General features: G+C 67.8%; 351 protein-coding genes, 5 tRNA genes, 2 other RNA genes, 1 pseudogene and 1 riboswitch. Of the genes and pseudogenes, 158 read left to right on the top strand and 201 right to left on the bottom strand.

What is annotated here, in order from left to right:
• Positions 1–157: 157 nt before the first annotated feature.
• Positions 158–586, bottom strand: coding sequence for a CBS domain-containing protein (locus AC3A3G_RS09345; RefSeq protein ID WP_200166188.1), 429 nt, complete (start codon positions 584–586; stop codon positions 158–160).
• A 72-nt stretch (positions 587–658) separates the two neighbouring features.
• Complete coding sequence (locus AC3A3G_RS09340; protein ID WP_487488040.1) at positions 659–1,327, bottom strand: rhomboid family intramembrane serine protease; 669 nt, start codon at positions 1,325–1,327, stop codon at positions 659–661.
• Positions 1,328–1,470: 143 nt separating this feature from the next.
• Here AC3A3G_RS09340 and hfaA point away from each other — a divergent pair, with 143 nt between their 5' ends.
• From hfaA to AC3A3G_RS09320, 4 genes are all read left to right on the top strand, one after another.
• Complete coding sequence (gene hfaA, locus AC3A3G_RS09335) at positions 1,471–1,887, top strand: holdfast anchoring protein HfaA (RefSeq protein WP_368925612.1); 417 nt, start codon at positions 1,471–1,473, stop codon at positions 1,885–1,887.
• Complete coding sequence (gene hfaB, locus AC3A3G_RS09330) at positions 1,884–2,903, top strand: holdfast anchoring protein HfaB (RefSeq protein ID WP_125901457.1); 1,020 nt, start codon at positions 1,884–1,886, stop codon at positions 2,901–2,903. Before hfaA ends, hfaB begins: the two co-directional genes overlap by 4 nt.
• Entirely contained in the window at positions 2,830–4,080 is a 1,251-nt protein-coding gene (gene hfaD, locus AC3A3G_RS09325; RefSeq protein ID WP_368925608.1) for a holdfast anchor protein HfaD, read from the top strand. The genes hfaB and hfaD overlap by 74 nt, the downstream gene beginning before the upstream one ends.
• Positions 4,081–4,218: 138 nt before the next feature.
• Entirely contained in the window at positions 4,219–7,098 is a 2,880-nt protein-coding gene (locus AC3A3G_RS09320) for a M16 family metallopeptidase (protein ID WP_487488039.1), read from the top strand.
• 126 nt (positions 7,099–7,224) lie between these two features.
• Here the strand turns inward: AC3A3G_RS09320 and AC3A3G_RS09315 are convergent, their stop codons facing one another.
• Both AC3A3G_RS09315 and AC3A3G_RS09310 read right to left on the bottom strand, forming a co-directional pair.
• Entirely contained in the window at positions 7,225–8,139 is a 915-nt protein-coding gene (locus tag AC3A3G_RS09315) for a hypothetical protein (RefSeq protein WP_487488038.1), read from the bottom strand.
• 178 nt (positions 8,140–8,317) lie between these two features.
• Positions 8,318–8,848: a gamma carbonic anhydrase family protein gene (locus tag AC3A3G_RS09310; RefSeq protein ID WP_487488037.1), complete on the bottom strand. Its 531-nt coding sequence runs from the start codon at positions 8,846–8,848 to the stop codon at positions 8,318–8,320.
• Between the two features lie 299 nt (positions 8,849–9,147).
• Here AC3A3G_RS09310 and AC3A3G_RS09305 point away from each other — a divergent pair, with 299 nt between their 5' ends.
• Entirely contained in the window at positions 9,148–9,927 is a 780-nt protein-coding gene (locus AC3A3G_RS09305; RefSeq protein WP_368925355.1) for a PhoH family protein, read from the top strand.
• A gap of 360 nt (positions 9,928–10,287) precedes the next feature.
• Here AC3A3G_RS09305 and dxs read toward each other — a convergent pair whose 3' ends face one another.
• From dxs to AC3A3G_RS09280, 5 genes are all read right to left on the bottom strand, one after another.
• A complete protein-coding gene (gene dxs, locus AC3A3G_RS09300) occupies positions 10,288–12,198 on the bottom strand; it encodes a 1-deoxy-D-xylulose-5-phosphate synthase (RefSeq protein WP_412877125.1) in 1,911 nt (636 codons plus the stop codon).
• Positions 12,199–12,265: 67 nt separating this feature from the next.
• Positions 12,266–13,171 carry a polyprenyl synthetase family protein gene (locus AC3A3G_RS09295; RefSeq protein ID WP_368925357.1) on the bottom strand — a complete coding sequence of 302 codons (906 nt, stop codon included), beginning with the start codon at positions 13,169–13,171 and terminating at the stop codon, positions 12,266–12,268.
• Positions 13,172–13,173: 2 nt separating this feature from the next.
• On the bottom strand, positions 13,174–13,530 hold the full coding sequence (locus AC3A3G_RS09290; protein ID WP_200166180.1) for a tRNA-binding protein: 357 nt from the start codon (positions 13,528–13,530) through the stop codon (positions 13,174–13,176).
• On the bottom strand, positions 13,530–13,787 hold the full coding sequence (locus AC3A3G_RS09285; protein ID WP_200166178.1) for an exodeoxyribonuclease VII small subunit: 258 nt from the start codon (positions 13,785–13,787) through the stop codon (positions 13,530–13,532). Before AC3A3G_RS09285 ends, AC3A3G_RS09290 begins: the two co-directional genes overlap by 1 nt.
• A gap of 60 nt (positions 13,788–13,847) precedes the next feature.
• Complete coding sequence (locus AC3A3G_RS09280) at positions 13,848–14,486, bottom strand: histidine phosphatase family protein (RefSeq protein WP_125901463.1); 639 nt, start codon at positions 14,484–14,486, stop codon at positions 13,848–13,850.
• A 235-nt stretch (positions 14,487–14,721) separates the two neighbouring features.
• Between AC3A3G_RS09280 and AC3A3G_RS09275 the strand changes: the two genes are divergently transcribed.
• Positions 14,722–15,249, top strand: a complete 528-nt coding sequence (locus AC3A3G_RS09275) for a GNAT family N-acetyltransferase (protein WP_292060192.1) — start codon at positions 14,722–14,724, stop codon at positions 15,247–15,249.
• A gap of 20 nt (positions 15,250–15,269) precedes the next feature.
• Positions 15,270–16,448: a vWA domain-containing protein gene (locus tag AC3A3G_RS09270; RefSeq protein ID WP_278449354.1), complete on the top strand. Its 1,179-nt coding sequence runs from the start codon at positions 15,270–15,272 to the stop codon at positions 16,446–16,448.
• On the opposite strand, the gene AC3A3G_RS09265 is transcribed toward AC3A3G_RS09270, so the two are convergent.
• From AC3A3G_RS09265 to AC3A3G_RS09175, 19 genes are all read right to left on the bottom strand, one after another.
• Positions 16,445–17,710, bottom strand: coding sequence for a hypothetical protein (locus AC3A3G_RS09265; RefSeq protein ID WP_487488036.1), 1,266 nt, complete (start codon positions 17,708–17,710; stop codon positions 16,445–16,447). The two genes, AC3A3G_RS09270 and AC3A3G_RS09265, sit on opposite strands and share 4 nt — an antisense overlap.
• Before the next feature lie 92 nt (positions 17,711–17,802).
• Positions 17,803–18,786 (bottom strand): hypothetical protein, encoded by a 984-nt coding sequence (locus tag AC3A3G_RS09260; RefSeq protein WP_200166170.1) that lies wholly within the window; start codon positions 18,784–18,786, stop codon positions 17,803–17,805.
• Positions 18,771–20,138: a glycosyltransferase family 2 protein gene (locus AC3A3G_RS09255; protein ID WP_487488035.1), complete on the bottom strand. Its 1,368-nt coding sequence runs from the start codon at positions 20,136–20,138 to the stop codon at positions 18,771–18,773. Before AC3A3G_RS09255 ends, AC3A3G_RS09260 begins: the two co-directional genes overlap by 16 nt.
• A gap of 213 nt (positions 20,139–20,351) precedes the next feature.
• A complete protein-coding gene (locus tag AC3A3G_RS09250) occupies positions 20,352–20,534 on the bottom strand; it encodes a CsbD family protein (protein ID WP_487488034.1) in 183 nt (60 codons plus the stop codon).
• Between the two features lie 61 nt (positions 20,535–20,595).
• Entirely contained in the window at positions 20,596–21,066 is a 471-nt protein-coding gene (locus AC3A3G_RS09245) for an NUDIX domain-containing protein (RefSeq protein WP_368925333.1), read from the bottom strand.
• A 62-nt stretch (positions 21,067–21,128) separates the two neighbouring features.
• Positions 21,129–22,172: a sensor histidine kinase gene (locus tag AC3A3G_RS09240; RefSeq protein ID WP_487488033.1), complete on the bottom strand. Its 1,044-nt coding sequence runs from the start codon at positions 22,170–22,172 to the stop codon at positions 21,129–21,131.
• A 3-nt stretch (positions 22,173–22,175) separates the two neighbouring features.
• Complete coding sequence (locus tag AC3A3G_RS09235; protein WP_243637659.1) at positions 22,176–22,598, bottom strand: response regulator; 423 nt, start codon at positions 22,596–22,598, stop codon at positions 22,176–22,178.
• Positions 22,595–24,130 (bottom strand): sensor histidine kinase, encoded by a 1,536-nt coding sequence (locus AC3A3G_RS09230; RefSeq protein ID WP_200166158.1) that lies wholly within the window; start codon positions 24,128–24,130, stop codon positions 22,595–22,597. The genes AC3A3G_RS09235 and AC3A3G_RS09230 overlap by 4 nt, the downstream gene beginning before the upstream one ends.
• A 54-nt stretch (positions 24,131–24,184) precedes the next feature.
• The gene (gene flhA / locus AC3A3G_RS09225; RefSeq protein WP_487488032.1) at positions 24,185–26,284 is read right to left on the bottom strand and encodes a flagellar biosynthesis protein FlhA; all 2,100 of its coding nucleotides are present in this window, start codon (positions 26,282–26,284) and stop codon (positions 24,185–24,187) included.
• Between the two features lie 47 nt (positions 26,285–26,331).
• Complete coding sequence (bla, locus tag AC3A3G_RS09220; RefSeq protein ID WP_487488031.1) at positions 26,332–27,210, bottom strand: class A beta-lactamase; 879 nt, start codon at positions 27,208–27,210, stop codon at positions 26,332–26,334.
• 4 nt (positions 27,211–27,214) lie between these two features.
• Positions 27,215–28,627 (bottom strand): sigma-54-dependent transcriptional regulator FlbD, encoded by a 1,413-nt coding sequence (gene flbD / locus AC3A3G_RS09215; RefSeq protein ID WP_200166153.1) that lies wholly within the window; start codon positions 28,625–28,627, stop codon positions 27,215–27,217.
• A gap of 42 nt (positions 28,628–28,669) precedes the next feature.
• Complete coding sequence (gene fliN / locus AC3A3G_RS09210) at positions 28,670–29,002, bottom strand: flagellar motor switch protein FliN (RefSeq protein WP_003163531.1); 333 nt, start codon at positions 29,000–29,002, stop codon at positions 28,670–28,672.
• Positions 29,002–29,676, bottom strand: a complete 675-nt coding sequence (locus tag AC3A3G_RS09205) for a FliH/SctL family protein (RefSeq protein ID WP_487488030.1) — start codon at positions 29,674–29,676, stop codon at positions 29,002–29,004. Before AC3A3G_RS09205 ends, fliN begins: the two co-directional genes overlap by 1 nt.
• Before the next feature lies 1 nt (position 29,677).
• The gene (gene fliG / locus AC3A3G_RS09200; protein WP_003163534.1) at positions 29,678–30,715 is read right to left on the bottom strand and encodes a flagellar motor switch protein FliG; all 1,038 of its coding nucleotides are present in this window, start codon (positions 30,713–30,715) and stop codon (positions 29,678–29,680) included.
• Positions 30,715–32,352 carry a flagellar basal-body MS-ring/collar protein FliF gene (fliF, locus tag AC3A3G_RS09195; protein ID WP_200166149.1) on the bottom strand — a complete coding sequence of 546 codons (1,638 nt, stop codon included), beginning with the start codon at positions 32,350–32,352 and terminating at the stop codon, positions 30,715–30,717. Before fliF ends, fliG begins: the two co-directional genes overlap by 1 nt.
• A gap of 457 nt (positions 32,353–32,809) precedes the next feature.
• Positions 32,810–33,904: a Glu/Leu/Phe/Val family dehydrogenase gene (locus AC3A3G_RS09190; protein ID WP_368925341.1), complete on the bottom strand. Its 1,095-nt coding sequence runs from the start codon at positions 33,902–33,904 to the stop codon at positions 32,810–32,812.
• Positions 33,905–34,042: 138 nt separating this feature from the next.
• Positions 34,043–35,086, bottom strand: a complete 1,044-nt coding sequence (locus AC3A3G_RS09185) for an alpha/beta fold hydrolase (protein ID WP_487488029.1) — start codon at positions 35,084–35,086, stop codon at positions 34,043–34,045.
• Positions 35,083–35,688, bottom strand: coding sequence for a uracil-DNA glycosylase family protein (locus AC3A3G_RS09180; RefSeq protein ID WP_200166143.1), 606 nt, complete (start codon positions 35,686–35,688; stop codon positions 35,083–35,085). Before AC3A3G_RS09180 ends, AC3A3G_RS09185 begins: the two co-directional genes overlap by 4 nt.
• Positions 35,672–36,007 (bottom strand): DUF3253 domain-containing protein, encoded by a 336-nt coding sequence (locus tag AC3A3G_RS09175; RefSeq protein WP_200166141.1) that lies wholly within the window; start codon positions 36,005–36,007, stop codon positions 35,672–35,674. Before AC3A3G_RS09175 ends, AC3A3G_RS09180 begins: the two co-directional genes overlap by 17 nt.
• 47 nt (positions 36,008–36,054) lie before the next feature.
• On the opposite strand from AC3A3G_RS09175, the gene AC3A3G_RS09170 reads away from it, so the two are divergent.
• A complete protein-coding gene (locus tag AC3A3G_RS09170; protein ID WP_003163540.1) occupies positions 36,055–36,489 on the top strand; it encodes a PaaI family thioesterase in 435 nt (144 codons plus the stop codon).
• Here the strand turns inward: AC3A3G_RS09170 and AC3A3G_RS09165 are convergent.
• The 4 genes from AC3A3G_RS09165 to AC3A3G_RS09150 all read right to left on the bottom strand — a co-directional run bounded on the left by AC3A3G_RS09165 (position 36,473) and on the right by AC3A3G_RS09150 (position 40,038).
• Positions 36,473–37,111 (bottom strand): YoaK family protein, encoded by a 639-nt coding sequence (locus AC3A3G_RS09165; RefSeq protein WP_200216183.1) that lies wholly within the window; start codon positions 37,109–37,111, stop codon positions 36,473–36,475. The two genes, AC3A3G_RS09170 and AC3A3G_RS09165, sit on opposite strands and share 17 nt — an antisense overlap.
• Positions 37,112–37,118: 7 nt before the next feature.
• Positions 37,119–37,736, bottom strand: a complete 618-nt coding sequence (locus AC3A3G_RS09160) for a glutathione S-transferase family protein (protein WP_487488028.1) — start codon at positions 37,734–37,736, stop codon at positions 37,119–37,121.
• 34 nt (positions 37,737–37,770) lie between these two features.
• Positions 37,771–39,042, bottom strand: a complete 1,272-nt coding sequence (locus AC3A3G_RS09155) for a NupC/NupG family nucleoside CNT transporter (protein ID WP_487488027.1) — start codon at positions 39,040–39,042, stop codon at positions 37,771–37,773.
• 117 nt (positions 39,043–39,159) lie between these two features.
• Positions 39,160–40,038 (bottom strand): branched-chain amino acid aminotransferase, encoded by an 879-nt coding sequence (locus tag AC3A3G_RS09150; RefSeq protein ID WP_487488026.1) that lies wholly within the window; start codon positions 40,036–40,038, stop codon positions 39,160–39,162.
• An 88-nt stretch (positions 40,039–40,126) separates the two neighbouring features.
• Between AC3A3G_RS09150 and AC3A3G_RS09145 the strand changes: the two genes are divergently transcribed.
• The 3 genes from AC3A3G_RS09145 to AC3A3G_RS09135 all read left to right on the top strand — a co-directional run bounded on the left by AC3A3G_RS09145 (position 40,127) and on the right by AC3A3G_RS09135 (position 42,819).
• Positions 40,127–40,858, top strand: coding sequence for a response regulator (locus AC3A3G_RS09145; protein WP_200166204.1), 732 nt, complete (start codon positions 40,127–40,129; stop codon positions 40,856–40,858).
• 22 nt (positions 40,859–40,880) lie between these two features.
• Positions 40,881–42,239: an ATP-binding protein gene (locus tag AC3A3G_RS09140; protein ID WP_487488025.1), complete on the top strand. Its 1,359-nt coding sequence runs from the start codon at positions 40,881–40,883 to the stop codon at positions 42,237–42,239.
• Positions 42,240–42,327: 88 nt separating this feature from the next.
• Positions 42,328–42,819: a hypothetical protein gene (locus AC3A3G_RS09135; protein ID WP_313575973.1), complete on the top strand. Its 492-nt coding sequence runs from the start codon at positions 42,328–42,330 to the stop codon at positions 42,817–42,819.
• 12 nt (positions 42,820–42,831) lie between these two features.
• Here the strand turns inward: AC3A3G_RS09135 and AC3A3G_RS09130 are convergent, their stop codons facing one another.
• The 3 genes from AC3A3G_RS09130 to AC3A3G_RS09120 all read right to left on the bottom strand — a co-directional run bounded on the left by AC3A3G_RS09130 (position 42,832) and on the right by AC3A3G_RS09120 (position 44,505).
• A complete protein-coding gene (locus tag AC3A3G_RS09130) occupies positions 42,832–43,635 on the bottom strand; it encodes a pyrroline-5-carboxylate reductase family protein (protein ID WP_200166126.1) in 804 nt (267 codons plus the stop codon).
• Entirely contained in the window at positions 43,635–44,138 is a 504-nt protein-coding gene (locus AC3A3G_RS09125) for a type III secretion system chaperone family protein (RefSeq protein ID WP_200166124.1), read from the bottom strand. Before AC3A3G_RS09125 ends, AC3A3G_RS09130 begins: the two co-directional genes overlap by 1 nt.
• Before the next feature lie 79 nt (positions 44,139–44,217).
• Entirely contained in the window at positions 44,218–44,505 is a 288-nt protein-coding gene (locus AC3A3G_RS09120; RefSeq protein WP_125901501.1) for an accessory factor UbiK family protein, read from the bottom strand.
• Positions 44,506–44,682: 177 nt separating this feature from the next.
• On the opposite strand from AC3A3G_RS09120, the gene lgt reads away from it, so the two are divergent.
• From lgt to pgeF, 4 genes are read left to right on the top strand one after another with little or no spacing between them, the layout of a single operon-like run.
• The gene (gene lgt, locus AC3A3G_RS09115; protein ID WP_200166121.1) at positions 44,683–45,555 is read left to right on the top strand and encodes a prolipoprotein diacylglyceryl transferase; all 873 of its coding nucleotides are present in this window, start codon (positions 44,683–44,685) and stop codon (positions 45,553–45,555) included.
• 7 nt (positions 45,556–45,562) lie between these two features.
• A complete protein-coding gene (locus tag AC3A3G_RS09110) occupies positions 45,563–46,636 on the top strand; it encodes a class I SAM-dependent methyltransferase (RefSeq protein ID WP_487488024.1) in 1,074 nt (357 codons plus the stop codon).
• Between the two features lie 34 nt (positions 46,637–46,670).
• Entirely contained in the window at positions 46,671–46,919 is a 249-nt protein-coding gene (locus tag AC3A3G_RS09105; RefSeq protein WP_487488023.1) for a helix-hairpin-helix domain-containing protein, read from the top strand.
• Positions 46,916–47,686 (top strand): peptidoglycan editing factor PgeF, encoded by a 771-nt coding sequence (gene pgeF / locus AC3A3G_RS09100; RefSeq protein ID WP_487488022.1) that lies wholly within the window; start codon positions 46,916–46,918, stop codon positions 47,684–47,686. The genes AC3A3G_RS09105 and pgeF overlap by 4 nt, the downstream gene beginning before the upstream one ends.
• Here pgeF and AC3A3G_RS09095 read toward each other — a convergent pair whose 3' ends face one another.
• The 9 genes from AC3A3G_RS09095 to murC all read right to left on the bottom strand — a co-directional run bounded on the left by AC3A3G_RS09095 (position 47,687) and on the right by murC (position 61,445).
• A complete protein-coding gene (locus AC3A3G_RS09095; RefSeq protein ID WP_487488021.1) occupies positions 47,687–48,796 on the bottom strand; it encodes a serine hydrolase domain-containing protein in 1,110 nt (369 codons plus the stop codon).
• Positions 48,797–48,915: 119 nt separating this feature from the next.
• Positions 48,916–49,815, bottom strand: a complete 900-nt coding sequence (gene lpxC / locus AC3A3G_RS09090; RefSeq protein ID WP_487488020.1) for a UDP-3-O-acyl-N-acetylglucosamine deacetylase — start codon at positions 49,813–49,815, stop codon at positions 48,916–48,918.
• A gap of 203 nt (positions 49,816–50,018) precedes the next feature.
• Positions 50,019–51,614, bottom strand: coding sequence for a cell division protein FtsZ (gene ftsZ / locus AC3A3G_RS09085; protein ID WP_312218035.1), 1,596 nt, complete (start codon positions 51,612–51,614; stop codon positions 50,019–50,021).
• A gap of 259 nt (positions 51,615–51,873) precedes the next feature.
• Positions 51,874–55,191 carry a TonB-dependent receptor domain-containing protein gene (locus tag AC3A3G_RS09080; RefSeq protein WP_487488019.1) on the bottom strand — a complete coding sequence of 1,106 codons (3,318 nt, stop codon included), beginning with the start codon at positions 55,189–55,191 and terminating at the stop codon, positions 51,874–51,876.
• A gap of 375 nt (positions 55,192–55,566) precedes the next feature.
• Entirely contained in the window at positions 55,567–56,892 is a 1,326-nt protein-coding gene (gene ftsA / locus AC3A3G_RS09075; RefSeq protein WP_087138786.1) for a cell division protein FtsA, read from the bottom strand.
• Positions 56,893–56,919: 27 nt separating this feature from the next.
• Positions 56,920–57,759 carry a cell division protein FtsQ/DivIB gene (locus AC3A3G_RS09070; RefSeq protein WP_200166105.1) on the bottom strand — a complete coding sequence of 280 codons (840 nt, stop codon included), beginning with the start codon at positions 57,757–57,759 and terminating at the stop codon, positions 56,920–56,922.
• The gene (locus AC3A3G_RS09065) at positions 57,747–58,685 is read right to left on the bottom strand and encodes a D-alanine--D-alanine ligase (protein ID WP_269300108.1); all 939 of its coding nucleotides are present in this window, start codon (positions 58,683–58,685) and stop codon (positions 57,747–57,749) included. Before AC3A3G_RS09065 ends, AC3A3G_RS09070 begins: the two co-directional genes overlap by 13 nt.
• A gap of 255 nt (positions 58,686–58,940) precedes the next feature.
• Complete coding sequence (gene murB / locus AC3A3G_RS09060; RefSeq protein ID WP_487488018.1) at positions 58,941–59,849, bottom strand: UDP-N-acetylmuramate dehydrogenase; 909 nt, start codon at positions 59,847–59,849, stop codon at positions 58,941–58,943.
• Positions 59,850–59,999: 150 nt separating this feature from the next.
• Complete coding sequence (murC, locus tag AC3A3G_RS09055) at positions 60,000–61,445, bottom strand: UDP-N-acetylmuramate--L-alanine ligase (RefSeq protein WP_487488017.1); 1,446 nt, start codon at positions 61,443–61,445, stop codon at positions 60,000–60,002.
• A 154-nt stretch (positions 61,446–61,599) separates the two neighbouring features.
• Here murC and AC3A3G_RS09050 point away from each other — a divergent pair, with 154 nt between their 5' ends.
• The 4 genes from AC3A3G_RS09050 (at position 61,600) to AC3A3G_RS09035 (ending at position 66,813) form a co-directional block, all read left to right on the top strand.
• Positions 61,600–62,106: a GNAT family N-acetyltransferase gene (locus AC3A3G_RS09050; protein WP_487488016.1), complete on the top strand. Its 507-nt coding sequence runs from the start codon at positions 61,600–61,602 to the stop codon at positions 62,104–62,106.
• Between the two features lie 191 nt (positions 62,107–62,297).
• A complete protein-coding gene (locus AC3A3G_RS09045) occupies positions 62,298–63,377 on the top strand; it encodes a site-specific DNA-methyltransferase (RefSeq protein ID WP_040344441.1) in 1,080 nt (359 codons plus the stop codon).
• 132 nt (positions 63,378–63,509) lie between these two features.
• On the top strand, positions 63,510–64,601 hold the full coding sequence (locus AC3A3G_RS09040; protein ID WP_487488015.1) for a glycosyltransferase family 4 protein: 1,092 nt from the start codon (positions 63,510–63,512) through the stop codon (positions 64,599–64,601).
• A gap of 64 nt (positions 64,602–64,665) precedes the next feature.
• A complete protein-coding gene (locus tag AC3A3G_RS09035; protein ID WP_487488014.1) occupies positions 64,666–66,813 on the top strand; it encodes an amylo-alpha-1,6-glucosidase in 2,148 nt (715 codons plus the stop codon).
• 187 nt (positions 66,814–67,000) lie between these two features.
• On the opposite strand, the gene mutY is transcribed toward AC3A3G_RS09035, so the two are convergent.
• Positions 67,001–68,041 carry an A/G-specific adenine glycosylase gene (gene mutY, locus AC3A3G_RS09030; RefSeq protein ID WP_487488013.1) on the bottom strand — a complete coding sequence of 347 codons (1,041 nt, stop codon included), beginning with the start codon at positions 68,039–68,041 and terminating at the stop codon, positions 67,001–67,003.
• A 21-nt stretch (positions 68,042–68,062) separates the two neighbouring features.
• On the opposite strand from mutY, the gene AC3A3G_RS09025 reads away from it, so the two are divergent.
• From AC3A3G_RS09025 to smc, 4 genes are all read left to right on the top strand, one after another.
• Positions 68,063–68,626 (top strand): DUF721 domain-containing protein, encoded by a 564-nt coding sequence (locus AC3A3G_RS09025; RefSeq protein ID WP_200166086.1) that lies wholly within the window; start codon positions 68,063–68,065, stop codon positions 68,624–68,626.
• 99 nt (positions 68,627–68,725) lie between these two features.
• Positions 68,726–69,361 carry a thioredoxin domain-containing protein gene (locus AC3A3G_RS09020; RefSeq protein ID WP_003163571.1) on the top strand — a complete coding sequence of 212 codons (636 nt, stop codon included), beginning with the start codon at positions 68,726–68,728 and terminating at the stop codon, positions 69,359–69,361.
• Positions 69,362–69,365: 4 nt separating this feature from the next.
• Positions 69,366–70,022 carry a DsbA family protein gene (locus tag AC3A3G_RS09015; RefSeq protein WP_487488012.1) on the top strand — a complete coding sequence of 219 codons (657 nt, stop codon included), beginning with the start codon at positions 69,366–69,368 and terminating at the stop codon, positions 70,020–70,022.
• A gap of 10 nt (positions 70,023–70,032) precedes the next feature.
• Positions 70,033–73,473 (top strand): chromosome segregation protein SMC, encoded by a 3,441-nt coding sequence (gene smc / locus AC3A3G_RS09010; protein WP_487488011.1) that lies wholly within the window; start codon positions 70,033–70,035, stop codon positions 73,471–73,473.
• A gap of 224 nt (positions 73,474–73,697) precedes the next feature.
• Here smc and AC3A3G_RS09005 read toward each other — a convergent pair whose 3' ends face one another.
• Positions 73,698–74,558, bottom strand: coding sequence for a WecB/TagA/CpsF family glycosyltransferase (locus AC3A3G_RS09005; RefSeq protein WP_200166078.1), 861 nt, complete (start codon positions 74,556–74,558; stop codon positions 73,698–73,700).
• 84 nt (positions 74,559–74,642) lie between these two features.
• Between AC3A3G_RS09005 and AC3A3G_RS09000 the strand changes: the two genes are divergently transcribed.
• Positions 74,643–75,092: a hypothetical protein gene (locus tag AC3A3G_RS09000; RefSeq protein ID WP_487488010.1), complete on the top strand. Its 450-nt coding sequence runs from the start codon at positions 74,643–74,645 to the stop codon at positions 75,090–75,092.
• Positions 75,093–75,096: 4 nt separating this feature from the next.
• On the opposite strand, the gene AC3A3G_RS08995 is transcribed toward AC3A3G_RS09000, so the two are convergent.
• The 16 genes from AC3A3G_RS08995 to AC3A3G_RS08920 form a co-directional block, all read right to left on the bottom strand.
• Positions 75,097–76,224, bottom strand: coding sequence for a mechanosensitive ion channel family protein (locus AC3A3G_RS08995; RefSeq protein WP_487488009.1), 1,128 nt, complete (start codon positions 76,222–76,224; stop codon positions 75,097–75,099).
• Positions 76,225–76,394: 170 nt separating this feature from the next.
• Entirely contained in the window at positions 76,395–77,480 is a 1,086-nt protein-coding gene (gene murG / locus AC3A3G_RS08990) for an undecaprenyldiphospho-muramoylpentapeptide beta-N-acetylglucosaminyltransferase (protein ID WP_487488008.1), read from the bottom strand.
• Positions 77,481–77,493: 13 nt separating this feature from the next.
• A complete protein-coding gene (gene ftsW / locus AC3A3G_RS08985; RefSeq protein ID WP_128720563.1) occupies positions 77,494–78,675 on the bottom strand; it encodes a putative lipid II flippase FtsW in 1,182 nt (393 codons plus the stop codon).
• On the bottom strand, positions 78,672–80,192 hold the full coding sequence (gene murD, locus AC3A3G_RS08980) for a UDP-N-acetylmuramoyl-L-alanine--D-glutamate ligase (RefSeq protein ID WP_487488007.1): 1,521 nt from the start codon (positions 80,190–80,192) through the stop codon (positions 78,672–78,674). Before murD ends, ftsW begins: the two co-directional genes overlap by 4 nt.
• Before the next feature lie 4 nt (positions 80,193–80,196).
• Positions 80,197–81,306, bottom strand: a complete 1,110-nt coding sequence (gene mraY / locus AC3A3G_RS08975; RefSeq protein ID WP_125901528.1) for a phospho-N-acetylmuramoyl-pentapeptide-transferase — start codon at positions 81,304–81,306, stop codon at positions 80,197–80,199.
• The gene (locus AC3A3G_RS08970; RefSeq protein ID WP_487488006.1) at positions 81,306–82,745 is read right to left on the bottom strand and encodes a UDP-N-acetylmuramoyl-tripeptide--D-alanyl-D-alanine ligase; all 1,440 of its coding nucleotides are present in this window, start codon (positions 82,743–82,745) and stop codon (positions 81,306–81,308) included. The genes mraY and AC3A3G_RS08970 overlap by 1 nt, the downstream gene beginning before the upstream one ends.
• Positions 82,738–84,195, bottom strand: a complete 1,458-nt coding sequence (locus tag AC3A3G_RS08965; RefSeq protein ID WP_487488005.1) for a UDP-N-acetylmuramoyl-L-alanyl-D-glutamate--2,6-diaminopimelate ligase — start codon at positions 84,193–84,195, stop codon at positions 82,738–82,740. The genes AC3A3G_RS08970 and AC3A3G_RS08965 overlap by 8 nt, the downstream gene beginning before the upstream one ends.
• A complete protein-coding gene (locus AC3A3G_RS08960) occupies positions 84,192–85,970 on the bottom strand; it encodes a peptidoglycan D,D-transpeptidase FtsI family protein (protein ID WP_200166068.1) in 1,779 nt (592 codons plus the stop codon). The genes AC3A3G_RS08965 and AC3A3G_RS08960 overlap by 4 nt, the downstream gene beginning before the upstream one ends.
• On the bottom strand, positions 85,967–86,350 hold the full coding sequence (ftsL, locus tag AC3A3G_RS08955; protein ID WP_487488004.1) for a cell division protein FtsL: 384 nt from the start codon (positions 86,348–86,350) through the stop codon (positions 85,967–85,969). The genes AC3A3G_RS08960 and ftsL overlap by 4 nt, the downstream gene beginning before the upstream one ends.
• On the bottom strand, positions 86,350–87,312 hold the full coding sequence (gene rsmH / locus AC3A3G_RS08950; RefSeq protein WP_487488003.1) for a 16S rRNA (cytosine(1402)-N(4))-methyltransferase RsmH: 963 nt from the start codon (positions 87,310–87,312) through the stop codon (positions 86,350–86,352). The genes ftsL and rsmH overlap by 1 nt, the downstream gene beginning before the upstream one ends.
• Positions 87,309–87,797, bottom strand: coding sequence for a division/cell wall cluster transcriptional repressor MraZ (locus AC3A3G_RS08945; protein WP_125901534.1), 489 nt, complete (start codon positions 87,795–87,797; stop codon positions 87,309–87,311). The genes rsmH and AC3A3G_RS08945 overlap by 4 nt, the downstream gene beginning before the upstream one ends.
• 307 nt (positions 87,798–88,104) lie before the next feature.
• Positions 88,105–88,483, bottom strand: an RNA gene (gene rnpB, locus AC3A3G_RS08940) — RNase P RNA component class A.
• A gap of 237 nt (positions 88,484–88,720) precedes the next feature.
• Complete coding sequence (locus AC3A3G_RS08935) at positions 88,721–89,482, bottom strand: N-acetylmuramoyl-L-alanine amidase (protein ID WP_412877080.1); 762 nt, start codon at positions 89,480–89,482, stop codon at positions 88,721–88,723.
• Positions 89,483–89,507: 25 nt separating this feature from the next.
• Entirely contained in the window at positions 89,508–89,831 is a 324-nt protein-coding gene (locus AC3A3G_RS08930) for a hypothetical protein (protein WP_412877079.1), read from the bottom strand.
• Between the two features lie 121 nt (positions 89,832–89,952).
• A complete protein-coding gene (gene sppA / locus AC3A3G_RS08925; RefSeq protein WP_487488002.1) occupies positions 89,953–91,752 on the bottom strand; it encodes a signal peptide peptidase SppA in 1,800 nt (599 codons plus the stop codon).
• 151 nt (positions 91,753–91,903) lie between these two features.
• Entirely contained in the window at positions 91,904–92,662 is a 759-nt protein-coding gene (locus AC3A3G_RS08920; protein ID WP_487488001.1) for an SIMPL domain-containing protein, read from the bottom strand.
• 189 nt (positions 92,663–92,851) lie between these two features.
• On the opposite strand from AC3A3G_RS08920, the gene AC3A3G_RS08915 reads away from it, so the two are divergent.
• A tRNA-Ile gene (locus AC3A3G_RS08915) sits at positions 92,852–92,927 on the top strand.
• Positions 92,928–93,697: 770 nt separating this feature from the next.
• Here the strand turns inward: AC3A3G_RS08915 and AC3A3G_RS08910 are convergent.
• On the bottom strand, positions 93,698–93,940 hold the full coding sequence (locus tag AC3A3G_RS08910; RefSeq protein ID WP_412877023.1) for a hypothetical protein: 243 nt from the start codon (positions 93,938–93,940) through the stop codon (positions 93,698–93,700).
• Positions 93,941–94,012: 72 nt separating this feature from the next.
• On the opposite strand from AC3A3G_RS08910, the gene AC3A3G_RS08905 reads away from it, so the two are divergent.
• The 8 genes from AC3A3G_RS08905 to AC3A3G_RS08870 all read left to right on the top strand — a co-directional run bounded on the left by AC3A3G_RS08905 (position 94,013) and on the right by AC3A3G_RS08870 (position 101,788).
• Positions 94,013–94,768 (top strand): hypothetical protein, encoded by a 756-nt coding sequence (locus AC3A3G_RS08905; protein WP_487488000.1) that lies wholly within the window; start codon positions 94,013–94,015, stop codon positions 94,766–94,768.
• Positions 94,769–94,788: 20 nt separating this feature from the next.
• Complete coding sequence (locus tag AC3A3G_RS08900; protein ID WP_200166050.1) at positions 94,789–95,286, top strand: GAF domain-containing protein; 498 nt, start codon at positions 94,789–94,791, stop codon at positions 95,284–95,286.
• 254 nt (positions 95,287–95,540) lie between these two features.
• Entirely contained in the window at positions 95,541–96,434 is an 894-nt protein-coding gene (locus AC3A3G_RS08895; protein ID WP_200166048.1) for an ROK family protein, read from the top strand.
• Positions 96,435–96,497: 63 nt separating this feature from the next.
• Positions 96,498–97,175: an SDR family NAD(P)-dependent oxidoreductase gene (locus AC3A3G_RS08890; protein ID WP_487487999.1), complete on the top strand. Its 678-nt coding sequence runs from the start codon at positions 96,498–96,500 to the stop codon at positions 97,173–97,175.
• Positions 97,175–97,993 carry an HpcH/HpaI aldolase/citrate lyase family protein gene (locus AC3A3G_RS08885; RefSeq protein ID WP_487487998.1) on the top strand — a complete coding sequence of 273 codons (819 nt, stop codon included), beginning with the start codon at positions 97,175–97,177 and terminating at the stop codon, positions 97,991–97,993. Before AC3A3G_RS08890 ends, AC3A3G_RS08885 begins: the two co-directional genes overlap by 1 nt.
• A 71-nt stretch (positions 97,994–98,064) precedes the next feature.
• Complete coding sequence (locus AC3A3G_RS08880) at positions 98,065–100,128, top strand: capsule polysaccharide biogenesis protein (RefSeq protein WP_487487997.1); 2,064 nt, start codon at positions 98,065–98,067, stop codon at positions 100,126–100,128.
• Positions 100,129–100,277: 149 nt separating this feature from the next.
• Entirely contained in the window at positions 100,278–101,423 is a 1,146-nt protein-coding gene (locus AC3A3G_RS08875) for a beta-ketoacyl-ACP synthase III (RefSeq protein ID WP_368924436.1), read from the top strand.
• A 98-nt stretch (positions 101,424–101,521) separates the two neighbouring features.
• Positions 101,522–101,788, top strand: a complete 267-nt coding sequence (locus tag AC3A3G_RS08870) for a hypothetical protein (RefSeq protein ID WP_087139307.1) — start codon at positions 101,522–101,524, stop codon at positions 101,786–101,788.
• Between the two features lie 74 nt (positions 101,789–101,862).
• Here the strand turns inward: AC3A3G_RS08870 and AC3A3G_RS08865 are convergent, their stop codons facing one another.
• From AC3A3G_RS08865 to ppdK, 3 genes are all read right to left on the bottom strand, one after another.
• Positions 101,863–102,390 carry a porin family protein gene (locus AC3A3G_RS08865; protein WP_487487996.1) on the bottom strand — a complete coding sequence of 176 codons (528 nt, stop codon included), beginning with the start codon at positions 102,388–102,390 and terminating at the stop codon, positions 101,863–101,865.
• Positions 102,391–102,601: 211 nt separating this feature from the next.
• The gene (locus AC3A3G_RS08860) at positions 102,602–103,135 is read right to left on the bottom strand and encodes a porin family protein (RefSeq protein WP_003165856.1); all 534 of its coding nucleotides are present in this window, start codon (positions 103,133–103,135) and stop codon (positions 102,602–102,604) included.
• Between the two features lie 352 nt (positions 103,136–103,487).
• A complete protein-coding gene (gene ppdK / locus AC3A3G_RS08855; RefSeq protein ID WP_487487995.1) occupies positions 103,488–106,178 on the bottom strand; it encodes a pyruvate, phosphate dikinase in 2,691 nt (896 codons plus the stop codon).
• A gap of 223 nt (positions 106,179–106,401) precedes the next feature.
• Between ppdK and ygfZ the strand changes: the two genes are divergently transcribed.
• The 7 genes from ygfZ (at position 106,402) to rnhB (ending at position 111,049) form a co-directional block, all read left to right on the top strand.
• Positions 106,402–107,190 (top strand): CAF17-like 4Fe-4S cluster assembly/insertion protein YgfZ, encoded by a 789-nt coding sequence (ygfZ, locus tag AC3A3G_RS08850; protein ID WP_487487994.1) that lies wholly within the window; start codon positions 106,402–106,404, stop codon positions 107,188–107,190.
• Between the two features lie 110 nt (positions 107,191–107,300).
• Positions 107,301–107,765, top strand: a complete 465-nt coding sequence (locus AC3A3G_RS08845) for a hypothetical protein (protein ID WP_368924446.1) — start codon at positions 107,301–107,303, stop codon at positions 107,763–107,765.
• Positions 107,762–107,962 (top strand): helix-turn-helix transcriptional regulator, encoded by a 201-nt coding sequence (locus tag AC3A3G_RS08840; RefSeq protein WP_046651697.1) that lies wholly within the window; start codon positions 107,762–107,764, stop codon positions 107,960–107,962. Before AC3A3G_RS08845 ends, AC3A3G_RS08840 begins: the two co-directional genes overlap by 4 nt.
• 53 nt (positions 107,963–108,015) lie before the next feature.
• Positions 108,016–108,174 carry a hypothetical protein gene (locus AC3A3G_RS08835; protein WP_487487993.1) on the top strand — a complete coding sequence of 53 codons (159 nt, stop codon included), beginning with the start codon at positions 108,016–108,018 and terminating at the stop codon, positions 108,172–108,174.
• Between the two features lie 118 nt (positions 108,175–108,292).
• On the top strand, positions 108,293–109,264 hold the full coding sequence (locus AC3A3G_RS08830; RefSeq protein ID WP_487487992.1) for a TraB/GumN family protein: 972 nt from the start codon (positions 108,293–108,295) through the stop codon (positions 109,262–109,264).
• Positions 109,265–109,350: 86 nt separating this feature from the next.
• Complete coding sequence (locus tag AC3A3G_RS08825; RefSeq protein WP_200166030.1) at positions 109,351–109,956, top strand: DNA-3-methyladenine glycosylase I; 606 nt, start codon at positions 109,351–109,353, stop codon at positions 109,954–109,956.
• A gap of 442 nt (positions 109,957–110,398) precedes the next feature.
• Positions 110,399–111,049 (top strand): ribonuclease HII, encoded by a 651-nt coding sequence (rnhB, locus tag AC3A3G_RS08820; RefSeq protein ID WP_487487991.1) that lies wholly within the window; start codon positions 110,399–110,401, stop codon positions 111,047–111,049.
• A gap of 7 nt (positions 111,050–111,056) precedes the next feature.
• On the opposite strand, the gene AC3A3G_RS08815 is transcribed toward rnhB, so the two are convergent.
• From AC3A3G_RS08815 to AC3A3G_RS08755, 13 genes are all read right to left on the bottom strand, one after another.
• On the bottom strand, positions 111,057–111,269 hold the full coding sequence (locus AC3A3G_RS08815; RefSeq protein ID WP_368924454.1) for a hypothetical protein: 213 nt from the start codon (positions 111,267–111,269) through the stop codon (positions 111,057–111,059).
• 36 nt (positions 111,270–111,305) lie between these two features.
• The gene (locus tag AC3A3G_RS08810) at positions 111,306–112,346 is read right to left on the bottom strand and encodes a DNA adenine methylase (protein ID WP_487487990.1); all 1,041 of its coding nucleotides are present in this window, start codon (positions 112,344–112,346) and stop codon (positions 111,306–111,308) included.
• 9 nt (positions 112,347–112,355) lie between these two features.
• Positions 112,356–113,819 (bottom strand): pyruvate kinase, encoded by a 1,464-nt coding sequence (gene pyk, locus AC3A3G_RS08805; RefSeq protein WP_487487989.1) that lies wholly within the window; start codon positions 113,817–113,819, stop codon positions 112,356–112,358.
• Between the two features lie 157 nt (positions 113,820–113,976).
• Entirely contained in the window at positions 113,977–115,665 is a 1,689-nt protein-coding gene (locus AC3A3G_RS08800) for an alkaline phosphatase family protein (RefSeq protein WP_487487988.1), read from the bottom strand.
• Positions 115,666–115,769: 104 nt separating this feature from the next.
• Complete coding sequence (locus AC3A3G_RS08795; RefSeq protein WP_218779206.1) at positions 115,770–115,901, bottom strand: putative transporter small subunit; 132 nt, start codon at positions 115,899–115,901, stop codon at positions 115,770–115,772.
• A gap of 12 nt (positions 115,902–115,913) precedes the next feature.
• Positions 115,914–117,608 carry a sodium:solute symporter family protein gene (locus tag AC3A3G_RS08790; protein ID WP_487487987.1) on the bottom strand — a complete coding sequence of 565 codons (1,695 nt, stop codon included), beginning with the start codon at positions 117,606–117,608 and terminating at the stop codon, positions 115,914–115,916.
• Positions 117,609–118,223: 615 nt separating this feature from the next.
• Positions 118,224–118,308: transfer RNA gene (locus AC3A3G_RS08785), tRNA-Leu, on the bottom strand.
• 10 nt (positions 118,309–118,318) lie between these two features.
• A complete protein-coding gene (locus tag AC3A3G_RS08780) occupies positions 118,319–119,725 on the bottom strand; it encodes a M20/M25/M40 family metallo-hydrolase (protein WP_200166196.1) in 1,407 nt (468 codons plus the stop codon).
• 122 nt (positions 119,726–119,847) lie between these two features.
• Positions 119,848–120,087, bottom strand: coding sequence for a DUF3297 family protein (locus AC3A3G_RS08775; RefSeq protein WP_125901558.1), 240 nt, complete (start codon positions 120,085–120,087; stop codon positions 119,848–119,850).
• 66 nt (positions 120,088–120,153) lie between these two features.
• Entirely contained in the window at positions 120,154–121,065 is a 912-nt protein-coding gene (locus AC3A3G_RS08770) for a MotE family protein (RefSeq protein WP_487487986.1), read from the bottom strand.
• A gap of 97 nt (positions 121,066–121,162) precedes the next feature.
• Positions 121,163–121,771, bottom strand: coding sequence for a DUF6468 domain-containing protein (locus AC3A3G_RS08765; protein WP_412877004.1), 609 nt, complete (start codon positions 121,769–121,771; stop codon positions 121,163–121,165).
• Position 121,772: 1 nt separating this feature from the next.
• Positions 121,773–122,843, bottom strand: a complete 1,071-nt coding sequence (gene fliM, locus AC3A3G_RS08760; RefSeq protein ID WP_487487985.1) for a flagellar motor switch protein FliM — start codon at positions 122,841–122,843, stop codon at positions 121,773–121,775.
• 2 nt (positions 122,844–122,845) lie between these two features.
• Positions 122,846–123,505 carry a flagellar basal body-associated FliL family protein gene (locus tag AC3A3G_RS08755; protein WP_487487984.1) on the bottom strand — a complete coding sequence of 220 codons (660 nt, stop codon included), beginning with the start codon at positions 123,503–123,505 and terminating at the stop codon, positions 122,846–122,848.
• Positions 123,506–123,684: 179 nt separating this feature from the next.
• On the opposite strand from AC3A3G_RS08755, the gene flgF reads away from it, so the two are divergent.
• The 9 genes from flgF (at position 123,685) to AC3A3G_RS08710 (ending at position 130,663) form a co-directional block, all read left to right on the top strand.
• Positions 123,685–124,422 (top strand): flagellar basal-body rod protein FlgF, encoded by a 738-nt coding sequence (gene flgF / locus AC3A3G_RS08750; RefSeq protein ID WP_125902242.1) that lies wholly within the window; start codon positions 123,685–123,687, stop codon positions 124,420–124,422.
• Between the two features lie 14 nt (positions 124,423–124,436).
• Positions 124,437–125,225: a flagellar basal-body rod protein FlgG gene (gene flgG / locus AC3A3G_RS08745; protein WP_046651706.1), complete on the top strand. Its 789-nt coding sequence runs from the start codon at positions 124,437–124,439 to the stop codon at positions 125,223–125,225.
• A gap of 16 nt (positions 125,226–125,241) precedes the next feature.
• A complete protein-coding gene (gene flgA, locus AC3A3G_RS08740) occupies positions 125,242–126,036 on the top strand; it encodes a flagellar basal body P-ring formation chaperone FlgA (protein ID WP_487487983.1) in 795 nt (264 codons plus the stop codon).
• Positions 126,037–126,047: 11 nt separating this feature from the next.
• Positions 126,048–126,773 (top strand): flagellar basal body L-ring protein FlgH, encoded by a 726-nt coding sequence (flgH, locus tag AC3A3G_RS08735; RefSeq protein ID WP_256968228.1) that lies wholly within the window; start codon positions 126,048–126,050, stop codon positions 126,771–126,773.
• Between the two features lie 124 nt (positions 126,774–126,897).
• Positions 126,898–127,374, top strand: a complete 477-nt coding sequence (locus AC3A3G_RS08730; RefSeq protein WP_487487982.1) for a hypothetical protein — start codon at positions 126,898–126,900, stop codon at positions 127,372–127,374.
• A gap of 36 nt (positions 127,375–127,410) precedes the next feature.
• Positions 127,411–127,914: a hypothetical protein gene (locus tag AC3A3G_RS08725; RefSeq protein ID WP_487487981.1), complete on the top strand. Its 504-nt coding sequence runs from the start codon at positions 127,411–127,413 to the stop codon at positions 127,912–127,914.
• Positions 127,915–127,922: 8 nt separating this feature from the next.
• Positions 127,923–128,420 carry a hypothetical protein gene (locus tag AC3A3G_RS08720; RefSeq protein WP_487487980.1) on the top strand — a complete coding sequence of 166 codons (498 nt, stop codon included), beginning with the start codon at positions 127,923–127,925 and terminating at the stop codon, positions 128,418–128,420.
• Positions 128,421–128,483: 63 nt separating this feature from the next.
• Positions 128,484–130,277 carry a DUF885 domain-containing protein gene (locus AC3A3G_RS08715; protein ID WP_487487979.1) on the top strand — a complete coding sequence of 598 codons (1,794 nt, stop codon included), beginning with the start codon at positions 128,484–128,486 and terminating at the stop codon, positions 130,275–130,277.
• 17 nt (positions 130,278–130,294) lie between these two features.
• A complete protein-coding gene (locus tag AC3A3G_RS08710; protein WP_200166001.1) occupies positions 130,295–130,663 on the top strand; it encodes a hypothetical protein in 369 nt (122 codons plus the stop codon).
• On the opposite strand, the gene AC3A3G_RS08705 is transcribed toward AC3A3G_RS08710, so the two are convergent.
• Together AC3A3G_RS08705 and msrA are read right to left on the bottom strand one after the other, a co-directional pair.
• Positions 130,660–131,001 (bottom strand): MmcQ/YjbR family DNA-binding protein, encoded by a 342-nt coding sequence (locus tag AC3A3G_RS08705; protein WP_200165999.1) that lies wholly within the window; start codon positions 130,999–131,001, stop codon positions 130,660–130,662. The genes AC3A3G_RS08710 and AC3A3G_RS08705 overlap by 4 nt on opposite strands.
• A gap of 1 nt (position 131,002) precedes the next feature.
• Positions 131,003–131,653, bottom strand: a complete 651-nt coding sequence (msrA, locus tag AC3A3G_RS08700) for a peptide-methionine (S)-S-oxide reductase MsrA (protein ID WP_368924480.1) — start codon at positions 131,651–131,653, stop codon at positions 131,003–131,005.
• 145 nt (positions 131,654–131,798) lie between these two features.
• Here msrA and AC3A3G_RS08695 point away from each other — a divergent pair.
• The 4 genes from AC3A3G_RS08695 (at position 131,799) to AC3A3G_RS08680 (ending at position 134,188) form a co-directional block, all read left to right on the top strand.
• Positions 131,799–131,888: transfer RNA gene (locus AC3A3G_RS08695), tRNA-Ser, on the top strand.
• Between the two features lie 349 nt (positions 131,889–132,237).
• Complete coding sequence (locus AC3A3G_RS08690; RefSeq protein ID WP_487487978.1) at positions 132,238–132,687, top strand: NINE protein; 450 nt, start codon at positions 132,238–132,240, stop codon at positions 132,685–132,687.
• A gap of 246 nt (positions 132,688–132,933) precedes the next feature.
• Positions 132,934–133,368: a hypothetical protein gene (locus tag AC3A3G_RS08685; RefSeq protein ID WP_487487977.1), complete on the top strand. Its 435-nt coding sequence runs from the start codon at positions 132,934–132,936 to the stop codon at positions 133,366–133,368.
• A gap of 313 nt (positions 133,369–133,681) precedes the next feature.
• Complete coding sequence (locus AC3A3G_RS08680) at positions 133,682–134,188, top strand: helix-turn-helix transcriptional regulator (RefSeq protein ID WP_125901705.1); 507 nt, start codon at positions 133,682–133,684, stop codon at positions 134,186–134,188.
• Positions 134,189–134,202: 14 nt separating this feature from the next.
• Here the strand turns inward: AC3A3G_RS08680 and AC3A3G_RS08675 are convergent, their stop codons facing one another.
• Positions 134,203–135,054: a hypothetical protein gene (locus AC3A3G_RS08675; RefSeq protein ID WP_200165863.1), complete on the bottom strand. Its 852-nt coding sequence runs from the start codon at positions 135,052–135,054 to the stop codon at positions 134,203–134,205.
• A gap of 207 nt (positions 135,055–135,261) precedes the next feature.
• Here AC3A3G_RS08675 and AC3A3G_RS08670 point away from each other — a divergent pair, with 207 nt between their 5' ends.
• The 6 genes from AC3A3G_RS08670 to AC3A3G_RS08645 all read left to right on the top strand — a co-directional run bounded on the left by AC3A3G_RS08670 (position 135,262) and on the right by AC3A3G_RS08645 (position 141,929).
• Positions 135,262–135,792, top strand: a complete 531-nt coding sequence (locus AC3A3G_RS08670; RefSeq protein ID WP_487487976.1) for a hypothetical protein — start codon at positions 135,262–135,264, stop codon at positions 135,790–135,792.
• A 156-nt stretch (positions 135,793–135,948) separates the two neighbouring features.
• Positions 135,949–136,710: a spore coat protein U domain-containing protein gene (locus AC3A3G_RS08665; protein WP_200165859.1), complete on the top strand. Its 762-nt coding sequence runs from the start codon at positions 135,949–135,951 to the stop codon at positions 136,708–136,710.
• A gap of 10 nt (positions 136,711–136,720) precedes the next feature.
• On the top strand, positions 136,721–137,737 hold the full coding sequence (locus AC3A3G_RS08660; protein WP_200216238.1) for a fimbrial biogenesis chaperone: 1,017 nt from the start codon (positions 136,721–136,723) through the stop codon (positions 137,735–137,737).
• A gap of 113 nt (positions 137,738–137,850) precedes the next feature.
• The gene (locus AC3A3G_RS08655; RefSeq protein ID WP_289648528.1) at positions 137,851–140,388 is read left to right on the top strand and encodes a fimbria/pilus outer membrane usher protein; all 2,538 of its coding nucleotides are present in this window, start codon (positions 137,851–137,853) and stop codon (positions 140,386–140,388) included.
• Positions 140,389–140,390: 2 nt separating this feature from the next.
• Entirely contained in the window at positions 140,391–141,341 is a 951-nt protein-coding gene (locus tag AC3A3G_RS08650) for a hypothetical protein (RefSeq protein WP_289648530.1), read from the top strand.
• A gap of 42 nt (positions 141,342–141,383) precedes the next feature.
• Positions 141,384–141,929: a hypothetical protein gene (locus AC3A3G_RS08645; protein ID WP_289648532.1), complete on the top strand. Its 546-nt coding sequence runs from the start codon at positions 141,384–141,386 to the stop codon at positions 141,927–141,929.
• A 244-nt stretch (positions 141,930–142,173) separates the two neighbouring features.
• Here AC3A3G_RS08645 and glyS read toward each other — a convergent pair whose 3' ends face one another.
• The 3 genes from glyS to AC3A3G_RS08630 all read right to left on the bottom strand — a co-directional run bounded on the left by glyS (position 142,174) and on the right by AC3A3G_RS08630 (position 145,777).
• Complete coding sequence (gene glyS, locus AC3A3G_RS08640) at positions 142,174–144,375, bottom strand: glycine--tRNA ligase subunit beta (protein WP_289648534.1); 2,202 nt, start codon at positions 144,373–144,375, stop codon at positions 142,174–142,176.
• Positions 144,375–144,800 (bottom strand): endonuclease domain-containing protein, encoded by a 426-nt coding sequence (locus AC3A3G_RS08635; protein WP_413371645.1) that lies wholly within the window; start codon positions 144,798–144,800, stop codon positions 144,375–144,377. The genes glyS and AC3A3G_RS08635 overlap by 1 nt, the downstream gene beginning before the upstream one ends.
• Before the next feature lie 77 nt (positions 144,801–144,877).
• Complete coding sequence (locus tag AC3A3G_RS08630) at positions 144,878–145,777, bottom strand: glycine--tRNA ligase subunit alpha (protein ID WP_003165881.1); 900 nt, start codon at positions 145,775–145,777, stop codon at positions 144,878–144,880.
• A gap of 111 nt (positions 145,778–145,888) precedes the next feature.
• Here AC3A3G_RS08630 and AC3A3G_RS08625 point away from each other — a divergent pair, with 111 nt between their 5' ends.
• Entirely contained in the window at positions 145,889–146,638 is a 750-nt protein-coding gene (locus AC3A3G_RS08625; RefSeq protein WP_200165849.1) for a polysaccharide deacetylase family protein, read from the top strand.
• Positions 146,639–146,728: 90 nt separating this feature from the next.
• On the opposite strand, the gene AC3A3G_RS08620 is transcribed toward AC3A3G_RS08625, so the two are convergent.
• The 5 genes from AC3A3G_RS08620 to AC3A3G_RS08600 form a co-directional block, all read right to left on the bottom strand.
• Positions 146,729–149,929: an autotransporter domain-containing protein gene (locus AC3A3G_RS08620; RefSeq protein ID WP_487487975.1), complete on the bottom strand. Its 3,201-nt coding sequence runs from the start codon at positions 149,927–149,929 to the stop codon at positions 146,729–146,731.
• 443 nt (positions 149,930–150,372) lie between these two features.
• Positions 150,373–151,266, bottom strand: a complete 894-nt coding sequence (locus tag AC3A3G_RS08615) for a hypothetical protein (RefSeq protein ID WP_487487974.1) — start codon at positions 151,264–151,266, stop codon at positions 150,373–150,375.
• A gap of 35 nt (positions 151,267–151,301) precedes the next feature.
• Entirely contained in the window at positions 151,302–152,201 is a 900-nt protein-coding gene (locus AC3A3G_RS08610; protein WP_487487973.1) for a 4-(cytidine 5'-diphospho)-2-C-methyl-D-erythritol kinase, read from the bottom strand.
• 7 nt (positions 152,202–152,208) lie between these two features.
• Positions 152,209–154,083 (bottom strand): tetratricopeptide repeat protein, encoded by a 1,875-nt coding sequence (locus tag AC3A3G_RS08605; RefSeq protein ID WP_487487972.1) that lies wholly within the window; start codon positions 154,081–154,083, stop codon positions 152,209–152,211.
• Between the two features lie 229 nt (positions 154,084–154,312).
• Positions 154,313–155,968, bottom strand: a complete 1,656-nt coding sequence (locus tag AC3A3G_RS08600) for an electron transfer flavoprotein-ubiquinone oxidoreductase (RefSeq protein ID WP_487488044.1) — start codon at positions 155,966–155,968, stop codon at positions 154,313–154,315.
• A 191-nt stretch (positions 155,969–156,159) separates the two neighbouring features.
• Here AC3A3G_RS08600 and AC3A3G_RS08595 point away from each other — a divergent pair, with 191 nt between their 5' ends.
• Positions 156,160–156,966, top strand: coding sequence for a uracil-DNA glycosylase (locus AC3A3G_RS08595; protein ID WP_487487971.1), 807 nt, complete (start codon positions 156,160–156,162; stop codon positions 156,964–156,966).
• A gap of 95 nt (positions 156,967–157,061) precedes the next feature.
• A complete protein-coding gene (locus AC3A3G_RS08590) occupies positions 157,062–158,777 on the top strand; it encodes a lytic transglycosylase domain-containing protein (RefSeq protein ID WP_368924516.1) in 1,716 nt (571 codons plus the stop codon).
• A gap of 195 nt (positions 158,778–158,972) precedes the next feature.
• Here AC3A3G_RS08590 and AC3A3G_RS08585 read toward each other — a convergent pair whose 3' ends face one another.
• Together AC3A3G_RS08585 and AC3A3G_RS08580 are read right to left on the bottom strand one after the other, a co-directional pair.
• Entirely contained in the window at positions 158,973–159,629 is a 657-nt protein-coding gene (locus tag AC3A3G_RS08585) for a glutathione S-transferase (protein WP_368924519.1), read from the bottom strand.
• A 27-nt stretch (positions 159,630–159,656) separates the two neighbouring features.
• The gene (locus AC3A3G_RS08580) at positions 159,657–159,977 is read right to left on the bottom strand and encodes a DMT family transporter (RefSeq protein WP_087141502.1); all 321 of its coding nucleotides are present in this window, start codon (positions 159,975–159,977) and stop codon (positions 159,657–159,659) included.
• Positions 159,978–160,193: 216 nt separating this feature from the next.
• Between AC3A3G_RS08580 and purB the strand changes: the two genes are divergently transcribed.
• From purB to AC3A3G_RS08560, 4 genes are all read left to right on the top strand, one after another.
• A complete protein-coding gene (gene purB, locus AC3A3G_RS08575; protein WP_368924522.1) occupies positions 160,194–161,492 on the top strand; it encodes an adenylosuccinate lyase in 1,299 nt (432 codons plus the stop codon).
• Positions 161,493–161,498: 6 nt separating this feature from the next.
• Positions 161,499–162,230, top strand: coding sequence for a 2OG-Fe(II) oxygenase (locus AC3A3G_RS08570; RefSeq protein WP_200165834.1), 732 nt, complete (start codon positions 161,499–161,501; stop codon positions 162,228–162,230).
• On the top strand, positions 162,230–162,730 hold the full coding sequence (locus tag AC3A3G_RS08565; RefSeq protein ID WP_200166190.1) for a DNA-deoxyinosine glycosylase: 501 nt from the start codon (positions 162,230–162,232) through the stop codon (positions 162,728–162,730). The genes AC3A3G_RS08570 and AC3A3G_RS08565 overlap by 1 nt, the downstream gene beginning before the upstream one ends.
• Positions 162,731–162,852: 122 nt before the next feature.
• Entirely contained in the window at positions 162,853–163,476 is a 624-nt protein-coding gene (locus AC3A3G_RS08560) for a fasciclin domain-containing protein (RefSeq protein WP_313515837.1), read from the top strand.
• Positions 163,477–163,626: 150 nt separating this feature from the next.
• On the opposite strand, the gene AC3A3G_RS08555 is transcribed toward AC3A3G_RS08560, so the two are convergent.
• Positions 163,627–163,950 carry a DUF1476 domain-containing protein gene (locus AC3A3G_RS08555; RefSeq protein ID WP_125901728.1) on the bottom strand — a complete coding sequence of 108 codons (324 nt, stop codon included), beginning with the start codon at positions 163,948–163,950 and terminating at the stop codon, positions 163,627–163,629.
• A 259-nt stretch (positions 163,951–164,209) separates the two neighbouring features.
• Here AC3A3G_RS08555 and purC point away from each other — a divergent pair, with 259 nt between their 5' ends.
• Both purC and purS read left to right on the top strand, forming a co-directional pair.
• The gene (gene purC / locus AC3A3G_RS08550) at positions 164,210–164,968 is read left to right on the top strand and encodes a phosphoribosylaminoimidazolesuccinocarboxamide synthase (protein WP_003165779.1); all 759 of its coding nucleotides are present in this window, start codon (positions 164,210–164,212) and stop codon (positions 164,966–164,968) included.
• Positions 164,968–165,207, top strand: coding sequence for a phosphoribosylformylglycinamidine synthase subunit PurS (purS, locus tag AC3A3G_RS08545; RefSeq protein WP_088410112.1), 240 nt, complete (start codon positions 164,968–164,970; stop codon positions 165,205–165,207). The genes purC and purS overlap by 1 nt, the downstream gene beginning before the upstream one ends.
• A gap of 171 nt (positions 165,208–165,378) precedes the next feature.
• Here the strand turns inward: purS and AC3A3G_RS08540 are convergent, their stop codons facing one another.
• Entirely contained in the window at positions 165,379–166,548 is a 1,170-nt protein-coding gene (locus AC3A3G_RS08540; RefSeq protein ID WP_487487970.1) for a class I SAM-dependent methyltransferase, read from the bottom strand.
• Between the two features lie 124 nt (positions 166,549–166,672).
• Between AC3A3G_RS08540 and AC3A3G_RS08535 the strand changes: the two genes are divergently transcribed.
• From AC3A3G_RS08535 to purQ, 3 genes are all read left to right on the top strand, one after another.
• Positions 166,673–167,155 carry a YbhB/YbcL family Raf kinase inhibitor-like protein gene (locus AC3A3G_RS08535; RefSeq protein ID WP_200168628.1) on the top strand — a complete coding sequence of 161 codons (483 nt, stop codon included), beginning with the start codon at positions 166,673–166,675 and terminating at the stop codon, positions 167,153–167,155.
• A gap of 107 nt (positions 167,156–167,262) precedes the next feature.
• On the top strand, positions 167,263–168,504 hold the full coding sequence (locus AC3A3G_RS08530; protein WP_234288011.1) for an MFS transporter: 1,242 nt from the start codon (positions 167,263–167,265) through the stop codon (positions 168,502–168,504).
• A gap of 33 nt (positions 168,505–168,537) precedes the next feature.
• Positions 168,538–169,200, top strand: coding sequence for a phosphoribosylformylglycinamidine synthase subunit PurQ (gene purQ / locus AC3A3G_RS08525; protein WP_487487969.1), 663 nt, complete (start codon positions 168,538–168,540; stop codon positions 169,198–169,200).
• Here purQ and AC3A3G_RS08520 read toward each other — a convergent pair.
• Positions 169,197–169,439 (bottom strand): hypothetical protein, encoded by a 243-nt coding sequence (locus AC3A3G_RS08520; protein ID WP_234288012.1) that lies wholly within the window; start codon positions 169,437–169,439, stop codon positions 169,197–169,199. The two genes, purQ and AC3A3G_RS08520, sit on opposite strands and share 4 nt — an antisense overlap.
• A gap of 112 nt (positions 169,440–169,551) precedes the next feature.
• Between AC3A3G_RS08520 and AC3A3G_RS08515 the strand changes: the two genes are divergently transcribed.
• From AC3A3G_RS08515 to AC3A3G_RS08500, 4 genes are read left to right on the top strand one after another with little or no spacing between them, the layout of a single operon-like run.
• A complete protein-coding gene (locus AC3A3G_RS08515; RefSeq protein WP_200168625.1) occupies positions 169,552–170,346 on the top strand; it encodes a hypothetical protein in 795 nt (264 codons plus the stop codon).
• 41 nt (positions 170,347–170,387) lie between these two features.
• Positions 170,388–172,598, top strand: coding sequence for a phosphoribosylformylglycinamidine synthase subunit PurL (gene purL / locus AC3A3G_RS08510; RefSeq protein WP_487487968.1), 2,211 nt, complete (start codon positions 170,388–170,390; stop codon positions 172,596–172,598).
• Positions 172,598–172,972, top strand: a complete 375-nt coding sequence (locus AC3A3G_RS08505; protein ID WP_487487967.1) for an indole-3-glycerol-phosphate synthase — start codon at positions 172,598–172,600, stop codon at positions 172,970–172,972. Before purL ends, AC3A3G_RS08505 begins: the two co-directional genes overlap by 1 nt.
• 18 nt (positions 172,973–172,990) lie before the next feature.
• Complete coding sequence (locus tag AC3A3G_RS08500; RefSeq protein ID WP_487487966.1) at positions 172,991–174,055, top strand: glycosyltransferase family 4 protein; 1,065 nt, start codon at positions 172,991–172,993, stop codon at positions 174,053–174,055.
• A gap of 3 nt (positions 174,056–174,058) precedes the next feature.
• Here AC3A3G_RS08500 and AC3A3G_RS08495 read toward each other — a convergent pair whose 3' ends face one another.
• From AC3A3G_RS08495 to AC3A3G_RS08470, 6 genes are all read right to left on the bottom strand, one after another.
• Positions 174,059–174,880, bottom strand: a complete 822-nt coding sequence (locus AC3A3G_RS08495; protein ID WP_125901736.1) for a TIGR00282 family metallophosphoesterase — start codon at positions 174,878–174,880, stop codon at positions 174,059–174,061.
• The gene (locus tag AC3A3G_RS08490; RefSeq protein ID WP_200168633.1) at positions 174,877–175,422 is read right to left on the bottom strand and encodes a 5-formyltetrahydrofolate cyclo-ligase; all 546 of its coding nucleotides are present in this window, start codon (positions 175,420–175,422) and stop codon (positions 174,877–174,879) included. The genes AC3A3G_RS08495 and AC3A3G_RS08490 overlap by 4 nt, the downstream gene beginning before the upstream one ends.
• Before the next feature lie 212 nt (positions 175,423–175,634).
• Positions 175,635–175,795, bottom strand: a non-coding RNA gene (gene ssrS / locus AC3A3G_RS08485) — 6S RNA.
• Positions 175,796–175,972: 177 nt separating this feature from the next.
• A complete protein-coding gene (locus AC3A3G_RS08480) occupies positions 175,973–176,662 on the bottom strand; it encodes a DUF4336 domain-containing protein (protein WP_487487965.1) in 690 nt (229 codons plus the stop codon).
• Positions 176,663–176,697: 35 nt separating this feature from the next.
• A complete protein-coding gene (locus AC3A3G_RS08475; RefSeq protein ID WP_487487964.1) occupies positions 176,698–177,039 on the bottom strand; it encodes a cell division protein ZapA in 342 nt (113 codons plus the stop codon).
• On the bottom strand, positions 177,039–177,314 hold the full coding sequence (locus AC3A3G_RS08470; protein WP_125901739.1) for a hypothetical protein: 276 nt from the start codon (positions 177,312–177,314) through the stop codon (positions 177,039–177,041). The genes AC3A3G_RS08475 and AC3A3G_RS08470 overlap by 1 nt, the downstream gene beginning before the upstream one ends.
• Positions 177,315–177,458: 144 nt before the next feature.
• On the opposite strand from AC3A3G_RS08470, the gene tkt reads away from it, so the two are divergent.
• From tkt to gap, 7 genes are all read left to right on the top strand, one after another.
• A complete protein-coding gene (gene tkt / locus AC3A3G_RS08465) occupies positions 177,459–179,408 on the top strand; it encodes a transketolase (protein WP_487488043.1) in 1,950 nt (649 codons plus the stop codon).
• Between the two features lie 5 nt (positions 179,409–179,413).
• Complete coding sequence (locus AC3A3G_RS08460) at positions 179,414–180,256, top strand: alpha/beta hydrolase (RefSeq protein WP_200168618.1); 843 nt, start codon at positions 179,414–179,416, stop codon at positions 180,254–180,256.
• Complete coding sequence (locus AC3A3G_RS08455; protein ID WP_487487963.1) at positions 180,253–180,645, top strand: VOC family protein; 393 nt, start codon at positions 180,253–180,255, stop codon at positions 180,643–180,645. The genes AC3A3G_RS08460 and AC3A3G_RS08455 overlap by 4 nt, the downstream gene beginning before the upstream one ends.
• A gap of 4 nt (positions 180,646–180,649) precedes the next feature.
• A complete protein-coding gene (gene purT, locus AC3A3G_RS08450) occupies positions 180,650–181,843 on the top strand; it encodes a formate-dependent phosphoribosylglycinamide formyltransferase (RefSeq protein WP_487487962.1) in 1,194 nt (397 codons plus the stop codon).
• A 273-nt stretch (positions 181,844–182,116) separates the two neighbouring features.
• A complete protein-coding gene (locus AC3A3G_RS08445) occupies positions 182,117–184,204 on the top strand; it encodes a carbon starvation CstA family protein (protein WP_292057151.1) in 2,088 nt (695 codons plus the stop codon).
• Positions 184,197–184,451, top strand: coding sequence for a YbdD/YjiX family protein (locus AC3A3G_RS08440; protein ID WP_368924542.1), 255 nt, complete (start codon positions 184,197–184,199; stop codon positions 184,449–184,451). The genes AC3A3G_RS08445 and AC3A3G_RS08440 overlap by 8 nt, the downstream gene beginning before the upstream one ends.
• Positions 184,452–184,722: 271 nt before the next feature.
• The gene (gene gap / locus AC3A3G_RS08435; RefSeq protein WP_003165800.1) at positions 184,723–185,730 is read left to right on the top strand and encodes a type I glyceraldehyde-3-phosphate dehydrogenase; all 1,008 of its coding nucleotides are present in this window, start codon (positions 184,723–184,725) and stop codon (positions 185,728–185,730) included.
• 46 nt (positions 185,731–185,776) lie between these two features.
• On the opposite strand, the gene AC3A3G_RS08430 is transcribed toward gap, so the two are convergent.
• The gene (locus AC3A3G_RS08430; RefSeq protein WP_368924544.1) at positions 185,777–186,127 is read right to left on the bottom strand and encodes an endonuclease domain-containing protein; all 351 of its coding nucleotides are present in this window, start codon (positions 186,125–186,127) and stop codon (positions 185,777–185,779) included.
• 74 nt (positions 186,128–186,201) lie between these two features.
• Here AC3A3G_RS08430 and AC3A3G_RS08425 point away from each other — a divergent pair, with 74 nt between their 5' ends.
• Positions 186,202–187,398: a phosphoglycerate kinase gene (locus AC3A3G_RS08425; protein ID WP_487487961.1), complete on the top strand. Its 1,197-nt coding sequence runs from the start codon at positions 186,202–186,204 to the stop codon at positions 187,396–187,398.
• Positions 187,399–187,450: 52 nt separating this feature from the next.
• Here AC3A3G_RS08425 and AC3A3G_RS08420 read toward each other — a convergent pair whose 3' ends face one another.
• Positions 187,451–187,852, bottom strand: coding sequence for a hypothetical protein (locus AC3A3G_RS08420; protein ID WP_487487960.1), 402 nt, complete (start codon positions 187,850–187,852; stop codon positions 187,451–187,453).
• A 157-nt stretch (positions 187,853–188,009) separates the two neighbouring features.
• Between AC3A3G_RS08420 and fba the strand changes: the two genes are divergently transcribed.
• Positions 188,010–189,074 (top strand): class II fructose-bisphosphate aldolase, encoded by a 1,065-nt coding sequence (gene fba, locus AC3A3G_RS08415; RefSeq protein ID WP_487487959.1) that lies wholly within the window; start codon positions 188,010–188,012, stop codon positions 189,072–189,074.
• A gap of 67 nt (positions 189,075–189,141) precedes the next feature.
• Here fba and AC3A3G_RS08410 read toward each other — a convergent pair whose 3' ends face one another.
• Positions 189,142–189,780, bottom strand: coding sequence for a DUF2799 domain-containing protein (locus tag AC3A3G_RS08410; protein WP_088410131.1), 639 nt, complete (start codon positions 189,778–189,780; stop codon positions 189,142–189,144).
• A 72-nt stretch (positions 189,781–189,852) separates the two neighbouring features.
• Here AC3A3G_RS08410 and AC3A3G_RS08405 point away from each other — a divergent pair, with 72 nt between their 5' ends.
• The gene (locus AC3A3G_RS08405) at positions 189,853–190,857 is read left to right on the top strand and encodes an RluA family pseudouridine synthase (RefSeq protein ID WP_487487958.1); all 1,005 of its coding nucleotides are present in this window, start codon (positions 189,853–189,855) and stop codon (positions 190,855–190,857) included.
• Positions 190,858–191,090: 233 nt separating this feature from the next.
• A complete protein-coding gene (gene rpoH / locus AC3A3G_RS08400; protein ID WP_200168593.1) occupies positions 191,091–191,975 on the top strand; it encodes an RNA polymerase sigma factor RpoH in 885 nt (294 codons plus the stop codon).
• Between the two features lie 16 nt (positions 191,976–191,991).
• On the opposite strand, the gene AC3A3G_RS08395 is transcribed toward rpoH, so the two are convergent.
• The 8 genes from AC3A3G_RS08395 to AC3A3G_RS08360 all read right to left on the bottom strand — a co-directional run bounded on the left by AC3A3G_RS08395 (position 191,992) and on the right by AC3A3G_RS08360 (position 202,100).
• On the bottom strand, positions 191,992–192,798 hold the full coding sequence (locus AC3A3G_RS08395) for a response regulator (RefSeq protein ID WP_487487957.1): 807 nt from the start codon (positions 192,796–192,798) through the stop codon (positions 191,992–191,994).
• A gap of 77 nt (positions 192,799–192,875) precedes the next feature.
• A complete protein-coding gene (locus AC3A3G_RS08390) occupies positions 192,876–194,171 on the bottom strand; it encodes an adenylosuccinate synthase (protein WP_487487956.1) in 1,296 nt (431 codons plus the stop codon).
• 78 nt (positions 194,172–194,249) lie between these two features.
• Entirely contained in the window at positions 194,250–195,410 is a 1,161-nt protein-coding gene (locus tag AC3A3G_RS08385; protein ID WP_487487955.1) for a phosphoserine transaminase, read from the bottom strand.
• Between the two features lie 53 nt (positions 195,411–195,463).
• Positions 195,464–196,399 (bottom strand): DnaJ C-terminal domain-containing protein, encoded by a 936-nt coding sequence (locus AC3A3G_RS08380; RefSeq protein WP_487487954.1) that lies wholly within the window; start codon positions 196,397–196,399, stop codon positions 195,464–195,466.
• Positions 196,400–196,525: 126 nt separating this feature from the next.
• Positions 196,526–200,203, bottom strand: coding sequence for a baseplate multidomain protein megatron (locus AC3A3G_RS08375; RefSeq protein ID WP_487487953.1), 3,678 nt, complete (start codon positions 200,201–200,203; stop codon positions 196,526–196,528).
• A gap of 11 nt (positions 200,204–200,214) precedes the next feature.
• Positions 200,215–200,835: a C40 family peptidase gene (locus tag AC3A3G_RS08370; RefSeq protein ID WP_234288845.1), complete on the bottom strand. Its 621-nt coding sequence runs from the start codon at positions 200,833–200,835 to the stop codon at positions 200,215–200,217.
• On the bottom strand, positions 200,832–201,485 hold the full coding sequence (locus tag AC3A3G_RS08365) for a baseplate hub domain-containing protein (protein WP_487487952.1): 654 nt from the start codon (positions 201,483–201,485) through the stop codon (positions 200,832–200,834). Before AC3A3G_RS08365 ends, AC3A3G_RS08370 begins: the two co-directional genes overlap by 4 nt.
• 3 nt (positions 201,486–201,488) lie before the next feature.
• Positions 201,489–202,100, bottom strand: coding sequence for a phage distal tail protein, Rcc01695 family (locus AC3A3G_RS08360; protein WP_487487951.1), 612 nt, complete (start codon positions 202,098–202,100; stop codon positions 201,489–201,491).
• A 163-nt stretch (positions 202,101–202,263) separates the two neighbouring features.
• On the opposite strand from AC3A3G_RS08360, the gene AC3A3G_RS08355 reads away from it, so the two are divergent.
• The gene (locus AC3A3G_RS08355) at positions 202,264–202,962 is read left to right on the top strand and encodes a DUF805 domain-containing protein (RefSeq protein WP_200216648.1); all 699 of its coding nucleotides are present in this window, start codon (positions 202,264–202,266) and stop codon (positions 202,960–202,962) included.
• Positions 202,963–203,045: 83 nt separating this feature from the next.
• On the opposite strand, the gene AC3A3G_RS08350 is transcribed toward AC3A3G_RS08355, so the two are convergent.
• The 11 genes from AC3A3G_RS08350 to AC3A3G_RS08300 all read right to left on the bottom strand — a co-directional run bounded on the left by AC3A3G_RS08350 (position 203,046) and on the right by AC3A3G_RS08300 (position 207,781).
• Complete coding sequence (locus AC3A3G_RS08350; RefSeq protein WP_487487950.1) at positions 203,046–203,579, bottom strand: phage tail tape measure protein; 534 nt, start codon at positions 203,577–203,579, stop codon at positions 203,046–203,048.
• Entirely contained in the window at positions 203,569–203,748 is a 180-nt protein-coding gene (locus AC3A3G_RS08345) for a phage tail assembly chaperone (protein ID WP_368924554.1), read from the bottom strand. The genes AC3A3G_RS08350 and AC3A3G_RS08345 overlap by 11 nt, the downstream gene beginning before the upstream one ends.
• Positions 203,745–204,035: a GTA-gp10 family protein gene (locus AC3A3G_RS08340; protein ID WP_368924555.1), complete on the bottom strand. Its 291-nt coding sequence runs from the start codon at positions 204,033–204,035 to the stop codon at positions 203,745–203,747. Before AC3A3G_RS08340 ends, AC3A3G_RS08345 begins: the two co-directional genes overlap by 4 nt.
• Positions 204,035–204,445, bottom strand: a complete 411-nt coding sequence (locus tag AC3A3G_RS08335) for a phage major tail protein, TP901-1 family (RefSeq protein ID WP_200168905.1) — start codon at positions 204,443–204,445, stop codon at positions 204,035–204,037. Before AC3A3G_RS08335 ends, AC3A3G_RS08340 begins: the two co-directional genes overlap by 1 nt.
• A 191-nt stretch (positions 204,446–204,636) precedes the next feature.
• Positions 204,637–205,044 (bottom strand): DUF3168 domain-containing protein, encoded by a 408-nt coding sequence (locus AC3A3G_RS08330; protein WP_200168892.1) that lies wholly within the window; start codon positions 205,042–205,044, stop codon positions 204,637–204,639.
• A complete protein-coding gene (locus tag AC3A3G_RS08325; RefSeq protein ID WP_200168893.1) occupies positions 205,041–205,343 on the bottom strand; it encodes a phage head completion protein in 303 nt (100 codons plus the stop codon). Before AC3A3G_RS08325 ends, AC3A3G_RS08330 begins: the two co-directional genes overlap by 4 nt.
• 11 nt (positions 205,344–205,354) lie before the next feature.
• A complete protein-coding gene (locus AC3A3G_RS08320) occupies positions 205,355–205,660 on the bottom strand; it encodes a hypothetical protein (RefSeq protein WP_487487949.1) in 306 nt (101 codons plus the stop codon).
• A 32-nt stretch (positions 205,661–205,692) separates the two neighbouring features.
• Positions 205,693–206,172 carry a YcgN family cysteine cluster protein gene (locus AC3A3G_RS08315; RefSeq protein WP_200168842.1) on the bottom strand — a complete coding sequence of 160 codons (480 nt, stop codon included), beginning with the start codon at positions 206,170–206,172 and terminating at the stop codon, positions 205,693–205,695.
• 42 nt (positions 206,173–206,214) lie between these two features.
• Positions 206,215–206,553: a DMT family transporter gene (locus AC3A3G_RS08310; RefSeq protein ID WP_292056073.1), complete on the bottom strand. Its 339-nt coding sequence runs from the start codon at positions 206,551–206,553 to the stop codon at positions 206,215–206,217.
• On the bottom strand, positions 206,550–207,140 hold the full coding sequence (locus AC3A3G_RS08305; protein ID WP_412876933.1) for a TetR/AcrR family transcriptional regulator: 591 nt from the start codon (positions 207,138–207,140) through the stop codon (positions 206,550–206,552). The genes AC3A3G_RS08310 and AC3A3G_RS08305 overlap by 4 nt, the downstream gene beginning before the upstream one ends.
• A 47-nt stretch (positions 207,141–207,187) precedes the next feature.
• Positions 207,188–207,781 carry a hypothetical protein gene (locus tag AC3A3G_RS08300; RefSeq protein WP_487487948.1) on the bottom strand — a complete coding sequence of 198 codons (594 nt, stop codon included), beginning with the start codon at positions 207,779–207,781 and terminating at the stop codon, positions 207,188–207,190.
• A gap of 97 nt (positions 207,782–207,878) precedes the next feature.
• Here AC3A3G_RS08300 and AC3A3G_RS08295 point away from each other — a divergent pair, with 97 nt between their 5' ends.
• The 5 genes from AC3A3G_RS08295 (at position 207,879) to AC3A3G_RS08275 (ending at position 215,737) form a co-directional block, all read left to right on the top strand.
• Positions 207,879–209,696: an ABC-F family ATP-binding cassette domain-containing protein gene (locus AC3A3G_RS08295; RefSeq protein ID WP_487487947.1), complete on the top strand. Its 1,818-nt coding sequence runs from the start codon at positions 207,879–207,881 to the stop codon at positions 209,694–209,696.
• Positions 209,697–209,883: 187 nt separating this feature from the next.
• Positions 209,884–211,431, top strand: coding sequence for a S10 family peptidase (locus tag AC3A3G_RS08290; protein ID WP_315027259.1), 1,548 nt, complete (start codon positions 209,884–209,886; stop codon positions 211,429–211,431).
• 669 nt (positions 211,432–212,100) lie between these two features.
• Positions 212,101–213,129: an ABC transporter substrate-binding protein gene (locus tag AC3A3G_RS08285; RefSeq protein ID WP_487487946.1), complete on the top strand. Its 1,029-nt coding sequence runs from the start codon at positions 212,101–212,103 to the stop codon at positions 213,127–213,129.
• An 80-nt stretch (positions 213,130–213,209) separates the two neighbouring features.
• Complete coding sequence (locus AC3A3G_RS08280; protein ID WP_487487945.1) at positions 213,210–214,622, top strand: hypothetical protein; 1,413 nt, start codon at positions 213,210–213,212, stop codon at positions 214,620–214,622.
• Positions 214,619–215,737, top strand: coding sequence for a DUF2336 domain-containing protein (locus AC3A3G_RS08275; RefSeq protein WP_487487944.1), 1,119 nt, complete (start codon positions 214,619–214,621; stop codon positions 215,735–215,737). The genes AC3A3G_RS08280 and AC3A3G_RS08275 overlap by 4 nt, the downstream gene beginning before the upstream one ends.
• Before the next feature lie 84 nt (positions 215,738–215,821).
• Here AC3A3G_RS08275 and AC3A3G_RS08270 read toward each other — a convergent pair whose 3' ends face one another.
• The 7 genes from AC3A3G_RS08270 to AC3A3G_RS08240 all read right to left on the bottom strand — a co-directional run bounded on the left by AC3A3G_RS08270 (position 215,822) and on the right by AC3A3G_RS08240 (position 221,088).
• Complete coding sequence (locus AC3A3G_RS08270) at positions 215,822–216,244, bottom strand: Ros/MucR family transcriptional regulator (RefSeq protein ID WP_200168852.1); 423 nt, start codon at positions 216,242–216,244, stop codon at positions 215,822–215,824.
• 164 nt (positions 216,245–216,408) lie between these two features.
• The gene (locus AC3A3G_RS08265) at positions 216,409–217,623 is read right to left on the bottom strand and encodes a DUF2336 domain-containing protein (RefSeq protein WP_200168853.1); all 1,215 of its coding nucleotides are present in this window, start codon (positions 217,621–217,623) and stop codon (positions 216,409–216,411) included.
• A gap of 52 nt (positions 217,624–217,675) precedes the next feature.
• Positions 217,676–218,668 carry a cysteine synthase A gene (gene cysK / locus AC3A3G_RS08260; protein ID WP_487487943.1) on the bottom strand — a complete coding sequence of 331 codons (993 nt, stop codon included), beginning with the start codon at positions 218,666–218,668 and terminating at the stop codon, positions 217,676–217,678.
• Positions 218,669–218,796: 128 nt separating this feature from the next.
• A complete protein-coding gene (locus AC3A3G_RS08255) occupies positions 218,797–219,477 on the bottom strand; it encodes a GNA1162 family protein (protein WP_125901785.1) in 681 nt (226 codons plus the stop codon).
• Positions 219,474–219,842: a DUF4810 domain-containing protein gene (locus AC3A3G_RS08250; RefSeq protein WP_125901786.1), complete on the bottom strand. Its 369-nt coding sequence runs from the start codon at positions 219,840–219,842 to the stop codon at positions 219,474–219,476. The genes AC3A3G_RS08255 and AC3A3G_RS08250 overlap by 4 nt, the downstream gene beginning before the upstream one ends.
• A complete protein-coding gene (locus AC3A3G_RS08245) occupies positions 219,839–220,156 on the bottom strand; it encodes a hypothetical protein (RefSeq protein ID WP_200168855.1) in 318 nt (105 codons plus the stop codon). Before AC3A3G_RS08245 ends, AC3A3G_RS08250 begins: the two co-directional genes overlap by 4 nt.
• A complete protein-coding gene (locus AC3A3G_RS08240) occupies positions 220,153–221,088 on the bottom strand; it encodes a CsgG/HfaB family protein (protein ID WP_487487942.1) in 936 nt (311 codons plus the stop codon). Before AC3A3G_RS08240 ends, AC3A3G_RS08245 begins: the two co-directional genes overlap by 4 nt.
• A gap of 166 nt (positions 221,089–221,254) precedes the next feature.
• Here AC3A3G_RS08240 and AC3A3G_RS08235 point away from each other — a divergent pair, with 166 nt between their 5' ends.
• The gene (locus AC3A3G_RS08235) at positions 221,255–222,697 is read left to right on the top strand and encodes an aldehyde dehydrogenase family protein (protein WP_487487941.1); all 1,443 of its coding nucleotides are present in this window, start codon (positions 221,255–221,257) and stop codon (positions 222,695–222,697) included.
• Between the two features lie 7 nt (positions 222,698–222,704).
• Here the strand turns inward: AC3A3G_RS08235 and gloB are convergent, their stop codons facing one another.
• Complete coding sequence (gloB, locus tag AC3A3G_RS08230; RefSeq protein ID WP_368924569.1) at positions 222,705–223,436, bottom strand: hydroxyacylglutathione hydrolase; 732 nt, start codon at positions 223,434–223,436, stop codon at positions 222,705–222,707.
• 103 nt (positions 223,437–223,539) lie between these two features.
• Between gloB and AC3A3G_RS08225 the strand changes: the two genes are divergently transcribed.
• The 5 genes from AC3A3G_RS08225 to AC3A3G_RS08205 all read left to right on the top strand — a co-directional run bounded on the left by AC3A3G_RS08225 (position 223,540) and on the right by AC3A3G_RS08205 (position 228,192).
• Entirely contained in the window at positions 223,540–224,310 is a 771-nt protein-coding gene (locus AC3A3G_RS08225) for a class I SAM-dependent methyltransferase (RefSeq protein ID WP_487487940.1), read from the top strand.
• Positions 224,311–224,320: 10 nt separating this feature from the next.
• On the top strand, positions 224,321–224,815 hold the full coding sequence (locus tag AC3A3G_RS08220) for a SixA phosphatase family protein (RefSeq protein ID WP_487487939.1): 495 nt from the start codon (positions 224,321–224,323) through the stop codon (positions 224,813–224,815).
• Positions 224,812–225,165, top strand: coding sequence for a DUF952 domain-containing protein (locus AC3A3G_RS08215; RefSeq protein WP_487487938.1), 354 nt, complete (start codon positions 224,812–224,814; stop codon positions 225,163–225,165). The genes AC3A3G_RS08220 and AC3A3G_RS08215 overlap by 4 nt, the downstream gene beginning before the upstream one ends.
• 2 nt (positions 225,166–225,167) lie before the next feature.
• A complete protein-coding gene (locus AC3A3G_RS08210) occupies positions 225,168–226,205 on the top strand; it encodes a quinone-dependent dihydroorotate dehydrogenase (RefSeq protein ID WP_487487937.1) in 1,038 nt (345 codons plus the stop codon).
• A 64-nt stretch (positions 226,206–226,269) separates the two neighbouring features.
• A complete protein-coding gene (locus tag AC3A3G_RS08205; protein ID WP_313515731.1) occupies positions 226,270–228,192 on the top strand; it encodes an ATP-binding protein in 1,923 nt (640 codons plus the stop codon).
• On the opposite strand, the gene AC3A3G_RS08200 is transcribed toward AC3A3G_RS08205, so the two are convergent.
• The gene (locus tag AC3A3G_RS08200; RefSeq protein WP_125901796.1) at positions 228,189–228,611 is read right to left on the bottom strand and encodes a very short patch repair endonuclease; all 423 of its coding nucleotides are present in this window, start codon (positions 228,609–228,611) and stop codon (positions 228,189–228,191) included. The genes AC3A3G_RS08205 and AC3A3G_RS08200 overlap by 4 nt on opposite strands.
• Positions 228,612–228,662: 51 nt before the next feature.
• Positions 228,663–229,151, bottom strand: coding sequence for a peroxiredoxin (locus AC3A3G_RS08195; protein ID WP_088410358.1), 489 nt, complete (start codon positions 229,149–229,151; stop codon positions 228,663–228,665).
• Between the two features lie 134 nt (positions 229,152–229,285).
• On the opposite strand from AC3A3G_RS08195, the gene AC3A3G_RS08190 reads away from it, so the two are divergent.
• The gene (locus tag AC3A3G_RS08190) at positions 229,286–229,855 is read left to right on the top strand and encodes a YqgE/AlgH family protein (RefSeq protein ID WP_003165965.1); all 570 of its coding nucleotides are present in this window, start codon (positions 229,286–229,288) and stop codon (positions 229,853–229,855) included.
• A gap of 7 nt (positions 229,856–229,862) precedes the next feature.
• Here AC3A3G_RS08190 and AC3A3G_RS08185 read toward each other — a convergent pair whose 3' ends face one another.
• The 11 genes from AC3A3G_RS08185 to coxB form a co-directional block, all read right to left on the bottom strand.
• Positions 229,863–231,530, bottom strand: coding sequence for a putative bifunctional diguanylate cyclase/phosphodiesterase (locus AC3A3G_RS08185; RefSeq protein ID WP_487487936.1), 1,668 nt, complete (start codon positions 231,528–231,530; stop codon positions 229,863–229,865).
• A complete protein-coding gene (locus tag AC3A3G_RS08180; protein WP_487487935.1) occupies positions 231,527–232,147 on the bottom strand; it encodes a GNAT family N-acetyltransferase in 621 nt (206 codons plus the stop codon). The genes AC3A3G_RS08185 and AC3A3G_RS08180 overlap by 4 nt, the downstream gene beginning before the upstream one ends.
• A gap of 46 nt (positions 232,148–232,193) precedes the next feature.
• On the bottom strand, positions 232,194–233,408 hold the full coding sequence (locus tag AC3A3G_RS08175) for a M16 family metallopeptidase (RefSeq protein WP_487488042.1): 1,215 nt from the start codon (positions 233,406–233,408) through the stop codon (positions 232,194–232,196).
• 55 nt (positions 233,409–233,463) lie between these two features.
• On the bottom strand, positions 233,464–234,189 hold the full coding sequence (locus tag AC3A3G_RS08170) for an SURF1 family protein (RefSeq protein WP_368924576.1): 726 nt from the start codon (positions 234,187–234,189) through the stop codon (positions 233,464–233,466).
• Positions 234,186–234,518 (bottom strand): DUF983 domain-containing protein, encoded by a 333-nt coding sequence (locus tag AC3A3G_RS08165; RefSeq protein WP_200168030.1) that lies wholly within the window; start codon positions 234,516–234,518, stop codon positions 234,186–234,188. Before AC3A3G_RS08165 ends, AC3A3G_RS08170 begins: the two co-directional genes overlap by 4 nt.
• A gap of 92 nt (positions 234,519–234,610) precedes the next feature.
• On the bottom strand, positions 234,611–235,489 hold the full coding sequence (locus AC3A3G_RS08160; protein ID WP_200168029.1) for a cytochrome c oxidase subunit 3: 879 nt from the start codon (positions 235,487–235,489) through the stop codon (positions 234,611–234,613).
• A 42-nt stretch (positions 235,490–235,531) separates the two neighbouring features.
• A complete protein-coding gene (locus AC3A3G_RS08155; protein WP_087141734.1) occupies positions 235,532–236,107 on the bottom strand; it encodes a cytochrome c oxidase assembly protein in 576 nt (191 codons plus the stop codon).
• Between the two features lie 5 nt (positions 236,108–236,112).
• Positions 236,113–236,367 (bottom strand): hypothetical protein, encoded by a 255-nt coding sequence (locus AC3A3G_RS08150; protein ID WP_125901211.1) that lies wholly within the window; start codon positions 236,365–236,367, stop codon positions 236,113–236,115.
• Positions 236,368–236,372: 5 nt separating this feature from the next.
• Positions 236,373–237,350, bottom strand: coding sequence for a heme o synthase (gene cyoE, locus AC3A3G_RS08145; RefSeq protein WP_487487934.1), 978 nt, complete (start codon positions 237,348–237,350; stop codon positions 236,373–236,375).
• 65 nt (positions 237,351–237,415) lie between these two features.
• Entirely contained in the window at positions 237,416–239,062 is a 1,647-nt protein-coding gene (gene ctaD / locus AC3A3G_RS08140; protein WP_087141731.1) for a cytochrome c oxidase subunit I, read from the bottom strand.
• Positions 239,063–239,085: 23 nt separating this feature from the next.
• Positions 239,086–240,057: a cytochrome c oxidase subunit II gene (gene coxB / locus AC3A3G_RS08135; RefSeq protein ID WP_200168026.1), complete on the bottom strand. Its 972-nt coding sequence runs from the start codon at positions 240,055–240,057 to the stop codon at positions 239,086–239,088.
• A 264-nt stretch (positions 240,058–240,321) separates the two neighbouring features.
• Here coxB and AC3A3G_RS08130 point away from each other — a divergent pair.
• From AC3A3G_RS08130 to tldD, 4 genes and pseudogenes are all read left to right on the top strand, one after another.
• Positions 240,322–240,633: pseudogene (locus tag AC3A3G_RS08130) on the top strand (PadR family transcriptional regulator); the annotation flags it as partial.
• A 116-nt stretch (positions 240,634–240,749) separates the two neighbouring features.
• Complete coding sequence (locus AC3A3G_RS08125) at positions 240,750–241,316, top strand: DUF1700 domain-containing protein (RefSeq protein WP_200168024.1); 567 nt, start codon at positions 240,750–240,752, stop codon at positions 241,314–241,316.
• 24 nt (positions 241,317–241,340) lie between these two features.
• Positions 241,341–242,120 (top strand): GIN domain-containing protein, encoded by a 780-nt coding sequence (locus AC3A3G_RS08120; protein WP_487487933.1) that lies wholly within the window; start codon positions 241,341–241,343, stop codon positions 242,118–242,120.
• A 108-nt stretch (positions 242,121–242,228) separates the two neighbouring features.
• Positions 242,229–243,659: a metalloprotease TldD gene (gene tldD / locus AC3A3G_RS08115; protein ID WP_200216343.1), complete on the top strand. Its 1,431-nt coding sequence runs from the start codon at positions 242,229–242,231 to the stop codon at positions 243,657–243,659.
• Positions 243,660–243,670: 11 nt separating this feature from the next.
• On the opposite strand, the gene mnmH is transcribed toward tldD, so the two are convergent.
• Genes mnmH through AC3A3G_RS08095 form a run of 4 tightly spaced genes read right to left on the bottom strand, consistent with a single transcriptional unit; the run spans position 243,671 to position 247,775 of the window.
• Positions 243,671–244,720: a tRNA 2-selenouridine(34) synthase MnmH gene (mnmH, locus tag AC3A3G_RS08110; RefSeq protein WP_487487932.1), complete on the bottom strand. Its 1,050-nt coding sequence runs from the start codon at positions 244,718–244,720 to the stop codon at positions 243,671–243,673.
• Complete coding sequence (selD, locus tag AC3A3G_RS08105; protein WP_487487931.1) at positions 244,720–245,775, bottom strand: selenide, water dikinase SelD; 1,056 nt, start codon at positions 245,773–245,775, stop codon at positions 244,720–244,722. Before selD ends, mnmH begins: the two co-directional genes overlap by 1 nt.
• Before the next feature lie 31 nt (positions 245,776–245,806).
• Positions 245,807–246,742, bottom strand: a complete 936-nt coding sequence (locus tag AC3A3G_RS08100; RefSeq protein ID WP_368925421.1) for a TraB/GumN family protein — start codon at positions 246,740–246,742, stop codon at positions 245,807–245,809.
• A gap of 55 nt (positions 246,743–246,797) precedes the next feature.
• Positions 246,798–247,775 (bottom strand): TraB/GumN family protein, encoded by a 978-nt coding sequence (locus tag AC3A3G_RS08095; protein ID WP_200168019.1) that lies wholly within the window; start codon positions 247,773–247,775, stop codon positions 246,798–246,800.
• 144 nt (positions 247,776–247,919) lie between these two features.
• On the opposite strand from AC3A3G_RS08095, the gene AC3A3G_RS08090 reads away from it, so the two are divergent.
• Complete coding sequence (locus AC3A3G_RS08090; RefSeq protein WP_368925424.1) at positions 247,920–249,968, top strand: TonB-dependent receptor plug domain-containing protein; 2,049 nt, start codon at positions 247,920–247,922, stop codon at positions 249,966–249,968.
• 143 nt (positions 249,969–250,111) lie between these two features.
• Here AC3A3G_RS08090 and AC3A3G_RS08085 read toward each other — a convergent pair whose 3' ends face one another.
• The gene (locus AC3A3G_RS08085; protein ID WP_125901191.1) at positions 250,112–251,959 is read right to left on the bottom strand and encodes a peptide MFS transporter; all 1,848 of its coding nucleotides are present in this window, start codon (positions 251,957–251,959) and stop codon (positions 250,112–250,114) included.
• 335 nt (positions 251,960–252,294) lie between these two features.
• Here AC3A3G_RS08085 and AC3A3G_RS08080 point away from each other — a divergent pair, with 335 nt between their 5' ends.
• The gene (locus AC3A3G_RS08080) at positions 252,295–253,461 is read left to right on the top strand and encodes an N-acetyltransferase family protein (protein WP_487487930.1); all 1,167 of its coding nucleotides are present in this window, start codon (positions 252,295–252,297) and stop codon (positions 253,459–253,461) included.
• Positions 253,462–253,485: 24 nt separating this feature from the next.
• Here the strand turns inward: AC3A3G_RS08080 and mscL are convergent, their stop codons facing one another.
• The 7 genes from mscL to aroA form a co-directional block, all read right to left on the bottom strand.
• Positions 253,486–253,893 carry a large-conductance mechanosensitive channel protein MscL gene (gene mscL, locus AC3A3G_RS08075; RefSeq protein ID WP_125901187.1) on the bottom strand — a complete coding sequence of 136 codons (408 nt, stop codon included), beginning with the start codon at positions 253,891–253,893 and terminating at the stop codon, positions 253,486–253,488.
• Positions 253,894–253,921: 28 nt separating this feature from the next.
• Positions 253,922–254,212: an integration host factor subunit beta gene (locus AC3A3G_RS08070; protein WP_087141719.1), complete on the bottom strand. Its 291-nt coding sequence runs from the start codon at positions 254,210–254,212 to the stop codon at positions 253,922–253,924.
• Positions 254,213–254,489: 277 nt separating this feature from the next.
• The gene (gene rpsA / locus AC3A3G_RS08065) at positions 254,490–256,187 is read right to left on the bottom strand and encodes a 30S ribosomal protein S1 (protein WP_487487929.1); all 1,698 of its coding nucleotides are present in this window, start codon (positions 256,185–256,187) and stop codon (positions 254,490–254,492) included.
• A gap of 183 nt (positions 256,188–256,370) precedes the next feature.
• On the bottom strand, positions 256,371–257,021 hold the full coding sequence (cmk, locus tag AC3A3G_RS08060; RefSeq protein WP_368925427.1) for a (d)CMP kinase: 651 nt from the start codon (positions 257,019–257,021) through the stop codon (positions 256,371–256,373).
• A gap of 39 nt (positions 257,022–257,060) precedes the next feature.
• Positions 257,061–257,351 carry a hypothetical protein gene (locus AC3A3G_RS08055; protein WP_487487928.1) on the bottom strand — a complete coding sequence of 97 codons (291 nt, stop codon included), beginning with the start codon at positions 257,349–257,351 and terminating at the stop codon, positions 257,061–257,063.
• On the bottom strand, positions 257,348–257,638 hold the full coding sequence (locus AC3A3G_RS08050; protein WP_292058572.1) for a hypothetical protein: 291 nt from the start codon (positions 257,636–257,638) through the stop codon (positions 257,348–257,350). Before AC3A3G_RS08050 ends, AC3A3G_RS08055 begins: the two co-directional genes overlap by 4 nt.
• Positions 257,631–258,959 carry a 3-phosphoshikimate 1-carboxyvinyltransferase gene (gene aroA, locus AC3A3G_RS08045; protein ID WP_487487927.1) on the bottom strand — a complete coding sequence of 443 codons (1,329 nt, stop codon included), beginning with the start codon at positions 258,957–258,959 and terminating at the stop codon, positions 257,631–257,633. The genes AC3A3G_RS08050 and aroA overlap by 8 nt, the downstream gene beginning before the upstream one ends.
• A gap of 133 nt (positions 258,960–259,092) precedes the next feature.
• Between aroA and AC3A3G_RS08040 the strand changes: the two genes are divergently transcribed.
• From AC3A3G_RS08040 to AC3A3G_RS08030, 3 genes are all read left to right on the top strand, one after another.
• Positions 259,093–259,557, top strand: coding sequence for a TIGR02300 family protein (locus AC3A3G_RS08040; protein WP_125901175.1), 465 nt, complete (start codon positions 259,093–259,095; stop codon positions 259,555–259,557).
• A gap of 131 nt (positions 259,558–259,688) precedes the next feature.
• Positions 259,689–259,764: transfer RNA gene (locus AC3A3G_RS08035), tRNA-Ala, on the top strand.
• A 92-nt stretch (positions 259,765–259,856) separates the two neighbouring features.
• Positions 259,857–259,932, top strand: a tRNA-Ala gene (locus tag AC3A3G_RS08030).
• A gap of 61 nt (positions 259,933–259,993) precedes the next feature.
• Here AC3A3G_RS08030 and AC3A3G_RS08025 read toward each other — a convergent pair.
• Both AC3A3G_RS08025 and trhO read right to left on the bottom strand, forming a co-directional pair.
• The gene (locus AC3A3G_RS08025; protein ID WP_200216403.1) at positions 259,994–261,610 is read right to left on the bottom strand and encodes an acyl-CoA dehydrogenase family protein; all 1,617 of its coding nucleotides are present in this window, start codon (positions 261,608–261,610) and stop codon (positions 259,994–259,996) included.
• A 269-nt stretch (positions 261,611–261,879) separates the two neighbouring features.
• The gene (trhO, locus tag AC3A3G_RS08020; protein ID WP_200168037.1) at positions 261,880–262,818 is read right to left on the bottom strand and encodes an oxygen-dependent tRNA uridine(34) hydroxylase TrhO; all 939 of its coding nucleotides are present in this window, start codon (positions 262,816–262,818) and stop codon (positions 261,880–261,882) included.
• Positions 262,819–263,006: 188 nt separating this feature from the next.
• On the opposite strand from trhO, the gene AC3A3G_RS08015 reads away from it, so the two are divergent.
• Complete coding sequence (locus AC3A3G_RS08015; protein ID WP_200216405.1) at positions 263,007–264,698, top strand: MFS transporter; 1,692 nt, start codon at positions 263,007–263,009, stop codon at positions 264,696–264,698.
• A gap of 153 nt (positions 264,699–264,851) precedes the next feature.
• Positions 264,852–266,129 (top strand): D-amino acid dehydrogenase, encoded by a 1,278-nt coding sequence (locus tag AC3A3G_RS08010; RefSeq protein WP_487488041.1) that lies wholly within the window; start codon positions 264,852–264,854, stop codon positions 266,127–266,129.
• A gap of 177 nt (positions 266,130–266,306) precedes the next feature.
• On the opposite strand, the gene AC3A3G_RS08005 is transcribed toward AC3A3G_RS08010, so the two are convergent.
• From AC3A3G_RS08005 to AC3A3G_RS07945, 13 genes are read right to left on the bottom strand one after another with little or no spacing between them, the layout of a single operon-like run.
• Positions 266,307–266,759 carry a chemotaxis protein CheE gene (locus tag AC3A3G_RS08005; protein WP_200168010.1) on the bottom strand — a complete coding sequence of 151 codons (453 nt, stop codon included), beginning with the start codon at positions 266,757–266,759 and terminating at the stop codon, positions 266,307–266,309.
• Positions 266,756–267,343: a response regulator gene (locus AC3A3G_RS08000; protein ID WP_292058585.1), complete on the bottom strand. Its 588-nt coding sequence runs from the start codon at positions 267,341–267,343 to the stop codon at positions 266,756–266,758. Before AC3A3G_RS08000 ends, AC3A3G_RS08005 begins: the two co-directional genes overlap by 4 nt.
• Before the next feature lie 3 nt (positions 267,344–267,346).
• Positions 267,347–267,721, bottom strand: a complete 375-nt coding sequence (locus AC3A3G_RS07995) for a hypothetical protein (RefSeq protein ID WP_003166007.1) — start codon at positions 267,719–267,721, stop codon at positions 267,347–267,349.
• A 1-nt stretch (position 267,722) separates the two neighbouring features.
• Complete coding sequence (locus tag AC3A3G_RS07990) at positions 267,723–268,268, bottom strand: chemotaxis protein CheD (protein ID WP_412876895.1); 546 nt, start codon at positions 268,266–268,268, stop codon at positions 267,723–267,725.
• On the bottom strand, positions 268,265–268,654 hold the full coding sequence (locus tag AC3A3G_RS07985) for a response regulator (RefSeq protein WP_003166009.1): 390 nt from the start codon (positions 268,652–268,654) through the stop codon (positions 268,265–268,267). The genes AC3A3G_RS07990 and AC3A3G_RS07985 overlap by 4 nt, the downstream gene beginning before the upstream one ends.
• Before the next feature lie 8 nt (positions 268,655–268,662).
• Positions 268,663–269,700 carry a protein-glutamate methylesterase/protein-glutamine glutaminase gene (locus AC3A3G_RS07980; RefSeq protein ID WP_487487926.1) on the bottom strand — a complete coding sequence of 346 codons (1,038 nt, stop codon included), beginning with the start codon at positions 269,698–269,700 and terminating at the stop codon, positions 268,663–268,665.
• Positions 269,697–270,563, bottom strand: coding sequence for a CheR family methyltransferase (locus AC3A3G_RS07975; RefSeq protein WP_368925108.1), 867 nt, complete (start codon positions 270,561–270,563; stop codon positions 269,697–269,699). The genes AC3A3G_RS07980 and AC3A3G_RS07975 overlap by 4 nt, the downstream gene beginning before the upstream one ends.
• A complete protein-coding gene (locus AC3A3G_RS07970; protein ID WP_200168005.1) occupies positions 270,560–271,045 on the bottom strand; it encodes a chemotaxis protein CheW in 486 nt (161 codons plus the stop codon). Before AC3A3G_RS07970 ends, AC3A3G_RS07975 begins: the two co-directional genes overlap by 4 nt.
• Positions 271,046–271,049: 4 nt before the next feature.
• Positions 271,050–273,362 (bottom strand): chemotaxis protein CheA, encoded by a 2,313-nt coding sequence (locus AC3A3G_RS07965; RefSeq protein WP_487487925.1) that lies wholly within the window; start codon positions 273,360–273,362, stop codon positions 271,050–271,052.
• Positions 273,363–273,374: 12 nt separating this feature from the next.
• Positions 273,375–273,740, bottom strand: a complete 366-nt coding sequence (locus tag AC3A3G_RS07960) for a response regulator (protein WP_040346123.1) — start codon at positions 273,738–273,740, stop codon at positions 273,375–273,377.
• Positions 273,737–274,018 (bottom strand): STAS domain-containing protein, encoded by a 282-nt coding sequence (locus tag AC3A3G_RS07955; protein WP_200216410.1) that lies wholly within the window; start codon positions 274,016–274,018, stop codon positions 273,737–273,739. The genes AC3A3G_RS07960 and AC3A3G_RS07955 overlap by 4 nt, the downstream gene beginning before the upstream one ends.
• Positions 274,018–276,012, bottom strand: coding sequence for a methyl-accepting chemotaxis protein (locus AC3A3G_RS07950; protein WP_487487924.1), 1,995 nt, complete (start codon positions 276,010–276,012; stop codon positions 274,018–274,020). The genes AC3A3G_RS07955 and AC3A3G_RS07950 overlap by 1 nt, the downstream gene beginning before the upstream one ends.
• Positions 276,013–276,061: 49 nt before the next feature.
• Positions 276,062–276,769, bottom strand: a complete 708-nt coding sequence (locus AC3A3G_RS07945) for a TorF family putative porin (RefSeq protein ID WP_487487923.1) — start codon at positions 276,767–276,769, stop codon at positions 276,062–276,064.
• Positions 276,770–277,063: 294 nt separating this feature from the next.
• Here AC3A3G_RS07945 and AC3A3G_RS07940 point away from each other — a divergent pair, with 294 nt between their 5' ends.
• The 5 genes from AC3A3G_RS07940 to AC3A3G_RS07920 all read left to right on the top strand — a co-directional run bounded on the left by AC3A3G_RS07940 (position 277,064) and on the right by AC3A3G_RS07920 (position 286,252).
• The gene (locus AC3A3G_RS07940; protein WP_234287991.1) at positions 277,064–278,446 is read left to right on the top strand and encodes a two-component system sensor histidine kinase NtrB; all 1,383 of its coding nucleotides are present in this window, start codon (positions 277,064–277,066) and stop codon (positions 278,444–278,446) included.
• A complete protein-coding gene (locus AC3A3G_RS07935; protein WP_200168001.1) occupies positions 278,443–279,045 on the top strand; it encodes a response regulator transcription factor in 603 nt (200 codons plus the stop codon). Before AC3A3G_RS07940 ends, AC3A3G_RS07935 begins: the two co-directional genes overlap by 4 nt.
• Positions 279,046–279,121: 76 nt before the next feature.
• Positions 279,122–280,567 (top strand): NAD-dependent succinate-semialdehyde dehydrogenase, encoded by a 1,446-nt coding sequence (locus AC3A3G_RS07930; RefSeq protein ID WP_368925097.1) that lies wholly within the window; start codon positions 279,122–279,124, stop codon positions 280,565–280,567.
• Between the two features lie 347 nt (positions 280,568–280,914).
• Complete coding sequence (locus AC3A3G_RS07925; protein ID WP_487487922.1) at positions 280,915–282,585, top strand: MFS transporter; 1,671 nt, start codon at positions 280,915–280,917, stop codon at positions 282,583–282,585.
• A 292-nt stretch (positions 282,586–282,877) separates the two neighbouring features.
• Positions 282,878–286,252 carry a hybrid sensor histidine kinase/response regulator gene (locus AC3A3G_RS07920; protein WP_487487921.1) on the top strand — a complete coding sequence of 1,125 codons (3,375 nt, stop codon included), beginning with the start codon at positions 282,878–282,880 and terminating at the stop codon, positions 286,250–286,252.
• Positions 286,253–286,418: 166 nt separating this feature from the next.
• On the opposite strand, the gene AC3A3G_RS07915 is transcribed toward AC3A3G_RS07920, so the two are convergent.
• Entirely contained in the window at positions 286,419–287,033 is a 615-nt protein-coding gene (locus tag AC3A3G_RS07915; protein ID WP_200167997.1) for a response regulator transcription factor, read from the bottom strand.
• A gap of 182 nt (positions 287,034–287,215) precedes the next feature.
• On the opposite strand from AC3A3G_RS07915, the gene AC3A3G_RS07910 reads away from it, so the two are divergent.
• The 3 genes from AC3A3G_RS07910 (at position 287,216) to AC3A3G_RS07900 (ending at position 291,822) form a co-directional block, all read left to right on the top strand.
• Positions 287,216–288,565, top strand: coding sequence for a DcaP family trimeric outer membrane transporter (locus AC3A3G_RS07910; RefSeq protein ID WP_368925093.1), 1,350 nt, complete (start codon positions 287,216–287,218; stop codon positions 288,563–288,565).
• 36 nt (positions 288,566–288,601) lie between these two features.
• On the top strand, positions 288,602–290,539 hold the full coding sequence (gene acs, locus AC3A3G_RS07905; RefSeq protein ID WP_487487920.1) for an acetate--CoA ligase: 1,938 nt from the start codon (positions 288,602–288,604) through the stop codon (positions 290,537–290,539).
• Positions 290,540–290,763: 224 nt separating this feature from the next.
• On the top strand, positions 290,764–291,822 hold the full coding sequence (locus AC3A3G_RS07900; RefSeq protein ID WP_487487919.1) for a CaiB/BaiF CoA transferase family protein: 1,059 nt from the start codon (positions 290,764–290,766) through the stop codon (positions 291,820–291,822).
• A gap of 124 nt (positions 291,823–291,946) precedes the next feature.
• On the opposite strand, the gene AC3A3G_RS07895 is transcribed toward AC3A3G_RS07900, so the two are convergent.
• Positions 291,947–293,518, bottom strand: coding sequence for a GNAT family N-acetyltransferase (locus AC3A3G_RS07895; RefSeq protein WP_487487918.1), 1,572 nt, complete (start codon positions 293,516–293,518; stop codon positions 291,947–291,949).
• A 222-nt stretch (positions 293,519–293,740) separates the two neighbouring features.
• On the opposite strand from AC3A3G_RS07895, the gene recA reads away from it, so the two are divergent.
• The 3 genes from recA (at position 293,741) to alaS (ending at position 298,701) form a co-directional block, all read left to right on the top strand.
• Entirely contained in the window at positions 293,741–294,820 is a 1,080-nt protein-coding gene (recA, locus tag AC3A3G_RS07890; protein ID WP_040346130.1) for a recombinase RecA, read from the top strand.
• Positions 294,821–295,441: 621 nt separating this feature from the next.
• Positions 295,442–295,924 carry a ribonuclease E activity regulator RraA gene (gene rraA / locus AC3A3G_RS07885; protein WP_487487917.1) on the top strand — a complete coding sequence of 161 codons (483 nt, stop codon included), beginning with the start codon at positions 295,442–295,444 and terminating at the stop codon, positions 295,922–295,924.
• Positions 295,925–296,055: 131 nt separating this feature from the next.
• Positions 296,056–298,701 carry an alanine--tRNA ligase gene (alaS, locus tag AC3A3G_RS07880; protein ID WP_487487916.1) on the top strand — a complete coding sequence of 882 codons (2,646 nt, stop codon included), beginning with the start codon at positions 296,056–296,058 and terminating at the stop codon, positions 298,699–298,701.
• A 221-nt stretch (positions 298,702–298,922) separates the two neighbouring features.
• Here alaS and AC3A3G_RS07875 read toward each other — a convergent pair whose 3' ends face one another.
• Together AC3A3G_RS07875 and AC3A3G_RS07870 are read right to left on the bottom strand one after the other, a co-directional pair.
• Positions 298,923–299,474, bottom strand: a complete 552-nt coding sequence (locus tag AC3A3G_RS07875) for a DUF2939 domain-containing protein (RefSeq protein ID WP_200167990.1) — start codon at positions 299,472–299,474, stop codon at positions 298,923–298,925.
• Positions 299,475–299,799: 325 nt separating this feature from the next.
• Entirely contained in the window at positions 299,800–301,020 is a 1,221-nt protein-coding gene (locus tag AC3A3G_RS07870) for an NADP-dependent isocitrate dehydrogenase (RefSeq protein WP_125901125.1), read from the bottom strand.
• Between the two features lie 194 nt (positions 301,021–301,214).
• Here AC3A3G_RS07870 and AC3A3G_RS07865 point away from each other — a divergent pair, with 194 nt between their 5' ends.
• Positions 301,215–302,336 (top strand): DUF1176 domain-containing protein, encoded by a 1,122-nt coding sequence (locus AC3A3G_RS07865; protein ID WP_200167988.1) that lies wholly within the window; start codon positions 301,215–301,217, stop codon positions 302,334–302,336.
• Between the two features lie 81 nt (positions 302,337–302,417).
• Here AC3A3G_RS07865 and AC3A3G_RS07860 read toward each other — a convergent pair whose 3' ends face one another.
• From AC3A3G_RS07860 to AC3A3G_RS07825, 8 genes are all read right to left on the bottom strand, one after another.
• Positions 302,418–304,214 (bottom strand): DUF885 domain-containing protein, encoded by a 1,797-nt coding sequence (locus AC3A3G_RS07860; RefSeq protein ID WP_200167987.1) that lies wholly within the window; start codon positions 304,212–304,214, stop codon positions 302,418–302,420.
• Between the two features lie 93 nt (positions 304,215–304,307).
• Positions 304,308–306,131: a DUF885 domain-containing protein gene (locus AC3A3G_RS07855; RefSeq protein WP_487487915.1), complete on the bottom strand. Its 1,824-nt coding sequence runs from the start codon at positions 306,129–306,131 to the stop codon at positions 304,308–304,310.
• 111 nt (positions 306,132–306,242) lie between these two features.
• Positions 306,243–306,470: a hypothetical protein gene (locus AC3A3G_RS07850; RefSeq protein ID WP_368925079.1), complete on the bottom strand. Its 228-nt coding sequence runs from the start codon at positions 306,468–306,470 to the stop codon at positions 306,243–306,245.
• A 5-nt stretch (positions 306,471–306,475) separates the two neighbouring features.
• On the bottom strand, positions 306,476–307,309 hold the full coding sequence (gene fghA / locus AC3A3G_RS07845) for an S-formylglutathione hydrolase (protein WP_368925077.1): 834 nt from the start codon (positions 307,307–307,309) through the stop codon (positions 306,476–306,478).
• A gap of 19 nt (positions 307,310–307,328) precedes the next feature.
• Positions 307,329–307,880: a hypothetical protein gene (locus tag AC3A3G_RS07840; RefSeq protein WP_487487914.1), complete on the bottom strand. Its 552-nt coding sequence runs from the start codon at positions 307,878–307,880 to the stop codon at positions 307,329–307,331.
• A gap of 11 nt (positions 307,881–307,891) precedes the next feature.
• On the bottom strand, positions 307,892–308,278 hold the full coding sequence (locus AC3A3G_RS07835; protein WP_200167983.1) for a VOC family protein: 387 nt from the start codon (positions 308,276–308,278) through the stop codon (positions 307,892–307,894).
• Positions 308,279–308,370: 92 nt separating this feature from the next.
• Positions 308,371–308,835 carry a GFA family protein gene (locus AC3A3G_RS07830; RefSeq protein WP_200167982.1) on the bottom strand — a complete coding sequence of 155 codons (465 nt, stop codon included), beginning with the start codon at positions 308,833–308,835 and terminating at the stop codon, positions 308,371–308,373.
• Between the two features lie 16 nt (positions 308,836–308,851).
• Positions 308,852–309,958, bottom strand: coding sequence for an S-(hydroxymethyl)glutathione dehydrogenase/class III alcohol dehydrogenase (locus tag AC3A3G_RS07825; RefSeq protein WP_200167981.1), 1,107 nt, complete (start codon positions 309,956–309,958; stop codon positions 308,852–308,854).
• A 201-nt stretch (positions 309,959–310,159) separates the two neighbouring features.
• On the opposite strand from AC3A3G_RS07825, the gene AC3A3G_RS07820 reads away from it, so the two are divergent.
• Positions 310,160–310,861, top strand: a complete 702-nt coding sequence (locus AC3A3G_RS07820) for an NAD-dependent deacylase (RefSeq protein WP_200167980.1) — start codon at positions 310,160–310,162, stop codon at positions 310,859–310,861.
• Positions 310,862–310,960: 99 nt separating this feature from the next.
• Here AC3A3G_RS07820 and AC3A3G_RS07815 read toward each other — a convergent pair whose 3' ends face one another.
• On the bottom strand, positions 310,961–311,284 hold the full coding sequence (locus AC3A3G_RS07815; protein WP_200167979.1) for a YnfA family protein: 324 nt from the start codon (positions 311,282–311,284) through the stop codon (positions 310,961–310,963).
• Between the two features lie 170 nt (positions 311,285–311,454).
• Positions 311,455–312,240 carry an RNA methyltransferase gene (locus AC3A3G_RS07810; RefSeq protein WP_200167978.1) on the bottom strand — a complete coding sequence of 262 codons (786 nt, stop codon included), beginning with the start codon at positions 312,238–312,240 and terminating at the stop codon, positions 311,455–311,457.
• 106 nt (positions 312,241–312,346) lie between these two features.
• Between AC3A3G_RS07810 and AC3A3G_RS07805 the strand changes: the two genes are divergently transcribed.
• On the top strand, positions 312,347–313,018 hold the full coding sequence (locus AC3A3G_RS07805) for a DsbA family oxidoreductase (protein WP_487487913.1): 672 nt from the start codon (positions 312,347–312,349) through the stop codon (positions 313,016–313,018).
• A gap of 164 nt (positions 313,019–313,182) precedes the next feature.
• Here AC3A3G_RS07805 and AC3A3G_RS07800 read toward each other — a convergent pair whose 3' ends face one another.
• Positions 313,183–314,007 carry a hypothetical protein gene (locus AC3A3G_RS07800; RefSeq protein ID WP_487487912.1) on the bottom strand — a complete coding sequence of 275 codons (825 nt, stop codon included), beginning with the start codon at positions 314,005–314,007 and terminating at the stop codon, positions 313,183–313,185.
• Between the two features lie 473 nt (positions 314,008–314,480).
• On the opposite strand from AC3A3G_RS07800, the gene AC3A3G_RS07795 reads away from it, so the two are divergent.
• Positions 314,481–314,906 carry a hypothetical protein gene (locus tag AC3A3G_RS07795; protein WP_487487911.1) on the top strand — a complete coding sequence of 142 codons (426 nt, stop codon included), beginning with the start codon at positions 314,481–314,483 and terminating at the stop codon, positions 314,904–314,906.
• A 239-nt stretch (positions 314,907–315,145) separates the two neighbouring features.
• Positions 315,146–316,156: a hypothetical protein gene (locus AC3A3G_RS07790; protein WP_487487910.1), complete on the top strand. Its 1,011-nt coding sequence runs from the start codon at positions 315,146–315,148 to the stop codon at positions 316,154–316,156.
• A 36-nt stretch (positions 316,157–316,192) separates the two neighbouring features.
• Here the strand turns inward: AC3A3G_RS07790 and thiC are convergent, their stop codons facing one another.
• Positions 316,193–318,100 (bottom strand): phosphomethylpyrimidine synthase ThiC, encoded by a 1,908-nt coding sequence (gene thiC, locus AC3A3G_RS07785; RefSeq protein ID WP_487487909.1) that lies wholly within the window; start codon positions 318,098–318,100, stop codon positions 316,193–316,195.
• A 69-nt stretch (positions 318,101–318,169) separates the two neighbouring features.
• A riboswitch (TPP riboswitch) is annotated at positions 318,170–318,279 on the bottom strand.
• Between the two features lie 273 nt (positions 318,280–318,552).
• On the opposite strand from thiC, the gene cuyB reads away from it, so the two are divergent.
• Both cuyB and AC3A3G_RS07775 read left to right on the top strand, forming a co-directional pair.
• Positions 318,553–319,215, top strand: coding sequence for a cysteate racemase (gene cuyB, locus AC3A3G_RS07780; RefSeq protein WP_200167971.1), 663 nt, complete (start codon positions 318,553–318,555; stop codon positions 319,213–319,215).
• Between the two features lie 239 nt (positions 319,216–319,454).
• The gene (locus tag AC3A3G_RS07775) at positions 319,455–320,801 is read left to right on the top strand and encodes a Gfo/Idh/MocA family protein (RefSeq protein ID WP_487487908.1); all 1,347 of its coding nucleotides are present in this window, start codon (positions 319,455–319,457) and stop codon (positions 320,799–320,801) included.
• A 156-nt stretch (positions 320,802–320,957) separates the two neighbouring features.
• On the opposite strand, the gene AC3A3G_RS07770 is transcribed toward AC3A3G_RS07775, so the two are convergent.
• Complete coding sequence (locus AC3A3G_RS07770) at positions 320,958–321,242, bottom strand: hypothetical protein (RefSeq protein ID WP_234287993.1); 285 nt, start codon at positions 321,240–321,242, stop codon at positions 320,958–320,960.
• A 94-nt stretch (positions 321,243–321,336) separates the two neighbouring features.
• On the opposite strand from AC3A3G_RS07770, the gene AC3A3G_RS07765 reads away from it, so the two are divergent.
• The 3 genes from AC3A3G_RS07765 to AC3A3G_RS07755 are packed head-to-tail and all read left to right on the top strand — an operon-like array spanning position 321,337 to position 323,104.
• Positions 321,337–322,107, top strand: coding sequence for a ribonuclease T2 family protein (locus AC3A3G_RS07765; RefSeq protein WP_487487907.1), 771 nt, complete (start codon positions 321,337–321,339; stop codon positions 322,105–322,107).
• 46 nt (positions 322,108–322,153) lie between these two features.
• Complete coding sequence (locus AC3A3G_RS07760; protein ID WP_003163882.1) at positions 322,154–322,537, top strand: hypothetical protein; 384 nt, start codon at positions 322,154–322,156, stop codon at positions 322,535–322,537.
• A 21-nt stretch (positions 322,538–322,558) separates the two neighbouring features.
• The gene (locus tag AC3A3G_RS07755; RefSeq protein ID WP_487487906.1) at positions 322,559–323,104 is read left to right on the top strand and encodes a hypothetical protein; all 546 of its coding nucleotides are present in this window, start codon (positions 322,559–322,561) and stop codon (positions 323,102–323,104) included.
• 18 nt (positions 323,105–323,122) lie between these two features.
• Here AC3A3G_RS07755 and AC3A3G_RS07750 read toward each other — a convergent pair whose 3' ends face one another.
• From AC3A3G_RS07750 to AC3A3G_RS07735, 4 genes are all read right to left on the bottom strand, one after another.
• A complete protein-coding gene (locus AC3A3G_RS07750) occupies positions 323,123–324,154 on the bottom strand; it encodes a hypothetical protein (RefSeq protein ID WP_487487905.1) in 1,032 nt (343 codons plus the stop codon).
• 92 nt (positions 324,155–324,246) lie between these two features.
• Positions 324,247–325,014: an ABC transporter permease gene (locus AC3A3G_RS07745; protein ID WP_412876857.1), complete on the bottom strand. Its 768-nt coding sequence runs from the start codon at positions 325,012–325,014 to the stop codon at positions 324,247–324,249.
• The gene (locus AC3A3G_RS07740) at positions 325,014–325,949 is read right to left on the bottom strand and encodes an ABC transporter ATP-binding protein (RefSeq protein WP_487487904.1); all 936 of its coding nucleotides are present in this window, start codon (positions 325,947–325,949) and stop codon (positions 325,014–325,016) included. The genes AC3A3G_RS07745 and AC3A3G_RS07740 overlap by 1 nt, the downstream gene beginning before the upstream one ends.
• Before the next feature lie 84 nt (positions 325,950–326,033).
• Positions 326,034–326,372 (bottom strand): DUF2218 domain-containing protein, encoded by a 339-nt coding sequence (locus tag AC3A3G_RS07735; protein ID WP_200167890.1) that lies wholly within the window; start codon positions 326,370–326,372, stop codon positions 326,034–326,036.
• A gap of 118 nt (positions 326,373–326,490) precedes the next feature.
• On the opposite strand from AC3A3G_RS07735, the gene AC3A3G_RS07730 reads away from it, so the two are divergent.
• From AC3A3G_RS07730 to AC3A3G_RS07710, 5 genes are all read left to right on the top strand, one after another.
• Positions 326,491–327,819, top strand: coding sequence for a PQQ-dependent sugar dehydrogenase (locus AC3A3G_RS07730; protein ID WP_487487903.1), 1,329 nt, complete (start codon positions 326,491–326,493; stop codon positions 327,817–327,819).
• 257 nt (positions 327,820–328,076) lie between these two features.
• Complete coding sequence (locus tag AC3A3G_RS07725) at positions 328,077–329,876, top strand: long-chain-acyl-CoA synthetase (RefSeq protein ID WP_487487902.1); 1,800 nt, start codon at positions 328,077–328,079, stop codon at positions 329,874–329,876.
• Between the two features lie 255 nt (positions 329,877–330,131).
• Entirely contained in the window at positions 330,132–331,001 is an 870-nt protein-coding gene (gene motA / locus AC3A3G_RS07720; protein WP_003163893.1) for a flagellar motor stator protein MotA, read from the top strand.
• A 92-nt stretch (positions 331,002–331,093) separates the two neighbouring features.
• On the top strand, positions 331,094–331,402 hold the full coding sequence (locus AC3A3G_RS07715) for a hypothetical protein (RefSeq protein ID WP_368925046.1): 309 nt from the start codon (positions 331,094–331,096) through the stop codon (positions 331,400–331,402).
• Between the two features lie 151 nt (positions 331,403–331,553).
• On the top strand, positions 331,554–331,838 hold the full coding sequence (locus AC3A3G_RS07710) for a hypothetical protein (protein WP_125901078.1): 285 nt from the start codon (positions 331,554–331,556) through the stop codon (positions 331,836–331,838).
• A gap of 3 nt (positions 331,839–331,841) precedes the next feature.
• Here AC3A3G_RS07710 and AC3A3G_RS07705 read toward each other — a convergent pair whose 3' ends face one another.
• Positions 331,842–331,988, bottom strand: coding sequence for a hypothetical protein (locus tag AC3A3G_RS07705; protein WP_200167894.1), 147 nt, complete (start codon positions 331,986–331,988; stop codon positions 331,842–331,844).
• On the opposite strand from AC3A3G_RS07705, the gene mnmC1 reads away from it, so the two are divergent.
• The 4 genes from mnmC1 to AC3A3G_RS07685 all read left to right on the top strand — a co-directional run bounded on the left by mnmC1 (position 331,987) and on the right by AC3A3G_RS07685 (position 338,684).
• On the top strand, positions 331,987–333,795 hold the full coding sequence (gene mnmC1 / locus AC3A3G_RS07700) for an FAD-dependent 5-carboxymethylaminomethyl-2-thiouridine(34) oxidoreductase MnmC1 (RefSeq protein WP_487487901.1): 1,809 nt from the start codon (positions 331,987–331,989) through the stop codon (positions 333,793–333,795). The two genes, AC3A3G_RS07705 and mnmC1, sit on opposite strands and share 2 nt — an antisense overlap.
• 33 nt (positions 333,796–333,828) lie before the next feature.
• Positions 333,829–334,251, top strand: coding sequence for a DUF6491 family protein (locus AC3A3G_RS07695; RefSeq protein ID WP_487487900.1), 423 nt, complete (start codon positions 333,829–333,831; stop codon positions 334,249–334,251).
• Between the two features lie 173 nt (positions 334,252–334,424).
• On the top strand, positions 334,425–335,585 hold the full coding sequence (locus AC3A3G_RS07690; RefSeq protein ID WP_313515621.1) for an efflux RND transporter periplasmic adaptor subunit: 1,161 nt from the start codon (positions 334,425–334,427) through the stop codon (positions 335,583–335,585).
• A 9-nt stretch (positions 335,586–335,594) separates the two neighbouring features.
• Positions 335,595–338,684, top strand: coding sequence for an efflux RND transporter permease subunit (locus tag AC3A3G_RS07685; protein ID WP_125901072.1), 3,090 nt, complete (start codon positions 335,595–335,597; stop codon positions 338,682–338,684).
• Between the two features lie 152 nt (positions 338,685–338,836).
• On the opposite strand, the gene AC3A3G_RS07680 is transcribed toward AC3A3G_RS07685, so the two are convergent.
• Both AC3A3G_RS07680 and nhaA read right to left on the bottom strand, forming a co-directional pair.
• Positions 338,837–341,488, bottom strand: a complete 2,652-nt coding sequence (locus AC3A3G_RS07680) for a TonB-dependent receptor (protein ID WP_487487899.1) — start codon at positions 341,486–341,488, stop codon at positions 338,837–338,839.
• Positions 341,489–341,718: 230 nt separating this feature from the next.
• Positions 341,719–342,924: a Na+/H+ antiporter NhaA gene (nhaA, locus tag AC3A3G_RS07675; protein WP_200167898.1), complete on the bottom strand. Its 1,206-nt coding sequence runs from the start codon at positions 342,922–342,924 to the stop codon at positions 341,719–341,721.
• 222 nt (positions 342,925–343,146) lie between these two features.
• Here nhaA and AC3A3G_RS07670 point away from each other — a divergent pair, with 222 nt between their 5' ends.
• The 8 genes from AC3A3G_RS07670 to AC3A3G_RS07635 all read left to right on the top strand — a co-directional run bounded on the left by AC3A3G_RS07670 (position 343,147) and on the right by AC3A3G_RS07635 (position 349,885).
• Positions 343,147–344,598, top strand: coding sequence for a protein adenylyltransferase SelO family protein (locus AC3A3G_RS07670; RefSeq protein WP_487487898.1), 1,452 nt, complete (start codon positions 343,147–343,149; stop codon positions 344,596–344,598).
• Positions 344,599–344,815: 217 nt separating this feature from the next.
• Positions 344,816–345,229, top strand: coding sequence for a DoxX family protein (locus tag AC3A3G_RS07665; RefSeq protein WP_125901064.1), 414 nt, complete (start codon positions 344,816–344,818; stop codon positions 345,227–345,229).
• Positions 345,230–345,427: 198 nt separating this feature from the next.
• Positions 345,428–345,916 carry a MerR family transcriptional regulator gene (locus AC3A3G_RS07660; protein ID WP_487487897.1) on the top strand — a complete coding sequence of 163 codons (489 nt, stop codon included), beginning with the start codon at positions 345,428–345,430 and terminating at the stop codon, positions 345,914–345,916.
• Between the two features lie 4 nt (positions 345,917–345,920).
• Entirely contained in the window at positions 345,921–347,702 is a 1,782-nt protein-coding gene (locus AC3A3G_RS07655; RefSeq protein WP_487487896.1) for an acyl-CoA dehydrogenase C-terminal domain-containing protein, read from the top strand.
• 225 nt (positions 347,703–347,927) lie between these two features.
• Positions 347,928–349,091, top strand: a complete 1,164-nt coding sequence (locus AC3A3G_RS07650) for an acyl-CoA dehydrogenase family protein (RefSeq protein WP_487487895.1) — start codon at positions 347,928–347,930, stop codon at positions 349,089–349,091.
• 36 nt (positions 349,092–349,127) lie between these two features.
• Positions 349,128–349,316 carry a hypothetical protein gene (locus AC3A3G_RS07645; RefSeq protein ID WP_368925534.1) on the top strand — a complete coding sequence of 63 codons (189 nt, stop codon included), beginning with the start codon at positions 349,128–349,130 and terminating at the stop codon, positions 349,314–349,316.
• Between the two features lie 57 nt (positions 349,317–349,373).
• The gene (locus AC3A3G_RS07640) at positions 349,374–349,628 is read left to right on the top strand and encodes a type II toxin-antitoxin system Phd/YefM family antitoxin (protein WP_368925536.1); all 255 of its coding nucleotides are present in this window, start codon (positions 349,374–349,376) and stop codon (positions 349,626–349,628) included.
• Positions 349,625–349,885, top strand: a complete 261-nt coding sequence (locus AC3A3G_RS07635; protein WP_128116231.1) for a Txe/YoeB family addiction module toxin — start codon at positions 349,625–349,627, stop codon at positions 349,883–349,885. Before AC3A3G_RS07640 ends, AC3A3G_RS07635 begins: the two co-directional genes overlap by 4 nt.
• 6 nt (positions 349,886–349,891) lie before the next feature.
• On the opposite strand, the gene AC3A3G_RS07630 is transcribed toward AC3A3G_RS07635, so the two are convergent.
• Complete coding sequence (locus AC3A3G_RS07630) at positions 349,892–351,406, bottom strand: ABC1 kinase family protein (RefSeq protein WP_487487894.1); 1,515 nt, start codon at positions 351,404–351,406, stop codon at positions 349,892–349,894.
• Positions 351,407–351,490: 84 nt separating this feature from the next.
• On the opposite strand from AC3A3G_RS07630, the gene AC3A3G_RS07625 reads away from it, so the two are divergent.
• The 3 genes from AC3A3G_RS07625 to AC3A3G_RS07615 all read left to right on the top strand — a co-directional run bounded on the left by AC3A3G_RS07625 (position 351,491) and on the right by AC3A3G_RS07615 (position 355,573).
• Positions 351,491–352,324 carry a 16S rRNA (uracil(1498)-N(3))-methyltransferase gene (locus AC3A3G_RS07625; protein ID WP_487487893.1) on the top strand — a complete coding sequence of 278 codons (834 nt, stop codon included), beginning with the start codon at positions 351,491–351,493 and terminating at the stop codon, positions 352,322–352,324.
• 182 nt (positions 352,325–352,506) lie between these two features.
• Positions 352,507–353,868 carry a glutamate--cysteine ligase gene (locus tag AC3A3G_RS07620; protein ID WP_487487892.1) on the top strand — a complete coding sequence of 454 codons (1,362 nt, stop codon included), beginning with the start codon at positions 352,507–352,509 and terminating at the stop codon, positions 353,866–353,868.
• Between the two features lie 94 nt (positions 353,869–353,962).
• A complete protein-coding gene (locus tag AC3A3G_RS07615) occupies positions 353,963–355,573 on the top strand; it encodes an ATP-binding protein (protein WP_487487891.1) in 1,611 nt (536 codons plus the stop codon).
• Between the two features lies 1 nt (position 355,574).
• Here the strand turns inward: AC3A3G_RS07615 and AC3A3G_RS07610 are convergent, their stop codons facing one another.
• Complete coding sequence (locus AC3A3G_RS07610) at positions 355,575–356,366, bottom strand: TSUP family transporter (RefSeq protein ID WP_487487890.1); 792 nt, start codon at positions 356,364–356,366, stop codon at positions 355,575–355,577.
• Positions 356,367–356,502: 136 nt separating this feature from the next.
• Here AC3A3G_RS07610 and AC3A3G_RS07605 point away from each other — a divergent pair, with 136 nt between their 5' ends.
• Positions 356,503–357,294, top strand: coding sequence for a hypothetical protein (locus AC3A3G_RS07605; RefSeq protein ID WP_487487889.1), 792 nt, complete (start codon positions 356,503–356,505; stop codon positions 357,292–357,294).
• A gap of 73 nt (positions 357,295–357,367) precedes the next feature.
• On the opposite strand, the gene AC3A3G_RS07600 is transcribed toward AC3A3G_RS07605, so the two are convergent.
• Positions 357,368–357,892, bottom strand: coding sequence for a hypothetical protein (locus AC3A3G_RS07600; RefSeq protein ID WP_200167908.1), 525 nt, complete (start codon positions 357,890–357,892; stop codon positions 357,368–357,370).
• Between the two features lie 106 nt (positions 357,893–357,998).
• Between AC3A3G_RS07600 and AC3A3G_RS07595 the strand changes: the two genes are divergently transcribed.
• The 5 genes from AC3A3G_RS07595 to AC3A3G_RS07575 all read left to right on the top strand — a co-directional run bounded on the left by AC3A3G_RS07595 (position 357,999) and on the right by AC3A3G_RS07575 (position 362,623).
• Positions 357,999–358,751, top strand: coding sequence for a DUF72 domain-containing protein (locus tag AC3A3G_RS07595; protein WP_368925295.1), 753 nt, complete (start codon positions 357,999–358,001; stop codon positions 358,749–358,751).
• Positions 358,752–358,755: 4 nt separating this feature from the next.
• A complete protein-coding gene (locus AC3A3G_RS07590) occupies positions 358,756–359,826 on the top strand; it encodes an NAD(P)-dependent alcohol dehydrogenase (protein ID WP_487487888.1) in 1,071 nt (356 codons plus the stop codon).
• 100 nt (positions 359,827–359,926) lie between these two features.
• On the top strand, positions 359,927–360,652 hold the full coding sequence (gene phbB / locus AC3A3G_RS07585; RefSeq protein ID WP_003163916.1) for an acetoacetyl-CoA reductase: 726 nt from the start codon (positions 359,927–359,929) through the stop codon (positions 360,650–360,652).
• A gap of 153 nt (positions 360,653–360,805) precedes the next feature.
• A complete protein-coding gene (locus AC3A3G_RS07580; RefSeq protein WP_234288006.1) occupies positions 360,806–361,546 on the top strand; it encodes a DUF4908 domain-containing protein in 741 nt (246 codons plus the stop codon).
• Between the two features lie 54 nt (positions 361,547–361,600).
• Complete coding sequence (locus tag AC3A3G_RS07575) at positions 361,601–362,623, top strand: isopenicillin N synthase family dioxygenase (protein ID WP_125901037.1); 1,023 nt, start codon at positions 361,601–361,603, stop codon at positions 362,621–362,623.
• Positions 362,624–362,702: 79 nt separating this feature from the next.
• Here AC3A3G_RS07575 and AC3A3G_RS07570 read toward each other — a convergent pair whose 3' ends face one another.
• From AC3A3G_RS07570 to AC3A3G_RS07560, 3 genes are all read right to left on the bottom strand, one after another.
• A complete protein-coding gene (locus AC3A3G_RS07570) occupies positions 362,703–364,556 on the bottom strand; it encodes a ubiquitin-activating E1 FCCH domain-containing protein (protein WP_125901035.1) in 1,854 nt (617 codons plus the stop codon).
• 177 nt (positions 364,557–364,733) lie between these two features.
• Positions 364,734–365,441, bottom strand: coding sequence for a monofunctional biosynthetic peptidoglycan transglycosylase (gene mtgA / locus AC3A3G_RS07565; protein WP_487487887.1), 708 nt, complete (start codon positions 365,439–365,441; stop codon positions 364,734–364,736).
• 112 nt (positions 365,442–365,553) lie between these two features.
• Positions 365,554–366,519 (bottom strand): WD40 repeat domain-containing protein, encoded by a 966-nt coding sequence (locus AC3A3G_RS07560; RefSeq protein ID WP_487487886.1) that lies wholly within the window; start codon positions 366,517–366,519, stop codon positions 365,554–365,556.
• Positions 366,520–366,604: 85 nt separating this feature from the next.
• Here AC3A3G_RS07560 and AC3A3G_RS07555 point away from each other — a divergent pair, with 85 nt between their 5' ends.
• Positions 366,605–367,291, top strand: a complete 687-nt coding sequence (locus AC3A3G_RS07555) for an alpha/beta fold hydrolase (protein WP_487487885.1) — start codon at positions 366,605–366,607, stop codon at positions 367,289–367,291.
• Positions 367,292–367,824: the final 533 nt, after the last annotated feature.

The following is a 367,824-nucleotide window of genomic DNA, read 5'->3' as shown; positions in this document are numbered from 1 at the left end:
CAAAACCCCGAAAACACCGTCTCCGAAGCCCGTCGGGCCAGCCCGTCTCCGAGCGAGGCGGCGATATACGTCCCCACTTTCCGACTGGCAATAGGCAAAAGCGGCTTTCCCGATCTATCCACAGAACGGGCGCTTATGCACAGGGGGAAGCCGCGCCCTACCCCGCCGCTATATAGGTGCGCAGGCTCTCAGCTTCCTGCGTGGCCTGGGCGATCTGGCATTTGACCACGTCTCCGATCGAGACGACGCCGGCCAGCCGCTTGTCCAGCAATACGGGCAGATGGCGGATTCGGCGGTCGGTCATCCGCGCCATCAGCGCCTCGACCGTTTCGGCCGGATCGGCGAAGACCACTTCGCTCGTCATATAATCGGAGACGGGCCGCTTCAGCGCCTCGGGACCGTCGCGGGAGATGGCCCGCACGATGTCGCGCTCGGACAAGACGCCCGCCACGCCGTCGCCTTCACAGACGATCAGCGCCCCGACCTGGCGGCGCTCCAGTTCGGCGCAGGCTTCACTCAGAGAGGCGTCCGGCGCCAGGGTGAAGACGGCGTCTCCCTTGCCCTTGAGAATCTCGGCGACCAGCATGGCGACTTCCTCCTTATGGGCAGGCCGTCGTCCGCGGGCGTCGCGGACCGGCCGCAAGGCGGACAGGTTCGCTCAGACGCCGCCGATAGGCAAATCCCGGCGCGCGGCGAACCACCCGCCGATGGGACCGATGGCGAGGATGCCGAACAGGAAGCCGACGGCGTGGGCCTCCCAGGCGATGCGAGCGCCGTCCGCGCCCGGCGCCAGGCCGATCAGGCCCACAATGAGATTCACCGCCATCCACGCAGCGGACGCTTTCAGAACCATCGGATGGAACAGCGGCAGAACGCGCCCATGGCCGCCCATCAACCGGGTCGCTGCGCCGATCAGGCCGAAGACAGCCCCCGAGGCGCCGACCAGCGGCGCCATGCTGTTCGGGTGCACCAGACCATAGCCCAGCGCCGCCACGGCGCCCGCCGCTATATAGAAGAGAATAAAGACCAGCGGCCCCGGCCCGCGCTCCATCAGCCGCCCCACGGGCGCGCCGAAAGCCAGGGCGCCCACGGCGTTCATCGTCCCGTGGGCCCAGCCGCCGTGCAGCAGCATGGAGGTGAACAGGCCCGTCCACTGTCCGCGCCACAGCTCCGCCGGGACGAAGGCCATGGAGAGTCCCTGATCGGGAAGCCGCTCCTGCAGATAGAAGAGCACCGGCATGGATGCTGCGATCAGCAGAGGCAGGAAGGGCGCGTTGAAGATCTTTTCGCGCGGCGGCCGCGGCGAACGGGCGTCAGATTGGGACATTCGCCCTTGATGGGGCCAGTCGCATCCGATCTCAAGACGCCGTTTTGCGCCAATACGACACTGAAACCGTATGGCACGGTCATTGCGTGAGCCGTTCCAGAAGTTCTCGGGAGCGCCTTATGCCGTCTCATAGCCTGACACTCATGACCGTAGCGGCCGCCGCCGTGCTGGCGGTCCTGCCCGCCGGTTCGGCCGCCGCGCAGTCGACCGGCTCGGCCGGAGCGGGCCAGTTCCAGGCCGGCTACGGCGCCTCGCGCTACACCACCGCCCAGGCCAGCCGCGGCACGACCCGCGACGCCAACGGCAACCGCCTGGTTGTCGACGGCATCATCCAACAGAACGGCAGCGCCTACTCGCGCAGCGGCAGCAGCTCTTCGTCCAGCCACTTCAGCGGCGGCGTCGGATCGGGCGGCGGAACCAACATCGGCGGCTCCACCGCCATCGGCAACAACCTGAATGTGGTCGTCCAGGGCAACCGCAACACGGTCGTCGTCAACTCCAACCAGACCAACAACGGCAACATCAACGCCGGCACCACCCTGAACGGGCCCCGTCCATGAACATCACCGCCATCCGTCGCTCGCCCGTGCGCGCCTTCGGCTGCGTCGCCGCCGCCGCTGCTCTGCTGAGCGGCTGCGCCACCTCGGCCGGTCCCTCGGGCCAGTACGCCAAGCCGATCGGCAACGCGCCGGTCACGTCGAACCCGACGCCCTATTCGACCGCGCTGTATTGCCTGGCCGACTATGCGCGCCGCTACAACCTTCCTTCGCCGCGCATGGCTGTGGGCCGGATCAGCGACTACACCGGCTCCATCTCCTCGGACGGCGGTCGCCAGATCACCCAGGGCGCGTCCCTGATGGCCAACACCGCCCTGGCGAAGGCCGGCGCCCGCATCGTCGAGCGCTATGACACCTCGGTGTCCGAGCTGGAGCTGCGCTACGCCAACAACAAGCTGATCGGCGACGACGTGCCGAACGGCGCGCCCCAGGACGCCGCCTTCCGCCGCATCCTGGCCGGTCAGGTGCCGGGCTCCGACTTCTATGTGGTCGGCGGCATCACCGAGGTGAACTACAACATCCGCTCGGGCGGCTTCGACATCGCCGGCGGCGAAGTGGGCGAGAACGGCGGCTCGGGCCTGCTGACCGGCAAGGTGTTCGTGATGAACGTCGCGATCGACCTGCGCCTGGTGCAGACCACCACCCTCGAGGTCGTAGACGTCGTCTCCTATCAGAAGCAGATCGTCGGCCGTGAAGTGTCGGCGGGCGTCTTCGACTTCCTGAACGGCAACGTCTTCGACATCTCGGCCGGCACCAGCGGCCTGGAGCCGGTCCAGCTGGCGGTCCGCGCCCTGGTCGAACGCGCCACGGTCGAGTTCATGGCCAACCTGTACGGCGCCCCCGGCCCGGAAATCTGCCTCAACCCCGCCAATGACCCGCTGGGCGACAGCCCGGTCGGCGCCACCGGCGGCTACTATCCTGCTTACGCAAACACGGACACGAACAATGGCCAAACTCGCGCCGACCCGTCTCGCTGGCACGATCGCCGCGACAGCGCTGTGCGTAGCGGCGGCCGCTGAGGCTTCCGCCCAGGATCGCGGTCTGGTCCTGAATGAACAGCTCAACCTGGGCGACGTCATCAGCGGTCAACGCCTGAACGTCGTCAATGTCAGCGACAACGTCGCCGTGTCGAACGCCGCCATGGGCAACGCCCTGTCCGGCGGCGCCGACGGCCGCGCCGCCGACATCCGCTCGACCCAGGACATGCAGGGCGCCGCCGTGGCGGACACCTCCCTGACCCTGCGCGGCGAGACGGGCTATGTGAACAGCGTGACCCAGGCGCGCGGCAACTATCTGGCCGGGACCGCGGTCAACACGGGCATCGACGTCGACGCAGGCCAGAACCTGAACGGCAACGTCACGGCGCGCAGCCAGATCGTGGAGACCGGCGCTCGCCTGAACTACGGCGGCCATGTCTCGGCCGACGCCATCGGCAACACCGTCGCCCTGGGCGCCAGCGGCACGGGCGAGCAACGCGGCGCCGTCACGGGCCGCACCGATCAGAACTCGACCGGCGAAATCTACGCCGAGAACGAGGCCCGCTTCACCTACGCCCCGGCGCCGGCCGTCTTCAGCAGCCAGGCATCGGCCAACGCCGTACAGGCGACCTCGACGCCAAACTCGCACCAGAACCTGGCGGTCAGCCAGAACGCCTCGGGCGCAGGCGTCACCGCCTGGACGGGCGTGTGGGCAGGCAACGCCTGGGACATAGCCGCGCGCAGCCGCGCCGCCTCCAACCAGGCCGCCTTCTATAATCAGGGCGGTTCGCTGGTCGTGGACGTGGATCAGCAGAACTCGGCGGAGGTGCTGTCGCGCACCGAACTCAGTTCCTATGACTTCGGCGCCGCCCATTCGACGGCCGAGGCCGTGGGCAACGAGGTTCATGCGGGCAACAACGACATCTATGTCAGCATCGACAACACCCAGATGAACACCGGCGGCGTCACCGCCAGCGCCGGCTTCACGGGTCAGAACGGCTATGACGCCTATGTCGGGGCCAATGCGGCGGGCAACGCCGTCACCGGCTTCGCCTGCTCGACCTGCGGCGGCGACCTGAACGTCCGCAACAGCCAGACCAACATGGGCGACGTGCGGGCGACGGCGACGACCAACGTCAACGGCTGGGGTCGCAACGTCGTCGCGGGCGCCAACGCCGTCGGCAACACGGCGAGCTTCTACGTCACCCGCCCGAATTAACTTTCGGTAACTTGAGGTAGTCAAGTTCGTTTGTCACCGTGAACAGGCGCGGAGCTGAAGAAGCTTCGCGCCTGTCTTACGTGCAGGGCCGCAATCAGTCCCGGGGGCCGCCCGCTCGCACGTCGCGGAGACTACCGAATGCGATCCCCTCGCCGCCTGCTCCTGCTTGCCGCGTCCAGCCTCGCCCTGATGGGCGGAGCCGCGCTTCCCGCCGTCGCCCTGACCCAGCCGCCAGCCGCCGCGACGCAGGACGCCCAACCCTCCAGCCCCTGGGCCCAGGCGGCCAGCGACATTCCGGCCGATGCGGCCGTACGCTTCGGCGTCCTGCCCAACGGCATGCGCTACGCCATCATGAAGAACGCCACCCCGCCCGGTCAGGCGTCCCTGCGCCTGCGGATCGCGGCCGGTTCGCTGATGGAGAACGAGGACCAGCTGGGTCTGGCCCACTTCATGGAGCACATGGCCTTCAACGGCACGACCAATGTGCCCGAGAATGAGCTGCTGCGGATTCTGGAGCGTCTGGGCCTGGCCTTCGGCGCCGACACCAACGCCTTCACCAGCTTCGACCAGACCGCCTATACGCTGGAGCTTCCGCGCACCAACGACGAGACCGTCGACACCTCGCTGCGCATCATGCGCGAACAGGTCTCCGAAGCCCTGATGAAGGCCGAGGACATCGACGCCGAGCGCGGCGTGATCGAGGGTGAAGAGCGCCTGCGCAACACCCCGGCCCTGCGCTCGCTGAAGGCGCAGATCGCCCTGCTGGCGCCGGGCCAGCGCCTGTCGAACCGTCTGCCGATCGGCGACCTCAGCATCATCCGCAGCGCCCCGCGCGAGCGCTTCGTCGAGTTCTACGAAGCCTATTACCGCCCCGAACGCGCCACCATGATCGCGGTCGGCGACTTCGACGTCGATCAGATGGAAGCCAAGATCAAGTCGACCTTCTCGGACTGGACGCCCAAGGCCGCCGACGGTCCCGAGCCCGATTTGGGACAGGTCGCCCCGCGCCAGCCCGAGACCCGTATCCTGGTCGAGCCGGGCGTGCAGTCCTCGGTTCAACTGAACTGGATTCGCAACCCCGACCTCGATCCCGACACGGCCGCTCAGCGCCGCGACGCCCTGCTGCAAAGCCTGGGCATGGCCGTGCTGAACCGTCGCCTGGGCGAACTGGCCCGCGCCGACAACCCGCCCTTCATCGGCGCCGGCGGCGGCCAGGCGACCCTGTTCAAGACCCTGGACCTCGGCAGCGTCTCGGCCGCCTTCAACCCCGGCGGCATCAAGCGCGCGCTGGAGACCATCGAGCAGGAACAGCGCCGCCTGGTGCAGTTCGGCGTTTCTCAAGTCGAACTCGACCGCGAGATCGCCAACACGCGCACGGCGCTGGAAAACGCCGTTCAGGCGGCCGCGACGCGCAGCACCCCGGCCCTGGCCAACGCCCTGCTGGGCGCCGCCAACGACGACAAGGTCTTCTCGGCCCCGTCCGCCAACCTCGCCCTGTTCGAGGCCGCGGTGAAGGATCTCAAGGCCGAGCAGGTCAGCGCCGAGGTCAAGCGCGCCTTTGAAGGCCAAGGCCCCCTGGCCCTGGTCGTCACCCCCGAACCGATCGAGGGCGGCGAAGCGGGCGTCACCGCCCTGCTGGAAGCCAGCCGCGCCACTCCCGTGACCGCTCCGGCCGTCCAGGCGGAACTGGCATGGCCCTACGCTGACTTCGGCGCCGCCGCCACGCCGGTCTCGACCACCGAAGTCGCCGCCGTCGGCGCCACGGTCGTCACCTTCCCCAATGGCGTGCGCCTGACCGTCAAGCCGACGGCCTTCAAGGATCAGCAGATCCTGATCTCGGTCCGCACCGGCATCGGCGAAATGGGTCTGCCGACCGACCGCTTCACCTCCGAGTCTCTCGCCCCGATGGTCTTCACCGCGGGCGGTCTGGGTAAGCTGACAGCGGACGAACTGAACCGCGTCCTGACCGGCAAGATCTACGGCGCGGGCTTCGCCATCGACGGCGATGCCTATCAGCTGTCGGGCGCCACCCGCCCGGCCGATCTGCAACTGCAGATGCAGGTGCTGGCCGCCTATCTGACCGATCCGGGCCTGCGCCCGGCGCCGTTCGAGCAGATCAAGGCCGTCCTGCCGCAGTTCATGGCCCAGCAGATGGCCACGCCCAGCGGCGCCTTCAGCCTTCAGGCCAGCGGCCTGCTGGCCAGCGGCGACAAGCGCGAATCCATGGCCTCGCTCGAAGAAATCGCCGCCTTCACCCTGGATGAGCTGAAGCAGGGCGTGGTTCAGGGCCTGGCCTCCGGCCCGATCGACATCGTCATGGTCGGCGACGTCAAGGTGGAGGACGCGGTCGCCTCGGTCGCCTCGACCTTCGCCGCCCTGCCCGCTCGCGCCCCGGCCGCCCAGCCGATGGCCGGTTCGGATCAGCGTCACTTCCCGGCGCCGACGGCCCAGCCGATCCGCCTGACCCACGCCGGTCCGGCCGAGCAAGGCCTAGCCTACATCGCCTGGCCGACCACCGATGCGGTCAAAGATCGCACCGAGTCGCGCCGGGCCGCCATCCTGGCCGAGGTGCTGAAGCTGCGCGTGACGGAGGAAATCCGCGAGAAGCAGGCCCTGGCCTATTCGCCCGGCGTCCGTTCCTCGGCGTCCGACGTGTTCCAGGGCTACGGCTCCATCTCGATCACGGCGGACACGGCTCCGGACAAGTTCGGCGCCTTCTTCACCGCCGTCGACGCCATCATCGCCGACCTGCGCGACAAGCCGGTCAGCGAGGACGAACTGAACCGCGCCCGCCTGCCGGTGATCGAGTCCCTGCGCCGCAGCCAGGCCGGCAACGAATACTGGCTGGGCCAGCTGGAGGATCTGGCCGCCAAGCCCGCCTCTCTGGAGCAGATCCAGACGCACATCAGCGATCTGGAATCCTTCACCGCCGCCGACATCCAGGCGGCTGCGCGTCAGTATCTGAAGCCGGATACGGCGTGGAAGGCCGAGGTCGTCTCGGCCAACGCCGCACAGTAAGCCTACTCCAAACGAAGAAAGGGCCCCGTTCCGCAAGGAACGGGGCCCAGTCGTTTAGGCCTATCGACGGAGAGTCGATGCCTGGACCTTAGGCGTCTGCGCCTGTCGCCAGGCTGAACAGCCGGTTCAGAAAACCCGACCGCCGACGCCGCCGTCCATCATGATCATGCCCGTGGACGCCGCGCCCTCGACCATTTCCTCGCGATACTCGGTGTAGGTCTCTTCGCGCATCATGCTCAGCACCTTCACGCCGGCGCCGTAGCGACGCAGCAGCGAACGCTCGTTGCACTGACGCGCCTGCTTTTCAGGACGGCATTCCAGACGGCCGCCGGCGCCGTGCCACAGGGCGTCGCCCTTGTTGCAGGCCACGGTCTCGCCCGGCGCGCCTTCGGCGTCGCTGATGGTCCATTGCAGTTTGGTGCCCGCCAGGCAGCGATACAGTTCGCCGTCATAGCTGTTGGCGACGTCCCGGCCCGGCGTCACCTGGGACGCGGGGTGCGGCACATTGCGGTCGTCGATGCAGACGGCCTGCAGCACGACCTGCTTCTCGATACGGCGCGTGGCGGTGAAGGGCACGCGCACCGACTGCATCCCGCCCTGGACGTTCAGGCCCTGGATGGTGGTCGGATAGGGCTGGTCGACGTTGAAGTAAGCGCCGCCGCCGCTGTAGATGATGGTAGAGTTGGCGCGCGATCCCGCCCATGCGCGCGCCGTGGCGTTGGCGGTCGCATTGGCGTTGGCGTTCACGTTCACATTGACGTTCACATTGCCTCCGCCCGGTCCGCAGCACACCGGAGGCGGCGGCGGCAGGCATCCTCCGCCGCCACAGGGCGGCGTCACCGGCGGACGCGGCGGCAGGCAGCCGCTGGGACCGCATCCCCCGCCGCCGGGCGGCGTCACCGGCGGTGAAATCGGCGTCGGCGGCGGCAAGATCGGCGGATTCGGCGGCGGAGGCGGCAAACAGCCGCCGGGCGCGCAACCTGCGGCCGCAGTATCGGCAAGGGCCATCAGCCCCACAAAGGCCGCGGCGCCTGCCAGCATTTTCGTAATCCCTATCCGCATGGGATCGGACTCCTGCATTGATCGTCGGCAGGACCGATGCAAGCGCCGGGCCGTTTCCAGCGTCCGACATTGGGCGGATTCAAAGCCTTTCCGGCCGGTTTCAGCCGCTTCGGCCGCCTCTGTCTCATTGTGAACCGTGCCATTGTGGGGCGAAGGCTCAGCCGACCGGCTTCAGACCCGTCACATAGCGGCGCCAGTTCTGCACATAATGCTGCGCCGAGATGCGCAGCGCCTCGATCTGCCCCTCTTCCAATTCCCGGACCACCTTGCCGGGCTGGCCCATGACCAGGCTGTTGTCCGGGATGACCTTGCCTTCGGTAATCAGGGCGTTGGCGCCGATCAGGCAGTTCTTCCCGATGCGCGCGCCGTTCAGGATGACCGCGCCGATGCCGATCAGGCTGTTGTCGCCGATCTCGCACCCATGCAGCATCACCTTGTGCCCCACCGTCACGCCGGTGCCGATGGTCAGGGGCGAGCCGACGTCAGTATGCAGGATGCCGCCATCCTGAATATTCGTGTCCGCCCCGATGACGATGGGATCATTATCGCCACGCAGCACGGCGTTGAACCAGATGCTGGCGCCCGGATGCAGAATCACGTTCCCTAGAACGGTTGCATTCGGCGCGATCCAGTATTCGCCCTCCGGCGGAAGCTGAGGCTTGCTGTCGCCCAGACTGTAAACACTCATCCGCACACCGCCTATTCTTCTTAAAATGAAGGCTTTAACCCTTCAGAAACCACGTTAGCATCAAACTGTTGATGCGATTCGGCAGGCCCCATTCGCCCCCGGATCCGAAGCCGGATCAAGCCCGGTCCGGTCAGACGCTGGAGAATGCGCTTGGCGTGTTCACGACCAGTTCGGGGACGGCGACGCACCTGCTGCGGCGAAGACCCTGCGACCGTTCGGGCCGACTGCGCGACTTCGGCCCCCACCTCCCCCACCGACGACCAAGGCGAGACCCTGCCGGGCTCGCCTTTTTTCATGCCCTGGAGGCGTCCATGAGCAAACGATCGGCCATCAAGCGTCAGCTGCGCGAAGGCGTGCTGGATTCGCCCGACTTCATTCAGGACGCCAAGGTACGGCGATTGCCCGCCCGCGTCGGCGGCTGGTCGCCCGTCCCCTCGAACGACGAGCGGGACCAGGGCTATATGAAGACGCTGAAGCCCAAGTCGGACGGTCAGGCCGAACTGATGGAGGCCGTCGACCACGCCAATCTGGTGCTGGCGCTGGGCCCGGCGGGCACGGGCAAGACCTATCTGGCCGTCGCCAAGGCGGTCGAGGCGCTGGAGGCGGGCAAGGTCGGCCGCATCGTCCTGAGCCGCCCGGCGGTCGAGGCCGGGGAATCGATCGGCTTCCTGCCCGGCGACATGGAGGACAAGCTGGCCCCCTATCTGCGGCCGCTCTACGACGCCCTGTCGGATCGTCTCAGCATGAAGCGGGTCAAGGCCCTGATGGCCGAGGGTCTGATCGAGATCGCCCCCATCGGCTATATGCGCGGCCGCACCCTGAACAACGCCTTCATCGTCGTGGACGAGGCGCAAAACTGCACCTACGTCCAGTTGAAGATGCTGCTGACCCGGCTGGGCTGGCACTCGACCATGGTGGTGACGGGCGACCCGCACCAGTCGGACCTGCTGCCGGGCGTGTCGGGGCTCTCGGACATCGCCGAGCGGCTGGAGGCCGTGCCCGAGATCGCCGTCGTCCGCCTGGCCGAACGCGACATCGTGCGCCACCCGCTGGTCGCCAGCATGATCGGGGTGCTGTGACCCGCGCCTTCCTCTGGTGAGAGAAAGAAAAAAGAGAGTCCAATTCGTCTGAATCGTCTGAAATCTCCCCTCGGCCCGCGCGCAGTCTAGCACAGGTGCCGAGGGGGGATGGTCGATTGCGTTGCGATCCCTGCCCTTCTCCCCTTGTGGGAGAAGGTGGGCGCCGAAGGCGCTCGGATGAGGGGTGCTTACACCTCGTCAACCGGTCAAGCTCTCAGCGAAAATGGCGGGTCGTCTCGCAGACACCCCTCATCCGGTCCTCACGGACCACCTTCTCCCACAAGGGGAGAAGGATTTTAGCGTGCTACCGCCTACGGCTACTTGAGCAACTTCTTCCACAAGGGGAGAAGGCCGCTTATTCTACGCTCGCACCGCCCGGCTGGCGTCGACGCCCAGCGCCGTCACGGCGGCGGCGGCGATGTGTTCGGCGTTCAGGCCGGCCTGGGCGTACATGACCTCGGGCTTGTCCTGATCCTGGAAGATGTCGGGCAGGCAAAGGGTGCGGATCTTGAGCCCGCCGTCCAGCGCCCCCTTCTCGGCCAGCAACTGAAGCACAAAGGCTCCGAAGCCGCCCATGGCGCCCTCTTCCACCGTGATCAGCGCCTCGTGCTCGCGCGCCAGGCGCAGGATCAGGTCGGCGTCCAGCGGCTTGGCGAAGCGGGCGTCGGCGACGGTAGCCGAGACGCCCTTGGCGGCCAGCATGTCGGCGGCCTTCAGCGATTCCTGCAGGCGCGTGCCCAGCGACAGGATGGCGACCGACGTGCCTTCGCGGACGATGCGGCCCTTGCCGATCTCGAGCGGGGCGGCCAGCTCAGGGATGTCAACGCCCACGCCCTCGCCGCGCGGATAGCGGAAGGCGCTGGGGCGGTCGTCGATGGCCAGCGAGGTCGAGATCATGGCCGCCAGTTCGGCCTCGTCCGAGGCGGCCATCAGCACCATGCCCGGCAGGGCGCCCATATAGCCGATGTCGAACGATCCGGCATGGGTCGCGCCATCGGCCCCGACCAGACCGGCCCGGTCCATGGCGAAGCGCACCGGCAGGGACTGGATCGCCACGTCGTGGACGACCTGATCGTAGCCGCGCTGCAGGAAGGTCGAATAGAGGGCGCAGACCGGCTTCATCCCATCGGCGGCCAGGCCGGCGGCGAAGGTCACGGCGTGCTGCTCGGCGATGCCGACGTCGAAAGTGCGGTCCGGGAAGGCCTGGCCGAACAGGTCCAGGCCCGTGCCGGACGGCATGGCGGCGGTGATGGCCATGACGGTCGGGTCGGCTTCAGCGTGCTTGATCAGCTCGGTCCCGAACACCTTGGTGTAGCTGGGAGCGTTGGAGACGGACTTGGCCTGCTTGCCCGACACCACGTCGAACTTGACTACCGCGTGCAGCTTGTCGGCGCTGCTCTCGGCCGGGGCGTAGCCCTTGCCCTTCTGGGTGACGACGTGGACCAGGACCGGGCGGTCGGTGATGGCCGCCGCATTCTTCAGAATGGGGACCAGATTCTCCATGTCGTGACCGTCGATCGGCCCGACGTAGTAGAAGCCCAGTTCCTCGAACAGGGTGCCGCCGACGATCATGCCGCGTGCGTATTCCTCGGCCTTGCGCGCGGCGTCGCGGAAGGGGCGCGGCATGTGGTCGACGAACTTCTTTCCGACCTTGCGGATGTTCTGATAGGCGCCGCCCGAGACCTGCTTGGCCAGATAGGCGCTCATGCCGCCGACGGGCGGGGCGATCGACATGTCGTTGTCGTTCAGCACCACCATCAGCTGGCCGCTGGTGGCCTCGGCGGCGTTGTTCATCGCCTCATAGGCCATGCCCGCCGACATGGAGCCGTCGCCGATGACGGCCACGACGCGGTTCTTCTCGCCCTTGGCGTCGCGGGCGGCGGCGAAACCGAGCGCCGCGCTGATCGAGGTCGAGGCGTGGGCCGCGCCGAAGGGGTCGTATTCGCTCTCGGAGCGCTTGGTGAAGCCCGACAGGCCGCCGCCTTGGCGCAAGGTGCGCATACGGTCGCGCCGCCCGGTCAGTATCTTGTGCGGATAGCACTGGTGGCCGACGTCCCAGATCAGGATGTCCTGCGGCGTCTCGAAGACGTGGTGCAGGGCGACCGTCAGCTCGACCACGCCCAGTCCCGCGCCCAGGTGCCCGCCGGTGACGGAGACGGCGTCGATGGTCTCGGCCCGCACCTCGTCCGCCAGCTGTTTCAGCTGGGGAATGTCGAAGCCCCGCGTGTCGGCGGGAAACTTGACGGTGTCGAGAAGCGGGGTGTTGGGCATGGGGATCGGGGGCCTTCAGACGACGGAACGTCAAACAGTAACCCGCTGAGGGCGGGCGCGTTTCCTATCAGGACCGGCGTTGAAGCACAAAGTCCACGCTGGCCTTGAGGATTTCGGCCTCATGACCGAACAGGTCAAGGTGCGAGCGGGCCTGATCGGCCAGATGCGCGACCCTCTGTCGCGCCGCATCGACGCCCAGCAGGGTGACGAAGTTGGTCTTGCCCAGAGCGGCGTCCTTGCCGCCGGCGGCCTTGCCCATCTCCTCGGCCGAGCCTTCCGCGTCCAGAACATCGTCGACGATCTGATAGGCCAGGCCGATGTCGTGGGCGAAGCTGGTCAGGGCGTGCCACGCCGCTTCGTTGGCGTCGGCGATGATCAGCGGGATCTCGAAGGCGTAGGCGAACAGGGCGCCGGTCTTCAGGCGCTGCATCCGCGCCACACCGCCCAGATCGTCGCGCACGCCCATGAGGTCGATCATCTGACCGCCCGCCATGCCCCGCGCGCCCGAGGCAAACGACAAACGCCGCGCCAGTTCGCAGCGCACGGCCGCGTCGTCGTGCGTGTCCTCGTCCAGGATGATGTCGAAGGCCGCGGTCTGAAGCGCATCGCCCGCCAGGATGGCCGTGGCCTCGTCATAGGCGATGTGCAGGGTCGGACGGCCGCGACGCACGTCGTCGTCGTCCATCGCCGGAAGGTCGTCATGCACCAGCGAATAGGCGTGAACGCATTCCAGGGCGCAGGCGGCGCGCAGGACGGCGCACTCCTCGACCTCCAGCATCCGGCCCGCCTCGATGGCGAAGAAGGGACGCAGCCGCTTGCCCGGTCCTAGCGCCGCATAGCGCATGGCCTCGGTCAGGCGCGCTTCCGGGCCATCGGCGCGCGGCAGCAGCTGATCCAGGGCGACCGTGACCAGATCGGCGATCTCGCTCACGCGGTCGATGACGGCCTGTTCCGGCGAATTGGCGGCGAGCATAGTCAAAACAGCCTCCCGCCCAGCGGCAGGTCGCGATCGACGCCGGCCAGGACGACATTCCCCTCCGCATCCGGGAAGCCGAGCGTCAGCACCTCGGACATCACCGGCCCGATCTGGCGCGGCGGGAAGTTGACGACGGCGGCGACCTTGCGGCCGTGCAGCTCGTCCAGGGAGTAGTGATGGGTGATCTGGGCCGAGGACTTCTTGACGCCGATCGCCTCGCCGAAGTCGATGGTCAGCTTATAGGCGGGCTTGCGGGCCTCGGGAAACGGCTCGGCCTTGATGATCCGGCCGACGCGAACGTCCACCTTCATGAAGTCGTCGAAGCCGATCTGCGGCGCGAGTTCGGAACCCGACATCAGCCGAACTCGGCCGGTTCGACGCCCTTGGCCTGGCCGTCGGCGCCGACCACAATCTTCTCGACCCGCAGTTGGGCGGCCTTCAACCGCGCCTCGCAGTGAGCTTTCAGCCGCGCGCCCTCTTCGTACAGGGCGATGGACTCCTCGAGCGGCGCCTGACCCGATTCCAGGCGCGAAACGATGCCCTCCAGACGCGACAGGGCGTCCTCGAAGCTGAGGTCGGCGGGCACGGTGGGGGAAGCGGATGCGTCAGTCATGATGGGCGCAACCTAGAGAGGCAGGCGCGCCGCTTCAACGGCCTTCCTGACCCCGCGACGTCAGCGCTTCACGAAACGGCGCTGGGACCAGTATTTGAAGCCCTGGTTATGGGCCAGACGCCAGCCGTGCGCCTTCAGCCGCTGGCCGACCATGTGGTTGAAATAGCCGTGCGCCAGCACCAGCACGTCATGGCCTTCCGAGGCGCGGGCGATCAGGACGCGCGCGGCCTGGTCGGCGCGGACCTCGGCCTCGGCGCGGGTTTCCTGGCCCTCGTGGTGGTTGAAGGCGTGCCACCAAATGCGCGAGATCACGCCCCAATAGCGCGGCGACAGCTTGATCCAGGCCGGGAAATGCGGCGGCGGCAGGGGCGCCTCAATGAAGAGAGCGTCGACCAGCACGTCGCGACCCGGGGCCACGGCGCGGGCGGTTTCCTGCGCGCGCGGCCGGGTGGAGGCGTAGATCGCCCCCGCACCCTCGGCCGTGCTCAGCAGGGCCTGGGGCGGCGTCTGACCCGCACGCAGGCCGCCGATCTCATACCGGCCCCACCAGTCGCGATACTGGTCCGAGGTGATCATGCATTTGCGCGACAGCGCCGGCTCGCCATGGCGCGCCAGGGTGATCGCGCCATGGGCGGTCTCCGACTCGGCGGAGCGGGCGGCCGCAACCGGCGTCTGAACTGCGGATTCGGAATGAGTCATGAGTGCAGGAGAAGTCATAGCACGGGGATCAGCCTGTGAAACCAAGGCCTTGGCGTCCCTTTACCTCCCCGATCCCAGCATTGGCGTGCGCCGCGAACAGCGCACCTTGGACAAAGGTGGTAGCTCCCGCCGCGCGCCCCTGCAACCACGCAAAGATGACGAGACTGCAATGAGCAGGGCGCGGGACGTCCCGACGCGCCTTCACCCAGCCTTCGCGCGGCGCTATGCGTCGGTCATGAGCGAACCCGTGATCCGTCCCGCCCGCCCCGATGACGCCGCCGCCCTGGCCGTGCTGGGACGCCAGACCTTCATCGACACCTTCGTCACCGGCTTCGGCATTCCCTATCCGACCGCCGACCTGACCATGTTCCTGGACGCCAGCTTCAACGCCGAGGCCATCACCAAGAAGCTGGCCGAGCCCGGCGCCGCCTGGTGGGTGGCCGAGCGCGACGGCGAACTGCTGGCCTTCGCCAACGCCGGGCCGAACACCCTGCCCCACCCCGACGGCCGCGCCAGCCACGCCGAGCTGCGCCGCCTCTACGTCGGCAAGCAGGCGCAGGGGCTGGGCCTGGGCACGAAACTGCTGAAGATCTCGCTGGACTGGATGGAGGCCCACACCGACGGCCCCCTGTGGATCGGCGTCTGGAGCGGCAACGAAAAGGCCCAGAAACTGTACGCCGCCTACGGCTTCGAGAAGGCGGGCGAATATCAGTATCCGGTCGGCGCCTGGATGGATGACGAGTTCATCTTGCGGCGCGGCTAGGCCGGGGCCAGTCTAGGCCCATGCTGCTGCCCTTTTTCACCGCCCTGCGCGAGGCCAAGGTGCCTGTGTCGCTCAAGGAATGGCTCCATCTGATGGAGGCCATGGACAAGGGCGTGGCGGGACGCGACGTCGAGGCCTTCTACCACCTGTCGCGCGCCGTCCTGGTCAAGGACGAGAAGCACTACGATCGCTTCGATCAGGTCTTCGGCAAGGTGTTCAAGGGGCTGGAGGGCGTCAGCCCCGGCGAAGAGATCACCGCCGACATCCCCGAGGACTGGCTGCGCCTGCTGACCGAAAAATACCTGACCGACGAGGAGAAGGCCCAGATCGAAGCGCTTGGCGGTTTCGAGCAGTTGATGGAGACGTTGAAACAGCGCCTTGAGGAACAGAAGGAACGCCACCAGGGCGGCAACCGCTGGATCGGCACGGGCGGAACTAGCCCCTTCGGCCACGGCGGCTACAACCCCGAGGGCGTCCGCATCGGCGGCCCCGGCCGCCACGGCCGCGCGGTCAAGGTCTGGGAAAAGCGCGAATACAGGAACCTGGACGACACGGTCGAACTGGGGACGCGCAACATCAAGGTGGCGTTGCGCCGCCTGCGCCGCTTCGCCCGCGAAGGCGCAGCCGAGGAACTGGACATCGACGGCACCATCGACGGCACGGCGCGTCAGGGCTGGCTGGACATCCACATGCGGCCCGAGCGGCGCAATACGATCAAGGTGCTGTTGTTCCTCGACGTCGGCGGCTCGATGGACGGCCATATACAGCTGTGTGAAGAGCTGTTCTCGGCCGCGCGGACCGAGTTCAAGAACCTGGAGTTCTTCTACTTCCACAACTGCCTCTACGAAGGGGTGTGGAAGGACAACCGCCGCCGCCACAGCGAACGCATCCCCACCTGGGATCTGATCCACAAATACCCCGGCGACTGGCGCGCGATCTTCGTCGGCGACGCGACCATGTCGCCCTATGAAGTGACCATGCCCGGCGGCTCGGTCGAGCACTGGAACGAGGAAGCCGGCGCAGTCTGGCTGAAACGCGCCCGCGAACAATGGGACAAGTCGGTCTGGCTGAACCCCGTGCCCGAGCGCCACTGGAGCTACACCCCCTCGGTCAGCCTGATCGGCGAGGTGATGGAGCACCGCATGTTCCCCCTGACGCTGGAAGGGCTGGAACGGGCCATGCGGACGCTGGCGCGCTAATCGACGCTGAGCGCGCCGAAGGCCGGCTGAATGCCTGCGGCGGTCTCCTGGCGGAAGAAATAACGGCCGGGGTGAAGGAAGAAGGTCGCCTCCGACGCGCCGGGCGGCAGCAGATAGTGATCCGACGGCGGACCGGCCGTCGCTTCCGCCATCGACAGGGCCTGGATCAGCACCTGCTCGTCCAGCGGGGGAACCTTGATCGTCACGCGCCGTCGCTCGGGATCCGCCGCCAGCCACCCCGGGCGGCCCGCCACAGGCGTCATGCGCGGATGGAAGACCGACATATCCATCTTTCCAGTATAGCTGGGCGAAGCGATGCTCTCCCCGCCCTTTGACGCCACGATCGGCGCATCGGGCGCGAAACGGGCCAGGACGGCGGCCACGTGTGGGGCATCGTTTTGAGGCGCGATCGCGGGCCAGTTCCTCGACTGCTCGATGGTTAGCGGATCGATGCCCGTCTTGGCCTTCAGGCGCGCGGCGAACCACAGCCCGCCGCGTCCTTCAATCTCCATCGCATGACTGTAGCCGACGAAGACGAAGACGCGCGCGGAAAGGTGAGTCGCCAGGATGTTGGCGATCAGGTTGTCGGCCTGCGCCTCTTCACGCGCGGCGATCTGCGCGGCGCTGTCCGCGCCCTCGGGCGCCCTTTGGTCAAAGCGCTGTTCATAGTCCGAGAAGCGGTAGCCGAGCCGGGCCGCCTCGCGCACCATCTCGGCGAAGACCGGATCGTGGGTGTAATAGCCGTAGCTGGCCAGGAAGGGCGCGCCATTCGCATAGGCGCCGATCCGGACAAGCGGCACAGGCTGAGGCTGGGTGAAGGTTTCGGCGGCGAACCAGTCGTAGCCCAGCGGGCGCAGCGCCCGCATCACCCGTGCGGCGAAGGCGCGATGTCCGGAAACATTGTGCGCTTCATTCAGGATGACGATACGGGTGTTTCCGGCCGCCTCAACGATGGCGTCGATCGCATCGCGCGCCACGGCGCCGTCCAGGTCGGGCGGAACGACAGACGGATGAGGCGGCCGTTCGTCCAGACCGACGGCGGTTGCCTCATCCCCCAGGAAGGATGCGAATTGGCTGAGCATCTGACGCGCAGCCTGATCACCCGCTTCGGACTTGGCCTTCAGGTCGAGGTAGGTCGGCAGATAGCGGCCTTCGGTAAAGAAAAGCTCGTCGTTGGATAGCGCCTCCTGCGCCAGAACCGACGTCGCACACGCCGCGCCCAGACCCGCCGTCCCCCATAGCACCGACCGACGCGACCACATCCCGCGCTTCCCCCATGCAGCGACTGACATGACAGCGATACTAGAAGCGATTCCGGTATAACTATGGCGAGGAGATGGAAACCAGAGACGGATCAGAAGGCGCGCGTCACGCCGAAATTCACCTGGGTGTAATCGTAGGTGTAGCCGCTGGCGACCGGCGTATTGCTGTAAGTCAGGCCCGCAGTGAAGGCCCATTCCCGCACTGGTGGACTGGTGACCTGGGCGTTGAAATAGCGAGCGCTGCGCCAATCGCTACCGGTTTCCTTCTGGCCGCCCAGACCGCCGGCGATCACGTAGCGCCAACCGCCATAATAGCGGCGCACTTGCAGCACCGGCATGACTTCCATGTAGTTCTCGGGCGAGAAATAATCGTACTCGCCCGGGTCGCTGCTGTGAAAGTAGCGGGTGCGGAGTTGGGCGGACAGGCCCCACTCGGGCTTCAGCACATGGATGTAGTTAAGGCGGAAATGCGTGCGAACGTTGTCGCCGGTGAAGTCCTGAACCCCCGCCACGACGGTGAAATTGTTGCGATCATTGATCGGTAGATCGAAAGCCCCGCCGACAAAGGTGTAGTAGATTCCCTCGTCCAAACCGCGCGGCGTTTCCAGAATCTCGCGCTCGATAAAGTACTCCTGACGAAAACGGGCCTCGTTGTGCACGCTGACCGCGCCCAGGACGGTGTCGCCGTCCGTGCCCACTTGCCCCTTCCATGACCAGTCGCCAGTCCGGTCGGCGAAGCGCAGATAGAAGCGTTGATCTTCGGTCGACTTCCGGCCCAGCGGCTTGAAGCTGGCCGTCTCGATCCGCAAGCCCAGGTAATCGTCCGGCCCCTTGTAGCGCCAGTCGAGGTTGAGCCCCGCCTTGATCACGTCGGTGTCGTCGGCGTCGGTCGAAGCGAACAGGTCCGCGCCGACGGCGTAGGACGGCAGGAAGCCTGCGGATACGCTGTCCGGATGTTCAACGCGAGCGGTCTGCTGGGCCGTCTCGGGCGCAGATTGCGCCTGGGCGGAGACGGCGGCCGCCAGGACGAGCGCCAGGACGGCGCCCCCGGTCAGGACGTTCATTTGGTGTCCCATTTCTTCCTCATCCCCAGCAGTTCGGCGCCGTAGCCCCACACGCAGACGGGCTGCATCACCAGGCTGTAACCCAGGGCGTAGAAGAGGAAGCCTCCGAAGTTGCGGCGCACCTTCAACCCTTCGCGGTGGAACATGCGGCGCTGGATGCGGAAGATGAACATGTTCCACAGGGCCGCCAGCGGCAGCACCGCCAGCGTCAACGGCCCGGCGATCCAGAATATACCGAACAGCGCCAGCACCAGACCGGGGATGAAGATGAAGGTGTAAACGAGGTCCAGCGGCAGGAAGCACAGATTCCACCAGATGAAGATGGTCGTCAGACGCGGCTTCAGCAGCAGGCCGCCGTGCGCCTTGAAGGCTTCGATCAAGCCGCGCGACCAGCGTTTGCGCTGCAGGGCAAACTGCTTGAACCGCGTCGGCACATTGGTGAACGCCAGGGCGTCCTCAGCGTAGCCGATGCGATACCCCTTCTCGAGCATGGCCCAGGACACGACGATGTCCTCACCCACGCATTCCGGCCATCCGCCGACCTCCTCCAGCGCATTGCGCCGGTAGAGGGAGAAGGCGCCCTGAGCCACCAAGGTGCCATGATACATGGATTGCATTCGCTTCACAGCGGCGATGCCGTGAAAATAGTCCCATTCCTGCGAGCGGGTGAGGAAGTTGTGGCGTGAGTTGCGGACCATGACGGCGCCCGCAATGGCCTGGGTGGAAGGCGGATCGGTCAGCAATCGCTCGACGATCTGGACCAGGCCGTCGTCGCGCACCCAGGAATCGCCGTCGATGGTGACGATCAGATCGTGCCGGGCCTCCTTCAGGCCGCGATTGAGTACCGCCGCCTTGCCTGCATTGACCGTATAGTCGAGCAGGCGCACGTCAGCGTTTGGCGGAAAGCCAAGTTCGATAATGGCCGCGCGCGCGATCGCGACCGTATTGTCGGTCGAACCGTCGTTGAGGATCAGCACCTCATAGGAGCCGGGATAGGTCTGAGCCGCCAGGCTAGCGAGCGTGTCGCGGATCCCGGACGCTTCATTGTATGCCGCGACAAGAACGCTGACCGGCGGATAGGACGTCGGCCGGATGCGCGGCGGCCTGCGGTCGAACAAGAGCGTGCCGAGCAGAAAGGCGTTCATGAATCCCGGCACATAGGCGATGAAACCGATGGCGATGAGGGCGAATATCCAACTGCTGACGTTGGCCAGATCGGCCAGCCACCGCTGCGACAGCCAGACGCTAAGCGCGGTCCAAGCAATCGCCAGCGTCAGGGCCAGTGCGAACTTGGCGGGGATCGGCAAATACAACCGACGATAAGGGCGCGGCAGCGCCGTCGTCGTTTCCTGAACAACGGCCATTGGCCCTGCTTTCGTATCAGACACTCTATCGGACATCACAGGTCCCACGAACGTCTTGCGGATGACGATTGAAAAATCGTCGTTTCTTAAATCGACAATCTCAAACGTAGTAACCAGAGACCAAATATTACGGCACTTACTTCAAACAAATTGTAAATTCTTGCATCAGGCGAGTAGCAGGCGCCGCACAGCGGCGACGCCTGCCCAGACGCTCTAGCCCCGGTCGCCCTTCAGCGCGTCCTTCACGCCGCCGACAGCGTTCTGGACCTTGCCGGCGACCTGATCGGCTCGGCCTTCAGCTTTCAATTTTTCATCGCCAGTCAGCTTGCCGGCTGCTTCCTTGAGCTTGCCGCCGACGTTTTTGGCGGCGCCTTCGATACGATCTTTGTCGGGCATTAGGATCTCCCTGCCAGGGAACGCCGGGACGGCGTCCCTCAGGAAAACAACCCTTTTTCGATCAGCGAGGTTCCGTAATGGGAGCGCCATGATCGCGAAGCCATCGAGCGACCGCCCAGCTGTGCGCCTCATGCCGCAGGCTGGACAGGGCCTGGAGCGGCTCCAGCCAGACCAGGGCGTGATCCGCCTCCTGCTTTAGCGTCTCGTCAGTGCCTGTCACTCGCACCGTCCAGACGCCGCTGACGTTGTTGACCGGCGCGCCGTCCGACTTGTGGAAGAACTGAGCCGCCTCGACCAGACGATCGACCGGCTCGACGACCAGGCCCGTCTCTTCGCCGAATTCTCGGATCAGAGCCTGTTGTTCGCTTTCCTCGCCGTCCACGGCGCCGCCGGGCAGGTCGAAATAAGCCGCGCCGTCGCCTCTATCCACGCGAACACAGGCCAGGCGGCCGTCACGCTCGGCGATGCCGAAGACGGCGGGACGATGGATGTAATCAAGACCCGGACGGGCCGTGCCGAACTGAAGCTTCATCAAGGAAGACTAGCGCCTGTCGTTCGACCCGCGAAAGCCCGAAATGACGAAGAAACGATGATCTAGAGATCAAACGCCAGGCGCGCACGCACGCCGTGGTGAACAGGATCCACCTCGATCGTTGAACGCAGCCCTCCCGCCATGGCCGAGATGATCTTGGAGCCGAGGCCCGTGCCCTTGGGTAGGCCGTCGCCCAACCCCGGTCCGTCATCCTCGACCGTCAGCTGGGCGCGACGCCCATCCTCCAGGCGTTCAAGCAGCACGCGAATCTCGCCCGCCGCGCCCGGCTCATAGGCGTATTTGACGGCGTTGGTGACCAGCTCCGTAACGATGACGCCCAGGGAGACGGCCTGATCGGTCGTCACCTGCAAGGCCTCGGCGCGCAGGGTCAGTCGCGCCCCGCCGCTGTCGGGACCGATGGACTTGCCCAGTTCCTCGACCAGCCCGGCCAGGTATTCGTCCATCTGCACCCGCTCGACGTCCGCCGAGGTGTAGAGGCGACGATGGACGTGGGCCACCGCCTCGATACGCACCTGCGCCTCTCGCAGGGCGTCCCGCGCGCCCTCGTCAGCCAGTTGCCGCAGTTGCAGGGAGATGAAGCTGGACACCAGTTGCAGCGAGTTGCCGACGCGATGGTTCACCTCGCGCAGCAGGGCCTCAGCCCGGTCGCGCGCCTGCCGCACCTCCTCCAGAGCCTCTTCCTTCTCACGCTCCAGACGACGGCGCAGCAGGGCGTCTTCGACCGCTGAGCGCAACAGGGCGGTGAAGTCCTCGGAAACGTCCTTGATGACATAGTCGGCCGCGCCTGCGCGCAGGGCCGCCACGGCGATGCGCCCGTCCTGGGCCCCCGTGACGTAAACCACCGGCGGCGGTTCCGGCAGAGCCAGGATGTCGGGCAGAACATCCAGCCCCTCGCGTCCCGGCATGTAGTGATCCAGGGCGCAGACATCGAACACGCCCGCCTTCAACGCCTCATAGCCCGCGTCAGCGTCCGGCGCGCAGGTCACCAGATAGCCGTGACGCTCCAATTCCTTCTGGACCAGCCGCGAAAGACCGCGGTCGTCATCGATATACAAAAGACGGATGGCGGCCCCGACCTGATTCACGCTTCAGATCTCGGGCGCTTGCATGACTGAAAGGAACAGACCCAGTTGGCGGATCGCGCCGGCGAAGGCTTCATAGTCCACGGGCTTGGTGATGTAGACATTGCAGCCTAGGTCGTAGCATCGCTGAATCTCGACCTTGTCGTCGGTCGTGGTCAGGACGACGACAGGGGCGCGTCGCAGGCGTTCGTCCGCCTTCACTCGCTCCAGAATCTCGGTCCCTGACATGTCCGGCAAATTCAGATCCAGCAGGATCAGCAAAGGCCCGCTGCGGCGCACTTCGTCGCTGAACAGGTAATCCAGCGCCGCGTCGCCATGGTCGAAGTGGACGATGTCGTTGGCGATGTTCGCGCGCCGGATGTTCTTTTCGATGAGTTTGGCATGGCCATGGTCGTCTTCGACCATGACGATCTTCACCGAATGACTCACAGGCGGTCTCCTTGATGCTCACTCAGCATAATCAGACGTTTCGGAAATTTAATGTGAAAAGTCGAGCCTTCGCCCAACTGGGACTCGACGTCTATGGAGCCGCCCATGCGACGGACGATGTTGCGCACGAAGGCCAGGCCCAGGCCTTCGCCCGGCTTGTCCTGCTTGCCCGAGCGCCGGAACAGTTCGAAGATTCGCTCATGGTCCTTGGGCGAGACGCCTCGACCGTTGTCCCGCACGGCGTATGACACCCAGCCGTCCGGCTCGTCCTGACCGCTCACCTGGATACGGATGGGACGGTCCGCCTGCTGATACTTGACCGCATTATCGATCAGATTGCCGAATATCTGCTCGATCGACAGACGATCATTCTCCATCGTCGGAAGGGCTCCGATGGTGATCTCACCACCCGTTTCCGTCACTTGATGGCTGACCGTATCGGCGATGGCGCGGACCATGCCGGTCATGTCCAAACGCTCAGGCAGCAAAGCGCGCCGCCCCTCGCGCGAGAGCTTGAGGATGGCGTTAATCAGCCGGTCCATCTTGGCCGTCGAGGTACGGATGAAACCCACCGCCTCGGGCGCGTCTTCGCGGACCGCGCGTAGCGCCTCGGGATCCACCAATTCGGGGTGGGTCGTCTCGAGCGCCGTCAACTGATGGTCCAAAGTCTTGCTGACCTGCTCCAATTCCGAGGTGTAGCCCATAACGTTGACCAGGGGCGCACGCAGGTCATGGCTGACGATATAGGCGAAACGCTGAATCTCTTCATTGGCGCGGGTCAGCTCGGCGGTGCGGTCGCGGACTTCGTTCTCCAGCCCGGCGTTAACGCGGTCCAGCTCGAAATGCGCCTCTTCGATCTCGGCCACGTAGCGGCGCACCAGCCAGACGCTGATCCCCGCCAGAAGCAGGACCAGCACAGCCGCCAGGGCGTTGACCGCCACGGTGATCGTCTGCGCCCGCTCGGACTGGCGGGTGCGCTCGGCCAGGCGACGCGCCTCGACGGCGTCGACGGCGGCCAGTTCGACCCGTATGGCGTCCATCAGGGCCTTGCCCCGCCCGCCTCGTATAAGAGACACCGCCTCGCCGATCCGTCCCGTTCGGGTCAGTTCGATCGTGCTGTTCATCAGCGCCAGGCGCTCTCGGTAAAGCCCCTTCACCTTCTCTACCCGCCCGACCTGGGCTTCGTCGCCGTCAACCAGCGTTTCCATCCGGTCGATGACGTCTGGAAGCTTGGCCACAGCATTGTCATGGACACCCAGGTATTCGGCCCGCGCCGTCAGCATGAAGCCGCGCTGCCCCGTCTCGGCATCGGTCAGCAGCATCAACATGTCCTTGGCCGCCAGGCGCACCTGCTGGCTGTGATCCACGGTATCGTTGTACGTCGCCGTCCGCTGGATCATGACGAAAGTGGCCGCATTCACCGCCATCAGCAGCAAGATAGCCAGCGCCAGAAGAGCTATGATCGAGCGACTGAGGGTCGGGGTGCGCAGGAAGATTCCGAAGGTGCGCAGGGCCGGCCGAATGCGTTTCATGCCCCGAACCTTATTCGCCGTCGAAGCCGTGTCCAGCCTTTACCACGCCGCGACCTAGACTGAGCCGACCGTCCTGAGCCGAGCCTTGGGATGAATCTCATTTTGGCTCATCACCACCGTCTGACCGCGGAAGCGTTCGATGATGGAGCGGACGTAGGGGCGGACCTGCGGCCCGGTCAGCAGGACCGGGTTCTCGCCCGTCATGGCGGCGCGCTCGAACACGTCGCGGACGGCGCGGATGAAGTCCTGAAGCTTGCTGGGCGCCATGGCCAGCTGCTTGTCCTCACCGGGGCCGATCAGACTCTCGGCGAAGGCCTGCTCCCACTCGGGCGACAGGGTGACGATGGGCAGGGCGCCGTCGTCGGCCTTGTGCTGCCAGCACAGCTGACGCGCCAGACGGCCGCGCACGTGTTCGACCAGGGTGGCGACGCTGGTGGTGTGCGGCGCCGCCTCGGCCAGGCCTTCCAGGATGGCGGGCAGGTCGCGGATCGACACCTTCTCGCGCAGCAGGGCCTGAAGCACGCGCTGAAGCGTGGTCACGGTGACGACCGAGGGGATCAGCTCCTCGACCAGCTTCTGCTCCTCGCCCTTCAGCTCCTTCAGCAGCTTCTGCACCTCGGCGTAGGAGAGCAGCTCGGCCATGTTCTCCTTGAGGATTTCGGTCAGGTGCGTCGTCAGCACCGTCGAGGGGTCGACGATGGTGTAGCCGCGGAAGGTCGCCTCTTCGCGCAGGGACTCGTCGATCCAGGTCGCAGGCAGGCCGAAGGCGGGTTCACGCGTATGCTCGCCGGGCAGCTCGACCTGACGGCCCGCCGGGTCCATCGCCATCAGGGAGCCGAGGCGCACCTCGCCCGAACCGGCGTCCATCTCCTTGATACGGATGGCGTAGCCCTGATTGGGCAGGCGCATGTTGTCGAGGATGCGCACGCTGGGCATGACGAAGCCGTACTCCTGGGCCAGGGAGCGGCGCAGGGCGCGGATCTGGTCCGTCAGGCGGCGGCCTTCCAGGTCGTTGATCAGGGCCAGCAGGGCGTAGCCCAGCTCGATCTTCACCTCATCGATGGTCAGAGCGGTGGAGATCGGCTCCTCTACGTCTTCCTTCGGCTTCAGGTTCACCGGCTCGGCGGGCGGCGGCTTCAGCCGGTCGCGGCCCAGCTTCCACGCCATGAAGCCCGTCCCCAGCGCCAGCGCCGCGAAGGGCAGCAACGGCATGCCGGGGATCAGCCCGATCAGCCCCGCCGTGCCCGACACCACGCCCAGCGACACCGGATTGCTGGCCAGCTGGGCGACGAAGGCCTTGTCCGCCGAACCCTCGACCCCGGCCTTGGTCACCAGGAAGCCCGCGGCGACCGAGACGATGATGGCCGGGATCTGCGTCACCAGGCCGTCGCCGACGGTCAGCTGGACATAGGTGTTGGCCGCCTCCATGGCGGGCATGCCGTGCTGCACCACGCCGATCAGCAGGCCGCCGATGGCGTTGATGAAGGTGATGATCAGGCCCGCCACAGCGTCGCCGCGCACGAATTTCGAGGCGCCGTCCATGGCCCCGAAGAAGGTCGATTCCTGCTCCAGCTCCTTGCGGCGCAGCTTGGCCTGATCCTCGTTGATCAGACCCGCCGACAGATCGGCGTCGATGGCCATCTGCTTGCCCGGCATGGAGTCCAGGGTGAAGCGGGCCGAGACCTCGGCGATGCGGGTCGCGCCCTTGGTGATGACCACGAAGTTCACCACCAGCAGGATGGCGAAGATGATCACCCCGATGATGAAGTTGCCCCCCATCATCAGCTCGCCGAAGGCCTGGATGATCTTGCCGGCGCTGTCGTGGCCTTCCTGACCGTTGCTGAGGATCAGCCGCGTCGAGGCCAGATTCAGACCCAGCCGGAACAGGGTCGAGACCAGCAGCACCGTGGGAAAGATGGCGAAGTCCAGCGGCCGCTTCATCATCACGGCCGTCATCAGGATCAGCACGCTGGACACCAGCGAGATCGCCAGCAGCAGATCCAGAAGCATCTTCGGGATCGGCAGGATCAGCAGCATGATGACGGCGATGACGCCGACCGCCATGCCGACCTCGCCGCGCATCAGCCAGCCGAGCGCGTCACGCCCCGTGGGGCGCGCCATGCCGTCCTTCATCAGGATGGGCGCGTCAGCCATGACGACGTGCGAAGGTCATGTCGCCTGATGACAGGATTCGGCGGCCCTCAGCCATGCCCCAGCGCCTTGAGCGCCTGCCGGGTCGCATCGGCGATCACAGCCTCGCGCTGGGCGTCGGTCGAATCCTTCGTGGCGTGGAAATAGACGGCGATGGCGATGGGCGCGCCGTCCGTCGGATAGAGGACGCCGATGTCGTTCACCGGGCCATAGCCGCCGGTGCCGGTCTTGTGCGCCACGGCCCAGCCCGCCGGAACGCCCGCCTTGATCCGCCCCTGCCCCGTCGGCGTATCCACTAGCCAGCGCATCAGCAGAGCCTTGGACGCCGGGCTCAGCGGCGTATCGGCGGCGACCAGCAACCGCTGGATGTTCCGCACGGACTGGTCCGGAGTGATGGTGTCCTTGTCGCCGTCCTGGCGATTCATCTCGGGCTCGAGGCGATCGACGCGGGTGCTGTCGTCGCCGATGCCGCGATAGAAGGCGCGCAAGGCGTCCAGCCCGCCCATTTCACGGATCAGGATGTTGGCGGCGGGGTTGTCGCTGACCTCGACCGTGCCCTTCATCAACTGCTCGATGGTCAGGGTCGAACCGACCGCCGGTTCCGTGACCGGGGCGTGGCTGATCATGTCAGCCTGCGTCACCGGGATCGCCCGGTCCAACCGCTCCTGCCCCGCCTGCACGCGCAGCAGGGTCGCCGCCGCCAGATACATCTTGAAGGTCGAGCAATAGACGAACCGTTCGTCGCCGCGCCATGCCGCGCGCTGCCCCTCGGTCGCGACCGACACGCCCAGACGACCGCCGTGACGGGCCTCCAGCGCCGACAGGTCGAGCACGGCGGGTTCAGCCGCCGCAGGCTCACTCGCGCGCGCACAGGCGCCCAGGGCGAGGGCGCCCGCGCCGATCAGCAAGGTGCGACGGTCGGCGCGCATCGGATCAGCCCGCCGCGCCGTAGGCGGCCGCGACGCCCGACTGAGGCGCCGGGATCGGCGTGCCTGCGTCGGCGTATTCGTTCAGCTTGTTGCGCAGGGTGCGGATCGAGATGCCCAGGATGGTCGCCGCATGGGTGCGGTTGCCCAGGCAGTGGCTGAGCGTGTCCAGGATCAGGGTCTTCTCCATCTCGGCCACGGTCTGACCGACGAAGCTGCGGGTCACGGCGTCGGCGACCTGGGCCGCCTGACCGGCCACGCCGGCGTCATAGGCCGAGGCGGCGGGCGTCGAGGCCCCCTCGCCCCCGCCCAGCAGCGGGCGGCCGTCCGGCAGGCGGATGGCGTCGACGTCGATCTCGGTCCCCGCCGCCAGCAGGACGGCGCGGTGCATGGCGTTTTCCAGTTCGCGCACGTTGCCGGGCCAGCGGTGAGCGACCAGGGCGCGCTTGGCCTCGGCCCCGATGGCGCGCGGCGGCACGCCGTTGGCGGCGGCGTATTTCTTGACGAAATGATCAGCCAGCACCGCGATGTCGCCGGGGCGTTCGCGCAAGGACGGCAGGCGCAGGTTCACCACGTTCAGCCGGTACAGCAGGTCTTCGCGGAATGTCCCCTCGGCCACGGCCTTGGCCAGGTCGCGGTTGGAGGTGGCGATGATGCGGATGTTGACGGGCACCGGCTTGGCGCCGCCGACGCGGTCGATCACCCGCTCCTGAATGGCGCGCAGCAGCTTGGCCTGAAGCCGGGCGTCCATCTCGCTGATTTCGTCCAACAGAAGCGTGCCGCCGTCGGCCTCCTCGAACTTGCCGATCCGACGCGCGACGGCGCCGGTGAAGGCGCCCTTCTCGTGACCGAACAGCTCGGATTCCAGCAGATTGTCGGGGATGGCAGCGCAGTTGACGCTGATGAAGGCCTTGTCCGCACGGCGCGAGTGCGCGTGCAGATAGCGCGCCATCACCTCCTTACCCACGCCGCTTTCGCCGGTGATCAGGATGGAGGCTTCCGAACGCGCCACCTGATCGGCCAACTGGATGACGTGCTTCATCGCCGGGTCGGCCGAGATCATCGGCCGTTCGTCGTCGGCCACGGCCGACAGGACGGCGGCGATCAGATCCGCCTCGGGCGGCAGGGGGATGAACTCCTTGGCCCCGGCGCGGATGGCGTCGGCCGCCTCGCGCGCGTCAGCGTCGACGCCGCAGGCCACGACCGGCACATGGATGCGCTCGGCGTCGTTGGCGGCGATCAGGGCGGCGATGTCGATGCGGTAGTCGACCATCAGCAGGTCCGCGCCCTGCCCCCGGCGCAGTTGCTCGGTCGCCTGATCGGCGCGCTCGACGTGCTGGACCTTGGCGCCGTGCGCCATGGCCATCTTCACCGCCGTCGCCAGCTGGCCGCTTAAACGACCCACCACCAGAAGACGCATCGCCCTACTCCTTCAGAATCCTGTCCGTGACGGGGCGGCCGATCAGGCGCCCTTGTCCTCGGTCTTGATGATTTCCGTCATAGTCACGCCCAGCCGGTCCTCGACGACGACGACCTCGCCGCGCGCCACCAGGCGGTTGTTGACGAAGATGTCGATCGCCTCGCCGACCTTGCGGTCCAGTTCCAGCACAGAGCCCTTGTTCAGCTTCAGCAGTTGGGCCACCGACATATTGGCCTTGCCCAGCACGGCCGAAATGTTGACCGGCACGTCGAAGACGGGCGCCAGGTCGACGGCGGACTTCTCGCCGCCCTCATCGGCCAGGTTCAGAGCGGTGGACTCGCCGAATTCCTCAAGCGAAAGATCGTCGGTGGCCATCAGAAGCCCCTTCTGTCATGAGCGCCGCCTTCGAGGGGCGGCTCGGCGTGGCCGGCTTCGGCGGCCAGGGCGGCGTTGAGCGCGGCGGCCACGCGGGCCTCGGCTTCGGCCGGATCGAATTCGGCGCGGCCGTCGGCCCATTCCAGGGCGAAGGCGGCGGCGGGCAGGTGCGGTTCATCGCGGAACACCACCAGTCCCGAGAAACCGGCCTGGGCGCACAGGGCCTCGATCTGGGCGCGCCCTTCGTCGTCCAGACCCGAGGCGCGGACCAGCAGACGCGGCGTGGCGTCCATCTCCTGCCCCAGGGCCTCGATGGCGGCTTCCAACGGACGACGAGGAAAACGATCGAAGGCTGCCGAACCGATGACCCGCGCGGCGGCCAGGGCCAGTTCTGCGGATTCGCGGCGGTGCGACTCGGCCACGCCGCGCAACAGGGTCGCAGCCTGCGCCGTCGACTGGGCCATGATCGACAAGGCGTCGGCGCGCAGGGCCTCGACCTCGGACAGGGCCTGCTGACGGGCCTCCAGCCGGGCCTGGGCGACCAGGGCCTCGACCTCGGCGGGGGCGAAGGACCGCTTGGCCGGCTGCCAGGTCGAGGCGCGCAGCACGGCGCCGTCGGCCCCGAACTCGGTGTCGAAGGCGAAAGGCACGGCGTTGGAGGGAAGCGCGCTCATGTCAGTAGATCAACTCGTCGTCGCCGCCCTGGCCGGCCAGCATGATGTCGCCGCGCGCCGCCAGATCCTTGGCCACCTGGACCATGGCCATCTGGGCGTTGTCGACGTCCTTGAGGCGGACAGGCCCCATGGAATCCATGTCCTCGCGCATGATCTTCGAGGCGCGCTCGGACATGTTGGAGAAGAACATTTCGCGCAGGGGGTCCGAAGCGCCCTTCAGCGCCAGCCCCAGCTGGTCCTTCTCGACCGCGCGCAGCAGGGTCTGCACCCCGCCCGGATCGAGGCGCGACAGATCCTCGAACACGAACATCAGGGCGCGGATACGCTCGGCCGCATCGCGGTTGCGTTCCTCCAGCGCGCCGATGAAGCGCGCCTCGGTCTGGCGGTCGAAGCTGTTGAAGATATCGGCCATCAGCTCATGGCTGTCGCGCTTGGACGTGCGCGCCAGGTTGGACATGAACTCGCTGCGCAGGGTCTGTTCGATCTTGTCGAGAATGTCGCGCTGCACCGGCTCCATGCGCAGCATGCGCTGGACGCATTCCAGGGCGAAGTCCTCGGGCAGGGCCGTCAGCACGCGCGAGGCGTGGTCCGGCTTGATCTTCGACAGAACGACCGCGACCGTCTGCGGATATTCGTTCTTCAGATAGTTGGCGAGCACGGCCTCGTTCACATTGCCGAGCTTGTCCCACATGGTCCGGCCCGCCGGACCGCGGATCTCCTCCATCAGGGCCTCGACGCGATCGCCGGGCATGAAGGAGGCCAGCAGGCGCTGCGTCTGCTCATAGGAGCCCATCAGCGAGCCGGACCCGCCGATGCCGGAGACGAACTCGACCAGCACCTCTTCGACCACGGCGGCGGTGACGGTGCCCAGCCCCGCCATAGCCTGAGAGACCTCCTTGATCTCTTCATCGTCGAGCTGCTGCCACAGGGCGGTATGCTCTTCGCCCAGAGACAGCAGAACGACGGCGGCCTTTTCAGGCCCCGTCAGCTTCTTGGCGTCGTCGACCGCCGCACCCTTGGACACCAACCGCGCCGCCATCAGCTTTCATGCATCCACGAGCGCAGGATCGCCGTGGATTCCTCTGGGTGGCTGTCGACGAAATCGGCGACCTTCTTGATGGAGGAGGCCTTCACCTGACCCTCGATACGGGCGATGTCGATGCGCTGCTCCATGTCGCTGGGGCCCGCCAGCATGGGCGCGCCGCCCGGCAGGGTTCCGCCGACGATCTGGGTGTCCAGGGCGGTGACGGGAATGCCGCCGGCGCCGACCAGGGCGGGCGCGCCGCCAGGCCCGGTCGCCGCCTTCAACAGCGGACGCAGGACGAAGAAGACCAGCACGAAGCCGGTGACGGCCAGGATCAGCAACTCGACCCCGCGCATGATGTCGTTCTTGTCGAAGGCGAACATCGAGGAGCCTTCCTCGGCGCCCGGCGCAGCGGACGGCTCGCGGTTGAAGCGGACGTTGACGACCTCCAGCTTGTCGCCGCGCGTCTCGTCGATGCCGACGGCGGCGGCGACTAGGGCCTTGATCTGCTGCACTTCCTCGGCCGTGCGGGCGGCGTAGGCGGGCTCGCCCTTGCCGTCGGCGGCGGGGGTGTATTTGCCGTCGACCGCGACCGAGACCGACAGCTTCTTGACCTCGCCCGGCTCCTTCACCGTCGTGGTGGTGGTGTTGGAGATTTCGTAGTTGGTCGTCTCGGTGTTTTCCGAGTTGGTGGAGCCGATCGGCGTGGTGTTCGGGGCCTCGCCGCCGGGAATGTTGTTGGTGGCGGTGACGCCGCCGTCCTGCTGGCCGGTCGTGTCCTGCGACTGGCTGCCGTTGGTCGAGGTCGAACGAACGACCTGGCCGTCCGGATCGAACTTCTGCTCCTGGGTGGTCGAGCGGCTGTGGTCGATGTCGGCCGTGACCTGGACGCGGGCGGCGCCGGCGCCGACGACGCCCTCGACGATGTCCTTGATGCGGGCCTGCATCTGGGCCTCGGTCGAGGCCTTGGACGCCTCGGCGGTGGCCGAGGTGAAGCCCGTGTCCTCAGACCCGGCCGCCAGGGTGCGGTTGGCCTGGTCCGTCACCGTGACCTTGTCCGGCTTCAGGTTCGGCACGGACGAGGCGACGACGTTGCGGATGGCCCGCACCTGATCGGCCGACAGGTCGCGACCCGACAGACCCACCACCACGGCGGCGGTCGGGTCGATGGCGGCGGCCTGGAACATCTCGCGACGCGGCATGGTGATGTGGACGCGGGCCGAAGAGATGCCGCGCATCGACATGATGGTGCGCGCCAGTTCGCCCTGCAGGGCGCGCTGCTCGTTCAGGTTCTGCTGGAACTCGGTCTGGCCCAGCACCGATTGGTTGTCGAATATCTCGTAGCCGACGCTGCCCGAGGTCACGAGCCCCTTGCCCGCCAGCATCAGGCGCGCCGTGCCCACCTCGTCGCGGCTGACGAAGATGGTCGAGCCGTCGCCCTTGGAGGAATATTTGATGCCCGCCTGATCCAGGGCGGCGCTGATTTCGGAGGCTTCGCGCAGGTCGAGGTTGGAATAGAGCAAGGCGTCCGGCGCCTGGCCCACGCGCAGCATGACGGCGACCAGCACGGCGGCCACGCCCGCAGCCACGCCCAGGATGGCGGCCAGGCGTCCGATGCCGAACCTTTTCAAAGCTTCCGTGAAGCCGCCCACGCGCCATCGCCCCTGCACACGCGGGACGAACCGAACCCGCTAGGCAGAAACTGCCGCCTGGATGGTAAATGCGGCGTTAAGAGGCGTTAAAGAGATGGGAATCCTGCCCTCTCCCGATGGGAGAGGGCTTGAGCGCACGAGAGCGCAGCGATCGTTCTGGCGCGACCCGCAGGGCGGCGCGTAGCAGCCAAAGGGTGAGGGTTCGCGGTTGATGCGTCTGCGCGGCGGCTTGCGCCGACTGCTGGGACAAGCCCCTCACCCTTTCGCCTTAACCAATCGCCTACGGCTCTTGGAGGCTCAAGCCCTCTCCCGCCGGGAGAGGGATCATGCACACCGCAAAAGAAAAAAGGGGCTGCGGGACCATCGCGTCCCGCACCCCCTTCGGCGCCCCCCGGCGCCCGCCCGCCTCCCGAGAGAGGCAGGCTAGCTGGTCAAAGGTCGATCAGACCTTCAAACTTTAGATCTTTAGGGCCGCGGCCTTCTTGTCGGCGGCGGCCTGGATGCGGGCCTCGGCGATGGCGTCGGCGATCAGGTGGGTCGGCTTGTTCTCGGCGACCGAACGCTCGAGGATTTCCTCGAAGGTCTCCATCAGGCGCGACAGCTTGCCTTCGACCCACGAGGCGTCATAGGCGCCGCCGGTCTGACGAGCGTTCATTTCCGAGGCGACGTTGATGATGCCGCCGCCGTTGATGACGTAGTCCGGCGCATACAGGATGCCGCGCTTGAACAGTTCGTCGCCGATGTCGGCCGTGGCCAGCTGGTTGTTGGCGGCGCCGCAGACGGCCTTGACCTTCAGACGGTCCAGCGTCTGCGGGTTCAGGGTCGCGCCCAGGGCGCACGGGGCGTAGATGTCGGCGGCGACGTCATAGATGGCGTCCGGGGCGACGATCTCCGCGCCGGTCTTGGCGGCGACGGCTTCCAGGTTGGCCTGGTTGACGTCGGTGATGATCAGCTTGGCGCCGGCCTTGTGCAGCATGTCGGCCAGATAGGCGCCGACGTGACCCACGCCCTGCAGGGCGACGGTCAGGCCGGTCATGTCGTTCTGGTTGAACAGGCGACGCGCGACGACCAGGTTCGAGCGGAACACGCCCTCGGCCGTGACCGGGCTGGGATCGCCCGAGGCTTCCGGGCCGTCCTTCAAGCCCAGGACGAATTCGGTGACCTTGCGGGCTTCGGCGATATCCTCGACCGAGGTGCCGACGTCTTCGGCGGCGTAGTAGTGACCGCCCAGGCCGTTCAGATAGCGACCGAAGGCGTGGAACAGCTCAGGCGACTTCTGGGTGCGGCTGTCGCCGATGATGACCGACTTGCCGCCGCCCATCTCCAGATCCGCGACGGCGTTCTTGTAGCTCATGCCTTTGGACAGGCGCAGCACGTCTTCCAGCGCCTCGGCGGCGGTGGCGTAGTTCCACATGCGGGTGCCGCCGACGGCCGGACCGCGCGCGGTCGAGTGCACCGCAACAATCGCCTTCAGGCCGGTTTTCTCGTCATAGAAGGCGTGGACGCCTTCATGGTTCGAGAAAGAAGGAGAATCAAACAGCGTCTTGCCCATGACAGGCCTTTCCTGGGGTACTTTTTTGTGCGGAAGGACATACGCGCAGCCTGACCAAACGGCAAGCATCACCATGCAGCCGCGCCAGGGTTCTAGGAAACATGCGGAAAACGCCTCCGCTTTCCGCAGGTTTTGCGTTCAGCGCGCCTTGGGATCAGCCTGCAACGCGGGCAGGACCGCCGGCGCGCCGGACGGCAGGGGCCGAGTCGAGTCGCGCAGCCAGGCCTCGACGTCGGCGAAAACGATCTCGGCCTGAAGGTCGCGGTTCAGGATGTGCCAGCCGTCGGCGTAATAGCCCGTCGTCAGGTTCGACCGCTCGCCCGCCTGCTCCAGGGCGCGGCGCATGGGGCGTTTGGTGATGATCTGATCGTGCGCACCATAGAGCAGCAGGGTCGGCTTCTCGACCCGGCCCAGACGCTGGGTCGCCGTCTCCATCAGATCGACCAGGCCGTACAGGGAATCGAACCGCGTCGACAGGATCGACAGGGGGTCGCGGCCGTTGCGGATCAGTTCCAGCGTATTGTCCGAGGCGCGGATGTCGCGCACGGCGAAGGACGGCGGCTCGACCCGCTTGGCCCCCATCATGCGCGCGGCGGTCCACAGGCCCGCGCTATTGAAGGCGCTCTGGCTGGACCAGCCCCAGACGCCAGGCGCCATCAGCACCACCCGATCCGCGTCCGGCGGCGCGTCGGAGCCGAAAGCGGCGATGGTCGAGGAGCCGCCCATGCTTTCGCCCGCCACCACGATCAGGGCGTTCGGCCGCTCGGCCCGAACCAGGGCGACGATGGTGCGCAGATCCTGACTGGTCAGACTTTCGGCCGCGAACTGGCCCCGGTTCGGGGCCAGGCCGAAGCCGCGCTGGTCATAGGCCCAGGTCTCGATGCCCCGCTGCGCCCACCACGGCCCGGCGAAGCGGAAGGAGGCGTAGTGGTCGTTGAAGCCGTGCAGGGCGACGATGACGGCCCAAGGCGCCTGCCCTTCAGGGCTCCAGCGCAGATAGGGCAGCCGCGCCCCGTCCTGCACCACAAAGGCGCCGCGTCCCAGGGTTCCCGTCTCGATGTGCGGCCCGTTGAACCCGTTGGGCGGCGTCAGCGGCGGCTGGACGTGCGGCGTGGCGCAGGCGCTCAGGCCCAGGGAAAGCGCCATGAGGACCGCCGCCAATCCGCCCTGCCAAATCTTCACGCCAGTATCTCCGCTGTCCGCTGACGAAGGTAGGGCAGAACCTCGGCTTCAAACCACGGGTTTTTCTTCAGCCAGGCCGTATTGCGCCACGACGGGTGCGGCAGGGGCAGGACAGCAGGGGCGTAGTCGCGCCAGGCGCGGACCGTCTCGGTCATGTTGGCCTTGGCCGCCGCGCCCAGAGCCCAGGCCTGGGCGTAGCCGCCGACCAGCAGAGTCAGTTCGACCTTCGGCAGTTCGGCCAGCAGGCGCGGCCGCCACAGTTCGGCGCAACGGCGCGGCGGCGGATAGTCGCCGCCCTTGGGATGGGTGCCGGGGAAACAGAAGGCCTGCGCCGCCACGCCGAGGCGCGGATCGCCGTAGAAGGTCGCTTCATCCACCCCCATCCAGTCGCGCAGGCGAACGCCGGACGGGTCGGTGAAGGGCAGACCGCTTTCATGCACTCGCCGCCCGGGCGCCTGGCCGCAGATCAGCAGGCGCGTCGCAGGCGCGACCATGACCACCGGGCGCGGCGTGTGGGGCAACTGGCCCAGACACGCCCGGCAGGCGCGGATCTCGGCCAGCAGCGCGTCCAGGCCGTTGTCCGGTTCAGTCGAAATCGTCATCCGAAGCTTCGACCGGCGGCAGGGCCGCCCTGTTCGCCGCTTCTTGGGCCGCGGCCGTCTCGGCCTCGGTCGGCAGGCGCAGGCGGATCACGCCGCGGAAGTTGTTGGGATCGACCGCCTTGCCCTTCTTGGTGATGGTCAGCTTGCCCTGACGCATCAGGCCCAGGGCCGTCGCCTTCACCTTGGGCAGCAGGCGTTGCCACTGCTCGGGCTGCAGTTCCTTGGCCACGTCGGCCGGTTCAATGCTCTTGCCGCCGACGTTCTTGGGGTCGGCCTTGGCCAGTTTTTCGAAAATGGCCGCTTCGATTGGATCGCTCATAGGCGCTATATGCTGCACCGCGAGATCGGAAAGAAGGCAAAACCGACATGGCCGAAATAATCACCGTCACCGAGGGCGAGTTCGCCGGCTGGCAGACCTATGACCTGCGCGACACCTTCGACGTGGTGGTGGGGCCCTTCTACGGCAAGCCCGATCCCGATGGGCACATGCGCTGCGCCTTCCGCGCCGAGCAGAAGCACATGAACGCCGGCGGCCGGATGCACGGCGGCTGCCTGATGACCTTCGCCGACATCGCCATGTTCCAGATCGCCTATCAGGAGATGGAGGGCGCCTCGGGCGTGACGGTGCAGCTCGACTCCACCTTCATCGACGGCGCCTATGTGGGCGAACTGATCGAGGCGACCGGCCAGGTGACCAAGGCGGGCAAGAGCCTGATCTTCGTGCGCGGCCAGATCACCACCGGCGAGCGGCTGCTGATGACCTTCTCGGGCGTGATCCGGAAGTTCACGCCGCGCGGTTGAACCGTACGCCTAGCGCCAGAGCCATGGCGACGGCGGCCGCCGGCCACAGGGCGATCAGTCCTAGGCGGCCATAGACGACCGCGCCCATCAGCGCGCCTCCGGCCAGCCCCGACCACAGCGCCATATAGGCCCGGAACGCCCAGCGGTCGCCGCCGCGCACGGCCGCGGCCAGGGCGTGGCCGGTCTTGATCAGGGTTCCGGTCATATAGGTCAGGCTGACCCCGACCTCGCCGTCGCGCAGGAAGACCGAGTTCTCGACCGCCATGGCCAGGACCATCAGGCCGATCGCCAGGGGCGCGATCCCCGCCCCCGCCGCCACGGCGGCCCCAGCCAGCAGCGCCGCCTCGACCGCCAGCACCCGGCTGCGCGAGCGCGCCCCCTCGCCGCCCGCGACCAAGGCCCCGAGCATGGCGCCCAGCACGAACAGCAGCAGGACGCCCGCCACCGCGCCCGCCGCCAGCCACCGCCCTTCGGCCAGGTTGACGGCCAGGCGGGTGGTGTTGCCGCTCATGAAGGAGACGAACACCCCGCCCAGATGCAGAAAGCCCAGGCTGTCGACATAGCCCGCCAGCCCCGCCAGCATCATAGCCAGCCCGCGATCCGGCGCCGTCAGAGTCCGCAAGACAGACTCACATCCCCGCCGCCGCCGCCGGACGGGCGCGGCACGTCTCCAGCCAGCGGGCCAGGTGGGTCAGCTCCTCCGGCGGGCGGTATTTGACCAGGCGGGCGAAATCCAGCCCCACGGCCCCGACGATGTCGGCGATGGTGAAGCGGTCGGCGGCGATGAACTCATGCTCCGCCAGGTGGCGATCCAGCGTCTTCATGAAGCGCTCGGCGCCCAGGCGGTTGTATTCGGCGACCTGCGGCTGGGGCGCCTCCAGCGCGGCCAGGGCCGGGTGGGTGAAGCGCACGTTCAGCATCATCGGATTGGCCAGATACATCTCGCACCGGCGCATCCACATCTCGATGATCGCCTGCTCCTTGGGGTCGCGGCCGAACAGGTTCGGCTCGGGATGCAGGGCCTCCAGATAGCGGCAGATGGCGATGGATTCCGTCAGGCAGGTTCCGTCGTCCAGCTCCAGCGCAGGAACGTGCGGCACGCCGAACTTGGCGCGATAGACCGGCGTGCGGTGCTCGCCCGCCAGAAGCTCGATCTCGACGCGCTCGACGTCGGTCACGCCCTTTTCCGCCATGACCCAGCGGACGCGGCGCGGATTGGGCGCGCGGCGGCTTTCATAGAGCTTCATCAGAGGGTTCCCTTCGGCTGCCCTCGGAACGCTACTAGGCGAAGACGGCGGCGGGCAAGGCCCCCACGATGCAGGCCGTCATCAGCGTGGCCAGGAAGCCCGCCAGCAGCGCCTTCCACACCATGCCCAGCACCTCCTCGCGGCGTTCGGGCATCAGCACCGACAGGCCGGTGACGGTGATGCCGACCGAGCCGATGTTGGCGAAGCCGCACAGGGCGTAGGTCATCAGCATCCGCGTGCGCTCGCTCATCTCTGCGGCGGGCACCTTGCCCAGCTCGATGAAGGCGACGAACTCGGTCAGGGTCAGCTTGACGCCCAGCAGCCAGCCCGCCTTCTGGGCGTCGGCCCATTCCACGCCGGTCAGCCAGGCCACGGGGGCGAACAGCACGCCCAGGATGCGCTCGATTGTCAGCGGCTCTCCGGCGATGACGAAGCCGCCCAGGATGACGTTGGCCAGAGCCACCAGGGCCACGAAGACGATCAGCACGGCCGAGATGTTCAGCACCACCATCAGGCCGTCGGACGTGCCTTTCACGATGGCGTCGACGGCGCTGTCGTACTTCAGCGCCGAGTTGTAGTCGGCGACCGCCCCGCCCTCGCCCGGCTTTTCCGGAATGATGACGCGGGCCAGCAGGATGCCGGCGGGCGCCGAGACGATGGAGGCCACCAGGACGTGGCCCGCCGCATTGGTCAGCACCGGCGACAGAATGGTCGCATAGGCCACCATGGTCGAGCCGGCGACTGTGGCCAGACCGACCACCATCATCAGAAAGACCTCGGACCGGCTCAGCTTGTCCAGATAGGCGCGGATGACGATCGGGCTTTCGATCATGCCCAGGAAGACGTTGGCCGCCACCGCCAGGGCCGAGGCGCCGCCCAGCCCCATGGTCCGCTGGAACAGGAAGCCGAAGCCGAGCGTGATCCACTTCAGGATCTTCCAGTGCCACAGCAGGGCCGACAGGGCCGAGATCACCAGGATCAGCGGCAGCACATTGAAGGCGAAGGTGAACAGGGCGCCCTCATTGGCGACGGCGTAGGGCTGATCCCCGCCCGCCAGATAGCCGAAGACGAAGCGCGTCCCCTCTGCGGTCGCCAGCTCCAGCCCCTTCACCGCATTGTTGATGCCGTCCAGCACCACCTGCGAGCCCGGAATGGCGAAGGTCGCCAGCACCAGCGCCGCCTGCACCAGCACCGCCCCGATCGCCAGCCGCCACGGAAAGGCGCAGCGGTTCTCGGAAATCGCCCAGCAGACGGCGACGATGACGACCAGGCCGAACAGGCTCTGGAGGTTCAGGAGGCTGAACATGAAAGGCGGCTCCGCGACCGGCGCTATGGGAGCCGGCTTCTTCAGTGCGCATCAACGACAGCAGAACGCCGCTGGCAAGGGGGCAATGAAAAACCCTCTCCCGATGGGAGAGGGAGACTAGAGCGTCCCGCGCACCAGCTTGCCGTAGTCGTCCATCAGGCTCAGCGACAGCGCGCCCGGCGTGAAGCGATAGTCGCCGACCTGACCCACCGGCGTCACCTCGGCGGCCGAGCCGGTCAGGAAGCATTCGGAGAAGTCGCCCAGCTCTTCCGGCAGAATGTCGCGGACCACGACCTCGATCCCCCGCGCCTGGGCCATTTCGATGACGGTCTGGCGGGTGATGCCGTCCAGGATGTGATCGACGCGCGGCGTGTGCAGGGCGCCGTTCTGGACGAAGAAGACGTTGGCGCCGGTCGCCTCGGCCACATAGCCGCGCCAGTCCAGCATCAGGGCGTCGGCGAAGCCGCGCTTCTCGGCCGCCGTCTTGGACATGGTGCAGATCATGTAGAGGCCGGCCGCCTTGGCCGTCGACGGCGCCGTGGCCGGATCGGGGCGGCGCCACTTGGCCCACTCCAGGGCGATGCCCTTCTTCTTGACCTCGGGGTCGAAATAGCTGGGCCATTCCCAGGCGGCGATCGCCAGGTGGACCTTGCTGTTCTTGGCGGTGACGCTGAGCTGTTCCGGCCCCAGATAGGCGACGGGGCGGATATAGCAGTCGATCAGGCCGTTGCGCGCGCAGGTTTCCTTGCAGGCGGCGTCGATCTCGGCCACGCTATAGGGAATCTCGAAGTCGAGCAGCTCGGCGGAGCGCTTCAGGCGTTCGCTGTGCGCGGTCAGCTTGAAGATTTCACCGCCATACATACGCTCACCCTCGAACACCGACGAGCCGTAGTGAAGGCCATGGGTCAGAACGTGCGTTTTCGCCTCCCGCCAGGGAACGAATTCTCCATCAAACCAGATCCATCCGTCACGATCGTCGAAAGGAACGAAGGCCATTGAAGAACGTCTCCTGCGCAAGATATTTATCTAGACGCCCGTCGCGCGTCCGCGTCAACGGCGTCTCGCGAGGAGATTCGCAGTGAGCATGATCGATCCGCGCCCCAACGGCCGCTCGGGCCCCATCGCTCCGGCGGGCAGCGGACGGCACCTTCTGGTCGTCGATGACGACGACCGTATCCGCGAACTGCTCAAGGAATTCCTGAGCCGCGAGGGCTATCGCGTCACCGGAGCCGCCCATGCGGGCGCCGCGCGTCGAATGATCGAGTTGATCGAATTCGACCTGATCGTGCTGGACGTGATGATGCCGGGCGAGAGCGGATTCGACCTGACCACCTGGATCCGCAGCCAGGCGGCCCTGTCCAAGACGCCCGTGCTGCTGCTGACCGCCAAGGGCGACCCCGACGATCGGATCGAGGGCCTGTCGCGCGGCGCCGACGACTATATGTCCAAGCCCTTCGACCCGCGTGAATTGGCGCTGCGCGTCGACGCCATCCTGCGCCGCACGGGCGGCAAGCTGATGACGCCGAAAGAGATCCATATGGGTCCGGCGGTCTTTGACATGGAGCGGCTGGAGCTCACGCGTGACGGCGTGCTGCAGCGTCTGACCGAGGCCGAAGCGCAGTTGCTCAAGACCCTGGCCATCCACGCCCATTCGCCGGTCGAGCGCATGACCCTGTCGCCCGACACGGCCGATGTGACCGGCCGCGCCGTGGACGTGCAGGTGACGCGCCTGCGCCGCAAGCTGGAAGCCGATCCGAAGAACCCGCGCTATCTGCAGACTGTGCGCGGCGTCGGCTATATGCTGGCCCCGGACTGAGACTCGGATCGGAATATCGCCCATGCGGCTGATGCCGTTCAACGTCTGGACGCGATGGATCAAGCGCCGGGTGCCGACCTCCCTGTGGGGCCGGTCGCTGCTGATCATCGTCCTGCCGGTTTTGATCATGCAGGCGGCGGTGACCTGGGCCTTCTTCGACGCCCACTGGCAGGCGGTGACGGCGCGTCTGTCCGAGGGTCTTGCCGGCGACGTGGCCTGGGCGGCCGAAAGCTATCGCGACGATCCCTCGCCCCAGAACCTGGCCCTGATCTCCGAGCGCGCCGAACGGTCGATGCAGTTGTCCATCGCCTTCCAGCCCGAAGCGTCTCTTCCGCAGGAAGAACGGCGCGGCGCCCTGGGTCTGGTCGACCGAACGCTGGAGAAGGCCCTGGCCTCGCGACTGGACCAGCCCTTCTGGTTCGACACCACCCGCTACCCCGCCTATGTCGACATCCGAGTGCAGGAGGCGAGCGGCGTGCTGCGCGTCATCGCCCCGCGTGAACGGGCCGTGGCGACCCAGGCCCACATCTTCGTCCTGTGGCTGATGATCGCCACCATCCTGCTGCTCGGCGTGGCGGTGCTGTTCATCCGCAACCAGGTGCGCGCCATCGAGCGCCTTGCCTCCGCCGCCGAGGCTTTCGGCCGAGGCGAGAGCGTGCCGCGCTTCAAGCCTCACGGCGCGCGCGAGGTGCGGGCCGCCGCCACCGCCTTCCTGGACATGCGCGCCCGCATCCAGCGGCACATCGATCAGCGCACCGCCCTGCTGGCCTCGGTCAGCCACGACCTGCGCACGCCCCTGACCCGGCTGCGCCTCGAACTGGCCCTGGCCCCGCCGTTCAAGCGCGCCGAGGCGATGAAGGGCGACCTGGACGAGATGGAGCATATGATCGACGAATACCTCGCCTTCGCGCGCGGCGAAGCGGGCGAGGCGATGCAGACGATCTCCGTGCCCGAAATGCTGCGCCGCGCCGCCGAGAACGCCGGTCGCTCCGGCGCCGTGGCCGAGGTCGAGACGCCCGACGATCTCAACATGCTGGCCCGCCCCCTGGCCTTCCGCCGGGCGATCAACAACCTGGTCGGCAACGCCGCCTCCCACGGCGAAAAGGTACGGCTGTCGGCCCGCCCCCTGCCCTCCGGCGGACTGGAGATCGTGGTCGAGGACGACGGCCCCGGCATTCCGGACGACATGCACGAAGAAGCCTTCCGCCCCTTCTCGCGCCTGGACGCCTCGCGCAATCAGAACCGCAAGGGGGTGGGCCTGGGCCTGGCCGTGGCGCGGGACGTGGCGCGCGGCCACGGCGGCGACATCATTCTGGGCCGCAGCGACCTGGGCGGGCTGAAGGCGTCGATCCGGCTGCCGGCGGATCGTCGCGCCGCCTAGATCTTTGACCGTCGCCTCTAGCGGAACCGTAAAATCGTCGCCATCTTGTCCCGTGTTCCAGGGGGGCCTGGAATCAGGAGTCCGTACTATGCGTCGTATTGCTTTCCTTGCGCCGCTCGCCGCCGCCCTCGCCGTCTCCGGCGCAGCCGCGGCTCAACCCTCGGCCGTCGTCGTGACGGTCAGCCCCGACTTCGCCAAGACCGCCCAAGAACTGGGCGAACGCGATGTCCAACAACAGGTCAGCGACCTGACCCGCACCGTCGAACGCGTGCTGACGGATCGCAACGCCCTGGACGGCGCTCGCGTGGAACTGGTCATCACCGACCTGAAGCCCAATCGTCCGACGATGCAGCAACTGGGCGACAAGCCCGGCCTGGACTCCATGCGCAGCCTGTCCATCGGCGGCGCTGCGGTGGAAGGGTCCGTGACCATGGCCTCGGGCGAAGTGCAGCCGGTCAAGTTCGACTACTACACCCCGACCCTGGCCGATGCGCGCGGCTCGACCACCTGGACCGACGCCCAGCGCGCCTATGACCGCCTGGCCCGCAACCTGGCCGAGGGTCGTTTCGTCAAGCGCTGAAGCGCCTGACGATCAGCCGCTGAGTTCAGTGGACTTGGCGACCGCCGCCTTCACGGCGCTTTCGACAGAATGGTCGAGGGCGCCGTTTTCATTGAGGGCGATCAGACCGGCCTGCGTCACGCCGCCGGGCGAGGCTACGCGGTCGATCAGGGCGTTCAGAACCTCGTCGCCCTCCACCCCCGCCGCAGCCGAACGCAGGGTGGCGCGCGCCAGACGGGCGGCGGCCTCGGGCGACAGGCCTTCCGCCTCTCCAGCCTCGGCCAGGGCGCGGGTGAAGGCGAAGAAATAGGCCGGGCCACAGCCGGACACCGCCGTCGCCGCGTGCATCAGCGTTTCGTCATTGAGCAGGACCGTCTCAGCGATCGGCTCGAACAGTTCGCGCCCGACCTTCAGGGCGCCGGCGTCAGCAGACCACAGCGTCGCCACGCCGCGCGCCTGGGCCACGCCGGTCGTCGGCATGACGCGCACGACCGGGCGGTCGTCATAGCCGTCAGAGATCGTCTCGCCTCGCACCCCGGCCATGACCGAGACGATCACGGCGTCGGGCGCCAGATGCGGCAGGACGGCCTGCGCCGCCTCCAGCCATTTGGCGGGCTTCACGCCGATGACGAAGGCCCGGGCGTTCGCCAGCGCCTCCAGCGGCGGATTGATCCGCGCGCCCTTGGCCCGCGCCGCCTCGGCGACCGGCTTTTCAGACGGCGTCAGGATGATCAGATCGGCCGGGTCGACGGCGCCCGTCGCCAGCCAGCCTTCCAGAATGGCCGAGCCCAGGCGTCCGACGCCCTGAAGCACGATCGGACGTCCGGAACCGCTCATCAGGCGTTGCCCAGGGTCTCGAACAGGCAGGCGTCGATGGCTTCCTTCGGCTTCTTGGAGCCGCGCACCATGAAGTCGAAGGCCGGATAATAACGGTCCGCCGCCTCGACCGCCGCGTCGATCATGGACGCGGCCTGGGCCAGGGTCGGGCGCTCGGTGTGCGGCAGGGCCAGAGCGTGACGGAAGACGATCTCGCCCTCGTCCGGCCAGATCTCGAAATGGCCCAGCCAGGTGCGCTGATTGATCATCGACACCAGTTCATAGGCAGCCGCGCGGCGCGTCTTGGCCACTCGCAGGTCCAGCGCCAGGCACAGCTGAAGGCAGTCGCCCTCCGGCCGCCAGGCGAACCACAGCTCATAGTCTTTCCAGTCGCCGGCCAGGGCGAAGGCCAGATCGCCCTCGTCCGTGCGGTCGAACGGCAGGTTCTCCGCCGTCAGGACGTGTTCGACCACATCCAGCGGATCAAAGGGCAGGTCGACCTCTTCGGGTCTCACAGCATCCATCAGGCGTTCAACTTCTTCAGCAGCGACGGCGACTCAGATGAGCGCCTTTGAAGACGGTAGGCGTGTTCGCAGATTCGGCTCAACCGGCTGAATCCGGGCTTGAAGCGGCGTCTGTGGACGATCCCTTGGCGGCCTTCTTCGGAGCCGGAGCCGCAGCCTTCAGCGCCGCGATCTCGGCGCGCAGAGCGGCGATCTCGTCCTTCAGCACGTCGAACTCGTCGCGACGGACCAGATCCATTTCAGCGACGAAGCGGTCGGCCTGGGCGCGCCAGGCGGCCTTGGCCTCTTCACCTGCGGCCTGGGCCAGACCCATGGCGCCGGTCGTCAGCTTGGCGAACTCATCAAGGAGGGGATTGCGCGTTTGCATGGCGGCCTCTTGAGAACTCCCGGACCATCGGTCCGAAACGTGGTTAACGGTGCATTGATTTGGGTAAACCAAACCTTACCTGCCTGCGACCTATAGACTGCTTCGCGGGAAAAGCGCGCGACGAATGCAGTCCCGCTTGCTAGACGAGGGACAACTTCTGAAGGCGCAGGAGGCCCCGTGCCCTTTCCCGAATTCGACCCCGTACTGATCCAGCTCGGCCCCTTGCCCATCCGCTGGTACGCGCTGGCCTATATCGCCGGCATCGTCCTGGGCTGGTGGTACGCCTCGCGCCTGGCCAAGACGGAGCGCCTGTGGGCGCCGGGCAAGTCGCCGGTCGGCGGACAGCAACTGGACGACCTGGTGCTGTGGATCACGCTCGGCGTCATCCTGGGCGGCCGTTTCGGCTACGCCCTCTTCTACAAGCCGGAGATGTTCGCCCAGCTGGTCACCGGCGACAGCTGGGGCGAGCGACTGGAACTGCTGCAGCTATGGACCGGCGGGATGAGCTTCCACGGCGGCTTCCTGGGCGTGGTCATCGCCATCGCCCTCTACGCCCGGCGCCAACAGGTGAACCCGCTCAGCCTGGGCGACCTGATCGCCCCGGTCGCGCCGCTGGGTCTGTTCTTCGGCCGCATCGCCAACTTCATCAACGGCGAGCTGTGGGGCCGCGAGACGACGGTCCCCTGGGCCATCCGCTTCTGCAACGAACGCATCCAGCAGATGTACGGCTTCTGCCCCGCCGGCAACGAACCGCGCCACCCCAGCCAGCTGTATGAGGCGGGGCTGGAGGGCCTGCTGCTGTTCGTCGTCCTGTCGCTGGCGATCTGGAAATGGCGGATGCTGAAGCGCCCGGGCTTCGTCACCGGCCTGTTCCTGCTGGGCTACGGCGTCTGCCGCGCCGCGCTGGAGAACGTGCGCCAGCCCGACGCCGGGCTGGAGAACCTGCCGCTGGGCCTGACCATGGGCATGATCCTGTCGATCCCGATGATGCTGGTCGGCGCCTGGCTGATCTGGCGGGCGCTGAAGAAGCCGGTCGTTACGGAGGCGTAAGACCATCATGGCGGAGACGCTCAAGGACCGGCTGGTCCGCGAGATCGTGCTGACCGGGCCGATGACGGTGGCGGACTACGTCACACGCTGCCTGCATGACCCCAGGGGCGGCTATTACGCCACCCGCCCCGCGCTGGGCGAAGGCGGCGACTTCATCACCGCCCCGCTGATCAGCCAGATGTTCGGCGAACTGATCGGCCTGTGGGCGGTCGAAACCTGGACCCGTCTGGGCGCGCCCGAGCGGGTGCGGCTGGTCGAGGTCGGGCCGGGCGACGGCACGTTGATGTCCGACGTGTTGCGCGCGGCGCGGCTGGTGCCCGGCTTCCTGCAGGCGGCCGACCTGATCCTGATCGAGCCCAGCGCGCCGCTGCGCGCCGAACAGGCCCGACGCCTGGCCGACGCCGACGCGCATCCGCGCTGGCTCAGCGCCCTGAACAAGGTCGAGACGGACGCCCCGGTCATCCTGATCGCCAATGAGGTGCTGGACTGCCTGCCCGCGCGCCAGTTCATCAAGACCGAGGGCGGCTGGGCCGAGCGCCGCATCGGCGTCACCGACGACAATGAGCTGACCTTCGGCCTGACCGCCATCGCCGATGGCTTCGAAACGCCCGGCTTCGACGTCGAACCGGGCCAGATCATCGAGATTTCGGAACAACAGGCTGCCTTCGGCCGCGATCTGGCCAGCCTGATCCGCGCCGCATCCGGCTCCGCCCTGCTGATCGACTACGGCCGCAGCAAGCCCGAGGCGGGCGACACGCTTCAGGCCCTGCGGCGGCACCAGAAGGTCGATCCCCTGTCCACGCCGGGCGAGGCCGACCTGACGCAATGGGCCGACTTCCCCCTGGTGCTGGAGGCCGCCGTGCGCGGCGGGGCCGACGTCACCGGCTGCGTCGGCCAGGGCGCCTTCCTCAAGGCGCTGGGGATCGAAGCCCGCGCCCAGCGGTTGATGCAGGGACGCCCCGAAGCCGCCCCGGTCATCCAGCGCCAGTTGGATCGCCTGACCGCGCCGGATCAGATGGGCGAACTGTTCAAGGCGGCGGCGATCTTCTCGCCGCGTTCGCTGGGCCTGCCGGGCTTCTGACGCGGCCCGCCCGATGATGGAGCCTGATGCGGCCATGACCTTCACCGATCACGAGCGCCAGATTCTGCTGGCGACCAAGGGCGTCGGCCCCAAGGTGATCCAGCGGCTGGAGGAGCTGGGCGTCGGCGGTTTCGTCCGTCTGGCCCTGGCGGATGCGGCCGTCGTCTGCGCCGGAGCCGCCGCCAGCGTCGGCTCAACCTGCTGGAAGAACAGCCCCCAGGCGCGCAAGGCCGTTCAGGCCGCCATCGACGCCGCCCGTTTCGAACTGGAGGGCGCCGCATGAGCCTGAACCCGATCACCCATCCGCTGCTGACCAAGGCCGGGGTTCGCCACGGCTTCTTCACCCGCGCGGGCGGCGTATCGGACGGCGTCTACGCAGGACTGAACGCAGGCGTCGGCTCCAAGGACGACCCGGCCCACGTCGCCGAGAACCGCCGTCGCGTCGCCGAATGGATGGGCGGCGCCGCCGACGACCTGTGCGGCTGCTATCAGGTCCACTCCGCCGTCGCCCGCGTGGCCGAAAGCGGCTGGGCCGGCGACCGCCCCGAAGGCGACGCCGTGGTTGCGGGCGTGAAGGGGCCGGTGCTGACTGTCCTGACCGCCGACTGCGCCCCCGTGCTGTTCGCCGACGCCGAGGCGGGCGTGATCGGCGCCGCCCACGCAGGCTGGAAGGGCGCCCTGGGCGGGGTTATCCACTCGACCGTCACGGCTATGCAGGCCCTGGGCGCCGAGCCTTCGCGCACCGTCGCCGTCGTCGGCCCCTGCATCGCCCAGACCTCCTACGAAGTCGGCGCCGACTATCAGGACCGCTTCGCCCACCATGACCCCGGCAGCGAACGCTTCTTCGCCCCCGGCGTGACCGGCGACAAGCGCCAGTTCGACCTGCCCGGCTTCGTCCTGTGGCGACTGGAGCAGGCGGGCGTAGGCGAGGCGGCATGGACGGGCGACGACACGCGCGCAGATGCGGCGCGTTTCTACTCCAACCGCCGCGCCTGGCTGGCGGGCGAACCGGACTTCGGCCGGTTGATCTCAGCGATTGCTCTGGCCTGATCAGCCGGTCGTGGCGGCCACGGCGTCGCGAACAGCCCGTCGCAGATCACGCATCACAGTCCGCACCCCGGTCGCACCGTTCCCGTCGACATTCAGGAGAATGGCGGTCGTCAATCGCGTGGGAATGACCGTATCGCAAACCGCCACGAACCCTTGGATGGCGCCGCCTCCCCTCAACGCAGGTCGTCCTTCCATAGGGTCCAGATAGACGCCCGCCCCGTAGAGGATTTCAGAACCAGCATCGTCTGTCGGCAGACTGCCGCCGGATAGCCGCGCCGGCGTGGTCATGAAGGCCAGACTATCCGCACTCACGACCCGCCCGCTGAGCAGGGCCGACCGCCACAGACCCAGTTCCTCGGCGGTGGCGCGCATAGCGCCTGAAGCGCCAGCATAACTCATGGCCGCGTAAGGTGCGTTGGCGAACTTGGCGCTGGCTTCAGGCTGCGCCACATAGCCGGAGACACGCCCGTCGATCACCTCCCGCCCATCGTCAACGGCCGTGTTCTGAAGACCAAGCGGACGTAGGAACTCAGCCATGGCCTGCGCATACGATCCCGTGATGCTTTCGATCACAGCGCCGAGCAGAACATATCCCGAATTGCTGTATGCCCAAGCCGTCCCTGGCTCCGACACGACAAGAGGCTCAGCCTCGGCCACGACCCCTACCATCTCCTGCATGGAGCGATCTTGCCGTGACTGCTCGAGGTAGGTCTGCGCGGTAACTGTCGAGGTGTAGTTCGAGAGTCCGGACATATGGGTCAACAGTTGTCCCAATGTCACCGCCGGAACAGGAAATGACGGTAGAAACCGGCCCAACGGATCATCAAGCCGGAAGCGCCCTTTCTCAACCAGAGAGAGCACAAGAGCGCCCGTGAATTCCTTGGTTACCGAGCCAATCCGGAAAACCGACTTGGCGTCCATTGCGGTTCGCGTCTCAAGATTGCTCAGACCGAAACCACGCGAGAACAGGACAGCGTCGCCTCTACGAACACAGACCTGCATGCCCGGAACGGCTTGCGACAAAATCGCCGCCTGCCCTACGGCCTCCACCGCGTTCCAGGCATCTCCGACGGCTGGCGCGGCGCTCTTGGCCAGGACTCCAGTCGCCACGACTCCGCTCCCGGTTGCTCCGAGAAGAGTTCGACGAGAAACGGACGCCGTCATGGGCTGGGGGTATTTGATCATGCCCTGATCAATACCCTCGACTCAAATATCCTTGGAAGTTGAATTCAGCCCGCCATCGCCATGTCGGGCACGCGAACCGTCTCGCGCCAGGCATCCGGCTGGGCCAGCAGGGCGCGGACCAGCTTGTTGTTCAGGGCGTGGCCCGCCTTGACGCCTTCGTAGCGGCCCAGCAGCGGCGCGCCGAGGACGTACAGGTCGCCGATGGCGTCCAGCGCCTTGTGACGCACGAACTCGCGTTCCATACGCAGACCGCCGGGGTTCAGGATCTGGTCGCCGTCGATGACCACGGCGTTCTCCAGAGAGCCGCCGCGGGCCAGACCGGCCTGACGCAGGGCCTCGACCTCATGGGCGAAGCCGAAGGTGCGGGCCGCCATGATGTCCGAGCGGAAGGTCGCCTCGTCGACGACGAAGTCCACCACCTGATTGCCGATGACCGGCGTGGAGAAATCGATCTCGAAGCGCATCTCATAGCGGTCGCAAGGCAGAAGGACGGCGGACTTATCGCCCTCCTCCACCCGGATCGGCTTCAGGATCTCGATAAAGGTCTGGGGCGCTTCCTGACGACGGAAGCCCGCGCGGTCCAGCAGTTGCACGAACTGCAGCGCCGAGCCGTCCAGGATCGGCAGTTCCGGCCCGTCCACCTCGATCACGGCGTTGGAGACGCCCAGGGCGGCCAGCGCAGCCATCAGGTGCTCGATCGTCGACAGGCGCACGCCCGCCGCGTTCTCGATCATGGTGTTCAGGCGGGCGTCCACGACCGCCTCGCACGAGACGGGGATGCGGTTGTCGCGGTCGGTCACGTCGGTACGCACGAAGACAATGCCGTGGCCGGGCGCAGCCGGGCGCACGACCAGACGCACGCGGCGGCCGGTGTGCACGCCGACGCCGGCGCAGATAGCCGGGGCGACGATGGTCTGTTCGTACTGGTCGTTGCGGACCGTCACTCGGATACTCTCTGTTGCGCGACCCGCCCCAACGGGACGGTCTTCGCCTCGCCTGTCGTTTACGCCTCAGGGCTCAAGCCCGAAATGAAAGTCGAGTTTCGGATTGTTTCGGTTCGGCGACAGCTCGACGCCTTGCGCCCACACGCAAAAACGCCCCGGAGATCGGCTCCGGGGCGTTTCAGTATCAGGGCTTTCTGGGCCGATCAGTTCGCGAGACGGCGGAGAAAGGAAGGGATCTCCAGGTCGTCATCCTCGGACTGGCCCACCTGCGGATCCTGCTGCTGAGGCTGCATCGACTGCGTCTGACGCAGTTGCTGGGTCGTGCGGTTCGACGACGGCGGGGGCGCATAGGATTGTTGCTGCTGCGGCTGCTGACGCTTGCGGCCGAACAGGCTCCAGCCGCTGCGACGATGATCGCGCTCGTCGTAGAAGGGCTCCTCGGCGGGCTCTTCATGACGGGCGGCCGGACGCTGGGCCGGTTGTTGCGGCGCAGGCTGCTGACGCTGCGGGGCGCGGTCGAAATAGAGGTCGCCCTGCTCCGAAGACGCCGCAGGCTGGGCGCGGCCGGCGCCCTGCTCATATTCCTCGACCCACGGATCGACGATCGGCTCCAGGTTGCGCGGCGCGTCGTGGATGACCGGTTCGGGCTTGGCCTCGACCTTCGGCTCGGGCGCGCGGGCGGCCGGGGCTTCATAGGTCGGGGTCGGCGCCGGTTGCGACGCGGCTTCACGCACCGGATCGATGCGGACTTCCGGCTGACGCGGCGCAGCGGCCGACAGACCGCCCGGGCGACCGCCGAAGGCCTGGCCCTGCGGCTCGATCTGCTGGATGACGGCCTCGTCCATGCCGGTGGCGACGACCGAGACGCGGATCTTGCCGTCCAGCGCCGGGTCGAAGGCGGCGCCGAAGATGATGTTGGCGTCGCCGTCCACTTCGCCGGCGATGGCGTTGGCGGCCTCGTCAACCTCCAGCAGGGTCATGTCCATGCCGCCGGTGATGTTCACCAGCACGGCCTTGGCGCCCTTCAGGCTGGTCTCGTCCAGCAACGGGTTGGCGATGGCGTTCTGAGCCGCCAGCAGGGCGCGATCGTCGCCCGTGGCCTCGCCCGTGCCCATCATGGCCTTGCCCATCTCGCTCATCACGGCGCGGACGTCGGCGAAGTCGAGGTTGATCAGGCCCGGCAGGATCATCAGGTCGGTGATCGAACGCACGCCCGAATGCAGCACCTGGTCGGCCATGCCGAAGGCGTCCGAGAAGGTCGTGCGCTCGTTGGCGACCCGGAACAGGTTCTGGTTCGGAATGACGATCAGGGTGTCGACGTAGCGCTGCAACTCGGCCACGCCAGCGTCGGCCAGGCGCATCCGATGGCGGCCTTCGAAGGTGAAGGGCTTGGTCACCACGCCGACGGTCAGGATGCCGCGATCACGCGCGCATTTGGCGATGACCGGCGCCGCGCCGGTGCCGGTGCCGCCGCCCATGCCGCAGGTGATGAAGACCATGTGCGCGCCTTCCAGGTGCGCGTGGATCTCGTCCGCGCTCTCCTCGGCGGCGTTCATGCCGACTTCGGGGTGGGCGCCCGCGCCCAGCCCTTGCGTGATCGTCTCGCCCAACTGGATGCGACGGTCGGTCTTGGCGAAGCTCAGATGCTGGGCGTCGGTGTTGGCGACGACGAACTCCACGCCCTCAAGGCCGGAGTCGATCATGTTGTTAACGGCGTTGCCGCCCGCTCCGCCTACGCCGAAGACGACGATGCGGGGCTTCAATTCCGTGGCTTCCGGCCTGACCAGCGAGAGAGACATTATAAAATTCCGACCTAAGGACCCTGCCCTTCGTCCCCGATGCGAACTCCCCGCCGAATCGCATTGGTTATGAGCGCGTTAAGGAAAACCCTGACTGCGTTAACGAAGGGTTACCTCGATAGCGTGAGTCGGACGGAATGATAGTCGCTGCGAACAGCTTGACCGCAGATTTCGTGAACTTTCTTCGGTCTTGGTTCGACTAGAATCTGAAAAGGGCGGCTCTTGCGAGCCGCCCTTCCCTCACTGATGGCCTATGAAGTTACCAGGGACGGTAGTTCAAGCCGATGTTGAAACGACGCCCGTACGGGTCGAAGTTCGAATACAGAGTCGTACCGAGCCAGGGCGATTGCTCCGCATCAAAGATGTTGGTCACCCCCGCACGCAGCGTCAGGTCATCGCGAACATTCCAGCGAACCAGCAAGTCGTTGCGAACAAAATCGCCAGTATTCATCGTCTCCAGCGGACGTTGGTCCGAGTTCAGGATGAAATCACGCGACTTATAGATCGCTTGCGACGACTGCCAATCGGCCGTCCAGGTCACGCGCCAATCTTCGTTCGGCGACCAGCTCAGCGCTGAAGTGAAACGTACGCGCGGGAAAGATCCGCCCGTAACAGCCCAACCGGCATACGAAGTCACATCGCCCGGATCGTTGACGTTATTATAGTTATCCTGCTGGATCAGCCAGCTACCGTTGATCGAATAATCAAAACGACCCCAGCTACGACCGAACATTTCGTCTGTGTCAACGAAGTAGTTAGCGCCAAAATCAAGACCGCGGACTTCCCGCTTTGCGTAGTTAAGCGGACGTTGGATGAAAGCGCCGATCGGGTCGGTCGACGGAGCGCCAATCTTAAAGGCTTCCGAACGCTCCTGAGCGTTGCTTGGGTTGGCCACGGCTGCGTTCTTGCGGAAGATATCCACGCAGGCCAGTTCGTTCAGGCTCGGCCCCTTGACGCAGTTTTCAGCAATAGTCGAGGCCCCCACAGCCGCGATAACATCGTCGATAACGATGTCATAGTAGTCCAAGACCATGCTGAAGTTCGGAATGAACCGCGGCTGCAGTACGACCGAGAAGGTGAACGAGGTCGACTCTTCCGGCTTCAAGTTCACGTTGCCGCCATTCTGGCCGGAAATGCCGGACGAATAGAGCGGACGATAATCATCGTCAGTAGAAGCCGTCTCACCCGCAAAATCGTAGCTCAGGTTCATTGCGGTGGCCAAGGCCGTGCAGTTCTTGATCCGGTTGGCCTTTTCCTCAGCCGGGATCGAACCGTTGATCTGACGCGTGTCACAGGGGTCCACCACGGCATTCCAGAACGTCTGGCTAAGCGGGCGGAAGTTTTCAGACAGTGTCGGAACGCGGATGGAGGTGTTGAGGCTGGTCTTGAACGCGATATCAGGGATCGGGCGATACACCAGATTGACGCCATACACGTCCTGACCGCCGACAGTGGTGTAATCCGAATAGCGATAGGAACCGCTCAGTTCGGCATACTCACCCAGGAAGCTGTCACGGAACAGCGGGATCGACAGTTCAGCAAAGCCTTCGGTGACTTCATACTCCGCCGGCATGAAGTCGGCGCCGGTGTTCAGTTGAAGGCGACGACGACCAGTGTCAGCCGAGCGGCCAATACCTTGGGTGAATTCCTTGCGGTACTCAGCGCCAAGGGCCACGCCGATCGGACCGGCGCCCCAGAAGTCCCACAGTTGACCCGAGACCGAAGCGATCGCGTCGTGCTGTTCGTTGCGCTCACGGACGCGCACGACCGCATCAATATACTCCAGAGCTTCAGCGCTTTGGTTGCCGAGGCCAAAAATATTCAGAGGCGTGCACTCATCGATTGCCGCACGTCCCTCAGGCGTAGCAGCGACAGAACCGCCGCGAATGGGATCAGGCAACGCTACACCCTGCTTGTCCAGCAACTTGGCGCGGCAGACGATAGCGCCAGGAGAGCCTAGCACACCGGCAGTGTCGAAAACCGAGTCCGCCGCGAAATGCAGACGCTCGACATCCACGCCACGTTCCGCATTGACATTATCCATACGTCCGTAGGTGTACGAGAGATCCCAACCAAAATTGTTAATGAACCCAACACGGTCATAGTCGCCCTTTAGAGCGAAGACATAACGCTGGAGCTCGCGATTATTGGTCTGAGTGCGGTCCGGACCAAAGACGACGTGACGCGCCCAAGCTCGATTGACCGGAGCCAGAGGATTGCCCGACGCGGTGTTCGTCGGAGCCGAATAGTTCGTGACCTGGTTCGCAGCGATAGCGGCCTTCAAGGCAGCCGGAACAAAAGCGTTATCCGACCAACGCATGACCGCGTTGTTGGCGCCCACGTTGTTGCCATTGATGCTGACATGGCGACCAGCCGACACCGCATCATCATTCAGATACCAATCAAAGAAGGTCGGCTGCGTCACCATGAAGGTGTCTTCGGTAACGTACTTCGCCTCAGCATAAGCTGTGATGTTTTCAGTTACCTTGAAGTTTGCACCGACCTGATAACGCTGAGATTCGGAAAGCGGAAGACGAGTATCGGCTGAAAACTCAGCGGGGTTGCTGCCGTCACCGCCGATATTATAGACACGGTTCGCGCCGACATTACCAACTCGGGATCCGAAATTAGCCAAACGAGCTCCCGAACCATCAAACACCCAAGTCTTGCTGGGATCGATGCTATAGCACGCAGCAGAAGAGAAACTGCTGCAGTTCGCAAGCGTAACGTTCGGGTTGGTGTTGGGCGTAGGCTGTTGCGCGTTGGCGAGCGTGGTTTGCCCCCAGCGGGGACGATCCATACGACGCACGCCAGTGAAGAGCAGGTTATCGTAAATACCATCCGTATTCGGCCCGACAAGGGGGCTCGTAGGATCGGCATCCATAGCGATTACAACCGGCGCGCGGCGCAGCCAGTCCATATCCATGCTATCGACGGCGTCCTGCTTCTCGTACTCACCAAAAGCATAAACGTTGAGACGGCCATCGAGGAAGTTCTTACCAATCAAACCCGACAGTCGACGCGAAGCCTGACCATCCTCGTTGATCATGCCGTAGTTAGCATCGACTTCCAGACCCTCGAAATCCTTGCGCAGATTGAAGTTCAGAACACCCGAAACAGCGTCAGCGCCATAAATCGACGAGGCGCCGCCAGTCACGATCTCAACGTTCTCAATCAGCAAGCGCGGAATCGTGTCCACGTCGACAGCCAGCGTCGCCCCTTGCGAACCGACGTGACGACGACCATCCACCAAGGTCAACGTGCGGCCGCTGCCGAGCGCGCGCAGGTTCGCCAGCGCTAGGCCGCCGCTGTTCAGGCTGCCAGTCGTATCGGAAGGCACCTGCGAGTTTGACAGAGCAGGAATCGTGGCCAAGTAATCCACCACGGTCGCAGCACCTGTCTCAAGCAGCGCCTCACGCTTCACCTGAATCAGTGGCGTAGGAGCCGAGGTCGGATCGCGGCGAATACGTGAACCAGTAACGACGATTTCTTCAACCTGCGTCGCCTGGGCGTCATCCACAACCGGAACGGTTTGAGCGAATGCCGGCGCCGAGATCGCCATAACGCCAGCAAGCACGGTTGTCCCGAAAAGGTAATTTCGCGTCAAATGCATATGGAAGACCCCCCAACTATTAGTTTGACTACTGCGCAGCCGACTTAAAGCGAACCACGCCAGAGAATTCCTCTCTAAGGAAAAACGCCGCAAGGGCAAGCTTTGTGGCCCAAAATGGGCGATAAAGCGTCAGCGATGTAACAAACAAGCCACATTACTGACCACAAACTGCGGCGTTGTGGTAAAATTTAAGGTTCTTTTGATTGATTTTGTTCGACTAATTTTTTCCGACGCTAGGCGCAGGTCAAACAGGCGCGACAAAAGGGACTCCATCAACAACAGGAGCGACCTATTGCTACGGCAGCCATCGGCGCACGCTCTGCAAAATCGTTGAATTAGTTAGAGATTATCCCGCAGCCAGCCCGCCGCGCGGGCCACCATACCGCCGCGATGCACCTTAGGCGCATCCGCCGCCGTGATCTGGCGGGACATCAGCTTGCGGGCCGAGACAGCCTCGCGCGGGCCGTAGGCGGCGCGGAGCAGGACGCCGGCGGCCGAGCAGAAGGCCGGGCCGGCGGCGGCGTCGGCCAGGTGGGGCGCGCGTTGCGGACGTCCCAGGCGCACCGGGCGGTCGAAGACGCGCACGGCCAGTTCGCGCACGCCGTTCAACTGGCTGGCGCCGCCGGTCAGGACGAGGCCCGCGCCGGGCTCGAGGCCCATGCCGGCGTGCTTCAGGCGATCGCGCAGCAACTCCAGCGTCTCTTCGACGCGCGGGGCGATGACGGTCTTCAGCATGGCGCGCGGGACGATGACGGGACCGGCCGAGGCGTCCTCGCCGCGCGGCGGGGCCTCCAGCATTTCGCGGTCTTCGTTGGCGCTGGCCATGGCCGAACCGTGCAGGGTCTTCAGCCGCTCGGCGCCGACGCGCGAGGTCGACAAGCCGCGCGCGATATCAGCAGTCACATGGTCGCCGCCGACGTTCAGGCTTTCGATGTGCAGCAGGGAGCGCCCGCCCCAGACCGCCGCCGAGGTCGAGCCGCCGCCCATGTCGATGCACAGGGCGCCCAGCTCCATCTCATCCTCTTCCAGCGCGGCGAGCGAGGAGACGACCGGCGCTGCGGCCACGCCCTGAAGGTCCAGGTGCGCCAGTTCGAGGCAGTGGCTGAGGGCGTTGAACGACCCCTCGGACATGGAGACGACCAGCAGGTCCAGCCCCAGCGAGCCGCCGCGCATCGAGCGCGGATCGTGGACGCCGCGCGCCCCGTCCACCGACCAGGCGATGGGCAGGACGTGGATCGGGCGCCGGTTCGGCAGGCGGATCTGGGCCAGGGCCATGCCGATGGCGCGGGCCAGATCGGCGTCGCTGATCGGATGCGAGCCGAGCGAGACGCGCGCCTGCACCCGGTGGCTGGCCATCTGACCAATAGCCGTGGTGACGACGACGCCGGAGACGGGGGCGCCCGCCGCGCGCTCGGCGCGTTCGACGGCGTGGCCGATGGCCTGGGCCGTCTCGTCCATGTTGACGATGGCCCCGCCCTTGACGCCGCGCGACTGGACGTGGCCGGCGCCGGCGACGCGGATGGTGCGGTCGGCGTGGCGCACGCCGTCCGGCTTCATGATGAAGCAGGCGACCTTGGCCTGGCCGAGATCGAGCGCGGCCACGACCGGCGCGCGCGGCGCGCCCCTGCCCTGTTCCGGCTTGATGTCTCGGCTGCGTCCAACCATGGGGTCGTGTCCTAGGAAGTCAGAGGGTCAAACGGCGCCTTCGGAAGGGCGAACGGCCACTTCTTCCGGCGTACGAAGGTCGATGCGGGCGAAGCCCAGGTCCAGCAGGCGTTCGCGCTGATCCAGGGCGTCGAGGCGAATAAGAGCGGATTCCTGATCCACGGCGGGCAACTGGATCAGGGCGCCGTCCTTGAGGCGCAAGTCCCAGCGGCGCTCGTCCACCCGGACCAGGGCGTCGACCTTGGCCATCAGACGCGGACGCTGGGCCAGCAGGGGCAGGACGTCGGAGGCCGCCTGATCGGCGCCCTTGCCCACCACCAGCGGCAGGCGCGGATAGCGGCCCGCGTCGGCCCCGGGAATGACGATCCCTTGCGCGTCGATGACGTGCGCCTTGCCGCCCACCTGCCAGACGGCGAGGCGGTCGTGTTCCTTGACGTCGACGATCAGGGTGTCGGGCAGCAGGCGCACCACGCGCGCCTCCTTGACCCAGCCGACCGACTGCACCCGGTCGCGCACGGCGGCCAGATCGAGGCTGACGATAGGCTGGTCGGCGTGGACGCCGACGGCGGCGCGCACGGCGGCGGCGGCCTCGGGCGAGGCCCCGGTGACGTGGACCTGACGCACCTTCAGGCCCATGCCGGTCGTGACGGCGTCAAAGCGTTCGGTGACGGCCGTCGAGATACGCTCGGCCCGCGCGCCGGTGGCCAGCACGGCCGCCAGTATGCCGACGCCGACCACCAGGGTCGCCGCCACGACGCGCGGCGACATGTCCAGACGGCCGATCTCGGCCGCGCGGCCGGACGGAGCGCCGCGCGCGCCGCCCTTGCCCGAAGACTGTCGCCGACCGCCGCGCACTACCGCGGGCATGAGGCGTCCTCCACCATCCAACGAACCAGTTCGCGATAATCCATACCGACAAAGGCCGCCTGCTCGGGAACGAGCGAGGTGGGGGTCATGCCGGGCTGGGTGTTCACCTCCAACAGAACGAGAACGTCGTTAACATCGTCATAACGGAAGTCGGCGCGGGAGACGCCCCGGCACCCCATGGCCGCGTGGGCCAGCTCGGCCTGACGTAAAGCCTTGTCAAAGACGTGCGGCGGCAGCTCGGCGGGCAGGACATGGCGCGAGCCGCCGGGCGCGTATTTGGCTTCGTAGTCGTAGAAACCCTTGGTCGGGGTGATGTCGGTGATGGTCAGAGCGCGCGGGCCGGTCGCCTCGCCGATCACGCTGACCGCCAGCTCCTTGCCGGGTATGAAGGGCTCGACCATGACCTGATCGCCATAGGCCCAGTCCTCGGCGCCGACCTCGGCCACCGGACGGTTGGCGCCCTCGCGCACCACATAGACGCCGACGGACGAGCCCTCGGCGTTCGGCTTGACCACATAGGGCGGGTCGATGACGTGGCGGCTGGCCACCTCATGCCGATCGAACAGGCCGCCGCCGGGCACGATGACCCCCGCCGCCTGCAGCACGGCCTTGGACTTGTCCTTGTCCATCGCCAGGGCCGAAGCCAGGACGCCGGAGTGGGTGTAGGGGATCTTCAGCGTCTCCAGGATGCCCTGGACGCAGCCGTCCTCGCCCCATTTGCCGTGCAGGGCGTTAAAGACGACGTCGGGCTTCAGCGCCGTCAGCACCTGGGCCAGATCGCGCCCGGCGTCGACGCGCGTGACCTTGGCGACCTGCCCTTCCAGGGCGTCCGCGCAGCCGCGGCCCGAGGATAGCGAGACCTCGCGTTCCGACGACAGACCGCCCATCAGGACAGCGACATGGAGGGTGTTCAGGGGCGTACGCATGGCGACATCCGAAGACTAGCCCACCCCTATGCCCTGAATACGGTTAACCGGTTGGAAACGATACGGGGGCGTGGAAGGAAATTCGTCACCATCTTCCTTCTCCCCTTCTGGGAGAAGGTGGCTTGCAGAGCAAGACGGATGAGGGGTGCGAGGATACGGGCAAGCAGCTGGGATTTTTGCCAAGATTAGGGGACGTCGCGTCGACACCCCTCATCCGGCCCTGAAGGGCCACCTTCTCCCTCAAGGGGAGAAGGATTACGGCCGCCCGATCCGCTTGATTTCCCAGTTCAGTTGCACGCCGGTCTTTTCCAACACGTCGGCGCGGACGGCTTCGCCCAAGCCCTCGATATCGGCTGCGGTGGCCTCGCCCGGGTTGATCATGAAGTTGGAGTGCAACTCGCTGAACTTGGCCCCGCCGCCGGTTTCGGCGTGCAGCTTGCCGCGCCAGCCGGCCTCGTCGACCAGCTTCCACGAGGAATGGCCCTCGGGGTTCTTGAAGGTCGAGCCGCCGGTCTTCTCGCGGATCGGCTGGGTCTTCTCGCGACGCTCGGTGATCTCGCTGATGCGGGCGGCGACGGCCTCGGGCGCGTCGGGCGTCCCGCGATAGGTAGCCTCGATCCAGATGATGTCGGCCGGGGCGTTGGAGTGGCGGTAGGTATAGCCGAAATCGGCCAGGGCCAGTTCGACCCGCTCGCCCTTGCGGTTCAGGCCCCAGGCGGACACCAGCACGTCCTTCGTCTCGGAACCGTAGCAGCCCGCATTCATCGTCAGGGCGCCGCCGATCGAGCCGGGGATGCCCGCATAGAACTCCAGCCCGGCGATGCCCGCCTTGGCCGAGGCGCGCGCCACCATGCTGTCCAGCGCGCCAGCGCCCGCTGTGACCGTGACGCCGTCGGTCGTCACCTGCCCCCAGGCGCGGCCCGCCAGACGGATCACCACGCCTTCGACCCCGCCGTCGCGCACGATCAGGTTGGAGCCGACGCCGATCGCCGTCACCGGCACTTCTTCGGGCAGTGCCTTGAGGAAGTCAGCCAGATCATCGGCGTCCGACGGAATGAACAGGGCGTCTGCCGCCCCGCCCACGCGGAACCAGGTGTAGGGCCCCAGCGGCTCGTTCAGCAGCAGCTTGCCGCGCACGGCGGGGAGGTTGTCAGTCCAGGCCATCCGATAAATCCGCTCATCCCGGCGGACGCCGGGATCCAGTGCTTTGGCTGCATCCAGCCGTTTGACGTTGATCCGATGTAGGGCGGCAAGGCTTCGTCGTGAAGCTCTCGCTGGATCCCGGCGTCCGCCGAGATGAGCGGGAGCATGAGATTAAGCCAACGCCTCCAGCTGCGCCGGCAGGGCGTAGGCCCAGCTGGTGATGTCGCCGGCGCCCAGCAGGACGACCAGATCGCCCGGCTTGGCTTCATCCTTGATGACGCGCGGCAGGACGGCGGCGTTCTCCAGCGCGGCGACGTGGCGGTGGCCGTAGCGGCGGACGCCCTCGACCAGGGCGTGCTTGTCGACGCCCTCGATCGGCTGCTCGCCCGCCGGATAGACGTCGGCGACCAGAACGCTGTCGGCGTCCGAGAAGCAGGTCGAGAAGTCCTCCATCAGATCGCGCAGGCGGGTGTAGCGGTGCGGCTGGACCACGGCGATGACGCGGCCGGTGTTGTCGGCGTTCTGCACCACCTGGCGCGCAGCCTTCAGCACGGCGGCGATCTCGACCGGGTGGTGGCCGTAGTCGTCGATGACGCGCACGCCGTGGGCCACGCCCGTGGTGGTGAAGCGGCGCTTGACCCCGCCGAACCCGGCCAGACCGGCGCGGATGGCGTCCTCGTCCACCCCGATCTCGCGCGCCACGGCGATGGCGGCCAGGGCGTTGGAGACGTTGTGCCAGCCCGCCATCGGCAGGTGCAGGTTCTCGATACGCGCAGGCTCGCCCAGGGCGGCCATGCCCTGCCCCTGGATCACCACGTCGAAGCGCGAGCCGTCCGGGTCCATGCGCACATTGTCGGCGCGGAGCATGGCCTGAGGGTTCAGGCCGTAGGTGACCAGACGGCGGTTGTCGATCTGGGCCGCCAGCTTCTGCACCTCGGGGTGATCCAGACAGACCACGCCGAAGCCGTAGAAGGGAATGTCCTCGATGAAGTCGCCGAACGCCTTCTTCACCGCATCGAAGTCGCCGTAGTGATCCAGGTGCTCCGGGTCGATGTTGGTGATGATCGCCACGGTGCATTTCAGGCGCAGGAAGGAGCCGTCGCTCTCGTCCGCCTCGACCACCATCCAGTCGCCCTCGCCGACCTTGGCGTTGGTGCCATAGGCGTTGATGATGCCGCCGTTGACCACCGTCGGGTCCAGCGATCCGGCGTCCAGCAGGGCCGCCACCATCGAGGTCGTCGTCGTCTTTCCGTGGGTGCCGCCGACCCCGATCGAGAACTGCAGCCGCATCAGCTCAGCCAGCATCTCGGCCCGGCGGACCAGAGGGATGCGCCGTTCGCGCGCCACCACCAACTCGGGGTTCGTCGCCTTGACCGCCGTGGAATAGACCACCGCCGAGACGCCCTCGGTCACATGGGCGGCGTCGTGGCCGATGTAGATGCGGGCGCCCAGCTTCTCCAGCCGCTCGGTATTGGCGCTGGCCTTGGCGTCCGAGCCCTGCACCTGATAGCCGATCTTCAGCATGATCTCGGCGATGCCGCTCATGCCGATGCCGCCGATGCCGACGAAGTGGACAGGCCCGAGGGCGAACGGAACGGGGCGAAGACGACGGATCATCTTCGCCCCATAGCTCAAACAGGATGCGATTTGCACCTCCCCATCGCCATCAACCCTTACCCCAAAATGACAGACCCGATTTACGACTAACATTGTTATTGTCGACTTGATCGTCACCTCAATGATGCGCATACAGCGAGGCTAGTCCGGAAACATGGAGATGCTTGTGCCTGAGATGACAGATCCGATGGATGCACTTCGGAGTTTTCAGCCTGCATTTCGTGCAAAAAAGCTCGACGTCCGCAAGGGAGAGCTAGACTCCACCATCTTAGTCCATGCAGACCAGCCGGAAGGAGAGCCCCGATTCACCTACGTTAAAACCAACGGCAGTAAAGTTACGGCGCTCGCCATTATTATTCGAGCGGAACCAATCGCCGGTGAGCATTGCTTCGCTATTGGCTATGCCGTGCCTGAAGACGAACGGGGCATGGGCCAAGCAACGAAAATCGTGCAGGCCGCCCTCGCTGAGTTCCAGCATGGCCTAGCTCGCAACGATCTAACGACCTTCCATATCGAAGCCGTTGTCGACAAAACTAATCTTGCTTCGCAAAAAGTCGCAGCCAGAACCTTAACCGCTGAACCCCGTGACGGTCGGGACAGCATTTCTGGCAAGCCTGTCTTCGTATATTCTCGTCGCTTTCAAGGTGCGCCGCTGGCTTGAATTTCGCGGACCATGGAACCTTCATTTCCTGACGCCACCAACCCAATTGCGCCTGTCAGCCCCCACCTCTCATGACCCCATCCACAAGGCGCAGATGGGTGCCTCGATCCATCGGGATCTTAAATTTGGTTACTCCGCCTTAACCGTAAGGATTCACCATAAGCGTCTCATCTGTCCGGGGCCGCTTTTCCATGTCCGAGTTGAAGACCGACGTCATCCTGCGTGGCGACTGCATCGAGGTGCTGAAGGGCCTGCCGGACAAGTCGGTGGACATGGTCTTCGCCGACCCGCCCTATAACCTGCAGCTGGGCGGCGACCTGCTGCGGCCGGACAACTCCAAGGTCGATGCGGTCGACGACGACTGGGACAAGTTCGACAGCTTCGCCGCCTATGACGCCTTCACCCGCGCCTGGCTGGGCGAGTGCCGCCGCGTGCTGAAGGACGAGGGCAGCCTGTGGGTCATCGGCAGCTATCACAACATCTTCCGCCTGGGCGCGGCGATGCAGGATCTGGGCTTCTGGGTGCTGAACGACATCATCTGGCGCAAGTCCAACCCGATGCCGAACTTCAAGGGCACGCGCTTCACCAACGCCCATGAGACGCTGATCTGGGCCGCCAAGTCGCGCGAGCAGAAACGCTACACCTTCAACTACGACGCGCTGAAGGCCTTCAACGAAGACACCCAGATGCGCTCGGACTGGACCCTGGCCCTGTGCACCGGGGGCGAGCGGCTGAAGGACGAGAACGGCGACAAGGCCCACCCGACCCAGAAGCCCGAGGCCCTGCTGCACCGGGTGCTGCTGTCGGCCAGCCGCGTCGGCGACGTGGTGCTGGACCCCTTCTTCGGCACCGGCACGACGGGCGCCGCGGCCAAGCGTCTGGGTCGCCGCTTCATCGGCATCGAACGCGACGAGACCTACGCCAAACTGGCCGAGAAGCGCATCAAGGCCGTCATCCCGGCCGCACCGGAAGACCTGGTCGTCACCGGCTCCAAGAAGGCCGAGCCCAAGGTGCCGTTCGGCGCCCTGGTCGAAGCCGGGCTGCTGGCGCCGGGCGACAAGCTGTACTGCCCCAAGGGCGAGCGCGAGGCGCGGGTGCGGGCCGACGGTTCGCTGGTGTCCGGCGCCCTGACCGGCTCGATCCACAAGCTGGGCGCCCTGTTGGAGAACGCCCCGGCGTGCAACGGCTGGACCTACTGGCGTTTCAAGACGGATACGGGGCTGCGCCCGATCGACGCCCTGCGCGCCGAAATCCGCGCGGGGATGCAGTAGGACGGGCCCTTCCGACCGCCTCATAACCTACAGGCGGCATTGAAGAATATCGTTCCAGCAACGCTGGAACCCGGCGATCCTGGGCGGATTGAGGTTTCGGCGTCGCGTCTTCACGCGACGCAGGAGCCTGCCATGAAAATCGCCCAAGTCACGCCCTTGTACGAGGCCGTGCCGCCCCGGCTCTACGGCGGCACGGAGCGCGTGGTCGCCCACCTGACCGACGCCCTGGTCGAGCTGGGCCACGACGTCACCCTGTTCGCCAGCGCCGAGGCGCGCACCCGCGCCCGCCTGATCCCGGTTCGCGATCAGGCCATCCGCCTGGACCCCGCCGCGTTGAAATCCGATCTGGCGGCCCACATGGCCCAGTTGGCCGAGGTGCTGGACCGCGCCGACCGTTTCGACGTCATCCATTTCCACACCGACATGATCCACTTTCCCTTCTTCGAAGGCTGGGCGGACAAGACGGTGACGACCCTGCACGGGCGGTTGGACCTGAAGGATCTGGCCCCGATCTACGAGCGCTGGACGGAGTACGGCCTGGTGTCGATCTCCGACGATCAGCGCCGTCCCCTGCCCCACGCCAACTGGCGGGCGACCGTGCATCACGGCATGCCGGGCGATCTCTATCGTTTCTCGCCCCGGTCGCAGGGCTATCTCGCCTTCCTGGGTCGGATTTCACCCGAGAAGCGACCCGACCGCGCCATCGAAATCGCGACCCGGCTGAACAAGCCGCTGAAGATCGCCGCCAAGATCGACGCCGCCGACCACGCCTATTGGGAGACGAAAATCGAACCTCTGGTGCGCGGCAATCCCCTGGTCGAGTTTGTCGGCGAGATCGGTGATGCGGAGAAGTCCGCCTTCCTGGGCGGGGCCGAAGCCCTGCTCTTCCCCATCGACTGGCCCGAGCCGTTCGGCCTGGTGATGATCGAGGCCATGGCCTGCGGCACGCCCGTCGTCGCCTTCGCCTGCGGCTCGACGCCCGAGATCATCGAGGACGGGGCCACCGGCTTCCTGGTCTCGACCATGGACGAGGCGGTCGCCGCCGCCGCCCAGGCGCACCGGCTGGACCGGGAGGCCATCCGCGCGCGGTTCGACCTGCGCTTCTCCGCCACGGCCATGGCGCGGCGGTATCTGGACGTCTACGGCGACATCCTGGCGCGGCGGCCTTTTGCAGCGCCGATGCGTCCTCTGGAGGAAGAGAAGAGTTTCGCCGCCCTGAACTGAATCACGCCCTCGGCCGTTCGCTTCTGATCCTAGCCGGGGGGACGAACCGCAAGCGGAGACGCTTATGGACGACGCCTATTCGGTCCAGGCCGCGGCCGCCGACACCAACGACCAGGACGGGCTTGAAACCCTGATGGCGCTGAAGGACGGCGACGCCTTCCTCGTCGCCGATCACTGGGGAGACGTTAAGGCGGGCGCCGACGGCCTGTTCGAGCGGGACACGCGGTTGCTGTCGCGCTTCGTCCTGACGGTCGGGCGGGCGCGGCCGTCGCGTCTCAGTTCGGGCGTGACCAAGGACAACGTCTTCTTCACCTGCCACTCGACCAACCGGCCCCTGCCGCCGATGGGCGGGCGCTCGGCCCCGGCGGGGGTGCTGCATCTGGAGCGGCGGCGCTTCCTGTGGGACCGACGGCTGTTCGAGCGGGTGCGGATGGTCAACCACGGCGTCGAGGACATCCTGCTGCCGCTGACCTTCGAGTTCGACGCGGACTTCGCCGACATCTTCCAGGTGCGCGGCACGGTGCGGCCCCGGCACGGCGAAATCCATCCGCCGGTGATCGACGGGCGGCGCGTGACCTTCAGCTACACTGGGCTGGACGGGGTGAAACGCACCAGTTGCCTGGCCTTTTCCGAGCCGCCCGCCCGCCTCAGCGCCAATCGGGCCGAGTTCATGTTCAGCCTGCCGCGCGGACGCAGCCTGGACCTGTTCATCGAATGCGGCCTGGACGCCTGCGAACAGCCGGACGAGACGCGCTGGCGCTGGCACGCCATCCTGGCCCGGCTGGCCATGCGGCGACGGCTGCGGCGCGGCGCCATCGTCGAGGGCGGGCGCAACCAGGGCTTCAACGACTGGCTGCGGCAGTCGCGGGCCGACATCGCCCTGCTCGTCACCGACCTTCCAACCGGCCCCTATCCCTATGCGGGGACGCCCTGGTTCTCGACCCCGTTCGGGCGCGACGGCATCATTACCGCCTGGCAGATGCTGTGGATCGACCCCGGTCTGGCCAAGGGGGTGCTGACCTATCTGGCCTCGCGTCAGGCGACCGAGACCAACGCCTTCATGGACTCCGCGCCCGGCAAGATCATGCACGAGACGCGCGGCGGCGAGATGAGCGTGCTGGGCGAGGTGCCCTTCGGCCTCTATTACGGGGGCGTCGACACCACCTGCCTGTTCATCGCCCTGGCCGGCGCCTACGCCAGACGCACCAACGACTATGGGACCATACGCGCCCTGTGGCCCCATCTGATCGCGGCGGCGGGCTGGATGAGCGACTACGGCGACAGCAACGGCGACGGCCTGATCGACTACGCCCGCGCGGCCGACACCGGCCTGTCGAACCAGGGCTGGAAGGACTCCGAAGACTCCATCTTTCACGCCGACGGCCGCTTTCCCAAGGGGCCGGTCGCCCTGCTGGAGGTCCAGGGCTACGCCTTCGCCGCCTGGAAGGCGCTGGCCGAGATGGGCGCGGTGCTGGGCGACGGCCGCGCCCTCGAATGGGCGGCGCGGGCCGAGGCGCTGCGCGCCCTGGTCGAGGACCGCTACTGGATGGAGGACGAGGGCTTCTACGCCATCGCCCTGGACGGCGACGGGGAGCAGTGCCGCGCCGTCGCCTCTAACGCCGGGCATCTGCTGTTCATGGGCCTGCCCTCGCATGAACGGGCGCGGCGGGTGACGCGGCGGATGCTGACGGCCGAGTTCCGTTCGGGCTGGGGCCTGCGGACCCTGGCCAAGGGACAGGCCCGCTTCAATCCGATGAGCTATCACAACGGCTCGGTCTGGCCGCACGACACGGCCCTGGCGGCGGCGGGGATGGCCCGTTACGGCGAGCGGCGGGCGGTCGCCATGCTGCTGGGCGAGATCTACGGCTCCGCCGCCCATTTCCAGATGCGCCTGCCCGAACTGTTCTGCGGCTTCGTGCGCGAGACGGGCGAACCGCCGATCGCCTATCCGGTCGCCTGCCTGCCCCAGGCCTGGGCGGCGGGATCGGTCTTCCTGATGATGCAGTCGGTGCTGGGCCTGAGCATCGACGCCGCCGAGGGCCTGGTCGAGGTCAACAATCCCGCCCTACCCGCCGGGCTGGACCGGCTGTCGATCACGCGGCTGAAGGTCGGCGACGGGGTGATCGACCTGCATTTCCAGCGCCTGAACGGCCACGTCGTGGTCATGCCCCGCGAGCGTAGCGGCGCGGTGAATTTACGCGCCACCGGCTGACCCTCTCCCGATGGGAGAGGGCTTGAGCCTCCAAGAGCGCAGCGATTGGAACAGGCGAAAGGGTGAGGGTTCACAGGTAAAGTCGGCCAGAGGCCGTGGCAGAACGGCGAGACGGCGGCCTTCGGCCGATTGATGGGACAAGCCCCTCACCCTTTCGCGCCAGAACGACGGCTGCGCCGCCGTGCGCTCAAGCCCTCTCCCGCCGGGAGAGGGTTCCTAAAGCCCGCTCCAGCGCCTTCCTGAAAACGGTCGGCAGAGCCTTCGCCGCCTCAGCCGCTGTGGTCCATAGAAAGTCGCCCTCCCCTTCGGCCACATGCACCTCCAGCGTCAGGCTGAAGTGGGTGAAGACGTGCTCGACCGATCCGGCCGCCCGCCAGTCGCTCTCCATCGGCGGATCAAAGTCCGGCGCCGCGCTCCAATCCGAGGTCGGCAGGCCCGCCATGCCGCCCAGCAGCCCCTTGTCCGGCCGCCGCACCAGGGCGACGCGCCCCGCGTCATCCATCAGCACATAGGCATGGCCGCGCCGATGCGGCCGCTCGGCCTTCTTCGTCTTCAGGGGATAGCGTTCGGGCGCCCCCGTCTTCAGCGCTTCGCAGCCGAAGGTCAGCGGGCACTGATCGCACAGCGGCGACCGGGGCCGACAGACGCCCGAGCCGAGGTCCATCAGCGCCTGCGCCCAGTCGCCGGGTCGGTGGTCGTCGACGAACAGGGCGGCCAGACGGCGCAGCTCGGGCCGCGCGGCGGGCAGTGGAGTCTCGACCGCGAACAGGCGGCTCATCACCCGTTCGACATTGCCGTCGACGACGTTGGCGGGTCGATCGAAGGCGATGGCGGCCACGGCGGCGGCGGTGTAGGCGCCCACCCCCGGCAGGGCCAGCAGCTCGGCCTCGGTTTGTGGGAAGGCTCCGCCGTGATCGGCGGCCACAGCGCGGGCGCAGGCCAGCAGATTGCGTGCGCGGGCGTAGTAGCCCAGCCCCGCCCAGGCGCCCATCAGCTCGGCGTCCTCGACGGCGGCCAGAGCGCCCACCGTCGGCCAGCGCGTGGTGAACCGCTCGAAATAGGGCGCCGCGTGCGGCACCGTCGTCTGCTGCAGCATCACCTCTGACAGCCAGACGCGATAGGGGTCGGTCTTCGCCTTCGCCCCCGGCGGCGCGCGCCACGGCAGGCTGCGCGCATGGGCGTCATACCAATCGAGCAGGGCGGCGCGGAGAGAGGGGACGTCGGGCATGGGGCAGGCTATATAGGACGAATGCGTCGTCCCCTGCCCACCGAAAGCGAAGCGCGCGAAATCCTGGCCCGCCGCCGGACGCGCCCGCCGTTGCGCCCGCCGCCCCCGGCGGGCCGGTCGCTGGCGCCGCTGATCAAGAAGCTGGACGCCCAGTTCGGGCGCGGCGCCTCGGCGCTGGAGCCGCGCTGGGTCGAGATCGTGGGCGAGCGGCTGGCTCGCGTCACCCGCCCGCAGAAGCTGACCAAGGGGCGCGGCAACGCAGGCGGCGTGCTGGAGTTGCGTGTCGCCGGGCCCGCCGCCCTGCTGGTCCAGCACCAGTCGGCCGACATCATTCAGCGCGTGAACCTGTTCCTGGGCGCAGGCTCGGTCGAGAAGCTGCGCATCGCCCAGGGGCCGGTGAAGCCTCTGCCCGCCGCCGGAGCCAAGCCCCGCCCGCGCGGCCGCGCGGTCCTGCCGCCCCTTCCCGCCGCGACGGAAGCCGAACTGAACGCCTCGGTCGAGGCGGCGCCCGACAGCTTGAAAGCGGCCTTGGGCAAGCTGGGCCGCGCCGTGCTGTCGCAGCCCCCGCGCGACGAGGAGCGTTGACAAACCTTCGCCATCGGCGTTCTCGACATTCAGACGATTTCGCCAGCGCGCACGAATCGCGCGACGTTTCTGAATCTCATTTCTGACAAGGACCAGCCGATGGCCCCGATCTTCAAATACGCCGCCATGAGCCGCCGCGCGGCCCTGTCCGCCGCCGCCCTGGCCTCGATGGCCGTGCTGGCGGGCTGCTCGGCCGGCGGCGCGGGCGGCGAGGTCGAAGGCGACATGGCCAAGGGCGCGCCCGAAGGCGCCAAGGTCACGGTCGTGGAGTACGCCTCGGTCACCTGCGGCCACTGCGCCGTGTGGAATGAAGAGGTCTGGCCCGAGTTCAAGACGAAGTACGTCGACAACAACAAGGTCCGCTTCGTCTTCCGCGAATTCCCGACCCCGCCCCAGGACATCGCCGTCGCCGGCTTCCTGATCGCGCGCTGCGCCGGTCCGGACAAGTATTTCGACGTTGTCAGCGACATCATGGCCAGCCAGAAGGAATGGCAGGCGGGCGTCGCGCCGCGCACCACCCTGTTCCGCGCCGGCCAGGCGGCGGGCCTCAGCGAGCAGCAGATCAACGACTGCATCCGCGACAAGGCCGCCATCGAGGCCATGGAGAAGCGCATCCAGGCCGGCATCAGCGCCGGCGTGACCGGTACACCCTACTTCACCGTCAACGGCGTGAAGGTGGCGGACAGCTCGCTGTCGGGCCTGTCGGAAGTCATCGACGCCGAGCTGGCGAAGTAAGCCGATGCCGCGGTCGCGCCTGACATTCAAAGCCCTGTTAGGCGCAGCCGCCCTGGCGGCGGTCGCCGTCGCCAGCCCCTCGGCGGCGCTCGATCCTGCCATGACGCGCGCCTCTGCGACGGCGGCCGTGCCCGCCGTCACGGCGACGGACCGCGTGCTGGGCCGGGCCGATGCGCCGGTGACGGTGATCGAGTACGCCTCATTCACCTGCAGCCACTGCGTCCATTGGACCAACGACGTCCTGCCGCAGTTCAAGGCCCGCTATATCGACACCGGCAAGGTGCGCCTGGTGTTTCGCGACATGCCGACGCCTCCGGCCCAGATCGCGGCGACGGCGGCGGGCATCGCGCGCTGCGCCGCCCCGAACCGCTTCTTCGACGTGGCCCACAGCCTGATGAGCGGTCAGGCCGCCGCCTTTGAAAAAGGCGACGCCCGCGACTGGTTCGCCGCCGCCATCGCCGCCAGCGGCCGCAGTCAGGAACAGATCGAAGCCTGCATGAAAGACCCGGCGACCAGCCAGGCCCTGCAGGCCGAGGTCGACGGCGCCGTGGCGGCAGGGGTGACGGGCACGCCCTCCTTCTTTGTCAACGGCAGGCGGGTCAGCGACCATTCGCTGGAGGCCCTGTCGGCGGCCATCGACCCGCTGATCCGGGCGCGCTGATCGAGACGCGATGCAGTTCCAGCGCCTCCGGCTCGTCGGCTTCAAATCCTTCGTCGACCCGGCCGAGGTGCAGATCGAGGCCGGGCTGACCGGCATCGTCGGGCCGAACGGCTGCGGCAAGTCGAACGTGCTGGAAAGCCTGCGCTGGGTCATGGGCGCCAACTCGGCCAAGGCCATGCGCGGCCAGGGCATGGAGGACGTGATCTTCGCGGGCGCCGCGGGCCGTCCGCCGCGCAACCACGCCGAAGTCCAGCTGACCATCGACAACGCCCAGAAGCGCGCGCCCCAGCCCTTTACCGACAGCCCCATGCTGGAAGTCTCGCGTCGGATCGAGCGCGGGCGCGGCTCGACCTATCGCATCAACGGCAAGGAGGTGCGGGCGCGCGACGTTCAGCTGCTGTTCGCCGACGCCTCGACCGGCGCCAACAGTCCGGCCCTGGTGCGCCAAGGCCAGATCAGCGAACTGATCGCCGCCAAGCCCCAGAACCGCCGCCGCATCCTAGAAGAAGCCGGGGGCGTGGCGGGCCTGCACACCCGGCGCCATGAGGCGGAGCTGCGGCTGAGGGCCGCCGAGACCAACCTCGACCGGCTGGACGACATCGGCAAGGAGCTGGAGTCGACGCTGAACAAGCTGAAACGCGAAGCGCGTCAGGCGGAAAAATACAAGAAGATCTCGGCCGAGATCCGCGCCCTGCAGGCGGCCCTGCTCTACGTCCGCTGGACCGACGCCAAGGCGGCGGCCGAGACGGCGGCGGCTGACTTACGCGAAGCCGACCGGCTGGTGGCCGAAACGACCACGGCGGCGGCGGCGGCCCAGACGGCGGCCCTGAACGCTCAGGAAGGGCTGAAGCCTGCGCGCGAGGAAGACGCGGTCGCCACCGCCCTTTTGAACCGCGCCATCATCGAGCGCGACCGGCTGGACATGGCCGAACAGGCCGCCCGCGCCGAGGTCGACCGGCTGAAGGCCGAGGTCGCCCGCATCGAGGCCGACCGCGCGCGCGAGGACGGCATGGCCGCCGACGCCGGACGCGAACTGGAACGGCTGGACCGCGAGCTGGAAAAGCTGAAGGCCGAGATCGCCGCCGCTCCCGAGCGCGGCCCCGAACTGGAACGCGCCCTGCTGGAGACTGAGGACGCGCGCAAGGCCGCCGACGCCGAGGTCGAACGGCTGGCCGGAACGCTGGCCGCCGTCGAAGCCCGCGCCAACGCCGAAAGCGCTCGGAAGCGCGACGCCGAGGCCCGGCTGGCGCGCGTCAAGGGCCAGCACGAACAGGCTAGGCGCGAACGCGAGGCGCTCGGCCCGCTGGAGACGCCCGAGATCGAGACGGCCAAGGCGGCGCTGGAAACGGCGCAGGCCGATCTCGCCGCCGCGCGTGAAGCCGTCGAGGCCGCCGAAACCAAACGCAGCGACATCGCCCGCGCCGAGCAGGAGGCGCGCACGGCCGCCCGCACCGCCGAGGACCGGCTGGGCCGCCTGCAGACCGAGGCGCGCGGGCTGGCGCAACTACTGGTCACCGGCAAGCGCGAGCATCCCCCGGCGCTGGACAGGGTGTCGGCGGCCAAGGGCTATGAGGCCGCGCTGGCGGCGGCGCTGGGCGATGATCTGGACGCCGCGCTGGACGCCCGCGCCCCGGCGCACTGGGCGGGCGCCGAGGCCTCGCCGCCGGATTGGCCGCAGGGCGTCGAGCCCCTGTCCGCCCATGTGACGGCGCCCGATCAGCTGGCGGCGCGTCTGGCCTTCTGCGGCGTGGCCCCGCGCGAGCGGATCGCCGAACTGGCCCGCGCCCTGCCGCGCGGCGCGCGCCTGACGACGGTGGAGGGCGACCTCTATCGCTGGGACGGCTTCGTCAGCCGCGCCGAGGCGCCCCGGCCCGCCGCCGTGCGTCTGGCCCAGCGCACCCGCCTGTCGGAACTGGAGGCCGACATCGACCTCGGCAAGCCCGCGCTGGAGACCGCGCAAGGGTCGCTGAAGGCGGCGGGCGAGGCCTTCCGCGCCGCCGAGGAGGAGGTGAAGGCCGCGCGCCTGCGCCCCTTTACGCTGGACAAGCAGGTCGTGTCCGCCCGCGACCGGCTGGAATCCCTGATGCGCGATCAGGCCCGCAAGGAGGCCCGCGCCCAGTCGCTGGACGAAAGCGTCGCCCGGCTAGAGGGCGAGGTGCAGGAGGCCGAGGCCGCCTTCGCCGAGGCCAGTTCGGTGGAGTCCTCCTCCGACGTGGTAGTCGGCCTGCGCCAAGAGTTGACCGAGGCGCGCGGCGGGGCCGAACGCGCCCGGCTGGCGGCGCAGGCCGCCCGCTCGACCCGCGACGAGGAGGCTCGCGACCGCGCCATGCGCGAGCAGCGTCTGGGCAGCCTGACCCGCGCCCGCGAGGGCTGGGTTACGCGATCCGGCGACAGCGCCGCCCGCCTCAAGACGCTGGAGCGCGATGCGGAGAAGGCCCAAGCCGCACTGACCAAGGCTGAGGCCGCACCCGCCGGTTTCGCCGAGCAGCGCAACGCCCTGATGGAGTCTCTGACCCAGGCCGAAAAGCGCAAGCAGGCGGCGACCGACGCCGTCGCCGTCGCCGAAGCGGGCGCGCAGGAAGCCGACCGCGCCGCGCGCGCCGCCGAAACCGCCGCCTCTCAGGCCCGCGAAAGCCGGGCCGGCCTTCACGCCCGCGCCGAAGCCGCCGCCGAGAAGCTGGCCGAGACCGCCGCCAACATCCGCGAGACGGCGCAGATGTCGCCCGAGGAACTGGGCAAGAAGCTGACCGACGACGCCATCGCCCGCCCGCCGGACGCGGCGGGCGCCGAGAACCTGCTTTACGGCCTTGAGCGCGAGCGCGAGGCGCTGGGCGCGGTCAATCTGCGCGCCGAGGAAGAGGCGGCCGAATACGGCGACCGGCTCAGCGCCATGAAGACCGAGCGCATCGACCTGACGCAGGCGATCGCCAAACTGCGCGACGGCATCGACGAACTGAACGCCGAGGGGCGCGAGCGGCTGATCGCCGCCTTCGACGTCATCAATACCAACTTCAAGACCCTGTTCGAGGCCTTGTTCGGGGGCGGTCAGGCCGAGCTGAAGCTGGTCGAGAGCGACGACCCGCTGGAGGCAGGGCTGGAAATCTACGCCTGCCCGCCCGGCAAGCGGCTGTCGGTCATGAGCCTGATGAGCGGCGGCGAGCAGGCCCTGACGGCGGCGGCCCTGATCTTCGGCGTCTTCCTGGCCAATCCGGCGCCGGTCTGCGTGCTGGACGAGGTGGACGCGCCGCTGGACGACGCCAACGTCGACCGCTTCTGCCGGATGCTGCACGAGATGCGCGGCCGCACCGACACCCGCTTCATCGTCATCACCCACAACCCGGTGACTATGAGCCGAATGGACCGCCTGTACGGCGTCACCATGCCCGAGCGCGGCATGAGCCAGTTGGTCAGCGTCGACCTGCAACAAGCCGAAGAGATCGTCACGGCCTGACCTGAGGCGCGTGGTCGACTTGGGCAGAAAAAACAGAGTCCAATTCGTCTGAATCGTCTGAAATCGGCGCGGTCGTCTCCTTGTCAGCCCGCGCCGTCGTCGGCGCGCTGAGGAGTATGCGGAATGGCTAGAGGACGGCCGGTCGATCCAGTCCAGTCAAGAAAATGCCTCGAGAATTCAACGCCTCAATCAGCGTCATTGCGATGGATGACAAGGGACGCGGTTCAGCGCTTCCTGCGCCGCATGGCCGCGCGCACGTCGCCCAGAGCGGGTCCGATCAGGAACCACGGCTCGATGCAGTAGCGCGCGAACAGCCGCTTCGGATCGGCGAACAGGCGGAACAGCCATTCGACGCCCAGCCGTCCCATCCAGCGCGGCGCGGCCTTCTGCACCCCGGCCTCATAGTCGAAAGCGGCGCCGACCGGCAGGATCGGAACCAGCGGCAGAGAGGCCAGATTGTCCGCGATCCACAGCTCCTGGCGCGGCATGCCCATGCCGACGAACAGCACGTGCGGGGCGAAGTCCTTGATCGCCGCCAGCACCGCCGTATTGCCCAACGACCCCGGCGTGGCGTCGAAATAACCGCTGAGTCCCTTCACCATTGCGCCCGGATAGCGGGTCGTCAGTCGCCGCGCCGCCTCTTCGGCCACGCCGTCCTCGCCGCCGACATAGAGGACGCGCCAGCCCTTGCGGTCGGCCAGACTCCAGAAATGATCGCGCCAGTCCAGATAGGTGCAGCGGTGCTGCGGCCGCGCGGGATGGCCCAGCAGACGGGCGAAATGGATCAGCGGCGTCGAGTCCAGCTCGATCAGGTCGGCCGCATCGTACAGGCGCCGCATCCCCGGCGTGCGCCGGATCAGATAGAGACTATGCAGATTGTGGTTGGCGACAACGCTCTGCACACCCGCCTCGATGCTGCGTTCGAGGTGCAGCATCACCTCTTCAGGGCGGACCAGATCGACCGGTTCGCCCAGCAGGCGGATGCGCTCCTCCGTCCGGCGCGCCTGACGAAACGATCGGCGCGGGACGCGCCGCCGATCAGGCGACGAACGGGCGGAATCCGGATCGGAAGGCGCGTGATGCATGCAAGCTGTCTAGCGTGGCCGTTTCAACGTCGGGTATGCGGACAGGGTTAATCCAAACAAACGCCCTGCGCATCTGGAGCGACCATGCTGATCATTCCCGTGCCCGCGCCCGTCGTGGAGGTTGCACCGCCTTCTGCACAACTGGCGTTTACCGGCAGCAGCCGGTTCGCCGTCTTCGCCGACATCGCCTCTATCACGACGGAGCCTGAGCAGAGCGCGCACACGGTCAGAATGAGGTCGTTGCAGATCAGCCGCGAGGACATGCTGATCGGCGGCGTCGCCTACGTCGGCGGCTGGTCCTGGTGGCGCTTCGACTGCGCGGCCTGGACAGCGGACCGGCTGGACTTCGCCTCCCTGCGCGCTGATGGGACCGAAGGCCCTGTCACGCCCGAACGCTCGCCGCCGGCCGTCATAGCCCCAAGCCAGGACGCCTCGGCCTTGGCCGCCACGGCCTGCGGCGAGGCCTTCCCTGCGGTGGAGGCGACCTCGGCCAGAGCGGCGGTGTGGATCGGCCGCGCCAGGCTGAAGCCCTGACCGATCAGGCCTCTTCAGTCTTGAGGCGCAAACCGCGTCGCGCGTCGCGGTCGAAATCCATCCGGTCGCGCGGCAGGGCCTCGGGGCATTCGTCGCGCATGAAGGCCAGCATCTTCTCGCGCACCTCGGCCCGCAGGTCGAAGGCGACCGAGGCGTTGCGCGCGCTGGTCAGGCAGCGCACCTGGGCCGTCCGCTCGGTGATGTCCGTGACCTGCAAGGCCACCACGTCGCCGTCCCAGTGCGGCGAGGCGTGGGCGATCTGCTCCAGCTTGATCCGCAGCCGGTCGATGGGCGCCTCGTAGTCCACATAGAGGAAGGACACGCCGATCAGGCGCGAATCCTCGCGCGTCCAGTTCTGGAACGGCTTCTGGATGAAGTAGGTCAGCGGCAGCACCATGCGCCGCCAGTCCCACAGCTTGACCACCACATAGGTCGAGGTGATCTCCTCCACCCGGCCCCACTCGCCCTCGACGATGACGGCGTCGTCCAGGCGGATCGGCTGGGCGGTGGCGATCTGGATGCCCGCGATCAGATTGGTCAGGAAGGGTTGCAGCGCCAGACCGGCGACGATGCCGACCACCCCTGCCGAGGCCAGCAGCGACAAGCCCCATTGCTTGACGCCGGGAATGGTCAGCAGCGCCAGCCCCAGGGTGATCAGACCGATCAGTATGGCCGCGACCCGTTGCAGGATGCGCGTCTGGGTGACGTGCTTGCGGGCGTAGAGGTTGTCCTCCGCCTCCATGTTGAACTTCTTCAGGTGGACGATGGCGCCCATGTCCACCGCGCCCGCCAACATCCAGCCACACACCAGGATGAAGCCGAACAGCAGGCTGCGCCGGATGAACAGCGACGGCTCGGGGTCCAGCGGCGACACGGTGACGGCCAGGGCCAGGGCGATGATCATCACCGCGATCCGCACCTTCAGCCGGGCGCGCTTCAGCATCCCCTTCCAGAAGTCGTCGCGGTTGCGCACCGCCAGCTTCAGCAGGGCGAACACCACCTGGTTGGCCGCCCAGCCGATGAAGACGAAGACCACGGTGATGATCGACACCACCGCCCATTCCGGCAGCCAGTGGAACTGACGCCAGAGCGCAAAGATGGTGTTGGTCAGGTTGGTGACGAACTGAGGCATGGTCAGACCATAGACCTTCTCCCCGCCGGGGGAGAAGGTGGCTCGCGCAGCGAGACGGATGAGGGGGACGCCAAATGACGCACGCCCACATCAGCCCGTGCGAATGGAGGACACGTCCTCCTCATCCGAGCGGCTTCGCCGACCACCTTCTCCCCCAAGGGGAGAAGGGTCTATTTGGCCGCCGCCTCCACCAGATCCGCCAGCCGCTGCGCCGCGTCCGGGATGGCCACCGAGCGCGCAGCCGACGACATGGCCGCCAGCCCCGCCGGATCGGACAGGGTCGCGGTCAGCGCCGCCGTCAGGCTCTCGACCGTCAGGTCGTCCTCGGCGATCACCTTCGCCGCGCCCGCCTCGGCTAGAGCCCGCGCGTTCAGCGTCTGGTGGTCGTCCATCGCGATCTTCAGCGGGATCAGGACCGACGGCAGGGCCGCCACGGCCAGCTCCGAACAGGTCGAGGCGCCCGCGCGTCCGATCACCAGATGCGCCTTGGACAGCCGGTCGGCCATGTCGCGGAAGAAGGGCGCGACCTCGGCCTCGATCCCGGCGTCGAGGTAGATCTGGCGCGCGGCCTCCAGCGTCTCGGGCCGCGACTGTTGCTGCACCTTCAACCGATTGCGGATGGCCTCGGGCAGGGCCGCCAGCGCGCGCGGCGTGGTCTCGGACAGGATGCGGGCGCCCTGACTGCCGCCTGTCACCAGCACATGGATCGGCCCACCCTCGACCGGGGCGGCATAGGCCCGGTCGAACAGGGCGCGGATGTCCGGCCGCACCGGATTGCCGACCAGCTGGACGCGGTCCTTCAGCTTGTCCGGCGCCCGGCCCAGGGTCGGAAAGGCCGCCGCGATCACGCCCACGCTGGGCGCCAGATAGCGGTTGGTGCGGCCCAGCACCGCGTTCTGCTCATGGATCACGGTCGGGCGGCGCGTCGTCACCGCCGCCAGCAGGGCCGGCGCCGACGGATAGCCTCCGAAGCCCACCACCACGTCCGCGCCGGTGCGCTGGAACGCGGCCTTGGCCTGGCCGACGCCCTTCATGATCGCCAGACCGGCCTTCATCAGGCCGATGGGCCCGGAGCCGGTCGCCGCGTCCAGCGCCAGGCGTTCTTCGGCCGGAAAGGCGTGGGCGTACTGCTCGCCGCGTTTGTCGGTGGCCAGCACCACACGCCAGCCGCGCGCCGCCATCTCGCGGGCCAGGGCCTCTGCGGGGAACATATGGCCGCCGGTGCCCCCGGCGGCGACGACGCAGACCTTGGTCATGAGCGATACTCTCTTACGGCAGCAGGCGACGGCGCGGGGCGACGTTCGAGCCGAGTTCATAGGCGCCCGGACGGCGCCGGGTCAGGGCGAGCGCAAACCCCATGGTCAGCCCCATGGCCATCATGGACGAGCCGCCATAGCTGATGAAGGGCAGCGTCATGCCCTTGGTCGGGATCAGGTTCAGGTTCACCGCGATGTTGATGCACGCCTGCAGGCCGATCAGCATGAACAGCCCCGCCGCCGCCGTCTGTTCGAAGGAGTCGTTCAGCTTCATCGCCTTGCGCATCCCGCGAATGACGATGAAGGCGTAAAGCCCGATCATGATCAGCGACAGCACCAGGCCGAACTCCTCGGCCCCGACGGAATAGATGAAGTCGGTGTGCAGGTCGGGGACGTGGCGCTTCATCACCCCCTCGCCGATGCCGCGCCCGACCAGGCCCCCGGCGCGGATCGCCTCGGACGCGCGGTCGATCTGGTGGGTGTCGGTCGTCTCGGGCGACAGGAAGCGGCTCAGGCGGTCGCGCATGTGGCTGAACATGAAATACAGCGACACCACCCCGCCCGCGCCGACCGCCGCCAGGGCCGCCACCCACTTCAGCGGCACCCCGGCCATGAAGAAGACGGCCATGAAGGTCGTGGTGATCAGCAGGGTCTGGCCGATATCCGGCTGGATCAGCAACAGGCCGACCGTCAGCGCCCACAGGCCGAAGGCGATACTGACGCCGGGCACGCCCTCGCCCTTCTGGGCCTCGGCGAACATCCAGGCGGCGAAGACGATCAGGCCCGGCTTGGCGAACTCGGACGGCTGCAGGCTGAACGGCCCCAGATTGATCCAGCGCGCCGCCCCCTTCACTGTATCGCCGATGAAGGGCAGGGCCGCCATGACCACGATGGCGCAGAACAGGGCCAGCACCGCGATCCGCCGCACCCCGCGCGGCGACAGCAGCGAGGCGCTCAGCATGGCGATCAGCCCCATGGTCGAGAAGACCATCATCCGCCACGAATAGTGGAAGGGATCGCTGATCGATTCATCAGCCAAGATCGCCGCCGGGCTGGAGGCGAAGCTCAGCGCCACGCCCAGCCCCACCAACGTCAGCGCCGCGCCCAGCAGGCCGCGATCCACCGTCCAGAACCAGCGCGCGATCAGGCTCTGGTCATTGCGCGAAAAGGGATGGCTGTAGCTGTTGTGGGTCATGCGGCGGGCTCCGGCCGTGCGCCCAGGCTCAGGACGGCGGCGCCGAACGCCTCGCCCCGGACCTCGAAATCGGGGAACTGATCGAAGCTGGCGCAGGCGGGCGACAGCACCACCACCTGCTCGCCCCCGGCCGCAGCCGCGTCGACGGCGGCCAGTTCGACGGCCCGCTCCATCGTATGGGCCACGACGTGCGGCGTGTCGGCCAGAGTGACGGCGAAGGCGTCCGCCGCCTCCCCGATCAGATAGGCCCTGGTCACGCGCGGGAAGAGGTCGCGCAAGCTGTCGATGCCGCCGTCCTTGGCCTTGCCGCCTGCGATCCAGAAGACGGAGGGGTAGGAGGCCAGCGCCTGCCGCGCGGCGTCGGCGTTAGTGGCCTTGGAGTCATTGATGAAGCGTACGCCGCCGAGACGACCCACGGCCTCCATCCGGTGCGACAGGCCTGGGAAGCTCAGCAGACCCTCGACCGCCGCCTCGTGCGACACGCCCAGCGCTCGCGCCGTGGCGTAAGCGAAGGCCGCATTCTGGGCGTTATGGCGACCCGGCAAGGACCGCGCGGCGGTCAGATCGGCCAGCACTTCGCCGCCCGCCGTCAACACGCCCGCCGCCGCCCCATACCCTTCTCCCCTTGTGGGAGAAGGTGGGCCCGAAGGGCTCGGATGAGGGGTCTCGCCAACTGAAACCACAGCCCTGCCGCCGGACACGAGGAGCAACCCCTCATCCGTCTCGCTGCGCGATCCACCTTCTCCCACAAGGGGAGAAGGAAGACTCAGCACCGTCCCAACCCGCCGCCCCTGCGCGCGCAGATCCGCCGCAGCCTTCCGGCCCCATTCTTCATCCACGCCGACCAGCGCCAGCGCCTCACCATCCTGCGCCTGAAAAATCCGGCGCTTGGCGGCGACATAGCCCTCCATCCCGCCGTGGCGATCCAGATGGTCCGGCGACACATTGGTCAGTATCGCCACATCCGGCGCGAAGCCCGTGGTCAGGTCCAGCTGATAGGACGACACCTCGATCACATAGACCGCATCCGCCGTCGGCTCCGGCAACGCCAGAACCCCGATGCCGATGTTGCCGCCGATGTGGACGCTCAAGCCCGCCTGCTTCAGCACCCAGCCGATCAGGGCCGTGGTCGTCGACTTGCCGTTGGTGCCGGTGATGGCGACCACGCGCTGCCGCTCCCCCGGCGGCAGGGCGGCCAGCGCCCGCGCGAACAGCTCCACGTCGCCGATGACCGGCACGCCCGCCTCATGGGCGCGCTCGACGCTCCAGTGCGGCTTGGGATGGGTCAGCGGCGCGCCCGGCGACAGCACCAGGGCGGCGAACCCGGACCAGTCGGCCCGCGTCAGATCCTCGACCAGGAAGCCTTCCGCCTCGGCCTGCATCCGGCCCGAGACGCCGTCGTCCCACAGCACGGGAATGGCCCCGCCCGCCTGCAACGCGCGCGCCGCCGTGATCCCCGACCGCCCCAGGCCGAAGACCGCAACGCGACGCCCCTCGAAGCCGGGAACGGGGATCATCGGCTCAACGCAGCTTCAGCGTGGCCAGACCGAGCAGCGCCAGCATGGCGGCGACGATCCAGAAACGGATGACGACGGTCGATTCCGGCCAGCCCATCTTCTCGAAATGGTGGTGGATCGGCGCCATCAGGAAGATGCGCTTGCCGGTCAGCTTGAAGTAGCCGACCTGGATCATGACCGAGGCCGCCTCGACCACGAACAGGCCGCCGACGATGCCCAGCACCAGCTCGTGCTTGGTCGCCACGGCCATCGAGCCCAGGGCGCCGCCCAGGGCCAGCGAGCCGGTGTCGCCCATGAAGATCTTGGCCGGCGGGGCGTTGTACCACAGGAAGCCCATGCCCCCGCCGATGATGGCGGCGCAGAAGATGGCCAGCTCGCCCGCGCCGGGCACGTGGTGGACCTGCAGATAGTCCGCGAACAGGAAGTTGCCGACCAAGTAGCTGATGATGCCGAAGGCGCCCGCCGCCATCATCACCGGCACGATGGCCAGGCCATCCAGCCCGTCCGTCAGGTTCACCGCGTTCGAGAACCCGATGATGGTGAAGGCCGCAAACGCCACATAGAACCAGCCGATGTTCAGCAGCACCGCCTTCAGGAAGGGGAAGGCGATCGAGGTCTCAAGCCCCGGCGAGGTCGGCGACTGGGTCATCCACAGCACGGTCAGCACGCCGGCGATCACGGCCACGACGGTCTGGGCCAGCAGCTTCTGCTTGGACGTCAGCCCGGCCGAGGTCTGCTTCGTCACCTTGGCGTAGTCGTCGATGAAGCCCAGCACGCCGAAGGCCGCCGTCACGCCCGAGACGATCCAGATATAGGGGTTGGTCAGATCGCCCCACAGAAGCACGGCCACGCCGATGCCCGCCAGGATCATCAGCCCGCCCATGGTCGGGGTGCCGACCTTGGACAGGTGGGACACCGGGCCGTCGTCGCGGATCGGCTGGCCCCGGCCCTGCTTGGCGCGGATCCAGTTGATGAAGCGGCTGCCCATGGCGACCGCCACGATCATGGCCGTGGCCATGGCCAGGGCCACGCGCACCGTCTGATACTGGATCAGGTGGAGCAGCGGATATTCCTGGGCGATGTCCGCGTAATAGAGATAGAGCAGATAGAACATCAGGCGGACTTCCCTTGGGCCTCGGCGGCGACGCGCGCCTCTTGTTCGGCCACGCCGAGATTTGCAAGCGCGGCCGCGACCAGCGAGGCCTTCGACCCGTTCGAGCCCTTGACCATGACCACATCGCCCGGCTGCACCAGCAGGGCGGCCTCGGCGGCCAGTTCGGCGGCGGTTTCGCGCCACTCGCCGCGCAGCGACGGCGGCAGGGCGTCATGCAGCAGGCGCATCTGCGGCCCGGCCGTGTGCACCACGTCCAACCCGGCGGCGACGATGGCGGGGGCCAGCCCTTCGTGCAGGGCGCGGCTGTGTTCGCCCAGTTCCAGCATGTCGCTCAGTACGACGACGCGGCGGCCGCCCGGCCCCACCGGCTTGGCGCCCAGGCTGACGAAGCCCGCCTTCATCGACAGCGGATTGGCGTTGTAGCTCTCGTCGATCAGGGTGAAGTCGCCGCCGGAGACAGAGACCGTCTTCATCTGCCCGCGCCCGGCCAGAGGCTGGAACCCGGCCAGCGCCTGAAGCGCCGTGTCCAGCGACACGTCCAGCGCCTGCAGCATCAGGATGACGCACAGGCTGTTCAGCCCCCAGTGCACGCCCGATTGAGCGAGGCGATATTCGATGCGCCGTCCGTCCAGCTCGGCCGTGACGGTCGCGCCCTCGCTGTCGGAGACGAAGTCCAGCAGGCGCGCGTCGCAGCCCGCATCATGGCCGAAGGTCCGCACCACGGCCCCGGCCTTTTCCGCCCCCTGACGCACGATGTCGGCGTGGGCGTCGGCGGCGTTGACCACGGCGATCCCGCCCGGCGCCAGCCCCTCGAAAATGGCGGCCTTCTCGCGCGCCACGCCCGCCTCGCCATCGGCGAAGGCTTCGATATGCACCGGCCCGACCGTGGTGACGCAGGCGGCGTGCGGGCGCACGAAGGCCGACAGCGGCCCGATCTCGCCCGGATGGTTCATGCCGATCTCGAACACGGCCCGGTCCGTGCCCTGCGGCATCCGCGCCAGCGTCAGCGGCACGCCGATGTGGTTGTTGTAGCTCTTGATCGAGGCGTGGGCGGACCCCGCCAGATCAAGACCGGCCTTGATGGCCTGGGTCACGCTGGTCTTGCCGACGCTGCCGGTGACGGCGCCGCGCAGGCGAGCGCGGTCGCGCGCGGCGACGCCCAGCGCCTCCAGCCCCTTCAAGGTGTCGGGAACCAGAACGTAAGGCCCGCCCTCGACCGGGCGATCGACCATGGCGACCGTCGCGCCCGCCGCAAAGGCGGCGGCGGCGAACTCATGCCCGTCGCGCGCGCCGTGCAGGGCCAGGAACAGGTCGCCCGGCTGGATCTCGCGGCTGTTGTAAGTCAGGCCCGAGACAGTGGCGTCGGGTCCATGAAGCCGTCCTCCGGTCGCCGAGGCGATCGCTTCGGCGGTCCAGAGCGGCGTGTGTGCGTCAGGCATGATCTTTCAGGGCTTCGGTCGCTTCGGCGGCGTCGTCGAAGGGATGCACCACCCCGCCGACGATCTGTCCCTGTTCATGCCCTTTTCCGGCGATCACGACCACATCTCCTTCACGCATCAGGGATACGGCGTGACGGATGGCCTCGCGGCGGTCGCCGATCTCCAGCGCGTCGGGGCAGCCTGCGCGCACCTGGGCGCGGATGGCGGCGGGGTCTTCGGAACGCGGATTGTCGTCGGTGACGATGGCCGTATCGGCCAGACGCCCGGCGATCTCGCCCATCAGCGGACGCTTGGCCCGATCCCGGTCGCCGCCCGCGCCGAAGACGACGATCAGCTTGCCCGTCGCGTGGGGGCGCAAGGCGTTCAGCACCGTCTCCAGCCCGTCCGGCGTGTGGGCGTAGTCGACATAGACCTCGCCGCCGCGCGCCCCGCCGGGAATGCGTTGCAGGCGGCCCTGCGCACCCTGAATCAGCTCCAGCGCCGGGATCACGCGGTCGGGGTCTTCGCCGCCCGCGATGCACAGGCCCGCCGCCACCAGGGCGTTGGACGCCTGGAACGCCCCCGCCAGCGGCAGCAGGACGTCATGCACCCGGCCGCGCACATCGAGGGTCAGGCGCTGGCCTTCCGGCGTCGCCCGGCGCGCCAGCAGGGTCAGGTCGCGTCCGCGCTCGCCCACGCCCATCACGCCCAGCCCCGCCATGATCGAGGCCGAGGCGAAGGCCGAATAGGCGTCGGAATCCGCGTTCAGAACCGCCGTGCGCCCGCGCGGCAGCAGGGCCTCGAACAGACGCATCTTGGCGGCGCGGTACTCGTCCATCGTGCCGTGATAGTCGAGGTGGTCCTGCGTCAGATTGGTGAAGCCCGCCGCCTTGATCGCCACCCCGTCCAGACGCCGCTGGTCGATGCCGTGGGACGAGGCCTCCAGCGCCAGATGGGTGACTTCCTTGCGCGCCAGTTCGGCCAGCAGGCGCGCGGCCTCGGCGGCGTCGGGGCTGGTCAGGCCGGGGCCGGTCAGGGCGTAGGTCTTGTCGCCCTTCTGGCCGACGACGCCCAGGGTGCCCATGCTGGCCGCCTTCAGGCCGAGCCCAGCCCAGATCTGGCGGCAGAAGTTGGCGACCGAGGTCTTGCCGTTGGTGCCGGTCACGGCGACGCAGGTGCGCGGCTGGGCGCCGTAGAAGGCCCGCGCGGCGATGGCGTAGGCCCGATGCACATCGCCTGATCCGACCAGAAGCGGCGCCGCGCCTGCGGGCGTGTCCGACGGGGCCAGCACGGCCGCCGCGCCTTTCGCCAGGGCCTGCGGAATGAAGGCGCGGCCGTCGGCCTGCGTCCCCGGCAGGGCGACGAACAGGGCGCCGGGCACGACCTGACGGCTGTCGGCGGTGACGGCGGTGATCTCAGGATCCGAGGCCACGTCGCGGCGCAGCAGTTCGGAAAGGCGCAGCTGGCTCATCGGCCGTCGCCCTCCACGTCCTGGAACTCGGGGATCTTTTCGCCGAGCGCAGTGGACCAGCGGTCGGCCTTGCGCTCGACGCCCAGGAAGCCGGCGATGCGGGCGGCGATGCGCCCCACGGCGGGCGCGGCGACATAGCCGCCGGTGCGCGGATAGACGCCCGGCTCGTCCATCAGGACGAAGACGGTGTAGCGCTTGGCGTCCACCGGCCCGTCGGCCGGGAAGACCCCGGCGAAGGAGCCGACGGCCACCGCCGGATTATAGCGACCGTTGACCAGCTTGTTAGCCGAGCCCGTCTTGCCGCCCATGCGCAGACCCGGCGCATCGGCGAACCGGCCCGAACCGCGCGTGACGTTGCGGCGCATCAGATCAATCATATTGGCCGAGGTTTCCGGCGAAATGACCTGATGCGTCTGGGCGTTCGGACGGCCGCCCTTGCGCAGCGTCGGCGGCACATAGCGTCCGCCGTTCACCAGCGCGCCATAAGCCGACACATACTGGATCGGCGTGACCATGATGCCGTAGCCGAAGGACAGCGACGCCAGGGTGCTGTCGTCCCACTTCCTCACCTTGGGCGGGGCGGCGGATTCCTTCAGCTCGATCGGGGCGGCGTCCAGCAGGCCCAGACGGCGGAAGTAGTCGCGCATCACATCACCGCCCATCTCGACCGCCAGTCGCGAGGTGCCGATGTTGGACGAATGCAGATAGACCTCCTCCAGCGTCAGCACCTTGTTGGTGGCGTGGAAGTCGGTGATGCGGCGCTTGCCGATCTGCAGCGCCTGGGAGGCGTCGAACAGGGTGTTCATGTCGGCCCGGCCGGTGTCGATGCCGGCGGCGACGGTGAAGCTCTTGAACACCGAACCCATCTCATAGTGGGCCGAGACGACGCGGTTCAACGTGGCCTCTTCCGGCGCGGCGTTGCGGCGGTTGGCGTCATAGGTCGGCCACGAGGCCATGGCCAGGATCTCGCCCGTCTGCACATCGGCGACCACGGCGACGGCGCCCTTGGCCTTATGCTCCTCGGCGGCGATGGCCAGTTCGTTCTCGACCACGCCCTGGACCCGCAGGTCGATCGACAGGGGGAAGTCCTCGCTGGCGGCGCCCGCCGCGCGGATCTCCTGGTCGAAGGCCAGCTCGGCGCCCGCGACGCCCTGGCCGCCCGTGTCCGAACGACCGATCAGGTGCACGGCCGAACTTCCCAGCGGATAGACCCGTCGGTCTTCCGGCTCAAACGTCACCCCGCCCAGGGCCAGGGCGTGGACCGCCCGGCGCTCGGCCGGCGTCAGGCCGTTCAGGGCGATCAGACGACGCTCGCCGCTTAGCACCCGGTCCAGACGCGCGGCGGAAATGCGCGGCAGGGCGCGGCGCAGCTGGGCCTTGGCGGCCGGAATGTCCCAGACCTCGCGCGGGTCGATATAAAGGCCGTAGTGGGTGATGTTGGTCGCCAGCAACTGGCCGTTGCGGTCCACCAGATCGGCGCGCGTCAGGGCGCCGGGGTTGAAGCCCGCCCCCGCTCCGCCACGCGGCGTCAGCAGGGCGGCGTGCGCCGCGCCCAGAGCCAGGCAGGAGAAGACGACGCAGAAGGCCGCCATGATCAGGAAGATGCGGACGCGGGTGTCTTCTTCCGGGCGCGCATCGGCGCGGGCGCGCTCGAACGAATGCTCCAGGTTCCACACCAGGGAGGCGACCCAGCGCCCCCAGGCCGAGACCGCGCCGCCGAAGGTCGCCTGCGGACGACCGCGATAGCCCATGCCGTGATGGTCATGCACGCTCATTGCACGGCCTCCGCAGCAGGGGCCGCAGATGCGGCGGCAGGCTTTTCAGCCGGCGGCGGCGCGATCGCGGGCAGGGCCGCCTCGCCCGCCTGCTTCTTCACATCGACCGGACCCAGGCCGATCTCGCGCGACAGGGCCTCCAGCCGCGCGGGCTGCTCCAGGCGCGTGACCTCAGCGCGCAGCAAGCGGACCCGCTCGCGGTTCTCGCGGATGTCGCGCTCCAGGCTGCTGATCTCGGCGCTTTCGCGGGCGGCGGCCGCCTTGGCGATATAGACCGAGAAGACCAGCGCCAGCACGCAGGCCACGCCGATGATCTCGACACAGCGCACGCCGCGCACCTTCCACTCGAACAGGCGCTTGACGGGGGCGGGCACGGCCATCACGCGCCCCTCCCCTTCACCGCGCCCCAGGCCGGGGCGCTGGTGCGAACGCCTGCGCGCAGCTTGGCCGAGCGGGCGCGAGGGTTGGCGGCCAGTTCGGCCTCGCCCGCCTCGCGCGTGCCCTTGAACAACAGGTCGAAGCTGGGCTTGCGCGTCTCGACCGCGACCGGCGCATGGCGCGACCCGCCCGGCGCATTGCCCGTGCGCTCGGTCATGAAGGCCTTGACGATGCGGTCTTCCAGCGAATGGAAGGTGACGACGACCAGCCGCCCGCCGGGCGCCAGCGTCGCCTCGGCCGCCTCCAGCCCGCGCTCCAGCTCGCCCAGCTCGTCGTTGACGGCGATGCGCAGGGCCTGAAACACCCGCGTGGCCGGATGGATGGCGGCGCCGCGACGCCCGCCCAGAGCCTTCTCCACCACCTCGGCCAGATCGAGGGTACGGGTGAACGGCTGCTCGCCCCGGCGGCGCAGGATGGCGGTGGCGACCCGACCCGACTGGCGCTCGTCGCCGTACAGCTTGAAGATATGGGCCAGCGGCCCGTGGTCCCAGGTATTGACGATGTCGGCGGCGGTCGCGCCCTCATCGCTCATCCGCATATCCAGCGGCCCGTCGCGCATGAAGGAGAAGCCGCGCTCGGCTTGATCCAGTTGCATGGACGAGACGCCGATGTCGAAGACGGCGCCGTCCAGCTTCGCCTTGCCGCTCTCCTCGAACGCCTCGGCCAGACCCGAGAAGGGCGTGCGGATCAGTTGGAAGCGATCGGGGAAATCGCGCGCCACGGCCTCGGCGAACGGCTGCACCGTCGGGTCGCGGTCCAGCGCCACCACATCCGCCCCGCGCTCCAAGATGGCGCGGGTATAGCCGCCCGCGCCGAAGGTGGCGTCGATGATCACATCGCCCGCCTTGGGCGCCAGCGCCTCGATCACCTCGGCCAGCAGGACAGGCGCGTGCGGAGAGGTCATGCCGCCCCTCCCGTCTTGGCGGCCATCGCCTGACCTTGGGCCTGACGCCGCATCTCGCCGAACTGCTTCAGGCCCTCGCGCGCCATGCGGCGCTGCTCGGCGCGGTGCGCGGCCCACTTGTCCTTGTTCCAGATCTGGAAGCGCTCGCCGACGCCGTAGATGACGACCGTGTCGGACAGGTCAACCTCGGCGCACAGATGTTCCGGCAGAGTGATGCGCCCGCCCGAGTCATAGGCCAGCGGCTTCTGCTCGCCGAAGATCGAGGCTTCCAGCGCCGAGCGATAGGGATCGCCGAACGGCAGGCTCTCGATCACCGCGCGATATTCGGCGAACAGCTTGTCGCCGCCCGCTTCCAGACAATCGGCTTCGATAGAGGGAAAGCAGAAGACGCCATGCTCGGCGCCGTTCTCAGCCGTGCGGAATTCCTGAGGGATCAGGAGACGGCGCTTGCCGTCCAGCTGCTTCTCGTAGGTCGAGAGAAACACGCCCTGCCCTATCGAACCCTGCGGCCCGTCCCTGAAATCCGTTGAAGAAAACCCACGCGTCGGGCTTTCAGCCCCTACTCATGAGCCATTGGGATAGCATGGGACAGAATGGGCCTCAATGGGATTAGTTGACGCCCTTTAACCTAATTTGCGGTTCCGATGGCGTCGTCAGGACTGTAAAATCAGAACATACAAAGAACAAAATAAGTATTCACAGCCTGTGGATGGGTTCTAACGCCTTGATTTCAACGGAATGGTTAACGGCTTCCCCTCTCCCGCCGGGAGAGGGTCAGTCGCCCCTGAAATAAACACCAGACGGCCTGTAAGCCGGGTTCTGTTCCGCCCGAAAGCGGCGACGATCATTCCTCTGGGCCGCCCATTGCTGGACGGCTCTCGCGACCTACCCGGACATCTGGGGCGGTGAACCCTGCGGAGCGAGCCCCGCGCGATGTCCCTATTTGGTCTTGCTCCAGGCGGGGCTTGCCATGCCGTCGACGTTGCCGCCGACGCGGTGGGCTCTTACCCCACCCTTTCACCCTTCCCTGAGCCGAAGCCCAGGCGGTTTGCTTTCTGTGGCGCTGTCCCTCGGGTCGCCCCGGGCGGGCGTTACCCGCCGCCTTTTCACCGTGGAGCCCGGACTTTCCTCGACAGGAGCAAGCCCCCGCCGCGACCGCCCGGCCGTCTGGCGAGCGCTAGATGCGCGCGAATGGGCGGAAGGTCAATGTGAGACAAAGCGCGCCGACACTCTCCCTCCCCTTCATGGGGAGGGTGGTTGAGCCCGAAGGGCGAAAACCGGGTGGGGGCGGCGAGACGACAAACCCACGGCGGATAATGAATAAAGGCGACCGGCGCATGTAGCCCTGCCCTCCCCACCCGGTCGCTGCGCGACCACCCTCCCCATGAAGGGGAGGGAGAAGAGTCGCTTAATCCAGAACGCCGGTGACGCTCTCGACCGAGGCCAGTTGCAGCAGGCCGACCAGACGCGCCCGCGTCTCGCCGTCGGCCACGCCGTCCACCCGATCCGGCCGCCAGTGGCGCTGGAAGGCCTCGACCGTCAGACGGGTTTCCTCGTCATAGGCCCCGCCCGGCTGCACTCCGTAGCCCAGCCGGTGCAGGCCCGAGCGCAGGACGATGACGCCCAGCCCCTCGTCGCCCGGCGACAGGGGCGCGCCCAGGGCGCCGATGCGTTCCGGCGCCGGATCGAACCACAGGCCGTGTCCCGCCTCGGCCAATCGCTTCCACGGGAACAGCTCGCCGGGATCCTGCTTGCGCTCAGGCGCCAGGTCGGAGTGGCCGATGATGCGGGCGTCGGGGATGGACCAGCGGGTGCGGATGTCCGCCGTCAGGGCGATCACCGCCTCGATCTGCGGCTCGGGGAACGGGCGATAGCCGAACTCATGGCCCGGATTGACGATCTCAATGCCGATGGAGGCGGCGTTGACGTCCGTCTCACCCTGCCAGGCGCCGCGCCCGGCATGCCAGGCCCGGCGCTCTTCCGGCACCAGCCGCAGGATGGAGCCGTCCTCATCGACCACATAGTGGGCCGAGACCTTGGCCTCGGGGTCGCGCAGGCGGGCGATCGCCGCCTCGGCCGTCTCCATGCCGGTATAGTGCAGCACCAGCATGTCCGGCGGGCCGCGCCGGGCGTCGAAGTTCGGGGACGGCGCGTCGGGGTAGACGGTCATGGCCGAAGGCTCATGAGGCGGGCGATCAACGCCCGTCCTTTTCCCAGCCGTAGGCCACCCAGGTGTCGCCCACCTTCTTGGCGTCGATGACGCCGTCGTCGCGACGACGACGCGCCGTCATGGCGCGACGGGCGCGCAGGGCGAAACCGGCGAAGAAGACCAGCACGCCCGCCACCAGGGCGATCATGGCCACGGCGGCGGCGGTGAAGACGGCCAGCAGGGCGCCGACCGTGACGGCCAGGGCGGTGGCGATCAGGCCCGCGACCCAGACGAAGGGCGCCAGCAGGCCGGAACCGGGCCGACGGCGCGCATTGAAACCCAGCTGGCTCATCGGGTCGGAGTTGATCATGAACTCAAAGCCTCTCTCAGCGTCCTGATGAACGCCTCAGGCGCAATGTCGGTCCATCGACCTGAACGGTCAATGCACTGCGACATCACGCACCAGTCACATTTGTTGTCCCGGCGAAGCTTTAGAAGGCCGGCTGATCCGCCAGGACCACCGAACCGCGGCTGCGCATCCGGTCGGTCTCGACGCGGTTCAGCATGGCCTGGGCGGCGGGATCGCCCATCACCTGGCCGACCTTGACCATGGCTTCAGCCGCCTGGCCCGAGGCGCCGAAGGCGGTCGCCAGGGCCTCCCAAGGCGTCTGCGGCTGCGGGAAGCGCTTGAAGCGAACGGTCTCGGACGACGGGATCTTGGCCAGCTGGCGCGCCTTGGCCACGGCCTCTTCCAGACCGCCCAGCTGATCGACCAGACCCAGGCCGTGCGCCTGAGCGCCGGTCCAGACGCGGCCCTTGGCGATCTCGCGCACACGCTCGACCGGCAGCTTGCGCCCCTTGGCCACGCGGGCGACGAACTCTTCGTAGATGCGGTCCATCGAGGCGGCGAAGGCCGCGCGCTGCCCTTGGTCGAAGCCCTGCGTCGGCGAGAAGGCGTCGGCGTAGTCGCCGCCGACCGACAGGCCGCGCATGTCGACGCCGAAACGGCCCAGAGCGTCGGCCAGCACGAACTTGCCGCCGAACACGCCGATCGAGCCGGTCAGGGTCGAGGGCTGGGCCACGATCCAGTCGGCCTCCGAACTGATCCAGTAACCGCCGGACGCGGCATAGGCGCCCATCGACACCACCACCGGCTTGCCCGCCGCCTTGGCCGCGCGCACGGCGGCCAGAACCTGTTCCGACGCTTCCGGCGAACCGCCCGGCGAAGAGACGCGGAAGACGATGGCCTTCACGTCCTTGTCCTCGATGGCCTCATAGATGGCCTTGGCCGTGTCGTCTGAACGGATCATGGAGCCGCCGCCGAAGGGCGAGTCATTGGCGCCGCGGCCGGTCATGATGGCGCCCTCGCCGCCGACGATGGCGATGGCCGACTTGGCCGAGCCCGAACCCGAGGTCGTGCGCGTCCCCTTCAGCGAGGCGTATTCGCCGAATTTCACGATCTTGGCGTTCTTGCCGGCCTTGGTCTTGGCGGCGGCCTCAGCTTCCTCGACCTGGCCGATCTTGTCGACCAGCTTCAGCGACAGGGCCTGATCCGCCGTATAGGGACCGGCCTCGACGATGGCCTTCAGGGCCTCGGGCGTGGTCTTGCGATCGCGGGCGATGCTGGCGACGGCGCTGTCGTAGATGGAGCCCATCCAGGCCAGCATGGCCTCGCGGTGCGGGGCGGTGAAGTCGCTCTGCGTGAATTCGTTGACGGCGTTCTTGTATTCGTAGCGCTGCTCGAAGTCGGCCTTGACGCCATACTTCTCGAAGGCGCGGCCCAGGAAGACGCTGTCCGCCGCCAGACCCACGGCCTGGAAGCCGGCGGTGTTCTGCAGCCACAGCTGATCGGCGCTGGAGGCGACCATATAGCTGGACATCACCGCGCCCACGGGCATGAAGCCCTGACTGTGCGCGATCACCGTCTTGCCCGAGGCGCGGAAGCGGGCGATCGCCTGACGCACTTCATCGGCCGAGGCGGGCGTCATGCCGGCTTCCGGCGCGCGCACCAGCAGAACCTTGACGTTGTCGTCGGCCGTCGCCTGAGCCAGCACGTCCACGACCTGAACCACCGACAGGCTAGGGCCGCTGAAGGCCGCGAAGGGGTTGATCGGCGTCTGGTCGGTCAGGCCGCTGCGCAGGTCCAGCTCCAGCACGGTATGGGCGGGCGTCGTCGGCTTGGAGGCCCCGGCCGCCATGGCGAAGAAGATCAGCGCCACCACCGGCAGTACGACGAAGAAGGCCACAAGCCCGGCGAAAACGCCCAGCATGGTGAGGAAGAACTGCTTCATGGAAAGGCGGACGTCCAGGATCGCGGCCAGAGGCGGCCAAGAATGAGGATAGAGGCCGCGCCCGGCGCGTCAAATGAACGGACGGTAATAAACCCATCAAAAAGGGCCCGCCGTCGCCGGCGAGCCCTTCTCATTCATCGCAAGGTCGCGATCAGCGGCCGATGTCGTAGGTTCCGCTGATGTCGATGCGGACCGTCAGCTCGCCGGCCGAGACCGGGGTCGAGGCGCCGCCGGCGTCCATGGCGACGCGGGCGTACATGGCCTGCGGCCGCACCTCGGGGGCATAGCCGCCGCCCTCGGTCAGGGAGCGCACCGGCCCCAGGTCGACGCCCAGGGTCTGGGCGTACAGACGCGCCTTGTCCTGCAGGGCGCGCACGGCCAGCACGCGAGCCTGATCCTCAGCCGCCTTCGGATCCTTCAGACCAAAGCCGATGCCGTCGATCTGGTTGACGCCCGCTGCGACCACGGCGTCGGCGGTCGTCCCGACTTTGCTCAGATCCTGGATCGTCACCGTAACCCGGTTCGAGGCCTGGTAGCCGCGCAGCTTGGGCGGCTCGTTCTGCTGATAGTCATATTGCGCCGACAGGTTCAGGCCCGAGGTCTGGATGTCGCGCTCGACGATCCCGGCGCGGCGCAGGACGGCGACCACGCGGGTCATCTGCTGGGCGTTCTGGGCCATGGCCTCCTGGGCCGTCGGGGCCTCGGTCACCACGCCGAAGTTGATCGTCGCCTGATCCGGCGCGACCTTGACCTCGCCGTAGGCCGACAGGTTCAGGGCGGGTTGTTGAGCCATGGCGTGCACCTGCATCGGGGAAGAGCCGCCGGGCTGGGATTGGGCGGACGCGACGGCCGGCGCCGCCAAGGTCATCAGGGCCGTGCCCAGCATCAGAGCGCGTGCGGTGCGGGTCATTACGAGGTCTCCGTCGAATTCGTTTGGGCGGACGTGTTCGCCAGCCACGGCCTAACTTGACCGTTTCAAGCTGAACGAACGCAAAAGCCCCCTGTGCAGGTTCCGTTCATCGGCGTGAAAAGCGCGACAGGTCCAAGGCGGCTTTGCAGCCGCCGCGCCGCCTGCTAGGCACGCCTTCGTGTGCTTCGGGGGCCCGTAGCTCAATGGTTAGAGCCGACCGCTCATAACGGTCTGGTTGGGGGTTCGAGTCCCTCCGGGCCTACCAATCGAAAAGTCAGATCAAAATCAAATATTCTTAAATACAATTTGAGAATTACCTATGCAGAAATCTAATAAAACCCGCGCAAGAAACAAGAAAAACGCCAACAAACATCAAAACAATAGAAATATATGATAAACAAGAAAGCAAATAAATATTTCCAAGAATGAAAAAAGAAAACCAATATTCATAGAAAAAATGCCGGACAACAACATATAGAAGAACGCTCAATAAAATTGAAATTGCTCCAGCCAAAAACGACGCAGAAGCGATTGAAGGCCGCCGACTTATGATATTAATTTTCTTCAATTGCCCTAGCCTTGCAAGGGACTGATAACAATCTCCCTGCCTTCAAGGAGATCTGGAATACCGCTACGGTTCCGATCGACACCCCTAAAGGATGTTCCCGTACCCAAAACCGCCGTCTGCCGACTCATTAAGTGGGATTGATACGGTCACTCGCGCAGGTGCGGTCAACGTGAACGTAACACTACCTCCGCTTGCATTTGTTGACGTGTATCTCGTACCAGGCCGAACTGCAAAGGCGACAATAATAGGATCCTCCACGCCCGGCGACAGCGGATCGTCTAGGTAGACAGCCTGATCCGAAAATGGCGGCGCACTTGGGTCAATATAGTGGTTTTGATCAAATGGGACCTCGACCTGCATATTCTTGCGCGATCGCTACAGCTAACAGCGTTGCCAAAAACATCACACCCCCTCCACAGTTGCGTGAAAATTAATATACCAACGATATTCAATCGTAAACACCACCATCAGGCTTGAGATTCAAGTCTGATGATATCCGTCAGGATCAAGACGCCGTGACCGATAAAGGCTGTGTACGTCGTCGGTGATTGGACCGGACCACTGGCACGGTCCACGTCGCAATTGCCGTCAGAGACGACGAAGATTTTAGGCGAGTTACTGAATAGATTGCGGATATCGCGCATCAAGCCGGCTAGCTCAGCTGCTGAACCCCAAAAGCACTCATAGCCGCGCATGTTTTGATTGATCATCGGCGATCGCTCGCCATCAACCGGCGGTCTGGTTTACCATCGCCGGGATCATTCGACGCCGAGTTCCGTTTCATGACCCCTCCTCTGCTCAGCGCCATCCTGGCCGCCATCGTCCAGACGCCCGCCTTCGAGACTCTGGAGCCGATTCCGGCCGCCGCTCAGGGCGAGGTCATCCCCGCCTGCACCGTCGATCGCCGCTGGTGCGCCCTGATCGAGACGGACGAGACCCAGGAGCGTCAGGTGCTGCGCCTCTATGACGGCCTGCCCGGCGAGCGGGCGCCCGTGGCCTCCCACCTCATCGAGAGCGAGAACTCGGAAGGCTTCTGGAGACCGGGCGCCATCCTGCGTCGCGCGGAAAGCGACGACGTCATCCTCGGCGCCGACATGGAGCTGCAAGCCATGTATTCGGGCGGCGGCGGCATGTCGTCCTATCGGACGCTGGTGCGGTTCACGCCGGGCGCGGCGCCGCAGGAGATCCTGACGGTCCCCCTGTCCGGGTCGCTGATGATCCGCGCCTGCTTCGGCGAAGAGGACATGAAGCAGCGCGCCGGGGCCTGTCATGACGAATATGAGTTCGCCGCCGAGCTGAAGGCCGAGGGCGACGCCTTCCCGCCGCGCCTGACCTACGCCTCCACCGCGACCACCTTCCCCGGCCGGGTGTCGCGCAATGAGGACTCGCTCGCCAAGCCGCCGCTGAAGCCGAAGGATCTGGTCAAGGCCGTCGACGCCGAATGCAGCGTGCGCCGCGTCTTCACTTTCGATCCGGCGACGAAGGCCTATGTTCCCGACGCGCCGTTGCCTGACTGCGGCGACTATACCGTTCCCTAGACTGCGTTGAGCCTTGCCTGATGTCCTACGTCGCCCGTGACGACCGCCCCGCCGACAAGGCCGAACGCTACGCCGAGGTCGAGGCCGAAGTCCTGGCCGTGCTGGACGGCGAGCCGAACCTGACGGCGCGCATGGCGACGGTGGCGTCGATGCTGGCCGACGCCTTTCCCGTCTTCTTCTGGACCGGCTTCTACGTCGTGGACGCGGCCAAGGGCGACGAACTGGTGGTCGGCCCGTATCAGGGCACGCTGGGCTGCCTGCGCATCCCGTTCGGGCGCGGCGTCTGCGGCGCGGCGGCCAAGACGCGCGAGACTCAGATCGTGGAGGACGTCCACGCCTTCCCCGGCCACATCGCCTGCGACAGCCGCTCGGCCAGCGAGATCGTGGTTCCGGTGTTGGACGCAGCGGGCGGGCTGATCGCCGTGCTGGACGTGGACGCGACCGAGACGGCCGCCTTCGACGCCGTGGACGCGGCGGCGCTGGAACGGCTGATGGCCAAGGTGTTCGCAGCGGGGTGAGGCCTATCCCCTCTCCCGATGGGAGAGGGCTTGAGCGCACGAGAGCGCAGCGATCGTACTTGCGCGAAAGGGTGAGGGTTCTCGGGGGAAGTCGGCCGAAGGCCGTCGCGCGACGGCTGACGCCGACTGACAGGGCTGAACCCTCACCCTTTCGCCTGTGCCAGTCGCCTCCGGCTCCTGGAGGCTCAAGCCCTCTCCCATCGGGAGAGAGTTCCGCACACGACGCTCGCCTGCGCTCGTGCTACCTCCCCTTCATGCGGATCGGAATCGACTTCGGCGGCACCAAGATCGAGGCGGCGGCACTGGATGCGTCCGGGGCCTTCGCCGCGCGCATCCGGCAACCGAACCCCGGAACCTATAACGCCGCCCTCGACTTGGTCGCCGACCTGATCGCGCGGGTCGAAGCCGAGATCGGCCCCGCGCAATCCCTCGGTCTGGCCATTCCCGGCTCGCCCTCGCCGCGCACCGGCCTGATCCGCAACGCCAACTCCACCTACCTGAACGACCGCCCTCTGGCCGACGATCTCGAAGCCGCGCTGGGCCGCCCGGTGCGGCTGGCCAACGACGCCAACTGTCTGGCCCTGTCCGAGGCCGCCGATGGCGCAGGCGCAGGCGCCGCCAGCCTGTTCGGCGTCATCCTGGGCACCGGCTGCGGCGGCGGACTGGTCATCGACGGCAAGCTGGTCGAGGGCGCGCATGGCGTCGCCGCCGAGATCGGCCACATCTCCCTGCCCTGGCCTTCGGCGGAAGAGGCGCCCGGCCCCGCCTGCTGGTGCGGCCTGAACGGCTGTCTGGAAACATGGATTTCCGGCACGGGCTTCCAGCGCGACCATCAAGCGACAACCGGCCGGGCATGGGCGGCGCAGGCCATCGTCGACGCCGCCCGCGCAGGCGATGCGCAGGCTGTCGCCGCCCTCGACCGCTACATCGACCGACTGGGACGGGCTCTGGCCATGGTGGTCAATCTGGCCGACCCGGAAGTCTTCGTGCTGGGCGGCGGCATGTCGAACGTGGGCGAGCTCTACGACCGCCTGCCCGCCGTCGTGGCGCGCCATGTCTTCTCCGACCACTGGGACGGACGGATCGTTCCGGCGAAGTGGGGCGATTCCTCGGGCGTGCGCGGCGCCGCGCGGCTGTGGGACACCTGATCCGCGATTGATCAAGCCGCACGCCCCGCTATGGTCCGCGCCGAACCATTCAGGAGCGAGACGATGGGCGAACGGGTTGCAGCAATCACCGGCGGGCACGGCGCCCTGGGTCGGGCGGTGGTCGAGGCGGTGCAGGCCGCCGGCTGGACCATCGCCGTCATCGACCACGCCAGCGGCCACGCCGTCCCCGAGGGCGTACTGGAGATCGGCGGCGTCGATCTGACCGATCCTGCTCAGGCCAAGGGGGCGATCGAGGCCGTCGTCGCCCATTACGGCCGTCTGGACGCCCTGCTCAACATCGCCGGCGGCTTCATCTGGAGCCCAGTCGAGGGCGACGGCGAGGAGTGGGACCGGATGCACGCCCTCAACGTCAAGACGACGCTGAACGCCAGCCGCGCCGCCCTGCCCCATCTGAAAACCTCACCTGAGGGCCGCATCGTCAATGTCGGCGCCAACGGCGCTGTGAAGGCCGGGCACGGCATGGGCGCCTACGCCGCCTCCAAGGCCGGGGTCCACCGCCTGACCGAGGCTCTGGCCGAGGAACTGAAATCGACCTCGGTGACGGTCAACGCCGTCCTGCCCTCCATCATCGACACGGCGGCCAACCGCGCCGACATGCCGGGCGCCGATCCGGCCAAATGGGTCGCGCCCGCCGATCTGGCCGCCGTCATCCTGTTCCTGGCCTCGCCCGAGGCGCGAGCCGTGACGGGCGCCCTGATCCCCGTCACGGGCAAGGTCTGATGCGCGCGCGCAGCGTCCTCTACCTGCCCGCCTCGAATGCGCGAGCCGTCGAGAAGGCCCGCACCCTGCCCTGCGACGTGGCGGTGCTGGACCTGGAGGACGCCGTCGCGCCTGAAATGAAGGCGGACGCCCGCGCGGCGGCCGTCGCGGCAGCGCATGAGGGCGGCTTCGGCCCGCGTCTCGGCGTGCGGATCAACGGTCTGGACACGCCCTGGGGCGCCGACGACCTGAAGGCCCTGCGTGACGCCCCCGTCGACCTGATCGTCGCGCCCAAGGTCGAGAGCGCGGCCATGGTTCACGCCCTGTCGGCGGCGCTGCGCCCCGGCGTCGATCTGTGGGCCATGATCGAGACGCCGCGCGCCTTGGTGGACCTGCGCGATATCGCCGGGGCGGACGGGGCCTTGAGCGGCCTGATGCTGGGCGTCAACGATCTGGCCAAGGATCTGAAGACCGGCCCAGCGCCGGATCGCGAACCGCTGAAGCCGTGGCTGGCGGCGATCGTGGCCCACGCCCGCGCCAACAACCTGAGCGTCATCGACGGCGTGTTCAACCGCATCAGGGACGAGGCGGGTTTCGCCGCCGAATGCGCGCAGGGGCGGCTGTACGGCTTCGACGGCAAGAGCCTGATCCACCCTTCGCAGATCGAGGGCGCGAACACCGCCTTCGGCCCCTCGCTCGACGAGATCGAATGGGCGCGCAAGGTCGCCGCCGCCTTCGCCACGCCCGAGGCCGCCGGACTGGGCGTCATCCGCGTCGAGGGCGAGATGGTGGAACGGCTGCATCTGCAGCAGGCGCAGGATTTGCTGGCCCACCTCTAAGCCCTTCTCCCCTTGTGGGAGAAGGAAGCATGGGGTGGCGCCCTGACTCGACAAACCGTAGACACCATCCCATGACCGCACCGCTTCCGCCCCCGTCGAAAACCCGCGCCTGGGTCTGTGCGCCGGGGGTGCTGAAAGTTCCGTTCCTCTCCGCCTTCCTGCCCGATTACGACCTGTCCGCCCTGCCGGGGTCGTCAATCGAGGCCGTCCTCGGCTGGGGCATGAAGCCGACGGCGGAGGCGGGCCGACGCTGGGCGACAAAGCACGGCAAACCTTACATCGCGCTGGAGGACGGCTTCCTGCGCTCGGTCGGCATCGGCGAGAGCGGGGCGACCAGCCTCAGCCTGATCGTCGATGACCTGGGCGTCTATTACGACGCCAACCGGCCCAGTCGGCTGGAGCATCTGATCCAGACCGCGCCCGACTGGTGCGACGCCGCCATGAAGGCCCGCGCGCGTGGCCTGATCGACCGCATCGTCGCCTCGGGCGTGTCCAAGACCAACATGGGCGGGCCGCTGGACGCCGCCCTGCTGAAACCCGGCCGCCGGGTGTTGATCGTGGACCAGACCTTCGGCGACGCCTCGATCGGCTATGGGCTGGCGACCGAGGCCAGCTTCTCCGACATGCTGGCGACCGCCCGACGCGACGAGCCGGACGCCCAGTTGATCGTCAAGCGCCACCCAGCGGTGGCGGCCGGGCGCAAGTCGGGCTGCATACCGGCGGACCAGCTTCAGGGCGTCACCCTGATCGACACCGACGTGCGGCCCGCTGATCTGCTGGCGGCTGTGGACGCGGTCTATGTCGTGACCTCGGCGCTGGGGTTCGAGGCGCTGTTGAGGGGCCTGCCGGTGCGCTGCTTCGGCGCGCCCTTCTATTCGGGCTGGGGGTTGACGACCGATACGGTGCAGACTGGACGGCGCGGCGTTGCGCGCGATCTGGAGCAGATCGCGGCGGCGGCCCTGATCGCCTACACCCGCTATGTCGATCCAGTGACCGGCCAGCGGTGCGAGGCCGAACAGGCGCTGGAGCGGCTGATCGCCCTGCGCGATCGGGCCGACCGGCTGGCGGGAGACTGGGCGGCCGTCGGCTTCGCCCCGGCCAAGCGGCCGCCGGTGCGTCGCCTGCTGAACTCGCCCAAGGGCCGCGTCCGCTATTTCTGGCGCTCCAGCGCCGCCGTCGCCCATGCGCGGGCGACGGGCGGCAGACTGATCTGGTGGGCCGGCAAGGAGACGCCGCAGATCCGCGCCGCCGCCAACGCCTTCGAAGGGCCGGTCGTGCGGATGGAGGACGGCTTCATCCGCTCGCGCGGCTTGGGCTCCGACTTCTTCGGCGCTCTGTCCGTCGCTCTGGACGATCAGGGCGTCTATTACGACCCGACCCGGCCCAGCCGCCTGGAGAGCCTGATCGAAGCGGGCGAGCCGTCGCCGGATCAGGCCGCACGCGCCGAGGCGCTTCGTGTTCGGGTGGTCGAGGCGGGCCTGTCGAAATACAATCTGAAGGGCGCGGGCGTCCCGGCGCACTGGCCGAAAGACAGGCCGATCCTGCTGGTCGTCGGTCAGGTCGAGAACGACCGTTCGATCCTGATGGGCTGCGGGCCGGACCTGCGCACCAACTCAGGGCTGGTGAGGGCGGCGCGGGCGGATCACCCGGACGCCTTCCTGATCTATCGCAACCATCCGGACGTGACGGCGGGCAACCGGCCCGGCCTGCTGGACCATGCGGCGATGGAGGAGGTCGACGCCTCGGCCGACGATCTGGACATCGTGGACTGCCTGAACGCCTGCGACCGGCTGGCCACCCTGACCTCCCTGACCGGGTTCGAGGCCCTGATGCGGGGCAAGCCGGTCAGCGTCTATGGCCGTCCCTTCTATGCCGGATGGGAGCTGACCGACGACCGCCTGACGTTTGAGCGCCGCACCCGCCGCGCCAGTCTGCAGAGCGTCATCCACGCCGCCCTGATCGGCTATCCGGTCTATGTCACGCCGGACGGCTGGCCCTGCGAGGCCGAGGATCTGGTCGAGGCCCTGATCGCCGCGCGCGACCACCCCCTGCCTGCCCCGCCGCGCGGCCGCGTCAATCGCTGGTGGCGCGGCATCAAGGCCAGTCTCGACCGCAGCCTTCCCCCGGCCTATTGAGGACGTTCGTCATCGCAACGGACTGAGTCCGGCCCGCGAGGCGCCCGAACTTCGCCGCGAGGCGCCGACATAAGACTTGTCGAGCGCCGGGGACTCCATGTTCCCTCATGCAGCGAGGCGCCGCGCGCCGAGCGTCAGGGAACTACACAGTGCAAAAAGCCGTCATCTCCGCCACCGGCCTGTTCACGCCGGAACAGTCGATCTCGAACGAGGAACTGGTCGGCGCCTACAACGCCTGGGCCGAAGGCTGGAACGCCGCCAACGCCGAGGCCATCGCCGCCGGAGAGATCGAGGCCAAGACGCCCTCGTCCGAAGCCTTCATCGAGAAGGCCTCGGGCATCAAGGCGCGCTACGTGATGGACAAGTCGGGGATCATCGACCCCGAGCGGATGCTGCCGCACCTGGCCGCGCGCGGCGACGACGAACTGTCCATCCTGGCCGAAATGGCGGTGAAGGCCGCTGAGGACGCCATCAGAGCCTGGGGCAAGCCGGTCAGCGAGATCGGCGCCGTCATCTGCGCCGCATCGAACATGCAGCGCCCCTACCCCGCCATGGCCATCGAGGTGCAGCAGGCGCTGGGGATCGAGGGCTTCGCCTTCGACATGAACGTGGCGTGCAGTTCCGCCACCTTCGGCATCAAGACGGCGGCGGACTTCGTGGCCTCCGGCTCGGTCAAGGCCGTGCTGATGGTGAACCCGGAAATCTGTTCGGCGCACCTGAACTTCAAGGATCGCGACAGCCACTTCATCTTCGGCGACGTCGCCACCGCCGTCATCATCGAGGCCGAGGATCAGGCCGGACCGGGCGGCTGGGACATCCTGGGCACGAAGCTTCAGACCAGCTTCTCCAACAACATCCGCAACAATTTCGGCTTCCTGAACCGCGCCGCCCTGCCGACCGACGCCAACGAACCGGTTTCGTCCGACGGCCTGACCGACAAGATGTTCGTCCAGCAGGGCCGCAAGGTGTTCAAGGAGGTCGTGCCGATGGTGTCGACCATGATCCTGGACCACGCCGCCGAGCTGAACCTGGACACGCAGGGGCTGAAGCGCCTGTGGCTGCACCAGGCCAACATCAACATGAACACCCTGATCGGCAAGAAGGTGCTGGGCCGCGATCCCGAGCCCGAGGAGAACGTCATCATCCTGGACGACTACGCCAACACCTCCTCGGCCGGGTCGATCATCGCCTTCCACCTGCACAATGACGGCTTTGCGCCGGGCGAGACGGGCCTGATCTGCAGCTTCGGCGCAGGCTATTCGGCGGGCACGGTTTTTGTGCAAAAGCGCCCATAAACCCGCCGAACAGGAATCATTATTTCCGGCGGCGCTTGCACTGTTCGGAAATTTTTGCAAACCGTATCGCGTCGAGAAGCAGGGGGGACGGCGCCCGAATGACTCAGACAGCTTTGCCTTGGGCTGAAAAACTCAGTGATCCGCTGGCGCACGACGTGGCCACGGTGCTGCAACGCATGGGCGGTTCGGCCCATCAGGACATGGTGATCAACTGCGTCGCGGCGCTGAAGCGCCAACGCGGCGAGTCGGTGACTCAAGACCTCAAGATGAAGATCATCGAGGTGTTCGAACGCTATCGCGACTTCTTCATCCGCCCCTTCGGCGAGGGATCGATGCGCTGGGCCCTGGCGCCGGGCGTCGCCTGACCATTTAAAGGCCGAGCAACGAAAAAGGCCCGCTCCGACTGGAGCGGGCCTTCGTCATTTCAGACCATCCGCGCTTAGAAGCGGCGGATGTAGCTGACCGAATAGGCGTCAGCCTCGCCGCGATCGTCGCGGAAGTCGCGGCGGGTCCAGTCGGCGCGGACGCCGTTGACGCCGTCCAGGTAGTAGTTGGCGCCGACGCCGTAGTTCCAGCTGTCGCCGCCGACCTTGCTCTCAGAGCCGGCCAACTCCTGCTTCAGCTCGGTGTGGCCGTAGCCGCCGCGGGCGAACAGCTCCAGCTTGTCGCCGACGGGATACTTGCCCACGACATAACCGGCCGCGTCCCACTCGTGCTTGATCTGACCGTCGACGCCGGCGACGGTGATGTCCTTGTCCTTGACCCCCACGCCGACCTCGGTCTCCACGGCCAAATAGCGGTTCAGGTTGACGCCCAGGCGGCCGGACACGGCGCCGGTCTGGGCCGCATCGCCTTCCATGTGCGTGTAACCCAGCGAACCATAGCCACGCGGTTCAGGGTTCGATTGAGCAAACGCCGGAGCGGCGAGAACAGACACAGCGGCGGCGGCGAGAAAAACGTTACGCATTATTTCATACTCCTTAGATGATGTGACTTCTGTGGTCACATGCCCTATCCAACGAAGCTTAAATGGTTGCGCCCTCACACTCGTTCCATAGGCGAAGCGGCCAAACACAACATTAGTTACGCAAAAGACACACACGTCGTTACCTAAATGACGCAAAAGAAAGGGCGCGCTCCGCCGGGGAGCGCGCCCAACCGATCCGCCGGGAATCAGATCAGAAACGACGGACGTAGTTGACCGAATAGACGTCCACTTCGCCGCCGTCGTCGGTGAAGTCGCGACGGGTCCAGTCGCCGCGCAGGCCATTCTGGCCGTCGAAGTAGTAGTTGGCGCCGACGCCGTAGTTCCAGCTTTCGCCGTCGGCCTTGCGCTCGACGCCGGCCAGTTCGGCCTTCATCTGCGTGGTGCCGTAGCCGCCGCGTGCGAACAGTTCGAAGTTCGGCGTGACCGGCAGGGTGCCGACCGCATAGGCGGCCAGATCATAGTCGTGCTCGATCTTGCCCTTGGCGCCGGCGATGGTGAAGTCGTCGTCCTTCACCCCGATCGAGCCTTCGCCCTCGACGCCGAAATAGGGGTTGAACTTGGCGCCCAGACGGCCGGTGACGGCGCCCAGGTTTCCATCCGAATGGTCCAGCTGGGAATAGCCGAGCGTGCCGTAGTAGGTGGGGCCGCCCGGCTGCACGACCTGGGCCGCAGCCGGCAGGGCGAATACAGAAAGGGCGGCAGCGGCGAGAATAACGTTACGCATGAGCTTCAATCACTCCTTATTGCGATGAGCAGGACCGGCCTGACCACCTTGCGGAGAAACAAAGCTCAAGCGCACCGCGCCGTTCCCTATGCTTGATGAAGCAGTCGATGACTGTGCGAACGGAAGCACACACCGCGTTCCGTCAAGGATGACTATTTTACGACATGAAAAAGGCGAGCGTTTCTTCTCCCTCCCCTTCATGGGGAGGGTGGCTGAGCCCGCAGGGCGAAGCCGGGTGGGGGCGGCAAGGCAAATCAAGCGCCAAGGTCGAGGCCGGGATCAGCCGGCCCTCCCCACCCGGTCGCTTCGCGACCACCCTCCCCATGAAGGGGAGGGAGAGGCGTCAGCTCCCTCAGCGGTCCTTTTCGCGTTCCTCGCCCGAGCGCGCGCTCAGCGCGGCCTGGGCCGCCGCCAGACGGGCGATCGGCACGCGGTAGGGCGAGCAGGAGACGTAGTCGAGGCCGACCGTCTCGCAGAAGGCGATGGAGGCGGGGTCGCCGCCGTGCTCGCCGCAGATGCCCATCTTCATGCCCGGCTTGACCGCACGGCCCCGCTCCTCGGCGATGCGGATCAGGTCGCCCACGCCGTTCTGGTCCAGACGGACGAAGGGGTCGGTTTCGAAGATGCCCTTGTCCAGATAGGCCTGCAGGAAGTGGCCGGAATCGTCGCGGCTGATGCCGAAGGTCGTCTGGGTCAGGTCGTTGGTGCCGAAGCTGAAGAACTCGGCGTACTCGGCCAGATCGGCGGCGCGCAGGGCGGCGCGCGGCAGTTCGACCATGGTGCCGACCAGGTAATCCACACTGTCCCCGGCGTCCGCAAAGACGGCCTTGGCCGTGCGGTCGGTCAGTTCGCGCAGATACTTCATCTCCAGACCCAGGGCGACCAGCGGGTGCATGATCTCCGGGATCGGGGCGACGCCCGAGGCCGCCTTCACCTGCAGCGCCGCCTCGAGGATGGCGCGGACCTGCATCTCGTAGATTTCCGGATAGGCCACGCCCAGGCGACAGCCGCGGTGGCCCAGCATGGGGTTGGTCTCATGCAGTTCGCGGGCGCGGCGCTTCAGCTTGGCGGCGTCCAGCCCCTGCGTCGCCGCCAGGGCGTCGATGTCGGCGTCGGTGTGCGGGATGAACTCGTGCAGCGGCGGGTCCAACAGACGCACCGTCACCGGCAGGCCGCTCATGATGGTGAACAACTCGACGAAGTCGGCCTTCTGGAACGGGGCGATCTTGGCCAGGGCCACGCGGCGGCCCGCCTCGTCGTCGGCGAGGATCATCTCGCGCACGGCGGCGATGCGGGCCTCGTCGAAGAACATGTGCTCGGTGCGCGACAGGCCGATGCCCTCGGCGCCGAAACCGCGCGCGGTCTTAGCGTCCAGCGGGGTCTCGGCGTTGGCGCGGACCTTCAGGCGGCGAATGCCGTCGGCCCAGCCCATCAGGGTCTGGAAGTCGCCCGTCAGCTCCGGCTCGATCATGGCCACGGCGCCGTCCAGCACCTCGCCCTTGCCGCCGTCGATGGTGATGACCTCGCCCGCCTTGAAGGTGCGGCCGCGCGCGGTGAAGGTTCCGGCCTTCTCATTGATGGCGATCTCGCCCGCGCCGGAGACGCAAGGGCGACCCATGCCGCGCGCCACGACCGCCGCGTGGCTGGTCATGCCGCCGCGCGCCGTTACGATGCCGCGCGCCGCGTGCATGCCGTGGATGTCTTCCGGCGACGTCTCGTCGCGGACCAGGATGACGGCGTCGCCGTTCTGGCCCAGACGCTCGGCCTCATCGGCGTCGAAGACGATCTTGCCGGTCGCCGCGCCCGGCGAGGCGGGCAGGCCCGCCGCGACGACAGTACGCGCCGCCTTCGGGTCCAGCGTCGGGTGCAGCAGTTGGTCCAGCGCGCCCGGCTCGACGCGGCTGACGGCCTCGTCCTGAGAGATGACGCCTTCGGAGGCCAGGTCCACGGCGATCTTCAGCGCCGACTTGGCCGTGCGCTTGCCGTTGCGGGTCTGCAGCATCCACAGACGACCCTGCTCGACCGTGAACTCGATGTCCTGCATGTCGCGGTAGTGGCTTTCCAGCCGCCCCACCACGTCGACGAACTGGGCGAACACCTGCGGCATCGCCTCTTCCATCGACAGCGCCGTCTCGCCCATCTCCTCGCGACCCGCCTTGGTCAGGGACTGCGGCGTGCGGATGCCCGCCACCACGTCCTCGCCCTGGGCGTTGATTAGGAACTCGCCGTACAGCTTGTTCTCGCCGGTCGAGGGGTTGCGGGTGAAGGCAACGCCGGTGGCCGAGGTCTCGCCCATGTTGCCGAACACCATCGACTGGACGTTGACGGCCGTGCCCCAGCTTTCGGGGATGTCGTGCATGCGGCGATAGAATTTCGCCCGGTCGTTCATCCAGCTTTCGAACACGGCGCCGACGGCGCCCCACAGCTGGGCCTGGGGATCCTGCGGGAAGGGCTTACCCAGTTCGCGCTCGACCAGAGCCTTATAGTCCGCGACCACCTTCTCCCAGTTCTCGGCGGTCAGTTCGGTGTCGACCGAGACGCCCAGACGATCCTTGTGGTCGTCCAGCACCTCTTCGAAATAGTCGTGGCCCAGGCCCAGCACCACGTTGGAATACATAGTGATGAAGCGGCGATAGGAATCGAAGGCGAAGCGGCGGTCGCCCGACAGCTTGGCCAGGCCCTCGACCGTCTGGTCGTTCAGGCCCAGGTTCAGGACGGTGTCCATCATGCCCGGCATGGAGGCGCGGGCGCCCGAGCGCACCGACACCAGCAGGGGGTTGGCGGCGTCGCCGAAGGTCTTGCCCACCACGCCCTCGACGTGGGCCAGGGCGGCCTTGACCTGATCGGTCAGGTCGGTCGGATAGGTTTCCTGGTTGGCGTAATACCAGGTGCAGACCTCGGTGGTGATGGTGAAGCCGGGGGGCACCGGCAGGCCGAGAGACGACATCTCGGCCAGGTTCGCGCCCTTGCCGCCGAGAAGGTTCTTCATCGAAGCGTCGCCGTCAGCGGACCCGCCGCCGAAACCATACACCCACTTGGTCATTTCGTAGTTCCTGAACCGTGGTCTGACTGCGGGTCGCAGCCCGCATATGTAGAAGTGTGCGGGTTATATATGAGTCCCGCCCTACAGGGCCCTCACTAGCGCGCTGCACCTGCGAAGGCGAGGCTGGAGGCGTAACAATCCGTGAGAGGATGTATCGTCCAGTGCGGCGACGACGCAGCGTGACGCACTGGAGGAAGCGGTCGGTCCTGCCTATCTTGGCCTTATGTCCATCGCCCGTCTTGATAGTCGCGCCCTGATCCGCGTCAGCGGCCCCGACGCCCGCCCCTTCCTGCACAATCTGCTGACCCAGGACGTGGAGACGTTGCAACCGGGCGAGCTTCGCTTCGGCGCCCTGCTGTCGCCGCCGGGACGGCTGCTGTTCGACCTGTTCATCTGGGGCGAGGAGGACGGTGTCGTCCTGGACGTCGCGGCCGAACGGCGCGACGCCCTGGTCCAGCGGCTGAGCCTCTACAAGCTGCGCGCCCAGGTCGAGGTCATGCCCATCCCCGACGCAGTCTTCGTCGCCTGGGGCGCGGACGTTCCCGAGGGCTTCGTCGCCGACCCGCGCCTGCCCGACCTGGGCGGCCGCCGCTGGGGCGATCAGAGCGAGACCGACGCAGTGGAGGCCGACTGGCAGGCGCACCGCCTGGCCCTGGGCGTGCCCGATCCGACCCAGGACGCGCTGATGGACAAGACCTATCCGATCGAGGCGGACTTCGACCTGCTGAACGGCATCGACTTCCACAAGGGCTGCTTCATCGGCCAGGAGACGACCTCGCGCATGAAGCGGCGCGGCACGATCAAGAACCGCATGATGGCCATCGCCTTCGACGGCCCCGCCCCCGAACGCGGCGCGGAGGTGCTGAAGGGCGAACTGCGGGCCGGCGAAGTCATGACCGGCGCCGAGGGACGGGCCATCGCCCTGATGCGGCTGGACCGCATGGACGGCGATCTGACCGTCGAGGGTCGCCCCGTGCGGGTCGAGAAGCCCGGCTGGATCCCTGATTTGTAAGGCGGAATCCAGCAAAACGGAAAATCTGCTTGTCGTGATGTAAAAGTCGCTTGACGTAAATGCGCCCTCGTTGGTAAAGCTCACTTGTCAACACGACAGGGGAGCTTGTCATGAACACCCAAATCACCACCGCCGCTGGCGCCGTCGCCGCCAACAAGAAGAAGATGGACGACCTGACCGTCGCCCTGTGCGCCCTGACCGTGGTCGGTGTCAGCGCCACCGCCGCCACGCCGTTCTGGCCCGAAGCCTGGGGCCGCGCGCCGTCGATCGGCGTGGTCGTCCTGGGCGCCGGACTGGCCGTCTTCCTGGCCCTGCACACCCTCTACTGGTGGCGCAGTCTGGATGAGGCCGCCAAGGAGGCTCACAAATGGGCCTGGTGGTGGGGCGGCAACCTGGGCTTCGTCGTCGGCGGCGCGGCCGTCGTCATCGCCGCCCTGGCCGGGGTGAACCTGCCGCCCGCCGCCGTGCCGCACACCGACGCGGCCCTGATCGCCCTGGGCGTCGTCGCCGCCTTCGCCGCCCAGACCGTCGGTTACGGGATCGCCTGGTGCGGCTGGTGGATCGCCCGCCGATGACCAGCGCCTTCATCAACCGCCTCAAGGTCTTTCGCGCCGAACGCGACTGGACCCAGGCCGACCTGGCCGAACGCCTGGGCGTCTCGCGCCAGACCGTCCAGGCGCTGGAGAAGGGCCGCTACGACCCGTCCCTGCCGCTGGCCTTCCGCATCGCCCGCCTCTTCGGCCAGCCGATCGAAGCCATCTTCATCGCCTGACCCCGCCTGCCCTTCTCCTTCAATCGACCCATCGCAATCAAAGGACCGTCATCATGTTCAACCTGTTCTCGACCGCCGCCGACCGTTTCTCGGGCTTCGCCATGGGCGTCTGCGGCGCCCTGCTGATCAGCCTGGCCGTCCAGGCCGTGCCGACCTTCGGCCGCTCCGTCGAAACCCCGACGGCCGCCCTCGCCCAGATCGCCGCCCGCTGATCCCTCTCCACGCCTCGCCTTCCCGCGGCCAGCCTCTCGACTGAGCAGCGCCTGCCTCCGTCGCCCGCGCCGACGCGCCTGCGACGCCTGAAACCCCATACAATCCAAGGACACTGTAATGACCCTCGCTCACCGCATGGGCCAATCGGCCAACCATGTCTCGCGCTTCGCCGCCGGCCTTCTGGCCGCCCTGGCCGCCTCCGCCGCCCTGGCCGCCGCGCCCGGCGTCGCCCACGCCGAACAGGCGGCGCCCGCCCCCGCCGTCGCTCCCGTCCCCCGCGCCGAGGGCGCCGGTCCGCCCCTGTGGGTGGTCAAGGACGCGGACTCCACCGTCTATCTGTTCGGCACGGTCCACTATCTGCGGCCCGGCACGGCCTGGGGCTCGGACAAGGCGGACGCCGCCTTCGCCGCCGCCGACCAGTTCTGGGTCGAGGTCGCGGACCAGGACGACCCGAGCGTCGTCGCCGCCGTCGCCCAGCAGCACGGCGTCACCCCCGACCGCCCCCTGTCGTCGATCCTGAGCGCCGAGGACTTCGCCGCCTTCGACAAGGCGGCCCAGGGCATCGGCGCCAACGGCGCGGCGCTGGACGCCTATCGTCCCTGGCTGGCCGCCTTCATGGTGGCTGGGACGGCCCCGATGCAGGCCGGCTATCGCCCCGAAGCCGGGGTCGACAAGACCCTGATGGACCGTGCCCGCGCCGAGGGCAAAACCATCCATGGCTTCGAAACCGCCGACCGCCAGCTGCGTCTGATCGCCGGCATGAGCGAAGAAGCTCAGATCGCCTATCTGAACAACTACGTCCGCAACGGCGGCCAGATCGTCCCCAAGCTGGACCAGACGGTGGCCGCCTGGCTCAAAGGCGACGCCGCCGAAGTCGGACGCCTGAACCGCCTCGACACCCGCGACGTGCATGAAGACATCCACCGCGCCGCCCTGGTCGTCCGCAACGCCGACTGGGCCGACCGGATCGAGACGATGATGCAAGGCTCCGGTTCGGCCTTCGTCGCCGTCGGCGTCGCCCACCTGGCCGACCAGGACAGCGTCATCGACATGCTGACCGCGCGCGGCTTCACGGTCGAACGACTGTAGGACGCCCCGCAACACCCTAGGAAGGCCCGGCGGAAACGTCGGGCCTTTTCGCTTGCGCCGCCGGAACATTCCAGCAACATCGCGCCATGACCGAATCCGAAAAGGCTGAAGGCCGCTGCGGCTGGTGCGGGACGACGGACCCGCTCTACATCGCCTATCACGACACCGAATGGGGCGTACCCGAGTATGACGCCCGCGCCCTGTGGGAGAAGCTGGTGCTGGACGGCTTCCAGGCCGGGCTGGCCTGGATCACCATCCTGAGAAAGCGCGAGGGGATGCGCGAGGCCTTCGACGGCTTCGACCCCGAGATCGTCGCCCGCTATGGCGAGGCGGACCGCGCGCGGCTGCTGACCGACCCGCGCATCATCCGCTCTGGCGCCAAGATCGACGCGGCCATCAACGGCGCCCGCATCTGGCTGGACATGAGGGATAGCGGCGAGGATTTCTCGGCCTGGCTCTGGTCCTTCGTCGGCGGCCAACCGCTGGTGAACCAGTGGAGCCATTTCCGCGAAGCCCCGACCCAGACCGCCGAAAGCCTCGCCATGGCCAAGGCCCTGAAGGCGCGCGGTTTCAAGTTCTGCGGGCCGGTGATCACCTACGCCTTCATGCAGGCCGTCGGCATGGTCAACGACCATCAGACGACGTGCTTCCGGCATGGGGAGGTGGGTGAAATGGGCGCCGCCAACGGCTGATTTCAGGACACTCGCGATTGTCCGCCCACGACCCGTTGCGGACATCCGTTTAGAAAAGCATCATCGATGGATGTCAGCTCCAGATTACAACGATCCTAGGTCCAAACTTCAGCTGCGCTTTCGGCCGCTGCGCGGTTCAAGCACACTCGTCTTGTTACCTGCCGGACTATCCATGCTTGCCGCGATTGTTTGCTTAATCGCATTTCTGGCCAGCTTTTTTCCCGGTGCCGAAGTAAGCGGAAATCCATTCTGGTTCTTCGCCGGAGCGGCAGCCTTTGCCCTCAGTGCCGGAGTCTTTTATGCGGCCCACAGGTTCTTCCGGCGCTTCCGCTAGAAGGGCAGGTTCCCACCCATAACAGACACTCGGCACAGCCGCTTCTCACAACACAACTGGCCAGACGGCAGCCTTCCCCCATGCTCCGGTTCGTGGCACTGACGCCTGATGCTCGCCCGCACCGCTACCGCCAAGACCGACCGCCTCTTCCCCACACTTATGCTGGAGCTTGAGGCGCGCGCGACCTGGAACGGTCATGTGTGCGGAGTCGATGAAGCCGGGCGCGGTCCCTGGGCGGGGCCGGTATCGGCGGCGGCGGTGATCCTGAACCCGGACGACCTGCCGCCGGGCATCGACGACTCCAAGGCCCTGACGGAGAAGCGCCGCGCGGCGCTGGAGCCGCTCATCAAGAGCCGCGCCCTGGCCTGGGGCGTCGGCTTCGCCTCGGTGGAGGAGATCGACGAGCTGAACATCCTTCACGCCACCGGCCTGGCCATGCGTCGGGCGGTCGAGGCCTTGGCCCATCCGCCGGTTCACGCCCTGGTGGACGGCAACTATCGCTTCAAGCTGCCGTGCGCGGTGACGCCCGTGGTCAAGGGGGACAGCCGGTCGCTGTCGATCGCGGCGGCGTCGATCCTGGCCAAGACGGCGCGCGATCGGCTGATGATCGAGATGGATGCGACCTATCCGGGCTACGGTTTCGCCAGCCACAAGGGCTATAACGCTCCTATCCACCAGAAGGCCCTGCAGACGCTGGGCCCCTGCCCCGAACACCGGCGCAGCTGGGCGCCGATCAAGGCCCTGCTGGACGCCGCCTAAGCGAAAATCAGACGGACAGGGCGCCGCCCAGCAGCATTCCCATCAGACCCGCCGCGATCGCGCCGATCAGCAGGATGGTCCAGCCGTCCAACCCGCGCCCGCGCCGCAGTGACGTCCGGGCCGGACGCGCGGCCTGACGCTGGGCGTCGAAACGCGCAGCGTCAAAACCACGGACGTCAAAGCGGGAAGCGGGGGGAGGAAGACTGGAAAGCGTACGCATACGGCACAAACGGCGTGCGCCCGGCTTTCGTTCCCGTCAGGCGGCGACCGGCAGTTCGATCGGCCGATCCGTGACCACGAACAGATATTCCACATTCCTCAGCCGCCCGATGGAGCCGACCTTCTGGCCCTTCAGGTTATGGATGCCGATGCGGGCGCCGACGTAGCGGGGGCGCGGGATCTCGACCACCTGAACATGGCCGCGCGCCGACAGCATGGCCGTCAGCTCGTCGCGGTTCAGATAGCCCTCGTCGTTGAAGCTGACGATCAGGTTCGGCGCCCTCAGCCGCTCGATGACGGTCTGCAGGGCCGGGCCGATGCCGGGGCGGCTGTTGAAGGCGGACTTGCGGGTCTTCACGTCCACCCGCTTACGCGCCACGCCATAGGTTTCCGGCTTGTCCCACAGCACCAGGCTTTCCCAACAGTGATAGTTGCCGAGGTAGGAGTGCTGGTTATAGGGCGGGTCCAGATAGACGAGGTCGGCCTCGACCTCGGCGGCGATCTCGACCGCATCGCCGTGCGTTGCCACGCACGAGCCCGCCGCCACGCCGGGCAGCAAGTCCGGCAGGCGCAGCTCCAGCGGCTTCAGCGCGCGCGGCGCCCACTGCTTCATGAAGGCCATCTGCAGACCCGCCGTGGAATCCACCCGGTCGGCCGACTCCATCAGGGCGACCAGGACGACCGCCTTCAGCTCCGGCTCCAGCCCCATGACCTCGATGCGCTCGCGCATGGCGTCGATGCGGGCGCCGTTGTCGGGGTGGAAGAAGCGGGCTTCCTCACAATAGGTGCGGGTGAACCAGCCGGGCGCGGGCGCCACGGCGCGCAGTTCGGCCAGCACCGCCTCAGCCCGTTCGGCCCAGACCTCGCGGTCGGCCTGGACATAGGCGGTGGCGAGCGCATGGGCGTAGGCGTTGTGATCATTGGACCAGACGCGGAACCCCTCGCGCTTCAGCGCATGACCCACGCGCGCGGTGCCGGAGAACAGGTCGCAGACCGTCCCGCCCTGCGGCTGAGCCGCCCGCACCGCGCCGATCACCTGGCCCAGAAGCGCGCGCTTTGAGCCGATGTATTTGATCATTCCGCCCCGTCAGGTTTTGCGGGCGCGCTTCGCCCCGTGTTGCCGGGGGGCAGCATGGGCCGGAGCATGGGCCAGACGCAACAGATTCGCGGCCCCCGGCGCGCCGAAGGGCGTTCCGGCCAGGATCAGGATGCGCTGCCCCGGCTCGGCCAGGCCGTAGAGCATGGCGGCCTCGACCGCATCGTCGGTCAGGCCTTCCAGCGAGGTCGGCTGTTCGCCCAGACGCGGCTCCAGCCCCCAGACCAGGGCCAGGCGACGCGCCGTCTCGGGCTTGGGCGTCAGCGCCAGGACCGGCTGCAGCGGCCGCTCGCGCGACATCCGCCGCGCCGTGCCGCCCAGGGTGGTGAACACCACCATGCAGGCGGTCGAGGACGCCTCGGCCGCCTTCCTCGCCGCCGCGACCAGGGCGTCGACGTCGTCGATGTCCATGCCCGCGTGTTCGGCGTCCATCAGGCCCGGCCACAGGGGGTCGCGCTCCACCCGCTCCATGATGCGGTTCATGATGGCGACGGCTTCCAGCGGATAGTCGCCCGCCGCCGTCTCTGCCGACAGCATCAGGGCGTCGGCGCCCTCATAGACGGCGTTGGCCACGTCGGAGGCCTCGGCGCGGGTCGGCGCCGGGGCGCTGGTCATCGACTCCAGCATCTGCGTCGCGACGATGGCGGGGACGCCGCGCTGACGGGCGGCGCGCAGGATCTTCTTCTGGGCGACCGGCACCTCTTCGGGGTCCATCTCGACACCCAGATCGCCGCGCGCGACCATGACGCCGTCGCAGTAGTCGAGAATGCTCTCCAGGTCGTTCAGGGCCTGAGGCTTTTCGATCTTGGCCAGGCAGGCGGCCTGACCGTTCACGATGCTCTTCAACTCGGCCATGTCCTCGGCCTTCTGTACGAAGCTGAGGGCCACCCAGTCGACGCCGAGACGAAGCGCGAAGGCCAGATCCTCGCGATCCTTGGGCGTCAGGGCCGACACCGGAATGACCGCCTCGGGCACGGCCACCCCCTTGCGGTCGGACAGCTTGGAGCCGCTCTCGACCGTGACGTCGCACCATTCGTCGGTGCGATCGCCCACGCGCAGCCGCACCCGGCCGTCGTCCAGCAGCAGCAACACGCCCGGACGCAGGGACTTGAGGATTTCCGGATGCGGCATCTGCACCCGTTTCTCGTCGCCCAGCGCCGGGTTCAGGTCGAAGCGCATCTGGTGGCCCGGCTTCACCTCGATCTCGACATCAGCGAAGCGGCCCAGCCGCAGCTTCGGGCCTTGCAGGTCGGCCAGTATGCCCAACGGCCGCTTCAGCGCCATCTCGGCCCCGCGCACGGCCTTGAAGGCGGCGGCGTGATCGTCGTGGGAACCATGGCTGAAGTTCAGGCGAAAGACGTCCACCCCGGCCTGAGCCAGCGCCTTGACCGTTCCCGGCGCGCGACTGGCGGGTCCAAGGGTCGCGACGATGCGCGCGCGGCGGGCTCTTTGCATGAACGGGTTTCCTCTGATGGCTCTGACGGCCGGCGCCTCCCCTCAGAAGCGCTTCTCAGTCTCTTGTGCCAATGAAATGCGGGAGGCGTAAGGCCGCCTCCCGGCATGGAAACACGAGTTTATGGCCGCGAAACACGAAGTTATGGCGGCGGCCGCCTTATTTCGTCTCGCAGCGGCCCTTGGCGAACTGCGGCAAGTCCATGCAGCGGCCGTCGATCGGGGCGTCCGGCGTGACGCCGATCAGATTGGCCAGGGTCGGGGCGATGTCGATGGTGCGCATGGGCAGGAAGCGCTCCTGGCCCTCGGCGCCCGGCCACCAGAAGACGATCGGCACGCGGCGGTCGTAATCCCAGGGCGAGCCGTGGCTGGAGATGGCGCCGCCGACGCGGCCCTGGCCGGTCAGGCCCGGCTGCCAGGCGCGCAGGATGTCGGGCGAGCGGCCCGCCACCGCCGACAGGCGCAGGCGCTCGCGCACGCTCAGGTCTTCGGGGTTGATCGAGTTCGGCACAGGCTCGGCCAGCAGTTCGTCGCGGGCGACGGCCAGGGCCACCTGTGGCTCGGCGTTCAGCAGTTCGATCGCGGCGGCAAGCACCTGCGAACGCAGCGGTTCGGGCAGGGATTTGCGGTCCTTGTCGACGATGACGAAGCCGCCCGCCGACGACACCACGGGATCGGCGTCCAGACCGAAGCGGGCCTTCAGCGCGGCGTTGACGCGCGGCTGCAGGGCGCGATCCACCCGGCCCGCATGAGGATAGCCCTCGACGGCCGAACGCTCGGGGAAGTCCGAGCCGCCGTGATCGGCCGTCAGCACCACGATGGCGCCGCCCGGAACGGTCGACAGCTTGTCCAGGAAGGCGCCCAAGGCCGCATCGAGGCGCAGCATCTGCTCACACATCTCGGGCCCCTGGGTGCCGTAGCTGTGGCCGATGCGGTCCGTGGCCGACAGGCTGACGCCCAGCATGTCCGTGACGCCGCGACGGCCCAGTTGCCGGCTGTCCATCAGCTCGATCGCGCCTTCGATAGTCAGCTCGTCCAGGATCGGCGAGTTATCGAGGCGGAAGTTGGCCGGCGGCACCTTGGAGTCGAAGGTCTGGCCCGCGATGGTCCACTGCCCTTCCAGACGGCGGCAGGCGGCGTTGGAATAGGTCCAGCTGGGCGCCTGGCGGGTGAAGCGGTCGATCATCCGGGCGTTCAGGGCCGCCACCGGGGCCAGACGCGCCTCGGCCGACTGGCCCGGCTCGACATAGGTGGTGAAGCCGAAGTTGTCGGTCAGCCAGAAGGCGCCGTCGCCCTTGTGCCCGGCCAAGTTGATGGCGCCGCGATCCTTGCCCGACACGCCGTAGACGCGGCTTTCAGGGCTGACGGCCTTCAGCCAGTCGCCCAGGGTCGAGGCGCTCAGCTGGCCGGGGCCGACCGGGCCGTTGTCGGTGTTCTTGCCGTGGGCCAGGGTGTTCTGCGGCGCGGCCAGGCAATAGGTTTCCTGGCCCGTCGTCGTATCGATCCAGTCGTTGGCCGGGATGCCGCTGCGCGCCGGATGGGCGCCGGTGAGGACGGTCGAGTGACCGGCGCAGGTCACGGTCACGCCATGGGTCTGATAGCCGTTGATCGAGACCATGCCCTGATCGGCCAGGGTCTTCAGCCCGCCGGTGAACTGGCTGCGGTACTGGTTGAACAGATTGGCGCTCAACTGGTCGACCACCACGGTGACGATCAACGAGGGCGAGGCCCGTTCAGTCGCGGGCGCCGCTGCGGGGGCCGTCGCCTCCGTCGCCTGCGCGGCTCCGCTCAGGGCGACGAGGCCCAGGGTCAGGCCCAGGGCGGAGGCGAGAAGGCGGCTGCGGATCATCGGGAACACCAAGCGAAGCAGAAAGTCGTCAAATCCCTACGCCGCCGCCATGACGGGGCCAAGACAGCGCAGCTATGAAAAGGAGGCCGCAGGGCCCTCCGACGTCAGATCATCGGCTCGCCGCGTCGATGCGCGTCCAGCCACTCCCGGAAGAAGGCGCGGGCGATGAAGGCCAGCACGCCCGCGACGATGACGGGCCACATCAGGACATAGACGGTAAGCCAGAAGGGGGTCATGGCGATCTCCGATCAGCGGGATTGAGGAAGTTGCGAGCCTGTCCGGGCCAAGGCGGGCGCGGCGACGGTGTCAGCCTCGGTCTCGTCGAAGTCGCCGGTCATGCGGGCGATGCGCGAGAAGTCGAAGCCGGTCCGGTTGGACAGGGACAGGACGGTGCAGACCACGGTGCTGACGGCATAGGCGATCAGCGAACCGCTGAGCACGGCGTAGTCATGCAGGAAGCCGATAGCGAAAGGCGCGACGAGCAGGGCCGCCGCCACCCCGACGATCCGCGCGGGCCGAGCGCCGAAGAAGCCGAACACCATCAGGCCCGCAACCACGCCCACCCCGACCACGGCGACCGCGTCAAAGACGTAGCCGACGGCGCCGTCCATCGGAATCCAGCCGAACCGCACCGGGAAGAAGATCGCCAGCGCCGCCAGAACCGAGACGGTGAAGGCCTTGTTGGTCACCTTCTCCCAGTAGAAGCTGGCGATGACGGGGAAGACCAGCGCGCCCCAGATGGCGCCGACCAGCACCAGCAGGTCCAGGATGTTCATCCGCGCCCCGGCGAAATAGAGAGCCGTCCCGGTGGCGATGACCATGGTGGCCCGCCCGATGGTCAGCATCAGGCGCGGATCAGCCTTGCGCTTGCCCGCCCTGCCATAGATGTCGGCCATCATGATCGACGACAGGGCCGACAGGTCGGAGTCCGCCGTCGAGGCCAGCGAGCCGATGATCATGATGAAGAAGACGCTCAGCAGCACCGGCCCGAAATAGGTTCCGGCCAGTTGCGGGATCAGATTGTTGAGGTCGCCCTCCATCGGATTGATCCCGGCGTACAGGGCCACGACCCCCAGCATGCCGATGCCGATGATGGTCGCACCATAGCCGACCGTGGCGGTGATGAAGGTCGGCCGGATCAGGTCTTCGCGCACGGCGAACAGACGCTGGGCGATGGTCTGGTTGCCGATGGCGTAGGCCAGGACGGCGGCGATATAGGGCGCCCCCTGATTCAGGAAGGCGTCGGACGAGAAGAAGCTGGTCTGCTGCGGCGTCAGGTTGGACGCGCCCTCGACGAAGACGCTGGGCCCGCCCATGGCGAAGAAGATGGCCGGAATGACCACGACCACAGCGCCCAGCATGGCGCACACCTGGATGAAGTCCGTCAGCACCGAGGCCCGGAACCCCGACCACAGCGTATACAACAGCACGCCCCCGGCGATGACGACGACGCCCTGGCTGAAGCTGAACGGCGTCAGCATGGAGATCAGCGCGCCCCCGGCGATGAAGTTGGAGGTCAGGCTGATGACGCTGCCCAGGACGTTGGAGCCCGCCAGCATCAGTTGACTGGACCGGCCGTGCCGGGCGTACATGACCTCGGCCAGGGTGTGGGCGCGCGGCGCCACGGCGCGGATGCGGCGGCCGTAAGGGTAGATGAACAGGATCATCAGCGCCCCCCACAGCCCATAGTGGATCGGCCCCGATATGCCGTAGACGTAGCCCGAGGTGGCCGAGGCGTACATCGACGCCGCCCAGATCCAGGTCGCCGTCATCGAGGCGGCCGAGACGCCCAGACCGATGCCGTTCCCGGCCGTCATATAGGCGTCGGCGTTTTCCTTACGTCGGCTGATCCGCAGCGAGATCAGCATGGTCAGGCCGAAGAACAGCACCAGCAGGCCGATCGTCAGCGGCCCGCCCAGTTGTTGAAGTCGTACGTCGTCCACGCGCGCCTGCGCTCCTGTCTCTCTATCGTCCGGCGAGCCCCCTGCCCGCCATCCGCGCAGCCGCAAGAACGCCGCCGCGCACAGCGGCGCAGACAGACGAGATGTCACGGTTGCCTTGGCGCCCGACACGAGAGCCAGGCGCAATGAACGGCGCATCGGACGCGCCAGCGCGGCTCAACCCCTCAAGCCGCGACGAGACAGCCTAATACATCAACAGCGAAGCTGAGATAAAGTTTTTGTGCAGCGCGATAGACTTGACAAAATTCAGGTCAATTTCAACCAAACGAAAGAGATTCGAATCTCAATTATCACATACGATATTGATGACGAAGAAAGTCGACTGAAATGATATTCATAACAATCTATACTTTAGAGTCAGCGATTACCCATCTCCGATACAGAAATCGCACCAATGTGAAAACTGCATTCATCGACATCACATTTCGGAACGCAGGGATGCGACGGCGACAAGGACGCACGCGCCAAAGGCTCTGAGCCCAGGCAGCATTTGGCCGCAGACGCAAAAAACGCCTGCGTTCAGGAACGCAGGCGTGGAAACGGCCTCACAGGACCAAGGCCCGCAAGGGCGTCAGCCGGATCAGATCCGGCCGAAGATGGTGCGAGCGGCGGGGGTCGAACCCGCAAGACCAAGGTCGGCAGATTTTAAGTCTGCTGCGTCTACCAGTTTCGCCACGCTCGCGGCGCGCGCCTCAGCGCTTCGCCTCCTGTGCCGCACGGGCGGCCCGGAAGTCCACATCTGAATCGGCGATCAGGCGCACCAGGGCCGCCCAGGCGGCGACGTTCTGGGTCATCTGGGCCGGATCGATCTTGTCCAGGGTGTCGTCGGCGGTGTGGTGCAGGTCGAAATAGCGCGTGCCGTCCTGGCGCAGGCCGAAGACCGGAACGCCCGCGCGCGCCAGGGGACCGATATCGACCCCGCCGAACAGCTCGGCCTCGCCCGGCAGTACGCCCAGCGGACGCAGGACGCCCTCGGCGATCTTGGCGAAGTCGGTGTTCTGAGAGCCGGGCGGCAGGCCCAGGGCGTAGACGCGATCGGCCCCGAAATCGCTCTCGCCGGCGATGACGTGCTTCTCGACGGCCGCGCCGATGTTGCGGACATAGGCGCCGCCGCCGTTGCCGTGGTCGGTCGGCTGGGCGACCTCTTCCGAGCCGTACAGCACCACGCGGATCGTGCGGGCCGGTCGGCCCTGCTCGGCGATAAGCTTGGCCGCGGCCAGGGTGATGGCGCCGCCCGCGGCGTCGTCGATGGCGCCGGTGCCCAGATCCCAGCTGTCCATGTGCGAGCCCAGGACGATGATCTCGTTCGGGCGCGAGGCCCCGACGATGTCGCCCATCACGTTCTGGCTGTGGGTCTCATAGGTGTGGGCGGTGGACTTCAGACGCAGGCGCACCGTCTCGCCCATGCCGACCAGACGCGCGATCTGATCGGCGTCCGGCGCGCTGAGCGCAAAGGCGGGCAGCGGCACCTTGCCCTCGACATAGCGGGTGGTGCCGGTATGCGGCATCCGATGTTCGTCCGACCCGGCCGAGCGCATGACGAAGGCGACCGCCCCGCGCTTGGCCGCCTCGGTCGGGCCGACGCCGCGAATGCGCGACAGGGGGCCGTAGCCCGAGCCGTCCTGCATCCGCACCATCTGGCCGCCGTCAACCACGGCGATCTTGCCGCTCAGCGACCCGGCGGGCGCCGCCATCAGGGCGTCCAGACCATCGAAGAAGACGACCTCGGCCTCGACGCCTTCGGCCGGAGTGGCGATGGAATGACCCAGCGCGGCGGCGACCAGCTTCTGCGGGCGTACGCCCAGAATCTCGACGCTTTCCTCGCCTCGCTCCCAGCCGATCAGGGGGAACTGCTCGATGCGGACGTTCTGGAAGCCGTGGGCGCGCATGTAGTCGGCGGCCCAGGCGGAGGCGTCCTGCTCGGCGCGCGAGCCCGCCGGGCGCGGGCCGAAGCGGGTGGTGATCTGGGTGACGTAGTCGAGGGCGATATTGCCCTTCAGCGCCTGATCGCGCACCTGTTCGGCGGCGCGGATGGCGCGAGCGTCCTGCGCCAGAACCGGCGTAGCGACAAGGCCGAGCGCCAATGCGCCGGCGGCCATCAGACGGATAGTGAACGACAAGAGCGCCTCCCAGACTCAAACGACAGGCGCGGACCCTAGCGGGCGAAGACTGCGACCGAAAGTCTCAGCTTCGCCGCTGGGCGGAAATCAAAGGCTCTAAATCACTCGCCCTTGATGAAGGGCTCGACCGGGCCTTGCAGCTTGACGGTCAGGGCCTTGCCGCGACGGTCGACGCGGTTGCCGACGGCTAGGCGCACCCAGCCTTCCGAGACGCAGTATTCCTCGACGTTGGTCTTTTCCTCGCCCTTGAAGCGGATGCCCACGCCACGCGCCAGCAGTTCGGCGTTGTGGAAGGGGCTGTCGGGATCGACCGAAAGGCGGTCAGGCAGGACGTCGGACATGGAAAGGTCTCGCGAAAAATCGAAGCGGGCTGAATAGCCGCGCAAGGCCTTTGCGACAACCTTCGCCTATTGCACCGACTGACGCGCGGCGGCCGGGGCGTCGGCCGGGGCCGGGGCGTAGGGACGCGGGCCGGTCTCGGCGGGCGCCGGCGCCTTGGCCGCAGGCTGGGCGGCGGGTTGGGCCGCCGGTCGCGCAGCGGGGCGGTTGGCGGCAGGCGTCGGCGCGCGACGCGGCGCGGTCTGCTGAGCCGCACGGGTCGGCGCGGGCGCGGCTGCAGGCTGGGCCGTCGGTTGGGCGGCGGGCGTCGGAGCGGGCGCGGCTTCTGTCGGCGCCGAAGCGGCGGCGGCGCGAGCGGCGTACTGCTGGGCCTGGAAGCGCCTGGCCAGCTTTTCGGTCAGTTCGCGCGCGGCGGCGGGCTGCATCTGGGCCATGATGGCAGCCAGGGTGCGCGGGCGCATGGCCGAGGCGACGGGTAGGCGCACGCTGTCGTCCAGAGTGGCGAAGACGGCCGCCGCCTCCTTGGGCCGCATGGCGGAATAGACGGCGACCAGACGGTCAGCCTCGGCCTTTTCCTTCTCATCGACCTGGCCGACCAGAGCGCTGATCTCGCCCTTGAGGGCCTCCAGCGCCTGCAGCTTGGCGTCCAGCTTCTGCTCGGCGGCCACCATCAGCGGCAGGGTGGTGGCGAAGTCGGCGTCGCGCGCGTCCAGCGCGTCGCGGCGCTTGGACAGCGACTGGATGATCCGCAGTTCAGCCGGAGAAATGCCCGCCTGCTGAGCCAGTTGTTCCGACGTCAGGGCGCAGACGGCGGCGGGCTTGGCCTCAGGCTTGGCCGCCTCGCCCTCCCCCGCGACCGCTTCCTGAGCCCAGGCGGCGGCGCCCTGGAACAGCTCCGGCGCCACGCCCGCGGCGCGCACGGCCACGACGCCGCCGATGGCGACGGCGATCAGGGGCAGAAGGCGGGGCAGCTTGCTCATCGGTCAAACTCAGGAAAGGCGCCCTCAAGTCGTCCGGCGCCGCGCGTCGGACATAGGGCAAAAAAGATGCTTCGCGCCTCGGACATAGGGGCTGACATCAGGCAGCGAACAGGTCGTCGTCCAGACTACGACGGGCGCGGTTTAGGCTCTGTTGCGCAGCATGGTTAGCGGCCAGGGCCTGCATCACCGGCGAGGCGCGCTCTGCGGCGGGGGCGGGCTTCGGCGACGGCGCCTTCATGACGGCGCGAGCGCCCTCGATGCGCTCCATCAGCGAGGCCATGCGACGCGCGCGGGCCTCGTCGTCCAGCAAGGGCGCGACCGAAGAGGTGCGGGCGGGTTCGGGTTCGACCATCGGCTCCGCGCTGACCGGCGCACGAGCGGCGGCGCGGCGTTCGTCGTCGCGCGTCTCGATGCGGCTGTCGCTCGGGCGGGCGGGGGCGCGGGCGATCAGCACCTCCAGCTCCTGCTTCACCGCGCGGGCCTTGATGATGCGGTCGTGCAGCAGGTCCGTCTCCTGGCCCGAGGCGCGCAGGGTGGCCAGGGCCTGTTCGGCGCGTCCGGCGGCGCTGTTCAGCTCGGTCACGGCGGCGGCGAAGGCCAGTTGGCCCTCACGCAGGGTCTTGAGCTTGCGCTCCAGCTTGATGCCGTAGCCGATGGCCGCGACCAGCAGCAGCATGAGGATGGAGTCGAGGATGATGCCGGTCATGTCAGCTGTTCTCCCTGGCGAGGCGGGCGGCGGCGTCGGTGCTGATGGGGCCTTCGACGCGGACGGCGATGTGCTGGCCCTTGCGGCCCATGCGGCCGGTGGTCAGCGGGATGGAGCCCGCCCGCACCGACACTTCAGACTCAGGCGTGACGTTCAGCATCAGAGTGTCGCCGACCTTCAGGTCCAGCACCTTGGACAGGGGCATCTGCTGCTCGTCCAGCACGCAGCGCACCTCGGTCTCGGTGGTCCAGAGCTCGGTGGCCAGGTGGCCTTCCCAGATGTTGTCGCGACCGAACTTCTCGCCCATGAACTGCTGCAGCAGCATCTTGCGGATGGGCTCCAGCGTCGAATAGGGCAGCAGCAGCTCGACCCGGCCGCCGCGATCTTCCATGTCGATGCGCAGCTTGACCAGGATGGCGGCGTTGGCCGGGCGCGCGATGGCGGCGAAGCGGGGATTGGTCTCCAGCCGGTCCAGGTTGAAGTGGACGGGGGTCAGGGGCTCGAACGCCTGGCGGGCGTCGTTCAGGATGACCTCGACCATGCGCTGCACCAGCACCCGTTCGATGGTGGTGTAGGGCCGCCCCTCGATGCGCAGGGCCGCCGTGCCGCGACGCCCGCCCAGCAGCACGTCGACGATGGAATAGATCAGGTTGGAATCGACCGTCAGCAGGCCGTAGTTGTCCAACTCCTCGGCCCGGAACACGGCCAGAATGGCCGGAAGCGGGATGGAGTTCAGATAGTCGCCGAAGCGGATCGAGCTGATGGTGTCGAGGCTGACCTCGACGTTGTCGGAGGTGAAGTTGCGAAGGCTGGTCGTCATCAACCGCACCAGGCGGTCGAAGACGATCTCGAGCATCGGCAGGCGCTCGTAGGACACCAGGGCGGAGTTGATGATGGCGCGGATGCCGCTGCGTTCGGAGTCGTCCCCGCCGCCCATGTCGAAGCCCAGCAGGCTGTCGATCTCGTCCTGGTTCAGCACCCGTTCGGACAGGCCCGCGCCCAGGTCGGTGCCCAGGTCGGCGTCGCCGCCGAAGGGGTCCAGTTCCGTCTCGGGGGCCAGGGCGTCGGTCATCCCTACTGCACCAGCATTTCTTCGATCAGCACGGCGTCGACCTTGCCCGGCGCGGCGATCAGATTGACCCGGCGCAGGATCTCGGCGCGCAGCTGATACGACCCGGCCGACCCGGCCAGATCCTCGGGCCGCAGTTCGCGCAGGAAGCCCTGGAACATGTCCTGCATGCGCGGGGCCTCGGCCTGAAGGTGCGAGGCGACGGCGGCGTCCTTCGTCTCCAGCGTCAGGCGCAGCTTCAGATAGGTCGGGCGTCCGTCGGCCGACTGAATGTTCACGATCATGTCGGGCAGGGTGTAGAAGGTCACGCCGTCGGGACCGGCCGCAATCTTGCCCGCGCCCTCGGGCGCCGCCTCGCCTTCTCCGCCGCCGTGGCCGCCGCCCTCCTTCTTGCCCTTCTTCTCTTCCTTGGCCGGGGCCGCGTGGTCGCCCGCCGCCTCGGCGGGCTTGGGCTTCATCAGCAGGAAGGCCGTCGCCCCGCCGCCGCCCAGCACCACCAGGGCCGCCGGGATGATGATGAACAGCAGGGGGATCTTCTTCTTGGCGGGCGCGGCTTCGCCGTCCTCGCCCTCGGCGCCGGGCGCGCCGTCGCTCACGGCGGGCAGGTTCGCGTCGTCGCCGGTCGGCGCTTCGCTCTTCTTCTTGCCCCGCTTCAGTTTCAGCATGCGTAAGCCGCCCCGATCCTCACATGCCGGGTGTGGCCCTGTTTTGGTTAACGAGGCGTTTACAATCGGCAAATCCTGCCGGGCGCCGCAGGGGCTGAAACCGCTCAAACCCCCATTCCACGGGCGTTAACCCTGTTGGCACGGTCGTTGCGACGGGAAACGGCGAAAGGAGCCCGCTCGTGGAAAACGCCGCCTATATCGGACTGTCTCGCCAGATGACGCTTCGCCGCGAGCTGGACATCGTGGCCAACAACGTCGCCAACGCCGACACCACCGGCTTCAAGGTCGAACAGCTGATGGTCGGGACCGAAGTGGGTCAGCGCGCCCGCAACGACAATATCCGCCCCTCGGCCAGCTTCGTGCTGGACAAGGGCGTGGGTCGCGATTTCGGCCAGGGCACGCTGAAGCAGACCGGCCGCGAGCTGGACTTCGGTATCGAGGGCGAAGGCGCCTTCTTCACCGTGCAGACGCCGAACGGCCCCGCCTATACCCGCGACGGCGCCTTCGTGACCGACCCGGACGGGCGACTGACGACCAAGCAGGGCCTGCCGGTCATGGCCGACGGCGCCGAGATCGTTCTGGACCCGCAACGCGGCCCCGCCAGCGTCGGCCACGACGGCACGATCAGCCAGGAAGGCCAACCCGTCGGCCGCCTGACCGTGGTGCGCTTCGACGCCCTGTCGGTGCTGCAGAAGTCCGGCGACGGCCTGTACCGCAACGCCTCCAACGCCCAGCCGATGGACGCCACCGACGCCCAGGTCCGCCAGGGGATGCTGGAAGGCTCGAACGTCAACACCCTCGTGGAAATCACCAACCTCATCGAGATCAGCCGCGCCTATGAGCGCGTCACCAAGATGATCGAAAACGCCAACGACCTGTCACGCCGCTCCGTCGAGCGGCTGGGCCGGGTTTCGTAAGGGAGAGCTGAGACATGCGCGCGCTTCGCACCGCCGCCACCGGCATGGCCGCCCAGCAGCTGAACGTGGAGGTCATCTCCAACAACATCGCCAACATGAACACGGTCGGCTTCAAGCGTCAGCGGGCCGAGTTCCAGGATCTGCTGTACCAGAACGTCGAGCGCATGGGGGCCCAGTCCTCGTCGCAGGGCACCGTGGTGCCGACCGGCATCCAGATCGGCTCGGGCGTCAAGGCGGGCAGCGTTTATCGCATCACCGAACAGGGCAGCCCCAACCGCACCGGCAACACCTACGACATCGCCATTCAGGGCAAGGGCTACTTCCAGATCACCCTGCCCTCGGGCGAGCTGGCCTATACCCGCGCGGGCAACTTCACCGTCAACGGCGAAGGCCAGCTGGTGACGGACGACGGCTATGCGGTCGAACCGGCCATCGCCATTCCGCAGGACGCCCTGGACGTCTCCATCTCCAAATCGGGCCAGGTTCAGGTCACCACCGCCGGCCAGACCGAGCCGCAGGTCGTGGGTCAGCTGGAACTGGCCACCTTCTTCAATGAGGCGGGGCTGGAAGCCATCGGCGACAACTTGCTGCTGGAGACGGCGGCCTCGGGTCCGGCCACGGTGGGGGCGCCCGGCGACGTCGGCTACGGCAATCTGCTGCAACACTACACCGAGGCCTCGAACGTCGACGCGGTCAGCGAGATCACCGCCCTGATCGTCGCCCAGCGCGCCTATGAGATGAACTCCAAGGTCATCACCACCGCCGATGAGATGCTGTCCGTCTCGGCTCAGGTGAAGAGCTGAAGGGAAGGTCTGAGCCATGAAGCGCGCCCTGATCCTCGCCGCCGCCGTCGCCGCATTCGCCGCCCCCGCATGGGCCGGGCCGGTCAATCTGCTGCCCGATCCGGTCGACGACGACGGCCGCATCACCCTGGGCGAACTGTTCGACGACGCGGGCGCCGCCTCAAACGTCGTGGTCGGCCGCCGCGCCGGCGCCACCGCCGTGCTGGAAGCCTCCCAGGTCCAGATCGCCGCGCGCCGCGCCGGACTGGAGTGGAGCAATCCGACCGGCCTGCGCCGCATCGTGGTGCGCGAAGGCAGCGCCCTTTCTAGCGGCGTTTTGGCTGCAGAAGCCTCGGCCCGACCCGCGGCCGCCAGCGTCGGCGCGCCCGCCCGAGCGGGCTCCAGCGTCGAGGTTCTGACCTACGCCCGCAGCCTGGCCGCCGGCGACGTAATCCAGCCCGAGGACGTGGTCTGGACCTCGGTCCAGTCGCACCTGGCCCCCGCGGGCGGCCCCCAGGACGCCGAGGCGGTGATCGGTCTTCAGGCCAAGCGCGCCCTGCGCGCCGGCTCGCCCGTCGGTCCGCGCGACCTGGCCTCGCCTCAGGTCATCGCCCGCAACGACATGGTCGAGGTCGCCTATATCAACGACGGCGTCGAACTGACCGTCACCGGCAAGGCGACCCGCAACGCTTCGGCGGGCGAAGCCGTGCCGGTCCTGAACGTCCAGTCCAACCGCACCATCGACGCCGTGGCTGTGGCCCCCGGCCGGGCCGTCGCCGGTCCCGCCGCCCAGATCGCCCGCCGCAACCCGCAACAGTTCGCCGCCCGTTGAGCGAGAGTTCCATCATGCGCCCCATCACCGTCGCCGCCCTGTCGCTGTCAGCCCTCAGCCTGGCCGCCTGCTCCACCGCCATCGAGGCGGTGAAGGGGCCGGAACTGGCCCCCATCGGCTATCCAGCCGCCCTGGTCCCGGTCGAGCAGGCCTATCTGCCCGAGCCGACCTCGGCCAGCGCCAACAGCCTGTGGCGCACCGGCGCGCGCAGCTTCTTCGGCGACCAGCGCGCGCGCCGCGTCGGCGACATCCTGACCGTCTCCATCGACATCAACGACCGCGCCCAGACCCAGAACACCACCCAGCGCAACCGCACCAACAGCGCCTCGGGCGGCGTCACCAACTTCTTCGGCCTGGAGAACAGCCTGGGCCGCGCCTTCCCCGGCGGCTTCGACGCCGCGAACATGATCGGCACGGAAGGGGCGGTGAACGCCAACGGTTCGGGCAGCGTCAACCGCTCGGAGCGGGTGAACCTGACAGTGGCCGCCGTCGTCACCGCCGTCATGCCCAACGGCAACCTGGTCATCCAGGGTCGGCAAGAAGTGCGCACCAACCGCGAGGTGCGCGAGCTGACCGTGGCCGGGATCGTCCGGCCCGAGGACATCTCCAGCGCCAACACCATCCGCCACAGCCAGATCGCCGAAGCGCGCATCAGCTACGGCGGGCGCGGCGACATCAGCCGGATGCAGGCGACGCCCGCCGCCCAGTCCCTGGTCGAGCGCTTCAGCCCCTTCTGACCCGCGTTCACCGAAACGTGTGTTTCCGGCCGCACCGCATCACTGAATCGCGCACGATCCAGCGGAGCCGTGAACCGTTAACAAGCGACCCGCGTTTGATCTGTCGAACGCGAGTGAACTTGTCATGCGTAAAACCGTCTTTCCCATCCTGGCCGTCGTCGGCCTGGCCGCGGTCGCGGCCCATGCGGCGACCCATGTTCCGTCCTCGTCCCGCAGCGGCGCCGAGGCCGTCGCCGGCTGGCATATGCTGCACGAGGGGCCGATGGCCAAACTGGCCTATGGTCTGCCGGATTCGGACCAGCTGGCCCTGATGCTGACCTGCGCGCCGGGCGACGGCGCCGCCGTGGTCTACGGCGACGTCCAGCCGCGCAGCGCGGGCCTGATCCTGGTCTCGCACGAGCCGCAGCCCATCGACCCGCTGTCGAACGGCGAGGCCTTCGAGGCGCGCCTGCCGCTCGGCGACGCGGCCCTGACCGGCCTGGCGCGCGGCGGCCGCATGACGGTCCAGACCGAGGCCGGGGACCGCCAGCTGACCGCCACCCGCGCGGAGCGGCGAATGGTCCAGGGGTTTCTTAGCTATTGCGCTTCGGGACATGCCTGACCACAGTCCCCCGTCTTCCTCAGCGGGGGCTGAAACATGACCTCAATGCTCGGCCTGGTTCAGGCCACGTTGCTCTCCTTGGCCGTGCAGACGGCCCCTCAGACCGGGGCGCATCCGCCCGCAGAGCGGCCCCAGGCCGCATCGCCCGCCCGGTCCGCCCGCCCGTCCGAGGGCTGGACCTGGACCCTCTACAGCGGCGACGGTCCCCTGGTTCTGGCCAATGAGATTCCCGACACGCCGCGCCTGCGCACCACGCTGGAATGCGCGCCCGGCTCCAGCGTCGTTCGCCTGGCCTTCCATGACGCGCCCGGCGCCGACGGCTTCGCCGTCATCCGCTCCGGCAGCGCCTCGGCCGAGGTCGAGGCCCGCGCGCGACGCGGACGGCTGGAGGCGACGCTGCGCGCCGACCATCCCGTCTTCGCCGCCTTCCTGGCTTCAGGCCGCCTGACCCTCGCCCTCGGCGATCAGGCGACCGCCATCGAGATCGATCGGGCGAATCTGTCCAAGCTGCGCCGCTTCGCCGAACTGTGCACCGGATAAGGACGAGGATGCGCCCTGCCCGCTGGCTGACCGCCGCCTTCATCACCATGAGCACGCTGGGCGCCTGCGCTCCCAGTATCGCCCCTCTGAGCACGACCGGCGCGCCCTTGCCCGTCGCCGGCTACGACTGGTTCCTGAACGAAGACCCGGACGAGCCGCGCCTGTCCTACGGCCTGGCCCAGTCGGACGACGTGCCGCTCAGTCTCATGTGCGCGCCCGGCTCGGGCAAGATCGGCCTGTCCCTGGCCGCCGATCAGGCGCCGAACCGTCGCGCCATCACCCTGGAGTCGGGCGGGGACACCGAAACCTTTCCCGCTCGCGTCGAGGCAGCCGACATGCACGACGGCGTCCACCTGGTCGCCACGGCGCCCGCCTCCCACCCCGTCTTCCTGCAGTTTCGTCGCGTCGGCTGGCTGGCGGTGTGGAACGGGGACCAGCGTGCGATGATGGCCGCCCAGCCGGGTTCGGAAGACCGCGCGGCGCGTTTCCTGGCGTTGTGCCGCTGAAGGCTTGACCGCAGCGGTGACGTCCGCTCCCCTCCCCGACAGTTCTTGGGAGGGCTTTAGTTCATGCGTCATCTTCTTCTCGCCGCCGGTATCGGCCTGTCGGGCCTTGCGGGCGCCGCCGCCCTGCCGGCCCAGGCCGCCGTCGTTCAAGGCCAGTCATCGACCGCCGCCGCGCTGGACGCCCTGCTGGTCGATTACGAAGCCTATCTGCGCCAGGTCGACCCCATCGGCTCGGGCATGGACGGCGACCGCGCCGCCCTGTCGCGCCTGCCCGACGCCAGCCGTACGGGCGAACTGGCCCGCCGCGCCCCGCTGAACGCCCTGAAAGCGCAGCTGGACGCCATCGACCCGGCCGCGCTGGACGACGCCCACCGCCTGAACCACGCCTTCGTCGGCTATCTGATCGGCCGCGAACAGGAGCGGATCGAACTGGACCCGTCGCGTCTGGCCTTTGATTCCGAAGGCGGTCCCGGCCAGCTTCTGGCCTATCTGGCGCCCGCTGCGCGCATCGCCACGGCCGCAGACGCCGAGGCCTGGCTGAAGCGTCTGGAGGCCGCGCCCGCCTATTATGACGCCGGGATCGCCAACACCCGGCGCGGGCTGGACACCGGCCTGATTCAGGCCCGTTCAGTCGTCGACAGCGCCCTGGCCCAGGCCGAGCGCGACCTGAAACCTGGGGAGGCGGGCGATGTCCTGCTGCGTCCGTTCAACGCCCTGCCCGCCTCCATCCCCCCCGCCCAGCAGGAGCAGTTCCGCGCCCGCGCCCGCGCCCTGGTCGAGGGACCGATCACCGCCCGCCGCACAGCCTGGCGCGACCTGCTGCGCGACGAATACGCGCCCAAGGCCCCGCAGGAGCCGGGCCTGGTCCACCGCCCCGGCGGCCGCGACCTCTACGCCTTCCTGGTCAGCAGCCACACCACCACCGATCTGACGCCCGATCAGGTGCATCAGATCGGCGTTGAAGAAGTCGCCCGCATCCGCGCCCGCATGGAGACGGAGATGCGCGCCGCCGGGTGGACCGGCGACTTCGCCGGCTTCCTGACCTTCCTGCGCACCGACCCGCAGTTCTACGCCAAGACCCGCGAGGAACTGCTGGAGAAGGCGTCCGAGATCGCCAAGCGCTCGGATGACCGCCTGCCGTCGCTGTTCGCCACCCTGCCGCGCCTGCCCTACGGCGTGCGTCCGGTGCCGATCGAGATGGAGGAGACCTACACCACCGGCCGCTACAACTCAGGCTCGATGGCGACGGGCGTGGCCGGGGGCTACATCGTCAACACGGGCAAGCTGGACCAGCGGCCCCTGTATGAACTGCCCGCCCTGACGGTGCACGAAGCCGTGCCCGGCCACCACCTGCAGATCGCCCTGCAGCAGGAAGCCGCGGACCAGCCCTATTACCGCCGCGACGCCTCGGTCACGGCCTTCAGCGAAGGCTGGGGCCTCTATTCCGAGTTCCTGGGCGAGGAGATGGGCATCTACCGCACGCCCTATGAGCGGTTCGGCCGCCTCAGCTATGAGATGTGGCGCGCCTGTCGTCTGGTGGCCGACACCGGCCTGCACTGGCTGGGCTGGAGCGAGGAACAGGCCCGCGCCTGCTTCCGCGACAACTCGGCCCTGTCCGCGCACAACATCGAGACCGAACTGCAGCGCTACATCGGCGATCCCGGCCAGGCCACGGCCTATAAGATCGGCGAAATCCGCCTGCGTGAAATCCGCCAGAAGGCCGAACGCGAACTGGGCGACCGCTTCGACGTGCGGACCTTCCACGACGCCCTGCTGGTCGACGGCGCCTTGCCGCTAGCCCTGCTGGACGCCCGCATGGACCGCTGGATCGCCGAACAGAAAACCAAGACCCGGTAAGAAAGCCTCCCTCCGACATGAACTTCATCAAACGCATCTTCAGCTCGGTGCAGCCGGGCTATCTGATCCGCGCCTATGTGCTCAGCGCCGCCTTCATGGCTTTCATGATCTGGATGGTGCTGTCGCTGGACGGCGCCAAGCCCCTGCATGACCGCGCCGTGACCCTGGCCGTGTTCGGCGTCGGCGCCCTGCTGTTTCCCTTCTCCAAACTGGTCTGGGACGAGATCAAGCGGGTGATGATGGGCGAGACCGTCTTCTTCATGAACGCCGTCGTCCTGATGTTCCTGAAGGTGCTGGTGAACTTCTTCCTGTGGGGCTTCTCGATCTTCATCGCGCCCGTGGGGATTCTCTACCTGTGGTTCCGATCGCGGAACGCCGCCGCCTAAAGCCCCAGTTCGGCCCGCGCCTTCTTCGTCAGCTTGGCGGCGATCAGGGCGTGGGCCGACTTCAGGTGATCGGCCAGTTCATCATCCGGCCAATCGCCCGGACCGGCCAGATGCACCCACTTCGCCCGCGCCAAGTAGGGAGCCGGCGCCGCCCGCCCCTCCTCGGTCAGCACTTCATAGGCGATGTCGGAGACCTTGAACGACAGTCCGCCCTCGGCCCCGATGATGGCGAACATCTTGCCCCCGACCTTATAGGCGTCATGGCCCGGCCCGAACGGGTGATCCATCGTCGCCCCCGGCAAAGCCAGGCAGGCCTTGCCCACGCCCGCGCGATCCATCCTAAGCCCCGACGCCCAAGCCGATCGGGCAGACCACGCCCGTCCCGCCGATGCCGCAATAGCCCGCCGGATTCTTGGCCAGATAGCCCTGGTGATAGCCCTCGGCGAAATAGTAGGGCCCGGCCGGTTCGATCTCGGTCGTAATCGCCCCGCGCCCCGCCGCGCTCAGCGCCGCCTGATAGGCCTCGCGCGAGGCCAGCGCCTCCGCCTGCTGCGCCTCGTTCAACGTATAGATGGCCGAGCGATACTGCGTGCCCTGGTCGTTGCCTTGGCGCATGCCCTGCGTCGGGTCATGGTTCTCCCAGAAGGCCTTCAGCAGGTCGCCGTATGAAATCCGGGCCGGATCAAACACCACCTGCACCACCTCCGTGTGGCCGGTGCGGCCCGAGCAGACCTCCTCATAGGTCGGGTTGGGCGTGATCCCGCCCGCATAGCCCGCCGACGTGACCCACACGCCCGGCAACTGCCAGAACACCCGCTCGACGCCCCAGAAACAGCCCATGCCAAACACAGCCGTCTGCAGTCTCGCCGGATGCGGCCCCTTCAGCGCATGGCCCAGGACGAAGTGGGCCTCATCGGTCGGCAACGCCTCGGCCCGACCGGGCAGAGCCGTCTCAGGCGTGGGCAGTTCAGCATTCTTCTTCAACAACATGGCGCGAACTCCGCGAAAACAGCGTCTTCGCCTATATGGAGGCTTCAAGGGCGCTTGCCCATGGGGGCGTCATGCTCTAATCAGCCCCTCCCGTCGGTCCGCTCCCGACGGCTCCGCCCCGGACGCATCCGGGCTCAGGTGGAATGGACAGGTGGCCGAGTGGTTGAAGGCGCACGCCTGGAACGCGTGTATAGGGGCAACTCTATCGAGGGTTCGAATCCCTCTCTGTCCGCCACACCATCGCCATTTCTCTCATTTTCAGTCCGCTACCATTCGATTTGGCTGACTTCCCAGTCTGGTTGACCAAAGCTTGTGCGTGTTGCATGTCGCCAATCATAGCGAAAGCGTCTTGCGTCAGCAGCCGCTGATCCCCCGCCTGCGCACCTCATCCTTTCGAACCTCGGTGAGAACGCCCCCGCCTTCTCGGCTGGAAACGCCTCATCATCGCGGACGCGCCCATCGACAAGAACAGCCGCCGCCGCCCTCCGGAGGGACATGCGCGTGACCATGTTGCGGGCAAGCCTCCTCGTTGACATGCGCGCGCCCGCCTGAAAGAACGACGTCACTGCTGGGAAACAAAATCCATGACGAACAGCCCCTTGAGCGCCGACGCCCAGGCGATTATGACCTTCGAGGCCAACAAGAAATCGGCTGGCGTCGCGTATTTGTTGTGGTTCCTCGCCGGCGGCTTCGGCGGGCACCGCTTCTACATCGGCCGCACAGGCTCCGCCGTGACCCAATTGCTCCTGTCGTTTTTCGGCTGGACCACGATTTGGTTTCTAGGTTTTGGGCTGCTTTTCCTCATCCCGCTCGGGATCTGGTTGCTCATCGACCTCTTCACGTTGGGCGGGATGGTAGCTGAGCACAATAACACGCTCATGCAACGCCTGAACTCCAGCCCCGCACCGCGTGCCGCGTCCGTTGATGAACTGGCCAAGTACGCAGAGCTGCGTGACAGCGGCGCCATTTCCGGCGATGAGTATGAAGTTCAGAAGCGTCGCCTGCTGGACGTACCGGCCGCCGTGACGCCGTAGGACGTCACATTCGACCAAGCGCCGACGTTACACGGTTCACCGCCCGTTCACGATCAGACGAACGTCCCGCTGGACCGGCGCGCTTCCGGCACGGCTGGCCAGAGTGTCTTTTCTTGCCCGTCAAGATAATGAAACTTAACGCTGATTCACGATGGCGTTTAAGCGCCCGCTAAGGCTGTCTGATCGGCGAGCGTTAAGAGCCCCTCCCTTATGGTCCTGTTGCAATCAGGAGCCCATGAGGACGCCATGACCAAGTTGATGCGATCGCGCCGCCACGCGCTTCTCGCCGCCGTCGCCATCGCCGTGACGGCTTTCGCTTCGCCGCAGATCGCTTCGGCCGGCCCCAAGGCTGGCGGTTCCTATCAACTGCGCGCGGTCGTACCGGTCGCGTGCTGGGTGAGGCCCGACGCGACCGTCGTGGCGGAAACCGGTCGGACAGGTTCGGTGATCGAAGCCTGCAACAGCCCCGGAGGCTTCACCGTCTCAGCGGCCTACCGACCGCTCAAACAGACGGAGAAGGCGCGCATGACCTATGGCGAACGGTCATTAAACCTGACCAAGAGCGGCAACCTGGAGCTGCGTCGCTCCAACATGGCCGCTATCCGCACCATCGCCTACCGTTTCGACGACGTACAACTGGAAGAGCCGCTGGTCCTCGCCTTGACGATCCAGCCAATCTGATCCGAACGCTCAACCCCAGCCCCCCGCCGATACGTCGGCGGGGGGTTTTGTTTGCCTGCCTGCGGATCACCCTTGGGCGCTGCACGGGCTTGAAAATTTACAATCCCCTCTTTCGATTTTACATAATGACGTCGTTCGCTGATCGATATAATGTCGAGGGAAGCGAGATGGGGTCTGCGGACGCCAGATTGTCGACGGAGGGTACGGGGTGGGCCTGAAGGGAACGGCAGAGGCGCGTCGATTCTATGAAATTGAATCGGTCAATGAAGCCGCCTGCTCTGAAGCCTGGAGCAGAAGCTGCAGCCGCGCTGCGATGATCATTACGCCCAGCCTCCACCTTCTGTGGAGCAATGACGAAGGGCGGCGGCTTCTGGACATCGACCGAGATCTTGGAGAGGTCGGCGGGCGGCTGAGCTTCGCACAACGCACCGGCTTGTTCGCCTTCGCCGCCTTTCTCGAGAATCTGGGTGACGAGCCTAGAGCCTGGGTTCTGGCGCGACGTGACGGCGGCGGAGACTGCCTGATCATCCGGGCTGTGCGGATCGCGCTCGGTAAAGCCGACGCAGTCATCCTGGCTTTCAGCGACACCGCAGGATCACGCCGCCTATGGGCCGATTTCGGCCCCGCGCTCGACCTCACCTCGGCGGAGACGACCCTGCTGAAACGTCTGGTCGACGGCGCTACAGTGACGGAAGCCGCACACGACCTCGGCGTGACCCTGGAAACCGCCCGCACGCACGTCAAACGCGCCTACGCCAAACTGGGGGTCAGCAGCCGCGAAGAGATGTTCGCCAAGATATCGCCCTTCCGACTGTCCTGATCCGTCAATGATGATCAGGCTGCAGGACACGGCGGCGGTGGGTCACGCACGATACGTACAACCTCATCCGAACGTTCATGGCCCACGCGCATCGTGGTCGTACGACTGACTTCAGAAACCCATCCATCCGTCACGTAAAGGGTCGCGCGCGTATCCCGCTTCATGCTGTCCGCCGCACCGGCAGAGCCCGGCCCTTCCGCACTGAGCGATCGCGTGAGCAGAAGCCCGCATCCGTCAACGGATCGGGAAACCGATTGCACCCCTGATCTGGAGGTTTCGCCCGCGCTCTGAACCGGCTGCTCGAAACGCCCTTCGGTCAAGGGCTGGCGCGGCTGCATCTCCGCCAGGAGGGCCACATCGCTCAACAGTTGGGAAAGCCGAACCTCTGACGACAACGTGTCGAGCCCCGCCACCAAGACGTCCCGCTCACCCTTCGTCAGTCCGAGGGAACCAAGCCGAGCGGCGTAGGCGTCTCGTACGGCCGGCCAATCCTCGAACGCAATCGGCCGCCCAGCGCTATCCGCAGAGATAACCACGTCCACCCCGATCCAGGCTTTGAGAAGACGCTCCAGATCGGGAGCGCTGCTGTCAGTCAATGAGGCCTCCAACAGCCTGAACCGGAGCGTCACTCCCTCCGTTGAAGCCGCCATGGTCTCGAGCTCGAATTTCTGGCGGTTGACCTGACGCGCGTCGCCGCCCGCCCCGGATGAAGAGAGTTCGGTCTCGCTGACGAAGACGCGTCGATCACCGACAGCGTCCGCTCGATGTTGAACCTCAAGGACAGCCGCAGGAGCAGCATCAGGCGTAGCGGCGTCCTGCTCACCGACAAGCGCCAGAGCGTAAATGGCCGCCAAAAGGGTTTTCATGCCGGGCTCCGTCAACGAATTCGACAAGGGGGAAGGCCGCCCCAATTCGCTTACGCGGCGAATTTCATCGAATAATCATGAAATTAACTATTTTTTCTTCGAGCGCGTACCCCAAATGGGGGACGATTAACAAAAGCCTAACGTGCTCCTTAGCCCTCGAACGAGGGAGCGGCGACCGACGCCGGGGAGCAGATGCGAACAGCCTGTATGCTTGCAGTCGCCATGCTGGCCGTCGCGGGTACGACGGCGAAGGCGGACGACGCCGGGCGCAAGTCACTGACGCTCGAAGCCGTCGGGCGGATTTCACCGCGTTGCGATATCGGCGCCCTGGGCGGGGTCGATTTCGGCGACTTGCGACGTAGCGGCCTGGCCGTCGAGACGCGCTTCGGCCTGAGTTGCAACGTCCCGTTCGACATCAATCTGCGCTCCGCCAATGGCGGACTGGCGCATGAAAGCCTGCCCCGCGGACAAGGGCCGTACAGCGGCCTGGCGGCCTATCGCCTCGCCATCAACGTGCCCCTCGAAACCGGACATCCGGGCCGCGGCGGGCGCGGCGGCGCGGCGGCGGGCGATTTCACCAGCCGGCAGTTGCAAGCGGGACAAGTGATCTCAAGCCGTGGCGGCGTCGCCTTCGACGGCGGCAGCCTGAACATCGAGATGATGGAGCCCGAAGGCGCCGGCCTGTTGGCGGGGCGCTACTGGGAAACCGTGGAGATCAGCCTCGTTCCGAGGCTGTAAGGACCGGCGATGGACGCAACGCATATCGAGCGTCGAGCGGATGCCTGGCGCCCCAGAGGGGCTGCTGAGCGGACGGTGCGGAAGCTCGGCGTGTGCGGCGCGGCCAAAGCGGGTGTGACTGGCGCAATCCTGCGCACTTCTTGGAGGAAGACTGAAATGAAAGCCTATCAACTGATCGCCGGCGTCGCTGTGCTGGCCCTCTCCGCGACCGCCGCTTCGGCCGGCAGCTTCAGCCAGAGCGCGGCTCACCTGCCGATCGTCGGCAGCATCAGCGGCTCGGGCCAGGGTTCGGCCATCGCCGGCCAGAGCGCCAACGCCCTGTCGACCTTCTTCGGCGGCGAGGAAGTCGCGTCGTGGATCTCGGCCTCGGGCAGCGTCGCCAACAACATCGGCACCGCCGGCAACGCCACCGCCAGCTTCACCCTGCGCGGCGAGGTCTCGCAAGACTGCTCCTTCTACTCGGGCAACATCAACACCGTCCTGAACTTCGGCCAGATCGGCATCAACACGCTGGACAACGGCGGCGTTGACGACGCGTTCGACATGGCCGGAGCCGCCAACGCCTCGATCGAGACCAACACGGCAGGCTGCAATACCCGCAACGAAGTCCGCATCACCAAGGCCAACGGCATTGCCGGCATGAAGTCCAACTTCGCCGGCGCCTTCGACGGCGCCCAGTTCCAGGCCAACCTGCCGTACAAGGTGGATGCGACCTGGACCGGCGTTCCCGCCGGCGCCGGTTCGGCGACCGCCTCGACGCAAACGCTGACTGTCGACACCACCGAAGCCGGCGACCTGAAGGTCCAAGGCGCCTGGAAGTCGCACTTCAACGTCAACATCAACGTGCCGGTCCCGAACAAGTCGCTGGTCTCGGGCACCTATCAGGACACCCTGACGATCGAACTGGCCGCCATCTAAAAACGGCCCAGTGACGAGAAGAAGCCCGCCCGGCCCTGTCGGGCGGGCTTCAAGCATCAGTACGCACGTCATTCGCGTATCAGTGGCACGAATTCTGCATGACGTCGGTACACGAATGCGCAGGCCGTGGGGGAGAATAAATATGGGACTAGGGCTGAAATATCGGACCGCGATGCGCGCCGACCAACCAAAGAAAAGATCCCGTATCGGGTTAATTCTGGCCGCTACCCTGTTCCTGGGAATCACCGCCACCGCCGTCGAAGCGATGCGCGTATCGCCCATGGTCGCGGAAATTTCTTCGCGCGGCGCCGGCTCCTCCGCCCGGATCGAGGTGCAGAACCTCGCCGCCAAAGCGCTGCCCTATGAAACGCGCATCACGCGCATCTCCTTCGACGAGGACGGCAAGCTTGTCGAAACGCCCGCGGATGAGGACTTCCTGGTCTTCCCGCCGCAAGGCGTCGTGCCTGTACGCGGCCGCCAGGTGATCCGGGTCCAGTGGGTCGGAGACCCCGACATCGACGTATCGCGCGCCTATTACGTCGGCATTCGCCAGCTTCCCGTCGAATTGGAAGAGGGCGCCAGCGGCGACCTCGCCGCCCAGGTTCAGGTCGTCTATCATATGAAGTCGCTCGTCACCGTAGCCCCTCCGGGCGCAACGGCGGACGTGTCTGTGGTCAGCGCTCGCGCGATTGAAATAGACGCCGCCCCAGCCGCCCCAGTGATTGATGAAAGCCTCGGCGGGACCGGTGAGGCTACGCCTACGCAGACCGCCGACAAGGTTCCCGGCGTCGAGGTCCGCGTGCGCAACGCCGGCCGCCGCTACGCCCTGATGAGCGGCGCCACATGGTGGGTCGAGGGAAGCGGCCCGGACGGAACCCGCACGGAAATCCGACTGGACGCCTCCACCGTCAATGAGGCGGTGGGCGCCGGCTATCTTGAACCTCTGAAAGGCGACCGGACCTTCTATCTGCCCACCAGCGTCGCCTTCTCGCCTGACGCGCCGATCAAGGTGCGCTTCAGCCAATGAAGCCCCGCATGGTCCCCACGGCGATTCTGGCATCCGTGCTGGCGTCAAACGGCGCGGCCCCCGCCAGAGCGGCTCCGCTCCCAGAGGACGCGCCCATCATCACGGCCCCTCCCTTGCTCCAGGATTCGCCTCAGGAAAGCGTCGCAACCGGCGCCGCGCTTCAGGCTCCGGATCAAGCAGACGTTCAGACAGCGTCCACGGGTCAGACCGACGCAGCGCCTGCGGCCGCCGTTCGGCCGAACATCAACCCCTACAACCGCGACATCACCCTGACCGCGCCTCTGACCTTCAATCGGCGGCCGCTGGGGGAGGTGCCGGTAACGCTAACGCGCGACGACCGTTTCATCGTCGATTCAGCGGGCTTTCTTGAACTGATCGCTCCCCTGCTAACCGATGAGGCCGCTGCGGCGCTCACGATGAAGCTGGCCGGTCAGCAGGGTTTCGAAGGCGACGAATTGGCAGATCAGGGCGTTTCGCTCGAATACGATCCGACGGCCCTGTCTCTGCTGGTAGTGCGCATCGCCCCCAACCTGCGCCGCCTGGAAGTCTTGTTCGAACGCGGCGGCCCCGAAGAAGCAGGCGCGTCTCCCCTTCCCTTCTCGGCCTTTCTGAACGCGGCTGCGTCCTGGAGCTATCGTCACGCAACCAGCGAAGCTCCCGCGCCGAATGTTTATCTAAACGGGGCCGGCCGCTGGCGGGGCCTGGTTCTGGAAGCCGAAGTTCAGGGACGCGAAACGCTAGGATCCGGCGACTATGAATGGCTGAGGCGCTACGCCCGTTTTGTCTATGATCAACCGCAGGAATACAGGCGCTGGACCGTCGGCGACCTCAACCCCGAGTTCCGCGGATTGCAGGGGTATGCCGATGTCGGCGGCGTCGGGGTGACGCGCCAAAGACGGCGTTTCGATCCTTATCGTCCGAACGTGTTCCGTCAGGATCGCCAACTGCTGCTGCAGAGCGAATCCACCGTCCGTATCCTGCGCAATGGCGCCCTAGTGCGCGAACTGCGCCTGGATCCTGGCCAGTACGACCTCTCCAACCTGCCGGTACAGACAGGCAGCAACGACCTGGAAGTCGTAGTGGTGGACGGATCCGGCGCATCACAGTCCTATCGCTACAGCGCCTATATCGACTCGATCGACCTCGACCCCGGCGAATATGAGTATGGTGGTTACTTCGGTGTCGTCGGGCGGCCCAGCTTCGGCCAGCCGGATTATTCGGATGGCGACCTCGCGTTCACCGGCTACTGGCGCAAAGCCTTCATCGACAGGCCCGCATTAGGCGTCGGGTTTCAGGCCAGCGAACGGGTCCAGATGGCCAACGCCCAGACCCAATTCATCCTGCGCAACGGGTCGCGCCTGAACCTTCAGGCCGGCGCCAGCAACAGCAACACGGCCGGCAGCGGCTACGCCCTGGTCGCAGCCTACGACTTCTACATCGACCGCCCCACGACCTCGGACTTCTTCACGCTCCAGTTCGAACATGTGTCGGAAGGCTTTGCGACGCTTTCGGACCCGGACGCGTCCAACCCAATCGCCTGGCAGGCCTATGGCCAGTATTCTCGCGTCTTCTCCGATCGTCTCTACGGCAGCGTGGGCTTGGCCTACAACAAATCGCGAGACAACGCCGGACTGGGGGATTCCTTCCGCTCGGACCTGACGGCCAACTACGCCATCAATCGCCAGTGGAGCGCCCAGGCGGGCGTGAACTACCTCAAATACGAGGACACGCCCGGCGGCCGCCGCGACCGCGACGGCTGGGGCTTTACCTTCGCCCTGACCTGGCGGCCGTCCAGCGACGTGCGCGCTGACGCGCGTTACGATTCCAACCTGAACAGCGCCAGCGCCTCCTTCTACAAGATCCCCGAAAATCTGGCGGGTTCGATCGGTTATTCCGCTATCGCCACCTACGACGACGGCCCCGCCAGTTTGACGGGCGGCGTCGACTATGTCGGCAACCGCTTCAACGCTTCGGTCTCGCACGCGGGATACGGCCAGGACTTCGGCTCCATCAGCGACCAGCAGGTCACGACGGCCAGCGTCTCGACCGCCATCGCCTTCGCGGGAGGCAAGGCCGCCATTGGCCGGCGCGTCGCCGACAGCTTCGCCATCCTGTACGGCCACCCCAGCCTGGAAGGCCGTCCGGTCATCGCCGGCGAAGTCCTGCGCGACGGCCGCTATTCAGCGGCCAGCGGCCCCCTTGGCCCCGTGCTCTATCCCTACCTGGGATCATACGTGAACGATTCCGTCTATTACGACGTCATCGACGTACCGGCCGGCTACGATATCGGCGAGGGTGTCCGGCGGGTGCGGCCGGCCTATCGCAGCGGCTACGCCTTCGAGATCGGTTCGGACGCCTTCGTCAGCGCCGTGGGCTCCGTCACCGGGCGCGGAGCCGCGGGCCCGGCGCCGTTGTCGCTGATCGGCGGGCGCGTGATCGCCCTGGACGAACCCGACGCCCCTTCCCAGCCCTTCTTCACCAACAGCGTCGGCCGCTTCGCCGTCCAGGGGCTGAAACCGGGCGGGCGCTATCGCGTCGAACTGTTCACCGACCCCAGGGGCGGCTTCGACTTCACCGTCCCGGCCGACAACGACGGCCTCTACAATCTGCGTGTCATCCACGTCGACATCGCTGCGCCTGAAGGAGATTGAGCATGAGCGTTCTTCAAAAACGTGCGTCGTCCGCCTTCGCCGGCATGGCGCTGATCGCGTCGCTCGCGGCGGCCGGAGCCGCCTCGGCGCAGGCGTCGCGCCCGGCCCCCGGTTGCCAGGTGAAGATCGAGCCTCAGCAGGCGCGATGGGAGATCCGCGGCTACGACCCCTATGGCGACGATGCGGCCTTCGCCACCTTCGACATCGCCTGGTCAAACGACGGTGCAGCCGCCTGTGAGGGCGAGGTGGAAGTCAACACTGTGGGACAGCCGTTCGGTTTGCGGCCGACCACAGGACCGAGCGGCCGCTGGTCCACCCTGCCCTACAGCCTGACGGACGAGTATTCCGCGGCGAACCTGACGCCGGTAGCCGGCCGATCCCAAGCCCGTTCAAGCGGAGCGGCCTTGGCGCTTCAGCCGGGCGCGCGCGTCACGCGCCGCTATCGTCTTGAAGTCGATGTCGATCAACTCAGCCAGGACGGCCTGTTCGAACAGCCGGTGCAATTCGCCTTCCGCGCCAAGGACAATCGCATTTCAGCGGAGAAGCTGCTGGTGCTTGCGCTCAACGTCCAGCCGTCGGCCGTCATGGGCCTGCGCGGCGCATTCACCCGCACGGACGGCGGCGGCCGGATCGAACTGGGCGAACTGGCCGAAGGCGGGACCAATCTGCCGCTGCAGGTGTGGGTCAAGAGCACCGGCGGCTATCGCGTCGCGGTGTCGTCGCGCAACAAGGGCCGCTTAGTGCTGGCCGAGGACTCGTCCTGGTGGGTGCCCTACCGCCTGAGCCTGGGCAGCCGCTCCATCAACCTGGGCACGGGTGGTCAGGTAGAGAGCCGCAAGGGCACCGGCCTGGGCGAAGACGCATATGATCTACAACTGCAGGTGGGTGAGACGGCGCGGCGTCGGGCCGGTCTCTATTCCGACCTGATCGAACTGACCGTGGCGCCGATCTGAGCCGCAGGCGCTTTTCGCCAGGTTTTCGGTTAAGGGGCGGGCATGAGTCTTCCCCTTCTTCCCGACCGGACCTGTGGCGGCTGCGTCGAGTGCTGTCGCGTGATCCCGCTGGACCTGCCTGAACTGGCCAAGCCGACGGGAGAGCTGTGCGGCTATTGCGTCGATGGGGCCGGGTGCTCGGTGCACGAAATCCGGCCGCAGACCTGCCGCGTGTGGTTCTGCCTGTGGCGCGCGGTCGAACTATCGGACAACTGGCGCCCGGACCGCAGCGGCGTGATCGTGCGGCCCGACGGGGTCGAGGACGGGGTGATCACCCTCTATGTCCTGCGCCGCTCGGACTTCCTGGCGGGGATGGAGTTCTTCGTCACTGTGGCGGGCTGGATCGCCGAGGGTATCGAGGTGGCCTTGAGCGTCCCCGGCCCGGTTGGAACCTATCCCGCGCGCGCCCTCGTCACCGACTGGTTGCGCCCGGCGATCGAGGACGGCGATCCCGAAGACTTCCTGGCCCGCGTCCTGGCCTCGCTGGAGCGGCTGGCGCAGCACGACTTCCAGCCGGACGGGATCACCGCCCGCTATGCGGTGGCCTGATCCTTCTCCCCTTGAGGGAGAGGGGGCTCAAGCAGCCGAAGGCGGTAGCACTCTCAGAGCCTTCTCCCCTTGTGGGAGAAGGTGGACGGCGAAGCCGGACGGATGAGGGGTGCGAGGAAACAGGTTAGCGGCTTCCGATCAAACGCAGAGCCGACACCCCTCATCCGGCCCTGACGGGCCACCTTCTCCCACAAGGGGAGAAGGACGATTTTTGTGCGCGAACGCCTTCGGCTGCTTGAGCGCGTCAGCCCGCGATCTGGCCGAAGTCGGCGACGCGGTTCATGACGCCGCGCACCTGGACCAGCAGCTTCAGGCGGTTTTCGCGCTCTTCGGCCACGTCGGAGTTGACCATGACGGCGGTGAAGAAGGCGTCCACCGGACCGCGCAGGGCGGCCAGGGCCGTCATGGCGGCGGCGAAGTCCTCGGCCTCCAGCGCCGCGTCGACGGCCGAGGCGGCGGCGGCGGCGGCGAAGGCCAGGGCGGTCTCTTCCGCCGGCTGGTTCGGCAGGCCGGTGGCGACGGCGCCTTCCGGCAGCGGCCCCTTCTTCTCCTCGGCCTTGAGCAGCTGGGCGGCGCGCTTGTAACCCGCCAGCAGGTTCGCCCCGTCGTCCGTCGCCAGGAAGGCGGCCAGCGCCTCCACCCGACGCACGATCCGCACCAGATCGTCGTCGCCCAACGCGAAAACGGCCGCCACGAGATCGTGACGCTGGCCCTTGTCGCGGAGCAGCACGGTCAGGCGGTCGACGAAGAAGGAGAGAAGGTCAGCCAGCTCATTCTCCCGAAGAACCTCGTAACCAAGCTCAGAGAGATCGTCAGCTTGCTCAAATTTCTCGGCAATTTCGCGCATTCGCGAGAAAATTTTACCCGCCTTGTCCGCGGGCATTCCCTTCAGATCTTCGACCTGTTGCCACTTTTGTTCAGCGGCGCGTCTCGCCCCCTCCAAGAGTACACGGGCCGCAGGACGAGCGGTCACATCAACCAAACCGAACCTAGCCCCGTTCTCCAGCACCAGCCGGATCACGCCCAGCGCGGCGCGGCGCAGGGCGTAGGGATCCTTCGAGCCCGTGGGCTTTTCGTCGATGGCGAAGAAGCCGACCAGGGTGTCCAGCTTTTCGGCCATGGCGACGGCGACCGTGACCGGGGCGGTCGGGACGGTGTCGCCCGGTCCCTGCGGCTTGTAGTGGTCGCGGATGGCGTCGGCCACGGCGTCGGGCTGACCGGCCAGACGGGCGTAGTAGCCGCCCATGATCCCCTGCAGTTCCGGGAACTCGCCCACCATGCCCGAGGCCAGGTCGGCCTTGGACAGGCGCGCGGCCTGTTCGGCCTGAGCCGGGTCGGCGCCGACCAGCGGGGCGATCTCGCGCGCCAGCGCCGCGATACGGTCCACCCGCTCGGCCAGCGTGCCCAGCTTGGCGTGGAAGGTGACGTCCTTCAGCTTGGCGTTCCAGGCGTCGAAGCCGACCTTCTGGTCCTCGGTCCAGAAGAACTCGGCGTCGCTGAGGCGGGCCGACAGCACCTTGGCGTTGCCCGCCGCCAGGGCCGCGCCGCCATCGGTCGCCTCGACGTTCGCCACGACGACGAAGTGCGGCGCCAGCCCCTCCTTGCCCGGTTCGCGCACGGCGAAATACTTCTGGTGCACCTTCATCGACAGCTGGACCACTTCCGGCGGCAGGGCCAGGAACTGCGGGTCCATGTCGCCCAGGATCGGCGTCGGCCATTCGGCCAGGCCCGACACCTCGTCCAGCAAGCCGTCGTCATCGACCAGGGCCAGCCCCTTGGCCGCGCAGACGGCCTTGGCGCCTTCGAGGATGCGCAGCTTGCGATCGGCGGCGTCCAGCAGGACGAAGTTGCGCTCCAGCTTGGCGCGATAGTCGGCGAAGTCCTTGACCGCGAACGGCTGGCCCGCGCCCATGAAGCGGTGGCCTTCAGTCACGTCGCCGGATGGGATTCCATCCACTTCAAACGGGATCACCGCCCCGTCGTACAGGGCCAGAATGCGCTTGATCGGCCGCACCCAGCGCAGGGTTCCCGTGCCCCAGCGCATCGACTTGGGCCAGGGGAAATGGCGGATGATGTCGTCGACGCTCTCAGCCACGACCTCGGTGGTCGCGCGGCCCTTGCTGCTGATTTCGGCGAACCAGACGCCGTCGCGTTCGACCAGCTGGTCCTGCGTCAGGCCGGTCTTGCGCAGGAAGCCTTCCAGCGCCTGCGCGGGGGCCGAGGTTTTCGGGCCCTTCAGCTCTTCATTGCGGTCGGGCGTGGCGGCGGGCAGGCCGTCGATCACCAGCGTCAGACGGCGCGGCCCGGCATAGGTCGTCAGCGCGTCCCAGATCAGGCCCGCGGCCTTCAGGCGATCCGACGCCATGCGCTCCAGATCGCGCGCGGCGCCCTGCTGCATGCGAGCGGGGATTTCTTCAGAGAAGATTTCGAGGAGAAGCTGGGGCATCAGTTTTCGTCCCGCACCCATTGATCGCGGGCGCGCCAGAGAGCCCTTCCCCCTTGATGGGGGAAGGGTTGGGATGGGGGTGACAGCACGGTCGCACGGATCGCGTCGACCACGTCCGGCAGGCCGTCCGTCACCTGTTTGGTGGAAAAGCGGACCACGCGAAAGCCTTGGCTTTCAAGCCAGGCGGTGCGTTCGGTGTCATAGGCGACCGCTTGGGGTTCGTCGTGCAGCGGTCCGTCGATTTCCACAATCAGGCGGCTGTCATGATGAGCGAAGTCGGCGATGTAGCGGCCGATCGGCGCCTGGCGACGGATGTTGAGTCTTAAGCGACGCAGTTCGTCCCAAAGGATGCGTTCGGGAAAGGTCATGTCGCGTCGCAGGCGACGGGCGCGGCCGACTGCACCGGTCAGATGGCGGGCGCGCACTGGGCTGGCGGCGTCACCCCCATCCCCGGCCCTTCCCCCATCAAGGGGGAAGGGAGCTTGCGCGTGACCGTCAATCGTCACGCCGTCGCCCGTTCGTGTTCGACTTGAGCGAGGGCGCAGGCTTTGCACAGGTCGCGGATGCGGCCGATGTAGCTCTGGCGTTCAGCGACGGCGATGGCGCCGCGGGCGTCCATCAGGTTGAACAGGTGCGAGGCCTTCAGCACCTGGTCATAGGCGGCCAGCACCAGCGGCTGCCCTTGCGGCCCCTTCATGGTCAGGAAGTGGGCGGCCTCGCGCTCCATGTCCTCGAAGCGGCGCTTCAGCGCGGCGACGTCATAGCCGTGGAAGTTGGCTTCCGACTGCTGGCGCTCGTTCTCCAGGAAGACTTCGCCGTAGGTCAGGCCCTCCTTGTTGAACTTCAGGTCATAGACGTTGTCGACGCCCTGAACATACATGGCCAGACGCTCCAGCCCGTAGGTCAGCTCGCCCGAGACCACGTCGACCTCGATGCCGCCGACGCCCTGGAAATAGGTGAACTGCGTCACCTCCATGCCGTCGCACCAGACCTCCCAGCCCAGGCCCCAGGCGCCGACGGTGGGGTTCTCCCAGTCGTCCTCGACGAAGCGGATGTCGTGCAGGCTGGGGTCGATGCCGATGGCGCGCAAGGAGTTCAGATACAGCTCCTGCAGGTTGTCGGGGTTCGGCTTCAGGATGACCTGATACTGGTAATAGTGCTGCAGCCGGTTAGGGTTCTCGCCGTATCGGCCGTCGCCGGGGCGACGTGACGGCTGGACATAGGCGGCCTTCCACGGCTTCTTGCCCAGCGCCCGCAGCACGGTGGCGGGGTGCAGGGTGCCGGCGCCGACCTCGATGTCATAGGGCTGCAGGATGGCGCAGCCCTGCTCGCTCCAATAGTGGTGCAGGGTCAGGATCAGATCCTGAAACGAGAGAGGTTCAGCAGCGGCCACGGTCGACATTTCGGTCCGATTTCGGGAGGCGCGGACCATAGGGCCGCCACGCTTCGCCAGCAAGGCGAGGCGGTGCAATCCTTCACCCTTCTGCAAGCGCATCTGCGCTAGAAGGCGCCCATGATGCAGCAACGGATCGATCAGATGCGCCGCCGGGCGGCGCGCTATATGGGCGTCAGGCCGGTGACGGTCGCGCCGGCGCGCGGGATTCTCAGCCTCAGCTTCGACGACTTCCCGGCCAGCGCCTGGACCGAGGCGGGGCCGATCCTGGCTGAACACGGCGTTCGGGCGAGCTATTACGTCGCGGGCGGCCTGTGCGGCGGCGAGAACATCGGCAAGGCCCAGTTCGAGGTCGAACACCTGCAGGCCGCGCATGAGGCCGGGCATGAAGTCGGCTGCCACACCTTCGACCACGTCAGCGCCCTGCGCCTGAGCCCCGCCGACCTGACGGGCCAGTTGGCACGCAACGCCGAGTGGGTCGCCGAACGACTGGATGGCCACGTCATGACCACCTTCGCCTGGCCCTTCGGCGACGTGGCTCTAGGCGCCAAGGCGGTGATCGACGAGCGCTTCCTGCTGGGTCGCGGCGTGCGCGACGGGGTCAACGCCGGACGCGCCGACCGGGCCAACCTTCAGGCCATCGGCCTGGAGTCCCGCCGCCTGCCCCACTACGACCTGGAGGCCCTGGTCGCCCGCGCGGCCGAGGCGCCCGGCTGGCTGATCGCCTATGGCCATGACGTCGAGAGCGATCCCACCCCCTACGGCTGCACGCCCGAGGATCTGGACCGCCTGATCCGCCTGGCCAAGGCGGCGGGGTTGGAGATCCTGCCGGTCGGCGAGGCGTGGGAGCGATTGAGCGGCGACCTTTAAATCCCGCCCAAAGAAAACGCCGCCGCCCGCTGAGGGCGACGGCGTCTGTCCGTCAGGATCGCCGGGGCCGAAGCCCCGACGCCCGCCTTATCAGAACCGGAAGCTGACGCGGCCGGTCAGGCGGTGGTCCTTGTAGTCGTCGTTGAAGACGCCCGAGTAGCCGACCTCGATATTGGTCGACTTGGACGCCTCGATGTTGAAGCCCAGGCCCGCCTGCAGCGCGCCCGAGTTCAGATCGGCGCCTTCGACGCGGAACACCGGACCGTCCGAGAAGGCCGCGTTGAACACGGGGCCGTCGCCGCTCAGGTCTTCGGTCCAGGCCAGGTGGCCGATCGCCGACAGCGCCGGACGGCCGTTGCCGCCCGCCAGATGCGTCTCAGAGCGCAGACCCGCCGTCAGCAGGTCCGAGGTCTGGGAGACGTCGCCCGACAGGGCCGCGTCGCCGCCGCGCTCGACCACGTCCGCATCATATTCGACGCGGGTGTAGTTCAGATACGGCTCCAGCACGGTCGAGGCCATGACCGACTTGCGCCACGACACTTCGCCGTAGGCCTGCCAGGCTTCGCCGTCATAGCGGCCGGTCAGTTGCTCGTTGAAGCGGTTCAGCGAGGCCGAACGGTCGGTGCGGGTGCGCGAATCCATCCAGGTGCCGCCCAGGCGGAAGTCGAAGCCGCCCAGCGTCGCGGCGCCGTAGACGCCGATGTGCTGGGTCTTGACCTCGCCCGTCGAACGCAGACGGTTGGCGCGGATTTCCGACTGGCTCTCACCGACGGCGACGCCGATGTGAGCGCGGCCGTTCAGCGTCTTCTCGACGCCGGCTAGATAGCCGGTGGCCTCGCTGCGGAAGCCGGCCAGTTCGCCGTTGTCCTGACGTCCGCTGCCGAAGACGCCCGAGGCCCAGACGGCGACGCCGCGACCGTCGGTCGCCTCGGTCGTGCCGTTACGGCCGCGCGTCAGCATGGCGTCTCGGATGAAGCGCGAGTCGCCCGAAGCGACGCCCGCCAGGGTGGCGTGAACCTCGCCCGTCAGGCTGTTCAGAGCCGCGCGGACGTTGTCGGCGCTGCCGTCCAGGATGGCGTCTTCCAGAGCCGTGTTGCGGCCGGCCGGCGGATTGGTCATGGCCGAAGCGGTCATGACGTCCAGGGCCCCGCCCAGCGCCCTCTGGTTCGGGGTGGCGCCGACCGAGGCGATGGTGACGTCGTTGCGCGCCAGCGTCAGATGCACGGTGTTGGCGCTGTAAGTCAGCATCGGCGTCAGGAAGGCCAGATCGCTCTTGGCGCCCGTGAAGGTTCCGGTGACGCCGCCCGCCGACTGCAGGATGTTCATGCGGGTACGCAGATTCCAGTTGCCCTGGTCGGCCTTCACGATGACCTCGCCGCCTTCCAGCGTGGTCTTGCCTTCCACCGCCAGACGCGAGTGCGCCGCGCCGTTCACGTTCGAGCGGATCCACAGATAGGAACCGGCCTTGAATACGGCGTCGTCGGCGACCGTCAGCGTACCGAACAGATTGCCCGAGCCGCCCGGCGCCAGAACGCCGCCCTTCTCGACGGTCAGACCGGCCAGACGACCAACGCCGCCCAGCATGCCCAACTCGGCCACGGTCGAGGCCGAGTTGATCAGGCTGCCGTTGACGGTCAGCAGGCCGCCCTCGACGCGGGTGACGCCGCTGTAGTCGTTGGCGCCCGTCAGGATCAGCTCGCCGCCGCCCTTCTTGACGATGCCGCCGATGTCGTCGGGATAGGAGGCCAGAACCTCGGCCGAATAACGATCACGGGCGTCGCCGATGTCGTTGCTCCACACGTCCACCGTGCCGACGCGGACATCAACGTCGCGGACGTCGCGCAGGGCCGTCGGGCCTTGCAGCGCGACCTGCATCTGAGGCGCGCCCCAGCCCGACTTCAGGTCCACGCCCAGCGTGTCCAGGTCCAGCGAGCTGGACACCAGGATGTCGCCGATCAGGGCCGTGTCGTATTCGGGGAAGTGCTCCATCAGCAGGGCCGCGAAGCCCGAGATGTTCGGCGCCGCCATCGAGGTGCCCGTATAGGCCTCATAGCCCGGCCCCGTGTAGGTGATCAGCGTCTCCAGGCGCTGCATCAGCAGGGCGTTAGCCTGGGTCAGCACGTCGGACGAGAAGTCCGGCGTCAGAAGGGCCATGTTGTTGGTCGAGGTCAGCAGACCCGCGAGCTGAGCGGTGAAGCCGTTCGGATCGCCCAGACGACCGCCGGAGATCAGGGTGATGGCGACGGCCTCTTCGGCCACGCGACGACGCGCGGCGGCCTCGTCGAACGGGCGCCCGGCGGCGGCGGCGGCGCGCTTGTTCGTCAGATAGGTGTTCAGCTCGCCCAGGAAGCGGTTCACCGAAGCGGTCTGCAGCGCCGCAACGCTCGTCGCCGTATAAAGCGGGCGATAGTCCGCCGGACGGTAGATTGCAGCGATGGCGTTCAGGCTGAAGTCATAACCCGGCACCGACGAAACGATCTGATGGCCCGGTCCTGCAACGCACCAGGTCGCGGTCTGGCCGCAGAAGCTGGTCGAGGCGCTGGGCGTCAGGTCGCTTGTGTAGTTGGCGACGGACAGCCAGTTGGAGCGCAGACGCGGATCGAACATGGGCGCGGCGGCGTCGATGCCGGCGTGAGCCCCGTAGCCGTTACCCGCCGAGAAGACGACCAGGACGTCGTTGTCGAGCACCGGCTTGTAGAAGTCGCCGTAGTTGCTGCGGGGGCCGAAGGCCTGGCGCACCACCGCCTCGGACGCATTGTAGGGCAGGCTGTTGCTCGAACCCCAGCTGTTGTTGATGATCCGCACCTCGCCCGTGGCGGCCAGATCAACGATGTTGGTCTGGGCCGTGCTGACGATATCGCCGTTGATGAAGACGTCGCGGTACCAGAGGAAGTCGCCGGCGGCGAAATTGGTCGTGGCCGAATAGATGTTGGCGCCGAAGGCGTTGCCGAACATGGCCTCGCCTTCGATGCGGGCGCCGCCGATGGTGCCGGCGACGTGGGTGCCGTGGCCTTCCCAGCGACGACGCGGGTTGATGCGGCCGTCGTTGCCGTAGTCGTCCGAAACGACCGTGTGCAGACCCTTGATCTTGCCGGCGCCGCCGAACAGCGGGTGGTCCATGTAGACGCCCGCGTCATTGACGCCGACCGTCAGGCCCTTGCCCGTCAGACCCAGGGCGTAGGCGTGCTCCAGACCCAGATAGGCCTTGGAATAGTCGATCGAGAACTGCGCGTCTTCACGCCAGGAGGCCAGCGCCGCCTGATAATCGGCGGTGCGCGAGCCGTCCGCCATATAGAAACCGCCCGCCGGGGGCGTGACCGGCGCCTAGGCGGAGGCGTCGCTGGCCCAGACAAGGGCCGATCCGGCGACTGCAACAAGAAGGCCGGCCTTGAACGCGTTGATCATGGTTCCCCGCAATGGTGACTGCACAAAAAGGCGCGTCCGTCCCGATAGTCCCCTGACCGTCGATTCACGGCGCTCCCTCCATCTGCATTTGAGCCGGAAAGTTCCGACTATTGTCAATCATGGAACGGAGTTTCTTCTTCACAATAAGGATTTTACGATACGGCAACGCTTCAGTTGCTCGAAATTAGAATTTTTCTCCAAGCCCCGCTTTTTCGAGCGCGGCCGGGCGCCGGGCACGAGATTTCGTCCCCCGGCTCAGCCGAGAAATCCGGACACGGTGCGCCAAGATGTCGCACCTTATGGGTGGGAGGTTTGCAGCCGCCCTGCCCTCAGATGAGGCCCTGCTGCGACGCCCAGCGAATCAGCGGCCTGCGCGGCCAGCACAGCAGCCAGGAGCAGGCGCTGTATTCGCCCTTCTCGATCATGGCGCGGCGCGTGGGCGACGAGGCGGAGGCGCGCTCGTCGTGGATATCGCCGCCGCCCTGATGGATCATGAAGGCGCCGTTGTTCACTGGCGTGGTGCGCAGATAGGTCAGGCGCGGGCTGATGGCCTCCAGCGGCGGATCGAAAAACCAGCTGGAGCCGATGACGCCCGCCAGTTCCGGCCGCGTCTTCAACAGGGCGGCGGCGGCGGCCCAGTTGCGCTCCCAGCCCGCTTCGTTGAAATCCGACAAGTCGCGCGCCTCGGTGTGCGTCTCAAGCCAGGGCCGCCAGCCGCCCGTCTGGACCCAGGCGATCAGGGGGCCGGGGCCGCGCCCGCCCAACATGTGCCGCACGACCAGCCCCGGCCCAACGGGCGAGGACAGGTCCAGCATCTGCGTGTTGCTGCCCGGCACGCTGAGCGCCAGGGACACCCGCACGTCCTTGGCCCAGAAGTCGGGATCATAGGGGTCCGTCCTGCTATCCAGATAGGCTGCCAGCCGCTCCACATAGGTCGGATAGCCCGCCAGAACGGCCTGCGGCAGGTTCTCGGCGGCGATGCGGCCGGGCAGCTCCAGCCCCCAGGCGGCGATCAGGCCGCGCCTCTGGTCGTCGTTCGCGCCCTCGCCCAGCAGGCCGTCCACGGTGCGGGCGGCCAGTTCGAAGTCCCAGTGCGGGGCGACCTCGGCGGCGGCGCGGGCGGCGGCGTCCTTGATCTCTTCGACGCGAGCGCGATCGGCAGGCGAAAGACGCGACAGGACGCGTTCAAAGGCGGCGGTCTGTTCGGGCGAGAGCTGGGTCATGGCCGCCAGCTTGGCCGCAGGGGCTGTAAATCCGGTTAAATAACCGCACGCGGTTCGATATCCGGCGCGCCCAGCACCACCGGCCGCGACCACCAGCCCGGCTGGTCCAGGGCGAAGGCCGCCTCGATCGCCGCCGCCCGGTCGTCAAACAGGCCGAAGACCGTCGCGCCCGACCCCGACATCCGCGTCAGCCGACAGCCCGGCGCGGCGCGCATGGCGCTCAGCGCCTCTTCGATGCCCGGCGTGACCGCCAGGGCGGGCGCCTCCAGATCGTTCCGCTGGGCCGACAGCCAGTCGATCACGGAGGCGACGGACCAGTCGATGGGCCCCGACGGCCGATCCGCATCCCCGGCGGGCGCGGCGTCATAGGCGCGATAGACCGCCCCCGTCGGCGACGGCAGGCCGGGGTTCAACAGCACGCCGTGCAGCGTGGGCAGGCGCGGCTCGTCTTCCAGCGCCTCGCCGATCCCCGAAGCCCAGGCCGGGCGCGCCCGCAGGCACATGGGGCCGTCCGCCCCGGCGGCCAGGGCCAGACGCTCCAGCGCGCCTCCCGTCAGATCGAGGCCCAGCAGGCGCGCCGTCAATCGTAGGACCGCCCCTGCGTCCGTCGAACCTCCGCCCAGACCAGCGGCGATGGGCAGGCGCTTTTCCAGAGTCACGGCCACGGGCGGATCGCCGATCCCGGCCGCCTCGCCCAGGGCGCGCAGGGCCTTGAGGATCAGATTGTCGCCCTCCCCGTCCAGACCGGCGGCGAACGGCCCCTCGACCCTCAGCGACAGGGCCTCGGCGCGACGCACCGTCACCCGGTCGCCGACATCGGCGAAGACGGCCAGGCTGACCAGCGGATGATAGCCGTCGGCCCGCACCGGCCCGACATGCAGCAACAGATTGATCTTGGCCGGCGCCAGGCCGCTCAGAACATCGGAAACAGACATGGCGGCGTCAGTCGTCCGAACCCAGGCCGTGATCCCCGGTCGGATTCTGATTCAACCGGTCGCGCAGCTTGGCCTCGACCTCGCCGCGGCGCTTGTCGTCGACCTCCAGCGTCAGGACGCGGTTCCACTGGAAGCCCGCCTCGCGCTGACGGCCCACGGCCCAATAGGCGTCGCCCAGATGGTCGTTGATCTCGGCGTTGGCGGGCTCCTTGTCGACCGCGCCCTCCAGATTGACCACCGCCGCCTCATACTGCCCCTGGCGGTACTGAGCCCAGCCGAGCGAGTCCTGAATGTTGCCGTCCTTGGGATCCGCGGCGTGAGCCCTGGCGATCATGGCCGCCCCCTCGGCGACGCGCGTCCCGGTATCGACCCACAGATAACCGAGGTAGTTCAGCAAGGTCGGATTGTCGGGCTGCATCTGCAGGGCGGCCCACAGCTCGGCTTCGGCCTGCGCGTCCTGATCCAGGGCCTCATAGGCGGCGCCGCGCAGGAAGTGGGTCTCATAGCCCTGATCCGCCGTATTCAGCAGCGGACCGTTCAGGAGCTCCAAAGCCTCCTCCCGCCGCTCCATCTGCAGCAGCTGGCTGGCCAGCATATAGGCCACCGTGGCTTCGTCAGGTCGCACCGAAGCCGCCCGGCGGAGTTCGACCAAGGCTTCGTCGTCAAGGCCGGTCTTGGACAGGCTGATCGCCATCTGCACGCGCGCGGCGGCGTAGATCGCAGGCGAGGCCTCGCTGACGTGAGCCAGGGCGGCGCGGCCGGCGGGCTCGATCCCGCCCTGGATCAAGGTCTGGCCGATGAGCAACTGGGTATTGTCGCTGGGAGCCAGATTCTGAGCCAGGCGCAGATAGACGGCGCCGAATTCATAGGCGCGCTGGGCGATCATCTGATCCGCAGCGGTGCGCAGGGCCTGAGCCGCCCCCTCGCGGAAGTTCAGCAAGGCCGGCGGACGCGCCTTGGACAGCACCCGTTCGCGTCCTTCCATGACACGGCGGTCGGCGGTACGGGCCGTGACGGCCGCGTCATACTGGACCAAGGCGTCGTCGCGACGGCCTCGCCGCTCCAGGAACTCGCCATAGGACTGGCGGAACAAAGCGCCGGCCAGGGCGTGGCTGGTCAGGTCGCGCCACTCGGCGTCGGCTTCATCATAACGACGACGCTGCTCCAGCAGGCGGGCCCGGTTACCGCGCGCCACCAAGGCGCTGACAGGATCGAATTCCGCCGGCGGCATGGCAAGCGCGCGGTCCCAGTCCCCAGCGGCGGCGGCGATCCAGGCCTGAACATAGAAACCAGCGCGGTCATGCGGCTCGCCCACCGGGGCGACCTTCAACTCAGCATTGGCGCGGCGGGCGTCCCCGCCGGCATAGGTCTGTACCGCCTGCACCAGGCGCCCCGCCTGGACGATGACGGGCGACACCTCGGGATCGGTGGGGGCGATGCGGCCCGCCTCGTCCAGATCGCCGGCCAGAAGCGCGGCGGTAAAGGCCTGTTCGCGCACGCGCGGCTGTTCCGGCGTCAGGGCGTAGACGCGGGCCAGGTAGTCGGCGCCGACTGCGCTCTCGCCGCTGGTCAGGGCGTTACGGCCCGCCAGATAGAGGCCGAAGGCGCTGTTTTTCTCGGCGTCCAGAGGGATCGGCGCCCATTCGGCGGGAATGGGCGTGACCTTGGGTTCCTCGGGCGTTTCCGGCTCGTCGGCGATGATGATGTGCGGAACCGGATCGCCGTTCGGCTCTGCATCCTTTGCATCTGCGTCCTGCACTTCTTCGGCCGGGGATTCCGGCGCGGGCTCGGGGGCCTCCTGCGCCAGGGACGGCGCGGCCAGCGACAGCGCAAGGGCGGAAGCCGCCAGGAACAGAACAGGACGAGAAGAGACGAAACGCATGGCCGGACCCTTCACGCTTTCCCTTTCGCCCGCAAGATCATGTGCGGGAAAAGCCGCACAACACTTCTCCCTCCCCTTCATGGGGAGGGTGGTCGGAGCGAAGCGACGACCGGGTGGGGAGGGCTAGTTGATACAGGACGCGGCGCTTGATTTGCCTCAGCGTCCCCACCCGGCTTCGGCCTGACGGCCTCAGCCACCCTCCCCATGAAGGGGAGGGAGAATCGCTGGCTTACATGTTCGGATAGTTCGGGCCGCCGCCGCCTTCCGGCGTGGTCCAGACAATGTTCTGCGACGGATCCTTGATGTCGCAGGTTTTGCAGTGGACGCAGTTCTGGGCGTTGATGACGAAGCGCGGATCGGCGCGGTTCGCCTCGTCAGCATAGACGACCTCATACACCCCGGCCGGGCAGTAGAGCCGCGCGGGCTCGCCGTACTTCGGCAGGTTGACGCTGATCGGCACGGACGGGTCCAGCAGCTTCAGGTGTGCGGGCTGGTCCTCGGCGTGGTTGGTGTTGGAGATGAAGACGCTCGACAGTTTGTCGAACGACAGCTTCCCGTCCGGCTTGGGATAGGCGATCGGCTTGTGCTGCGAGGCGGGCTCGGTCGAGGCCGCGTCGGTCTTGCCGTGGCGCATGGTGCCGAAGAAGGAGAAGCCGCCCGTCAGGTGGTTGACCCACAGGTCGAACATGCCGACCGCCCCGCCCATCATAGTGCCCAGCTTGGACAGCAGCGGCTTGGCGTTGCGGACGACCTTCAGCTCCTTATAGACCCACGAGCGCAGATAGGCGGCCTGATAGGCGCTCAGCACGTCGCCCTCGCGGCCCTCTATGACGGCGTCATAGGCGGCGTCGGCGGCCAGCATGCCGGTCTTCATGGCGTTGTGGCTGCCCTTGATGCGCGGCACGTTCACAAAGCCCGCCGAACAGCCGATCAGGGCGCCGCCGGGGAAGGCCAGCTTGGGCACCGACTGGAAGCCGCCCTCGGTGATGGCGCGGGCGCCGTAGGAGACGCGGGTGCCGCCCTCCAGATGCTCGGCGATGGCCGGATGGTGCTTGAACTGCTGGAACTCGTCAAACGGCGACAGGAAGGGGTTCTTGTAGTTCAGGTGGACGACGAAGCCGACGGACACATAGCGATCGCCGAAGTGGTACAGGAACGAGCCGCCGCCCGTCTTGTCGTCCAGCGGCCAGCCGGTGGTGTGCTGGACCAGGCCGGGCTGGTGCTTCTCGGCCGGGATCTGCCACAGTTCCTTCAGGCCGATGCCGAACTTCTGGGGATCGGCGGCGTCGCACAGGTTGTGGCGGGCCATGATGGTCTTGGCCAGCGAGCCGCGCACGCCCTCGGCGATGAAGACGTATTTGCCGTGCAGCTCCAGCCCCGGCTGGAACTCGCCGGTCGGCTTGCCCTCGCGGTCGATGCCGAAGACGCCGGCGACGACGCCTTTCACCCGGCCGGTTTCTTCTTCCCAGACGACGTGGCTGGCGGCCATGCCGGGATAGACTTCGACGCCCAGGGCTTCCGCCTGTTCGGCCAGCCAGCGCGCGACATTGCCCAGCGAGGCGATGTAGCAGCCGTCATTGTGCATGAAGGGCGGCATGGCGAACATCGGCAGGGAGGCCTGCCCCTGCGGACCCAGGACCAGGAACTTGTCCTTGGTCACCGGCGTCTCCAGCGGGGCGCCGCGCTCCTTCCAGTCGGGGAACAGCTCGTTCAGCGCCTTGGGGTCGATGACCGCGCCCGACAGGACGTGGCCGCCGATCTCGGCCGATTTCTCGAGCACGGCGACGGAAATCTCTTTTCCGTCCTTCTCGGCCCGCTGTTTCAGACGGATGGCGGCGGACAGGCCGGCGGGGCCGCCGCCGACGATGACGACGTCATATTCCATGACCTCGCGCTCGACGCCCGCCAGGGCCTCGAGCGGCGGCAGGTTGTCGATGACGGCTTCCTGCCATGCGTTCCTGGCGCCGCCTTCGATCATTTCCTCGGCCATGTCCCCTGAATCCTCGTTGTCGTCGTGGTTATCCGCCTTATCGGGAGGTGACGCGGGGGCGGTCAAGGCCTATTGCCTATAGCTTCATGAACGCCCCTTCCCTCGACATGGCTGCCGCAGAGGCCCTGTTCGCCTTCTGGCGCGACGCAGGCGTGGACGCCTGTTTCGAGGCGGAGCCGGTCAACCGCACCGTCTTCGTCGCCCCCGTCGCGGCCAAGGGTCCGGCCACGATCACGCCCCTGCGCGCCCCCGGCGCCGCGCCCGCGCCCGGCGAAGCGGCGGCCGAGGCCCGTCGCCTGGCGGCGGCGGCCACCACCCTTGACGAACTGGCCGAGGCCATCGCCGCCTTCGAGGGCTGCCCCCTGCGCGCCATGGGCGCCCGGCAATCCGTCTTCGCGCGCGGCAATCCGCAAGGGTCGCTGATGATCGTCGGCGAAGGCCCCGGCGCCGAGGAAGACTTGCGCGGCCAGCCCTTCGTCGGCCAGGCGGGCCAGCTGCTGGACCGCATCCTGACGGCGGCGGGCCTGCTGGACGACGCCTTCATCACCAACACCGTCTTCTGGAAGACGCCCGGCAACCGCGCCCCGACGCCCCAGGAACAGGCCGCCTGCGCCCCCTTTGTCGAACGCGCCGCGACCCTGCTGAAACCCAGGGCCGTTCTGCTGGTCGGCGCATCAGCGGCCAAGGCCGTGCTGAAGACCGACGACGGCATCATGCGGATGCGGGGCCAATGGCGCGAATGGCTGCCCGAGGGCGGAATCGCCGCGCCTGTGATCGCCACCCTTCACCCCGCCTTCCTGTTGCGCCAGCCCCAGGCCAAGGGTCTGGTTTGGAAGGATATTCTCGATTTGTCCGTTCGCCTGCGAAGCGAAGTGGTTGAGCCGGGCGCCTGATTCAGGCATCCTGCCCCCTTGGAGACCAGTCCGCAGAGCGTCGTAGAATCCCGAATCGAGACGGGGCCGACGCCGACGAAGGGGGCCGCCGCGTCATGTATTCTTTCCGCCGGACGCGTCGTGCGTCTCTGTTCGCCTTCGCGCTTTGCGCCCTTGCTGCGACCGCAGCCCAGGCTGAAGATGTCGATACCTCCCGACCCTATGTCGCCGCTGGCGCAGACTCTGGCGCGGACGCCTCGCCTTCGCCCACGGCGCTGAGCAGCGAGGATCGGCTCAGCTACACCACCGCCTTCGACGCCCTGCGGCGCGGCGACCTGGAGCTGGCCCGCAACTCGGCGCGTCAGGCCAAGGACCGCGTCCTGCTGGGTCAGGTCGAGTTCGAGCGCCTGTTCCACCCCAGCCACGTCGCCACCTATGACGAACTCGCGGCCTGGCTCGAGACCTATTCCGACCTGCCGATGGCCGAGCGGGTCTATACCCTGGCGATGCGGCGCCTGCCCGACGGCGCGGCCGAGCCCAAGCGCCCCGGCGGCCTGCTGACCCGCACCTGGGCCAGCCTGACCAGCTCTGGCTCAGGCTCTGGCGACGGCGGCGTCAACGACCCGGCCAAGGCCGCGCGCGTGGCCCTGAACAACGACGACCTGCCCGGCGCCTACGCCACGGGCCAGCAGATCGGCGACTGGTGGACGGCGGGTCTGGCCGCCTGGCGCATGGAGCAGCACGCCGACGCCTTCCAGGCCTTCGAGCACGTCGCCCAGGATCCGACCGAGGATCCGTGGGTGCGCTCGGGCGGCGCCTTCTGGGCGGCGCGGGCGGCGGGCCAGTCGGGCCGCCAGGATCGCGTGACCGAATACCTGCGCCAGGCCGCGCGCTGGCCGGCCACCTTCTACGGCCAGATCGCCCTGCGCCAACTGGGCGAGGAGCCGGTGATCGAGAACCAGGGGCCCCGCCCCTATGAGGCGACGCTGCAACGCGCCTCATTCACCCCCGAGCCGATCGGCGTGGATACGCGCGCGCTCAACGCCTTCATCCGCTCCGACGAGGACGCCCGCCGCACCGTGGCCCTGTATGAGGTCGGCCGCCGCAACGACGCCGAGCAGGCCGCCCGCAACGGCCTGCGCGCCGCCAGCGGCGACAGCGCCGCGCGCCAGATGTGGGTCGGCCTGTATCGCCTGGTCGCGCCCGGCCGCGCGGCCCAGTCCGAGGCCAGCCGCATCGACGCCGTCCGCTATCCGATGCCGGACCTGCAGCCGATGGGCGGCTTCACCATCGAGAGGGCGCTCGTCTACGCCATCGCGCGCAAGGAGACGGACTTCAACGCCAACGCCCGTTCCGGCGCCGGCGCCTATGGCCTGATGCAGGTGATGCCGACCACGGCCGCCCACATGACCGGCGACCAGGGCTATGTCCGCACGCCCCAGCGCCTGCTGGACCCGGCGGTGAACATGAAGCTGGGTCAGGATTATGTGAACCGCCTGTTCCAGATCGAGTCCTTCCAGGGCGACCTGCTGAAGGCGGTGGCCTCGTACAACGCCGGACCGGGTCCGATGCTGGCGGCGATCCGCAAGCTGGGCGCCGACGCCGATCCCCTGCTGCTGATCGAGACCATCGACGTGCCTCAGGCGCGCGAATACGTCGAGAAGGTCGTCGCGGCCTACTGGATCTATCAGCGCATGATGGGCGGGCCGGTGAAGACGCTGGACGCCGTGGCCTCGGGCGCGCGCGCCGTGCCGATCCGCCTGGATTACGTCGCGCCGCCCCCTGCGCCCCTGCAGGTGGCCGAGGCCGTGCTGGGCGGCGGCTCGCGCTGAAGCGCGATAAGACGCCTCAGACCATCAGGGTCAGAAGCGACGTCCACACCAGGGCCATGACCACCGCCGCCAGGACATAGGCGCGCGCCGTGCGCGCCCAGTCGGTGTTCCTGCTGATCGTACGCATGGCTCCGCCCCTCCGAGAACAAGCTGGACTATAAGTCCGCTCTCTTAAACCCGCGTTCTCAGGATCGGTTAATCAACGTTAGATGACAGCGCCGCCGCCTCCCACTCGCGGAAGTGCGGCTGGGCCAGAAGGGCGGCGACATAGGCGGCGGCCGTCCCGTCGTCGCCGTGGGCCGACAGGTCGATCTGGAAATGGCGCACCCGCGCCGCCACGGGCGTGAAGAAGGCGTCGGCGATCGACCAGTCGCCGAACAGCCACGGCCCGCCCGCGCCGAAGCGTTCGCGCATCTGCGACCACAGCACGACCAGACGCGCCAGGTCGCGGTCCAGCCCCGGATCGGACGGCGCCGGGCTGCGCGCATCCCCGGCCATCGGATGATCCGGCCCCATGCCGCACAGGTCGCGCAGGGCGTGGAAGCCGGAGTGCATCTCGGCCGTCGCCGAACGGGCCAGGGCGCGCGCGGTCGGATCGACCGGCCACAGATGCGCCTCGGGATAGCGTTCGGCCGCCCATTCGCTGATGGACAGGGTGTCCCAGATCGTCTCGCCCTCGACCTTCAGCAGCGGCACGAAGCCAGAGGGCGACAGGCGTCGCAGTTCAGCCTTTTCAGCCTCGGAGCGATACCAGACCTCGCGCGTGTCGAAGACGGCGCCTGCGCGCCTCAACACCAGCCACGGCCGCAGGGACCAGGTGGAGAAGAGGCGCGGTCCGACGATCAGTTCCATGGCGAAGCTCCGAGGCTGTCGCCGTGATTAATGGCTGGAGGCGAGCTTCAGCACAACCAGGCCGCTGACGATCAGGACAGCGCCGATGACGCGCATCGGCGTGACGGGCTCGCCCAGGACGGCGATGCCGACCACGAAGGCCCCGACGGCGCCGATGCCGGTCCAGATCACATAGGCGGTGCCCAGCGGCAGGGTCTTCATCGAGATCGACAACAGGCCGAAGCTGATGATCATGAAACCGATGGTGCCGATGGTCGGCCAGGGCTTGGTGAAGCCCTCGGAGGCCTTCATCAGGAAGGCCCAGACGATCTCGAACAGACCGGCGAGAAGAAGGAAAATCCAGGCCATGACGTGCTCCTTGCATGGCATGCCGGGTCGTCCCAGCGTCATGCCCACTGATGGGAGAGGTCGTCCTCTGAGCGCGCCCTATTTGGGACAGGAGCGCGGCAAGTCAAGGTTTCCACACGCCGCGCCGTCGATCCGGTCGCCGGTGATGCCCAAAAGCCTCCATTCCCGCACGGCGAACCTTGACTCATGGCCCCTCGCGCACGACACGACCGGTCCATGATCACGCGCTATTCCCGCCCCGACGCCGTCGCCATCTGGTCGCAAGAGACCAAGTACAAGATCTGGTTCGAGATCGAGGCCCACGCCGCCACCAAGATGGCCGAGCTGGGCGTGATCCCGAAGGAATCGGCCGAGGCCATCTGGGCCAACGGCAAGGACGCGACCTTCGACGCCGACCGCATCGACGAGATCGAGCGCACCACCAAGCACGACGTCATCGCCTTCCTGACCCACGTCGCCGAAATCGTCGGCGAGGAAGCCCGCTTCCTGCACCAGGGCATGACGTCTTCGGACGTGCTGGACACCTGTTTCGCGGTCCAGCTGGCGCGCTCGACCGACCTGCTGCTGGGCGGCGTCGACCGCGTCCTGGCCGCGCTGGAGACCCGCGCCAAGGAACACAAATACACTCCGACCGTCGGCCGTTCGCACGGCATCCACGCCGAGCCGGTCACCTTCGGCCTGAAGCTGGCCGGCTATCACGCCGAGTTCCAGCGCGCCAAGCGCCGCCTGATCACTGCGCGTGAAGAGATCGCCACCTGCGCCATCTCGGGCGCCGTCGGCACCTTCGCCAATGTCGATCCGGCCGTTGAGCAATACGTCGCCGACCAGATGGGTCTGGCCGTCGAGCCGGTCTCGACCCAGGTCATCCCGCGCGATCGCCACGCCGCCTATTTCGCCGCCCTGGGCGTCGTCGCCTCCTCGATCGAGCGTCTGGCCGTCGAAATCCGCCACCTGCAGCGCACGGAAGTCCTCGAAGCCGAGGAGTTCTTCGACAAAGGTCAGAAGGGCTCGTCGGCCATGCCGCACAAGCGCAACCCGATCCTGACCGAGAACCTGACCGGCCTGGCCCGTCTGGTCCGCTCGGCCGTGACCCCGGCGATGGAGAACGTCGCCCTGTGGCACGAGCGCGACATCAGCCACTCCTCGGTCGAGCGCGGCATCGGCCCGGACGCCACCATCCACCTGGACTTCGCCCTGCACCGTCTGGCGGGCGTCATCGAGCGCCTGAACGTCTATCCCGAGAACATGCAGAAGAACCTCGACCGTCTGGGCGGCCTGGTCTTCTCGCAACGGGTCATGCTGGCCCTGACCCAGGCGGGCGTGTCGCGCGAGGACGCCTATGCGGCGGTTCAGGAGAACGCCATGAAGGTCTGGCGCGGCGAAGGCGTCTTCATCGACTTCCTGAAGGCCGACCCGCGCGTCACCCTGCCCCACGACGAGCTGGAGGCCCTGTTCGACCTCGGCTACCATACGAAGAACGTGGACGTGGTGTTCCAGCGGGTGTTCGGAAGCTGAACTGACATGAACAAATCCCTCGTCCTCAGACTGAACCCAGCTTTGGACGAGGGGCGGCTTGCGCGCGCCTACCTGGAACACGGCATCGTTCAGATCGCCAACATCTTCGAGCCGGAGACAGCTGAGTATCTGACGCAGATACTTGAACAGCATACGCCCTGGGGGATGGCGTACCAGGACGCGGGCGGTCCCAAGGCTCTGACGGCCGATCAACTCAAAAGCGCGGATCATGACCAACTACGGCAGGCGTTAAAGGCCATGCTTGACCGCACCGGGGACGGCTACGGCTTTCTCTACCGGTGCTATCCGATGCTGACCGCCTATCTGGAAAGGCGAGATCCAGGCCACCCCATCCACGCCCTGACAGAATTCCTGACCAGTCCCGCCTTCATCGAGTTCGGCGCGCGCGTCACCGGCCAGCCCCAAGTCGTCAAAGCGGACTCCCAGGCGACCTATTACCGTCCAGGCGACTTCATCGGCCTGCACACCGACGTGGGTTCGGAGCCGAGCAATCGCTTGACCGCCTACACCCTCGGTTTCACACGACGCTGGCGCGAAGACTGGGGCGGGCAACTTCTTTTTCATGACGAGAACGGCGACATCCAACGAGGCTACGCCCCGCGCTGGAATACGTTGACGCTGTTCCGCGTGCCGCAGCCGCACTCGGTCGCCCCGGTGGCCGGCTACGCCAAGGCGCCTCGCCTCTCGATCGTCGGCTGGCTCAGAGACAAGGGGTGATGTCCCTCGTCGCAACGAAACAGGCCTTCCCCCCCGTCGTCGATGAGCGCACCCGCCTGCTGATCCTCGGCAGCCTACCCGGCGACGCCTCGCTGAGGGCGGCGCAGTATTACGCCCATCCGCGCAACGCCTTCTGGCGGCTAATCGGGGCGGTGATCGGGGCGGATCTGATCACCGTGCCCTATGAGGCGCGGCTGGAGACCTTGCGGACGCACGGCGTGGGGCTCTGGGACGTGATCGCGTCAGCTGAGCGGCGGGGCAGCCTGGACGCAGCCATCCGCAACCCTCAGGTCGCCGACTTGATCGCCCTGACGAACCGACTTCCGGCCTTGCGCGCCGTGGCTTTCAACGGCGGAAAGGCGGCGCGCGCCGGGCGACGCATGCTGGAAGGCGCCACAACGGCCGAGTTGATCGACCTGCCCTCCTCCAGCCCCGCCCACGCGCGTCCGTTCGAGGAAAAGCTGGGCCGATGGTCCGTCCTGAACGCCTGTCTGGATTGACCGACGAAGCCGCCCGTTCACGGGCCGCGCCGGAAAATTTGACGCCCGCCGCATCCTTTTTCGGGTCTGAGCCGTAATCCCCTCCGACGCGGGCGCCGCCCGTTCACCGAAGGAGAGAAGCCATGACGACCTATCGCACCGCCGCGTTTGCGGCTGTTTCGACCGTCGCCCTGCTGGCGCTGGCCGCCTGCGGTCAAAACGACGCCAAGAAGGAGCCCGCCCCCGTCGAGACCCCGGCCCCGTCAGCAGCCCCCGCCACGACCGAGCCGATGGTCGGCGGCGTGGCCATGAACCCGTCCGACAATATCGTCGCCAACGCCGCCAAGGCTCCGAACCTGACCACCCTGGTCAGCGCGATCCAGACCGCCGGCCTGACGGAACGGTTGCAGGGGGCCGGCCCCTTCACTGTCTTCGCCCCCGACAACGCCGCCTTCGAGAAAATTCCCGCCGCCACGCGCGAGGGCTGGATGCAGCCGGCCCAAAAGGCGGCGTTGACCAAGCTGCTGACCTATCACGTCGTGCCCGGCCGCCTGACGGCCGCCGACATCGCCGCCCAGGCCCAGGCCAACGGCGGAACCGCCACCCTGACCACGGTTCAGGGCGAGAAGCTGACGGTCAAGGACGCCGGCGGCGGTCAGTGGCGGATCACCGACGCCAAGGGCGGAACCTCGACCATCACCCAGGCCGACGTGGCCCAGTCGAATGGGGTGGTTCACATCGTCGACACGGTGCTGATGCCGAAATAGGACATCGGATCGAACCGACCGGCCGCGGGCGCGTTGTTCGGATGCGCCCCGGCGCCTCCGGTCGCTCCCGTTTCCCCGGCGGGAGGCAGATCGAAGAAGGGCCGCAACCGTCGCCGGTTGCGGCCCTTGTGTCATTCGATTGCGATGCGATTATTCGCCGGCGCGGATCTGTTCGCGCGCGATCGAGGCCAGTTCATCCATCTTGGAGCGCAGCTCGCCCTCGGACACCGTCATGCCCGAAGCCTTGAAGTCGCCGGCCACCTTGCGGAAGACGTCTTCCTCGCCCGGCTGCTCGAAGTCGGCGCGGACCACGGCGGCGGCGTATTGCTCGGCGCTCTCAGGCGACAGGCCCATCTTCTCGGCAGCCCACAGGCCCAGCATCTTGTTGCGACGCGCGATGGCCTTGAATTCCTGTTCCTGATCGAGGGCGTATTTGGCCTCAAAGGCCTGTTCCCGATCGTCGAAGGTCGTCATGCGCGTCGTAACTCCAGTCACGGACGAGTCTTGTCCGCAAACGGCTCTATGGCCCCCGGCGCGACCGAACGCAACCAGACTTCGGTCGCGTAGGCTGACGCAGGGTCGCTTCAGGATATTTGTGTCACAGACGCCCTTCGGCTAAAGGGCGCGTGGTTCTATATAGCCGCCGTCGATTCAGGAACCGCGCCGCCCCGACCTTCGGGCCGCGCGTTTTTCGTTTTGAGGCCGTCCGTTTCCTTCCCCCCGGGGCCCGAAGATGAACACCAAGCGCAAGAAGCTCTACGAGGGCAAGGCCAAGATCCTGTACGAGGGGCCCGAGCCGGGCACGCTGATCCAGTACTTCAAGGACGACGCGACCGCCTTCAACGCGCAGAAGAAGGCGACCTTGGAAGGCAAGGGCGTCATCAACAACCGCATCAGCGAATTCATCATGTCGCGCCTGAACTCGATCGGCGTGACCAACCACTTCATCAAGCGTCTGAACCTGCGCGAGCAGTTGATCCGCGAAGTCGAGATCATTCCGCTGGAAGTCGTCTGCCGCAACGTCGTCGCCGGCTCGCTGGCCCAGCGTCTGGGTCAGGAAGAGGGCACGCCCCTGCCCCGTTCGATCATCGAATTCTACTACAAGAAGGATGAGCTGAACGACCCGATGGTGACGGAAGAGCACATCACGGCCTTCAACTGGGCCACCACGCAGGAACTGGACGACATCCTGGCCATGACGGTGCGGGTGAACGACTATCTGTGCGGCATGTTCGGCGCTGTCGGCATCACCCTGGTCGACTTCAAGATCGAGTTCGGCCGCGTGTGGGAGAACGACTTCGCCCGCGTCATCCTGGCCGACGAAATCAGCCCCGACTCGTGCCGCCTGTGGGATTCGACCACGGGCGAGAAGCTGGACAAGGACCGCTTCCGCCGCGACATGGGCGACGTCATCGAAAGCTACACCGAGGTGGCCCGCCGCCTCGGCATCATGAAGGACATGCCGACCGTGATTCAGGGAGGGCTGCATTAATGGCCAAGGTTAAAGTTCACGTCTTCCTCAAGCCCGGCGTCCTGGACGTCCAGGGCAAGGCCGTCGAAGGCGCCCTGCAGGGTCTGGGCTGGAACGGCGTCGCGAACGCCCGCGTCGGCAAGCTGATCGAGTTCGACCTCGACGACGCCGTCGCCGACAAGGAGGCCGAGGTCAAGCGCATGTGCGAGACCCTGCTGGCCAACACGGTCATCGAAAGCTACCGGATCGAAATCGCCTGACACGTCTCTTATCCTTCTCCCCTCGGGGGAGAAGGTGGCTTGCGGAGCAAGGCGGATGAGGGGGCCGCCTGCTTGGCCCTCAACATCAAACGCTCTACTCGCCGACACAGCCCCCTCATCCGGGCACCTACGGCGCCCACCTTCTCCCCCAAGGGGAGAAGGATCAGGATATCAGCCGCACAGGTAATCCCGGCTCAGCGGCGCGGCCGTTTGCTTCTTCGTCAGTTGAAGCTGGAACACCATGTGGCCCAGCTCGCGGAAGGCGACCTCGCTGGCGGCGAGGTAGAACTCCCACATCCGGCAGAAGCGTTCGTCATACATGGCCAGCGCCTCGCCGCGCCGGGCCAGAAACCGCTCGCGCCAATGCCTCAGGGTCTCGGCGTAGTGCAGACGCAGCACCTCCATGTCCGTGACCCACAGGCCCGCGCGCTCGATGGCGGGCAGCACCTCGGACAGGGCCGGGATATAGCCGCCGGGGAAGATGTATTTGCGCACCCACGGCTGGGTGCGGTTGGGCGGCGACTTGCGGCCGATGGAATGGATCACCGCCACCCCGTCGTCGTCCAACAGACGGGCGACCGTGTCGAAATACTCCTGATAGTTCGGCACGCCGACGTGCTCGAACATCCCCACCGATATGATGCGGTCGAAGGTCTGGTTCAGGTCGCGATAGTCCTGAAGCCGAAAATCGGCCCGGTCGGCGACGCCCAGCGCCGTCGCCCGTTCATTGGCCGTGCGGTGCTGTTCGGTGGACAGGGTGACGCCGGTCACGCGCGCCCCGCGCTCGACCATCGACAGGCCCAGCCCGCCCCAGCCGGCGCCGATGTCCAGGGCGCTGTGGCCCGACTCCAGCAGAAGCTTGTCGATCAGGCGGCGCTTCTTGGCGACCTGGGCCTGTTCCAGGCTGGCGTCCGGCGTCTCGAAGAAGGCGCAGGAGTATTGCAGGTCTTCGTCCAGGAACAGGCGATAGAAATCGACCGTCAGGTCATAGTGATGGCTGACGTTGCTGCGCGCGTGCAGCCGGTCGTTGGCCTGCTCCGCCCCGCGCTTGATCCGCTGCATCAAGGTCAGCTTGGGCGAACGCGGCCGAAGCGCCAGTTGCGAAGTCGTCAGTTGCAGGAAGTCATACACGCTGCCGCCTTCGATCTGGAACGTGCCGTCCATGAAGGCTTCGCCCAGGGCCAGATCAGGATTGGCGGCGATGGCGACGGCCGTCTTCATGTCCGACAGCACAGCCGTCAGTTCCGGTTCGCCCGGCCCCGCCGTCAGTTCTCGACCGTCCGGAAGCCGCACCCGGATCGACCGCGTCTGAAAGGTTCGGTCCAACAGGGCTTGCAGCATCCCGTTCCTCCGCTCATCAAGACAGCTTGACCTTAGCTAGGGACAGAATGTCGCGACGCAACGTCCGTGACCAGTCTTCCGTTAGTTTGGGCATCCGAATCCGCCGTCAAAGGAAGAGCGCGCCATGAGCTTCACCGTCACATCGACCGACTTTTCCGACGGAGGCGTCCTGCCCGACGCCCAGGTCAAGGCGCTGGGAAACACCTCGCCGCAACTGTCGTGGTCCGGCGCGCCCGAAGGGACCAGGAGCTTCGCCGTCACCTGCTATGATCCCGACGCCCCGACCGGCTCGGGCTTTTGGCACTGGACGGTCGCCAACATCTCGGCGGACGTGAACGCCCTGGCAGCCGGTGCGGGCGCCGTGGGCGGAGCGAACCTGCCCAAGGGCGCCGTCCAGGGGCGCACCGACTATGGCGAGGCCGGCTTCGGCGGCGCCGCCCCGCCGCCCGGCCACGGCCCGCACCGCTACATCTTCACCGTCTTCGCCGTGGACGTGGAACGGCTGGACGTGACGGAAGACAACTCGGGCGCGATCTTCGGCTTCAATCTGCACTTCCACACCCTGGCCAAGGCGTCGATCACGGCGACCTACGAAAACCGGGGCTGACCAGCCGACACAAAGCGTGATGACCGCTTCGACGCCGCCCCGGTTGATGCCGTGGGCGGCGTCCTTATTTTGCAGCGCAACCTTCCCTTGCTGCATCGCGACAATCCATGGCCCCTGCCGACGCCCCCTGCCTCGACGATCCGCGCTGCGCCGCGTCCATCCCCGACGAGCGCGTGGCCGAACCGGGCAAGGTGGCGCTGGTGCTGCTGGCGCTGGCCATGGGCGGCTTCGCTATCGGCGTGACCGAATTCGCCGCTATGAGCGTCCTGCCCGACTTCGCCGCGGGCCTGGGCGTCAGCGAACCGACGGCGGGCCATGTCATCAGCGCCTATGCCGCCGGGGTGGTCGTCGGGGCGCCGATCCTGGCCGTGCTGGGCGCGCGCCTGCCGCGCTGGCTGCTGCTGATCGGCTTCATGGCCCTGTTCGCCGTCGGCAATGCGCTCAGCGCCATCGCCCCGACCTATGAGTGGATGCTGGTCTTCCGCTTCCTCAGCGGCATTCCGCACGGCGCCTATTTCGGCGTGGCGGCCCTGGTCGCGGCGTCGCTGGTGCCGCTGCGGCTCAGGACGCGGGCCGTCTCGACCGTTCTGCTGGGCCTGACGGTCGCCACGGTGATCGGGGTGCCGGTCGCCAACGCCGTCAGCCACTCCTTCGGCTGGCGCTGGACCTTCGCCATCGTCAGCGTGCTGGCGGTGCTGACCATGGCCCTGGTCGCCCTGTTCGCGCCGCGCGATCCGGCCCATCCCGACGCCAGCCCCTGGCGCGAACTGGGCGCCCTGAAGCGCGGCCAGGTGTGGCTGACGCTGGGCGTCGGCGCCGTCGGCTTCGGCGGGATGTTCGCCGTCTACGCCTACCTGGCCTCGACGCTGAAGGCGGTGACGGGCGTGGGGCCGGAAGTCCTGCCCTGGGTCTTCGCCCTGTTCGGCTTAGGCATGGTGGCGGGCAATCTGCTGGGCGCCTGGGCCGCCGACCGCTTCGGCATGATCGCGGCGGGCGGCCTGCTGTTGTGGAGCGCGGCGGCCCTGGCCCTCTACCCCTTCGCCGCGCCGCACCTGTGGGCCGTGATGATCGTGGTGGTGCTGATCGGCGGCGGCGGCGGGCTGGGTTCGGTGCTGCAGACCCGGCTGATGGACGTGGCCGGCGACGCCCAGACCCTGGCCGCCGCCCTGAATCACTCAGCCTTCAACACGGCCAACGCCATCGGCCCCCTGCTGGCGGGCATGGCCGTGGCGGCGGGCTGGGGCTGGACCTCGACCGGCTGGGTCGGGGTGGCGCTGTCGCTGGGCGGTTTCGCCGTCTGGGTCGTCGCCTGGGCGACGGGGCGCAAGGCGCAACAAAGCGACGCCTGACATTCGTCCCGAAGGGTGCTAGGAGGCCCGGCCATGAGCGCAGCTGTCATTGTATTCCCCGGTTCCAACTGCGATCGCGACTGCAAGGTCGCCGTCGAACGTTCCACTGGCGAGCAGGTCCAGATGGTCTGGCACGCCGAGACCGAACTGCCCAAGGGCCTCGACCTGATCGTGCTGCCGGGCGGCTTCTCCTACGGAGACTATCTGCGCTGCGGCGCGATGGCGGCGCAGGCCCCGATCATGCAGGCGGTCGAGAAGGCCGCTGACGACGGCGTCACCGTGGTCGGCATCTGCAACGGCTTCCAGGTGCTGTGCGAAGCCGGAATGCTGCCGGGCGCCCTGATGCGCAACAGCAGCCTGAAATACATCTGCAAGCCGATCAGCATCACGGTCGCCAACGCCCAGACGCGCTTCACCTCGGGCTATCAGGGCCAACGCGAGATCATCATGACCCAGGGCAACGCCGACGGTAACTATTTCGCCGACGAAGAGACCCTGAAGCGCATCGAGGGCGAGGGCCAGGTGGTCTTCCGCTACGTCGACAACCCCAACGGCTCCGTCGGCGATATCGCCGGCCTGCAGAATGAGCGCGGCAACGTCCTGGGCATGATGCCCCACCCGGACCGCGCGTTCGAATCCGAGCTGGGCAGCGCCGACGGCGCGATCCTGTTCCAGAGCATCTACGCGGCCGCCTAGATTTCCTTACGGTCCAGGACGCTGGCGCTGCGGCCGGCGTCGCCGACTTCGACCTCTGCCTCGACCGGTTCGCCGTCCTCGTCGACGGCGCGCTCTAGCGTGCCTTCGGCGCCGGATTCGTGGATGGCCGCCAGTTCGCGGGCGCCGACGCCCAGGCCCCGCTCCAGGGCGCGGTTGGTTTCGACTTCTTCCTCGAGCGTCTGCTCGATCGGTTCGGGCGCGTCGTTGGGATCAGGCATGGCGGCCTCCTTCTCGGTCTGCCTCAAAGCAAGGCGAAAAGCCGCGCGCAGGTTCCCTTGAACCTTCTTCGACGCGGCGCGTAGATACGGCGAAGCTGAGCCGGAGAGACGCATGACCGCCATCGAACGCCCCACCCCCGCCCAGCAGACGCGCCGCCTGGCCGTGCTGGCCGCCGCCGTCTTCGCCGTCATCGTTCCCGTCGTTCAGGCCCTGGGCGGTTTCGGCCTGAGCCAGGCGGAGTTCGCCGCCGATGGAAACCAGACGCTGCGGGTGGCGGGATACGCCTTTTCGATCTGGAGCCTGCTGTATCTGGGCATACTGATCTACGCCGGGCGCCAGGCCCTGCCCCAGACGGGCGAGAGCGTGCTGATCAACCGCATGGGCTGGCCGTCTGTCGTGGCCTTCTTCGGCATCGGCTTCTGGATCGTCATGGCGGCGCTGAACCTGAAGGCGGCCAGCGTCGTCGTCATCCTGGCCTCGCTCCTGGCCCTGCTGCTGCCGATGCTGGCCAGCGCGCGCACCATCCGCACGACCGGGACGATGGAGCGCGACCGCTGGTTCCTGATCTGGCCGCTGGCGGCGCTGGCGGGCTGGCTGACCGTGGCGGCGCCGCTGAACCTGATCACCGTGGCGACGGCGTTCGAGGCCCTGCCCGCCGCCCTGTCGCCGACCGGCTGGGCCGTGCTGGCCGTGGTCGCGACCACCCTGATCGGGATCGGCGTGACCTGGGCCTTGCGGACCCTGGCCTATCCCCTGCCCATCGCCTGGGGTCTGGTGGGGGCCTTCGTGGCCGAGCAGGAGGTCAAGCCGGTGCTGGCTTTCACGGCCCTGGCGGCCGCCTTTGCCCTGGTGGTGGCGGGGGTCATCATCGTCTTCGGTTTGAGACGCGGCGTCGAACGCCGGTGACGGGCTGACAGACGCCCCAGAGACGGCTAGAAGGCCCGCCCATGAGCGCGCCCCAAAAGACCATCGCCCAGCTGGCCGAAGAGTACGGCCTCGCCCCCAATGAATATCAAGTCCTGCTGGACCGGCTGGGCCGCGAGCCCAACCAGGTCGAGTTGGGCGTCTTCTCGGTCATGTGGTCCGAGCACTGCTCCTACAAGTCGTCCAAGAAGCAGCTGATGAAGTTCCCGGTCACGGGCGAGCGCGTCATCTGCGGCCCCGGCGAGAACGCGGGCGTGATCGACATCGACGACGGCGACGCCTGCATCTTCAAGATGGAGAGCCACAACCACCCCTCCTACATCGAGCCCTATCAGGGCGCGGCGACGGGTGTGGGCGGCATCATGCGCGACGTCTTCACCATGGGCGCGCGCCCGGTGGCCCTGCTGAACGCCCTGCGCTTCGGCGATCCGTCGCATGAGAAGTCCAAGCGTCTGGTCAAGGGCGTGGTCAGCGGCATCGGCGGCTACGGCAACTGCGTCGGCGTGCCGACCGTCTCGGGCGAGACGAACTTCCACAAGGGCTACAACGGCAACATCCTGGTCAACGCCATGTGCGTCGGCCTGGCTCGCGCTGACGAGATCTATTATTCGGCCGCGCCGGAAGCGGGCCACGACGTGGTCTATTTCGGCTCCAAGACCGGCCGCGACGGCATCCACGGCGCCACCATGTCCTCGGCCGAGTTTGACGACGAGTCGGACGCCAAGCGCCCCACGGTTCAGGTCGGCGACCCCTTCGCCGAAAAGCTGCTGATCGAAGCCACGCTGGAGCTGATGGCCTCGGGCGCCGTGGCCGCCATTCAGGACATGGGCGCGGCGGGCCTGACCTCTTCGTCCGTCGAGATGGCGGGCAAGGGCGGCGTCGGCGTCGAACTGGACCTCGACAAGGTGCCCCAGCGCGAAACCGGCATGACCGCCTATGAGATGATGCTGTCGGAAAGCCAGGAGCGGATGCTGGCCGTCCTGAAGCCCGGCTTCGAGGACGTCGGCTATCGCATCTTCCAGAAGTGGGGTCTGGACTTCGCCGTCATCGGCAAGACCACCAACACCGGCCATCTGGTGCTGAAGCATCACGGCGACGTGGTCTGCGACGTGCCGCTGGCCCCGCTGTTCGACGATGCGCCCCTGTACGACCGCCCGTGGGTCCAGCCCGAGCTGCAACCGCGCCTCGATCCGGCGGAAGTCCCGGCCCCGGACAGCTGGAACGACGCCGTGCTGAAGGTCGTCGCCTGCCCCGACATGGCGTCCAAGCGCTGGATCTGGGAACAGTACGACCGCCACGTCATGGCCGACACGCTGCAGGACAGCTCGACCGGCGCCGATGCGGGCGTGATCCGCGTCCATGGCACGGAAAAGGGTCTGGCCGTCACCAGCGACTGCACCCCGCGCTATGTCCAGGCCGACCCCTATGAAGGCGGCAAGCAGGCCGTGGCCGAGGCCTGGCGCAACCTGACGGCCGTGGGCTCGCGTCCGATCGCCATCACCGACAACCTGAACTTCGGCAACCCGCAGCGGCCCGAGATCATGGGCCAGATCGTGCGCGCCACCGACGGCATGGCCGAGGCCTGCCGCGAGCTGGACTTCCCGGTCGTGAGCGGCAACGTCAGCCTGTATAACGAGACCAACGGCGTCGCCATTCCGCCGACGCCGACCGTCGGCGCCGTGGGCCTGCTGAACAACTATGACGTGACCACCGGCTTCGGCGGCGCGGCCGAGGGCGACCAGTTGGTGCTGATCGGCCAGACGCACGGCGAACTGGGCGCTTCCATCTATCTGCGCGAAGTTCTGGGCCGCGAGGACGGCGCCCCGCCGCCGGTCGACCTGAAGCTGGAACGCAAGACCGGCGACTTCGTGCGCGGCCTGATCGAGGCGGGCGAACTGACCCTGGTCCACGATCTGTCTGACGGCGGCCTGATCGGCGCGGCGGCGGACATCGCCCTGGCCTCGGACGTCGGGATCGAGCTGAACGCCTCCAGCCATGCCCACGCCCACGCCTTCCTGTTCGGCGAGGATCAGGCCCGTTATCTGGTCGCCGTGGCGGACGCCGACGCCCTGATCGCCAAGGCCAAGGACGCGGGGCTGCACGCCTCGGTCGTGGGTCAGGTCAAGGGAACGGACTTCGCCTCCTCGGGTCCGAAGGGCGAGCTGTTCCGCATCCCCGTCGCCCATGTGCGCGAGTTCCACGAAGGCTGGATGCCGAACTGGATCGAAGGCTGATGCGCGGCGCCGCCCTCATCCTCGTCGTCGCGGGCGCCGCCTTGCTCTCGGCCTGCGAGTTCGAGGGCGGCGATCCCGTCCAGCACGCCCTGCGCGACGCGGCCGCCGCCCGTCAGGCCGCCGCGCTGAAGACCACCGAGGAAGAAGAGCTCCAGGCGATCCGTCGCCCGACCGCCTCCGGCCCGGCTCTGCATGAGCCGGACGAACTATCGCGCCTGATCGCCGCCCGTCGTCAGGCGGTGCAGGAGACGCGCACGGCGTTGGCCGCCATCGCCGACCCTGCGCTGAAAGCCCAGCTGACCGAAGACCTGAAGGCTGAAGAAGCCAGCCTGCGCATGCTGGAAGCCCGCGCCGCCGCCAGAGCTTCCAACTAACCGGAGACACGCAAGGTCATGAGAACCGCCGTCGTCATGCCTGTCGGCGCGCGCTTCGACCTGCACCGGCCGAACTCGATGGAGACGGTGGCGCGCACCCTGGCGCGGGCGGACAAGGGCGAGGTCCGCGTCTTCTGCTGCGAAGACGCCCAGGATCACGGCGACCTGCCGGTGCAGACCCTGCCCGCCGTGAACCGGCTGAAGACCCTGCGTCAGGCGCTGGCCGACTATCGCCCCGACGTCATCGAGTTCCACCAGCAGACGCAGCAGGCCGTCGCCCTGGCCCCGCATTTCCCGAATGCGGCCATCACCCTGTATCGCCACAATGCGGTGAAGCCGCCGCGCCACCTGATCGACCGCTGGCGCTATGAGCGGCGCTATGACCGCATGGACGGGTTGATCTTCGTCAGCGAGGCGGCGCGGATGGACTTCCTGAAGGACTTTCCTCGACTACAGGCCAAGGCCTTCGCCGTGCCCAACCCCATCGACGTGGACCTGTGGCGCGCGCCGGTCGAGGAGCGCGAGCCGCTGATCGCCTTCGCCGGGCGCGCCATGCCGGAAAAAGGCGTGGACCTGATCTGCGCCGCCCTGCCCGCCGTGTTGGCGCGCCATCCCGACTGGCGCGCCGTGCTGATGCTGAACGACTGGGACCGTCATGCGGACTGGGCCGCGCCCCATGTGGCGCCGCTGGAGCGGTTCAGCGACCGGGTCCGGGTGTTGAAGTCGGCGCCGCTGGCGCAGGTGCGCGCCGAGATGCAGCGCGCGGCGATCGCCCTGACGCCCTCGGTCTGGGCCGAGCCTCTGGGCCTGACGGCGCTGGAGGCCCATGCGGCGGGCGCGGCGCTGATCTCATCGGGACGCGGCGGCCTGCGCGAGGCCAGCGGGCCGCACGCCGTCTATGTCGATGATCTGACGTCCAGCGGCCTGAGCCGTGCGATCGACGACCTGATCGCCAATCCCGCGCGTCGCCTCAGGCTGACTCGCGCGGCGCAAGCCTATGTGAGCGAGACCCACACGGCCGACCACCGCGCCGCCCAGTTGCACGACCTGCGCGAACGCCTGGTTCAGACCAAGCGCTCGTAACCGTCAGACCTGCGGGATCGCCTGGCTGAGACGGCCTCCGACGCGGATCGGCTCGACGCGTTTGGCCAGGCCGGTGCGGTCGTCGGTCTCGACGAAGACGCCGCAGATGGTGGCCGGGCCGCTGGCGGGGGTGTAGCGCCCGCCCGACAGACGGGTGGTGAAGCGCCGCAGCGGCTCTTCCTTGTCGTTGCCGATGACGGAGTCGTAGTCGCAGCAGCCGCCGGCGTCGGTCTGATAGGCCGTGCCGTGGGGCAGGATCTGCGCGTCCGCCGTCGGGACGTGGGTGTGGGTGCCGACCACCAGGCTGGCGCGGCCGTCGCAGAAGTGGCCCATGCCCATCTTTTCGCTGGTGGCCTCGGCGTGCATGTCGACGATGACGGCGTCGGCGACGACGCCCAGAGGCGCGGCCTCCAACTCGCGCTCCACCGCGCTGAAGGGGTCGTCCATCGGGTCCATGTGGACGCGGCCCAGCACGTTGATGACCAGCACCCGACGGCCGTCCGGCGTGACGAAGACGTCGGCGCCGCGCCCCGGCGCATCCATCAGGCGCGGATAGTTGGCGGGGCGGATCAGGCGCGGTTCGCGCACGATATAGGTCAGGGCCTCGCGCTGGTCCCAGCTGTGGTTGCCCAGCGTCAGGACGTCGGCCCCGGCGTTGAAGATGTCGTTGGCGGTGTTCTCGGTGATGCCGAAACCGCCCGCCGCGTTCTCGGCGTTGACCACCACGAAGTCGAGCCTGAGGTCGCGCCTCAGCCCCGGAAGATGATCCGAAAGTCCATCGCGCCCGGACTTGCCGACCACGTCACCGAAAAACGCCAATCTCATGGGAAGGCTCTATAGCCGGTCTCGGTCAAAACGCCATGCAGGCGGATGTCGTGCGGCTCCAGAGCGAGGCGATCAACCGCCTGCCCGGCATAGGCGAAGCCGACCCGATGCGCGTCGGGCAGCGCCGCGAAGGTCCGGTCATAGTAGCCGCCGCCCTGCCCCAGCCGCCCGCCGTGAGCGTCGAAGGCCAGCAGGGGCGTCAGGATCAGGTCCGGCCGCACCACCTCGCCCAGAGGCAGGGGCGCGGGGCATCCGGCGGCGTCCAGCTCCAGCGGCTCGCCCGGCGCCCAGGCGCGGAAGATCATGGCCGCGTCGCGCTCCAGCACCACCGGCAGGCACAGACGACGTCCCGCCTGGTGCAGGACATTGGCCAGGACGTCAGTGTCCAGCTCCGACCCCATGGCGCGATACAGGGCGACGATGGCGCCGCTGGGCAAGGCGTCGGCATGGCCCGCCGCGCGCTCGGCGGCTTCGGGATCGGCCTCGGTCAGACGCTTTCGCAAGGCGCGCATGGCGGCCCGGAGTTCGTGCTTGGGGGTCATCGCCGCTCGGCCCTTCGCCAAATTCCACCGACAGGCCGAGCGCGTCGCCCAACTCGATCCTCGGGTCAAGCCCGAGGATGACGGAGCAGATGGAAAGTCGGAAAGCGCGCTCAAGCACCGAGGCCCTGCGGGCCGCAGCGATAGCGCACCCAGACGCGCTCAAGCAGCGCGCCGCCGCGCGGCGAGCGATAGCGCACTAAAGAAGAAGGGTTGGCGGCGCCGCGTGAGCCGTGAAGAACGTTTAAATCCTCTCGACCTGGGTAGCCAGGTGGGCTCCGTATGCCCAGGCCCTCGAGCCCGGACAGGGACAGATCCCTATGAGTGAATTAAGGTCAGAAGGATATGTTGTCTTCGACGTGAGCCGCAGCATGACCCGCCGTCGCGCAAGATAGGCGTTCGGACGAGTTTCAACAATGGCGAAGCGCGCGTTTCTCCCTCCCCTTCAAGGGGAGGGTGGTTGAGCCCGTCAGGACGAAGTCGGGTGGGAGGCGACGCGACACCAGCTTATTCCCACGAAAACGCGAACCCCTGCTTTACCTATCGAACCCGCCTAACGGGTCAGCCAGGAAAATGCCCGTCGCAGATGCTGACGCGCGTCCGTCAGGATGGGTCGGCCATGCGCCATCAGGATACGTTCGGTCGGCCACTCGAGCACTTTCGCAAGGCTCGCACGAGCCGCGTTGCGGTCCGTTGTGGCCAGTCGGAATTTGCGCGGAACTTCCGCAACCGGCCCCGTCATCAGGTCGAGGCGAGCCACCAGCGCCCGCCAGCCATGATACCAGTCCTCCGGCAGGTTCTGCAGCAGATCGGTGAAAATGGCCGTGCCGCTCGAGTGATGAAACAGGACGGCCTCGCTGGCGATGGCGTTCTCGAAGATGATTAGGTCGATCTGCCCCTCCCAGCTGCTCGGCGCTGTCGCCGCCAACGCCCCATCGAACCTCAGATCGGTACGTTTTTCCGCCAATGTGGGCGGCGCCAGAGTTTTGGCGTGCGGATAGGCCTCCTGCCATTCCCCGACAAAGCTGTGGTGGAGGGCGTTGGGCGGAATGATGAACCCGACCGGTCCAAGTCGGCCGACCGCCTGACGCAATTCCAGGCTCAGCGATACTGGCGACCAAATAACCAGCTCCCCATCCGCCAGCCGCATCACCGCCATCCGGGTCGGGTAGCGAAATCCCCCGCCACCGACCACCACCGGGCCATCGGCAATCCATATGTCCGTTCCGAAGTCTTGGAGCATGTCGGTGTCCGAATGCGGTTTGTAGAGGCGACGCCCTACATCGTCTGGACGATCTTCTCGATGCGGGCGGCCACGGCGTTCAGTGCCTCGGCCACGCCGTCGCTGGCGGGAGCGGGCGTCGTGACGGCCGCCGTCGCCGCCTTGGCGCGGCCCGAGTTCTGGACCGCCGCCTGGCGCTTCGCTTCTCCAAGCTCATCGGCCAGCATCAGGGCGGCCATCAGGAACAGGCGCACGTCGCCGACCTGGCCGACCTGATCGGCCACGCCCTGCACCCGCTCGTTGAACTGGGACGCCAGATCGCGCACCCGCGCCTCCTGACCGTCGGCGCAGCCCACCGCATAGGGGCGGCCGTGGACCTCTACCGTCACCGTCGCCATCAGTTCGCCTCCTGCTCGGTTTGAGCCTGCTGCTGCGCCAGCACCTCGCGCACGGCGTCGGCCGCGCGGGCCAGGGCCTGGGCGGTTTCCTGCCCAGCCGTCTCCAGTTCGGCGATGCGGGCCAGGTCGGCCGCGTTCGAGGGGCGCGGCGCGAACAGGTCGTCGTCCGCGATGGGCGGCGCCGAGGCGGGCCTCGCCTTCAGCTCCAGCACCTTGCGCTCCAGATCGGCTAACGCCCGATCGATCCGCGCCTTTGCAGCCGTAACGGCGTCCATGATGGTCCTTTCTTCCAGATTCCGTGTAGAACCTGCCGGCGCGCCGGGGTAAAGCGGCGCCGCCCCCGCTTTATCCTGTTCCTGAGGAAAGGTCTCGCCGTGACCGACGCCCAAGCTGCATTCGCCAAGCCTTCGCCCAAGCAGATGGCCGACGCCATCCGGGTGCTGTCCATGGATGCGGTCGAAAAGGCCAAGAGCGGCCACCCCGGCATGCCGATGGGCATGGCCGACGTCGCCACCGTCCTCTATTCGAAATTCCTGAAGTTTGACGCTGGCCGTCCCGACTGGGCCGACCGCGACCGCTTCATTCTGTCGGCCGGTCACGGGTCGATGCTGATCTACAGCCTGCTGCACCTGACGGGCTACAAGGACGCGACGCGGGAACAGCTGGAAAACTTCCGCCAGTGGGGCTTCAAGACCGCCGGCCACCCCGAATACGGCCACATGGCCGGCATCGAGACGACCACCGGCCCGCTGGGTCAGGGTCTGGCCACCTCGGTCGGCTTCGCCCTGGCTGAGCGCCATCTGGCCGCTCGCTTCGGCAAGGATCTGGTCGATCACCGCACCTGGGTCGTCGCCGGCGACGGTTGCCTGATGGAAGGCGTGTCGCAGGAGGCCATCGCCCTGGCCGGCCGCCTGAAGCTGAACAAGCTGTGCGTCCTGTGGGATGACAACGAGATCACCATCGACGGCAAGGTGTCGCTGTCGGACGCCACCGACCAGCTGACACGCTTCAAGGCCTCCGGCTGGGCGGTCAAGGCCATCGACGGCCACGACTACAAGCAGATCCAGAAGGCCCTGGCCTGGGCGACCAAGCAGGACAAGCCGACGCTGATCGCCTGCAAGACCAAGATCGGCAAGGGCGCCGCCACCATGGAAGGCAGCCACAAGACCCACGGCGCCGCCCTGGGCGCCACCGAGATCGCGGCGACCCGTCAGGCGCTGAACTGGCCCTTCGCGCCGTTCGAGCTGCCGGAAGGCGTGCGGAAGGCCTGGGCCAAGGTCGGCAAGCAGGGCGGCAAGGCCCGCAAGGCCTGGGAAGGCCGTCTGCTGAACCACGCCCAACGCGACGACTTCACCCGCGCCATGGCCGGCGACCTGCCCACCGGCGCCTTTGAAGCGCTGGACGCCAAGCTGAAGCAACTGGTCGTCGACAAGCCCGCCCTGGCCACGCGCCAGTCCTCGGGAGAGGCGCTGGAGACGGTGTTCAACGCCATCCCGGAAATGGTCGGCGGCTCGGCCGACCTGACCGGCTCGAACAACACCTTCGTCAAGAACACCCAGATCATGGACGCGCCGGACTATGCCGGTCGCTATCTGAACTACGGCATCCGCGAGTTCGGTATGGCCGCGGCGATGAACGGTCTGGCGCTGCACGGCGGGGTCATCCCCTACGGCGGCACCTTCATGGCGTTTGCGGACTACAGCCGTCCGGCGATCCGTCTGGGCGCCCTGATGGGCGTGCGCGCGATCCACGTCCTGACGCACGACAGCATCGGCCTGGGCGAAGACGGTCCGACGCACCAGCCGGTCGAGCATCTGGCGGCCCTGCGCGCCATCCCCAACCTGCTGACCATGCGCCCCGCCGACACGGTCGAGGCGCTGGAGTGCTGGCAGGTCGCCCTGCAGCACAAGACCACGCCGACCGCCATGTGCCTGTCGCGCCAGAAGACCCCGGCCGTGCGCGTGACCGACGCGGGCGAGAACCTGTCCCGCAAGGGCGCCTATGAGCTGAAGGCCGCCAACGGCGCAGCGAAAGTCACCCTGTTCGGCACCGGCACCGAGGTCGCCCTGGCCCTGAAGGCCGCCGAGACGCTGGAGGCCGAAGGCACGCCGACCCGCGTGGTGTCGGTCCCCTGCTTCGCCCTGTTCGAGCAGCAGCCCAAGGCCTATCAGGACGCCGTCATCGGCCGCGGCACCGTCCGCGTCGCCGTCGAGGCCGCCATCAAGCAGGGCTGGGAACGCTTCATCGGCGAGGACGGCGGCTTCGTCGGCATGTCGTCCTTCGGCGCCTCGGCCCCGGCCGAAGTCCTCTACCGCGAGTTCGGCATCACCGCCGAGGCCGTGGTCGAAGCCGCCAAGGCACGGCTGTAAACGCCATGCGCCGCCTCGCCCTCGTCCTGAGCTTCGGCTTGTCGATGGCGGGCGGCGCGCCTGCCTTCGCCGAGACAACCGCCCCCATGGCGGTCGAGACGCCCGTTGTCATCGGCCAGTCCTACGCCCTGCCCTCCGCCGGCATGAACCAGACGCGCGAGATCAACGTCTGGCTGCCGCCCGGCTACGCGCAAAGCAATCAGACCTATCCCGTCCTCTACGTCCTCGACGGCGGACAGGATCAGGACTTTCACCACATCTCGGGCATCGCCCAACTGGGAACCATTGTCGGCACGACGCGCGACGTCATCGTCGTGGGCATCGCCTCGATGGACCGCCGCAACGAGCTGGCCCTGCCGACCGACGACGCCGAACTGATCGCCCGCTATCCGACGCAGGGGCAGTCCGACCGCTTCCGCCGCTTCATCGCCGAAGAGGCCATGCCCTTCATCGAAGTCCGTTATCGCACCAGCGGCGAGACGGCCCTGATGGGCGAGTCCCTGGCGGGCCTGTTCGTGGTCGAGACCTTCCTGAAGGAACCGCAGATGTTCGACGCCTATGTCGCCGTCAGCCCCAGCCTGTGGTGGGACGGCGGCAAGCTGGCGCGGCAGTCGGGGGCGCATCTGCGCGACCACTCCAACGACCCGCGCACCCTGCTCCTGACGCTGGGCGACGAGGGCGAGATGATGCAGGCGCCGATGGACGTGCTGACCACCAACCTGCGCGATCACGCCCTGCCCGGCGTCACCTGGGACTTCACCCCGCGCCCGAACGAGAGCCACGCCACCATCTATCACGGCGCCGCGCTGGACGCCTTCCGCCGCCTCTATGCGGTCCCGGCACAATGAGCCATCTGGGCGCCGTCAGCCTGCTGGTCCGCGACTATGACGAGGCCATCGCCTTCTACGTCGGCAAGCTGGGCTTCGACCTCAGCGAAGACACCGACATGGGCGGCGGCAAACGCTGGGTCCGCGTCACGCCGAAAGGCGGCCAGACCTCCCTGTTGCTGGCTCGCGCCGCGACGCCGGAACAGGTCGCTTGTGTCGGCGATCAGGCGGGCGGCCGCGTCTGGCTGTTTCTCTACACCGACGACCTGATGCGCGATCACGCCGCCTGGCTGGAGGCCGGCGTCGTCTTTCGCGAAACGCCCCGTCATGAAGCCTATGGCAAGGTGGTGGTCTTCGAAGACCTCTACGGCAACGCCTGGGATCTGATCGAACCTGCTAACGGAACCTGACGCCATGAAGATCGGCACGCCGCTTACCGACCACGCCACGCGCGTCATGCTGCTGGGCTCGGGCGAGCTCGGCAAGGAGGTGGCCATCGAGCTGCAACGCCTCGGCGCCGAGGTGATCGCGGTCGATCGCTACGCCAACGCCCCCGCCATGCACGTGGCGCACCGCAGCCACGTCATCCCCATGACCGACCCTCAGGTGCTGAACGGGATCATCATGGCCGAGGCCCCGCACATCATCGTGCCGGAAATCGAGGCCATCGCCACCGACGCCCTGGCGGCGATCGAGGCGGCCGGGCTGGCCCGCGTCATCCCCACGGCCCGAGCCACCCAGCTGACCATGAACCGCGAGGGCATCCGCCGTCTGGCCGCCGAAGAGCTGGGCCTGCCGACCAGCCCCTACGCCTTCGCCGCCTCGGCCGAGGAACTGGCGGCGGGGGCCGAGGCCGTGCGCTTCCCCTGTTTCGTCAAGCCGGTGATGTCGTCCTCGGGCAAGGGCCAGTCCTATGTCGAGGGGCCTGAGGGCGTGGCCGACGCCTGGGCCTATGCCGAAGCGTCGGGGCGGGTCGCGGGCGGCGTCGTCATCGTCGAGGGCAGGATCGACTTCGACTATGAGATCACCCTGCTGACGGTGCGGTCGTTGCGCGACGGCGTGGTCCGTACGGACTTCTGCGCCCCCATCGGCCATCGCCAGCAGAAAGGCGACTATGTCGAGAGCTGGCAGCCGCAGATCATGAGCGAGGCCGCGCTGAAAGCGGCGCAGGACATTGCGGGCAAGGTCACGGACGCCTTGGGCGGCCTCGGCGTGTTCGGCGTCGAACTGTTCGTGAAGGACGACGAGGTCTGGTTCTCGGAAGTGTCGCCGCGCCCGCATGACACCGGACTGGTGACGCTGGCGACGCAGGTCATGAGCGAGTTCGCGCTTCACGCCCGCGCCATCCTGGGCCTGCCCGTGGACGTTTCCTTACGCGAACCGGGCGCCAGCGCCGTCATCTACGGCGGCATGGAGGCCGAGTGCGTGGCGTTCGAGGGCGTGGCCGAGGCCCTGTCGGTCCCGACCGCCGACCTGCGCCTGTTCGGCAAGCCTGAAGCCTATGAGCGTCGCCGCATGGGCGTGGCGCTGGCGCGCGGCGCGCACACGGACGAGGCTCGCCAACGCGCGACCGAAGCGGCGGGCAAGGTGCGGGTGGAGAAACCTTAAGCTCCCTTCTCCCCTTGTGGGAGAAGGTGGCAGGCGGAGCCTGACGGATGAGGGGTGCTTGCGCGCCTTTTCCTGAAAGATCGCTCAACGCCTGCACCTGACATCCACCGTCGCGCTCACACCCCTCATCCGAGCGCCTTCGGCGCCCACCTTCTCCCACAAGGGGAGAAGGACTGGCCAAGCTTCTTCGACTTTTGTCGATTGGCGCCGGGCGCGATTAGGGTCCAAAAAAGGCGAAAGGTCGCATCCAGTCGACCCGGAGGACCGTTCGCCATGGGCAAGCTCAAGACGGCGCTGATTTTCGGCGCCATCGCCATATTGGGGGCCGTGTCCCTCGCCGTCATCGCCCTGCATCAGGGCGAAAGCATCAGCGCCGTATGGATCGTGGTCGCGGCGTTGTGCGTCTACGCCATCGCCTACCGCTTCTACGCCCGCTATCTGGCCGGGAAGGTGCTGGGGCTGAACGCCCGCAGGCCCACGCCCGCCGTGCGGCATAACGACGGGCTGGATTACGTCCCGACGCCCCGTAACGTCCTGTTCGGCCACCATTTCGCGGCCATCGCAGGCGCGGGGCCTCTGGTCGGGCCAGTGCTGGCCGCGCAGATGGGCTATCTGCCCGGCGTGCTGTGGATTCTGGTTGGCGCCGTGCTGGCGGGGGCGGTGCAGGACATGATCGTCCTGTTCATGTCGACCCGGCGCGACGGCCGCTCGCTGGGCGACATGGTCCGCACCGAGATGGGGCCGATCCCCGGCGTCATCGCCCAGGTCGGGGTGCTGATGATCATGGTCATCATCCTGGCGGTGCTGGCCCTGGTGGTGGTCAAGGCCCTGGCCGAGAGCCCCTGGGGCACATTCACCGTCGCCGCCACCATTCCCATCGCCGTCTTCATGGGTCTGTACACCCGCTTTCTGCGGCCCGGCCGCGTGGGCGAGGTGTCGGTCATCGGCGTGGTGCTGCTGGTCCTGGCCATCATCGGCGGCGGCCATATTGCGGCTGATCCCTTCTGGGGTCCGGCCTTCACCCTGTCGGGCACAACGCTGGCCATCGCCATGATGGCCTATGGCTTCATCGCCTCGGTCATTCCGGTGTGGCTGCTGCTGGCCCCGCGCGACTACCTGTCCACCTTCCTGAAGATCGGCGCCATCGTCGCCCTGGCCGTCGGCATATTGATCGTGCGCCCGCACATTCAGATGCCCGCCATCACCCCCTTCATCGACGGCACCGGGCCGGTCTTCTCGGGCGCCCTGTTCCCCTTCCTGTTCATCACCATCGCCTGCGGGGCTGTGTCGGGCTTCCACGCCCTGATCTCGTCCGGCACCACGCCCAAGCTGCTGGAGAACGAGAACCAGATCCCGCTGATCGGCTACGGCGCCATGTTGTGTGAAAGCTTCGTAGCGATCATGGCCCTGATCGCCGCCACCGTGCTGGACCCGGCTGTCTATTTCGCCATGAACAGCCCGGTCGCCGTCATCGGCGACAACGCGGCCTCGGCCGCCGCCGCCGTGGCCCAGTGGGGCTTCCACATCACCCCGGCCGAGCTGGAGCAGCTGGCCAAGGACGTCGGCGAGCACTCCATCCTGTCGCGCGCGGGCGGCGCCCCGACCCTGGCGGTCGGCATGGCGCACATCCTGTCGGGCGTCATCGGCGGCAAGGCCATGATGGCCTTCTGGTATCACTTCGCCATCCTGTTCGAGGCCCTGTTCATCCTGACCACGGTCGATGCGGGCACCCGCGTCTGCCGCTTCATGATCCAGGATCTGCTGGGCATGGCCGTGCCCAAGATGCGCCAGACCCAGTCGTGGACCGGCAACGTCGTGGCCACGGCCCTGACGGTCGGGCTGTGGGGCTATTTCCTCTATACCGGCGTGGTCGACCCTCTGGGCGGGATCAACAGCCTGTGGCCCCTGTTCGGCATCGCCAACCAGATGCTGGCGGCGGTCGCCCTGATCCTGGGCACGGTCGTCCTGTTCAAGATGAAGCGGCACAGGTTCGCCTGGGCCACGGCGGTTCCGGCGGTCTGGCTGCTGATCTGCACCGTCACGGCGGGGCTGCAGAAGCTGTTCCACCCCGACGTGAAGATCGGCTTCCTGGCCCACGCGCGGAAGTATCAGGACGCCATGGCCGCCGGCGACATCCTGGCCCCGGCCAAGACCATCGGCGACATGCACCGGGTCATCGTCAACGACTACGTCAACTCGGCGCTGACGGCGGGCTTCCTGTTCGTGGTGCTGACAGTCGTGGTCTATGGCGTCGGGGCCTGCCTCAAGGCGCTGAAGTCCGACCAGCCGACCGTGGTCGAGACCCCGGCCGCGCACGAGTTGACCCTGGCCGACGAAGCCATGGACATCGCCCGTGCCTAGGCCCTCTTCATCCTCGGCGACGACCGGCGGCGCAGACTTGCTCTGCGCCTGCCGGGACACGCTGGTGCGGTGGGGCAAGGACGCCCGCCGCACCGCCGGGCTGATGATCGGCCAGCCGGATTATGACGCCTATGTCGCCCATGCCGCCGTCACCCACCCGGATCAGGAACCGCTGGACCGCACCGCCTTCTTCCGCCTGCATGAGGCGCGGCGGTTCGGCGAAGGCGGCGGCTTCCGCTGCTGCTGAGGGCGCCGGCCCCTCCCACGCCGTCATCCTCGGGCTTGACCCGAGGATCGGGTGGTCCATCTGCACAACGGCGCAGGGCGAGCGCGTCGCGGCCCTCGATCCTCGGGTCAAGCCCGAGGATGACGGCTATGAAAGGCAGAAGGCACAGCGGCGCCGTCCCCGAACGGTTACACCCGATCATACCTTGTTACGGCGACGGGGTTGCAACCGCGCGCGCTCCGTCCCACTAAGGCGCCCATCATAATCGCCCCTGTTCAGGAGACTGCTCCCCATGACCGTTCGCGTCGCCATCAACGGCTTCGGCCGCATCGGCCGCCTCGTCCTCCGCTCGATCGTCGAGCACGGCCGCAAGGACATCGAGGTCGTGGCGATCAACGACCTGGGTCCGGTCGAGACCAACGCCCACCTGTTCCGCTATGACTCGGTGCACGGCCGCTTCCCCGGCACGGTCACGACCGGCGAGGACTGGATCGACGTCGGCACGGGCAAGATCAAGGTCACGGCCGAGCGCGACCCCGCCAACCTGCCGCACGCCGAGTTGAAGGTCGACATCGCCCTGGAATGCACGGGCATCTTCACGTCGAAGGACAAGGCCTCGGCCCACCTGAAGGCGGGCGCCAAGCGCGTGCTGGTCTCGGCCCCGGCCGACAACGCCGACAAGACCATCGTCTTCAAGGTCAACCATGAGACGCTGACGGCCGACGACATCGTCGTCTCCAACGGCTCGTGCACGACCAACGCCCTGGCCCCGGTGGCCAAGGTGCTGCACGACCTGTTCGGCATCGAGCGTGGCTACATGACCACCATCCACGCCTACACCGGCGACCAGCCGACGCTGGATACGATGCACAAGGATCTGTACCGCGGCCGCGCCGCCGCCCTGAGCATGATCCCGACCTCGACCGGCGCCGCCAAGGCCCTGGGCCTGGTCCTGCCGGAACTGAAGGGCAAGCTGGACGGCTCGTCGATCCGCGTCCCGACCCCGAACGTCTCGGTCGTCGACCTGAAGGTCGTCGCCGGTCGTGAAGTCACCGTCGAGGAAATCAACGCCGCCCTGCTGGCCGCCGCGAACGGCCCGATGAGCGGCGTCCTGGCCACGACTACCGACCCGCTGGTCTCGGTCGACCTGAACCACGTCGCCGCCTCCTCGACCGCCGCCCTGCCGCAAACGCAGGTCGTCGACGGCAAGCTGGCCCGCGTCCTGACCTGGTACGACAACGAGTGGGGCTTCGCGACCCGCATGGCCGACACCGCCCTGGTGATGGCGAAGTTCCTGTAATCTGAAACCACCGCTCTCGACCCTTCTCCCCTTGTGGGAGAAGGTGTCAGGCGGAGCCTGACGGATGAGGGGGCTGACGCGCCGCATGATGCCTGACTGCATCCAGAACCAGATTCGGATTCGTCAGCACGGCCTCATTGCCGAAGCGCAGGACGGTAAAGCCTCGCCGCTCAAGGTCCGCATCGCGCGCAGCGTCCTCGGCTATGCGCACTCTATGCACGCCGCCGTCCAGTTCGATCACCAACCTGAGTTCATAGCAGCAGAAGTCAGCGATCCAGCGCCCGATGCGGGTCTGTCGCCGGAACTTGTGCGCCTCAAACCCTCGACCGCGCAGGATGCGCCACATCGCCGCCTCGGCGGGCGTCATCGTCGCTCTCAGTCGCTGCGTCTGGTTCAACGCCCCCTCATCCGGCTCGCTCTGCGAGCCACCTTCTCCCACGAGGGGAGAAGGAAGAACAGAGATACGCCATCATGACCTTCCGCACCCTCGACGACGTTTCCGACCTTTCGGGCAAGGCCGCCCTGGTCCGCGTGGACTTCAACGTGCCGATGGAGGACGGGAACGTCACCGACGACACCCGTCTCAAGGCCGCTCTGCCGACTATCCACCGCCTGCGCGAGGCGGGCGCCAAGGTGGTGCTGCTGGCCCACTTCGACCGGCCCAAGGGCGAGCGCGTGCCGTCGATGAGCCTGAAGCCTGTCGTTCAACCGCTGGAGCTGCTGTTGCACGGCCCCGTGCGCTTCGCCGACGACTGCGTGGGCGACGAGGCCAAGGCCGCCGTGGCTGACCTGGACGCCGGCGGCGTGCTGCTGCTGGAGAACGTCCGCTTCTACAAGGGCGAGGAAAAGAACGACCCGGCCTTCGCCGCTCAACTGGCGGAACTGGGCGACCTCTACGTCAACGACGCCTTCTCGGCCGCGCACCGCGCCCACGCCTCGACCGAAGGCCTGGCCCGCCTGCTGCCCGCCTATGCCGGTTGCGCCATGGCGCGCGAGCTTGAGGCGCTGGATGCGGCGCTCGGCAAGCCGCAGAAGCCGGTCATCGGCATCGTCGGCGGCGCCAAGGTCTCGACCAAGCTGGACCTGCTGAAGAACCTGGTCGCCAAGCTGGACTACCTGGCCATCGGCGGCGGCATGGCCAACACCTTCCTGTTCGCCCAGGGCGTCGATGTCGGCGGTTCGCTGTGCGAGAAGGATCTGGCCGACACCGCCCGTGAGATCATCGAGGAAGCCCGCCGTCAGGGCTGCGAACTGCTGCTGCCGGTCGACGTCGTGGTGGCCAAAGGCGTCAAGCCGGGCATCGAGTCGGGCGTGCGCGCTCTGGATCGCATCGCCGCCGACGACCTGATCCTGGACGCTGGGCCTGAGACGGTCGCCCGTCTGAACCGCGCCATGGACCTGTCCAAGACCCTGATCTGGAACGGTCCGCTGGGCGTGTTCGAGGTTCCGCCCTTCGACAAGGCCACGGTCGAAGCCGCCAAGCACGCCGCTGAACTGGCCAAGTCGGGCAAGCTGGTCGCCGTGGCCGGCGGCGGCGACACGGTCGCGGCCCTGAACCACGCGGGCACGGCCGACGACATGACCTTCGTCTCCACTGCGGGCGGCGCCTTCCTGGAATGGATGGAGGGCAAGGTTCTGCCGGGCGTCGAGGCCCTGCGCGCCGCCTAAAAAACGTCAAGGCGAGGGCTGTTCGCGGCCCTCGCCTCTGATGCCTGAAGCTTTAGTCTTCGCCGTCCATGTCGACGGCGCGCGCGACCAGATCGCGCCACGTCGGATCGGTGTCGTCCACCAGATCGACGTCATCCAGCAGGGCCACCGCCCCGCCGCCGTCGGGCAGAATCAGCCCCAGCACCTGCATCAGTTCGCCGTCAGGCCCGACATGGGCCTCGGCCTGAACGATCACAGCCGCCTGCTCGCCGTCGTCTTCCCACCAGATGACCGTCTGGGGCAGCTCCATGTCGATGACGCGCGCATCCTCGGTGTCGCCCAGAGCAAAGACCGCCTTGCCCGCCTGAACGTCGTCCAGCGTCGCCACAGCCCCGTTGAAAGGCGTCAGCCGCGACCAGTCGTCGACGTCGAAACCGCCGCCGTCTTCATCCAGCGCATCGTCGTTCTGGCTCATCGCCGCTCCTTGGTCAGACACGCCCGAGGCGTCGCGTCCACTTAGAGGCTGCGCGTCCAAAGTCCACCACGCTTGCGCCCTGTCACATCGGCGTGACTTCCCCCGCCCGACCAGCTAAGACCTCGGGCAAAATCATATCTGGTTCAGGAGACTACCCATGGCGCGCATCACGCTGCGACAACTGCTCGACCACGCGGCGGAGCACGACTACGGCCTGCCCGCCTATAACATCAACAACATGGAGCAGGGCCTGGCCATCATGGAGGCCGCCGACGCCGTCAACGCGCCGGTCATCATCCAGGCCTCGCGCGGCGCCCGCTCCTACGCCAACGACGTCGTCCTGGCCAAGCTGATCGACGCCCTGGCCGAACTGTATCCGCACATCCCGGTCTGTATGCACCAGGACCACGGCAACGGCCCGGCGACCTGCGCCACCGCCATCCAGTACGGCTTCACCTCGGTGATGATGGACGGCTCGCTGGAAGAAGACGCCAAGACCCCCGCCTCCTACGAGTACAACGTCGAAGTGACGCGCCGCGTCACCGAGATGGCCCACAGCTGCGGCGTCTCGGTCGAGGGCGAACTGGGCGTGCTGGGCTCGCTGGAAACCGGCATGGGCGAGGCCGAAGACGGCCACGGCTTCGAAGGCAAGCTGGACCACTCGGCCCTGCTGACCGACCCGGATCAGGCCGTTGACTTCGTCAAGGCCACCAAGGTCGACGCCCTGGCCATCGCCATGGGCACCTCGCACGGCGCCTATAAGTTCACGCGCAAGCCGGACGGCGAAGTCCTGGCCATGAACGTGATCGAGGAGATCCACCGCCGCCTGCCGAACACCCACCTGGTGATGCACGGCTCGTCCTCGGTGCCGCAGGACCTGCAGGACATCATCAACGCCTATGGCGGCCAGATGCCCCAGACCTGGGGCGTGCCGGTCGAAGAGATCCAGCGCGGCATCAAGAACGGCGTGCGCAAGGTCAACATCGACACCGACAACCGCATGGCCATGACCGGCGCCATCCGCAAGCTGCTGACCGAGAAGCCGGGCGAGTTCGATCCCCGCGCCTATCTGAAGCCCGCCAAGGAAGCCATGCGCAAGCTGTGCCAGGAGCGCTATCTGCAGTTCGGCTGCGAAGGTCAGGCCTCCAAGATCAAGCCCCTGTCCACGGCTCAGATGGCCAAGCGCTACGCCGGCGGCGAACTGGACCCGCGCATCGGCTGATCGCCGGTCGCATCACCATCAGATTGAAACGCCCGCCTCCATCGACCGGAGGCGGGCGTTTTCATGTTCACCAGACCCCGTAACGGCCATCGAGCATACGGCGCACAGTCCGCAGTTCGACCTCAGCGTAGCGCAGGTCGTCCTCGGCCCGGCGCGCGGAGCGATGCGCGTCGTCCAGTTCGCCCTCGACCTCGCGAATGCGGTTGCGGATACGCTGGCGCTCTTCGGAGGTCAGGCCTTCCTGACGCAGTTCACGCCGCTTGGCGTCCAGCTTGTCCTCACGGCTTTCGATGCGACGGATCGCCGAGTTCAGCGCGCTTTCGGCCGAAGAGACCGCCTGCTCGACCTCATACAACTGCCGTCCGTCGCGATGCGCGGGCACGAAGGCTCGTTCTTCCGCCGGGGAACAGACGCCCTGATAGGTGCCGCCCGCACGCCCGGCGCGGAAGCCGTTCTCCCAGGTGCAATAGGTCCGCAGCCCATCCTCGCGCGCCGCCATATAGGCGCTCATGTTCGGGGTCACGCCATGCTTGGCGCAGGCCTTGGCGTGGTCATGCAGACGGCTGGATGGATGCCCTTCGGCCCCATCGCGATAGCCCTGTCCGCCCCAGTCGCCGACCAGGCACTGGCCCTCGCTCATCGTGGCGCAGCCCGACAACAGGACGACGCTGGATGCCGCAACGACGGCGACGGTCAGCAACTTCATTTAGGCCTCTCCACAACAGCCGCGCTCGAGGTCCGATGACGCCTCTTCACGCAAGCCATGCTATTTCACACCATGGCTGATGAACCTTTACTGTCGGAAGACGACGAAGCGCCCGAATTGCTCAACGCGCGCATCGACGCGCCCGGCGTGCGTCTGGACAAGGCCCTCGCCGAGGCCTTCCCAACCCTGTCCCGCGCCCGACTCCAGGCCCTGCTGGCCGAAGGCGCCGTCACTCGCGACGGCCAGGTCGTCTCAAGCGGGTCGGCCAAGGCGCAGGCAGGACTCTACGCCGTCGCCTTGCCGCCCGTCGCCCCGGCGACGCCCCAGCCCGAAGCCATCCCCCTGACGGTGCTGTTCGAGGACGCCGATCTGATCGTCATCGACAAGGCGCCCGGCATGGCCGCCCATCCGGCCCCCGGCTGCGAGACCGGCACCCTGGTCAACGCCCTGCTGGCCCACTGCGGCGACAGTCTGTCCGGCATCGGCGGCGTGGCCCGCCCCGGCATCGTCCACCGCCTCGACAAGGACACCTCGGGCGTCATGGTCGCCGCCAAGTCCGACCGCGCCCACGCAGGGCTGTCCGCCCTGTTCGCCGCCCACGACATCGAGCGCACCTATGTGGCCCTCACGCGCGGCGCGCCCTCGCCCGAAAAGGGTCGCATCCAGACCCAGATCGGCCGTTCCAGCGGCGACCGCAAGAAGATGGCCGTGCTGCGCTCCGGCGGACGCGAGGCGATCACCGACTATGTGGTTCAGCAGACCTTCGGCCGCCCGGCCAAGGCCTCGACCGCCCCGCTAGCCGCTCGCGTCGCCTGCACCCTGCACACCGGCCGCACCCACCAGATCCGCGTCCACATGGCGTCCAAGGGCGCGCCCCTGCTCGGCGACCCCGTCTACGGCTCAGGCAGTCCGGCGGCTGCCGTCCGCGCCGCCGTCGAGGCGTCCGACTTGAAACGCCAGGCCCTGCACGCCGCCGTCCTCGGCTTCATCCACCCCGTCACCGGCGAAGCCCTCCGCTTCGAAACCGCCCCGCCCGAGGACATGCTGCGGCTGGAAGCCCTGCTCAGCGAACTCTGACGCTTTGGCGCGCCGTCGCGTCTGCGCCAAACTGTCCGCTTTATTAGCAACAACATCTGTGCTAGATAATCGCCACGACGGACGACCAGCGCGGTCGCCGCCGAATTGAGACAATCCGCCCCTTTCGCTCCGGGCAACGGATTCCCATCTTATCAGTTGAGGGGCGAGGTGATGATGCACGTCATGTGGTCAAAGCCGCGGCGCCTGCTCTAGCATTCGGTCGGAGGGACCACATGGCCAATACCACGCTGACGGTGATGTCGCCTGAACAGGGACTGTCCCGTTATCTCACGGAAATCCGTAAGTTTCCGATGCTGACCAAGGATGAGGAGTTCATGCTCGCCAAGCGGTGGAGCGAACACCAGGATCCTGAGGCCGCCCACCGTCTCGTGACCTCTCACCTGCGCCTCGTGGCCAAGATCGCCATGGGTTATCGCGGCTACGGCCTGCCGATCGGCGAGGTGATCTCCGAGGGCAACGTCGGCCTGATGCAGGCCGTCAAGAAATTCGATCCCGACAAGGGCTTCCGCCTGGCGACCTACGCCATGTGGTGGATCCGCGCCTCGATCCAGGAATACATCCTGCGCTCCTGGTCCCTCGTGAAGATGGGCACCACGGCGGCGCAGAAGAAGCTCTTCTTCAACCTGCGCAAGGCCAAGAGCCAGATCTCGGCCTTCGAGGAAGGCGACCTGCACCCGGAACACCTGGCGGCCATCGCCACCAAGCTGGGCGTGTCGGAAGAAGAAGTCACCAACATGAACCGCCGTCTCGGCGGCGACGCCTCGCTGAACGCCCCGCTGCGCGCGGACGGCGAAAGCGAGTGGCAGGACTGGCTGGCCGACGACAACGCCGTCAGCCAGGAGACCCAACTCGCCGAAGACGAGGAAAAGTCGATCCGCATGAGCCTGCTGCAAGAGGCCATGGAGGAACTGACCGACCGCGAGAAGCACATCCTGACCGAACGTCGCCTCAAGGACGACCCGGTCACGCTGGAAGAGCTCGCCGGCCAGTACGGCGTCAGCCGTGAGCGCGTGCGTCAGATCGAGGTACGCGCCTTCGAAAAACTGCAGAAGGCCATGCGCGCTGCGGCCGAAGAACGGAACCTGGTCGACGCCTGACGTCGACCGCGGCTCACTACCCCGCCCGCGCCAGGGTCTCGGGCGGCGCCAGCTTCAGCACCGCCTGAACCGGCGCCGTCAGCGCGGCTTTCGTCGGCGCCCCGGCGGCCAGCACCGTATCCAGCCCCGCCGCGGCGATCGCCAGCGGCGCGTCGCCGGTCTTGATGGCCAGCGCCTTCAACGTCTCGGCCTGCTGCTTAATGGCTCGCACGGCCTGCATCGGATCGCTGTCGAACTGCGTCAGGGCCGAGAACAGGATCCGCATCGCCTGATCCTTGACGGCCACCGCGGCCTCGGCGCCGGAACGCGGCTTGTCCGCCTTGCGCTTCTGCGGTCCGGCGTAGTCGTCCGAGTTGAAGCGCCGCCGGTCCGGGCCGACATAGCCCACCGCCTCGACCCAGTCGCGCGGCTTGGTCGCCAGGTTCTCGATCCGACGTTGCAGATCGCCGCTGGTGAAAGGTTTTCTCAGGAACTCGTGCACGCCGGAATCCCGCGCGCCCTTGATGGCGCTGGCGGTCGCCTCGGCCGTCACCATGATGATCGGCGCGCGTCGGCACGACAGGCTGGAGCGACGGATGCGCCGCACCAGGGCCTCCCCGTCCAGCTTCGGACCCGCCCGCTCGGTGCAGATCAGGCCCGGCTCCATCTCGCGCGCCAGCTCCAGCACCCGCGCCTCGTCGCCCTCGACCACGATCTCGCGCGATCCGAACCCCTTCAACAGGTCCATCAGCAGGCGCGCGGCGGCGGGATTGGGATCAACGATCAGCACGCGCCGAACCACCGGCGCGATCCTCTGTATCGTTTTGGCGTCTAGGGCGAACACGGGGCGAGCTCCATTCCAGAGCCCGACCCTATGCCCCACGGGTTAAGGCGATGTTGCCTCGACCCAAAAATGTAAACTTAGCCTTGGAACGGATCGCGCATCAGAATGGTGTCGTCGCGCTCGGGGCTGGTCGACAGCAGGGCCACCGGCGCGCCGATCAGCTCCTCGATCCGCCGCACATACTTCAGCGCATGGGCGTTCAGATCCTTAAAGCTGCGGACGCCAGCCGTGCTCTCGTTCCAGCCTTCCAGCTCCTCGAACACCGGCTCAGCCGAGGCCTGATCCTTCAGGCTGGACGGCAGATAATCCAGCACCTCGCCGTTGATGCGATAGCCGACGCAGATCTTCAGCGTCTTCAACCCGTCCAGCACGTCCAGCTTGGTCAGGGCGATGCCGTCGATGCCGTTGATCGCCACCGACTGGCGCACCAGCACCGCGTCGAACCAGCCGCAACGCCGCGCCCGGCCGGTGTTCACGCCGACCTCGCGACCGACCACGGCCAGATGCTCGCCGACCTCGTCGTTCAGTTCGCAGGCGAAGGGGCCTTCGCCGACGCGGGTCGTATAGGCCTTCACGATGCCCAGCACATAGCCGACGCCGCGCGGGCCCACGCCCGACCCCGCCGCCGCCTGTCCGGCGATGGTGTTGGAGCTGGTCACATAGGGATAGGTGCCGTGATCCACGTCCAGGAAGGCGCCCTGCGCACCCTCGAACAGCACCCGCTTGCCCGCCTTCTGGGCCTGATCCAGCATGCGCCACGCCGGCTTGACGTAGGGCAGGATCTTCGGCGCGATCTCCAGCAGTTGCGCCAGCAGCGCCGCCGGGTCGATCGGCTCCAGCCCCAGACCCGCACGCAGCGGATCGTGGTGCGAGCGCAGGCGGTCGATCTTGATCTTCAGGTCGTCTTCATTGGCCAGGTCGCAGACGCGGATGGCGCGGCGGCCGACCTTGTCCTCATAGGCCGGGCCGATGCCGCGGCCGGTCGTGCCGATCTTGGCGCCCGGCGCGCTGGCGGCGGCCTCGCGCGCCACGTCCAGCGCCGGGTGGATCGGCAGGATCAGGCAGGCGTTGTCGGCGATGGTCAGGATGTCGGGGGTGATGGCCACGCCCTGGGCCTGGATCTTCTCGATCTCGCCGACCAGGTGCCAGGGATCGACGACCACGCCGTTGCCGATGATCGAGGGCTTGCCCTGCACCACGCCCGAGGGCAGCAGCGCCAGCTTGTAGACCTTGCCGTCGACGACCAGCGTATGCCCGGCGTTATGGCCGCCCTGGAACCGCACGACCATGTCGGCCCGGTTCGACAACCAGTCGACAATCTTGCCCTTGCCCTCGTCGCCCCATTGGGCGCCGACCACCGCGACGTTAGCCAAGACCGTTTCTCCGCAATCCAGAATGCGGTGGGAGCCTATAACCCCTGAATCGTCCGGAGTCGCCCCGAAGGTGCAGATTTATCCGGCCAGCTCACACACCGCCGTCTGAAACGCCCATTCCAGCCACGGCGTCGCGGCCACGACATCCGCCGTCTCGACCGTACAGCCGCACCACAGGCGCAGGCCCGGCGGGGCGTTGCGGTGCGGCTCCATGTCATAGACCGCCCCCTCGCCTTCCAGCAGAGCCTTGAACCGCGTCACAAAGGCCCTCTGCCCCGCCTCGTCCAGCGCCGTCACGCGCGGATCGACGAACTTCAGACAGACCGAAGTGGTCGAGCGAATGTCCGGCCGGTTGGGCAGGAAGGCGATCCACTCCGTCCGCTCCACCCATTCGGCCAGGGCCGCATAGTTGGCGTTCGTGCGCGCGATTAGGGCGGGCAGGCCACCTTCGGCCTTCGCCCAGTCCAGGGCGTCGATCCAGTCCTCGATGGTCAGGACCGAGAAGGTATTCATCACCACCCCGTCCGCCAGCGTCCGGTCGAACCCCTTCTTGTCGGCGATGCGCAGCACCTTCGGCACCGCCCGATCCGGCCGATAGCTGTCCAGCCGCGCCACCGCCCGCGGCGACAACACCATCACCCCGATGCCCGCCTCGCCGCCCAGCGCCTTCTGGAAGCTGAAGGTCGTCACATCCAGCTTGTCCCACGGCAGGTCCATCGCAAACGCCGCCGAGGTCGCGTCGCAGATGGTCAGCCCCTCGCGGTCGTCAGCGATCCAGTCGCCGTCCGGCACGCGCACGCCCGAGGTCGTGCCGTTCCACGGAAACACCACGTCCTTCTTCGGATCGACCTTCGACAGGTCCGGCAACTCGCCCCACGGCGCCGTCAGGGCTTCGGGCTCCAGCCCCAGATGCGTCTTCACGTCCGCCAGCCAGGTCAGGCCGAAATTCTCATAGGCGATCACCTGCACCGGGCGCTCGCCCAGCATGCACCACAGCGCCGCCTCGACCGCCCCGGTGTCCGAACCGGGCGTGTAGAGCATGACATAGTCGTCCGGCGGGCTCAGCACTTCGCGCGTCAGCTTCAGCCCATGCGCAAACCGCTCGGCCACCTCCGGCGCGCGGATGCCCCGGCCCATCAGATTGGTCGGCAGCCCCGCCAACGACCAGCCCGGACGCTTGGCCGTCGGCCCGGCCGAGAACCAGGGGCGAGCGGGCTTGGCGGCAGGCTTGGGCGTCATGACGGTCTCTACAGTCTCGGGGAGGAGAAGAAGGAAGCTAGGCCCTTAGGCCATCAACGGCTGGGCTTATAGGGCCGGCGTTCACGCCATTCGGTCGCAAACCGGACCAGTTCGTCGTCCGGCGTCTCGGGCAGCGTCACCACCAGCTTGGCCAGCAGATCGCCGCGCTTGCCGTTCGCATAGGCGCCGCGCCCCTTCAGCCGCAGCACCTTGCCCGAGTTCGAGCCCTTGGGGATGGTCATCATCACCGCGCCCTCGGGCGTCGGCACCTGGATCTTGCCGCCCAGCACCGCGTCTGGAACCGACACCGCCAGATCCATCGTCAGATCGGCGCCGTCGCGCTTGAACACCGGATGCGGCTGGATGCGCAGTTCGATCAGGGCGTCGCCCGCCTGACCGCCCCGCCCCGGCGCGCCCTGCCCCTTCAACCGGATCACCTGACCTTCGGAAGCGCCCTTGGGAATGGCCACATCCAGCATCCGCCCGTCCGAGAACTGGATGCGCCGCGTCGTCCCGGCGATGGCGTCTTCAAGGCTGATGTCCAGGGTGGCGCGCACGTCCTGGCCGCGCCCGCCGCCGAACCCACGCCCGGCCCCACGCCCGCCGCCGCCGAAAGCGCCGAAAATCTCTTCCAGATCGATGTCGTCGAAGCTGGCCCGGCCGCCGGGGCCGCCCTCGCCGCGCCCGCCGAAGCCGAAGCCCCCGAAACCGCCGCCGCCCGGCCGTCCGCCCTGCGCCCCGCCGCCGAAGCCGCGAAACTGCTCGCGTCCGTCGGCGTCGATCTCGCCGCGATCATACTTCGCTCGCTTCTCGGCGTCGCCCAACAGGTCGAAGGCGGCGGTGATGCGTTTGAACCGTTCCTCGGCGGCCTTGTCGCCGGGGTTCTTGTCGGGGTGCAGTTCCTTGGCCAGCTTGCGGAACGCCTTCTTGATCTCGTCCGCGCTCGCGCCCTTGGAAACGCCCAGTTCCTGATAGGGATCGCCAGCCAATTTTCGCTCCACTCGGATCAATACGGACCAGAGCGTCAGTTAAGCCATGCGCCCGCCCGCCGAAAGGGGCGAGGATGGTTTCCTCATGTTGCAACACCCTCTCCCGGCGGGAGAGGGCCTTGTATCTCACAACCCCGACACCGCCTCCGCCCCCCAGCCATACCCTTCGCCCCACTGAGCCACAGCAACCCGGACGCCCGTCCCGACGCCGCCCGGAAAGTCCCCCGCGACCTCAGCCGCCCCATAGACAGCCTCCAACCCCTCGACTTCCCAGACCCGGCGCTCGGCATCCCCGTCCAGCACCCGCACCCGAAACCGCCTCGGATCGACCTCGACCGGCTCGCCTTCCCAACCGTCGCCGCTCAGACGCACGCGCGACAGCCAGCTCAACCGCCATCCGCCGCCCCCCGGCCTCGCCTTCAGGTGCGCCGGTCGCCACGGCGCCGCGTTCCGGTTGCTCCAGACGAAGCCGACCTCCGTCGTCCCCGCCCCGCCCGGCGGCGAACCCACAGGCCCCGCCCGCCAGATCCGCGGCAATCCGCGCTCGACCGCATCCACCTCAGCCCGCGCCATGCCGCGCTCCAGCACCACGACCAGCGCCCCCGCTTCCGCCCCGCGCGCCGCCGCGCTTTCCGTTCCCTGCTGCCCGCGCAACAGACCGCTCAACCGCCACACGTCGCCGCCGACCAGCTCGGCCCGGCGGAACTGCACCAGCTCCCACCCATCCGCACTGCGCACCGCCAGCAGATTGGCGCCCGACAGCACCGCCTCAGCCGCCCGGCTTTGCGGCGCCTGTCCCTCGATCCGCACGCTCAGCACGCCCGTCTCGTCCCAGCGCCCGACCACGCCGGGTCGCAAGCGCGCCGTCAGCGTCCCCACCGTCGCGGGCGTCTCCACCACCGCCCTTGGCGTCAGGCTGTCGACCGAGACCCCGCCATGCAGCGCCATCGGCGTCCACGGCTCAGCCGCCGCCACGACCACCGGCCGCCCGTCCGCCTCCTCGCCCGGCAGCGGCGGCAGGTCCAACAGCATCAGGAACGGCGCCCCCGGCGTTCCCGCCCCGCCGCCGTCTCCGCGCCAATCCTCGGGCGCGTCCACGACAGACACTTCGACCACCGGCGCCAGCACCGCGCTGGGCGTCTCGTCCCAGTCCAGCCGCTCGACGCGCCAATCGCCCGCACGCCCCTCCACCGCCGTCACATCGCCCGGCTCCAGCCTCAGCGCCTCCAGCGGCCCCAGCTTCAACGTCAGCCGCTCGGCCGCCTCGCCCGCCAACAGCCGCTGCGCCGCCGCCGTCGCCAGCCCGGCCCCGACCACGGCGGGCAGGGCCGCATCCACGCCGCCGCCCTCGCCGTCGCCGCGCACCGTCACCGCGCCCAGCTGATAGTCCGCCGCCTCGTCGATAAACCGCAGCCGCGCCGCGCCCGGCCGAGGCGTCAGCCGGCGATCCGCCGCCTCGCTCCCGCCCTTGTCGGGCAGGGCCAGCGCCGCCTGATGCAGCGTCATCTCCCGCGCCGTCTCGCCCAGCACGGCCACCCGACCATCCCGCTCGGCCGTCGTCGCCCCCAGCGCCTGCACCAGCGGCGCGAGCGCATCCTTCGTCGCCATCGGCCGGTCGATGACATAGCCCGTCACCCTGCCGTCCACCGCCCCGACCGTAAAGTCCGTCTCGCTCAGCCCGCCGCGCTTCAGGATCGCCTCGATCAGCCCGCGCGCATCGCCGCCCATCCGCCCGTTCAGCCAGTGCCCCGTGCGCCAGGCGCCCGCGTCCGCCCACACTTCACCCAGCGCCGGAAAGGCCGGATAAGGCCGCGCGTCCCAGCACCAGACATCCGCACCCTGCAGCATCGGCCCGCCATAGACGCCCGAGATCGGATTGTTCATCGGCTGCGCATAATGCCCCAGCACCGCCTCGATCAGCCGCCGCTGCATCCGGTCGTCGCGGGCGCCCGTAGAATGCGGCGGCAGGGCGTTCTCACTGCTCTTCGGGTCTTGGAACAGGTTGGGCGCATTGCCCCCACGATCCACCGCCGCACAGCCGAACTCGGTCAGCCGGATCGGCTTCATCCCCGGAACCCAGGCCGTCGACGCCGCCTGCCGCACGCCGCCCACGCGCTCATGGTGCGCGTTCGACCACCAGCCCTTAATATCCTTGTAGCGCCAGATCCAGTCCTCGCCGTGCGCGCCATCCTCGATCGGCGTCCGCGTCTGCGCCGCCCGATCCGCCGCGCTGGCGTAGAACCAGTCATATCCCTCGCCGCCCGCCACCTGCGCCGCCAGATAGGCCGGGTCCGACGGCCCCTTGAAATCTTCGGCGTCCCGCCCGCCGGCGCCCCCGCGCCAGTCGCCCATCGGCGGATACCAGTCGATGCCGACGTAATCGATGTTCGGGTCCGCCCATAGCGGATCCAGGTGAAACCTTGCCTCTCCCTCCCTCTGCCAGCCGAAATATTCCGACCAGTCGGCGGCGTAGCTCAGCTTGATCCGCGACCCGACCACCGCCCGGCACTCCGCCGCCAACGCCCGGAACTGCGCCACCGCCGGAAAGTCCCCGTCCGCATCGCGCGTCCAGGTCAGCCCTCGCATCTCCGAGCCGATCAGCAGGCCGTCCGCCCCCTCCTCCGCAGCGATGCGGGCGTAGTGCAGCGCCAGCCGCCGCAAGCCCCAGCCGCCCGCCGTCCCGAACAGGGCCGCGACCTCCGCCGTCGCCCCCGCCCCGTCCGTCCCCGTGATCCGCCCCCGCCACGGATAGCCGGGGCAGTCCATGAAGACGAAGGGATACAGCGTCACCTCCAGTCCGCGCGCCTTCAACGCCCGGATCGCCTGCCGCACGCTCTGATCCGACGGCGTGCCGCCATAGGCCGGACCATCCTCGACCTGAGAGATCAGATGCGCGTCCGCCCGCTCGACCCCGGCCACGCGCCAGACCAGCGGCTCGGTCGGCTTCTGACGCCGCTCCACCCCCGGCCGGATGCGGCAATGGCTCATGCGTATGTCGTCGCCGAACCAGCCGACCACCAGGCTGACCCGTTTCAGCCTCGGCGCCTGGGCCGTCAACTGATCCAGCGACGCCTCCAGATCCGTCTGCCCCGCCGTCAGATGCACGTTCTCGGGCGTCGATTTCGTCAGCCCCTCGCGCCGCATCACCGGTTCCGTCGCCAGGCAGAACTCGCCCGCGCCGGGGATCAGGCACACGCCCTCCAGCCGGTCCTCCATCTGCGGTTCGGCGCCCTGCGGCCGCCGGAACACCTCGAACGCAAGCTGCGGCGGCCGGTCGCCATAGGCGTCCAGCGGCAGATCCTCGAACACCACATAGGCTGTCCCGCGATAAGCGGGCGCCCGCCCCTCCACCGCCTCGATCAACGGATCCGGCGTCTGATCCTCGGTCCCGCGATGCAGGCGCATGGTCACGCCCGCCATGTCCATCGGCTGACCGTCGGCCCAGATACGTCCCACCCCGTCGATCTCGCCCTCGCACAGGGCCACGGCGAAGCTCAGGGAATAGGCGTAGTCGACCGTCTTGCCCGCCTTGCCGCCCGACCGCTTCTCCTTGCGCTCCAGAAACCGCGCGGCCCAGATCACCTGCCCGACCACCCGCGCCCGCCCGAAGACGCAGGCCATCGGCGCCCCCTCGGCCGAGGATTGCAGCTTCAGCCCCTCCAGCCTCGGCCCGACCTGCCGCGCGGGCGACAATCCAGCGACCAGCCTGTCGTCCAGCGCCCGCCCCAGCAGGCCCCCAGCCAACAGGCCCAGGCTGCTGACGCCCGCCATGCCCCCAAGGCCGCCCAGCAGCACCTGCGCCATCGTCTACTCCTTCAAATTCCCGCCAAGGGTTCAGGCCAGCGAAAGGCCGCAACCAGCCGCCGTCGCCACCACGGCCCCATCCAGCTTTCGACGACCGAGCGCCCCCAATAGGCGTGGATCATCCGTCGCTCCGGTCCTTCAACCGCGCTCAACACCGCGCAGTGTTTGGCCGGCGCGCCCGCCGCCATGCGGAACAGCAGCACGTCGCCCAGCCCCGCCCGCTCCGGCGATATCTCCATCAGCCAGCGCCGCGCCGCCGACCACAACGCCTCCTCGCCCCCGACCTCGGCCCAGTCAGGGCGATAGGGCGGCGGCGCCTCCGGCTCCTCGCCCATCACCTCGCGCCAGACCCCGCGCACCAGCCCCAGACAGTCCGCCCCCTCGCCCTTCACGCTGGCCTGATGCCGATAGGGCGTCCCCAGCCACCCCCGCGCCGCCGCCACGACCCGCGCGCGCGCGCGCCACGCCTCTCCCTCCCCTTCATGGGGAGGGTGGTCGCGCAGCGACCGGGTGAGGAGGGCTTGCTGATAAGGACTCGGCGCCTGAACAGCCCCGCCGCCCTCACCCGGCTTCGGCTCCGCCTCAGCCACCCTCCCCATGAAGGGGCGGGAGAGATCAGCGCCCGCCCTCATCGCCTGCGGCTCCCGCCGTCATTGCGCCCGCTTACCGGCCGCGCGGTCAGGAAGTCCTCGCCCGGCACATCCGGAAACCCCTGGAAATTCACTCCATTGCCGAAGACGCCCACACACGTCGCCCACCGCTTGTCGCAACTGCGCCCCGCAACCGCCGCCGCGCCCAATCGGCAACGCCCGTCGCCCAGCACCGCGTCGCAGCCCCGGCCATAGGTCCGCCCGACCACCCGCTCCAGGGCCGCCATCGGCCCGTTCAGGTCGGCGATGAATCGCCCCTCCTCGCGCCGTATCCGCGCCAGCCGCCCCGTCCACAGCCGCACCTTCAGGTCCGGCCGCATCCAGTCCACGCGCCACAGCTCGACCTCGGCGGCGTCATACTGCCCCGCCGCTATGTCCTCTTCGGTGATCGCCGCATCATCCAGTCCGCCAGACGCCGACAGCGCCCCCGCCGCCAACCCGACCTCGCCCTCGCCCGCTCCGCCGGTCCAGCCGCTGGCCGCCCGGCACGCCACGCCCTCTAGCTCCAGATCGCGGTCATGATCGGTGAAGCCCATCGCCCGCCCATCCGCCCGCCTCAACAGCCAGACATGACACAGCGTCGCCGCCCCGCTCTCGATGCGGGCGGCCAGTTCATCCGGAACATTGCGCATGGCTCAGATCCGCACCTCGATCAGCGGCATGGCGACCATCCGCCCGGCGCCGAAGCTCTCCAGCGTCACCTCCATCCGATCCGCGTCAAACCGCACCGGCACGTCGAAGGCGAACCCCGCCGTCACCGGCGCGCCTTGAGGCGGCGCCGTCGCCAGCGTCACCCGCCCCGTCGTCGTCTCCAGATTGAAGGCCGCGGTCTCCACGCCCGCCACGGCCACGCGCACCGATCCCTCCACCGGCTTGGCGATGACCCGCCGGTGATCCCCATAGGCCTTGCTCAGTTGAAAGACGCGCGCCTGCCCGTCTCCAGTCCCGATCGCCTGATCCAGCGATGTCACGGCCGCCCCCGGCGCCCCGCTCCTGAAGTCCGCGAAGTCGCGAAACCGGAACCCGTGCAGCCGCCCGCGCCGCGCCTCGAAAAACGCCGTCAGCGCCGCCATGTCGTCCAGCGACCGCAGACCCGCCCCGATCAGATACCGCCTGCGCCCGTCCGCCCAGGGCGTCGAGCGCCGCTCGAACCCCGAGGCGAGCGTCGTGATCTCCGTCCTGCGCTCGACCCCGCCGGTCGAGCCGAACGCCAGCCGCGCGGGCAGGCGCACCTCATGAAAGGCCATGCGTCCTCGCTAGTTTGATGTGGATTGCGTCCCGTCGCGGGACAGTTTGCGAACGTCTCGCGAAAAACTTCGCCTAACGTCAGACTTCGGGTTGTCCGCGCCGCCCGCGTCAGCCATGCTTTCGCCACACCACGGCGAAGCCGTTCAACGACAGGAGATCCGCGTGCGCGGCGAAATTCTCAGCTATGACGACGTCTCGGGCACGGGCCTGATTAGCGGCGACGACAGCATCCGCTACGGCTTCACCCGCACGGACATCCAGGCTGGCGGAACCGTCGCCGTCGGCGCCCGTGTCGACTTCGTGCCGGAAGGCATGGAGGCGACCCAGGTCATGATCCTGGCCTCCACCGCCCCCGCCGCCGCCTTCGGCCAAGCCGCCGCCTCATCGACGGGCGGCGCTCCGCTCGGCGCCTATGACTTCGCCACGGCCATGTTCTCGTTCAACGGCCGCCTGCGTCGTCAGCATTTCTGGATCAGCTGGCTGATCCTGTTCGGCGTCGGCCTGATCCTGAACTTCATCCCGTTCCTGAACCTGCTGGGCCTCGCCCTGCTGTGGCCGCACCTCGCCATCGGCGTGAAGCGCCTGCACGACATGGGCAAGGCGGGTTGGATTATCGCCATCCCCTACGTCGTCATGATCGGCGGCTGGGTCTTCGCCTTCATGTCGATCGGCGTTTCGGCCTTCATGAACGCCCAGGCGCTGGAAAACGAGGATCCCGCCGTCATCCTCAGCACCTTCGGCCCGGCGCTGGGCATCCTCAGCCTGACCTGGCTGGTCGCTATCGGCTTCTGGCTCTGGATCGGCATCTCCGACAGCCAGCCCGGCGACAACAAATACGGCCCGAACCCCAAGGGCGAATAAGTTCTAAGGGCGCTCTTCGGAGCGCCCTTTTTTGTTGCACTACCGCTCGACACAGGGCGCCTCGCTGCTTGAGCACGTCCTGTTCAACGCGCGCCCAGGGCCGCCGCCCGCGCCAGCATCCGGGCGATCTGCGTCTCCGAGCGCAGCAGCCCTTCGGCCCCTCCATCCACCGTGACGTTCACCGTCACCCCGGCCCCCGAACCAGAGCGACCGCCCATCGGCTCGACCGTCCCCGCGCTCGCCGGACGGAACACCTCCGGTCCGCGCTCCCCGACCAGATAGGCCCCGCCGCCCAGCACCGGCCCGCCGTCCGCCCGCGCCCCGCCGAAGCCCCCCAGCGCCGCCGCAATCGCCCCCGACAGTCCCCCGCCGCGCACGCCCGCCGCCGCATTGACCGCATTCAGCACCGCCCGCGCCAGTTCGGCCAGCGTCACCTCTCCGTCCGCCGCCGCCCGCGTCAGCGACCGCGTCAGGCTGGCCCCCGCCCGCCCGAAGGCGTCCTCGATCGAGGCCGCCGCCCGTTCCGCCGGCTCCTTCAGCGCCTCCAGCGCCGCCGCGGCCTCGGCCGCCTTCACCGGCACGGCGTCGATGCCGTCCGGCCTGAAATTATCGGTCATCCGGCCACATCTCCTGCATCCGCTCCAGTTCGCCCCGTCCCAGCGGCGCCGCCCGAACCGGCCCCGCCGTCAGCATCCGCCATTCCTTCAGCGACAGCCGCCAGAAGCTCTCCGGCCCCACGCCCAACCGCGCCGCCGCCTGCATCATCTCTCCCCACGGAGTCCTCACGCCGCCGCCGCAAAGGCCTTCGCCACCGCCTCCGCCGTCTCGCGCGGATCGACCGGCGCGCTCGCCAGCCCCTCCGCCAGCGCAACCTCGCCCCCGCCGCGCAGTAAGGCCGCCAGCACCACCATCAGATCCCGCGCCGACAGCGCCTTCATCCGCTCAGCCAGCGCCGCCATCCCGGCGACGCCCAGCCCCGTCTCGATCTCGGCCAGCGCCCCCAGCGTCAGACACAGCTTCCGCTCCGCCCCCGCCAGCCTCGCCACGACCTCACCCCGCACGCCGTTGATCATCACAGCGCCGAGAACGTCACTTCGCCCGCGCTGGCCAGGCTCAGCGCAAAACTGGCCTCGCCCTCATGCTCCCCGGCGTATTCCAGCGCAGCGACCAGAAACGGCCCCTCCAGCACGCCGAAGTCCGGCACGATCAGCCGCCACGTCTTCGCCGCCTGCTCAAAGAAGGCCTCGCGGATCAGGGCGTCCGACGCCGCATCGCGAAAAATTCCCTGCCCTGACACCGCCGCCGACTTCACGCCCGCCCCCGCCAGCAGTTCGCGCCACCGCCCGGCGCTGTCGCTGTCGGTCGCATCCACCGTCTTGGCGTTCAGCGAGATCGTCCTCGCCCTCAGCCCCGCCACCGTGGTGAAGGCGCCCCCCGCGCCCTCGATCTTCAGCAGGATGTCCTTGCCCCGTTGCGCCGTCATCTTTCCTCGCTTCGTTTTCCAGAACCCGCGCGTCCCTCTCCCTCCCCTTCATGGGGAGGGTGGCCGAGCCGCAGGCGAGGCCGGGTGGGGAGGGCCAGACCATTCACACGCCGCACCCTGATCGCCCCGCCGCCCCCACCCGATCGCTATCGCGACCACCCTCCCCATGAAGGGGAGGGAGAGGCGCCGCGCTAAACTTCTTCCGTCACCGCCCGCACCCGCATCACCGCCCACGCCCGCTTCAGATCCGGGCTGCGGAACAGGTCCGTAAACGTCACCGCCACGCTGACCGCCCTCACCCCATCCGCCTCCAGCGGCGCATCGGCGACCCGCGCCCGCACCGCCGCCGCCACGGCCCGCGCCTCCTCCAACCCCCTGAACCGACTGGCGCAGGTCAAGGTCAGCCGCTGCTCCACCCCGCCGCCGTCGGCGTTCAGCGGCCGACTCTCACACCGCCCGATCACCAGATGCGGAAACCCGGCCCCCTGCGGCGCCTCATCCCAGACCCGCACCGGATCACCCAACAGCGCCTGCAACGCCCCATCGCCGCCCAGATGCGCGACCAGCGCCTTCACCAGCGCCCCTTCATGATCCTTCATCGCGCCCGCTCCAGGTTCAGCCGCACCCGGCCCGCCGCCTTCGGATCAGCCTCGATCCCGACCACGCCCCAGTCCGCCCCGCCGAAGCGCGCCACCAGCCCTTCCTCCAGCCTCGGATCGGCCCGCACCGTGGCGCTCAGCGTCTCGACGCCGCGCGTCACGCCTGCGTCCGTCCGCTCGCGCCGCCTTCGCGCGCCCAACGCCAGCCACAGCGACCCGACCGGCTCATAACTGACCACCTGCCCGCCATAGGGCGTCTGCGCCGCCACCGGCCGAACCAGCGAAGCCACCACCTTCATCGCCCCCGCGTTCACAGCCGCACCACGCGATAGGGCGCGATCCACCCCTCGACCGGCGCCGCGCTCATCTCGCCGTCGCCGCGCTCATAGGCGCGCATCACCAGCATCATGCCCGCCAGGGTATGGCTGACGCTGCTCATGCGCGGGATGCTGGTCTCGTCCAGGCCTACGCCGGACAGGAAGACGGCCCGTTCCTCGTCCAGCACGGTGATCATGGCGTGGGGCGCGCTGAACGCCGCGCAGGCGATCGCCGTCAGCCGATCGAAGGCGTCACGCCCTCCCGCCGCAGATTTCGATTGTGTCGCGACAATAGCCATTTTCGCCCCCACCCTGGCCCGCCTCCAACGAATTATTCGTTAGCGACGCCCCGTTCGCCCATCCATTCCGGCGCTTCGAAGTCCAGCGCGTCCTCCGGCTCCTTCAACGCAAGTTCCGAAATCGTCTGGCGCCGCACCGACACCCCGGCCGTGTGCACCGTCTCGGGATCGCCGGAGACCAGCGGGTGCCACCAGGCCAGCGTCCGCCCTTCATCCAGCCGGCGATAGGCGCACGACAGCGGCATCCACTTCAGCCGCTCGATGTTGTCCGGCGTCAGCTGCACGCAGTCCGGCACCTCGGCCTGGCGCTGGGCGTAGTCGGTGCAGGTGCAGCGGTCCGGGTCGAACAGCTTGCAATGGACGTGCGTCGGAATGATCTGGCCCGTGTCCTCGTCCTCGAACCGGATGACGCAGCACAGGCCGCAGCCGTCGCACAGGCTCTCCCACTCGGTCGGAGACATCTCCGCCAGGGTCTTGGTTTCCCAGAAAGGCTTGGGCGACGTGGAATTCATGGGCGCGCCCTATACGCCCCAAATCCCCGTCTGTCGCGGCTTTCAGTGAGTCACGCTCTTGGAGAAGACGTTGATGACCACCACCCCGCCGATGATCAGCGCCAGGCCGATGATCGCCGGAACGTCCAGCTTCTGCTTGAACAGGAACAGGCCGATCACCGAGATCAGCACCACCCCCAGCCCGCTCCAGATGGCGTAGGCCAGCCCCACCGGCATCTGCTTCAGCGCCAGGGTCAGCAGGTAGAAGGCGACGCCGTAACACACCGCCAGCCCCGCCGTCGGCCAGGGCTTGGTGAACTGCTGCGACTGCTGCAACAGGGTCGTCCCCATCACCTCGAAGCTGATCGCGCCCAGCAGGGCCAGCCAGGTCGTCGGGTTCACTCAGCGGCCTCGCCATAGGCGTCCGTCAACAGGCTGCCCGGCGTCAGCAGCGACAGAAGAGCCTTCCTCTGCTCCGGCGACACCTCATGCGTGCCGAACAGATCGGTCATCCACAGGCCGTCGGCGATCAGCCGCAGCATCAGGGCGTCGTCCTTGCCTGCCAGGTCTTCCGGGTCATCGGCGGCCAGGGTCTTCATCGCCCCACGCCAACGCGGGATCAGGCTGGGCTCTATGGCGCAGGCGGCCAGGGCCGCCCGCCCGATGCTGACGTCCCGCTCCGTGGCCGGTTCATTGACGACCGCCCGCAGATAGGCCCGGGCATTGCGGCCATAGGGATTGGGGTCGCGCGCCGCCTCGGTCAGCACCGCGGCCGCCATCTCGGTGGCGAGATAGTCGATCACCCCTTCCAGCAGGGCCAGCTTGTTCGGAAAGTGATGCAGCAAGGCGCCCTTGCTGAACGGCAGGCGCGCCACGACCGCATCCAGCGTCACCGCCATCGCTCCCTGGTCGGCGGCGATCTCGATGGCCATCTCTATGATCTGGCGACGGGTGTCTTCAGGCGTGCGGCGGATGGTTTGCGTGTCCATGACGCTTTACATACCAACTGGACGGTATGCGTCAAGCCGAGACTCGCTCAGGCCTGTCTCACTCTCCGCCGCGCCAGATAGACCCCGACCACCGTCGCCACCGTCAGGATCATGCCCAGGAAGACGGCGCCCAGCCCCATGAAGACCGTGGAGAACAACTGCCCCATGAACCCTTGTCCCACGGCGATCACCGTCTGCGGTCCGACCTGCCCGTCATAGTCGGCCGAGATCCTGTAGGTTCCGGCCCGTTCGACGCGGAACACGTTGATCGCCTCGCCTTGACGCCCGCCCAGCGTATAGGTGGAGCTTCCCATGGGCGCGCTCACCGCCACCGGCGCGCCGTCCGCCGCCTCGACATGGACGGCCAGACCGGGCACTTGATCGACCGCATAGACCCGGCCGTCGACGACGCTGCGATATTCCAGAAAGACCGTGTGCCGGCCCGGCTCCAGCCGCAGTTCGCGCGCGCCCGGCACGACGATCTGCTCCAGCCCGTCGTCCAGCTTCGACAGTTGCGTGAACAGCACCGCGCCCATGGCCGCGAACCCGCAGATCATGGGCAGCGCCGCCAAGGCGTACCAGCCCCGGCCCGGTCCCTTCTTCGCGGCGCGACCGTCTCTTGCCGAGGCGCTCAGATCCATTCCACCCTCCGTCGTCATCGCCCGCGACTACAGCCCGCCGCCAGGGAAGCGTCAACGCCGATGGCCGAAGCGACGGTCAGTCGCTATATGCGCCCCCATGGCCGCCAGACCCCCCCTTGTCGCTCTCAAAGACGTCCGCCTTCAGGACGGTCCCCGCCCGCTGTTCGACGGCGTCGACATGGCGATGGAGCCGCGCAGCCGCGCCGCCCTGGTCGGGCGCAACGGGGCGGGCAAGTCCACCCTGATGAAGGTCGTCATGGGCCTGATCGAGCCGGACTCGGGCGACCGCTCGGTCCAGGCCGGCACCCGCTTCGCCTATGTCCCGCAAGAGCCGGTCATCACCGGCGAGACCCTGGCCGACTACGCCGCCTCGGGCGAGGCCGAGCGCTGGACCGCCGAAAGCTGGCTTGAGACCTTCGGCCTCAACCCGAACAAGTCGACGCAGGGCCTGTCGGGCGGCGAGATCCGCCGCGCCGCCCTCGCCAAGGCCTTCGCCGAAGAGCCCGACCTGCTGCTGCTGGACGAGCCGACCAACCACCTCGACATCCTGGCCATCGAACTGCTGGAGAACGAGCTGATCCAGGCCCGTTTCGCCCTGCTGGTCGTCAGCCACGACCGCGCCTTCCTGAACCGCGTCACCGACACCGTTCACTGGCTGGAAGGCCGCAAGGTCCGCACCCTCAACAAGGGCTTCGTCGAGTTCGACGACTGGGCCGACAAGGTCATGGAGGAAGAGGCCGAGTCCCTGCGCCGTCTGACCAAGCGCATCGAGGCCGAGACCTACACCTTCTACCGCTCCATCACCGCCCAGCGCACCCGCAACGAAGGCCGCGCCCGCGCCCTGCAGCAGATGCGTCTGGACCGGGCCGAACGGGTCAAGGATCTGCCGCGCGAGCTGAACCTCGGCGTCGATTCCGGCGCCGTCTCGGGCAAGCTGGTCGCCGACATCAAGGGCGTCAGCAAGTCGTTCAGCGACCGCGCCATCTTCCGCAACCTGACCACCCGCATCATCCGCGGCGACCGTCTGGCCATCGTCGGCCCCAACGGCGCGGGCAAGACCACCCTGGTCAAGGTACTGCTGGGCGAACTGGCCCCGGACGAAGGCACGGTCCGCATGGGCGCCAACCTGGAACCCCTCTACCTCGATCAGTCGCGCGAGGGGTTGAAGTCGGACATGACCCTATGGGACGCCCTGACGCCGGGCGGCGGCGACTCCATCCTGGTGCGCGGCCGCTCCATGCACGTCGCCGCCTACGCCAAGGACTTCCTGTTTCAGGAAGCCCAGCTGAAGCAGCCCATCTCCACCCTGTCGGGCGGCGAGCGCAACCGCCTGCTGCTGGCGCGGGCGCTGGCCCAGCCCGCCAATCTGCTGATCCTCGACGAGCCGACCAACGACCTCGACATGGACACGCTGGAAAAGCTGGAGGAGTTGCTCGAATCCTACGACGGCACCTTGATCCTGGTGTCGCACGACCGCGATTTCGTCGACCGTCTGGCCACCTCGACCATCGCCCTGAACGGCCGCGGCGACGTGGTCGAGACCCCCGGCGGCTGGCAGGACTTCCTGCGCCAGAACCCCGGCTTCCTCGCCCCGCCCCCGACCCACGCCGAGGCCGCCCCCTCCGGGGGGCGTCGGGTCGAGAAGTCGGAGCCTTCCGACCGCGCCCCCAAGAAACAAGCCAAGCTCTCCTACAAGGACGCCCGCCGTCTGGAAGAGGTCGAAAAGCTGATGGAGACCCTGCCGGTCGAGATCGCCCGACAGGACGCCGTCCTGGCCGACCCCGACCTCTACGCGCGCGACCCGGCGGCCTTCGACCGCGCCATGAAGGCCGCCGAAAAGGCCCGCGCCGAGCTGGAGGCCGCCGAGCTGGACTGGCTGGAGCTGGAAGAAAAGAAGGCCGCCCTGGCGAGCTGACGAACGCGCGGCGCCTCGCCGCACATTCTTCGCCAAACCTCTCCGTATCCGGCCAACCCTTCCGCGATAAGGGCGGAACCCACGGTTTACATTCGCCCCCGCTTGCCGCCTCATTCCAAGCTGGGCGGCGCTGTTCGCGCGCCCGGCTCTCGAGGGGGAGCCGCGTAGACAAACTGGGGGTTTATCCATGAAGAGACTGCTTGTCGTCGCCGCTTCGGCGCTGGCCCTGGCCGGGCCGGCCATGGCGCAAAGCGGAGGCCAGAGCGGGCCTCAGGGCGCGCCGCGCGTCGATGTCGCCGCCGCCGCGAACCGCACCGAAGCCGCCATCCCGCCGCCCGTCATGTCCGAGACCCGCCACACCGGCGTCTTCGGCGGCCAGCGCATCGCCTACCGCGCCATCGCCGGCGAAACCTACCTGAAGGACAAGGAAGGCAAGCCGCTCGCGGCCATGGTCTCCTACAGCTACATCAAGGAAGGTCCGACGGACCCGAACCGCCCCGTGACCTTCCTGTGGAACGGCGGCCCTGGCTCCGGCTCCCTGTGGCTGCACATGGGCGCCTTCGGACCCAAGCGCGTGGTCGTGCCGTCGGACGCGCGTGACGACGGCGCCGCGCCCTTCCCCATCATCGACAACGTCGACTCCCTGCTGGACGTCACCGACATCGTCTTCATCGACCCGATCGGCACCGGCTTCAGCCGCGCCCTGGGCAAGACCGACCCGGCCGACTACTGGGGCGTGACCAAGGACGCCAAGTCGATCGCCGAGTTCATCCGCCTGTGGCTGAACGAGCATGGCCGCTGGAACGCGCCGAAATTCATCGGCGGCGAGAGCTACGGCACCACCCGTTCGGCGGCGGTGATCAACGAGTTGGAAGGCAGCTACACCGACGTATCGATCAACGGCATCCTGCTGATCTCGTCGATCCTCGACTTCAGCCTGGCCGCCGACGCCCAGGGCAATGAGCTGGGCTTCGTCACCACCCTGCCCTCGATGGCGGCCGCCGCCTGGTACCACGACAAGGTGCCGAACAAGCCCGCCACGGTCGAGGAATTCGTCGCCGAGGCCCGCGCCTGGGCCATCGGTCCCTACGCCTCGGCCCTGCTGAAGGGCAACGCCCTGCCCGCCGACGAACGGGCGACGATCCTACAGCAGCTGTCGCGCTACACCGGCATCTCGCAGACCTATCTGAGCAACGCCAACCTGCGCCTGTCGCCCGGCCGCTTCTACAAGGAGCTGCTGCGGGATCGCGGCCTGACCATCGGCCGTCTGGACGCCCGCTACACCGGCGTCGACTACGACAACGCCGGCGATCGCCCGGACAACGACCCCAGCTTCTACGGCATCGACGGCGCCTATACCGCCGCCATGAACGCCTGGTCGCGCGAAGGCCTGAAGTATTCGCCCGACGTGGTCTATTCCTCGATCGGCGGCACCCGGAACTGGGACTGGAACCTGCCGACCGCCGGACGCGGCGGGGCGGAATATCTGAACGTGGCTCCCTACATCGGCCGCGCCCTGCGTGAGAACAGCGGCCTGCGCGTCTGGGTGGGTCAGGGCTACTACGACTTCGCCACGCCCTTCTTCGGCGCCGAATACTCGCTGAACCGTCCGGGCTTCCCGACCGACGGCCGCATCGAGTGGCACTACTACCACTCGGGCCACATGATGTACGTGCGCGAGGACGATCTGAAGAAGCTGTCGACCGACATCCGCACCTTCATCCGCAATCGCTGACGACCCGCCGCCATCCGCTCCTGCGAGCGGGTGGCGGTCGCTTTCCTGTGGACAACGCAAGACGCTGATCCGCTTCCGCGAATTTCGTCCGCCCACAGATATCCACAGACTTGCCCACCGCGTCCGGGTCGATTCCGCACAGACGCTCCGATTTGGGCGCTTGCCCAATAACGGATTTCGCGGGAACGTCAACAGGCCGAGGGACACGGCGGCGCGGAAATCCGGGGAGACCCGAAGATCAAGCGGACCGGTCCGGCTCTCTGACCCAGGGTTCCAAGCCTCTTCGGAGGACGCGGAAACACCGAAGCAGGGCCCAGGCTCCCGATCCTTTAGCGCCTCGGCGCCGGGATCACGGAGAACCAGGCCGGGATCGACGGACGGCGCGAGGTTCGCCTTGCGGAACGCCGAAGACCAGGGGCCGATGGAACGACAGTCGAACGACGCCGGGTCCGCCCGCCGACGCTAAAGACCGACTTCCGACCCGATAGCGGCCAAGTCCAACCCGGACTTGGCGAGGGGACGCGATCCGCGATCCGACCGGCGACGGTCTGGCTCAAAGGGTTACGTCCCCTCGCTCAATTTCGGCGCATGATTTCCGGGCTGAAATCCCGCCCGGCGACGCCTCGCCGCCTTTCCAAGCGCGGCCCGCCCCCCTACACCCTAGACGTGATGACTCGCGCCCGCCTGCACCGACGCGGCCTGATGGCCGGCGCCCTCGGCTTGACCGCCCTGGGCGCCCTGTCCGCGTGCGGCCGCAGCCCGGCCCAGACCGACGAATCCGGCCGGGTGCGCCTGCGGGTGGCTGCGGGCGGTCCGACGGGCGCGCTTCACGGCGGTTTCTACCAGGCCGTCGCGACCGGGGCCTATGAACGGCGCGGCCTCAACGTCGAGATTCTGGCCGGGCCGTCGGGCGCCGACATCCCCGCCCTGCTGGCCGCCAGCGCGGTCGAACTGGCCGTCGGCCGCGACAGCTTCCTGCCCCTGCGGTTGATCGCCGACCGGGCGCCGGTCAAGGCCGTGGCCGCCTTCCTGCAGAAAGACCCCGTCGTCCTGCTGGCCCATCCCGGCCAGGAGTTGGAGGATCTGACCGTCCTGCGCGGCCGCCGTATCCTGATGGAGCCCGGCGACCAGACCGGCTTCTGGACCTGGCTGCGCGCCCGCTTCGACCTGACGCCCGACCAGGCGCAGACCGGCGCCCCCGCAGACAATCTGAAGGCCTTCCGCGAGGATCGCCAAAGCGTGCTGATCGCCCGCCTGACCGACGGCGCGCCCAGCCTGATCGCGCGCGAGGTCGGCTTCCAGCCCCTGGTCCTGACCCCGGCCGAGGACGGCTACCCCTCCTATTCCGGCCTGGTGCTGGCGCCCAACGCCTTCGCCCGCGACAACGCCCAGGCCCTGCGCGACTTCATCGCCGCCTCGGTCGAGGGCTGGCGCGACTATGTCCACGGCGACGGGGCCAAGGGCGACGCCCTGATCCGCCGCGCCCATCCCGACCTGCCCCAGCGCGCGCTCGACGCCGCCCGCGCCTCGCTGCGCGCCCAGGCCATGGTCGACGGCGGCGACGCGGCTCTCTACGGCCTGGGGGCCATGACGCCCGAACGCTGGCAGGCCTTCGCGGAGCAAACCCAGGACGCCTATTCCGTCGTCCCCGACTGGCGCGAAGCCTTCACCAGCCAGTATCTGCCCTCGCGCGGCTAAGACCGCCCGGCGTTAGGCGAGGATTAAGCCGCGCCGCCTAGGGTGTCCGGCTGAACGTCTTCACCTTGCACGAGGCGCCGGTGCCGCGCATCCTGACCATAGCCGCCCTTCTGCCCGCGCTCGGCGCCTCGACGGCCGCCCTGGCCCAGGCCGCGCCGTGGGCCCCGCCGCAGGCTCAGGCGCCCTATCCGCCCGCCGCCTATGATCGCCAGCTGTCCTGGCCGGGCCGCGCCCAGATCCATCCGTCCAGCCAGACGGCTCCCGCCTATCCGGCCGCGCCCGCCGACGGCTTCGCCCCGCCGCAGGAAGCGGCCTACTTCGCGCCGCCCGCCGCCCAGACCGTCGCCCGCCCGGCCGTCATCCCGCACGGCGGCTATCCCTGGCGCGCCGGCGCGCCGGACTACAACCGCCAGCTGACGCCTGCCCAAGCCTGGGGCGCGCCGTCGCCGATCCCGGCCCCGCCGTCTTCGGCCAACGCCCTGACGCCCGCCCCCGACTTCCGTCCCGTGACCAGCCATCCCGACGCGACCTGGGGCCCCTACGTCTCGCCCCCGGCCGAGCAACCCGCGCCGACCTACGCGCCGCCGGCGCCCTATCAGCCGACCTACCAGCCGGCGCCCTGGACGCGTCAGCCTCTCTCCGTCCCGCCCCAGCCTGTCGCGCCGCCGCCTTCGAGCGAGGCCCCCGCGCCCTACGTCCCCGAGCGCCAGCCCCAGCCTCAGCCGACAGAGCCCGCTCCGGCGCTCGACCACGTTCCCTGGACTCGCGCCCAGCCCCAGGCGCAACCCGCGCCCCCGCCGCCCGTCCAGCGCACGCCGCCGCCCGAACCGGCGCCGATGCCTATGCCCGAGCCTGTGCGGCCGATGCCGACGCCGCCCGCGCCAATCCAGCCCACCCCGATCCAGCCCGCCCCGCGCGCCGTCGCGCCCGCGCCCCGACCGGCCCCGCAACCCGCTCCTGAGCCGGTCCGCCAGCCCGCGCCTGTCGCCGAACGCATTCCTGAGCGCATCCCCACGCCGCCCGTTCAACCTCCGGCCCCGCCGCCCGCCCAGCCTGCGCCGCAGCCGACGCCTGCGCCCGCTCAGGCTCCGGCCGACCCGGCCTTCGACCCGATGGCCCCCCGCCGCGACGCGCCGATCTTCCAGTTGCAGCGCAACACGCCCCCGCCGCCGGCTGCGACGCCCGCCCCCGCGCCGGCTCAGGGTCAGGCGCCCGCCGCCCCGACGCCCCAGCCTGCGCCTCAGCCCGTGTCGAACGACGCCCCGGTCCAGCAGGGCAGCGCCCGCTACTATTCCGTCCACCGTCAGGCGGGCCGCCAGCCGGACGCCACGCCCCTGCCCGCGCCCAACTATCTGGACGCCATGCCGGTCGAGTTGACCGAGACGCCGTCCTCCGACGACCTAGCCCAGCCGCCCGAGCCGCCCGCCGTCATGCGCGACGCCCAGGGCCGCCTGCGCGCCGCCCCGCTGGCCGATGACCCGATGCTGCCATGAGCGACGGCGCCCCCCTGCCTCCCCCGGCCGAGACCGGCTCGCGCCTGCCCGACCTGATCGCCCTGGCGCAGGAGGCGTCCAGCCCCAAGCGCCGCGCCCTGCTGCGTGAGCTGACCGACTGCTTCTTCGGCGCCGCCGAGCGCACCGAGGCCGAGACCGCCCTCTACGGCGCCGTCCTGTCGGACCTGACCGACGCCATGGAGACGGCCGTGCGCGCCGAACTGGCCGAACGGTTCGCCCAGGCGCCGGACGCCCCGCCCCAACTCATCCGCCGCCTCGCCAATGACGAGGCCGAGACCGTCGCCGCCCCCGTCCTCAGCGCCTCGCCGGTGCTGACCGAGGCCGATCTGATCGGCGTGGTGCGTTCGCGCGGCCAGGGCCACCTGCGCGCCGTCAGCCGCCGCGCCGCCGTGTCCGAGGCCGTGTCCGACGCCATCGTCGAGCGCGGCGACGACGAGACCCTGGGCGTGCTGCTGGGCAACGAAGGCGCCAGCCTGTCGCGCGCCGCGACCGAAACCGCCGTCGAGCGCGCCCGCGCCAACCCGGCCCTGCACGCCGTCACGGTCGAGCGCGCCAGCCTGCCGCCCGACCTGCTGAACGACATGTATTTCGCGGTCGAGGCCCAGCTGCGTCAGCGCATCCTGGAGCAGAACGCGCGTCTGGACCCGGCCCTGCTGGAAAGCGCCCTGGCTGCGGGCCGAACCCGCGTCGCGGCCGAAGACGGCGCCCTGCCCGCCGATTACGCCGAGAGCCTGGCCTACGTCGAGGAACTGCGCGCCGCCAACCAACTGACGCCTCAGGTGCTGGCCCGCTTCCTGCGTTCGGGCGGCCAGACCGCCTTCCTGATCGCCCTGTCGCAGCTGGCCGACGTCGACTTCCACACCGCCCGCCAGATCATCGAGCGGCGCGAGCTGGACGCCCTGGCCGTCATCTGCAAGGCGGCGGACCTGGATCGCGCCCTGTTCCTGACCTACGCCGTGGTGCTGCTGAACACCGACGACAACGCCATGGGCAAGGCCCGCGCCTATGCCGGGATGTACAACGAGCTGACGCGCGAGGCGGCCCTGCGGACCCTGCGCTTCTGGCGCGCCCGCAAGGCCATGCAGGCGGCCTGACGGCCCTCGCAGCAGCATTCGGACAGCAAAACGCCCGCCTTTCGCTGGAAAGGCGGGCGTCAGTTTTTCAGTCGCGCTGGCCTATTACTTGCGCATCGCGCGAGCCGGCTTACGGCCGCCCTGACCCAGGCCCATCTGCTTGGCCAAATCCGAACGCGCCTTGGCGTAGTTCGGAGCGACCATCGGATAGTCTTTCGGCAGACCCCACTTGGCGCGGTATTCCTCGGGGCTCATGTTGTATTTCGTGCGCAGGTGACGCTTCAGCGACTTGAACTTGCGACCATCTTCCAGACAGATCAGGAAGTCCGGCGTAATCGACTTGCGGACCGGAACGGCCGGTTCCTGCGGTTCAGGCTCGGCTTCCGCCGGCGCGACCGAAACGCCTGACAACGCAGCGTGGATCTGAGCGATCAGACCCGGCACGGCGTCAGCCGATACGGTGTTGTTGCTGACATAAGCCGACACGATGTCCGCCGTCATCTCAAGCAGTTCGGGTTTTTCTTCCATCCGGATCAGCCTCTTGAAGCCCCAAATTCAATCGACTGATCTGAAACGATCTGCCGCTAACAGGTTCCATACGTATGTTCGATGTCGAAAGCAATGCAGCAACAATTTATTGCTTGATACGCGAGTTCAACTGCCTTGATCAGTAGTTACAACAACGTCGGTTTTTATCGACCGAAGTTCTCTGCAAGAGCCAATAGGGCCGCACGCTCGGGCGCCGAGTATTCATCGATCAGCGCCCCATCCCCTTCGCGGATCGCGCGTAGAAGCGTCGGAGTCAGGGCTGAAGACAGAGTCCAGTTCCAGTAACGCAGCACGGTTTGAGCCCGGTCCACAGCCAACATTTCATAAGTCGTCTGGACCCGACGCCAGTCCGGGTGCTCCTGCCCGTCGGCCGTCGTTTCGGGACGGCGCATGGCGCGCCACAAACCGGACAGATCGCGTCGGGTCAGGCCCGTCGCCTTGCACAATATAGCCAGGGGCTCGCCGCCCGCATCGCCCATGATCTTGGCCGAAGTCAAAGGCTTGATCCCCGAAAGATAGCCGATCTCGCTGACCAGATCGCGCGTCAGGCCGCCAGACGCAGCCGCCGCCACCGCCGCTTCCAGATCGGCGTAAGGGCTCTTTTCAATGGCCGCTCGATTACGTTGGCGGCGCTCGATGAACTGAAGCGCCTTGCGCGCGACGGGGTCGTTCCAGCCCTCCTCCGCCGCCATGGCGAAAACGTCCTCAACGCTGCTCTGCATGACTTCGCGCGACACGGCGAAGCGCTGCAGGATGATGCGGCGCTCGGTCGGCCCGCACCACCAGAACATGACATAGGCGCCCGACGGCCGCAGCTCCGCGCGCCGTAGCAACAGGTCGCACAAGGCCGCCGTCCCGCGGCTCAGCGCAATCACCCCCTCAAGGGCCGACTGCGACAGGCGAGCCGAATCGTTACGCAAGACGGCGACAATCACCGCCTCTTCTCCCCAACTCAGCAGGGTTTCCGTCACGGCTTCGGACAGACCGCGTCGGCTCGCCATCATCAGCCGGTGCTCCAGCCCCGCGTCGCGCGCGCAGCCGATCAGGTCCGCGTCGGATAAGGCGGCGCAATCTTCCAGCAGCGCCCGCGCCACCTCCGGCTCGTCGCGCAGCAGCAGCCGCTTCAGCGTGTCCGGCAGTTCGCCCAGCGGGGCCAGGCGCTGCGCCACCCGGCGGCGCTCCTCGACCGGCGCGGGCCGCAGCACGTCGACCAGCAGATCGCCAACCACCGAGCGTTCGAAGACGTTGATCCGGCTGGCGGGCAGGCTGACCACGTCGGCCAGACGACGCAACAGGGCGCGACGCGCCCTCGACGGCCGCGCCCCGATCTCTTCCGCCCTGACCCCGGTTTCACCCATGGCGCGAACTCTAGCGCCGACCGGTTAACCGCACGTCACGGACAGAACGGCCTCACAGCCCTTCGAACAGGGCCGTCGATAGATAACGCTCGGCGAAGCTGGGAATGACGGCCACGATGGTCTGACCCGCGTATTCGTCCTGCGCCGCCAGGCGGAAAGCCGCCGTCAGGGCCGCGCCCGAGCTGATGCCGACCGGTATGCCTTCCTCGCGCGCGGCGCGGCGGGCCATGTCGAAGGCGTCCTCGTTGGTGACCTGCTCGACCCCGTCGATAACCGCGCGGTCGACCACGGCGGGGATGAAGCCCGCGCCGATGCCCTGAATCTTGTGCGGACCGGGCGCGCCGCCCGACAGGACGGGCGAGGCGGTCGGCTCGACCGCGATCATCTTCACCGAGGGCTTCTTCGCCTTCAGCGCATGGCCGACGCCGGTGATGGTGCCGCCGGTGCCGACGCCGGACACGACCACGTCGACGGCCCCGGCCGTATCGTTCCAGATCTCCTCGGCCGTGGTGGCCTCGTGGATCGCGGGGTTGGCCAGGTTCTCGAACTGGGCCGGGCTGACCGAGCCGGGAATTTCCGTCAGCAACTCCTCGGCGCGGGCGATGGCGCCCTTCATGCCCTTTTCGGCCGGCGTCAGCTCCAAGCGCGCGCCCAGCAGGGCCAGCATCTTGCGCCGCTCGATCGACATGCTTTCGGGCATGACCAGGATCAGCTTGTAACCCTTGGACGCGGCGACGAAGGCCAGGGCGATGCCGGTGTTGCCGCTGGTCGGCTCGATCAGGGTCGCGCCCGGCTTGATCTTGCCCAGTTGCTCCAGCGCCTCAACCATGGCCACGCCGATGCGGTCCTTGACCGAAGCGATCGGGTTAAAGAACTCCAGCTTGGCCAGCACCGTGGCCTTGGGCTTCAGCGCCGCCGTCAGATTGGGCAGCCGCACCAGGGGCGTGTCGCCGATGGTGTCGACGATGCTGTCATAGACCCGGCCGCGGCCCGCCTTCCGATGGCGGCTGGCGTCATAGACCTGGGTTTGGGCGGTGTCGGACATGGCGAGGTCTCCGTGCATCGGGGGGCGGCGTAACAGATAAGGCTTATACGCGCGACGCAAGGCGCCGCCCCTCAGGAATTCTGTCGCGGACTTTAGCCGCGCTCGCCGCCTCCCCTTCGCCGGGCGCCCTATTCGTTCGGGAAGGTCTTGTGGTCCTGCTGGTGCTGGGCCGGCAGATAGGGTCCGGCGGGCAGGCCCTGACCCAGGGTGTGAGTCGCGATCAGATTGGCCTGCTGGGTCAGCGGCATGTAGTTCGGCTTGGCCTTCTCCAGCGCCGAGACGATCGCCTGGGCCAGCAGGTCGGCCAGCGGGTTGCCCGAACCGGACGCCTGCGGGCTGTAGGTCATCGACTGATGGTCCGACCACAGCACCTGGCCGGTACGGCAGCTCTTCAGCGTGTATTCGAACTCCACATTGGTCGAGGTGGAGATGACGACGTATTGCGACTCCCACTTCTGGATCTCGACGAACAGCACGGAGTCGCAGCCGAACAGCGGACCGAAGCGCGAGGCGTCGGCCTGATGCACCAGCCCCGCGTCCGACAGGCCCTCGTCCTCCAGCACGCCCTTCACCATATGGGCGGGGAAGACGTAATAGCCGCGCTCGGCCACCGGCCGCGAAATGGTCGAGACGAAATAGTCCGCCGCATCCACGTTGACCGTGGAATTGAGTGCCGGAACCACCATGACGCTGCGCGGATTCTCGGCGCGCAGGGCGGCGTAGCTCTTGGGCGCCGGCGCGGTCACGCAGGCGGCCAGCAGGGCGGTCGAGGCCAGGGCGGCGGCGGCGAGCGATTTCCTGACGATCATTGCGCGCCTCCTCCGGCGACGGCGGCGTCGCCGGAAATCCGGACGATCACGCGATCCATGAAGACGGCCGATTCCGGAAAGCGCGTGCGCTCTTCCTTGAACAGAACCAGGGCCTGGGCCGTCTCGCCCGCCTGCAGGTGCAGATAGCCCAACTCGGCCAGCAGACCCGGCGCAACGGCGTCGCGCTTGCGCCCGGCCTCGATGGCGCGCTCCAGAGCGGTGCGATAGGCCTCGCGGTTCTCGGGGTTCTGCGAATAGGCGTAGAGGGCCGGCTCATAAGCTCCCCACTCGAAGCGAGCGGCGGGCGCGCAGGCGGCGACAGCGGTCAGGGCCGCCAGCGCGGCGATCGAGAGCAGACGTTTCAAGGCACCACCACCACGGCCTGGGCCCCGGCGGCGACGATCACCGCCTGGGCGTGAAGAACCCTGCCGCCCTGGGTGACGGCGATCTCATGTCGGCCCGGCGTCAGCGACGCGCCTGCGGCCAGGGCGCTGACCGGCCCCATATCGCGTCCATCCACGATCAGGCGAGCATCCGCCGGGGCGTTGCTCAGCTTCAGAATCCCGGCGGGCGCGCCCTGGACGGCCTCGCGCGTGGGATAGTTCTTGACGCACCCCGCCGTCAGGCCCGCCGAAAGGGCGACACACAGGACGGTCAGGACGACCGCGCTCGTCTTCATGGTCTGATCTCCGTGACCCGCAGGCCGCTGATGTTCTGGGGCAGCTCGCCCTGGACCACGCGGGCGGTCGCGCCCTCGGTCTCGGCGCTGTCGCCGAAGAAGCCGGTGATCTCGATCTGCGCCACCCGGCTGCCCGGCAGGGTGATCGGCAGGCCCGACTGGCCGCTGACCACCGTCTCGCCCGGCGTCTCGACGTGGAAACGGTCGCCCGCGCGCAGGCCCTGGCTGGGACCGCCGCTGACATAGACGGTCGAACCCGACACCCGCAGGATGTCGGTGAACCAGGCCCGCTGCTGCAACTGGTTGACGATATTGGTCATGGTGTCGGCGATGGCCGCCGAGATGGCCCGGTCGTTCAGCGTCGAATCATAGCCCGCGCGGCTGCCGAAGCCCGCCACCTCGCCCGTCTCGGTCGTCGCCTCTCCGGCGCCCGAGGCGGTGAAGAAGACGCGGCCCGTGCGCACATCGACCAGCCGGATCTCAACCGTGGCGTTGACCGCCTGGCGCCGTTGGGAGTTGAGGAACCCCTGCTTGCCCTCGTTGCGGCGGCCCAGTTGGGTGACTGAACCCAGCAGCAGGGCGTCCACGCCGCTCAGCGCCTGACCGTCCGTCTCGGAGATGACCCGCTCGGCGTTCAGCGCCGTCAGGTCGGACCGCTCGAAGACAAAAAAGTGGTCGGACGCCACCAAGGCGTTGACCAGCATGTCGCCCGCCTGGGTCGCCACCGGATCGGCCTGCCCCGGCGACAGCAGCAGACGGCCGTAGGGCGTGCTGTTGGTGAAACGCCCGACCGCGACCCGGCGTTTCAGCCCCGGCCGCGCCGCCGCCTCGGCTTCGGCCTGAACCGCGCCCTGCGCCGCCGCCGTCGAAGGCTGCGCCGCTACGCACACGGCCACGGCCGCGAACGTTGCAAGAAGACTCTGTAATGACATGATGAACCGCCCCCGGTGTATCAACGATCTCCATGACACAGGAGACGGCATCGGCGCAATCCCTTCGCGAAACAGGCGCCGATTCCGGAGGCCCGTCGCGCACCGACGCCTTGTCCGCAGCCGCTGCGTCAGGCAATCCAGAACCGGAACCAAGGGGATGATCCGAATGACCGACACGCTTGAAATTTCGCACTGGATCGGCGGCGAGAAGATCGCCGGGGCGCGGACGGGCCATAGCCTGAACCCCTCGGACACGCGCGAGGTCGTAGCTCGCACGCCCCAGGGCGGGGAGGCCGAGGTCGATCAGGCGGTTCAGGCGGCGCGCGCGGCCTTCGGTCCCTGGGCCGACGCCTCGCCCGAAGTCCGATCGGACATCCTGGATCGGGCCGGCGCCCTGCTGATGGAGCGGCGCGAGGTCATCGGCCGCCTGTTGTCGCGTGAAGAAGGCAAGACCCTGGCCGAGGGGATCGGCGAGACCGCCCGCGCCGCCCGCATCCTGAAGTTCTTCGCCGGCGAGGCCCTGCGCCTGCACGGCCAGAATCTGGCCTCGACCCGGCCCGGAGTCGAAATCCAGACCTATCGCCAGCCGGTCGGAGTGTTCGGCCTGATCACGCCGTGGAACTTCCCCATCGCCATTCCGGCCTGGAAGATCGCGCCGGCCATCGCCTTCGGCAACACCGTCGTCATCAAGCCCGCCGGCCCGACCCCGGCCACGGCCGAGGCCCTGATCGCCATCCTGCATGAGGCGGGCCTGCCCGGCGGCGTGGTCAACATGGTCATCGGCGACGGCGACGTCGGCCGCGCCATCGTCGCCCACCCGGACGTGGACGGCATCAGCTTCACCGGCTCTCAGAAGGTCGGCGCCGGGGTAGCCGAGGGGGCGATGAAGCGCCAGGCCCGCGTCCAGCTTGAAATGGGCGGCAAGAACCCGCTGATCGTGATGGACGACGCCGATCTGGAGCGCGCCGTGGCCATCGCCCTGGACGGCAGCTTCTTCGCCACCGGCCAGCGCTGCACCGCCTCCAGCCGCCTGATCGTTCAGGATGGAATCCACGACCGCTTCGTCGCCGCCCTGGCCGAAAAGGTGAAGGCCCTGCGCGTCGGCGACGCCCTCGACCCGACAACCCAGATGGGCCCCGCCGTGACCGAGGCCCAGCGCGACGTCTCCTATGACTATATCGACATCGCCCGCGACGGCGGGGGCCGCGTGCTGGCCGGCGGCCAGCGTCTCAGCCTCGACAAGCCGGGCTGGTACGTCCAGCCGACCCTGATCGTCGACACCCTGGCCGACGCCCGCATCAACAACGAAGAGGTCTTCGGCCCCGTCGCCTCGACCATCCGCGTGGCCGATTTCGAGGAAGCCCTGGCCGTCGCCAACGGCGTCGAGTTCGGCCTGTCGGCAGGCATCGTCACCCAGTCGCTGAAGCATGCCCGCGAGTTCCAGCGCCGGGCGCGGGCGGGCATGACCATGGTCAATCTGGCCACCGCCGGGGTCGACTATCACGTCCCGTTCGGCGGCACGAAGAAATCCAGCTACGGCCCCCGCGAGCAAGGTTTCGCCGCCGCCGACTTCTACACCCAAATCAAGACCAGCTACTCAGCCTGTTAGAAGGCGACTAGCCCTGGAAACCGTCCTTGGCCGCGCGGCGCTGGGCGAAGTCTTCGACGTCGCGGGCGCGCAGGAAGGGATTGAAGCGGCGCTCGATCCCCACCGTGGTCGGCACGGTCGCTTCGCCCCGCTCGCGCGCGGCGAAGATCGCCTCGGCATGGACTTGCAGGGCGTCATCGGCGTCCGGCAGCGACAGGGCGAAACGCGCGTTCGACGCCGTATATTCATGCGCGCAATACAGCGTCGTCGCCTCGGACCAGGCGGCGATGCGGTTCAGGCTGTCCCACATCTGCTGCGGCGTTCCCTCGAACAGCCGCCCACAGCCCAGGGCGAAGATGACGTCGCCGACGAAGGCCAGGCCGTCGTCAGCCGCATGATAGACCACATGACCCAGCGTATGGCCCGGCGACAGCACCACGTCGAAGGTCGTTTCGCCCAGCCGCACCGCCTCGCCGTCGACCAGGACGTGATCCAGCGGCGCGGCGCGGCGCACCTCCTCCGGCCCGGCGATTTCGCAACCGGTCTCGGCCTGCAGCCGTTCGTTGCCGCCGGTGTGATCGGGATGCCAGTGGGTGTTCAGGATCAGGTCCAGCCGTCCCCACCCCGACGCCTCCAGATCGGCCAGGATGGCCTCGGCGTCCGGCGTGTCGACGGCGGCGACCAGCCCCGTCGCCTCGTCGCGGATCAGGAAGCCGTAGTTGTCGGACAGGCAGGGAAACTGGCGAACGGTCAGGGTCATGAGGAGGTCTCCTATCGAAACCCTATCCTAAGCCGCGCGAAGAGGAACCCTCCGTCGCCCAGAACGGGTGAAGTCGCGCAGACTTTCCGCCATACTGCCCGCCATGCGCCGCAGCATCGACGATCTCCGCACCTTCTACGGCGAGCCGACCGGCGCGCTGGCGCGGCGCATGCTGGCGCGGCGGCTGGAAGACGCCTGGGGCGCGGCCAACGGCAATGACGTGCTGGGCCTGGGCTATGCGACGCCCTGGCTGGACGGCTTCATCGGCGCGCGCCGAACGATCGCCGCCATGCCGGGCGGACAGGGCGCCGAGCAGTGGGCGGCGGCGGGACGCAACCGCACCGTCCTGGTCGACGACCGGCGCCTGCCCTTCGCAGCCGGGACATTCGACCGCATCCTGCTGGTCCACGCCCTCGAGGAAGCCGACGATCCGCAGGCCCTGCTGGCCGAAGTCGTGCGTGTCCTGGCCCCGGCCGGGCGCATCATCCTGGCGGCGGCGGCGCGCGGCGGCATGTGGGCGCGGGCCGAGACGACCCCCTTCGGCCACGGCCGCCCCTTCACCCGCGGCCAGTTGGAGCGGCTGGTGCGCGAGGTCGGACTGGAGCCGACCGCCTGGTCGCAGGCCCTCTACGTCCCGCCTTGGCGGCCGATGCTGCCGCTGGCCGACGGTCTGGAGCAGTTGGGGCCGAAGCTGTTTCCCGGCGCGGCCGGCCTGATCATGCTGGAGGCCTCGCGCCGCGCCTACGCCCGCGTGCGACCCGGCGGCGCGGCCCAGGCCGTGCTGGCCGGGCGTCCGGCCCTGACCCCTTCGCCCGCCGCGCGCGATCACGCGCCCGCCGCGCACCCTATGGTCGCCGCACGCAAACAGCCGTAAAGCCCTCGCCATGCAGAGACTGATCCTGATGCGTCACGCCAAGGCCGAAGCCTCGGCGCCGGGCGGCGACGTGGCCCGCCCCCTGAGCGAACGCGGCCGCCGCGACGCCGCCGCCATGGGCCGCGCCCTGGCCGAGCGGGGCCTGAAGCCGGACATGGCCCTGGTCTCGAGCGCCCAGCGCACGCGCGACACTTGGGACGGCGTCAGCGAGCATTTCGGCGATGTCGAGCTGCATGTCTCCGACGCCCTCTACAACGCCCCCGCCGACGTGCTGCGCCGCGCGGTCGAGGCGGCCGAGGATCAGGCGGGCTGTCTGCTGCTGATCGCCCATAACCCCGGCGTGCATCAGCTGGCGGTCGAATATCTGATCGAGAGCGCCGCCTCCCCCTCGGTGCTGGACAAGATGAGCGGCGGTTTCCCCACCGGGGCCGCGGCGATCTTCAGCGTCGATGTCGCCGGACGCCCGTCCTATGAAGGCTGGCTGACGCCGGAGCCCCTGGCGTGACCGATCAACCTGACATCGCCTTCAAGATCCTGCGCCGCGCCGACTGGCGCGCCGCCCTGGCCGAGGGCCGCTATGACGGCTCGGCGGTGGACCTGGCTGACGGCTACATCCACCTGTCCGCCGCCGACCAGTTGGAAACCACGGCGGCGAAACACTATGCGGGTCAGACCGAGCTGATGCTGGTCGAGGTCGATCTGACCGCCCTGGGCGACGCCCTGATCTGGGAGCCGTCGCGCGGCGGCGCCCTGTTCCCCCACATCTACGGCCCCCTGCCCGTCGCGGCGACGCGCGCCGCCCGCGCCCTGTCGGTGACGGCCGACGGCCGCATGATCGTCGAAGAGACCGCCTGAACATGAGCCTGACCGACCTCGGCGCCTGGGCGCTGCGCCAACTCGACCCGGAAACCGCGCACCGCCTGGCCATCCGCGCCCTGCAGATGACGCCCCTGCCGGCGCCCGGCGCCGACGATCCGATCCTGAAGACCGTCATCGCCGGGCTGGAGATGTCCAATCCGGTCGGTCTGGCCGCCGGTCTCGACAAGAACGGCGAGGCGCTGGAAGGCCTGTCGCGCCTGGGCTTCGGCGCGGTGGAGTGCGGCTCGGTCACGCCGCGCGCCCAACCCGGCAACCCCAAGCCGCGCCTGTTCCGCCTGGCCGAAGACCGGGCGATCATCAACCGCATGGGCTTCAACAACGAGGGGCTGAAACCTTTCGGCGCCCGACTGGCGCGGCGTCCGACCCGCACTGTCATCGGCGCCAACCTCGGCGCCAACAAGGAGACCGAGGACAAGGCGGCCGACTATGTGATCGGGCTGAAGAAGCTGGCGGGGCTGGCCGACTACTTCACCGTCAACATCTCGTCGCCCAACACGCCGGGCCTGCGCGCCCTTCAGGGACGCGAGGCGCTGGACGACCTGCTGGGCCGTATCCATGAGGCCCGCCCCGCCGACGGGGCGCCGGTCTTCCTGAAGATCGCGCCCGATCTGATCGGCGAGGAGATCGGCATGATCGTCGAGGCCTCCATCGCCCACCGCATCGACGCCCTGATCGTGTCCAACACCACGCTGGAGCGGCCCGCCTCGCTGCGCTCGGCCTTCGCGGGCGAGAGCGGCGGCCTGTCAGGCGCCCCGCTGAAACCCTTCGCGCTGAAGGCGCTGGAAGCGGCGGCCGAGGCGGCGAACGGCCGCCTGCCCCTGATCGCGGTGGGCGGCATAGCCAGCGGCGAGGACGCCTTCGCCCGCATCCGCGCCGGCGCCTCGGCGGTCCAGATCTATTCGGCCTTGATCTACGAAGGCCCGGGCCTGATCGGCCGCATCAAGCGCGACCTGGCCGCACGCCTGCGCGCCGAAGGTTTCGCCGACATGGCCGAGGCGACCTCAGCCCGCCGTTGACGGAGCATTAGCAACCGCGAGTCGATGATGAACCAATGGGCGCCGAGCCCGTTTGGAACGTCGCATGTCGGATCCTCTCGCCGACGCCCACATCGGTTGGGCGCCAGCCATTCGCCAACGTCGCAAGGCGACGATGCAGCGCCTCGTCATGGGCGCGGCGACAGCGCTTGTCTTCAGCCCCCTTCTGGGTCTGGCGGCCTGCCTGGCCTGGCTGGCGGCCTATGTCCTGATTCAGGGGCTTGAGGCCTGGCTGGCCGAGCCCGTGGTGAAGGGACAGGTCAACGCTCCCCTGGGCTGGCGCGGCCCGGCCCTTGACGCAACCCTGGCCCTAAACGCCGGCTTCATTGGCTTTCTGTCCATTCCCTTGTGGCTGGTCGGCGGGCCCATGGGCGGATTCGCCGCAGCCGTCCTGCTGTCCGCAGGCACGGTCAATTCGGTGATCATGTCGGCCGGCAACATGCGGGTGTTCGCCTTCACCGTCGCGCCCCAGCTCGGCTATCTGGCCCTGACCCCCTTCTTCATGGCCCAGTGGGGCGCCGAAAGGCCCTTGGTCACCGCCGTCGGCATCGGGGTCGTCATCTACTCCATCTTCTGCCTGAACACCCGGGCCAGCCTGCGCCGGGGCATGCTGGCCGAGCACCGCGCGCTGAGCGAGGCAGACAACAAACGCCATCAGGCCGAGACCGCCATGGCCGAACGCGGCGCCTTCATGGCCGCCGTCGGTCATGACCTGCGCACCCCGATCAGCGCCATTCTGACCGGGGCCGATTATCTCCGCACGGCCGCACCCTCCTCCGCCGCACGTCAGCAGATCGCTCTCATCGAGGACGCCGGCCTGATGATGAAGGCCCTGTTGGACGACCTGTTGGACCATGCCCGCCTGAACGCCGGACGGATGCACGTCGACAGCCGCGACTTCGACCTGCGCCTGATGCTGGCCCAGACCGCCCGCCTCTGGCAGGGGCCGGTCCGCGCCAAGGGCTTGCAACTGCGGCTAGAAGGCGCCCGCGAAACGCCCCGCTGGGTGCGCGGCGACGCCATGCGCCTTCGCCAGGTGCTGAACAATCTGATCTCCAACGCCATGAAGTTCACCGAAGCCGGCACCGTGACCCTGAAGGTCCGCGCCTGGCTGGATGACGAAGGCGCCCATGCGCTGCTGATCGACGTGGCGGATACGGGGCGCGGCATGACGGCCAAGCAGCTGGACCGCCTCTTCACCCCCTTCGACCAGACCCAGGACGGCGTCGCCGCACGCTTCGGCGGTTCAGGCCTGGGCCTGGCGATCAGTCGCGATCTAGTCGAGCTGATGGGCGGGCGCATGACGGTCCGCAGCGAACCGGGCTGTGGCGCGCAGTTCACCGTGGCCCTGAGCTTGCCTAAAGGCGCCGGTCCCGACAGAGCCGGTGTTGAGGCGACGGCCGGTCCCGCGCCCCATGGCCGTCTGGACCCTGTCGCCTTCGCCCCGGACGACAACGCCCGCCCGCCCGCCCGCTCCGCCCCCGTCGCACCCTCGACCGCGCCTCAAAGCGAGGTTCCGAGCATCGACTCGGATATGACGGATTCGGATCAGGAAAACGCCGACGACGCCCGCCCTTTGCGCGTCCTGGTCGTCGATGACCACGCCATCAATCGCCGCGCCATCCAGCTGATCCTTCAGGCCTTCGATTGCGAGATCGTCATGGCCGAGAACGGCCTGGCGGCGCTTCAAGCCTGCGAAGGACAGATCTTCGACGTCATCTTCATGGACGTTCGAATGCCCGAACTGGACGGACGCGAGACGACGCGTCGCCTCAGAAAGGGCGGCGGGCCGAACGCCAGCGCCCCCGTCATCGCCGTGACCGCCGACACCGAGCCGGAGGATATGGCGGCCTGTCTGGCTTCAGGCATGAACGCCTTCGTATCCAAGCCCCTGACGCCTGCCGCCCTGCTGGACGCCCTGTCCCGCACCCTGGACGCCGCCGCCCAAGACGCCGAGGCGGCGGCCTAATCACCGCTCGACCGGAGAATCGCTGCGGCCAAGCGTTCGGCCCAGTCCGGCGTCTTCAGTTCGCATTCCCACAGGGTCAGGACGCGCCAGCCCGCCGCCGTCAGTTCTTCCGCTACACGGATGTCGCGGGCGTGGTTGCGCTCGATCTTGGCGGCCCAGTAGGCGGCGTTGCCCTTCGGCTTGCGAGCGCCGCGCGGGCAGTCATGATCGTGCCAGAAACAGCCATGGACGAACAGGGCGATGCGCCGCCCCTTCATCACCACATCGGGTCGGCCAGGCAAGCCGCAACCGCCGAGCCGATAACCGATTCCCGCCGAACGCAGCACACGCCGGACCTTGATCTCGGGGCTGGTGTCGCGGTCCTTCACGCGCCGCATGACGGCGCTGCGCTTCTCTGGCGTGAAGACGTCGCCCGCCACGTCCTCAGCCCCGCGAGCGGCGAGCGAGACGGCGGCGGGCGACGCCCGTCATCACAGCTGGGCCAGCAGGTGCTCGGCCGAAGACACCTTGAACTCGCCGCCCTGCTCGATGTTGAGCTGGTCGACCACGCCGTCCTTGACCAGCATGGAGTAACGCTGCGAACGCTCGCCCATGCCGAAGCCCTTGGCGTCCAGCGCCAGGCCCACCGCGCGGGTGAAGTCGCCGTTGCCGTCGGCCAGCATGACCACGTCGTCGGCGCCGTTCAGATCATTGGCCTTGGCCCAGGCGCCCATGACGAAGGCGTCGTTGACCGAGACGCAGGCGACCGTGTCCACGCCCTTGCCCGCCAGATCGGCGCGGTGATCGACATAGCCCGGCAGATGGCGCGCCGAACAGGTCGGGGTGAAGGCGCCCGGCACGGCGAACAGGGCGACCGTCTTGCCGCCGAACAGCTCGGCCGTCGTGACCGGCTTGGGGCCGTCGGGCGTCATGGTCGTCAGGGTGGCGTCGGGAATGCGGTCGCCGATCTGGATGGTCATGTCGGGGTCTCCGGGAGTTCGGCCCGGACGATCCAGGACGATGGGAGTCAGATAGAGACCCGTAAGGAGATCGCCAAGCGCGGGGGCCTTGAGAATGGCTTGCGCCCGCCATCGTCCGCCCCGATGATAGAGGCATGACCGCCTTCTCCTCCCTGACCGGGCGTCTGCTGGTGGCGATGCCGGGTATCGACGACGATCGCTTCCGCCACGCCGTCATCCTGATTTGCGCCCACGACGACGAGCACGCCCTGGGCCTGCGCCTGGACCAGCCCGCGCCGGGCGTCTCCCTGGCCGAGGTTCTGGAAAAGCTGGACACCCCCGTCGACGACGCCGCGCGCGACCGTTCGGTGCTGATCGGCGGCCCGGTCGAGCGCGAGCGCGGCTTCGTCCTGCACACCGCCGACTGGACCAGCGAGGACGCCAGCCTGACCTTCGGCGACGGCCTGGCCCTGACTGGCACCCGCGACGCCCTGGCCGCCATGGCCGACGCCGAGGACGGCCCTAGCCGCGCCATCCTTCTGCTGGGCTACGCCGGGTGGGGCGAGGGGCAGTTGGAGGAAGAGCTGAACGAAAACGTCTGGCTGACGACGGACGCCGACCCGGCCCTGATCTTCGACGCCGACTACGACACCAAATGGAGCCGCGCCCTGGCCGCCCTGGGCGTCGACGCCGCCCGCCTGTCCAGCCAGAGCGGGCGGGCCTGACGGCGGCCTAGACCGAGCGCGCCTTGATCGGCGCTGCGCCGTCGGCCAGGGACTCGTTCAGATAGACCTCCGCCTCCTGGGCCGGCAGGGCGGGCGCATAGCCGAAGCCCTGACCATAGTGGCAGCCGTCATCGAGCAGCAGCTGGGCCAGGGAGGCGTTCTCCACCCCCTCGGCCACCACTTCCAGCGCCAGATCGCGGCCCAGATTGACGACGGATCGCACGATCTTCGCCGAGCCCTCGTCCTTGTCCATCGTCAGAACGAAGTAGCGATCGATCTTCAGCGTATCGAACGGCAGCTTGGCCAGGTAGGACAGGGACGAGAAGCCGGTGCCGAAATCGTCCAGCGCCAGGCTGGCCCCGGCCTCGCGCAGGGCCTTCAGCACCTCGGCGGCGCGCGCGGTGTCGCGCATGATGTCGCCCTCGGTGACTTCCAGCTTCAGGGCGCCGCGCGGCAGACCGGCCTCCTTGATGATGCGGGCCACGTCCTCAACCAGGTGAGCGCGCTCGATCTCGCCCACCGACAGGTTGACGCTGCAGAACAGCCGCCCGGCGCTGGGGTGGCGGTGCAGCCACTCGGCCAGCTGACGCGACGCCTCGGTCATCATCAGCAGGCCCAGTTCGTTCATCAGGCCCATTTCGTCGGCCAGGGTCAGAAACTCGTCCGGCGGCACCAGGCCGCGCCGGGGGTGACGCCAGCGCGCCAGAGCCTCGAACCCGGCCACGGCGCCGGACTTCAGGTTCACGATCGGCTGGAAGAAGGGCTCGATCTCGCCGCGCACGAAGGCGTTGCGCAGGTCCGCCTCCAGCGCCAGGCGGGACAGGCTGTCGCTTTCCAGCGCCCGGCCATAAGCCGCCGCGCCCCCGCGCCCGGCCGTCTTGGCCTGTTCGACCGCCAGTTCGACCCGGCGCAGAAGCTCGGCCGGATCCGGCGCGTCGGGACCGCCCTCAGCCGTCACGGCGCCGATGGAGACCGTGGGATAGATGTCAAAACCCGCCATGCGCAGCGGCTGCTCCAACGCCTCACGCATGCGCTCGCCGCCGCCGGTTCCGCCACGCCGCACCAGGACCGCGAACTCGTCCTCGCCGATCCGAGCGGGCGCGCAGTCCTCGGAAAAGGCCGCCGACAGACGCGAGCCCAGCGCCGACAGCACAAGGTCGGCGCGTTCGTGGCCCAAGGCCTCGTTCAGGCGACGAAGACGATCCAGATCGCCGACCACCAGTTCATAATCGCCCGGCTGGACCAGAGCTTCGGCGGCGCGGACCAGGAAGGTGCGTCGGTCCAGCAAACCCGTCACCGTGTCTCGATCAGCTCCGGCGAACTTGGTTTCAAGCGCGACGATGCCCGCCGCGCGCAGGCCGTCCTCCAGCCAGACCCCGCGCCACAGACAAGTCTCGCACCCGCGCATCCGCAGGCGCACGGCGATCTCCGTCCCCTCGGCCTGGGGCTTCAGCAGGCGGTCGGCCAGGGCGCGGTCCTGAGGCATGGCCAGGGCGGTGAAAGCCGCGCCCGAGCACTGCGGCGCCAGCGGCCCCAGACCCAGCGGCCGGGTGGCGCCGGTGAAACGGATCTGATCTTCGGCAGGCGTCCAGATCCATAGGGCGGCGTCGGCCGCGGCGAGGGCTTCGATCGCCGTGGTCGGATCCCACGTCAGGGCTCTGGATCGTGTGCTCAAGACGGGTCCGATACTCTGACTGAAGGGGCGACGCCGGCGGCGAACTCCTGATCGAGGACGCCGAACAACAGATGGTCTGCCCATCGGCCGTTAATTTTCAAATAAGCGCGGGCGAGACCTTCCTGACGAAAACCGGCCTTTTCCAAGACGCGGCGCGAGGCGTGGTTGGTCGGCACGCAGGCGGCCTCGACCCGATGCAGCCCCAGGGCGCTGAAGGCATGGCCCAGCATGGCCCGCACCGCCGCCGTGCCGACGCCCTGCCCCGCATAGGGACGGCCGATCCAGTAGCCCAGGGTGCCGGTCTCGGCCACGCCGCGCCGGATGTTGGACAAGGTGATGGCGCCCAGCAGCGCGTCGTCGGCTTGATCGAACACGAACAGGGGCCAGGCCGTGCCCTGCTCCATCTCCCGCGCATAGACGCCCAGGCGGCGGCGATAGGCGGCGCGGGTCAGATCGTCTTCGGCCCAGGCCGGCTCCCACGGCTGCAGATAGTCGCGCGATTCCTCACGCAGGGAGGCCCACGCCACATAGTCCGCGGGGCGCGGCGGGCGCAGCAGAACCCCCTGCCCGTTCAGGACCGGTCCGGTCGCCTCGGCCATCCAATCGAACAGGGCCATGGAGCAAACGATAGCGCGAAGCGATCTCGGCGTCAGCAGGCCGTGATCAGCCCGCCGCCATCCGCTGACGGAAGACGCGCCCCGCCCCGCCCGCCGCCCTGGGGCCCAGGACCGCCGTCGCCGACAGTCCCTGGCTCGTCATGGCCTGGCCCACCACGCGCAGATCCTGCGCCGTCTGGGCCTCGATGCGGGCGGCGCTGTCTTCCGACGAGACCGGCGCGCCGAACGCCAGGGTCTGCCCCGCCAGACGACCCGAGCGGCTGGCCGGGCTTTCGTCGGCCATCCACAGGCTGGCGTTCAGCACGGCCTTGGCCCGCGCCAGCTCCGCCTCCGTCGGCCCCTTGTCGGCCAGGTCGAGGATCTCGGCGGCGCACAGTTCGGCCAGCTCCAGCGACCGCTCGGCCGCCGCCCCGGCATAGACGCCCAGCAGGCCCAGATCGTCATAGGTCTCGTGATAGGCGTCGATGGCGTAGGCCAGTCCGCGATCCTCGCGCGCGCTCTGGAACAGGCGCGAGGCCATGCCGCCGCCCAGGATTTCGGTGAACAGGCGCAGGGCCGGCTGTCGCGGATCGCGCACGCCCAGGCTCGGCAGCTGGAAGACCAGATTGGCCTGTTCGATCTTGCGCGCCAGCTTCGCCTCGCCGCCGGTGAAGACGGCCGGCGCCGTCGGTTCGTGCGGCGCGGCGACCGCCTGACCGAACCAGGCCTCGGCCAGAGTCAGCAGCTCGGCCTCATCGACCGCGCCGGACACCGACACCACCATGTGGTCGGGCGAATAGAGCCGCGCGCGCCAATCGGCCACGGCCGCCCGGTCGGCGGGCGCCAGGCTGGCGATCGAACCCAGGATCGGCCGCCCCAGGGCCTGGCCGGCGAAGGCCTGGGTCTGGGCCATCTCGAACACATGATCGTCGGGGGTGTCGAAGGCCTCGGCGATCTCCTGCGCCACCACGTCCTTCTCGCGCTCGATCTCCTCGGGCGACAGGGTCGGGCGGAACACCAGGTCGGACAGCACCTGCATGGCCAGCGGCAGGCTGCCCTTCAGGGCGCGCACGTCGAAGCTGGTGCGCTCATAGCCGGTGGCGGCGTTGATCGAGCCGCCCTCGGCCTCGATGCGCTCGACGATCTCGCGCGCGCCCATGTCGCCCGCGCCCTTGAAGACCAGATGCTCCAGCAGATGCGACCAGCCGGAATGGACTTCGTCCTCCATGCGGGCGCCGCCGTTGACGGCCACGGTCACGGCGATGGTGCGCAGGCCGGGCATGGGGTCGCACACGACGCGCACGCCGTTGGACAGGGTGTGAAGACGAGCAGTCAGGTCAGCGATCCTTGGAAGGCGTGGGGCGATAGCGGCGCAGCAGCAGGGCCGCGTAGAAGACGACCAGGGTGATCGCCAGGCCGAACCAGGTCAGGGCGTAGCCCAGGTGGTTGTTGCTAAAGGCGGCGGGCGGCGACACCGGCCGCAACGTCGTCAATTCGGGATTGGCCGAGGTGGTCGCATAGACGGTGTAGGGCGACACCGCCCCCGTCACGCCCAGGGCCTGGGCCATCGCCGCCCGGTCGCGGCCGTAGAAGAGCTTGCCCGAGGGCGGCGGGGTCATGGCGTTGGGGCCCGGCGCCTGGCGCACCACGCCCGCGATCACGACCGGCATGGCGGCCTCGGCCTGCACGGCGGGGCGCTCGGCTGTTTCGGCGGGCAGGAAGCCGCGGTCGACCAGCACCGTCCCCTGACCCTCGACCGGACAGGCCGAGATCAGCCGCACCCCGGCGTCGCCGTCCTCGATGGTCTGAAGCTCGACGAAGGGCGCCGCGTTCAGGCCCCGGCAGGTCACGACCACCTGGCGGAACTCGGGATCAGCCAGCGTCAGCGCCTCGGCCAGGGGAAGCGGCGCCTGGGCCGCGGCGGCCTCGGCCTTGTCGATCAGGTCCAGCTTCCACTGCAGCCGCTGCACCTGCCACACGCCCAGCGTCAGCAGGGCGCCCAGCAGCAGGACGGCGATCACGGTCAGGATGATGGGAAAGCGAGGCCGGGCGGCGACGATCATCGGGTCTCTCGGTGTGAATCGGCGCCCTTCTGGCGCAGCATCTGCAGGGCTGTCATCAGCCCTTTGCCCGGCCGCATCAAGGCCACGGCCAGAACCGCGACCAACGGCAGCCAGATGATCAGGTGCAGCCAGATCGGCGGGCTCCAGGCGATTTCGACGGCCAGGGCCGAGAAGCCGACCAGAAAGCCGGCGATCTGCATGATGAAGGTGGCCGCGCCGTCGCCCGTCTCGACCGAACCCAGATCGAAACCGCAGGCCTCGCAAGCGGAGCGGCGCTTCAGGAAGCCCTCGAACAGCGCCCCGCGCCCGCAGGCCGGACAGCGCCCCATGATCCCTGCGCGAACAGCGGGCCAGACAAGCAAATCGGCGCGGGGCTTGAGGCCCCGCGCCGACGAAAGCTCAACTTGTCCGTCGCGTTCGATCAACCGAAGACGACGTACATGAAGACGAAGAGGAACAGCCACACCACGTCGACGAAGTGCCAGTACCAGGCAGCGGCTTCGAGGCCGAAATGCTTCTGCGGGGTCATCTGACCGGCGTAGAGGCGCAGCAGGCAGACGGCCAGGAAGATGGTGCCGACCAGGACGTGGAAGCCGTGGAAGCCCGTCGTCATGAAGAAGATGGAGCCGTACAGCTTCGACTGGGCCGCTTCCTCGCTGAAGAACAGGTGGCCGTGCAGGATGTGGTAATACTCATAGGCCTGAACGCCGGTGAACAGCACGCCCAGCAGGACGGTGATCAGCAGGCCCAGCTTGGCGCCCTTGCGGTCGCCGCCGATCAGGGCGTGGTGCGCCCAGGTCAGGGTCGTGCCCGACAGCAGCAGGATGACCGTGTTCATGAGCGGCAGGCTCCACGGATCCAGCAGCTCGACGCCCTTGGGCGGCCAGGTCTGCCAGGCGGTCGCCGTGTCGGCCCAGTTGCCCACTTCCGGGATGATCGTGCGCGCTTCGTTGAAGATCGCCATGTCGAAGAACATCCAGAAGAAGGAGACGAAGAACATCACCTCCGACGCGATGAACAGCACCATGCCGTAGCGCAGGCCGATGCCGACGACCGGGGTGTGGTCGCCCTTCTTGGATTCCTTGATGACGTCGGCCCACCAGCCGTACATCGTGAACAGCACGCCCGCGAGGCCGGCGAAGAACAGCCACTTGGTGCCTTCGGGCATGCCGAACAGGCCCTTCATCCACATCACGGCGCCGACGAACATGATGCACGCGGAGAAGGAGGCGATCAGCGGCCAGGGGCTCGGATCGACCAGATGGTAGTCGTGTTGCGGTTTCGCGTGAGCGTCAGCCATTCCCAAGGTCTCTGAATTAAGGCGAGAGTCGTTTGAAGAGGGCTATAGCCCCCGCTCTCCGGCTTTGCCAACAGCAGAGTCGTTCGCAACGGCCTGCTGAAAGCCTTTGGTTGGAAAGAAGGTGTAGCTGAGGGTGATTTCGCGCACCCCCTTCACCTCGGCGTCGGTCGCCATCTCGGGCGCGACGAAATACTGCATCGGGAAGGAGACGGTCGCGCCCGGCGCGATCTCCTGCCCCTCGAAGCAGAAGCACTGCAGCTTCTGGAAGTACGGACCGGCCCGCTCGGGCACGACGTTATAGGCCGCCGTGGCGTGGATCGTCTGGTTCGAGGTGTTGGTCACCTCGAAATAGGCCATGCCCGTCTCGCCGATGCGGACCTTCTGGCTGAACTGCTCGGCCTTGAAGGTCATGGGCAGGTCGCGGACGTTGGTGTCGAAACGGATCAGGACTTCCTGATCCAGGATCGTGGTCGGCGCCGCCTCGGCCTTCATGGTCGTGCCGTCAAAGCCCGTCACCTGGCAGAACAGCCGGTACAGCGGCACGGCGGCGAAGGCCGCGCCCGTCATCAGGATGACCAGGGCCGCGCACAGCAGCGCGACCGAATTCTTGTTCTTCACAGCCCTCAAGGCTCCTGGGTTACAGGCGCAGGAGCGTCCGGCTGGACCGGCGCCGGAAGGGCCGGATCGGCCCTCTCCAGCGTGGCCAGGGCCGCCGCCTCGGCTTCATGCCGCGCCTGGTTGTTGGCGTGCATGCGCGACACCGTCACGGTGTAGACCAGGGCGATGAAGGCCAGCAGGCCCAGGGCGATGGCCACGTTGCGACGCTTGCGCGCACGAACCTGTTCATCGTTCAGCTTCAGGTACTGGAGGTTGGACATGGGATTCAGACTCCGACGCCCGACAGATGCTCGACCAACAGGGCCGAGAACAACGCCATCAGGTACAAGATCGAAAAGGCGAACAGGTTGCGGGCCGGTTTGGCCTCGACCCGGACGTCATACAATGCGGCCTCTCGCCCCACGGCCTCGGCCTTGTCGGGCTGGTCGCCGGCGCGCGAGCGCCACAGGCGGAAGGCCAGGGCCAGGAAGCCCAGCCCCCCCGCGACCGACACCACCAGATAGATGGGGCCGCCCAGGCCGGTGAAGGCCGGCGCGATCGCCACCGGCACGAAGGCCAGGCTGTAGAGCAGGATCTGCAGACGGGTCGACTTGGCCCCGCGCGCCACCGGCATCATCGGAATGCCCGCCTTGGCGTAGTCGCCGGCCGAATAGAGGGTCAGGGCCCAGGTGTGCGGCGGCGTCCACATGAAGATGATCAGGAACAGCAGCCAGGCCTGCCACGGCGCGTCGCCCGTCACCGCCGCCCAGCCGATCACGGGGGGCAAGGCCCCTGCCGCGCCGCCGATGACGATGTTCTGGGGCGTCCGGCGCTTCAGCACCAGGGTGTAGAGCCAGACGTAATAGACGATGGTCAGGGCCAGCAGGCCGCCCGCCAGCCAGTTGGTCGTCATGCCCAGCAGCATGACCGAAAAGACCGACAGCACCATGCCGAAGGCGATGGCGTCGTTCTTGCGCACGCGGCCCGCCGCGACCGGACGGCCGCGCGTGCGGCGCATCAGGGCGTCGGTCTCGCCCTCGACCGCCATGTTCAGCGCGCCCGCCGCTCCAGCGCCGACGGCGATGCACAGAATGGCGATGACCGCATTGACCCAGCTCAGCTGACCAGGCGCCACGACCAGGCCCGTCACCGCCGTGAACACCACAAGCGACATGACGCGCGGCTTCAGCAGCTGGAAGAAGTCTTCCGGCTGGGCCGTGGTGACGAGGGGCGTTTCGCGGGTGGGCTGTTCGGTCATGGTCATAAAAAGCGTTAAGGCCGCCCCTCCGATTACGGAAGGGCGGCCTCTCCGGGTCTATCCGATAAGGATCAGTGGTTGTCCGCCTTGACCACCGGCAGTTCGTTGAACTGGTGGTGCGGGGGCGGCGAGGACAGGGTCCACTCCAGCGTGGTGGCGCCTTCGCCCCACGGGTTGGCCTCGGCCTTGCGGCGACGGATGGCGGATTCCAGCAGCAGCACCAGGAACACGCCCACGCCGATGATGGTGATCAGATAGCCGACCGACGAGACGTGGTTCCAGTAGGTGAAGGCTTCCGGATAGTCGACGTAGCGACGCGGCATGCCCTGCAGACCCAGGAAGTGCTGCGGGAAGAACACCAGGTTCACGCCCACGAACATGATCCAGAAGTGAGCCTGAGCCAGGAACTCATTGTACTTCACCCCGAACATCTTCTCGTACCAGTAGTAGAAGGCCGCGAAAATCGAGAAGATGGCGCCCAGCGACAGCACATAGTGGAAGTGCGCCACGACGTAGTAGGTGTCGTGCAGGCTGTAGTCGATGCCGGCGTTCGACAGGACCACGCCGGTCACGCCGCCGACGGTGAACAGGAAGATGAAGCCCATCGCCCACAGCATGGGCGCCTTGAAGGTGATGGAGCCGCCCCACATGGTGGCGATCCAGCTGAAGATCTTCACGCCCGTGGGCACGGCGATGATCATGGTCGCGGCCACGAAGTAGGCGCGCAGGTTCACGCTCATGCCGACCGTGTACATGTGGTGCGCCCACACGATGAAGCCGATGAAGCCGATGGCGACCATGGCGTAGGCCATCGCGAGATAGCCGAAGATCGGCTTCTTCGAGAAGGTCGAGACGATGTGCGAGATCATGCCGAAGCCCGGCAGGATCATAATGTACACTTCGGGGTGGCCGAAGAACCAGAACAGGTGCTGGTACATCACCGGGTCGCCGCCGCCGGCCGGATCGAAGAAGGAGGTGCCGAAGTTACGATCGGTCAGCAGCATGGTGATGGCGCCCGCCAGAACCGGCAGCGACAGCAGCAGCAGGAAGGCCGTGATCAGCACGCCCCAGGCGAACAGCGGCATGCGGTGCAGGGTCATGCCCGGCGCGCGCATGTTGAAGATGGTGGTGATGAAGTTGATCGCGCCCAGGATCGACGAGGCGCCCGCGACGTGCAGCGAGAAGATCGCCAGGTCGAACGACGGTCCCGTGTGGCCCATGGTCGACAGCGGCGGATAGGAGGTCCACCCCCCGCCGAAGCCGCGGCCCGGCCCGCCGTCGACGAACATCGACAGCACCAGCAGCACGAAGGCGAAGAAGATCAGCCAGAACGAGATGTTGTTCAAGCGCGGGAAGGCCATGTCCGGCGCCCCGATCATGATCGGGATGAAGTAGTTGCCGAAGCCGCCCATGGTTGCGGGCATGACGACGAAGAACACCATGATCAGGGCGTGGGCCGTGACCGTGACGTTGTAGCCGTGCTTGGAAGCCTCGACGATCCCCAGTTGCTGGATGATCGTGCCTTCCTTGAACAGCTGGATGCCCGGCTCGGCCAGTTCCCAGCGGATCAGGCCCGACAGGGCGCCGCCGACAAGACCGGTGAAGATGGCGAACACCAGGTACAGAATCCCGATGTCCTTGTGGTTGGTCGACAGGAACCAGCGGGTGAAGAAGCCCGGCTTATGGTCGTGTGAATCGTGAACAGCAGCGGTGGCCATGGGTCTGGGCTCTCGCGTCTCTCTTACTGAGCGGCCGGCGCGGCGGGCGCGGCGGCGGTTGCGGGGGCCGCAGGCGCGGCGTCGGTCGGGGCGGCGGCGGCGTCAGCAGCCGGAGCGGCGGGCGCTTCGGCGGCGGCGGGCGCAGCCGCAGCAGCGGCGGCCGCGGCGTCATCGGCGGCCTTGGTCATGGAGCCGCCCTTGGAGGCGACCCAGGCGGCGAAGGCTTCCTGGCTCACCACCTTGACGTGGATCGGCATGAAGGCGTGGTCGACGCCGCACAGCTCGGAGCACTGGCCGTAGTAGTCGCCTTCCTTCTCGGCGCGGAACCAGGTCTCGTTCATGCGGCCCGGAACGGCGTCCACCTTGATGGCGAAGGCCGGCACGGCGACGGCGTGGATCACGTCCGAAGCTGTGATCAGCAGGCGGACGTTCTGACCGACCGGAACCACCATCGGTTCATCGGCGGCCAGGCGGTACAGATGCTTGGGCGCCTTGTCTTCCGGCAGCATGTTCGAGATGTACTCGGCCACGCCCTGGTCCGGATATTCATAGCCCCAGTTCCACTGGTTGCCGGTGATCTTCACCGTCACGTCCGAGTCCGGATAGTCGTGATAGGCGAACAGCAGGCGGAACGAGAACAGGGAGATGCCGACCAGGATCAGCACCGGCACCACGGTCCAGATGACCTCGATGACCGTGTTGTGGCTCCACTTGGCCGGGGTCGGGTTGGCGCGCTTGTTGTAGCGGATCGCGATCCACACCAGCAGCGCCAGCACCAGGACGCAGATCACGGTGATGACCGGCATCAGCACGACGTTGTGGAAGAAGTGAGCCTCGTGCGCCAGCGGCGCGGCCGCCGTCTGGAAGCCGAGACCAGCCGGCGTCGGCTGACCCAAAACATCCTGCGCCATCGCCGGCGCAGCGAAAATGGCGGCAAGGGCGGTCGCGGCGATACCGCCCCCCAACCGCGCCATGGCTCGCATGCCCATCCCCATTCGAGAAGTCCTCATAAACCGTTCTGCAGCAGACGTTTGCGAGCAATTCGCAAGCGTCGCCGGGCCCAGACGGACCTCGGCGTGTCATGGCCGGTCCTTATCGGCTCGAACCGCCCTTGCCAAGCGATCAAGCGCACCTATGGCGCCCTCCGGTCAAAATGCGGTCGATTAAATCGCTGTCATGTTTGGACAGCTACCTTGCACGGCAAGATACCTTGCGATACCCCTTAAGCACCCTAGAGAGGGACGCCCAAGAGGGACGCAATGCCCGACACCATCGACATCCAACTGAAGAAAGGCGTGCTGGGACTGTGTGTCCTGGCGCTGCTCGCCCGACGCGACAGCTACGCCTATGAAATCGCCAGCCGCCTGTCCGACGCCATCGGCATGGGGGAAGGCACCATCTATCCGCTGATGCGGCGGATGCAGACCGACGGCCTGGTCGAGACCTATCTGGTCGAATCATCCAGCGGCCCGTCGCGCAAATACTACCGCCTGACCGCCGCGGGCCGTCGCGCCCTGGACGGCCAGACCGGCGAGTGGCGGGCCTTCGCCCGCGCCGTCGAGGCCCTGATCGCGGGCGATGACGACGACAGCGTCATTGTCGCCGAGGCCCCGGCCGAAACGCCCGCCCTGCTCGATCAGAGCGCCCGAACCGAATCGACCGCCCAAGCTGACAGGGGAGAGGACAAATGAACCGCGCGGAATTCCTGGCGCGACTGCGGCGCGGCCTGGTGGGCCTGCCCGCCGCCACCGCCAATGAGATCGTCAACGACTATGAGGCCCACTTCGCCGACGGCGCCGCCGCCGGACGCAGCGAGGCCGAGGTGGCCGAAGCCCTGGGCGATCCCGATCGCCTGTCCCGCGAACTGAAGGCCGAGGCCGGCGCCCAGCGCTGGCGTCAGGAGCCGTCGGCCTCCTCCGCCGCCGGGGCCGTGTTCGGCATCCTGGGCCTGGGCGCGATCGACATCCTAATCCTGCTGCCCATCGCCCTGCCCGTCTTCGGCACGGTGCTGTCCCTGCTGCTGGGCGGGGTCGGCGTCTTCATCGCCGGCGGCTTCGTCATGGTGGCGGGCGCCTTCATGGGCCTGCCGGGCGGGGCGCTGGCCGCCGCGCTGCTGGGCGTCGGCCTGATGGGCCTGGGCGTCTTCATGGTCGGAACCATGGCCCTGCTGACCAAATGGCTGATCGACGCCACCGTCTGGTACGCCCGCCTGCACTACCGCGTCGTCAAACCCGCCCTGGAACCCCAGGCCTAAAGCCAGAGAGAGGAGAACACAGTCATGATCCGCAATCTGCTCATCATCTCCGGCGCGGGCCTGATCCTCGCCATCGTCGGCATCGGCGGCGCCTTCGCCGTGGGAGGCCGCGACCTGGCCCGCCACGACTGGACCTGGATCATCACCGACGACGAGGCCGGCGACAGCGGCTTCACCGTCGAGCGCGGCCAGGTCTCGCCCGACACCACCCGAACCATCGAATGGACGGGCGGCGACCGCCTGACCGTCAACATCCCCGCCGACGTCGTCTACGACCAGCAGGCTGAGACGCCGGGCATCACCGTCTCGGGCGCCCAGAACGTGGTCGAGCGGGTGCGCTTCTCCAACGGCCGTCTGACCCTGGACGAGGCCCCGCGCGGCGACCGCAGCTATGTCCGCTGGACCCGCACCGGCATTCGCGGCTGGAGCGAGACCGACGCCCTGAAGATCATCATCAAGGCCCCCTCGGTGAAGACCTTCGACCTGTCCGGCCCGACCGAGCTGAAGATCCGCGGCTATGACCAGCCGTCGCTGGACCTGACGCTGACCGGCTCGTCCGACGTGCGGGTCCAGGGTCGCACCGACGCCGTGACGGTCGACGTCTCCGGCGCCGGCGACGCCCGCATGGACGAACTGATCGTCGACGACGCCAAGGTCCGCGTCAGCGGCTCGGGCGAGGTCCGCGTCGGCCCCAGCGGCAAGGCCGAGGTCGACGTCTCGGGCAGCGGCGAAGTGCGCCTGACCCGCCGCCCCGCCGAACTGCGCCAGTCGGTCAGCGGCTCGGGCGAGGTGACGGAGGACTAAGCGTCGCCCGCACGCGCATGACGCCGATCGGCCCCTTTCGCACGACGAGAGGGGCCGATTGCTTTTGCGGGCCGTGACGCCGGGCCTCGCAGCCCCTATCTAGCGTCCATGAGCACTGTCGCCTCCCCCTCCCCCATCCTCGACGCCGCGGGCCTAGCCCCGGACGAGGCCCTGTCGATCCTGCAGACCGCCCTGTCGGGCGCCGACGACGGGGAGCTGTTCCTCGAAAAGACCGAAAGCGAATCCCTGGTCTTCGACGACGGGCGGCTGAAGGGCGCCTCCTACGATGCTGTTGAAGGTTTTGGCCTGCGCGTCGTGGCGGGCGAGACCGCCGGCTACGCCCACGCCAATGAAATCTCCGCCGCCGCCATCCGCCGCGCCGCCGACAGCGCTGCGCTCGCCAAGCGCGGCTATGACGGAACCGCCGCCGAGGCGCCGCGCGCTACCAACCAGCGCCTCTATGATCCGGTCGATCCGCTGCTGGCCCCGGCCTTTTCGGACAAGATCGCCCTGCTGGCCGAGATCGACGCCTGGGCGCGCGCCCGCGATCCGCGCGTGGTGCTGGTCTCTGCCTCCCTGGTCGGCGAGCGTCGCGCCATAGACATCCTGCGCGGCGACGGGCGGCTGCTCAGCGACCTGCGTCCGCTGGTCCGGCTGAACGTCTCCGTCACCGTCGAGAAGGACGGCCGCCGCGAAAGCGCCTCCTCCGGCGCGGGCGGACGTGCAGGCTTCGAGGAATGGGTCGCCCCAGAACGCTGGCAGGCCCAGGTGGACGAGGCCCTGCGTCAAGCCCTAGTCAATCTGGAGGCCGTCGACTGCCCGGCGGGCGAGATGGACGTGGTGCTGGGCGCGGGCTGGCCCGGCGTCCTGCTGCACGAAGCCGTCGGTCACGGCTTCGAGGGCGACTTCCACCGCAAGGGCTCGTCGGTCTTCACCGGCATGATGGGCAAGCGCGTGGCCGCGCCGGGCGTGACGGTCGTGGACGACGGCTCCATCGCCGGACGCCGCGGCTCGCTGTCGTTCGACGACGAAGGCACCCCGACATCGCGCACCGTGCTGATCGAGGATGGGATCATGGTCGGCCTGATGCACGACCGGCTGTCGGCGCGTCAGCTGGGCGCGAACGCCACCGGCAACGGCCGCCGCCAGTCCTTCGCCCACACGCCCATGCCGCGCATGACCAACACCTTCATGGAAGGCGGCAAGGATTCGCAGGCCGACATGATCGCCTCGACCAAGCGCGGCCTCTACGCCGCCAACTTCGGCGGCGGCCAGGTGGACATCACCAACGGCAAATTCGTCTTCCAGTGCACCGAGGCCTATCTGATCGAGGACGGCAAGATCACCGCCCCGGTGCGCGGCGCCACCCTAATCGGCGACGGCGCCACGGCCCTGACCCAGATTCAGATGATCGGCGACGACTTCGCCTTCGACCCCGGCGTCGGCACCTGCGGCAAGGCCGGGCAAGGCGTCCCCGTCGGCATCGGCCAGCCCAGCCTCAAGATCGGCGGCCTGACGGTCGGCGGCACGGCGGTCTAACCGCCCCTCTCTCATTGGGAGAGGGAAGCCGCAATTGCTTCCGCCGCGCAGTCCAAGTCCGCCTCCGCGCCGCCGTCCATCGTGATCTCGCCCAGGTCGCGCGCCCCCGCCGACGCCCGGCGATAGGCCGGATCGTAGTGGTCGCGCATCAGGGCCGTCGCCAGGGCGCGCAGGTCGCCCGCCTGCGACAGGGCGCGCCACTGCGCGATCCGCTCGCGGCTGTGGTGACTGGGCATCCGCGCCAGCAGGGCGTCACGCACGGCCGCATCGTCGGTCGCCGCCTGATAATCGCGCAGCACCCGCTCGACCCGCGCCTCGAACGGGGCCGACAGACGCAGGGCGGGCGCCGCCTTCATCGCCGCCCACAGCACGGGCGGCACCGTCAGGCGGCCGATGCGGCTGGCCTCGGCCTCGACCACCACGGGGCGGCTCAGGTCCAGGGCGGCAAGCGCGGCGTACAGTCGGCTCTCAAACAGCTTCTGCGACGGCTGCTCCGCCTCGGTGCGCCCGAACAGGGAGCCGCGATGCGCCGCCAGCCCTTCCAGATCCAGGCTCTGGACGCCGTGATCCGCCAGGCGGGCCAGCACCTCGGTCTTGCCGCTGCCGGTCAGGCCGTCCAACAGGACCAGCTTCAACGCCGGGGCCGTCTCCAGGTCATGCAGGGCGGCGGCCACCGTCCGGCGCCAGGTCTGATAGCCGCCCTCCAGCCGCGTGACGGGCCAGCCGACCTGCTCCATCACCGTGGTCATGGCCGTCGAGCGCTGCCCGCCGCGCCAGCAATAGACCAGAGGCTGGAACCCGCCGTCGCGGTCGCCCAGCGCCCCTTCCAGATGCGCCGCGATGTTGCGCGCCACCAGGGCCGCGCCCAGGCGGCGGGCGAGGAATTTCGAGGTCTGGACGTAGAGGGTTCCCACCTCGGCGCGCTGGGCGTCGTCCAGCACCGGTAGATTGATCGCGCCGGGCAGGTGATCCTCGGCGAACTCGCCGGGGCTGCGCACGTCGACGACGGCGTCGTAGCGGGCCAGGGCCGCAAGCGACACGTCCGCCGTCAGCCGCGCCATCAGCCGCCCGCCTTCACGACCACGGAAGGCGCGCCCTCGCGCACGCGGCCGACGCGGCGCGCCGAGGCGAAGCCCATGTCCGCCACCAACGTCATCACCGCCTCGGCCGCCTCAGGCGCCACAGCGATCAGCAGGCCGCCCGAGGTCTGGGGATCGGTCAGCAGGTCGCGCCGCCATTCCGGCAGTTCGGCGTCCAACGTCACCGCCCCGCCATAGGCCGCCCAGTTGCGCACCGAGGCCCCGGTCCGCACCCCGGCCTGGGCCAGGGCGGGCGACCCGTCCAGAAACAGCGGCGCATCGGCGTCGATCTCGACCGTCAGGCCCGCGCCGCGCGCCATCTCCAGCGCATGGCCCAGCAGGCCGAAGCCGGTCACGTCCGTCACCGCATGGACCCCGTCCATCGCCGCCAGCTTCGGCCCCGGCGTGTTCAGCCGGGTGGTCGAGCCGATCAGGGCCTCATAGCCGCCCGCCTCCAGCCGCCCCTGCTTATAGGCGGCGCTCAGCACGCCGACGCCCAGGGCCTTGGTCAGGATCAGCACGTCGCCCGCCCGCGCGCCGCGATTGGTCAGCACCCGATCGGGATGCGTCAGGCCCAGGGCGACCAGGCCGTAGATCGGCTCCAGGCTGTCGATCGAATGGCCGCCCGCCACGGGGACGCCCGCCTCGGCGCAGACGGACGCGCCGCCTTCCAGCACCCGGCCGATGGTCTGAGGCGACAGCTTGCCGACCGGCATGCCGACGAGGGCCAGGGCGAAGATCGGCGTCGCCCCCATGGCGTAGACGTCCGACAGGGCGTTGGCCGCCGCGATCCGGCCGAAGTCGAACGGGTCATCCACCATCGGCATGAAGAAGTCGGTCGTGGCCACCAGGGCCTGCTGGTCGTTCAGCCGCCAGACCGCCGCATCGTCCGAAGTCTCGGTCCCCACCATCAGATCGGCGAAGACCGCCGTGCGCGGCGTCGAGGCCAGGATGGACTGCAGCACGTCGGGCGCGATCTTGCAGCCGCAGCCGCCGCCGTGGGCCAAGGAGGTGAGTCTGGGTTCGATGTCGCTCATGCCCCCGGCGTCGGCCTTCGCACGCCGGGCGTCAACCGCCTTCGTGCGTGGCGGGCGAGATGCGCCATTCGGGACCGCTGACCTCCAGTCCCCTTGCCGCCGCCTGATCCAGCAGACCGCCAGCTTCCGCCGCGACGCTGATCGGCGTGACCATCAGGGTGGTCCGGGCGGCTGTCAGGGCGTCGGCCAGCGCCTCGCTCCATTGCGTGCGGCCGTTCCGGCGCAGATCGCCATCGGCGAACATGGCGCAATGGTCGATCGCCTGTTCCAACGGACTGGCCATGACCGCACGAACGTCCTGCCTGGCCCAGCTCGCGCCCCTCTGAGCCATGCCGTCCTTTCCCGCCTCGGTCGCGCGAATGGCGGCCGAAAGACAGGCGATCTGGTTGTCGTCCGGCACGGCGACGGCCTCGTCGACATGGCGAGCGTCCAGGTCTCCAACGTGAACCGTCGATTTTTTAGCCTTACGCGCCATGGAGCGGACCGTCGTCAGCACGCCGCGCCCCGCGCCGCGCTCATAGGCCAGCCGGTCGTCCAGCAGATCGCGCGCAACGGCCACCAGCCCCCGGTCGGCGTAGTTCTGGCGATAGCGGGCGCCCAGGGCCTCCAGCCTGGTCAGTTGATCGGCTTCAAGATAGTCCGCTGTCGTCGCGCCATCCGGCAGACGGGCGCGGGCGCGGCGCATGCGCATGTAATCTGCCAGGCTCATCGTCGCCGTCTGGGACATGACGATGGCGTCCGCCTGTAACACCGCCGCCTCCAGCGCCTCGGGCCGCCAGACGATGTCGCGCGGCACGGCCGAGAGCGCCCCTACGATGATCACGACGCTGTCTCCGTTGCGAATCTCCCATGTCGGCGCACCCGATCGACGCGCCACCACGACGATGTCCTCAAGAGTCGTTGCGGCTTCGTCCTGAGCCCGGGTCAGCGTCCCCGACGCCAGAACTATCGCCGCTGCGAGAACCATTGCGCCTTTTGATCTCATGACGTCCCCTCCCCTTCCTAAGCCCCGTCCGACGTCTTCAGCCGCCCGAAGGCGCCGCCTTCCACTGCGGACCATCCACCTCGAAGCCCTGGGCCTCCAGCGCATCCAGCACGCCGCCCGGCTCGGCCAGACGACGCAGCGGCGCGACGGCCATGGTCAAGCCGGGCTGGGTCAGGGCCTGGGCGACGGCGTCGGTCCATTCCGCACGCAGTTGCGGCCCGATCTGCGGATCGCCCCACGGCCAGCAGCGGTCCACCGCCTGATCGACCGGCGAGGCCAGCACCTCGGCCACCCGCAGCCCGCGCCAGGCCTCGGCCCGCAGACGCACGGCCTCCGGTCCCAGTTCGGCGGCCGACAGAGCCGCGCGCAGGCATTCGCGATGGGTCGCCGGCGGGGCGGAGATCAGGCTCTCCACCAGGTCGGCGCCGCGCACCACCCCGACGGAGCGGATCGGCACGCGCGCCTTGCGGGCGGCGCGGCGCACGGCGTCGTCGGCGCCGACCGGCCGAGCGTCCTTCTCGCCCGCCTTGTCCTTGAACAGGTCGATGGCCAGCATCAGCAGACTGTATCGCCGCCACTGATCGGTCTTTTCGTCCGCCATCAGGGCTTCCAGCCGCGCCTGATCCTCGGGCGTCAGGTAGTCGGCGGTCGTCGTGCCTTCCGGCAGCCAGCCGATGGTGCGGATGCGCCACATCAGGCGCAGGACGTCGGCGGGCGAGGCTCGACCGCGCTGCGGGAACAGTATGCGGTCGGAACGGGCGGCGGCCTCCTCCAGCGCCTGGGCGCGCCATTCGAAGCCGCGCGGCGCCTCCTCGATGGCGCCGACCAGGATCATCACCCCCTCGCCGTCGCGTCGCACCGTCCACATCGGCGCGCCCGCCCGCCGGGCGGTGACGACCACCTCGTCCACGCGGGTCGCCGCCTCGGCCTGTTCTTGGGCGGCGAAGGCCGAGGACGGAGCCGCCGCAGCAAGGATGAGAGCGGCCAGGGCGAGGGAAAGAAGAGGAGCTTTCATGCCCTCATCCTAAGGGCTGAAAGTTCCACCGCACGTGACTATTCCGTAATGCTGTCAGCGATTTAATCCACCTGTCGGGCTTGTAACTGGAGATCGAACCGCCACGCCGCCAAACCTCTGCCGGACACCGAGGGAGAGGACGAGATGAACACCAAGAGCGCCCTGCTGGCGACCACCGCCCTGCTGCTGACCGCTGCGCCGGCTGCGGCGCTCGCCGCCGATGCGCCCGCCGCGCCCGCGCGCCAGTCGGCCGTGCCCGGCGATCAGGCGGTGCTGATCTTCACCCCCGACTTCTTCGCCGACGCCCGCCCCAACACGGCGCTGGACATGGTCAACCGTGTGCCCGGCTTCTCGGTCAACGACGGCGACGGGGCGCGCGGCTTTGAAGGCGCGGTCGGCAACGTCCTGATCAACGGCTCGCGCCCGGCGTCGAAGAACGACACCGGCTCCAACGTCCTGGGCCGCACCGTGGCCGCCCAGGTGGACCGCATCGAGCTGATCCGCGGCGGGGCGCCGGGCATCGAGATGCAGGGCTATTCCGTCGTCGTCAACGTCATCCTGAAGAACACCGCCAGCCGCGAACACATCGCCACCTTCAACGCCAGCCTGTTCGAAGGCGGCCAGGATCTGTTCGGCGGCACCTATCAGTTCACCGAACGCAAAGGCGATCGTACCTGGGGCGTGACGCTGGGCGACGGCATCTCCAGCAGCGATTCCAACGGCGCGGGACCGCTGCGCCGGGTCGGCCCGAACGGCGAACTGCTGCGCGCCGAGGATTACTACAACGACGGCTACGGCGGCGGGAACTCGATCCGCGGCAACTACTCCAGCCCCTTCCTGGGCGGCAAGGTCGACCTGACGGCGCGCTACGGGATCAACGACTGGCACAACATCAACCGCCAGACCGCCCCGGACGTCCTGCGCGAGAGCCTGTATGACGAGGACGGCCACAGCGGCGAATTCGGCGCCGTTTACACCCGCCCGCTGTCCGAAAAGCTGAAGCTGGAAACCCGCTTCATTCATGAGTTCGGTGACTATGAGTCAGTCTCAACCTCGCGTGGCCGCGTCTCCGGCGTCGAAAGCCCCGAGCAGTTGTTCAACTCTGACGGCAAGTCCTCGGAAACCATCCTGCGCGGCCTAGTGCGCTACGAACGGTCGCCGTCGATGGACTTCGAGGCGGGCGGCGAAATCGCTTACAACATGCTGGAACGCGATCAGGCCTATTCCATCGGCGGCGTGCCGGAGCCGCTGCCTTCGGCCTCGGTCAAGGTCGAGGAAACACGCGGCGAACTGTTCGGCAAGGCCACCTGGCGCATCAATCCCAAGTGGACGCTGGAAAGCGGTCTGCGGCTGGAATCCTCGACCATCAGCCAATCCGGCGACGCTGATCAGGAAAAGAACTTCTTCTTCGCCAAGCCGCGCCTGCTGGCCACCTGGACCCCGGCGGCGAACAACCAGTTACGGTTGCGCCTGGAGCGGACGGTGGGACAGCTCGACTTCGGCGACTTCGCCGCCTCGGCCGAGTTCGCCGACGAGAACGTCTTCGGCGGCAATGTGAACCTGCAACCCGAATCCCGCTGGGTCGCCGAACTGACCTATGAAAAACGCTTCTGGGGCGAAGGCATCGTCAGCATCGGCCTGCGCCACGACGAGATCACGGACGCCATCGACGTCATTCCCCTCGAAGGCGGTTACGCCGCCGTGGGCAACATCGGCGACGGGACGCTGGATCAGCTGGTGCTGAACGTCACGGTCCCCACCGACAAGCTGGGTCTGTCAGGCGGCAAGTTCGGCTTCCGCAACACCTGGAACCATACCGAAGTCACCGACCCGACCACGGGCGAGATCCGTCCCATCTCCGGCATTCGCGCCAGCCAGGCGACCATCACCTTCCAGCAGGACATCACCAGCTGGAAGCTGCAGTGGGGCGGCGCCTGGATCCCCCTGCTGGGCCAGAAGAACTATCGTCCGGACCAGATTTCAGGCTGGCGGGGCCACGACTATTACGAGCTGTGGGCCGAGTATAAGCCGACGCCGACCCTCTCGATCCGCGGCCAGGTGAACATCTGGGACGACTTCAACGTCGAGCGCACTGAATTCGGCGACCGTGAGACCCGGCCGATCGCCTTCGTCGAGAACCGCTTCATCGACCCGCGCACCTTCTATCAGATCCGTCTGCGCAAAACCTTCTGACGAACCGAAACCACGAACCCCGGAACCAGCCGGGGCCTCCCCCGGACAACTGAAAAGGGCGGCGCCTCCTGCGAGACGCCGCCCTTTCCTTTCGTCGTCCGCCGGTCCGGAGCCTGAGCGCCGGACCGGACGAGAGACGCCTGTTACGCCGCCTTCTCGTGCGACCAGCCCTTGATGAAGAAGCTGAGGACGATGAAGCCGACGCCGATGCCCATGCCCCACAGGCCCAGCATCTCGAACACCTCCAGCGAGGTGCGCAGCGCCGCGCCGGGATCCAGCACCTGGCCGCCGACGGTCTCGGTGCCGGCCAGGCCCGCGATCCAGCCGCCGACGTACTGGGCGATGGACGAGGCCAGGAACCACACCGCCATCATGAAGCTGACCACCTTGGCCAGCGACAGCTTGGTGATCTCCGACAGGCCCACCGGCGACAGGAACAGCTCGCCAAGGGTGTGGAACATGTAGAGCAGACCCAGCAGCAGGATCGGCATCTGGAAGGCTGAATCGGCCATGCCTGCGCCCCACACCACGATCATGAAGCCCAGGCCGACCTGCAACAGGCCGAGACCGAACTTCAGCGTCGGGTTCGGATCCAGGTTGCGTTTGCCCAGGAAGGCCCACAGCGCCGCCATGATCGGCGCGAAGATCAGGATGAAGCCCGCGTTGAACGACTGCGTCTGGGCGGCGGTCACCGTGGCGTCGATCCAGAAGCCCGACGGGGTGATGCCCGCGGCCGCCAGTTGCGACGGGGTGCCGATGGTGATCCCAAGGAACTGAACCGCCGTCGGCGTCAGGCTGAGATCGACGTTACGGTCCGCGAACAGGTTCAGCGAAGTGCCGGCCTGTTCGAACAGGGTGAAGAAGACCACCGAGCCGATGATCAGCACCACCGCCAGCATCATGCGCTCGCGCTGGATGCGGTTCTCGCAGACCTTGATGATGATGTAGGCGATGAAGGCCAGCGAAGCGACGGTCGCGGCGCCCAGCACCCAGCCCACCAGGGCGTTGCGCTGGACCATGAACCACACCACGCCGACGCCCAGGATGCTGAGCAGGTAGATCGACCATTCGCGGTTCAGCGGTCCCAGGAAGGGCTTCTTCAGATTACCCTCGGCCGGAGGCTCGCCTTTGCCTTGCAGCAGCGGCTTGCCCAGGACGAAGACCACCCAGCCCAGCGCCATGCCGACCCCGGCCAGGCCGAAGCCCGCCCACCAGCCGACCGTCTGGCCCAGATAGCCGCACAGAACCGCGGCCCAGAAGGCTCCCAGGTTGATGCCGTAATAGTAGAGGGTGAAGCCCGAATCCCGGCGCGGATCGCCTTCGGGATACAACTGTCCGACAATGGTCGAGATGTTCGGCTTCAGATAGCCCACGCCCATGATGATCAGGGCGATGGCCAGGTAGAAGACGTTGATGCCCGCCATGTCGCGGGTCACGTCGATCTTGTACTCGCCGGTCGGCAGCACGGCCGGGATCGGCGCGTCCTGCGGCAGATCCTTGATCGCCAGGCCGTTCTCGACCGGGGCGAAGGCGTACTTCTGGCCGTTGACCATCAGACCCACGTCGCGCGCGGCGCCGCGGCCCTCGGCCGAGATTTCATAGGCCGCGCCCTGGTAGGTCAGGGTTTCGGTGGCGGGACGCCCCTCGAAGGCCATCATGCCGTGACCGGCCACCAGCAGCAGGGCGCCGAACGCCACGGCCTTGCGCGTGCCGATGAAGCGGTCGGCCATCATGCCGCCCAGCAGCGGCAGCAGGTACACCAGCGAGGTGTAGGAGCCGTAGGCCGAACCGGCCTGGGCGTCGTCGAACAGGAAGTGCTGGGTCAGGAAGAAGATCAGGATGCCGCGCATCCCGTAGTAGGAGAAGCGCTCCCACATCTCCGCAAAGAACAGAATGATCAGCCCGCGCGGGTGATTTTTCAGGATCTGCATCAGCACGGGCACGCCCGTGACGAAGGTGATGATCAGACCGATCGCGATGACGATATTCATGCCTGGGCCCCCGCACAGATCATGATCGACTTCATCTCATTCATAGCCATCGTCTGGGCTGCGCCCCTTCGAGTGCCGGGCCGGCGCACCGATCGCGCGCCCCCTCCGTCCGTCGTGCTCAACGGCAAGCTCCATCTTCTTGCGCCCCCGACGGGCGCGGAAGCGTGCAGAAACAGCACGGTCACGGATTGCAAACAAGCGTTAAGGACGAAATCCCGCCGTCAGGACGTCGCATATTCGTCAACACTTTCCCGTTTCGAGCGCGGTTATTTTAAAATACACTTTTAACGAAAATTCTTCGTCGTCCCTTTCTCGGACTGCGTGGAGACCTCGTCATGACGCTTCGCCCGATGCGCCCCGCCGACCTGGAAGCGGTCAATCGGCTGCATCGCAGCGTCTGGTGGCCAGCGCGATCACGGGCCGGGTGGGCGTGGTTATGGTCAAATCCGGCGACACGGGCGCTGCACAGCCCCAACGGCTGGGTCATTGACAACGGAGGCGGCGCCGTCGCCTGTGCAGGCAACTTTATCCAGCGCTTCTGGCTGGACGACCGCGCGCTGTACGGGGCCACCGGCTATTCCATTATCGTCCCGCCCGATCAGCGCGGCCGCAGCCGCGACCTGATCCACGCCTTCGTCAACCAGCCCGGGTGCTTCGCCCGGTACACGCTGAACGCGAACGCCCGTTCCAGCCCTCTTTACAAGCGTCACGGCATGACACCCTGGCCGCCGCTCACGCATGACGTCAAGCTGTCCTGGCTGGTGGATCCCCTCGCCTGTCTCTACGGGCGCGGCCTGCGCCATATTGTCGATCAGGCGCCGCTTCTGGCCCGCCTGCTGGGCGAGCAGTTATCGCCCTTGCCGCGCCTGTTCGGCGGGCGACGTCTGCAGAACGCCCAGGCCCGTCTGCCCTCCACGGTCAGCTTGCTCGACGATCTGACAGACGGTTCGGATTACGACCAATTCTGGCAGGCCCTGCGCGGCGAGGGACGGTTGATCGCCGACCGCAGCCCCGCAATCATGCGCTGGCGCCTGTCCGACCCCGACCTGACGGTCCCGCCCTTGGCCTTGGCGTATCGCGAGAAGGGGCGCATCACAGGCTTCGCGCTGGCCATGCTGAACAAGCAGACGCCGCTGGAGCCGCCGATCCTGGAGGTCATCGACCTGGTCGCCCTTCAGACCGATCCCGAAGCCGTTCAATCTCTTCTAGAAGGGCTGCGTATCCTGGCGCCGACCTTGGGCGCGGCCAAGGTGCGACTGCAAGCAACCTCGCCTGAATTGCTCCAGGCGCTCGGGCCGCTCATCGACAAGGCTCACCGAGAGGGCGGCTGGGGCCACTGCCATGTCGCGTTCAACGCAGGGATGCAGGACGCGGGCTGGCGGCCCACCCCCTATGACGGCGACTATTCCTTCTGTTTGCGGCCGCTGCCTGCGCGGGCCAGCGCCGCCCTGCGGCTGGCGCCGGCGCCGGCGCGCCGCTCAGCGATGGAAGCGAGGGCCTGAGACGACCCTCGCTGCGACATCCCCTTAGGGACGCGCCTTCAGCTCGTCGCGGATTTCGGCCAGCAGGGCTTCGGTCGGCGTCGGGCCGGCTTCCGGCTCGGCCGGCTGCTCGCGGCGCATCTTGTTGATGGCCTTGACCGCCAGGAAGACCACGAAGGCCACGATCAGGAACTGGATCAGGGTATTGATGAAGGCGCCGTACTGGATGGCCACCTTTTCAACCGCCTCGGTCGCCGGGTTCTCCGGCACCAGCACCCATTCCATCTTGGAAAAGTCGACCTTGCCCAGCAGCAGGCCGATCGGCGGCATCACCACCTGGTCGACCAGGCTGGTGACGATCTTGCCGAACGAAGCGCCGATGATGACGCCGACCGCCAGGTCGACGACGTTGCCGCGCGCGGCGAATTCCCGAAACTCGGTCAGCAGGCTCATGGGGTCTTCAGTCTTTCGATTATTTTAGTCAGGCGTCGCCGGAAGCGTTGAGACGCTCGCGCAGTTCCTTGCCGCTCTTGAAAAAGGGCACGGCCTTGGCCGGGACTTCGACCGTCTCGCCGGTGCGAGGATTGCGCCCCGTCCGCGCCGGGCGGCTCCGCACCGAAAAGGCGCCGAAACCGCGAAGCTCGACCCGGCCGCCGTCCGACAGGGTCTCTGTCATACAGCCCAGGATCACGTTCACGACCCGCTCCACCTCAGCATGGGTGAGGTGCAGGTTCTCAGCCGCCAGTTTCTCAATCAGTTCAGACTTGATCATTCAGGCCCCCGCCTTGGCTTCACCGTCCGGGACGACACCCTAACCGTCTGTCGCCACAGGAAGAAAGAGACAAAACGTATCGTCGTGAAGGTTTCTTGCATTCGACGCGGACAGGTTTCGCCGCGCAAGCGGCTCGCGGAGAGAGAAAAAGCCGATCAGTGCTGCGACCGATTCCCAGAACGGTTCGGCCCGAGCGGCGCCCACGGATGCGGCGCGCAAAGAAAAAGGGCGGCCGGATCGCTCCGGCCGCCCCTGGTTTCCCGTTAGATGGGGAAACCTATTCCTTCGACGCGTTCTTGAGCGCGGCGCCCAGGATGTCGCCCAGCGAAGCGCCCGAGTCCGACGACCCGAACTGTTCGATGGCTTCCTGTTCGTCCTTCATCTCGAGAGCCTTGATCGAGACCGAGACGCGGCGCGTGGCCTTGTCGACGGCGGTGATCATGGCGTCGACGCGGTCGCCCACGGCGAAGCGCTCGGTGCGCTGCTCGTTGCGGTCGCGCGACAGGTCCGACTTGCGGACGAAGGCCGTGACCGGCGCGTCGTCTTCACCGAACTTGACCTCGATGCCGCCGGTCTCGATCGCCGTCACGGTGACGGTGATCTGCTGACCGCGCTTGTAGGTGTCGCCTTCCATCGGGTCGCCGCCGAGCTGCTTGACGCCCAGGGAGACGCGCTCCTTCTCGATGTCGACGTCCAGCACCTTGGCCTTGATCGTTTCGCCCTTGCGGTAACGCTGGATGGCTTCTTCGCCCGACACGTTCCAGTCCAGGTCCGACAGGTGGACCATGCCGTCGATGTCGTTGTCCAGGCCGACGAACAGGCCGAACTCGGTGGCGTTCTTGACTTCGCCTTCGACGGTCGAACCGACCGGGTTAGCCTCCAGGAAGGCCTCCCACGGGTTGTTCTGAGCCTGCTTCAGGCCCAGCGAGATACGACGCTTGGCGCTGTCGACGTCCAGGACGATGACGTCCACTTCCTGCGAGGTGGAGACGATCTTGCCCGGGTGGACGTTCTTCTTGGTCCAGGACATTTCCGAGACGTGGACCAGGCCTTCAACGCCGGCTTCCAGCTCAACAAAGGCGCCGTAGTCGGTGATGTTGGTGACGCGGCCGGTGTACTTGGCGTTGACCGGGTACTTGGCTTCGACGCCGTCCCACGGATCCGACTGCAGCTGCTTCATGCCGAGCGAGATACGCTGGGTGTCCGGGTTGATCTTGACGATCTGGACCTTGACGGTGTCGCCGACGGCCAGGACTTGCGACGGGTGCGACACGCGCTTCCACGACATGTCCGTGACGTGCAGCAGACCGTCGATGCCGCCCAGGTCGACGAACGCGCCGTAGTCGGTGATGTTCTTGACGACGCCTTCGCGGATTTCGCCTTCTTGCAGCTGGCCGACCAACTCCGTGCGCTGTTCAGCGCGGGCTTCTTCCAGGATGGCGCGACGCGAGACGACGATGTTGCCGCGCGGACGGTCCATCTTCAGGATGGCGAAGGGTTGTTCCTTGCCCATCAGCGGGCCGACGTCGCGCACCGGGCGGATGTCGACTTGCGAGCCCGGCAGGAAGGCCGAGGCGCCGCCCAGGTCGACGGTGAAGCCGCCCTTGACGCGACCGACGATGGCGCCGTTGACCGGGTGGCCTTCGGCGAACACGGCTTCCAGACGGGTCCAGGCTTCTTCGCGGCGAGCCTTGTCGCGGCTGATGACGGCTTCGCCCAGGGCGTTCTCGACGCGCTCCAGATAGACTTCGACGTTGTCGCCGACCTTGGGCAGGACGGCGCCTTCGCCCTGGCCGAACTCGCGCATGGCGATGCGACCTTCGGTCTTCAGACCGACGTCGATGATGACGATGTCTTTTTCAATGCCGACGACGCGGCCGTGAACGACCTGGCCTTCGCCGAGGTCGCGGCCTTGCAGCTGTTCGTCGAGCAGGGCGGCGAAATCGTCGCGGGTGGGGTTGAGGGTTTCAGTCATGGAAACTCTTGGGGTTGATGAAAAGGGAACGCGCACGGCCGAACGGACGCGCACGAAAGGGGTGAAGAAGGGAAAGTCAGGTCGTCACGAGACGAGGCCAGGCGCGCGGAAGAGCGCACGTACGGAAAGCCAGAACGCCCGCGGCCGTCGAGGAGATCGGAGCGTTGGATTCGCCCGGCGGGATCAGATCCCGGCCCTGGCTCGCGCCGCCTCGACGATACGGCGGGCCGCATCGAAGGCGGCCTCTATACCCAGATCGGTCGTATCCAGCAAGACGGCGTCGTCGGCCTGGACCATCGGGGCGTCGTCGCGGCCGGCGTCGCGGGCGTCGCGGCGGCGGATATCCTCCAGCATGTCCTCAAAGGCGATGACCTCGCCGCGCGCGGTCAGCTGCTTCCAGCGGCGCTCGGCGCGCACCTCGGGGCTGGCGGCGATATAGAGCTTGGCCGGGGCGTCCGGCGCGATCACCGTGCCGATGTCGCGCCCGTCCAGCACCGCCCCGCCGGCCTGGGCGGCGAAGTCCTGCTGCAGCTTCAGCAGAGCCGCGCGCACGCCCGGATGGCTGGCGACGCGGCTGGCCGCCTCGCCCGCGCCGCGATCGGTCAGGCGCGGATCATCGCTCAGGCTCGCCAGGTCGAGCGCCCGCGCGGCCTGCGCCGCCGCCTCGGCGTCGCCCAGATCTCCGCCCGCATCCAGCACCGCCAGCCCCACAGCGCGATACAGCAGGCCGGTGTCCAGGTACGGCAGGCCGTAATGGGCGGCCAGGCGCGCGGCGATGGTGCCCTTGCCGGACGCGGCGGGGCCGTCGACGGCGATGACCAGGTTCTTGTTCAAATCAGAGTTCCTTCAAAGCGCTACCGCGCCCTGTGCTTCTCACGGCTTCGGCTTCAGGACGCAAGCGACCCAGAAGCATCCGAGCCCGAAAACCAGCAGAACCGCGCTGGACGCCAGCATGGTTCCTATGCGCCGCCGGAACAAATCGGTCGCGACCGCTTCCGACAGATCCAGGGAGGCGTGGCCGTCCATACGGCCGTCGGCGAGGTCCAGCATGCCTTCGCCGAAGAAACCGACCGCGAACAACAGGAAGGCCGCGGCCAGAACCAACAGACCAACGCCGAGCGCCTTGAACACCACATAGGGCGGGAGAGAAGGCCGCGTCGTCATCGCCCCACGCCCCGCTTCCGCACGTCCTGAAAGGCCAGCGCCAGGCAGAAGACGGCGAATCCGACGCCAGCCAGAACAGCAACCCCGTAGAAGCCGTTCAGCGCCCAGAAGACCAGCGGCCTGTCGCTGAGCGCCACGTCCGGCCCCTTGCCGTGACGCAGCAGCCCGGTTTCAAGCGCACGCCACACCTCGGACCCGCCCTTATAGCTGCACCAGCCGACGAAGACGGCGGCGAGGACGAATTGCAGCCAGGACCAGAGCCCGGACGTCTTGCGGGTCTCAACCACCCTGGCCGATCTCCGCCCCCAGCCCGTTCATCATCTCGACAAAGCCGGGGAAGCTGGTGGCGATCATCTCCGGGTCGCGGACCGAGACGGGCTGTTGCGCCGCCAGACCCAGCACCAGATGGCTCATGGCGATGCGATGGTCGTGGGCCGTGTCGACGGTCGCGCCGCCCTTCACGGGGCCGGGCGCGCCGGTGACGATGAAGCCTTCCGCCTCCTCCTCGACCTGAACGCCGCAAGCCGACAGGCCCGCCGCCATCAGGGCGATGCGGTCGCTTTCCTTGACGCGCATCTCGCCGATGCTGCGCATGACGGTCTCGCCCTCAGCAAAGGCCGCCGTCACGGCCAGGATCGGGTATTCGTCGATCATGGAGGCCGCGCGCTCCTCCGGGACCACGATCCCCTTCAGCGCCGAGTGACGGGCGGTGATGTCGCCGACATCTTCGCCGCCGGCCATGCGGCGATTGGCGATAGTCAGGTCCGCGCCCATGTCGAGCCAGGTCTGGAACAGGCCGGTGCGAAGCGGGTTGAGCATCACCCCCTCGACCGTCACCTCCGAGCCCGGAACCACCAGGGCCGCCGCCAGGGGGAAGGCCGCCGAGGACGGATCGCCCGGCACGGCGACGTGGGTTCCCTTCAGCGTCTGCCCGCCCGGCAGGCGGATGCGCCAGCCGGCGCCTTCTTCCGTCACCTCAAGCTCGGCGCCGAAGGCGCGCAGCATCCGCTCGGTGTGGTCGCGGCTCTTTTCCGGCTCGACCACGACGGTTTCGCCCGCCGCGTTCAGCCCGGCCAGAAGGATGGCCGACTTGATCTGGGCCGAGGCGACGCTCTGGACAAAGGTCACGCCCTTCAGCCCGCCGCCGTGCAGGGTCAGCGGCACCCGGTCCTCGACCGCGTTCCAGTCGAAGCGCGCGCCCATGTCGGCCAGCGGCCCGGTGACGCGCTTCATCGGCCGTTTGCGCAGGGAAGAGTCGCCATCGAACGTGGCCGTCAGATCATAGCCCGCGACCGCGCCCATCAGCAGGCGCACCCCGGTCCCGGCGTTGCCGCAGTCGATGACCGCCTCGGGCGAACGCAACGGCCCGCGCCCCTCGACCCGCCAGCGCCCCTCGCCGATCCGCTCGACCGCGGCGCCCAGCGCCTGCATGGCGAGGCCGGTGGCCAGGATGTCGTCGCCTTCCAGCAGGCCTTCAATTTCCGTGACGCCCTCGGCCATGCCGCCGAAGATCAGAGCCCGGTGCGACATCGACTTGTCGCCCGGCGCGCGGACCACGCCCTTGAGGTCGAAAACGCCGGACGCGGTGAAAGTCTGGGGAGTGCTCACCCTGATGCAGGCTCCGAATGTCAGGAAAGCCGCGCAGGCGCGGAAAAGAAGGCTTTTGACAGCGGCCCCCGCCGGTGGCAAGGGAGCCGCCCGATTTCCAATTTTCCCTTAAACCCGCCGAAGGTCTAATCACGTGGCCAATCCCGAACTGGGCCAAAAGCAGGTCTGCCCGAACTGCCAGGCCAAATTCTACGATCTGAACCGTCGCCCGGCGCACTGCCCCAAGTGCGACACCGAGTTCGATCCGATGGAAGAAGCCGTCCGCAGCCGCCGCGTGCGTCGCGGCGCCGGCTACGCCGCTGACGAAGAAGAGTCCGAAGATCAAGTCGCCGACAAGTCGGTCGACGGCGACGAGGACGAAGAGGACGCCGAAGGCTCCACCCCCGAAATCGATCAGGAAGGCCACGAGCCGATCCTGACCCCGGACGACGACGACGGCGAGCCGGGCGGCGACGACGCCGGCATGGGTTCGTCCGACGGCGACGATGACGACGACGTCCTGGACGACGACGATGACGATTCCGTGCCCTTCATCGAGGACGAAGACGACGACGATCTCGACGAAGAGCTGGCCAAGCCGTCGCGCGACGACGACTAAGCGGCAAAGGTCGGAAAAATAAGCGGAAAAAAATCTGTCAGACCCGCTTGATCTTCAAAACGGCCTGACCTAGTTTCCGCGCCTCGCCGGGGGGCGACATTCTCTCCCCGGCGGGACCGACCGAAAGGTTCGGGGCTTTAGCTCAGTTGGTAGAGCGCTTGCATGGCATGCAAGAGGTCAGCGGTTCGACTCCGCTAAGCTCCACCATCGAAGGCCTCGCGGAACGCCCGCGGGGCCTTCGTCCTTTCCAGACGCCTCAGTCTGATCCGGTCGACGACATAACCAAGCCGATACGGCCTGGGGCTTTAGCTCAGTTGGTAGAGCGCTTGCATGGCATGCAAGAGGTCAGCGGTTCGACTCCGCTAAGCTCCACCACCGAAGGCCTCGCGGAGCCCCCGCGAGGCCTTCGTCCTTTCCGGCTCCTCTTTCCCGACATTCAGGCGGGCATGGCCCGCTCCAGCACCGCCCGCTGATCCACCTGCGCCTCATAGGCCCCATAGGCCATGCCGCGCGGGCGCAGACGAAGGGCGATGAAGGCCTCGGCCGAGGGACTGTCCATTTCCAGCAGGGCAGCCGCCTGGGCCGCCAGCGCCAGCCGCTCGACCGCCAACCGCGCCCCCGCCTCGTTCGTCGTCAGATCCAGCCCGGCGATGAAGCGGTCGTAGTCGGCCGACTTCCCGGCCTGCGACGCCAGCCAGTCACGCAGGGCCTCGACCGCCTCCGGCTCGCGTCCCGCCGCGCGCAGCACGTCCAGGGCGATGACGTTGCCCGAACCTTCCCAGATGGCGTTCAGCGGCGACTGGCGGAACAGACGCGGCATGGGGCCGGTCTCGACATAGCCCGCGCCGCCCAGCACCTCCATCGCCTCATAGATCATGTTCGGCGCGCGCTTGCAGACCCAGTATTTGGCGACCGGCGTCAGCAGACGCCCCACGGCGTCATCGGCATCGAACGTCGCCGCCAGCCGCATCGACAGGGCCGTCGCCGCCTCGCTCTCGACCGCTAGATCGGTCAGGACGGCGGCCATCATCGGCTGGTCGATCAGCCGCTTCTGAAAGACGGTGCGGTGGGCGGCGTGCCACACGGCCTGCGCCAGCGCCCCGCGCATCTGCAGCGCCGAGCCGACCACGCAGTCCAGCCGCGTGTGCTGGACCATGCGTATGATGGTCGCCACGCCCCGCCCCTCTTCGCCCAGCCTCTTAGCCAGCGCGCCGTGATACTCGACCTCGGACGAGGCGTTGGAGCGGTCGCCCATCTTGTCCTTCAGCCGCATGACGCGGAAGCCCGCATTGCGCGTCCCGTCCGGCAGCCAGCGCGGCAGGATGAAGCAGGTCAGCCCGCCCGGCGCATAGGCCAGCGTCAGAAAGCCGTCGCACATCGGCGCCGAACAGAACCACTTGTGCCCGGTCAGACTATACCAGCCGTCCTCGCCGATCGGCTCGGCGCGGGTGGTGTTGGCGCGCACGTCCGAGCCGCCCTGCTTCTCGGTCATGGCCATGCCCAGCGTCACGCCCGCCTTCTCGCTCACCGGGCGCACGGCCGGGTCATAGCGGCCCGCCAGCACGCCCCGGATCCACGGTTCGCCCACGGCCGGATCGGTCTGAAGCGCCGCGACCGAGGCGTAGGTCATGGTCATGGGACAACTGGTCCCCGAATCCGCCTGCCCCGTCAGGAACAGGATGGCCGCGTGCAGCAGATGTCCGTTCGGCGTCCCGTCCCAGGCGCTGGCGGCGATCCCTGCGCCCAGGCCCAGGTCCATCAGCTGGTGATAGGCCGGATGAAAGGTCGCCTCGTCGATCCGTCGGCCGTAGCGGTCGTGGGTGTCCAGCACGGGCGGGACGCGATTGGCCTGCACGCCCCAGTCGATCACCTCGGCCGAGCCGCAGCGGCGGCCCAGATCGGTCAGCCGCTCGACATGCCCGGCCCCGCCCCAATGGCGCACGGCGTCGTGCAGCGCCCTGTCGCCGGTGAACAGGTCGACGCCCTCCAGCGGCGGAACCTGATTGGACACCTCATGGGTGTCCAGGCGCTCGACGGGACGAAAGGCGGACATGGGCGGGCCTCCTGACTGAAGCGAGGCCGGGAGGATGGCATGGGCGGGCGCCGCCCGCGACCCTCTCCGACGGGTCCGTCGCTACATACGCCCCGCCCACCGCCACACATGCCGTCATCCTCGGGCTTGACCCGAGGATCCAGTTCCGCGCCGGTCGGCCGATGCTGGATCGCCCCCTGCGCGCCACGATACGACAACAGCTTGCGGCAAGGCTGGATCCTCGGGTCAAGCCCGAGGATGACGGCGGAGGAGAGAGGGAGGAGCGCCTCCTAACCCTTCTGCGTCGCTCCCACGTGCGCCACGCCGCGGGCGCGGGCGATCTCCATCTGCTTCTGCCGTTCGGCGTAGCCTTCGCGCTGGACCGCGTCGCGGCTGTCCCAGCAGCGGTCGCAGGACACGCCCTCGACATAGCGCGCAGAGCGGCGCCCCTCGGGGCTGACCGGCATGCGGCAGGCCCGGCACAGGGTGTGGTCTCCCTCGACGAGCCCGTGCCCCACAGCCACCCGCTCGTCGAAGACGAAGCACTCGCCGCGCCACAGGCTTTCCGGCTCGGGCACCGTCTCCAGATACTTCAGGATGCCGCCTTCCAGGTGATGCACGTCGCGCACCCCCTCGGCCTTCAGGAAGGCGGTGGCCTTTTCACAGCGAATGCCGCCGGTGCAGTACATGGCGACCTTGGGCGGGGTCGGCCGATCCAGCAGGGCGCGCCCCTCCGTGTGGAACCAGTCGGCGAACTCGCGGAAGGTTCGGGTGTTGGGCTGGATCGCGCCTTCGAAGGCGCCGATCTCGCCCTCATAGTCGTTGCGGGTGTCGATGACGACGGTGTCGGGATCGGCGATCAGGGCGTTCCAGTCCTGAGCCGAGACATAGGTTCCGACGCCCTCGACCGGATCGATATCGGGCTGGCCCATGGTGACGATCTCGGCCTTCACCCGCACCTTCATGCGGTGGAAGGGCATGGCCTGGGCCGTCGAATACTTCAGCTCCAGCCGCTCGAAGCCCGGCAGAGCGCGCACGCCGTCGATGACGCGGGCGACGGCGGCCTCTGGTCCGGCGATGGTGCCGTTGATCCCCTCATGCGCCACCAGAAGCGTGCCGCGCACCTCAGTCCCGCACAGGTCCAGCAGATGCAGACGCAGCGCCGCCGGGTCGGCCAGGGGCGCGAAACGATACAGGGCGGCGACGGTGAAGGGAGCGAAGGGCGACATCGGGGGAACGGCTGGGACGGTCACGGCCTTCCTATAGCGTCCCGACGCCGCCCTCGCGACGCCAATAATCCGGAACCCAGAGTGACCGCTTCGCGTCTTGCTTCCCCCGTCGAAGCCGTGTGGACTGCCCGCATGGTCGTCGTCGGTTTCCGCCTGCTCCGTATCGTCCATGCGAGGGGGCGCCCCGCATGAGTTCGACCGCCGACGCCTCTCCGTCCAATCCGCCGTCCGTCCCGCCGGAGCGCCCCTCGGCGCTGGCGCCGCTGCGGCATCCGATCTTCCGGGCGGTGTGGATCACCAGCCTGGTCACCAATTTCGGCGGCCTGATCCAGTCGGTCGGCGCGGCCTGGATGATGACCTCCATCGCCTCGGCGCAGATGGTCGCCCTGGTGCAGGCCTCCGTCACCCTGCCGATCATGCTGCTGTCGCTGGCGGCGGGCGCGCTGGCCGACACAGTGGACCGGCGCAAGATCATGCTGGCGGCCCAGACCTTCATGCTGCTGGTCTCGGCAGGGCTGGCGGCTATGACGTGGATGGGGTGGATCACGCCCTGGGTGCTGCTGACCTTCACCTTCCTGATCGGCTGCGGCACGGCCTTCAACGGCCCGGCGTGGCAGGCGTCGGTCGGCGACATGGTCCCGCGTGAGGATCTGGCCGGGGCCGTGACCCTGAACTCCATGGGCTTCAACATGGCCCGAAGCGTCGGCCCGGCGCTGGGCGGACTGATCGTGGCGGCGGCGGGCGCGGCGGCGGCCTTCGCCGTCAACGCCGTCAGCTATCTGGGCCTGCTAGTCGTGCTGTTCCGCTGGAAACCCGAGCGGCCCAAGCAGACCCTGCCGCGCGAAGGCCTGCTGGCGGCCATGGCGGGCGGAATGCGTTACGCCTTCCTGTCGCCGCGCGTGACGGCCGTGCTGCTGCGCGCCGTGGTGTTCGGCGTCGGCGCCAGCGCGGTCCAGGCCCTGATGCCCGTCGTCGCGCGCGAAGGCGGCGGCGGCCCCCTGGCGTTCGGTCTGCTGCTGGGGTCGTTCGGCATCGGCGCGGTCGGCGGGGCGCTGTTCGTCGGGCGGCTGCGCGCGAAATACGAGACCGAGACCATCGTCCGCGTCGCCGCCCTGGCCTTCGCGGCGGCGGCCCTGGGCCTGGCCTACATCCCCTGGCTGGCCGTCACCCTGCCGGCCCTGATGCTGGCGGGGGCGGGCTGGGTGCTGGTGCTGTCCAGCTTCAACGTCACGGTGCAGATGTCGGTGCCGCGCTGGGTCGTGGCGCGGGCGCTGGCGCTGTATCAGATGGCGGCCTTCGGCGGCATGGCGGGCGGCAGCTGGCTGTGGGGCGGCCTGGCCCAGACCTATGACGTCGACGTCGCCCTGGGCGTTTCGGCGGGGGTGCTGTTTTTGTGCGTGCTGATCGGCCTGAAAGTGCCCCTGCCCTCGACGGCCAATCTGAACATGGACCTGCTGCGCCGCTGGACCGAGCCGCAGACCGCCCTGTCGATCGAGCCGCGCAGCGGGCCGGTCATCGTCTCCATCGCCTATCGCATCCGCGAGGAGGACATCGACGCCTTCCTGGCCCTGATGGACGAACGACGCCGCATCCGCCGCCGCGACGGCGCGCGCCAGTGGCGCCTGATGCGCGACCTAGCCGAACCGCAGATCTGGGTCGAGAAATACCAGACGCCGACCTGGCTGGACTACATCCGGCACAACCAGCGGATCACCCACGCCGACGCCGCCGTCAACGAAGGCATCCGCGCCCTGCATCAGGGGCCGGACAAGCCCGAGGTGCATCGCCTGATCGAGCGGACCACCGCCCCCCTGGCCGCCAATCTGCACGGCGACCGCCACTACGGCGAGCCGCTGACCGACCCGACCCGATCCTCCTAGATCAAGCTTGTCGCGCCTGCCCGATATAGCGAGCAAATAATCAACCGTGATCGGCCGAACACAGGCAGTCCTTATCAACACCGCCGATATTGCGGCGCACACAAACTGCGGCTTGCGCGACGGGCGCAAAATCTGGTCTAGGGGGCCACGCGTCTGGTTCGCGTAAGGTCAAGACCCATGAAGATCGCAATCCTCGGCGCCGGCGTCATCGGCGTGACCACCGCCCACTACCTGGCCCGCCAGGGGCATGAAGTCACCGTCATCGACCGCCAGAGCGGCCCGGCGCTGGAGACCAGCTTCGCCAATGCGGGCGAGATCTCGCCCGGCTATTCCTCGCCCTGGGCCGCGCCGGGCATTCCCGCCAAGGCGGTGAAGTGGCTGTTCATGCGCCACGCCCCGCTGATCCTGCACCCCCAGATCAACGCCCCGACCGTGCGCTGGCTGCTGGCCCTGCTGCGCAACTGCACCTCCAGCCGCTATGCCCTGAACAAGGCGCGCATGGTGCGTCTGGCCGAGTACAGCCAGGTGGTGCAGACGGCGCTGAACGACGAACTGGGCCTTGAGTACGATCACCGCACCCAGGGCACGCTGCAACTGTTCCGCACCCAGAAGCAGCTGGACGGCATCTACAAAGACACCGAAGTCCTGCGCGAAGGCGGCGTCCCGTTCGAGGTGCTGGACCAGGACGGCTGCATCCGCGCCGAGCCGGGCCTGAAGGCCACGCGCGACCTGTTCGTCGGCGGCCTGCGCCTGCCGCGCGACGAGACCGGCGACTGCTTCAAATTCACCAACGCCCTGGCCGACCATGCGACGACGCAGGGCGTGACCTTCCAGTACGGCACGACCATCCAGGGCCTGATCGCCGAAGGCGGTCGGATCACCGGCGTCAAGACCGACAAGGGCGTGGTCACGGCCGACGCCTATGTGCTGGCGCTGGGCTCCTACTCGCCGCAGATGGTCAAGCCGCTGGGCATGACCCTGCCGGTCTATCCGGTGAAGGGCTATTCGATCACGGCCCCGATCATCGACGAGCCCGCCGCCCCCGTCTCAACGATCATGGACGAAAGCTACAAGGTGGCGATCACCCGCCTGGGCGACCGTATCCGCGTCGGCGGCATGGCCGAGATCTCGGGCTACAACAACGTCCTGCCGGAACAGCGCCGCAACACGCTGGAGCATTCGGTCGGCTCGCTGTTCCCCGGCGCGGGCGATCTGAGGGCGGCCAGCTACTGGTCCGGCCTGCGCCCGATGACGCCGGACGGCACGCCGGTCATCGGCAAGACCAAGCTGGACAATCTGTTCCTGAACACGGGCCACGGCACCTTGGGCTGGACCATGGCCTGCGGCTCGGCCCGCGTCATCGCCGACCTGATCAGCGGCCAGACCCCGGACATCGAAACCGCCGACCTGGGCATCGCGCGCTACGGCTGATCGCTTCCTTCTCCCCTTGTGGGAGAAGGTGGGCGCCGGAGGCGCTCGGATGAGGGGTGTCAGCGCCTCAGTATCCGAACCCGATGCCGCCCTCAGTCATGGATTTTCAGGCGCCGCGCCGGCACCCCTCATCCGTCTCGCTCCGCGAGCCACCTTCTCCCACAAGGGGAGAAGGGATTAGGCGCGCGTCTTCACCGCAACGGCCTTCAGTCCGGCCAGCAGATGATCCGTGGCCGCATTGCGCTCGCAACCGGCCTTGAGGATCAACCGCAAAGCCTGAACGTGCACCTGAACCGGCGGCCAGTCCCAGGCGTCGGCCGTCGCCATGCGGTCCGACACGTCGGCCAGGCTGTAGGCTGCGTCGAACAGCGGGCCGGTGTCGAAGAAACCCGCCAGGTCCAGAATGCGCGACGCCAGGCGATAGACCTCGGCGGCCGACGCCTCAGACCGCGCGGCGCACAGCCCCTCCAGCCCCGCGACGGCGGCTTCGATCTCCGCCATGACCTCGGCCTTGTGGCGGCCCAGGCGCTCATTGGCGCGGCGTTCGACATCCGCCAGCGTCCGCCCGCCCGGCTGGGCCATCTGCTGCGCCAGGGACGTCCTGATCTTCTGCGTCCGGACCTCGCTCACAGCGACACCCTCTGCGGCTTCAACAGCATGTCGATATCGGCCTGATCCATGTTTTCCTCAACCGCGTGGCCGACGTGGGCCGACAGGTCGCCCTTGCGTCGCCCCGTCATGCCGACCGGCGGCCCGAAGTTGCGCACCCGGCGATCAGGGCCGACGTAGGTCTCGCACTCGACGAACTCGCGCTCGTCGCCCGCCAGCCACAGGATGCGCTTCAGCAGCACCGCAGGCGTCAGGGGCTTGGCGACAACGAAGCTGACGCCGCAGTCGCGCCCTTCCTGAACCTTGGCCTGCGAGGCGTGGCCCGTCACCAGGATGACAGGGGTGTAGCGCAGGGGTGCGGGCGTCTCGCGCCGCAGCCAGCGGGTGAAGGCGTAGCCGTCCATCTCCGGGTCGCCGCAGTCGATGACGATCAGATCGACCGGGCGCTGTTGCAGGATCTTCACCGCCTCGACGGCCGAGGGGCATTTGATCTGCTCCTTGACGCCGAAGCCCTGGAAGATCGAGCCCAGCATGTCGAGCGCCTGCGGCGCGTCGTCCACCAGCAGGACCGTCGATTGCTCCAGATTGATGCGGTCCTCGGCCATGGGTCAGAACAGGTGCAGCACGCCCGCCGTCGCGACGGGCTCGGTGTCGTCAGCGTCCGCGATCGGGGCGGCGCCGGGCCGGGCGCGGTGCGCCGTCTCCTGCATTCGCTCGGCCATCTCGGCCAAGGGCAGGGCGGCCAGGGCGGTGTCCATCGGCTGATCGTCGGCCACGGCCTGGGCCAGGCCCGACAGGGCCTCGATGCGCTGCGACAGGACGTCGAAACTCTGGCTGCGCGTCAGATAGCCCAGCCGCGCCTCAGCCGGCAGCTGGCGCAGGACTTCGGACACCAGGCCGCCCGCCGCCTCGATCTCGGCGCGGATGTCCGCCAGTTCCGCCGCCATGGCGGCCAACAGATCGCGGTTGTCGTTCTCGCCCATGTCAGAAGAGCTCCAGATCGCCGGTCGCGACGGACGGCGGCGGCGGCGTCGCGGGCGGCAGGATCGCGCCGTCCGTCACCACGCGCTGACGCGCCCGACCGCTGACCGGCCAATAGTGAATGCGGCGCCCGCCCGCGCCTCTCAGGCTGCGGCTGACTACGGGGATGCCCTCGTCGGCCAGGAATTTCTCGGCGAAGTCAGCGTTGGCGGCGCCCACGTCGCTGAGGCTGTCGAACATGCGGCCGCCGCCGAACAGCTTGGCCTCCAGCCGGTCGCGTCGCCCGCCCGCCTTCAGCACGTCGTTGATCAGCACTTCCATCAGATAGGCGCCGTAGCGGCGGCTGGCGTCCGTTCCCGACCCCGAACCCTCGGGCAGCAGGAAGTGGTTCATGCCCCCCACCCCGGCCGCCGGATCGCGCAGGCACAAGGCCACGCAGCTGCCCAGGACGGTCGTCAGCACGACATCGGGATCGGACGACACATGATGATCGCCCTGCCCCACGTGCAGACGCCGCTCGACCGGCTGCTGAGCGGCCCCGCCGCTCACGTCAGCGTGCCGAAGACCGCTTCCAGCTTCTCTTTCAGCTGGGCGGTGGTGAAGGGTTTGACCAGGTAGTTGTTCACGCCGAACTGCACGGCGCGCTGGACCAGCTCGCGGTCGGCCCGGCCGGTCAGCATGATGAAGGCCGTCTTGGAGATCGGCGGGTGCGCCCGGATGGCCCGCAGCAGGCTGAGCCCGTCCAGGTTCGGCATGTTGAAGTCCGAGATCACCAGATGCACCGGCTGGACCAGCAGGGAGCGCAGGGCCGCCTCGCCGTCGGGCGCCTCCTCGATGTCGCGCACCCCGATCTGCTGCAGACTGGCGCGGACTAAGGAGCGCATCGTCAGCTGATCATCGACGACAAGGGTGCGGATAGCGGAAGCGGCGGGCATGAACGTCCTTACGCAACAGACTGGGGCGCGCCCGAACGGGCGGCGCAGGATTCGAGAATGGCCGAAGCCATGCGGGACAGCGGCAGCTGGCGCTCGACGGCGCCCAGCTCGAAGGCGGCGCGGGGCATGCCGTAGACGACGCAGGACGCCTCGTCCTGACCCAGGGCGCGGGCGCCGGCCTGACGCATGGCCAGCAGGCCCTTGGCCCCGTCCTTGCCCATGCCGGTCAGGATGACGCCTGTCATCGGCCGCCCCAGTTGGGCGACCGAGCCGAACAGCACGTCGACCGAGGGGCGGTGGCCGTTGACCGGATCGGCGGCGACCAGGCGGCAACGCCCGCCCGAGGCGACCAGGTGCGCGTCCCCGCCCGGCGCGATGTAGACATGGCCCGGCTTCAAGGGCGCGCCGTCCTCGGCCTCGCTGACCGTGGCGGCCGAGACCTTGTTCAGGCGGGCGGCGAAGCTCTTGGTGAAGCTGGCGGGCATGTGCTGCGTCACCAGCGTCGCCGGGCAGTCGGCGGGGAAGGCCGACAGAATGGTCAGCAAGGCCTCGACCCCGCCCGTGGACGAACCGATCGCCAGCACATGGTTGGGGTCGGCGTGATAGGCGCCCTCGTGGCCCTGAACTGCGCGGGTTTCCAGCGGACGGACGCGCGAGCGGGCGGCGACCTTCACCTTTTCGGCCAGATCGCCGAAGGCTTCCTGAACCGGCACGCCCGGCGCGGGCTTGGCCACGGCGTCGACGGCCCCGACCTCCAGCGCGGCCAGGGTCACGTCCGTCCCCGCCTGGGTCAGGGTCGAGACCATGACCACCGGCATGGGCCGCAGCCGCATGATCTTCTCCAGGAACTCCAGCCCGTTCATATTGGGCATCTCGACGTCCAGGGTGATGACGTCGGGGTTCAGCTCCTTGATCTTGGCGCGCGCCTCCAGCGGATCGGCGGCCGTGCCGACCACGTTGATCTCCGGATCGCGGCGCAGGACGGCGCTGATCAGGCTGCGCATGGTGGCGCTGTCGTCCACCACCAGGACCGAGACCGCGCTCATGCCCCCGCTCCCTTGACGTAGGTGGTCAGGCCGGCGGGTTGCAGCAGATGGGCCGCCGGACCCGTCACCCGCTCGGAATGGCCGATGTAGAGGACGCCGCCGGGGTTCAGGATCGGCGTGAAGCGGCCCCAGACCCGTTCCTGGGTCGCGTCGTCGAAATAGATGACCACGTTGCGGCAGAAGATGACGTCGAAGCGGCCGCGCATCGGCCAGTCGCCGATCAGGTTCAGTTCCTTGAACGCCACCAGACGGCGCAGCGTCGCATCGACGCTGAACCGGCCGGGCGCGCCCGCGACCGGCGCGAAATGCTTGCGCGAAGCAGCGGGGACCGGGGCCAGCAGATCGTCGGAATAGACGCCCGCCGCGCCCTCGGCGACCATGTTGGGGTCGATGTCCGTCGCCAGGATACGCACGTCCAGTTCCGCCGCTTCCGGCAGAACGTCCAGCACCGTCATCGCCATGGAGTACGGCTCCTGCCCGTTCGAACAGGCGGCCGACCACAGGCGCACGCGCCCGCCTGCCCGCGCCTTGGCGGCCAGTTCCGGCATCACCTTGTCGCGCAGGTGATCGAAGTGGTGCGGCTCGCGGTAGAAGCGGGTGACGTTGGTGGTCAGGGCCGCCATCATCGCCTGGCGCTCGTCCACGCCCTCCACGCCGTCGATCAGGGCGCAGTAGTCGCGGAAGCTGCGCAGTCCCAGCACGCGCAGCCGCTTGGCCAGGCGCGAGTAGACCAGCGCCGCCTTGCCTTCGCTGAGGGCGATGCCTGCGTGGGCGTGCAGGGTCTGGGCGATGTGACGGAAATCCTCGGCCGTGAAGACGAACTCGCCTTCGACCAGGGCTTCCCGCCCGGCGAGGGTCGTCATGCCGCCGCAGCCTCGCTTTCCGGCAGGACGTGGTCCAGGTCGATCAGGCTGATCATGCGGCCGCCCTCGACGGCGAAGATGCCCTTCACGAAGGACTTCACCTGGTCGCTGGCTACGTCCGGGGTCGGCTGGATGGCCGCGTCCGACAGCTGCACGATGTCCGACACCGCATCGACCAGCAGGCCGACCAGGCGCGAACCGACATGGGCCACCATGATGACGTGACGTTCGGTCGGCTCGTTCGTGGCCAGGCCGAAACGCGCGCCCAGGTCGATGATCGGCAGCACCACTCCGCGCAGGTTGATGACGCCCTTCATATAGGCGGGCGAGCGCGGCAGGGGCGTGGCGGGGGTCCAGCCGCGGATCTCGCGCACGCTCATGATGTCGACGCAGAATTCCTGCTCGCCGATGCGGAAGGCGATCAGCTCGCGGTCGGTCCCGGCGACATTGGGGGTCAGGGTCTGTTGTTCAGTCGGGGTCATGGTCTCAGCTCGCCATTTGCAGGTCGGAACGCGACGGGGTTCGGGAACGCTTGGCGGTCACTAGGGCGTCGATGTCGAGGATCAGGGCCACGCGGCCGTCGCCCAGAATGGTGGCGGCGGCCACGCCCTCGACGTGGCGGTAATGGGTTTCCAGGCTCTTGATGACGACCTGGCGCTGGCCGTGGATGGCGTCGACCAGCAGGGCTGCGCGCTGGCGGCTTTCGGTCTCGACGATCATCACCACCCCGCCCTTCAGCTCGGTCGGGGCGTCGCGGAAGCCCATGACCAGGCCGACGTCCACCAGCGGCACGAAGGCCTCGCGGAAGCGCAGCACGGGATCGACGCCGCCGACGTAGTGGATGTCGCCCTCGTTCGGGGTCAGGCTCTCGACGATGGCGGCGAGCGGCGCGACCAGGGTCTGATCGGCGGCGCCGACCACCATGCCGTCCAGCACCGCCAGCGTCAGCGGCAGGCTCAGGGTGAAGGTCGAGCCCTTGCCCGGATTGGAAGTGATCGAGATGCGCCCGCCCAGCGACTGGATCGAGCGGCGCACCACGTCCATGCCGACGCCCCGGCCCGACAGGTCCGACACCTCGGTCGCGGTCGAGAAGCCCGGCAGGAAGATCAGGTTGTCGATCTCGTCGTCCGAAAGCACCGCATCCTCGGCGATCAGGCCGCGCTCGACGGCGATGCCCTTCACGCGCGGACGGTTGATGCCCTTGCCGTCGTCGGAAATCTCGATGACGATCCGGCCCGAGCGGTGCAGGGCCGCCAGACGCACCGTCCCCTCTTCCGGCTTGCCCGCCGCCAGACGGTCCGCCGGGCTTTCCAGCCCGTGGTCGATGGCGTTGCGCAGCATGTGGGTGATCGGCTCGGCCAGGCGTTCGACCACGGTCTTGTCGACCTCTGTGTCCTCGCCGGACGTGACCAGCTTCACCTTCTTGCCGGTGGCCTCGGCCGCTTCGCGCACCAGGCGCGGCATCCGCTGGAACACCGACTTCACCGGCTGGGCGCGGATGGCCATGACGCTGTCCTGAATCTCGCGCGTCAGCAGTTCGAGGTCTTCCAGACCCAGGCCGATGTCGGACGAGCGGGCCAGGCCGCTTTCGGTCACGCGCTGGGCCAGCATGGCCTGCTGGATGACCAGTTCGCCGACCGCATTGATCAGGCGATCCACCCGCTCCAGATCGACGCGGATGGTCACGGGCGCCGCAGCGACGGGGGCCGTCGCCTGCACAGGCGCCGGAGCGGCCGGCGCGGGCGCAGGCTTGACCGGCGGCGGCGCGACCGGCGCGGCGGGCGGAGGGGTCACGGGCGCGACGGCGACAGGCGCAAGCGCCTCCGAGGGCGCGGCGGCGACCGAGGCCAGCAGGGCGGCGATGTCCAGTTCCGGCGCGGCCGCGCGGGCCAGGGCCGAGGCGTCGCTGTCATCCTCGTCGGCCACGGCGGCGGGCGCGGCCTCGACCGGCGCCGCATCGCCCAACGGCGTGACGCTGAGGTCGCAGTCCATCTCCACGAAGTCGAAGACCTCGCGCACCTCGGCCTCGCTGACGTCGGCGTCCAGTTCGATGGTCCAGATCAGATGGCTGTCGGTCGGCTCCAGCGCGTCCAGCAGCGGCAGGCCGCTGTCGTCCATCTGCACCCGCGTCGGGCCGAGACGGCCCAGTTCGCGCAGCAGCAGGCCCGTCTCATTGGCGCTGGCGTAGAGTCGCGGATGCGGACGGAAGACGACCCTCCACCCCTGCGATGCGCTCGGCGCCGACAGATCGGGCAGCGGCGCCAGGGCGGACAGGTCGGGCAAGGGCGGCAGGTCGGGAAGGTCCGGCAGGCCCGCCGGAGCCTCGAACGCCCCAAGGTCCATAGCCACCGGCGTGAAGCCGAAATCGTCCTCTTCCGGCTCGGCCGCCGCGACCGGCGCGGCGCCGCCATAGGTCAGGGCCTCCAGCTCGGCGACCAGACCGGCCGAGCGCACGGGATCGACGGGCGCGCCCGCGCCGCGCGCGGCGGCGACGTGGTCGGCCAGCACGTCCGCGGCGCGCAGCAGGGTCTTCACCGTCGGCTCGTCGCACGGCTTGCGGCCCGAGCGCAGCTCGTCCATCAGCGTCTCGAAGACGTGGGCGAACCGCACCAGGTCTTCCAGCCCGAAGGCCCCCGCCCCGCCCTTCACCGAGTGAACGGCGCGGAAGACGGCGTTGATGACCTCAATGTCCGTCGATCCGGCCTCCAGCGTCAGCAGATTGCCTTCCAGATCGGCGAGCAGCTCCTCGCATTCCTGGAAGAAGGTCGCCTTGATCGCCTCGAACGGATCGTCGCTCATCGTCTCAGATCCTCAGGCCGCCACGCGGCGCACGGCGTCGACCAGACGCACGGGGTCGAACGGCTTGACGATCCAGCCGGTGGCCCCGGCCTCGCGGGCGCGCTGCTTCTTGGCGGCGTCGCTCTCGGTCGTCAGGACCAGCACGGGGACGGCGCTGAACGCCGGGTCGGCCCGCATGCCCTCGATGAAGCCGAAGCCGTCCATGCGCGGCATGTTGATGTCGGTGATGACGATGTCCGGGTTCTCGGCCTGTAGCACCTCCAGACCGTGGACGCCGTCCTCGGCCTGGACCACGCGATAGCCCGCGTCCTTGAGCGCCAGCATCAGCATGTCGCGCATGGTGCGTGAATCATCGACGGTCAGAACGGTCTTGGTCATTGGGGGGCGTCCTGTGCGGAGAGATCGGAGGGCGAAGCGCCGAAGGCGCTCCATTGGGTCGTCAGCGCCTCGGACGCATTGACGAAGGTCAAAGCCTGGCCGTCGGCGCGCCAGGTGCGGATCGCCGACAACAGCAGCTGAAGGCACAGCCCGCCCAGCCGCTCGACGGCCGAGCCGTCCAGCGTCAGGGCCTGACCGCGCGCCGCCAGAAGCTCGCCCTTCAGCGGCTCGGCCGCGCGCAGGTCCAGAACCGGGGCCAGAACGACCGTGGCCGTCATCAGAACTCCTCCCAGCCGTCTTCGATGGCTTCAGGCTTCAGGGCCGCGCCGCCGCGTCCCATGGTCTTCAGGGCGGCGACCGTTTCGGACACCGGCCGGGCGACGCGGGGCGTCGGCTCGGCAGGGGTTGCAGGGGCGGCGGCGACAGGAGCGACGGGGGCCTTCGGCGCGACGGGCCTGGGGGCCGCCGCAGGACGCGACGGCGCCGCCTGGATCACCTTGAAGTGCGCCACCGAGGCGGCCAGCACGTCGGCTTCCTGGGTCAGGGAGTGGCTGGCGGCGGTCGATTCCTCGACCATCGCAGCATTCTGTTGCGTGACCTGATCCATCTGGTTCACGGCCGCATTGACCTGCTGCAGGCCGGTCGCCTGCTCCTGGGCCGAGGCCGAGATTTCCGACATCAGACCATCGATCTCGGCCACCCCGGCGACAATGCGTCCCAGCGCCTCGCCGGTCTGGCCGACCAGGGCCACGCCCTGCTCCACCTGACGACCGGACGCCGTGATCAGAGCCTTGATCTCCTTGGCCGCACCGGCCGAACGCTGCGCCAGAGCCCGCACTTCAGAGGCCACCACGGCGAAGCCGCGACCGGCGTCGCCCGCGCGCGCCGCCTCGACGCCCGCGTTCAGCGCCAGCAGGTTGGTCTGGAAGGCGATCTCGTCGATCACGCCGATGATGGCGCCGATCTGGTCGGACGACTGTTCGATGGCGGTCATGGCGGCGACGGCGTCGCTGACCACCGCGCCCGAGGCTTCCGCCTCGCCGCGCGCCTGCTGCACCACGCCGGCGGCCTGACGGGCGCCGTCGGCGGTGCGGTTCACCGTGGCCGTGATCTGGTCCAGTGCGGCGGCGGTCTCTTCCAGACTGGCGGCCTGCTGCTCAGTGCGGCGCGACAGGTCGTCCGACGCCTGGCTGATCTCGCCCGAGCCCGAACGGATGGCCGCGACATTGGCCGTCACGGCGGCGATGGCCTTCTCCAGCTGGGCGATGGCGGCGTTGAAATCGGCCTTCAGCTGCGCCGCCTTGGGCGCGAAGGCGACGTCGATGCGATGGGTCAGGTCGCCGTTGGCCATGGCGCCCAGACCCTGGGCCAGGGCGGTGATGGCCACCTTGTCGTCTTCAGCCTCGCGGGCCTTCTCGGCTTCGACGCGGGCGCGCTCTTCCTCGGTCGCCTGACGCTGGGCGACGGCTTCGGCCTCCAGGCGGTCCTTGGCGATGGCGGCGTCCTTGAAGGTCTGGACGGCGGCGGCCATCTGGCCGACCTCGTCCTTGCGGCCGGCGGCCGGCACGGCCACCGAGGTGTCGCCCGACGCCAGGCGGCGCATGGCCGCCGTCATCGCCGTCAACGGCTTGGCCAGGATATTGGTCAGCATCACGGCCATGCCGGCCGCCAGCGCCAGCGCCAGCGCCAGGCCGCCGATCAGCACCATGCGGGCCGTCTTGGCGACCGACACCTGGGTCTCGGTATAGATGCGGCTTTCCTGGACCTTCTTCTCGATCAGGCCGTTCAGGGCGCTTTCGGCCGGGTCGATGAATTTGTCAGCCTCGCCGTTGCGGCCGACCATGGCGATGGCCTGCATCCAGCCGGCCTGATCCGCGACCAGGGCCTGGCCGCGCTGGACCACCTGCTTGTTCCACTCGTCTGCGGCTGTCCGAGCCGCGCGCACCTGCGTGGCGCTGGCGCGGTCCAGTTGCGTCACGCGATCAAGGCTCTTGTTGAAGCTCTGCCGGTGCTCTTCCAGCCGTTGCAGATAGTAGGGGTCGCGCGACACCAGGAAGCCGCGATAGCTGGCCTCCTGTCGCGCCAGATAGAATTGCGCCGCCTCGGCCTCGCGCTGGACGACGCCCGCGCGCGCTCGGTCCGCCCGCGCCGCATCCAGGGCGTTGATCTGCAAAAACACCGTCAGCCCCATGGCGACGATGGCCAGGATGACGACAGCAAAGGCCGCCATCAGTTTCTTTTCGATCTTAAGGTCGCTCAGCATGGCGTCCATCTAACTCACCCCCCGTGAAGATTCTCTTGAGAGCCGAACCGGCTTTCGATCAGAAGTTGAAGCTGAGCGCCCCCACCAGGCGCCCGTCGTAGTTGTCGCCAAGTGCATGGCTGTCGGTGTCGTACCAGCGCGCGTCGATGGCCCATCGCTCGCTCAGGTTGTGTTTCACGCCCAGATTCCAGGCGTTGTAGTCCGCCCCGCCGTCCGCCGATCGCACGCCGAAGGCGGCCGACGCCTTGGTGCGCGGCCCCAGGGCCGTCGATGCCTGGGCCTCGATCCACCAGGCTTCCCTGGTCGCGGCGAAACCGTCGGGCGTGTAGTTGATCCGCAGCCGCCCGGAGACGCGTCCGAACTTGCGGGCGGCGTCAGCCTGATATTCCCAATAGTTGGCGTCGACGCCCGAGCGCGTGCCCGGCAGGTCGCGGTTCACCACCGACAGATCGAAGGCCACGCCCGCCGCCTTGGACCGCCAGCCCAGCGCCGTCACGATCTCGGCGTCGGAGCCTTGAGACAGCTTGGCCGTCGAGGCGAAGACGCTGCCGTAGAAGTCGCCGTAGGACGCCTCAAGGCTGGCGTTCAGGCTGGGATCGCCGGCGCTCTTGCCCAGGCCCTTGCCGACGTATTCGCTGGCGAGGCCCAGCTGGCCGCTGATGGATTGAGCCTGCACCGGCGTCGCGGCGCAGACCACGGCGATCAGCGTCGCCGTACAAAGCCCGCGCGCGCCGTTCTGGCGGGGGGCTGAAATTTGAAAGGACATTCGGACCTCTTGAACGTGAAGCCTTCTTGCCGCAGACATCCGTATGCAATCGTAAACTGAACCGTACGTAGAAATCCGCATTCCGCGGCCGAAACGCCGCAAGTCTATGCAGAACTCTTCTCGCAAGATGATCTACGATCACCTTGCAGGCGGCTTTCAGCAACAAAGTTAAGAAAGCCATATATACCGACGTTATATAGAGAAACGTCGCTTTCTGTGATCTCATTCTCCATTGGAGTCGATTGCTACTCCGACAGTGAATATTTAAAAGCGCGCCACGTCTTGATTCTGACGATGCCGTTGCGGAAGGTCTCGGCCCTGGTCTGGCGGGCGCGAGGAGGACTTTCGATTTATTCCGCATTGGACCGCCGCCACCCCGTCGCGTCCCGTCGCAAGCCCAGCGCCTCGGCGACGGCTCTGGCCTTCTCCGTGCTGACGATCGGCGCCCTGCTGTTCGCCTTCATCGCTCCCGCGACAGCGACGACGCGTCTCTCCCTTCTCTTCGCCGCAGCCTTCACCTTCTTGTCGATCGCCAGCCTGATCACGGCCTGGCGTCAGGACCGCGACATGGCCCGACAACTGGCGGCGAGAGACGCCATGCTGCACGCCGCCTTCCTGTCCACGCCCGCCCTGACCCTCAGCCGGGACGGCCTGGTGCAGAGGATGAACGGCGCGGCCGTGGCCCTGTTTGGCCTTCCGCGTGAGGCGGCGCGCGGCCGCGCCTTCTCTGACCTGACGCCCGAATTCGACATGACCGTCGTGATGCAGGCGGGTACGCAGGCCGGCCCGCTCGAAGCACGCCACGGGCACTGGACCGGACGCCGCTCCGACGGCTCGACCTTCCCTCTCAGCCTGCGCTTCGGTCTCATTCCCCATGCGCCAGGCGACGAACACGTCGCCCTGGCCCTGACCGATCTGACGCGTTCGCACGTCGCCGAGGCCCAGGCGCGCGAGCTGCACGCCCAGCTCAACAAGGTCTGGCGGCTGAACTCCCTGGGCGAGATGGCCGCCACCCTGGCGCATGAATTGAACCAGCCGCTCAGCGCCGCCACGACCTATATGCACGCCAGCCAGGCCGAGATGCTGAAGGCGGGCCCCGCGGCGGACAGCGCCCGGCGCCCGCTGGACCTCGCCAAGGGCCAGTTGCTGCGCGCGGGCAAGCTGATCCACCGGATGCGCGAACTGCTGACCATCGAAACCAGCGTGCTGGGACGCGAACGCGTGTCTTCCATGATCGAGGATCTGTCGCCCATCCTGCAGATGATCGGCCAGGACAAGCAGGTCGAGATCAGGCTTGACGCAGACCCTCAGGACGACGGGGTGCGCGCGGATCGCATCCAGTTCCAACAAGCCCTCGTCAATCTGGTGCGCAATGCGGTCGAGGCGGCGGCGGAACGCCCGGACAACGGGGAAGTCAGCGTGACCGGCCGTGTTGAAGGCCCCGTCTATTGCATCACCGTCGAAGATAACGGCCCAGGCATCGCCGAGGCCGATGTTGAACGCATCTTCCAGCCCCTGACCACCACCAAGTCCGGCGGCATGGGCCTGGGCCTGTCGGTGACGCGGACCATTGTCGAACGCCACGGCGGCGCCCTGTCGGCGCGCCGCAGCCAGGCGATGGGCGGCGCAGCCTTCTCTTTCGCCCTGCGCCGACACGAGGAAGCGACCGCGTCATGAGCCGTTCCGTCTTCGTCATCGACGACGACCCCGCCGTGCGGGACTCCCTGCTGACCCTTTTGCGAGCGGACGGCGTCCGAGCGCGCGGTTTCGCCGGTGGGATCGACTTCTTCGCCGCCCTGCCCGAAGACGCCGCCGCCTGCGTCGTCACCGACGTGCGGATGCCGGGCATGGACGGAGCCGAGGTGGTGCGCCGCCTCATCGAACTGCGCGGAAACGCCTGGCCCGTCATCGTCATCACCGGCCATGCCGACGTGACCATGGCGGTGCAGATGATGAAGACCGGTATCGTCGACTTCATCGAAAAGCCCTTCGATCCCGAACGCCTGATCGAGGCGGTCCGCGCCTGCCTGAATCGGCTCGACGACCTGGACGTGCGCCAGCAGGCCCGCCAGTCGGCGCAGATGCGGCTGGGCCGCCTGACCCCGCGCGAGCGCCAGGTCTTCGACGCCCTGATCGCCGGCCTCTCCAACAAGGAAATCGCGCTGAATCTGAAGATCAGCCCCCGCACGGTCGAGGTCTTCCGCGCCAAGGTCATGGCCAAGATGGAGGCCGACAGCCTGTCGGCCCTGGTCCGCATGGGGCTGATGCTCAGCTAGAGGTTTCACCGCCTTGCAGCCGCGCCCGCTCCGGCGCGTTATGTCGGCTCCTCGACCGTGACCAAGGAGCCGCCCCATGTCCGATCCCGCCCGACTGCTGCGTCATCAGGCCTATATCGACGGCCGCTGGATCGACGCCGACGGCGGCGGGACGATCGAGGTGACCAACCCGGCCACGGGCGAGGTGCTGGCCACCGTCCCGGATATGGGCGCCCCTGAGACCCGCCGCGCCGTCGCCGCCGCCGAGGCCGCGATGAAGCCCTGGGCCGCGAAGACGGCGGGCGAGCGCGCCCGCATCCTGCGCCGCTGGTTCGACCTGATGATGAGCGAGCAGGACGCCCTGGGCCGCCTGCTGACCCGCGAACAGGGCAAGAGCCTGACCGAGGCCAGGGGCGAGATCGCCTACGCCGCCAGCTTCATCGAATGGTTCGCCGAAGAGGGCAAACGCACCTACGGCGAAGTCATCCCGACCCACGACGCCTCCAAGCGTCTGATGACGCTGCGCCAGCCGGTCGGGGTGGTGGGCGCGATCACCCCGTGGAACTTCCCCGCCGCCATGATCACCCGCAAGGTCGGCCCGGCCCTGGCCGCCGGCTGCGCCGTGGTGCTGAAGCCCGCCAGCCAGACGCCGCTGTCGGCCCTGGCCCTGGCGGTTCTGGCGGAAGAGGCGGGCCTGCCGCCCGGCCTGTTCAACGTCGTCACCGGCTCGGCCTCGGCCATCGGCGGCGAGCTGACGTCCAATGAGACAGTGCGCAAGATCAGCTTCACCGGCTCGACCGAGATCGGCCGCCTGCTGATGCAGCAGTCGTCGCAGACCATCAAGAAGATGAGCCTCGAACTGGGCGGCAACGCCCCCTTCCTGGTCTTCGACGACGCCGATGTGGACGCCGCCGTGGCGGGGGCCGTGGTCTCCAAATACCGCAACGCAGGCCAGACCTGCGTCTGCACCAACCGCTTCTACGTCCAGGCCGCCGTCCACGACGAATTCGTCGAGAAGCTGACCCGCGCCAGCCAGGCGCTCAAGGTCGGAAACGGCCTGGACGACGGCGTCCAGATCGGCCCCCTGATCGACGAAAAGGCCGTGAGGAAGGTGGAGGAACACGTCGCCGACGCCCTCGCCAAGGGCGCAAGCCTGCTGACCGGCGGCGTCCGCCATGAACTGGGCATGACCTTCTTCCAGCCGACCGTTCTGTCGGGCGTGACCCAGGACATGCAGATGTGCCGCGAAGAGACGTTCGGTCCCGTCTCCGGCGTCGTCCGTTTCGAGACCGAAGAGGAAGGGATCGCCCTGGCCAACGACACCATCTTCGGCCTGGCGGGCTATTTCTACGCCCGCGACCTGAGCCGCGTCTGGCGCGTGGCCGAAGCGCTGGAGACCGGCATGATCGGCATCAACACCGGCCTGATCTCCACCGAGGTCGCGCCGTTTGGCGGGATCAAGCAATCCGGCCTCGGCCGCGAAGGTTCCAGCCACGGCATCGAGGATTATCTGGAGATCAAATACCTCTGCATGGGGATTTAATCCCTCTCCCGATGGGAGAGGGATTGAGCCTCCAAGAGCGAAGCGATTGGCTAAGGCGAAAGGGTGAGGGTTCGAGGTGGAAGTCGGCCGAAGGCCGTGGTTTCCGTGCGACGGCTTACGCCGACTGAGAGGACAAACCCCTCACCCTTTCGCGCCAGAACGATCGCTGCGCTCTCGTGCGCTCAAGCCCTCTCCCGCCGGGAGAGGGAAGCATGATTATTCGACCAAGGTCGCTCTGCGCAAACCGCCGTTCCTGCTGTCACTCTCCCTTCCGACGTCCGGCGCAAAGCACGCCGGGCGCGAGGGAAACGCGCCGCGCATCGCGGCCGCACAGGAAGGGACTGCCCATGACCGACCGCACCATGGGTGCGGCGGACGACGGCGAGCACACGGTCGACAAGAACGACCGGCTGGTGATTCTCGCCTCCTCCGTCGGCACCGTCATCGAATGGTACGACTTCTATCTTTACGGCTCTCTGGCCGCGATCATCTCCGCCCAGTTCTTCTCGGGCGTGAACGAGACCACCGGCTTCATCTTCGCCCTGATGGCCTTCGCCGCAGGCTTCGCCGTGCGCCCGTTCGGGGCCATCGTCTTCGGCCGCATGGGCGATCTTTGGGGACGCAAGAACACCTTCCTGGTGACCATGCTGCTGATGGGCATTTCGACCTTCGTGGTCGGCCTGTTGCCGCCCTATGCGGCCATCGGCATCGCCGCGCCGATCATCCTGGTGCTGATGCGCCTGATCCAGGGGCTGGCGCTGGGCGGTGAATACGGCGGCGCCGCCACCTACGTCGCCGAGCACGCCCCGCACGGCAAGCGCGGCTTCTACACCTCCTTCATCCAGATCACCGCCACCGTGGGCCTGCTGCTCAGCCTGATGGTGATCCTGGGCGTGCGCTTCGCCGTGGGCGAGGAAGCCTTCGTCGAGTGGGGCTGGCGCATTCCTTTCCTGGTCTCGATCCTGCTGCTGGGCGTGTCCCTGTGGATCCGTCTGAAGCTGTCGGAAAGCCCGGCGTTCAAACGCATGAAGGCCGAAGGCAAGGGCTCGACCACGCCCCTGAAGGACAGCTTCATGAAGTGGCCGAACCTGAAGCTGGTGCTGATCGCCCTGTTCGGCCTGGCGGCGGGTCAGGCCGTGGTCTGGTACACGGGCCAGTTCTACGCCCTGTTCTTCCTCGAGAAGACGCTGAAGGTCGATCCGGCCCTGGCCAACATCCTGATCGCCGCCGCCCTGGCGCTGGCGACGCCCTTCTTCATCTTCTTCGGCTGGCTGTCGGACAAGATCGGGCGCAAGCCGATCATCCTGGTCGGCTGTCTGCTGGCCGCCCTGACCTATTTCCCGCTGTTCAACGCCCTGACCGGCGCCGCCAACCCGCGCCTGGCCGCCGCCGTGGCGGAGTCGCCGGTGACCGTCTACGCCGATCCGGCCGACTGCCACTTCCAGTTCGATCCGGTGGGCAAGACCGTCTTCAACAGCTCGTGCGACCTCGCCAAGACCCATCTGGCCAAGGCGGGCGTCACCTATGCCAACGAAGCCGCCCCGGCCGGAACCGTGGCCCAGGTGCGCATCGGCGACCAGGTGGTCGACAGCTTCAACGGCAAAGTCATGCCCAAGGCCGACTTCGACGCCCAGAAGAAGACCTGGGACGCCGGCCTGACCGCCGCCCTGACCGAGGCCGGCTATCCGGCCAAGGCGGACAGCGCCCTGGTCAACAAGCCCATGGTGATCGGCATCCTGTTCCTGCTGGTCCTGTATGTGACCATGGTCTACGGCCCGATCGCCGCCGCCCTGGTCGAGATGTTCCCGACCAAGGTGCGCTACACCTCCATGTCGCTGCCCTATCACATCGGCAACGGCTGGTTCGGCGGCTTCCTGCCGACCACGGCCTTCGCCATGGTCGCGGCCACGGGCAACATCTACTACGGCCTGTGGTACCCCATCGCCATCGCCGTGCTGACCCTGATCGTCGGCGTCCTCTTCGTGAAGGAGGGCAAGGACGTGGATATCCACGACTAAGGCGCGACACCTTTCCTTCTCCCCTTGTGGGAGAAGGTGGCTCGCGGAGCGAGACGGATGAGGGGTGCAGGCGCCCCCCTTGTCCCGGCGCGCGCAGGACTGTCGGAGAACGACTTCAAGAGCGTTGCGTCGCCACCCCTCATCCGAGCGCCTCCGGCGCCCACCTTCTCCCACAAGGGGAGAAGGGTCACGGCGGCGCCAGTATTTCGCCAACCTGCGGGCGGTCCGGCTTCGGCCTGGCCGCCCTCTTTTTCACTTGCCCGCGTGAGCGCGCCCGGCCCAGATGACGCCCATGTTCAGCCTCGCCACCCTGGCCCTGACGGCCTTCTACATGGCCGCCCTGTTCGGCATCGCCTGGTGGTACGAGCGGCCGCAGATCAAGGCGCGGCGCGGGATGCTGGGGCCGTCGCTCTACGCCCTGTCGCTGGCCATCTACTGCACGTCGTGGACCTATTACGGCGCTGTGGGCACGGCCGCGCGCGACGGGTGGGAGTATCTGCCCATCTACGTCGGGCCGATCCTGGGGCTGACCCTGCTGCTGCCGCTGTGGCGGCGCATCGCCTCGGCCGCCCGGCGCGAGAACGTCGGCTCGATGGCCGACTTCATCTCGTCGCGCTACGGCAAGAGCCCGGCGCTGGGCGCGGCGGTGGCGGGCGTCGCCATCCTGGGCTCGGTCCCCTACATCGCCCTTCAGCTCAAGTCGCTGTCGATGGCGGGCGAGATGATTACAGCGGGCACCCCCGTCGCCGGATCCGAGAGCCTGACCGTCCTGGTCATGGCGGCGGTTCTGGCCGGGTTCGCCATCCTGTTCGGCGCGCGACGGCCCGACCTGACTGAGCACAACCGCGGCCTGATCCAGGCCATCGGCATCGAGTCCATCGTCAAGCTGGCTGCCCTGCTGGCCGTCGCCGTTTTCGCCGTCGTCCTGCTGGCCGCCTCGCCCTCGCGTCAGGCCGTGACCGACAGCCTGGGCCAGTTGGGAGCGTGGCCGCATATCGACGCCCGCTTCATGGCCATCACCCTGGTGGCGACCCTGGCCATCTTCTGCCTGCCGCGTCAGTTCCACGTCGCCTTCGTCGAGGGCGGCGATCCGGCCCAGGTGCGCCGCGCGCGCTGGATCTTTCCGTTGTATCTGATCCTGACCACCCTGGCGGTCCTGCCGCTGGTGGCGGCGGGCGGCCTGTTCAGGCCCGAGACCAACCCCGACCTGCTGGTGCTGGCCCTGCCGTTCGGCGCGGGGCAGAGCCTGCTGACCGCCGTGGTCTTCGTCGGCGGCTTCTCGGCCGCCACCGCCATGGTCATCGTCGAGGCCGTGGCCCTGTCGGCCATGGTGTCCAACAATCTGGTCCTGCCGCTGATGGGGGCGGGACGGCGAGGCGGCGCGGCCCAGCCGGACATGGCGCGGACTCTGCTGAACATCCGCCGCCTGGCCATCGTCGGCCTGCTGCTGCTGGCCTGGCTCTATTATCTGGCGATGGACCGCTCCAGCGGTCTGGCGGCGATCGGCCTGGTGTCCTTCGCCGCCCTGGCCCAGTTGGCGCCGTCGCTGTTCGGGGCGGTGCTGTGGCGCGGCGGGCGGGCCAGCGGCGCCCTGGCGGGACTGGCGGCGGGGATGACCGTCTGGGCCGTCATGCTGGCCGCGCCGCAGCTGGCGCCCGGCTTCGGCCTGAACGTCCCCGCCATGCTGGGGCTGGAAGATCCATTCGCGGCGGGGGTCTTCCTCAGCCTGACGCTGAACCTCGGCGTCTTCGTCCTGGTGTCGCGGGCGCGGCCGCCGCGCCTGATCGACCGGGTGCAGGCCCGCGCCTTCGTCGACCGGCTCGGCCCCGACTGGATGGAGGGACGCGGCGGTTCGGCCGGGGCCTCGGTCGGCGACCTGCGCGCCCTTGTCGCCCGCTTCATCGGCGACGAACGGGCCGAGCGCGCCTTCGCCGCCTGGGCGCGCGAAACCGATGTCAGGCTGAAGGACGCCGACCCGGCCGACGCCGCCCTGGCCCGCGCCGCCGAGCGGATGCTGGCGGGCGCCGTCGGCGCCGCTGCCGCCCGCCGCGTCCTGGCCGCCGCCCTGGCCGCCGGAGGCCGCGCGCCCGAGGACGTGGTGCGGATGCTCGACGAGGCGTCCCAGGCCGTTCAGTTCAACCGCGACCTGCTGCAGACCACGCTGGACAACATCGACCAGGGCGTCAGCGTCGTCGACGAAGACCTGCGCCTGACCGCCTGGAACCGCCGCTATGTCGAGATGTTCGGCCTGCCCGCGGGCTTCGTCCACGTCGGCCTGCCCATCGCCGCCGTCTATCGCCTGAACGCCGAGCGCGGCGAGGCCGGCGTGCCGGACCACGAGATCGACTCCTGGGTCGAACGCAGGCTGGAGGCCCTGGCCCGCCGCATCCCCCACGACCACGAGCGCGAACAGCCCGACGGCCGCATCCTGCGCTCGTCCGGGGCGCCCATCCCCGGCGGCGGCTATGCCACCAGCTACACCGACATCACCGCCCTGCGCCGCGCCGCGCGCGAGCTGGAAGAAGCCAACGAACGGCTGGAGGCCCGCGTCGCCGACCGCACCGAACGGCTGGAGGAGGCCCGCCGCACGGCCGAGGACGCCACCGCCTCCAAGACCCGTTTCCTGGCCGCCGCCAGCCATGACCTGCTGCAGCCGCTGCACGCCGCGCGCCTGTTCATCGCGGCCCTGAGGGAAGACGCCGATCTGGCCGGATCGCCCGCGCGCGGCCTGGCGACCAACGCCGACCGCGCCATCGACAGCGCCCACCGCTTGCTGACCGCCCTGCTGAACCTGTCCAAGCTGGAGGCGGGCGGGGTCCAGCCCGCCGTAGCGCCGCTGTCGCTGGGCGGGCTGTTCGACGAACTGGCGCGCGAGTTCGCCCCCGTCGCCCGCGCCAAGGGGCTGACCTTGAAGGTGGCGCCGTCGGCTCTGTGGATCGCCTCGGACCGCGACCTGCTGCGCTCCATGCTGCAGAATCTGGTCGCCAACGCCATCCGCTACACCGACCGGGGGCGGGTGCTGATCGGCGCCCGGCGCGACGGCGAGCGGGTGCAGATCCTGGTCAGCGACACGGGGCGCGGCATCGCCGAGGCCGACCGCCAGGCCGTCTTCGGCGAGTTCGTCCGCCTGCCCGGCGCCCCGGTGGACGAGCCGGGCGCGGGCCTGGGTCTGGCCATCGTGCAGAAGCTGTCGGACCTGCTGGGCCATCCCCTGTCGCTGGCCTCGCGCGTCGGGCGCGGCACGACCTTCCGCGTCGCCGTGCCGCGCGCGGCCGCCCGCTCCGAGCCGGAGACTGTCATCGACGACCGCCGCCTTCCGCTGGCCGGGCTGCGGGTGTTGTGCGTGGACAACGAGCCCGCCATCCTCGACGCCCTGACGGCCCTGCTGGACCGCTGGGGCGCGCAGGCCGTGACAGCGCGCTCGGTCGCGGATGCGCGCGCGGCGGTCGGCCCCTTCGACGCGGCTCTGGTCGACCTGCACCTGGGCGATGACGAGCCGGACGGCCTAGCCGCCGTGGACGGACTGCGCGCGCGGGGGGTCAGGCGCATCGCGCTGGTGACAGCCGACACCCGCGACGGCCTGAAGGAAAAGGCGGCGGCTGCGGGCGCCGTTCTGCTGCCCAAGCCGGTCAAGCCGGCGGCGCTGAAGGCGTTCCTGAGGAGCTGATCTTTCTCCCTCCCCTTCATGGGGAGGGTGGTCGAAGCGAAGCGGAGACCGGGTGGGGAAGGCCGAGCGATACACAGCACGACATCTGACGAACCAAGCCGCCCCACCCGACTTCGGCCTGAAGGCCTCAGCCACCCTCCCCATGAAGGGGAGGGAGAAATCGCGCCTAGAGATCCAACGACTGAGCCAAAATCACCGCCTGGGTCCGGTTCTGCACGCCCAACTTGCGGAAGACGCTGGTCAGGTGCGCCTTGATGGTGGCCTCGGTCACGCCCAGATCGAAGGCGATCTGCTTGTTCAGCCGCCCGACCTTCAGCCCCTCCAGAATGCGCAGCTGCGACGGCGTCAGGCTGGCGATGCGGGCCTGAAGATCGACCTCTTCCTCGCCCGCCGCCTCGACCTCGGGCGCCCAGGTGTCGCCTTCGAGGATGACCCGGATGGCCTCGACCATGGTCGGCAGGGCCGCCGACTTGGGGATGAAGCCCGCCGCCCCCAGCGACAGGGCGCGACGGATGGTCGGCGCCTCCTCGCTGGCCGAGACCACGGCGACCGGGACCGCCGGATGATCGGCGCGGATCAGGGTCAGGCCCGTCATGCCGTCCACGTCCGACAGCTTCAGATCCAGCAGCAGCAAATCGACCGGCGCCGCGCCCAGGGCGGTCTGCGCCTCGGCCAGGCTGGCGCATTCGACGATCTGGGCGCCTTCGGACGCCTTTTCGACAGCCGACTTCAGCGCCGCCCGAAACAGGGGGTGGTCGTCGGCGACGACGATGCGATCCATGAGTGTCCTTCCCACGCGCGGTTCTTGTTTCGTCGGCCGCGTCGCGACGACACCATGCCGCGCCTCGACTTTGGTCGAAACTAGACGAATGGCTAATGGCCGCAAACCCGGAGCGCGCGGAATGCTGCCGTCCTGAGGCCTGCGACAGACGGGTCCGGAACAACGGTCTGGGAGGACCACGCATGGGAAGCTGCCGTTTGTTCGGCGGCGTGGCTGCGGCCGCGCTGCTGCTCGCGCCCGGCGCCGCACTGGCTCAAGACGCCAGCGCCGCTCTGGAAGCCCGTATCGCCCAGCTCGAAGCCGAGCTGAACAGTCTTAAGTCCGAAGTCGCCGCCGCGCGAACGCAGCAGGCCTCGCAAGCTCAGGACATCATCCGCCTGGAGACGCGGCCGGCGCCTGCGCCGACGCCGGTCTCCGCCCCGGCGGCGCCTTCGGACGGCTTCCGCATCGGCGACCACACGGTGAAGTTCGGCGGCTTCATCAAGGTCGACGCCATGGCCTCCAGCTATTCCGGCGGCGACCCGGCCAACGGCGACGCCCTGCGGGACTACCACCTGCCCGGCTCCATCCCGGTCGGCGGTGCGGACGAAGACGTCGCCACCGACTTCAACGCCCGCCAGACCCGCTTCTGGCTGACCACCGACGGCGTGGTCGGCGGTCGCAAGATCGGCACGCGGCTGGAGATGGACTTCCAGACCCTGCCCGGCTCGGGCGACCAGCGCACGACCAGCGGCTCGAACCCCGCCCTGCGCCGCGCCTTCGTCACCATCGACAACTGGCTGATCGGTCAGGAGTGGACCAACTTCCAGAACACCGCCGTCCTGCCGGAATCGGCGGACTTCGTCGGCGCGGCCGAGGGCACGGTCTTCGCCCGTCAGGCCCAGGTCCGCTACACGCGCGGCCCCTTCTCCATCGCGCTGGAGAACCCCGAGACCACCGTTACCCCCTTCGGCGGCGGCGCCCGCATCGTGGCCGACGACAACAGCCTGCCCGACCTGACCGCCCGCTACGCGCTGAGCCGCCCGTGGGGCGACGTGCAGCTGTCCGGGCTGGTGCGCCAGCTGAAGTATCAGAACCCGGCGACCAACATCGATTCCACCGCCACCGGCTGGGGCGTGTCGGCCTCGGCCAAGTTCAAGGTCGGGGCGCAGGACGACATTCGCCTGATGCTGACAGGCGGCGAAGGCATCGGCCGCTATGTCGGGCTGAACTTCTCCAACGACGCGGTGCTGGACGCCTCGGGCGATCTGGAGGCCATCGGCGTGGTCGCGGGCTTCGCCGCCTATCGCCACGTCTGGGCGCCCGGCTGGCGCTCCAGCCTGATCTGGTCGACGCAGAAGGTGGACAACGACACGGCCCTGACCGGCACAGGCGTCAACCGCTCGGCCCAGAGCCTTCACGCCAATCTGATCTGGTCGCCGGTCACGGCGTTTGATGTCGGCGCCGAGGTGATGTTCGCTGATCGCGAACTGGAGTCAGGGCTGGACGGCGACATGACCCGTCTGATCCTGTTCGCCAAATACGGCTTCTGAAGTCGCAAAAGAAAAAGACTGCTGGAGGAAAATCGCGTGTCTGATCCGGAAATCTATCCCGTCCCCGCCGAACTGGCCGCCCGCGCCCACATGGACCGCGCCGGCTATGAAGCGGCCCGGATGCAGGCGCGCGAGACCCCTGAGGCCTTCTGGGCCGAACAGGCCGAACGCCTCGACTGGATGACCTTCCCGACCAAGATCAAGGACGTCTCCTTCAACAAGGCCGACTTCCGCATCCGCTGGTTCGAGGACGGGGTGCTGAACGCCTCGGTCAACTGCATCGACCGCCACCTGCCCGCCCGCAAGGACGAGGTCGCCATCCTCTGGGAAGGCGACGAACCGACCGACAGCGAAACCGTCACCTTCGGCCAGCTTCACGAGCGCGTCTGCCGCCTGGCAAACGTGCTGAAGGCCAACGGCGTCCAGAAGGGCGACCGCGTCACCATCTATCTGCCGATGATCCCCGAGGCGGCCTACGCCATGCTGGCCTGCGCCCGCATCGGCGCCGTGCATTCGGTCATCTTCGGCGGCTTCTCGCCCGACAGCATCGCCGGGCGGATCGAGGACTGCCAGTCGACCTTCGTCATCACCGCCGACGAGGGCTGCCGCGGCGGCAAGAAGGTTCCGCTCAAGGCCAATGTCGACAAGGCGCTGGAGAAGGTCGCGGGCGTGAAGACCGTCGTCGTCCTGCGCCATACCGGCGCAGACGTGCCCTTCGTCGCCGGCCGCGATCTGGACTGGGGCGTCGAGACGGACAAGGCCTCGCCCGACTGCGCGCCCGAGCCGATGAACGCCGAAGACCCGTTGTTCATCCTCTACACCTCCGGCTCGACCGGAAAACCCAAGGGCGTGCTGCACACCACCGGCGGCTATCTGTTCTGGGCCAGCTATACGCATGAGCTGGTGTTCGACTATCGCCCCGGCGAGGTCTTCTGGTGCACGGCCGACGTGGGCTGGGTCACGGGCCACACCTATGTCGTCTACGGCGCCCTGGCCAATGCGGCGACGACCCTGATGTTCGAGGGCGTGCCCAACTATCCCACCGTCAGCCGCTTCTGGGAGGTGGTGGACAAGCACCAGGTCAACATCTTCTACACCGCCCCCACGGCCCTGCGCGCCCTGATGCGCGAGGGCGACGCCCCGGTGAAGGCCTCCAGCCGCAAGTCCCTGCGCCTGCTGGGCACCGTCGGCGAGCCGATCAACCCCGAGGCCTGGCGCTGGTATCACGAGGTCGTCGGCGAAGGCCGCCTGCCCATCGTCGACACCTGGTGGCAGACCGAGACGGGCGGCGCCCTGATCTCGCCCCTGCCCGGCGCCACGGACCTGAAGCCCGGCTCGGCGACCAAGCCCCTGCCCGGCGTCGAGTTGCAGATCGTCGACGCCGAGGGCGGCGTGCTGGACGGCGCGACCGAGGGCAATCTGTGCATCACCGACAGCTGGCCGGGCCAGATGCGGACGGTCTATGGCGACGACCAGCGCTTCTTCGAGACCTATTTCTCGACCTATCAGGGCAAGTATTTCACCGGCGACGGCTGCCGCCGCGACGCGGACGGCTATTACTGGATCACCGGGCGGGTCGATGACGTTATCAACGTCTCGGGCCACCGCATGGGCACGGCCGAGGTCGAGAGCGCGCTGGTCCTGCACGACGATGTGGCCGAGGCCGCCGTCGTCGGCTTCCCTCACGACATCAAGGGTCAGGGCATCTACGCCTATGTCACCCTGAACAAGGGGGTCGAGGCCACCGAAGACCTGCGCAAGGCCCTGATCGCCCAGGTCCGCGAGGAGATCGGCCCCATCGCCGCGCCGGACGTGATCCAGTGGGCGCCGGGTTTGCCCAAGACCCGCTCCGGCAAGATCATGCGGCGCATCCTGCGCAAGATCGCCGAGAACGAACTGGGCGCCCTGGGCGACACCTCGACCCTGGCCGATCCGTCGGTGGTGGACGATCTGGTGAAGAACCGGGCGGCCTAGACTCCCTAAATCCGCTCATCCCGGCGGACGCCGGGACCCAGTAAGAGCAACGCGCGCCGCGCCAGCCAGCACGGTCGCGCCGCTCAGCCAAAGCACTGGGCCCCGGCGCCCGCCGGGGTGAGTGGGTTCATCATTCAGCTCCCCCCGAAGAGGCGGCTTCGTTCAGTTCAAGGCTTGTTCGCCAAGGCTGGACGGGGCCGCCCGCCTCGGCTTCAGTGCCGGACATGAGCGGAACTCTCGACGGCCTGACCATCATCGAAATCGGCGGCATCGGCCCCGCCCCCTTCTGCGGCATGATGCTGGCCGATCATGGGGCCGAGGTGGTGCTGGTCCACCGCCCCGGCGCCGCGCCCGACCCGCGCGATCCCCTGAACCGCAGCCGCGCCCGTCTGGTCGAGGCCGACCTGAAGACGCCCGAGGGCGCCGCCCTGATCCGCGACCTCGCCGGCGCCGCCGACGGCCTGATCGAGGGCTTCCGCCCCGGCGTGATGGAACGTCTCGGTCTCGGCCCCGATGCGCTGCTGGCCGACAATCCGCGCCTCGTCTACGGCCGCATGACCGGCTGGGGTCAGGACGGGCCGCTGGCCCCGGCGCCGGGCCACGACATCGACTACATCGCCGTCTCGGGCGCCCTGCACGCCTTCGGGCGGGCGGGCGAGAAGCCGACCCCGCCGATCAACATGGTCGGCGACTTCGGCGGCGGCGGCATGCTGCTGGCCTTCGGCATGGTCGCGGGCCTGCTGAAGGCCCAGCGCACCGGACGCGGCGACGTGATCGACTGCGCCATGACCGACGGCTCATCCCTGCTGATGAGCATGATCTGGGGCTTCCGCCAGAACCTGCCCGCGCCCCTGCCGCCCAGCCTGGCGTGGCGCGACGAGCGCGGCGTCAACCTGCTCGACACCGGCGCGCCGTTTTACGAGGTCTATGAGACGTCGGACGGCAAATACCTCGCCGTCGGCGCCATCGAACCGGCCTTCTACATCGCCCTGATGCGGCTGACGGGGCTGGGCGGCGATCCCGACTTCGCCATGCCCTTCGACCCGGCTCAGTGGCCGAGGCTGAAGGACAAGCTGGCCGCCGTCTTCCGCACCCGCACCCGCGACGACTGGTGCAATGATCCGGACGCCCAGGCCGCCTGCGTCGCCCCCGTCCTGTCCATGACCGAGGCCCCCGACCACCCGCACAACCGCGCCCGCGAGGCCTTCGTTACCGCGCAGGGCGTGGTGCAGCCCGCGCCCGCGCCCCGCTTCCGGGACAGCCCGGCGAAGCGGCCCTCATAATCCGCTCACCCCGGCGGACGCCGGGGCCCAGTGCTTTGGCCTCAAACGCGCGGCATGAACACCAGGCCTCGTGCGCGCTGCTCTTACTGGATCCCGGCGTCCGCCGGGATGAGCGGCGGCAAGGTCACCCCCCATCCGTCCACACCGTCTTGTACAGATCGAACCGGCGATCCCTCAGGTTCCGCACCGTCCCCTGCGCCTTGGCCCAGGCCAGGTCGGACAGGTCCAGATCCGCCACCGTCACCGTCTCGACGTTCTCGCTGGCCTCGGCCGCCACCCCGTCGCGCGCGAAGGGGAAGTCGCACGGCGTCAGGATGCAGGACTGCGCATACTGGATGTCCATGTTCTCGACGTTGGGCAGGTTGCCGACATTGCCCGACAGCACGACGTAGCACTGGTTCTCGATGGCCCGCGCCTGCGAGCAGTAACGCACCCGCAGATATCCCTGCCGGTTGTCGGTGCAGAAGGGGGTGAACAGGATGCGCGCCCCCTCGTCCGCCAGACGCCGCGCCAGTTCGGGGAACTCGGAATCGTAGCAGATCATCACCCCGATCGGCCCGCAGTCGGTAGGGATGGCGTTGACGCGGTCGCCGCCCTTGATGTTCCACCAGTGCCGCTCGTTCGGGGTCGGGTGGATCTTCTCCTGCTCATGCACCGAGCCGTCGCGCAGGAAGACGTAGGCGACATTCTGGATCTCGCCGTCCTCGGTCCGCGTCGGGTGCGAGCCGCCGATGATGTTGACGTTGTAGCCTACCGCCAGCTCGCGCATCGCCTCGACGAAGCGCGGCGTGTAGCGGGTCAGGGCCTCGATCGATTCCGCCGGGGTCAGCTTCTTCGTCTCCAGCGACAGCAGCTGAAGCGTGAACAGCTCGGGGAAGACCACGAAGTCGGCGCGATAATCCGACACCACGTCGACGAAATATTCGACGTTGTCCATGAACTCGCGGAAGCTTTCGACCTTGCGCATCTGCAGCTGGACGGTGGCGACGCGCACCGTCTCCTTCACCGCAAAGGCCGCCCCCTTGCCCGTCGCCTCGACATAGTAGGGATTGCGCCAGACCCAGCGCGCCGCATGGCCCAGCGACGCCTTGTCCGACGGCAGATAGTTCAGCAGCACCCCCGCAGGCTCGAACCCGGAACGCTGGTGAAAGGCCATGATCGGATCCTTCACCTTGCGGTCGCGCACCGCCTCGACATAGGCGTTCGGGTCCGGATAGGCGGCCCGGCGACGCGCCAGCCCCGGCATCCGGCCGCCGAAGACGATCCCCTTCAGGTTCTGCGCCTCGCACAGGTCGCGGCGCGCGTCATACAGGCGCTGGCCGATGCGCAGGCGGCGTCGGGCGGGGTCGACGCAGACCTCCATGCCGTACAGCCACGCGCCCGCCGGATCGTGGCGCGCGCCATAGCCGCCGCCGGTGATCTGGTCCCAGCTGTGCGGCCCCATGGCCGAGGCCTCGTCGATGCGGAAGCTGGCGGCGTAGCCGACGATCTCGCCCTCGAACTCGACCACGAACTGCCCGTCGGGATAGGTGGCGATCTGGCCGCGCAGCATCCCCGGCGTATAGGGCGGCATGTCCTTGTAAACTCGCGCCACCAGGGCGTTGACCCCGGCGACATCGCCCATGCGGGCGTTGCGGATGGTCAGGACGGCGGGCTTCGCCGGCTCGGCGGAAAGGGAGGTCTCAATGTCGGTCATGCCCTGCCTAACGCGCGAGCTTGGCTGTTGGATCAATTCGGCCGACAAAAGAGCTAATGCGTCAATTTCGGTCGCATCGCACAGATTTGTTCTCGTTCAGTTCACGAGAACATCTTGCGAACAAGAACAAACCATGTCCATAGTCCGGCTCAACGAGGGAGCGGGTCCGTGGCGGGTCTCTCCCGAAGTCAGATGGGAATCATGGCAAGGGAGAGAAAACCAATGTCACAGGCGGCACTGAAGCTCGTGGGTAAAGAAGACGGCGACAAACAACGCGCTCTTGAGGCGGCGATCGCACAGATCGATCGCGCCTTCGGCAAGGGCTCGGTCATGAAACTGGGCAAGGCCGGACAGGTGGCCGAGATCGAGAGCGTCTCGACCGGCTCTCTGGGTCTCGACATGGCGCTCGGCATCGGCGGTCTGCCGGTCGGCCGGGTGATCGAGGTGTTCGGCCCCGAATCCTCGGGCAAGACGACCCTGGCCCTGCACACCGTGGCCGAGGTCCAGAAGAAGGGCGGCGTGGCCGCCTTCGTCGACGCCGAACACGCGCTCGATCCCGTCTACGCTCAGAAATTGGGCGTGAACCTCGACGACCTTCTGGTGTCGCAGCCCGATGCGGGCGAGCAGGCGCTGGAGATCGTCGACACCCTGGTGCGCTCGGGCGCCGTGGACATCGTGGTGGTCGACTCCGTCGCCGCCCTGACGCCCCGCGCTGAGATCGAGGGCGAGATGGGCGACAGCCTGCCCGGCCTTCAGGCCCGCCTGATGTCGCAGGCCCTGCGCAAGCTGACGGCCTCGATCTCCAAGTCGAAGTGCATCGTCCTGTTCATCAACCAGATCCGTCACAAGATCGGCGTCATGTACGGCTCGCCGGAAACGACGACGGGCGGCAATGCGCTGAAGTTCTACGCCTCGGTGCGCCTCGACATCCGCCGCACCGGCGCGATCAAGAACCGCGACGAGGTCGTCGGCAACACCACCCGCGTCAAGGTGGTCAAGAACAAGGTCGCCCCGCCGTTCCGCGAGGTCATCTTCGACATCATGTACGGCGAAGGCATCTCCAAGATCGGCGAGATCATCGACCTGGGGGTCAAGGCCAACATCATCGAGAAGTCGGGTTCGTGGTTCTCCTACGACTCCACCCGCATCGGCCAGGGTCGCGAGAACGCCAAGGAGTTTCTCAAGAACAACCCCGACATGGCCCTCGCCATCGAGAAGGCCGTGCGCCAGTCGACGGCCAAGATCGCCGACGACATGCTGGGCGCGCCCGAGCCGGACGAAGGTCAGGATCTGGAGGGCTGATCCGCCACCCCCAACGCCGTCATCCTCGGTCTTGACCCGAGGATCCAGCCAGGCAGCGTCCTCTTCCTTTCCAGCCGTGATCGCGCTGACGATCCGATCTTCGGATCAAGCCCGAGGATGACGGCGGAAGGCAAGGGGCATCCTGACGGCCAGAGCTTCTCCGTTCGCCGCCTCGCGACCCGCCTACCGACCCCGCGGGGCCGGTCGAACGGAGACCGGCCCGCCCGACCTGCTTCGGGCGGGCCTCTTTTTTTCCCCAAGCTGAAAATTGACCTCAGCTCAAAGCGGTCCCCCAGGACGGCACTCGTGCCCCCGCTCGGCCGTATAGTAAGGCGTAGGGAACAGGGGCGTAATTACCGTCACATTGCCTCCCGATTCCATGCAAACATCATTCCCATACCCCACGACGGTCGTCATGGATGCGTCCGAATAGAATGTATAATAGTACACATACTCCCATGAATTGAACGCAACCGCCGGCGAAGCGGTCATGGCGAGAAGAATTCCGGACATTGCCAATTTGGTTAGCGTGCGCACGCGTATTCTCCCTAAATTAAAGTCTGAAACATCCATCAGACCAGATCACATAACAACGATTCTTGATAAAGAAGAAGGAACGCCATGCCCCCTGCCACCGCCGACCTCTGCGACGCCCATCCTGACGTGGTGAAGGTCTGCCAGACGCCTTTCCGCAGCTTCGGCCAGGTCACGGCCTTCCACGGCCCGATCCGCACCCTCAGCGTGCTGGACGACAACGCCCTGGTCCGCCAGACGCTGGAGCGCCCCGGTCAAGGCGCGGTTCTGGTGGTCAACGGCGGCGGTTCGCTCAAGCGCGCCCTGGTCGGCGACAACCTAGCCAAACTGGCCATCGACAACGGCTGGGCCGGGATCGTCGTCCACGGCGCCGTGCGCGACACAGCCGTCATCAACACCATGAACGTCGGCGTCAAAGCCCTGGGAACCATCCCCCTGCGCGCCGATCGCGACGCCATCGGCGAGATCGACATCCCCACCGCCTTCGGCGGCGTCATCTTCACCCCCGGCGACTGGCTCTACGCCGACGCGGACGGCCTGATCGTCTCGCCGCGTCGCCTGCACGATTAGAGCGTCCTCGAGCGTAAAAACACGGCCGCGCCCGCAGGATCACGCGCCAGTGATGCGTTCGGCGCAAAATCCCTATATGACGCCGGTTCCGACATTCCTCCCGCGCGCCCGAGTTCCAGAGCGATACGCCCATGACCAGCCTGAAGCAGATCCGTTCCACCTTCCTCGACTACTTCGCCGCCGACGGCCACGAGAAGGTGCAGTCGGCTCCGCTCGTGCCGCAGAACGACCCGACGCTGCTGTTCGTCAACGCGGGCATGGTGCCGTTCAAGGACTATTTCACCGGCGCCGCCACCCCGCCCTACAACCGCGCCACCAGCTCGCAGAAATGCGTCCGCGCCGGCGGCAAGCACAACGACCTGGACAACGTCGGCTATACCGCGCGTCACCATACTTTCTTTGAAATGCTGGGCAATTTCTCGTTCGGCGACTACTTCAAGGACCACGCCATCGAGCGCGCCTGGACCCTGCTGACCAAGGAGTTCGGCCTCGATCCCAAGCGCCTACTGGTCACCGTCTATCACACCGACGATGAAGCCTTCGACATCTGGAAGAAGATCACCGGCTTCTCGGACGACAAGATCATCCGCATCCCCACCGCCGACAACTTCTGGGCCATGGGCGACAGCGGGCCGAGCGGTCCGTGCACGGAAATCTTCTACGACCACGGCGACCATATCTTCGGCGGCCCTCCCGGTTCGCCGGACGAGGACGGCGACCGCTTCGTGGAGATCTGGAACAACGTCTTCATGCAGTTCGAAAAGGAGAACGACGAGATCGTTCGCGAACTGCCCAAGAAATCGGTCGACACCGGCATGGGTCTGGAGCGCATCGCCGCCGTGCTGCAGGGCGTCCACTCCAACTATGAAGTGGACCTGTTCCGCAATCTGATCGCGGCCTCGGAAGAGCTGACCCACACCAAGGCCGAGGGCGAGCGCGCACCGTCGCACCGGGTCATCGCCGATCACCTGCGTTCGACCGCCTTCCTGATCGCCGACGGCGTGACCCCCTCGAACGAGGGCCGGGGCTATGTCCTGCGCCGCATCATGCGCCGCGCCATGCGCCACGCCCACCTGCTGGGCGCCGCCGATCCGTTGATGCACCGCCTAGTGCCGACTTTGGTCGAGGAGATGGGCGAGGCCTACCCCGAGCTCGGCCGCGCCCAGGCTTTCATCGAGGACACGCTGAAGCAGGAAGAGATCCGCTTCCGCACCACGTTGGGTCGCGGCATGAACCTGTTCGATCAGGCCACCAGCGACTTCAAGGCCGGCGACATGCTGGACGGCCAGACGGCCTTCACCCTGTACGACACCTACGGCTTCCCGCTGGACCTAACGCAGGACGAGGCCCGTCGTCGCGGCTTCAGCGTCAACGTCGACGGCTTCGAATCCGCCATGGCCGAACAGCGCGACCGCTCGCGCGAACACTGGAAGGGCTCGGGCCAGACGGCCTCGGCCAGCGCCTGGCTGGCCCTGCGCGACCAGCACGGCGGCACCCAGTTCACCGGCTATGAGTCCGAAACCGGCGAAGGCAAGGTCATCGCCATCGTCAAGGACGGCGCCGAAAGCCCCTCCGCCGCGACCGGCGAGACGGTCGAGGTGCTGCTGGACAAGACCCCCTTCTACGGCGAAGGCGGCGGTCAGGCGGGCGACAAGGGCGCCTTCGTCTGGAGCGGCGGCAAAGGCCGAGTTCTCGACACCAAGAAGCACGGCGGCGACCTGCACGTTCACACGCTGGAAGTGACCAAGGGTTCGCTGACGACCGGCGCGGTCGTAACCGCCACCGTCGAGGAAGGCTCGCGCCCGACCACCCGCGCCAACCACTCGGCCGCCCACCTGTTCCACGCCGCCGTCAAGAACGTCCTGGGCGCCCACGTCGCCCAGAAGGGCCAGATGGTCGACGCAGAGCGCATGCGCTTCGACTTCAGCCACAACGCCCCGATGACGGACGAGGAGATCGCCCGCGTCGAGGACGAGGTGAACGCCGTCATCCGCCAGAACGTCCCGGTCACGACCGAGCTGATGACGCCCGACGCCGCCATCGCGGCGGGCGCCGTGGCCCTGTTCGGCGAGAAGTACGGCGACGAGGTCCGCGTCCTGACCATCGGCCGCGCCCTCAGCGGCCCCGGCGCCTATTCGGTCGAGCTGTGCGGCGGCACCCACGTCTTCCGCACCGGCGACATCGCCCTGTTCAAGATCGTGTCCGAAGGCGGCGTGGCCGCCGGCGTGCGCCGCGTCGAGGCCCTGACCGGCGAGGCGGCCCGCCGCTTCCTGCTGGATCAGGCCACTGTCGCCCGTCATCTGGCTCAGGGCTTCAAGATCCAGCCCGCCGAGGTTCCGGCCCGCGTCGAGGGTCTGCAAGCCTCGGTCAAGACGCTGGAGAAGCAGGTCGCCGACCTGAAGAAACAACTGGCCCTGGGCGGCGGCGCGGGCGCCAATGCGGCCCCCGAAGAGATCAACGGCGTCAAGCTGATCGCCCGCGTGCTGGACGGCGTCGACGGCAAGGGCCTGCGCGGCGTGGCCGAGGACTTCAAGAAACAGCTCGGTTCGGGCGTCGTCGCCCTGGTCGGCGTCACCGACGGCAAGGCGGCCATCACGGTCGCCGCCACGCCGGACATGGCGGGCAAGGTCAATGCGGCCGACCTGGCCCGCGACGCCGTCATCGCCATGGGCGGCAAGGGCGCAGGCGGCAAGCCCGACTTCGCCCAGGGCGGCGCCCCGGACGGATCGAAGGCCGAGGCTGGGCTGAACGCCATCCGCGCCGCGCTGAAGGGCTGATCGCCCCCACAGGCTGAAACGACGAAGGGCGGCGCATCGGATGCGCCGCCCTTTTCTTTAAGCCGCTCGCGTATCGAGGGTTGAGCGCTGCCCCAACCCCGCTCATCCCGGCGGAGGCCGGGAACCAGAAAGAGCGCCACACGGCGTCCTTTCCATTTCAGCAAAGCGCTTGAAGCCAAAGCACTGGATCCCGGCCTCCGCCGGGATGAGCGGAGTATGGCTTACTCTGGCGTCCCCAGATCAATCGCCGCCAGCTTCCAGCCGAACAGGTTGCGGCGCTTCATCAGCAGGGACACCTGCTCGTCCGGCTGGTCGTCGCGGGTCAGGGTGACGGCGAAGGTGTCCAGGTCGCGATAGCCCCACGACTGACGCACGCGGTCATGGTCGCTCTTCGCCTTCGGCTCCGTCTCGACCGAGAGAGCGGGCTTGGGCGTGCGACCCTCCTGCACCATCATCGAGATCGCCTGCGGGGTGACGAAGGCGTCGACCGCCCCGCCGACGATGGCGGGCGCCAGCAGCATGCCCAGACCCGACAGGCCGCTGTCGGCCATGCGCGGATCGTTGCGCATCTCGGCCATCATGCGGGCGTTCAGTTCGTCCTTCAGACTGGCGCGGAAGGCGGGAAAGTCCACCTGGCGCTCCAGCCCCGCTTCATCCCCGGCCTTCGCCGCCTGCACCAACGATCGCGCCGCCAGCAGCGGCGACGCGGCGTAGGCGACCACAAGGACTGCGGCGGCCGCCACCCCCAGACGAATGATCAGTTTGCGGTTCATCGGCCCTCCCCTGCCTTACGAACGCGACGAGACGACGACGAAACGGCGTCAAAATCCCCAAGAGTATTAGGGACATGGATCGTAGGCGGGTTCAATGCGTGTTTTCACGCGGCTCCGTCCCCCTGTCCCTCTGTCCCACGCCGTCATCCTCGGGCTTGACCCGAGGATCCAGCCATCCGCGTGCGGGACATGGGCAGGATCGAGCGCGTCGCCCCCCCTGGATCCTCGGGTCAAGCCCGAGGATGACGGCGAATGTGGGGGATAACGCCCAACAAAAAGCCCGCCGGATCGCTCCGGCGGGCCTTGATGTCGTTCTGAGCTAAGCTCAGCCGATGCCCGGCAGGGCCTTCTTCAGGTTCTCGGACACCTTGTCCAGGAAGCCTTCGGTCGTCAGCCAGGACTGCTGATCGCCGACCAGCAGGGCCAGATCCTTGGTCATGAAGCCCGACTCGACGGTCTCGACAACCACGCGCTCCAGCGTATCGGCGAACTCGGCCAGCTCGGCGTTGCCGTCCAGCTTGGCGCGGTGCTTGAAGCCGCGGGTCCAGGCGAAGATCGAGGCGATCGAGTTGGTCGAGGTGGCCTCGCCCTTCTGATGCTGGCGGTAGTGGCGGGTCACGGTGCCGTGGGCGGCCTCGGTCTCCATGACCTTGCCGTCCGGCGTCATCAGCACCGAGGTCATCAGGCCCAGCGAGCCGAAGCCCTGCGCCACGATGTCCGACTGCACGTCGCCGTCGTAGTTCTTGCACGCCCAGACGAAGCCGCCCGACCACTTGATTGCGGCCGCGACCATGTCGTCGATCAGGCGGTGTTCATAGGTCAGGCCGCGCTTCTTGAATTCCTCGGCGTAGTCGGCGTCGAAGACTTCCTGGAAGATGTCCTTGAAGCGGCCGTCGTAGGCTTTCAGGATGGTGTTCTTGGTCGACAGATAGACTGGGTAGTTGCGCTGCAGGCCATAGGCGAACGAGGCGTGGGCGAACTCGCGGATCGAGGCGTCCAGGTTGTACATGCCCATGGCCACGCCGGCGCCCGGCGACTTATAGACCTCGTGCTCGATGACCTCGCCGTCGTCGCCGACGAACTTGATGGTCAGCACGCCCGGTCCCGGCATCAGGAAGTCGGTGGCCTTGTACTGGTCGCCGAAGGCGTGACGGCCGACGACGATCGGCTGCGTCCAGCCCGGCACCAGGCGCGGGACGTTCTTGCAGATGATCGGCTCGCGGAAGACCACGCCGCCCAGGATGTTGCGGATGGTGCCGTTCGGCGACTTCCACATCTTCTTCAGGCCGAATTCGGCGACGCGCGCCTCGTCCGGGGTGATGGTGGCGCACTTCACGCCGACGCCGTGCTTCTGGATGGCGTGGGCCGCGTCGATCGTGATCTGATCATCGGTGGCGTCACGGCTTTCCATGCCGAGGTCGTAATAATCGAGTTCGAGGTCCAGGTACGGGAAGACCAGCTTGTCCTTGATCATCTGCCAGATGATCCGGGTCATTTCGTCGCCGTCGATGTCCACGATGGGATTGGCGACCTTGATCTTGGCCATGCTTACGCCTCTGTCTCTCAATCAGGGAAGGAATTCGGTGCAGGGGATATAGCGACCCCGGCGCGCGGGCGCAAAGGGGACGAAAGCCGCACGGCGGGAACGAAGCCGCCGGAACGAAACGGCGGCTTGGCCGCTAGGCTTTTTCATGGCTACGCTTGGCGTCGCCAGTCGATCAAGAACGCATGGAACGCCTGATGACGCTTCGCCGCCTGCGGTTCGCCGCCTCTGTCGCCCTCCTCCCCCTGACGCTGATCGCCTGCAAGGGACGTGAGGCCGCCGCCACGCCCGAAACCCCGGCCGCGCCGGCCCCTGCAGAAGCGGCCGCCGCCTCCGCTGTCCAGGCCGCCGCCGCCAATCCGCCCAGCGTGACGCGCGAGTTCCGAGACTGGACCGCCACCTGCGACAACACCAACCACTGCGTCGCCTTCGGCTCAGGCGAGAACCAGATGGGCTTCGTCCTCGTCTCGCTCGCCCCCGGACCGGACGCCCGGCCCGTGGTTCATATGGGCGGCTGGGGCCTGGAGGACGGCGAGGGCGACGTCTACGCCGAGATCGACGGCCGGCGCCATGCGGGTCAGAACACCAAGATGGACGAGGAAGGCGACGTCATCGCCTTCAGGACGCCCTCAGCCCCGCTGATGCAGGGCCTCGGCAACGGCTCCTTCATGGCGTTAAGGCGCGGCGACAAGCAGATGAAGGTCAGCCTGGGCGGGGCCGCCGCCGCCTTCCTGTGGATCGACGAGCGTCAGGGACGGCTGGGCACGACCACCGCCCTGATCCGTCGCGGCGACCGTCCGGCCTCCACCGTCCCCGCCGCGCCGGCCGCCCCGCGCGTGACGATCGCCGCCGCCGCGCCGCAGAACGGCCTGGTGCAGGACGACCTGTCGCCGGCGCTGCTGGCGCACCCCAAGGTAAAGGAATGCCTGGCCGAAACCCGCAAGGGCGAGCGGTTCGAACCGGACGTCGAGGTCTTCCGTCTGGCGGAAGACAAACTGCTGTGGGCCGTGCCCTGCGGCGAAGGCGCCTACAACTTCAACCAGGTCTATTTCATCACATCGGCTGACCGAACCTCGCCCCAGCTGGTCAGCTTCTCCACGGCGACCGGCAGCGAAGAAACCCTGGTCAACAGCCGCTATGACCCCAAGACCCGCACCCTGTTCGCCTTCGGTCGGGGACGCGGCATCGGCGACTGCGGCCGCATGGGCACCTGGGCCTGGACCGGCGAACGCTTCGCCCTGCTGAACGAGAAAAACATGCCCAGCTGCACCGCCATTCCGCAGGATCTGTGGCCGACCACCTGGCGCGCGGCGACCTGACGACGGCTCGACGCCAGACGTGAAAACGGCCCGGACGCGCGAACGTCCGGGCCGTCATTCGTTTCAGGCTTCAATCACGCCTCAGGCGCGCATCCGCCCTTCCAGCACCGCCAGCGGCAGGGAGCCGCTGCCCAGCACCTTGTCGTGGAAGGCGCGCAGGTCGAAGCCGGGCTTGGCTTCCGCCTCCTTGCGCAGGCGCGCGATGACCGTGTGGCCGACCTTGTAGGAACAGGCCTGGCCCGGCCAGACCGAGTAGCGGTTGATCTCGCTGTTCGAGGCGTCCAGCGGCTTGGCGCCTGAGGCCGCCATATAGTCGACCGCCTGTCCGCGGCTCCAGCGTTCGGAGTGGATGCCGGTGTCGACCACCAGACGCACGGCCCGGAACAGATAGGACATCAGGAAGCCCACCCGGCCCAGCGGATCGGTGGCGTAGGCGTCGAGATCGTCCGCCGCGACCGCCTCGGCGTACAGCGCCCAGCCTTCGTTATAGGCCGAGAAGCCGCCCGCGCGGCGCCATTGCGGCAGTTCGCCCGACTCGCGTTGCAGCGCCACCTGCAGGTGGTGGCCCGGCGAGGCCTCGTGATAGGTCAGGGTCGGCAGGGCGAACTTCGGCCAGTTCCCGCTGTCGCGCAGGTTGATGTAGTAGGCGCCTGGACGCGAGCCATCCAGCGGCGGCCCCTGATAGTATCCGCCCGGCGCGCCCGACTGGATCGACACCGGCACGCGGCGCACCTCGACGTGGGTCTTGGGCAGGCGGCCGAAGACGGCGGGCAGTTTCGGCTCCAGCGCCGCGACCTGCTCGTTCAGCCACTTCAGCAGCTCTTCCTTGCCCGCGTCGGTGTTGGGGAACAGCTGGGCCGGATCCTTGTTCAGCGCCTGAACCCGCTCGCCGACCGTGCCCTGGGTCATGCCCTGCGACTTCAGGATGCCGTCGATCTCGGCGGTGATCTCGGCCACCTGCTCGCGGCCCATGGCGTGGATTTCCTTGGCCGAGAGCGTGGTCGTCGTGTTCGACTTCAGCCCGGCGGCGTAGAAGGCCTCGCCGTCCGGCAGGCGCCACACGCCCGCATCGTGCACGGCGTCGGGGCGGATCTTCTCCAGCGCCTCGATCTGGCGAGCCAGGGCGGGCTTGATCTTCTGATCGACCAGGGCGACGGCGCGCGCGTCATAGCCCGGCAGGTTCAGCGCCCCGGCCTTGCGGGCCAGCGACTTGATCATGGACATGTCGGCGGCCGAGGTATCGCGCAGGGTTCGGATCTGCGGCAGCATCCGGTCGATGATGAAGTCCGGCGGAATGACGCCCAGCCCGGCGTCCTCGCGGATCTTGGCCGTCTCGCCGTCCAGCACGCCGGCGAAGGCGTCCAGGCGCGACAGGAAGGCGTCGGCGCCCGCCGCATCCTCGATGCGGTGCTGGTTGTCCATGAAGTCCGGCATGGAGAAATAGCCGCCCGACAGCTGGGTCACGACATAGGGCGACGGGCGGCCCGGCCCGGCGCCATAGTCGAAGCGCGCCGTCTCGGCCGAGGTCTGACGCCCGAAGGCGGCGATGGCGTAGTTCAGCGCCCCGGCCTCGGACAGGCCGGTCTGATCGAAGGCGCGCAGCTCGGCCCAGCGGCTGACCGCCTTGTCGCGATCCTTGCGGATGGCGTCCGGCCCGGCTTCGCTCAGCTTGGACGACAGGCCCGCGCGGGCGCCCTTGTCCAGACCCAGGTTGGTGGCGCGCTCGGGCGACTCGTCGATGTCAGCCTCGAACCAGCCGTCCAGCAGGGCGTTCAGACGCGCATCGGCATCGGTCACAGCGGCGGCGGCTTGCGCCAGCGAAGGCGCGGCGACAGCGGTCGCGGCGGCGGTCAGAAGAAGGCGGCGGCGGTCGATCATTCGGATATTCCCCCAACAGAGCCGCGCCGCGCCGGACGCCGCTCCCAAAGCTTACTGAATGGCGGACCGGCGCGCCCGTAAGAGGTCCAGCCGTCAGGCCGGGGTCCAGGCGTTCATGGTCCGCTCCAGAACCGTCAGCGGCACCCCGCCCAGGCTCAGGCCGGTGTCATGGAAGCCCTTGATGTCGAAGCGCGATCCCAGACGCTTCTTGGCGTCTTCACGCAGGCGCACCCAGGTGGTGTGGCCGACCTTGTAGCTGGAGGCCTGGCCCGGCCAGACGCAGTAGCGCTCGACCTCGGTGGCGATGCTGGATTCCTGATCGCCCAGCGTATCGACCATGTAGCGGATGCCCTGTTCGCGGCTCCAGCGCTTGTGGTGCAGACCCGAGTCCACGACCAGACGCGCGGCGCGGAACATCAGCGACTGCAAATAGCCGATCTGGCCGAAGGGATCGTTCTCATAGGCGCCGATCTCGTCCGCCAACTGCTCCGAATACAGGCCCCAGCCCTCGGAATAGGCTGAGAAGCCCATGACCTTCATCAGCAGCGGCGTGTCCGGCTGCTCCATCTGCAGGGCGATCTGGAAGTGATGGCCCGGCACGGCCTCGTGATAGGTCAGGGTCGGCAGGGTCCATTTGGGCCACTCCGCCGTGTCGCGCAGATTGATGTAGTAGGCGCCCGGACGCGACCCATCCAGGGCCGGCGCCATGTAGTAGCCGCCCGGCGCGCCGGCCTCAGTGGCCTTGGGCACGCGGCGGATGTCGCACGGCGACTTGGGCAGGCGGCCGAAATAGTCCGGCATGCGGGCCTGCATGGCCGCCATCTGGACATTCAGTTCCTTCAGCAGCTCTTCCTTGGCTTCGTCGGTGTTCGGATAGACGAAGCGCGGATCCTTGCCGAGGGCGGCGATGCGCTGGCCGACCGCGCCTTGCGTCAACCCCTGCGCCTTCAGCAGGCCGTCGGCGCGGGCCGAGATTTCGGCCACCTGATCCAGCCCCATCTGATGCACCTCATCCGGCGTCATCGAGGAGGTGGTGTAGTTCTTCAGTCCATAGCGATAGTAGGCCTCGCCGTCCGGCAGGCGCCACACCCCGCCGTCGTGCGACGCGCCCGCGCGCACCGCCTTCAGGGCGTCCGCCTGGCGCTGGATCGCCGGATAGACCTCTCGGGTCAGGATCGTCTGAGCCCGCGCGGCCCAGTCGCCGGGGATGTTCTTCTCGGCCGTGCGGCGGGCGATCGACTGGCTCATGGCCGAGTCGGCCACGGCCGTGCCGGTGATGGCGCCCATCTGCGTCAGGGTGCGGTCGATGACGAAGTCCGGCGGCACGGCCCCGGCGGCGTAGTCGATCCGCATCCGCTCGCGTTCGTCGTCCAGACTGCGGGCGAAGTCCGACAGGCGCGACAGATAGGCCTCGGCGTCGTCCGCCGCCTCAATGCGGTGCTGGCTGTCGAGGAAGTCCGGGATCTGCTGGTACGAGCCGCCCAGCTGGCTGACCGTATAGGGCGAGGGGAACATCCCGCCGCCATAGGGGAAGGCGTAGCCCTCCTTCACCGTCTCGCCGAAGAAGGTCAGGGAGTCGTGATAGATCTGCTCCTTGGCCGGCAGGGCGTTGCGGTCGATGGCCGCCATGTCCTTCATGGCGGCGACGAACTTGACCTTGTCGGCCTCGACCTTGGCCTGGCTGCGGTCGCTCAGCTTGAAGCGGGCGTCGGCGTGTTCGCCCCGGTCCATGCCCAGCATGGTCAGGGATTCCGGATCCGTCAGGAGCATCTCCTGCGCGATCCGGTTCATCAGGGCGTTGAAGTCGGCCGAGGCGGTCTGCGCTGCAGCGCCGTGGGCGAGGGCACGAACCGGGCCGACAGCGGCCAGCGCTCCCCCCGCGGCGACCGACATCAGCAGGCGGCGGCGATCCATCATGAGCTTCCTCCCAAAAGCGATGGGCCGGGATGCTAGCGAAGCGATGGCCGCCCGCAAGGCTTGATCGTCGCCTTGCGGATTAAGTCTGCGTCATTCGTCGTGCAAAAGCGCTCAGCGCTGCACATGGGCCTTGATGCAGTCGCGCACGGCGCGCTTCAGATCGCCGGGCGCGTTCGGCTCGTCCACGCCCTCGGCAGCGAAGACGGCGCGCATGGCGGCGTCCAAGCCCTTGGGCAGGGCGGCGATCACCTTCTTCTGCCCCTTTTCATGCAGGCAGAAGCCGACCTGGTTGCACAGGTCCGCGAACATGGAATCGAAATCAGGGGCGGCGTCGGTCATCACACTCAGGCTTTCAGCCGCTTGGCGTGGAAGGCCACATGGTCGTCCACGAAGCTGGCCATGAAGAAGTAGGAATGGTCATAGCCCGGCTGCATGCGCAGGGTCAGCCCCTGTCCGGCCTTTTGCGCCGCCGCCTTCAGAAGTTCCGGCTTCAGCTGATCGGTCAGGAAGGAATCCGCGTCGCCCTGATCCACCAGGATGTCGTCGAAAACGCCCTTGGCCGCCCCGCCTTCGATCAGCAGGGCCGCGTCATGTTTCGCCCATTCCGCCCGGTCCTCGCCCAGATAGGCGCTGAAAGCCTTCTCACCCCAGGGGCAGCGCGTCGGCGAGGAAATCGGCGCAAAGGCCGACACCGACCGGAACAGTTCGGGATGGCGCAACGCCAGCGTCAGCGCCCCATGCCCGCCCATCGAATGACCGAAGACGGAGCGTGTCTTCGTCGTCGGGAACGCATTGTCGATCAGGTCGATCAGCTCGCTCGTGACATAGCTCTCCATGCGGAAATGCGGCGCCCACGGCGCTTCCGTCGCATCGACGTAGAAGCCAGCGCCCTGCCCCAGATCATAGGCGGCGTCGTCGGCGACACCCTCCCCGCGCGGGCTGGTGTCGGGCGCGACGATGATGACGCCGTGCTCGGCGGCGGCCTTATAGGCCCCGGCCTTGGTGGTGAAGTTGTCCTCGGTGCAAGTCAGGCCCGACAGCCAGATCAGGACCGGAAACGGCCCTTCCCCTGCCGGAACAAAGACCGACAGCGTCATGGGCGTGCCCGTCGTCGCGCTGTCGTGCTTCAGATAGCGCAGCGTCCCGCCGTGAACGACGTGGCTCTTGACCGTTTCCATCAACTCGAACTCCTGAAGATCAGTCCGGCCAGACCCTGGCCATGAAGGCGTCATCGAGGACGCCGCCATCCTTGGAAAAATGCGCGTACCAGTCGCGCGGGATCGGGGCGACCGCCCCCTGGGGCTGCGCGCCGCCGCCCCAGGCGTCGAACTGCAGGCCGACCAGGATCGGCCCCTCGCGCACCGACGGCGCCGGAACCGCCCCGGCGGCGGCGACGATGGCCTCGACCGCCTCCGGCTTCATCGACGGCTCTCCGGTGACGACGAAAGCCCTGGATCGTTCGCCCGGCTTGACCATCAGCAGCAGCATGCCCGAGGCGCCGGGCTGCGTCGGCTGCACCTTTGCTGCGGCGGCCACAGCCTCATCGACGGCCTTCAGATAGGGAGACAGGTCGGCGATCCCGACCCTCTGCTTCATGACCGGGTCGGGCAGGTAGAGCACCACCTTCTTCTGGACCCAGGCCTCCGCCGGCGCCGCAACGGGCGCATCCGCCCCGCCCGGCGTGCAGGCGGCGAGCGCCGTGACGGCCAGAACGGCCATGATCGACGCAGTCGCCGCCTTCATCTTCATCGCCTCAATCCTCAGCCCGGCCGGTGCACGGCGCAGATCTTGTTGCCCGACGGATCGCGCAGATAGGCCAGGTGCATCGCGCCGAAAGGCGTGTTGCGCGGCCCGGCCGGATCCTCGATCGCCACGCCGCCCGCCGCAACCCCGGCCTCGGCGAAGGCGACGACCGCCTCGGGGCTGTTGGCGAAAAAGCCGATGGTGCCGCCGTTGGCGTGGCACGCCGCCTGGCCGTCGCGCGGCTTGACCACCCCCAGCATGCCGCGCGGGGTCATGTACCAGACCCCCGGCATGGGCGCGTCGCTGGGCGTGCCCGGCTGGTGGCCCAGCGCACCCAGAACGGCGTCATAGAATTTGTGCGAGGCTTCGAGGTCGTTGGCCCCGACGGTGACGTGCGTAAACATGGTGATCCTCCCAGATCCGCCCGATCATAGCGCCGGGCGCGGCAAGCTAAGCCGACAAAGTTTCGTTTGGCAACGAACTTTGCTGCACCTGCTCAGTCGGGCCGCGCGCCCTCGCGAGCGTAGGCGCCCATCAACTCGGCATAGTCCTCGGGCGGCGGGAATTCCGGATAGCCGACCTTGGCCCCCGACTGAGCGCCGGGCAGACGCTCCGTCGTCCAGGTATCGGCATGGGGAACGAACCACGCCCCGTCGTCCAGCAGGCTGGGCCTCAGATTGACGAACTGCCCCCCGGCGATACCGCGCGTGAACAGCCAGGTCTTGCACGACGGACAGAAGTGATGCTCCGGCACGGGATTGTGCAGGCCGCCGATCTCCGTCTCGCCCTCGACCGTCAGCCCCTCGCTGGGCAGCATCAGGCTCAGGGAATAGGCTCCGCCCGTCAGCTTCTGACAGGCCCGGCAGTGACAGGCCGCTGCGAAGACCGGCGCCTGGGCGACCTGAACTTTCACCTGCCCGCAGAGGCAGGCCCCCGTCCACGGCAGTTTCCAGTCGCCCATGGCTGAATCCCTCTCGTTAGAAGACGATGACCGAACGAATGCTCTTGCCTTCATGCATCAAATCGAAGGCCTCGTTAATCCGCTCCAGCGGCAGCGTATGGGTGATCATCGGGTCGATCTCGATCTTGCCGTCCATGTACCAGTCGACGATCTTCGGCGTGTCGGTGCGGCCGCGCGCGCCGCCGAAGGCCGAGCCCTTCCAGACGCGGCCGGTGACCAGCTGGAACGGACGGGTGGCGATCTCCTTGCCCGCCTCGGCCACGCCGATGATGACGCTCTCGCCCCAGCCGCGGTGACAGGCTTCCAGCGCCTGACGCATGACCACGGTGTTGCCGGTGCAGTCGAAGGTGTAGTCGGCGCCGCCCCCGGTCAGCTCGACCAGATGGGCCACCACGTCGGACACGTCCTTGGGATTGACGAAGTGGGTCATGCCGAAGCGACGGCCCCACTCCTCCTTGTCGCCGTTGATGTCGACGCCGACGATCATGTCGGCCCCGACCATCTTCAGCCCCTGAATGACGTTCAGGCCGATGCCGCCCAGACCGAAGACCACGGCGTTGGCGCCCGGCTCGACCTTGGCCGTGTTGACCACGGCGCCCACGCCCGTCGTCACGCCGCAGCCGACGTAGCAGGCCTTGTCGAAGGGCGCGTCCTTGCGGATCTTGGCCACCGCGATCTCGGGCAGGACGGTGTAGTTGGAGAAGGTCGAGCAGCCCATATAGTGGTGAAGGGTCTGGCCCTTGTAGGAAAAGCGGCTGGTGCCGTCGGGCATCAGCCCCTTGCCCTGCGTGCCCCGGATCGAGGTGCACAGGTTGGTCTTGCGCGACAGGCACGACTTACACTGGCGGCATTCCGGCGTGTACAGCGGGATGACGTGGTCGCCGACGGCCAGCGAGGTCACGCCTGCGCCCACCTCGACCACCACGCCCGCGCCCTCATGGCCCAGGATCGAGGGGAAGAGGCCCTCAGAATCCAGACCGTCCAGCGTATAGGCGTCGGTGTGGCAGACCCCCGTCGCCTTGATCTCGATCAGCACCTCGCCCGCGCGCGGCCCCTCCAGATCGACCTCGACGATCTCGAGCGGACGTTTGGCTTCGAACGCGACGGCGGCGCGGGTTTTCATGGGTCTTAGTCCTTGGTCTCTTCGGTCTCTTCCCCTCTCCCCTTGAGGGAGAAGGCAGCGGCCGCAGGCCGACGGATGAGGGGTCGCACCGGCAGCGACCAGTTTCAACCCCGCAAACGGCCACGGGCAACAAGACCCTTCATCCGACCTGCTGCACCAGCCGCCTTCTCTCTCAAGAGCAGAAGAGTTTAGACTGCCGCCATGAACCTCGTCATCCTGACCGGCGCCGGCGTCTCGGCCGAGAGCGGCGTGCCCACCTTCCGCGCCTCGGACGGCCTGTGGGAGGGGCATCGCGTCGAGGACGTCGCCACGCCCGAGGGCTTTGCGGCTGACCCGGCTCTGGTGCAGGACTTCTACAACCAGCGACGGCGACAGCTCGCCAGCGTACATCCCAACGCCGCGCATCGGGCGCTGGCCGATCTGGCGTCGCGGTGGAGGGGCGATTTCCTGCTGGTGACGCAAAACGTCGATGACCTGCACGACCGGGCGCACCTTGAGACGCCGCCCGCGCCGGGCTTCGAGCTGATCCACATGCACGGCGAACTGAAGAAGGCGCGCTGCACCGCCTCGGGTGTCGTCTGCGACTGGACCAGCGATCTGGAAACCCGACACGCCTCGCCCCATCACCCGCACGGAACCTTGCGCCCGCACATCGTCTGGTTCGGGGAAATCCCGCTGGAGATGGAGCGGATCGAGGCGGCGCTGGCGCGATGCGACCTGTTCGTGTCCATCGGCACCTCGGGCGCGGTCTATCCGGCGGCGGGCTTCGTCCAGCTGGCGCGCATGGCCGGAGCGCGGACGGTGGAGATCAACCTGGAGCGGACGCAGGGCGCAGGCCTGTTCGACGAAGGCGTATACGGCCCCGCCAGCGAGACCGTGCCCGCCTTCTTCGGCGCGCTGTAGCCCTCTCTCCCAACTGCCGTCACCCTCGCCCTGCGCCTCATATGTCCAGGACGCTAGATCCTTGGGTCAAGCCCGAGGATGACGGCGGACAAGAGAACCCTACCCCCTCGGCCCGAACAGGATGATCGCCGCGCCGATCAGGCAGACCGCCCCGCCGATGACGTCCCAGCGGTCCGGCGTCGTCTTCTCGACCAGCGCCATCCACGTCAGCGACGCCACGATATAGACCCCGCCATAGGCCGCGAACGCCCGCCCCGCCGCCTCGGCCGGGACCAGCGCCAGCAGCCCGGCGAAGGCGATCAGGCTGAGTACGCCCGGCGCCAGCCACCACGCCGAACGATCCAGCTTCAGCCAGGCCCAGAAGGCGAAGCAGCCGCCGATCTCGGCCAGGGCCGCGAGGGGATAGACGAGGGCCAGTTTCATGCGGTTCCTTCCGTCATTCCGCTCCCCACCGCCGTCATCCTCGGGCTTGACCCGAGGATCGAGCGTAGCGGCGCGCTCGTACTTGCTGACGTCACGCTGGCGGACAACCCGATCCTCGGGTCAAGCCCGAGGATGACGGCAAACGGCGGCGCAAACGAGTACAGGATCCCTTACTCCTCCTTCTTCGCCGCCTCGGCCCGTTCCGCCGCCAGCTTGGCCAGCACCCGGCCGCGCCCCTTCGAAAGGGCGTGGATGGCGCCGCGCATGGTGGCGACCTCCTGCTCGGTGAAGGCGGCGCGGCCCAGCATGACGCGCAGGTTCTGGCTCATCGAGCGCTTCTTCTCGGGCGGATAGAAGAAGCCGCCGTTGTCCAGCTCCGCCTCCAGATGCTCGTACATCCCCAGCAGCAGGTCGTTCGCCGCGGGCGGCTCGCCCTCGCGGAAACGCGGCGGCGGGGCGTCCAGGATCAGGGTGCGCCACTCATAGGCGTTGATCGCCACCGCCTGCGCCAGGTTCAGCGAGTGGTGCTTGGGGTCGATCGGAATCGTTGTGATCCCGGCGCACAGGGCGATGTCGCCCGTCTCCAGCCCCGCGCGCTCGCCGCCGAACAGCAGGCCGGTCTTCAGGCCCGAGGCGGTGTCGTCATAGAGGATACGGGCGCTCTCACGCGGGGTGCGCACCGGCTGGCGCGTCTCGCGCGGGCGGGCGGTGGTGGCGAAGACGGTGTGCAGATCGGCGATGGCCGCCGCCACGCTGTCGAACACCTTGACCCCGTCCAGCACCCAGTCGGCGCCGGACGCCGTGGCCCAGGCGCGCTCCTGGGGCCAGCCGTCGCGCGGGCTGACCAGCCGCAACTCCGACAGTCCGAAATTGGCCATGACGCGGGCGACCGCGCCGATATTGTCGGCCATCTGGGACTTGTCGAGGACGACGACGGGAGGGGTGAGTTCAGTCATGGGCGGTGTGTAATCTTTCCTGCCCCGCGCGAGAAGGCGCGCTTGCCTCCTTCTTCATCGCCCCCATATCCTCGCAACACATGCTGTTTCAGAAAGCCCCGCCGCCATGACCGACGCCGCCCCGCTCAAGCCGCTGAAGATCGACTTCGTCTCCGACGTCATGTGCCCCTGGTGCGCCGTGGGGCTGGGCGGGCTGGAGCAGGCGCTGGAGCGGCTCCAGGGCGAAGGGATCGCCGCCGACATCGCCTTCCAGCCGTTCGAGCTGAACCCCGACATCGCCCCCGAGGGCGAGAACATGGGCGAGCACCTGGCCCGCAAATACGGCTCCACCCCCGAACAGTCGGCCGCCAACCGCGCCGCCATCACCGCCCGCGCCGCCGAGGTCGGGGTCGAGATGAACTTCCGCGACGACAGCCGCATGTGGAACACCTTCGACGCCCACCGCCTGCTGCACTGGGCCGGGCTGACGGCGCCGGACAAGCAGGCGGCGCTGAAGCACGCCCTGTTCGGCGCCCACTTCACGCAAGGCCGCAACATCTCGGACGCGGGCGTCCTGACCGAAGCCGCCGAGGCCGCCGGGCTGGACCGCGCTGAGGCGGCCGAGGTGCTGGCGTCCGGCCGCTATATGCAGGAGGTCCGCACGGCGCAGGCCCTGTGGCGCGCGCGAGGGATCACCTCCGTCCCCGCCGTGGTGGTGGAGGACAAATATCTGATCTCCGGCGGCCAGCCGACGGAAGTCTTCGTCAACGCCCTGCGCGAGATCGCGGGCAAACGCTAATCCTTTCCGTCATCCTCCGGCAAGCCGCGCAGCGGCGCAGACCGGGGGACCCAGCGGCGCCGAAGGCGATCTTCCTTCAAGCGTTAGCGTCGTATGTTTCGCGCTCACGCGCGCCGCTGGGTCCCCCGGTCTCGCTACGCTCGCCGGAGGATGACGGAAGAAGATCAGGGCGGCGCCTCGTCGGGAAAAACAGAGTCCAATTCGTCTGAATCGTCTGAAATCGCCGCCTCACGTTCCGGCGCGAGGCGGGCGCTGAGGGCGGCGATGCGTGCCTCGACGGCGCGGCGGCCCGCGTGGTCGTCGGGGGCCAGACGGGCGGCGTCGCGGGCGACGGCGGCGACCGCCTTCATGTCGGCTTCCAGCGTGTCGAGCGGATCCGGTTCAGGCGCGGGCGGCGGGCTTTCCGGCTCGGCGGCGGCCAGCAGGACCGGGTCGGTCAGCGCCCGCCAGGTGCGCAGCCACGACGCCGCCTCGGCCGCCCGGCCGCGCCGCACCGCCCGGTTCAGCCGCATCAGGGCCTGAGCCGCCATCGCGGCCAGATCGGGGGCGTCCGCCGCCTCATCCTCTAGCGGACCGCCCTCGTCGGGCCACGGATCGGGGTCGCCCGCGTCGCAGCGGCGCCAGCCCTCGCGCGCGGCGCGGGACCGCAGCGTCCCCAGCTTCAGCCCATAGCGGTCGCAGACGGCCTCGGCCGTATCCCCGGCCAGATAGTCGCGCCGCGCCGCCGCCCAGGTCGCCTCGGAGCGGACGCGATAGCCGTCCCGCGGCGCCGGGTCTTCGTAGTAATGGCCGCGCCCGGCGTCAGCCGTTTCGGCCCGCTCGGCGGTCGAGGGCCGCACATGGTCGGGGATGTAGGTGGTGTCGCCGTACTCGTCCTGCTCCCACCGGCCGGAGGCGATGATGTGCGGCGCCTCCTCATGCCAGTCTTTCTCGGGCCAATCCTTCTCGGACCAGTCCTTCTCCCGCCCGCCCGAAGCCTGATCGTCCATCGCGCCGCCTCCTGCCTGAAGGTTCGAGGATGGAGGACGGGTGCGTCAGGATCGGACGGGAGAGCGCCCCTCTTCCTTTCGTCATCCTCCGACGAGCGGAGCGAGATCGGGGGACCCAGCGGCGCCGAAGGCGATCTCGGCGCCAAGCGCGGCGCGCGGACTTTCGCCCTGACGGGCGCCGCTGGGTCCCCCGGTCTGCGCCGCGAAAGCGCGGCTTGCCGGAGGATGACGAAAGAAGAGGCGAACCTCCTCATCCGGATCCACGAACTTAAACGCCTCGGCCGTTCCCGCAGGAAGCAGCTGATCAAGGTGGTCTTGCCGGCACCATTCGGCCCGGCGAGGAGGACGAGGGTAAGTATGGCTGTAATTTAGTCTGAGCCGCTCAATGGGCTAGGCTGATGGCGAGGTAAGACTGGTTGTCTCGTCAGTCGATCAAACTTGGGCTATCATCATAAAAAGCATCGGGGGGTACCATGCAGGCCGAGATCATTCTTGAAACAGCAGGGCAACGCCTGCCGGGCATAGACTACGGTGACCTTGAGGCCAATCTGCAGTCCGAAGTCGACAAGTTCGCAAAACTAGTCTCGGGGGAAGCGAAGCGGGAGGCGCAAGGGCGGCCGGATGGTGCCCAAGGTGATGATGTTCTAATCCAATGGCTGATTGAGTTTGCCCAGCAGCCTGCGATGGTTCGCGTGTATGCAAAAAGCTTGATTTTCGGGATCAGCGAATTAGTCCGGGTGGCGCGGCAGAGGGCGAATAGGGGTGCGGAACCTGCAGTTGTCGAGGGTCAGCAGGTCGGCGGACCAGCAGCGCGCGTTAAGCTTCTTGGCAAGGAAATTGCCCTTCCTGCTACAACTGCGGCGATTACCGCTTTCATTGATGAAGTTACTGGCGAATGAGCGCCCATAGGAGAGCGCTCCTATTTGGGCACTCGAGTTCGGACCCGGAAAGGAAGCCCTCGAGGCAGAGGGTTCAGGGGCTTATCCAGCGCTTCGGTCGACTGCTTTCGGAAGAAAGTCGGTATGATTTTGGCAATCTAACCGACGGCTCGGGATCTCCTGATTCGATTATCAACCCGACGCGCGCTGAAATCGTGGAGCTGGCAGGGCGGGCGCTCCAGGTAACCAATGAAACCTTGTTGTTGCTGTACTATGTAGGGCACAGCACAGATTTTGGCTTGGCAGACGTCTCACTTTACTTGTCTACCGCCGACGGCGCGCGAGATCAAACTATGTCGGCTTCAGAGTTAATCTCGGAATTTCGGCGCAACGGCTTCTCTAAAATAGTACTGATACTGGATAGCTGTCATACGGGCAGGCTGGAGCAATCATTTGCGGCAGATGCGAATATATATTGCATGCTAGGCTCAGGATACGGATTCGCTTTTAACGCTGATTTTTCGGAAAAAATATTCTCAACCCTAGATCGTCAGCTTGCTCGGCGGGACCCAAGAATAGATCGCCGCCTTGGAGGCATGACCTATCGCAAAATATTTGAGTCAACTCTCGCCCATTTCCAAGACTCCCAGCTGGGCGAGATGGGCTACTCCCAAAAACCTTCTCAGTCCGGGCTGCTGGGTGACACCGTGATAATTCCGGCACCCGAAATAGTGCCTGACGAATACAACCACTTCGCTGACCGTCGAACCGTCTATGGGCGACTATTTACCGTCCTAGAACTCGCCGCCGTGAACGTCGCGGGAATAGATGATTTCATTCGCACAGTTCGCGATCATCGCGCATTTTTGCTCCGTCAAGACGAAGGTGCCGGGGTGCGCGTGGGGGCAGGCCGTGTCCAAAATTACATAGACTTCCTTATTTCTTGTCGGCTTGTGACGGCAGAAAGGGGTGTGGTCCGGCTGACTGAGAGAGGTGTCTCTGCTGCCGATTACGAATTCTACAACAGAGAAATTCTATCTGCAGTCCAAGAGTTTATACTTCCAGATCTCACAATGGGTGAGTTGAATGTGGTTTGTAAGGAGCTCATCGACAACATGCAGCCCCCAACCGCAGCTCGTGTTGTGAGGCATCTGCGCTCTAAAGGCCGAGATTGCGAACTTACGGATGAGCTGCGTTTGGCGTTCAGCGTTCTGCCAAGCACGGGAAAATTCTCCCGTGGGTCTGCGGACGCTTTGTATCCCCCAGAATGAAGATAGGAGTGGGGGAAGCTACCTGCAGGTAGCCTCTCACACCTTCACCTCGATCTCCCCGCCCCCGGCTCTGAACTTGGCGCTCATCTCGGCCATGCCCGCCTCGGCGTCCGTCAGGCTGGCGCCTGCGTCGTTCTGAGCCTTGGCGGCGTCGCGGATGTCCTGGCTGATCTTCATGCTGCAGAACTTGGGGCCGCACATGGAGCAGAAGTGGGCGGTCTTGTGCGCCTCTTTCGGCAGGGTCTCGTCGTGGAATTTGCGGGCGGTCTCGGGGTCCAGGGAGAGGTTGAACTGGTCCTCCCAGCGGAACTCGAAGCGGGCTCTGGAGAGGGCGTCGTCGTGGGCGCGGGCGCCGGGGTGGCCCTTGGCCAGGTCGGCGGCGTGGGCGGCGATCTTGTAGGTGATGACGCCGTCCTTGACGTCCTGACGGTCGGGAAGCCCTAAGTGCTCCTTGGGCGTGACGTAGCAGAGCATGGCCGTGCCGAACCAGCCGATCATGGCCGCGCCGATGGCGCTGGTGATGTGGTCGTAGCCGGGGGCGATGTCGGTGGTCAGCGGGCCAAGCGTATAGAAGGGCGCCTCGTGGCAGTGCTTGAGCTGCTCATCCATGTTGGCCTTGATCTTGTGCATCGGCACGTGGCCGGGGCCTTCGATCATGACCTGACAGCCCTTGGTCCAGGCGATCTTGGTCAGTTCGCCGAGGGTGCGCAGCTCGGCGAACTGGGCCTCGTCATTGGCGTCGGCGATGGAGCCGGGGCGCAGGCCGTCGCCGAGCGAGAAGCTGACATCATAGGCGCGCATGATGTCGCAGATGTCCTCGAAGTGCTCGTAGAGGAAGCTCTCCTTGTGGTGAGACAGGCACCACTTGGCCATGATGGAGCCGCCGCGCGAGACGATGCCCGTCACCCGCTTGGCCGTCATCGGCACGAAGGGCAGGCGCACGCCCGCGTGGATGGTGAAGTAGTCCACGCCCTGTTCCGCCTGTTCGATCAGGGTGTCGCGGAACACCTCCCAGGTCAGATCCTCGGCGACGCCGTTCACCTTCTCCAGCGCCTGATAGATGGGGACGGTGCCGATGGGGACGGACGAGTTGCGGATGATCCAGTCGCGGATGTTGTGGATGTTGCGGCCGGTCGACAGGTCCATGACGTTGTCGGCGCCCCAGCGGGTGGCCCAGACCAGCTTGTCGACCTCGTCATCGACGCTGGAGAGGACGGCCGAGTTGCCGATGTTGGCGTTGATCTTCACCAGGAAGTTGCGGCCGATGATCATCGGCTCGACTTCGGGGTGGTTGATGTTGTGGGGGATGATGGCGCGGCCGCGGGCGATCTCCTGACGGACGAACTCGGGCGTGACGAAGTCGGGGATCGAGGCGCCGAAGTCTTCGCCGTCGCGAATGCAGGGGGCCGTCTGTTCGCGGCGCAGGTTCTCGCGGATGGCGACGTATTCCATCTCCGGCGTGATGATGCCCGCCTTGGCGTATTCGTACTGGGTGACGGGGCGGCCCTCGACGCCCTTGAACACGCGGTGGTTGGAGACGTCGAAGCGGGGGGCCAGGTGCTTGCCGCTGGCGTGGCCGTTGTCCTCGGGCTTGACCTCGCGCGGGTTCGCGACGGGGGCGATGTCGCCGCGGTCCAGTTGCCAGCTGGATTTGACGCGCGGCAGGCCCTTCTTGATGTCGATGGTCACGGAGGGGTCGGTGTAGGGGCCGGACGAGTCGTACATCGTCACCGGCGGCTCATTGGCGGACGGGTGGACGGCGACTTCGCGGAAGGGGACGCGGATGTCGGGGAAGAGTTCGCCCGCCACATAGACCTTCTGGCTGCCTGCACGGGGGCCGGTGGGGATGGTGCCGTGTTCGGCGGCGACTTCCTTGCGGGCGTCGGCCAGGGCGACGTCGACCTGCGGCTCGTGCGGCTGTTCGTTGGAAACGTGGATATTCATTGTGGCGGCCTCCTGCGAGAAGAGGTCCGCCGGCGCGGTAGGAGCGCCCCCCACGCCGGACTTCGGGCGTCGAAAGCGGTGAACTCGTCCCTTCGCCGGCATGACCCGGATCAGGTTCGACGGGTCAGAGGAGAAACCTCAATCTCAGCCGCTCGATTGCGACCCCCCGGAGAACGGCGCGACCCTAGCCCGTTTGCGCGGCGGGTCAAGCGAGACGGGATCAGAAGGGGGAGAGGAGGCGGCCCGGCTTCTCAGTCGGGGGGGCGTTAAGGCCGGGCCGCCGCAGACTTCGTCGGGGTTGGGGGGGCGTCCGACGTGTCCGATTGCACAATCCCCGGCCGCGATGTTGGTTCCGCTGATTTTCGCGTGTTAACGCTCTTTGCAGAACAATAATCGTTTTTCCCGCTGCGCCTGGTTTACTTGGGACGCGGCGGTTCAGCAGGATCGTAAACATGGCGCGCGTTCTGGGCGTTCTGGGCGGCATGGGGCCGGCGGCGACGACAGCCTTTCTGGCCCGGGTGCAGGCGCTGACCCCGGCCGGTGCGGATGAAGACCACGTGCGCGTCATCGCCGACATCAACCCACAGGTGCCCAATCGGCACACCCAGCCGGAAGCGGCGGGCCGGACGCTGGGCGAGATGGCGCGGGCGCTGAAGACGGCGGGGGCGCAGGTGCTGGCCATGCCGTGCAACACGGCCCACGCCCATGCGGGCGCTATCCGCGCGGCGGGCCTGCCCTTCATCGACATGATCGCCGAGACCGCGAAGGCGGCGGGCGCGACCGGAGCGCGGCGGGTCGGGGTGCTGGCTACGCCGGGCGCGGCCTTGCTGTACGCCGAGGCTCTGGCGGCCGAAGGGCTGGAGATGGTCGCCCCCTCCCCCGCCGAGCGCGAGCGGTTCATGCAGGTGGTGTTCGGGGTCAAGGCCGGAGACGTCGGACCTGACCAGCGCGCGGCCATGCGCGATTTGGCGCAGGCGCTGATCGCGGCAGGCGCCGAGGCGGTGATCGGCGGCTGCACCGAGGTTCCGCTGCTGCTGGATCAGGGCGACGTGGAGGCGCCGCTGATCGACTCGGCTGAGGTGCTGGCGCGGGCCTGCGTGGCGGCGTGCCGGTAGGACGTTTCGCTTCAAAGGATCGTCACCCTCGGGCTTATCCCGAGGGCCTATGGCGGCGGTGCGTGAGGCGGCGACCGTTCGACGGCTGCGTCTGAACATTCGTCGTCGCGCCTGGAGCGAACCTGGGCTCTCGGGACAAGCCCGAGGGTGACGGAAGGGCAGGCGGCGCGGGCCGCTTGGCGCGCCCTGCGGCTTGGCCTAAGCGGAAGGCGACGCCGTTTCAGCAGGAGCCCTTCATCATGGATCGCCGCGCCTTCATCGCCGCTTCGTCCGCCGCCGTCGCCGCCTCGACCCTGGCCGGGCCGGCCCTGGCGCGGAACGACCGGCTGCAGATCGGGATCATCGGCACGGGGCTGCGGGCGCAGAGCCTGATGTCCATCCTGCTGAAGCGGGCCGATGTGGACATCGTCGCCCTGTGCGACATCGAACCGCTGATGATCGCGCGGGCCAGGGGGATGATCGCCGCCGCCGGAAAGCCCGCGCCCCGCGCCTATGAGGGGGCGCCCGATCAGGCCTATCGCGACCTGCTGGCCCATCCGGGGCTGGATGCGGTCATCATCGCCACCCCGTGGGAATGGCACGCCCCCATGGCCATCGCGGCGATGGAGGCGAAGATCCCGGTCGGCTGCGAGGTGGTGGCGGGCGTCAGCCTGCAGGATCACTGGGACGTGCTGGAGGCGCACGAGCGGACCGGCACCCCCTATATGGTGCTGGAGAACGTCTGCTATCGGCGCGACGTGCTGGCGGTGCTGAACATGGTGCGCGCCGGGCTGTTCGGCGAACTGGTCCATCTGCAGGGCGGCTATCAGCACGACCTGCGCGCGGTGAAGTTCAACAGCGGCGATCCGCAGAAGCCCTATGGCGGCGGGGTCGAGTTCGGGCCGAAAGGCTGGTCCGAGGCGCGCTGGCGCACCTGGCACTCCGTCAACCGCAACGGGGAGCTGTACCCGTCGCACGGCATCGGGCCGATCGCCAACTGGATCGACCTGAACCGGGGCAACCGGATGACGACGCTGACGGCCTACGCCTCCAAGGCGCGGGGGCTGCACGCCTATGTGGTGGACAACGGCGGGGCCGACCATCCGAACGCCCAGGTGCAGTTCAAGCTGGGCGATGTGGTGACGACCTCGATCGGCTGCGCCAACGGCGAGACCCTGCTGCTGCAGCACGACACCAATCTGCCGCGGCCCTATTCGCTGGGCTTCCGGGTGCAGGGGGTGAAGGGGCTTTGGATGGATCTGAACCAGTCGGTCCACATCGAGGGCCGCAGTCCCGCGCATCAATGGGAGGCGCAGGCGGCCTGGTTCGAGCAATACGACCACCCGCTGTGGAAGACCCACGCCGACACGGCGGCCGGATCGGGCCACGGCGGCATGGACTTCTTCGTCATCCACGCCTTCGTCGAGGCGCTCAAAGCCAAGGCGGCGATGCCGCTGGACATCTATGACGCCGTGAGTTGGAGCGCGATCACCCCCCTGTCGGAGCAGTCGATCACCGAGGGCAATCGCACGGTGGACTTCCCCGACTTCACGCGCGGGGCGTGGCGCGAACGCAAGCCGATGTTCGGCTTCGACGGCGTGTATTGAGGCCTCTCCCGCCCTGTCACCCTCGGGCTTGTCCCGAGGGCCCAGGGTCAGGCTAGGCGTAACGGTCGCTGCGTTGAGCCACTGCTAGAACACGCCCTATGACGCTCGGCGGAACGATGGGCCCTCGGGACAAGCCCGAGGGTGACGGAGGAGAGGTCAGTTCTCCGCCTTCTTGCCCATCAGGGGCGACAACAGGCTGTTGACCTCGTCCATCTGGCCGTGGCCCTGGGCGGCGCGGTGCTCCAGTTCGTCGGCGCGGGCCTGAAGCTCGCGGGCGCGATCGCAGCGGGGGTCGCCTTCCGGCACGGCGGCCAGGGCGGGTCGGCGGGCCTCCAGTTCGGCGATCAGCTCGTCGAAACGGGCCTGGTTCATGTTCTCGCCCTGCTCGAACAGGGCGATGGCTTCCTCCAGGGCGGCTTCAAAGGCGTCTTGATCGGGCATGGGCCTCATCCTCTTATGCTTACGCTTATCAATGGGCGGGGCCGGGCGCCGGTTCCGCCTTGGCCGCCGATCACGCAGGGTTTACGAGACCGCCATGCGCACCCTTTTCGCCTCCGCCGCCCTGATGGTCCTGCTGGCCGCCTGCACCGTGTCGACGGAAGCGGCGCCGGAGCGAGCCGAGGTCGCGGGCGCCGTCTGCGACGTGCCGGACGATGTGCGCCCCGCCCGCCCCTATCGCATTCCGCAGGACGAGGTGGCGGCCGACGTGCCGGTCGCCTTCAACATGCTGGCGGTCAGCTGGTCGCCGCAGGCGTGCCGCAGCGGCAAGGACTATCCGGACGAACGCTATCAGTGCGCGGCCAATCAGTTCGGCCTGACCCTGCACGGGCTGTGGCCCAACGGCTCCGCTGACAAGCACCCGCGCTATTGCGCCGCCCCCGGCCCGGCCATTCCGGTCGAGACGGTGCGCCGGCATTTCTGCATGATCCCCTCGCCCAGCCTGCAACAGCATGAATGGGCGGCGCACGGCACCTGCGGCTGGGACAGCCCCGAGGCCTATTTCGCCCAGGCCGCCAAGATGTGGGATGGGCTGAACAAGCCGGACCTGGAGGCCATTCCCGCCCAGCGGCTGACCGCCGGGGCGATCCGCGACGCCTTCGTCGCCGCCAATCCGGGCTTCCCGCGCGAGGGGGTGTTCATCGCCACCACCGACGGCTGGTTCCGCGAGGCGCGGCTCTGCTACTCCAAGGACTATCGGCCGATGCGCTGTCCGCGCGGCCTGGGCGCGCCGGATCGCGAGCGGCTGAAACTGGCCCCCAAGGGGGTTCAGCAGGACGCGCAACAGGGCGTGCAAACGACCGGTTAACCAGAACAGGGTGAGGCTGCGGGTTGCTGTTTCGTCCGAGGCCGTCATGTCGACCATGCTGACCCAGTCCCGCCGTCGTTCCAGCGACCATTTCCAGCCCGAGGACATGGAGCCGCAGGAGCAGCGCCGCCTGCGCGGCCTGCTGGAGCAGATCGACTACGCCGCCTATGTCGCCAACCGCGAACTGATCGGCCACGCCCTCGCCCAGGTGGACGTCGGCGCCTTTCAGAAGCTGGCCGTGCTGACGGCCCAGGCGCGGGCGCGCTGGGGCGCCGAGGCCGTGCGCCTGGCCGAATCCGGCGCCCCGGCCACCCCCGACCAGGTCGCCCGCCTGACCGCCGCCCGCACCGCCTATGACGAGCTGGCCGAGGCCTATGACGCGCTGCGCCGCATGGTGGAACGCGGGTATCTGCCCTTGCGCCAAGCGTGACCGTTCCCCTTATCCAGGGGTATGAAGCGTCTGATCCCCCTCGCAGCGGCGGCGCTGCTTCTTTCCGGCTGTGGTTCTCAGGGTCGCGCTGACGATCCGCCAGCGGCCCGAGCCGACAATCCGGCGCTGACCGCCCTGTTCAACGCCGATCAGAAGGCGCGCCGGGACCATCATCTCGACCTATTGGAAGCCATGGCCGACGCCGAACGTCTGGCCGCGACCAAGGCGATGCTGGAGCGCGGCGAGATTCGGTCGGGCGCCGACTACTATCGCGCGGCTTTCATCTTCCACCACAGCCGTGAGGCGGACAACATCCTCAGAGCTCATGTTCTCGCGACCGCCGCCCTGGCGCAGGGTCATCAGGACGCCGCCTGGATCGCGGCGGCCAGCCTGGACCGCTACCTGCAGAGCACGGGACGGCCGCAGATTTACGGGACGCAGTACATTCAGATCGACGCAGGGATGACGCGCGGCGCCTTTGATCCCGACTTCATGCCCGACAGCGTGCGCCGCGACACCCGCGTGCCGCCGCTGGCCGAACAGAAGGCGCCGCCGCTCGCGCACTAGGTCAGTTCGGCCGCCAGATCAGTCCAGCTTCTGGGGCCGGGTGACGATGGGGGCGTTGGGGTCGGTCTGGGCCGGACGCGCCTGGGTCGGCGGCGGGCCGTCGGCCTGGACCGGGGCGTCGGGCTGCGACGCGGCGGGCGGCGTCACCACCACCACGGGCGCGGGAGGCGGCGTCGCGGGCGCCTGGGTTGCGGGAGCCTGGGTTGCTGACGGCGCGGGGGTCGGTCGGGGCGACGGCGCGGGCGCAGGGCGCGCGATCTGAGCCGGAGCGGAGCGCGCCGACGTCGACGGAGTGCGGGCGATCGGCGCGGGGGCGGGCGGCGTCTCGACAGCGACGGGAGCGGGCTGCGGCGTCGGCGTTTCGAGCGGGACGGCGGGGGCCTCAACAGCGGGTTCCGTCACGACGACGGGCGGCGGCGCGGCGTCTTCCGCGCCCGAGCGGGCCAGCAGCCAGACCGCCACGGGAACCAGGACGGCGGCGGCCGCCACCCCGGCGTAGAGCGGCCAGCGCGAGCGGGGCTTGGGCGCAGCGGGCGCCAAGGGCGCGGCGATCGTCTCGACCATGGGCGACGCTGCGGGCGGGACGACGGGCGCGGGCGCCGCGGGCGGCGCGGCCGGAGCCGTCGCGGCGGGCGTCGGGCTGGGCGCGGCTTGCGGCAGGGGGCGCGGCGTCAGCGGGGCGGCGGGCGGCGCAGACGGCGCTGGCTGCGGCGCGGTCTGTTGCAGGGCCGGGGCGGTCGGCGCGGGGCGACGGCGCGGGACCATGGAGCCGCCGAACACGTCGGCGGGTCGGGCGACAGGGGCGGCGCCGCGCGGGGCGGCGGGCTGGGCCGTCTGCGGGCGCGCGGGAGCGGGCTTGGCTTGCGCCGGTTTCGGGTGCGGCGGCATGGCGGTCAGGCGCGCCAGACCTTCGTCGCGCGGCAGGGGGCCGACGTGGAAGGCGGCCTGGGGCGGGCGGCCCCAGGTGATCTGGCCCCGGCGGAAGGGTTCAGGGGCGCGCGGGGCGGACGGAGTTTCGGGCGACTGGGGCTTGTCGTCGGCGTCGGACATTCGGTCTCCGGCGCTCAGGCGAGCGCGCATCAGGTCGAAAAGGCGTTAGAGGGCCAGGACGGTGAGCGCCGAGTTCGGCGCTTTCGTGGCCGTCAGTTCTTCAGACGATAGCCGGTCTTGAAGATCCAGCCCACCACCGCCAGGCAACCGAAGAAGAAACCCAACGTGGCCAGAAGACTGATCTCAACGCTGACGTCCCCCACGCCGTAGAAGGCCCAGCGGAAGCCCGAGATCAGATAGACCACCGGGTTGAACAGGGCGACCGTGCGCCAGCCCTCGGGCAGCATCTCGATCGAATAGAAGGCGCCGCCCAGGAAGGTCAGGGGCGTGACGATCAGCATGGGCACGAACTGAAGCTGCTCGAAATTCTGCGCCCAGACCCCGATGATGAAGCCGAACAGGGCGAAGGTGGTCGAGATCAGGATGAGGAAGGCCAGCATCCAGAAGGGATGCAGGATCTCCAGCGGCACGAAGAAGGCCGCCGTGGCCAGGATGATGAGGCCCAGGATCGCCGACTTGGTCGCCGCCGCCCCGACATAGGCCAGCACGATCTCCAGCGGCGACACGGGCGCGGACAGGATCTCGTAGATCGTCCCCGTGAACTTGGGGAAGTAGATGCCGAAGGAGGCGTTGAAGATCGACTGGGTGAACAGGCTGAGCATGATCAGCCCCGGCACGATGAAGGCGCCGTAGGGGACGCCGTCCACCTCGGTCATGCGGCTGCCGATGGCCCCGCCGAAGACGACGAAATAGAGCGACGTGGTGATGACCGGCGTCACCAGCGACTGCCACAGGGTGCGAAGGGCGCGCGCCATCTCGAAGCGATAGATGGCCCAGACGCCGTAACCGTTGAAGCTCATCACGCGGCCTCCCGATCCTGATGGACCAGGCCGACGAAGATGTCTTCGAGCGAGCTCTGGCGGGTGCTGAGATCCTTGAAGCCGACGCCGAGATCCGACAGACGGCGCATCAGGGACGGGACGCCGGTCTTTTCGGCGTTGGAATCGAAGACGTATTCCAGTTCGGCCCCGTCGCATTGCAGCGCCAGATTCCATTCGGCCAGTTCCGGCGGCAGGGTCGCCAGCGGCTCCTGAAGCTGAAGCGTCAGGGTCTTCTTGCCCAGCTTCTGCATCAGGTCGGCGGTCTTCTCGACCAGGATCAGCTCGCCCTTGAGGATGACGCCGACGCGGTCGGCCATCTCCTCGGCTTCCTCGATGTAGTGGGTGGTCAGGATGATGGTCACGCCGCGTTCGCGCAGGCGGCGCACCAGCGACCACATGTCCCGGCGCAGCTCGACGTCGACGCCCGCCGTGGGTTCGTCGAGGAACAGGATCTCCGGTTCGTGGCTCAGGGCCTTGGCGATCATGACGCGGCGCTTCATCCCGCCGGACAGGGTCATGATCTTGGCGTCCTTCTTGTCCCACAGGCTGAGGTCGCGAAGGATCTGTTCGACATAGGCCGGGTTCGGCGCCTTGCCGAACAGGCCCCGGCTGAAGGTGACGGTCGCCCAGACGGTCTCGAAGGCGTCGGTCGTCAGTTCCTGCGGCACCAGGCCGATCTTGGTGCGGGCGGCGCGATAGTCGGACTGGATGTCGTGGCCGTCGGCGGTGATGGTTCCGGTCGAAGGGGTGACGATGCCGCAGACGATGGAGATCATCGTCGTCTTGCCCGCTCCGTTCGGCCCCAACAGGGCGAAAATCTCGCCCTTTTCGATCTCCAGATCGACGCGCTTCAGGGCCTGGTGCCCCGTCTTATAGGTCTTGGTCAGACCCTGGATGGTGATGACGGCTGGCATGCAGGCCCCTCCCGGCTTGGGCGAGGCAGATAAGAAGGCGGCCGCGCCCGCTCAAGAGCGCCGTTTGGACAAGATTGACAAAAGTCAGGCCTCGGAGCGCCAGTCGAACACCAGGGTCTCGCGGTGGCCGAAGCGCGACAGGTGGTCGGCGAACACCACCTTGAAGCGGTCCATGTCGGCGCCGACGTCGCCTTCCAACCGGACCAGCAGGCGGTCCGCCAGGGCCTGCATCCTGCATACCCCCATGGGCAGGACGATGCGGGCGTTCTCGGGCGTGAAGGCGGCCTCGAACTTGTGCGCCCAATGCTTGGCCAGTTGCTGCATATAGCGGCTGGCGTAGGCGGTCAGGACTTCGACAGTCGCCACCGGACCCGTCGGATCGGAAGCGGCATCGGAAACGGTAGGGGCGGTAGCGACGGTCATGGCGATCCTCACACGAACAGGCCGCCACCATAGCAAGTTGCGATCGACTCGCAAAATCACAGGCAACCTGACCGCTCTCTCGCGGGTTTCTCCTCCGACGCCATGAAAGGGCGACGCCATGTTCCGTCTTTCCGTCCTGCCCGTCCTGGCGGTGAGTTTCAGCCTGATCCTGGCCCTGGAGGCGTGCGCCACGCGCAGCGCCCTGCCTGACAGCGCGGGATTCGGCGCCGCCCCCGCCCTGCCCGCGCCCCAGCCCCAGGCCGTTCCCACCGTCAAGATCGCCCGCGCCGTCGGCTGGCCGCAGGGACAGACGCCGGTTGCGGCGGCGGGCCTGGCGGTGAACGCCTTTGCGACCGGGCTGGATCATCCGCGCTGGCTCCATGTCCTGCCCAACGGCGACGTTCTGGTCGCCGAGTCCCAGGCGCCGGCGAAGCCCAAGGACAAGAAGGGCGGACTGCGCGGCTGGGTCGAGGGGCTGGTGATGTCGCGCGCCGGATCGGGCGACACGCCCAGCGCCGATCGCATCAGCCTGCTGCGCGACGCCGACGGCGACGGGACGGCGGAGACGAAGACGGTCTTTCTGAGCGGACTGACCTCGCCCTTCGGCATGGCCCTGATCGGAGGGCGGCTTTACGTCGCCAACGCCGACGCCGTGGTCATGGTCCCCTATCAGACGGGCCAGACGCGCATCGACGCGACGCCGGTCAAGATCGCGGACCTGCCCGCCGGGCGCAATCACCACTGGACCAAGAGCCTGGTCGCCTCGGCGGACGGAAGCAGGCTCTATGTCGGGGTCGGCTCCAACTCCAACATCGGCGAGAACGGGCTGGACGAGGAGGTCGACCGCGCCGCCATCCTGGAGATCGACGTCGCCACCGGCGCGCGGCGCGTCTTCGCCTCGGGGCTGCGGAACCCGGTCGGCCTGGCCTGGAATCCGCAGGACGGGCGTTTGTGGACCTCGGTCAATGAGCGCGACGCCCTGGGCGACGATCTGGTGCCCGACTACATGACCTCGGTGACGTCCGGCGGCTTCTACGGCTGGCCATGGAGCTATTACGGCCAGAACGTCGACGAACGGGTGCAGCCCGCCCGGCCCGACATGGTCGCCAGGGCGATCAGGCCCGACTACGCCCTGGGGTCGCATACGGCGTCGCTGGGCCTGACCTTCTACGCCGGGACGCTGCTGCCCCAGTGGCGCAACGGGGCGATCATCGGCCAGCACGGCTCGTGGAACCGCAACCCGCCGTCCGGATACAAGGTCATCTTCGTGCCCTTCCGCGAAGGGCGCCCGGACGGACCGCCGCAGGACGTGCTGACCGGCTTCCGCAACGCAAGGGGCGAGGCCATGGGGCGGCCCGTCGGCGTGGCGGTCGATGGACGCGGCGCCCTGCTGGTCGCCGACGACGTGGGCGACGCGGTCTGGCGCGTGACGCCCGCCGCGCGATGAGATGCGGCGGCGGCTTCATCAGTCGTGAGGGCGCGGGCCTGGTTTCATCTGCAGACGACCCCGCGTGAAACCGTCGCTCACTGCCGGATCAGCTTGACCCTGCGTCGGCTTTCGACTTGACCTTACGTCATTGAAAAGGACGCGAAAGCTTGCCTTTTTGTCGAATGGCCCCGTCTGCGTCCCCGCCGCCGGTTGACCCGCCGCCCCGCGCCGTTCATCAACCATGACAAAGGCAATCGGGAAGAGGCGGCGCACCCATGGGACTGGCGGCAAACATCCGGCGCGACATCAAGTTCGCTGGCGGGCTGTTCAGGCTTCTGAAGCGCATCAAGCCCATCACGCTCGACAGCGACGTCCTGGCCTGTGACGACATCGAGGAGGCGGTCGACAAGTTCGGCCCCAACATCGCGGTCGAGGACGAAACCCGCAAGCTGACCTATCGCGAGTTCGAGGCCCTGGCGAACCGCTACGCCAACTGGGCCAAGAGCCGCAATCTGAAGCGCAGCGACGTCATCGCCCTGGTGATGCACAACCGCGTGGAATACGTGGCGGCCTGGTTCGGCTTCTCCAAGGTCGGGGTGGCCACCGCCCTGATCAACAACAATCTGAGCGGCGCGGCCCTGGCCCACTGCCTGACCATCTCGACCGCCTTCAACGTGGTGACGGACGAGGACTGCTGGCAGGCGGTCGAGGACGCGCGCGGCCTGGTCGATCGCAACCTGATGATCTGGGTCCACGGCCTGGGCGAAGAAAACGAGACCAACGCCCGTCGCGACCTGGACAACGCCGTGCGCAGCGCATCGTCCGTGCGGCCCGACCGTTCGCTGCGTCAGGGCATGACCAATCGCGACACGGCCCTGTACATCTTCACCTCAGGCACCACCGGCCTGCCCAAGGCGGCGCGGATGCCCCATTCGCGGGTGCGGACCTATATGCGCGCCTTCGCCGGGGCCACGGCCTCGACGCCCAAGGACGCCCTGTTCAACGTCCTGCCGCTGTATCACTCGACCGGCGGCCTGGTCGGCGTCGGCTCGGTGCTGCTGAACGGCGGGCGGATGGTGACGCGGCGGCGCTTCTCAGCCACCCATTTCTGGCCCGACGTGAAGGCGACGGGGGCGACCATGTTCGTCTATATCGGCGAGCTGTGCCGCTATCTGGTCAACAGCCCCGAACACCCGGACGAAAAGGGCCACAAGCTGCGGCTGGCCTTCGGCAACGGCCTGCGCCCCGACGTCTGGCCCGAGTTCCAGAGCCGCTTCGGCATCAAGGACATCCTTGAGTTCTACGGCTCGACCGAGGGCAACGTCTCCCTGTTCAACTTCGACGGCAAGGCGGGGGCCATCGGCCGGGTGCCGGGCTTCCTGAAGTCGCAGATCAACATCCGCCTGATCGCCCTGGACCCGGAAACGGGCGAGCCGGTGCGCGGCGCCGACGGCCTGTGCCGCCTGGTGATGAGCGGCGAGACGGGCGAGGCCATCGGTCAGATCGGCAGCGACATCCGCCACGACTTCTCGGGCTATGCCGACAAGAAGGCGTCAGAGAAGAAGATCCTGACCGACGTGCTCAAGAAGGGCGACCGCTGGTTCCGCACCGGCGACCTGATGCGTCAGGACCGTCAGGGCTACCTCTATTTCATGGACCGTCTGGGCGACACCTTCCGCTGGAAGGGCGAGAACGTCTCGACCGCCGAGGTCGAGCAGCGCCTGTCCGAAGCGCCGGGCGTGCAGGAAGTCATCGCCTATGGCGTCGAGGTGCCGGGCCAGGAAGGCAAGGCGGGCATGGTCGGCCTGGTGCTGGACGAGAAGTTCGACGCGACGAGCTTCGCCGCCTGGGCCGACGAGCAGCTGCCGACCTACGCCCGGCCGGTGTTCGTGCGGATGCTGAAGTCGGCCGACACCACCGGGACGTTCAAATACCGCAAGGTCGACCTGGTCGCCGACGGCTTCGATCCCGACAAGGTCGACGGCCCCGTCTGGGTGCGCGGCGGCAAGGCCGGCTATCAGAAGCTGACCCCCAAGGCCCGCGAGGCGATCCTGAATGGCGCGACGCGGCTTTAAAACTCTCCCTCCCCTTCATGGGGAGGGTGGCTGAGGCGAAGCCGAAGTCGGGTGGGGCGATTGGCCGCTCACGCGCCGCTCCATGCATCACCCGGCCCTCCCCACCCGGTCGCTACGCGACCACCCTCCCCATGAAGGGGAGGGAAAGGGTTCAGCGCGATTTCGTCCCGAACCGGGATTCGCGAAACGCGGCCTTAAGCATTAACGCCGATAACGGCGTCCTGACCCTTCGGCTCCAGGACGCCTGCTCGCCTCATGTTCCAGATCATCGGCATCGTCATGCTGTTCGCCATGGTGTTCGGCAGCTTCCTGCTGCACGGCGGCAAGATGGCGACGATCCTCTATTCGCTGCCCTATGAGCTCATGGCCATCTTCGGCGCGGGCATCGCGGCCTTCCTGATTTCCAACAGCCTGCCGGTGATCAAGGCCACCCTGGGCGGCCTGGGCAAGTGCTTCGCCGGGCCGAAGTGGAAGAAGCAGGACTACAAGGATCTGCTCAGCCTGCTGTTCCAGCTGACCAAGACGATGAAATCCAAGGGCGTGATCGCCCTGGAAAGCCACATCGAAAAGCCGGCCGAAAGCGCCATCTTCCAGAAATACCCCAAGGTGCTGAAGGACCACTTCGCCACCGACTTCATCTGCGACACCCTGCGGATGATGACCATGAACCTCGAGGATCCGCACCAGATCGAGGACGCCATGGAGAAGCAGCTGGAGAAGCACCACCACGAGGCCCTGGCCCCGGCCCACGCGCTGCAGACCCTGGCCGACGGCCTGCCCGCCCTGGGCATCGTCGCCGCCGTGCTGGGCATCATCAAGACCATGGGTTCGATCACCGAGCCGCCGGAAGTGCTGGGCGGCATGATCGGCGGCGCCCTGGTCGGCACCTTCCTGGGCGTCTTCCTGGCCTATGGCCTGGTCGGGCCGTTCGCCTCACGCCTGAACGCCATCGTCGAGGAGGAAGGCGCCTACTACAAGATCATCCAGTCGGTGCTGGTGGCCCACCTGCACGGCAATGCGGCCCAGATCTCGGTCGAGATCGGCCGCGGCGACATCCCCTCGACCGCCCAGCCGTCCTTCACCGAAATGGAAGAGGCCCTGGCCGCCGCGCCGATGGACGCCTGACGCCCGCAAGCGACGTTCGGAACACGGAGCGTTCACGACGGTTCTCTCAGGATCACGGCCGCGTGCGCGGCCGCTTGTGAAGGAGCCGTCCGATGCGACCGTCCTCAAAACTCTCCCTGACGATTCTGACCGCCGCCAGCACCCTGCTGATGCTGGCCGCCTGCAATGACCGATCCCCGGAAAAGACGGAAGGCGCAGCCGCGCCCGCCGCCGCGTCACCCGCCGTCACGCCGACAAGCCCTTCGTCCGACACCCTGACGCCTGCGAATCCGCCCCCAGGCGACGCGATTCCAGCGCCGACGCCGCCGACCCTGCCTCCGGATCCGGACGCGCCGGTCACGCCGGTTCCCACAGACCCGACCGACCCCACCACGCCGCCCATTCCCCCCCACGGCCGCTGACGAAACGGCGGTGGGCGTATCGATATTCGTGATGCCCTCGCGATGACTTCACGAACCCGTGAGAAATCGCTTGCGCTCCTCCTCACGAAGCCGTTATCTCTCCCTCAGCGAGGTTCATGGTCTCGCTTTTACCTTCTGAAGGAAGAAACCTATGCGCATCACCGCTCTGATCGCCGCTTCGGCCGCTGCTCTGGCCCTGGCCGCTTGCCAACCCGCCGCCACCGACAAGGCTGAAGACGCCGCTGCCGACGCCACCGCCGCCGCCGACACCGCTGCCGACGCCGCTGCTACGGCCGACGCCGCCGCCACCGACGCTGCCGCCGCTGCTGGCGAAGCCGCTGGCGAAGCCGTCAAGGCTGCCGACGCCGCTGCTGCTCCGGCTGCTGACGCCGCTGCCGCTCCGGCCGCTGCTCCGGCTGCTCCGGCTGCCCACTAAGACTTACGTCTCGGTGTTGCGGTCCTCGTGACCGCGATGCGGAAAGGGGTCGTCCTCACGGACGGCCCCTTTTTCATGCGTGCTTTCCAAACGCTCATTCCTGGCGGACATGCTTTCTTCCAGCGGCCGGGACCGATAGACCGCCGCCATGACCGTCGCCTCGCCGCCAGATAACGCCTCGCCCCAACTGCTGTGGGCCGAAGACGGCTCGCCCCGGTCGGGCCGATTCGGCGACGTCTATTTCTCGAAAGACGACGGCCTGGCCGAGACCCGCGCGGTCTTTCTGCAAGGCTGCGGCCTTCCCGAGGCCTGGTCGGGGCGATCCGCCTTCACCGTCGGCGAACTGGGCTTCGGCACCGGGCTGAATATCGTGACCCTGCTGGACCTGTGGCGGCGCACGCGCGCGGACGGGGCGCGGCTACGGGTCTTCTCCATCGAAGGCTTCCCCCTGACGCGCGACGAAGCGGCCCGCGCCCTCGCCGCCTGGCCCGAGCTGGCCGAGACGGCCGCCGGGGTGCTGGACGTGTGGCCCGCCGAGACGCCGGGCTTTCACCGGCTGGACCTGCCGCATTGGGGGGCGACGATCGACCTGGCCGTCGGCGACGCCCGATGGGCGCTGGAGCAATGGTCGGGTCCGGCCGACGCCTGGTTCCTGGACGGGTTCTCGCCCGCGCTGAACCCCGGCATGTGGTCGCCCGAGATCCTGGCCCTGGTCGCGGCGCGCTCCGCGCCCGGCGCGCGGCTGGCCACCTTCACCGTCGCCGGGGCCGTGCGGCGCGGCCTGGCCGAGCATGGCTTCACCGTCGAGAAGAAGCCCGGCCACGGCAGGAAGCGCGAGCGGCTGGAGGCGCGCATGGCGGGCGAGGCGCTGACGGAGCGCCCTCATCATGTCGCCGTGATCGGCGCCGGGATCGCGGGCGCCGCCGTCGCCCGCGCCCTGATCGCCGAGGGCGCGCGCGTCACGATCGTCGAGGCAGAGCGAGCGGGCGCGGGCGCTTCAGGTTTTCCAGCCTCGCTGGTGACGCCGCGACTGGACGCGGGCGACGCCTTCATCGCCGAATTCCACGCCCAGGCGCTGGAGCGGGCGGGAAGCCTGTACCGCGCCCTGCCCGGCGCCGTCGTCGCCGAGGGGGTGCTGCAACTGGAGCAGGCGCCGCGCGACGCCGCCCGCTTCGACAAGATCGCAACGCAAGCCCTGTGGCCGGAAAGGGCCATGCACAGGCTGGACCCCGCCGCCTGTTCTGAGCGCCTGGGCGAACCCACAACGCGCGGCGGTCTGATGATGGGCCAGGCGCTGGCCGTGCGCTCCGACACGATTCTGGAGCCGTGGCTGGCGGGCGCTGAACGGGTCACGGGGCGCGCGGCCGCACTGGAAGCGACGACCGACGGCTGGCGCGTGAAGGGCGACGACGGCGCCGTCCTGATCGAGGCGGACGCCGTCGTGCTGACGGCGGGCTGGGGATCGGCGCGGCTGGCGCCCGACCTGCCGCTGTCTCCGGTCGCGGGACAGGCGGACTGGACCCGGGGGACGCCGCCGCCTCTGCCCGTCGCCTGGGGCGGCTACGCCGCGCCGACCGGGAACGGGATGCTCTACGGCGCCACCCATGACCGGGGCGTGGAGGCGCCCGAGGCGTCCGATGAGGCCGGCGCCCGCAACCAGGCGACCCTGGCCGCCGCCCTGCCCGCCCTCGCCGCGCTGGCGCAGCAAGCGCCCGCCGAGGCGCGCGGCCGCCGCGTCGCCGTGCGCGCGACGACGCCCGACCGCCTGCCCCTGTGCGGAGAATGGAAGAGCGGACTCCATGTCCTGACCGGCCTGGGTTCGCGCGGCTTTTGCGTCGCCCCCCTGCTGGGCGAGCATCTGGCGGCGACCATCATGGGGCGGCCTTCGCCCGTGCAACGTGACCATGGGAGTCGCTTAGGCCCTTCGCGTCATGACAACGTCGCTGAAGACCGCTAAGGTCGAATACCGACGATCAGCAAAGGATACGCCATGACCCTCCGTACTTCCCTCGCCGCCTGTACGGTCCTGGTTTTGAGCCTGAGCGCCGCCGCCTGCGCGCCCCAGACGAACGGCGCCTCCTCGGTGCAGACGGCCTCGTCGACGGCCGCCCCCTGCTTCTACGCCGATCAGGTCCGCAACTTCCGCTCGGATGATCGCACCAACATCTATTTCGACACGGGTCGCGGACGCATCTATCAGGCCCAGGCGGTCGGCATCTGCCAGGATCTGGACTTCGCCACGGCCCTGACCATTCGTCCGCAGAGCGCCGGGAAGTCGCGCCTGTGCGCCGGCGACTGGGCGAATCTGAACGTTCGCGGCATGTCAGGCGTCAACGGCCCTTGCCGCGTCCGCATCGTCAAGGCACTGAGCGAGGCCGAAGTCGCCGCCTTGCCGGATCGGGTCCGCCCCTGACCAGAAAACGACCGTCAGCACGCGCCCCGGTTGCAGATTACATCGTCGTAATTGCGAATGAGTCGTTTGAGCGCGGATCGCCGAACGGGTAAGTAGCGTTGCTATGCCCGCGACGCCGGACAGAAGGTTGGCGCGCGTCTGACTGTACGCTCAATCTCCCAGGATATTCGCACGTGGCGACCTCTCGACGCTTTTCGGCCCGGCTGACCGTCAGCCTGGCCCTCGCTCTGGCTACCAGCCTGACCCTGGCCGCATGCGGCGGACACGGGGATGAAAAGGACAAGAAGGACGGGGCCTCGCGCCAGACCGTCAGCGCGACGACGGCGACCTCGGTCGCCCTGCCCCGCACCGTGGTCGCCTCAGGCACCGTCTCGGCCTGGGAAGAGGTGCCGGTCGCCGCCGAGACCGGCGGACTGACGGCGACGATCCTCTATGTCGACGAAGGCTCCTATGTCCGCCAGGGCCAGCCCCTGGTGCAGATGAACGACGTCCTGTTGCGCGCCCAGGTGCGCCAGCAGCAGGCGGCCGTGCAGACGGCCGAGGCCAACGTCGCCCGCGACGACGCCGCCCTGGCCCGCGCCCAGGAACTGAAGACGCGCGGCTTCCTGAGCCAGGCGTCGCTGGATACGGCCCTGGCCAATCAGCGCGCCTCGGCGGCCAATCTGGCCTCGGCCCACGCCGCCCTGGCCGAGACCCAGACTCGCCTGTCCCAGGCCACCATCCGCGCGCCGGTCAGTGGCCTGATCATCAGCCGCAGCGTGACCAAGGGCCAGATCATCAGCGCCGGAACCGAACTGTTCCGCATGGTGCGCGACGGCCGTCTGGAACTGGACGCCCAGGTGCCGGAAACCGAACTGCCCCTGATCCAGGCCGGACAGAGCGCGGCCGTCACCTCCAGCCAGGCCGGATCGACGACCGGCACGGTCCGCATCGTCACGCCCGAGGTCAACGCCCAGACCCGCCTGGGCCTGGCGCGCATCAGCCTGGCGCCCGGCAGCGCCCTGAAGCCCGGCATGTTCGCCCGCGCCGCCATCGAGGCGGGCACGCGCCCGGCCACAGTGGTGCCGACCGACGCCGTCCTGTATCGCAGCAACAAGTCCGGGGTGTTCGTGCTGAACGCCGATTCCTCTGTGCGCTTCATCCCAGTGACTGTGCTGTCGCGGCGCGACGACCAGACCTCGGTCGAGGGGCTGAACGCGGGCGTCCGCGTCGTGGTGGCCGGCGCCGGCTTCCTGAACGAGGGCGACAAGGTGACGGTGGCCGCGCCGCGCGCCGCCGCGCCCGCAGCGGCTCCAGCCGCCGCCCCCGCCGCCCAAGCGCCCGCCAAGAAGTAAGGCCCGGCCATGAATCAGCTTTCCGCCTGGGCGATCAAGAACCCCATCCCCATCATCCTGCTGTTCCTGCTGCTGACGCTGGGCGGCGTGACCGGCTTCGCCGGGATGCGGATCAACAACAACCCCGACATCGACTTCCCCCTGGTCGCGGTCACGGCCGCGCGCCCCGGCGCCGCCCCGACCGAGATGGAGGTGCAGGTCACGCGGGTGATCGAGGATTCGATCGCCGGCCTGTCGGGCGTGCGCCACATCTACTCCAACGTCTCGGACGGGGTGTCCTCGACCACCATCGAGTTCGAACTGGGCACCGACACCGAGCGCGCCACCAACGACGTCCGCAACGCCATGAGCGGGGTGCGCGCCAGCCTGCCCCAGGACATGCAGGAGCCGACGGTCCAACGCATCGACATCACCGGCGACGCCCTGATCACCTATGTCGTCCGCTCGGAAACGATGACGCCGGAACAGATCAGCTGGTTTATCGACAATGAGATGAGCCGCGCCCTGCTGGCGCTGGGCGGCGTCGGCGAGGTCAATCGCTCGGGCGGGGTGGACCGCGAGATCCGCGTCGAACTGGATCCGCAACGGCTCAGCGCCTACGGCGTCACGGCGGCCCAGGTCAGCCAGGCCCTGACCAACGTCAACAACAACCTGCCGGGCGGTCGCGTCACCATCGCGGGCTCGGAACGCGCCGTGCGCACCCTGGGCGCCGCCGGTTCGGTCGAGCAGTTGCGCGAGACCCTGGTGCCCGTGGGCGACGGCAAGAACGTGCGCCTGGGCGATCTGGGCGTGGTGGTCGACAAGTGGAGCGAGCCGCGCCGCCTGGCCCGCTACAACGGCCAGGAGGCCGTGACCTTCAACTTCCTGCGCTCGCGCGAGGCCAGCGAGGTCAAGGTCTCGGAAAAGGTCCGCGCCGAGGTCGAGAAGATCGACGAGGCCCATCCCGAACTGACCATCGAACAGGTCACGTCCAGCGTGAAATACATCGAGGAATCCTACCTCGCCTCGCTGGAGGCGCTGATCCTGGGCGCCGTGCTGGCGGTCATCGTGGTGTGGATCTTCCTGCGCGACTGGCGGGCGACCGTGATCGCGGCGACGGCCATGCCGATGTCGCTGATCCCGACCTTCGCCATCCTGGGGCCGATGGACCAGTCGCTGAACGTGGTGACGCTGCTGGCCCTGTCGCTGACGATCGGCATCCTGGTCGACGACGCCATCGTGGAGATCGAGAACATCGTCCGCCACATGCGCGACGGCAAGCCGCCCTATGACGCCGCCTTCGAGGCCGCCGACGAGATCGGCCTGGCCGTCGTGGCGACGACCGGCACCATCATCGCCGTGTTCGCGCCCGTGGGCTTCATGCCGGGCATCATCGGCCAGTTCTTCAAGGCCTTCGCCCTGGCCGCCTGCATCAGCGTCTTCTTCTCCCTGGTGGTGGCGCGTCTGCTGACGCCGCTGATGGCGGCCTACATGCTCAAGCACACCCATCATGAGGACAAGGATCCCTTCTGGATGGCGGGCTATCTGCGCTCGCTGAAGTGGTGCCTGCGCCATCGCTGGATCGTCTTCGTGATGGGCGGCGCCTTCCTGTTCGGCTCCATCTTCCTGTCGGTTGCGGCCAAGATGTCGTTCGAGTTCATGTCGCCCGCCGACGAAGGCCGCGCGGCCTTCCAGATCGAACTGCCGCCGGGCTCCACCCTGCATCAGACCGATGTCGTGGTGCAGCAGGTGACGCAGACGCTGAACGCCCGGCCGGAGGTCACTTCGGTCTACGCCGCCATCGGCGGCCAGTCGGTGAACCAGGCCAACGTCTACGCCGACATGGTGCCCAAGGGTAAGCGCGACCTGAGCCAGCAGGCCTTCGCCCGCGTCATGGTCGATGAGCTGAAGCAGATCCCCGGAGCCCGCATCCGCGCCGGCATCGCCCAGCAGGGCGGCGGACCGGGCGACGGCACCAGCTACACCTTCTCCATCCTGGGCGACGATCCGATCGTGCTGGAAGCCGCGGCCCGCAAGGTCGAGGAGGAGATGCGCGGGGTGCCGGGCCTGGCCAACATCGTCAACACCGCCGCCATCGCCCGACCGGAAATCCTGGTCACGCCGCGCCCGGATGAGGCGGCGCTGCTGGGCGTCTCGGCCGGGGCCATCTCCCAGGCCGTGCGTGTCGCCACCATCGGCGACATCGACCAGAACCTGCCGAAGTACAATCTGGGCGACCGCCAGATCCCCATTCGCCTGCAGCTGACCGAGGCCGCGCGCGAGGATCTGAACGTGCTGGAGACGCTGCGCGTGCCGACCGCCTCAGGGGCCGCCGTGCCGCTGAGCGCCGTGGCCGACATCGAGTTCGGCGCCGGTCCGGCCACGGTCAGTCGCCAGGATCGCTCGCGCATCGCCTCCATCTCGGCCGAGCTGGACGGCATCACCACCGGCGCGGCGGGCCAGGCGGTCAACCGCCTGCCGTCGGTCAAGGAACTGCCGACCGGCGTGCGCCAGGTGCCCGCCGGGGACGCCGAGTTCATCCAGGAGATGCTGGTGGGCTTCGGCATCGCCTTCCTGTCCGGCATTCTGCTGATGTATGCGGTGCTGACCCTGCTGTTCAAAAGCTTCGCCTATCCGATCACCATCATGGCGGCTCTGCCCCTGGCCATCGGCGGCGCCTTCATCGCCCTGGTGATCGCAGGCAAGAGCTTCTCCATGTCGGCCCTGATCGGGGTGCTGATGCTGATGGGGATCGCGGCCAAGAACTCCATCCTGCTGGTCGACTACATCATCATGGCCGAGAAGAGCGGGTTGAGCCGTTTCGCCGCCATCATGGACGCCGCCCACAAGCGGGCGCGGCCGATCCTGATGACCACCTTCGCCATGGGGGCGGGCATGGTGCCCATCGCCATCGGCTGGGGCGCCGACGTGGAGTTCCGCTCGCCCATGGCCGTGGCCGTGGTCGGGGGGCTGATCTCCTCGACCTTCCTGTCGCTGCTCTACATCCCGGCGGTGTTCACCATCATCGACGACATCGCCGGCTTCGGGCGACGCCTGCTGAACCGGATGTTCGCCGGCCAGCGGCGACTGGCGGGGGAAAGCCACACCCCGGCCGAGTGAGGCGGCCGCTTCGCGGTTGAATGAGGGAAGCCCCCGATCCATGCGGCCGGGGGCTTTTTCCATGTGCCTGCCCTCTCCCGATGGGAGAGGGATAGAAAAAGGGCGGGCCGGATCGCTCCGGCCCGCCCCTCCTGTCAGACGCTCCGCTTGGATCAGTAGCGGACGCGCAGGGTCACGCCGTAGGTACGCGGCTGGCCCATGAAGGCGTTGTAGGTCTGGGTGTCCAGCGCCGGGTTGTAATAGGTGCCGTTGGGCTGGACCGTGGTCTGGAAGGCCGAGCCCTGCAGGGGGGCGTTGATGGCCACCTGCTTGTACTCCTCGTCGGTCAGGTTCTGGGCCCACAGGTCCAGCGCCCAGCGTTCGTCTTCCGAGCCCAGGGTGACGCGGCCGTTCAGCAGGGTCATGGCGTCCTGCATCTTGTACGGCAGCAGATCCGAACCGGTGTTGAACTCGGTCGAGTATTTGGCCGACAGGTTCAGACCCATCTTCAGCCCAGCGCCGATCGAGCGGTCGAAGGCCACCGAGGCGGTCGCCGACCATTCCGGCGCGAAGGAAGCCCGCGATCCCGGCAGCAGCGACAGCTGCGGGAAGTTGCCGGGATTGGTCAGGTCGGCGGCGGTGAAGTCGCCGTACTTGGTGTCGGTGTAGGTCACGCCGCCCGACAGCGACAGGCCCTCGACCGGGGTGAACCAGACGAAGTCGGCGTCGACGCCTTCCGAGGTCAGCTCAGGGATGGATTCGACCACGAAGGCCGTGCCCAGGAAGGTGTTGAGCTGGAAGTCCTCGAACTTCTGATTGAAGTAGGTGATGTTGAACAGCACCGAGCGGTTGAACAGGGTGTTCTTCAGCCCGATTTCATAGCTGTCGACGGTCTCCGACGGGAACAGCAGGGAGTTGTTCGGCGTGATCGGCAGCGGGTTGGTCGCGGTCGGCCCCTGCACCCGGTCCATGTTGTAGCCGAACGACTTGTAGCCGCGCGCGTAGGAGGCGTAGGCCATCACGCTGTCGTTGAAGCGATAGCTGCCCTTGATGGTGCCGCTCAGCTCGCCGTTGTCGTGGCTTTCCGAGATGCGACGGTTGTCGAACAGAGGGTTGGCCCAGGGCAGGCAGAGGTTGGCGGCCAGACGACCGGCCGTGGCCTGGGCGGTCGCCTGGTTGAGGCCCGCGCCCATCAGGGCGCCGGTCATGGCGCCGACGTTGCCCAGGGCGCCGCCGCAGGCCGCGCCGTTGGTTCCCAGATTGTCCTGAACGCCCAGCAGGCGCTTGTCGTCCAGGGTGTAGCGCAGACCCAGGGTCAGATCGAACTTGTCGGTGACGCGCCAGGTGTTGTTGGTGAAGAGGGCGAAGGATTCCGTCGTCTGGCTGTAGTGGTCCTGCACGCCGTGGCCGACGCCGAAGCCGGGGCCGCTGGGCGCCGTCGGGCCGGTGGTCGCGCTGCCGCCCTGCGCTAGGCAGCCCGCCAGGAACTGCGCCGTCGTACCCGGACGGGTCAGGCAGCCGATGATGCCGGGACGGATCGGAATGGCGCCGCCCGAGCCGGCGTTCAGCTGGCTGGAGATCAGCAGCGACAGGAAGGGCGTGTAGCCCGCGCCGTACCAGTAGCTGTCTGCGCGATTGATGTTCTCGCGCGTGGCGAAGGCCCCGACCAGCCAGTCGAGACGGTCGGTGGAGCCCGCCAGACGGAACTCCTGGGTCAGGTTCTCCAGCTCGAAGCCGTAACCGCCGTCATTCTCGCGATAGAGGATGTCGGCGGTGGTGTAGTCGAGATCCATGCCGTTGACCCCCGACCAGTTCCGCCAGGAGCTGAGCGAGGTGAAGGTGGCGTTCCACGACGGGATGTCGATGTTGGCCTCGGCGGAGAAACCCATGTCCTCCATTTCCTGGCCGGTGCCGCGGTTGGCGTAGGCCGTGCGCGAGAACGGCAGTTCGCCAAAGCCCGGGGCCGGGGCCGCCTGCTGGCCGCCGACGGCGGTGATGAACGGATAGGTCGGACCGGTGCGGACCTGGGTCGAGACGCAGCAGTATTCGTCGCGCTTGGAATAGTCGGCGATCAGGCGGATCGACACGTCGTCCGAGGGCAGGATCAGCAGTTGACCGCGGGCGGTCCAGAAGTCCTGGTTCTGGTCGTCCGTCTCCTGACGCGGGCCGGAGCCGGTGATCACGTCATAGAAGCCGTCGCGTTCGCGCTTGGCCATATAGAGACGGCCGGCGATCTTGTCGGTGATCGGTCCGGTGACCGAACCGGCGATCCCCCAGGCCCCGAAGTTGCCGTAGGTGGCCTCGGCGTTGAAGCCCGGCGTGAAGGACGGAGCCTCGGAAATGATGTTGATGACGCCGGCCGAGGTGTTCTTGCCGAACAGGGTGCCCTGCGGCCCCTTCAGCACCTCGATGCGGCTCAGCTCGCCCAGGTCGCCGAAGCCGACGCCGTTGCGCGAGCGATAGACGCCGTCGATCACGACGCCGACCGAGCTTTCCAGGCCGGGGTTGTCGCCGACCGTGCCGACGCCGCGGATACGAGCCGTGGTCGAGGTCTCCGACTGGGTCGAGGTGACGGTCATGCCCGGCGTCAGAATCTGCAGATCCTTGATGTCGCGCACGCCCGCGCCGTCCAGCGCTTCCTGCGACAGGGTCGTGACCACGATCGGCACGTCCTGCAGGCTCTGTTCGCGCTTCTGGGCGGTGACGATGATGTCGTCGACCGTGGTCGGTCTTTCCTGGGCGGCGGCGGCGCCTGCGAAGCCGAAGGCGACGGCCCCGACGACGGCGGCGGATGCGGTGCTGCGGAGGATGTGGTTCAAACGCATGAGGCGGCTCCCCGACTATGGCGGGCCGTGCTGACGGCCGCGCACGTTCCTGTCCCTGATGACCCGCACTCATTAAACGGCGCGAGTTCTCAATAAGAAGGGGTAGTGCAAGGCGGAGTCACCGACAAGCTGAGGCCCCGTCAGTGACGAAAATTTCACCTACCCTCGCCCGATCTGTGGCGAGAAAGAGACAAATATACTGACGTTAGGTCAATGTTATCAATGATCAGTCAGATGTTCGACTGGTGCGCGACCATTCTCTTCTTTCGGCCTTTTTCGGCCAGGGTCAGAATCGCGGCGGCCATCAGGGCCGACAGCACCGAACCGCCGATGACGCCCAGCTTGACCTCGATCTGCTCGGGCGAGTCCACCGCGCCGGGGAAGGCCAGCACGCCGATGAACAGGCTCATGGTGAAGCCGATGCCGCACAGCAGGCTGACGCCGTAGAGCTGCATCCAACCCGCGCCCGACGGCCTGTCGCCCAGGCCCAGCTTCACCGCGAGCCAGGCCACGCCGAAGACGCCCACCTGCTTGCCGATGAAAAGGCCGAGCGCGATGGCGATGACCAGGGGGGCGAAGGCCTGCTCCAGCGACAGGCCGGCGAAGGAGACGCCCGCCTTGGCGAAGGCGAACAGGGGCAGGACCAGATAGGCCACATAGGGGTGCAGGTCGTGCATGGCGTCCTTGAGCGGGCTCTGCGAGGTCTCGCGGCGCGGCTCGACCGGCACGATCAGGGCGAAGGCCACGGCGGTCAGGGAGGTGGACAGGCCCGACTGCACCGTCAGATACCAGACGGCGCCAAAGCCCAGCACCCAGAAGGCGGCGGCCATCCGGCGCCGCCCCAGAACGGCGAACAGGGCGGTGACGCCCAGCGCCGCCAGCAGCGGAACCCACTGCACCCCCTGGCTGAACAGGACGGCGATCAGAGCGATGGCGCCCAGGTCGTCGACGATGGCCAGGGTCAAGAGGAAGACGCGCAGGGAGGACGGCAGACTGCGTCCGACCACGGCGAAGACGGCCAGGGCAAAGGCGATGTCGGTGGCCAAGGGGATGGGCCAGCCCTGCGTCGGGCCGCCCAGCGCCCCGACCACGCCCAGATAGACCAGACCCGGTACCGCCATGCCGCCGAGCGCCGCCAGGATGGGCAGGGCCAGCTTCTTGGGATTGCTCAGCTCGCCCTTGAGGATCTCGTATTTGATCTCCAAGCCGACGACGAGGAAGAAGACGGCCATCAGGCCTTCCTTGATCCAGTCGGACACCGTCTCCTCCAGCCGCAGCGGGCCGATCTGGACGGCGTGGACGCTCTTGAGCCAGGCGAAATAGTCCGCCGACCAGGGCGAGTTGGCGACGATCAGGGCGGCGACGGCGGCGAGGCCGAGGACGGCCCCGGAACCGGCCTCGGTCTTGAGGAAGGCGAGCGTGAATTTTCTGGCCACGAAGGTCTCCGAAACAATGAGATGGTCTGTCGTGGCGTCAGGTTATCGACGGACGCCGGACCGGATTCGCGCGCAGGGCGGCGCCGGCCTGGCCTCGGGATCGGATCGCACGAGACCTGATGTCTGCGGGTGAAAATACGGATCGGCGGCGAAGGTTCAAGCCTGATCGGCCGGATCGGGCTCGCGGTTGCGAAATGCACGGCGAAGGCGCATCTGCCGCCCATGCCCGTCTCCCCCGCCTATCGCCCCGAACCCCGCTTCTTCGACCTGGGCGTCGACTACGGCGACGCCGTGAAGGCGGCCGACTTCCCGCAGACGATCCTGCGCCTGCGCAACGACCGCGCGGCGGCGCAGGTCGGGCTGGAAACGCTGAGCGACGCCGAATGGCTGGCCCATTTCGGCCGGTTCGAGCCCCTGCCCGGCCAGCCTGGCCCCATCGCCATGCGCTATCACGGCCATCAGTTCCGCGTTTACAACCCCGACATCGGCGACGGACGCGGCTTCCTGGCGGCGCAGATGCGGGAGGTAAGCGGCGCTCAAGCAGCGAGCGATAGCGCTCTTCCAGGTCGCCTTCTCGACCTGGGCACCAAAGGCTCGGGCCAGACGCCGTGGTCGCGTCATGCGGACGGGCGGCTGACGCTGAAGGGCGGGATGCGCGAGGCGCTGGCGGCGGCCATGCTGGACAGCCTGGGCGTGCCGACCTGCCGCATCCTGTCGCTGATCGAGACGGGCGAGAACCTGGAGCGGCACGACGAGCCGTCGCCGACGCGCGCCGCCGTCATGGTGCGGCTGTCGCACAGCCATATCCGCTTCGGAACGTTCCAGCGCGCAGCCTACTATGGACGCAAGGACCAGATCGAGGCGCTGATGGAGCATGCCCGCAGCCTGTATCACCCGGCGGTCGCGCCGGGCGACGCGGCGGGCTTCCTGGCGGCGGTGGTCGAGGCCTCGGCGGCGCTGACGGCCAAGTGGATCGCGGCGGGCTTCGTCCACGGGGTGCTGAACACCGACAATCTGAACGTCACGGGCGAGAGCTTCGACTACGGCCCGTGGCGCTTCCTGCCCCACTATGAGCCGGGCTTCACCGCCGCCTATTTCGACCAGAACGGCCTCTACGCCTTCGCGCGCCAGCCCGAGGCGGTGTTCTGGAACCTGACGCAGCTGGCCGGGTGCCTGAAGCTGATCGCCGACGCCGAGCCGCAGGTCGCAGTCCTGACCGAGGCGCTGAACGGGTTCGGCCCCGCCTATATCCGCCACCTGCGCGCGGCCTTCCTGAACCGGCTGGGCGTACAGAGTCTGGGCGAGGCGGCGGACCAGCGGCTGCTGGACGCGACGCTGGCGCTGGCGCGCGAGAAGAAGGAGGCCCTGCGCTGGGAGCCGATCTTCTTCGACTGGTTCGGCGGCTTCAGCTCGGCGGCGCGGGCGCTGGGCGGGGTGCGCGGCAAGACCTACCAGGGCGAGGCCTTCGACGCCTTCCGCTTCGCCCTGATGGAGCACGAGCCCGACCGGCCCGAGCGGCTGGAGCATCCCATGTTCGCCGCGCCCGAACCGGAAGAGATGCTGATCGACGAGGTCGAGGCCCTGTGGAGCGCCATCGACACGGCCGACGACTGGGCCCCGCTGCAGGCCAAACTGGCCCGGCTGGAGGCGGCGAAGAAGGCCTGGAGCCTCTAAGTCATCAATTGATGTCATCAACCGTTGACTCGAAATCCGCCTCGGCTTAGAGGCGGATGATCCCGGCTGGTTTCAGACGATGGGTTACGAGGAATTGTGGTTTCGGCCCTGCTGTCGCCACGTCGTTTTCCGACCGTTATCACAGATTGTTTCAGCCGCTTGCAAATCGGAACCAAGCAACTGATCTTGTGACTGTTGCAAATGAACGGTTACGGCCATGACGACGACCACCTTGTCCACTCACCAGGCGCGCGCCCGCGCTGACTATCTGAACATCACGCTTTGGACCTTCCAGGGCTGGATCGCGATGTTCTTCATCGCCGCCGGCTACGCCAAGCTGTCCGAGCCGATGGAGAACCTGATCGTTCTGATGCAGTGGCCCGCCGCCGCCAGCGAGGCCTTCGTGCGTGGTCTGGGCGTCGCCGAGATCGTGCTGGCGGCCATGGTTCTGGCGCCGCTGGTCTCGTGGCGGTTCGGCCGTCCCCTGCTGCTGACGGCGGCGGCGGGTCTGCTGGTCCTGGAGACGATCGCCCTGGGCGTGCACGCCTTCGGCCTGGACCTGGGGCTGAGCCTGACCAACGTCTTCCTGCTGGCCATCACGGCGCCGGTGCTGTGGCTGCGCCGCCGCTGAGCCGGCCCGCCTTCCAGAGATTTTGCGGGCCCGCTTCTCCCCCTCCCCCGAGGGCCCGCAAATATAAAGGCCGCGACCCGTCCCCGGTCGCGGCCTTTTCTTTTGTCCGCCAACGCCCCCTCGCCCGCCCGTTCACAACTTCGTAGCCCGGCGCGCGAAAAGCTTCCCTTTACGTCCGCGTCAAGTTATGAAGCCGTCATGCCGATTGCTGACGAACATCGCACCTATTCCATACGGCAGCTGTGCCGCGAGTTCGGCGCGACCGCGCGCGCGCTGCGCTTCTATGAAGACAAGGGCCTGCTGACGCCGTCGCGCAAGGGTCAGACCCGTGTCTATGGCCCGCGCGACCGCGCCCGGCTGAAGCTGATCATGCGCGGCCGCCGCATCGGCTTCACCCTGGTCGAGATCCAGGAGATGCTGGATCTGTATGACCAGAAGGACCACAACGTCCATCAGATGGCCATCGCCCTGCCGCGCCATCGCGCCCGCATCGAGGCGCTGAAGCAGCAGCTGGAAGACATCGAAGGCGCCATCGAGACGGCCGAGGCCGCCTGCGCCTGGATGGAAAAAACCCTGGGTGAACACCGCCCCGACCTTCTGCCGGGCGCCGAGGCCTACGCCAGCCTGCTGAGCGAGCGTCTCAACGACCCCGACGACCATTTCCTGACCTTCAAAGCGAGAGCGTGATCCCATGACCTATAAGGCGCCCGTCCGCGACCTGTCCTTCGTCCTGCATGACGTTCTGCAGGTCGAGAACTACGGCAACCAGCTTCCCGACGCCGATCTGTCGCGCGACCTGATCGACCAGATCATCGAGGAAGGCGGCAAGTTCGCCGAAGAGGTCATCGCCCCGATCAACCGTCCCGGCGATCTGGAAGGCTGTCACATCGACGGCGACGTGGTGACGACGCCCAAGGGGTGGAAGGAAGCCTACCATCAGATGGTCGAGGCCGGCTGGCCCTCGCTGGGCTTCAGCACCGAGTTCGGCGGTCAGGGCATGCCCTCGGTCGTGTCGAGCGCGGTCGGCCAGTTCACCGCCGCCGCCAGCGCCGCCTTCTCCATGTATCCGGGCCTGACCAGCGGCGCCTTCCACGGCATCGAGGCCAGCGCCTCGGACGAGATCAAGCAGAAGTATCTGCCGAAGATGGCGTCGGGCGAATGGACCGGCACCATGAACCTGACCGAGCCGCAGTGCGGCACGGACCTGGGCATGGTCCGCACCAAGGCCGTGCCGAACGGCGACGGCTCCTATTCGATCACCGGCCAGAAGATCTGGATCTCGGCGGGCGAGCACGACTTCGCCGACAACATCATCCACACGGTGCTGGCCCGCGTCGAAGGCGCGGTTCCGGGCATCAAGGGCCTGAGCCTGTTCGTGGTGCCCAAGTTCCTGGTGAACGAGGACGGTTCGCTGGGCGAACGCAACGGCGTGTCCTGCGCAGGGCTCGAGCACAAGATGGGCATCCACGGCAACGCCACCTGCGTCATGGCCTATGAGAACGCCAAGGGCTGGCTGATCGGCGAAGAAGGCCGCGGCATGAACAACATGTTCGTGGTCATGAACGAGGCGCGTCTGGGCACCGGCCTGCAGGGTCTGGCCATCGGCGACGCCGCCTATCAGGCCGCCGTCGAGTTCGCCAACGACCGCCTGCAGGGCCGCAGCCTGACCGGACCGAAGAACCCGGACGGCCCGGCCGACCCGATCATGGTCCACCCGGACGTGCGCCGCATGCTGCTGGAGGCCAAGGCCTTCGTCGAAGGCGGCCGCGCCTTCATCCTGTGGACCGCGTTGCAGGCCGACCTGCAGAAGGCCGCCGATGAAGCCGTGGCTGCCAAGGCCAAGGACTACATGGGCCTGATCACGCCTGTGCTGAAGGCCTATCTGACCGACAAGGGCTTCCACGTCGCCTCGCTGGCGATGCAGGTCCACGGCGGTTCGGGCTATACCGAGCACTTCCCGGCCTCGCAGTATCTGCGCGATGCGCGGATCACCATGATCTATGAAGGCACCAACGGCATCCAGGCGCTGGATCTGGTGGGCCGCAAGCTGCCCGCCAACGGCGGCCGCGCCATCATGAGCTGGTTCGCCGACATCGACGCCTTCGTCGGCGAGAACGGCGACGACGAGGCGATCAAGCCCTTCGTCGAGGGCCTGGCCGACGCCAAGAAGAAGCTGCAGGAGGCCACCATGTGGCTGATGCAGAACGGCATGGCCAACCCGGACAACGCCGCCGCCGCCTCGACCGACTACCTGCACATCTTCGGCCTGACGGCCTACGCCTTCCTGTGGGCGCAGATGGCCAAGGCGGCGCAAGGCCGCATCGCGGCCGGGGACGCCGATCCCTATTACGCCAACAAGCTGATGACCGGCCGCTACTTCGTCGAGCGCATCCTGCCCGACGCCGGGGCGCACCTGAAGAAGCTGAAGTCCGGCGCCGAGGTGCTGATGCAAATGCCCGCCGAGGCGTTCTGATCATGAACTTCTCCCTCCCCTTCATGGGGAGGGTGGTCGGCGCGTAGCGACGACCGGGTGGGGAGGGCCAGGCGATGCAAACGCCGCGCCCGCCTTGCCGAAACAGAGATTGCGTCGCCTCGCCGCCCCCACCCGGCTTGGCCGCTCCGCGCCGCCCTTCGGGTCGGCCTGACGGCCTCAGCCACCCTCCCCATGAAGGGGAGGGAGAATGCAGGATCTCCTTTCATGAACGTGCTCAACAGCCCCGATCCCGACTTCATGAAGGAAGAGGAGATCGTCCTCTTCTCCGACTCCGTCGCCAAATGGATCGACGAGCACGCCCCGCAGGAGAAGTTCCAGCAGTGGATCGCCGAGTCCTCGGTGCCGCGCGGGCTGTGGAACGCGGCGGGCGAAGCGGGCCTGCTGGGCCTGTCGCTGCCGGAAGAGGACGGCGGCTTCGGCGGCGACTACCGCCACGAGGTCGTGCTGATGCGCCAGCTGGGCTGGAAGGGCGCGGACCACTTCGGCGTCTCCCTGCACAACGCCATCGTCATGCCCTACGTCTGGCACTACGGCACGGCCGAGCAGAAGGCGCGCTGGCTGCCGCGCCTGCAGTCGGGCGAACTGGTCGGCGCCATCGCCATGACCGAGCCGGGCGCAGGCTCCGACCTGCAAGGAGTGAAGACCACCGCCGTGAAGCAGGGCGACCACTATGTCCTGAACGGCTCCAAGACCTTCATCACCAACGGCCAGCTGGCCAACTTCATCATCGTCGTCGCCAAGACCGACCCGGCCGAGGGCGCCAAGGGCACCAGCCTGATCTGCCTCGAAACCGATGGGGCCGAAGGCTTCGAGCGGGGCCGCAACCTGCACAAGATCGGCATGGAGGCGAACGACACCTCCGAGCTGTTCTTCAACGATGTGAAGGTTCCGCTGGAGAACGTCATCGGCGACACCGAGGGACAGGGCTTCGTCCAACTGATGCAGCAGCTGCCGCAGGAGCGGCTGAACATCGCCGTTCAGGGCGTGGCCGCCGCCGAGCGCGGGCTGGAGGCGACGCTGGCCTACGTCAAGGAGCGCAAGGCCTTCGGCAAGCGCGTCATCGACTTCCAGAACACCCAGTTCAAACTGGCCGAGATCAAGACCAAGCTGACGGTCGCCAAGGTCTTCGTCGACCACTGCATCGGCCTGCACCTGAAGGGCCAGCTGGACGCCGCCACGGCCTCGATGGCCAAATACTGGGTGACGGACATCCAGGGCGAGACCATCGACGAGATGCTGCAGCTGTTCGGCGGCTACGGCTATATGACCGAATATCCGATCGCCCAACTGTACAAGGACGCCCGCGTCCAGCGCATCTACGGCGGGACGAACGAGATCATGAAACTGCTGATCGCGCGGACGTTGTAAGGGCGCCGTGCGGCGCCCAAGGGAGATCAGGGACGGATGGCCGCCCATAGCGAGACGGACCTGTCAGAAGCGCTGCGCGCCGTCGAATCCCTGATGGCCAAATGCGAGAAGGCTGTCCTGAAGCTGGCCCCCGGCGCGGGGCGGCACACCCTTCTCGTCCGCCGCATCGCCGCCTTGAAGATCGCGCGCAATCTGATCGAGGAGCGGCTGGACGCGACGCGCTGAGGCGCGGGTCTTGCGGCCCCCTTGCGATGATGTACAGAACTTCGTACATTATCACTTATGAACGCCATCTCTGTCTCCGAACTGCGCAAGAACCTGGCCGCGACCATCGACCGGGTGACGGCGGATCACGACTATACGATCATCACCCGCGAGGGCGGCAAGCCGGCGGCGGTGCTGATGTCGCTGGAGGACTTCGCCTCCTGGCAGGAGACGGAGTATCTGCTGCGCAGCCCAGCAAACGCGGAACGCCTGCGTAAGGCTGTCGCTGAGCTGGACGCCGGTAAGGGCCAGGCTCGCGATCTGATCGAATGAAGCTGACGTTTCATGAAAGTGGCTGGGAAGACTACCTCTACTGGCAATCCGCCGACCGCAAGCAACTCAAGAAGATCAACGGCCTGATCCGCGAATGCCTGCGGACGCCCTTTAGCGGAACCGGCAAGCCGGAACCTCTGAAAGGCGAGTTCTCCGGCTGGTGGTCGCGCCGCATCGACCAGGAACATCGGCTGATCTATCGCGCGACCGAAGACACCCTGCTGATCGCGCAGTGCCGCTATCATTACGGTCGCTGAGGCGCCCTATCGCAGCAGCAGGGCGCCCGCGATCAGGGCGCCGGCGAGCACAATCGAAGCGGCGATCCACCGCCCGGCCGAGACGATCGACCGGGCGGTTTCTTTGTCCGACGATGCAGCGGCGACAGGGTCGGCCGTCAGGCGGCGCGAGGCGGCGCGGATCAGGCGGGGCAGGTCGTCGCTGGCCGCCGACAGGTCCAAAAGGGCGCCGATCAGGCGGTTGCGCACCGCCTCGGGGCTGCGGCTGGAGAAGAGGGCGCGGCTCCAGGCGCCCTTCATCGTCTTGACCAGGTCGAAGTCGGGGTCGACGCGCGACAGCACCCCCTCGATCGTCACCAGCGCCTTGAGGATCAGCACCAGATCGGGCGGGGCGGCCACCCGTTCCTGCCGCATCAGCCCCATCAGATCGGCGACGATGGCGGGCAGGTCGACCGCGCCCTGACCGTGGCGGGCGATCAGCCGTTCGGCCCCGGCGGTCAGGCTGGTGCGCGAGACGTCCGTCCCCTCGGTCCAGTCGGCCAGCACCTCGGCCATGCGGGCGCCGTCGCCGGCGGCCAGCGACTGGACGAAGCTGATCAGTTCGGCGCGGCGGCGCGGGGTGACGGTCCCGACCATGCCGAAGTCCAGCAAGCCCACCCGGTCGCCGGGCAGGCCGCGCAGGTTGCCGGGGTGGGGGTCGGCGTGAAACCGGCCGTTGACCAGCACCATGTCCAGCACCGCCTCGGCGCCGACGCGGGCCAACCTTTGCGGATCGACGCCCGCCGCCCTCAGCCGCGCCGCATCCACGGGAGGCACGCCGTCGAGATAGTCCTGCACCAGCACGCTGTCGGTCGTGTGCGGCCAATAGACGGCCGGGATGACCACATCGCGGTTCCCGGCGAAGTCGGCGGCGAAGCGGTCGACATTGCGGCCCTCGGTGGTGAAGTCCAGCTCGTCCAGCATGGCCTCGGTCAGCTGGGCGATCAGGGCGCGCGGACGATAGCGGGCGATCTCGGCGCTGGACTGTTCGGCGCGGCGCGCCAGTTCGGCGATCAGGCGCAGGTCGGCCTCGACGCGCGGACGCACGCCGGGGCGGCGGATCTTGACCACCACCTCGGTCCCGTCGTGCAGGGCGGCGCGGTGCACCTGGGCGATGGAGGCGGCGGCCAGCGGCGCCGCGTCGAAACGGGCGAAGACCTGTTCCGGCGGCCCGCCGAGCGCGGCCTCGACCTCGGGCCGCAGCGTCTCGAAGTCGAGGGTGGGCCCGGCGCTCTGAAGCTGTTCGAACTCGATGATCCAGTCGGCGGGCAGCAGGTCCGAGCGGGTGGACAGTATCTGGCCCAGCTTGACGAAGGTGGGGCCCAGCGCCTCCAGCGCCTGACGGGTGCGGCGCGACAAAGGCTCGGGCCCGTCGGCATGGGCCTCGCCGCCGCCGAGACCGAGGCGCAGCAACACGGCCTCAAGCCCGAAGCGGGCGGCGACGCCTGAAATCTCGGCCAGACGTTTTCGATCGCGCGCCGCTACGGCCAAGGTTGTGAACATGACAGACGAACGCGGGGCAGGCTCGGCGCGTTCCCATCAGGCCGATGGTTGGTCGTCTCTGCGAAAGCGCGATATGCAGGCGCCATGATCCGTCTTCATGTTCAGGGCGACCTCGCCCCCGGCGCCGCCGTGGCGCCCACGCTCGACCAGTCGCGCTATCTGACGCAGGTGATGCGATTGAAGGCGGGCGACGAACTGCTGGTCTTCAACGGCCGCGACGGGGAGTGGCGCGTCAGCGTCGCCGAGGTGCTGAAGAAGGGCGTCATCCTGCGCGCCGAGGAACAGACGCGGCCGCAGGTCTATGGCCCCGATCTGGAGCTGATCGTCGCCGTGGTGAAGAAGGCCCGCATCGAGACCATCGTCGAGAAGGCCGCCGAACTGGGCGCCAAGCGGGTGCGGCTGGCGCTGACCCATCGCACCAACGCCGACCGTCTGCGGCTGGACCGGCTGGACGCCATCGCCGAGGAGGCCGCCGAGCAGACGGGCCGCCTGGACGTGCCCCTCGTGGATGATCCGGTGAAGCTGGACGCCCTGCTGGACGGCTGGGAGGCGGGGCGGCGGCTGATGTTCTGCGATGAGACGGGCGGCGCGCCGGCGGTGTCGGCGTTGACGCCCTTTTCTCCCTCCCCCTTGTGGGGAGGGTCGTCGGCGCGCAGCGGCGACGGGGTGGGGGCGGCGGCCTCCGCCCTCCCCACCCGGTCGCTACGCGACCACCCTCCCCATGAAGGGGAGGGAGAAGGTCGGTGGGCCATTCTGATCGGACCGGAGGGCGGGTTCTCGCCCGAGGAGGGCGAGCGGCTGCGGTCCCTGCCCTTCACCACCGCCGTCTCGCTGGGGCCGCGCATCCTGCGGGCCGACACCGCCGCCATCGCCGCCATGACCCTGTGGCAGGCGGCGGTCGGCGACTGGGATCGCTAGACCATTTTCGGTTCAGTCGAAATCGACGGAACCCAGAACAATGGTCCAGATTCATCTGGAGCGAATATCTGAGTTGAGTTGGACATGCGTCCAACTCAACCGATTTCGCTCTAGAAGTTTCCGCCGCCCCCTTGAGCATGGCCGACGGCTGGCCCATCTAGCCGCGACAGCAGAGGTTACAGATGTCCGACACGGCGCCCCTTTCCAGAGACCAACTGATCCACGCCATGTCGAAGGGCGAGAAGCCCCGCGATCAATGGCGCATCGGCGCCGAGCACGAGAAGTTCGGCTTCGACAAGTCGACCCTGCGCCGCCCCGCCTATGAGGGCGAAAACGGCATCCTGGCCATGCTGACGGGCCTTCAGCGCTTCGGCTGGTCGCCAGTCGAGGAAGCCGGCCGCGTCATCGCCCTGGAGCGCAAGAACGCCGAGGGCTTCAGCGCCTCGATCAGTCTGGAGCCGGGCGGACAGTTCGAACTGTCGGGCGCCCCGCTGAAGGACATCCACGACATCTGCAACGAGACCGGCCAGCACCTGATGGAGGTCAAGCAGGTCGCGGACCAGTTGAACCTGGGCTTCCTGGGCCTGGGCTTCGACCCGATGTGGCGGCGCGAGGACATCCCCGTCATGCCCAAGGGCCGCTATGCCATCATGCGCGCCTACATGCCCAAGAAGGGCGATCTGGGCCTGGACATGATGCTGCGCACCTGCACCATCCAGGCGAACCTCGACTTCGACAGCGAAGCCGACATGGTCATGAAGTTCCGCACGTCGCTGGCGCTGCAGCCTATCGCCACCGCCCTGTTCGCCAACAGCCCCTTCACCGAGGGCAAGCCGAACGGCTTCCTGTCGGCGCGCGCCAACGTCTGGACCGACACCGACCCCGACCGCACGGGGATGCTGGACTTCGTGTTCGAGGACGGCTTCGGCTACGAACGCTACGCCGACTATGCGCTGGACGCGCCGATGTATTTCGCCAAGCGCGGCGAGACCTATGTCGACCTGTCGGGTCAGTCGTTCCGCGCCTTCATGGACGGCAAGCTGGACGCCCTGCCGGGCGATCGCGCCACGGCCAAGGACTGGGCCGACCACCTGACCACCCTCTTCCCCGAGGTGCGGCTGAAACAGTATCTGGAGATGCGCGGCGCCGACGGCGGGCCGTGGAGCCGCATCTGCGCCCTGCCCGCCCTGTGGGCCGGGATCCTGTATGACGCGCCGTCGCTCGCGGCGGCCTGGGATCTGTGCAAGGACTGGGACATCGCCGATCACGAGCGCCTGCGCCGCGACGTGACGCGACTGGGCCTGAAGGCCGAGGTCAACGGCCGCAGCGTGCGCGACATCGCCGTCGACATGGTCAACATCGCCAAGCAGGGCCTGAAGAACCGCGCCCGCTTCTCGGGCGGCATGGTGGACGAGCGCGGCTACATCACCGAACTGGAAGACATCGCCGACAGCGGCGTGACCTCGGCCGACCGGCTGCTGGAGCTGTACAACGGCGAGTGGAGCGGCGACATCAGCCGCGTCTATCGCGACATGGCCTATTGAAGCTCTCCTGAGGGGCGAGCCGCAAGGCGCCCTTAACCGGCCGGCGCTAGGGTGAGGTCCAGCCTGCCTTCAGGACCGCGCCTCAGGACCGCCCATGCCCCTCACTCCGGCCGCCGCCCCTTCCTCGACGGGACAGCCGCAGCCGCCGCCTGACGCCGGGGTCGATCTGGCGACCTTCTTCGACGTGTCCCTGGACCTGCTGGTGATCCGCGACCTGGAGGGGCGGATCGTGCGGGTCAGCGCCTCCTGGGCTTCGACCCTGGGCTATCGGCCCGAGGAACTGGTCGGGCTGGCCATACTGACCCTGGTTCACCCCGACGACCTGCCCGGCACCCTGGGCAGCGTGACCGAAGTCGAGACGCGCCGCCCTGGCGATCCGGTGCTCGGCCACGTCAACCGCTATCGCCACAAGGACGGCCGCTACGTCACCCTGGAATGGCGGGCGCAGAAGTTCGGCGACCGCATCTACGCCGTGGCCCGCGACGTGACCGCCAAGGCGGCGGCGGAGCGCGCCCTGATCGAGGCCAAGGCCGCGGCCGAGGCCGCCAACCGCGCCAAGTCCGACTTCCTGGCCAATATGAGCCATGAAATCCGCACGCCGCTGAACGGGGTCATCGGCGTCATCGACGCCCTGGCGCGCACGCCGCTGTCGCCGCAACAGGCGGAAATGGTCGAACTGGTCCGCAGTTCGGGCGTAACCCTGGAGCGGCTGGTCACAGACATCCTGGACGTGTCGCGCATCGAATCCGGACGCATGACGCTGGAAGTCCGCCCGTTCGATCTGGACGACGCCCTGACCCCGGCCATCGCGCCCCTGCGCGGGCTGGCCGAGGAGAAGGGCCTGACCTTCCGTCTCGAACGCACCGAGACCGCGCGCGGCGTCTTCAACGGCGACGTGGTGCGGATCCGCCAGATCCTGAGCAATCTGCTGTCCAACGCCGTCAAGTTCACCGCGCGAGGCCAGGTCGCCGCACATATCGACCTGCTGGACATGGGCGACGGCGCCGCCCTGCTGACGCTGGAGGTGCGCGACACCGGCATCGGCTTCGGCGCCGACCATGCGGCGCAGTTGTTCCAGCGCTTCAGCCAGGCCGACGCCTCAATCACCCGGCGCTTCGGCGGGGCCGGGCTGGGCCTGTCCATCTGCCAGGCCCTGGTCGAGATGATGGGCGGGCGCATCGAAGCCGAGTCGGCCCTGGGCGAAGGCAGCCGGTTCCGGGTCGAGCTGCCGCTGACGCGCATCGCCTCCCTGGCCCAGTTCGACGCGGCCTACGCCGAGGAAGCGGCGCCGGACGCGCCGCCTTGCGACTCTCGCCTCCGCGTCCTGCTGGCCGAGGATCATCCGATCAATCAGCGGGTGGTGCAGTTGATCCTGGGGGACAGCGTCGAGCTGACTCTGGTCGAGAACGGCGAACAGGCGGCGGCCGCCTTCACCGCTGAGCGGTTCGACCTGGTGCTGATGGACATGCAGATGCCGGTGATGGACGGGCTGAGCGCCACGCGCGCCCTACGCGAGATCGAGGCCGCCTACCCGGCGCGCCCGCGCGCGCCGGTGATCATGCTGAGCGCCAACGCCATGGCCGAGCATCAGGAACAGGCCACCCAGGCGGGGGCCGACCTTCACCTGGCTAAGCCCGTCACGGCCGAAGCGCTGACGGCCGCCGTCCGCAGGGCGCTGGGCGGCCGCGCGGTCCAGCCCGACTGACCTAGCCCAGCCAGCCGGCGATCATGGTCCGCAGCGGATTGGCCGGATCGGACAGCAGCCGCGCCGTCATGGCTAGGGAAATGACCACCAGCAGGGGGCGGATCAGCCGCGGGCCGAAGCGCATGGCCGCGTGCGAGCCCATGCGGCCGCCCACGAACTGACCCACCGCCATGATCCCGGCCAGCGCCCAGACCACATGGCCGCCGACCGCCAGGACGACGATGCCGACGACATTGCTCATCAGGTTCAGCGCCTTGGTGTGCGCCGTCGCCCGCGTCAGCCCCATGCCCAGCAGCATGACGAGGCTGAGCGCGAAGAACGACCCCGTCCCCGGCCCGAAGAAGCCGTCGTAAAAGCCGATCCCGCCCGCCACGAAGGCATAGGCCAGCGGCGTCAGCCGGGCGTGGGCGTCCTCGTCCGCCGCCTTGGGGCCGAGCAGGAAATAGAGGGCGATGCCGACCAGCAGCACGGGCAGCAGGATCATCAGCCACCGCGTGTCGACCAGGGTGACGGCGAAGGCGCCCAGTCCCGCCCCGACCGCGACGAGAACCAAGGGCCAACGGATCAGGCGGAAATCCACCCGCCCCTTGCGCCAGAAATTCCACAGGGCGCTGGCCGTGCCGACGCTGCCCTGAACCTTGTTGGTGGCGATGGCTGCGACCGGGTTCAGCCCCACCGACAGCAGGGCCGGCAAGGAGATCAGCCCCCCGCCCCCGGCGATGGCGTCGATGAAGCCGGCGATCACCGACGCGACGCCCAACAGGGCGATGATTTCAGGCGTCAGTTCCGGCACGCTTCGACACTCCCGCGACGCTGGCGCTATAGCCCCCCGGTCGCCGTCGCGCCATCGTCTCGTCTTTGGCTTGGACAGCAAGGCCGCGACAGGCTCATAGTGGCGTTCTTCCAGGGGGAAGCGCGCCGGAGGATCCGTGTCGTTCATCGCCGCCGTGACGTCCGCCCTGATTTTAGCCGCCCCGCCTCAGGCGGCGACGGCGTCGCCCGCCTCGCCGTCCGCCTCATCCTCCGCGCCGATGTCTGTTGCGCCGACCAGGCCCCAGTGGCTGCTGTCGCGCGAAGGACGGCAGGTCGTTTTCCGCGGCGCCTTGAACCCCGCATCCAGCGCGGCCCTGGTCGAAGCGCTGTCGGACAAGGACGCCGAGGGGCTGATCATCGACAGCGGCGGCGGCGACGACAACGCCGCCCTGGACGCGGCTGAGGTGATCCTGGCGCGGCGACTGCCCGTGACGGTGCGGGGCCAGTGCACGTCCGCCTGCGCCAACGCCGTCTTCGCCGCCGGAGCAACGCGGATCATAGAGCGGGCGGGGTTCGTCAGCTTTCACCACTCCTCACCGGTGATCGAGGCCAACTATCAAAGGCTGAACGAGGCCGTCCCCGAGGAGATCGCCCGCGGCGCCCGGCGGACGCGCGCCCTCTACGCCGCACGCGGGGTCGATCCCGCCATACTGGACTGCGCCGCCGCCCGGGTCGGCCTGTCCACCCTCCAGACCGAAGTTCGGATTCCCGGCGAGATCGCGCCGCGCGCCGCCTGGTTGTCGCGCCACTCCCTGTGGATACCGCATGAAGCGACCCTGCGCCGCTACGGCCTGGAATTCACCCGCTGGGGCCGACCGCCCAGCCGCCGCGACGTCCTGGCCCGCCTGCGCCCGCCCAACCCGCGCGCCGTGGTCTTCGGCCGGGCGGATGACTGCGTGTCGGACTGAGGCGGGGCGCGACAACCAGGCGGCGCGCTTAATGTCCGGAAGCTGGATTGAGGCGAACTTCGCTTCACGCCCCCTAGCAGACCTCGGATTCGACAACACCTAAGCTGACGAGGTCGCTGTAATTGGGCGGATCGCAATCGATCCCAACCCACAGGTCATCTTGGTCGCCGACGAAATCTTTGCCTCCCGTCCCTACCCAGAAGGAGCCATTGGTCGTTCCGTGTTTGACCCCGACAACCCGCTGATGTTCGTCATCAGGCAAGGTAAAAAATTCAACCGACGTGAGGGTCGAGCCGATCAAACTAATCCAACAATCACCAGCAGCCTGAATGCGATCCAATGAATGCGCGATCCATGCAGCATCCTTTGCTGTCGCCAGAACGAAACGATCCTCTGCCTGCTGCCAAGAAAGGTTGATGGCATTCTGATTGGTAAAGCGGACAAATGCCGCACCGGAAAACGAATACGACGCCATTTGCAGTTCTGAAGCCAGTTGCGGCGTATCGGCGGTGATCGGCATCCAAACCAAACCCGCGATTTCCTTCCCCAAGACAGGGCGGTAGACTTCTATCCAATCTGTCATGCCGTCAGAGAGCATGGCCCACGTCCGCTTTCCACCCCTTTCAGACCTTCACACCATCCGCTTTCCGTAGCCGCCGTCGGCGATTTCTGCGATCAAACGGCCTGCATCAGGAGGCTAGGTCATGGCGGAATCCATCCATATCGGCGTCGGCGGCTGGACGTTCGAGCCGTGGCGCGGGGTCTTCTATCCCGAGGGGCTGGTGCAGAAGCGGGAGCTGGAGTTCGCCAGCCGGGCGCTGACCTCGATCGAGATCAACGGCACCTATTATTCGACCTTCAAACCCGACAGCTGGGCGAAGTGGCGCGACGAGACGCCGGACGGCTTCGTCTTTTCGGTCAAGGCCAGCCGCTATTCCACCAACAGAAAGGTTCTGTCCGACGGCGCCGAGAGCTTCGAGCGGTTCCTGTCGCAGGGGCTGACGGTGCTGGGCGACAAGCTGGGGCCGATCAACTGGCAGTTCATGGGAACCAAGACGTTCGAGCCCGAGGATTTCGAAGGCTTCCTGAAGCTGTTGCCCAAGGAGAAGGACGGGGTGCGACTGCGCCACGCGCTGGAGGTACGCAACCCGACCTTCGCCACCGAACAGTTCTATGATCTGGCGCGCAAATACGGCGCGGCCGTCGTCTATGCGGTCGACGACGAGGAGCCGACCTGGCCCCAGATCGACGAGGCGACGGCCGACTTTACCTACGCCCGGCTGATGTCCAGCCGCGAGGACGAGCCGACGGGCATGACCTCAGGAGAGCTGGACGCCGTGGCGAAACAGGCGCGCGGCTGGGCCGAGCGCGGCGACGTCTTCGCCTACTTCATCTCGGGGGCCAAGGTGCGGAACCCGGCGGCGGCCCAGGCGCTGATCGCCAAGCTGAAGGACTGAACCCATGCCCATCGCCACGCGCGCCTTCGCCGCGACCGCCGCCGACCAGCCGCTGAGCCCCTACAGTTTCGAGCGGCGCGATCCGGGGCCGGACGACGTGGCGATCGAGATCAAATACTGCGGCGTCTGTCACTCGGACCTGCATGTGGTGAAGAACGACCTGGGCGGCACGCGCTATCCCATCGTGCCGGGCCATGAGATCGCCGGGGTGGTGACGGCGGTCGGCGCGAACGTCACCCGGTTCAAGGAAGGCGACCGCGTCGGCGTGGGCTGCATGGTGGACAGTTGCCGGACCTGTTCGGCCTGCCGCGAGGGGCTGGAGCAGTATTGCGAGCCGGGCATGACCCAGACCTACGGCTCGCGCGATCCGAAGGGGCAAGCCGTCGGCCAGACCATCACCCAGGGCGGCTATTGCGACCGCATCACGGTGGATCAGGCCTTCGTGCTGAAGATCCCCGACAGCCTGCCGCTGGACGCCGCCGCGCCCCTGCTGTGCGCGGGCGTGACCACCTGGTCGCCGCTGAAGACCTGGGGCGTGGGGCCGGGGTCGAAGGTGGCGGTGATCGGCCTGGGCGGGCTGGGCCATATGGCGGTCAAACTGGCCGCCGCCCTGGGCGCCGAGGTGACGGTGCTGTCGACCTCGGACCGCAAGAAGGCCGACGCCGAGCGGATGGGCGCCCGGCATTTCCTGATCAACTCGGACGCAGACGCCATGAAGGCGGCGGCCGAGCAGTTCGACCTGATCATCAACACCGTCTCGGCCACGCATGAGATCGCCAGTCACGTCAATCTGCTGGCGCGCGACGGGACCATGGTCATGCTGGGCCTGACGACCGAGGGGCTGCCGGTCTTCGCCATGCCCTTGCTGTGGCGGCGCCGGCGCATCGCCGGCTCGCTGATCGGCGGCATCCGCGAGACGCAGGAGATGCTCGACTTCTGCGGCGAACACGGGATCGTGTGCGAGATTGAGGTGATCGCACCCGATCAGATCAACCAAGCTTATGAACGGATGGAGCGGTCGGACGTGCGCTACCGCTTCGTCATCGACATGGGCCGTATGGCCGCGACGGCATAACCCCGTCTTCTCGTTCGCCGCCAGCCGCGCTAAGGCTGTCAGCAAGGGAGACGGACGGCGTCGCGACCATGACGACCGCCGCACAGGACAGGGAGACGTCATGACGCGTACCGCATTCGTCACCGGGGGCACCCGGGGCATCGGCAAGGCGATCGTTCAACGACTGAAGGAAGACGGGCTGCAGGTCGCGGCCGGTTATTCCGGCAACACCGAGGCCGCAGAGGCCACCGCCCGCGAACTGGGCGTCATGGTGGTGAAGGGCAACGTCGGCTCGTTCGAGGATTGCGAGCGGGCGGTCAGGGAGGTCGAGGCGCAGTTGGGCCCCATCGACGTCCTGGTGAACAACGCCGGCATCACGCGCGACGGCTTCTTCCACAAGATGAGCGCGGACCAGTGGTCCGACGTGATCCGCGTCAACATGGACAGCGTCTTCAACATGACGCGCCAGGTCATCAACGGCATGCGCGACCGGGGCTTCGGCCGCATCGTCAACATCTCCTCGATCAACGGCCAGAAGGGCCAGATCGGCCAGACCAACTATTCCGCCGCCAAGGCCGGGATGATCGGCTTCACCAAGGCCCTGGCCCTGGAGAACGCGCGCAAGGGCGTGACCGTCAACTGCATCGCGCCGGGCTATATCGACACCGAAATGGTCGGCGCCATGGACCAGAAGGTGCTGGACGCCATCGTGGCTCAGATCCCCGTCGGCCGCCTGGGCAAGGGCGAGGAGATCGCCGACATGGTGTCCTGGCTGTCGGGCGAGCGTGCCGGATATGTCACAGGCTGTACGCTCTCGCTCAACGGCGGGCAGTACCTGGTTGGATAAGCCGCGTTCGCCCAAAATCCGCCGTTCGCGCGTATCACCTCTGAAAACATGAGGACTGCGGTCGAAGTCGTGGCGGAGAAACCGCCTGCCTTCATCCTCGCGACGCATCGCGCCGCGAGGAGCAGACGCGCGCGCGCCTGGCGCCGGTCCGGCATGACGGCGGGGCTTACCCTTTTCCTTGCCTGCGGGGCTGTCGCCGCCGAAGCGACGGCCCAGACCCGATCCAACGCCCAGGCCGAGCAGAGTCGGGCCATCCGCGACCAGTCGATCATCCGCACCACGCCGCCGCCGGGGCGCTACACCTCCGAGGCGGGCCAGTCCTTCATCCTGGACCAGGCGGGGTCGCTGACCCTGCTGCGGTTCGAGCGATCGACCGAGACCTGGGCGCTGCGGCCGTCCTCGGCCCCGCGCGGCGACACCATCTATCGCAACGACGCCGGCGATCAGGTGCTGCGCGTCACCACCGGCGGCGGCATCACCGTCTATACGACGCGCGCGCCCGGCGGCTCGCCCGTGTCCCTGGCCGGACCGCCGGTCAGCCTGGCCCCCCCGTCGTTGGGGCCTGTGCAGATGTTCAACCTGATGGCGCGACGCAGCGGCCTGGTGTCGGAAGCCATGGGTCGGTTGGTGCGCATCAACCTGGACGGCCAGGAATCCGAAGCCCTGTGCATCGAGGCGCTGATCGTCACCACCGACGCGGTGGTTCGCATCGCCCGGTCGCCCAGCGCCCGCCCCTTCCTGGACCGATTGCGCAGCATCACCATCATCGAGGGGCAGCGCTCGTCCGTGACCTATTCCGGCGGCGATCTGCGGGTCGTGGTCGACCCCCGGCGCGGCATCGCCGGCCGCCCGTCGTCTGCGCGCGTCATCCGGGCCGTCATCCCGCAGGACTGACATTGGACCAACGGTCCGCCGCGCCGCATCTGCCCTTTCGCGCCCATTGGGCGTATGAGGGCCGCCATACTCACCATCACAGAGGCTGATTTCACAGTGACCTCTTCCCTCACCGCCGTCTCCGCCGAAGATCAGGCCAAGACCCGCGCCATCGTCCCGGTGTCGATGAAGGGCTATGACGCCGACTTTCAGGCCTTCTCGGACGCCCTGGGCGCCTCCTTCGCCCGCTACGGCTTTGCCGTTATCGCGGACCACGGTCTGGATCAGGGGCTGATCGACGCCGCCGTCAACGACGCCAAGGCCTTCTTCGCCCTGCCCGAGGATGTGAAGCGTCAGTATCACCAGGCCGGCACGGGCGGCGCGCGCGGCCTGACCCCGTTCGGCGTCGAGGCGGCCAAGGGCGCCAAGGCCGTGGACCTGAAGGAGTTCTGGCACACGGGCCGCGAGCTGCCGGAAGGCCATCCCTATCGCCAGTACATGCGTGACAACGTCTGGCCGACCGAGGTGGCGGGCTTCCGCGAGCACGTCTACGGCCTGTACGACGGTCTGGACGAACTGGGCCGCCGCATCCTGAAGGCCATCGCCCGCTATCTGAAGCTGGACGACGCCTATTTCGAAGACAAGGTCCAACTGGGCAACAGCGTGCTACGCCTGCTGCACTATCCGCCGATCCCGGCCGACGCCGAGGGCGTGCGCGCGGGCGCCCATGAGGACATCAACGTCATCACCCTGCTGCTGGGCGCCGAAGAGGCCGGGCTGCAGCTGAAGGATTCGGACGGCGAATGGCTGGACATCGCCCCGCCGCCGGGGGCGCTGGTGGTCAACATCGGAGACATGCTGCAGCGGCTGGTCAACCACGTCCTGCCGTCGACGACCCACCGCGTGGTCAATCCGGCGCCCGAGCGTCGCGGCTTCGCCCGCTATTCGACGCCCTTCTTCCTGCACTTCAACCCGGACTTCCCGATCGAGACCCTGCCGTCGACGATCACGCCTGACAACCCGGACCGCTATGCGGGCAAGACCATCCTGGCCGAGGACTTCCTGACCGAACGCCTGAAGGAAATCCGCCTGATCTGACCGGGCGGGACGACTGAAAAGCACGAAGGGCCGGCGGATCGCTCCGCCGGCCCTTTTTCTTGCCCGCCGATTGTCTGCGTCAGCGCGCGATGCGCAGGCGGGTGATATCGCGACCGATGGCGCGGAAGGCTTCCTTAAGGTCGGTATTCTTGTTCGGCGTAAAGAAGTGCTCCTTGCTGGTGGCGCACTTATCCATGACCTCATAGGCCGTATCCACGCCCGCCCCGCCTGTGCTGGTGCTGAGGTTGAAGCCGACCGTGTAGATGACGATATTCTCCTTCTTCATCCCCTCACAGAGCGCCACGGACTGGGCGAAGGGGGTGCCGTTCGGCGCGCTGCAGTTGATCTGATAGTTGGCGTTGCCGGCGGATCCGTTGCTGGGGGCGTCATGCGAGATCACGCCCTGGCAATAGGGGTTGTTGAACTCCCCGTCCGTCATCAGCACGACGGCCTTCAGCGTCTTGGAGGGGTCATAAGGATTGGCGCTGCTGGCGGAAGGCCAGACGGTATTGAAGTTCGGCGAGACCGCATACCAACCCCATTCAATGCCGATCTGTCCCGCTGTCGAACCGGCCGCCTGATAGGCGTCGATCTGACTGTCCAGCCCTTTCACGCTTCCCTTGTCGTCAACCTGATTGGTCAAGGGCGTGAGCGTATTGCTCAGGCAACGGTTGTCGCCGTGCGGGTAGTTGCGGCCGCCCCACTCGTCCCGCTCCAACGTTCGGCCTGGACTGCGGTCTGTCGGGATCAGTGCACCGGACCTATTCCGTTCGGTCCACAAACGTTCGCTGACACAGGTGCTCGAAGACAGGTCACGCAAGGTGCGATTGTCGCGACCGATGAAATAGCGTCGTTCGCAGCCGTCATAACCGCACTGAACGGATCCCCCTCTAGAGTAGGCGGATTGCTCTGGCCCCCATAGGCCGACGCTGAACTGGTCGTCGGAAATCTTCTTCACCTGGAAGGTGTTGTTGAGCGCGCTCATGCCCTGAACGCCCGAAACCTTCACCCAATCGCCCGTCGAGAGCGTGTGCTGGGTTGATGTCACCCATACCTGACAATCGGGCGCCCAGCACCGACGGAAACTACCGGTATTGTTGCGGCCGTTGCCCGAAAAGCCGGAAACTTGGAAGCTATTGGTCGTCACAGACGACACGCGATGGACGCGATTGTTCAATCCTGAAGAGGCGTTGCTGACGCCGCTGATCCAGACGTAATCGTCCTTTTTCAGCCCGTGATTGTTGGCGGTCAGAGTGCCGCCCGAAACGCGCGAAAGCGACTTGCCTGCATCCGCCCAATCTGCGCCCTCTATCACCGTCGACGCCTGCAGCGGCCCCCGCGCCTTAGCGGCGTAGTCGCCCAGGTTCACGCCCATGGAATAGGGCACCAGGGCCACGCGCGAGGTAAAGGGCGTCTGCTCCTTCTGCACCACGAGACCCACCAGCTCCTTGGCCGCTTCCTTCAAGCTGGTCAGCGGAGAGCCGGACATCGAACCGGTGATGTCCAGCACCAGCGCCACCTCCACATTGCGTGAGGCGCGCAACACCTGCGAACTGGTGCTGACCGGAAGGTAGTCGTCCATGAGCTTGCCGTAGGGCGGCAGGAAGACATTGGCGACCAGCACCTTCACATCGACCCTGGCTTCAGCCTCTACCCGTCGATTGTCGACCAGAACGAAACTGGCGGTGTCTCCGTCCTTGTCGAAATAACCCGGCATGTTGGCCTGCAACGCCGCCATGCCAATTCGATTGATGTTGAAGTCGTCGCTGTACTTCGAGCGCGCCGCGGCCAGGGCGGCGGCGTCTAGGGCGTCCTGGAGTTGAGCCTTCACCTTGGACGCCTGGTGAATATCGACGGCGCCGAGGGTGATCATCATCAGAATCGGCAGGGCGATGGCGAACATCAGCGCGACGTTGCCCTGGGTCTGGCGCATCAGGCGGCGGACGAAGAGGCGTGCGCCCCGCCCGGCTCGTTTCAGACCGTGTGTCACCCTTCAGACCCCGTCGTCGCGCGCGGACGCAAGGGTCCGCAATCGACCTCAGCATGACGCGGGTCCGTTAAGGCTTGGCCCCCCGTTCACGGTTAACGGCGGGTTGCGAAACGGCCCGCGTCAGCGGCGGTCGACGCAGGCGTCCAGTCCCTGTTCGCGCACCGTGCCCATGGCCGCCTGGATGCGGGCGGCGCGACGGCGGACATAGGGGCCGGGCGATCCGGCGTTGTAGCGGCGCGGGCTGGGCAGGATGGCGGCCAGGCGGGCGGCCTCGCGCGCCGTCAGCTTGTCCGCGCTCTTGTCGAACCAGTGGCGCGAGGCGGCCTCGGCGCCATAGACGCCCGGCGCCCATTCGGCGACGTTCAGATACATCTCCATGATCCGCCGCTTGCCCCAGCCGATCTCGATCAGGCCGGTGTAGCCGACCTCCAGCCCTTTCCTGACCCAGTCGCGGCCGGGCCACAGGAAGACGTTCTTGGCGGTCTGCTGGCTGATGGTCGAAGCGCCGCGCCTCTTGTCCGAGCCGCGCTGTTCGGCGCGTTCGTTGGCCTCCATCGCCTTCTGGATGGCCTCAACGTCGAAGCCGTGGTGCCGACAGAAGCGGGCGTCCTCGGCGGCGATCACCGCCTCGACCAGACGCGGCGAGATGCGGTCCAGCGAGCGCCAGCGATAGTCCATGCCGTGCCCGGCCGCCGCCTGCTTGACCATCAGGATGGTCGCCGGCGGCGGCAGGAAGCGATGCACCGCCACCCCGGCCAGCGGGAACAGGGCCAGGATCAGCAGAAAGGTCAGGAGCGGCCGCCGCTTGCGGTGTTTCGCACGGGTCATGGACGAAGCATGGCTCAGGAAGGTTGAGAAATCACAGCGATACTTGCCGAACCGCCGTCGCGGGGCTGGATCCTCGGGTCAAGCCCGAGGATGACGGCAGGGAGGCGCCGTTTCAGAGCGAGACCACGCCGGCATGGCCGTCCTCGTCCGCCCAGGCGATGCGGGCGGCGCCGGAACTCATGGCCAGGGCGGTGATGGGGGCGCCCTTGTCCTGTTTGACGAACTGAAGGCCGCGCCCGGCCGGGTCGGCCCACCAGACGCGCCCGTCTTCCAGCCCGGCCGCCAGACGGCCGTGGGCGGGGGCGGCGGCGACCTGGGCGATCAGGGTCGTCTCGTCATAGCCGATCTCGGTCGCCTCGCGCCCCATCGGCCCGTTGGAGCCGACGAAGGGCCACAGCACCACGCCCTGCGCGCCCGAGGTTGCCAGAAGCTGCCCCTTGGCCATGAAGGCGAAGCTCTTGATCTTGGACGGATAGCCGCCCATCCGCATGTTCTTCTGATCCTTCAGACGCCAGCCGTGCAGCTGGTTGTCCTGCATCGAGGTGACGACATAGGCGCCGTCGGTCGAGAAGCCGACCGCCAGGTGCGACCCGGCCCAGGCCAGCTTGGTCGGCTGCTGCTGCTCGATGCGGGCGTACCACAGCCAGGCGCCGCCATAGGTCGAGGCGGCGATGCGGCGGCCCTTGGGGTCGAAGGCCACGCCCGAGACGGTGCGCTCGTGCTGGAAGTCGCGGCGGAAGTGCGGATCCTTGACGTCCAGCACGCTCAGCGCGCGGCCCGAGGAGAAGGCGATCAGGCCCGACTCGGCCGAGGCGGCCACGGCGTCGATCCATTGGCCCTTGGTCTGGGCCAGCAGGACGGCCTCGCCCTCGCGGCTCCAGACCAGCTTGCCGTCGTCGCCGCCGGTGACGATCCCCTCGCCCGAGGGGTGGACGCAGGCGCACAGGACGGCGCCGTCATGGACCTCGCTGCGGGCGCCGCTCTCGAACCGCACCGAGCCGTCGCCGAGGGCGAAGATCGCACCCGTCTTGTCGAACAGGGCGGCGGTGACCTGGGCGTCGAAGGAGAAGGTCGTCATGTCGGCTCGCACACGCAAGGAAAGTCAGACCGGCCTCATAGCGTCCTGCGTCGCGTCTGTCGCCGGTCGCGCCTATAGAGAGGCCATGACCCTGCTGCTCATTCCCGGCTTCATGGCCGATACGACCCTGTGGGACGCTCTGAAAGACGACCTCGCCCCGTTCGGGCCGCTGGTCGCCACCGACCTCAGCCGGGGCGAGGATATAGAGAGCATGGCGGCGGCGATCCTGAGCGATGCGCCGGAACGGTTCGTCGCCGTGGGCTTCTCCATGGGCGGCTATGTGGCGCGCGAACTGGCGCGGATCGCGCCGGAGCGGGTGGAGGGTCTGATCCTGATCGCCACCTCGGCGCGCGGGGATACCGAGGAGCTGATCCGCCAGCGGCGTTCGTCGTTGAAGGCGCCGCCGAGGGCCTTCAAGGGGTTGAGTCGGCCGGCCATCGTCTCGTCCCTGCACCCCGATCTGGCGGACGATGAGGCGATGATCGCGCGGGTGCGCGACATGGGCTTGCGGCTAGGCGGCGAGGTGTTTCACCGCCAGTCGGCGATGGCGCGGGCGGGCGATCTGGACCGGCTGGGGGAGATTGTTCAGCCGACGCTGATCGTGGCGGCGGATGCTGATCGGTTGAGGACGCGCGAAGAGGCGGAGGAACTGCGGCGGGGGATTTCCGGCGCGACGCTGGAGACGGTGGAGCACACCGGCCACATGATCCCGCTGGAACAGCCGAAGGCGCTGGCGCGGGTGATGACCGAGTGGCTGAAGACCCTCTCCTGATGGGAGAGGGCTTGAGCGCACGAGAGCGTCAGCGATTGGTATAGGCGAAAGGGTGAGGGTTCGGGGGCGAAGTCGGCCAAGGGCCGCCGCGCAACGGCTTACGCCGACTGACAGGACAAGCCCCTCACCCTTTCGGCTTGCGGATCGCCTCCGGCTCCCCGACGGCATTGGGTAGCAAACACACCTAAAGCCCAAAACAGATAAGGGCACCGTCTTGGAGGTCGCATCTATGGGGCGGTCTGAAGTTTTGACACAGCCATTTTCAGCTTGAGCGGACCCTTCATCGGGCCTAGCGACGAGCACCATGAAGGAACAATGGCTGAAGAAAGCGCTGATCAGCGAGTACGCGAAGCTGCTGGGTGAACTGCAGCGTATTGAGAAGCCACCGAAGTATGAAACGCGCCTCAAGCCGGATAGGGACCGGTTTCTAGCCGAGGCGCCTCAGAGAGAGGCTAGGTGACGTGCCCCCCGTTTCTCATCCAGCCATAACAAGAGTCCGAGGTTGATCTGGGTAGAGATTGGTTGGGTTGGCA

It is taken from the genome of Brevundimonas sp. Soil_N_31 (assembly GCF_057655995.1).
Note: the sequence above shows the minus strand (reverse complement) of the source record. Positions and strands in the feature narration are given on the sequence as shown.

Bases quoted from the DNA above. Each gene is read 5' to 3' on its own strand.
- AC3A3G_RS09345 (WP_200166188.1), bottom strand. From the start codon at position 586: ATGCTGGTCGCCGAGATTCTCAAGGGCAAGGGAGACGCCGTCTTCACC.
- AC3A3G_RS09340 (WP_487488040.1), bottom strand. From the start codon at position 1,327: ATGTCCCAATCTGACGCCCGTTCGCCGCGGCCGCCGCGCGAAAAGATC.
- hfaA (WP_368925612.1), top strand. From the start codon at position 1,471: ATGACCGTAGCGGCCGCCGCCGTGCTGGCGGTCCTGCCCGCCGGTTCG.
- hfaB (WP_125901457.1), top strand. From the start codon at position 1,884: ATGAACATCACCGCCATCCGTCGCTCGCCCGTGCGCGCCTTCGGCTGC.
- hfaD (WP_368925608.1), top strand. From the start codon at position 2,830: ATGGCCAAACTCGCGCCGACCCGTCTCGCTGGCACGATCGCCGCGACA.
- AC3A3G_RS09320 (WP_487488039.1), top strand. From the start codon at position 4,219: ATGCGATCCCCTCGCCGCCTGCTCCTGCTTGCCGCGTCCAGCCTCGCC.
- AC3A3G_RS09315 (WP_487488038.1), bottom strand. From the start codon at position 8,139: ATGCTGGCAGGCGCCGCGGCCTTTGTGGGGCTGATGGCCCTTGCCGAT.
- AC3A3G_RS09310 (WP_487488037.1), bottom strand. From the start codon at position 8,848: ATGAGTGTTTACAGTCTGGGCGACAGCAAGCCTCAGCTTCCGCCGGAG.
- dxs (WP_412877125.1), bottom strand. From the start codon at position 12,198: ATGCCCAACACCCCGCTTCTCGACACCGTCAAGTTTCCCGCCGACACG.
- AC3A3G_RS09295 (WP_368925357.1), bottom strand. From the start codon at position 13,171: ATGCTCGCCGCCAATTCGCCGGAACAGGCCGTCATCGACCGCGTGAGC.
- AC3A3G_RS09290 (WP_200166180.1), bottom strand. From the start codon at position 13,530: ATGTCGGGTTCCGAACTCGCGCCGCAGATCGGCTTCGACGACTTCATG.
- AC3A3G_RS09285 (WP_200166178.1), bottom strand. From the start codon at position 13,787: ATGACTGACGCATCCGCTTCCCCCACCGTGCCCGCCGACCTCAGCTTC.
- AC3A3G_RS09280 (WP_125901463.1), bottom strand. From the start codon at position 14,486: ATGACTCATTCCGAATCCGCAGTTCAGACGCCGGTTGCGGCCGCCCGC.
- AC3A3G_RS09275 (WP_292060192.1), top strand. From the start codon at position 14,722: ATGAGCGAACCCGTGATCCGTCCCGCCCGCCCCGATGACGCCGCCGCC.
- AC3A3G_RS09270 (WP_278449354.1), top strand. From the start codon at position 15,270: ATGCTGCTGCCCTTTTTCACCGCCCTGCGCGAGGCCAAGGTGCCTGTG.
- AC3A3G_RS09265 (WP_487488036.1), bottom strand. From the start codon at position 17,710: ATGTGGTCGCGTCGGTCGGTGCTATGGGGGACGGCGGGTCTGGGCGCG.
- AC3A3G_RS09260 (WP_200166170.1), bottom strand. From the start codon at position 18,786: ATGGGACACCAAATGAACGTCCTGACCGGGGGCGCCGTCCTGGCGCTC.
- AC3A3G_RS09255 (WP_487488035.1), bottom strand. From the start codon at position 20,138: ATGGCCGTTGTTCAGGAAACGACGACGGCGCTGCCGCGCCCTTATCGT.
- AC3A3G_RS09250 (WP_487488034.1), bottom strand. From the start codon at position 20,534: ATGCCCGACAAAGATCGTATCGAAGGCGCCGCCAAAAACGTCGGCGGC.
- AC3A3G_RS09245 (WP_368925333.1), bottom strand. From the start codon at position 21,066: ATGAAGCTTCAGTTCGGCACGGCCCGTCCGGGTCTTGATTACATCCAT.
- AC3A3G_RS09230 (WP_200166158.1), bottom strand. From the start codon at position 24,130: ATGAAACGCATTCGGCCGGCCCTGCGCACCTTCGGAATCTTCCTGCGC.
- flhA (WP_487488032.1), bottom strand. From the start codon at position 26,284: ATGGCTGACGCGCCCATCCTGATGAAGGACGGCATGGCGCGCCCCACG.
- bla (WP_487488031.1), bottom strand. From the start codon at position 27,210: ATGCGCGCCGACCGTCGCACCTTGCTGATCGGCGCGGGCGCCCTCGCC.
- flbD (WP_200166153.1), bottom strand. From the start codon at position 28,627: ATGCGTCTTCTGGTGGTGGGTCGTTTAAGCGGCCAGCTGGCGACGGCG.
- fliN (WP_003163531.1), bottom strand. From the start codon at position 29,002: ATGGCCACCGACGATCTTTCGCTTGAGGAATTCGGCGAGTCCACCGCT.
- AC3A3G_RS09205 (WP_487488030.1), bottom strand. From the start codon at position 29,676: ATGAGCGCGCTTCCCTCCAACGCCGTGCCTTTCGCCTTCGACACCGAG.
- fliG (WP_003163534.1), bottom strand. From the start codon at position 30,715: ATGGCGGCGCGGTTGGTGTCCAAGGGTGCGGCGGTCGACGACGCCAAG.
- AC3A3G_RS09190 (WP_368925341.1), bottom strand. From the start codon at position 33,904: ATGGGCAAGACGCTGTTTGATTCTCCTTCTTTCTCGAACCATGAAGGC.
- AC3A3G_RS09180 (WP_200166143.1), bottom strand. From the start codon at position 35,688: ATGACGATTTCGACTGAACCGGACAACGGCCTGGACGCGCTGCTGGCC.
- AC3A3G_RS09175 (WP_200166141.1), bottom strand. From the start codon at position 36,007: ATGAGCGATCCAATCGAAGCGGCCATTTTCGAAAAACTGGCCAAGGCC.
- AC3A3G_RS09170 (WP_003163540.1), top strand. From the start codon at position 36,055: ATGGCCGAAATAATCACCGTCACCGAGGGCGAGTTCGCCGGCTGGCAG.
- AC3A3G_RS09160 (WP_487488028.1), bottom strand. From the start codon at position 37,736: ATGAAGCTCTATGAAAGCCGCCGCGCGCCCAATCCGCGCCGCGTCCGC.
- AC3A3G_RS09155 (WP_487488027.1), bottom strand. From the start codon at position 39,042: ATGTTCAGCCTCCTGAACCTCCAGAGCCTGTTCGGCCTGGTCGTCATC.
- AC3A3G_RS09150 (WP_487488026.1), bottom strand. From the start codon at position 40,038: ATGGCCTTCGTTCCTTTCGACGATCGTGACGGATGGATCTGGTTTGAT.
- AC3A3G_RS09145 (WP_200166204.1), top strand. From the start codon at position 40,127: ATGATCGATCCGCGCCCCAACGGCCGCTCGGGCCCCATCGCTCCGGCG.
- AC3A3G_RS09140 (WP_487488025.1), top strand. From the start codon at position 40,881: ATGCGGCTGATGCCGTTCAACGTCTGGACGCGATGGATCAAGCGCCGG.
- AC3A3G_RS09135 (WP_313575973.1), top strand. From the start codon at position 42,328: ATGCGTCGTATTGCTTTCCTTGCGCCGCTCGCCGCCGCCCTCGCCGTC.
- AC3A3G_RS09130 (WP_200166126.1), bottom strand. From the start codon at position 43,635: ATGAGCGGTTCCGGACGTCCGATCGTGCTTCAGGGCGTCGGACGCCTG.
- AC3A3G_RS09125 (WP_200166124.1), bottom strand. From the start codon at position 44,138: ATGGATGCTGTGAGACCCGAAGAGGTCGACCTGCCCTTTGATCCGCTG.
- AC3A3G_RS09120 (WP_125901501.1), bottom strand. From the start codon at position 44,505: ATGCAAACGCGCAATCCCCTCCTTGATGAGTTCGCCAAGCTGACGACC.
- AC3A3G_RS09110 (WP_487488024.1), top strand. From the start codon at position 45,563: ATGGCGGAGACGCTCAAGGACCGGCTGGTCCGCGAGATCGTGCTGACC.
- AC3A3G_RS09105 (WP_487488023.1), top strand. From the start codon at position 46,671: ATGACCTTCACCGATCACGAGCGCCAGATTCTGCTGGCGACCAAGGGC.
- pgeF (WP_487488022.1), top strand. From the start codon at position 46,916: ATGAGCCTGAACCCGATCACCCATCCGCTGCTGACCAAGGCCGGGGTT.
- ftsZ (WP_312218035.1), bottom strand. From the start codon at position 51,614: ATGTCTCTCTCGCTGGTCAGGCCGGAAGCCACGGAATTGAAGCCCCGC.
- ftsA (WP_087138786.1), bottom strand. From the start codon at position 56,892: ATGGTTGGACGCAGCCGAGACATCAAGCCGGAACAGGGCAGGGGCGCG.
- AC3A3G_RS09070 (WP_200166105.1), bottom strand. From the start codon at position 57,759: ATGCCCGCGGTAGTGCGCGGCGGTCGGCGACAGTCTTCGGGCAAGGGC.
- AC3A3G_RS09065 (WP_269300108.1), bottom strand. From the start codon at position 58,685: ATGCGTACGCCCCTGAACACCCTCCATGTCGCTGTCCTGATGGGCGGT.
- murB (WP_487488018.1), bottom strand. From the start codon at position 59,849: ATGGCCTGGACTGACAACCTCCCCGCCGTGCGCGGCAAGCTGCTGCTG.
- murC (WP_487488017.1), bottom strand. From the start codon at position 61,445: ATGATCCGTCGTCTTCGCCCCGTTCCGTTCGCCCTCGGGCCTGTCCAC.
- AC3A3G_RS09050 (WP_487488016.1), top strand. From the start codon at position 61,600: ATGGAGATGCTTGTGCCTGAGATGACAGATCCGATGGATGCACTTCGG.
- AC3A3G_RS09045 (WP_040344441.1), top strand. From the start codon at position 62,298: ATGTCCGAGTTGAAGACCGACGTCATCCTGCGTGGCGACTGCATCGAG.
- AC3A3G_RS09040 (WP_487488015.1), top strand. From the start codon at position 63,510: ATGAAAATCGCCCAAGTCACGCCCTTGTACGAGGCCGTGCCGCCCCGG.
- AC3A3G_RS09035 (WP_487488014.1), top strand. From the start codon at position 64,666: ATGGACGACGCCTATTCGGTCCAGGCCGCGGCCGCCGACACCAACGAC.
- mutY (WP_487488013.1), bottom strand. From the start codon at position 68,041: ATGCCCGACGTCCCCTCTCTCCGCGCCGCCCTGCTCGATTGGTATGAC.
- AC3A3G_RS09025 (WP_200166086.1), top strand. From the start codon at position 68,063: ATGCGTCGTCCCCTGCCCACCGAAAGCGAAGCGCGCGAAATCCTGGCC.
- AC3A3G_RS09020 (WP_003163571.1), top strand. From the start codon at position 68,726: ATGGCCCCGATCTTCAAATACGCCGCCATGAGCCGCCGCGCGGCCCTG.
- AC3A3G_RS09015 (WP_487488012.1), top strand. From the start codon at position 69,366: ATGCCGCGGTCGCGCCTGACATTCAAAGCCCTGTTAGGCGCAGCCGCC.
- smc (WP_487488011.1), top strand. From the start codon at position 70,033: ATGCAGTTCCAGCGCCTCCGGCTCGTCGGCTTCAAATCCTTCGTCGAC.
- AC3A3G_RS09005 (WP_200166078.1), bottom strand. From the start codon at position 74,558: ATGCATCACGCGCCTTCCGATCCGGATTCCGCCCGTTCGTCGCCTGAT.
- AC3A3G_RS09000 (WP_487488010.1), top strand. From the start codon at position 74,643: ATGCTGATCATTCCCGTGCCCGCGCCCGTCGTGGAGGTTGCACCGCCT.
- AC3A3G_RS08995 (WP_487488009.1), bottom strand. From the start codon at position 76,224: ATGCCTCAGTTCGTCACCAACCTGACCAACACCATCTTTGCGCTCTGG.
- murG (WP_487488008.1), bottom strand. From the start codon at position 77,480: ATGACCAAGGTCTGCGTCGTCGCCGCCGGGGGCACCGGCGGCCATATG.
- ftsW (WP_128720563.1), bottom strand. From the start codon at position 78,675: ATGACCCACAACAGCTACAGCCATCCCTTTTCGCGCAATGACCAGAGC.
- murD (WP_487488007.1), bottom strand. From the start codon at position 80,192: ATGATCCCCGTTCCCGGCTTCGAGGGGCGTCGCGTTGCGGTCTTCGGC.
- mraY (WP_125901528.1), bottom strand. From the start codon at position 81,306: ATGTTCTATCTGCTCTATCTCTATTACGCGGACATCGCCCAGGAATAT.
- AC3A3G_RS08970 (WP_487488006.1), bottom strand. From the start codon at position 82,745: ATGCCTGACGCACACACGCCGCTCTGGACCGCCGAAGCGATCGCCTCG.
- AC3A3G_RS08965 (WP_487488005.1), bottom strand. From the start codon at position 84,195: ATGAGCCAGCTGCGCCTTTCCGAACTGCTGCGCCGCGACGTGGCCTCG.
- AC3A3G_RS08960 (WP_200166068.1), bottom strand. From the start codon at position 85,970: ATGAGCGTGCATGACCATCACGGCATGGGCTATCGCGGTCGTCCGCAG.
- ftsL (WP_487488004.1), bottom strand. From the start codon at position 86,350: ATGGCCGTGCCCGCCCCCGTCAAGCGCCTGTTCGAGTGGAAGGTGCGC.
- rsmH (WP_487488003.1), bottom strand. From the start codon at position 87,312: ATGACCTCTCCGCACGCGCCTGTCCTGCTGGCCGAGGTGATCGAGGCG.
- AC3A3G_RS08935 (WP_412877080.1), bottom strand. From the start codon at position 89,482: ATGACCGTCTACCCCGACGCGCCGTCCCCGAACTTCGACGCCCGGCGC.
- AC3A3G_RS08930 (WP_412877079.1), bottom strand. From the start codon at position 89,831: ATGATCAACTCCGACCCGATGAGCCAGCTGGGTTTCAATGCGCGCCGT.
- sppA (WP_487488002.1), bottom strand. From the start codon at position 91,752: ATGAAGCAGTTCTTCCTCACCATGCTGGGCGTTTTCGCCGGGCTTGTG.
- AC3A3G_RS08920 (WP_487488001.1), bottom strand. From the start codon at position 92,662: ATGACCCGCACCGCACGCGCTCTGATGCTGGGCACGGCCCTGATGACC.
- AC3A3G_RS08910 (WP_412877023.1), bottom strand. From the start codon at position 93,940: ATGATCAATCAAAACATGCGCGGCTATGAGTGCTTTTGGGGTTCAGCA.
- AC3A3G_RS08905 (WP_487488000.1), top strand. From the start codon at position 94,013: ATGACCCCTCCTCTGCTCAGCGCCATCCTGGCCGCCATCGTCCAGACG.
- AC3A3G_RS08900 (WP_200166050.1), top strand. From the start codon at position 94,789: ATGTCCTACGTCGCCCGTGACGACCGCCCCGCCGACAAGGCCGAACGC.
- AC3A3G_RS08895 (WP_200166048.1), top strand. From the start codon at position 95,541: ATGCGGATCGGAATCGACTTCGGCGGCACCAAGATCGAGGCGGCGGCA.
- AC3A3G_RS08890 (WP_487487999.1), top strand. From the start codon at position 96,498: ATGGGCGAACGGGTTGCAGCAATCACCGGCGGGCACGGCGCCCTGGGT.
- AC3A3G_RS08885 (WP_487487998.1), top strand. From the start codon at position 97,175: ATGCGCGCGCGCAGCGTCCTCTACCTGCCCGCCTCGAATGCGCGAGCC.
- AC3A3G_RS08880 (WP_487487997.1), top strand. From the start codon at position 98,065: ATGACCGCACCGCTTCCGCCCCCGTCGAAAACCCGCGCCTGGGTCTGT.
- AC3A3G_RS08870 (WP_087139307.1), top strand. From the start codon at position 101,522: ATGACTCAGACAGCTTTGCCTTGGGCTGAAAAACTCAGTGATCCGCTG.
- AC3A3G_RS08865 (WP_487487996.1), bottom strand. From the start codon at position 102,390: ATGCGTAACGTTTTTCTCGCCGCCGCCGCTGTGTCTGTTCTCGCCGCT.
- AC3A3G_RS08860 (WP_003165856.1), bottom strand. From the start codon at position 103,135: ATGCGTAACGTTATTCTCGCCGCTGCCGCCCTTTCTGTATTCGCCCTG.
- ppdK (WP_487487995.1), bottom strand. From the start codon at position 106,178: ATGACCAAGTGGGTGTATGGTTTCGGCGGCGGGTCCGCTGACGGCGAC.
- ygfZ (WP_487487994.1), top strand. From the start codon at position 106,402: ATGTCCATCGCCCGTCTTGATAGTCGCGCCCTGATCCGCGTCAGCGGC.
- AC3A3G_RS08845 (WP_368924446.1), top strand. From the start codon at position 107,301: ATGAACACCCAAATCACCACCGCCGCTGGCGCCGTCGCCGCCAACAAG.
- AC3A3G_RS08840 (WP_046651697.1), top strand. From the start codon at position 107,762: ATGACCAGCGCCTTCATCAACCGCCTCAAGGTCTTTCGCGCCGAACGC.
- AC3A3G_RS08835 (WP_487487993.1), top strand. From the start codon at position 108,016: ATGTTCAACCTGTTCTCGACCGCCGCCGACCGTTTCTCGGGCTTCGCC.
- AC3A3G_RS08830 (WP_487487992.1), top strand. From the start codon at position 108,293: ATGACCCTCGCTCACCGCATGGGCCAATCGGCCAACCATGTCTCGCGC.
- AC3A3G_RS08825 (WP_200166030.1), top strand. From the start codon at position 109,351: ATGACCGAATCCGAAAAGGCTGAAGGCCGCTGCGGCTGGTGCGGGACG.
- rnhB (WP_487487991.1), top strand. From the start codon at position 110,399: ATGCTCGCCCGCACCGCTACCGCCAAGACCGACCGCCTCTTCCCCACA.
- AC3A3G_RS08815 (WP_368924454.1), bottom strand. From the start codon at position 111,269: ATGCGTACGCTTTCCAGTCTTCCTCCCCCCGCTTCCCGCTTTGACGTC.
- AC3A3G_RS08810 (WP_487487990.1), bottom strand. From the start codon at position 112,346: ATGATCAAATACATCGGCTCAAAGCGCGCGCTTCTGGGCCAGGTGATC.
- pyk (WP_487487989.1), bottom strand. From the start codon at position 113,819: ATGCAAAGAGCCCGCCGCGCGCGCATCGTCGCGACCCTTGGACCCGCC.
- AC3A3G_RS08800 (WP_487487988.1), bottom strand. From the start codon at position 115,665: ATGATCCGCAGCCGCCTTCTCGCCTCCGCCCTGGGCCTGACCCTGGGC.
- AC3A3G_RS08795 (WP_218779206.1), bottom strand. From the start codon at position 115,901: ATGACCCCCTTCTGGCTTACCGTCTATGTCCTGATGTGGCCCGTCATC.
- AC3A3G_RS08780 (WP_200166196.1), bottom strand. From the start codon at position 119,725: ATGGCCGCCGGCGCATTGGCGCTCGGCCTTGTCGCTACGCCGGTTCTG.
- AC3A3G_RS08775 (WP_125901558.1), bottom strand. From the start codon at position 120,087: ATGTCCGACGTCCTGCCTGACCGCCTTTCGGTCGATCCCGACAGCCCC.
- AC3A3G_RS08770 (WP_487487986.1), bottom strand. From the start codon at position 121,065: ATGAGCAAGCTGCCCCGCCTTCTGCCCCTGATCGCCGTCGCCATCGGC.
- AC3A3G_RS08765 (WP_412877004.1), bottom strand. From the start codon at position 121,771: ATGACCGGCATCATCCTCGACTCCATCCTCATGCTGCTGCTGGTCGCG.
- fliM (WP_487487985.1), bottom strand. From the start codon at position 122,843: ATGACCGACGCCCTGGCCCCCGAGACGGAACTGGACCCCTTCGGCGGC.
- AC3A3G_RS08755 (WP_487487984.1), bottom strand. From the start codon at position 123,505: ATGCTGAAACTGAAGCGGGGCAAGAAGAAGAGCGAAGCGCCGACCGGC.
- flgG (WP_046651706.1), top strand. From the start codon at position 124,437: ATGCGCGCGCTTCGCACCGCCGCCACCGGCATGGCCGCCCAGCAGCTG.
- flgA (WP_487487983.1), top strand. From the start codon at position 125,242: ATGAAGCGCGCCCTGATCCTCGCCGCCGCCGTCGCCGCATTCGCCGCC.
- AC3A3G_RS08730 (WP_487487982.1), top strand. From the start codon at position 126,898: ATGCGTAAAACCGTCTTTCCCATCCTGGCCGTCGTCGGCCTGGCCGCG.
- AC3A3G_RS08725 (WP_487487981.1), top strand. From the start codon at position 127,411: ATGACCTCAATGCTCGGCCTGGTTCAGGCCACGTTGCTCTCCTTGGCC.
- AC3A3G_RS08720 (WP_487487980.1), top strand. From the start codon at position 127,923: ATGCGCCCTGCCCGCTGGCTGACCGCCGCCTTCATCACCATGAGCACG.
- AC3A3G_RS08715 (WP_487487979.1), top strand. From the start codon at position 128,484: ATGCGTCATCTTCTTCTCGCCGCCGGTATCGGCCTGTCGGGCCTTGCG.
- AC3A3G_RS08710 (WP_200166001.1), top strand. From the start codon at position 130,295: ATGAACTTCATCAAACGCATCTTCAGCTCGGTGCAGCCGGGCTATCTG.
- AC3A3G_RS08705 (WP_200165999.1), bottom strand. From the start codon at position 131,001: ATGGATCGCGCGGGCGTGGGCAAGGCCTGCCTGGCTTTGCCGGGGGCG.
- msrA (WP_368924480.1), bottom strand. From the start codon at position 131,653: ATGTTGTTGAAGAAGAATGCTGAACTGCCCACGCCTGAGACGGCTCTG.
- AC3A3G_RS08690 (WP_487487978.1), top strand. From the start codon at position 132,238: ATGACGAACAGCCCCTTGAGCGCCGACGCCCAGGCGATTATGACCTTC.
- AC3A3G_RS08685 (WP_487487977.1), top strand. From the start codon at position 132,934: ATGACCAAGTTGATGCGATCGCGCCGCCACGCGCTTCTCGCCGCCGTC.
- AC3A3G_RS08680 (WP_125901705.1), top strand. From the start codon at position 133,682: ATGATCATTACGCCCAGCCTCCACCTTCTGTGGAGCAATGACGAAGGG.
- AC3A3G_RS08675 (WP_200165863.1), bottom strand. From the start codon at position 135,054: ATGAAAACCCTTTTGGCGGCCATTTACGCTCTGGCGCTTGTCGGTGAG.
- AC3A3G_RS08670 (WP_487487976.1), top strand. From the start codon at position 135,262: ATGCTTGCAGTCGCCATGCTGGCCGTCGCGGGTACGACGGCGAAGGCG.
- AC3A3G_RS08665 (WP_200165859.1), top strand. From the start codon at position 135,949: ATGAAAGCCTATCAACTGATCGCCGGCGTCGCTGTGCTGGCCCTCTCC.
- AC3A3G_RS08650 (WP_289648530.1), top strand. From the start codon at position 140,391: ATGAGCGTTCTTCAAAAACGTGCGTCGTCCGCCTTCGCCGGCATGGCG.
- AC3A3G_RS08645 (WP_289648532.1), top strand. From the start codon at position 141,384: ATGAGTCTTCCCCTTCTTCCCGACCGGACCTGTGGCGGCTGCGTCGAG.
- glyS (WP_289648534.1), bottom strand. From the start codon at position 144,375: ATGCCCCAGCTTCTCCTCGAAATCTTCTCTGAAGAAATCCCCGCTCGC.
- AC3A3G_RS08630 (WP_003165881.1), bottom strand. From the start codon at position 145,777: ATGTCGACCGTGGCCGCTGCTGAACCTCTCTCGTTTCAGGATCTGATC.
- AC3A3G_RS08625 (WP_200165849.1), top strand. From the start codon at position 145,889: ATGATGCAGCAACGGATCGATCAGATGCGCCGCCGGGCGGCGCGCTAT.
- AC3A3G_RS08620 (WP_487487975.1), bottom strand. From the start codon at position 149,929: ATGGCGGACGGCTCGCGCACCGCCGATTATCAGGCGGCGCTGGCCTCC.
- AC3A3G_RS08615 (WP_487487974.1), bottom strand. From the start codon at position 151,266: ATGACCCAGCTCTCGCCCGAACAGACCGCCGCCTTTGAACGCGTCCTG.
- AC3A3G_RS08610 (WP_487487973.1), bottom strand. From the start codon at position 152,201: ATGTCTGTTTCCGATGTTCTGAGCGGCCTGGCGCCGGCCAAGATCAAT.
- AC3A3G_RS08605 (WP_487487972.1), bottom strand. From the start codon at position 154,083: ATGCGTTTCGTCTCTTCTCGTCCTGTTCTGTTCCTGGCGGCTTCCGCC.
- AC3A3G_RS08600 (WP_487488044.1), bottom strand. From the start codon at position 155,968: ATGGAATATGACGTCGTCATCGTCGGCGGCGGCCCCGCCGGCCTGTCC.
- AC3A3G_RS08595 (WP_487487971.1), top strand. From the start codon at position 156,160: ATGAACGCCCCTTCCCTCGACATGGCTGCCGCAGAGGCCCTGTTCGCC.
- AC3A3G_RS08590 (WP_368924516.1), top strand. From the start codon at position 157,062: ATGTATTCTTTCCGCCGGACGCGTCGTGCGTCTCTGTTCGCCTTCGCG.
- AC3A3G_RS08585 (WP_368924519.1), bottom strand. From the start codon at position 159,629: ATGGAACTGATCGTCGGACCGCGCCTCTTCTCCACCTGGTCCCTGCGG.
- AC3A3G_RS08580 (WP_087141502.1), bottom strand. From the start codon at position 159,977: ATGGCCTGGATTTTCCTTCTTCTCGCCGGTCTGTTCGAGATCGTCTGG.
- purB (WP_368924522.1), top strand. From the start codon at position 160,194: ATGATCACGCGCTATTCCCGCCCCGACGCCGTCGCCATCTGGTCGCAA.
- AC3A3G_RS08570 (WP_200165834.1), top strand. From the start codon at position 161,499: ATGAACAAATCCCTCGTCCTCAGACTGAACCCAGCTTTGGACGAGGGG.
- AC3A3G_RS08565 (WP_200166190.1), top strand. From the start codon at position 162,230: ATGTCCCTCGTCGCAACGAAACAGGCCTTCCCCCCCGTCGTCGATGAG.
- AC3A3G_RS08560 (WP_313515837.1), top strand. From the start codon at position 162,853: ATGACGACCTATCGCACCGCCGCGTTTGCGGCTGTTTCGACCGTCGCC.
- AC3A3G_RS08555 (WP_125901728.1), bottom strand. From the start codon at position 163,950: ATGACGACCTTCGACGATCGGGAACAGGCCTTTGAGGCCAAATACGCC.
- purC (WP_003165779.1), top strand. From the start codon at position 164,210: ATGAACACCAAGCGCAAGAAGCTCTACGAGGGCAAGGCCAAGATCCTG.
- purS (WP_088410112.1), top strand. From the start codon at position 164,968: ATGGCCAAGGTTAAAGTTCACGTCTTCCTCAAGCCCGGCGTCCTGGAC.
- AC3A3G_RS08540 (WP_487487970.1), bottom strand. From the start codon at position 166,548: ATGCTGCAAGCCCTGTTGGACCGAACCTTTCAGACGCGGTCGATCCGG.
- AC3A3G_RS08535 (WP_200168628.1), top strand. From the start codon at position 166,673: ATGAGCTTCACCGTCACATCGACCGACTTTTCCGACGGAGGCGTCCTG.
- AC3A3G_RS08530 (WP_234288011.1), top strand. From the start codon at position 167,263: ATGGCCCCTGCCGACGCCCCCTGCCTCGACGATCCGCGCTGCGCCGCG.
- purQ (WP_487487969.1), top strand. From the start codon at position 168,538: ATGAGCGCAGCTGTCATTGTATTCCCCGGTTCCAACTGCGATCGCGAC.
- AC3A3G_RS08520 (WP_234288012.1), bottom strand. From the start codon at position 169,439: ATGCCTGATCCCAACGACGCGCCCGAACCGATCGAGCAGACGCTCGAG.
- AC3A3G_RS08515 (WP_200168625.1), top strand. From the start codon at position 169,552: ATGACCGCCATCGAACGCCCCACCCCCGCCCAGCAGACGCGCCGCCTG.
- purL (WP_487487968.1), top strand. From the start codon at position 170,388: ATGAGCGCGCCCCAAAAGACCATCGCCCAGCTGGCCGAAGAGTACGGC.
- AC3A3G_RS08505 (WP_487487967.1), top strand. From the start codon at position 172,598: ATGCGCGGCGCCGCCCTCATCCTCGTCGTCGCGGGCGCCGCCTTGCTC.
- AC3A3G_RS08500 (WP_487487966.1), top strand. From the start codon at position 172,991: ATGAGAACCGCCGTCGTCATGCCTGTCGGCGCGCGCTTCGACCTGCAC.
- AC3A3G_RS08495 (WP_125901736.1), bottom strand. From the start codon at position 174,880: ATGAGATTGGCGTTTTTCGGTGACGTGGTCGGCAAGTCCGGGCGCGAT.
- AC3A3G_RS08490 (WP_200168633.1), bottom strand. From the start codon at position 175,422: ATGACCCCCAAGCACGAACTCCGGGCCGCCATGCGCGCCTTGCGAAAG.
- AC3A3G_RS08480 (WP_487487965.1), bottom strand. From the start codon at position 176,662: ATGCTCCAAGACTTCGGAACGGACATATGGATTGCCGATGGCCCGGTG.
- AC3A3G_RS08475 (WP_487487964.1), bottom strand. From the start codon at position 177,039: ATGGCGACGGTGACGGTAGAGGTCCACGGCCGCCCCTATGCGGTGGGC.
- AC3A3G_RS08470 (WP_125901739.1), bottom strand. From the start codon at position 177,314: ATGGACGCCGTTACGGCTGCAAAGGCGCGGATCGATCGGGCGTTAGCC.
- tkt (WP_487488043.1), top strand. From the start codon at position 177,459: ATGGCCGACGCCATCCGGGTGCTGTCCATGGATGCGGTCGAAAAGGCC.
- AC3A3G_RS08460 (WP_200168618.1), top strand. From the start codon at position 179,414: ATGCGCCGCCTCGCCCTCGTCCTGAGCTTCGGCTTGTCGATGGCGGGC.
- AC3A3G_RS08455 (WP_487487963.1), top strand. From the start codon at position 180,253: ATGAGCCATCTGGGCGCCGTCAGCCTGCTGGTCCGCGACTATGACGAG.
- purT (WP_487487962.1), top strand. From the start codon at position 180,650: ATGAAGATCGGCACGCCGCTTACCGACCACGCCACGCGCGTCATGCTG.
- AC3A3G_RS08445 (WP_292057151.1), top strand. From the start codon at position 182,117: ATGGGCAAGCTCAAGACGGCGCTGATTTTCGGCGCCATCGCCATATTG.
- gap (WP_003165800.1), top strand. From the start codon at position 184,723: ATGACCGTTCGCGTCGCCATCAACGGCTTCGGCCGCATCGGCCGCCTC.
- AC3A3G_RS08425 (WP_487487961.1), top strand. From the start codon at position 186,202: ATGACCTTCCGCACCCTCGACGACGTTTCCGACCTTTCGGGCAAGGCC.
- AC3A3G_RS08420 (WP_487487960.1), bottom strand. From the start codon at position 187,852: ATGAGCCAGAACGACGATGCGCTGGATGAAGACGGCGGCGGTTTCGAC.
- fba (WP_487487959.1), top strand. From the start codon at position 188,010: ATGGCGCGCATCACGCTGCGACAACTGCTCGACCACGCGGCGGAGCAC.
- AC3A3G_RS08410 (WP_088410131.1), bottom strand. From the start codon at position 189,780: ATGAAGTTGCTGACCGTCGCCGTCGTTGCGGCATCCAGCGTCGTCCTG.
- AC3A3G_RS08405 (WP_487487958.1), top strand. From the start codon at position 189,853: ATGGCTGATGAACCTTTACTGTCGGAAGACGACGAAGCGCCCGAATTG.
- rpoH (WP_200168593.1), top strand. From the start codon at position 191,091: ATGGCCAATACCACGCTGACGGTGATGTCGCCTGAACAGGGACTGTCC.
- AC3A3G_RS08385 (WP_487487955.1), bottom strand. From the start codon at position 195,410: ATGACGCCCAAGCCTGCCGCCAAGCCCGCTCGCCCCTGGTTCTCGGCC.
- AC3A3G_RS08375 (WP_487487953.1), bottom strand. From the start codon at position 200,203: ATGGCGCAGGTGCTGCTGGGCGGCCTTGGGGGCATGGCGGGCGTCAGC.
- AC3A3G_RS08370 (WP_234288845.1), bottom strand. From the start codon at position 200,835: ATGAGGGCGGGCGCTGATCTCTCCCGCCCCTTCATGGGGAGGGTGGCT.
- AC3A3G_RS08365 (WP_487487952.1), bottom strand. From the start codon at position 201,485: ATGCGCAATGTTCCGGATGAACTGGCCGCCCGCATCGAGAGCGGGGCG.
- AC3A3G_RS08360 (WP_487487951.1), bottom strand. From the start codon at position 202,100: ATGGCCTTTCATGAGGTGCGCCTGCCCGCGCGGCTGGCGTTCGGCTCG.
- AC3A3G_RS08350 (WP_487487950.1), bottom strand. From the start codon at position 203,579: ATGACCGATAATTTCAGGCCGGACGGCATCGACGCCGTGCCGGTGAAG.
- AC3A3G_RS08340 (WP_368924555.1), bottom strand. From the start codon at position 204,035: ATGATCAACGGCGTGCGGGGTGAGGTCGTGGCGAGGCTGGCGGGGGCG.
- AC3A3G_RS08335 (WP_200168905.1), bottom strand. From the start codon at position 204,445: ATGACGGCGCAACGGGGCAAGGACATCCTGCTGAAGATCGAGGGCGCG.
- AC3A3G_RS08330 (WP_200168892.1), bottom strand. From the start codon at position 205,044: ATGAAGGATCATGAAGGGGCGCTGGTGAAGGCGCTGGTCGCGCATCTG.
- AC3A3G_RS08325 (WP_200168893.1), bottom strand. From the start codon at position 205,343: ATGAAGGTGGTGGCTTCGCTGGTTCGGCCGGTGGCGGCGCAGACGCCC.
- AC3A3G_RS08320 (WP_487487949.1), bottom strand. From the start codon at position 205,660: ATGGCTATTGTCGCGACACAATCGAAATCTGCGGCGGGAGGGCGTGAC.
- AC3A3G_RS08315 (WP_200168842.1), bottom strand. From the start codon at position 206,172: ATGAATTCCACGTCGCCCAAGCCTTTCTGGGAAACCAAGACCCTGGCG.
- AC3A3G_RS08305 (WP_412876933.1), bottom strand. From the start codon at position 207,140: ATGGACACGCAAACCATCCGCCGCACGCCTGAAGACACCCGTCGCCAG.
- AC3A3G_RS08300 (WP_487487948.1), bottom strand. From the start codon at position 207,781: ATGGATCTGAGCGCCTCGGCAAGAGACGGTCGCGCCGCGAAGAAGGGA.
- AC3A3G_RS08295 (WP_487487947.1), top strand. From the start codon at position 207,879: ATGGCCGCCAGACCCCCCCTTGTCGCTCTCAAAGACGTCCGCCTTCAG.
- AC3A3G_RS08290 (WP_315027259.1), top strand. From the start codon at position 209,884: ATGAAGAGACTGCTTGTCGTCGCCGCTTCGGCGCTGGCCCTGGCCGGG.
- AC3A3G_RS08285 (WP_487487946.1), top strand. From the start codon at position 212,101: ATGACTCGCGCCCGCCTGCACCGACGCGGCCTGATGGCCGGCGCCCTC.
- AC3A3G_RS08275 (WP_487487944.1), top strand. From the start codon at position 214,619: ATGAGCGACGGCGCCCCCCTGCCTCCCCCGGCCGAGACCGGCTCGCGC.
- AC3A3G_RS08270 (WP_200168852.1), bottom strand. From the start codon at position 216,244: ATGGAAGAAAAACCCGAACTGCTTGAGATGACGGCGGACATCGTGTCG.
- AC3A3G_RS08265 (WP_200168853.1), bottom strand. From the start codon at position 217,623: ATGGGTGAAACCGGGGTCAGGGCGGAAGAGATCGGGGCGCGGCCGTCG.
- cysK (WP_487487943.1), bottom strand. From the start codon at position 218,668: ATGTCCGACACCGCCCAAACCCAGGTCTATGACGCCAGCCGCCATCGG.
- AC3A3G_RS08255 (WP_125901785.1), bottom strand. From the start codon at position 219,477: ATGATCGTCAGGAAATCGCTCGCCGCCGCCGCCCTGGCCTCGACCGCC.
- AC3A3G_RS08245 (WP_200168855.1), bottom strand. From the start codon at position 220,156: ATGAAGACGAGCGCGGTCGTCCTGACCGTCCTGTGTGTCGCCCTTTCG.
- AC3A3G_RS08240 (WP_487487942.1), bottom strand. From the start codon at position 221,088: ATGTCATTACAGAGTCTTCTTGCAACGTTCGCGGCCGTGGCCGTGTGC.
- AC3A3G_RS08235 (WP_487487941.1), top strand. From the start codon at position 221,255: ATGACCGACACGCTTGAAATTTCGCACTGGATCGGCGGCGAGAAGATC.
- gloB (WP_368924569.1), bottom strand. From the start codon at position 223,436: ATGACCCTGACCGTTCGCCAGTTTCCCTGCCTGTCCGACAACTACGGC.
- AC3A3G_RS08225 (WP_487487940.1), top strand. From the start codon at position 223,540: ATGCGCCGCAGCATCGACGATCTCCGCACCTTCTACGGCGAGCCGACC.
- AC3A3G_RS08220 (WP_487487939.1), top strand. From the start codon at position 224,321: ATGCAGAGACTGATCCTGATGCGTCACGCCAAGGCCGAAGCCTCGGCG.
- AC3A3G_RS08210 (WP_487487937.1), top strand. From the start codon at position 225,168: ATGAGCCTGACCGACCTCGGCGCCTGGGCGCTGCGCCAACTCGACCCG.
- AC3A3G_RS08205 (WP_313515731.1), top strand. From the start codon at position 226,270: ATGTCGGATCCTCTCGCCGACGCCCACATCGGTTGGGCGCCAGCCATT.
- AC3A3G_RS08195 (WP_088410358.1), bottom strand. From the start codon at position 229,151: ATGACCATCCAGATCGGCGACCGCATTCCCGACGCCACCCTGACGACC.
- AC3A3G_RS08190 (WP_003165965.1), top strand. From the start codon at position 229,286: ATGACCGCCTTCTCCTCCCTGACCGGGCGTCTGCTGGTGGCGATGCCG.
- AC3A3G_RS08180 (WP_487487935.1), bottom strand. From the start codon at position 232,147: ATGGCCCTGTTCGATTGGATGGCCGAGGCGACCGGACCGGTCCTGAAC.
- AC3A3G_RS08175 (WP_487488042.1), bottom strand. From the start codon at position 233,408: ATGCCCGGCCTGCGCACCATCGCCGTGACCGTGGCCGTCAACGGCGGC.
- AC3A3G_RS08170 (WP_368924576.1), bottom strand. From the start codon at position 234,189: ATGATCGTCGCCGCCCGGCCTCGCTTTCCCATCATCCTGACCGTGATC.
- AC3A3G_RS08165 (WP_200168030.1), bottom strand. From the start codon at position 234,518: ATGGGGCGCTGTCCGGCCTGCGGGCGCGGGGCGCTGTTCGAGGGCTTC.
- AC3A3G_RS08160 (WP_200168029.1), bottom strand. From the start codon at position 235,489: ATGGCTGACGCTCACGCGAAACCGCAACACGACTACCATCTGGTCGAT.
- AC3A3G_RS08150 (WP_125901211.1), bottom strand. From the start codon at position 236,367: ATGTCCAACCTCCAGTACCTGAAGCTGAACGATGAACAGGTTCGTGCG.
- cyoE (WP_487487934.1), bottom strand. From the start codon at position 237,350: ATGACCATGACCGAACAGCCCACCCGCGAAACGCCCCTCGTCACCACG.
- ctaD (WP_087141731.1), bottom strand. From the start codon at position 239,062: ATGGCCACCGCTGCTGTTCACGATTCACACGACCATAAGCCGGGCTTC.
- coxB (WP_200168026.1), bottom strand. From the start codon at position 240,057: ATGGGGATGGGCATGCGAGCCATGGCGCGGTTGGGGGGCGGTATCGCC.
- AC3A3G_RS08125 (WP_200168024.1), top strand. From the start codon at position 240,750: ATGAACCGCGCGGAATTCCTGGCGCGACTGCGGCGCGGCCTGGTGGGC.
- AC3A3G_RS08120 (WP_487487933.1), top strand. From the start codon at position 241,341: ATGATCCGCAATCTGCTCATCATCTCCGGCGCGGGCCTGATCCTCGCC.
- tldD (WP_200216343.1), top strand. From the start codon at position 242,229: ATGAGCACTGTCGCCTCCCCCTCCCCCATCCTCGACGCCGCGGGCCTA.
- mnmH (WP_487487932.1), bottom strand. From the start codon at position 244,720: ATGGCGCGGCTGACGGCGGACGTGTCGCTTGCGGCCCTGGCCCGCTAC.
- selD (WP_487487931.1), bottom strand. From the start codon at position 245,775: ATGAGCGACATCGAACCCAGACTCACCTCCTTGGCCCACGGCGGCGGC.
- AC3A3G_RS08100 (WP_368925421.1), bottom strand. From the start codon at position 246,742: ATGGTTCTCGCAGCGGCGATAGTTCTGGCGTCGGGGACGCTGACCCGG.
- AC3A3G_RS08095 (WP_200168019.1), bottom strand. From the start codon at position 247,775: ATGAAAGCTCCTCTTCTTTCCCTCGCCCTGGCCGCTCTCATCCTTGCT.
- AC3A3G_RS08090 (WP_368925424.1), top strand. From the start codon at position 247,920: ATGAACACCAAGAGCGCCCTGCTGGCGACCACCGCCCTGCTGCTGACC.
- AC3A3G_RS08085 (WP_125901191.1), bottom strand. From the start codon at position 251,959: ATGAATATCGTCATCGCGATCGGTCTGATCATCACCTTCGTCACGGGC.
- AC3A3G_RS08080 (WP_487487930.1), top strand. From the start codon at position 252,295: ATGACGCTTCGCCCGATGCGCCCCGCCGACCTGGAAGCGGTCAATCGG.
- mscL (WP_125901187.1), bottom strand. From the start codon at position 253,893: ATGAGCCTGCTGACCGAGTTTCGGGAATTCGCCGCGCGCGGCAACGTC.
- AC3A3G_RS08070 (WP_087141719.1), bottom strand. From the start codon at position 254,212: ATGATCAAGTCTGAACTGATTGAGAAACTGGCGGCTGAGAACCTGCAC.
- rpsA (WP_487487929.1), bottom strand. From the start codon at position 256,187: ATGACTGAAACCCTCAACCCCACCCGCGACGATTTCGCCGCCCTGCTC.
- AC3A3G_RS08055 (WP_487487928.1), bottom strand. From the start codon at position 257,351: ATGACGACGCGGCCTTCTCTCCCGCCCTATGTGGTGTTCAAGGCGCTC.
- AC3A3G_RS08025 (WP_200216403.1), bottom strand. From the start codon at position 261,610: ATGTCCGCCTTTCGTCCCGTCGAGCGCCTGGACACCCATGAGGTGTCC.
- trhO (WP_200168037.1), bottom strand. From the start codon at position 262,818: ATGTCGCCCTTCGCTCCCTTCACCGTCGCCGCCCTGTATCGTTTCGCG.
- AC3A3G_RS08015 (WP_200216405.1), top strand. From the start codon at position 263,007: ATGAGTTCGACCGCCGACGCCTCTCCGTCCAATCCGCCGTCCGTCCCG.
- AC3A3G_RS08000 (WP_292058585.1), bottom strand. From the start codon at position 267,343: ATGGCCGAGGACCGCATCAATCTGGAGCAATCGACGGTCCTGCTGGTG.
- AC3A3G_RS07995 (WP_003166007.1), bottom strand. From the start codon at position 267,721: ATGGGCGAGAACGACAACCGCGATCTGTTGGCCGCCATGGCGGCGGAA.
- AC3A3G_RS07985 (WP_003166009.1), bottom strand. From the start codon at position 268,654: ATGCCCGCCGCTTCCGCTATCCGCACCCTTGTCGTCGATGATCAGCTG.
- AC3A3G_RS07980 (WP_487487926.1), bottom strand. From the start codon at position 269,700: ATGAGCGCGGTCTCGGTCCTGGTGGTGGACGACAGCGCCACCATGCGC.
- AC3A3G_RS07975 (WP_368925108.1), bottom strand. From the start codon at position 270,563: ATGACGACCCTCGCCGGGCGGGAAGCCCTGGTCGAAGGCGAGTTCGTC.
- AC3A3G_RS07970 (WP_200168005.1), bottom strand. From the start codon at position 271,045: ATGACCCCGACTGAACAACAGACCCTGACCCCCAATGTCGCCGGGACC.
- AC3A3G_RS07965 (WP_487487925.1), bottom strand. From the start codon at position 273,362: ATGAGCGACGATCCGTTCGAGGCGATCAAGGCGACCTTCTTCCAGGAA.
- AC3A3G_RS07960 (WP_040346123.1), bottom strand. From the start codon at position 273,740: ATGACCAAGACCGTTCTGACCGTCGATGATTCACGCACCATGCGCGAC.
- AC3A3G_RS07955 (WP_200216410.1), bottom strand. From the start codon at position 274,018: ATGACGGCCACGGTCGTTCTGGCCCCGGTTCTGGACCTGCGCGCGGCC.
- AC3A3G_RS07950 (WP_487487924.1), bottom strand. From the start codon at position 276,012: ATGGACGCCATGCTGAGCGACCTTAAGATCGAAAAGAAACTGATGGCG.
- AC3A3G_RS07945 (WP_487487923.1), bottom strand. From the start codon at position 276,769: ATGTCCTTTCAAATTTCAGCCCCCCGCCAGAACGGCGCGCGCGGGCTT.
- AC3A3G_RS07940 (WP_234287991.1), top strand. From the start codon at position 277,064: ATGCCGTTGCGGAAGGTCTCGGCCCTGGTCTGGCGGGCGCGAGGAGGA.
- AC3A3G_RS07935 (WP_200168001.1), top strand. From the start codon at position 278,443: ATGAGCCGTTCCGTCTTCGTCATCGACGACGACCCCGCCGTGCGGGAC.
- AC3A3G_RS07930 (WP_368925097.1), top strand. From the start codon at position 279,122: ATGTCCGATCCCGCCCGACTGCTGCGTCATCAGGCCTATATCGACGGC.
- AC3A3G_RS07925 (WP_487487922.1), top strand. From the start codon at position 280,915: ATGACCGACCGCACCATGGGTGCGGCGGACGACGGCGAGCACACGGTC.
- AC3A3G_RS07920 (WP_487487921.1), top strand. From the start codon at position 282,878: ATGTTCAGCCTCGCCACCCTGGCCCTGACGGCCTTCTACATGGCCGCC.
- AC3A3G_RS07915 (WP_200167997.1), bottom strand. From the start codon at position 287,033: ATGGATCGCATCGTCGTCGCCGACGACCACCCCCTGTTTCGGGCGGCG.
- AC3A3G_RS07910 (WP_368925093.1), top strand. From the start codon at position 287,216: ATGGGAAGCTGCCGTTTGTTCGGCGGCGTGGCTGCGGCCGCGCTGCTG.
- AC3A3G_RS07900 (WP_487487919.1), top strand. From the start codon at position 290,764: ATGAGCGGAACTCTCGACGGCCTGACCATCATCGAAATCGGCGGCATC.
- AC3A3G_RS07895 (WP_487487918.1), bottom strand. From the start codon at position 293,518: ATGACCGACATTGAGACCTCCCTTTCCGCCGAGCCGGCGAAGCCCGCC.
- recA (WP_040346130.1), top strand. From the start codon at position 293,741: ATGTCACAGGCGGCACTGAAGCTCGTGGGTAAAGAAGACGGCGACAAA.
- rraA (WP_487487917.1), top strand. From the start codon at position 295,442: ATGCCCCCTGCCACCGCCGACCTCTGCGACGCCCATCCTGACGTGGTG.
- alaS (WP_487487916.1), top strand. From the start codon at position 296,056: ATGACCAGCCTGAAGCAGATCCGTTCCACCTTCCTCGACTACTTCGCC.
- AC3A3G_RS07875 (WP_200167990.1), bottom strand. From the start codon at position 299,474: ATGAACCGCAAACTGATCATTCGTCTGGGGGTGGCGGCCGCCGCAGTC.
- AC3A3G_RS07870 (WP_125901125.1), bottom strand. From the start codon at position 301,020: ATGGCCAAGATCAAGGTCGCCAATCCCATCGTGGACATCGACGGCGAC.
- AC3A3G_RS07865 (WP_200167988.1), top strand. From the start codon at position 301,215: ATGACGCTTCGCCGCCTGCGGTTCGCCGCCTCTGTCGCCCTCCTCCCC.
- AC3A3G_RS07860 (WP_200167987.1), bottom strand. From the start codon at position 304,214: ATGATCGACCGCCGCCGCCTTCTTCTGACCGCCGCCGCGACCGCTGTC.
- AC3A3G_RS07855 (WP_487487915.1), bottom strand. From the start codon at position 306,131: ATGATGGATCGCCGCCGCCTGCTGATGTCGGTCGCCGCGGGGGGAGCG.
- AC3A3G_RS07850 (WP_368925079.1), bottom strand. From the start codon at position 306,470: ATGACCGACGCCGCCCCTGATTTCGATTCCATGTTCGCGGACCTGTGC.
- fghA (WP_368925077.1), bottom strand. From the start codon at position 307,309: ATGGAAACGGTCAAGAGCCACGTCGTTCACGGCGGGACGCTGCGCTAT.
- AC3A3G_RS07840 (WP_487487914.1), bottom strand. From the start codon at position 307,880: ATGAAGATGAAGGCGGCGACTGCGTCGATCATGGCCGTTCTGGCCGTC.
- AC3A3G_RS07835 (WP_200167983.1), bottom strand. From the start codon at position 308,278: ATGTTTACGCACGTCACCGTCGGGGCCAACGACCTCGAAGCCTCGCAC.
- AC3A3G_RS07830 (WP_200167982.1), bottom strand. From the start codon at position 308,835: ATGGGCGACTGGAAACTGCCGTGGACGGGGGCCTGCCTCTGCGGGCAG.
- AC3A3G_RS07825 (WP_200167981.1), bottom strand. From the start codon at position 309,958: ATGAAAACCCGCGCCGCCGTCGCGTTCGAAGCCAAACGTCCGCTCGAG.
- AC3A3G_RS07820 (WP_200167980.1), top strand. From the start codon at position 310,160: ATGAACCTCGTCATCCTGACCGGCGCCGGCGTCTCGGCCGAGAGCGGC.
- AC3A3G_RS07815 (WP_200167979.1), bottom strand. From the start codon at position 311,284: ATGAAACTGGCCCTCGTCTATCCCCTCGCGGCCCTGGCCGAGATCGGC.
- AC3A3G_RS07810 (WP_200167978.1), bottom strand. From the start codon at position 312,240: ATGACTGAACTCACCCCTCCCGTCGTCGTCCTCGACAAGTCCCAGATG.
- AC3A3G_RS07805 (WP_487487913.1), top strand. From the start codon at position 312,347: ATGACCGACGCCGCCCCGCTCAAGCCGCTGAAGATCGACTTCGTCTCC.
- AC3A3G_RS07800 (WP_487487912.1), bottom strand. From the start codon at position 314,007: ATGGACGATCAGGCTTCGGGCGGGCGGGAGAAGGACTGGTCCGAGAAG.
- AC3A3G_RS07795 (WP_487487911.1), top strand. From the start codon at position 314,481: ATGCAGGCCGAGATCATTCTTGAAACAGCAGGGCAACGCCTGCCGGGC.
- thiC (WP_487487909.1), bottom strand. From the start codon at position 318,100: ATGAATATCCACGTTTCCAACGAACAGCCGCACGAGCCGCAGGTCGAC.
- cuyB (WP_200167971.1), top strand. From the start codon at position 318,553: ATGGCGCGCGTTCTGGGCGTTCTGGGCGGCATGGGGCCGGCGGCGACG.
- AC3A3G_RS07775 (WP_487487908.1), top strand. From the start codon at position 319,455: ATGGATCGCCGCGCCTTCATCGCCGCTTCGTCCGCCGCCGTCGCCGCC.
- AC3A3G_RS07770 (WP_234287993.1), bottom strand. From the start codon at position 321,242: ATGCCCGATCAAGACGCCTTTGAAGCCGCCCTGGAGGAAGCCATCGCC.
- AC3A3G_RS07765 (WP_487487907.1), top strand. From the start codon at position 321,337: ATGCGCACCCTTTTCGCCTCCGCCGCCCTGATGGTCCTGCTGGCCGCC.
- AC3A3G_RS07760 (WP_003163882.1), top strand. From the start codon at position 322,154: ATGTCGACCATGCTGACCCAGTCCCGCCGTCGTTCCAGCGACCATTTC.
- AC3A3G_RS07755 (WP_487487906.1), top strand. From the start codon at position 322,559: ATGAAGCGTCTGATCCCCCTCGCAGCGGCGGCGCTGCTTCTTTCCGGC.
- AC3A3G_RS07750 (WP_487487905.1), bottom strand. From the start codon at position 324,154: ATGTCCGACGCCGACGACAAGCCCCAGTCGCCCGAAACTCCGTCCGCC.
- AC3A3G_RS07745 (WP_412876857.1), bottom strand. From the start codon at position 325,014: ATGAGCTTCAACGGTTACGGCGTCTGGGCCATCTATCGCTTCGAGATG.
- AC3A3G_RS07740 (WP_487487904.1), bottom strand. From the start codon at position 325,949: ATGCCAGCCGTCATCACCATCCAGGGTCTGACCAAGACCTATAAGACG.
- AC3A3G_RS07735 (WP_200167890.1), bottom strand. From the start codon at position 326,372: ATGACCGTCGCTACCGCCCCTACCGTTTCCGATGCCGCTTCCGATCCG.
- AC3A3G_RS07730 (WP_487487903.1), top strand. From the start codon at position 326,491: ATGTTCCGTCTTTCCGTCCTGCCCGTCCTGGCGGTGAGTTTCAGCCTG.
- AC3A3G_RS07725 (WP_487487902.1), top strand. From the start codon at position 328,077: ATGGGACTGGCGGCAAACATCCGGCGCGACATCAAGTTCGCTGGCGGG.
- motA (WP_003163893.1), top strand. From the start codon at position 330,132: ATGTTCCAGATCATCGGCATCGTCATGCTGTTCGCCATGGTGTTCGGC.
- AC3A3G_RS07715 (WP_368925046.1), top strand. From the start codon at position 331,094: ATGCGACCGTCCTCAAAACTCTCCCTGACGATTCTGACCGCCGCCAGC.
- AC3A3G_RS07710 (WP_125901078.1), top strand. From the start codon at position 331,554: ATGCGCATCACCGCTCTGATCGCCGCTTCGGCCGCTGCTCTGGCCCTG.
- mnmC1 (WP_487487901.1), top strand. From the start codon at position 331,987: ATGACCGTCGCCTCGCCGCCAGATAACGCCTCGCCCCAACTGCTGTGG.
- AC3A3G_RS07705 (WP_200167894.1), bottom strand. From the start codon at position 331,988: ATGGCGGCGGTCTATCGGTCCCGGCCGCTGGAAGAAAGCATGTCCGCC.
- AC3A3G_RS07695 (WP_487487900.1), top strand. From the start codon at position 333,829: ATGACCCTCCGTACTTCCCTCGCCGCCTGTACGGTCCTGGTTTTGAGC.
- AC3A3G_RS07685 (WP_125901072.1), top strand. From the start codon at position 335,595: ATGAATCAGCTTTCCGCCTGGGCGATCAAGAACCCCATCCCCATCATC.
- AC3A3G_RS07680 (WP_487487899.1), bottom strand. From the start codon at position 341,488: ATGCGTTTGAACCACATCCTCCGCAGCACCGCATCCGCCGCCGTCGTC.
- AC3A3G_RS07670 (WP_487487898.1), top strand. From the start codon at position 343,147: ATGCCCGTCTCCCCCGCCTATCGCCCCGAACCCCGCTTCTTCGACCTG.
- AC3A3G_RS07665 (WP_125901064.1), top strand. From the start codon at position 344,816: ATGACGACGACCACCTTGTCCACTCACCAGGCGCGCGCCCGCGCTGAC.
- AC3A3G_RS07660 (WP_487487897.1), top strand. From the start codon at position 345,428: ATGCCGATTGCTGACGAACATCGCACCTATTCCATACGGCAGCTGTGC.
- AC3A3G_RS07655 (WP_487487896.1), top strand. From the start codon at position 345,921: ATGACCTATAAGGCGCCCGTCCGCGACCTGTCCTTCGTCCTGCATGAC.
- AC3A3G_RS07650 (WP_487487895.1), top strand. From the start codon at position 347,928: ATGAACGTGCTCAACAGCCCCGATCCCGACTTCATGAAGGAAGAGGAG.
- AC3A3G_RS07645 (WP_368925534.1), top strand. From the start codon at position 349,128: ATGGCCGCCCATAGCGAGACGGACCTGTCAGAAGCGCTGCGCGCCGTC.
- AC3A3G_RS07640 (WP_368925536.1), top strand. From the start codon at position 349,374: ATGAACGCCATCTCTGTCTCCGAACTGCGCAAGAACCTGGCCGCGACC.
- AC3A3G_RS07635 (WP_128116231.1), top strand. From the start codon at position 349,625: ATGAAGCTGACGTTTCATGAAAGTGGCTGGGAAGACTACCTCTACTGG.
- AC3A3G_RS07630 (WP_487487894.1), bottom strand. From the start codon at position 351,406: ATGTTCACAACCTTGGCCGTAGCGGCGCGCGATCGAAAACGTCTGGCC.
- AC3A3G_RS07625 (WP_487487893.1), top strand. From the start codon at position 351,491: ATGATCCGTCTTCATGTTCAGGGCGACCTCGCCCCCGGCGCCGCCGTG.
- AC3A3G_RS07620 (WP_487487892.1), top strand. From the start codon at position 352,507: ATGTCCGACACGGCGCCCCTTTCCAGAGACCAACTGATCCACGCCATG.
- AC3A3G_RS07615 (WP_487487891.1), top strand. From the start codon at position 353,963: ATGCCCCTCACTCCGGCCGCCGCCCCTTCCTCGACGGGACAGCCGCAG.
- AC3A3G_RS07600 (WP_200167908.1), bottom strand. From the start codon at position 357,892: ATGCTCTCTGACGGCATGACAGATTGGATAGAAGTCTACCGCCCTGTC.
- AC3A3G_RS07595 (WP_368925295.1), top strand. From the start codon at position 357,999: ATGGCGGAATCCATCCATATCGGCGTCGGCGGCTGGACGTTCGAGCCG.
- AC3A3G_RS07590 (WP_487487888.1), top strand. From the start codon at position 358,756: ATGCCCATCGCCACGCGCGCCTTCGCCGCGACCGCCGCCGACCAGCCG.
- phbB (WP_003163916.1), top strand. From the start codon at position 359,927: ATGACGCGTACCGCATTCGTCACCGGGGGCACCCGGGGCATCGGCAAG.
- AC3A3G_RS07580 (WP_234288006.1), top strand. From the start codon at position 360,806: ATGACGGCGGGGCTTACCCTTTTCCTTGCCTGCGGGGCTGTCGCCGCC.
- AC3A3G_RS07575 (WP_125901037.1), top strand. From the start codon at position 361,601: ATGAGGGCCGCCATACTCACCATCACAGAGGCTGATTTCACAGTGACC.
- AC3A3G_RS07570 (WP_125901035.1), bottom strand. From the start codon at position 364,556: ATGCGCCAGACCCAGGGCAACGTCGCGCTGATGTTCGCCATCGCCCTG.
- mtgA (WP_487487887.1), bottom strand. From the start codon at position 365,441: ATGACCCGTGCGAAACACCGCAAGCGGCGGCCGCTCCTGACCTTTCTG.
- AC3A3G_RS07560 (WP_487487886.1), bottom strand. From the start codon at position 366,519: ATGACGACCTTCTCCTTCGACGCCCAGGTCACCGCCGCCCTGTTCGAC.
- AC3A3G_RS07555 (WP_487487885.1), top strand. From the start codon at position 366,605: ATGACCCTGCTGCTCATTCCCGGCTTCATGGCCGATACGACCCTGTGG.